We start from the raw sequence: 461,373 nt of genomic DNA on the forward strand, positions 1-461,373 counted from the left end.
ATCGGAGATCCGGATATGGGGAAGGCGGCTAACAACGTTGCTAAAAAGTACGGTGTGACTCGAATGGACCAGGACGAATATGCGCTTTCCAGTCATAAGAAAGCGATTGCTTCAATACAAAGCGGGCGTTTCGACAACGAAATCGTTCCATTGTCTATCCCGGAGGGTAAGCAACTTAGAATCATTCATACAGACGAATGTCCTCGGGCGAATACAACACTTACGAAGCTTGCAGCATTGCCATCTGTTTTCGAACCGGATGGTACAGTGACGGCTGGTAATGCATGTCCATTGAATGATGGTGCCGCTATCGTTTTAATCATGTCAATGGGAAAAGCATTATCGTTAGGACTTACACCCCTAATGAAATTTATCGACAGTGTGGCAGTGGGGGTTGACCCGAACTACTTGGGTATCGGTCCGGTTCCTGCCGTTACCAAGTTGCTCAGCCGAAATCGCTTGGCAATGGAAGACATTGATCTTGTGGAATTCAATGAAGCGTTCGCTTCACAAGTCCTGGCCTCTTTAAGAGAACTGCATATTCCAACTCACATTGTCAATGTGGGAGGCGGGGCACTGGCGCTTGGACACCCGTTCGGTGCTTCGGGAGCTATTCTGGTTACACGTCTATTCAACGAGATGAGGCATATAAAGGGGGCTCGGGGAATCACAACACTGGGTATTGGTGGCGGGATCGGGCTTGCATCAATGTGGGAGAAGTGCGAATAGGAGGAAACAGCCTTTGTTGTTAGAGGGACAGGTAGCAGTCATTACGGGTTCCAGCCGAGGAATTGGGCGTGCAACCGCAATACGTATGGCACAAGAAGGAGCCAAGGTAGTTGTCAACGGTGTACAAGAAGGTGGGGTATGGGACGTTGTTCAGTTGATTCGGGATCAGGGTGGGACCGCTATTGGGGTCGTTGAATCCGTCGCAAGCATGGCCGGTGGTGAACGCATCATATCGGAGGGTCTTCGCGAATTCGGCAAGATTGATATCCTGGTGAACAACGCCGGAGTTGTTCACGATAAGATGGCCCATAAAATGAGTGAAACCGAGTGGGATCTTGTATTGAATTCGCATCTTAAGGGAGCCTTTGCTTGTATCCGGTCCGCTCTGCCGAGCATGAGGGAACGAAGGGAAGGCAGCATTATTAATATGATCTCCGTGGCGGGCTTGACCGGAATGATCGGGCAATTAAATTACAGTGCTGCCAAAGCCGGATTGATAGGCATGACGTGGACACTTTCGCTGGAACTTGAATCTTATGGCATTAATGTGAATGCAGTTTCTCCCGCAGCGCGTACTGACATGACAATGCCCTATATCGAACGGGCGAAGCAGACCGCCGAAATGAAAGGTGAGCCGTTTCCCGAGTACTGGAAAGTAGGTTCAGCGGAAGATGTGGCCGAATTGATGCTTTCCTTATGTCTGCCGCGTTGCCGTAGGGTTACCGGTCAGATCTTCTCTGTTAATGGTGGAAAGATCGGTGTGTGGTCCCCTCCAGAGCACCGTATAGTTGCCACCCAATCCAGTAGGGAGAACGGTTGGGAAGCAGGCGAACTCTTTGAGCAAGTGTTGTCAGCCTACGTGAAAGTGTAGAACTATTTCCGAAATATACGAATTGATGGAGGAAATTTTGTTGAAGAAAAAACGCATTTTTATTGGGATGATGGCCGGGATGGGGAGAGTGAATCGTTGTCTTCCCATAGCACTAAAGTTACGAGAGATGGGACATGAGGTGGCGTTCACAATCTGGGGAAATGCCGGGGTCGCGATGGAACAGATGGGTTTTACCTATATTCCGATTCCAGTTATTCCTGCTCCCAAGGGACAGGTTTTCCACCCAAGCTTCAAGGATATGAATCACTTTTTGTCCATGATGGGGTACTCGGACCCTGTTTACATGCGAAATGAGCTTGAAGCTCGTCTGCGGGTAACCATCGGTTTTAAACCGGACCTTGTTATTTCCGATTCGAGTGTCCCCGCAGCGTTCATTGCCTGTAAGCTGGGCATTCCTCTCGTTTCTATGAATCAGTCCAGCACACTTCCAGGAGGTCTTCCTTTTACAACGAATTATGGATTATATGGAGACATACCAGATGTCACGAATGTGTTGAACGGAGCGTTGGTTGAGTATGGTCTGCCTGAAACGGACAACATTCTCACATTTCTGGCGGGTAATCTTGCCCTTCTTCCGAGCATACCGGATTTTGATCCGGTACAGATCGGGAAGCAGCCCGTTCCAATTGAATATATCGGTCCCGTGGTATGGAGAGATACAAATGAGACAGGAATGCCTGCGAACTGGTTGATGAAATCAGACAACAACAGGCGGCCTCGTGTATTTGTGTACACAAGTCGTCTCGTGGAATGGGGGGTGGAGAGTGGTGGTCATATTTTCAGGGAAGCCGTTAGAGCACTCGGTAACACTTCGACGGAACTTTTGATTGCTACTGGTTTTAATCCATTGGAAGGGGACAGCGTGGATGTTCCCCCTAATGTACACTTCACCTCATATGTATCGGGAGTTATGGCAGCCGAGCATAGCGATGTCATGATTCACCATGGCGGACATGGTAGTTGCATGACAACGATCTTAACAGGCACGCCGTCGTTGGTCATTCCGACCTGGGCAGAACGTGAGTTTAACGCCAAGCAGTTACAGGACGTTGGCGGTGGCAGAGTAATGTCCCCGGATGAGGTTACGGGGTCTGCTCTAGCTGAGACCGTTAACGCGATGATGACTAATGGAGACATGGATAAGGCTGTGGCGCTGAAGGAAAACGTCTGTGCTTCGCAGTACGGAGGAGCCGAGCGTGCAGCTGAACTCATTCGTCGGTTGTTGTAAAGAGGGGGCAAGGTTCTATTGAAAAGTCTTTTGGTTGTCCTGAGAAGCCCGGCCTTACTTTTATTATCCGTGTGCATTTTTTTTATTGGTTTGGGATACGGGTTAACGCTACCATTCATGCCATTATTCGGAGTAGAACGGGCAGGAATGAGCCCCTTATCATTAGGGATCTTTATGGCGTGTGGATCGTTAAGCGGCATTATCATTAGTACGCTTTTTAGTCGATTGTCCGATAAAAGGCCTGTGCGCAAGTGGATCATTGTTGGATCATGTGTATCTGCCTCTGTAGGTTATGTATTCTATGCAAATACGGATAGTTACATTGTGTTAATGCTGGTTTCCTGTACTTTCATGGCCTTGTCATTCTCGGCCTTTCCGCAATTATTTGCTCTTGCGAGAGAAGTGGTCGAGAGGGAGGCGAGTGAAGATGTCACCGTTGTTATGGCTGTATTGCGAGCTCTGGTGTCTCTGGCCTGGATTCTTGGTCCTGTAATGGCGTCTTTTATAATCTACCAGTTCTCGTACACAGGCCTGTTTCTGGTTGTTTCGTTGATGTACATGCTCGTTGCCATATTTGTACTGATGATTCGAGCACAAGAGAGTCGGGAACCGGGGGGTGGAACGGAATTATCATCTGACTCCGTACGCAGTTTCAAGCGCCTGCTGATGGCGCCGCAGATTATATTTTCATTACTTGCTTTTATGGCATTTGAGTTGGCTAATACGATGGGGGGCATTGTAACTCCCTTATATGTTACGCAAGAGTTGCAAGGCGGGAAGCTGGACGTTGGCATGATCTCGGGTGTTAACGCAGCCTTGCAGGTCCCCACCATGATCATTTTGGGAATACTGGCCAAAAGGTTTGGTAGTATCACAGTTATGAAATGCGCGGGATTGTTTGGAGTCGCCTATTTTTCACTATTTTGGTTTACCCAATCGGGATGGCAGATCATTGCTATCCAGATATTCAGTGCCATTTTTATCGCGATTGTACTTGGAGTTGGAATGACGTTTTTTCAGGATTTGGTTCCTAAAATGACAGGCACGGCCACAACGTTGTACAACAATGCAAACATCATTGGTTCCATGGGTGGTGGATTACTAGCCGGAGGAGTCGGAAATTATTTTGGTTTTAAAATAGTGATTGCCTGTTCGGCAGCACTTGCCTTCCTGGGATTTGTATTATTATTGGTGCCAAACGCAAATAAAAAGGTAGTACGGCATGTGGGAGGAGATACGTATGAAAGCTAGTGTAATTATTCTATCGCATAATCAGAAAGAAGTGATTCAGGCCTGTTTGACTTCCTTATCTCGACAACGTTTGTGTGAAGGAGATCAATACGAAGTTGTTGTTATTGATAATGGGTCTATAGACGGCACGGGAGAGATGATTGACGGGCTTACGTATGATTTTCCTATACGATATAACTACATTCCTTCTACAGAGCAATCAAGTCGGGCAGCGGCACGAAACAAGGGGATTACTATCGCGAATGGAGATGTGATCGTCTTCCTTGACGGAGATCAACTCGCCGGACCGGACTTTATCTATGAGCATTTGAGAGTGCACAAGCTGGCCGAGGGGAAACTTGTTATAGGGTTTCGAAGATATTTGAGTGAAAAGAGCATTGATATAACATCGTTAAATCCGGGATGGGTGCATACTGCTATTACATCATCAGAAGCAGATGAACGATTTCAGCTCATGGAACGTTTTTCGGAAAATGGAAGCGCATTCCGCACAGCGTGGCATCTGTCTTTCAGTTGCAATTTCTCGGTAAACAGAGAAATACTGATCCGATCGGGTATGTTTGACGAAGGGTTCAAGGGGTGGGGGTTGGAAGACAGTGAGCTTGGCTATCGTCTGCAACAGACTGGGGGAACGTTCGTATTGAACAAAAAAGCGTTAACCTTCCATATCTTTCACCCTTCCGAGTTTGATGAGAATCGTTATGATGGTTGGAAAACGAATCTGGATCATTTCCTCGAATGTCATCCGATGTTTGAAGTACAGGCGCAAAACATCTTAAAAGAATTTTTTAATCCAGGAATTAGAAAATCATGGTGGGATTGTTATATTCGCTTCGAGAAGGTTGTAAGAGCACATCAGGGTTACGAGGGGGATCGATTACCTGTCAGCATCATTGTTGTCTATGCCGAGGGCCCGGAACTGATCCAGACCATTTCGGCAGAAGCTGCGTATAGAGAAGTGTTGATTATAGATAAGACACCATCATCGGACCTGGATATCTTTTGCCAATGTATTAACGAAAAATTTGATGTTTTGTATTACGAGCATCCTTCGGAAGATCAGTTAATCGACTTATATCATCAGTATGCAGTCAGGGGAATTGTGAAACATGAAATTTTCAAGTGATCATGGATCAGCTGTTATGGCCGCAAACGATGACTTTTTATATGGGAGGTTGACATGAATTTTGAATTGACAGAGCAACAGAAGCAGATTCAATCCGCCGCACGCCATTTTGTGGACGAGCTACTGATTCCGTTGGAACCTGAATTATTGCGTAACGAGCGTGAGGGAAGACCCGGGATCGAACTTAGGCAGATTAGAGAGCTTCAACAAAAGGCGAAAACACAGGGCCTGTGGGGTATTGAGACACCAGAAGAGTATGGGGGAGCAAATCTTGGAACGGTCACTAGTGCACTCCTGAAAATGGAGCTAGGACGCACGTGTATTCCGTTTGTCTTCGGAGGGGAAGCAGACAATATCCTGTACCTTTGCGACGAGACACAGCAGAACAAGTATTTGCTTCCTGTTATTGCGGGCGAGAGGCAGTCCTGTTTTGCAATAACGGAGCGTTCGGCAGGTTCCGATGCAAGTCGAATTGAGATGAGGGCTGAGCGTGTGGCAGATGGTTGGGTACTCAATGGGGAGAAAGTATTTATCACAAATGGAAACGAGGCAGATTTTGCGATTGTTTTTGCAGTGACTGATGTCCAGGCAGAGCCGGGCAAAGGGATCACTTGTTTTCTGGTGGACCGGGACATGGGATGGACGTCAGAGCCGATTCCTACGATGGGTGGGGATAAAAGTCCTTCTGTACTTACGTTTAACCACGTGTTCGTGCCAAACGGAAATGTGCTCGGTGAAGAGGGGCAGGGGTTAACAACAGCAATGCAGTGGATCAGTCGAGGGCGTTGGGTGATTCCGGCTATTGCTGTGGGTGCGTCTGGCAGGCTGATCCATATGGCCATTGACTATGTTAAAGAACGGTCGACATTTGGAGAGCAGTTGGCAAGCCGGCAGAGCATCCAATGGATGATTGCCGACTCTGCGGTTGAGCTGGAGGCTCTGAAATGGCTGGTATTATACACGGCTTGGAGGGTGGAGCAGGGGCTGGATGCAAGACATCATGCGACGATGTCCAAGTTGTACGGTGCAGGTAGAGCAAACGATATTGTGGATCGGGTCCTTCAGATTTTTGGCGGAATCGGATATTCGAAGGACTTGCCGATCGAGCGTTGGTATCGGGAAATGCGAGTATGGAGAATCTTCGAGGGCACAGACGAGATTCAACGCATGATTATTTCCCGCAATCTGCTCAAGGGTCATGTCCGAATTGGAGAGTGGGATTAACGGGCCATGTAACGAACGGATCCTTCATAGGCTAGCAAGTCAGACGGAACACCCGCTCGATGTTCAACATAGACTGTGATACTGCATTCCAGATGGGAGAGGTTATCCGTGTTGATGACACTCACGAGGACACGGACGACGTCCCCTTCCATCACGGGTGAGCGAAATCGGTATTTTATATCGCATAGAATCCAGTTATCCAACCCCAGCATTTGTAGTCGGTTTCCAATCATGCCACCGATAAGCATACCTTGTGCAATTCGGCGAGGTGCACCTGCTTCATGTGCTTTGAGAACGTCCAAATGAATTGCGTTGTTATCGCCCGATGCGGCTGCATAGGCTATGAGCATAGCGCTGGTTATGGTTCCAAGACAAGCGTCGAACAGGAGCTCACCAGATGAGGGACGGTGTTTCCCATCCCACTGATAATATATCTCCGAGGGATATTGCGGATACACAGGCTCGAGTTCGGAATACGAAGGCTGCAACGCTGGAGAGTCCAGAAGTATTAATGTGGTGTTAGTAACGAGTACGGGGTGTTTCATGACGTCCGTAACTTTCATTGTACAATCAAGGAGATGGATGTTCCCCATAGATCCAGTTGTTTCGCGTACGTTTGCAAGTTCAATCCGGTAAAATAAAGCTGCATCATACTTCAATTTACATTGGTATGTAAAAGATTGTTGACCATGGATCATAATTTTCCCAGGCAGGTCCATCCAGGGTAAGTGTGTCTGTTGCCACCATATCATCGGAAAGGTGAGAGGAATGGATCTTGCGTCGGGACGAAATTCTTCTGGAAAGCCTTGCGTGAATTGGACAATCTGATCTGTGGTAATAACCATTTTCTTGGGAGGAGTAGGTACTCCGATCCACGATTGGTAATCCATAGCTTGCATCTCTCCTTTGACTGACCATGTCTTGTATTATATCGAAGACAGTTAGAATCATAAATGTTTTTATCGCAGAAATTTCTTTTTTCGAAAATAAAGGTACACAAAAGATACATAATGAACTAAAATGAACTTATATGAACCTTATCAAACTCAATCCCAACTAATTTAAATGACGAAAGGAATGGATTAATAATGGAAAATCGTTATGCTGCACATCCGAATGAAGTGAAAACGTATGATACATCTCGCCTGCGTGAGGAATTTTTGATGGAGCAACTGTTTGCAACCGATGAATTGGTAACGGTGTATTCTCATGTGGATCGTTATATTGTGGGAACGGCTGTACCCGAGAGCAAGGACATTACCCTTGAAGTGAACCTGAAAGATATCGGAACGAACTTTTTCCTGGAGCGTCGTGAAATCGGTATCATTAATGTCGGTGGTCACGGAACAGTGACAGCGGATGGACAAGGTTATGAGATTGGAGCGAAGGAATGTCTCTACATCGGTAGAGGGGTGAAGGAAGTTGTGTTCACGAGCAGTGACAAGGCTCAACCTGCCCAATTCTATTTTGTATCCACACCGGCTCATCACACCTATCCAACAGTAAAAGCAACACAAGAACAAGCTCAGCCGAATCATCTGGGCAGCATCGAAACTTCCAATGAGCGTACGATCTATCGTTACATTCACCAAGGAGAAGGTGGGATTCAGAGTTGTCAGTTGGTGATGGGCATTACCGAACTCGACAAGGGTAACATGTGGAACACGATGCCTGCACATACACATAACCGCCGTTCCGAAGTATACTTGTACTGGAACTTGCCTGAAGACGGCGTTGTGTTCCACATGATGGGCGAGCCGAACGAAACGCGTCATCTGGTTGTACGTGATCGCCAGGCGATCATTTCCCCAAGCTGGTCCATTCACAGTGGTGTGGGTACAAGCAATTACACCTTCTGTTGGGCGATGGCTGGTGAGAACCAGACGTTCGAAGATATGGACGGCGTAGCGATGAAAGACCTGAAATAATAAATTACAGATGTCTGAGTTAAATTGACAGGGTAGACACTATAACTCATTCATTTTGACTCAGGTAGTATAGGAAGTTGATTATGATGAATCCATTGAAAAGACATGAAAAAATTATGGAGGCTCTGCTGGAGCGCCAGGAAGTAACCGTCAGTGATCTGAGTGAGTTGTTGCAGGTGACTGGGAAAACAGTACGAGAGGATCTCGACAAGTTGGAGAGTATGGGACTGCTCGTACGTGTCCATGGTGGTGCTATGCTGGCTCAGAATGACCAGTATGGCATCTTGAATAGCCGCGGAGTTACCGAGAAGCATCATCCGGAGAAGACGGAGATTGCTGAACGTGCCCTTGCTTACATTCGACCTGGAGATATCGTTGCTCTCGATGGTGGCAGCACCACGCTGGAGATGGCCAAACGTCTCGATAATCAACCACTGACGGTGGTGACCAATGACCTGTTCATTATTGCGGAGCTGACCAAGAAGGAGCAAGTGCGACTGGTTGTGCCTGGCGGGGCTCGTGTACGGAATATGTTGGTTGGGGATGATACGGCTTCGTTTATCTCCAGTCTTAACATTCATAAAGCCTTTATATCCACGACAGCCCTTCATCCGGAATTTGGATTATCCATATACACGGGAGATCTGGTTCCTTTAAAAAAAGCAATGATATCTGCCTCGCAGCAAGTATACGGCGTTGTGGATCATTATAAATTCGGACAATTTGCACTGCGAACTTTCGCCCAGTGTTCCGAACTGGACTACATTATCAGCGATAGTCGTTTGGATGAAGAGACGGCTGCCTTATACGAGCAGAGCGGTGTCACAGTGGATTATCAAAGTTAACCTCATTCATTATTCATGGGATTAAAGAACGGACGGATCTAAGGATTGCATATCAAAACCATGCGGAGGAATCATTCATGAACCCATTTGATTTAAGCGGACAAGTTGCACTGGTGACAGGTACCTCGGGAGGACTTGGACAAGGGATGGCTATTGGCTTGGCAGAAGCAGGTGCTGATGTGGTGCTGGTCTCTTATTCCAAGCCTGCTGCAACGGCAAGTGCCATTGAAGCACTCGGACGCAAAGCTTATGTGATTGAAGCGGATTTAAGTCGTGAAGATGAGTTGTCGGCTGTGTTCGAACAGGCGCTTGCGTTCCAGGGCAGAATTGACATTCTCGTCAACAATGCCGGAATCATTCGTCGCACACCTGCGGCTGATCATGCAGGGCAGGACTGGCATGATGTAATTGGTCTGAACCTGAACACTGTATTTTTCCTGAGCCAATTGGCAGGCAGACATATGATTGAACGCGGAAGTGGCAAAATCATTAATATTGCATCCATGTTGTCCTATCAAGGTGGGATCAATGTGCCAGGATATACAGCCAGTAAACATGGCGTTGCCGGTTTAACCAAAGCACTCGCCAATGAATGGGCAGGGAAGGGAATTCAGATTAACGGTATCGCACCTGGTTATATGGAAACCGATAATACTACCCAGATCCGTGCGGACGAGAATCGGTACCGGGATATTACAGCCCGTATTCCTGCGGGGCGCTGGGGAACACCTGAAGATCTGAAAGGCCCGGTTGTCTTTCTGGCATCTGCCGCTTCGGATTATCTGAATGGTCATGTGCTGAATGTCGATGGCGGCTGGATGGCACGTTAATCGTTTGATAATCGGATTAGCATAAGGAGGCAGTGAGATGAAACTTGGTATTCTGGCACATACATTTGGCAAACAGCCTACAGCACAGCTTGCGCAGACGATTGCGGATAACGGATTTAATTCCGTACAGCTGGCGCTGGCCAAAGCATTATCAGATGTGGACTCATCGAATGGCAAGCTGAGCCCAGGGCTAGCGAATGAGATCGGAGATCAATTTGCACAGCGCGGGGTGAAGATTGCAGTACTTGGCTGTTATATTAATCCGATTGACCCTGATCCGGTAAGACGACGTGCGGACATTGATCGATTCAAGGAACATCTGCGTTATGCCCGGGATTTTGGTTGCAGCATGGTAGCAACAGAGACCGGGGGCTTGGACACCTATCAGGATACACATCCGGATGGATATGAAGAGAAGGCGTGGAGTGTGCTGAAAGAAACGGTTGAGGAGTTGGCTGAGGAAGCGGAGAAATGGGGCGTGCATGCGGCGATTGAGCCTGTGTCCACACATACCCTTCATACACATGAACATATGACACGTTTGTTTGAAGAGATTCCTTCATCCAATCTGGGGATGCTGTTCGACCCGTGTAATCTGATCAAGCAACCACATGCTGCAGATCAAGGGGCTTTCTTGCGCGAGGTGATGGAATCGCTGTATCAGCGCATGATTGTGATCCATGCCAAAGATGTAGCCTTTGATGCACAGGGAGAGAAGTTTAATCCGGTACCTGGGGCAGGGATACTGGATTACCCGTTATTTTTTGAATTGCTAAAAACGTATAAGCCACATATCGATATTTCACTTGAAGGTGTAACTGCGGAGGAAGCTGTACCTGCGGCCAAACATTTGCGTGAAGTATGGAGTGCAGTTCACGTCTAACAAAATCCTGGATGAGGTATTGCATACCGAAGCCAAAGTAGCTGAAAAACCTTTGCGAGGGCAAAGGTTTTTTTAGTACAGAAATCAATAGTGTACATATTTAATTTTTCTTATCGGAACAATCGGAAATAAGTCTTTTCAAATGCGACATCTTGTGAGAGAATATGGAAAACATACGCCACCATGCGAAGACACCAGGAACTTAAAGAACGTATATATCGAGGGAGGATTCAGATTTATGTCAAACGAACGTGAGCTTTCATTTGAAACATTGGCAATTCATGCAGGCCAGGAGATTGATCCAACCACCAACGCACGAGCTGTACCCTTGTATCAGACAACATCCTATGGATTCAAGGACACCGAGCATGCAGCTAACTTGTTTGGTTTGAAAGAGTTTGGCAACATCTATACCCGTCTGATGAATCCAACAACCGACGTGTTTGAGCAGCGGATTGCGGCGTTGGAAGGCGGAGCTGGAGCGCTGGCTACAGCTTCTGGTCAGGCAGCCATTACGTTTTCACTTCTAAATATTGCTGGTGCAGGCGATGAGATCGTGTCTTCGGCAAGTTTGTATGGAGGTACATACAATCTGTTCTCGACAACTTTGCCGAAACTGGGTCTGGACGTGAAATTTGTGGATTCCAGTGATCCTGAGAATTTCCGGGCAGCGATTACGGAGAAAACCAAAGCATTGTATGCCGAAACGATCGGTAATCCAAAGGGGAATGTACTTGATATTGAAGCGGTAGCAGCTATCGCTCATGAACATGGAATTCCTTTGATCGTGGATAATACGTTCCCAAGTCCGTACCTGCTTCGTCCCATCGAACATGGCGCAGATATTGTCGTGCACTCTGCAACGAAATTTATTGGGGGTCATGGTACATCCATTGGTGGCGTTATCGTGGATAGCGGAAAATTTGACTGGAAAGCAAGTGGCAAGTTCCCTGGATTGACGGAGCCGGACTCCAGTTATAACGGTGTTGTATATACGGAAGCGGTTGGACCGATTGCTTATATTATCAAAGCTCGTGTACAACTTCTACGTGACTTGGGTGCAACGATCTCTCCATTCAACTCATGGTTGTTGCTGCAAGGACTGGAGACATTACATCTTCGCGTAGAGCGTCATAGTAGCAATGCCCTTGCGGTTGCGGAATTCCTTGAGAAACATGAGGGTGTGTCTTGGGTAAGTTATGCAGGTCTGCCGAGCCACGGTTCTTATGAGCTTGCACAGAAATATCTGCCTAGAGGGCAGGGTGCCATTCTGACATTTGGAATCAAAGGTGGTGCGGATGCAGGCCGCAAATTGATTGAAAGTGTCAAACTGTTCTCTCACCTTGCAAAACGTGGGCGATTCCAAGTCACTGATTATTCATCCGGCAAGTACAACTCACGCGCAGTTGACCGAAGATGAACAAACTGCAGCAGGCGTTAATCCGGAATTGATTCGTCTGTCTGTGGGTACGGAGAACATTCAAGACATTATCTATGATCTGGAGCAAGCCATCAAAGCAAGTCAGGGAGCAAGTGTAGGCGCGTAAATGGTATTAAGTGGATGTGTAAACAATCACTTAAGTGGTATGCCATAAACAGGTCATATTGAATATTAAAATGATGGTTAAAGCCGTTGTCCTCCGGGACAGCGGCTTTTTGTCTTTTTGAACACGCATTTATGAGTAACCATCGAAAAAAGCCCATTTACAAATGTGGATCACAGGCATATACTGATTAAAAGTTGTATTGAGTAAACACAATTGCATAAGTGCAAAAATGATTATCATTCTCATTCGAGATTATTTCAAAATCATTCACAAAACCATGCTGCTGCGGGATTCCCGCAGCAGCATGTGTCATTTTTAGGGCATTAACAATGGCTCTCATTCTCAATACAACTTCATTTTTGGGAGCGGAATTTAGCAGACTCGTCATCCGCAAACCTACCATTCGAAAGGAACGTGATTCATATGCAAGCGATACATCAACCACTACACAGACAGAAAAAAACGGAACAGCGCTTATCCCAAACACCAGGCCCAAACCGGGGACGTAAGCCTGATTATCGAGCCATGTTGCAGAATAAAGAGATGCAATCTGCATTGGGCAGCGGACTGTTGATGCTGATTGCCTGGGGAACTGCACCGTATTTTGGTACCTTATCCATCATGCTCTACATTGTGGCGTATGCGGTTGGCGGTTGGACCAAAGCGAAGGAAGGTATTGAGACACTGGTGAAGGACCGTGATCTGGATGTAAATCTTCTGATGATTGCCGCATCCCTTGGGGCAGCAGCCATCGGTTACTGGAATGAAGGCGCGATGCTAATCTTTATTTTTGCACTCAGTGGTGCGTTGGAAAGTTATGCGACAGAGCGCAGTCATAAGGATATCTCATCGTTACTCGCGCTGAAGCCGGAGACTGCACTGCGTATTGAGGACGGACAGATGAACCTCGTGGCTATTGATGATCTGGAGCCGGGTGATCTGCTGTTGGTCAAACCGGGAGAACTCATCCCAGCAGATGGTGTCGTGTACCGGGGGAGTTCTTTTATCAATCAGTCATCCATCACCGGAGAATCCCTGCCTGTGGACAAAGTTGCGGGGGATGAAGTCTATGCAGGTACGTTAAACGGGGAGGGTGCTTTATACGTAGAGGTTACAAAATCGGCTGAAGGGTCACTGTTTGGCAAAATCATTAAAATGGTGGAAGAAGCGCAGGCAGAAGTGCCGGATTCCCAGCGTTTTATGGAGCGGTTTGAAGGAATTTACGCACGCATTGTTGTAGGGGTGACTTTACTTGTGATTGCAGGAACTCCACTACTGCTTGGCTGGACATGGAATGAGGCATTTTATAAAGCCATGGTGTTTCTGGTGGTTGCTTCGCCTTGTGCATTGGTGTCTTCCATCATGCCTGTTATGTTGTCCGCGATGTCCAGCAGTGCGCGCCGTGGCATTCTCTTCAAGGGTGGTGCCCATATGGAGAATATGGCTCGCACGCGAGTCGTGGCTTTTGACAAAACAGGTACATTGACCATGGGCACCCCTCAAGTCACCGATATTATTACGGCTGAACATGTAGATCGTACCCAGCTGTTAGCTGCGGTAGCGGCGATTGAGAACCTCTCGATGCATCCTTTGGCTCGTGCCATCGTAGATCAGGCGAACAAGGAGAACATTACACTTCAGGAAGCGGAGCACGTACAGGCTCTAACAGGCTGGGGTATCGAAGGAACTATAAATGGTGTGGTCTGGAGCATTGGCAAAACAAATGTAATGGAATCGATGCAGTCAGAGAAGATAAAAGACGCTAACGTTGATGATCCAGATGGACATGGTGCTAATCATGTAAAGGTATCTTCTGAGTGGGGCGATGTATGCTCCCGTCTCGAGGGGGAGGGGAAAACCGTATCCATTGTTATGGCTGATGGTGAATTAGTCGGGCTGATCGCGATGCGGGACACGGTACGGCCACAGGCAGCAGCTGCAGTGAAAAAGCTTGAAGCGTTGGGTGTAAAAGTTGCCATGTTAACAGGAGATCGAGCCAGATCAGCTTCTGTAATTGCCTGTGAAACAGGAGTAAGCATGGTCTATGCAGATTTGCTGCCTGAAGATAAGGTGAAGCAGGTCCAAGCGCTCCGCAAACAGTATGGTCCTGTGTTAATGGTAGGGGATGGTGTCAATGATGCACCGGCACTTGCAGCAGCTACTGTGGGTATGGGGATGGGATTGTCCGGCAGCGGGACTGCACTGGAGGTCGCTGATGCGGTATTGATGAATGATAACATTGAAGAGATCGCTTGGGTGATTGGGCAGGCTCGTCGAGCTCAGCGTACGGTGAAACAGAATATGTGTTTTGCCATCACCGTTATTCTGGCCTTAATTGCGGGTAACTTCCTCCAGGATGTCGCATTGCCTTTGGGTGTGGTAGGTCATGAAGGCAGTACAATTCTGGTTATTCTGAATGGGCTTAGGCTGCTACGGTAATCAGATTTGAAGAGACGATTCGAGGATAAAGGGAGCTGTGAAATATGGGACGTTATGTACAAGTGGAACCAAATGTAAAAGTATATGTTGAAGATATTGGCGAAGGCACCCCGGTTATCTTTTTGCACGGCTGGCCTGTTAATTATAAAATGTTTGAATACCAGTTGAATGTACTGCCGAACCATGGCATTCGTGCCATTGCGATAGATTTTAGAGGATATGGCTTATCGGATAAGCCTTCCACAGGATATGATTATGATCGCATGGCAGATGATGTTCGTGCCGTTATTGATGATCTGGAGCTGAAAGACGCCGTGCTCGCAGGATTCTCCATGGGTGGAGCGATTGCAGTACATTACATTGCTCGCCATAAGGGACATGGTGTCTCCAAGCTGGTCTTGTTATCTGCGGCAGCCCCCGTGTTCACACAGCGCGAAGGTTATCCGTACGGATTGACTCCAGAGCAGCTGAACGAGCAGATCATTGAGCCGATCTTTGCAGATCGTCCGAAGTTGCTGGAGACATTTGGCGGCATGTTCTTCGCGAAGAAACACAGCCAGCCATTCATGGATTGGTTCCACGCCCTCGGCATGGAAGCTTCATCTTATGGTACCATTCGCAGTGCAATGGCGTTGCGGGATGAGGACTTGCGAGGTGACCTGAGTTCCATTCAGGTTCCAACAGCCATTTTGCACGGGAAAAAAGATGAGATCTGTCCGTTTGAGTTCGCCGAGCAGATGCACCAAGGCATCGCTTCGTCTCAACTGATTGCTTTTGAAGAGAGCGGTCATGGTGCATTCTATGATGAATTGGAAAAATTCAATTCGGAACTGATTCGTTTCATCCAATCCTGATCAGGAGAGGGCGCAATACCTTTGACAGACGATCCCAGTAATTTCATGGAATCTTCATTTGTGGCTAAACAAAGAACCCGGTCGACAGTCTTGGACTGTTCGCTCGGGTTCTTTAGTCTTCAATTAAAACAGTTCGGTCAGACCAATCATCGTGATGAGCCCGAGCAAAAAGGACATCGTCGCCACACGTGCATTGCCATCGCCGTGACTCTCAGGGATAAGTTCCTTATAGACGATGAACATCATCGCACCGGCTGCAAAGGCCAGACCATAAGGCACAAGACCAGCTACGAGACTGCTCAAGGTGTAACCAATCATAGCTGTAATAATCTCTACCGCTCCGGTCAGGGTGGCAATACCCAGCGCTTTGAAGCGGCCAATGTTCTGGTTCACGAGAAAGAGGGCCACCAAGAATCCTTCCGGTGCATTCTGCAATCCGATGGAAAAGGCAATGAGATTGCCCAGGCTCTCATCTGAGCTTGCATAGCTGACGCCAACGGATAACCCTTCCGGCAGGTTATGCATGGTGATGGCTGCAATAATCATGAAGGCTTTGGTTTCAATTTTAAAAGGCATTTTCTCGGGATTCTCCAGATCGACGTGTGGAATCTTCATCTCCAGCACCAGTAGAACCAGGCTACCAAGCATAATACCAAATGCAAGTACAAAGAGATTCGATTGGCCAAGCGCTTCCGGAATGAGATTATAGACCGAGGCCGAGGTCATAATACCTGCGGCGTATGCCAGCAAGATATCACGCAGACGGTGCGATATTTTGCGCATAAATAGAATCGGTACGGCCCCTAGGCCGGTAGACATGGCTGATATAAAACTGCCAATGAGTGCATCGTTCATGCTTCCATTTTCCCTCCTGATGAAGACTTCTTCATAATCGCTGCCGAGCATTGACACCGTACATAAAAGAGATCATAATGAACAACAGATTAGAATGATTATAAATTAGAATTCCGTTTCTGCATAGGACAATTCTCATTTCACAGGCAGGACTTGTGGACATGATATGGGCTTTTCGTTCTAGTGTATGCAAAAGCCTAAGCTTTTGATGCCGGAGGGCCTAACCTTTTTGCAGAACCCGGGGGAGGAACTATACATGTATAAATCAATTATTATTGGAACAGGCCCTGCAGGGCTGACAGCAGCAATCTATCTGGCACGTGCCAACTTGAATCCACTTGTTATTGAAGGACCACAACCTGGTGGCCAACTGACAACAACGACTGAAGTGGAGAACTTCCCAGGTTTCCCTGATGGAATTATGGGTCCTGAACTGATGGACAACATGCGTAAACAAGCTGAGCGCTTCGGTGCTGAATTCCGCACAGGCTGGGTGAACAACATCGATATGAGCGAGCGTCCATTCAAGATTCAAGTTGAAGGTATGGGTGAACTCGTATCGGAAACATTGATCCTGTCTACAGGCGCATCTGCTAAATACCTCGGTATTCCTGGCGAAGAAACAAATGTGGGCCGTGGTGTCAGCACATGTGCAACATGTGATGGATTCTTCTTCCGTAACAAAGAAATCATCGTCATCGGCGGTGGCGACTCTGCTCTTGAGGAAGCAAGCTTCCTGTCCCGTTTCGGTTCCAAAGTAACGCTGGTACACCGTCGTGAAGAACTGCGTGGCTCCAAAATCATGCAGGATCGTGCACGTAGCAACGAAAAAGTAGAAATGGCTTTGAACCGTACACCACTCGAAGTACTTGCTGGCGACAACGGCGTAACCGGACTGAAAGTGTTGAACAACGAAACAGGTGAAGAAGAAGTGATTCCGGCAAGCGGCGTATTCGTAGCGATCGGTCACACACCAAACACTGGTTTCCTTGGCGGACAGATCACTACGGACGAACACGGTTATATCCTGACTACACCAGGTACATCCGAGACAAACATCCCAGGCGTATTTGCATGTGGTGACGTACAGGATACACGTTACAAACAAGCGATTACAGCTGCAGGTAGCGGATGTATGGCTGCCATGGACACAGAGAAATACATTGAGAGCTTGGAGCACAGCGCAGTTGTTCTGTAATAGAATGAGCTGATTCCAACCAAACTATAGATTAATATAAAACCATATGAGGTGAATTAAACATGGAAAACGTAATTGTATATACATCAACGAACTGCCCTAACTGCAAATCCGTAAAAACGTTCCTGGCTGACAAAGGTATCTCTTATGAAGAGCGCAACATCGAAACTAGCGATGAATTTGCACAACAAGTATGGGACATGGGTGTACGTGCCGTGCCATTGACTGTAATTGGTGAACACCGCATTCTGGGTATGAACAAAACCCAATTTGCCAAAGCATTGGACGCTTAAATCAGGCTGATTATCTGAATCATCATGTGATGAAAGAAATTTTCGATTCATATGCAATTCCGGTTTTCGCGAGCCGTTAGGATATAGAAAGAACCGTACCCGGAAGGGTACGGTTTTTTGTGCAAACGCAGAATATGATCTAGAAAAAAATACTCATGAAAGTCTGAAATACAACATACACCAGCAATCCTGACAGCATGTACATGAAACCAGCCTTCTTTTTGCTCTGGAACAATCGGAGTATGCCAAGGCTGAACAGGGGCGCAAGCACAATCAGGAACAGGAGTACGGTGACAAACATTTGCGCCGAGATATCTGAAGTATCCACGTAGGTCACGCTTTTTTTCACTCCGTTTCGTTATCGGAATTAACACAGCTTGATTCACACAGCCATGACAAAAATCACATAACCCCATTATACATCTGGATTTCTTTAACAAAAAGGGAGGAAATGGGGCGAAATGATGTCAATTTTCATCTGTTATTAGACAGACACCCTAATTTTTCCTAAAAACTGGGATATCGCAGAGTAAGCGGCACCAACGCGGGTGGAACGGCTGTCCAGAGCTGCCCACTCAATCTGCAAACTGCGGCGGTGATAAGGTAATGTACGTTCCTCAACAACTTGTTTTAACGCTGTTTCAATCCAGGGACCTGCTTCAGAGAGCGGACCGCCAATGATAATACGTTCCGGGTTGAAACTGTTAACGATATTGGTGATGCCAATCCCCAGTTTGCGTCCAATCGTGTTGTATAATTCCTGAACAGCCTCATGGCCTTGCTCCGCATAATGAATAAGCTCTCGTGTGGTATGAGCAGGTAATTTTAGCTGATGATCGGGGTGCTCGTAGGCTTTTTCCGATGCATATAACTCCCAGCAACCACGATTACCACAGGAGCAGGGAAGACCTTCAGCTTCAATGGACATATGGCCTGTTTCCCCTGCGTAGCCCCACGCACCTTTGTATAATTCACCATCCACCATGATGCCTGAACCAATCCCCATGCCTGCACTGATGTAGATCATGTGACGGACACCGATACCTGCCCCAAAATTCAACTCTCCATGAGCACCAGCATTGGCTTCATTATCGATCGTTACAGGCAGTTCAAATTCTTCTTCAAGCATCGAGCGCAGAGCTACCTTCTCCCACCCCAAGTTGGGTGCAAACAGGACCGTTCCTGACTCATCCACCATGCCGGGCACCCCGATGCCAATACCAATGACTCCATGAGGGGAAGGAGGAGCTGCTTCAATGAGCTGCTTTGCTGCGAATTTCAATTGCTCCAGAACAGATGACACGTCATGATGTTCCAAGGTCACTGCGTACTCTGTAATGATGTGTCCTTCCAGATCTGTAAGCACGCCTTTCAAATGGGTCACACTGAGTTCCAGACCGACTGCATAGCCTGATGTCCCTCGGAACAGCAGCATGAGTGGTTTACGTCCGCCGCTGGATTCCCCAGGGCCAATCTCCTGCACCAGGTCATCACTGATCAGATCAGCAACCAGGTTGGATACCGTTGCTTTGTTCAGCCCCGTAACCTCGGACACTCGTGCGCGAGAAAGAGGGGCATGGCGCCGGATCGTATCCAGAACGATCGACTTGTTTATTTTTTTGACCAGCATCTGGTCTCCGGTAATTTTCATATGGTTAAGGCACTCCTATTCTTCTGATAAAAGGGGTCTGACCCACATCCGAAACAAGTTATTCGACTATTATAGCGTAAACAAACATGTAAAAAACAATTTTGTTTTACTTTGTTTAACCAATAGACAAAGTAAATTCGATGTGATAGGATAACGGTGTAAACGATTTCTTAAAACTATTGAGGAGGCATTTTACACATGGCCTATTTTGAATCCGTTAATAAAATTGCATTTGAAGGTAAAGATTCCAAGAATCCTTTTGCTTTTAAACATTATAATCCGGAAGAAGTTGTAGCCGGCAAATCGATGGAAGAACATTTCCGTTTCGGCATGGCTTACTGGCATACATTAACTGCAGGCGGCAGTGACCCGTTCGGTGCGGAGACAGCTGTTCGTTCGTGGGATAAATACTCGGGTCTGGACCTCGCGAAAGTACGCGTGGAAGCGGCATTTGAATTTTTGGAAAAAATGAATCTCCCGTTCTTCTGTTTCCACGATGTGGACATTGCACCAGAAGGCAACAACCTGCGTGAGTTCTACAGCAACATTGATACCATTGTTGATCTGATTGAAGATCATATGAAATCCAGCGGCAAAAAACTGCTCTGGAACACGGCGAACATGTTCTCGAACCCACGCTTCATGTTTGGTGCAGCATCCACTTGCAACGCAGACGTGTATGCTCACGCTGCAGCACAGATCAAAAAAGGTCTGGAAGTGGGTAAACGTCTGGGCGCTGAAAACTATGTATTCTGGGGCGGTCGTGAAGGTTACGACACATTGCTGAACACAGACATGCAACTGGAGCAAGACAACATTGCTCGCATGTTCCACATGGCTGTAGACTACGCGAAGGAAATTGGCTTTGACGCACAATTCCTGATTGAGCCTAAACCGAAAGAGCCAACGAAACACCAATATGATTATGATGCAGCAACTTCCATAGCTTTCTTGCAAAAATACGGTTTGGACAAACACTTCAAACTCAACCTGGAAGCGAACCACGCTACACTGGCTGGTCACACATTTGATCACGAAATCCGCGTTGCTCGTACAAACGGCATGCTCGGTTCCCTCGATGCAAACCAAGGCGATATGTTGATCGGTTGGGATACGGATGAGTTCCCGGTTGATATGTACGATGCTACGTTGACAATGTATGAAGTATTGAAAAACGGCGGTATCGGCCGTGGTGGTGTGAACTTTGACGCGAAAGTACGTCGTGGTTCCTTCGAAGCAGACGATCTGTTCCTGGCACACATCGCAGGTATGGACACGTATGCAAAAGGTCTGAAAGTAGCAGCGAAATTGATCGAAGATCGCGTATTCGATGACTTCATCGAAAAACGTTACAGCAGCTTCAGCGAAGGTATTGGCGCAGATGTGGTTGCAGGTAAAGCAACACTGGCTTCCCTTGCTGAGTACGCGTTGAACAACGAAAGCCCACGCAAAAACCAATCCGGACGCCAGGAATTGCTGAGAGCACAACTCAACCAGTACATCTTGGCTGACTAATAGCGGATTCGGCAGGGTTGGTGCACGTCTACCACCGATGGTTACTCAACTCATATGTGTTGGACATCAGTTTCCAAGCTTGCCTATGCACAAGATTAGCTTGTACCATGGAACGCCTGAACAAGCATGACATTCGGACCGTCCCCGACTTTCCCATGGGAAGACGGGGGCGGTTTTTTGATTAAACAAACAACGCGGTTTTTAAATTTTTGATATAAATGTTTGTCTAAGATGGTACATGCAGAACGAAGTGAGCAGAAAGGACCCGAGGAAGCGAAGCGTTCGCATTTATCCCCGGATTTCTCCCTTGCCAAAGGGTATAAAGGAAATCTGGGGGTAACGGCGATCTGAGGGTTTTCTGATCACGGAGTGACCACATGAGCATCAAGGTTTCATTTATACAATCCTGTTACAAACGAGAGGAGTTAACCTATGAGTTACGTAATCGGTGTCGATCTTGGAACCAGTGCGGTCAAAACCGTGTTGGTCAATCGTGAAGGAAAAGTGGCATTTGAAGCATCCGAGGCATACCCGTTGTACCAGCCCAAGGCTGGATACAGCGAACAAAATCCCGAAGATTGGGTAGAACAGACGATTGTTTCCTTGCGCAAGTTGCTGGAAGTGTCTGGCGTGCAGCCTTCGGAAATCGAGGGATTGAGCTTCTCCGGTCAGATGCACGGACTGGTGTTGGTGGATGCAGAAGGTAAACCGCTGCGGAATGCAATCCTGTGGAACGATACACGTACTACGGCTCAGTGCCGTCGCATCGAAAAAGTGCTGGACAGCAAGCTGTTAAGCATTGCACGGAACCGTGCCCTTGAAGGCTTTACCTTGCCAAAAATACTGTGGGTTCAGGAGAATGAGCCTGAATTGTTACAGCAAGCATCCTTATTCCTGTTGCCGAAAGACTACGTGCGTTATCGCCTGACCGGGGATTACGCTATGGATTATTCTGATGCAGCGGGAACTTTGCTGCTGGACGTTGCAGGCAAGCAGTGGAGCAACGAGATTGCAGAAGCATTCGAGCTGCCAATCTCCCTTTGTCCACGTCTTGTGGAATCGTTTGATGAAGTGGGCACGTTGCTGCCTGAGATTGCGGATCAAACCGGTCTGGCGGCTGCGACAAAAGTATATGCAGGTGGTGCGGATAATGCTTGTGGTGCCATTGGCGCAGGCATTTTGAGTGAAGGACAGACGATGTGCAGCATCGGAACGTCCGGGGTTGTGCTTTCCTACGAAGAGCGTAAAGATCTCGATTTCGAAGGCAAAGTGCACTTTTTCAATCACGGGGAGAAAGATGCCTTCTATATTATGGGTGTAACACTTGCCGCAGGATACAGCCTGTCTTGGTTCAAGGATACGTTTGCAGCGGACAAATCGTTTGATGTACTCTTGCAGGGCATTGATCAGGTTCCGGCGGGCAGCAACGGATTGTTGTTCACACCATATATCGTTGGGGAGCGTACACCTCATCCGGATGCGAATATCCGTGGCAGCTTCATCGGTATGGATGCAGGACACAAGCTGGAGCACTTTGGACGTGCGGTGATGGAGGGCATTACCTTCTCGCTGCGCGAGTCCATTGATATTCTGCGTGGTGCAGGCAAAACCGTCAATGAAGTCATCTCCATTGGTGGCGGTGCCAAGAACGAAGCTTGGTTGCAAATGCAGGCGGATGTCTTTAACGCCACGATTGTGAAGCTGGAGAGCGAACAGGGTCCTGCGATGGGTGCAGCAATGCTGGCTGCCTATGGTTGTGGCTGGTTCCCGTCCTTGCAGGAATGTGCAACAGCGTTTATTCGTCCAGCGAAGTCCTATGAGCCGAACCCGGAAACGGTTGCCGTCTATGATGGACTGTTCGCACTGTACCAGGAAGTCTATGGACAGACACGTAGTCTCAATGATCGTTTGGCTGAATACCGTTAATTCATTTATTTCACTACATTAATCTTGTGATTACATTTAAAAGCATCCGCGAAGGCGGGTGCTTTTTTGTCGTTCATCAAGATTAACCCCATGAAAGGTTTACTTGGCCTGCATATCCGCATTCCGGCTCTGCATAGATTGGAAATAGAGGATTGTGATTCGTCCAGGCATCGTGTATCCGACATTTTAATAGGTAGAAGCTTGAGCATGGGGGTGAAGCTTTGGATGGACATGAGGAACATGGAAGACCACATATTACCTTGTCGATGATCGTTCGTAATGAAGAGAATCGCTATCTCAGGCAGGCACTGGAGAGACATCGTCCCTGGATTGATCGCGCAGTAATCATTGATGACGGAAGCACGGATGGAACGGTCGCGCTGTGCAGGGAACTTCTGGATGGTATTCCACTCGTATTAGTGGAGAACGCTGCTTCACGTTTTGCAGACGAGGTAAGCCTGAGAAAACAACAATGGGAAGAGACGGTGGCGACCAATCCGGAGTGGATTTTGAATCTGGATGCGGATGAGATTCTAACCAGTGACTTTGGATTGGTACGGGATCTGCTGCTCACTGGCAATGAAGATGCGATCTATTTCAGATTGTTTGATATGTGGAGTGAGACGCATTACCGGGAAGATGAGTTCTGGCAGGCGCATGCCTATTATCGGCCATTTCTGATTCGTTATCACCCGGGGATGAGCTATGAATGGAAGGAGACACCCCAGCATTGTGGTCGTTTTCCGTTAACGATCCAGCATTGGTCCTATGGATGTCATGCTCCCCGGGTGAAGCACTATGGTTGGGCGCGGGAAGAAGACCGCATCCGCAAATATGAACGCTATCAAGCACTGGACCCTGAAGCAAGATACGGTTGGAAGGAACAGTACGAATCGATATTGGATCAAGAGCCACGACTGTTGGCATGGTTCGAATAAAGAGAGGGGGAGTGAGCACGTTGAAGAAAGACCCGTTACGCAAATCGCAAGAAGAATCCCAACCTCAAATAGAGCTGAATTCACAAGAGAAAGAGAATGAGAAAGAAAATCAAAAAGAAAATCAAAAAGAGGAGCAACATGAGAGCCAGAAAGAGAGCCATAGTAATCATCGACCGTCCAGAAGTTCTGATAAATCGCTGGAAACCCGCCAATCGGAAAAGCTTGAAGAGCTTGGCCAGGAAAGAATACTGATCGCCAGCCCGGTTCGCCAGACAACTCCGGTGCTCCGTGAATTTCTGGATTCTTTGCATGCACTGGAACGAACAACAGTGAAGACGGATTATCTGTTTGTTGATGATAACGTGGAAGAAGCCGCATCGAATATATTGCATGAATTTGTGCTTCAGCATGAAGGGACGGTTATTCAAGCAGATGAACATGGTAGCGATAGTCCTGACAACAAAGGGGTGTACAGCAAGGATGAGGGAGGACACTATTGGCAGGAAGAGCAGATTTGGCGTGTAGCCGGTTTGAAAAATCGCATATTGCAATATGCACGCGACAATCACTACGATGCGGTTTTCCTGATTGATTCTGACTTGGTGCTGCATCCGCGGACGCTGGAGCAACTTGTATCGAGTGGCAAAGACATTGTATCCAATATCTTTTGGACCCGCTGGCAGCCGGATGCCAGGGAAATGCCACAGGTATGGCTACAAGATGAGTATGCCTTGTATCGCCGCGGTGGCAAAACATTAGACGGAACCGAGACGGAGGACGAGGGCACGCAAACAACTGCTTTTCTAAATCAGCTGCGGATCCCGGGGTGTTATGAAGTTGGAGGGCTAGGGGCATGTACCCTTATTCGCAAAAATGTTCTGGCAGCAGGAGTTTCATATGACCAGATTCCCAATGTATCCTTCTGGGGCGAAGATCGTCATTTTTGCATCCGTGCTCAAGCACTGGGTTTTCGTTTGTTCGTTGATACTCATTTCCCTGCGTACCACATCTATCGATTGTCCGAACTGCCGGGGGTATCCGCCTTTAACCGCAGGGCCAGACGAGGCGAAGAGACGATCAGTATTACCCTGTGTATGATTGTGAAAAATGAAGAAGCTTCCCTTGCCAGATGTCTGGACTCGGTCAACGGGATTGCCGATGAGATTGTAATCGTGGATACCGGATCAACGGATCGTACCCGTCAGATTGCTTCCAGATATACGGATCGTATCGTTGACTTTGAATGGGTGGATGACTTTGCAGCAGCACGCAACTATGCCTTCGATCAGGCAAAGAGTGAATATATTCTGTGGCTGGATGCCGACGATGTGTTCGAACCGGAAGATCGGGCGAAACTGATCGCCTTGAAACGTTCGCTGGACCCGGATGTTGATAGTGTCACGATGGATTACAATCTGTCATTCACAGCAGATGGCAAGGTAGCCTACAGTCTGCGCCGGAATCGTCTGGTGCGTCGGGATCGGCAATTTCGCTGGATTGGCGCGGTGCATGAATATCTGGCTGTAGCGGGCAATCTGCTGCATAGTGATATAGCGGTTACCCATAAGAAAGATAAGGAGTATACCGATCGGAATCTGCGGATCTATCGCAAAAGGGAACAGGCCGGAGAGGAATTCGGGCCGCGTGACTTGTATTATTTCGGTAATGAACTGAAGGACCATGGACAGCATGAGGATGCGGTGAAGTACTATGAGAAGTTTCTGGATACCGGGCTCGGCTGGGTGGAAGATCAGATCGCTGCTTGCCAGAAAATTGCGGATTGTGAAGCTGCACTTGAACATCCGGAACAGGAAGTCACGGCGTTGTTCCGATCATTTGCCTATGATTTGCCAAGAGCCGAGATTTGCTGTCGATTGGGTGGTTATTTTGCCGACCGTGAAGATTATCGCAAGGCCCTGTTCTGGTACGAACAGGCGACTCGTGCTGTACGTCCTGATGATCCTATGGTAGTGCTGAATGAAGCAGCCTGGACCTGGATGCCGCATCTGCAACTATGTGTGTGTTATGACCGGATGGGTAATCGTGCCAAGGCCCGGGAACATAATGATATCGCACTCGCCTATCATCCAACACATCCGAGCATGTTATATAACGATCGATACTTTAAAGATTTGGAGAAGGATAACGTATTGGAAAACGCTTAGTATTTTCAGTCGAAATGCGGCCTCTTTCGTGGAATTGAATGGGTGAATCAGCCCATGTTCCATGGAGAGGTTTTTTGCATTGTGATAAAAGTACATCATAGAGTTGGTGACAGACGCATTCACATTGAAAAATGGATTAATGTATTTCATCCAGGGGAGGATATGCTTTACAATAATGAATAACGGAAAAGCGGTGACCATGATTGCCTGTCTTCGGCTGCCGAATTGATGAAGCAAGGGGAACTGGATATGAATCTGACGGAAGTACTATTGGAGTCGAGGCTGGTTGCGATTGTGCGTGGTATAAGCCGTGAAGCGGCAGTAACAGCTGGACAAGGTATGACAGGTGGCGGCATCCGACTGATGGAAGTCACACTGAACACACCTGGAGCACATGATATTATTGCAGACTGGCGTGAGCGGCATGAAGGAAAGGCTTATGTTGGAGCGGGTACGGTACTGAATGTGCAGATGGCAAAGGAAGCGGTCGCTGCAGGAGCACAATTTCTGGTGTCTCCCAATGTCGATCTGTCTGTCATTGAATATGCTGTAGAACATGGTGTCGAGATCTGGCCTGGAGCCATGACACCAACGGAAATTGTCGCTGCCCATGAAGCGGGAGCACGGGTTGTGAAGTTGTTTCCGATGGCGAGTCTGGGCATACCGTATCTGCGGGAGATCAAAGCTCCACTGAATCATATTCCACTGCTGGCAACAGGTGGTGCCACACTGGAGAATATTGCTGACTACTATGCAGCAGGCGCTGCTGCAGTGGGTCTGGGAAGTGCACTTTTACCACGAGAAGCTCTTGTAGCAGGAGATCATGAGCAGATTGCAGCATGTGCACGGAGATTTGTGGAAGCAGCTGAAGCCTAGACTCCAGTGTCATATGAGGGATATGTATATTTGGGTATATATATGAAGGTGCCTTTAAATTAATTGTTGGATCACTCTTTATCATAAAAACCGATGTCCTTTAACGTGCCGTTCATTCTATTGTTTTATGATGGATGTATGCCAGAATTCGGAGAGGAGAGATGCCCTGTGAAAGCTAAAACAATGATAGGCGGCATGCTCGCCGTGGCCGCAGTAACGGCAGGTGGATTATGGAAGGCAGCGGTAAAGAGCCAGACACCCAAGAAGATTCCAATCACACTCACACCCCCAATGCCATTTGAGGATGTGACCTTTGACAGTGGGGGAGGTCAGGTGCATGGCTGGTTCATCCCGGCCAGAGCCGACATTCCGAAACCATGGCCGCTCGTTATTATTGCACATGGCTGGGGCTCCAATCGCTCCCGTGTTCTTCGTTACGCACGTCCGATCTGGGAAGCAGGATATGCCTTATTTATGTATGATGTGCGTAGTCATGGGGCCAGTGATCCGGTTCGTGCTGCATCTGCCTACCTGTTCCGGGATGATCTGCTCGCGGCGTTGCAGTATACGACTGCACGACCAGAGATTGATGCGGATGCCATCGGTGTGCTTGGTCATTCTTTGGGGGGATTGGGTACGATTCTTGCAGTGACGGAGGGAATTCCTGTATCAGCAGTGATTACAGACTCGATGCCATCGCAATTTGAGGTAATCGTCAGTTCAGAGCTGAGGCGCCGGCGTTTGCCCTTGTTTCCACTGGCCCAGTTAATTCCGAGAATCTGGTTCTGGCGACTGGGTGAATCTCTGAAATCTTATCGTCAGCGTGATCCGGTGATGATGCTGAATGAACGGCGCAGGGGGATGCAACTGCCGATGCTTATGGTGCACTCCAAGGGAGATAATTTCATTCCCCCGAGTGAGCTTGAATATTTTATGTCCAAAGCCGATCCGCCTGTTGAACATCTATGGGTCAACAGCGGAGGACACAGTTGTTCCGAGGAAGATCCCGCCTTCTGGGACACCGTTATTCCCTTTTTGAAAACCCATGTCCAAGGTCAGGCGAAGTTGAACGATTCGTCTAAAGCGAGTAATTGACAAGGTAGATTCAGCCTACATAAGAGTGCAGGCTAACAGAGAAAACGCCAACGTAATTGGCGTTTTTTTTGCTGTTACTAGCAATATGCAGAAATTCACATTTGTAAAATTGCCCCGAAAACGACGATTAAAAAGGAAGCTTATGGTATCATAGAATAGACTGGCAATATTCATGCGAGGTTATTTGTTATGCTTCTTTGTATGAAATTGAAGGGAGAGGTCCAGATTTGAGTTTGAATTGGAAGTTTAATTTACGATTGAAAATGTTCGCAACCAAAGCAACAACCGCAGCGATGGCAACACTGCTGCTTGCTTCGCAAACACCAGGTTTTGCAGGCAGTGCATCAGCCGCGCAAGCAGAGCAGTTGACCGAAGCGACAACGGGGGAAAATGAACAACTAGACGCAACGAGCAATGACGTGCCTGAGGGAGCGAAAATCTCATCCAGGCAAGCCAGTGAAAATATACTGAAATTATTTCCATTGTTAAAAAAAGCAACGATCTCATCTGCACGATTCGATTCACCTAATTCCTATCCACCGCCAGACTACAAGGCATGGGAGATCGGGTTTCAGATTACACAAGGCAATCATACGTCGGGATTCAGTGGAACTGTACATGCAGGCACAGGGGAAGTGTTAAGTGTACATTTGCCGTCGGATGTCATGGATAAACATGTCTCGGCATCGGATGTTAAGCTAACCAAGGCTGAAGCCGAAGAGAAGGCCGTTGACCTGTTGTACCAAGCGATTCCAGGTCTGAAAGATACAGAGTATGCTCCGCTTGGAGATCTGTATTCTTCCATTGAACAACAGTCATTATTCGGCAGAACAGAGTATCGATACGGGTACCAGTTAAAACATGATGGATTGTTATCTGACGCAGAGACAGTCTACATTAATGTGGACGAAAGTGGTTTGGTGACAGGTTACTCACGAGGTACTATCGAAGCCAAGTATCCCTCATCGAAACCGGCAGCTTCAGAAGAGAAGGCCAGACAGCAGTTTGAAGAACAGTTCGATGTGGAACTGGCTTATATCGCCAAAGATCGTCTATCTTCCAAACAGGGTCAGCAGTATTACCTTGCATATACACCAAAAAATATCAGTATCGTTCCGATTGAAGCCAATACGTTGGAACGGATTAATACATTAACAGGTAAAGCTGTAGATGAAGATTCTTTGCAGCAGGATACGAAGTTGAAAGGTGATGTAACTCCTTTTGTTCCGGCCAATGGTACGAGGGTAAATGTTCAGCAGGCCGCCAATCGGGTCGCAACAAACTTTGATATTCCCAAGGGTTATAAGCTGGAACATAGCCAGCTGGGCAAGGGATATTACTCAAGTCCGAACAATCAGGTGTGGAGTCTGAGCTGGAGTGATCGAAGTGCCAATATGTCCTATATGTTCATGCGGGATATCTCGGCACAGGTAGATGCAGTTACCGGGCAGATCTACAGTTATACGATGATGCAACGAATGGGACCGGAGATGGAACAGGAGAAGCCGGCTGAGGAGAAGGCAGGCAAATTGGTAACCCGGAAGCAGGCTGAGAAACTGGCGATGGACACAGTGATTGCGCTAGTTCCAGACGCAACGGAGCAGTTCCGACTGGCTAACGTGATTGAGGTGGATGATGCTCGCACATTTTTGTTCCAGCGTTATCTGAACGGAATTCCGGTTAAGGAAGATACGGCACAAGTACAGGTATTGAACAACGGGACGATTAACGAGTTCTATACACGTATTGCGGCAACGCCTGAACAACTGCCAACAGATGTTAAGCCAGCCATCAGTTATGAAGAGGCCAAGGTACTCTATCTGGAGGAGTTCAAGCTGATCCTAGCATATTCCCGTTATGGCGGATATGGTACGAACGGTGGTCAAGTCATCCCGGCGGGGGTGAACCTTGCTTATATGCCTACACGTAATGAGAATTCGATCTATGGTAACTATGAAGCACTGGATGCGAACACAGGAGAGTGGAAGCTTTTATACGGGGACACAAGCTCTGTAACCAAGGCCGAACCTACGGATATCTTGGGTCATGTGGCCGAAGCAGCTCTACGCAATATGACACAGCATGGCGTATTGCTTGCTGATGAACAGGGACGCGTATTCCCGGATCGTGTGATCACCCGGGGAGATTGGTTTAACTATCTGGCAAGAGCGATTAATCCAAATATGGATCTGTACTACAGTGGTGACGGAGATGACAAGTTATACGCTGATGTGACACCTGACAGCCCGTATTATAAGGCAGTTCGGGCATTAATCGATCAGCGCTGGCTTGCCGGAGCGGACCCTGAACAGAATTTGAATCCACAGGAAGAGATGACACGTGAAGAATTGGCAGTGCTGCTTGTACGTATTTTACGCTATGAGAAGCTGGCCGGATTCTATACGTTGCCATCGGATCTTCCGAACATTGCGGATGCCAGTGCCATTACAAGTAAGGGAGCGGTTTCCCTGAGTTTGAAGCTGGGATTGCTTCCTTCGATTGAAGGACGATTCATGCCTGCACGCAAAGTGACGGTAGCTGAAGCGTCACAAGTATTGGAACGGCTTGCCAAGCTTCAAGGTAAGACAGATACGTTTATGAGTGGTAATCGCCTGTATTAGACGAGGAATCACACATATCATGCCCAAGCGAATCATAGGATGAAGATAACGGGTAATCGTGATTTAATGAACTGAAGATCAAAGGGACCTTCCATAGAAGGTCTCTTTTGATTTGCTTTGACAAAACTAGAAGAATGACGACAGAGCCTTTTGTGATACAATAGGGCGTGAGAACTTTGCAAAGAGGGGTGGGTTCCTTTCATGGGCAAGAACGGGAAACGTATTATTACCATATTGCTGGCAGGCTGCCTGATTGCTGTAGCGTTGCCACGCACAGTTGATCTGGATCAACTATACGCTGCATCAGGAACCTCAGATATATCCACGGCAACAGATTTGCGCCAGACCTTGCTTACCGCAATGTCACAGCGAACGGAGGAACTTGTTTTTACATACAAAGGCAATGTGAAAGGCCTCAAAAAACAATTACAAACCTCCATCGATGAGGCAATGAAGAGTGACCCCTATATCCAATATACCGTTAAAAGTTATGCATTTAATTATAAAGGCTCCAATGTGTCGGCCGAGGTGCATGTGACTCTCTCCTATCGGGAGACCAAGGAGCAGACCGATTATGTGAATCGTAAAGTCACAAACGTGTTGAAAGAAATCATCAAACCCGGCATGACGGATCATGAGAAGGTCAAGGTCATCCATGACTGGATTGTGCTTAACCTTTCCTACGATACTTCGTTGAAGAAATATACGGCCTACGACGGGCTTGTTACAGGCAGTACCGTATGTCAAGGATACTCATTGCTGGCTTATCGGATGCTGGAGCGAGTAGGTATCGATAACCGGATTGTGGAAGGTACAGCGGGCGGGCAGCTTCATGCCTGGAATATCGTGAACCTGGACGGCAAGTGGTATCACATGGACACCACCTGGGATGACCCTACCCCTGACCGCAAAGGTAAGGTGAGCCACAGCTATTATTTGCTTAGTGATGATGAGATGGCACGTGACCATATCTGGACAGGCAAAAGCAAGTACCCTGCTGCGCCTGCCCCGTATCGGGAAGCTTTACTGAAGCTGGTGAAGGCCGGAGATAGCAAAAAGGCTGCCTATCAGAAGCTGTACCATGCTCTCGACTATTCCCTGTATGATGAACAGGATGCCGTCAAAGGCCATGCTGCGCTGAAGACCAAGGTTCAAAGTACACTGAAGGAAGGCGGAACCTCGCTCACGTTCAGGTACAAGGGTACGGAGGCTGGACTGATTGAAGATTTGCAGGATTTGTACCAACTTGGCATGAAATCGATATCTTATTATGTGTCCAAAATGGAAGGTACTACGGATCTGCGCGTCAAAATTAACTGGACACTATAACAACCGTTTGAACAGGATGCTCCGCTTGAGGAGTGTCCTTTTTTTGTCGTGTTTTGTCTGAAATAACGATAATTTGGAGAATGTCTATTTTTTGTATATGTCGCTTTGCTATTCTAATCTTCGGCGTATGCCAACACTACGTACGAGGAGGATATGCAAACAATGAGGAAAAAAGTGAGCATAGTGATCATTGCTCTGTTACTGGTCATGCAAATGATGCAGGGTTGGATATTTACACCAACAATGCATGCTCAGGATGAATTAACTAATTTGCCAGCCAGTGCAATCAGCGATACAGCATCAGAAGAAGGTTTGGCAAGTTCGGAAGAGGTGAACAACGTTGAGGTTGCTGCCACTCCGGAAGAAGAGGGGGAGGGAAACCTCAACCAGAGCAGTTTAGCAATCGCAGCTGCAGGTCCGGTAATTACAGATCAATTGATTACCAGTGTGCAGATGTACAATCAGGAACCAGAAGACAACGGGAATGGCACGATTGAAGTCAAAGGAGATAAAATCGAGGATATTCGACCACGCATTCAGGATGAGGTGGCTGTAGTCTTTACATGGGGACTTGCAGATGACAACCACAACTACAGCGATGGCTCTACGTTCACCTTTAACTTGCCCGATAAATTCATCATCGGATCGCAGCTTAAGGGTAATCTGGATGGCGGTGTTGGGGAGTATGTGGTGAATCCAGATGGCACAATCATATTTACCTTTAATGAACTGATCGAGCATGCGAAGCTGGAAGGCAACTTTTACGTGTGGATTAAGTTCGATGAGAGCAAGATGGAAGATGGCTTGAAACAACAGATAGACTTTAGTTCCGTAGGGCAGGGCATCATTGATGTGCATTTTGCCAACACAGCCGTAGATAAGTTGAAGAAATCGGGAAGCGCAAACAAAAATAACTTCAACTCGGATGAAATTAAATGGACCGTAGATTTTAACCAAGGCGAGAAGGCTATGAAAAATGCTGTTCTAGCAGACACGTTCCCAGCAGAGCTAGAGCTCAAGGGCAATATCGAAATTCGCGAATTGGAAGTGCAATTGAATGGATCTGTAAAAGAAGGCCCAGTAATTAAAACGGAACCACAGTTTCCAATTCAATTGGGAGACACAGATAAGGCCTATCGTGTAACCTATACGACAAGTGTTAAAGCACCAACCACTGCTCCGTTCACCAATGTGGAGTATCAAAACCAGGTTGCGCTTACAACGGATCAGAGCGAGCACGACGAAACAGATATTGGCCGAGTTCGTGTGAGTTTTAATGAGCCTTTGAACAAGTCAGGGCAAGATAGTGCGTATGATCCGGTGACACAGACGGTCACATGGAAAGTGCAATATAACTACAATCAGCAAGAAATCATGCAAACGAATGCATGGATTGAAGACCGCTTTGATACGGCAAAACAGCAACTGATCAATAATTCCGTCAAAGTGTATCAAGTGGACATTAATGCAAGTGGAGCGGCTTCGAACAGAACACTGATCAATCCAAATGAATACACACTCGAAGCGATGGGTACAGGGTTCGATGATGGCTTCAGATTACATTTTAAGAACGATATTACAAAGGCCTATGAGATCGAATATGATACACAATCCATTCATCGTGTTTATACAAACGACACCATTACGAACACAGTGAACATGTATGATGGTACTTCCAAAACAGGCCGAAGAGACATTCAGGAAGTCATTTTTGCAAAGAGTGTAAAAAGTGAAAACTTCAACACAAAAGAAATTGAATGGCAGATTGTTTTGAACCGTGATTTGCAGGACATGACGGATATCGTCATCACCGACAATTACGAAGGCAGACATATGAAACTGATTCCGGGTAGTCTTCAAGTGAGTGGTGTTAACAAAGACGACTTTGAACTGACTACAGACCCGGCTGATCCAACGTATGAAAAAGGATTCTCACTTCGCTTGAAGGACGGCGTAACGCTCAGTACGGAGCATGTTATTACTTATAAGACAAGCTTCGATCCCACAGCGGGTATGCCAACGAATGATGAATATCGCAACTCAGCCAAGATCGATTGGGAAGAGTCTGATGTAAAACAGACTGCGATTACCAAATCTGCTGCGGTCAAACCGCAAGACTACACGATTCAAAATGGTAACAAAAAGGGTGAATATAGCGCCAAAGATAAAAAGATCACCTGGACAATCGATGTAAACTACAATTTGTTTGATATTCAGGACGCAATCCTTAAGGATGCTTACACTGGAGACCAATCTTTCGTAGACGGCTCATTGAAGGTTCATGAGTTAGAGTTGCAGGGAGCCAATAATGTTACTGCTGTAGGTAGCGAGGTTCCGCTCACACCTGGTCAATTCCAGCTGAACCCGGACGGTAAAGGTTTTGTGTTGGATCTGGGTAACATGGGCAAAATGGCTTATCGCATTCAGTACCAAACAAGTCTGGATGGACCATATTCTGTCGTAGGAGCTTATGCCAACCAGGCTGTTCTGACGGATGGTGAGGGTGGTGCAATACGATTTAATAGATCAGCCAGTGTTACACCTGCCAACGGTGGTGTATACGTGCGCAAAACAGGGAAGCAAGAAGGTACAACGGATAAAGCATCATGGACGGTAAATATCAATCCAAGTCAATCTTTCATTCCTGCGGGTAACCAATTAACAGATACCTTGTCAGAGAACCAGATTTTATTGGCTGATTCATTGAAATTATATGCAACCAATTTACCTGCCAACAATTCAGGCAATGTATCCGCCAAAGCTGGACTTGTTGATCCGGCTGATTATGAATTGGACGTGGAGGGCAATACATTTACCTTCACCTTCAAGAAAGATATCCATACTGCATTCATTTTGGAATATCAGTCTTATATTAATGCCGATCATGGCGCCCGAATTGAGAATAAGGTTGAATTTGCAGGCCAATCTTCCTCGGTAATCGGAGAAGGTAATCTGTCGGGAATCAAAGTTTCCTTGGCTGGAGCAGGTGGAGGAGCCTCTACAGGTCTGGGCAAAATCAGAATTCACAAAGTCAGTGATACAGGAGTTCCGCTGGAGGGTGCAATATTTGCAATCTATAATGCGTCTGGAACTACGCTTCTGGAAACATTGAAACCAACGGACGAGAATGGTGTGGTTGAAAGCTCCAGAAACTATCGATTAAACAATCTAACCAACGGTGTACCTTATAAGTTAAAAGAGTTATCTGCACCGGCAGGATACTTGGTTGATCCTGAATATGGCTCTGCCTCAGGTAAAACGATTGAATTCAAGGATGCGGATATCGCTTTTGAAATTGAAAACAAAAAGATTCGTCAAGGCTTTGAATTAACCAAGGTAGATGCGGTGGACTCAGCCAAGGCACTTAAGGGTGCAACTTTCGAATTGTACTCCAAGGACGGCGCAACGCGAGAGAAAATCGATGAGTTAACGACAGGGGAAGATGGGAAGATCGCCAAAGGTGGACTTTCGCCAGGGGATTATGAGCTGGTAGAAGTCGTGGCACCTGAGTTTTATCAATTGGATGCTACACCAATCCCGTTTACGATTGTAGAGAATCAGACGGAGAGTATTACACTGACGAAGTCGAATGCAATGGGTGCAGGCGGTAAACTTGTCGTTACCAAAGTAAATGCCAAGGATAAGTCCGTATTAAGCGGAATTGAATTCGAATTGCGTGATCGTTCCAACATTGTCATCGATACAAAAGTAACCGACCTAAATGGGGTCATTGAATTCGATGGTTTGGACTATGGTTCATATACGTTGGTAGAGACCAAGGCAGAAGGCTTTGTTATTGAACAGCCGGAGACCATCGTATCTATTATCAAACCGGAAACTCAATTAACCATTGAAAATAAAAAAAATGATCGTTCCGTGAAATTGATTAAAACCAATGCGGGTCGAACTCAGCACCTTCAAGGAGCTGTGTTTGAATTACGGGCCCAAACTGCATTGATGGATGCAAATGGGAATTGGGAGTTCCACAAGGTAACAGGTCTAGATGAAGCTTCACTGACAACCAATCAACAAGGTGAAATAGTACTTGGAAGGCTTGGATATCAATAAATATCAGTTGGTTGAAATAAAAGCACCTAACGGATACATGTTGGAAACAACACCAGTACCATTTGAAATTACGAACATACAAACCGAAGCCGTAGTTGTGGAAAAAACAAATCAGGCTATCCCGGTATCGGGTGGTGGGTCTAGTGGACCTTATAATCCGGGAACACCTACTACGGGTGTAACACCAGATCCAGAGAAACCAGTAACTCCAGAACCAGGAACGCCAAATCCGTCGGTTCCAGGCACGGTTGTAACTGAACCTACAGAGTCTGGGGGAGGAACCGAAAGTCCGACAGATGAAGAATCCGGGGTAGTGCCACCGACACCAGGCGATTCCAACGGTGACGGCACTGCACCTCCAGTTGGGGATACAGATGCACCGGATGGGGATGGTGCACTTGCACCTCCTGCTGGAACGGATACAGAAGGATCACAGGGCAATGGAAATTCTGCATCACAGACAAACGGAAATTCTGGATCTCAGGGAATGCTGCCACAAACAGGTGAAGAGAGCACAATGGCTTACACTGCTGTGGGCATGATGCTGATGGCGTTAGGTAGCGCGGGATTCATGTACTTCCGCCGCAGACAACAGCTTCATCGCTAGATCAAAACACGCAGTATCTAAAATTTATCGTGTGTAGATAGAATACCCTCTAGCATTCACTACGAAGACTTAGCGTCGACGTGTGAATATGCTAGAGGGTATTTTTGGTGATATTTAGGGAGAATCAGGTCCCCGTAACATTCGGTTTCACTTCAATAGCTCTTACAATTAGGCGATGTGTTGGATTGACGAGTGGATCACAGGTAATCAAGGTAAGGACCTGTCCAAGCCCGGGATCCTCCAGCACAGATAAGTCAGTTGGCTCCACAACGGATATCTGGTCTACCTTGTATTGGATAATCGTTCGATCTGCCAGGGTGACTTCCATTGAATCACCAATCTGGAGTTCTCCCAGACGATTGAACAGCCGTCCTTTTTTGTGGGCGCGATGAGCGGCTATGGCAGCATTACCTTTGTTCCCGATACTGGTGGTTTCGACAAGATGGGTTGCAGCTACCTTCATATTGCCCTCCGTTGCACCCTCCAGAATCGGTAAGCGGACATCAATCTTGTCAATCGATAGCACCCCCAACGTATCCGAGGAGGCCTCTTGCACTGTACCTGTATTTTCAGTAGTCGGCTCGGCAGAAGCTGCATCCTGTATGCCTTGTTCGAAGGAGTGATTAAGCTTAGATAAGCCGTTTTGCAATTGCTCCAGATCGTTCATGACACGGGTTTGCTGCCAGTCATAATACGTTTCCCGCAGGAAAGGAAAGCTGATGATCAGGATGCCCAGTAGAACGAGCAGAATAGAGAATTTTTTCATTATATATCAACTCCCGTTATCCAAGAAAAATAGTATACCTTTCTCTATTCTACTTACGGATCTATACAAAATATGGACAGGAACAGAAGTACATACAGGAATTGATCAGGGGGAGAGTCGACCCAAAACAAAATATCCCCGTATCGCTACAGTAGAAAAACTGCAACGCCACGGGGAGGTTTTTTTTAATATGAAGTTAAATCGTAGCAACTGTATAAGTTAAACTAACCATTTACATGAGAACGTAAAGGACAGAAACAACCTGATTCTTCGTTAGTGCTTATCAGTTGGTGAATCAGTAGGTGTGAAATCACATTCCTGCAGCGGCACCACTTTGGTCTTTTTGATCCATTTGTAACCGAGCCACAACACCAGGAACAGGGGTACGCTCAAGTAGGCAACGATGGCTCCACTCCAGTCGATCTGATCACCCGTAAATGCCTGATAGTTCTGCCCGATGATCACGATGATACACAGGACAAAAGCAAAGATCGGCCCAAACGGGAACCAGCGTGCACGGTAAGGCAGATCGCTCAGATCCCTGCCTTGTGCAACGTATGCACGACGGAAGCGATAATGACTGATAGCGATACCCAGCCAAGTGATAAAACCACACATACCGGATGCATTCAGCAACCAGGTGTACACAATCCCATCACCGAACAGGGAGGCAAGGAACGCCAACATACCAACAGCTGTTGTAAGCAAAAGTGCATTCATTGGAATGCCCTTTTTGTTCAGCTTGCCCAGGAAACGAGGGGCTTTACCGTCACGGGCAAGGGCATAGAGAACCCGGCTCGAAGCGTACATGCCTGAGTTACCGGCAGAGAGTACAGAAGTCAGAATAACGGCATTCATCACGGAAGCAGCAATGGCGAGGCCGGCTTTCTCAAACACCAGTGTGAACGGGCTGACACCGATATTCTCCAGATCACCTTTGAGCAGATTCGGATGCGTATAAGGGATGATCAGACTGATCACAGTAATCGCTAAAATGTAAAAAATCAGAATGCGCCAAAATACCTGACGAATTGCACGAGGTACATTTTCGCGCGGGTTTTCACTTTCACCGGCGGCTACCCCGATAAGCTCGGTACCTTGGAATGAGAATCCAGCAGCCATGAACACACCAAGTACAGCGAAGAATCCGCCATGGATGGGCGCATCACCGATGGTGAAGTTGCTGAAACCAACCGCTTCTCCGCCCATAATACCAAAGATCATGAGCACACCAACGGCCAGGAAGATGATCACGGTAGCAACTTTGATAATGGCGAACCAGTACTCGGACTCTCCATAGCCTTTAACGGACAGCACGTTCAAGGCAAAGATCAGCACGAGGAACAATAAGCTCCATAACATGGACGAACTGTCAGGGAACCAGTATTTAATGAGTACTGTAGCGGCAGCAAGCTCTGCTGCAATGGTTACCGCCCAGTTGTACCAAAAGTTCCAGCCCATGGCGAACCCGAGAGCAGGATCGACAAAACGTGCGGCATACGTATTAAATGAACCGGAGTCCGGCATAAAGGTAGCAAGCTCACCAAGGCTGGTCATTAGGAAATAAACCATGATGCCAACGGCTGCATAGGCAATTAATGCTCCACCAGGGCCTGCGGTTGAGATGGCGGTACCACTTGCGAGAAACAGCCCGGTACCAATCGAGCCACCTAGGGCGATCATCGTCATATGGCGTGCGCGTAATCCTTTTTTCAGGGAAGGTCCAGTTGTTGTTGGGTTACTGCGGTCTTGCATGGAAACACTCCTTCATTCGATATACTGATGTTTGCGATACTTGAACTCATAAACAAAAAGACCACAGGCATCAGCCTGCGGTCTTTAATATTTCAATGTCCGCACCATGTCCCAGATGATTAAGATAGCTCAACACAGAAGAATTCATACCTTTATATAAAGGAAATGTACTTCCGTGACAGTTCTGCGCCTTTCGACAGCAGCCCCAGCTCACCGGACCGTATAAGGAACGTCCAGCGAGCTTCGGCGGGTACACCTTTCGGCTGATCTCATAAGCGGCTCCTTAGCGCCTCCATCAGCGTACTGATCGCACCCGCGACCTCTACCTCACCATCAATGGATGAGGTGTATCTATTGTCTATGAAATTATGAACAACACAACTTAACACCGTGTGTCCTGTTTAGTAAACAGACAATCAGTATAACGCGCATGGTTTTTCAGTGCAATAACAATTGTTGGATGTGAGGTCTAAGAGACCACTATTCCTCTTTTTTGTTACGGCCAGCCATCTGCTGCCATACCGTTCCAGCAGCCTGTTCGCCCGATTCGATCCGTTCCAGAGCCATCTTGGCCTGCAGGCTGACTTCGAATTCGGGATCATCGGCTGCAACTCGCAAGGCTTGTTCTGCTTCTTCTGTTCCGACCTCATATAGAAAACGAGCTGCACGCCAGCGTACAAGTTTACTTTTATCGGATAACGTGGCTGTCATAGCTGGGGTTGCAGCAGGGTCACCGATATCAGACAGGGTGTCACCGGCAGTACGGCGTACCGCAGGAGAACTGTCCTGGAGTGCTTCATACAGCAATTCCATCGCTTCCGGTGTACGAATGTCACCCAGGTATACGACAGCCAAGCGACGTATCTGCATTTTGTTGTCATGCAAGGCATGGGCTACGAGAGGCAGTCTTTCTGCCGTAGGCTCCATGCCGTCAAATGCCGCATAGCGAACATTCCAGTCCTCGTTTCGCAGAGCCTCTTCAAGTTCGGCTCCATCCAATTCACGGCGGCGCTCCACGAATTCTTCGGATTTGGTACCATGTTCAATGGCCTGTTTGATAACCTGCTCGAGTCGTTCCGGGGGATAAGCGGCTTCCAATTCCTGTTCGACTTCACGTGCGATGTCCGGTAACTCGCCATATCGAACGCCGTAATCACTCAGTTTACGTTCTTTGATCATTGTTGCACTGGCGACTTCTGTCACGGCTTTGACAAAACGATCTGACAACGAGATTCGTTCTTCCTTGACCCCGGCCTTGACCCTAATTTGCATCGGTACGCCACGGAAGAATTGTACAAATACCTGTGCTTCTCCGAAGTGCTCGCCTGAACCATCTTCGGATTCAATCCAGTCCAGATCAATGCCTTGCTGTCCAAGGCGATTTTGGACTTCGCCCAAGATAACGGACCAGTCGGCATTTCCTTTACGATCAAGTGCCACAAAGTCTGTTGTGTGGAACACACTCTTCACACCGGGAATATGAAGCATCTGGCGAATGAACGCCGGAGCAGATCGTTCGTTGTCCAGAGTATATGTTTTGCGAATTCCGTCCTCCAGACGTTCATCGAGATGTAACATCATCGTATTTGGACTCGGTGTTGGTTCAATGGAAACAATATTCATCAATGTAACCTCCTATAGTACCAGATTCATCTTTAACTTCCCGTAAATTAAATCACACGGGTATTTCTCTATTTTACATCAATGTGTGGAATCTGCGAAATCATCCAGAAGTGAAGTGGACGTTTCTAACACTTAATGTGAAGAAGTACGAAATTTGTTAACACTTCTTTCATGTTCACGCACAAACATTTTTAAACGAAAATTGACACAATAAAGATAAGAATCAACTGGAGGTTATACCTATGGAACCCATTACCGTGCTCTCGGATGGAAAACGTCGTATTGCATATGAGAATATTATTCAATTGTTCAGGAACTGGATTGAGGACTCAACATCCGGTTCTGCGATAGAAACACATCGGGGAAGTTGGGAAAATGCCCGTTATTGTATTGTTGATTATCACGTTGCCGAAGAAGCGGTGTCAGCAGCAAATGCCATTCGGGCTTTTATGCCACAACTTCCGTTACTGGTCATTACAGATTTCCAATCCCTTATTCGGAAGCGTCACCTACAACAGATTACAGGTGCGGGTGAGATGAAGATGATTCTCTGGAACGAGCAAGACCCGAATCAACTGATCAAGGATATGGAAAATTGGTTGCATTCTTCGTCTATCCATAAATCAGAAATAGCCATACCACCCATCTTATCCATGAGATAAAAGAGGGATATGGCCAAAAGTGTTTAACTTTTTAATCGTTACGATCGTATTAGATCACATATTTATAGCCTGTTCCCCAAACCGTCTTAATATAACGTGGGTTCTTGGGGTCAGGCTCAATTTTTTTACGCAGACTTGAGATATGAACATCAATGGTACGATCCAAATAAGCGCGTTCGGAGCCTTTGATGCGATCCATCAGCTCATTGCGGGTGAACACTTTACCCGGATTGCGGTACAATTCCTTCATAATCTCAAACTCAATATGAGTGACCTCGATTTCAACGCCATCCACAAACAGAGTTCTCCTGTATTCATTCACATTCACATGTCCAGTAACCTCTGCCTGCTTGTCTTCTTTTACCGGTTTATCCTTATAGGAAATGATTGATCTTCGCAGCAGTGCTTTAATCCGGGCATCCAACTCTTTCAAACTAAATGGTTTGCACAGAAAGTCATCCGCACCATTATGTAATGCACGAAGTCGATCATTCAGCATGGTGCTTGCCGAGATCATCAGAATGGGCACAGTGGAGTGCTGGCGAAAGGCTTCTACGAGATCATTTCCATCCATTTCAGGAAGCATGAGATCCGTTACAACAATATCCGGCTGGAATTGTGGAAACAGTTGAAGTGCCTCGCGGGCATGATGAACCCGTTCAGTGATGTATCCTTCCTCCTCAAGAAAGAAAGCAATCATGTCGGCCAGATTTTTCTCATCTTCTATAAGAAGTACTTTGATAGTCATAGGGTCACACTCCTGGTGAAAATAATATGTTAAGAAAATGCTAAAAAAACAAGGTGAATTGCGAATAAATGCCGCAAATTTTTTAATGTTTCTATCCCAAAATATAGGATGTATATGTAGAGAAAGAATAAGCTTTTTGCATGAACTTCAATATTCTAGCATGAATGCAGTTTGGTTGCCGATCAATCAGAATTTCCCAAAGCTACACCAAGTATTAATTACAGTATAATGGATCAGAACGAGTTAAGGGGAAAAAAAGTAATATTGTATCCGCTTAAGTTTATAGGGGGAACCAACGTTGTTGTTGAAAACAGAAGAAACAATGATCCATGAGGGCAATTGCTTATGGATCGTATAAAGGCAAGACAAATGCTGGATTGGGTCGTGTTGAAGCTGAGAATACCCTGGATTGGGACCAGCATTCTGATTATTCTGGGCTCACTAAGCACTATTTTTCCGTTTACTTTATTCTATGGTGTACAGTTTATGATTGGTAGCGCGGCAGCACTCGTTGCTCTTCGTTTGCATGGGGCCATCTATGGATTTTTCACCCTTACAGTTATCCATCTCCTGAATACCGTCTTTGTCGGCTTTGTGCCGCACAATTTAACTGTCATGCTTGCCCACTTTATGGAATTAATCTGGATGCTCGTTTGGCAGATCCGCTGGAAGAATGGCAGCTTAATCAAGGCTAATGCTGTCTTTTGGGTAGTGATGTTACTTCCTGTTATCTATGCCGGGCATTTTATGTTGGGTTTAAATATAGACGATTTGAAGTATGAGTATATGTATATTGCTGTGATTGGTATGGTGAATGCGCTGATTGCGGGAATTGTAGTTGATTTTTGGATCACCACGGGTGAACACAAATCAAAACGCATGGGAACCATTCCACTAACAAGAATTGCTTTTAAATACGTAGTCGCCTTTGTGGTTTTTGTTTCTCTCGTACTGTTATCTGCAGATAGCCGCAGACAATTGGGTCAAATGAATGATGCCATATTACGTGATATGAAATATGCAGCAACTGCGGTTGTTCAGGACATTGATGAAGAGTATGTAACCTCCGAGAATATGGATCAGAATATGGCGCGTTATCATCATCTACTGGGTGTGAATGTGATTCTGCTAGATCGGAATGATACAGTCGTCGCTTCTGGAATGAATACACTTCAGGCGGGCGATTACCTGGACATGGACAGATTCCGTCTTCTGAAATCAAGGGATAACCTCTTTCTGTTAAGTTCCGCAAATATCCATTACAGTGATGTATTGGATCACTGGAAACAAGCCTCTTTTATCTATGAAGCAGAAATGACAAGGTTAACACCTTATCGGGTATTCATTGTGACCGACTCGTCCAAGTATTACCCCCGAATCGAATCCATTTATCTGACCACGCTGCAATCCCTGTTCATCATCATCGTGGCTTCCATGATCGTAGCGGCTCCTCTCAGCAGTAAGGTTGTTAGCCCGCTGTTAAGACTGACCAGGATGACAGGCTCTCTTCCGAGACTGCTGTTTCGAAATGGGAAGATGGAGTGGCCAACCAGCCATGTAACCGAAGTACAGATCCTGATTGGTAATCTGCGCAAAATGGCCGATGTGCTGCTGGAACAATTCGAACAGATTCGTCACGATAAGTTAACGCTGGAGGATAGGGTTATTGAGCGAACCAAGGAACTCAAGAATAGTGAAGAGGTCAAACGTGCCATTATTGAATCCTCTATTGATGCGATTATCGCTGTGGACTCCAATGGGCTGATCGTTGAGTTTAATCCGGAGGCTGAAAGAATGTTTGGATTGCGTCGGGAAGAAGTGATCCTGCACAAGGAAGCGCCATCTCTTTTTCAAGGGGCCAGCTGCAAGGAGATCAAGAGTTTGCTGGAGCGATATGAATATGTTGAAGGTAAAAGATACACCATCGTTGAAGAAATTTCAGGTATCCGACGGGATGGTTCCGTATTTCCGATTGAGTACAAAATTGTTGAGATCCAGTTGGGCAAAAATGAGACATTATATAACCTGTTTATTAAGGATATTACAGAGCGGACCAGAGCAGAAGAAGATCGTGTACGTCATGCCCTTGCGCTAGAGAAGCTGAACTCGGAGTTGTTCAATGAGAAGATTGCCATCCAGGAACAGCGAGATATCAGTGAGCAATTTATTGAATCCGTACGGGAAGGGCTCGTGATGTCTGATCGATCAGGGACCATAACCATCGTCAACCGAAGGATAGAAGAGATGTTTGGTTTAGGTGATTTTATGGGCAGATCCATTGAAGATTTGGCGCAGGCGATTGATACGATGGTATTAACGGACAACTTCAATCTGATGGAACAGACGAGAGCATTCCTGAATGGAGAAACGGCGTTTATCGAGACCGAATTTATATTCAATAATGTGGATAAAAGTGTATTTTCCTTATACATGAAGCAGATGGATGTCCCAGGTAAAAACCATGGGTTTCTGCTGGTGTTCCGTGACCGGACAGGAGAAGAACGGCTGGATCGGATGAAAAATGAGCTGATCAGTGTGGTATCTCATGAGCTTCGAACGCCTGTAGCCACCATTATGGGATATGTGGAATTAATGATGATGTATGACCTTCCAGCAGCTCAGCAGCGGGAATTCATGCAGACCATCTCTTCGGAGGGCAAACGGCTGAGCAGTTTGCTCGATGATGTACTCGATATTCAGCGTCTCGACAACGAAGGTATGACTTACCACATGACGTATGTACCGCTGGTGGAGTTGGTAGAAGGGGTTGCCGAACAGTGGAATATGAAGTCTGCCCAACGGATCTACGTGCATACGTTTAATGGAGACTTTTTTGCTTATGCTGACCAGAACAGGATGGTTCAGGTTCTGCATAATCTGGTGGGCAATGCAGTTAAGTATTCTCCGGGAGCCGATCGTATTGATGTTACGTTATGGGAAGAAGAGGAATGGTTATGTCTTGATGTGCGTGATTACGGAATAGGTATTGCGGAGCAAGAGAAGGACATGCTGTTCAACAAATTCTATCGGGTCGATAATTCGGATCATCGGCAGATTGGTGGAACAGGAATTGGATTGTACATTTCCCGTAAAATTGTAGAGGATCACAAGGGTACGCTGACTTTTATATCTGCACCGGACAAAGGAAGTACGTTCAAGGTTCGACTGCCCAAGCAGGACGTATTGGTGTGAATTTATTGATGGATGAAGAATTTCATTTCACTTTTTTATGAAAAATGTTTATGTAAGATACCTACGGATAGAGCCTTTGCCCTTCAGCGCGTGAGCGTGATAAGGGGAAAGGCTTTTTTTGTTTTTCAATTCCCCGGATAAAAAAACAACTTCTTTTGCAAACTGTCTATAGAGCCATAATTTGCATCCCATGCAAAAGGAGGACGGCAGGTATATGTTCCGTAAACAAGAGAAAACACTCATCATCGTCTGTCTGGTTGCAGCTGTGGTTGTGCTGTATGCCGTTGTGAAGAGCATCATCCGAATCATGAGTTATTGAGATACATGTTCAAGCAGAGTAACTGCTGTCGTACATAACGATTATGTGAAAGAGGAGTGTAACCATGTCATCCCTGGACCCTGTTTTGCTCAGCCGGATACTAACCGGCCTTACCCTGTTTGTACACATTATTTTTGCCTCTATTGGTGTAGGTGTTCCACTTATGATTGCCTTGGCCGAGTGGCGAGGACTCCGAACCAATGATATGCATTACACCTTGCTGGCACGCCGGTGGGCGCGAGGTTTTGTCATCACCGTTGCCGTGGGCGTCGTTACAGGCACCTCAATCGGATTACAGCTCAGTCTGCTGTGGCCGATGTTTATGCGGGTAGCGGGTCAGGCAATCGCCCTGCCGCTGTTCATGGAGACGTTTGCCTTTTTTATAGAGGCGATCTTTCTTGGAATTTACCTCTATACGTGGGATCGTTTCAAAAAGAAATATACGCATATGCTGCTGTTGATTCCGGTAGCTCTCGGCTCATCTGCATCTGCGATTTTCATTACAACGGTGAACTCCTTCATGAACCAGCCTCAGGGATTCACCCTGATTAATGGCATCATGAAGGACATTCATCCGATTGCTGCCATGTTGAATCCGGCAACGCCAACCAAAGTGTCCCATGTACTCGCCTCATCCTACACCTTGAGTGCAGGTATCCTGGCGGGGATAGCCGCCTTCAGTTTGCTTCGGGGACGGGATCATGTGTATTACAAAAAAGCACTGAAACTCACGACGGTATCTGCGCTCGTATTTGCCATTAGCACCGTCATGATCGGCGATTCCTCCGGTAAATTTCTGGCGAAATATCAGCCGGAGAAGTTAGCTGCCGCAGAATGGCATTTCAAGACGATGAAAGAGGCACCGCTCGTTTATGGGGGTATTTTGGATGAGAACAATGAGGTGAAATATGCGATTGAGATTCCGTATGCCCTTAGCATTTTGGCGGGAAATCGTCCAGATACGGAAGTGAAAGGTCTCGAAGAGTACCCTGCGGATCTGAGGCCACCATTGTCTATTCACTATATGTTCGACCTGAAGGTCACAACCGGAGTGATCATCCTGATGATTCCTGTGTTATATGTACTGCGGCGGTGGTTACCAGGGCGCAAGCCATATCCCAAATGGCTGCTGCTTGGCATTGTCTTGCTGGGGCCTCTGGCCATGATTGCCATCGAGCTGGGGTGGATGTTCGCTGAAGTTGGCAGGCAGCCTTGGATCTTACGTGGGTATATGAAGGTGGCGGAAGCGGCTACGACGTCAACTTCGGTAGGATGGATGCTGGTGTTGTTCATCTTGCTGTATCTAATCCTGTGTTTCTCGTGCATTCGGGTACTCAGCAAGCTGTTCCGCAACAAGGAAGCAGAGAAGGAACTGGAGTCTCTGGGGCTTGAAGGAGGGATCGTGCATTGAGTTTCGAAATTGCAGGCATCGCAATATTGTGGACGTTTTTGTTCGGTTACCTGATCGTTGCTTCGATTGATTTTGGCGCCGGATTCTTCAGCTTTTACAGCATTTTGACCGGGCACGAGAACAAAATTCATAACATCATTCAGCGCTACCTGTCTCCCGTGTGGGAAGTGACGAATGTGTTTTTGATCTTTTTTGTGGTGGGTCTGGTCGGATTTTATCCGGACAGCGCCTTTTATTACGGGACAGCCTTGCTGGTGCCGGGTTCCCTAGCTATTGTACTGCTTGCGATCCGGGGCGTGTATTACGCCTACAATACCTATGGCAATCATGGGCAGAACAGCCGGATCTATATGGCATTGTACGGGGCGACGGGATTGCTGATTCCGGCGGTATTCTCCACCATTTTGGCAATATCCGAAGGCGGGATCATTGAGCAGGTGGGCGATCAGGTGTTTTTTCGCTGGCGTGAATTTTTGACGAATCCCTATACCTGGTCGGTTGTTTTGCTTGCATTGGTTAGTGTGCTCTACATCTCGGCGATGTTTCTATCCTATTATGCGAAGCGGGCGGGGGATGAGCCGGCATATGAGGTGCTTCGAGAGTACGCGCTGCTCTGGAGTTTGCCTACCATTTTTGCAAGTTTTCTGGCTTTTCTGCAAATTAACAAACAGAATCCCGAACACTTTGAGCAGATGGTGAATATTTCGTGGATGTTCATCGCTTCGTTTATTTGTTTTGTCATTGCCGTGTCGCTGGTGTGGAAAAGTAAATATCTAGGTTGGTGCTTTGTTGCTGTCATGCTTCAGTTTGCCTTTGCCTGGTATGGTTATGGGCGATCCCACCTCCCGTACATTTTGTATCCTTACATCAATATTTACGACAGCTTTACGAATCGTACGATGGGGATTGCGCTCATTACAGCGTTTAGTCTGGGGTTACTCGTGCTCATTCCTTCGCTTGTGCTGATTATGAAGCTGTTCCTGTTTGATGCCAATTATGTGCGCGGTAATTCTGGTAAAAAGAAAGGATGAGTCTGTTCATGCACCCAAACATGTTCTTACTCATGACTCCCTTGCTGGATCCACTATCTACTGAGGGAGTCACGGGGATACCCGGTATAACCGGATTGAGCTTTTTTGAGACATTCACCATTATGTACGCCCCTCCACTGATCATTGCGGCTGCTATTGTCTTTCTGTTTGTATATCTGGCCGTATATAAGAACCCAAAGGATTGATTGACTGGTACGTCCATTCCCGTTTGGGGTAATCTCTTGTTAAGAAATGAGGAAGGGAGGAGGGCCCTTTCATGCCGAAAATCCGTTATAACAATATCGATAATGTAAGTACGGACAAAACGCTGAAGGAATTCAAACAATGGAGGGAGCAACGGCGGAGCAAAGTGAAGGACTACTCCTACACCGTGCCCAAACACCCGCCTGAACTGGATTATCTGCATGCCAACCGGGATGACACAAGTATTACCTGGATTGGTCACTCCACGTTTTTCATTCAATATTATGGATTGAACATCGTGACTGACCCGGTGTGGGCCGAAAAAATGGGATTTCAACGAAGGCTCGGTGCCCCCGGCATTCCGATTCAGGATATTCCACCTTTGGATGTGATTCTGATATCCCATTCCCACTATGATCATCTGCATCTGGCTTCCTTGCGTAAGCTGATTACAGCTAAGACATTGCTCATCGTACCCGATGGTCTGAAGCGCAAGATGATTCGCAAAGGATTTCATCGATGCCAGGAGATGAAATGGTGGGATCATATGACACTTGGCGGAGTCAAAATAACTTTTGTCCCTGCACAGCACTGGACGCGCCGAACGTTGTTTGATACCAATACGTCCCATTGGGGCGGTTATGTATTGGAATCGAATCATCCGGCAACGACTTCAGCAGCGGAAAGTGCTGCAACAACGAGCAATCAGGATGAATCATCCACGGAATCAGGGAAGAACGAAACATCCAAAACATCAGGCGGCCCGCCTGTGTTGTATTTTGTGGGTGACACAGGTTACTTCCAGGGTTTCAAAACGATTGGAGAACGCTTTGACATTGGGGTTACCCTGATGCCCATCGGTGCCTACGATCCGGAATGGTTCATGACTTCTCAGCATGTGACACCCGAAGAAGCGCTGCAGGGGTTCGTTGAATCCGGTTCACAGCTCATGGTTCCAATGCATTACGGCACATTCAAGCTGGCGGATGATACGCCCAAGGAAGCGCTGGATCGACTGGAAGTCGAACGTGAACGCCTAGGCATTGGTAAAGAGCGGATTCGGGTGCTTGGTCATGGCGAAACACTCCGCATTCACCACGAGGAAGGTAAACGGGGCTAACAAAAGCGAGCCAAATATGTTAATGTAGGGGTATGCCTGCATGAACAGTACATTTACCAAATCTTTAATAAGTAAAAAGCGGCCAATTTTCGAATTTGCCGCTTTTTTGTGTTATAATATGGTGCCAGAATAGGCATCGGGATATTGAATCCATGATTTACGCAACTTGCTATTCATGCAGTATGCAGATTAACCAATAAAGGATGGTATGCTTAATGATCAGTACAAGCGGCATCACGCTCCGCTACGGAAAACGTGCACTTTTTGAAGATGTAAATATCAAATTCACACCAGGAAACTGTTACGGCCTCATCGGCGCCAATGGAGCCGGTAAATCAACATTCTTGAAAATTTTGTCCGGTGAAATTGAATCAAACTCGGGAGAGGTGCACATCACCCCGGGCGAACGTATGGCCGTTTTGAAGCAAAACCACTTTGAATATGATGAGTATCCGGTTCTTGAAACGGTAATTATGGGTCATAGTCGTCTCTATGCCATTATGAAAGAAAAAGATACGCTGTATGCCAAAGCGGACTTCACTGAAGAAGACGGCCTGCGTGCAGGGGAACTTGAAGGTGAATTTGCCGAGTTGAATGGCTGGGATGCTGAGCCGGATGCAGCGGCACTCCTGATCGGTCTGGGTATTGACCGTGACATGCACGATAAGAAAATGAATGAACTAAGTGGTAACGAAAAAGTTCGTGTCCTGCTTGCACAAGCATTGTTTGGTCGTCCAAACAACCTGTTGCTCGATGAGCCTACCAACCACTTGGATCTCGAATCCATTCAATGGCTTGAGAACTTCTTGATGGACTATGAAGGTACTGTTATTGTGGTATCCCATGACCGTCACTTCCTGAACAAAGTATGTACGCACATTGCGGATATCGACTTTGGTAAAATCCAGTTGTACGTAGGTAACTATGACTTCTGGTATGAATCCAGCCAATTGGCACTTGCGTTGCAACGTGATGCCAACAAGAAAAAAGAAGAGAAGATTAAAGAGCTTCAAGCCTTTATTCAACGTTTCTCTGCGAACGCCTCGAAATCGAAACAGGCAACTTCCCGGAAGAAACAACTCGACAAAATCACGCTGGATGACCTTCGTCCATCGAACCGTAAATATCCGTTTATCAACTTCAAACCTGAGCGTGAAGCCGGTAAACAATTGTTGACCGTAGATCGTATCAGCAAATCTATTGATGGTGTAAACATGCTGAATGATATCAGCTTTGTCGTGAACAAAGGGGATAAAATTGCATTTGTTGGCCCGAACGGAAATGCCAAGTCACTCTTGTTTGATATTCTTATGGGTGAAACGGAATTGGATAGCGGCGAATATACTTGGGGTGTAACTACAACTCAAGCTTATTTCCCGAAAGACAACTCCAAATATTTTGACGGTGTAGACATGACTCTTGTGGATTGGCTCCGTCAATATTCCAAAGATCAGGATGAAACGTATCTGCGTGGATTCTTGGGACGTATGCTCTTCTCAGGTGAGGAATCCTTGAAAAAGGCAAGTGTACTCTCCGGGGGCGAGAAAGTTCGCTGTATGCTGGCGAAAATGATGCAGACTGGTGCTAACGCATTGATTCTGGATGAGCCTACGAACCACTTGGATCTCGAATCCATTACAGCGCTGAACAATGGTATGATTGATTTTGACGGCACCATGCTGTTCACTTCCCATGACCATCAATTCATTCAAACCATTGCTAACCGGATTATCGAAATTACGCCGAATGGCATCATCGATCGCCAAATGAGCTATGACGAATATCTGGAAAGTGATGAAATCAAAGAACTGCGCAATAAAATGTATCCGGTAGAAGCTTAAACTAAGCATCATCTACGGCACATTATTATAGGAACACCAAAGAACCGCAAGCCTCTGTGAAGAGATCTTGCGGTTCTTTTTGTAATTCAATGGGTTTCTCTGCGGCTTTAAGACCTAAGATCCACCAGTACGGCGACGTTGATTGTTAGGCTTTTTGTTGTTTTGACTCTTCATCGCTTTAGGTCCGCCTTCAAAGTAGGCGCTGGATTGATTACCGGAATTTGCTTGTTCTTTCTTCTGCGCCAGCTTTTGGCGTATAGCATCCTGCAAACTGACCTTTTTCGGTTCGTTATTTTCGCTCATCGTTATTTCCCTCCCGGTCTTACAGTGAGCCGTCCAGATTGGACGGGATGTACCTATTTTATACGTTTTACAAAAGCCCTACAAGGGCAACCTGATAAAATGCTCAAAACCTTTGGTTTTACCCAGGCCAACATTTTTTCTCATTAACTACAGCCCTGCCGTCTGGCAACTTTGTTTCGGCTTGCCTACAGCAATGCAGCCTGGCAACACTGTTTCTGTAGACCCACACGCTCCGCATTTGTTAACATGGAAAAACCGTAATACGAAACGTTAAAGGAGTGTCGCCCGGTTTGAACGCTTATGAAGAAATTCGAAAAGGGGAGCGAGGGGCTTGGGTTAGTATCGTAGCCTATCTCGTTTTGTCCGCCTTTAAGCTGATCTGTGGATATTTATTTGCTTCCAGCGCCTTGCTGGCCGATGGTTTTAATAACCTTACGGATATTGTGGCATCCGTTGCTGTATTGATCGGGCTTCGAATCTCCCAGAAACCACCTGATTCGGATCATGCCTATGGTCATTTTAGAGCGGAGACTGTTGCTGCCTTGGTGGCTTCATTTATTATGGCTATGGTTGGGCTGCAAGTATTGGTTGAAGCCGTTCGCTCCTGGTATGAAGGAGCCTTTGTTGCTCCAAATCTGTGGGCGGCAGCGGTGGCTGTAGTCTGTGCTGTGGTGATGTTAGGTGTATATCGTTACAATCACCGTCTGGCTAAACAAATTAATAGTCAGGCTCTGATGGCTGCGGCGAAAGATAATCGTTCGGATGCCTGGGTCAGCATAGGCGCTGCAGTTGGAATTATAGGTGCGCAGTTCGGACTTCCATGGTTGGATAAAGTAGCTGCCATTGCTGTAGGTCTGTTGATCTGCAAAACGGCTTGGGAGATTTTTCGGGATTCTACACATCGTCTTACCGATGGATTTGACCAGAAGGAACTGACGGATCTCAGATCCTCAGTAGCACGCGTTCCCGGTGTTGAGATGATCAAGGATGTAAAGGCACGTGTGCATGGCAGTCATGTACTTGTGGATGTAGTCATTGAAGTGGACGGAGGCCTAAGCTTGATTGAAGGCCATCAGATCTGTGACCGTGTTGAAGAGCGGTTGAAGCGATCGCATAACATCATGCATGTACATGTACATGTGGAACCAAAGACGGAAACGGAAGAAGTCACAAGGAACCCTTGAACAGGGAGTGAACATCTTGGAAAATCAAAAGAGGACAGCCGCGATTGTGCGTGCTGTCCTCTTTACTTATCATTAGAACGATTATACGATGTTACTTAATGGCAACGTGAACCCAAGCTTTGCCTTTCCAAGTGTATACTTGTACCCACTCGCCGCCATCGAATCCATCAACAACTTCACCTGTTGTATCGATGATCTGGGAACCCAGTGCACCGATTGGTTTACCGTTAGGTGCATCATAGAACCAAGTGCGCTCCAGAAGGTTCAGCAACATCGTTGGTGCCAGTACTACATCGCCTGGTTTTACAACTGGTTCGTCAAATAACTTATCTGTTGTAGGAGAAGGGTTATTACCATTAGTGCTGTAGGTAGCACCGGTTACTGTCTCAGTAGTACCTTCTACTGTTTCTACAGCAGGTTTGTTCACTTCAACAGCCGGAGTTGTTGTCGTTGTTGTAGCTTCTGTTCCTTTTTCCGGAGTCACCGTTCCAGTAACCGCTTCCTCAGCACCCGCAGCGGCAGCCATCGAACCCATCAACGTTAAAGCAGCAGCAAAACTTACGATTTTTTTCATTTTGTTTTTCCTCCTCGGTAGGTATGTAAAATGTTGTCCTGATTACAAGTAACCAAGCAAGCACCCTTATGAATCACAAATTATAACAATATTTTCTTGAATCCTCCAGTGTCAACAGGCTCATATGTGGGTATATAGCAAAGCCTGTAAATATCATACTTCAGTGGGATAAAACCGGGTTGGCTATCTCAAAAAGGTCCTGTTTTTTGGGATTCATACGAGAGCGGATTGGAATAAAGCAGAAGGGAGTGCAATACATAATATAGAAAAGTTGACCTATGCCTGAACGCACAAAAGCCAATCGGCTTAGTAGCACGATCGGCTTTTGTATGTATTCGTTAGTAAACATTCAGTCATATCAGAGCCTGAGGTTATCGCATTCGGCTGCGTCCCGTAATCAGGGAGATTACGAACAGTACAACAAAGATGAAGAAGAGTACTTTCGCGATTGAAGCAGCTGCTTCAACAATACCGAAGAATCCAAAAATACCTGCTACCAGTGCAATAATTAGAAATAATACAGACCATTTCAACATAAGTATTCATCCTTTCGTTACTTGATTGTGCAGTGAGTTGTGTTCACCTCACCGCCTTGTGTAGTCTAACTTTAACCGAGTGCTAACCGCTTGAAACATTGGTTTTTTTTCCAAGCGAGGGCATATATGAAGGGATATATATTATTGTTTCGTCCGGGAAATCGCCGGGTAACTATAGCAATAACAAACTGATGCACATATGGAAAGAGAGGTTCTTCTATGATCTATCAAATTAGCGTGGCCCTGATTGCAGTGGCATTTGCAGTACTGGTATTCTTTTTAATTCGTACCTTGAAATCCGCTCAGGGTTCTTTGGACAATGTCTCACAGACATTGCAGGAGGTACAGAAAACCATTGATGAACTTAGTTATGAAGTGAAGCAGACGGTAAGACATGCCAATGATATTACGGTGGATGTACAGCACAAAATGAAAAAAATTGATCCTGTGATGGAATCTGTTGAGAATCTGGGTGAAGTGTTGAATGAAGTGACGGCAGCAGCCAAACAAGTCTCCACAACGCTGATGGCGAAATTTCAGACCAAACGTAACAACGCTGAACAGACCAAGCATGCTGAATCAGTTCATGTAACTGCACCGCCTGCTACATCAACGGATCGTACCCTGCAATCCTATGAAGCTACATATAATGGTGAAGCTAAGGGCGGGAAAAACTGGATGAAGTATATTGATCTTGCAGCGAATGTATGGCAACGGATGCGCAAGTAACATGACCGCTTTGTAACCCATGAAGAAGCCTTCAGAGCGGTGATGAACCTGATGAAAGGGTGAGAATCATGATGAAACTACTGCTTGTGATGTTTAGCGTAATTTCTCCCTTTTCCGTTCAACCGGCAGCGGTACCCGCTGCTCACGATATGCAATGGACGGCAATGGAAGAGAAGGCGCCAGAGGTAACTCTGGCTGTTGATCGAACCGAGACTTTCCAGCATTTTCGGACTCTGAATGGCATTTCTCTGGATGACACCATGGATGATCTGTTGGCCAAGAAGGGCCAGCCGGGGCATAAGCAGGAAGATCCTTATCTGGGGTGTCCTGAATATCACTTTCATGATGTGAAGGTTGGCTTGTGTGAAGATACGGATGTCATTCAATATGTGCATATCGATGCATCTGAGAATCATATCATGTTAAACGGAAAGAGAATTGAGACGAATATTGAAGCGATCCATCATGCTCTCGGGAAACCTTATTATGTGGCAGAGGACGGAGAAGTGTTTCTCCGTGGAGACCAGGCTCTGAAGGTATATATGAAGTCAGGATCTCAGCAGATTGAAGGCATTGATCTTTTTGATGATACAGTTTCCTAGGATTGGTTATTACCGAATCGTTTCAACCCCATATAGTATGGTTATATACTAAGTAGCTCGATACAGAAGATTAAATCAGAGGAGAGTGGAAACGATGAATTCAACCAATGAGCAAGCTTATGCAAAAGTGGTAGAAAACGGAGTCCAGGCGGTAGAAGCGGTGAAAGAATTGCAGATTACCGGATACCTTGCTGATCAAATCTTTGTTCTCGCCCATGAGAAGGATCGTACAGATCGAATTGCCGATACAGCAGATGCCAAAGAAATTGGCATAAAGGAAGAAGGCGTATTTGATTCCTTGGCGAATCTGTTCCGCTCACGTGGTGATGAACTCCGGGCCAAAATTGTTTCGATGGGCTTTACCGAAGCCGAAGCGGACTTCTACGAGAGTGAACTCGACAAAGGTAAAGTACTTGTTATTGCTAAAAAGAAAGATTAACCCGATATACTTGCAAGTTGAAGTTTGCTGAACATGGACAAGCTTCTGAATCATTTATGTAAAATGCTTAATCAAAAACATAGATAAGGAATGGGGCTTTCCCCATTCCTTATCTATGTTTTTGCAAGTTTGGAAGCGGGATCAGGACGCTGCAAAAACAGGGTAGGTTGCGGGGAGAATCTCCAGCGATGGTGCCATTTACTGATAGAAGTTTTTTGTTTTTACGATTATAGTTATACTAGGAATTATTATGTCTACTGCCGTTTTGTATGCAAAATTTGTATAATCAACGTTCGTTTTAACCTAATAAGAATCGACAAACCCGGACGCCACAGATAAGGAGATATCAATGAGAATACTTATTGTTGACGACAATCCGACGAATGTCATTATCATTCGAGAAATTCTGAAAAAAGAAAACTATCGTGACATTGTTACGGCGAGTTCCGCCATGGAAATGTTTGAAGTGTTGGGAATTGGGGAGGAAAGCAACGAACTTCGTCCAAGACCGTCGGATATTGACCTGATTTTGCTAGATATGATGATGCCCGAGATGGACGGCATCGAAGCCTGCAGTATTGTGCAGAAATTTGAGAATCTGAAGGATATACCGATTATTATGGTGACTGCCATCGGAGACTCCAAGAAACTTGCCGAAGCATTGGATGCAGGTGCATCCGATTATGTGACCAAACCGATTAATAAAGTCGAACTGATGGCCAGAATTCGACTCGCACTTCGTTTGAAACAGGAGAAGGATTGGCATAAAGAGCGTGATCAACGTATTCAGGATGAGCTCAAGTTGGCAGCGATGGTCCAAAATGCTGTTTTAAGTCCGGCAATTAGGGACCCGCTGTTCCAAGTGCATGCCATCTATAAACCATCCTTTGAGCTTGCGGGTGATCTGTATTCTTGGTACCCCCTTGGGGAAGGCCGTTACGGAGTACTGCTGCTCGACATGATGGGACACGGGATATCTTCATCCCTGTTTACCATGTTTATCGCTTCTGTGTTGAAAGATACGGTTACCACTTATGTGGATCCAGAGAAGGTCATTCAGGAGTTGAACCGTCGTTTTAACCAGCTCCATCTGGAGAAACAATTGGTGCAGTATTATTTCACGGCAATTTATCTGGTCGTTGATACACGTATGAAGCGCATTGATTATGTTAATGCAGGGCATCCACCTGCTTTATTTTTCCGAAACGACGGCAGTGTCACCACATTTGACAGTGTCTGCTGTCCTGTTGGTTTATTTGACAAAATGGATATTGAACCACAAACGATCCATTACGAGGGCGACGGGCATATTGCACTCTATACGGATGGATTATTGGAAGCTGTTCAGGGTGGGCAGGAACAACAACATGAATTCCTGATTGAAAAACTGACCGGGTCACATCAGTGGAATGAAGCTGCCATGCAGGCCATGTTTTTTGACGACGAAATTCCCCAGGAGCGGGATGATGATAAATGTCTGGTCTGGATTACTTTGGATAAAGGGGCGGGGGATGAATGAAGATCAGGAATAAACTGCTGATTGGTTTTACCGCTCTGATGGCTATTTTGATCGTGCTCACGTTTGTGAGTTATGAACGGTTAAACAGCAGTAATAAACAGATTGATCAGATGTATCAGGAACGTTATCTCAAAGTAAGGTTCACATCTTCTGTACGTGGAGAGGTCAATGATATTGCCAAAGTGCTGGCTAACTTGTTATTGAATCCGAACAATTCAATTAGTGCTGCTGAAGGTGACCTGAAGGATATGAAGGATCGGGGGGATGGTTACCTCGTAGAAGTAAGAAACCGAGCAGACAGTGCACCTGAACATCAACTGGTGGATCGTGTGAATACTGCGTGGACCGCTTATACTTCCTATGCAACGAGACAGATCAACCTGATGTCCCAAAGAAGGATAGAAGATGCGAATAACTACCGCAATTCAACAGGACTCGCGGTGCAAAAAGAAGCTGTGGATAGTTTGAATGCTCTTTCACGTTATCAGGACCAAGAGATTGATGCCGAGATCAAAAACGCTAATGCAGCGTATACGAGAGCAGTGCAGATCACGATAAGTATCATGATTGCGGGGTTGTTGCTTGCATTGGGTGTCATTATGTGGGTGCTGCCGAGTATTACACGGGGTCTGAACACTGTATCTATGATGATGACCAGCTTTGGTAAAGGGCGTTACCGAACCATTCGGCGCATACAGGTCAAATCCACCGATGAGATTGGTCAGATTGCCAGTGTGTTCAAAGATGTATCCAGTGATCTGGAAGAAAAACTGGAGATCGAGAGGGCTTATGCGCAGGCTCAGCAGGATCAAAACTGGATGAGTTCGAACATCGCAAGAGTCCCGGAGCTGCTTCGGGGGATTGGCTCCATTCGCCAAATTTCACAGATGTTTATCAGTGAGTTCACACCTGTGCTTGGCGCTCAGTTGGGTGTCGTCTATCTGATCGATGAGGAGAAACATCCCGACGAACTGAGACGTTACGGTGCATATGCATTTGAAGAAAACGAGGATGTTGGTAAAGAAATGTATCGCATCGGTGAAGGCCTGATTGGTCAAGCCGCGCTGGATATGACACCGATTATTCTGGAAAATACGCCTGAAGATTACGTGCATATTGGTTCAGCATCAGGCTCAACACGTGCTGCGGGTATCATGATCTATCCTGTCGTGTTTGAAGATGAACTGATTGGTGTAGTTGAAGTGGCTTCCTTTGGAGGTTTCAATGAACTTCACAAGCAGTTGTTCACACAACTGATTATGAACCTGGGCGTGATTTTGAACAACGTTCGACGTCGTTTGCGTGTGGAGGAGCTGCTGCGTGAATCCCAGGCACTGACTGAGGAACTGCAGGTTCAATCGGAAGAATTGCAGACACAGCAAGAAGAACTTCGTCGTTCCAATGAGAATCTGGAGGAGCAGACAGAGGCGCTTAAACGTTCCGAGGAATTGCTGCAGCGTCAGCAGGAAGAACTGGAACATTTCAATACGGAACTCATTGCCAAGACGCGGGCGCTTGAAGAGCAGGTGCGTGAAGTTGAAGAGAAAAATGACGAGATTGAGAAAACGAAGACACAGTTGGAACAGCAAGCTACACAGCTGTCGATGACAAGCAAGTACAAGTCCGAATTTTTAGCGAATATGTCACATGAACTCCGTACACCATTGAACAGTCTGCTCATTTTGTCCCAGTTATTGTCGGAGAACAAGGGTGGAAATCTGACTGACAAACAGCAGGAATATGCGCAAACCATCTACATGTCGGGCGCGGATCTGCTGAAGATGATCGATGAGATTCTGGATCTGTCCAAGGTGGACGCAGGTAAGATGGATATCAATTATGAGACAGTTCGAATGGAAGAGCTGACCAGCTTTGTTCAGCAGAACTTTGGACCGATGGCGAATAAAAAGGAACTGAACTTGAATATCGATTTCGACAGCGATCTACCGGAGTGGGTATACACCGACAGTCATCGCGTCAAACAGATTTTACGGAATTTGTTGTCGAACGCATTTAAGTTCACCAATCGAGGTTCGGTTAGTCTGATTGGACGACGGATGAAACCGGAAGAGCTGCCGGGTTATATGAACACCAATCAGGAATATCTCGGATTCAGTGTAAAAGACACCGGCATTGGTATTCCATCGGATAAGACGGATCTGATCTTTGAAGCGTTCCAGCAAGTAGACGGGACCACAAGTCGGAAATACGGTGGAACTGGTCTGGGATTGTCCATTAGCAGGGAATTGGCACGTTTGCTTGGTGGCGCAATACAGGTGGAATCATCCGAAGGGGAGGGTAGCTGCTTTACCTTATACCTGCCGGATAATCATGAAGAGGAAGCCTTGGCAGAGGAAGGTGCTTCAAGAGAAGCGGCAGTATCCTCAGAGGATCTTTATGAAAAGTCCATCGAAGCACGGACCATGCTTTCAAGTCATCAGTCCATCCTCTCTCCTGATCTGGAACGGAGCGTGGGTACGGATCTGTCTCCTACCCATACTCCAGATGTCACCCAGATCGAAGATGATCGGGAGAATCTTATGGAAGGTGACAAAATCCTTCTCATCATTGAGGATGACGTGAACTTTGCACATATTTTGATGGATATGGCGAGAGGAAGAGGATTCAAAGCACTTGTTGCCCTTCAAGGTGATAAAGGACTTGAAATGGCACGTCAATATCTGCCGGATGCCATTATCCTGGATATTCAATTGCCGGTGATGGATGGTTGGACCATTCTGGGCGAGCTGAAGAGCAGTTCGGCAACACGCCACATTCCGGTTCATGTGATTTCAGTTATTGATGATATGAAGCAAGGTCTGATGATGGGCGCCATTGCGTATCTGAAAAAACCTTCGAGCAAGGATTCACTGGATAAAGCATTCTCGCATATCAAATCATATACCGAGAATCAATTGAAACGACTGTTGATCGTCGAAGATGATGAAATTCAGCGTAAAGCCATTATTGAATTGATTGGTCATGATGATGTTGCAATCACCGCTGTATCGACAGGTAGCGAGGCGTTGAATGAATTACACAGCCAGCGTTATGACTGCATGGTACTGGATCTGATGTTAACGGATATGACCGGGTTCGAGTTGCTCGACCAGATTCGCGATGATGAATATCTGAACGATCTGCCGATTATAATTTATACAGGCAAAGAACTGGATTCCAAGGAAGAAATGAAGCTGCGCAAATATGCGGAATCCATCATTATCAAAGATGTGAAGTCACCGGAACGTCTGCTGGATGAGACTACTTTGTTCCTGCATCGGGTAGAAGCCAATTTGCCGGAAGACAAGCGTCGCATCTTACAGAAACTACACAACAAAGAAACGTTGTTTGAAGGCAAGAAAATATTGCTTGTAGATGACGATATTCGTAACGTATTTGCCCTTTCAAGTGTTCTTGAAGGCTATCGGATGGATGTGACGTTTGCTGAGAACGGCCGAGAGGCTTTGGAGATTTTGAACAAAAATCCGGAATTTGATCTGGTACTGATGGATATGATGATGCCAGAGATGGACGGTTATGAAGCGATGACAAGAATCAGACAGATCCCGCAGTTTGAAAAGTTGCCGATTATTGCGCTTACGGCCAAAGCCATGAAAGAGGATCGCGGCAAATGTATTGAGGCTGGAGCATCTGATTATGTGAAAAAACCGATCCAGACAGATCAATTGTTATCCTTAATGCGCGTATGGCTGTATTCGTAAATTCATTATTCGTATGTTCATTGTTTGGGTAATGAAAGACAATACGACGAATACGCAAGTAACAAATGAAGAAGTGGAGAGAACTTATGACACCGTGGGAACCTACCGAGACGGGGGCAGATTTGGTCCGTATGCCGCAAGATGAAGAGCGCGAGCTGATTGAGATTGAGTTGCTGTTGGAAGGCATGCACCGTTTATATGGATATGATTTTAGAAACTATGCACTGCCATCCCTGAAACGAAGAATCTGGCATCATGCACATGCTGAAGGTGTTAAGAGCATATCCGGTTTGCAGGAGCGTGTTCTTCATGACCGTTCCGCGTTTGACCGTTTTGTACAGAACTTATCCATCCCTGTAACGGAAATGTTTCGAGATCCTTCGCTTTTCCGAATGTTTCGGGAACAGATTATTCCTATCCTGAGAACCTACCCGTATATCCGAATATGGCATGCGGGATGCTCTACGGGAGAGGAAGTTTATTCCATGGCCATCATGTTGCATGAGGAAGGACTGTATGACAAGGCAAGAATTTACGCAACGGATATGAATGATCGCTCTTTGCAACAGGCCAAAGAAGGCGTATACGGTATTGAGAAAATGAAACTATTTACTACAAATTATTTGGAGGCAGGGGGTACCAGAGCCTTCTCCGAGTACTATACAGCGAAATACAATTCGGTGATATTTCATCCTTTTCTAAGGAAGAACATCATTTTCGCCGAGCACAACCTGGCAACAGATCGGTCATTTAACGAGTTTAATGTTATCTTTTGCCGTAATGTCATGATTTATTTTAATGATGAACTGCGGAACCATGTGCATGGGCTGTTTCATGAGAGCTTGAGTCACTTTGGTATTCTGGTTCTGGGGTCGAAAGAATCGATACATTTTACAGAGTTCAGTGATACCTATGAGCCGTTAGACCGGACCGAAAAAATATACCGGAAGATCAAATAGGGGGTTAGGGTTAGCCATGGGGCTCAATGAACCAATCCACATATTATTGGTAGATGACCGCCCTGAGAACTTGCTTGCTCTTGAAGCAGTTCTGGAATCGGAACAATATAAACTCGTTAAGGCAACTTCCGGAGAAGAGGCACTCCGCTGTCTGCTAAAAGACGAATTTGCGGTTATCGTTCTCGATGTGCAGATGCCTGGAATGGACGGAATTGAGACAGCAAAGTTAATTAAGGCACGGGACAAGTCCAAGGATGTGCCGATTATATTCATCTCTGCGAATAGCAGAGAAGCGGAGCACTTGTTTGCCGGATATTCAGCCGGGGCCATTGATTACATGGTTAAACCATTTATTCCTCAGATTTTGAAATCCAAAATCGAGGGCTTTGTGGAGATGTTCATTACCAATAAACGTTTGAAGACACAGACCATGCTTCTTCACCAGAAGACACAGGAACTGGAGAAAATGAACCAACAACTCATTCAGGCTAAAGAAGAAGCAGAAATTGCAGCCAATGCAAAGACCGAGTTCCTGGCGATGATGAGTCATGAGATTCGTACACCGATGAACGGAGTTATCGGTATGGTTGATCTGCTGATGGAGACGGAACTGAGGGAAGATCAGAAGGAATATGCAGACATCGTTCGTCGCAGCGCGGATGCACTTGTCACGGTCATCAACGACATTCTTGATTTTACCAAGATGGAATCAGGCAAAATGGAACTTGAAGAGCATCCTTTTGAAATTGTCTCCTGTGTTCGGGAAGTGTTGGGATTGTTTGCTGCAGAAGCAGGCAAAAAGAACTTGGAACTGGATTATTTCCTGGAAAATTCTGTCCCTGAATTAATCTATGGAGATATGGCAAGGCTCCGCCAGGTTCTCTTGAATCTTATTGCCAATGCGATCAAATTTACTGACCAGGGTGGAGTGTATCTGATCGTGTCAGTTAAGGAAGAAAAGGATGGAGAAATGGCATTGGAGTTTGCAGTTAAAGACACCGGGATAGGTATCGCTTCAGACAAAGTTGATCGCCTGTTCCAGCCGTTTTCCCAGTTGGATACATCCATGACACGTAAATACGGTGGAACTGGCTTAGGACTGGCAATATGCAAGACTCTGGTTGAAATGATGGGTGGACAGATCTATCTGGATACAACAGAGCAACGGGGAGCGACGTTTGTATTTACAATTCAGGCGAAACGTTATGTAGAAACTGAACTGGTCCAGAGGAACGGGGAAGAGAAACCAACGGATGTGAAAAATGAGAATAAATATCCTACGGTATTAATCGTGGATGATCATCCTATTAACCAGAAGTTGATGGCGATTATGCTCGGTAAGCTTGGGTTGCTCTCAGACATTGCTGAAGATGGGCAGAGCGCACTCGATATGATAAACGGCAGCCGTTATCCCTATGACTATGTGTTTATGGATCTGCAGATGCCTGTGATGGACGGTTTGGAATGTACACGGCGGATTCGAGAGAGTCTTTCCCAGTCTGAGCAGCCAACCATTATAGCCATGACTGCTAACGTGATGGAAGGTATTCAGCAGCGCTGTATTGCTGCCGGCATGGATGATTATATTAGTAAACCGGTGAAAATGGGCAATGTGAAACAGAAAATAGCCCAGTTTCAGAAACAACGACAAATGTTAGACCCAGGCCCTTCAGCCATGAATCAGGCCAATTGAAACATTTTCCAAACTTCTTTCTGTTTCACTCGTGCTGAAGTTGGGTTATTAGGTAAGGAAACCATTGATCAGGAGAGAGATGTCTAATGAATACAAATAAAAATGAAAAATTCAATGCAAGAACTGAAACACAGGACGGCGTATGCACGGTGTATCTAACTGGCGAACTGGATTTGTCGGTTGCTCCTGACTTCCGTTTGGTGATGGAGCCGCTCGTGGATAACAAGGAACAGGATCTTGTGATCAACATGAAAGAATTGAAGTATATCGATAGTACAGGGATTGGTATCCTGTTATCTGTTCTGAAGGCAAGACATGGAATGGAAGCTCGCTTTGAAGTACAGGAAGTTCCTGCGCAGATTCAGAAACTTTTTGACATGACGGGCATCGCCAAATTCTTTGTCACACAGAAGAATTCCCAATAGGAAAGGATCGAAAAAGGAATGAATGCAGAAGTTCAAAGAGTCACCCTTAATTTACCTGCGACAGCTGATTACGTTGATATTGTAAGACTCAATCTCTATGGAGTAGCATCCAAAATGGGATTTTCTTATGAAGACATTGAGGATATGAAAGTTGCTGTATCCGAGGCCTGTAACAACTCTGTATTGTATGCCTACTCACACGAAGGCGGCATGGTTGAAGTTGTATTCGAAGTGGATGGCGAAACATTGTCCATTATTGTCAAGGACGAAGGTGCCAGCTTCGAGAACATGAACCCTGCTGTGTCACGTGCCGGTCTACACGACAAAGAACTGACGGAAGCACAGATTGGCGGACTTGGGTTCTACCTGATGCAAGCCTTGATGGACGATGTCAGTGTGGAAAGTGAGACGGGCAAAGGTACGAAAGTAGTACTCGTAAAACGTCTTGCAAGAAGTGAGGAGAAAGTATGAATGAAAAAGTGACTCCCCCAGAGTCCATGTCTGAAGCTATAGGTTTGATCTGGGAATACCAGCAGACCCAAGATAATGAAATTGCAACAGTTCTCATCCGTAAATATGAACCAATGGTCAAGATGGCAGCAGGTAAAATCGCTCGGAATCGCCCCGATCTATACGAAGATTTGTATCAGACCGGGCAGATGGCCTTGATTCGTTTGCTTAAGCAATATGATATCAACCTAGGTATTCCGTTTGAACCATATGCCATGAAGAGTATGATCGGTCATATGAAGAACTACTTGCGTGACAAATCCTGGTATATTCAGGTGCCCCGGAGGATTAAGGAAAAGGGAGCCCTTGTGCAACATGCCATTGATGAGTTAACCGTCAAGTTGGAGCGCTCACCCGGTGTGAACGAAATTGCTGAATACCTTGATTTGACTGCAGAAGAGACGATTGAAGTTCTGGCTGGTCGGGAATGTTACCACTATGTATCACTGGATTCTCCTTTATCTCAGGATGATAGTGCAGCAACATTGGGAGAACTGATCAGTGCAGATGTTAATGACTATGATTCGGTCGAAAAACGGATGGACTTGCAACAGGCATTGGGACAATTGAAGGAACAAGAGCAGCAGGTACTTATTCTAGCATTCCAGGATGGCCAATCTCAGCGGGCAATTGCCCAGAAGCTTGGTGTTTCACAGATGAGTGTATCTCGGATTCAGAAGCGAGCTACAGAGAAATTGAAACAGATCATGTCTAATGCTTCAATGTTATGAAAAATGGAACCCTAATGTTGTTGAGTACGGCATAGAGAAGGACACGTAATTCCATTGGAATACATACGTGTCCTTTTTGGGATTAAAAAGGTTGTATGCAATAAACATATGTGCAGGAGTGGATATTGTGATTGTGAACCAAATCAAGCTGGAAGCTCGTCGCGACAAGTTATCTTGCTCAGACCATTGGCAGTGGTGGGATTGGGTTGCACCTGATACGGATAACATGAAAAATGCCTTGGAGGAGCTGACAGAGTCATTTCCCGATATGCAGTATTGGCTCGATAAAATTCCGGAAGTGGAATCGAATTATCTGTCCGTCCGTTTCGTGAATGGTACTGAGCCCGTCATATTTGGCTCCTTGTTGTATGCGATTAAAAATGAGAGAGATGACAAAAGAAAAGATAATCAGATGTTCTTTTATGTCGATCGCACCAACCTGGTTACCTTGAATATGGATGACAATACAAGAGGCATTATGAAGACAGATGAACGTGCGAATATGTTGCAACAATGTACAGTGGCAAGGGATGGCATGTTCGTACTTTTTCGAGCAATACTGCATTACTATCATGTGGGTATGGATCACTTTGAGAAGAACCTGCGTGATCTGGAACGGAAGATGGAGTCTCGTAATGCACGTACCTTGATGGACCAGATTCTCGCTGCCCGATTTGAATTGTTATACTGGAGCAATCTGTTTATCCCGTACTCGGAACTCATGGCCGCTGCCCATGAAGCTTACCTGAGTGAGATGAAAGACAATCGTTTCTTTCTACAGCTTCAATATCGTGTGGAACGTATGGAGCGTCTGTTCAATCATTATGAGAAAGAGATTGACACCTTAATCTCTATTGATAATGCCATCTCAGGGGTTCGTGGGAATGAGATTATGAAGACGCTAACCATAGTTACCGCTGTGTTCATACCTGCCACGGCAGCTGGCGCGATATGGGGGATGAACTTTGAGAACCTGCCCTTTATCGATAAATCATGGGGAGTTGTACTGGTCCTTGTTGTCATTATTTTAAGTATGATCAGCATGTATGTATGGCTGATGATGAAAGGATGGACAGGAGATCTGCTCAAAGTGAAGTCTTCCCAGCCTTCAGCTGAAGAGACAGAGAAAAAAGGAGCCACTGAAAAGCGTAGGGGATAGCCTATTGGCTAGTCCTCTTAGTTTTTGTAATCTTCAATATAACCAAGTAAGTCAGCGATATATTGGCCCACAATCGGCATATTCACGAATTGGCTGAGAATGAATGCCAGCAAACCGAGAACAACAAAGGTACCCACAGTCAGACCGAGACCTCGTGCCATGCCCGCTGTGAAATTGGTAATAATCCGCTTTTTGGGACTGCTATAATTCTCAATAATATCCTTGATCTGTGCTCTCTCCAGACTGTCCGCGATCTGGTCCAGACGGGTGTTCAATCGCTTTACCTCATGACGCAATTCAAAAGGATGATCGCTTGTATCATACTGCTGTGCCGGTGTTGCTCCCGTAATTGGAGTATTACCGTTAATTGTAACTTTACTCATATTAATTGTCCTCCTCAACTCGCATTGGATAAAAAAATAGCCAGCTGGAGTGCAGCTGGCTATTGGTCACTCGATCTGTATCGCCTTACAGGCTAGTCGAGTTAATTTCTTTACGTGCATCTTCCTTCGCTTCAACGGAAGCGGCAGCCACTTCATCAGATGCACGGGATGCTTCGTTAGCCACATCAGCAGACGCTTTTCTCACAGAGTCCATTACGTCATTGCGGCCTTGATTTACCGTTTTTGCAATATCGGAAGTTTTGGAAGAGACCGTTTTAGCCAGTTCAGTGGCTTTGTCACTTACAACAGTTGCCACTTCTTTGGTGCGGTCAGTAACGATGCCCACTTTCTCGGAAAGGTCACCACGCAATTCACGTCCCGGTTTAGGCGCAAAGAGTAGTGCTGCTGCAGCTCCCAGCAAACCCCCGATGAAAATACCTTTTGCGAAAGTTGAACCCGTCTGTACAGGATATTGCTCTTCTGCTTTATTCATGTCTAATCACTCCTTCTTCAATTTAAGAAACAAATACGAAACAACGAACACCTTGTTGCCCGAATCAGGCAGCCTGTCTTAGCAGTCTGGACACAAGCCCCAGCAAGAAAACAAAGAGCGCTGTACCAATGATGGCAGGGATGATGGCAAAGTTACCGATAACTGGTCCCCAGTTACCAAGCAAAAGTGCTCCCAGCCAGGCTCCGGCAAATCCGGCAATCATTGCACCGATTATGCCTCCAGGCATGTTGTGACCGGCAAGTGCATCTCCGATCAAACCGATGATGACAGCCATCACAATGCTGATAATGATGCCCCACATAACAACCGCCTCCTTTAAACTTGATGTAGGATGTTGTCTGTTCGCGTTTGCTTACTTCGTATATAAACCCCGTGCAACCCTGTGAAACAATAAAGATGAGGATGAATGAATTGGAAATCAGAGGAATTCATTCTTTAGCGGCGCTGTTTAATGCCCTTAACCATGCAGAAGATCCATGCCAATCCAGCAGTAAATCCAGTAAATACATCCGTAGGATAATGAACGCCCAACATGATTCGGCTGAGGCCAATCAAGAAAATAAAACTGATACCACATAGAACAGGAAGCCACACACCGGAAGAGTTATGTCGCTGTCGTTCAATGGCCCAGATTACAAAGAGCATGCCGTAGAAGCCCATGGAGATCATGGCATGTCCGCTGGGAAAGCTGTACCCGTGAACGACCAGCAGATGATCCAGTTCAGGTCTGCTTCGTCTGAAAAATTCCTTCAATAACGTGTTCAGAATCCACATCATGGCAAAACTTCCGGTGAGCGCATATCCATATATAACAAACCTTGGACTGCGTTGAATGAAGAAAAGAAGAGCAAAACCTCCTGCAGCCACAGCAGAGATTTTGAATGAACCCAGTGCGGTTATGAATGCAGTGTAAGGGAATAGATGAAGACGTGAATCTGAATTCAGATAAAATAATTGCTGAATTTGATCATCCAGACGAATAATAACATCAGCACCCAACCAGGCACCCAGACCTGCCAGGATGAATACGACCGATGCGCTGAGGGCCAGACCAGCCAAACCCCAATTGAGGAGTGGACGTAATAATGTGCCTGAATTTGAACTGAATGAGGCTGGTGAATACGTTTTGCGCGGCATAATGAGTTTCTCCTTCAGTTATTGTAGTAGATGAACATAGATGATAAAGCTATACCCGAAATGCCTGTCGAAAAAACTGTAAAAACGTCGCTTTTGTACTATACTATTTAAGATATCCCATGCGGCGTCGTGACGCAAAGCAGAGATGAAATCGGGAGCACAAAGGAGAGAACTCGCATGGAGAGTGCCTTGTTAATTAAAGAATACCGTGCAGGCGTTATGGAATGCGCCCATTACGGACACATAAGTATTACGGATGAGTATGGCCGAATCGTATACTCGGCTGGTGACCCTCATTTCAGAGCGTTCACTCGCTCATCTGCGAAACCTTTTCAAGCCATTCCAGGTATTCGGGCAGGAATTGCCAGTCACTATGGCCTATCAGCACAGGAGATCGCCATTATGTCCTCTTCGCATCGCTCGGAACCGGAACACATTCGGGTGCTGGAGCAGTTATCCGGTAAGATCGGATTGGGAGAAGAATGCCTGATCTGTGCACCAAGCTATCCGCTTAATGAAGAAAGCCGTAATCAATGGTTACGTGGACAAGGAGAGAAACGGCGCATCTTGCACAACTGCTCCGGGAAAACATCTGGGAATCCTGGGGTACAGTCAGATGAAGCAGGTTGATCTGGGCAGTTACGCTGAACCGGATCATCCGGTACAACGTGAAATTCTTGAAACCTTTGCCGACCTGGCAGGTATTGAGGAAAAAGAGATTGAGCTTGGGACGGATGGCTGCGGCTTTCCGGTATTTTCTTTGCCGTTGTCGGCATTGTCGAATGCTTATTTGAAGCTCGCTTGTCCGGATCTTATTGCTGATCCTTCCACAAGAACAGCTGTAGAGACCATAACATCAGCTATGAATGAACATCCGTTGATGGTAGGTGGCACGGAGCGTGTAGATTCAGTGCTGCTGGAAGACGATAACATTGTAGCGAAGGGTGGATTCAAGGGGGTATTCGGATTTGGTCTGAAAAAAGAAAGACTGGGAATCACCTTCAAGGTGCTTGATGGTTCCGAGGAAGAGTGGGCCTTCATTACCCAATCCATACTGAAACAGATTGGTTATTCCAATGAGAGAACCATTGCACGATTGGCTGAAGTGTTCCCTTCGGACATCCGAAATGATGCGGGTACCCTTGTAGGTCATGCAGATAGTGAGTTCATTCTCCACTCACTTGAAGATAGCGTATAACCTTAAGAAGGGGCGTGATTAGAGTTGCCGGACCCCGGGTAAAGATGACATACCAACTGGTATTCATCTATACAATTCATATACACGCATGGACTGCCGCGGTAATGTGGCAGCTCTAAACCCTTGGAGGTGGATGAACATGATTAAAGTGGTGACATCGGAAGAAAGGCACACGTCGGATCGAGGTTGGATACACAGTGAATTCAGCTTTTCCTTTGCGGATTATGATGATCCAAGCAACGCCCATTTTGGCTGTCTGTTGGCTCATAATGAAAACACGCTGATGCCGCAAGAAGGCTTTAAGAAACATCCACATCATGATCTTGAACTTGTCAGTTATGTCATTTCGGGTACACTCAAACATACGGATAGTATGGGAACAGAACAATTGCTTGAACCGGGTACGGTCCAGGTGATGAGTGCGGGTACGGGAGTGGAACACTCCGAGACCAATCCGTCAGCGGATGAACCGGTACGTTTCCTCCAGATGTGGTTTTTGCCATCGGAGCGTATGCTGAAACCTTCCTATACGAATCGGAGAGTAGAGCCGCAGGAGCATTTGAATCGTCTATGTCCGATTGTATCCGGGCAAGGGGGCGAGGAAAGCGAAGGCGCATTGCCTATTTCCCAGGAAGTAACCTGTTACCTGTCCCATTTGGAGTCCGGGAAGAAGTTGATGTACCCGCAACACGAAGATCGACGGACACATCTTTTCCTGATCAGTGGACATGTAGAGATTCATTGTTCGGATGGTAACTTCAACCTCAAGCCGGGGGATGCCGCACGAATTCGTAAAAGCTGTGATCTGCAGATCACGAGCACAGACAGTGAACCTGCCGAATTTGTTTTGGTTGACCTGCCTTAAGGATGGGATGTATTCTGTAAAAGATAGTCTGGAAATATAAATATGTGAAAAAGGACCTGTTCCCACGGTGATGTGGAAACAGGTCCTTTTTAGGCTTGCTTTTGAATAGGACTTCATAGAAGTCGCAAATGATCAAAAGCAACACTTTGCTAAGATTTACGAAGATTACCCAGTTCCGAAGCGACAGCTTCCACTTCAGAGATACTGAGATGTTCCTTGCTCAAAATCATTTCATACAGGTCAAACAGATCTTCATATTTCTCAAGTGGGAATGAAGAAGCTTGCATGGCGGCACCGCTTGCCATACGAAGTTTGGTTTTGATCGCTTCAATCATATATTCCATATTGGCTGCTGTTGCTTGTGTTAAATCCATCGTTAAGTTCATCCCTTCCGTATCGGAAACTCTTGTTATTGTATCATGATTGGAAGCGCTCAGGCTAATGCTTTTGCGAGGAAACCAAGCATCGGTTACAATGATGGATACAACAACAGGATTTCATGGAAACCTGAGTGTACTGGAAGGGAATTCAGCTTGGCAGCGTATAAGCGAGAAATGGTTCGCCATCAAGGAAGGGAAGTCCGCAAAGGCGTGCCTGCAGAGAATCTGGTCTTATTTTTCAAAAACATCGTTCAACTTCATTCTCCAGCTGAAATCACGTTTGTCTGCATTGGTACGGATCGTTCCACCGGGGATGCTCTGGGTCCACTGACAGGAAGTTTACTGCAAGAGAGTGGAATGGAGAACGTAATTGGCACGCTGTCTTCCCCTTGTGATGCAGATACGCTGGAAAAGAAATTGGCAATTATTCCTGCACACCATGCCATCGTAGCGATTGATGCATGTCTGGGTCCAAAGCAGGCGGTAGGTACATACTATCTCTCGAATAACCCACTCATTCCGGCCCAATCGGTCGGAGGCAAGCTACCCCCGGTTGGACAATACAGTGTAGCAGCTGTGGTTAATGCGAATGGACCAAGGCCCTATTCCATTTTGCAGATGACCTCGCTTCACTTCGTCATGGGGATGTCCCAAACGATTGCAGACGCCGCAATTGAAGCATGGAAATGGAGACAAACGTTTCATTCATGATATGTAGGCTTAATAATATACAACCTGAATTATATCATTCGCGCAGAGAGAGGGATTCATATGGAAAAAGTGATGTGTGATGGAACGACGATTTGTTATGCCGAACAAGGTAAGGGAGAAGCACTCATTTTGCTCCACGGATACTGTGGCAGTTCATCGTATTGGGATGAGGTCGTACCTGAACTGGCACGCAGCTATCGCTGTATCGTACCTGATCTGCGTGGACACGGAAAAACAGATGCACCTGTAGGAAGTTATACCATCGAACAGATGGGCAACGATGTATTACAGTTGATGGATGAGTTGAATGTGGAAAAAGCGGTCCTTTTGGGACACTCGATGGGGGGATACATTGCGCTCTCGATTGCGCAACGTCACCCGGAGCGTTTGAATGCATTTGGCCTGATTCATTCGACAGCCTATCCGGACAGTGAAGAAGCCAAGGAAAAACGCCTTCGTGCTGTATCCACCATTCAGACCGAAGGTATCGTGAATTTTGTAGATGGACTGGTTCCCGGACTGTTTGCACCGGAACATGTAGAATCGCTATCTAAGCATGTAACACGTGTGAAGGAAATTGGTTACCAGACTGCTCCTCAAGGTGCTGTTGGTGCTGCACTTGCTATGCGAGAACGTCCGGATCGCCGCGATGTGTTATCGGCTACACCTTTACCTGTGTTGCTGGTTGCGGGAGAAAAGGATGCTGTTATCCCGCCAGAACGTACATTTACAAGTGACAAGCCACATATCGTGCAAGCCGTGATTACGGGTGCAGGTCATATGAGCATGTATGAAGCTCCTGAAGAATTAATTCAGGTCATTAAACAATTTATGGCTGGATTATCGAAGTAATTGATGAAGTGATTTATGTTGATTTCATTAGAATATAGTTTGGTATCTGGATGATTCAACCTTTTGTGGAGGAGGAGTAACCAGTTCCATTTCAACCGAGCCCCTGCCACGTCCCTTTGGGATAGGCAGGGGTTTAGTGTGTTCATGGCCAGAGCAAAGACACGCGTGTCTTGTTTTTGGCTTTTTGTCATGGCATGAATTAAAATAAATATAAAGGAACGATATGAGAACGATTGGATGTATAGGGTCGAATGATGAGGGGGCATACAGCATGTTCAGAAAAGATTATCTGCTCCGCATGATGGAGGAAATGACTGAAGCAATAGGCAAAGTGTTCACGCTCAAACAGCAGCGTAAGCACACCGAGGCATTGTCTGAACTGGATGAGCTGATGCGCAGGCAGTTTGGTTTGAATTTATCTCTACTGAACTCATTGCCAGCGGAGGATGTTATTGAAATGTTCCGTTTTCGCGGAATGATTGAGGTAGACAATCTGCAGCAGGCCGCGAGGCTGATTGAAGAAGAGGCTTACATTTATCAAGAGAAGACCAAAGTGGAAGGCATAGATGATCAGGAGAGAATGGACGCAGAGGATGAGGCTGTCATTCGATTGATGAGATCACTTCATTTTTACCTGTATGCATTGAATTATGGCGCTAATCCCAAGTTGTTGGACGCACCGGAACGGGTGGAGGGTGTGTTGGGGCTTACGAAAGAATATGAACTTCCTGCCCGGACTGAAAGACAGCTTGCCCTCTATCGTGAACAACAAGGACGTTACGACCAGGCAGAGAACAGTTGGTATCGATTGCTCCAGCTTGGTGATGAATTCCCGATGAGCTACCGAGATGATGTACAGGCGTTCTATGAAAGGTTGAGCCAACTCACGGATGAACAACTGGAGCAGGGCGGTCTGCCACGGGACGAAGTTGAAGAGGGACTAGCTGAACTAAGTCGTCAAGAGATGAACTCATAAAATATGGATTGGATCAAGGCTTGTTACATGCCTTTACTTGGAGAGGGAACGGAATTGTGGTATGGTAACGGTTGACCAAACCAAACCGAAAGTGAGATGTACCCCGTGGATTCATTGCGAAAGCTTATACAAGACATCTTTGAACAGAATTCGCTGATTACAGCGACCTGGAGCCAGCTGCGCAGACGGGACAATGTCTCGTATACCAAAGTGCAAGTTAAGCCGGTGACACTGAAGAATCAGCTGCATTATCAATTTGCATTTCATTATAACAACAAAGTGCTGCACGAGAATTTGACTCCGGCTGAAGCGGCTGAGCGCATGACTTTGTTATGCGAAGAGACGTTTCGTCAAGGGCTGCTCTGTACGACCGAGGCAGACTATCAAATTTTGATCAGCAAAAAATATAAAGTATCCATTCTGACCAAATCTGCTTCCAAAACTGCGGTGGATCTGTCGCATAATCGCAAGAAGCAATATGTATTGGAAGAGGGAGTACCCGTATCGTTCCTCGTTGAACTTGGTATTATGAACGAAGAAGGTCGTGTGCTGGCCCGCAAATATGACAAGTTCAGACAGATCAACCGTTTCCTCGAAATGGTGCAGGATGTTATTCCGCATCTGCCTGAGGGACGTCCACTGACCATCGTTGATTTTGGTTGCGGCAAGTCTTATCTGACATTTGCGTTATATCATTATCTGTCTGTACAACAACGTCGTTCACTCAAGATTATTGGATTGGACTTGAAGGCAGATGTAATTGAACACTGTAATGATCTGGCTAATCGATTGCATTATGGCGATCTGAAGTTTCTGGTTGGAGACATCGCGGACTACGATGAATTAAATGAAGTGGATATGGTTGTCACGCTGCATGCCTGTGATACAGCTACCGATGCTGCTTTGGAGAAGGCAGTTCGTTGGGGGGCTTCTGTTATTTTGTCTGTTCCTTGCTGTCAGCATGAACTGTTTGATCAAGTAGAGGCTTCCGTGATGAATCCGTTGTTGTCCCATGGCATCCTCAAGGAACGTTTTTCCGCACTGGCTACGGATGGGATTCGTGCCAAGTTGCTTGATCTGATGGGATACAAAACACAATTGCTTGAATTCATCGATATGGAGAATACGCCTAAAAACATATTGATTCGTGCTGTTCGCGGTCAGGCCGGCGAAGTGACGGAGATGTGGAATGAATATACGGCTTTCCGTGATTTCATTCATGCCGATCCATATTTAGAGCGGGCTTGTGCCGATTTGCTTCCTGGCGATGGCAAGCAGGCCAACGGGAAATCAAATTCGAGCAAAGAAACCGTTCAAGATTCCGCAAATTGCGACCTTTGCTGAGTGTGCCAACGCCAATCCAGGGACATACTGTAACTAGGGCCCCTGAATGTAAAATGATATTTAATGCACATACTTCGTAGCAAGCAACATCATAACTGTCAGATGTATATCAGGCAGAAGGACCCGTTATCGGGATCTTCTGTCTTTTTGTTATGCATATGGAGCGGTGGAAGGAAGGTGTATAAGGATGAAGAATAGGACAATGGATAAGGGAGTTGTAAGGTATAGACGAGGGTATGCGGCGAATGAGGAAATGATGGAACAGTTGTTTGAAGGGTCTCACCACGCAAAATGTACAGAATGTGTAGATAACAGGGACTTATGTAATGGGGACAATAGGGATAGTAGAGACAGTACATTTAATAGGGAAGGTACATACGACAAAGAGGATACGTATAAAAAAGATGATAAAAATAATCCAAGTGGAGCTATCCAGACCGATGCGTCAGGGAGTTTTTCTCAAAATTTGATGTGTAAACGTTATTCAGGATCGGGGTGGACTGTTGGGTTAGGCATACTCTCCATTGTCTTGCTGCTTGCAGGATGTCTGAGTCGGGGACTGTACTATTCGGCTGATCTGTATCCTGTCCTTTTGATCGCAGCAGGAAGCATATTGATCATGTTTTTTCTTTTTTTTGTCGGTATTCGTCCACAGAAGGAGAGTGAACGAATACCCATGTCATTGGTACAGTGTCAGGGGAACATTGAACGAATCATTGAAAAAATATTTCGATTTCCGGGAATGTGGCGAGTATTGTGGCCGCTGGAAATGATGACATGTTTTGGTCTACATGCATGGGCAGGCTCGGTGAGTAAACAGGGCAGCATGGATGAGATGCTGGGGTGGAGCCTGCTTGCGATGTTTACTCTGCTCACCGCATTACTGGCTGCGCGCACGGATGGTGCGCGTTGGTTAGCCTGCGGTTGGCAGATGGCAGGCGGCTTGCTTGTGCTAAGCGGCATCCTTGCCGTGTGCGGGATATTGCCGCTGCCCTTCGGGGTAATGCGGACTGCTGACCCCGAGATCAGCTCCGCCGGAGCAAGGCTCGGCGGATTATTGCAGTACCCGAATGCGTACGGTGCCGTTGTTGGCATGTACGCATTGGAGCGGCTGACAGCCGCCGCGGGAGTCATAGCCCGGCCTGTGCCGGCCGGGCGACTCATCGCGGCAGTGCTGCCGCTCATGCCCGCGCAAGCCGCGCTCCTGCTGAGCGAGTCGCGCGGCGCTTGGCTGGCGACCGGCTGCGCCGCGGTCGCCGCCTTTGCTTTGCAGCGGCGCGGTGCCCGCCTGCCGCTGCTGCTGGCCATGGCCGTGCCACTCGCGTGCGCGGCCTGGCTGTACCGCCAGCTGGCTGCTGCCCAGCTGGCGCCTGCACCCGTGCCCGGCCTGCTGGCACTGGCCGGGGCATGGGCAGCTGCGCTGCTCGGCACGCTGCTGCTGTGCCGTCTATGGCACAGCGGCGCCGCCAAGGCTCCGCGCACCGCTGCCCTGACGGCCATCGTGCTGGCGGGAGCCGCAGCCGCACTGATGGCCGTGGCCTCCACCGCCGATCGCCTCGCGGCGGGTGTCGGCACTGGGGTGTCCCGCCTACAGATGTGGCGGGACGCCCTCCAGCTGTGGACCGAGGCCGCATGGCTCGGCCACGGGGGAGACACATGGCGCAACATGTTCCGCGCCATTCAATCCTCGCCTTATGTTGGAGGCGAGGTTCACAACGGCCTGCTCGATCTCGCCCTGGACACGGGCATGATCGGCATCCTGCTTGTCGCAGGGTGGTTTCTCCTCACCCTGCGAAGCATCTTTCATTTTGCACCGCAGCTCTTTCCATCGGTGCTTGTTTTTGGCCTGCATGGGGCGATGGACTTTGACTGGAGTTTTATATTATTTTGGATGCTTTTCATCTGGCTTGGTGCTTGGGCAACTGCATTGAAGACGGAAACAGAGGGGGTCCAGCGATCCGGCGTAACTGTGGAATACGCTCCCTTCAGATCCAAATCGAGATCTAAATCCAGATCTCTTTTCTTGCGATATTTACCAACCCAATCTCGTCCATTATCTGTCCCGATGCGTTCCTTCCTTCATATTCTTCCGCGAGTAACTGCTCGGCTAATAAGGGTATCCACAGTGATGATCATCCTTTTCTGGATTGGTGGAACAGTTTGGCTGACCTCCCGATATGCAGTAGCAGAAGTGCAGTACCGTCAGGCGATGTCTGAACCGGAGGGCACTCCAGCACAGAAGGTGCATCTTATGGTTGCCCTTCAGTCTAACCCGAATCGACCGGATATCGTGATATCTCTTGCGCGAACGCTCCCGGGACGAGAAGCAGAATCACTTCTTTTGAACAGCCTGTCCCATTCCCCAATGCACCCTCAGATTTACATCGAACTGGGACGATTGGCAGCCCAATTCGGCGAAGGACAGCAGGCAGGAGAATATTTTGAACAAGCGATCGCATTGAATCGGTATGATGGCATTGGCCAATCCACGGCTTTGTATTGGATGGAGCAGGCAGCGCGGCGGGAATGGAAGGCAGGATATAGAGATCGAGCCCGACAGACTGCCGCCGCTGGTGTACAGATGTATGAACGGTATCAACTGCTGGCTGAGGAAGTGGAAGCAGGGGACGTTCGTAATGATCGTCGTTTTGTACTGGAAGAACATGCTCCAGGCTATGGAGAGAACCTACGTAGGCTTGCTTCGGCTTCTTCTCCTCCGTTTACTCCAGAGTTGACCAAGCGGAGCCCTTAAATCACTGCTGGATCTTACCCAGGCGATATAATGTTGGATGTCAGCGTCTAAAAAGTCTGGGAGTCCAACCTGGCTGCTCCTCGCGGAGGGTATGCGATTTTCTAAGGAACACAGGACGTCTTATTTGGCCTCTAGCTCCTCTTTTTAAATTGTAAGGAACATCAGACACGTTATTTCCCGAAACTCCCTAACAAAAACGTTATAAAAGGCCAAAAATCCCGAGATAACGTGTCTCAGATTCCTTAGATTTCTAAAATGCTTCAAATCCTTGAATAAGACGCCTCAGATTCGTTACCACTCGTGGGCTTGAGCATGAAAAATTACTCGGTGTTCATGTTCATATTCCCAGCTTATATTCATGCCCACCTGGAGGTCGGCTCCATGCTCTGCTCCAATCGCAAGGGGTCGCCCTCGAATCCTACCTGGAGCGAAGCTTTACATCAGAAGGGAGAAACTCGCATTTATGTTGTCTCTATCGCTTGCTCGTACGTGAAGGACGCATTAACATCACACGTTAAGGACACAGTGCCCCTACCTGTTTCTAACATGTTCAGATTTGCTTCAGCTTTGCTGCGTCTTTCAGTAGGTTTGAAGACATAGCTACCTGCCTCATTCCTCCATATCTATAGACGATACCCGCCAAATGCGTGCTGAAACGCATCTTTTAATGGTTCAACATCTACTTCCCACATCGCGGCGATCTCTGCACTGACATCCGTGTTCCACCACTCACATAATTTCTTGCGGTTGTCGCGATTCTCCCCAATCCAGAGCAGATTTGTGATCACCTTACCGTAATAATATTCTTCCGCCTGCTTCATCCGTTCGGGAGAGACATATACTTTTAGCCTTTTGGCTGTCCGGTACAATTCCTTGCTGCATGCCCGGCGAATTCCTCTGGCGGAAGGAAGGTTTCGACCGGATTGCGTATGTTTGACCGGCGGAGAACCGGGTATTGACTTGTGTGACATCTTCTCACGCTCCTCTCCCCATACCATATGCGGACTGCTGCGAACGGGACACTATCCCAACCTCGTGAAGTAGCAACGTCCACAGCCCTGTGATAAAATAGGGACGAACATCCATGGTGCGGAGGGGCACCGCCAATCAGGATGGAGAAAGAGGGTTGAGATGGACTTTATTCATAACCTTGTTGGCCAATTGTTCGATTGGATTCAAAGTCTTGGGTACTTTGGAATCATGCTTGGATTAATGTTGGAAGTTATCCCAAGCGAAATTGTGCTGGCGTATGGAGGTTTTCTCGTTTCACAAGGTAATATCAACTTCTTCGGTGCTATGATTTTTGGTACGGTGGGCGGTGTGATTGCCCAGTTATTTATTTACTGGATTGGCCGTTATGGTGGCAGACCTGTACTTGAACGCTACGGTAAATACATACTCATCCAGAAAAAACACATCGACCATTCCGAGGAGTGGTTTCGCAAGTATGGTACAGGTGTCATTTTCACAGCGCGTTTTGTTCCGGTGGTAAGACATGCAATCTCCATCCCGGCTGGCATCACGAAAATGCACACAGGCAAATTCATCTTGCTTACTACACTCGCTGTTATACCTTGGACTGCATTGTTTATATATTTAGGGATGATTCTTGGAGATCAATGGAAGCATATTGATGAGAAAGCGGCACCATATGTTATGCCTATTTTGCTTGTCGCTCTCGCCCTTATGATCGTTTATGTACTTATTAAATGGATGAATGCTCGTAAAAAGAAAGGAAGTGTCTAGTCATGGGTAAACCCAACTTGTCTCACAAATTCGGTAAAGGTCTGCCACCGAAGGATTTTATCGAGAGTATGACCAAGAACCAAAGTGAATTTCAGGCCAATTATGATAGCTTTACTTGGTCGAACGAAGAGGATCGTGAGTTCTTTGAGAGTCTGAACCATCGCGATGATCTGCGTGTGTTAATTCTGGCTGCTGACTGGTGTGGGGATGTTGTCCGTAATATTCCGGTTGTGTTCCAGGCGCTTGAAATTTCAGGAATCCCAACAGAAGTTCTGATCATGGAGAACCATCCGGAAGTGATGGATGAGTTCCTGACGATGGGTGGCCGCTCCGTGCCAGTCGTTATTTTTGCAGATACAGGTGGTCATGTGTTAGGTCAGTGGGGACCTCGTCCGCAGCAAGTACAGGAAGTCATGATTGAATTCAAACGCCTTAATCCGGATCGTGAAGCAGCAGATTATCAAGAAAATTTGGCTGTAGCGCGTCAAGAGATTGGTAAACGTTATGGGGAAGGAACGGAGTCACATGCGGCCATTATCCGTGAGCTGCGTGAACTGATTTCGGGTTACTAAGCCGATATGCTTAACATTCGTACGTTTACACTAGGCCCGCTTCAGACCAATGCGTATCTCCTACAAGGAGATGATCCGGGTAAAGCCGTCATTATCGATCCAGGCATGAATCCAGGGCCGCTGCTTAAGGCGATCCAAGACTTGGAGATTGAAGCCATTCTCCTTACTCATGCTCACTTTGATCATATGGGCGGGGTAGATGAGATCCGTAAATTGAAGGGATGTCCCGTTTATCTTCATGACTTGGAGAGCGACTGGCTTACCACCCCGAAATTAAATGGATCTTTGAATTGGCCGCAGGCGACACCACCGCTTTCGACAGATCCGGCTGAATATGCCATGGACGAAGGGCAGAAGCTGAATCTGATTGGGCATACGTTTAAAGTGTTCCATACACCTGGACATTCCCCAGGCAGTGTAAGTTTGCTTTGTGATAACGACCTGTTTGCCGGTGATGTGTTGTTCCGCATGGGTGTGGGCAGAACGGACCTGACAGGAGGGCGTGAACGGGATCTGATTGATTCAATCCAGAACAAGCTTTACACCTTTGCTGATGAGGTTAAAGTATATCCAGGTCATGGTCCCAAAACGACCATTGGTTATGAGAAACAGAACAATCCTTACGTGTCCGCAAGATAATCCGACATGATATGTGAAGAAAGTCTGGACAAGTGACAACTTTTTCATTAGAATAGCAATTAGTTGTTACAAGCGTTAAGGCATCATCTAACTGAAGCATTACCAAGAAACACCCAACCTCGCGAAGCACGCAGACTGTGGTCTATACCCGGTTTGCGTTCTTTTTTTGTTTTCAGCCCCTTTTTATCACAGAATTAGCCTTTTTTACGCTACATAGAGATGCAAGATGCGCTTCATCACAAGACAGTTTGAGACCAATAGCAAGTTAGCAGCAAGTACAGGTTGATTTAGAAATGATGAGTTTAAGAAAAATAGTATATAAGTTGAACTAATCATTTACAGGATAACGGAGAGGACAGAAAAAACCTGAAAAAGCGAAGCGTTCGCCTAAAAGCTTTCTGAAAGAAAGCTGCATCGGAAGCATAAGCCATCACCGGATTTTCCCTTTAAGAAAAGGGAATCAAAAAAACTGGGGATAACAGCGATTGGAAGAGTTATTCTGTCATCGTAGTGTCAGTGTAAATAATCTTTAGTTCAACTTATATAGATCATGAGAGCGGGGAATATCAAAGTGGAGAAACCAAGAGTTATTCCGTTGAATCAGCGTGTCGAGTATCCGATCATTGAAGAAAACCGTCGCATATTGGAAAGTGGGAAAAGAGAAACAGGTACTGAGCGAGCTTTAATACATAACCCCAGCGTGACCAATGAAGTGATGAAGTCTCAGCAGAATATATGGACAAGCCATGTTTTAAGAAACGGAGCCCGTAACCAACCGTGGTTCGATAAGCTGCAAGATTACCGGAATCAAGTCTGATTGCCCGGGAAATTGTCGGGTTTTAATTTTTTTAGAAATTTCATTGAACGTTTTTGCAGAGCCTGTCGTATTAACTCCATATTGAACGGGAAGAAGGTGATTTCATGATAAAGGCAGCTGAGCTGGAAGAGGTACGCAGAGCGGTATCGGGAGACGATAGCGCGCTCGCAGCGTTGTTGCAACGTCACTACACGTTTGTGTATAAGTATCTTGTTAAAGTGACGATGGACGCGAACCTCGCAGAAGAGACGGTGCAGGATACGATGATTCGTTGTATGGAAAATATCCATCGATATGATGGCACGTCTGCCTTTTCATCATGGATGATCACCATTGCGACCCGCATCTATATCGATAAGACAAGACGTAAGAAGAGAGAACAGAACTGGCTTACTCTCATCCGGGATCAGGCTGTACGTCGATTCCGCTGGCAGCTTGAGACTCGGAATGAAGAATGGACAGATGTCATGGATGCGATGACAAGACTGACACCCGAGCATCGTGTTGCAGTGCTACTGAAGCATTATTATGGATACGGGTATGACGAGATCGGGGAAATGCTGGGTATTCCTGCGGGAACGGTGAAGTCACGCACAGCTTATGGTCTCCGTCAGTTAAGAAAGGAGCTGGAATAAGGGTGAGCAGATCAGATGATGCACAAGAACAAGAAGTTGTAGAACGATTGCAGCAACACATGAAAGTGCTGGATGATGCATTTGAGCCGACAAGTATTCCTTCTTTGGGTGCACTTGAAGCCCAAGTCAGGGAACGGAGACAGATTAGACGTCGAGCCAATTGGATCGAGATGATATGTTTCTGGTTGGTTGGATTGCTTGCCATTACCTTCGGGGCATTATTTTTTGTATCTGCTCCAGCTCTATATCTGGGAATCCAGGCTTTAGGTACAGCTGTTGCGGTGATTTTGGCTGTGATCTGGGCCGGACGGCGACGGAAGGAGGTTCGTCATGAATAAATTGCATTATTCATTGGATGAGATTTCTCCACTATGGCTTATATTGCTTGGCATTTTTCTCCTGGTTCAGGGCACATGGATCTTTCAGGACGCACGCAGACGTGGACGTTTCCCGTGGTTATGGGGATTATGGGGCATCACAGGATTTCCCACGCCGCTCATAATATACTGGTTTGTCGTAATTCGATCACAGCGCAAGCCAGGTGCACGTAATCCGAAATAACATCATTTTAAAAATGGAAAAAAAGATTTTGCACAAATATGTTGTTTAATTCTAGTATTCCTAGACATCGTTATTCTTTTCTAGTAGACTATACAAATAAATATTAATGATAGACTACCAGGAGGTTAGACGATGCTGCGATTAGGAGAGAAGGTTGTCATCGTCGCGGATGCGTTTGAGCAGAATCTTCCTGTGGGGGAATATGGTTTCATCATCGCTTATGACCGGAATCCGGACAATGCGTTCGATTACGTGCTTCGAGTGCCGCAGGTGAACCGGAACTTTTTTGTTCCATCCGGCGACGTCGATCTGGAAGAGGTTCTGCTGAAGCAGGAAGCTGAGCGGGTCGAGCGAGAAGCGTTGATAGATTACGCCCTTGCGACACACAATGAGAAGCTGTTTCATCATCTGATGAACGGAGATTTTCAAGCTGTGGAAGAGGAAGAGGAAACCGCGAACGATGTTATGTCACAGGCGGATTTTATAAAGCAGGTTAATCTGCGTGCATGGATCTAGAATTTTAAGAGTCGGCTGATGCCGGCTCTTTTTTATTTTTAAGTTTGATTTTAGCTTCCCGGAAGCCTGTCAGGTCATTTGCATTGAATTGTCGAACTATCTCACCTATAATGAAAAAAGTTATCTTGAGACTTTAGCCCGTTAAACGAGCGATTCGTTTCAGGTCGTTTCGGGAATCAGAACGAATGAAGGAGGCATCCGCTAATGAGTATTTCGAATAATGACGTTCAGCATGTGGCCAAGCTGGCCCGGCTCAACTTGACTGCTGAAGAAGAACAGACCCTGACAGGTCAGCTGAACGCGATTTTAAAATATGCAGAAAAGCTGAATGAGCTGGATACGGAAGACATCGAACCCACCACTCACGTTCTGCACGTAAGCAATGTTATGCGTGAAGATGAGACCAAAGAAAGCCTGTCGATTGAACAGGTGATGCGCAATGCACCGGAAGAAGAAGACGGGCAGTTTAAAGTGCCTGCTGTAATGGAATAACGGATAACCGGAAGGAGGACAAAAACTGTGAGTTTATTTGAACAATCGTTGCCTGAGTTACATAACAAGCTGCATACCAAAGAGCTGTCGGTCAGCGATCTGGTGGAACAGGCGTATCAGAACATTGGCGCGCATGATGATAAAGTTAAGGCATATTTGGCACTGGATGAAGAACAAGCACGCGCTCGTGCACGTCAACTGGATGACCGTCTGGTTAGCGGCGAGGAGAAAGGTTTGCTCTTTGGTCTGCCTGTAGGTATTAAGGATAACATCGTTACGAATGGACTGCGCACGACGTGTGGCAGCCAATTCCTTCGTAATTTCGACCCGGTGTATGACGCGACAGTTGTCGAGAAATTGAAAGCTGCGGACACCGTAACTATTGGTAAACTCAACATGGACGAATTCGCCATGGGTGGCTCCAATGAAAATTCAAGTTTCTCCCCTGTACGTAATCCATGGGCACTCGATCGTGTTCCAGGAGGTTCCAGCGGTGGTTCTGCAGCAGCTGTGGCAGCGGGAGAAGCATATTTCACTCTTGGATCAGATACAGGTGGTTCTATCAGACAGCCTGCTTCGTATTGCGGTGTTGTTGGATTGAAGCCAACGTACGGACTTGTTTCCCGCTTTGGATTGGTAGCATTTGCATCTTCCCTGGATCAGATTGGACCTTTGACGAAAAATGTTGAAGATTCTGCTTATGTATTGCAAGCCATTGCTGGATATGACGCCAAAGATTCGACTTCTGCAAAAGTAGAGATCCCGGATTATTTGAGCGGACTGACAGGTGACGTCAAAGGGCTTCGCATTGCTGTTCCGAAGGAATACATCGGTGAAGGCGTCGATCCACAAGTGAAGGAAACAGTTTTGTCTGCATTGAAAGTTCTTGAAGGACTCGGGGCAACATGGGAAGAAGTATCCCTTCCGCATACCGAATATGCGGTGGCTACGTATTACCTGCTGGCTTCTTCAGAGGCTTCTTCCAACTTGGCTCGATTTGATGGTGTACGTTATGGCGTGCGTGCAGACAATCCGGATAACTTGCTGGATCTGTACCATCAGTCCCGCAGTCAAGGGTTTGGTCCGGAAGTGAAACGACGTATCATGCTTGGAACATATGCACTCAGCTCGGGTTACTATGATGCCTATTATCTGAAAGCACAGAAGGTACGTACATTGATCAAACAGGATTTCGACAATGTATTTGCCAAATATGATGTCATTATTGGACCAACTGCGCCAACTACGGCGTTCAAACTGGGTTCACAGGTGGATGATCCACTTACGATGTATCTGAACGATATTTTGACTATTCCGGTTAACCTTGCTGGTGTACCTGCTGTTAGCATTCCATGTGGATTCTCGGATGGATTGCCTGTTGGCCTGCAGATTATCGGTAAAGCCTTTGATGAAACAACCGTATTGCGTGTAGCGCATGCGTTTGAACAAAATACAGAATTCCACAAGCAGCGTCCGCAGCTGTAGACTGCCCGGAACGGAGGAATATAGAAATGTCCGCATCTAAATATGAAACGGTCGTTGGACTTGAAGTCCACGTGGAGTTGCATACCAACTCCAAAATATTCTGCGGCTGCTCCACAGCTTTTGGAGCTCCGCCGAATACGCATACCTGCCCAGTCTGTCTCGGACATCCGGGCGTACTGCCTGTCCTGAATCGTCAGGCGGTAGACTACGCCATGAAGGCAGCGATGGCCCTGAATTGTACGATTGCTGATGTCAGCAAGTTTGACCGTAAAAACTACTTTTACCCCGATTCACCAAAAGCTTATCAGATCTCGCAATTTGATCAACCGATCGGTGAGAACGGCTGGATTGATATCGAAGTGAATGGTGAAACGAAACGAATTGGCATCACACGTCTTCACTTGGAAGAAGATGCAGGGAAGCTTACACATATCGATGGCGGATACGCGTCTTTGGTGGACTTCAACCGTGTCGGTACTCCACTGGTGGAGATTGTATCCGAACCTGAGATTTCCTCTCCGGAAGAAGCACGTGCGTATCTTGAAAAATTGCGTGCAATCATGCAGTACTGTGATGTATCGGACGTGAAGATGGAAGAAGGTTCACTGCGTTGTGACGCCAACATCAGTTTGCGTCCACATGGACAGGAGAAGCTGGGAACAAGAGCTGAGCTGAAAAACATGAACTCCTTCCGTGGTGTGCAGCGTGGTCTCGAATATGAACAATATCGTCAGGCTGAAATTCTGGATGATGGCGGTGAAGTGGTTCAGGAGACGCGTCGCTGGGACGAAGCTCAAGGAAAAACACTGTCGATGCGTGGTAAGGAACAAGCGCATGACTACCGTTATTTCCCGGACCCGGATCTCGTGAAGCTGCATATTGATGAAGCCTGGAAAGAGCGCATCAAAGCTACCATACCTGAGCTCCCAGACGAACGTAAAGCTCGTTATACGGCTGATTACGGATTGCCTAGCTATGATGCAGAGGTTATTACTTCATCCAAGGCTATAGCTGATCTTTTCGAAGATAGCTTGAAATTCACTCAGGATGCCAAATCCGTATCCAACTGGATCATGGGCGACTTGCTGGGTTACCTGAATACGAGCAATCTTGAGGTGACTCAGGTCCCACTGACAGGTCAAGGTTTGGGTGAGATGATCGGACTGCTGGAGAAGGGCACCATTAACAGCAAAATCGCCAAAACGGTATTCAAGGAAATGCTGGAGAGCGGCAAGCTTCCACAGCAGATCGTTGAAGAGAAGGGTCTTGTGCAGATTAGTGATGAAGGTGCCATTCTTGCCATCGTTGAGCAGGTTGTAGCGAATAATCCTCAATCCGTGGAAGACTATAAAGCTGGTAAACAAAAAGCCATTGGCTTCCTTGTTGGTCAGGTTATGAAAGAAAGTAAAGGCAAGGCGAATCCCGCTCTAGCCAACCAACTGCTTGCAGATGTACTGAACCGCTAATCCTTCCGGTGAGGCCGGACAGAAAGAGGCTCGTCCCTGTGACAGCCTCTTTTTAGTATTGATAGATACAAATGTATTTCGGACGGGGGAACGGATATGAACATTCAACCATTGTCACTGAGTGATCTGGAGACGTTGGGACAGTTATGGAGACTACAACATGTAGCTTATCGATTGGAAGCCGAAATCATCGGATTTCAGGAGATTCCTCCTTTGATGGATACGATGGAGACACTTCGGGATTGTGGAGAGAGTTTTTATGGTTGTATCCATGATGACGGAGAGCTTATCGGGGCTGTCGCTGTAGCGGAGGAAGAGGAGAATACACTGACCATTACACGAATGATGGTGCACCCGGATCACTTTCGTAAGGGAATTGCGGCATCTTTGATGACGTATGTGTTGGAACAGCATGCGGATCTTCCGCGTTATATCGTCTCCACAGGAACGTTGAATCAACCCGCAGTGAATCTGTACACCAAATTTGGTTTTAATCCCGTGGAGGTCACACAGATTGCACCTGGAGTGGAATTAACGACTTTTCACAAGAATAAACTTTAATAATATTAACAACTTGAGGAGGAATACCGACTTTGGGCGATCCCTGGTTCATTGATGAGTGGCACATTTTATTACGATTATTGCTGGCTATGCTGCTTGGAGGGCTCGTAGGCCTGGAGCGGGAACGGTCCAATCATGCTGCTGGTTTGCGTACCCATATCCTGGTATGTCTTGGCTCTGCACTGATTATGATGTTATCTGTTTATGGCTTTAAAGATTTTGCTAATGAATTAAACGTAAGGATCGATCCAGCGCGTCTGGCTACTGCTGTAATTACTGGTGTCGGATTCCTGGGAGCGGGGACAATTCTCTTCACGGGAAAATCCATTACCGGACTGACTACAGCAGCTTCAATCTGGGTTGTTGCAGCCATTGGGCTCGCAGCAGGTGCGGGATTCTTTTTTGCCTCTATCGTATCAACCGTTCTGGTATTGCTTAATCTCTGGGTCTTTAACAAATTAGAGCTGAGGTATCTACGAGGGAACAAGATGCATGTCGTTACACTTCATACCTTGTCAGAACCCGGTTTTCTCGAACAACTGTCTTCATGTATGGAGCAGGAGAAGATCAAAATTCGTAAAATTACCGTGAATGAACAAGACTTGGCATATGCAGAGATGATATCGGTTGAACGCAAAATTGAGATTGTGCTGCATGTCCAGGTACCGCATGATTTCGAAACAGTAGGGCTTGTATCTAAGTTAAGACAGTGGGAACACGTGACCAAGGTGTCGATCGAATAAATGAATTACAACCCTCCACAGGCCAGTAGTGCCGGAGGGTTTTTGGTCATATCCATATTTCTTCCAGTTACTCTCCTTGCTCTTTAGGGTACTATCTAACCAAATGAATGAAGAGCGGAAGGTCAGATCAGAAGAGAGGAGTATGTTATGAAACGGAGACGTCAATTGAACAAAAAGTCCCGTTCAGTCCAGGCCAAACCGGTCAGGAATCGGACTCACAAGTTTATTGCGGGATTACTGAGTGCCATTATTCCTGGTCTGGGTCATATTTATCTGAGATTGTACATGAGAGGTTTGACCTTTATGCTGCTGGTTTTGCTTGATCTGTCAGCAGTATTGTACTTCTCATCCATTGGAATACAGATCAATGTGCCATTGCTCATCTTACTGGCTTTGTGTATCCCGGTTATTTACTTTTACAATGTATATGATGTGTTGCAATCTGCAGATTGGGTCATGATGCGCAGACGTAGAGCAGTAACCCAGGCAACTTCGGACAAGCCGATATCCAATGAACGTTCTACACGAGATGCAATGATGGTCTGGGAGAGAGGCATATCGTTTGGATTACTTCTGATTGTGGGAGGGTCTTTGATGGTGCTGTTTTTCCGCAAACCACGTTGGTTTCAAGAGATTCTCGCCATGTACGGTGGATATTCATTTGCGGTTCTCATGATCGTAGGCGGTTTGCTTCTGTTTGGTCGTGAGTTCTGGGTTATGTTGAACAAGAAAAAAATGTAGTGGAAACGACACAAGGAGGGAACGTGATGAACCGTAAAGTCCGGGTTGGCCGCTATACGGCTGCCGCCTTAATCATAGCGGTCGGTGTGCTGTTGATTTTGGATAAACGGTGGGGAACTGACTATGTATATGAGATGGTGGACTGGTGGCCATTTTTGCTCGTTGTTTTAGGTGTTGAGTATATTGTGCTGTTCCTGTGGACACGCAGAAAAAACAAGGTGCAATCGGATAACCCGAGCAATCCTGATGAGCAAATCAAAGTACGTTTCAGACCCGATGCCAAAGGCATTCTAACCTCATTGATTTTGGCTGCTTCCGTATTTATCGTCACCGAGCAGGATCACTACATGCACTTATGGAATAGAGTGAGTCTAAATCTCGGAGCGGCATCCATGGACTACAGTCAAGCGGCAGGATATATGGAGGATAAGGGCACGATTCGTGTACCTGTTCGCATGGATACGTCGGATATTGTGGTCGAAGGTGTCAACGGAGATATCTCGGTACAACGCGGAGATACGGATGAGATTGAAGTACGGACGGTGATCTGGGTAGATCAGACGACGGAAGTACAGGCAAAGGCCGTTGCAGCAGCCTCTTTTGTAGAGGCCGATGGTACAAAAGTAATTTATATCAAAGCTACAGGCAAGACGTATGGAGACAATGAAAAAACGCAGCCACGGATGAATCTTACCATTACGATCCCGGATGATCGTCGTTTTAATCTGGATATTCGAACTTCCAATGGAGCCATATTATTAAACCGTCCGGAAGCCATTAGTACCATACTGGCCGAAACGGGTAATGGACGTATCCGGATTACCAATGCTGTTGGAGATATCTCCGGGAAAACGTTGAACGGGGATGTCATTGTAGCCAACGCCATAGGTAATGTCGATCTGGACAGTAACCGTGGAGATATGAAGGCTCGCGGTATTTCCGGCGATGTAGATCTTGCTACACAAGTGGGAAGTATCAGTATTGCGGACTCCGTTGGTGAATTCATCGCAGAGACACGCAACGGCAATATTACGCTGGATGGAGCCAATCTGGGAATCAAAGCCCAATCGCTTAATGGCAGCATTAACATCGTATCTACCAAAGTCGGAGGGGACTGGGATGTGTACAGTGCGGTGGGAGCCATTAACGTATTACTTCCTGATCGTGGAGACTACAGTCTTGCGGGTTCCAGCAGTTATGGAGATCTAAGTACGGATCTGCCGTTCAAAGTACAGAATAAAACCATAGAAGGCCAGCTCGGTGAGGGCGAGTACAGGGTGAAAATTGAAGGCAACAGTGATCTCACCATTCAGAGCAACCCGGCTGTATCTACGCCTGAAACAGTTACACCTGATTCTGAAGATACGGCTGAGAATCTGGAACAGACTACCGAGGACGGACCAAATTCCCAGCAGGATTCTACAGAGGTTCCTTGACTGCCGCGTTGACAATAAACTTGTAATCGCCGTACAATAAATGTACACTGGCAAGATTACACGGCATGAAAGATGGATTGTCGTTCTTAATGGCCGGGAATCAACTCTGAGCGAGGAGACAGTAACTTACTCTTCACCAGAGAATGAAAGGTAAGGCGGTGGGTTTTATGGCAACACGTGTCCAACATGCGTTGGAGCATCTGAAAACGACCGGTGTCCGTATTACACCCCAGCGTCATGCCATATTGAACTATCTGATGGAATCCATGGGGCATCCGACAGCCGATGAAATTTACCGAGCCCTTGAACCCCAATTTCCCAGTATGAGCGTGGCAACGGTATATAATAATTTGAAGATGTTTCTGGAAGCTGGCATGGTCCGGGAATTGACATACGGAGATAATTCAAGTCGCTTCGATGCCAATGTGACGGATCATTATCATGTTATCTGTGATCAATGCGGCAAGATTGAAGACTTCAGCTATCCTTCACTCAAAAGTGTAGAGCTTCAGGCGGAGTCTAGTACAGGATTCGAAGTACACGGTCACCGATTGGAAGTATATGGTGTTTGCAAAAGTTGCAGGGATTAAGAGAGTTGAATTACAATATTAACGTGCAGAATTCAGTATGGATTCTTCACGTTTTTTTTTAGCATTTATGCAAAATGCTCATCTTTATAACAACTTATGCGCACATCCTTATGATCAGCATAATTAACGGAGGTAGACGTTTGGGTAGAAAAAGCAGATATACACGTCAGAAGCGACGTTCATTTTGGCCCGGTTTTCTCGGGGCTTGTCTGATCGCCGGGGGGGCTTACTGGCTTATAACAAATGTATGGTTGAACCAGACCCATGAAGACCCCGACTGGGTAGGAAGAAGCCAGCCTATTTTTGTAGATGGGCAACTGATGGATGGAGACGCTCTGGGTACAGGAGATCAACTCAAGTTGCCTGTAGATGTGCTGCAAGAAGCGATTGATGCAGGCATACGTTATGAATCAGAATCGGGAGATATCATTATTGCCTCTCCTCAAAGAGTCCTTCATATGAAAGATGGAAGCACCCAAGCAGAACTTAATCACAAAGATTATCCCATGACAGTTAAGCCTGAGGTTAAGGACGGAGAAGCCTATATTCCGCTCAAACCTTTGAAAGAAGTATATGGCATAACCGTACAGGAAGATTCAGTAACAGGTGCTGTGCTGCTGATGCGTGGAGGAGACATGATTCAGTATGCAGAGATTGATACATTATCATCCAAAGCGGACAAGACCGTGCCGTTATATAAACGTGGGGGAGAATCCTCACCAATCATTGCCGACATGGAAAAGGATGCAAGGTTACGTGTATGGCAGACGGGGGATAAACAGAGTTTTGTTCAACTCGATAATGGATATGCCGGATATGTAGATAATGATTATATTGTCCTCACTGAGAAAAAGAAGGTGGACTTGCCCAAGTATACGCTGACTGCAGCAGAGAAGAAGTGGCAGAATAAACCGGTAAATCTGGTTTGGGAAGCCGTGTACAATCGTCAGCCTGATGTGGGCTCTATCGGTAAAATGCCTGGTGTGAATGTGGTCAGCCCCACATGGTTTCATATTACGGATGGACAGGGCACTGTGAAAAGCAAGGGAAACCAAGCTTACGTGAACTGGGCTCACCGTTCGGGTATGGAAGTATGGGGACTCATGGATAACAGCTTTGACCCGGACGTTACAAAAGAAGCTGTAGCTTCTTACGAGACACGCACGCATATTATCGAGCAGATGTTAGAGTATGCACAGACGTATCAACTGGATGGTATCAACATCGACTTTGAGAACGTGTATACCGATGACGGGCCTAACATTACGCAATTTGTGCGCGAGATCAAGGCGATGGCACGTATACATGGTTTGATGTTATCAATCGATGTAACACCAAAATCGAACAGTGAGATGTGGTCTGCTTTTCTGGATCGCCGTGCATTAGGTTCTTTTGCAGACTATGTTATTGTGATGGCTTATGATGAACATTGGGCGGCCAGTCCCAAGGCAGGTTCGGTAGCATCTCTGCCTTGGACCGAGGCTTCCATGAGACGTATACTTGAGGAGGATGAAGTCCCTTCTAACAAGTTGATCATGGCGGTTCCACTCTATACCCGGATATGGACGGAAGAGACGAATGATCAGGGTGAGGTTAAAGTGTCTTCCAAAGCGGTGGGCATGAATACCATTGTGGAGCTGATCCAAGAGAAGAAACTCAAACCTGAACTGGATCAGGCAAGTGGACAGAACTATGTGGAATATAAGGAAGACGGAGCTACCAAGAAAATATGGATCGAAGATGCCGTGTCCCTTCAGGCACGTGTGGATTTGATTGCTTCGTTGAAGCTGGGCGGAGTAGCAGCATGGAATCGGAGTTTTGCTAATGCCTCTGCATGGGAGGTATTAAAGCAGGCTGGTTACCAGAAATAATTTACTGGAACTCAGAGTGTCTGATTGCTTTAATTTATTTTCGCTAAGCTAAAAGTTTCTCCTTGGGTACCATCATACGTGCAGTCTACCACTTTATTGGTCGTAGAACTTATAACTTAACTTCATATTTTAGCTATTGATAACAGCAATAAGGGCTCACTTATAAACCAAGTCCAAAAAAGGTCCGGTAAACATACCGGGCCTTTTTTTGTTCTTCAATGAAATTAAGGGAAAAGACATTTAGCGGTTGGAGATCATATCGTGCTAACCATCGGTGGGGGGAGCTTGTGTAGAAGGCGCTTTCAGTTGTTGACTGGTCATGTTGGCTTTATTAGGGTCCAGGGTGAGGATGGTATGACAGAACATACACCGATCCGTTTTGCCAAGCATTTTGGTTAACTTCCCGCATTCCGGACAGTCGACTTGTACTGCGCTGGTGGAGAGCATACCCGCCCAGAAATAAATGGCTAGACTGGCCATCATGGCAATCAGTCCGATGACGAGCCCTACAGCTGCGAAGACCTTGCCTGCATGTCCCCAGAAAACAATCCCGGCTGTTCCCAGTATCATTAGGCCCATACCTAGCATGGTCAGTAGTAATCCCCAAGTGCGAAAAGCATTAATTTTTGCTGATTTAAAAATCATGAAAAATGCTCCTATCGTATGAGTAGTATTGGACCTGGAAAAGAAGGAAACTTCAGTCTGGATGTAGAATTACATTATAACTGACTTGGCGCTTATCTGCCATGAAATGTATGGAGGGAATCGTGGAATTAAAGAACCTTGCTTTTTTGTCCGAACAGTCGGAAGAGACAGGGGCAGTTGGGGCTATCGCTTATTCCCACCCGGGAGAGCGATTCCACGGCTCCCTAATTCAAGATTTCGAATTATTAGTACTTGTTGTTCATAATGATGATCAATTGAAGTCGGCAGTGGGACATTACAGATATGGTGATCTTCGTTATCAGATGATCTATGCAAGCCGTCATGAATTAAAGAGTAGTGTAGTTACCGGGAATCATAATAATCTCACCCAGTGTCTGATTGAAGGTGAGATTATCTGGGAAGCGGACAGCGCTTTAAGTGATTTGCGAGAAGAACTGTCTACCTTTGGGGCAGAATTGCGTGAGCAGAAGCTACTACATGAATTCACCAGTTTCTTGAGAATGTATGTGGAGGCCAAACGTCATATTCAGGAAGGTCATGTTGTAGACGCCTACTACAATGTATTAGAGGCACTGGGGAACTGGGCAAGAATTGTATTGATTGAACAGGGGATATACCCGGATCATGCCGTCTGGACACATGTGCAGAATCTGGATCGCGCTTTATGGAAATTATATCAAGAGCTTACCGTAAGCTCGGAGACGCTGGAGCAGCGAGTGGAGCTTGTCCTGCTTGCCTGTGAGTTTTCGGTAATGTCCAAAATGAGTGAATGCTCAGAACTGCTGCTGCGTGTGTTAAGAAGTCGCAAGGAGCCGTGGAGCATGAATGAACTTGTTCATCATCCGCAGTTAAGATTTGTTCGAGAAGATCTGCCTTTGGTTATACGTAAGCTGGTCTTTCGTTCTATAGTAAAAGAATCGGCAGGATGGCCATCGATCGAAGGAGAGGGCCGGGAGATTCGGTATTGGATTGAGGCATAACCTTCTTCAGAAGCCTGACATTATATTGATCACATAAGGGAGGGGAAACCTTCCTTTTTTGTTTGTTTAATAATTTATAAAAAGATGTTGACTCTCATTCACGATATATGATACATTATATTTCGTTCCTCAAACGAGATTATCGCCAACAAACGATACATTCTTCAGAGGAAAAGTGAAGAACTAAAGCTTCAAAAAAAGAAATTAAAAAAAAGTTCTTGACGAAAACAAACGAAATGTGTTACATTATTTAAGTCGCCGCCGAAACTTGGTTGAGACGAAAAAGAAGTGAAATAAATCGTGTTTGATCTTTGAAAACTGAACAACGAGTGAGTAAATATTCTGCTTGCAGAATGAACGCGAAAGTTGGAGACAAGCCTTGGCTTGGATCGACTGGAGCACAAATGAGATTTTTAATCTCGTCAGATTCAAAATGAGCTTATCGCTCTTTTCAATACTTTATTGGAGAGTTTGATCCTGGCTCAGGACGAACGCTGGCGGCATGCCTAATACATGCAAGTCGAGCGGAGTTGATAGGAAGCTTGCTTCCTTGATACTTAGCGGCGGACGGGTGAGTAACACGTAGGCAACCTGCCCTCAAGTTTGGGACAACTACCGGAAACGGTAGCTAATACCGAATAGTTGTTTTCTTCGCCTGAAGAGAACTGGAAAGACGGAGCAATCTGTCACTTGGGGATGGGCCTGCGGCGCATTAGCTAGTTGGTGAGGTAACGGCTCACCAAGGCGACGATGCGTAGCCGACCTGAGAGGGTGATCGGCCACACTGGGACTGAGACACGGCCCAGACTCCTACGGGAGGCAGCAGTAGGGAATCTTCCGCAATGGGCGAAAGCCTGACGGAGCAATGCCGCGTGAGTGATGAAGGTTTTCGGATCGTAAAGCTCTGTTGCCAGGGAAGAACGCTTGGGAGAGTAACTGCTCTCAAGGTGACGGTACCTGAGAAGAAAGCCCCGGCTAACTACGTGCCAGCAGCCGCGGTAATACGTAGGGGGCAAGCGTTGTCCGGAATTATTGGGCGTAAAGCGCGCGCAGGCGGTCATTTAAGTCTGGTGTTTAATCCCGGGGCTCAACCCCGGATCGCACTGGAAACTGGGTGACTTGAGTGCAGAAGAGGAGAGTGGAATTCCACGTGTAGCGGTGAAATGCGTAGATATGTGGAGGAACACCAGTGGCGAAGGCGACTCTCTGGGCTGTAACTGACGCTGAGGCGCGAAAGCGTGGGGAGCAAACAGGATTAGATACCCTGGTAGTCCACGCCGTAAACGATGAGTGCTAGGTGTTAGGGGTTTCGATACCCTTGGTGCCGAAGTTAACACATTAAGCACTCCGCCTGGGGAGTACGGTCGCAAGACTGAAACTCAAAGGAATTGACGGGGACCCGCACAAGCAGTGGAGTATGTGGTTTAATTCGAAGCAACGCGAAGAACCTTACCAGGTCTTGACATCCCTCTGATCGATGCAGAGATGTATCTTTCCTTCGGGACAGAGGAGACAGGTGGTGCATGGTTGTCGTCAGCTCGTGTCGTGAGATGTTGGGTTAAGTCCCGCAACGAGCGCAACCCTTATATTTAGTTGCCAGCACTTCGGGTGGGCACTCTAGATAGACTGCCGGTGACAAACCGGAGGAAGGTGGGGATGACGTCAAATCATCATGCCCCTTATGACCTGGGCTACACACGTACTAAAGTCGGAATTGCTAGTAATCGCGGATCAGCATGCCGCGGTGAATACGTTCCCGGGTCTTGTACACACCGCCCGTCACACCACGAGAGTTTATAACACCCGAAGTCGGTGGGGTAACCGCAAGGAGCCAGCCGCCGAAGGTGGGATAGATGATTGGGGTGAAGTCGTAACAAGGTAGCCGTATCGGAAGGTGCGGCTGGATCACCTCCTTTCTATGGAGAATCGTTTCCTGCAACGGAAACATTCAAATATGCAGCTTAGCTGCAAAACACTCACTCGTTGTTCGGTTTTGAGAGCTCAAACTCTCAAACAGCTTGCTTTTGCATGGAGCTTGTTCTTTGAAAACTAGATATCGAAACGAAACAAACGCGAATTAGAACATTCCTTTTTAGCTGAACTTGTGTTAAACAAGTTTCAATAAAAACGGTAGATTGCACGTACGATGGTATCGAATGGGAGCGACTTTTGGCTTTGCGCAAGCAAAACAAGGGAAGCGAGCAGTCGAAACCGGAGCACGAGGTTAAGCTACTAAGAGCACACGGAGGATGCCTAGGCGCTAGGAGCCGATGAAGGACGTGGCGAACAACGAAACTGCCTCGGGGAGCTGTAAGCAAGCTTTGATCCGGGGGTGTCCGAATGGGGAAACCCAGCTGGGGTAATTTCCAGTTACTCACAACTGAATACATAGGTTGTGTAGAGGCATACCAGGGGAACTGAAACATCTAAGTACCCTGAGGAAGAGAAAACAATAGTGATTCCGTCAGTAGCGGCGAGCGAACGCGGAGAAGCCCAAACCAAAGAGCTTGCTCTTTGGGGTTGTGGGACGTCTCACATGGAGTTACAAAGGAACCGGTTAAGCGAAGAGGTCTGGAAAGGCCCGCCAAAGAAGGTAAAAGCCCTGTAGTTGAAAGTCTGTTCCCTCCGAGACGGATCCCGAGTAGTGCGGGGCACGTGAAACCCCGTATGAATCCGGCAGGACCATCTGCCAAGGCTAAATACTTCCTAGCGACCGATAGTGAAGCAGTACCGTGAGGGAAAGGTGAAAAGCACCCCGGAAGGGGAGTGAAATAGAACCTGAAACCGTGTGCTTACAAAAAGTCAGAGCCCGTTTTAGGGGTGATGGCGTGCCTTTTGTAGAATGAACCGGCGAGTTACGTTCCCGTGCAAGGTTAAGGTGAAGAGCCGGAGCCGCAGCGAAAGCGAGTCTGAATAGGGCGAATGAGTACGTGGACGTAGACCCGAAACCGGGTGATCTACCCCTGTCCAGGGTGAAGGTGCGGTAACACGCACTGGAGGCCCGAACCCACGCATGTTGAAAAATGCGGGGATGAGGTGGGGGTAGCGGAGAAATTCCAATCGAACTCGGAGATAGCTGGTTCTCCCCGAAATAGCTTTAGGGCTAGCCTCGGAAAACAGAGTCGTGGAGGTAGAGCACTGATTGGGTGCGGGGCCCGCAAGGGTTACCAAGCTCAGTCAAACTCCGAATGCCATAGACTTACTTCCGGGAGTCAGACAGTGAGTGCTAAGATCCATTGTCAAAAGGGAAACAGCCCAGACCATCAGCTAAGGTCCCCAAGTGTGTGTTAAGTGGGAAAGGATGTGGAGTTGCACAGACAACCAGGATGTTGGCTTAGAAGCAGCCATCATTTAAAGAGTGCGTAATAGCTCACTGGTCGAGTGACTCTGCGCCGAAAATGTAACGGGGCTAAACACACCACCGAAGCTATGGCTTGATGCTTTGCATCAGGGGTAGGGGAGCGTTGTATAAGGGTTGAAGGTGTACCGTAAGGAGCGCTGGACATTATACAAGTGAGAATGCCGGTATGAGTAACGAAAAGATCAGTGAGAATCTGATCCGCCGAAAGCCTAAGGGTTCCTGAGGAAGGCTCGTCCGCTCAGGGTAAGTCGGGACCTAAGGCGAGGCCGAAAGGCGTAGTCGAAGGACAACAGGTCGAAATTCCTGTACCACCGTAAGCCGTTATGAGCAATGGGGGGACGCAGTAGGGTAGTGACGCGGACTGATGGATGTCCGTCTAAGCAGTGAGGCTGATGTGTAGGCAAATCCGCACATCGTAAGGCTGAGCTGTGATGGGGAGCGAAAATTATAGTAGCGAAGGTCATGATCTCACACTGCCAAGAAAAGCCTCTAGCCAGGTGAAGGTGCCCGTACCGCAAACCGACACAGGTAGGCGAGAAGAGTATTCTAAGGCGCGCGGAAGAACTCTCGTTAAGGAACTCGGCAAAATGACCCCGTAACTTCGGGAGAAGGGGTGCCCCGGTAGTGTGAATAGCACGAGGGGGCCGCAGTGAAAAGGCCCAAGCGACTGTTTAGCAAAAACACAGGTCTGTGCGAAGCCGTAAGGCGAAGTATACGGGCTGACGCCTGCCCGGTGCTGGAAGGTTAAGGGGAGTGGTTAGGGACTAGTCCCGAAGCTGTGAACCGAAGCCCCAGTAAACGGCGGCCGTAACTATAACGGTCCTAAGGTAGCGAAATTCCTTGTCAGGTAAATTCTGACCCGCACGAATGGCGTAACGACTTGGGCGCTGTCTCAACGAGAGATCCGGTGAAATTTTAATACCTGTGAAGATGCAGGTTACCCGCGACAAGACGGAAAGACCCCATGGAGCTTTACTGCAGCTTGATATTGAATTTGGGTACGATCTGTACAGGATAGGTGGGAGCCTTTGAAACGTGAGCGCCAGCTTGCGTGGAGGCAACGTTGGGATACCACCCTGATCGTATCTAGGTTCTAACCTGGTACCGTAATCCGGTGCGGGGACAGTGTCAGGTGGGCAGTTTGACTGGGGCGGTCGCCTCCTAAAGAGTAACGGAGGCGCCCAAAGGTTCCCTCAGAATGGTTGGAAATCATTCGAAGAGTGCAAAGGCATAAGGGAGCTTGACTGCGAGACCTACAAGTCGAGCAGGGACGAAAGTCGGGCTTAGTGATCCGGTGGTACCGCATGGAAGGGCCATCGCTCAACGGATAAAAGCTACCCTGGGGATAACAGGCTTATCTCCCCCAAGAGTCCACATCGACGGGGAGGTTTGGCACCTCGATGTCGGCTCATCGCATCCTGGGGCTGAAGTAGGTCCCAAGGGTTGGGCTGTTCGCCCATTAAAGCGGTACGCGAGCTGGGTTCAGAACGTCGTGAGACAGTTCGGTCCCTATCTGTCGTGGGCGTAGGAAATTTGAGAGGAGCTGTCCTTAGTACGAGAGGACCGGGATGGACGTACCGCTGGTGTACCAGTTGTTCCGCCAGGAGCACCGCTGGGTAGCTATGTACGGACGGGATAAACGCTGAAAGCATCTAAGCGTGAAGCCCCCCTCAAGATGAGATTTCCCAGTATGTAAGACCCCTTGAAGACGACGAGGTAGATAGGCTGGGGGTGGAAGTGCAGCAATGCATGGAGCTGACCAGTACTAATCGGTCGAGGGCTTATCCAATAGCAAGTTGTAATTCGCATGTTTCGTTTCGAATCTAGTTTTCAGAGAACGATCTCTGAATCATATTCCCTGATAGCTCAGTTGGTAGAGCACTCGACTGTTAATCGAGTTGTCACAGGTTCGAGCCCTGTTCGGGGAGCCATATGGAGAGGTGTCCGAGCTGGCCGAAGGAGCACGATTGGAAATCGTGTAGGCGTCACAAGCGTCTCGAGGGTTCGAATCCCTCTCTCTCCGCCATAATATTAAGGCCCGTTGGTCAAGGGGTTAAGACACCTCCCTTTCACGGAGGTAACAGGGGTTCGAATCCCCTACGGGTCATAATAACTTCAAAAAAAAGAAGTTGATTTTTACAACAAGATTATGATATGATCATAAATGTGTTGTTCGGAGGCTTAGCTCAGCTGGGAGAGCATCTGCCTTACAAGCAGAGGGTCGGGGGTTCGATCCCCTCAGCCTCCACCATATAAACTTTATAACGACGCGGGGTGGAGCAGCCCGGTAGCTCGTCGGGCTCATAACCCGAAGGCCGCAGGTTCAAATCCTGCCCCCGCAATTATGCTTTCCTTTGAGAAAGTAATCTGGAACCGTGGTGTAGTTGGCCTAACATGCCTGCCTGTCACGCAGGAGATCGCGGGTTCGAATCCCGTCGGTTCCGCCATTTAATCTTTACATGAGGCAAACTGTTCACTACATCTGCTGTATGGCACTGATGCCCTATATAAAGTGTAAGGAATTAAGATTAGACTTTATTATGGCTCGGTAGCTCAGTCGGTAGAGCAGAGGACTGAAAATCCTCGTGTCGGCGGTTCGATTCCGTCCCGAGCCACCATTCTTAAAACAATTTAATATGCCGGTGTAGCTCAACTGGTAGAGCAACTGACTTGTAATCAGTAGGTTGGGGGTTCAAGTCCTCTCGCCGGCACCATGTAATCCTGGAGGATTAGCGAAGTGGCCAAACGCATCAGACTGTAAATCTGCTCCCGTACGGGTTCGGTGGTTCGAATCCATCATCCTCCACCAGTTTTTAGGGGCATAGTTTAAAGGTAGAACAACGGTCTCCAAAACCGTTGGTGTGGGTTCAATTCCTGCTGCCCCTGCCAATTAACTTTTTAGAAAATAACCTTTTGTGGCGATCGTGGCGAAGTGGTTAACGCACCGGTTTGTGGATCCGGCATTCGGGGGTTCAATTCCCCTCGATCGCCCCTTTGTTTTTTCATTTTTTATTGGGGATTAGCCAAGCGGTAAGGCAACGGACTTTGACTCCGTCATGCATAGGTTCAAATCCTATATCCCCAGCCATTATGCGGACGTGGCTCAGCGGTAGAGCATCGCCTTGCCAAGGCGAGGGTCGCGGGTTCGATTCCCGTCGTCCGCTCCAAAATATGGCGCCATAGCCAAGTGGTAAGGCACAGCTCTGCAAAAGCTTTATCCCCAGTTCGAATCTGGGTGGCGCCTCCAGCATATGCCGGCGTGGCGGAATGGCAGACGCGCTCGACTCAAAATCGAGTGGGAAACCGTGGAGGTTCGAGTCCTCTCGCCGGTATATTGAATAGCCCTACATGTTGCTTATGCAATGTGTAGGGTTATTTTTATTTTATATAAATTGATTTTTGTATTGTAAGGATGGTTGGACGTTAATAAAGATTGACGTATGATTATATTAAGTATATTGTAGATAAGTAAAGTCTTTAATATGGAGGAGTGAAGTAGAGTGACTAATGGAAAAAATGTATTAGATACCGATCTGTTATTTGATCTTTCTGTATGGGAAGAGGCATGGAAGAATCGTCCGAGAAGTTCAAAATATAAGAAGAAATTTGAACGGTGGGCCAGAGATTATCATGCACAGTCGTTCACCGAAGAAGGAAAGCAGCGTTCTGAACGCATTATGGGCTGGATTGAAAACCAGGGTGTGGAATTCGCAGGGTTATCCATTTTGGACATTGGAGCCGCTTCAGGCATATTTACCATTCCTTTTGCAGAAAAGGGGGCAAGTGTGACCGCAGTTGAGCCTTCTGAGTTGCTTGTCTCCCTTATGAAAGAGACGATACCTTCAGCTCTGGAATCCAAAATCGAAATCGTAAACGAACGATATGAGGAAATCTCTATTCAGGATAAAGGCTGGGAGAAGAAATATGACTTTGCATTTGCATCCATGTGTCCAGCGATGTCGGATTGGGAAACGATTGAGCAGGCGATCAATTGTGCCCGGAAGTATGTGTATATAAGTACTATGGCGGGACAGAAGGAACACACACTAATGGATGAACTTAAGGATGTACTGGGTGTAACTTCTTCACATAAGGTCGGTGATCTGGGGTATATCCAACAGTTGCTGTATTTGAAGGGTTATTCTTATACGATGATCATTACGAGAGAAGTTAACTCATTTGAAGTACCAGTGGAAGAGATTATCGAGAAGCTGCCAGAATGGCTTAATACGTATGAGTTACCATCGGATGAAGATTCTCTCAGACTGGCTGAGAAGTACATTAGGGATACGTACAAGGATAGTACGGTGACCTTCTCACGTGGAGGAAGATTTGGTAAAATTCTAATTCAACTTGAACAGCCCAATATGAAAACAGTTCGCACTAAGGATAAGCGATAAATCGCATAAGCGTGGCACGTGTAATGATAATCAGGAATTGAGACAGAGACAATGTAGTCTAACGTCTAAGATGACACTAGGAAGCATCACAACGCTGTGCCAAAAGATGAACGGTTGAAACATATGAAGTTAAGATTGCAGAAGTAAAGTTGTAATTGAAGGGAGCAGGTTATGTGCTCCCTCTTTTTTTAAGCCACTAATTCATTAACCGCTTTGAACCAGACCCTCGTTTATTTAGAGATGTTCGAGACAACGAAACAAAACACATACCTCGTTTTCAGAGAATGATCTCTGAAGCATATTCCCTGATATTTCAGTTGGTAGAGTACTCGACGGTTAATTGAATTGTCACAGGTCCGAGCCCTGGCCCTGTTCGGGAGCCATATGGATAGGTATCCGAGCTGGACGAAGGAGTACGACTTACAATCGTTCTCCTTTTCTAATTTCTGTTCGATACTTCTGCTTTCTGCTTACGCTCCCGATACTGGCCGGGGGTGATTCCTTCCCATTTACGGAATGATCGGATAAAGTTTTGCGGATTGTTGTACCGAAGTCGTGCTGCGATATCTTTAACGGTTAGATCACTTTCGTCCAGCCATTTTTTAGCGATGTTAAATCGGTACTTGGTCAGATATTCACTAAATGCACAGCCTGTCTCTTTGCGGAAAACACTACTTAAGTAGTTGGCATTGTAGTGAAGCTTAACAGCACATTCCTCAAGCGTCAGATCCTTATCATAATCTTGATGAATCATGGCAATCATTTTCTCAGATATATGCTGATACTGGGCATACTGTCTCGCTTTAAAAACCTGAATGACGGGCAAGATGACTTGATATTTAAACCAATCCTCAACTTCAGCAGCGTACTGCAAACCATGAAGTTCATGAAACATCGAGCCACGACTTTGGGAGATCTGTCCGAGTCGTATGCCGGATTCCTGAGTCATTTGCAAAATATGCGTGAGCAGCCTCGTAAGAGCCACCTCATACTCCTCGGGTGTAACCTCCATACCAAAGATTACTTCAAGCAGTTGTTGCAGAAGAGCAGAGGCCTGGACTTCGTCCGCACTTTGAATAGCTTGGATCAACGAATATTCCAATGATTCCGGGTAGGTCATGGACCAAGTGGGAGCGTAATGATCTATGTTCTCATATTGAAAAATAATGCCTGTTCCCAGCTTCATCCGATGCCTCAATGCTTCCATGGCTTCTGTATAAGCTTGAGGTATGTGATATAGAGAGCTGTGTGGCTGGCTGAATCCTATACTGACTTGAAGAGTTAGAATCTTATCCAACTGTTGTTGTAACTGGTCTGTTAATACATATAGCTGCTGTGAAAAAATAAACTGATCCTGTTCCACGGTGCCAATCACCGTGACTACTGTATGTTCCAGTACAATGGGAAGCAATTGTTGGTTATGCACAACGGTTTCCTCCAATATATTTTGAATAGCGAATAATAAGAGGTCACGATCACTAGCTCTATATTTTGTATGATTAACGAGATCGGCCTGTAGTGTAATAACAGCAATTTGTTGCCATTCCCGAACCTGATGCGTGTAGCCATATTCATTCAGGGTGTCATGAAGAGTATGAACAGGGATCTTACCCTGGAACAGATTCATCATAAAATGATTGCGAATCTGCAATAGATGCACATTAAGTGTGTTCTCTAATTGGGAGCGAGAGGCAGATAATTGTGAGACCCCTGCTCTGATTTGTTCGAACTCATCAGGAAATGGTGCTGATTGCTGAGCTACCGTGTTTCCTTCTTTGGACAGGTGGTTGTCACCAAGTTGGGTTAAAAGTTTACGAATCGGGACATGCATTCGCTTGGAGCCGAGCCAGGCGAGTATTAATGAAAGTAAAAGTAAGAAAATACTGATATACAAGGTGTGTAATCCGATATCGATATATTCTTGTGTCAGAATATTGGTAGGTGAGATTAGCACATAAGTCCATCCCTTTAAGGTAGAAGGGCTATATGTCAGAGAATAATGTGTATCGGCGATCTTAACTTCCCGTTTTTCAAAGCCTGTTGAAAATGTGATGGGTGATAGTTTGGTTATGTTGGCTTCCGTATCCCGATCCTGTAATCCAATGGCAGACAACGGTTGTCCAATGTATACAGGATCGGGATGGACCAAGATACGTTGTTCCCGATTCAAAATGATCAGTCCTGAGGCAGCATTGCCTAAGGAGGCTTCTCCTAGTGTATTTTGCAAAGAGCATGCAGGGATTCCCGCAATCAGGGCAGCATCGGAAGACGTATTCAGATTCGGAATAGATCTCGCAAGGGCAATATGATAAATACAGCCTGTACCGGGTGAACGCTCATCATTGCTGAACACCGATGAAGGGGAGAGTTGCCATCCAGAAGTTAACGTATCCGATATCAATTCCTTCATGGGAAGAGCCAGTGGGAAATCCGTATTACGGTACAATCCGGCATGATCAATAAGCCAATTCTGAGATTGATTCACCAGAGTAATATCCAGCAAAGGTTCCCATGACCTCATATTCTGAAATTCGCTCTGTAGTTTGTCGGCAAGTAATGGTCCATTTCCTTCTAGTGAAGAAGAAGCAGACAGGGAACGGAGGGTTACCGGAGAGCGAACGGCCTGATCAAGCATATAACTGACTGTAGCGAGTTTGTGTTCTACGTTGGATTGCATTTGTTCCAGCAACTGTCTGTTGGCCTGCGTACGATGCAGCTCAGTTTGGTTTGATGAATAGATAAATGCGGCAATTCCCGTTAACAAAATGGGCAGGGTGCTTAACAGGATTCCGAAGACGATCATTTTATGGAGATAGCTGATTGGTCGCACAGTCTCAGTTCCACCCCTGACATTAGAAATAGTAACACTTTCTATTTTAGTAAACGCTTACATATAGAACAATCTAAATTTTGTTTATTTGGATAAATAAGTAATTTTATGAGAGGGTATAGAAGTGGAGATAAGGGATTGCTGATAGATGATTTTGCAGAAAAGGTTAGAGAAACGGCTTGGACTGACTATCCAATACGGAATCATGAGAAACGAAATTGCAGTGTGAACGTAAATAGAGACATGGACATCATTCTCTCTACCTGGTGATATCGGGTGAAGTAGAGCCTGTATACGGGTAATAGAAGGTATCTTGGAGTGCTATTCAGCTTAGGTGGAACGTTGGTCTTATATAGGGACAGTCAAAGGTCCAACTAGATCCCCGACCTGAGTCTAGGATGAAAAACCGTCCACGGTCTGTTTTGAAAAGTCGCGGAATCCCCTAGAATAAGGACATAAGGTTAAACAAGAAACACGGAAACAAAAAAAAGAAACAAACGAACAAATGACTCAACACATTAACAAGGAACGAATGGAAAGGGCGGTGAACAACAATTATGAGATTGAATAAGGGAAATGGCTGGGCGATTGTATTGATTGCGCTGGGTGCACTACTCCTCTTCGGAAAGTTAACTCCACTTCTTGGACACTTAATGGGTTATCTGATTCCGGTCCTGATGATTGCACTGGGATATTACGGAGTTAAACGAGGGAATGTGATGCTTGGCTGGATTGTTCTCATCATCGGTATCATCTCACTGATGGGTAAACTGGCATGGTTGATCGGACCGATCATCGCGATCGGGTTAATCATCTTTGGTATCTCAATGCTAAGCAATAACCGCAGTCGTCGTGGTCGGTACTAAGCTTTCACGATTATGAAAAGGAGGGACAGAACATAATGAGTGTATTTCGTCGAATGCGGGATATTACCGTAGCCAATCTGAACGAACATTTGGAGCAAAGTCAGGACCCAGTCAAACTGATTGATCAGTTCCTGGTCTCGACCCGCCAAGACATCGGTGAAGCCGAGAAACTTCGTCATCAATACGCAAGCCATACCAGACAAATGAAACAACAAGCCGATCAGGCAGCAGGTATGGTGAACAAACGGGAAGAACAGGCTTCCATGGCTCTGAAAGCAGGGGAAGAACATCTCGCTAAGCTGGCCTTGCAGGAGAAAATCCTCCACGAGGAAAAAATGGAACAGTACAATGAATTGTATGCACAAAGTTATGCGGCATTACAGGAGTTGGATGAACAGATCGACCAGCTGAAGGTTGAATATCAGAATGTGTACAGCAAACGCCAATATTACTACGCTCGTATGCAGACGATTCAGTTACAGCAACGTATGAACCAGAGAGGCAATCACAACGGTCAGAATGTACCCCGTATGTTTAACCGACTGGATGATCAAGTCTCTGATCTCGAATATGAAGCACAAAGTCTCCGCGATATCCGGCGGATGAATCAAGATGGTTCAGGAGTGACTGGCAGCATGTCATCCTCTACGTTGGATAAGGAACTAGAACGCTTAAGACAAAAATTGAACAATGACAGAAAGGAGTAGTCACAATGAGTAAATTATACCGCTCGGCGCGTAATCGAATGCTAACAGGTTTGATCGGTGGCATTTCTGAAAATCTCGGATTGAGTACCACGCTGCTACGTATCATTTTCTTCATCAGTATTTTCGCTACGGGAGGTACATCATTGTTGATCTACTTCATCGCTGCATTGGTGGTACCAAAGGAATCCAATCACGTTGATCCATATGCTTATGATTCCAACGTAAGAGGATACAAGTAAACGAAAGGAGCAAGCACATGAGCAAATTATACCGCTCAACGCGTGACCGGATGTTAACCGGCTTGTGCGGCGGAATTTCCGAAACCATCGGAATGGATTCCACCCTGCTGCGTATCATCTTTGTTATCAGTATCTTCGTTACTGGCGGCACGTCGTTGTTAATATACTTTATTGCAGCACTGGTGGTACCAAAAGAACCGTATCCGCCTTATGATCCATATGGCTACGGTCCGGGCCCAGGCCCTGGCAGAGGATACGACAACTATGATCATCAGCCACCAAGAGGTCCTTTTCAAAATAATCACAACCAACAAGGTCCTGGTAACTTCGGTCCCGGCCCTGGATACAACAGCAGACCCCAATCTGGTCCGCGTTCTTATGACAACAACGCCTACGGAGCAGGTGCACCACAAGAAAGTGAACTTGATTCCATGATGAAAGATATCGAGAAAAAAGCACTGAAAAAAGAAGTTGAAGAGCTTCGCCAAAAATTATCTCGTTACGAGAAGGGAGAAAAGTAAAATGGGAGTATTTAAACGGATTAAGGATATGACGAAAGCATCGGTAAATGATATGTTGGATAAAGTAGAGGACCCGATTGTAATGTTGAACCAGTACTTGCGTGATATGGAGGCTGAGATTCATGAGGCAGAGGTAACTGTTGCTAAACAAATGGCAAATGAGCGCCGCATGAAACAACGTTTGGATGAAGCGGAGCGTACTTCGGTACAACGTGAGTCCCAAGCAGAAGCTGCTCTGTCTAACGGTCAGGAAGAAGTGGCACGCAAATTGTTGGAAGAGAAAATCTACTTTGATCAAAAAATTACGGAGTACAGCGAACTGCATGCACAGTCCGAAGCACAGGCAAAAGATCTGTTGCAACAGTTGCATGATATGAAAGATGAGTTCTACAAAATGCGTAACAAACGTAATGAACTCGTATCCCGTGCACAAATGGCAAAAGCCAAAAAACAAATGTCTTCCATCAACAGCTTGCATTCGATCGAAAGTGGTGGCGCATCACTTGGATTCCACCGCATGGAAGAGAAAATCATGCAGCTGGAAGCTGAAGCTGACGTAGCTCGTGCACCTTATCGCAACACATCATCCACGTACACGAATCCTGTAGATGTGGAAAAACAGTTCAAAGTGGATCAGCAATTACAAGCCCTCAAAAACAAAATGGGCAATGGTTCCAAGAATGAAGCGAACGGAACTTCAAAAGAATAACTGTTCGCTTAGTGGACAATATGATATTCTATAAATCGTGTATAATGTACGGTTGGTAGAACAAAAGTTAAGCCATACAGGACTTCATTGCCTGGTATGGCTTTTCCGTTGAATAAAGAGAGATTAACTTACAGAGGAGGTGCGGCGGGGATGAATCAAAAGAGTAAATGGCTTGCAGTTGTCATTATGATTATTGGCACAATGATGTTATTGAATGACAATATTAACTTCCTCACCGCTGCCGCACTGATTCTGTTAACGGTTGGAATGCTTCAAGTCCGCAATGGGGATACCCGCAAAGGTCATCGGTATCTTGGCATTGGTGCGGCACTGTTATTGCTGGATAATTTAATGATTGTATTTTTGATTGTACTTGCTTCTTTAGCTTACTTTTATTCAAAAAACAAAAAGATTCATCTGGACGAAGGCGTTATGAAGAAACAGAATTTCATGGCTCGGTACTACTGGGATCAATCATCCTGGACGTTACGTAGTATGAGTCTGTGGCATGCCATAGGTGAGGTTAACGCGGATCTATCTCTTTCGATTCCGGAGGAGAAACAAACAATTGTGCTGCTGCAAGGAGTTATGGGTAATGTTCGCCTTACACTACCAGAAGATTATGGTGTGGAGATTGAAGCATCGGTTCTTTTCGGCCGGATTAATCTTCTTGGAGAACAAGATAGCGGCATGATGAACAAATTAGTATGGAGAACGCCTGGATATGAATCCAGTGAACATAAAGCAAAATTTGTAATTTCTTATATAGTTGGCGACCTAAGCATCAGTAATCCGTAGTAAAATAGATGAAGAGAAGGAGGAGACCCCGATGAAGACAAAACGACATACCGACATGGTAACCCGAAGTATGGGTGAAGGGATCCTCCTGGTTTTCATTGTGCTCGCTGTTATTTTGTATGTATTGTTTACATATGGTTATCTTGCTCCGTTTGCAGGCTGGCGGCATCTGATTCAATCGGGTCTGGCTCTATTGCTGCTTCTGATTGGGATCGGTGCGGTCTTTGGGTTCTATCAGAGTTACCGGGTTAAACGCCGGCTCGAACTGCTGAGGGAAACACTTCTACTGTGGGAGAAGGGCTCTCTATCACGCACTGTACCTGATCTAGGCGATGACGATGTGGGCCGTTTAAGTGAGCAACTCGGACGAATCGGCAAAAAGTGGGAAGATCAGGTATCTTCGCTCCAGCGATTGTCTACTCATAATGCACAGCTTGCTGAACAATCCAGAATTACGGCTATTGTGGAAGAGCGGCAGCGTTTGGCACGGGAACTGCATGATGCGGTATCGCAGCAATTGTTCGCGATATCCATGACAGCAACAGCCGTTGGACGGAAGATGGAGAAGGATTTTGAACGTGCTCAGAGGCAGGTGGCTTTGATTGAGGAGATGGCTTCGGTAGCCCAGTCCGAGATGCGTGCGTTACTGTTACATCTGCGGCCAGTCTATCTGGAGGGGAAACATCTCGAACAAGGTCTGCGTGATCTGGTGATGGAACTGAAAACAAAAGTACCCATGGACATTGTGCTCGAAATGGACGAAGACATTGATCTGATCAAAGGCATCGAGAATCATCTGTTTCGGATCGTTCAGGAGGCTATGTCCAATACGTTACGGCATGCAAAAGCGGAAAAAATGGAGATACGGATCCAGCGCCGTACTGATGCGATCCGGGTATTGATTCGTGATGATGGGCAAGGCTTCGATCTAGATGAGAATAAACAAGCTTCCTACGGTCTGGCTAACATGCGTGAACGTGTTACGGAGATTGGCGGGGCCATACAATTTGTAACAGCGCCTGGTAAGGGAACGCGGATTGAGATTACGATACCTTTGATGAACGATGAAAGCGAGGAAGAACATGTCAATGGAACCGGAAGTCGAAACGGAGACGGAAACGTCGATCAAAGTATTGCTCGTGGATGATCATGAGATGGTACGTATTGGTCTTGCAGCGGTACTGGATACCGAAGATGGAATTGAAGTTGTTGGTGAAGCAGGTAGTGGAGAGGAAGGCATTCGGCTTGCACAGGAGTATAAGCCCGACGTGGTTCTGATGGACCTGGTGATGGAAGGAATGGATGGCATTGAGGCTACTCGTCAAGTACTTAAGATGTATCCGGAGTGCAAAGTCATCGTATTGACCAGTTACCTTGATGATGAAAAAATGTATCCTGTCATTGAAGCAGGCGCATTTAGTTATCTGTTGAAAACATCAAGAGCCAATGAAGTGGCAGATGCGATTCGCGCAGCCGCTCGCGGGCAATCCGTTCTGGAGTCACAGGTGGCTTCGAAAATGATGAATCGCTTCCGGCAGCCACAGGCAGCAGCTCCTTTGCATGATGAATTGACGGACCGGGAAATGGATGTGCTCCGGTTGCTGGCTAAAGGAAAATCGAATCAGGATATCGCTGATGATCTGATCATCGGAATCAAGACAGTCAAGTTCCATGTTACAAACCTACTGGCAAAATTGGGCGTAGACGACCGTACACAGGCCGCGATCTATGCTTATAAAAATGGACTTGCAGAGTAAGCAGGATCATATGCAATAACATAATTAAGCCAAAGAACCGTGCATTAATGTGCGGAAGTTATAGATAAAAGATGATTATATAAATTGAACTAAAGATTTACACACAAAACGGAGAGGACAGAAAGAACCTGAAGAAGCGAAGCTAAAAGCTTTCTGAAAGAAAGCTACTTCGGAAGCATCCACTTCGCCTTTATCCCCGGATTTAGCCTTTATAAAAAGAATCAAAAAAATCTGGGGATAACAGCGATCAGAAGGTTGTTCTGTCATCGGAGTGGCGAGTGTAAATATTGTGTAGTTCAATTTATATAGAAAAGTATAAATGAAAGCTCTGATCTGCCATGCATGTGGCGGGTGGGGCTTTTTTTGCTGTGTTGAGAAGAAGTATAGCTAATGTGGGAAAGGGGCATGCTGTTGATAGATTCATAGAATGCAAGAAAGAAGCGGGGGATTCGAATGTTAAATCGATGGATGACAGCAGGTATTTTGGCAATAGCTATCATAATTCTTATTGGTGTGACACAGGTATACGCAGAGAAAAACGAATCCAAAGCAGCCCAACTGGAACAGTTAATCTATGCTGCTGACAGTGTGATTGATAATATGGATCGTCTAGTTATTAAATGGCAAGGAGAAGGCTGGGGAGATGCTGAGACACAAGCAGCATTACTGGCCAGTCACTTGGGTCTGGAACAACCAGTACGGGTACGCCAGACGGGCCATGATGTGTATCGCAGTGAGATGGTTGTCAATGAGGCTACTGGAGAAGCAGGTCTGTTGGTCAATGTCGTCGAGACAGGAGACAACGGCTACTACGTCATCGTACAAATTTCAGGGGATGCACACACGGATCGGAAGGCATTAATGACAGTACATGAACAGGTGGATCAACTGCTTGTAGACTCAGGGATGAAGGCAAGCTGGAATATGTCTGTGCAAGGTACGGCCGCTACTACTATTGAAGGTGATGCGGGTCTGCAGTTGGCACTGATTGAGAAAGACCTGTCCAAAAATGTGGATTTCGCCTCCGTTGAACGTTACACGGATGTAGCTAGCGCAAGTGTCTCTTATAAGGCGGCTGAGCTGCCCCTATCGATCAAGAGTGGCTCGCATATGTTGAATATGCAACTTGCAGTTCACCAGGTTGGTGAGGAGGTTGATAATCGAATTACAGTGGGGTTTCCGGTGATTACGATTGAATATTAAGGGATGAATTTTTCATGAATTAGGACCCAATATTGAGAATCTTTATCAGAAAAATGAGTTTGAAATAGTGCATCCGTTCAGTTGATATGCTAAAATGGCATCACATCCAAGAAGGAACTTGCTGGTAATTGACAGTTGTATGTCGTGCATATATAACACCATTACATAGCTCGGGGAGAGCGTGAAGGTTATCTTCCCGGAAGAAAGAGGAGCCCATGGTTGAAAAACAATTGCAAGATGAAGCACAGACACCAGGCGCAGTATTTTTCATTTTTGGAGCAACGGGTGATTTGGCCCGCCGGAAGCTGTTTCCGGCTATCTACAGTCTTTACCGTGAAGGCAAACTTGCCGAAGACTTTGCGGTTATTGGCGTAGCACGTCGTCCGAGGTCCCCAGAAGAATTCCGGGAAGACATCTATGAATCCATTAAGGAGTTCTGCCGTTATCCAGCGGGCGAACCTGATGAGTGGAACGCTTTTGTTGAGCATTTTGAATACAAAGCACTGGATATCAATAATGTGGAAGGGTTCAAAGAGCTGCGTGCGCAGACGGAGCATCTGGAATCGAAGTTTAACACGCCGGGGAATCGGCTGTTCTATCTGGCACTGGCACCTGAGCTGTTTGGCAATGTCTCGTACAGTTTGCGGGACGGCGGTATGTTGGAAAGTCAGGGTTGGAATCGATTGGTGATCGAAAAACCATTTGGTTATGATCTGCAATCCGCCGAACATCTGAATGAGCAGATTCGTGAGGTTTTCCGTGAAGAGGAAATCTATCGGATTGATCATTATCTGGGCAAGGAAATGGTGCAAAATATCGAAGTGATCCGCTTCGGGAATGCTTTTTTCGAACCGCTCTGGAACAATAAACATATTGCCAACGTGCAGATAACGCTGGGTGAGACGGTAGGCGTGGAAGAACGTGGCGGTTATTATGATCACTCCGGCGCACTGCGTGACATGGGGCAGAATCATATGCTTCAGATGCTGACGATGATTGCGATGGAGCCACCAAGTCGCCTGTTCCCGGAGGATATTCGGGATGAAAAGGTGAAGGTATTGCGTTCATTACGGGCCTTTACTTCGGATGAGGAAGTGAGCAACAACGTTGTGCGGGGACAGTATTCCGAAGGGGAGTACCGTGGCAAGCAGCTTCCGGGGTATCGCCAAGAAGACAAGGTTGATCCGCAGTCGAATACGGAAACTTATTTTGCAGCACGTGTATTCGTGGATAATTTCCGCTGGGCGGGTGTTCCATTCTACATTCGGACAGGCAAGCGTCTTCCGGTGAAAACAACCGAGATCGTAGTTGAGTTCAAGTCGATGCCAAACAACGTGTACCTTGGGAAAAAGTATAAGCTCGAACCGAACCTGCTGGTTATTCGGGTGAATCCGATGGAAGGCATATATATCAAAATCAATGCCAAGAAACCAGGCTCGGATTCCGAGATTCAGCCACTCGCAATGGATTTCTGTCAGAGCTGCATGATTGGAATTAACTCGCCTGAAGCGTATGAACGTCTGTTGCACGACGCCGCAGAGGGGGATTCTACGTACTTTACCCGTTGGGATGAAGTGGCAACAGCCTGGTCCTTTGTGGATCGGATCGCAGCCGCCTGGGGACAGAATCAGGGAGAGCTTCATACGTACCCTGCTGGAACATGGGGGCCAGAAGCGACAGATAAGCTGCTGGAGCAGGACGGATTCCACTGGTGGCCGGTGAATGGTCAGGACGAGGACAGCGTGATCTGGCAAGTGAATGGTTAGGGTAAGGGCATTAACAATATACACAAGATGACTGAGCCTGGGGAAATCGCAAATTTTGCGGTGTACCCAGGCTTTTTAGCGGGGGAAAGGTAGGTATCCATCATAAGGAAATAAGTAATTTAAATTAAGTTGTTGACAAAAAGTAAGTATGTAACTTATACTCAACACATGAGTTAAAGAGTTACGCAAATGACAAACTTCATTCGGGCAAACGTTGCGGATAAGTTATATTCATGAGATAAAATGTAAACCAGTTGAAGGGGTTTGCGTCACAGAGAATCATGAAAAAAATATGCATAATATCTTTAATCTAAGAATACTATTTTGTATATATCGAATGGAGGAAAAAGAAAATGATGTTGGATGTAGGGTTGTTGTTGATTCGTTTGGTGATTGGATTGTCGTTCATGGCGCATGGGGCTCAAAAGCTGTTTGGTTGGTTCGGAGGTTACGGGATCAAGGGTACAGGCGGCTGGTTTGAGTCAATGGGCATGAAGCCAGGTGCATTGGTGGCGTTACTGGCTGGACTCGCGGAATTCGGTGGCGGATTGCTGCTGGCTCTGGGTCTGCTCACACCGGTAGGTGGCATTCTGATTGCATTGACGATGGTCATTGCGATTGTGAAAGTCCATGGAGCGAACGGATACTGGTCCACACAGAACGGATTCGAATATAATCTCGCGATTCTGGTGATTGGTGTAGCGCTGGCATTGACAGGAGGCGGACAATACGCGCTGGATGCATTGATTTTCTAAAACCGATAAATAAAAATGAATGAGGAGTGCCCGGATGCCATGGAAATGGCTGAAGGGTGCTTTTTTTTTGCAAGTGAAAAGAGAAGAATCTGCGGTAGTAATCGGTTATTTTCGGTAAAGATTATGGTACAATAGGAGAGTTGGGTTAAGAAGCAGTTCACGGTATACATGAAAGCACAGATTTGAGGAGGATGAACTCCATTGTAAATGTGTAAAATTAATCTAGTGTGTAAATACCTCGTATGTAAAATGACCAGTGTACAATCAACCGGCCTCGCCGGATTGCATAAAGATTGAATGATGGACCGGCTATGCCGGATTAACGTGAATGAACGGACGAAAGGGATTAAACCTATGAGCAAAGCTGCAAATGATATTCTTCAACAGGAAGTGGACAAACGCCGGACGTTTGCCATTATCTCTCACCCGGATGCGGGTAAAACTACATTAACCGAGAAACTGTTGCTGTTCGGGGGCGCGATTCGCCTTGCGGGAACGGTAAAAGCTCGGAAAGCCAGCAAACACGCAACAAGTGACTGGATGGAAATTGAGAAACAACGGGGGATCTCAGTTACCTCTTCCGTAATGCAATTTGATTATCTGGATCATCGCGTCAACATTCTGGATACACCGGGTCACCAGGACTTCAGTGAAGATACGTATCGTACACTGACGGCTGCCGATAGCGCGGTGATGTTGATTGACGTTGCAAAAGGTGTCGAGGCACAAACGATCAAGTTGTTCCAGGTATGTGCGAAGCGTGGCATTCCAATCTTTACGTTTATCAACAAACTCGATCGTGAGGGTAAAAGCCCATTTGACCTGATGGAAGAGCTTGAGAATGTACTGGGTATTCGTTCGGTTCCGATGAACTGGCCTATTGGTACAGGTCGCGAGCTGTGCGGTGTCTATGACCGGATGAAAAATCAGGTGGAATTGTTCCAAGGGGACGATCACTCAACGATCAAAGTACAAAAGGTAGATGGCTACAAAGATCCGATTATCCGTGAGATGGCTGGAGAATATCTGCATGATCAATTGTGTCAGGATCTGGAGTTGCTGGATATTGCGGGCGACCAATTCGACATGGAGAAAGTTCAACGCGGCGAACTCACACCTATTTTCTTCGGTAGTGCGATTAATAATTTCGGTGTGCAAACTTTCCTGGAGAATTTCCTGGAACTGGCACCGAAGCCTGAACCACGTCGCAGTACGGCAGGAGAGATTCAGCCAACGAATGAGAAATTCAGCGGTTATGTGTTCAAAATTCAGGCAAACATGAACCCGGCACACCGGGATCGAATTGCGTTCCTGCGTATTGTATCAGGCAAGTTCCAACGTGGAATGAGTGTGAAGCATACTCGTGTGGGCAAAGAAATCAAGCTGTCACAGCCACAGCAATTCCTGGCACAAGACCGGGATATTGTGGAAGAAGCGTATGCTGGCGATATTATCGGTTTGTTCGATCCAGGTATCTTCCGGATTGGCGATTCACTGAGCCAAGGCAGCGAGGTTGTCTTTGAGGAGTTGCCAACGTTCTCACCAGAGATTTTCGCCAAAGTTACCGTGAAAAATGCGTTGAAACATAAACAGTACCAAAAAGGAATTGATCAGTTGACGGAGGAAGGAACCATTCAGGTGTTCCAGACGGCAAGTTTCGACGAGACAATCCTCGGCGTAATTGGTCAACTTCAGTTCGAGGTATTTGAATATCGGATGAAAGGTGAGTATGGGGTAGACGTGCAATTGCAGCGTATGCCTTATCAGTTCGCTCGCTGGATCGTGGACGAGAATCTGGACCCAAGCAAATTCCGGATTAACTCTGCACTTGTAAAAGATAAAAAAGGGAATTATGTGGTGCTCTTCGAAAATGAGTACGCAATGAGAACAGCTATGGATAAAAATCCTACAGCTCAATTCCTGGAGACTGCGCCTTAAGTAAAGACAGAAGTATTTTCGTGGGAAATGTTAAAAGGTTAGTTAAACGTGACAAGTTCATGTGATGAGATAGAGCTTGTTAAAAATAAGATCCCTCCGCCGATTGGCGGAGGGATCTATTGCTATACACCTTACTTAGAGGCGGGTATGATCCAGCCGAATAAGGGAAAGCTTTCTTTTGCAGACAGAACAAACGTAATGATGGTTACCTTACCCTCCAATGCTTCGATTAACGAAGCGGTTGAACGGGAATGGTGTGCAGATGCTCCTGCGCGATTTGAATGAGTTCTTCCTGCTTGGCAGGTTCTGTGTTCTTCCAGATCATCTCGAAAATGGCGCCAAGTCCAGGTAATGCAGCTTCCGGTCCATCTACTGAACCTTCAATCATCTCCCGGAGCTGATCATCACTCTTGTCATGAACTTTATGAACAATCGCTTCACGCAGGCTTAATGTAATGGGCATCGCAATTCCCTCCTCGTATATTCGGCTGCTCTAATACTGTTCCCTGGGAAGCGCGAGCGCATTCAAGTTTATCAGGCTTTGTGGTATACTACGAAGGATTATTTACGTTAGCATGGGTATCTGTAATGATGCGTCATGCTGAAGTGCAGCGGGAGGTTAAGACCCTAATGGCCAAGAAACAGTATGCCGTAATTGGTATGGGACGGTTCGGATCAAGTGTTGCCAATGCACTGAGTGGTATGGGATTCGACGTGCTGGCAATTGATGCGGACGAGCAGCGGACTCAGGAAATGTCCAATGTGGTGACCCATGCGGTATCGGCAGATTCAACAGATGAAGAAGCGCTGCGTGCGCTGGGCATACGGAATTTCGACGTTGTCGTTGTGGCGATTGGTGAAGATATTCAGGCGAGCATTCTGACAACCCTGATATTGAAAGATATGGGTGTACCCGTTCTGATCGTAAAAGCTCAAAATGAGCTTCATGGTAAGGTATTGCAGAAGATTGGGGCGGATAAAGTCATCTATCCTGAGCGGGATATGGGACTCCGCGTAGCCCATCATCTGACCTCGCCTAATATACTGGATTATATCGAATTGTCTGAGGATTACAGCATTCTGGAGATGAGAGCTTCCGAGCAGATGATCGGCAAAAACCTGATGGAATTAAACATCCGTGCACGTTTTGGTTGTAATGTGATGGCGATCCGCAGTGGGAATTCGATGAACATCTCGCCGTACGCGGAGGACCGAATCGAAGCTGGAGATGTGCTGATCATTGTGGGTCACAAGGATCATTTGACGAAAATGGAGCTTGCGTATCCGAAGTGATGGATGCAGATGGGAAGGATGGAAAGATGGATATTGTATCACCGCAAAATACACGGGTAAAAGAATGGGCACAGTTGCTGGAGAAAAAGCATCGTACCCGTCAACATAAATATATCATTGAGGGCATTCATCTGGTCCAGGAAGCATTGCGCGCTGGAGCGGATCTGGAGTGCATCGTGTACGATGGTGAGCAAGGCGTACCGAATGAGCTTGCAGGGCTTGAAAACCCGCTTCAGCGTGTGGAGTGGGTCAGTGTATCTCCTGCGGTTATCGCCAAATGTACGGATACAATGACTCCACAGCCTGTATTCGCGATTGTGCGTAAAGGCAGTGAGCCACTGGAAAGCCTAATTACCGGAGCGCGTGGGCTTGTCGTGGTGCTGGATGGGGTACAGGACCCAGGTAATGTGGGGACAATCATCCGTAGTGCGGACGCAGCTGGAGCAGCGGGGGTTGTACTTGGCGCGGGCTGTGCTGATGTATATAATCCGAAGACGATTCGTTCGACGATGGGGTCATTGTTTCATTTGCCCATTGTGGAGGGCCAGTTGGAATCCTTGCTTCCCGAAGCAAAGGCTGCGGGCGTGAAGTTGGTCAGTACTTCTTTGCAGGCAGAGCATTCATGTTATAGTTATGATTTTACGCAGTCGGTATGGCTTGTGATTGGCAACGAAGGCAAAGGAATCTCGGATGCTACGGCACGTTTGGTGGATGATGCGATTACGATCCCGATGCAGGGACAGGCTGAGTCACTTAACGCGGCAATGGCGGCAACAATCTTGTTATTTGAGGCGATGAGACAGCGGATATTTAACTAACTAATAATTCCTGTCCAATTTCAATTTAACTGTCCCTAACTAAAATTAACTTTCCCCCAACCACCAAGGCTGGAACCTGGTTGCCGCTTTTCTCGGGCCATGTTTCCAGTCTTTTTGTCCTTCTCTTTGAAGCACCACAGCAGGGATTTTCCATTCAAATCCCGAATAGGTGATATAGTTTCTATTTCTTAAGCTGATGGGCAGGTGTATAAATTGGAAATGAATAATGGAAAAGGAAAAACTCACCTTAGGGAATTTATGACTTGGGCCGGGGAAGAGGGCTGGGACATAATGAGTAAATCCGGTTCGCAGTCACATTTAAACAGCAGCGTTACTTCAAGATACAAAGGACTTCCAGATGAATATTTAGAATTTCTAAATGTAGTTGAAAAATGCGTTGCACCGGATGAGCAAACCTGGTTTATTTGTGAGGCTGAGTTCAACAATAGCACGGAGGCCGCATTCCAATGGAATGAATTTGAAATTCTTAGTTTGGAGGCAGCAGAGGGTGATTCTATTTGGCAGTCAGAGATAACGGCTTGGTGGGATCATCACTTGCCGATCGTAATGTCTGTGGAGGATGGATATTCCTTCTATGCCATTGACTTAACAACCGACAATGGGGCTATTGTCCGTGGATGTGAGCCTGAATTTGAAGAGGTTGAAAAGGTATCCGATTCGTTTGGAGAATTTCTGGCATGGATGATGTTGAATTCAGATTAGCAAGGTATGAATGTCTCAAGATGTAATCTTAGTTAGCTGAATATGTGATAAAGTTCAGGATATGTAATAATGAATTTGGCCCTTGGGGATGTGTTTATCTTATGAAACGATATAGGAATTCTTAATTTATTATATAAAAAATGGTATATATAGCGTGATCTTAGTCTTATTTAAGTGTGTTCCAAGCACATTTGCTACATATAAAATAATTCTTTACTGTTCGTTCTAGAAATGATATGCTAACAGCAAGTTAGATCTAACTGCTTTTTTTTTCGCACAATAAAGAACGATCGTTCTCGAAATTGAAATTACACTAATCTAAAGAATATAAGGGAGAGAATATGATGAAATACACAGTGATTACGGGAGCAAGTTCAGGGATTGGATATGAAACGGCATTGGCATTTGCAGCACGGGGCAAAAACTTGATTTTGGTAGCCAGAAGATTGGATAAGCTTGAAGAACTTAAATCGACTATTCAGGGTATCGATCCTAAAGTGAATGTCGTCGTTCACACAAGCGACCTGTCTGTTACCGCAGAGGCGTACGAACTGTATAACGATTTGAAAGAATATGAAATTGAGACTTGGATCAATAATGCAGGGCTTGGAGAAGGCTCGTTCATTGCTGAACAGAATTTGGATAAAGTGGAGACCATGCTGCGTGTTAACATTGAATCTTTGACCATTCTATCTACACTGTATGTGCGAGATTATGCGAATGTCGAAGGTACTCAATTGATTAACGTCTCATCCGCACTTGGGTATGCCATTGCTGTAGGCAGTGTTGCTTACTCTGCATCGAAATACTACGTTAGTGCCTTCACAGAAGGTCTTGCCAAAGAACTGGAACTGAAAGGTGCAAAACTAAAAGCGAAGATTCTGGCACCAGCGATCACGGAAACAGAATTTGTGCAAAAATCAATAGATGCTGAAGGATTTGATTACAAGGCAAACATGTCTAAGTACCACACTGCTAAAGAAATGGCAGGCTTCATGATCGATCTGTATGATCACAATGAAGTGGTCGTGGGAATTGTAGACCAGAACTATGAGTTCCAACTGACAGGTGCGATCTACCCGGTGATTTCAGAATTGAATTGATACAGCAGAATCCAGAGGATACATTTACAAAATCTCAAATAAGAAGAGGAGCACATCCCATTGGAAAAGATATGGAGTAAAACAAAGATTGGCAACATGGAATTACCTCATCGACTAGCGATGGCACCTATGACACGCAGTCGAGCACAAGAAGATGGTACACCTGGAGAGTTGGCGGCACTTTATTATGCTCAACGCGCAACGATGGGACTCCTGATTACGGAAGGAACACAACCTTCCGATGATGGACAGGGTTACTTATGGTCACCGGGCATCTACACCGATAAGCATATTGAAGGATGGAAAAAGGTAACGGATGCGGTGCATGAAGCTGGCGGATATGTATATATCCAATTAATGCATGCGGGTCGCATGTCACATCCGGACAATACCCCGCATCATCGTCAACCGGTTGCTCCGTCAGCAATCGCACCGGGTGTAGAAATGTTTACGGCTACAGGGATGCAGGATATCCCCGTTCCCCGGGAATTGAGTCAGGAGGATATTCAAACGACCATTGCCGATTTCCGAAAAGCAGCAGCCGCAGCGATCGAAGCAGGGGCGGATGGCGTTGAGATTCATGGGGCCAACGGATACTTGATCAATCAATTTTTAGGAGAAAATTCGAATACACGCACAGATGAGTACGGCGGATCTATTGAAAATCGTGCTCGCTTTGCGATTGAAGTAACCAAAGCCATCGTGAAGGAAATAGGGGCAGAACGAACAGGCTTCCGTATCTCACCAGGGACACCGCTGGGTGGAATTCAAGATGGCGAACAAGGTCCTGAACTCTACCGCTATCTTGTAAAAGAATTGGCTCAATTGGATTTGGCTTACCTTCATGTTATGCATCTTGGAGATGAGAACCTGTTGCAAGACATTCGTTCGATCTGGAAAAATCCACTGTTGGTTAACCGGGCCGGAAGAACTTTGGATGATCTCAGTGTCGATTTAGATCGTGGTCTCGCTGATGTGGTACCTGTAGGTGTATGGTCCTTAGCTAATCCAGATTTGGTGGAACGACTTCAACAAGGTGCGCCACTGAATGAAGCAGATCCGAAAACATTCTTTGGATTGGGAAGTAAGGGCTACACGGATTATCCTACGTTGGAGGAATTAAAGTCACAAGAGGGGCTACACTAGCACAAAGTATGGAACATGGCGTACAACTGAACATTGCGCGCCATGTTCCTAACATAAGTTGGACTACTCATTTACACGATAACAGCGATTGGAGGGTTGTTCTGTCATCGTAGTGTCAGTGTAAATAATCTTTAGTTCAACTTATATAGTCTATAAGCAAAGGAAGAGGATAAATGATGAGGGCAGCTCAAATACAGAAATACTCCAAAAAAATCCAAGTGGAAATCAATAATATTGAGATACCTCAGATTCAGAGCCATGAGGTTCTTGTCAAAGTGAAAGCTGCGGGTGTAAATCCGCTGGATATCTTGAATATGAATGGTAGTGTTCGGATGATTGCCGACTATACGTTACCTTTAACTTTAGGGAATGAACTATCTGGTGTCATTGAAGCCGTCGGTGATGATGTTTTGAAATTTAAAGTGGGGGATTCGGTTTATACAAGGTTACCTCTGAATAAAATTGGTGCTTTTGCTGAATACGCCGCTGTGCATGAGGATGATTTATCCATAATGCCTGAAAATCTGTCTTTTATCGAAGCTGCTGCAGTACCCCTTACTGCCCTGACCGCGTATCAAGCATTGCATGATGTACTACAAGCTGAGCCGAATAAAAAGCTGTTTATTCCTGGTGGAACGGGTGGATTCGGTGCGATGGCCATCCCGATTGCCAAGTCCATGGGATTAACGGTTATCACAAGTGGCAGTGAGAGGGGCAGAGCACGTAGTTTATCCATTGGAGCAGATCAATTCATTGATTATAAGACTGAGCAGTATGCTGACATTCTGTCCGATATCGATTATGTGATCGACACCTTGGGTGCGGATGAGATCAAAGCTGAACTGAGCATTTTGAAACCACAGGGCAAATTAGTCTCTTTGAAGGCGGGACCCAATTATCGTTTTGCAGTGGACAGTCAATTCCCGTTGTGGAAAAGAGCATTGTTTGGTCTCGTAGGTGCACGCTTGGATTCCATGGCACGTAAGACTCAAACTGAATACCGTTTTTTATTTGTGCATTCCAGTGGGATTCAATTGCAAGAAATCACAGTTCTTGTAGAAAAAGAAGACATTAAACCTTCGATCGATTCTACGTATACGTTTGAGGACATTGAAAAGGCATTGATTAAAGTATCAACGGGTCACTCCCAGGGCAAAGTCATTGTTACCTTTTAAAGGCTCGTTAAGATGATGCTCGTGTTATTCAATGTTCGTTTTCTGAACAGGAGGGAAGCCAATGGCGAGAAGCAAAGAGTTCGAAGAGTCTGTTGTACTGGATAAAGCGATGAGACTTTTTTGGGAACAAGGCTATGAGAAGACGTCTATGACAGATCTGGTCAATCATATGGGAATTCATCGTAAAAGCTTGTATGACACATTTGGCGACAAACACACCTTGTTCCTAAAGTCAGTAGATCTGTATGATCACAAAATCAGCTCCGCTCTTGCAGCAGGCGTAAAGCGTTCTAAAACGGCAACGGAAGCACTTCAGTTTATATTTCTTTCTTTAATTCATGGAGATGAGCATCCAGCATCAGGCTGCTTCATTGTTAATTCGACGGTCGAATTGGCGGCACGCGACGACGAGATGAACAACCGATCAACGGAGATGTTTGCAAATACGGAGAAACTAATCAAGGACATTATTGTGTGGGGACAGCAAGAAGGTGAATTCACAACGGAGTACAACGGCGAAGTATTGGCGGAATATCTGCATAACGTAAGCATTGGGTTAAGGGGGATGGCCAAGACCTCGATGACCAAGGAAAAACTGCTTCGTATAGCGACGCTATCCATGGATCTCATACGGAGGTAGTCTATTTTTTTACATTAAAAGAATGTTCGTTCTAATATGGGTGTTCTAGATGAAATATATTTATAGAAAAGAGAGGCAGGTAACGATATGAGAAAGACAGTTCTAATCACAGGGGTATCGGGTGGGATTGGTAAAGAGTTAGCAGATCGGTTTGCCAAAGGTGGACATCATATTGTGCTGGTAGCACGAAGCGAGGGTAAAATACAGGATCTAGCTCAGGAGTATCGGAAAAAGTATGGCATTCAGGCGACGGTTATTGCCAAAGATGTAGCAGCACCTGGGGTACCACAGGAGATTTATCATGAGCTGAAGGAAAAGGGCATTGTTGTTGACTATCTTGTCAACAATGCAGGCTTCGGTTTGTTCGGGACATTTATGGAGACGGATATGGAACAAGAAGTTAATATGATTGACGTGAATATCAAGGCTTTAACCGTCATGACAAAGCTATTCTTGCCGGATATGATACAACGTGGACACGGCGGTGTGATGAATGTGGCTTCGTTGGTAGGTTTTTTCCCTGGACCGATGATGTCGGTATATTATGCGACGAAAGCGTATGTGCTATCGTTCACTGAAGCTTTGGAGAATGAAGTAAACGGTACTGGTGTTACGGTGACAGCACTGTGTCCAGGTCTGACATCTACCGGATTTGTGGATCGTTCGGGTATGGGTGTCTCGAAGATGTTGCAGGGCCCGATCATGGAAGCAGGACAGGTAGCGGAAGAAGGATATCAAGGCTTCTTGCGTGGCAAGACATTAATTATGCCAGGGGCTCGTAACCGCTTCATTGCATTTATGCCGCGCTTGTTACCGCGTAAGATGATGACTCGCATGATTAGATCCTCACAGGACAAGACAGGACATTAAACATTAAAAAAGGAGCTGGTCGAAATGAATTTTTATGATTCCCCCCAAGCAACCGTTTCATGGAATGAGGATAATAAGGTAGTTGTTTTGCAATGGAAGAGCTTTGCGCAAGGTGAACAATATCGTCCACCACTAGATAAATTGTTGGAGTTAGCGGTGCAAAAACGCTCGAATAAGGCGTTATACGATAGCCGTCACTTGGCCGTTATTTCGCCGGATGACCAAGAATGGGTTGCACAAGAGTGGTATCCGAGATCACTCGAAGCAGGACTTAAGTATTCAGCACTGCTTGTTCCTCATAAAGCGATAGCTAAATCGAGTGCAAACCGAATGCTCTCAGGAATGGACATATCCAATCCATCTCAAGAATTCCATGACATAGATGAGGCATTTCATTGGCTGGCAGCTGTAAAATGAGAAGGTAAAAACATGTTATGCATAAATCAATTGAGTTCGTTAACGATACTAAAATCAGGTTTCTCCCAATCCTCTCGTATCACTGTGTCCTTCATCGTCCCTTTTACGACAAACATACACAAAAACAGGAGGGAAACTGAAGGGCACAAATTGAATTTTCTCAATCTCGAATAGTTCAGCTAATCGTTTCCTCATATGAAGGGAGTACTGGTATAACACTAACGTGCCTTCAGGTCGGAGCGCTGTATGGATCTGTGACAGGATGTTTTGTCTCATTTCTCTGGAAAAATTAAAAAAGGACAGTCCACAAATGATGCTATCCAACTGATGGATATATTCTTGATTGATCCTTTTTAATAGATAGGATGCATTGGAATGGAACATGAATTCAGGATATGTTTTCTTCAGATTACTTCTCATTTTGGGGTCTCTTTCAAATAAAAACACGGTTGCAGATTTCGGTAAATGTGATCTCAAGAGACGTGTGATGGCACCTGGTGATGGTCTCCATAGTAAAGCATTGGAGTATGAAATGAGAGCAAATTTTCGATACTGAACACTAAGGAATTAATGAGCATATTTCTGAAGAAAATTTAAAGAATACATAAGCAAAATCAAATAACTAGGTGCAAGAGAAAAAAGCCTTGCCAACGTACTGACAAGACTTAAATCAGGTGAATATATTCAGGAGCGGTGATCAATTGGCACGAATTTCTGAATATCAAGTAAAGTTTATCTCGAAAAGGAACGTATACGAGCACGGATTCAATACTAATATCTTTATCTATACGGAAAAGATGAGCATAAAAGAAGAGCCGAGACGTCATAATGACGACTCAGCTCTTCCTTTATGTCCCATGAGAACTTACAATTTTGGAATCAGAATATTGAGGAAGTAGAACCATTTGAATTTGGCACCAGCAACAAAAAACAAAACAATCCATCCCCATAGAAACAGTAAACGTAAAGGTCTTGGAATTAGTAAATATTCTGAGTACAATTTGGTGAAAAACTTCTTCACAGTAGTCCATCCTTCGCTAGGTTACTCTCTAATAAATTATATTAAAAGACCTAAGATGATCTTATAATTCAGATGCAGAACCTCCATTTATATCAAAAATAGGTATATTATATCATGATAAACACCAATAGGTTCTCTAGTTTTAGAAATATCCATTAAATAAATCGAACGATATGATGCTGGCATGCCAATATATAGTGTAAGGAGGAAGGGGATGGATAATGAGTGAGCAAGATGAGTACATAGAACTTGTAACGTTAATACGGGCGGGGCATGAAGAGGCATATGGAGAATTATATGAGAAAACAGTGACGGGGATATATCAAACTGTGCGATTTCTCATCAACGACAAGTCTGACGCGGAGGATGTAGTACAGGAGATTTACATTCAGGCGTATCGGTCATTAGAGCGATATGATGCGGAGCGTGCTTTTCGTCCCTGGTTGATGGGGGTGACGATGCGACAGGTTCAGAGTTATCGACGCAAAAGCTTGATGCAGTTTCGGTTTGGCAAGCGGATCGAAAAATCTGACGTGGGACTAGAATATGATTTTTCCACTGATCTGGTCAACAAACTGGCAAATCGTCCTTTGCTGGAACAGGTGCGCCGTTTGCCGTACAAGCTACAGCAGGTGGTCACACTTCATTATTTGAATGAATATACGAAAGAGGAGATTGCTGGCATATTAGAGATCCCGCTTGGAACCGTGAAATCGCGCATACATGCGGCGCTGGCGAAGTTAAGACAGAAAGAGAAGATGAATCCAAGATTGCGGGAAAAGGTGGAGGATCTGCATGAAACTCGATGAACAGTTGCGAACAGCCTACCAGGAAGAGACCAAAGACTGGTCCGTACCTGCGAGGATTAAAGATAAACTGATGGATGGTATTCGAAGTGATTCACACATCAGAAGAAATCGAAAAAAATGGCTGGTCACTGGGCTATTGGCTGCTGTACTCATTATTCCCACCGGAGCCTACGCAGGGTACACCTATCTCGCAGACGGAATATATGGTTCACAGGAGAATATCGCTGCTATGGGGGGAACAGCTGAGGATTATATGAGGTTGGAAGCAAAGCTGCAGACGGCCAAGGCACATTTCAGCGAAGAAGAATTTGTTCAATATATGGACCTGTTGAAGCAAATGGGGCAAATGGCCGTGAAGTATGCCGATTCTCAGGGCAATATACATCCAGAGCAGTGGAGTACAGTGGAGCAAGAACGATATAACCTTCTTGTAGCTGAGCTGGAACCGTTTTTCGAGAAGCTGGAAACTGTGAGTGTAGGGTCCTCCAAAAAATTGATGGACGAGCAGCAATTTTGGACGGAACAGTTGGAACAGGCAGAAAAGACATTTACCAAGGAACAATATCGTGAGTTCAAGTCTGTCTATGAACAAATGAAAAAATACAAAGTTATGGTGATGGACAAGGATGGAAGTACCCATGAGGAACGATTGTCAGCGGAACAGAAGGATGATTTAAGGCAGCTAGAGAGACGCCTAATTCCCTATTTGAAACGGTTGGAGCTCAATGTGCGTTGAGTCGGGTGGAACTGTGAAAGAGGAGAAGAAGCGGAGAAGTGAATTCTTTCGCTTCTTTTTTTATGTTGTGATCCATTACTTCCTCCCCTGCACCTTCAGCCGATATTGATGTGGTGTAGAGCCTGTGGTAGTACGGAATACTTTGCAAAAGTAGGAGGGGCTGGTCATACCGACACGGTGACCGATTTCGGGAACGGAAAGGGAGGACCGAGTGAGCAACACACAGGCATGACGAATGCGGGTAGCTTGAGCATAAGCAATGATGGTGGTGCCAGTCGCTTTTTTGAATACATGAGATAGATGATAGGGGGACAGATGAAGAGTATCTGCGATATGCTCCAAACGAAAAGGCTCTTGGTAATGCTGCTCAATCCATTGCATGATGGCTTCGGCATGTGGGTGAAGAACGTTTGCACTGGACGAAAGTACATCTTCGGAGCGGCGTTGCTGCCCGTCCTGCCACAGATAGCGAAGTTGTGCGAGCAGATCCAATAAAAAGAGGCGTGTATCCTCCTCTATTTCATGAGGAAGCAGACCTGGATACGTATCTGCATATTGTTCCATTCGTTGAACGAGTGGGGATGTGGCAGCAATTCGGATGGGCTGAATGTGGGATTGCTCTTCCAGCAGATCCTGTATGAAGTCGTGAGTAACGATAAATTGGGGCCAATGTGCCTTCAGTAGATCAAGTTCAACCATGAGTACATTTCGAATGAAAGGCTGCTGTCTGGATACTTGAATCTGGATGTGGTGCAATTGAAAAGGTCGAAAAATCATGAGCATACCGGGTTCAAGGGAGAAAACCTGACCTTCGGTTATCAACTGCCCATATCCTTCGTGAATATAGGTTATCTCCAGCTGCGAATGAGCATGGAACACTTCGCGAAACGTAGTGTTGGATGTACGGCGACAGACCAGCTTAAATTGTTCTCCCAGGAAGATGGACATCATAAATGCCTCCCTTATCATGCGCAAGATAGTTTTATTTTAGCACAAGATGAACGCATAAAAGTGCTTTATTTTTGTGTATTGTGAAGGGAATAAGGGAGGTATGCAACGATGTTAAAAGTGGCGATTATCGGAGCAGGTGCTATTAGTGGAGCACATATCTCAGCATATTTGGCATTCCCTGAGCGCTGTCAGATTGTTGCTGTGGTCGATATTTACGTGGAAAAAGCACAGAAGCGAATTAATGAATATGGTCTGAAAGGTGCACAAGCTGTCACGGATTACACAGAGTTATTTGCCCAAAACATTGATCTGGTATCAGTCTGTACACCACCGTATACGCATGCTCCCATTGCGTGTGATTTCATGCAAGCAGGTGCGCATGTGTTGGTCGAAAAACCGATGGCATCTTCCCTGGAGGAAGCGGATCTGATGTTGAGAGCAGCGCAAGAAAGTGGCAAGTTACTATCTGTAGTAGCACAGAATCGGTTTACGACACCGATGATGAAGCTAAAAGGTGTGCTGGACAGTAAACGAATGGGACCGATTGTACATGTGCAGGTTGATTCGTTCTGGTGGCGGGGCCACAATTATTATGATCTGTGGTGGCGCGGGACATGGGAAAAAGAAGGCGGAGGTTGTACCCTCAATCATGCGGTGCATCATATTGATGCCATGCTCTGGATGATGGGACCTCCAGTGGAATTACAGGCGATGATGGCAAATACGGCACATGATAATGCCGAAGTTGAGGATATATCCATGGCGATGCTTCGCTTCCAGGAAGGGGCGCTTGGCATGATTACCAGTTCCGTCGTACATCACGGAGAGGAGCAGCAGTTAATTTTTCAGGGCAAAGAAGCCCGGGTATCTGCACCTTGGAAAGTGGTTGCTTCTACCGCGCGGAATAACGGATTTCCGGAACCGAATCGAGAATTGGAACACCAGATTCAGAAGCTCGCTGACGAATTACCGGATGTTACTCATGTCGGTCACGCTGGGCAAGTTGAGAATGTGTTAAATGCTATTGAGACAGCATCTCCCCTTCTGGTGGATGGCCAAAGTGGTCGGAATACGCTTGAACTGATTGTGGGTATCTATAAGTCGGCAAGTACGGGAGAAAAGGTTGTTTTTCCACTAGGGGCCGAAGACGCGTTTTACACAAGAGAAGGAATTATGCAACATGCCGTACACTTTTATGAAAAAAAGACGACGGTGGACAACTTCGAGGATTCGAGTATTACACTCGGGAGCAAGTTGGATTCGTAGTATTTTACGTACACCCGGTTTTTACATCCATTTAACTCGTATTCGCTTCAAGTTAATAATCTCCATAGTCATGGATTAGATCAAAAAGAGGGTGCAAATGTAGCGCTTTCACAGTTAGCGGATTCACGTCATCTGAGACACTCGAAGAAGAGGATGTAGTGGATTGAAAAGCATTTCAATTGTGAGATCAGATTGGACCAGATAGCGGCAGATATTCACTTATCCAAATCGTATGCAACACAGCATTTTTCATCAAGAGACAGGTAGCAGCATAACGGACAACTTCACAGCTGAAGGTTGCAGCAAGCCTATCTTCTCCTTAAGACAACAACACTATTATGTGGAATATATTGTCAGGCGAGCCGGTTTACAAATGGACCGTATTTCATCCAGTTATTTCGCAAATCTGCCCGGACTAACCCGCTGCAGTTCGAAAACAATTTGAACGGTGTAGCAAGCATTATTTTGAATTGTAAAAATAGCGTTATTACGTCTCTATACACAATTACTATTTACCGTTTGAAGTAAATAAATCCCGGCTGTGGATTGCATTAGCCAGTTGCTAAATGCCTTACTCCACCTCCGGGATTGCTCATCGGTAACCTTCAAGCTAAATAAACATTAAGGATTCCTCAAGCTGTTACAACCACTTATCAGCCCAACGTTCCACGGCGCTTAGCGCTCTCCCAAGTTCCGTTCCTTTTCGTGACAACATATATTCAGTCCGAACTGGACGTTCCGTGACCACATGGCGAACCACAAGTCCTTCTTCCTCCAATTCCTTCATTCGCTCATTTAACACACGTTTGCTCAAGTCAGGGATATAAGCGTGAATCTCACTGAAGCGTTTGGGCTCCTCCATCAACGCATGGATAATGAGGGCTACCCATTTTCGGCCAATGATCTGATAAGATTGTTCCACTTTTGTGCATATTTGCTTGGCATTCTCATCATCGCTCATGATTGTACTCCTTTGATTTAGTATTGCTTGTAATATCATTAGTATACTTATTGTAACCTACTTGTCCACAGGCCATATGTGTAAAATGTCACATACCAATTGTTCTTAATGTTACCACATAAAGCGTTATCATCAAATAAAAACCCTATAAACACTGAAGTTCACAGGTTCGACACGATTATTGACGAATTGTGACGACAGGTGTAATATGGGTAACGTTAATTCAAATGGTTACAATTTATAACCTAAACACAGGTTGTGGAGAGAAGGAATGTTCCATGGTTGAATTCAGGCGCGTTATATAAACGGAGGCAAGGCGGGGAACACACCCACTTATTCCGTCTTTTGTCATGCTTGGATTTGAACATTTTGCAACATCATATACTATACTGCACAGATCACAGGAGGCACTCCAATGGATGCAATGACATTTGTCCTGTTCGGGGCAACAGGCGATTTAGCCAAACGCAAGATTTACCCTGCATTATATAACTTGTACATGGATCAGAAAATGCCGAAATCTTTCTCCGTTATCGGTTTGGGACGACGTGAATTGTCGGATACGGACTTCCAGGCGAATGTTGAAAAGTCACTGCATGAATTCTCACGTCAGACGCCGGAAGAAGCATCTCAAGTTCGTGATTTCATTGGAGCTTTCCGTTATTGTTCTTTAAATAATACGAAGCTTGAAGATTACACCAAACTGTTGGAACTGGTTCAACAGCGTGAACAAGAGCTTAACATTCCCGAAAACCGCATGTTCTACATGTCGGTGGCACCGGAATTCTTTGAGCCAATCGCATTAAACATTCAAGAAAGTGGCCTGGGTAACACCAAAGGCTGGAAGAAACTGATTATCGAAAAACCATTCGGACACGACCTGCAATCAGCCCGTGATCTGAACGAAAAACTGAGCAATACCTTTGCGGAAGAAGAGATCTATCGCATTGACCATTTCCTCGGCAAACCGATGGTACAAAATATTGAGACGCTCACCTATGCAAATCCGGTGATTCAGGCGTTGTGGTCTAACCGTTATATTGCCAATGTACAGATTACGGCAAGTGAGACGGTAGGTGTTGAAGAACGTGCCGCGTATTACGACCAAAGTGGTGCCCTTCGTGACATGTTCCAAAATCATATGCTTCAGTTGCTAATGATGATTGGTTTGCATTTGCCAAAACGCTGCACACCGGAAGAGATTCAATTCAAAAAGCAAAAAATTGCTGAAGCACTTCGTCCGCTGACGAAAGAAAATATCGCTTCTGAAGTTGTTAGTGCGCAATATGCAGCGGGTGAGCTGCAAGGTTCCTCGGTTGTTGGATATTTGGACGAGCCTGGCATTCCAGCCGGATCTCAGAACGAGACCTATGTTGCCGCAAGACTTTGGATCGATGATCCGTTCTGGAGCGAGGTTCCATTTTATATCCGTACAGGTAAACGCCTGGCTGAGAAATCCACCCGAATCGTTGTTGAGTTCAAGGCTCCACTGAAGACCGGTCATGAATCCGAAAATACAACGGAACCTAACCTGCTGACGATTGAAATTGGTCCGGGAGAAAGCATCTCGCTTCAATTAAATGCGAAGAATCCATTGAACCATGGTGAAGTGGAACCAATGCATATGACATTCAACTCAGGTAAACGTAACATCCCTGAAGCGTATGAGAATCTAATCTTTGACGCAATGCGTGGCGATTCCACCTTCTTTGCTCACTGGAACGAAGTGGAGCTGGCATGGCAATGGGTGCAACCGATTCAGGAAGCATTTGAAGCGGGCAGCGTACCACTGGATACGTACAGTGCAGGTTCGCATGGACCTGAGTCAGCAGATCGCCTGACCGCAGCAGACGGCTACCGTTGGTGGTAAGTGAAACAAAAAAAGTGAGCATAAGAGAACACAATAGTAAAAACAACAGGACAATCCGTTCTGCTCACCCATAAACATTTTGCACAATCCAAATTGCGTCTTCCAAGTTAGCAGGATATAGAACGAAATGTTTTATTTCCTGAGGGCTTTGTACTTGAAAGCGAGTTGGATCGAAGGTGCAATTACTGAAATAACACAGTATCTTTTACGAATTATACCGTTCCAATTTTGCATAAGTCCTTCCGGTATTGGCCGGAAGGCCGTGAAAATTTTTGAATATAGATTAGCGGACGCGCTGAATTTTTTGCCTAAGTAGCGTCGTAGTGTAGGTGACGGAATCGATTCTGTAGAAGCAAAGCGTTCGCCTTTGTATCCAAATTTCATCAATCTAAATGTTGATGAAAAGAAATTTGGATACAACAGCGATCGAAAGAACGAGCCGTAACCGAAACGGTTGCTGCGAAACGGCAATGTAGTCTGGCGCTCTGCAACAAAAATGAAATTTAAACATTGTTCATAACAGGAGGATTTTGAAATGAAACTTGGACTTGTCGGATTAGGAAAAATGGGATTGAACCTGGGGAGAAACCTGATTGATCACAAACACGAAGTGGTTGCTTTTGACCTGAACGCTGAAGCAGTAAATGAAATGAAAGAATACGGCGCTGAAGGCGTATCTTCATACGCAGAGATGGTGGCTTCGCTCGAATCCCCACGTGTATTGTGGATCATGGTTCCCCACAACGTAGTAGACGCTGTATTGGCTGAAGTGAGCCCATTGTTGTCCAAAGGCGACATCATTATTGAAGCGGGTAACTCCCACTACAAAGAATCCATCCGCCGCTACGAAGAGATGAAAACTAAAGGCATTCACTACATGGATGCAGGTACATCTGGCGGTATGGAAGGCGCACGTAATGGAGCATGTTATATGATCGGTGGAGACCCGGAAGCTTGGGCAATCGTTGAACCGGCATTCAAAGATACTTCCGTGGAGAATGGCTACCTGTATGCTGGTAAAGCGGGCAGCGGTCACTTCCTCAAAATGGTTCACAATGGTATCGAGTACGGTATGATGGCATCCATCGGTGAAGGTTTTGACGTATTGGAGAAAAGTGGATTTGATTTCGACTTCGAACAAGTGGCTCGCGTATGGAACAACGGTTCCGTTATCCGCTCTTGGTTGATGGAGCTGACAGAACGTGCTTTCTCCAAAGATGCAAACCTCGATGAGATTAAAGGTGTAATGCACTCTTCCGGTGAAGGACGTTGGACGGTAGAAACGGCATTTGACCTTCAAACCGCAACACCGGTTATCGCTTTGTCCTTGCTGATGCGTTATCGCTCCCTGGAGACAGATACATTCACAGGTAAAGTGGTAGCAGCATTGCGTAATGAATTTGGCGGTCACGCTGTAGAGAAAAATTAATTTTATATATAACTGTTAACATATGATGAGAATCGGGTAATGACTTATATCGTGTTTACGAATTCATCAAGTGGAGGGAACATATCATGAAATTTTTCTTGGATACAGGGAATGTGGAAGAAATCAAACGGATCGAACGTCTGGGTCTGGTGGATGGAGTCACGACTAACCCGTCTTTGATCGCCAAAGAAGGTCGCGTATTTAAAGAAGTCATTCAGGAGATCTGTGGCGTTGTTAAAGGCCCGGTCAGTGCTGAAGTCATCGGTCTCAAAGCCGAGGATATGTTGAAGGAAGCTTATGAAATTGCAGAATGGGCACCAAATGTAGTCATTAAATTGCCGATGACCGAAGATGGGCTGTACGCTTGTCATGAGTTGACGCAAAAAGGGATCAAAACCAATGTAACGCTGATTTTCTCAGCAGCACAGGGCCTGATGGCGGCGAAAGCCGGTGCAACCTACATCAGTCCATTCGTTGGTCGCTTGGATGATATTGCGGTGGATGGTATGAAATTGATTCGTGATCTGCGTCTTATTCTGGACATGTATGATCTGCCTTCCGAGATTATCGCAGCAAGCATTCGCAATATCAAACATGTAGAGGATGCAGCCCTTTCCGGTGCGCATATTGCCACCATTCCGGGTTCGCTTCTGCCGACACTTTGGAAACACCCACTGACGGACAGCGGGATTGAACGTTTCCTGAAAGACTGGGAATCTGTTCCGAAATAAAAGGATAGACCTGGCCTGAATCTTTGGGTGGTCTGAACATAAAACCTTTCGCCTAGCAGAGTAATCTGCGGGCGAAAGGTTTTTTTTATCTCTGTTTATGTGTTTCCGATTTCCGGTTAGTTTAGCCAATGAGGAGTACTTGTCCCTTTCATGTTGTTGTTACTTTCTATCCAGTGTCCACGTACTGTCCTTCTTTTTCGGGACAACGGTGCATAAGGTTAACATATAGCCTATAGCTCATCCCGTAGGGGAGGGACACTTCGATGATGAGAAGAAAATGGCGAAGCCGGAGACGCCGTAAGCCGCCAAGCGGCAAACGCAAAATGTGGTTGATCATTTTATTGGTCACCGCGTTTTGTTTGATGCAGGGCTTTGCTTATGTGGATAAGAAAATGAAGCCCCCCATCATGCACTTGGCCAAGATCAGAGTGAAGCAGATTGCAACTGAAGCGATCAACAAGGCGATCACAGCACAGGTTGCAGATGGCAAAACCAACGAAGGGCTGATTGACTGGAAGACGGATACCGCCGGGAAAGTGTCCGGTTTCATGCTGAACTACAATGAGCATATGCGAATCACCGCAAGTACTATGAATATTGTGCAATCCACGCTGCAGAATGTACACATGTTAAAAGAAAAAATCCCGCTGGGGCAGGCGCTGGGCAGTCCGGTGCTGGCTTCATTTGGCCCGAGTATACCGGTTCGTATTGAGCCTCAAGGCGCTGTCAAAGTGGACCTGAACACCCGTCAGCAAAATGCGGGTATTAACATGATTTTGGTGGAAGTGTACATTCATATCATTGCTGAGGTCGCGGTCGTGGTGCCATTCGACATGGAGCCCGAAACGGTCGATACGGAAATCCCGATTTCCTACCTTCTGGTTGTTGGGGATGTGCCAATGTATTATTACGATAATCAGGGCAAGCCAGTGGGCAGTAACGGCAGTAATGCCCCAGCTATTGCCCTGCCATCAGGTCATACGGGGGTATCAAGCGGTAATGGAGTAACTACGAATCCCCCTAGCCAGAACCAGCAACAGACGCCGTCAGACCATTTGCAAGAGAATGAACTTGAAATTGAGCCGGATGATCTGCCTGATGTGAATGGGGGATTACAGCTCAATAAGGACGCGCACCCATGATACACACAAATTTGAATTACTAAGCAAAGAAAGGGGCCTCTATTAAAGAGGTCCCTTTTTCGCTTTGCTGATCGTGCATATCCTTGTCTCACTTACTTTTCTTGTTCTTTTGTTTGCGTTCATCCTGTTCCCAATGTTTCAGCTGTGGATAAGGATCGAACGACCATTCGTGCAGTCCGCTGTCCCGGTAGATCCCATAGTGCAGATGCGGAGGGAATTTGCCCTGTGTCCCAGGTTTCCCGTAACCCGAACTGCCAACCCAACCTACAACCTGACCGGGGATTACAACTTCACCGATGCGTGCACTTTTGTCAAAACCAGAGAGGTGAGCGTAGTAATGATAATGGTTGTTCAAATCCCGAATGCCGATGCGCCAGCCGCCAAACGGGTTCCAGCCTTTGATCTCCACGACCCCGTAACAGGTACTGCGCACAGGCAGGCCATGCGGAGCGAAAATATCCGTTCCCTCATGAATGCGATAACCGCCCCAGCTTCTTTTTGTCCCCCAGGTACTTCGATAGGAGTAGTTAGTTCCGAGTGGGACCGGAAAGGCATGTCCGAATAGATCCAGATTGTCAAAATGCTCATATAACTTCGCGAATTGCTGTATCCGTTGCACAGCACGGGAGTTGTGATAATATTCCCACAAGGCAATGTTGAAGTCTTCTTGCTTGTTTCCGTAACCTTGAATAACAGAAGCCATGCTGTACAGCACATCCTGATCATTGTTGGCATCCGCTATACCGTCTCCTGAACCATCACGCCCATATCCTTTGAAAAAAAGAATGGATTCCGGATGTTGATCCGTCTCATCCGGATTTAGCCATCCTCTCCAGGCCGGAGGGGTCATGAAGATACCCGTAAGCCGCTCCGGATGCTTGCGATCCTTTGGGTGTGCGCGAGTAATCGTTCGTTCATACTGATCAATGGCGGCAAGCCTGTACCAGGGAATCTGGGTCATCTGACCGATGGTTTCATATAAATGGCGACGTGCAGCGAAAATTTCTGCGGGTTTTAACTCGGCAGCCTGTGGTTTGGGAGCGGCCTGGGCGGGTTCACCGTAAACTTCAACAGGCAAGAATGGGAGAAGCAGAGTACCTGCAAGTAATGTTTTGATCCAAAAGCGGTACGTGTGCCTGAAGGTCAAGCGTTGTTGCACTGGGAAGCAGCCCCTTTCCATTAGAATGATACAAGGTACCCGATGAACCAAGCTAAAGGTTAGCGTTCTTCAAAAGTTCTCATTTTATCCATGTAAGCTCTTGGGGGGAATCGAATTATACAAATTGTCCATATCGGGCATGAATGCACAAGATGTGACAAATGGGGGTTTTTCCAGCGCTTTCATGGTATAATATGTTCCGAGCAACAGCCTAACTTCAGTAGAAAGAAGGTTTATGCATTGGCTAAACGTGTTAAAGAACCGAAGCCGGATTGGATTCGGATCAAATTGACAACCGGCGATAACTATCAGGAAATGAAAACGATGATGCGTTCCAAAACGCTGCATACGGTATGTGAGGAAGCGCGGTGTCCGAATATTTATGAATGCTGGGCCAATCGAACGGCCACTTTTATGATTTTGGGCGATATTTGCACAAGGGCATGCCGTTTTTGCGCGGTGAATACGGGTTTGCCAACGGAGCTTGATTTGCAGGAACCAGAACGTGTGGCGGAAGCAGCAGAGCAGATGAATCTGCAACACTGCGTAATTACAAGTGTAGCCCGTGACGATCTGAAAGACGGGGGAGCTACGATCTTTGCAGAGACGGTAAAGGCCGTACGGCGGCGGTTGCCATTGTGCAGCGTTGAAGTACTCATTCCAGACTTTCTGGGCGATCGGGAATCTTTGCAGATTGTAATGGATGCCAAACCGGACATCCTGAATCACAATATTGAGACGGTTGAGCGGTTGTCAGACAAAGTGCGTGCCAAGGCGAAATATAAACGTTCACTGGAATTGCTTGCTCGTGCCAAAGAAATGCAACCTAACATCCCTACGAAATCAAGTATTATGCTTGGTGTAGGTGAGGAATATAATGAAATTTTATCAACAATGGATGATCTTCGTGCGGTGAACTGTGATATTATGACGATTGGTCAATATTTGCAGCCATCGGAGAAACATCTGTATGTTGAAAAGTATTATCCGCCAGAGGAGTTTGCTGCATTAAAACAGGAAGGATTAAAACGTGGATTCAGCCACGTCGAATCTGGCCCTATGGTACGCAGCTCCTACCATGCGCATGAACAGGTGAAATCGGCTACCAAACATGCTGAACAGGCGGCAACACACGCGTGATGGAGGATACCGGATTGGAAGAAGAAAAAAACACAGAACAGATTCAGGACCAACTTCAGGAACAGATCCAGGAGCCGGCTCAGGAATCGGTTGTTGAGTCAGTTGAAGAAAAGCCCAAAGAACCGGTCATTGTACAGATCGGCGGCAAAAATTATGAAATCGTCCAGAACCACAAAGAAGGCTGGAATCCAGAGGTTTTCCGTGATCGTTACAGCGAAGTGCTGGAGCGTTATGATTATATTATCGGAGACTGGGGTTATAGCCAGTTAAGGTTAAAAGGTTTTTACCGTGATAACCATCCAAAAGCGACAAAGGATTCCACAATCGCCAGTATGGTGGATTATATCAATGAATATTGTAACTTTGGCTGTGCGTACTTTGTGCTTCAGAAGAGCAAAGATCAACCTCAAGCCAAAGCAAAAAGCGGTTCCTGAGAAGGACCGCTTTTTTGGTGTGCGTATTTTAGTCAAGAAATGCCGTGCGAACCCGGTTCCAGAATGGATAAGGGCGGAAACGTGCGAAACTGACCTTGTGACTGGATACCTGACAACGGACGGAGATCAGATCCTCCACCATCACATTCACATGATCAATGGTCATCAGTAACCGCTGATCCTTGCGGGAGAAAATATCACAATGATGATGCTTGGGCAAAATAACCGGTGAACCAAGTGTCCGATAGACCCGGTTATTAATCGATGCAATCTCCGCAATCTGAATGGCCTCGATGGTTGGATGAACCATGGCACCCCCAAGGGCCTTGTTGTATGCCGTACTGCCTGATGGTGTGGATACACAGATGCCATCCCCACGGAACATCTCAAATGTCACATCGTTAATATCGACCTGGGCCACGACGGTACCGTCTACACCTTTTAACGTAAATTCATTAAGGGCGATGTAAGAGGAATTCCCTGACTTTTTCCGGATCTCAAGCTCCAATAGCGGGTATTGTACAATGCGTGGTTTGAGACGCTCCGGATCTCCTTTGCCACTCATCAGCCTGACTAACTCGCGTAATTCTTCCTTCTTCCAATCGGCGTAAAAGCCGAGATGGCCTGTATGAACCCCAACAAAAGCAATATCCGGAATACGGTCGATGAAATTGTGAAATGCCTGCAGCATCGTACCATCGCCCCCGATGGAGATAACAATCTCCGGCGATTCTGCATCCAGCTTGAACCCTTCTTCCTTCGCCAGCGCATGAAACTGCTGACTGAGATCAATCGATAACTGGTCTCCGCGGTCTTGAACATAGTATCTCAAGATGAAAGCTCCTTTGTGGTCATTATACTACCGATGATAATCAATTCCGCGGAAGAACACAACGTTTGGGCGCATATTCAGTTAAATATAGATGAATCGTTGACTTATTTTTTGGCATGTCGTCTAGGCTTGAGAATGGAACTTAATATCGCAAGGAATAACAACAACACGATGAGGCTTACAAAAACAATCATTCCGGATAAGAAAATCAGTCCCCAGTCCGGTGTATACGTTGATAACGATGGGATGAAACCGGGCTCCATAAGAACGGGTGAAGAGGAACGCCCCATCATGGGTGTCCACAACAGCAGGACCAGCACAGGTGCGATTAGCGCATGGATTGCTCTGGCAAATAGAAATGGACCGTATCTCATGGGTGTGTTGCTAAGAACACTCATAATCTGTGCATGGACGGATAATCCGCCCCAGGAGAGAACAAAGGCTGCTGCTGCTACTTTATAGACGAGTGGGATGGATGCCCCGGCACTCCCAGCCTCTTTGTTCCCCAGCGTTACTTCAAACAGCCCACCGACCAAGCTAGGAGATAAGGATGGAGGCAGTCCGCTATGTCGTAACAATTGCTCGGTTATGCCGTATAATCCGCCAAGCCAACCGGTCTGGACAAGCAACTCCATCATGACCGAGAAGAATACAACCAGCCCTCCTACGATAATAATAAGGCGAAGGGATGAGGAGACTGCCTGGCGCAGCAGTTCACCGAATGCCCGTCCGTCAGCCTTTCTTGCTTCATGCATCGCATAGATGGCCCGGACCAGTCTGTTTCTAGGTATCCCCTCCGATGGAGATCCAGAAGAGATGTCTGGCTGTGAGCCTTTTGCTGTACCCCCGTGAAAACGCATGAGCATACCCACCAGAAAAGCTGCAGCGTAATGGCTCGCAACCAATACTGGAGCAATGGCGACATTATGGAAGAACCCAACCGATACCGCTCCAATCATGAAGATCGGATCGGATGATGTAGTGAAGGCAACGAGCCGTTCTCCTTCTTCCCGGGTAACCAGCTTTTGTTCCCATAACTGGGCGGTCAGTTTCGCCCCTGTAGGATACCCGGATGCACAGCTCACGGCAAATACAAAACCACCGCTTCCGGGAACACGAAACAATGGACGCATCAGTGGATTCAGCAAGGTACCTAGAAAATGAACAATGCCAAAGCCGAGCAGCAGCTCGGACAGCACCAAAAAAGGAAAAAGGGAGGGAAACAATACGTCCCACCAGATGGACAGTCCGCGTACACTTGCATGCCAGGTTTCCGCTGGATACAAGACCATTAACACACAAAGGATCAGGAGAGCGAGTGTGACCAGGACATGGGTGAATCGTTGTGAAGCAGCCATGAATTCTTCTCCTTTATTTTTGGAATGGTCGATGTGCGGAAGTCTGTGATGTTATTGCCATCAATATATGAAAAAAAGTGGACAAACAGTACAAAATTATACGTAGAAAGCGCTTGCAAAAGTGGCTGTGTTTTTGAGTGATGTGTGCTAAAATGAGAAAAACGCCTGAACGTCACCTAATTGTCTCCAAGGTGGAATTCAATTCGGATGGAGTGATGATCATGAGTCTTGTCACCGGAATCCTGGTCTGTGCTTTTGTATATGTGATACGTGCCTCGCTGGTACGCTCTGAGGAAGAGGACTGGCGGAGTTATTAATGGAATATCTAGTGCGCCAACCCAAACGGTTGGCGCTTTTTTTGTGTTACGTTTTGAATAAGGTCCTATATACAGATGGCAGCTTACAGGTCCTGATGATTTCATGTTATATAGGACTTTTTGGTTTTTTTTGATAGAATGGAGATAAAGGCTTTTGTGGCCTGGATATTGTTACTGTTTTCACAATGTTCACGGAACGTGTAATATATGGCAAAATTCGACATCAGAAAGGGGAATCAGACGAATGAATCCCAGTTTAAGTATTTATGACAATCTTGGCGGTGAGAAAGGTGTTCGCGCACTGGTCGAGGCTTTCTATCCGATCGTTCAGCAGAATGAGCAGCTGGCTCCGCTTTTCCCGGAAGATATTCAGCCGGTCATCAACAAGCAGTATATGTTTTTGTCTCAGTTTTTTGGAGGCCCAGGGCTGTTTTCCGAGGCGTTTGGACATCCGATGATGCGTGCCCGTCATATGCATTTTGAAGTGACGGTTGAACGGGCTGAGGCTTGGCTTGCATGTATGGATCAAGCCTTAACACAGATTGGTGTGGAGGAGCCCTTGCATTCGTTTATCCTGCAGCGTTTATCCGGGCCTGCACATCATTTTGTGAATACACCATAGTTCCGAATATGATTACGAGCGTACGGGAGAGGGATGGAAGAGATTGGAATTAGAGCCGCTGTATAAGGTGAAAGTCACCTGCCATTATTGCGAAACCGAGTATGAGACCTCACGGGTAAGACCGAGTTTGAAAAGGCCCTACCGGACGGATTCGGATTTTTGTGCGTACTACAAGCTGGAGAATCCAGATTTTTATGTGGTTCGCATCTGTCCGCAGTGCGGGTTTGCCTCGACGGAGAACGCAACGGAGCATTTGAATGATGCTCAGCGCAAGGCTTTTAAGGAACAGATCGGTAACCGCTGGGTTAAACGTGATTATAGCGGAGCACGAACACTGGAACAGGCGCTGGCTACGTACAAGCTTGCCTTGCTGTGCGCACAGGTTATCCAGGAGAAAGATCGTGTCGTCGCTGGTCTGTTGCATCATATAGCTTGGTTGTATCGTTATATGGAGGACCATGCACAGGAACATCGTTTTCTTGAATTTAGCCTTGAAGCCTATGTGAAGGTGTTCGAACGTGAAGGAACGGGTGGCAATGAAGCCAAACTGTTGTATTTGCTCGGGGAATTGAACCGCAGGGTAGGGAGGTTTAATGAAGCAGTGCAATGGTTCAGCAAGGTCATTCATGACAAGCGGATCACAGATGCGGCCATGATTCGTGCTTCAAGGGAACAGTGGGCCGTGCTGCGTGAGCAGATGATTTCAAGTAAGTTGGAACTCCCTGAAGAGATGCTGGAAACAGACAAAGAGGCTGCAAAGCGCAGCCCCCTCTAAGTTGATCTTACATTAGTTACGGACAGGACGGCTGGATAACAAATAGTCACTGTCGTTGTCGATCACGGTCATGCTTGTATTACAGCAAGGAAAGACCAGTAATTTCTTTTTGCCTTCGCGAATGAGCACAAGCTCTTTGGGTTTGAGGGGGAGCAGCACGTTGCTTGCATGACAGTAGGGACATTGCTGTACATAGATGTCTCCCATCACAATATCGTAAGGCCAGCTGTTCTCAAACGGAATCATTCTTGTTCGCCTTCTGGTGCGGAAGGTTTGGAGGCTTCTTGTTTGGCGAGTTCCGCAATCTTCTGCATCAGGATATGTTGGGGCATGTGCATCAGGTGCTCCAAAGGTACGCCCAGGGATTCTGCTAATTTGACGGCTGTATCAGCCGATACTTGTAAAGGTTTCATACATTTACCTCCTGAAAGTTACTATGAATACATGTTCAAAAAGTCTGGTTTTCAGTACCGAGAAGATGGAATGAAGCTAGAAATGGAGTAGCGGAGCGTAGGCAAACTACGTGAGCAACTACATTGTTTCCAAAGGAAACAACCTTCGTAAGCATCCGCTTATTTCGGCTGAATTTCATATTCGATGCTGATGATGCCGTTAGGCATGATTCGTAATCAAAAGTGGACTTTTTGAACAACCTCTGTAGCTATTTCTCTAGTATAGAGATATGGCTGACAGAAAACCAGTTTTTAATTCAATCCTAACCATCCAATTTATAGAGAGAGGTGCCTTATTAAATGAAAACGCCATTACACCCCGTATGGGACCTGGAGTCCATTTTTAGTGGAGGTTCTTCCTCCGAGACATTTGCTGCGTATCTGATTGAACTGGAAGAGGATGTACGTAAACTGCAACATCTGTTGAACGAAACACCTGCACCGACTTCATTAGAAGAGACGGCTGTATTTGATCCCATTTTGGAACTGCTGCAAAGCTGTTATATCCGCGTATCGGAAGGTTCTGCGTTTGTATCCTGCCTCTCATCGCAAAACCAGAAGGACAAAAAGGCAACGCAGCTTCAGGGCGCAATCAGTTCTATTGCAGCGATGCTGAACGGCGGCAAATCGAAGTTCGATAATACACTCAGTCAGACATCGGATTTGGTGTGGGACGGTTGGATTGCTCGGGAAGATATTCAGCCGCTGGCATTTGTACTGAACGAGAGTCGCACGCTGGCACGTGAGAAGCTGTCGCCGGAACTGGAAGGTCTTGCTCTGGATCTGGGTGTGGATGGTTACCATGGTTGGGGCAAATTCTACAACACGATTGTCAGCAAGGTGAACATTCCATTTGAGCAAGATGGGGAAACGGTGATGCTCTCCGCAGGACAGGCTGCCAACAAGCTGAGCGATAGTGATCGGAATGTACGCGAGACGGTATTCGCAAACTGGGAGCAGGCTTGGACCGATGTCGAAGATTTCTGTGCAGATACACTGAACCACCTCGCAGGATTCCGTCTGAAGTTATATGAGAAACGTGGCTGGGATGATATCCTCAAAGAACCTCTGGCCATCAACCGGATGTCACGTCAGACACTGGATACGATGTGGGATGTGATTAATGGTGCGAAACCTGCGCTTGTTCAATATCTGGAGCGCAAGGCAGAACTGCTGGGGGTAGACAAGCTCAGCTGGAGCGACGTAGATGCACCTGTAGGTAAATCGAGTGGCAAAATCACTTACGATGAGGCAGCCATCAATATTGTTGAACAGTTTGCCAAGTTCAGTCCTAAACTTTCCTCGTTTGCAGAGATGGCTTTTGAGAAACGTTGGATCGAAGCAGAAGACCGTCCTGGCAAGCGTCCAGGCGGATTCTGTACGTCTTTGCCACTTAGCAAAGCAACCCGGATTTTCATGACCTTCTCTGGGACACCATCTAATGTGTCGACTCTTGCGCATGAACTTGGTCATGGATATCATCAACACATTATGGAAGAGTTGCCTGCATTGAATCAACGTTATGCGATGAATGTGGCTGAGACAGCATCCACGTTTGCTGAACTGATTGTAGCAGATGCCCTGGTGCAGGCGGCAACAGATGAGCAAGAGAAGCTGGCTTTGCTGGAAGACAAGATACAGCGAAGTGTGGCTTTCTTCATGAACATCCATGCCCGGTTCCTATTTGAGAATCGTTTCTATGAACAACGCAAAAAAGGGCTGGTCAACGCGGATGAATTATCCAAATTAATGGTGGAGGCGCAGCAGGAAGCATTCTGCGGTGTACTTGCATCAGATCATCCTCATTTCTGGGCATCCAAACTGCATTTCTATCTGACTGGTGTGCCATTCTATAATTTCCCATATACGTTTGGGTATATGTTCAGTGCGGGAATCTATGCGAGAGCACAGCAGGAAGGAACAGCATTTGCAGATAAATACGATGATTTGTTGCGGGATACAGGGCGTATGACGGTCGAAGAACTTGCTCAGAAACATCTGGGTACGGACCTGACACAACCGGAATTCTGGCAAAATGCTGCGGACTTGGTTATTGCCGATATTGAGCAGTTTCTACAGATGACAGCGACCGAAAAATAGGTTGAATATAATAGGTTGAATATATATGAAAGAGGCTGCAATCCCCTGTTAACAGACACGGGATTGCAGCCTTTTTTTGTACAGAATCCTCATTTTCGATTCGCGAAGATTTTGTCGTAATTAAGTGAAAAAGCTCAGTTTAAGGAAGTGAAATGGCAATTAATTGTGCAAATTATAGTTAGAAATACCCAACTTTGCCGTTGTTTGTTGAATGAGCACATATGATGTCATATAATGAGTCGTAAGTCCTTGATGTATAGGACTATAAGCATATAAGGAGAGTGTTAATATGAAAATTGATGAGCTTTCATTAGCGAGACAGTTGGATCTGGTATTCAAAGAACTTGATCATGAGTTATCAGGATTAGATTCAGGGGTAGTTTTTGTGCAAATACGAAACAACGTAATTGGGAAATTTGGTATTCGACATAATCCGATAGCTGGACGAGATGGGCAGATGGATGTGGAGGAAGGGGGGTTAAACGAAACCCAGAGAACTTCTTTCCGGGCAATGGCACTGGAGACGTTGAAATTCAAACGCAATTGGACGCATGGCGAAATATCGTACGACTTCACAGTAAGACAAGGTATGATTTTGGTAGATGCAACGATGGAGTCTAATTACAATATGGCGAGCCTGATGATTCGTTACCCTAGAACCAATACATACAAGGATTCAGATGTGGAGTCGACCTCATAATTATCTGCACAAGAGAAAGCGGCACTTCCGAAGAAGGCCGCTTTTTACTTTTGGATTGCTTAGGCTCAAGCAATAATTACGAGCTTACGAACGACCCGATAATTGCTGCTCAGCGATTTGTACCAGACGTTTAGTGATGTATCCACCCAGAGAACCTGTCTCACGAGAAGTATAGTTACCGTAGTAACCATCTTGTGGAATAGTTACACCCAGCTCTTGTGCAGCTTCAATTTTCAATTGTTGCAATGCTGCAGTTGCTTGGGGAACAACCAGGTTGTTGGAGCGGCTACCGCTACCTTGGTTTTGACCTCCGTACATATGTGTCACCTCCTTATGGCTTGGTGATGTTAGTATGGTTAGAGAATAAGGAAATATACATGATATGGCGTAAGGGAAAATATGGATAAATATCAGTGCACAGGACACATAAAAAAGCCGACCCGATGCGGGTCGACAAGTTGTATTTGGATATCAAAATATAGGGTGATATGCGTAAAAGCAAAATAGAGTATGATCAGCTCGTTTAGTCTGTAGGAGGTATAACCTCAATACGTGTAAATAACTCAACAGGCTGTTCCGGTTCCAAGCGAATCAACCCCGTTTGTTCATCCGATAAAGCCAAATTAGGTGCATCCGGGAGCCAAGTATACGGTTCAATGCACAAAAACTGATCGGATTCACCTTTGGTAAAGAGAACCCAATGTTTGAAAAATGCTTCATCTGCTGAATATTTCAATGTATATCCATCTTGCCTGCGTAAGTAAGCCGTAGCCGGTTCACCTTCGGTAGCTTTCAACAAAGTATCCCAGTTACGTCCCTGCAAATTGATGCCTTCGTTCAGAGCAGACCATTCACCCAGGGACTCCAATTCACCTGTCGGTAGTTGTTCTTCATTCTGTCCGTATATTCCGGAAACAGGCAGTTGCAGTGTCCAGTCGGCAGGTTTGCCGTCTAGCAAAAACCATGTATGATATCCCATCCCAAAAGGAGCAGGTGTTGAGCTCAGATTGGTGACTCGCAGACGCTGGCTAAATACAGCGTTTTGCAGACTGAACGTCATCTCAAGTTTCAGGGGAATCGGGAATTGAGCCATCCAATGCTCTTCATTTTCGGTCAGTAATTCAGTCGTAATTGCACAGCCGTCTTCATCTTCCTCAATGTCACTGACACACCAGGATTGGGTACGGTGGAGACCGTGAATATGGTTGTCATTCGCCGTGTTCTGATCGAACTGGTAACGAACGCCTTCATATTCGAATTGTCCACGATGAATGCGCCCTGGTGGAATTAGGAGAGGAACGCCAAAGTGGTACGGCTTCTGCAGATAAAAGGCAAGATCGTCTTCATCCGGACGGCGGACGACATCTCTGTCCTGCACTAAATCGCGAATAGAAATAATATTATTTCCAAGACGCGGCAGCAGGGTGATTTCCATTTCACGGCTATGTAGGATATACGTGTCGTAACCATTCCATTGGCCTTTGGTCACTTGTTTCATATCGATGCTCCTTTTCCCACTTGAAATCTGTCTGCAAGCAGTTGTGATGAAGCTACTGCTGCAGGCGTGTCGTTGTGTACATGCCAGCTATTTCCTGCGCTATTTCGTGTGAAGCAGGCAACAGGATAAGCAATTCCATCATAACAGATTTTGATGTCTCGGGTAAAAAAGTTCAACTCATTTTGACATTCGCGCCTGTGCGCATTAAGATGGAACTCTGAAAGCATTTATTAGAATTGAATGACATGAAATCGATGACAGGGATAAGTAGGCCAAGAGAATCCTCTTCAGAAAGCCGGTGGTTGATGTGAACCGGTGTGAGCTCTTTACCGAATGGACCCTTGAGTGTAGGTTTGAACAGGTTAAGCCAGAGATGGGCTTGCCCCACTAGAGTCTGCCGTATAATCCACGTTACGGAACAATGAAGGCATTTCTTCGGCATGACTTGATTCAGGGTCAGGAGCAATCGAAGAAAAGCGAATAAGGGTGGCACCACGGTCTCACGTCCCTTGCGGATGTGGGGCCTTTTTGCGTTCGCAGAGAATGGCAGGAGTTTTTTTATATACAATCAGGGAGGCGTTATGTGCAATGAAAACAGTACTTTCAGGTATTCAGCCAAGCGGTAAGCTCACTTTGGGCAACTATATTGGTGCAATCAAAAATTTTGTAAAACTCCAGCATGACTATCAATGTCATTTCATGGTGGTTGATCTTCATGCCATCACCGTGGCTCAGGAGCCAGCAGCATTGCGTGAACAGTCGGAAGCAGTAGCTGCACTGTTTATTGCAGCAGGTATTGATCCTTCGAAATCTAACGTATTTCTGCAATCCCATGTACCGCAGCACGCGGAATTGGGCTGGTTGATGACAACGCTGACCTCCATGGGTGAGCTAGAACGCATGACTCAGTTTAAGGATAAATCATCCGGTAAAGATTCCGTTGGTGCCGGACTGTTTGTGTATCCATCATTAATGGCGGCTGATATTTTATTATACAATGCTGACCTTGTACCAGTAGGTGAGGATCAGAAGCAGCATCTGGAACTGACACGTGATCTGGCAGGACGTTTTAACCACCGCTATGGGGAGTACTTTACCATTCCAGATCCGTATATCCCACAGGTGGGTGCACGGGTAATGTCACTTGATGATGCCTCTTCGAAGATGAGCAAAAGTAACCCTAATGCTGGCAGCTATATTGCCCTGCTGGATCCGCCGGATGTGATTCGCAAAAAAATCAGCCGTGCCACTACAGATTCGGGACGTGAAGTTGTATATGATCCGGCAAACAAACCGGAAGTCAGCAATCTGATGAGTATCTACGCTGAATGTGCAGGTATGACGCTTAAGGAAGTAGCTGAGCGTTATGAAGGCAAGATGTACGGTCCATTCAAAAAGGAACTGGCTGAAGTGGTTGTATCTGTAATTGAACCGCTACAACAACGATATAATGAGATTCGTGAATCTGGCGAATTGGCGGATGTTCTGGATACGTCAGCCCGTCGTGCAGAAGAAGTTGCTGCTCAAACGTTGGATGCAGTGAAAGAACGTATGGGATTTGTTCCGAGACGTAAACAGTAGTCCTGAACAAGATCTTCATTTCACGTAATGAATAGTTAACATGAATAAAGAGGAGCCCTATTGAAGGACTCCTCTTTATTTGTGCGTTCATTATTGAACTATTAAATGACCTGCTCAAGAAGTGGGCTCTGAAGTAGCCGAGCGAACTTCCTGACGTTCTTTTTTGGCACGAATCACAAATCCCCAGCCAATGTTGGCAATGGACAGGACAAACAGTAGTGCAGCAAACCAACCGGAGTAGGAGATCATAATTGCTGAAACCGTTAACAAGATAATCGAAGAGAATGCGAACCATAAGGATAAGCCTTTACTCATTGGGAAAAACCTCCATCTACAAATTTAGTAAAACTCCGTATAACCTTTAGCCTACGAGCCATAATAATCTTGCAAGCTTGCAATTACATTACAGACACAGATTGAAGGGAGATTATAAATATGGCTCAAGGATCTCGTTCTAACAACTTGGTGGTACCTCAGGCAAATTCAGCACTGCAACAATTGAAAATCGAGGCTGCACAGGAACTGGGTGTAACTATCCCACAAGACGGTTACTACGGTAACTACACTTCCCGTGAAACAGGATCTTTGGGTGGATATATCACCAAACGTCTGGTACAAATCGCTGAGCAGTCTCTGGCTGGGTCTGGCAAATAATTTATTTTAACCAACAGCAACAAAACAGGATAAACAGAAAGCCCGGGGCGGAAACGCTCCGGGCTTTCTCGCGTATCAGTTCCTATGTCTGATTGTGCCTTGCCATGCTCACTTCGTCAAGGGCGTGCAGATAAAAGTTTTTTATCCATTTTCTCATCGCTTAACCAGCCTACATAGGTATCAATCGTTTCAAAATTCCGATCCATCACAATTACAGCGACAAATGGATATTGTTTCCGGTGTCGATAACGTACATCTGCCCAGCGGACCTTGTAACCGGCAGGCAGTTCTTCAACCTCTGCCACCGCATAGGAGGTGAAATAGAGGAAGGCACTGACTTCCGGTGATTTGCGTGAAGCAGCAACGGCCGCATGAGTAGAAGACGAGGCGTGCAGACTCCATACCAGATTAGAACCATCCATTTTACCGATCACATAACTGCCGTCCTCAACCCGTTTAACCACATGCCAGCGGTTCCAGGATATCGTTGGAATGACGATGTATCTTGCCTGCTCTGGGCTGTTGTCGAGACGTCTAACTTTTCTGACCGCTTGTGCACGAGCAATCGTTCGCCAGATGTAATATAAACCGGTCAAACTATACAACGTAACGAAGAGTGGTGCAGGGGCGATCAGATCAAAGGCCCATAACAAGATAGCTATGACATGTGTAGTGAATAGAAACGGATCAAAAATATGAATGATGTTCCAGGCGATCCAGCGTTCCGTAAAAGGCCGGGCGGCTTGGGTTCCATAGGTGTTGAACAGATCGGTGAATACGTGAAAGCCTACGGCCACAGCGGTCCAGGTGGCAACGTGTCCAATAGGGACACCAGGGAATATCAGTGCAATGACGCCGGTGATGAGCAAAACCCATAACAGGAGAAATGGCAGAGAGTGTGACAAGCCCCGATGATTCCGAATGTAAAGCGAATTGCTTTTGAGACGTAACGCAGTATCGATGTCAGGGGCCTGGGAACCGGCGATCGTGCCAACCATTACCGCAGCTGCAAGCATGGGACTAGCCGCGACAACAGGATCGACATAAGCCAGACCAGCTAAACCAATCCCCATGACAAAATGTGTAGAGGTATCCATAAACGTCTCCTTTGTGTGGTGTATCGTTCTAAGGCATATTACTTCTCTATCTAGGTGATACCCATATATAGTGTATAATATCCGTCTGTCAGGATGCAAAACATCCCTAATTTCAAAGTTATGACAATTTCCTGTGCCATACCCAATAAATGTACGTAGTTTGTCAAACTATTTTGGCATTTCCTATGATAAACTTTATATCGAATACTGAGAAAAGTTGCGTCAGAGAATACGCGGTTGGTTATGTTACATAAATATTTATGGGCATTGTTCCTTTAAACCGTTACAATAATATAGAATCTCATAAAAAGTAGGTTTCTTTGAATACATATGTCACAGTAGATGGATAAAGCGAAACGAACGTGATTTTGGATTCACATATGTATGCGTATTCATAAGAGGAGATACAGAAGGGACGAGGAAAATGCTGAAAAAGTACAAATGGACATGGATGCTGCTCGGGCTCGCACTGATTATGGCTGTGTATCTGATGTGGGGCACCGTATTTGCCAGTAAGGAAAAATTACCCGAGATTCGTGAAATCCAATCCTTTTCTATGGAAAATGTAGATGGCAGTACAGTATCCCTGGAGGATACGCAAGGGAAAGTCCGCTTGTTCTACTTTTATTTCACCAGTTGTCCGGATGTCTGCCCTATTACGACCTTTACGTTATCCCAGGTGCAGGATCTGTTGAAAGAGGACGACACCTTTGGTAAAGATGTCTCATTTGTATCCATTTCATTCGACCCGAAAGTCGATACAAGAGAGAAGATTAAGACGTTTGCGGACCGCTTCCACGCGGATTATTCCGGATGGTACTTCTTGCGAGGGGATATGGACAAAACCAAACAGTTGGCCAGGGAATCATTCCAGATCCTGATCGATGGGGAGAGTAAGGATGATTTTGCCCATATGAACATGATCGGGCTGGTGGATGAGAACAACCAGCTGCGCAAGGTATATAACGCATTTAATACAGAGGACGTTGTGCCAGCTGTCATTGCCGAGGATATTCGCAATCTGATCAACGAATAATCATCTGATCATCATACTGTAAAGGCTGCCTTCAGGTTGGATACCAACCCAAAGGCAGCCTTTTGGTATTTCATTTTAAAAGGAAGGATGTTCAGGGTATTGGATGTATGTCTCTAACCCGGCTTTCTCCAGCTGGGCAATGATATACTCATCAGGTGTTCCTTCCACACCCGCATATCCTCGTCGTGTATACATCTGTACTGCATCCGGGAAAGCGTCCCGAAGTACACCTCTAATTTTTTTGCCGGAACTATCATTATCCATAAATAAAAAGACTTCATCGTAACCGACTTGCTTGCGCAGGGTCTCCAGCTTGAGGGAATTAAGTGTTCCAAACGTACATAGAATGTTGATTTCAGGTCCAACCAGACGTTTCAGTTTGCTTCGGTCATTCTTACCTTCCACAATGACATGAATAGGCATGATATTCACCTCTTGTTCGAGAGCTTATGTCGACATTCCCCGGGAAATGTTGCAGCGAAAATCGACTGATTATATAAAATGGACTCCTTTCTTTACACTGTTCACCACGCGGACAGGAGCGCCTCTGATTTCTAAATTCTTTTCACGTACTCAGGGTTTAATTTCTGATCAGGAGTGGCCGTTACGGTTACGGATCGTTCCTTCGATCGCTGTTGTCTCCAAATTTCTGATTAATTTTTAATAGGTTGAAATATGGAGACAAAGGCGAACGCTACCGCTTCTTCAAAATCGATTCCGTACCCTTCACTACTTCCAATGATCATACATACCCAATGATGGTATTCAAGAAAAAGATGAAATCTAAAGAAGGCGCTGATGATCCCTAGGCCGCTCCGTTCGTGTGTAAAACGTTAGTCCATTTTATATAGTTTAGCTGTAAATGGGGGAATGATGCAAAGCTAATGAAAATACTGGCCTAATTGCTGTCATAACAGTAGGGAAGAAGAGCTTGATACAGGCCTAATTCAATATACTTTTCGGGTCGGACAGGGGAGCTTCGCGTCTGGATGTATAGTATGGAAGCAGCAGCATACCAATCATTAATAAAACAAAGGCGATGAAATAGGGTGATAACCCGACACGAAGTTGCCCGGCTGTGATGGGGCCGATGAAAGAGCCGATGGAAGTGGCGATGGATTGCAGTGAGAATATTCGGCCTAACCTGCTTCCTCCGCTCAGACGGATAAATAGGGTTGCCATGGCTGGAAAGATGATGCCTTTGGACATCCCGAGTACAAATAATACGGTGGACAACGGAACCTGCGGAATGGCTGCCATCACAAAAAAACACAAGGACATTAACAGCACGCCCGCAACCAGACGCAGCTTGGGGGAATACCGGTTGAGGAATAACATGCTGAGTGTGAAGAGTGCCCCAATACTGATTATAGAGAACAGCAGTCCGGTAGACATGATGGACGATTGTCCTCCGCCCCGCAGGGGTAATTCGAAAAAGAGAATCCCTTGGGCACAGGCAATCACCAGAGGCAAGGCAAAGTATCGCCAGGACACCGGCAGGAATGCACTTGTGGCATCTGCTGGTGAAACGTCAGGTTTGGCAGGTTCAGTTACTCTCTCCTGCTGCTTGATGATACCGCGGGGCATGGTCATGAAAGCAATGACACCTGTGAGAATAAGCAGATAGCCCAGGCCTGAAAATGTAGCAGAGAATCCCATGGAACCCACAATGATCGCACCGGCTGCTGGCGATACCACAGACGCGAGGGTATGTACTACCCCGTGACCCGACATATACTTCCCCTGTTTCACCGGATCGCTGGATAACTGTGCAAGCAGGGCGAGACATGCAGGAGACAGGAAGGCCAGTACAAAACCGCTGATGGAACGCAGCGCCAGCAGTTGCCATGGTGTCTGGACATAGGCTTGCAGGAGCAGGATGAATCCTGCACCGAGCAGACTGAATACAATGTAGCGGCGACTACCATGTTTATCGATTTGTGTTCCAGCAATCAAATTGCCAGGAAGATGTGTTAAGGAATAGATGCCCATCATCCAGCCAATGAAAGTAGGGGCGGCTCCCAGCGAGATGGCAAAAGGAGTCAGAATGGGATACTGGGCGTGCAAATCAAATACGGCAAGGAACAAAAACAGGTATAGCCAGATGGCCGTTTTCACATAAGCCCCTCCTTGTTAAGCGATGCATGTTCAAACTACAGGTCTTGAACGTGTTCCCCGTTCGCCCGGCAGAACCTCATGGTACTACTTGTACGCCCGGCGGGACGAACTTAGACCGTTTATTTTTAAGGGAGAGGGCTTAGCTGACAGCAGCTTCGGAAATCATGTATAATATTCGGGAGTGTTACGAATGAATTCTAATACGGAAGGTGTAGTCATGAACATAGAAGTAATCAAAGAGTTTGTGATGCAGAACTGGCTGGTGATCGTGGTTGCATTGATCCTATTGTTCTTTGTTCTGAATGTGGTCAAAACCGTATTGAAATGGGCGATTGCCATCATCATTATTGCGGCTCTACTGATATACAGCGGCATCTCCATTGATCAGATCAAACAGACAGTGACAGACGTACAATCCAGCACGATGGACACATTGAAGAAGGAAGCAACCAGCATGATGCTTAAGGAAGCTTCCAAAGCGAAATACGTCAAAGGACAGGATGGAGCGTTCACCATCACAAGTCCCAATGTGGAGATTAAAGGCAGAACTCAATCGGATAAAGTCGATGTAACCTTCCGCGGAATTTCACTTGGCGAATGGAAACTCGACAATGAAACCATACGTACGTTTGTCGAACAGGCACAGGAGAACAAAACAGCACCAGCATCGTAGTAAAGGGGGAATCGGTACGTGCTGCAGAATTGGCTGGACAGCCTGAAGGAATTGAATGGCATCACGATTATGCTGTTGCTGATTGTGGCTGCTTCATTATTGCAGGGTTGGTCCAGAGGGGCTTCGCGTTCAGCAGGCAGACTCTTTGGGTTCCTGATGGATGGCATTATGGCGGTCATTGGTATTCTGTTGTCGATCGGTTTAACATTGTGGCTTGCACCATATGTACAGCAGTGGCTGTCTGAGTATGCTTCTGCCATGCCTAATCGTGAGTTGAACCGGTGGGAACAGATGTATTATACGTTGGTTACGGCGATTGCAGATTTTCCACTAATGCGGTTCGCTGTATTATTTGTATTAAGCTATGGACTCATCCGACTGATTCTCGGGTTTCTCTCTTCATTTATTTTTAACAGCAGGCAGGGGTCAGCCGAGGAAAGTGCGCCTAAAGGTATGTTTAGTCGGTTGACGGGTGCATTAATTGGCACGATCATAGGCTCCGTCCGCGGAATGATTGTCATTGCGGTTTTGTTCATGATTGTCAGTCTTTATCCCGGGAGTATGTTCAGCCGATATGTGGAGGCATCTCCGATCTATATGCAAGGGGCCAAATCGGTTATCGAACCGTTGTCTGGAACGTTTATCAAGGACAAGCTTCCCGTATTTACGCAGGCTGTGCAGAAGGAACTGGGCGGCATCCTGCAACGCAAATATGAAGTTATCGACCATAATATTCCGACGGACATTGAATCTGCAGCGAGTGAGATTGTCAAAGGCCAATCGACAGATGAAGCCAAAGCAAGAGCACTATACGACTGGGTAGGTTCACGTATTCAGTATGACTATGGTAAAGTGGATGACTATGAGCAAAAGGGCATATGGCATGAACAGAATCCGCAGAATACTTTTGATACACGCAAAGGTGTATGTATTGATTATGCCCGTCTCTATGCCGTGATGGCCCGTTCACAAGGACTTGAAGTCAAAGTTGTTACAGGACTTGGTTATAACGGCCAGGGAGGGTACGGTCCGCATGCGTGGAATGAGGTGTATTTGAGTGATTCCGAGAGCTGGGTTCCGCTTGACCCGACATGGGCAATCAGTGGAGACTGGTTTAATCCTCCGAATTTTGCCGACACCCATCTAAAGGATCAGTCAGCTTAACATTACAACGGACATGGGTCCGGAATATGACGACGTTGCCAGGTTATCATGCCGCGAAGAACCAGTTTGAGCGGTATGCATCAAGTCATGAAAGAGGTAGGATGGATGAAAAAACATTCCAATGAGAAGGATGAACTTACAGACAAACGGCGCTTCAGTTACCGAATGAACGTATTTTTCTTCGCTTCCTTTGTTATTTTTAGCGTTATTATTGTACGCTTGGCCTTTTTGCAATTCGTGGAAGGGCCTGAACTCAGTCAGGAAGAAGCAAGTAACATTACCAAGGATGTACCACTTCCTCCTGTGAGAGGCACGATCTATGATTCCACAGGTGAGGTGAAGCTGGCTTATTCCAAGCCCATTCAGTCTCTCTACCTGACACTGTATAAAAACTATGGGGATGTTGATGGGAAACCGAGTCCTAACATAGGGGAAGTGCAGGATATTGCAACCCGGTTGCATGATGTATTTGAACAGTACAAGCTGAAGGATTCAGAGTCACTTACAGTGGAGAAAATTATTGAAGAGATGGACTTGAACTCCCGCAAAGCGAACGGTTTTATGCCGCGTCTGATCAAGAGTGATCTGTCCGAGGGAGAAGTCGCTTATTTCCTGCAACATAAGGATGAGTTCAAAGGTATTCAGATCGTCGAGGAGAGTGTACGATTCTACGATCCGGATACGGTAGCGGTTCAGACAATCGGTTATCTGAAGAAGTTCAGAAGTTCGAAGTCCTTGGACAAATACAAAGAGGTGGACGAGGCCAATAAAACGCAAACGGATCCGGGCCTGGTGTATACGGAGAATGAATTTGTAGGCTTTGATGGACTGGAACTGCAATATCAGGATGCTCTCCGCGGCAAAAGCGGATATACATCCGTTGATGTTGATTTGCGTAATTTGCCTGAAGGTGTAGCAGGTTCTACCCCGCCGCAGAAAGGTTACGACCTGATTTCCAGCATTAACAAGAACGTTCAGGTGAAAACAGAACAGGCCATTCTGGATCAGTTGAGTTGGCTTCATCGGAATCAGGTTTCCGGTCGATTGCATCCAAATGCCAAGACCGGATTTGCGGTTGCGATGGAAGTGGATACGGGGAAAATCGTATCTGCTGCCAGTATGCCAGATTATGATACCAACATCTGGAGAACAGGCAGTATCACAAATGATCAGTATGATGATATCAAATATGTGTATCAAAATGGTACGATTCGTTCATTCCCTCCGGATGACTCTAAAAAGCGAGCTGAATCGATCGTGTTACTCGGTTCCACCATCAAACCGCTTAGTGTCTTGATCGGTTTGAAAGAAGGTTTCTTCACTACCAATACGGTTTATTCGGATAGAGGTTCAACGACCTTTGGTGGGGACAATCGCAGAGTGCAGAACTCATCAGGGCATGTGTATGGTGCAATGTATCCTCGTGATGCGATTCGTCATTCCTCGAACGTATTCATGATTGATGAGATTGGGAAGAAGATGTACTCAAAATACGGTGCGACCGGAATTGACAAATGGGATGAATACATGAAGCAGTTCGGCCTTGGGGTATCTACAGGGGTTGATCTGCCGAATGAATTCCTGGGCATACGGGATTACATGAACGACACGGAAAGCTCGTTGACTCGTCTCGTGTATGGTTCCTTTGGACAGCAGGGAAAATACACAACCATGCAGTTAGCACAGTACACGACAATGCTGGCGAACAAAGGAAAGCGGATGGAGCCACAACTGGTTAGAGAGTTCCGGGATTCGGAAGGCAACGTGGTCGAGAAAGTAAAACCGAAGGTACTCAGCACGGTGGAGTTTAACGATGCCTACTGGAATGAAGTACAACGAGGCATGGCAACCGAGGTATCTGCATTTAGCGGATTCCCTTATGACTTTGCCAGAAAAACAGGAACATCGACACAGGTAGTAGGCGGTAAACTGGTGGATAACGGTGTATTTATCGCCTATGCACCACGTAATAATCCAAAGCTTGCTGTCGCTGTGGTTATCCCCGAAGGGGGCTTTGGATCGAGCAGTGCGGCTCCGGTTGCACGTGCGATCTTCGATGCCTATGACGAGGAATTCGGTCTCGACGGTGTACCGAAAAAGGACAAAAATAAAGATTCAGAATCGGAATCAGACACACAGTGATGTGAGGCATTGGTTACAGAGGGGACCCTTCATGGGTCCTCTTTTTTTGTTTTTACGTGGAGAATGGATCGTAAGAGTGAACTAATTAGTTGCATTAATATGTAACCATATGAGCTGTACCACGTTTATATAAAGGAAGGGTAAACGCGATCTGGGGAACGGGATAACGTTGATATGTCAGTGTTTACATTGGGATCGGTAGATTGGGTAGTGTAACGGTTCTGTTTACGAAAATGTAACCAAATATTGAAAGACGTGGCAGCTAACCTTTGGTAGACTTGTATGAGAAAGGATTAAATATCGGATTGAACACGTTCACAAGACGGATTAAATATTTTATTTTTATAGAGGAACGGGAGAGGCTTATAACATGTTTAACCGATTGAGGAAGAAACCCATGACTGAGGAAGATACACCCGTCAACAAGCCTTCCACCGCAAGGCTGAACCTGTTTTTTTTCGCGGCTTTTGTCATATTCAGTATCCTTATTTTCAGATTAGCCTTTGTGCAATTTGTGGAGGGTCCTGAACTGACGTATATGGAAACGAGTCGTAATACCAAAGACATTCCACTCGCACCTGTTCGTGGTCCCATCTATGATGCGACAGGGGAAGTCGCGCTCGCTTATTCCGAACCTGTACAGTCCCTGTATGTGCTGTTGTATGAGGATTATCGGAATGATGAACGTAGACAGGAAGCAGAGGAACTGGCTCATGATCTGGCGGCTGTGTTTAAGCAGTTTAATCCAGGGGACAAAGAGCAGCCGGACGCGGAAGAGATCATCAAACGATTGGATCTGGATTACCAGAAAACGTTCGGGTATGTGCCGAGGCTTGTGAAGTCGGATCTATCGACCAAAGAAATTGCCTTTTTCATGGAGAAAAAAGCAGATTATCCAGGGGTTATGGTGCTGGAAGAAAACATAAGAAAATATGACCCGGATGGTGTAGCCGTTCAGGTTGTGGGTTACACTAGAGAGTTCAAGCGAGCACCAGATTCCATTGCCAAATATAAGGCCATCCGCGAGGGGGCAAGTACCCAGCGTGATCCTGGTCTTTTGTACCATGAAGAAGAGAAGGTTGGCTTCGATGGGCTGGAGCTTCAATACCAGGAAGAACTCCGTGGACGAAGTGGATATCAGTCCATTGATATTGACGCACGTAATCTGCCAGATGGAACGATGTTACAAACACCACCGGAGAAAGGCTACAGTCTGGTCTCCACCATTAACAAGGAAATTCAGATGGCCGCACAAGAAGCAATAACGGACGAATTGCGCAGACTCCCTAAGGCAATTACCGGATACGCAGTAGCCATGGAAGTGGATACGGGGAATGTGGTGGCTATGGCGAGTATGCCGGATTATGATCCGAACGATTGGGATTATGACAAAATCAAATATGTGTTCCGGAATGGAACCACCGAGTCGTTCCCACCGAATGATGCCAAGCCTAGTCGGGCGGAATCCGTTGTACTTCTTGGATCAGTAATCAAGCCGCTAAGTGTGCTTATTGGATTGAAAGAGGGATTATTTACAGCAGGAGAGACCTATCATGATCAGGGATATGCGGTTTTGGGGAAAGACGGACGACAAGTGAAGAACTCGCATTCTGCTTATAATGGTTCTATTACGGCGAGAAGAGCGATTGAGAAATCCTCCAATGCCTTCATGATTGATATGGTGGGTAAACGTTTGTTACGTAATTATGGCTCAGAGAAAGGCATCGATGTCTGGCACAAACACATGCAGGAATTTGGCTTGGGTGTGTCCACTGGTGTAGATCTGCCTAATGAATTTCTGGGTAGGCTTGAATATAATAATAAAGACGAATCAGCTCTAACACGTTTGGCGTTTGCCTCGTTTGGACAGCAAGCCAAGTACACCACCATGCAACTCGCCCAGTACACGACCATGCTTGCCAATAAGGGCAAACGGATGGAACCACATCTGGTGAAGGAAATCCGTGACGCGGACGGAAATGTGGTGAAAGAGATCAAACCTAAAGTGCTCAATGAAGTTGATTTTGCCGATGCGCACTGGAATGAAGTGCACAAAGGTATGGTTACCAAAGTAAGTTCATTTGACGGTTTCCCATACGATTATGCACGGAAAACAGGAACATCAGAGCAGGGGACCGGACCGAACAAAAAAGAGAATGGTGTATTTATTGCTCTTTGCACCACGAGATAATCCGAAGCTTGCTGTCGCTGTTGTTGTACCGGAAGGTGGGTTCGGGTCAGTCAGTGCTTCACCAATAGCACGGAAAATTTTCGATGCATATGATGAAGTGTATGGTCTCGATGGAACGCCGAAAGGTAAGAAAGACGAAGGGAAAGACAATGAGTAATGCAAAAGAACCTGGCGGAACTTGGCTCTTTTACCATCGTGACCAGAAAGTTAATGAAGTGAATTAAAAATATTTGGACAGGCAGGGGAAATAATCCCTTGCCTTTTTTTTTGGCTTCGGATAAAATTTGCACAAGGGAAACATTATTAGTCTTGATTAAAACTTAATACCTTGTACAACAAAATTAGATGTAGACAAGTATTTTAGGAGAGGGAAAGGGGACGGTTGAATTGTTAATGGTGAAAATGAGGAGTATTCAGAGGGGGTTCATCACGCTAGCGGCTCTGGTTCTGGTTGTTGTACTTACGGCATGTTCCAGTGATGCAGAGACAAGCAGTGGTGGCAAGCTGCAAGTAACCGCTACAACGGGAATGATCGCTGACGTAGCACGTGAGGTAGGCGGGGCATATGTTGATGTTACCGGGCTAATGGGCCCGGGAGTTGATCCCCACTTGTACAAGGCATCCCAAGGTGATATTCGCAAGCTGGAACAAGCAAAAGTCATTTTCTATAATGGACTGCATCTCGAAGGCAAAATGACAGACATTTTGGAGAAAATGTCCTCAAGCAAGCTGGTTACTGCTGTTACAGAGACTATTCCAGTTGAGGAGTTACACTCAGGCAAAGATACAGGCGGCACCGAATATGATCCACACGTCTGGTTTAACGTCAGCCACTGGATGCATGCGGCAGAAGCTGTACGTGATACACTCGTGAAGGCGGACCCGGACCATGCTGAAGAGTACAGGGCTCAGGCAGAGGCATATCTGGCGAAGCTCGAAGCACTGGATGCCGAGGTGCGCGAGAAGATTCTGGAGATTCCGGAAGCAAGCCGGGTATTGGTTACGGCGCATGACGCATTTGGATATTTCGGTCAGGCTTATGGCATGAAAGTGATGGGGCTTCAGGGCATCAGTACAGCAGCCGAATACGGTGCAAAAGATGTTAGCGAACTGCGGGATTATCTCGTAGATAACCATATCAAAGCAGTATTTGTTGAATCGAGTGTGCCTGCAAAAGCGATGGAAGCCATCATTGCCGGAGCAGCTCAAAAAGGACATACGGTCAGCATTGGTGGAGAACTGTTCTCGGATGCCATGGGGGCTGAGGGAACGGAAGAAGGCACATACATCGGTATGATTCGCCACAATGTTGAGACGATTGTAGAAGCACTGAAATAATGAATCACATGAAGAGAGGAGTTACAGGATTATGGAAGATACAACTTTATTGAAACAAACTCCTACGAAACTGAACAATAGTCACTTGCAGGGAACGCAGCCAACATCGGCTCCTCTCAGTGTGAGGGATCTGGCTGTTGCGTATCACAAAAAGCCAGTGCTTAGCAGCGTATCCTTCGATATTCCGGAAGGACAGCTCATCGGTATTCTTGGCCCAAATGGCGCAGGGAAATCTACTCTGATCAAAGCTGTGCTAGGACTGGTGCCGAAGATGCATGGAGAGGTACGGATCTTCGGACAATCGTACAGGGAACAACGTCGCCGCATCGGTTATGTGCCCCAACGGGAATCGGTGGACTGGGATTTTCCAACGCATGCACTCGATGTGGTGATGATGGGACGGTATGGTCATCTAGGATGGTTCCGTCGTCCGGGGAAAAAGGAGCGAGACCTGGCGGCACACTGCCTGGAGCAAGTCGGCATGGGTGATTACATGTACCGCCAGATCAGTCAGCTGTCCGGTGGACAGCAGCAACGTGTCTTTCTGGCGCGGGCACTCGTGCAAGACGCAGATCTGTATTTCATGGATGAGCCGTTTGCAGGTGTGGATGCCACCACAGAGAAAGCGATCATTTCGCTTTTGGAACAGTTGAAGAAACAAGGCAAAACGGTACTGGTTGTTCACCATGATCTGGCGACAGTCGAGGAATACTTCGACCATGTGCTGCTGCTCAATGGACGACTGGTGGCAGGTGGGCCGACAAGTGAAGTATTTGTACCGGATACATTGCAAGAGACGTACGGAGGCCGGATTGCGATGATCGGAAGCCGGACGGAGAAAGGCCAGGTGTAGTGCATGTGGAACTGGATCGTTGCCATCTTATCTGACCCCAATACACGTTGGATATTACTTGGCTGTCTGTTGCTGGGATTCAGTAGCGGAATTATTGGCTCCTTCACCTTTCTTCGCAAGCAGAGCCTGATGGGGGATACCCTCGCTCATGCTGCTCTGCCCGGGATCTGTATTGCATTTATGTTGACGGAAACAAAGTCGGTCGGATTATTCCTGTTCGGTGCTCTGGTGGCTGGTATTGTCGCTACCTTCGGAATCTCGTGGATTACGCGCTACTCCCGAATCAAGCAGGATGCAGCGATGGGAATTGTGCTTACCGTATTTTTCGGGATTGGTGTAGTGATGCTGACGCGCATCCAGCATGGGGCGAGCGGAAGCCAAAGCGGACTTGATAAATATTTGTTTGGGCAGGCGGCATCCATGGTCATGACGGATGTGTATGTCATGGGAGGCGTATGTCTCGTATTACTGATTGCCTGTCTGGCCTGGTTCAAGGAATTCAAACTGGTGAGTTTTGACCCGGGATTTGCACGTGGTATGGGTCTGCCAGTTGCCATGTTAGAGCAGTTCATTCTGCTCTTGACAGTGATCGCGGTGGTTGCAGGAATTCAGGCCGTTGGTGTGGTGCTTGTTGCAGCCTTGCTGGTAACTCCAGCAGCAGCGGCACGGTGCTGGACCGACTCACTTGCACTGATGGTGGTATTGGCAGGCATATTTGGTGCATTGAGTGGTGCAACAGGCACGATCTTCAGTACGCTTGTACCTAATCTGCCGACAGGACCTGTAACCGTTCTTGCGGCTACGGTGTTATTTGCCGGGTCAGCCTTGCTGGCTCCGCGTCGTGGATTGTTAGCTCGACGGTTGCGCAGTATTCAGGCGAAGTCCGCATATATGCGTGAAGAGCGAGCTACACTTCAGACTCTCGCCACACAGCGAAATCAAGAGGAACGGGGGGAGATGTAATGGCAACGTTTTGGATTATCTTGACGGCCGTACTGGTTTCTTCTGCCTGCGCCATCCTCGGTTGTTTCCTGATCCTGCGGCGAATGGCTCTGGTCGGTGATGCGATCAGCCATGCGGTCCTGCCCGGTATTGCGATTGCTTTCCTGTGGAGCGGTTCCAGAGATTCATTATGGATGCTGCTCGGCGCAACGGTGTTTGGATTACTGACGGTGTTCTTCATACAGAGTTTGCAGGCAGGTGGACTGTCGTCTGATGCCTCGATCGGAATTGTGTTCACAGCACTTTTCGCAGTAGGTGTTATTCTGATTAGTCTGAACGCCCAGCATATTGATCTTGATCTGGACTGTGTCTTGTTTGGTGAGATCGCTTATGTACAGTGGGACACACTAACCCTTGGAGGTACGGATGTCGGTCCGAGGGCAGTCTGGATGCTGGGTATCACTTTGCTGGTCATCCTCGTCGTTATTGGGCTGTTCTACAAACAGTTCAAGCTATGTGCCTTCGATCCGGCGCTGGCTGCAGCCTGCGGCATTCCAGTAGTGCTGTTCCACTATCTGCTCATGGGACTCGTTTCTATGACGTCCGTAGCTTCATTTGAAAGTGTTGGTTCGATTCTCGTTGTGGGCATGCTGATTGTACCTGCGGCGACGGCTTACCTGCTTACAGATCGTCTGGGCAAAATGATTCTTTACGCCGTCCTAATCGGAGCAGCATCCTCGGTTGGAGGTTACATCATGGCATACGCCCTGGATGCTTCCATTGCGGGCTGTATGGTAGCTGTTGCTGGAATTCTGTTTGTTCTTGCACTGCTGCTGTCACCGAAACATGGCATCGTATTCCGTTATGCTCGTCGCAAATTCGCGGCACGTTAATTCATAGAGATTGTTAGCCGCCTGCTTTGCAGGCGGTTTTTTTGATTGGACTGTGAACGAAGAAAAATTCAATAGCAGCCCCTCCTGCTGGAGTGAGCTGCTATGAGGATGCCTAAAGGGAGGCTATGAGGTAGAAGAATATAACAATCCTTACGGTTTCAAAGGCACCCGATGAACCCCTTGGCTTCCTCCCGGTGCAGTCCCGAGATATACATATTTCCCTTGGTTTACGGCCGTGGTGATGCCATACAATGTTCCTTCCGGATCATGCCAACTACTAATAAGCTCTCCTTCTGGTCCATATTCTGCAACAAGTCCGTGTTTCACCGGGGCACTGGCTCCATTTAACAAGGACTGTGGAACTTTGGACATCGTCGCTGCTAACCAAGGGTGACTATGCATGTAATCTGCAAAAGACAGACGGGTTGTGAATACCCCTACCCAAAAGTGTCCCTGTGCGTCACGGGTGATATTGTCTGGAAACCCAGCCAGATTCTCCGCAAAAATATCAGATGTACCTTGTTTGGGGCCCTTTAACCAGTACCGGGTCAACTGATAATGATACGATTCTGCGACTAGCACGAAGTCCTCTTCGGCAGACAGTACGACCCCATTGGCAAAATATAAATCCTTAAGCAGAACGGTCGTCTGCTTGGTCAGTGGATCATATTTCAACAATCGTCCATGCGGTTTATTCTCAGCAATTTCTTTGAACATGACTTTGCCATAGTTAGAGGTATCGGAGAAATAAATCGATCCGTCTTGCGCGATGTCCAGTTCGTTCGCCAGGTAGATCGGCCCCCCATCTACTTCAGTGGTTAGTACTTCGATGTTTCCGTTGGGGTCAATGGACAGGAGCCCTTTCTGAATATCCGCCACAATCAAATTTCCGGCAGCATCAAATTTCAGGCCGTTAGGTGTTCCGTGGGTATCAGCGAATACCTCTGCTGGCTGTGCCTTGTCCTCGGCGTCAAAGGTTACTCTGTAGATTTTGCCGTCGGAGTCACCCGCATACAGTCGCCCTTCTTTATCAAAAGTGATAAATTCCGGGAACTTCGCGCGGTCTGTAACCAATTCAGCGGAGCTAAGTTTGTTGTTCTCTTTCCAGGGACCCTCCTTCTCAAAAGAAGGAGCAATAGGTGCAGACCAAACAGCGGGTTCTACCGGGGCGGGCATTAGCAGGAATACAACGATTCCCAGCACAATTACCCCTAGCAGGGTCAGGCTCCATCTACGAATTTGTTGACCAGTGGATCGTTTGCGTTGTTTTTGTTCTGTTGACATATTAATCCTCCTAATAGTGTTTCTGTTGTCCTTTGTCATAGCGTGCAGTTAACTGCCACTACATGATCCGGCGTGTCCTTCGCACCGACAGAGGCGTTCTCCCCCGTACCACTCACGTTGAGAGAGTTATCTCCGTCGAGCCTGGCACAGAAATAGAAATCGCACGCCACGGTTACGTTCTTCCACCCAAAGGACATCAATTAATAATACGTTGTTTTTTTAAAGAAACAATGTTACCTTGACTCCAAAAAAATAATGCAAATTTTAAAAAAAATGAGCATGAGACCATTTTTGGTAACTATGTTTCTTATAAGAATCATAGTAACCAAAAGGAAACGATTGTGTCAAATTCTTTTTTTATCATGATGACTTCATTGACAACTTTTCTGCTAATGATTAAAATGCCTGTTAGAAGTCGGAAACTTTGTTTCCGGTCAGAAACGTGATAACTAATTGAAGGTGATCCTTATCAGTAGCGAAGACAAGCCCTCACCATCCAAGGGGCGGGCATTAAAAACATATCAGCAAGCTCGCCTGCAAAACACGGAAAATCTCCGTAAGCTTGTGGTTGATGCGGCTGCATCCATTTTGCAGGAAGAAGGGCCGGAGGCTGTTACTGTACGCAGAGTATCGCAAAAGATGGGCTGCTCCACCAAGATCATTTACAGTTTGTTTGTCAATAAAGAGGGTCTGGCCCAGCAGTTGTATCTGGAGGGCTGCAAATTGCTCGCCAAGCGTTTGGAAGAAGTGCCGCCGTCCTCTGACTTCTTGCAGCATTTACTGGATTTGGGGGAAGCCTTCTGGCAGTTTGCGCAGGATTATACCAGCTACTATAAGCTGATGTTCGGAGGGGCTTTTGCCGAGTTCAAGCCGGATGCAGAGAGTATGCAGGGAACGATGACTGCCATACACCGCTTGCTGATTCTAATTAGCACTGCCCAGAAGCAAGGACAGATTTCGGACCAGGAAGAGACCGAAACTCTTGTCAGTACTATATGGGCATCGCTGCACGGTGTAATCCACCTGCATATGGGCGGGTTCCTTGGTGATGTAAAGGCAGCCCATACCGTATATAAACAAGCCATGAATCTGATGTCCCAATCCTTGTTTGCAGTATCCAAGCCAGACAGAGGAGCGGACAGGGGGTAATTGGATTTAATCTTGGCTACGGGGTTAGGCAGGGAAAACAGGCAGATTGACAAAGGTTAAGCTAAAAGCGGTTCATCCTGTAGGAGATGGATCGTTTTTTTATTTAGGAAATTATATATTACATAAAATGTAATAACTTCGAAGTTTAATCCTGAGCGGGTTATTTTGTTGCAGGTCGACGATCTGTGGTAAAATGTCGTTAGCTGTGACGTCCGGAGCGTCCGTTTTTGCGGATGCCGGGCGATCTTGTTGTGAGAGAATGTTTAAATAGATAAAGAGAACCTTTAAGTTGAACTGGAGAACCATTGTGGAACGTGGAGGGTCCGCTTAGTGCTTGAATGGATATCCATGAGTTCAACTTGGAGAGAAACAACCTAGGAGGAAATACTGTATGAGTGAATTGAAATACAAATTGCTAGCACTGGATATGGATGGAACATTACTTAACGATAATCATGAAATTACACAGGAGACCGCCAAGTGGATTCAAATTGCCATTCGTCGGGGTGTACATGTGTGCCTTTCCACGGGAAGAGCCGTATTCCACGCGATGCCTTATGCGGTTCAACTTGGACTGGAGACACCAATGGTTACCGTTAACGGTAGTGAGGTCTGGAAAGCACCGCATGACCTGCATATGCGTCATCTGATGGACCCGGCATTGATTCGCCAAATGCAGGAGATTGGTGAGAAATATAACAGCTGGTACTGGGCATACTCCGTGGAAGAGCTGTTCAACCGTGATCGCTGGACGGACAATATTGAAGGTCTGGAGTGGCTGAAATTCGGCTTTAATACCGAAGTGGATGAAGTGCGTCACCAGATCATGATGGAACTGCAACAAATGGGCGGTCTGCAAATGACCAACTCCTCGCCCGTTAATATTGAGATCAACCCTGCTGGCGTATCCAAAGCCAGTGGTGTAGCTGAAGTTTGCAAACTGCTGGGTATAGAGATGTCCGAAGTTGTTGCTGTCGGAGACAGTTTGAATGATCTGGCTGTCATTGAGGCCGTGGGTCTTGGTGTGGCTATGGGAAATGCTCAGGAGCAGGTGAAGGAAGCGGCTGATCTGATCGTAGCGAGTAACAATGAAGACGGCATCGTCGAAGTGATCCGTGAACATATTTTGAAGGGGGAGTAACTTTTGCTCGCAACCATTGCCTGGATTTTAATTGTGCTGCTGTTTGCAGTGGGGATGGCTGGAACGGTATATCCCATACTGCCTGGTGCTGTAGCGATTTTCTTCGCGTTTCTGGTCTACGGCTGGTTCTTCAGCTTTGATCCGTTTGGTGTGTGGTTCTGGATCATTCAGATTCTGATTGTTGTTGTGTTGTTTGTGGCTGATTATGTTGTCAGTGCATGGGGCGTGAAGAAGTTTGGTGGCTCCAAGTTATCAACAACGCTGAGTACCATTGGTGTTATCATTGGTCCATTTGTCATTCCGGCATTCGGACTGGTGCTGGGACCATTTATCGGTGCATTTATCGGGGAACTGATCGGAGGGTCTTCACCTTCCAAAGCGTCGAAAGTTGGATTTGGTTCCGTCGTGGGGCTGTTTACGAGTACTGTGATGAAAATTATTTTGCAAATCGTCATGATTGTTCTCTTTATTATCTGGGTGGTAAGATTCGCCTAAACGTTCAGGATTAGCTTCAACGGGATGCACCACCGGTGTGGAGGAAAGAAGGGGAATTCGTTTGTCTAAGAAAGAAACATTCATTAGGGGTACGCTCATTCTGGCGGCAGCTGCGCTGATCGCAAGAGTACTCGGATTGGTTCAACGGGTGCCGCTGGAGCATATCCTCGGAGATGTTGGTAACGCATCGTTTACGATCTCCAATACGGTATATTTAATGCTGTTAACTGTAGCAACGGCGGGCATACCGAGCACACTGAGTAAAATGGTATCGGAACGCTATGCGCTCGGACGCGCGAGTGAAGCCCAACAGATCTACCGTGCAGCCCTGATCTTTGCGGCTGTTGCCGGGGTAGTCATGTCTGCTTTATTGTGGTTCGCGGCACCTTATTATGCTACGTATGTCTCCAAAGTACCGGAGTCGGTCAGCGCCATTCGCGCCTTGGCTCCAGCCTTGCTGCTGTTCCCGGCCATTGCGATGATGCGTGGATATTTCCAAGGACGCGGGAACATGACAGCGGGTGGTATTTCACAGATTGTTGAACAGTTCGCCCGTGTAGGTACAGCCATTATCGTGGCTTATGTCATGCTGCAATGGAATTATGATGACCAGACAATTGCTGCGGGTGCCTCATTTGGTGGAGTATTAGGAAGTGTGGGTGCCTTCGGTGTCATGCTGTACTTCACCTTGAAGCTGCGTCGTAGTGACCGTGCGGCCCAATTGAATTACGAACGTGCAGAACAGTTGCCGATGCGAGGCATCTACAGTGATATCTTCAAGTTGTCTATTCCAATTGTGCTGTCCTCACTTGCGGTTCCAGCCATTAACTTCATCGATTCATCCCTTGTGGTACCACTGCTTAGTGGCCAGATCGGACTCGAAGAAGCAACAGGTGTACTTGCGATCCTGGGTGCGAAAGCCCAAAGTATTGCGGGTATTCCTCCGATTCTGGCTATCGCTTTGAGTCAATCGTTGGTGCCTGTCATCTCGGCAGCATTTGCCCGCAAGGATGAAGCGCATCTGAAGAGTCAGGTTACACTTGCGTTGCGCATTTCGATTCTGACAGGAATGCCGATTGTCATTGCACTTTGTGCGGCAGCCTATTCGGTTAACGGATTGCTGTTTACCAATCTGGATGGAACGCCCATCATTGCCTTGCTAACATTCGGTACCATTTTCCAGATTACGATGATGACCACCAACTCCATTTTGCTTGGAGTAGGTAAACCGCGGATTACGATGATCAGTGTCGCAGCAGGTGTTGTGATCAAACTGATCGCAAGTCTGATTCTGGCGCCGATCTTTGGCATTTACGGTATCATTATTGCAACAGCCCTTTGTTTCCTGGTCATCACGTACCTGAATCTGCGGGTCCTTCGCAAAATCGTTGATTTCTCCATCATGGGAGATCGTTGGAAAGGATTTATCATTACGGTCTTGCTTGCAGCAGGTGTAGGATTTGCAACGAACTGGATTGGCAATACGATCTTTGGACTGTTCCTGCCAGCGCGTGTATCCTTCCTGTTTACCTGCCTTGTGGTTGGTGTGCTTGTGGTGGTGGTGTATCTGGTTCTCATGGTCGTGCTGCGTGTACTGCGCAAGGACGAGCTGGGCAGTTACCCTCGTATTCTGCAAAAAATTCTTCGTCCACTTATGCGTCTTCAGCGTGGAGCTGGGCAAAGAGGTTAAAAATGCAAGGAGTATCATTCAAGCATTAATATTTTGTGAAAATAGGATACAAGCTCTGTCTGCTATTGAAGCGGACAGGGCTTTTTGTATAGTTAAAATGAGCTGATCGACTGAGCTCGACATTAGCCTCGCAAGCAAGCATTAGCGGTACATTGGGGTATTCACATCACCCGTCTTTGCCTGCTCTATTTGGTCTTTAGCATTAGTGTGTGATGGCTTTAGCATCATGAGCCAGTGCTGTTTTCAGCATGCCATACCGGTGTTCGTGACTCATCTCAAACAGCCATGGCCGACGTGGTGCCGTCAGATAACCGAGACTATCCCGAGTCTGAAGCCAGTCATGTCTGGTGATCGGTTCATAAGGCGTGTCCCCCCATACGGCGAGCAGCTCCGGACTATATAATCGTTGCTCTTCTGGAAGCCATTCCTCATCCAGTAACGCCTGAGCGTATAATGAATGTTCACCCGCCTCGTCTTCACGATTGGTAAACAGCCCAGGCCAATATTCAGCGCGCGAGCCACGATGGGGAACCAAACGTGCGAACTCCAACACTTGTGAGTGTACTTGCTCCACGCCAAACAACAGGGCATATAGGCCTTTGCCAAACATGATTCGCTCATCCAACTTGCCAAAATGTTCAATGACGCGTCCTGCGAGTCCTGCTCCCCGTCCAAGAGGGAAAACGATATGATTCAGACCCGCCAAATTATGCAGATGGAATGCGGGTTTGGAGAGTATTTCTTTTTGAAAATAAGGATGCTGCACTACCCGGCTCTCGATATAGTTCTGCTCATTAATAATTAATGCCACACTAAGCAGTGAACTGCACCGTTCCAGCCAAAAGCGTTCCCAAAACGGCGTCATAAACGCCGATACGTGAAAGTGCGACAAGAGATGGAAACAGCTTCGTCCGATCCGGCGACTGTTCATATACAGCTGAAGCTGGGGATATGCATCCTGGAAAATGAGTGCATTGCATCGCTCCAGCAGCCGATACATATGCTCGCGATCGCTTTGATTCTGTAGATTATGCATTAAGTCACTCTGAAGATCTGTCATGTGATATCCGCCGTTGCGAGAGACCATATGGGCCAGCAGTGCCCAATGCAGTTCGGGATATTGCTCATAACATTCCAGATAGGCTGCCGTGCGGGTGATATTACTCCGATTATGCTCCTGGGTCAGTGTCTTAATCTCTTCCAGAATGATGCAATCTTCTTCGCAGACGAGTGCGCTTTGAACCTGGTCCGTGCGTGCAAAAGACTTGCCGCTGGCAGGTAACAAACGCTCCACCTCAGACTGTAAGGCAGCTGCCGTATCTGTATCCCACTCGATGTCACGCAAAGGGTGACGAAGCTGTGTAGAAGCTTGCCATGTAGCCTGTTTGCCACGCCAGATTTCCCGGGCAGCACCCGGAATGGAACGGACCATCTGCAGGAGGGAGCCGTGATGTTGTTCGCTGGAAGAATCGGTTCTGGTGGAAGTCATGATGTGACATCCTTTCATGATGTTCTGGGTTTAATTTCACAGACCATGTGGTTTATTCTAAGTATGCGCTGATTATTTGACTTCCACTCGCCAATTTGCTTCACTTAGGGTAAGACAAGGTACAGAAAGGGAGATGAACCGAATGGAACAGATTACTTCCAAACCGGCTTTTGATGTAGCCATCCAATCCCCACGTTTGACGATTGCCGTATTCAAGGCAGACTGGTGTGGTGACTGCAAATACATCGATCCGTTTATGCCTGAGGTTGAAGAGAAATATGCACGTGAACTGACTTTGATTGAGGTCGACGTGGATCAGGTTGGAACCGTTAGTGAAGAGCAGAATATTCTTGGCATTCCAAGCTTTGTGGCGTATTCAGATGGCCGCGAACTCGTACGGTATGTGAACAAGCTGCGCAAGTCGAGAGAAGAGATCGAGCAGTTCCTGGATCGCGCAGTTGAGGTGTACAACACGATCCATAAATGATGTTATATAAGTTCAACTAATGAATATTTACACAGACACACAGACACTCCGACGACAGAATAACCTTTTGATCGCTGTTATCCCCAGATTTCTTTGATCCCTTTTATAAAGGGGAAATCCGGGGATAAAGGCGAAGCATATGCTTCCGATGCAGCTTTCTTTCAGAAAGCTTTTAGCTCCGCTTCTTCAGGCTATTTCTGTCCTCTCCGTTATTGTGTAAATGTTTCATTGAACTTATATAAAAGTATGACAGGTTCATGTTGTAAAAGGGTATAATAAAAAGAACGCCATTTCTCTTGAAATAGGGAAATGGCGTTTGTGTGTTCAGGATTCTGTTTAAGACACAATTCAACTGGCATATCCCTCAATTACATAACTCCAATGACCTACGGGTCATTATTTCACCAGACGTTAACATTTTGTCACAAAGCGCGACGTCAATGAACATTTTATCCGGTATAATGAATTTAGTTGTGAAATAAGTGTCAAAGTACCGAAACAAGCGAAGAATATTCTTCGCCATCTTAAACCAACAGCGGGTGAGAAAAAATTGAAACACTTAACTTTGTTTAAATGGTTAACCGTATTAACCTGTCTTGTCATGTTTCTGGCCACTTTTGGTGGAGGCATCGTAACCAAAACGGAATCAGGCCTTGGCTGCGGAACAGAATGGCCTTTATGTAACGGAAAACTCGTTCCGGCACATACTGTGGCTTCACTTATTGAATATTCCCATCGCGCTGTAAGTGCACTGGCTGGACTGTTGTCCATTGCCTCGTTTGTCGCTTTTCTGCGGTTTGGCAAGTCACGCCGTGACCTGCAATTGTTTTCTTTCTTAACTCTGGTATTTGTTATCGTCCAGGGAATCATGGGGGCATTTGCAGTTGTCTTCTCCCAATCTTCAGCAGTCATGGCACTGCATTTTGGCTTTGCACTGATTGCTTTTGCCAGTTCTCTAATGATGGCGCTGGGCATAAGGCAAGAGGCCAAAGATGGCGGATTGGAGCGACTGAATAAATACCCTCGGGTTAGCAAAAAATTCAGGAATCTGGTCTGGTTCTCCACCATTTACACATATCTCGTGGTATACACGGGTGCATTTGTGAGTCACACGGATTCTGCCGGCGGATGTTCCGGATTTCCGCTCTGTAACGGTCAGATTATTCCTGAGCTTTCGGGTGGGGTAGCAGTTGCTTTTGCTCACCGTGCAGCAGCTGCGTCGCTCGTGATTGTTATTGCAATCCTGGGTCACTTCGCTTACCGTAATCATCCGGACAACAAGGAAATGCGTACTCTGGGTGTGGTATCCGTTGTTCTTATTCTGATGCAAGTAGTCATTGGTATTTTCATGATGGTGACAATGAACCGTCCGGAAGTATACATGTTCGTAGCTCTTGCACATATGCTGGATATCGCCATATTGTTCGGAGTCTTAACGTATATGAGTTTCCTGGTGTACAAGCTGTATCGCCCGGTTAATCGTTTTTAAATATGAAAGTCCACCATCCAGTGATGTACATCATTGGACAGGTGGACTTTGTTTGATGTCAGGGGGATCAGGGCAACCTATGGCAAGCGGCAATTACACGGAATGGATGATGTGTTACGTTTACGGTGATGAATTCTTGTTGATTTGGAAAAGAGGAGGTTAGATATGCTGCGAACGTTGTTGGGGGAAAAGCCACGTATAAACGAAGGTAAATTGAAGGCAGCGATGGACGCCATGGCGCATACGCTTGAGTTATTTCAGCGACAAATGCATGTGGACCATGATCCCACGCATGATTATCGGAAACTGTATGTGTGGACCCAGGGACTCATCTCCTCACTGGATGAACTGGAGCAAAGCTGTTTCGCTGCTGCTCATTTTCGCAAAAAGGTCGTTGCAGGTTCAACGGATGAGATGACGCCGACTGAAAAAGCCGAGTATGCACGGTATGTGTATTTCTACAAAGATGGCTTTATCCGCTGCTTTGCCATTCTGGATAAAGTGGGCACGGTATTAAATGAAATATTCCAGTTGAATACTTCAAATACCAAAGCGCATTTTTCTTATTTTACGGTGTTAAGGCAGTTCGACTATGCGAGGGAGCATCATGATCTTGCATTGCAATTAATACAGATCAAGGACTCTTATCGTGAACCGATGAGCAAGCTGCGCAAACGACGTAATATGGAAATTCACTACATGAACTCAGAAATGCACGATGACCTGTGGCAGTTACACCAGACCTTGCAAGGTAAAGTGAAATTGGAGGATCTGAATCAGCATGTGCAGGAAATGCGTCAGGGCGTAGATATGGTCTGTGAAACGTTAACAGCCTCTTATAGTTATATCAACAAAATATGGAAAAGAAATAATTCCCTTTGACAAATCGGAATACTTGGAATATACTGAGTTTCAATCGAATGTTAAACGGATATAACTGATATTTCGCAAGTTACGTTCACATTATAAAGCATAAACTACATGAACTTATAAAATCCTACAACAACATATTTCTTATCGAGAGCGGCGGAGGGACAGGCCCGATGAAGCCCGGCAACCGATTTGTAACGACATGATACATGTATCATTCGTTATAGATGTTAGGTGCTAATTCCTACAAAATGGTGCAAGACACGATTTTGGCAGATGAGAAGGTATATTCTTTCACGTGAAGAGCCCTCTTTGTATCTGCATAGGGCTCTTTTTTTGTACTTTAGGGGGAGTTTTCCTTTAGATCGGGTAAAGATACATGTAGGTGGTTGGAAAGGGGCAAGTGCGATTGATTGAATTAAAAGGTTTAACGAAAACGTACGGCAAAGGGGCAAAGTCTACAAGAGCGTTATCCGAGCTGAATTTGAGCATCCAAAAGGGTGAAATCTACGGAGTGATTGGCCATTCCGGAGCGGGCAAAAGCACATTGATTCGCTGTATTAATTTGCTGGAACGGCCTACGGAGGGTGAGGTATGGGTTGACGGAATCAACCTGACTGAACTGAGCAAAACCGAATTGCAGCAACAGAGACGCAAAATCGGGATGATTTTTCAACACTTTAATCTGTTATCCTCGGCAACGGTATATGACAATGTAGCTTTTCCACTAAAACTTGTGAATACACCCAAGGAAGCCATTGATCGCAAAGTGAAGGAAATGCTCAATCTGGTTGGTCTGGAGCACCATAGCAACAAATATCCGGCTCAATTATCGGGTGGACAGAAACAACGTGTAGGGATTGCGAGAGCACTTGCGAGTGATCCGAATGTACTTCTCTGTGATGAGGCTACTTCAGCACTTGATCCGCAGACGACAAATTCAATCCTGAAGTTATTGCTCGACATTAACGAAAAGTACAACCTTACGATTGTGCTGATTACACATGAGATGCATGTCATTCAGAACATCTGTGACAAGGTGGCTGTTATTCATCAAGGCGGCATTGTGGAACAAGGACCTGTAACAGAAGTGTTCCTGAAGCCGCAACATGCGATTACGCGGGACTTCATGATGCGTGACCATGAAGCTGGACTTGCCCTGGAAGAGACGGCTCTGGCGAATGCAGGCGTTGAATTGCAGGCAGGTGCTGCTTCCAAACTTGTGAAGATATCTTTTCTGGGTAACAAAACGTATGAAGCGATTTTGTCCAGAACGGTACGTAAGACAGGCGTGGATTTTGCCATCCTGCAAGGAACAATCTCTACGATTAAACAGGTTCCTTATGGACAGCTGACCGTTCGGTTCGAGGGTGATTCCATTGCGATTGATCGGACGATATCAGAATTAACCGCAGAGGGACTTGATGTGGAGGTGCTTCGCTAGATGGATTTTTCAACAGTTCGCTGGGAAGAGGTTGGTAAAGCCTCCATTGAGACACTGCAAATTTTGGGTGTATCAGGCTTGTTTACCGTTATCTTAGGTTTACCGCTCGGAGTTCTGCTGTTCATGACGGCTAGATCTGCTTCGATCAAGTCACGGGCAGTGTACACGATACTATCTCTGATTGTTAATATTTTGCGCTCAGTCCCATTTATCATATTGATTGTTGCTCTTATTCCATTCACTCGTATACTCGTCGGTACAGCTACAGGAGTATTAGGCGTTATACCACCTTTAGTTATTTCAGCAGCTCCTTACTTTGCTCGATTGGTGGAGACGACGTTGCGAGAAGTTGATCGGGGTGTCATTGAGGCTGCACAGGCGATGGGCGCATCGACCAGACAGATTGTAAGACGGGTGTTACTGCCTGAGGCACTGCCTGGACTGCTTGCAGGTATAACGATCACCATCGTTACGCTTGTCTCCTATACGGCGATGGCGGGCATGGTTGGTGGTGGAGGTCTGGGAACACTGGCGATCAACTATGGATACTTCCGTTATCAGAATGAAATCATGATTATATCCGTAGTGTCGATGATCATTCTTGTGCAAATTCTCCAGATGGCTGGAGATCGCTTGGTTACATTTTTCACCAGGAAATAACACATAGATAACATGATGGATATGCAATAATGCGGACGCCACATGAAAAAATAATTAGAGAAGGGGTTTTACACATGAAAAAATGGTCTTTCGCTCTACTTAGCCTTATGCTGATTGCGGTTCTCGCAGCTTGCGGGAACAATAAGGACGCCGATAGCGGCGCAGACAATTCAGCAGGTGCACCACGCACAGTTGAATTGAAAGTTGGAGCTTCACCTACACCACATGCAGAGATCCTGGAAAGCATCAAGCCTGAACTGGAAGCACAAGGTATTCGTTTGCAAGTCGTTACGTTTAATGACTATGTACAACCCAACCAGCAACTTGCTGATAAAAAATTGGATGCAAACTTCTTCCAGCACCAACCTTATCTGGACACAGAGAATAAAGAACGTGGATTCAACCTCGTTTCTGTAACACCTGTTCATGTTGAACCTTTTGGTGGATACTCCAAAAAGATTAAGTCTTTGGATGAATTGGCTGACGGCGCAAAAGTATCTATTCCAAATGACCCATCCAATGGTGGACGTGCTCTGTTGCTGCTCGCGAAGGAAGGTATCATTACGCTGAAAGACAACACAAATATTACTTCTACGATTCAAGATATCACAGCCAATCCGAAGAATCTGGATATTATCGAGCTGGATGCAGCTATGATGCCTCGTCAATTGGATGAAGCGGATCTGGTATTCATCAACGCTAACTATGCGCTTGAAGCGAACCTGAATCCGGCGAATGATGCTTTGCTGATCGAAGATCTGCAAGGTAACCCATACGCGAACATCCTCGTTTCCCGTGAGGACAACAAGGATGCAGATGCAATTCAGAAACTGGCTGCTGCCTTGCACTCCGAAGAAGTGAAAGCATTCATCAAAGAACGTTATAAAGGTGCAGTTGAACCTGCAACTGAATAATTCACGAAATGTATGACATGATGTAAGCTATTAAAAATAAGCCGTATATCTCTTCTGAAGAGATATACGGCTTATTTTATGTTTTCTAAGTCTGTGCTGACGTGGGGATCAACAAGGGAAGGGTTAGGGCTTATCATGTTTCTCCGCGTTGGATGGATGCCCAGATTGGCGGTAGTAGGATAATTCATTCTGATCAGCATACTGCTGCTCATCTGCTTCTTGCAGGTACGTCCTCTCGGAGGGAGAGAGTGTTTCTTCTTCTCCATGTGAGCTTTTGATCTTGTATCTGATCCAACCGATTAACCCAAGGACGACAACGAGGATCAAAGCCCATCCTTTTTTGAGCAAAAGAAGAGCACTGAATTTCTGGGAAGCTGTGTACCCGATCCCGCCCATCAGAAGACTGTTGAGCCCTATAGTGGATGTTTTGTCAGTCGAAGCATTGTACTCCTCATAGGTGTATCCTGCATTGATGCTAAGCTTATGAAGTACGGTTTCCTCGAATGCCTGACGGCTCTGTTGAAAGTTGGCCGTATCTGTAACCAGAATGGCTGTGATGTACCCTTCGCGTGTCAGGAGTTTTACATTGTAATTGACCATGGCTTGCTGATCAGCATTCTTAAAACCGAGGGAGTAAACCAACTGATGTTTGGTACTGTCATATGCCGGTTCAATTTCCCACCCCGTTATGTACGTTCTATATTCAGGATCAAGTTCTCTGTTATCTTCTTCTGTGCCTCGGATATAACTGCTTAACAGCTCTTCGGCATTCAAATTTTGATCGTCATCGTGGATGTGACCTGTCTTCACGTACTCGAACACAACATACCACGAGCCGTATTCACTATTGCTGGTTAGGCTTCCGATTTCAATCAAGATATATCTAGAATTAAAGGTGGATAATCCCTTGTGGATAAGCGAGTTGTAGGAGGACGATAAATCTTTTATACTGGATAGTGACTGCTCTTTGAAGAGGGGGATGAACGTGAAGGGAAAGATTGCCCTCATAACGGGAAGTGCCAAAGGTCTTGGTAAAATGACGGCCCTCAGTCTGGCAGATCAAGGGTGTCATATTGCCCTCAACTATGTACACAGCAGAACAGAAGCTGAGGCTTTAAAGGCTCAGATTATAGCCAAGGGTGTGCGGTGCATTGCCATCCAGGCTGATATATCCAAGGTGGAAGATATCTCTTCATTGGTTGAGCATGTGGAAGGCAACCTGGGCAGCATTGATATTTTGGTGAATAACGCAGGTCCATTTGTCCGTGAACGACGATTATTTGCGGATTATTCTGAAGCTGAGGTCCAGATGCTTGTGCAGGGAAATCTGTTGGGACCGATGTTACTGGATCAGCGTGTATTGCCAGAGATGAGACGCAAGCAATGGGGACGCATTATCCATTTTGGCTTCAGTCATGCTGGAGAAGCGAGATCCTGGCCTCATCGCGCCGTATATGCGGCTGCCAAGGTGGGTCTGGTATCTTTTACAAAGACACTCGCCGTTGAAGAAGCCCCGTATGGAATTACGGTTAACATGGTATGTCCAGGTGACATTCGTGGTGCGAACAAAGAGAAAACGATTGATGAAATGGCAGGCATCACCGACGAGGAAACGCCAAGAGGGCGTCCAGGCAGCGGTGAAGATATTGCACGAGTGATTACGTATCTGTGCCTTGATCATTCCGATTTTATAACAGGTAACATTATGGATGTATCTGGAGGACTTGATCCGATTCGTCCAACCATACAGCGCGAGGATACTTAAAAGGTGAATTGAAGGATTGTACGTGGAAACGGGTCAAGGTGACTGTGAACATGGACTCTCTGCATATGCACACAAAAAAAGAGCCCTCCGCTTCATGCGAAGCGAAAGGCTCTTGAGGTTTATTTCGTGAAGGATTGATTAGAATACTTGTACGACTTCTTGTACACCCTCAACTTCTTCGAGAAGGGCACGTTCAATCCCGGCTTTTAAGGTAATGGTGGAGCTTGGGCAACTGCCGCAGGCACCGACCAGTTTCAGCTTAATGATGCCGTCCTCCACGTCGACCAGTTCCACGTCACCGCCATCGCGCTGCAGGAACGGACGAAGTTTATCAAGCACATCAGATACCTCATCATACATGGTGCTTTGTGCGTTTTCGCTCATATTGTTCAACTCCTTTCCTTCCTATATTATATTACAAATGGCCACAAATTAAAATGGTCAAACAAAGCAGGTGAACTTAAATGAGACCGATTATTGAATTTTGTGCCAATAATATGCATTTTGGCACAGATGAAGTCATGGATCAACTGGAAGAAAATCCAGACTATGACGTGATTGAGTACGGCTGCCTCACCAACTGCGGCCAATGTTCTATGACTCCATTTGCACTGGTGAATGGTGAAGTTGTCATCACGGACAAAGTGGAAGATCTATATAACGCCATTCTGGCGAAAGTTGCCGAAGCCGATGCATGGGACGATCTCGATCTAGACTAACCGAGATGGCGCTTGGACATCCAGAGCACACCACTTTTCAAAATACGAGGTACACGTCCCATCATGGACGTTTTGCCCATCAGCCCAAACCCAGACTTCTTGCCAAGTGCACCCAGTGTGCCACGAAGCTTGAGTGGATGTGGATTGGGCTTTTCGCCTTTCCAGAGGGCATGCTGAATATGGGCGATCTGCTCACCCTGTACTTCCGCAGCTTGACCGCTAGGTGCATAAGGGACACTGGCACAGTCACCAACGACATACACATCGGTATATTCCGGGATTTGGTAGTATTCATTCAGGACGACACGTCCTTGAGGGTCTTTGGTCACGTCCAGATCCTGTACCACTTTTACGGGCTGAATGCCTGCAGTCCACACGACAGCATCCGTTAGAATCTGTTCATCCCGGTTATAGATAGCATTAGGTTCAACACGTGAAATGGCGATATGCCCGCGTGTCTCTACCTGATGTTCGTTGAACCATTCATGCACATACACGGATAGACGTTGCGGGAAAGCGGATAATACACGTTCACCACGATCCAGAATGCTGATGTTTAGATCCGGTCTGCTCTCACGAAGTTCGGCTGCCATCTCGACACCACTTAATCCACCGCCTACGATATGCACATTGCCATAGGCTTTGACTTCATTAAGGCGCAGGTAGGTCTCGCGTGTTTTGCTAAAGCTCTGAATGGTACAGCTGTAGTCTTCGGCGCCTGGTGTATTGTGGAAACGGTCTGTACAACCAAGTCCAATGACAAGCTTGTCGTACACGAGCGGATCTTGGCCTTCAAATTCAATCTGACGCTGTTCCAGGTCAATCGAAGTAACTTCTCCATAACGGTAAGTGACTTTATCGCTCACTGGAAATTGGATACGCAGGTCATAATCAGATACGGTTCCTGCTGCGAGTGCGTAATATTCTGTCTTTAATCCCTGAAAGGGGCTGCGGTCCACCAAAATAATTTGTGTATCGGATGGAATTTTACCCTCCAGAAGTTCCTTGATGATGGTGAGGCCGCCATAGCCGCCTCCAAGAATGACGAAATTTTTCATGACTCGGCTTCCTTTCTGCATCAGTCCCACTGAAATGGGGCTGTAAACTGTGGAGCAGCTATGCAATAACATAGCTGCTCCTTTTGTTTGGTTTTGAATAATTAAAAAGTAGACGTTGAAAATTAAAGATATTATTCAGCAGTTTGCACCACTCGAATTCAAACGTCTCCCTATAATGAAAGCTGCGTTCTGGAGTGGTGCTGGTGCAATATTGTTTGTGGATGAAGGTATATCCTATTCGTACACTTGAATTTCATTGTAGAACGTATCACGTTCTACCGGAATACGTCCTGCACCCTTAATGAGCCATATGAGCTCTTTACGTGTAAGGCCTTCAGGTGTGAGTGCACCTGCCGCATGACTAATCCGTTCGCGAACGATCGTGCCGTGTGCATCCGAAGCACCAAATCCAAGGGCAACTTGAGCTAGCTGTGGACCGATGTTAATGAAGTATGCTTTGATATGATCGATGTTATCCAGCATCAGACGGCTGATCGCAATTGTTTTGAGATCCTCATAAGCCGAGTTACGACGCATAATGCTCGCGTTTTTACTTTTTGGCTGCATGGAAAGCGGGATAAAGACCATAAATCCGTTGGTCTCGTCTTGCAATTCACGGATCTGCACCATATGGTTGACGCGGTCCTCGTAGGATTCGATCGATCCATACAACATCGTAGTATGTGTACGCATGCCGAGATCATGAGCTGTACGGTGCACCTCAAGATAACGATCCACGTTGGCTTTGTCTACACGCATTTTTTTGCGATATTCATCCGAGAGAATCTCAGCGCCGCCACCAGTCAATGTTTTCAGACCTGCTTTTTGCAGCTCTTGCAGAACTTCTCTGATACTGAGCCCGCTAATCCGGGTGAAGAAATCAATCTCGGCTGCCGTGTAAGCTTTCAGTGTAACATCCGGATATTTCTCGTTTAAAGCACGCAGGGAATCGACATAATATTGAAAAGGAACATGGTTGTTATGTCCGCCTACGATATGGAACTCACGTACGCCCGGATGAATATGCTGTTCCACATAATCGATCATTTCCTGACCGGATAATGTATAGGAGCCTTCTTCACCTTGGTCTTTACGGAAATTACAAAAAGCGCAGTGAGCTTCACATACGTTTGTAAAATAAAGACTCATATTTTCGATGAAATATACTTTCTTACCATTCTTTCTCAGGTTGGCCTCATTGGCCAGCTGGCCCAAAGTCAGCAGATCATCTGTTTCATACAGATATACGCCGTCTTCTACGTTCAGCCTTACGCCGTTCTGCACTTTCTCAACGATTTCAGCCATTCTTTTGTCTGTGAACGGTGTTACCAATGTAGACATACTGTTTCCTCCTGTTCTTAACCGGATTTGAGTTGTGTGTAGGATCTGCATACAGAACTACATAGCAAAGATGCGGTCAACTGCCGCCTTCTTATATGGACTAACTCTTATTTACCCGGTGCAGCGTGTGCTGCGTACGTAAAGCTAATTTTTTCATTAAAGTGAGTCTTGTGACTCTATATGCATTGGGGACTGCGGACAGTCTCGAAATGTGAAAAAAATTACAACTCTATATATGATCGTCACCTGAATAAGTCATGGCAAAATATCGACATTTCAGTGCGACCACCTATTCATTATAAACCTCGTGTCGCGGGGGTTCAATACACTGGGAAGAAAAAGGAGTAGAGGGGGAACGCGGAAAGAGGCAAACATGACTTGAGACCCTTGACGGGGTGGAGTATAATTTAAAGAAGAGTTAATGAAAAGGAGAGTGACCTGGCATGATTAACATCAGCGAAACGGCTGCTGACAGATTGAAAGAGATGCTTGCACAGCAAGAAACACCTGGTATGTTCCTGCGTCTTGGCGTAGCACCGGGCGGTTGCACCGGATTTTCGTACGCCATGGGCTTTGACGATAAAGAGTCCGATGAGGACCTGTATATGGATATTCAGAGCATGAAGGTTGTAGTCGAGAAGGAAAACCTGAAGTATCTGGATGGTCTCGAAATTGATTTTGAAGAGTCCGGTATGACGGGTGGTTTCACTATCCATAATCCGAACGCGGTAGCCACTTGTGGCTGTGGATCTTCTTTCCGTACGAAGGAAGATGCGGGTGTGCCTGATAAGGATTGTTAAGAAACGGAGTTGTACAGCGGTTTCCCAATCTTGTTTTAAAATAAGCAGTATGCAATCCCTTTAATAGATAGCCTCTGAATTGTATCCGTTTAGCACGGGCATGATATCAGGGGCTTTTTTGCGTGTACTGAAAGTATCATGGTTGACAAACTTAGTTGTAACAACTATAGTTACAATATAAAGTTCAAACATAAACAATATCGATAATTTAAAGGAGAGATCATGATGAACATTGCAATCATTGGTGCAACAGGCAAAGCAGGAAGTGTAATTTTGAAAGAAGCAGCAGACAGAGGACATAAAGTAACGGCAATCGTTCGTAATGCATCCAAATTGGAAGATAAAAGCCTGAATACGCTGGAGAAAGATGTATTTGATCTTACAGCTGAAGATCTTAAAGCATTCGATGTGGTTGTAAATGCATTTGGTGCTCCAGCTGGTAAAGAAAATCTCCATGTGGAAGTAGGACAAGCGTTGATCAACATCCTGAAGGATGCACCAAACACTCGTCTGATCGTGGTGGGTGGAGCAGGAAGCCTGTTCACAGATGAGTCCAAAACATTGCGTGTCTTTGAATCCCCAGGATTCCCGGATGCTTACAAAGCAACTGCAACGAACCAAGGGCAAAACTTGCAGGATCTGCAAGCATCTTCGGGTATTCAATGGACGTTCCTGAGCCCGGCTGGATTCTTTAATCCAGAAGGTGTACGCACCGGCAAATATCAAGCAGGCAACGACGTTATTCTCGTGAATAGCGAAGGCAACAGCTACATCAGCTATGCAGACTATGCGATTGCTTTGGTTGATGAGATTGAGAACCCACAACACCAAAACGAGCGCTTTACCGTTGTTGGCGAAGTGAAGTAACACTTTTAAATGATAATATGGAACATACAAACGGACGCTGATCTCCACAGATCGGTGTCCGTTTTTTTATGTTATCGAAGAGGGAAGTTCTGCAATAACGTTAGATATGTTAGATGAGTATCGTTCAACTTTCCAACTACTCCTTTGAATCTATGTTATATTATTCTAAAGATGGGAAGGAAATGTGATTGTGTGAAAACCATCATCTCTTCATTGGAATTTCTGCGAGTTCATAAGTACAAGGGAGTGAACAGTTCTGAAGATGTATTCTAAAGGAGTTATATTATTGATCTTTGTGGTTTTTATGATTAGTGTATCGAGTGGTTCAGGGTTATCCCAATATACAAACGTTAAAAATACGATGAATCAATTTCACATCACTTCTCTTTATCCGAAAAATAAGAATGGACAGACATATGGTTCTGCCGCATATGCGACTTCTCCAGAAACGGAACCTGATTTAATCTTGGCTACTGGTGTGGATGGTACAGACGGATATCTGCTGAAAAAAGACATGGATGGCGAGCAACCCAAAACACCTGAAGAAGCTATTGCAATACAGAACAGCAGATCACCAGAAGGTCGTGATATTCCACTGTATGACAAAGATGGTGAAACCGTAATTGGTGTGTTTCGTGTTGGAGGAAAGTGAAACGTTACTGAAATGAACACCATTCGGCAGTTGATCAAAAGGGTCGGCTGCTTTTTGATTTTATGATTTATTTAGTTTGCTAAAGGATATGACGCAGTAATATGAAATACTTCATTACAAAATGTTCAACATATATCTTTCCGACGGATACGAAACTTAATTGCGCACAAATAGTTGCGATACGAAAACCTAACGAAACTATACTTTGGTTGAGAGGAGGGATGAGATGGATTGGCTCATGAGGATGAATCGGGCATTGGATTATATTGAAATGAACTTAGTCGGGGAGATCGAATTGAAGGAAATTGCTCAATGTGCTTATTGTTCTTCACATCAGTTTCAGAGAATGTTCTCGTTCATTACCAATGTTTCGCTTGCGGAATATATACGAAGAAGACGGCTGACTCTCGCTGCAATTGAATTGCAGAATAGTGATAGGAGAGTTGTTGATATTGCCATAAAGTATGGGTATGAATCACCGGTATCATTCGCAAGAGCTTTTCAATCATTGCATGGTGTTAATCCAGCGATGGCTCGGGAAGAAGGGACTGCCCTCAAAGCCTATCCTCGGCTTTCCTTCCTTATTTCAATTAAAGGGGAAGAGCCTATGAACTATCGTATCGAAACAAAAGAAAGCTTTGAAATATTTGGAATAGAGAAAGTGTTTCAATTAAACGGAGTAGAGACCCCCGCAGAATTATGGAAGCAAAGCCACGAAAATGGCGAGGTTGAAAGACTTGCTGCAAATGCCGGTGATCTACCAAACGCTTTGAATTCGAATTATCATAAAGTGCATGCTGTGTGTAGCTACAAAAAAACTGGGGAGGATACTTTCCCATACATGTTGTGTGCATTTAAAGGTGAAACAAGTAAACCCGATGGTTACACAAGTATAACGATACCAGCACACACGTGGGCGATCTTTTCCTCTGATCCCTTTACATGGGATAAATTCGATGCAACCATTGAAACCTTATATAGACGATTCTTTTCTGAATGGCTTCCTACTACAGGATATGAACAGGTCGACGGAATGGAATTTGAAATTACTGGAGTTAAAGATGGACTGAATTTTGTTGAGCTATGGTTTGCTGTAAGAAAAATATCTTAGTTTTATTTCTTTAGATTAGTCTTGAATGATAACTTAATAAAGACAAATGGAGCAACCAACTATGTCCGATTGGTTGCTTCTTTGTTCATTCACCTAATGGCCAGGGGAAATGCAACATTTTTCCTGTTAAACAGGTCAATAAAGATGTACGAAATAACGTTATGAGAAGAAGGTGGAAAAACTGAAGCTTCGTATAATCACGTTAATATTTTTTATATCTACCGTGTTCTTTATCTCAAATGCACAAAATGCTAACGCTTTGTCATGTGCTGAATCGGGAGGGCCCCAAGAACAGTTAGAAATATATGATGGAGCTGTTTATGGTGAAGTAAAGCAAGTAAAGGTCGACTTGAAGCAAGAGGGGTTTACGGGGACAAAAGAGAAAATTAGATATATTTTAGTGGAAGTTGAGAGGAGTTGGAATACTGAAGTTGACTCTCAACTAATTATTGCAACTAACTTCACATGGGGATTTGATTTCAAGGAAGGTAACAAATACTTAATATACTTTAGCGAAGTGGATGGCGAATTAAGTAGTAGTCCGTGCAGTTTGACTATCGAAATGAATAATCTTAATCAAGCAACTGAACTATTCGGGGAAGGATATCCACCAAAACAACAAGTGAACGTAGAACACAAAATGTGGTTTATGTTTGAGCAAGATATGGATTTGTTTATCGTAGGTGTAGTCGTATTTTCGGCGATCTTTATCTTCTTCATGAGAGTAAGAAAGAAAAAGCGCAAAGCATAATTTGGTAGCGCTAAACGTGAAGCTTTTGCTCAAACAAAAAGTCATTTGAACTAGGCATGGATTCCTGTATGACCTATTACCCCCTTTACTTAAATGAGGATCGAGGCGTATAATCCGTTGAGATATCAGAGCAATAAGAGGGGATACAGTTATGAATAGTGGATTAATCAACGCGATCATTGCGTATATCATGTGGGGAGTTCTCCCGCTGTATTGGAAGTTGTTTGAAAATGTACCGGCAGGTGAGATTTTATCGCACCGGGTTGTCTGGTCATTTGTCTTTATGGGGATTTTCGTTGCCGTCCAACGTCGTTGGAGTGACATGAAGCGCATTCTGACCAGTCGTTCGACCCTGCTGTCCCTTACCGCGAGTGGGCTGCTAATTGCTATTAACTGGCTTATCTTCATCTGGGCGGTTAACAACGGTCATGTTGTTGAGACAAGTCTGGGCTATTATTTGAACCCGTTACTGAATGTGCTGCTGGCGGTTGTCTTCCTTCATGAAAAGCCAAACCGTGGACAATGGCTCGCGATTGCCATCGCTGGTGTCGCGGTGCTTATCATCGCTATCGACTACGGACGTTTCCCATGGGTTGCGATCTCATTGGCCGTGTCGTTTGGCCTGTACGGTCTGGCGAAGAAGAAGATCAAGCAAGACGCTTCAGTGGGCTTATTTTCGGAGACAGCTGTAGTTCTGCCCGTCGCACTCGGCTACTGGATCTACTTGGCCGTTGTAGGAAAAGCAACGGCATGGACGCTGCCTGCGCCGATGTTCTTCGAACTGTTGCTTTCCGGTGTGGTGACGGCGCTGCCACTGCTGTTCTTTGCACGGGCGGCTGCTCGAATGTCGTTGTCCACACTCGGCTTTGTACAGTATATTGGGCCGACAATCATGCTGATCCTGAGTGTGTTTGTGTTCAAGGAAACGGTCTCGCCAGTTCTGCTTGTTGGTTTCGCACTCATCTGGACAGCGCTCATCGTATACGCTGCCGCATCGATACGTGCTACGAGACTCGCTAAGGTAAGCTGAACGGATGTATCTGGTATCGCCATAATTGCCCTTCCCGCCAATGAGGTGGAGAGGGCAATTTTTTGTTTGTGGGGGAGCGATAGGTCGATAAAAACTAAAAAGGAAGGCTGATCAACGTTATGGTAAAATACAGGAGTAGTAATCAAAAATAGTAACCAAACAGAGTAATAGAAAAACGAGGAGGCAACAGATATATGATGGTTAATAACCGTTACCGCAAACATGATCTATTCTTTGTAAAGAATGCTGTAGTTCAGATACTATTTCAGTTTGCAGTTTCAGCAATAATAGGTAGTATATATGGGTTCATGATGGTCAACGAGACGATAGGTGGATTTATTAATAAACTATTACCGAGCACGGATGGTCCGGATCTTCATTTATATCTGCCCGTTGTGATAACAGTGTTCATCTACTCATGTTTTATTCAGAAGAAACAACGGATTTTTCTTGAAAAAATCTCATTTAGTTTTCTCCATATTTTGGTTGCCCTGCTAGGCTGTATTTCTTCAGTTGTTGTGTTATTGGTGATCTAACCAAATCCTACGTATCTACACCTTCAGCCCCATCAACTGCATCAATGACACCGACAGCGAGTGTTGTTACCGCAGCAGCAGCTAAAAGATTCTTGGCACCAAGCTTCACTCTGTCCTTATCTTCCTCTTTCATGCCCACAACAACATCTTTACCGCTGTTATATACATACTTGGCTGATATCGCTACACCTTTTGCAGTATTGGTTACAGCACCTCCAATATCGGCAAGCCCCGCGTCTATGGAGGTATCATCTTTTCGAATTGCACCACTGGCAAGATCATATGTTCCGCTAGCCAGTTGACCAACGGTTTTGCCTGTATTAATCGTAGCTTTCTCTACGCCGTTTCCGATTTCTTTGATAAAGGGGCTTCCCGCAATTTCACCAACAACCCTTACGCTACCGCCCAACACTTTTCCGGTAACTTCACCAGCTAACTGACCGAGCCCTTTTAAAAAACTCATCCATACTCCCCCGCTCCTATAAAAAGTTGATCCTATGTGTTATCTCAATAAACTTATTATATTCATATGTAAGCCAAAAGAACACCAGTCTCCAGCCCGAGTGGTGTACCCCTCCTCGATTGATCGCGCCAAGTTTTAGAAGTGCCTCATTGAGCAGCAACATAGTGGAGGGGGCGGAATCGATTCTGAAGAAGCGAAGTGGTCGCCTTTATCCCCGGATTTTCCCCCTATAAGGGGAATTCATAAAAATCTGGGGATAACAGCGATCATAAGAACGATCCGCCCCCGGAACGCCCACCACGCTGCACCCTTAACGCACTTCATCACAAAAAGGCGCCACTCCCACAGGAATAGCGCCTTCAGCCCTTGTTTTACCTTACTACTTAATTTCATTTGACTACACACGGTTTTAGAAGTGTCTCATTGACCAGCAACGTAGTGGAGGGGGCGGAATCGATTCTGAAGAAGCGGAGCGTTCGCCTTTATCCCCGGATTTTCCCCTTATAAGGGAATTCATAAAATCTGGGGATAACAGCGATCATAAGAACGATCCGCCCCCGGAACGCCACCATTGCTCCAAACCTAAACTTCTACCCACCGTACCTAGTCAATAAATCCTTCCATGACAGCAGTCGGCATCATATTGGACTGCCATGCGCCTTTGCCGTAGCCGCCGTTATAACCTGGTGTAGCCTGAGGCTCCCAGTAGAATACACCTTTACCTTTGCCATTTGGCAGATTACGAATTTGGTTTTTCATCGCGGCAACAAAACTTTTGCCAGCTGCAGCCTGGTTATTGTCCATGCCAATTTCGGAGATAATGATCTCTTTGCCATAACGGTTGATCATATCCTTGGCGTTGTTTACCGTATTTGTCACAGCGGTGTTCCAGCCGGAAGCTGAAGGATAGAGGGACATGGCAATCATATCAAAGTTAGCTCCGTTATTAATCAGGCCTCCAATATTCCATACATAGAGGGCGTTATCATCTCCACCTGCCAGGTGCACAATGGTTTTGGTTCCGCTGCTCAGGGATTTCACTGCGTTATGGCCTGTGTTCACCAACCACGCATAGTTTTTCATGTTGGTAGATGCTTTGCCATCTTCCCATAACATGCCGTTGCTTGTTTCATTCCCGATCTGTACCCAGTCTGGGGTAACGCCTTTGCTTTGCATCGCCGTCATAACTTCACGAGTGTGGTTCCATACCGCATCCATGAGCTGTTGGAACGTATAGTTTTTCCAGGCAGCAGGTTTGGTCTGTTGACCAGGGTCTGCCCAAGAATCGCTATAGTGCAGAGTGAGCATTACACTCATGCCAGCATTCTTGGCACGTTGGGCGAGTGCAGCCGCACGATCCTTATTCATGTAACCGTTCCCATAATCATTCGAAGGATTAACAAATACCCGAATGCGAACGGAATTGATTTGATAGTCTTTTTTCAAAATATCAATGATGTCGCGCTGTACGCCGTTTTTATCTTTCCATTTGTAGCCTTGGGCTTCCATTCCGGGAACCCAACTGATGTCGGCTCCTTTGGCGAAACTTGGTGCTGCGCTGGCATGCTGACCTGCGGGCAACATGATGGAGGTGAATAACAAAACAAAAGCCAACATGATGGATGTCTTGAAACCCCTTACATTTTTGAACATTACAAGATGCCTCCTCGGATTTAGGTTGAGTTGCATCCTAATTATAGCCATCCTGGTTTACTCTACTAAAGGGTCCATTTCCAATATTTTGGGTGTTTTCTCAACCTCTCTACAGAAAAAGGGAAAACAAAAAGCCGTCCGAAGACGGCTTTTCTACCCGTGGCGCTTTTTGAAACATTGATCCGTATCCCGCGCCTCCACCAGACTCTTTTAATTTGAGCTAGTGGATCGGGTAAGGGACACGTTCAACATGACATTAGAAATGTTGACGCACCTCCTTTCCTTGTGGCAAGAGTATACAACACCTTGTTTCGGAAAGCTAGTCTTTTTTACGTATTTAAGCAAAATTATTTTTCAGTCTGGAACATCGTGATATCTCGTGCATAATGGCTCTTGGTTCCGTCATTGTTTCGGATGCGCACACTGTCTTCACTGATCCGCTCCACAATGCCACAACCGACCTCGCAATAGACGCCAGCCGGGTCTTCCTGCCATGCGCTTACCATACATTGGGATAGTGCAGCCGTGAAAAACTCTATATTTTTTTGTAACGTTCTAGGTTTGTTGGATTTCATTATATACTCCTTTAATCAACTATATTTGGAATGAGAACAAGCAACCGGACCAAATCACACTGTACTTCACTTTACTCTGTCTATTGACCTTTGTAAAGGGATGGAAAAAGTTGCGGCCATGAGGTATCATTTACATAAATTTTACGTAGCGTTTACACTGCGCTGACGCTTGATGTTGATTACGAATAGTACAATTATATGAGAACTTCTAACCAAGAATAGATATGCAACACATTCGGAGGCCATACATGCATAGAGACGTCAAAACAGGCAACTACGTTAATCGTGATTTGAGTTGGGTTGAATTTAATCGGCGCGTACTTCAGGAGGCCCAGGATCCAACAACGCCTCTGCTGGAACGCATGAGATTTCTCGGCATTGTCGCTAGTAATCTGGACGAGTTCGTCAGTGTAAGGGTGGCGGAGACAAAAGAGAAGATCAAGGCCGGATTCACGCAAAAAGATTTTACAGGATACACGCCTTCGGGATTGTACCGCAGATTGATCAAACGAACCGGTACCATGGTCGCCGAACAGTATAAAACGTATCGTGAACTCATCCGTCTACTCGCCAAGAAAGGCGTGAACATTCAGGAATATACAGATCTTAATGTGACACAGCAGCGCGCAATGGACCAGTACTTTCATGAAATTATTTTTCCTGTACTCACACCGATGGCGATTGACCAGAGTCGTCCGTTCCCACTGGTACACAACAAGTCTGTCTATCTGTCCGTGATGTTACAGAAGGAAGGGGAGCAAGAGGGAGAGCCGTTTATGGCTATTGTTCAGGTACCTTCCAATCTGCCGCGGGTAGTTCAGGCTCCCATTCGGGCGAATAGTAAAAAGAAAACATTCATACTGATTGAAGATCTTATCAAACATCATATCCATACGCTCTTCAGCGGATATATCTCGCTTGCTGCACAGGAATTCCGAGTGACCCGTAATGCGGATCTGTTCATTAATGAAGAAGAAGCGGAAGATCTGCTTGAGGCTATTGAAAAAGAATTGCGCCGCAGACGCCGCGGGGCTCCTGTACGACTGGAAGTCTGCAAGGATTTTCGTCCGGATGCCTTATTGGAATTGCAGGATGAATTTGATATTCAGGACCCGGTATATGAAATTGATGGACCACTCGATCTGAGTTTTCTGGCGGGATTCGTGGACAGTCTGGAAAGTTTCTCACATCTGAAATACAGTCCGGTGAAGCCAGTCTACCCACTTGAGTTTCTGCCAAGAGAAAGTCATTTTGAGCTGCTGCGCAAACGTGATGTACTGGTGCATCATCCGTACGAATCGTTTGAACCAGTCACTGATTTTATATTGGAGGCTTCGGAAGATCCAAGAGTTCTGGCCATCAAGATGACATTATATCGGGTCAATGGCGATTCACGCCTTATTCCGGCACTTGCACTTGCCGCTGAGAGTGGTAAGCAGGTCACGGTGGTGGTGGAACTGAAAGCCCGGTTTGATGAAGAGCGCAACATTGCTTGGGCCCGTAAGCTGGAGAAAGCCGGTTGTCACGTGGTTTATGGACTGGTTGGACTCAAGACCCATGCCAAAATCATTCTTGTTGTACGCAGGGAACAGCAGGGCTTGAGACGTTATGTTCATGTAGGAACCGGTAACTATAATGAGAGTACAGCCAAAGTGTATACGGACGTGGGACTGTTCACCTCTAATCCGATTATTGGGGAAGATGCATCCGAATTGTTCAATGAGATTACCGGATACTCCGGTCCGAAGGCATTGCAGGCGTTCCGCGTAGCTCCAGATGGGATGAAGGATGAGCTGTTTGCACTGATTCGTAGAGAAACAGAGCATGCGCTGAAAGGCAAACCTTCCAGAATCATTGCCAAGATCAACTCCTTATCCCATCAGGAAATGATTGATGAATTGTACGAGGCTTCTCAAGCCGGCGTGCAGATCGATCTGATTGTGCGTGGTGTATGTTGTCTACGTCCGGGGGTAGAGGGGCTCAGTGAGAATATTCGGGTCATTAGCATTGTGGATCGTTTTTCTGGAGCATTCACGGTTGTTTTATTTTGAAAATAGCGGCAACCCGGATGTATTCATCTCCAGTGCAGACTGGATGACACGTAACTTGAATCGAAGAATTGAACTGATGTGTCCCGTATTTGATCCAGAGCTGAAAAAGATGCTAGTGGATATCCTTAATCTATCCCTTATGGATAATGTCAAAGCGAGACAACTTATGCCTGGTGGCAATTATGTATTTGTAGAAAATGAAAAGCCCCCGCTGAGAAGTCAGACGGAGGCCATGGGTATTATCCCTTGGAAGCCTGCTGAATGGAGTGCGTTAACGTAACTCCCCAGGCTTCCTTCAGATCCTTGACGGCCTCTTCCAGGCCATCAAGTTCCAGTAACGGCTCAGCTGTACAGGTGAATTGCACCTGCAGCGAGTCGTTTTCTTTTGTTGCTTCAATCGCAGCGATGCTTTCGGATCGATTGATGGCTTCCGCTACGCGCAGCAGAGAGCCAATACGATGAGCATGCCGCTCATCCGAGTTTTTCAGAATGTCCCGGTGCTTATTCAGCAGCTGGGGCGTTCTTTTTTTGGGATGATAATCAGCTGCACTGGCACTTAGAATGGTCTCCCGATGAGAAAGTCCATAGATACTTGCATTCATGATCCAATAGGCCGAGTGCTGTGTATAACGGAAATAGTTAATCTGTTTACCTGCCATGTGCAGCATGGAGGATGCATACAGAATTCGGGCATCTGCTTGATCAGGAGGGGCACCTTGTAATGCCGTATACAGGGTAACCGTATCCTGATGAATCCGTTGCAGACGTTTCTCTGGAATAGGCGGTCCAAAATGGATAAAGTTGCGGATACTGTCCTTCAGCGCGTCCGGAACGACCGGCTGACCTCCAGCCATGTAATCTCGCAATAACCCGTCTCGTAGACCCGCACCACTAACCACATAACGATCTCCCTGTATTAACTGGAAGACGGTTCGCAGGATCAGTACGCCGGGCACAATGATGTCTGCGCGATCTTTGGCGAGCCCAGGTACCTTTTTGCGCTGTGCCGAGGTGAGATGAGGCAAGGAGCGAGCGATGTTCTCCATCGCTTCCTCACTGATCTCATAATGATGGCTGACAGGCAAAGAATACTGGGTACGCTTCTGTTCCACTTTGGCGAGTGTACGCATTGTGCCACCAAGTCCGATGAGTGGCAGACCGGGATGCTCACGAATCCAATCCTGTCCATGGAGAGCCTCAATGACTTCATTGCATAATGCATTTGCATTTTCCTCGGTCCACTGATCTTCGCCCCCGTAACGGGCATGTGAATTCACAGCACCAATAGGGAGGGAGATGCTATGTAACCTTTTCCGATCCCGAAAGACCGTGATCTCTGTGCTGCCGCCTCCAATATCCACGACGTAACCGTCTGCCAGATCAATGGATTGAGTGACACCAAGGAACCCATAATAGGCCTCCCGATCTCCCGATACACATTCAATGGTAAGCCCCGTCTCTGTCTCCAGCCATTCAATAATCTCCAGGACATTGCCTGCATTACGAATAGCTGCCGTAGCTGCTGCTCGAATCAGTTTGGTCTGATACGCTTCACAGGTCGCTTTGAATTGACGCAAGATGGTGATGGCTTTATCCAGAGAATGGCGCAGAATGGTTCCATCGGACTCAACAACGCTGCTCAGACGAGCGGCGTATTTGTCTTCATGAATGATGCGATAGGCTGCGTCCTGATCCAGTTCATAAATAACCAGACGAATGGAGTTCGAGCCGATATCAATAATTCCTAAGGTTTCATTAGTACGTGTCATAAGCATCTCCTTCTACAGAGGTTCAACTACCCGAAGTGAAGAAGGGCAGCCATGGCTTCCGGTGAACCCGGCGGTGTGGCAGAGAAGGGCGTAGTTAGCATAACAACAATGATAAAGACGATGAAACAGGCAAATATAAGACAACTCACGGCAAAGCCGCGATTACGCTTTTGCATAAACAGTCGAATACCTGTGACAAAGAGAAGTACCGTAACAGCTACCAGAACGATCGACATTGCAAAATAGGCTACGCCATAAAGTGATTTGAAAAATGCTTCCATTTGTTCTGAACGCTCCTTAGATCCTCATATTTAAGCCCTTCCAAGCCATTCCTTAGTAGCATACGACAGATTGACTTGTTTGAAAAGTAAACCGGGCGCTTGTTCCCGTTTCCGCCATCACCCCTAGGACAGGTTACATGGAAAAGGGGCCTTTGCCGTGGACAGACATCCAAGAAAGCAAGGCTTCTGTTGAGTATGTATAAGGAAGGACTATTGTTTCAAGGAAGGAGATCAACCCATGTCGAGACAACTTGCAAGCAAATGGCGGAAGACAGCGGCTCTGATGAAATACCCGGTAGCTGCTGTCCATATCCCACAGACCAAGGCATTCAACTCGGGTAATCTGCTGCAAATGCTCAGTCGTTATGGAATGGTGTATGTCAAACCTATTGTAGGAGGCGGAGGTTACGGTGTTATCCGGGTATCGGCCAGCGGTGGGGCTTATCGATACACCCATATGAAAACGACCCGTTCTTTCGCCAGTTTCAGCCAGATGTATCGCTCTCTGGTGCGTGTAAAGGCTAGACGCAAGTACTTGATCCAGCAAGGCATTCATCTGGCAACAATTCAAGGGAGACCTGTTGATTACAGAGTCAAAGTTGTCAAAACCCAACGAGGCTGGGTATTCCGTTCATTAGTAGGACGACTCGCTCGTCCCGGACTCTGTGTGACGAATCTGAGCAAGGGTGGCACCATGTTATCAGGAAGGCGAGCTCTTGGTTTATCCCTGCCACATATATCCGGTCGGCACAAACGCCGGGAGATGCGTTCCCTTACACTGACATGTACGTACATTATGGAAAGTCAGTTCCCTGGTGTAGGTCAGCTTGGATTTGATTATGGACTGGATTATTCAGGCAAGATCTGGATTCTGGAAGTGAATACCAGACCCCAATAGAAAATGAATGGGAAAACTCAAGAAAATTCAAGAAAAACCGATAATATATAAAAGAAAACGGTATGAAAACCGTTTGAAATTTTACATTACGGGGTAATTTACTCGCAACAAGTCTTGAAACTATGAATTTATTCCAAAAAAAATACGCTGATAAACGTTCTGACAGTAGTACAAACTTCCTGTGCATAAATATTGTCCACACTATACACGTTGATTACTCTACATTTTTTCCATTTATCAACAAACTATGCACAGGATTTCCACATATCGTTGTGGATAACAAGAACGCTTGTTCTCTATATGAATCTCTGATATGATAGTTTTGAGGAAAAAAAAGGAAAGGTTGTGGCGGGAAATGGCTATGTTATCCGATGAGATGTTGTTGGATTCCTACCATAAAGCGATTGAGTTGAATCTCGAACGAGATTTCATCGCACTGCTGTTGGCAGAAATCCATAAGCGCAAACTGGGTACCGACGTATCTGCCATTCTTCACTAGAGATCCTCATTGCAGGCAATGTTACAGGTTTCCGGACAAGTCCCATAGTGAGACAGGCCATGGCGTGCTCGTCTGACAATGGTGACAGTACATCACATGATTGCAAACGTTTTCGGCTTCGTCTGCCGTGTCAGAGGAAGGGTGGGATACGTAGGGGCTGTATGGTCCGGTGTAATCATCCAATTTGCCGCATTCTAACAGTCCCTGAAGGCAGTGGGGGCAAGCCTGCTCCGGTACAACCAGACCGTTACACAGCGGGCATATATAAGACAAGGGTATCCCTCCTGATATGGATTCACTCAGGAGTAAGATACCCTTTTTTGTATCAATATATGTTATTTCAGCAAAACTAGCGTTTCATGTTACTGCTGTGTCCTGGGGACAACTTGGCATCCGGATCGAAGTATACCTTCGCATTGTTGACGGCTGTTGGAGCTTCGCCGAATCCGACAGCAATCAGCTTCAGTTTACCCGGATATGTTGTGATATCTCCGGCAGCGAAGATTCCTGGAATGGATGTTTCCATGCGGGAATCAACAACGATGGAGTTGCTGTCAATTTCGATACCCCACTCGGCAATCGGCCCGAGAGAAGAGACAAATCCGAAGTTAACGATCACGTCATCTACTTCGATTTCCTGTGTTTCTTTGGTTTTCACATGGGAAAGGGTTACTTTGGTAATCGTGTCATCCCCATGAAGTTCCGTGATTTCGGTCGGTGTAACAACATTCACCTTGGAATTCATCAGGTTTTCGACACTGTGCTCATGCGCACGGAACTTGTCCCGGCGATGGATCAGCGTCACTTGCTCAGCAATAGGCTCCAGCATGAGTGCCCAGTCTACCGCGGAGTCACCCCCGCCACTGATCAGTACTTTTTTGCCAGCGAAAGCATTCAGATCACTGATGAAGTAGTGCAGGTTGCTCTTCTCGAACTTGGCAGCACCTTCAAGCTCCAGGCGACGTGGTTCGAATGCACCTACACCAGCTGTAATAATGACGGCTTTGGCATGATATTCATTCTCATCCGTCTTCACAATGAAATGTTGTTCATCCTTTTTCTCCACCGATACAACCTTTTCTTCAAGGCGGATGTTCGGGTTAAAATGACTCATTTGCTCAACCAGGTTATTCACCAGTTCCTGAGCCGTTACTTTCGGGAATCCGGCTACATCATAGATGTATTTCTCCGGGTAAAGAGCGGCAAGCTGTCCGCCAAGCTGTGGCATACTTTCAACCAGTGTAACGGATGCCTGACGCATCCCACCATAAAACGCGGCGAACAGACCCGCAGGGCCTCCACCGATAATAAGTAAATCAGTCATATCATGACTGGAATTTTGTGCAGTCAAGAATCAACAACACCTTTCATATTTTAATAGGTAGTTAACAGAAAGAATGTGCAGGCTACGTATCGTAACCAGCATGGGTGCTGAACTGTCTTTCCTATTATAAACGGTGTATTCAGGGTTGCAAAGTTAGCGGCGTCACGAAACTGGGAACAATTGATGAAGATCAGATGAGAATAGGATGAAATTGGAAATGAAAGGTTATGAAAAATAACAAAAAAAACCTTGATCTTTACTAGAAATACAGATATCCTTGACCTGTACTATGTGTTTTTTTGTCTAATTTAGAGCCAATATGTAATATGAAGACAGATCCCGTGTTTTGTAGAATCTTGTGGTTAATTTCACAACTTGAAACGATAACTTGCGTGCAAACGTATCAATTTCATAAACCCTTTAGTTGCTTCAATCAAGTCTAGATATAGATCAAAACAGTTCAATATGTCGATATCTAGTTTCATAAAATCCATTTTTAGTGAGTTATGAAATTGAGGCAAACGTTTAAATAAATTCGCGAAGTTAACATTTGTCGTCATAATGGGCAAGACCTCATCAATATTTGTAAGTATGTGCATTTTGCATCTCACCCAAGATCGGGCTGATGCAAGTGAAACCGGAAGGGGTATAGACATGAGCAGTATTCCCAAAATCGTCATCCTCGGCGCGGGCTATGGCGGGATTCTGACAGCCCAGCGGCTGCAGAAGGAATTGAACTATAACGAGGCCGACGTCACATTGGTGAACCGGCATGATTATCATTATATTACTACACATCTACATATGCCGGCAGCCGGCACGGATACCATTGAGCATGCAAGAGTCCCTATTTCCAAGCTGATTGATGAGTTCAAGATTGATCTGGTCAAGTCTTCCGTGAAGGAGATTCGTCTGCAGGATCGGAAGATTATTCTGGAGGACGGCACGTTATCCTATGATTATCTGATTATTGGACTAGGCGGTGAGCCTGAGACCTTCGGTATTCCAGGGATGCTCGATCACGCCATGACAATCCGCAGCATTAACTCGGTCAGACTGATTCGAGAACACATCGAATATCAATTTGCGATGTACAAAAACGATAACAAACGAAATCGTATTCGGTTTGTCGTAGGTGGAGCGGGTTTCAGTGGTGTTGAATTCGTAGCTGAACTTGCAGATCGTATTCCACAGCTGTGCAAGGAGTTCGATGTGAATCCGAAACATGTGCATATCTACAATGTAGAGGCAGCGCCTTCGGCCTTGCCTGGATTTGATCCGGAACTGGTAGAACATGCGATGAATGTGCTCAAAAAGAAGGGCGTTACTTTCAAAATTGGTGTTCCAATCAAGCAATGTCTCCCGGACGGGGTAATTGTGGGTGAGGGTGAAAAGCTCGATGCAGCCACAGTCGTATGGACCGGCGGCATTCGCGGTAACTCACTGCTGGAACAGGCAGGTCTTGAAGTGATGCGAGGACGTGTGAAGGTAGATGATTATCTGCGTGCCCCTGGACATGAGCATGTCTATGTCATTGGTGATAATTCACTTGTGTTCAACGCGGAAGGACGGCCTTATCCGCCAACAGCCCAGATTGCGATGCAGCAGGGTGTGAACTGCGCCAAGAACGTCGTGGCATCCATTCGCAAGAAACAGCCACAACCTTTTGTATTTACGAGCAAAGGCACGGTTGCTTCATTGGGTAAAGGGGAAGCCATTGCTGTTGTAGGCGGCAAGAAATACAAAGGCTGGAAAGCGGCTCAGTTGAAGAAGCTGGTTGATCTGCGTTATTTGTTCATCATTGGTGGTATTCCGCTAGTCCTGAAGAAAGGGCGGTTTTTTGGATGAGACATTGCAGTGTTCAGGTCCGGGGACAATTAACACGTGAAGAGCTGGATCGATACAACGCCCTGATGCAGGTCGGTGGTTATCTCGAGGAACAGGATCAGTATGATCTGGCCTATATCGTGCAGAAAGAAGTAGATATTCTCATTATGCCTGCGATTGAGCGGCTTAAAGAGAAGGGTCGTGACCGTGACCGGGCCACAGCCGAGTTCCTCGAATCGCTGAAAGCGGTAGATGAGGAGGACGAGGATTAAGGATAACCGAGGTTAATAAATAGAGTGAACAACTGCAAAATGGATCATCATCCGACTTGGTTGTCCACACGTACATGAATGAGAAAAAGCACCGCAGACAGTATCCTTTACAGGAGATGTCGCGGTGCTTTATTGTGCTTTGCATTATGTTTACAGCTTAAGCATGTCTTCCAGTGTTCCTTCGTTCAACAGACTTCCCACATAGAACGAACCGAATTCGCCATAACGGGCGCTAACTTCATCGAAACGCATCTCATAGACAAGTTTCTTGAACTGAAGTGCGTCATCCGCAAATAGCGTAACGCCCCATTCCCAATCGTCGAAACCGACAGAGCCGGTAATGATCTGTTTCACTTTACCTGCGTAGCTACGACCAATCATGCCGTGACTGCGCATCATGGTACGACGCTCGTCCATGGACAGCATGTACCAGTTGTCATTCAGCTCACGTTTTTTGTTCATCGGATAGAAGCAGATGTATTGTCGTTGTGGCAGAACAGGTTTCAGACGGGCGATAATCTCCGGATTCTGCATCGGGTCTTCGCCTTCTTTGCCAAGATAGTTGCTCAGTTCCACTACACTGACATAGGAATACGACTTAGTTGTGTATTGGGCAAACATCGTTTTGTTAAACGCGTTCTCAACAGCCTTCAGATCTTCCAGCGTTTCACGCAGGTGCATCATGACGAGGTCTGCTTTTTGACCTACAACCGTATATACAACGGTACTTCCTTTGGATGAATCCTCGACTTCTTTCCATTCTTTCCAGAATTCCTGAAGCTCGTCCAGTGCTACAGCGCGTTCTTCATCATCTGCTGCTTTCCAGGCGGCCCAGTTAATCGAGCGAAAATCATGCAGGGCATACCAGCCCTCCAGTGTTGATGCGGCTTCGTTCATTGGTTGTGTTCCTCCTGCAAGGTATATTTCCAAATCCCTATAAGGGACGGGTGATTGCTTTATCGTTTACATTGTATCCCAACATGAAGCAGAAGGGCAAATGAACAGAGTATAAATATAGGGAAATTTGTCCAGAAAGTTCGTTGCTTCGCCACATTTTTTGCGGTACACTAACTACTATCCAGAAGTGAAACCTGAATGTGTGAAAGAAGAGGTGAATGTCGCCCGATGCAATTTATACCTGTGTTGGTATTGATGGTATTATTTTTCGTTATGATGTTTGGTATCGGTTTCATTCTGAACATGCTGATGAAGACAACCTGGTTTCCTTCCTATCTGTTCATTATTGTAATTCTGCCTATTGTTGTGTACTCTCTATGGGATCAGTCGTCATCTCTGATGTCACATCTGGGTTCTTTCCAGCTTGTAGACTATATGACGGGCATCGCTGGACTGGCTGGTGCGATAATCAGTGGCTGGACGATCCAGAAGTTGCGTTTGGGTGGGTACAGAATGTTTTAGATTGTTGGGAAAGAGGTAACACATGCCCCTGTAATCGCGTGAAAGTCTTGTCTTTGTCGTAAACGCTTACGAGTACAAAGGGAAGGCTTTTTTGCTATTCATTTATATTATAAGGATTATTGTACACTTGTACTTCATATACATCTGGAGAACATTCTCTTTAGATATTCCCTTGTATTCTGCGGCTACAGCTTTTATAGTATTCTAGCGGCTCTCGACATTTTTATTTTAGAAATTTGCTAAATTCGGCGAAAACGTGAATGATGTCGACCTAGGACGAAACGGAGCGAGAACAGGCCATCTTTTTACCTGTTTTTGAGCATTTGAGGATCAGACATTTATGATAGAATAGATAAACATACTTTTGGGGAGAAGGAGATCAGGCTATGCGCATGAAGAATCTGCACCATTATACTGAACATCATCGCTACTGCGTATACAGGGAGTTTGGACTTAGCGCCCTGGATGACCGTATGCTTACAGGAGCATATCAGCCCATGGTAGGTGCTTTTGCGGTTGGCTTGTATCGGCTGTTGTTTCAGCATCTTCCCGGTGAACAGGTCGGTTATTCGCCGCTTGAACAGCAACGGAGGCTGTTCATGACACTTGGCTTGGAGCCAAGTGAGAAAGGGCGCAAATATTTGTTAGAGCAGACATCCAAGCTTGAGGCAGTGGGGCTACTTCAGACTTCACGGCTATATATACCGGAAAATGATGATTACATCTACGAATATGAGCTGCAACCGCCGCTCTCTCCGGCAGAGTTTTTCCGGACACAGCATTTGACACTGCTGCTTCGTGACAAGATTGGCAAATTCGCCGTACTTTCCTTGCGTTCCGGTTTCTCGGCAGTGGAAAATGGGGACGCGCCTTATCCGGCAGCCAATAAAGAGAATATTTCCGTTCCCTTTTACGATATATTTGAATTGAATACCCACGTAATTGATTACGAGTTGGAGCAAGCATTGTCGGAAGTATCAACTACGGCCCAACGGACAGGCACGAATGATGCAGCGGAAGAAAATAGTTTGAACTATGCCGACATTATTTTGCGTTTTCCGCGGGAGTCCGTCAATCGCCGTCATGTAGAACAGCTGCGGTTCGATCATGAACAACTGGGCATTGTAAATTATGTAGTAAACAAGTTTAACCTCAGTGTGCAGGATGTATGCCGTCTGCTGGATGAAGATGATATCTTCAGTCCGCAGGGCCAGCTGATTCTGGATGATCTCCAGCATAAGGCGAGCATGCAGTTCAGGCAGACGAAGAAGCGTCATGAGCAACAGACCGTACAGGCGGCCAAGGTCGTGGCACTGAGACAGCATATGGAGGAGCCAGAGCGGAAAGAAGACTCCGGTGAACCACCTGTTGAACATGAAGTGCAGATGGAATATTACGTCGAAGTGCCTCCACAATTTATGACCAAGTGTGATATTCATCAATACAATATGATGTTGCGCAATGAGCCATACACACGTCTGTTGCAGACATTTTTCCCGGGCGCAGTACCGGACAATCTCATCGATATATTTGAGAAAATTGATCTGAGCTACAAGTTGCCGGGAGAAGTCATCAATGTACTGATTCATTATTTGATGGCATTACTTGTATCCGGCGGAGAGCAGCGGATTAACCGTAACTTCGTTGAGGCCATTGCCTCCAACATGTTGCTTAAGCAGGTAAACTCATATGAGAAAGCTGTGCAATATATTCGTGATCAGGCCAAGGTCAAAGGCAAACAGGCTGCTGGTGCAGCTGGAACCCGTACCCGTACATACGGCAAAGGAACCAAAGCCAAGCCCGAAATTCCGATTGTACAAGACATAAGCACCGATGGGGATGCCGTATCTGAGGAAGAGTTTGAAGAGATGATGAGATTTGCCCAGCAGATGCAGGCGAGTAAGCAAAAAGGCACTTCTTAAATATTTATAATAAAGCCAAAAAGGCGAGTCCCCCGATTAATGGAGACTCGCCTTTTTGCTATATAAGTTGAACCAAAGAAACGTATTTTACGTTCAATCAAATTTTTCATATTTCGTAGGATATTTATCTAATTTAAACCACTGCTGAAATTCCTTTTTTGTGATTCTTTTTACAGGCTTAACTTTTTTGCTTCCTGTATCGTATCTGAAAAGAATCCATTGATCTGAAGGATACTCACTAATATAATCAATATTTTTTCCGCTCTTATGCCATAAAATTAAACAGGTGCTAATATAGTTGGTTGCCCGAGGGAGATAAAGAAAACGGCCTTTCTTAGTATCGTATATTGCTAACGTGCTTTTCTCCGTATTTCCATAAGAAAATGCAATGATGTCTTCTTGTGGTGACCAATTATATGATGAAATGGTTTCTACATTTTGTTTACCTGATTTTTCAAGACGTTCGTTTATAATCGTGTACTTTCCTGTTTTAAGGTTCATGAGAATGAGGTTGCTGCCAGCACTTTTTTCTACTTGGATAGCAATCCATTCATTCGATGGAGATTCAGCAACACTAGTTATATCCAATAATTTAACCTCAAAATCTCCTGTTTGTAGGGTGTGCTTTTCTTTACCATGAGTAACTACGATGGTGTCAATGATGTTTTGCTCAAAATCGGCAGCAGCATCTAGCTTTAAGGTGTTCGCGGTTATCGTGATGTTGTCACCTTTCCAGACAATTTTATTTGAGCCTATCGTTTTTTCAAACTTAGGTATACTCTGGTATGTTGAAGAGTTCACAGAAGTTGATTTAGCAGCAATTGGAGCTACTGACTTATCAAGAGTATGGAACGAAGCTGATGCAGTTGATAACGTGCTTAAGCTACCTAAAACAATGACGCTTGATAATAAAACATTGGTGTATTTCATTATTATCTCTCCTTCAGTTGGGGAGGCGGTTACGTGATGTTATTCCCTCCAGATCGTTGTGACAATCCAGAAAAAACTACCTTACTTAAGAGCATTGCTTCTATCTGCATGCCTAAAATCAGATGACACTGATACTCTTTCCAATAGAGAAGAATCTAGCAAGTCAACGAGACAAGCCCCACCAATCAACAATACACCAACAAACACAGAAAGACTTATTGAACCACCGGAGAAAGAAGAAATTAAGGACATCACAGCCACCGATTTTAAAGAAGGACTTTCTATTGACTTCGATAAATATAAAGGCAACTTTTTTGACGAAAAAATTATCTCCAGTTGCCGAGAAAGCAACTGTACAATTAGACAACAAAAGAAGATTTAGATGTATTCATACTAGCCGAAGCGAAGAACTATATTAAAGGTATTGTTAGAGGGGAATAGTTGATGGATTAGTAACGGACAGGTTATTTGAAGGAGGAGTTTCAAACCTCTCATAGAAGGTCTTTTAACTAGAGGTTCCAAAGAAGGAGGTAACGAGTAGAAATGTTAAAAAATGATGAAGAGTTCGAGAGTTTATTATCAAAGAGGAATTCAGGTAAAGTTACATACGGTATAGAATTAAAAAATAATATTGAGAAAGGAAGTATATTGGAGGCATTTTTGAAGCGAATGGGCCATAATGCAGATAAGATAGAGGGTAACTGGAGAATAGTTGACAAAGATTATGCTAAAAAAATTATAGTTTATGTTCTTTCGAAAAACATGACTTATGATATTGATTTGAAGACAAAACCGATGGCAAATGAATTAAGTGAATATTTTTTAGATCAATTTCAGAAAGAAGCCTCATTCTATACAAACGCAAAGTTTGATTCGAAATCTGGTTACTTTAAGCTCTACTCTTGGACAACGATAAATAACTCACAGTGGCATACGTTTGATACGGGAATAGTTGCAATGGACAATATACATATTGGAATTCTATGGGCAGCAGACCCTTTATAAGTGGATTTAAGACTGATTAATGATGGGCCATATCTAAATTCATGTTCAACTAACGGGCAGGTTAGTTCCAGTATGTGTTAAAATGAGTTTGTTAGGAGCAGTACCTTCTTATACAGGAGGTTTTTGAAATTGATTTAAGGGAGCGGAATAAAATGGGGGCAGATTTCACAGCTTTCATAGGCCATAAGTTGAATAGAGATAAAATTGAAATATTATGTCATGCACTAAATTCTAGATCATTAAAACACGTTGATGAATTTATTAACTTCCTTCTTCCACATAACTCTAAGGATGAGGATAAGCCTTTTACGGTTCATGAAGGAATTGGTGGCACTTTGGAAATCAGTGGACCTTGCGGGATGGATTTTACATTCTCGGAAAAGGTCTGTTATTTTCATCATTATATAAGATGGAGAAGCTTTCTCCTAGAGGAGGAGCTTCAGCTTTATTTAAAGAAAGTTACTTTCGATTTAGCCCGTTATTTTTCATCAGAATATGCAATTTATGTACCGGACAGTGGAGCAAGAGAGTCAGGGGTTCTAGATTTTATTTGGGAAGATGAAAATAAAGATATCCATTATATAATGAATTGGCTTCTTGGACGTTGCGGAAGACCTAAAGAGAAGATTATTGATATTTTTAAAGAATACGATGATTACTGGGATTCTGAAGGGTATTACGTAGACGATTTTAGTGATTTAAAGTAGGGTCTCATCCTCAAACGGGAAACATTAGTTCATAAACGAGAAGGCATAAACGTGATAGGCCGCTGTTTTCAACTAGCGGACTGACAATAGGGATCGTTGCAAAAATGCTAACGATCTTTTTTTTCATAGCTTTAGAGACGAGAATCATGATGCCTAATTAAGCTAGCAAGTAGGTTAACGGCAAGGATCGTATGTTGGCAGAACTGTAATATCAGGAGAATTTATGGTTTTAATAGAGGATAATGATTACTTATTATTCCAGATATATGCTACTCTCTTGTTATTCCATAGTTTTCTTAACGGAGAAATGGAAATTTAAATGTTGGGGATAATTGCTTGCTTCTATCCGAACGATTGCCAATTGCAGCAAGTCTGTACCCTGAGGAACCTGCGTTAATGAGACATGGGCAAACGATGAGTTATGGGGAGCTTTACGGTCTGGTTGAAAGACTCAGTCATGCCCTGTATGTTGAAGGACTCCGGGCCGGTGATCGCTTTGCCCTTTTAGGTGATCCAGATCCTCAGCTCGTTGTTGCGTTTTATGCAGCAGTTGGGATTGGCGCTATACCGCTCGTTCCTTCTCCTATGCTAACAGTGCCTGAACTCGCTGCCATATTTCAGGATGCAGAACCACATATGGTTATTCATGATGACCAACATGCTAAAGCAGCTATTGCCACGGTAAAGCTTCTTGGGTATTGTCCAAAACTGTTCACGACAGACGAAGAAGGGACGAATAATAGTTCGCTCGCTGCTCTTTTACAGCAGGAACCTGCGTTCTCTCCAAAAGACAATTTCAAACGAAGTGTAGACGATACGGCAGTCCTGATTTATACGGGTGGGACAACTGGTCGGCCAAAAGGGGTCATGCATTCGCATCGTGGTATGGCTGCTTGGAATCAACTTACGCCTTCTGCAGGCTTCGGTCATGATCTCAAGCGTCGTGTGTTAGTGCTCAACTTATCCCATCTGGTAGGTCAGTTCCAGCTGTGGGCGACCATGACTGCCGGAGGCTGTCTTGTATTTCTAGATGAATACCCAGCGGATGTACACCGTATTATGGAAGCTGTTGAACGTGATCAGATTACACAACTCAGCACAGTAGGCCAACTGCTTCGTGATCTTACCCGCGAGGTATCCGTAGGAGGTAGAAACTTGAAGAGCCTATCGCTTATTGGCTGCGGAGGGTCCATTATTTCCCCGGATACACTACAGGAGGTCGTATCGCAATTTCCTGAAGTTATCATTGTGAACAACTACTCACAAGCGGAATGTGGAATGTCCATAAGCCGCCTTTTTCCTGCTCAACATATGGGCGATCCTCTTCGCCTTCGATCCGTAGGTCGTCCTGCTGACTTGGCTGCCCAAGGTGAGCAGGCCTTCGAAGTTCGGATATTAGATACGGACGGAAGTGAGACAGTTACGGGCGAGGCTGGAGAAATCGTTGTTCGAGGTGCACAGACCATGCTTGGGTATTGGCGCCAGTTGGAGGCTACTGCCGAGACCATGTCCGATGGCTGGATTCGAACTGGGGATGTCGGTTGTCTGGATGTGGAAGGTTACCTTTATGTGTTTGATCGCTTGAAGGATACGGTTATTGTGGGCGGTTCCAATGTATTCTGTGCCGAAGTGGAGCATGTTATTGTGAGCCATGAGGCGGTAAGCGAGGCGGCCGTAATCGGACATTCTCTTCCTGACGAAGGCGAGGAACTCGTCGCTTTCATAGTGTTACGGGATGGTGACAGTTTGGATCTGACGCGGGTGCGGGCGTTTTGTGAGCCACACCTTGCTCCGTACAAATGGCCGACTCAACTGCTCATTGTGGATACTTTGCCGAGAACAGCCGTGGATAAAATAGACAAAAAGCAGTTGCGCAAGCATCTATCCTCAATTTCATCCGAAGGACTATGCTAACGGGAATGCTGTTTAATAGCTGTTGGGCAGAATATTTATTGTTAGATCAACAAGAACAGCCCTTCAACTTCCTTTCGGAAGTGAAGGGCTGTACGTTTTTATCTCAATCGGTATGCAGGCGGGCGCGAAAATACCTTGTAGTGTTACCTCAAAATCGTAGCGGCCTGATTGCCCGCATAATCCTCAATAACCAGCTTCAAAGAGCTGTTGCTGGACGCTGGTGTGAAGGTCAGTTCACTCAGCTTTGTTCTTCCTCGAATGATATACGGGAATTTCTGCGAAACGTAAGTGACTCCGAACTCGCGTGCCACCCCATTTTCATATACATAGATCTTGTACCAGTCCTCTAGATCCGGGAGGGCAAGAGTGTACTTTCCATCTTTTACCGTCACCTTTTCCTTGGCGTATGGTGTAATCTGAAGATCTGCCAGCTGTCCGGTATGGGTTACCGGGTTCTGCCCGCCAATGGCAATGTTCAGCACGTAATGCTCACCATTGGTCGGAAGTCCGGTCAGGATGGCAGACTGTTTTCCTTTTTTGACCTGAACTGACTTGGTGAAGGGTTCTTTTGTGTATTCTGTTTCTAGTGTGAGTTGAATAGACTCTTTGTCTTTATTTTTATCCTTGTCTTTACCGGTATTCTTATCTTTGTCTTTGCCCGAATCTTTTGCTTTTTTCGGGTTTTTCCAGCTTACGATGGCATCGCCATTCTTTTTGAATTTCACATCCATATTCTGAACGGCTGCATTCAGATCGTAAGGTAGGACGGTTGCTTCACTCTCGGTACCATCTGCACCCACCGCACGGATAGACAGTTCACCAGACGGCTGTTTTAGCGATTTGATATAAAAAGTGGAATCATACACGCCGCCTACATAGGCGCCATTTTCATATAAATTGTATTGCTTGACCTCTGAATAGTCCTTCATGTCCCATGCGACAACCAGTTCATCGGTGTTGGTTAGTGCTTTGGCAATATGGAATCCGGTCGGTGCATCCGGTACAGCCACTGAACCATCGAATATACGGATCTCACCAATATTCATCTGATAATTCTCGATAGACTCGCCATTAGGGTCAAAGGATAATCCTATAGCGGCAACGGTTTTGCCTTGATATGCACTCAAATCCAGCGAAGTTGTCTTCCAGCCTTCCGTATGCTGGCCTGAATTAGGCACATTTACGTTGACCACGTTGGATGGATCATCTTCGAAGATCAACCCAACATGCAGGGAGGAAGCGTCACTAGTCGACGGTTTGTTATACGTCAGTTCCAGTTTCGATTGTCCGTTGACGGACAGGTCGGTCTTGTACAGGCGCAGGAAGTTCTCCGCGTTCAGTGTGCCGTTCACCACGAGAGAACTGCCGCCATTGAATGCGCCGATGGAGTCATAGTTGTACCTTGCGCCTTTCTCATAAGAGGGACCATAGTCAAAATCAACACTGAGCTTGTCGCCTTCACTATCCATCCACCATTGCCAAGTGACAGGGATATCCTGAATGTTGATATTTGACCATTCTTTATCGTTCGAGACAGCACCGTCTTCATAATATTTCAGGCCGTGGCCTGTATTGAAGTTGGTCGCAAAATTGGAGCCGTTGATGACGGATCGCTCGGTAAGATAAGCGGCAATTCCATCCCAATTTGCACCGGAAGCATACACATCTGACAGATCGGCAGACGCATTACGACGTGCATCTGTCGGGTCTTGGTTTGGACCAGACCACCAGGCACGATCACGTACAAAGGTCATCCACTGGTACTTATCCTCAGCTCGGTGATTGGTGCTGCCATCGCCCATCTCTTCATCCAGGGCGTTGTGGGTGAAGTCGGCACCCAGTGTCGCGATGCTATTCATCGGTTGACCGTTCTCATCCAGATTATGGCGCAGGTCATAGGATTGCTTCCAGCGGCCGAACTTGTCATGTCCACCTTCAACACCTGCAAATACGGTTTCGAATGGGTTCAGTCCCAAGCTAAGGGCATGATCACGGGAATCGCGGAGCATCTTGTGGTTCCATACATAGTTCAGGAAGATGGAATCCGAGACTCTGCCCAGAACGGAATCCTGCACAAAGGGGCTATTAAGCCCATTAAATTGGTTCTGGTATTGAATCTTGCCTGTTGTATTGATGGTGGAATCATACCACTGGACGTATAGGCCTTTATCTCTTAGATATTTCATGAATTTCTTGTAGGAAGCGATATCCTCAGGGGCTACACCCCGGGCAACCTCTTCCTGATTGAAGAAATATCCATCGTAGTTGTAGTATTCTGCCATCTCGGCCAGTTTCTCGGCCACAGGGAAATTACCGTTATCATCCTGGATCAGCATTTGTTTATAGGTTTGTGGCCCACGGTCATTGTCCGAGAAAAAGATGTTGGCAATGGATTTGACGCCATTTTTGTGGGCTGCATTGGTGTAGGCCGGATTCGGAATGTTCAAAATGCCAAACTCGAAGTATTTCTCCGTCCACTCTTTACTCGGATCATACAGTTCCTCAGGTACGCCCGCAGAAGCCATGCCGTGCCAATAACTGTAGTAGTCTGTATATTGCCAATAATTAAATAGATACTGGCTGAATTCATTGGTATAAGGTGTGCTATCGAAGAATGCATTGCCGTAATCACCACTCATCGTGAACAGTTGGGTGTCCGGACTAAGCTCAGGATAAGCCTGTGTCCCAGCGAACGCTTCATTACGGGGCTGCAAGGGAACATGGGCACGAAGTAAATCGCCATGGATATCACTTTCGGGTGTCCAGTTCAGAATCTGGGCTGAGGTGTACCCATGTTGATAGGGCTGATTCACCCCTTTGGCACTTTCACCGGTATAAGGGAGCGTGTCTCCGGCATAAACGGATGATGCAACAACTTGTCCAAGTAGAGCCGTAGTCAGGACCATGGCAGTGACCTTGGGAATGAGGCCTTTTGGTTTGAGTTTGCGTGTCATGCTGTTCCTCCTTCAAGTGGAATGAATGTAAGGTATTCTTTTACACAAAGCTAAACTTATGGTTAACGATAGTGGATGAAAGCGTTTTTAAATAGGGTGAAATTAAAGAAACACAGATATAAACTAAAGAAAAGTTGCAGGTGACAAGTTAATGTCAGAAGCCTGGTGATATAATTCAATATAAGTTGAACTAATCATTTACACGATAACGGAGAGGGTAGAAGAAACCTGAAAAAGCGAAGCGTTCGCCTTTATCACCGGATTTTCCCTTGGGAAAAGAGAATCGAAAAAATCTGGGGATAACAGCGATTGGAAGGTTATTCTGTCATCGTAGTGTCAGTGTAAGTAATCTTTAGTTCAACTTATATAGTCAGGAAAACAGCATCGGAGGGAACATGCGACTTGAAAATTGTTAGCGTTTACAATAATTTCTTCAAAAATAATATGTTTATGAAAATGCTCCTGATCTTCTCGATGATATCGATTGTCACGATCATTACGTTATCTTATATCATCTTCCTGTCGGTGTCCGACTCCACGATTCGCCGGGAACTGGCGATCCAGAAAGCGGCGATGGAACATGTGGATCGGTACATTCATCAGCAGTATGAATCGGTGCAAAACATGGTGAGGGACATGCATCAGAATGAGGCACTCTCGGCCAACATTACTTATCTGATGAATCATTCGTACGCTGAATATGTTCAGCACATGACCAATGGATATTATGCTAATCAGGATGACTATTCGGCCGATGTGTTGAAACATTTTCAGAACATTATGGATCGCAATTCGCAGATTAACCAACTCATGTTATATAGCGCTGAGCAGCAGGATCTGTCTACCTTTAATCAACACAAGCAGTTCCGCAAGCTGGACGCCAATGTAGCTCATTCCTATATTCCGGACGTGATGGCGATGGAAACGCCCAATATCAGTGCACCCAATTACTGGATTCGCAAAGAGATCAATCAATGGGACCCTGCGCTCTATTCCATCCGCGTACCGATTAACAATACACAGACTCTTCGGAATCTGGGCCAATTTCTTGTCTTCTTTGACTCAGAAGGAATCGGTAATGCGCTGGATAACTACGAGAGTAATCTCAAGGGAGAAATCGTGGTGTTATCGGCGAAAGGGACAGTGTTATTTGACTCCAACAATCATTATTACGGGAAGAAGTATCCCTACGTGAATGTGGCCGATTCCCTGTTTGATCAGACGGATATGGATTCGATGAAAAAGGAGCAGAACATGTACGTGAACAAGTTTGTCTCCGCGGATCAGGGTTATGTGGTCATTGGCACCGTTCCGGTAGAAGAGATGGCTGAAACCTATGCGGGCATTCGCAATACCATTATCTCGATCAGTATCGTGTGTATTCTGTTTGCTGTGCTGGTTCCGGCATTTTTCATTATTAACTTTGCCAAACGAACCCGTCGAATTATTCGCTTCACCCAAAAAGTGAAATACGGCAACTTCACGGCTCGCATTGACGATCCGCGTGATGATGAACTGGGGCAGATCTCCCATAGCTTCAACGACATGCTGGACGAGCTGAATCTGTATATTGAACGGGTCTACAAAGCCGAGATCAAACAAAAGGAGACCGAGCTAGTCGCATTACAGGCGCGTATCAACCCTCATTTTCTCTACAATACGCTTGAAGTGATTCGGATGAGGGCGATATCTCAAGGGGCGAGAGATGTTGGCGAGATGATCTATAGTTTATCCGTATTGTTCAAGAGCCTGGTACAGCAGAAGAAAAATTATACGCTGAAGGATGAGATGGAAGCTTGTCGCTTGTATCTGGAGTTATTCCGAATCCGCTATAAGGATATTTTCATCTATACGATCCAGATCGACGCTGCATATTATCAACACCCTGTGGTGAAACTTTCGCTGCAGCCCATCATTGAGAATTATGTCGTACACGGCATTCAGACAGAACGTTCGGATAACCGATTATCGATTGTTGTGGAAGAGACAGATGATGTGGTACAAGTGGAAGTCAGAGATAATGGCAAAGGCATTGAACCGGCACGCCTGACGGAAATCCTTGAAGAACTGGAACGTCCTGAAGAGTCTGGTCAGATGTTCGGGCTGCGCAGTGTCCATAGTCGATTGCGCTTCCTGTATGGGCCAGAGTTCGGTATCACCATAGAGAGCACCCTCGGAGAAGGAACACGAATCAGGGTGCGTTATCCACATACAGAAGGGACAGGTGTTTAACATGTACAAGGTGTTTATTGTGGACGATGAGCCATTCATCATTGAAGGCTTATACGATATCGTGGATTGGTCTTCATTTGGTATGGAAATTGTGAGTCATGCGGGCAATGGGCAAGCAGCGTTACAAGCGCTCTCCACTCAGCCTGTGGACATTCTGATCACGGATATATCCATGCCACTCATGAATGGTCTTGACCTGATTCGGGAAGCAAGGCGAGTGCAACCTGAGATTAAGGTCATTATCCTGAGTGGTTTTAATGAGTTCGAATATCTGAAGGAAGGCATGCAGCTGGGGATCGAAAACTATCTGCTCAAACCAATTAATGTGGAGGAACTGGAATCCACGCTGAGCAACACGGCGTCCAAGCTGGATCATACGGTATCACCTCAAGCCGATGATGCGTATGGCATCCAGATTCTAAAAGATAACATTCTTCATCGGTGGCTTACGGGACAGATTGCAGCTACCGAATTTGAAGAACGTGCCCAGTTTATGAACCTTTCGCTGGATGCACCGGACGTTGCTGTGGCCATTCTGCGTGACAAAGGGCAAGTACCTGGCATGTTTGAACGTGTAGAAGAGATGCTGAGAGACAGACGCCATCTGAACGTATTTCATGATATCGATGGAGACATCGTCATTATTGCCAATATTCAGGGTACGAGTGACGAGGAACAGAAGTTGATGGATGGCCTGCAGGCATTATCTGATGAGATAACCGTAACCCATCCGGCGGCACGCATTGGAGCAGGCAGGTTGATGAAGGGACTGTACCATGCGCCGACCAGTTATGCGGAGGCCAAAAAAGCACTCCAGTATGTAATGATTTATCCCGACCTTAAAGTCATCGACCATGCCATGCTGGAAAGGTGCGGAAGTTCAACGGCGACCTTTTTCATTGATTGGAGGGAGTATGCCAAACTCATTCTGTCCCGCAATACAGAACAACTTGCCGACCGGATTCGCATGGATTTTGAACAGCATCGCGATGGGCTTACACCTGGGGAGTTACAGAATACCGCACTGGAAGTTGTGATTCGCTTCAAAATGGAACTGGAGAGCATCAAACACTCGGATGAGTCTGCCATATACCAACAAGGGCTTCAACTTGTACTGGACAGTGGCACTTTTGATGAACTCGTGCGGGCGCTTCAGCAGGTTGGGTCGCAGACGATCCAATCCCTATTGCAGGATCTGAAAAATCCGATTGTGAACCAGGTGCTTCAGCATATCGACAAACACTACGCAGAAGAGCTTTCCCTGAAGCTGCTGGGTGCCCACTATCATCTGCATCCGGTGTATTTGGGACAATTGTTTCATAAAGAGACAGGGGAGACGTTTGCCGAATATATCAACAAATACCGGATTGAACGTGCGAAGGAGCAACTGCGCAATTCCAATCTGAAGGTACATGAGATCGCCAGAAATGTGGGGTATTGGGAGACGGGGTATTTCTATAAACAGTTCCGCAAATATGTGGGGATTTCACCGACTGATTTCAAGGTGTTTGGTTAATTCGGTGACGGGTAGATCCAACTATGCGGACAGAGTGCCAAGAGACATATCGGGAACAGGAATGGCATGGATGAAAATCGTGCCATAGGTTACCCGGCATGTCTCTTTCATGTAAGCGATTTAATTAAACAGGTACAAAATAGTTGTCCAAGGACGATTTCTCTTTAATTTGTACCTCGAAAACTTAAGTTTATCTTCTTTTTGTAAATGCTTTCATTCGATAAGGTTAAAGCAGTTAGTTTGTAGAGACTAAGGGAACACGAAAAGGGAGGATCAAAGAAATGAGTAAACAAAGAAAACGCTTCTCACTCGTTCTTGCATTGTTAATGGCCGTCACACTTGTTCTTAGTGCCTGTGGAGGAAGCAAAGATGCTTCAGAATCCGGGGGAGCTGGAGATGACGCGGTAGAGTTGATCTGGTATACCATCGGTACCCCTCAGAAAGACGTCAACAAAGTGATGGAAGAAGTGAGCAAGTATACCAAAGAGAAAATTAATGCCACGGTAACGATGAAGATGGTTGACTGGGGTGACTACCCGCAGAAGATGCAGGTTAACGTAGCATCCGGTGAGCCAATGGACATTCTGTTCACTTCTTCGGGTGGATTCGATTATGTACAAAATGCCAGAAAAGGTGCATTCCTTGAACTGGATGACCTGCTTGCTGAATACGGCCAGGATCTTACCAAGACCATTGATCCTGCATTCCTAAGCGGTTCCAAGGTAGATGGACACAATTACGGAATTCCAGCGAACAAAGAGCTGCCTCAACAAGAGGTATGGCGCTTTAACCAAATGCTGGTTGATAAATACAAGCTGGACATCTCTGGCGTTCGTACGTTAGACAGTCTGGAGCCTCTGCTCAAAACGATCAAGGAAAACGAGGCGAGTGTAACACCATTTGCCATGGATAAAAACTATGTTCCTTACGTGCCTTATGACTATGTCATTCAGAATCTGCCAATGGCAATCAAGCTGGATACAACAGACTATAAGCTCGTGAACATACTGGAAACACCTGAAATGAAAGAAGCACTTACTACGATGCACAAATACTACAAGGCTGGTTATGTATCGGCAGAAGCGGCAACCACAGGTTCCACCAATGATCTGACAACATCGGGCAACTGGTTCCTGGATCGTGCACAGACTCAGCCACTCGCGGACAATCAATGGTCTGCAAGTTACGGTTATCAAGTCGTTTCAACACCTGCAAGTGAAGCAATTATAACGAATACATCTGTACAAGGTTCCATCATGGCCATCTCGGCCAACTCGGAATATCCAGAGAAAGCGATGGAATTCCTGAACCTGCTGAATACAGATCCTGTGCTGCGTAATATGGTGGACTCCGGTATTGAGGGCACACACTACAAAAAAGTGGATGACACGCATATGGAAAATCTGCCTGAATCGAAAAACTACGATATGCCTTCATACTCCCTTGGGAACAATATGCTGCTCTATCTGAACAGCAATGACCCGGATAACAAATGGGATGAGTTCAAGAAGTTTAACGCTGAAGGTGTCAATTCCCCGATCCTCAGCTTTAACTTTGATGCAAGCAATGTATCTGCCGAACTAACGGCGGTACAGAACGTGAAAGAGCAATATTGGGCAGCACTGATGACAGGTACACTGGACCCGGCAGCCAATCTGGATCAAGTGATTGAGAAGTTCAATCAAGCCGGACTGGAGAAAGTAATGGCTGAAGCCCAAAGCCAGCTGGATGCCTGGAGAGCGGAAAACAAGTAACAGTACATCGTAAGGATCGGGCGACTGCTTATCGCGTCCGGTCCTTTTTCATTCAAGCCTGAAGGAGGATATCCACAATGACTACATTTTTGAAAAACCTGATTAGAAACCGAGTCATGCTGCTCATGGTGCTGCCAGGCGCCATCTGGTTCTTCTTCTTCTCCTACTTGCCACTTGTGGGCACAGTGGCTGCTTTCAAAGAATATCGATTCAGCCGTGAAGGGTTCTGGGCAAGTCTGATGAAGAGTGAATGGGTTGGCTGGGAGAATTTCAAATTCCTGTTCAGCACAAGTGACGCATGGCTCATTACACGCAATACCCTCTTTTATAACATCGCCATTATCTTCCTGGGACTGGTATTTGCTGTGGCATTGGCAATCCTGCTCTCGGAACTAGTGAATAAACGACTCGCCAAACTGTATCAAACCGGCATGTTTCTGCCGTATTTTCTATCCTGGGTTATCGTTGGTTACTTCGCATTCAGCTTCTTGAGTATGGACCGCGGGATGTTGAATCAGATTATCGGCTGGTTTGGGATGGAACCAATTCAGTGGTACTCCGAGGCAAAATATTGGCCGTATATTCTGGTATTCGTAGCGTTATGGAAAACCATCGGTTATAGCAGCGTTGTCTATCTGGCTTCCATTCTGGGGATTGATAAATCATTGTATGAAGCAGCCATGATTGATGGAGCAAGCAAATGGCAGCAGATTCGCAATATTACCATTCCGTTGCTGTCGCCCATCATCACGATTATGACCTTGCTGGCCGTAGGCCGCATTTTCTATGCCGACTTTGGACTGTTCTATCAGGTACCAAGGGATTCGGGTACGCTTTATTCCGTGACAAATGTTATTGATACGTATGTATATCGAGGTTTGAAAACTAGTGGTGAGATTGGCATGAGTACAGCAGCGGGATTGTATCAATCCGTGGTGGGCTTTGTGCTTGTTATTATCTCCAACTATGTTGTTCGCAAAGTAGATAAAGACAGTAGCCTATTCTAGGACAGGGAAAGGAGTGAACCACTATGGCTCAAGCAGGGCTTGTTAAAAAACGCGACTTCCACCACGTATCCAACGGATGGAACGTGATCATGAACATCATCGCCGGTCTATTTGCTCTGATCTGTGTATTTCCTTTTATATTTGTAGTTATCATCTCGTTTACAGACGAGAAAGCACTGGCCCGTGATGGGTATCGTCTGATTCCGGCAGAATGGAGTCTCGCGGCATATCAGTTTGTCTGGCAGAGTGGGGACACGCTGCTGCGGGCGTATGGAGTTACCATCCTGGTGACGGTACTCGGTACCATTATCAGTTTGATTCTTATGTCACTGTATGCGTATGCGGTTTCCCGCAAGAGCTTCAGATATCGGAGATTTTTCTCCATCTTTGCAATTCTTACCATGCTGTTCAACGGCGGGATGATTCCAACCTATATGGTCGTATCCCAGCTGCTTGGGTTGAAAGATACGTTATGGGCACTGATTCTGCCGCTGGCGATGAATGCCTTCTATATTATGATCCTGCGTACATTCTACTCCACCAGTGTACCGGATGCAGTCATTGAATCGGCGAAGATTGATGGCGCCGGTGAGTTCTATACCTTTATGAAAATCGTGGTTCCACTCTCCTTGCCGGGACTGGCAACCATTGGGTTGTTCAGTACACTCGGTTACTGGAATGATTGGTTCAATGCGCTGTTATACATCGATAATCCGAATCTGGTACCGCTGCAATCCATGTTAATGCGGATTGAGTCGAGTATCCAGTTTATCCAGCAGAACTCTGCTAACAGTTCGATGAGTCTGGCAGCCATGCAGTCCATTCCGCAGGATACGTCCCGAATGGCGATGGTTGTGCTTGCTACGTTGCCAATTATATTCGCTTATCCGTTCTTCCAGCGTTATTTCGTACAGGGTCTGACGGTGGGCGCGGTCAAAGAATAACCGGATCACGTTATAGGATTGGAGAGATGCAGATTGATGACTTATAAGGACCAAAGCAAATCCGTAGAGGAACGGGTACAACGCCTGCTAAGCCTGATGACTACGGAAGAAAAGGTAGGCCAACTTACGCAGCCATTTGGCTGGCAGACCTATACGAATGATCAAGGGAACATCACGTTAAATGATTCCTTTAAACAACAAGTGGAAAATGGGGGCATCGGCTCCCTCTATGGTGCACTTCGCGCAGATCCGTGGACGGGCGTTACGCTGGAAAATGGACTATCCGCCAGAGAAGGCGCTGAGGCGGTCAATCTGATTCAACGTTATGCAATAGAACATTCCAGACTGGGGATTCCCATTCTGATCGGGGAAGAGTGCTCGCATGGTCATATGGCTATTGACGGAACGGTCTATCCTGTCCCTCTTTTACTGGGGAGCACCTGGAATGTGGATCTGTATCGGGAGATGTGCCAGGCAGTAGCAAGGGAGACACGTGCCCAAGGTGGCGCGGTCACCTATTCTCCGGTACTGGATGTTGTGCGTGATCCGCGCTGGGGACGTACCGAGGAATGTTTCGGTGAAGATCCATACCTCATTGGAGAACTGGCAGTTGCCTCTGTGGAAGGACTTCAGGGTGAAAGTCTTGATCGTGGGGATACAGTAGCGGCAACGCTGAAACATTTTGTGGGTTACGGTAGCTCGGAAGGTGGACGCAATGCAGGACCTGTGCATATGGGCTGGCGTGAACTGCTGGAAGTGGATCTGTATCCATTCCGCAAAGCGGTGGAAGCTGGCGCTGCGTCGATCATGCCAGCGTACAACGAAATTGATGGCACGCCTTGCACGGTAAATACGGAATTGTTGGAAGATGTTTTGCGTAAAGATTGGGGCTTTGACGGTCTGGTCATTACGGATTGTGGTGCGATCAACATGCTGGCAAGTGGGCATGATGTCGCGGCGGATGGACTGGAAGCTTCCGTACAGGCGATTGAGGCAGGCATCGATATGGAAATGTCCGGTGAGATGTTTGGGCAATATCTGGTGCAGGCGGTGGCAGAAGGCAAGCTTGATATGCAGGTTCTGGATCAGGCTGCTTCTCGCGTGCTGGCGTTGAAGTTCAGACTGGGCTTATTCGAACAGCCTTATGTGGATGCCGATTGGGCAGCGGAGGTCATTGGCAGTGAAGCTCATGTTGAGTTGGCGCGACAATTGGCTGCGGAAGGGGTTGTACTTCTCAAAAATGAGGCTGACACGTTACCTCTCTCGTTAGCAAATGTGGGCCGGATTGCCGTGATCGGCCCAAATGCGGATCAGGCCTACAATCAACTGGGCGATTACACATCTCCGCAACCGAAGTCGAAAGTGGCGACGGTACTGGATGGGATTCGCAGTAAGCTGGCTAATCATGTGGATGGGCAAACGGAGAAGAGTTCTGTTGGTCCTTTGATTGGTGACAGCAGTACAGATCAGGTTCTTTATGCACCGGGCTGCCGGATCAAAGGTGATTCGAAAGAAGGATTCGAGCGTGCGATCGAAGTTGCCAGTCAAGCGGATACGGTCATTATGGTGGTTGGCGGTTCCAGTGCACGTGACTTTGGAGAAGGAACGATTGATCTGAAAACAGGCGCTTCCAATGTATCGGATAACTCCTGGAATGATATGGAGTGTGGCGAAGGGATCGACCGGATGACGTTGGGTCTTGCCGGAGTACAGCTGGAACTTATTCAGGAGATTCACAAGCTCGGCAAAAAACTTGTCGTTGTTTACATTAATGGTCGTCCCATCACTGAACCTTGGGTGGATGAACATGCCGATGCAATTCTGGAGGCGTGGTATCCGGGCCAAGAGGGCGGGCATGCCATTGCAGATATTTTATTCGGTGATGTGAATCCATCGGGTAAATTGACGATCTCCATTCCAAAGCATGTCGGTCAGTTACCGATCTACTATAACGGCAAACGGTCCCGAGGCAAAAGGTATTTGGAAGAGGATCTGGAGCCACGTTATGCATTTGGATACGGACTGAGTTATACCACATATGAGTACAGTGAACCGCAGCTGAGTGCTGCGTCCATGACAGCCGGTGATTCAGTCAAGGTATCGGTGAATGTGACCAACACTGGTCGTTATGCAGGTGCAGAAGTTGTACAGATGTATATCTCTGACGTGGTCAGCTCACTAACTCGTCCCGCCAAGGAACTGAAGGGTTTTGCAAAAGTGAACTTGGAGCCTGGAGAGACACAGACCGTGGAATTCCGAATCGGAGCCGAGCAACTGCAGTATATTGGTCGTGATTTGAAGCCTGTCGTTGAACCGGGACAATTCCATATTCATATCGGCAGCAGCGTAAACGATACGCAAATGGCCGAACTGACCGTAAGGGAGGCGTAAGACATTGGAACGTATCAGACGATTTATTCGCGAGTTGTCCGAACATCAGTGGCTGGAGCAATTACAGCTGCGTAGCTGGGACATTACCCGCGCTTATTATAGTGTGCCAGGACAGTATGAGGATCATGGTGAGTACCCCGAAGGGCAAGATTTTGAGCGTTTTCCGAGCAAACAGGGAACGACTTATTTTTTCAGAACACGTTTGGAGATCCCTGCTACATGGCAGCAAGCACCTTATGGGCTTGTATTTGAGACAGGCGGAGAAGGTTTGCTTCGGGTAAATGGGCACTCTTATCAGGGCCTTGACCGCAATCATACCTACGTCACGCTTGATCCATCCAAAGTCGGAAACGCTCCGGAACTTGAGATTGAGATGTTTGACCCGGTACCTGAACCTGTGGACCCGTTGAATCAACAGGCGGTTATTCAGCCGCCGATCACATCAATTACGAGCCTGCTGGTGAGACCCAATGAAGCGGTTCGTAGTCTGATGTATACCGTCATTATTGTGCGTGATTCGGCTGTGTTGCTACCGGAAAGTGACTTTCGGCGGGTTCGCCTGTTAGAACTGGTGTATCGTGCGATGGATCAATTTGTAGGCATGTCAGCAGAAGAGATTGAGCAGGGAGAGGGGATTCGTCAGATTGAGAATAATCTGAAGCATCATGTGCGTGAGATTGGCGGAAACGCAGAAGGTCTGGAGCATATGGTGGGACAATCCCATATTGATATTGCCTGGCTGTGGCCTGTACGTGAGACGGTACGCAAAACGAGCCGTACTTTCTCCACCGTGGATGCACTCATGAATGAATATCCGGACTATGTTTATTCCCAGAGCCAACCCTTACTATATGCGTTTCTGAAGGAGCATGATCCCGAGCTGTACGAGCGGGTGAAGCAGTGGATTGTAGAAGGCCGCTGGGAACTGGTTGGCGGCATGTGGGTTGAGCCGGATCTGAATATCCCGAGCGGGGAGTCCCTGATACGCCAGATGTTATATGGTCAGCGTTTCTATATGGAGGAGTTTGGCAAAACGTCACAGATTGAATGGCTGCCGGATACGTTTGGGTACTGTGCCTCCCTGCCGCAGATTTTGAAGCATGGCAATGTGGAGTATTTCATGACAACAAAGCTGGGATGGAACGACACAAATGTGTTTCCGTACGATCTCTTCCACTGGGTGGGTATTGACGGCACACCGATCCTGTCTTACCTCAATCATGGTGTTAACGAGCATACGTTGCCGAAGGACATTCATGATCACTGGCAGTCCTATCGTGAGAAAGCCGCGCATCCGGAGCACATGCTTCTGTACGGACACGGAGATGGCGGCGGTGGCGTAACACGCGAGATGCTGGAGTATGTGGATCGCGCAGACCTGATGGTTGGACAGCCCGCAAGTCAATATAGCACAGCTGGAGCTTTCTTTGCCGGAATCGAAAAGGAGCAGCCTGTACTTCCGAAGTGGCATGGTGATCTGTACCTGGAGTTACATCGGGGAACCTACACGACCCATGCGCGCAATAAGCGCAACAACCGGAAAGCGGAGGTTCTGTATCGAGAAGCTGAGCTGTGGAATACACTCGCTCTGCCAGATATGGAGGCAGATGCAGAAGCTGAAGTGCGTTCAGCATTGCATGACGGCTGGAAATTAATTTTGCTGAATCAATTCCACGATATTATACCGGGATCGGCGATTACGGAGTCCTACGTCACTTCGAATGAGGAATATGTACAGGTATTTGAATTGGGCAGAACTGGACTGGATCAAGGCATTGCAGCATTGACAACGGGTATCAACACAGAGGGACCAGAAGGTTCATTAGCCTATGTTGTATTCAACAGCCTGGGCTGGAAACGCAGTGCAGTTGTTCAATTGGCTGTGCAGGATAGCTTGGATCGCTACGGCATCGATGAAAAAGGCCAGCGCTTGCGGATGGATCGGGAGGATGGCAGTATGTCTATTCTCGTGACAGACATTCCGGCGTTTGGATATAAGACGATTTGGCTGGTACCTGAAAATACAAGGGAAACGAATGTACGGGAAATGACCACCCTTGCCGCACAACCAACCTTTAATGATACATGGGATACTACCTTTTATCATGTGCAGTTCAATGAACGTGGGGAGATCACCCGTCTGTGGGATAAAACCGCGGAGCGTGAGATGCTGAAGCCGGGTGAACGTGGCAATCAACTTCACTTCTTCCACGATCGTCCAACGCTCTGGGATGCATGGGATATCGACAATCGTTATGAAGAGCAGATTGCTGGCGAAGTGGAACTGTTGGAGAAAAAGCTGGTGCTGGCGGGTACAACAAAGGATGTCCTGCGCTTCCGCTGGAAGCTACATCAATCGGAAATCACACAGGATATTGTCTTTTATCATGACTCACGACAAATTGACTTCCAGACACAGGTGAACTGGAACGAGAATCACAAACTTCTGAAAGTTGGCTTCCCGATTGATGTGGTGACCTCCAAGGCGACATTTGAGATTCCATTTGGCGCACTGGAACGCCCAACACATCGCAACACAAGCTGGGAACAAGCCCAGTATGAAGTCTGTGGACATCGCTTCGCGGATGTATCCGAATATGGATACGGCGTGAGCTTGCTCAATGATTGCAAATACGGGTACGACGTGCAGGGAAGTACCATTCGTTTGTCCTTGCTGCGTGCACCAAAATGGCCTGATCGCACAGCCGATCTGGGAGAACATGAATTCACCTATTCCCTATATCCACATGACGGAGACTGGAGAACAGCACACACCGTACGTCAGGCAGCCGAGTTGAATCATGAGGTGACAGTACAGCAAGTGAAACAAGTACAACAGTCGGAGCAGGTACAACAGAGGGATCAAGTACAACATGGCGCAGGAGCTGGCGACGATCCAATTGCAGATGCAACTGCAATCGCTGCACATTCTCGTCCAGCAACAGGCTCCTGGATTAACTTTAATAGTAATCACGTCATTCTCGATACGGTCAAAATGGCAGAGGATGGGCACGGAACAGTCCTTCGTTTCTATGAATCGTCAGGCAAACGCGAAAACATCACATTGCAATGGCCGCATGCCTTTGAGCAAGCCTATCACTCTAACGCACTAGAAGAACCGGTCCAACCACTGGCCCATACCAATGGCCAGATTACACTATCTTTTAAACCTTACGAAATACAAACCGTGCTACTGCGGTAAACCTTTTTGAAATATTTTTGAGCTATACATGTTCAACTAAAAATTTACACGATAACGGAGAGGACAGAAAGAATTCGAAGAAGCGAAGCGTTCGCCTTTATCCCCAGATTTTACCCTTTAGAAAAGGGAATCAAAAAAATCTGGGGATAACAGCGATCGGAGGATCTTTCTGACCGCGCAGTGGTCCCGTGTAAATTTTTTGTTTCATCCTGTATAGCTACACCATTCAATTTGTTTAAGGAGTTGCACTCATCCATGGAACAGTTCAGATTACCCAAAATACCTATGCCACCTGTTGCTTTGCCACAATCCATTCAGGCCGTGCTCGAAGAAGCAGAACAGAAACTGGCTCACCGACCAAAACTGCTTCAATTATTCAAAAACTGCTTCCCCAACACTATCGAAACAACAACCAAGTTGATGGAGGACGGTACCACTTTTGTTATCACGGGAGATATTCCGGCTTCTTGGCTGCGTGATTCCGTGGAGCAGGTAGTACATTACATTCCGTTTGCAAAAGAAGACGAGGACCTGCAACGCATTATTAGCGGGCTGATCAAACGTCATATCCAGTATGTTCACATTGATCCGTATGCCAATGCCTTCAATGAGACGGCGAATGACTGGCACTGGAATACCACAGACGAAACCGAGATGTCACCTTGGGTGTGGGAACGCAAATTCGAGATTGATTCATTATGTTTCGTTGTACGCCTGGCCTATTTATATTGGAAGGAAACCGAGCTGACCGACATTTTTGATTCCAGTTTCAAGGCAGCGATGCGTAAAATTGTGGACCTGTTCAAAGTCGAACAGCATCACATGGAACAATCTCCATATCGCTTCACTCGCAATAACGGTATCCCAACAGATTCCCTGCGCAATCACGGAAAAGGTATGCCAGTCAACTACACGGGTATGATCTGGTCCGGTTTCCGTTCCAGTGATGATGCGTGTGATTTCCACTACAATATCCCTGGCAACATGTTCGCGGTTGTAGCTCTGCGCCAAATGCAGGAGTTTGCCGAGTGGGTGTTCCGGGATATGGAACTTTTGCAGGAATTGAAGGATCTGGAGCAGGACGTAGATCACGGTATTCAGCTGTACGGGATTTATCGTCATCCCGAATTTGGACCGATCTATGCGTACGAGACGGACGGTTATGGCAACCACTGTCTCATGGATGATGCGGGTACACCAGGATTGATGTCCATTCCATATCTGGGTTACGTCACAGCGGATGATCCGATCTACCAGAATACGCGCCGCTTCGCTCTGAGCAAAGAGAACCCGTTCTATTATGAGGGCAAGGTTGCCAAAGGAATCGGAAGTCCGCACACACCACCAGATTACATCTGGCATATGGGATTGTCCATGCAAGGTCTGACTGCGCAGTCTGCCGAGGAGAAACTGGAGATTATTCGCATGCTTGAAGCGACAGATGCGGATACAGGTTATATGCATGAAGGCTTCCACGCTGATGATCCAACGATTTTTACACGAAAATGGTTTGCATGGTCCAACAGCCTGTTCTCCCAGTTGGTCTATAAATCCATGAAGGATGGCCTGTTATGAGTATCCAACCTAATGATAAAAAGCTGATTATCTTTGCTGATCCTGCGTTTCCGATGGAAGGTGCCTCTCCAACTCATGAGGCTCTGGATACATGGAAAGCAGTAGAAGAGATCACCGTTGTAAACGCCGAAGAACTCGCAGAGATTTTGAAGACCACAGCAGGTGAAGGATGTCTGGTCAATCTGCATGCACCCTATTTTCCCAAGTCTGCCTGGACGGAGATTGCAGCTTACTTGCATCAGGGCGGAAGCCTGATCAGTGTGGGGGGCGCACCCTTTAAACGTCCAGTTCGATATGAGAATGGGGCATGGGTCGTAGAGTCGGAGCAGACCGCATATCACCAGGAACTCTATATTCATGAGGCGTTGAACGTATCTTCTGCCAATGTGCAATCGTACACTTCATCCGAACAGATCCCGCTTCTCACTGGGAAAGAGGAGGGGCTGTTCGAGAAGGCAAATACATGGAATCTGGTTCCACATACAACCAAAACAAGTGATCTGCCTCACCAGATGGGTTCATCAGGACCGATGAGTACGCAGGTTTACCCATTACTTCGTGGCATGAGTAAGGATGGACGTAGTGTCGCCGCTCCGGTCGTTCTGTGGGAAAACTCCCGCGGGACTTTCGTTGGTTCACGCTGGATGTTTGTGCATCTGCCGCTGACCACCTCATTCTGGACGCAGGATGGCGCTGATGAGATTGTGAAGTGGGCGCAATTCTGTGCGCAAGGTGTAACCGAGTTATCCCTGAAAACGAATTATGCTTCGTATGAGCCAGATGAACGAGCTGTACTCACACTTCAAGGGCAGATTTTACAGCGTGCAGGCAATAGACTTACCGAGTCCGAGCTGTGGACGTTTGACATAACGGTCGAGCATGAAGATCGCACAAGTGGCATGACGGAGAAGGTATGGAACCATCGACTGGAGATGGAACTTTCCGGTGAGCAGCGTTTCGAACGTATACTTCTCCCGGTTTCCATTGAAAGTGGGCTGTATCGGATCATATGCCACGCGCAGGCTCCTGACGGTGAAGTTCGGACCTTGCGTCAAGGCTTCTGGGGACAGGATGCTGCATTGCTGGCAGAAGGGGAACTGATTACCCGCAGCAGGGATTATTTTGTAAAAGACGGACGTCCTCTGCCTGTTGTGGGCATGACCTATATGACCTCCGATGTGGCACGGAAATTTTTATTTCTGCCCAATGCGGATGTCTGGGATCGAGACATGGCTCAGATGGCAAAAGCCGGCATCAACTGGATTCGGACGGGAATCTGGACCGCCTATCGCAACATGATGCAGGTGGACGGACATATGGCAGAGGATGTGCTTCGTGCCATTGATGCATTTATTTTAACGGCGAAACGCCATGGCTTGCAGGTCACGTTCACTTTCTTCTCCTTTACACCGGAGACATGGGAAGGAACGAATCCGTATCTGGACCCGCAGAGTGTGGAAGCACAGAAACGTTTCATCCGCAGCATCGTCAGTCGTCACACGCATACAACACATGTGGACTGGGATCTGATTAACGAGCCGTCCATGTTTGATCCGGTGCGCATCTTCTCAGCTGGCCCACGCTCGGCAAGGGATTCATATGAACAGCAGGCTTATATCACTTGGCTTGAGCAGCGGCATCAGACGATTGAAGCGTTGCAGGAGGCATGGAACATGTCACCGAAGCAGCTTCCGAACTTTGCAGCCGCGGTGATCCCGGAGGCAGAAGAGATTAACTTTGATGTACAGGACATGCACAAGGCCAAAAAAGGAACACGCTGGCTTGATTACTGTCTTTTCTCTATGGAGATGCACAATGTTTGGGCAAGAGAGCTTGTAGGTACGATCAAGGATCTGGTACCGGATCATCTGGTCACTGTGGGTCAGGACGAAGCCCTTGGTGCACAGCGTCCTTCGCCTTTCTTCTATGAACGTGAAGTGGATTATACAACTGTGCATTCCTGGTGGTTGAACGATGATCTGATCTGGGACGGTATTTTCGCCAAAACGCCACATAAGCCAAATCTCATTCAGGAGACGGGCATCATGTATGTGGAAACTCCAGATGGACGAGCCAAACGTACAGAAGAAGAGCTTCGTGGCATTCTCGAACGCAAGTACGCCTATGCTTTCTCTACAGGCGGCGCAGGAGCGGTGCAATGGATCTGGAACACCAACTTTTATATGGATAACGCCAATGAGTCTCATATCGGAGCCCTTCGTGCAGATGGTACGGAGAAACCGGAGGCGGATGTATCTTATGATTTTGGCCGATTCATGCATGGCATTCGTGATCTCTTTGAAGACCGCGAGCTGGAGGATATTGCAGTGGTGTTCCCGTATTCCAATGACTTCTCCAACCGTGCCCTGGCCTATGATGCCACAACAAAGCTTACTCGCGTGATGTCCTATGATCTGAAATTGCCATTCCGTGCGTTATCCGAATATCATCTGGAAGCGTTGGAGCAGCAGCCACCGAAGTTAATTATCGTGCCGAGTCCGCACAATATGGACAGCGATGCACTTCAACAATTGCTCACGTTTGCGGAGAAGGAAGGTACAAGTCTGCTCATCACTGGACCACTGGGGCTGGATGCATACTGGAAGGCAACTGACCGGGCAGATCATATCGTAGGCAAACGCAGTATGGGTAACGTGCAGCGGGAAGAACTGCTGAATATTAACGGCGTGCATCACCGGGTGACCTATGGACTGCGTCGTATCGCCGAGGTGGCGAAGGAGACTTTGCTTCATGGAGATAATGGTACAGCAGATGAAGTACACGTTCTGCCTTTGGGCAAAGGGAAATTAATCTGGACTCCACTGCCGCTCGAGTTAAATGGACGGGACGAGCCCCTTGCTGAATTGTATCGTTATGCAACCGAGATTTCGGGCATCGAACAGGAGTTGGAATGGATATCTGGCGGAGATATCGCAGGGATCTATGGCCGGAAGCTGAGTTTTCCAAAAGGAAATCTGTATGTATTTGTATCGGAATTTTCCTTAAACCATGAAGTTCACGTAAGAGATCAACGTACAGGTGTATCATACTCGTTCCAATTGGAGAAAAATCGTTCGGTGCTGTTTGCCACGGATGCTTCCGGAGAGCTGACTGCGGTGTATCGCCCTGATGAGGTTGAGATTGTACAACAAGATGAAAGAGGTGGGATAACACGATGACCAAGAAAAAGAGAGCACATATTATTTCGCATACCCACTGGGATCGGGAATGGTACTTGCCGTATGAGAAGCATCATATGCGGCTTATTCAGCTCGTCGATTCACTGTTGGATCAGCTTGATGAGGGATCGGACTATAAAAGCTTTTATTTAGATGGACAAACGATTATCATCGAAGATTATCTTCAGGTTCGACCGGAGCAGAAGGAACGACTGGAGAAGCATATCCGCAATGGGCGGATTGTGATTGGGCCATGGTACATTTTGCAGGATGCGTTTCTGACGAGTGGAGAAGCTAATGTGCGCAACATGCAGGTTGGACATAAAGACGCCAAGCGTTACGGCACCCCTTCAAAAATTGGTTACTTTCCCGATACATTTGGATTGGTCGGGCAGACTCCGCAGCTGATGCAGCAATCGGGCATTGATAATGTGTTTTTTGGACGTGGCGTGAAGCCTACGGGATTTAATAATACGGTATCGGATGCCGGATATGAATCAAGCTTCTCGGAGCTGATGTGGGAAGGACCAGACGGATCGAAAGTGCTCGGCGTATTGTTTGCCAACTGGTACTCCAACGGAAATGAAGTTCCGGTAGACGAGGAATCGGCCCGCAAGTTCTGGGAAACCAAGCTTGCAGACGCTGAGAAATATGCATCAACGAATGAGTTGTTGTACATGAACGGATGTGATCACCAGCCGATTCAACGAGACCTGCCAGAAGCGATTCGCATGGCTGAACAATTATATCCCGATATCGAGTTTGTTCACTCGAACTTCCCGGACTATCTGACCGCCCTGAGAGCATCGGCTGAACATGAGCTGTCCACGGTCAAAGGCGAACTGCGCAGCCAGCGAACTGATGGCTGGGGAACCCTGGTGAACACCGCCTCGGCTCGTGTGTATTTGAAACAGATGAACCAGCTGGGCCAGACTATGCTGGAAAAAGTGGCTGAACCCCTGGCATCCTACGCCTATCTGCTTGGACATGCCTATCCACATGATCAACTGACGTATGCTTGGAAAACGCTGATGCAAAATCACCCGCATGACAGCATCTGTGGATGCAGTGTGGATGAGGTGCACCGTGAGATGGTGACACGGTTTGATAAGAGCCGTCATGTAGCAGAGGCTTTAATTGAAGAGAGCACCAGTCAGATTGCTACAGCTGTTGATACATCCATATTTGAGCGTTACGGCGAAAATGCCCGCCCTGTGGTGGTGTTTAATACAACGGGATGGGAACGCAGCGGTGTAGTTCAGATGGAACTGGACGCGGCTCGGTTGTATTTCCGGGATGGATATACATTGGAGGAAATGGCGGCACAGATGAAAGCCGTTGACCTGTCAGATCGCATACTGGTAGATGAAGAGGGTAATCACATTCCATGTACTGTGGAGGATCTGGGTCTGCAATTTGGCTATGATCTGCCAGATGATCGCTTCCGTCAGCCGTATAGCTGTCGACGAGTACGTATTCATTTTGAGACAGAGCATGTAGCTGCATTGGGCTTGAAGACTTATGCTTTGGTAAACTCAGTGGATCATGCCAAGAGTGGCTCACAACCGAAACCAAATACGTTGTTGCGTGGTGAACGTGGCATGGAAAATCAACATATGATCGTTACGATTGCAGACAATGGTTCATTCACACTCACAGATAAACGAACAGGTCGGACTTACAAGGATCTTGGCGTGTACGAAAATGTGGGCGATATCGGCAATGAATACATGTTCAAACAACCAGAGAATGAAGTTGCATTGACAACACAAGCGCTTCAGGCCGAGATTCGGGTCCTTGAGGATACATCATACTTGGCCTCGTTCGAAGTGATTCATCATTGGGAAATACCGGAGTCAGCGGATGAGATGCTGGATCAGGAACAGCGAGAACTGATTTATTATCCACATCGCAAAGCCCAGCGTTCAACTAAAATGATTCCGCTCCAGATCCGCACGTTTATATCCCTCAGTCGTAGTGGAAAAGGAGTACAAATGGAGACAACTTTCAACAATCAGGCGAAGGATCATCGGGTACGTGCTCTTTTCCCAACGGATCTCGAATCTGCTGTTCATCATGTGGATTCCATGTTCGAAATTGCAACGCGTGATAACAACCCTGCACCGGAGTGGCAAAATCCAAGCAATACACAGCATCAACAGAATTTTGTGGATGTGAGTGAACAAGACGCCGGATTGGTCGTTGCCAATCTGGGCCTGAATGAATATGAAGTTCTTCAAGATGGGCGTAACACCATCGCCGTAACGTTGCTTCGTGCTGTGGGCGAACTTGGAGACTGGGGCTTGTTCCCGACACCTGAAGCACAATGCCTTGGTGAACATTCATTTCAGATCGAGATTATCCCTCACGATGGAAATGGAGCAGCGTCAGGTGCATATATTGAGGCCTATCAGTTCCAGGTTCCTTGGACGCTGGCACAGACTGAAGTACACCCGGGTTATCTGACACCTAGTAACACACTGTTTGCATGGCAAGGGGACGGCTTGGCGTTTTCATCACTCAAAGTGAATGAAGATTCCGGTGATGTGATGCTTCGCTGGTACAATATGACCACGGAATCCGCCACGTTGAAGCTTGCTGCATCGCAAGCAAATCCACAGCCATTCGAAACGGCGTACAAGAGCAACATCCTGGAGGAAGAGAGCGAAAAACTTCATTCCCACAGTATAGAAGAGGCATCAACATTATCATTTGCCAGCAAGGAATGGAACATACAGACAGGTTCATGCGAGATCGTTACTGTCGGCTTGCGCCGCTAATAAAGGTTGTTCAAAAAGTCCATTTTCTTGGTACTGAAAAACAGACTTTTTGAACAGGCACGAATACGTACAGGACTGCAAGTGTATTATTACACTAGGCATAATGCATTACGCACCATGGTGGAAGGGTTACGCTATTTACCAGATGTATCTGTTGAGTTATTGGTTGTTTTTCTATAGAATGAACAGTAGAATTGCAAATGATCGAAAGTTCCTATGCCATCAAGATGGCCATGGGTACACTTCAATTGTTCATTCTATATTGAAACATTAAGGGGGCTTGAAGCCATGGAATCCTTGGGAGGACTGCTTCAGCAGCTGAACCCTGCCTTTCGTGAGCAATCGCGGCGGATTGCTGCGGAATTGATGGAAAATCCATACGTACGCGAATTCCGCGCAGGTCATCCTGAACTGCAAGATGCACAGCTCATGACCGATCTGAGCAAGCTGTTTCAGTACGCCAAAGACTCTAAGAACTGTGCGAATTGTCCGGGACTCGACAACTGTCCTAACGATTTTCAGGGCCACTTTTGCAAACTGGAAGTAGAACATTTTAACGGTAAACCCGAAATTATAGATATAAAAGCGCCTTGTTCCAAACATATCGCCCGGCAAAATGAACATATCATTAAACAACGCATTCGCAGTTTCTATGTGGACGAGCGTGCGCTCAGTGCCGGATACAACGACGTGGAGATTATGGGCAAGGATCGGATGCGTGCTCCGGCAGTGAATCAGGTGCTTCGTTATATTAGGGAGACCAAGGAGAATGGATTATCTCCGCAAGGACTGTTTCTGGAAGGAACATTCGGGACAGGCAAGACGTTTCTGATGTGTTATCTGCTGCATGAACTGGCGGTTGCAGGCCACACGGGTGTCATTATCTATATGCCTGACTTTGTGGAGGATCTGAAATCCATGATCAGTGAAGGGCAGAAGCTGAAGGAAATGACGGATATTTTGAAAAGTTGTGATCTGCTCATCTTTGATGACATCGGGGCAGAGAATCTGAACCCTTGGGTTCGAGATCATGTGATGGGGTCCATTCTGAACTATCGGATGAATCGCAAACCAACGTTCTATACGTCCAATTACAATCTGGATGGGCTGGAGAAACATCTTAGTTTCACCAATCGGGACGGCGAGGAAATGAATAAAGGCCAGCGTCTCATGGACCGGATTCGTCCATTTGTGGATGTCATCTCCGTTCGGGGTGAGAATCAGCGTGGCAAACGTTAATTGGTTAGTCTTTTGGTCTAATCTACAAATTATACTTTTAAACAATAAGTAGTCCCAAAAAAAGCCTGGCTTTCGCATTGTCGCGAAAACCGGGCTTTTCTGGTCCTGCGTGAGCCTGGAAGCATCCTATTCGGTGAGGAATTTGAAGATAACCATACCGAAAAAGATCACTGTCATCAGGCCGGCCATGCCGGCAACACCCGCGATCAGATCAAATAGATCGTTGCGGGGTTCCTCGTTCACATGTTCACGCGGGTCGCTGATCCGCACATTTGCATCCATGTTATTGCCTCCTTATGGGGAATACAGCTTGCCCGTATGTGGGGCTGAAACCCGGAGTAATTTTAGTATACTTGGAAAAGAAAGCGTTTGTAAAGATTTTGCAGTTGGTATGCCACATCCTGTAATTGTGAAGATTTGATGTTGGGAAGATGAACATTGCAGCGTTCAATTCACAAGTTTGACGTACCTGTGTTATACTGGAAGTGTCGTTCACGACGTTACAGGTTAAAATAAACCGTAAGTATATATAAGGAGGACAATTTCATGGCTATTGTTAACGTATCCGATCAATCCTTCAACGCTGAAGTAGAAGGCGAAGGAACGGTTCTTGTTGATTTCTGGGCGCCTTGGTGTGGTCCTTGTAAAATGCTCGCTCCAATCCTGGAAGAGCTGTCCACAGAAGTTGGCGATGCAGTGAAAATTGCTAAAGTTAACGTGGATGAAAATCCGGAATCTGCTTCCCGCTTTGGCGTAATGAGCATTCCAACTTTGATCTTCTTCAAAGACGGTCAACCGGTAGATAAAGTGGTTGGTCTGAACTCGAAAGATGCGCTCAAAGGAATTATCGCAAAACACCAATAATTTACAGGCTTACACATACGCCTCCGGTTTACATGCCGGGGGCGTTTTGCGTCGAATACCTTTATATAGGACAATATAAAGTGAAAATATTTTTTACACTTGAATGCAGAGTACAGAACCGATCTGGAGAAGCGAAGTGCTCGCGTTTATCCCGGATTCATCTCTGATATATAGTTGGAACTAATTATTTACACAGTAACGGAGAGGACAGAAAAAACCTGAAAAAGCGAAGCGTTCCCCTTTATCAACAGATTTTTCCCTTGAGAAAAGGGAATGAAAAAAATCTGGGGATAACAGGGATTGGAAGGTTGTTATGTCATCGTAGTGTCAGTGTGAATTATCTTTAGTTTCTTCTTATAAAAAAAGGTGACTCAGAGACAATCCGATAACGGATTGGAAGACGGTACTGTAATCAGAATGGCTTAGTGTAACCTTTTATTTATACTTTTTTCGGGAAGGAGGATTCACCGAATTATGGATCAATTCATCAATGATTTGCAGGATCAGGAGAAGGCATTGGAGCAGATTCGTCACAAACTCGCTTTGCTGCCAGACATGTCTGGATGTTACCTGATGAAGAACAGTGAAGGCACCATTATCTACGTAGGTAAGGCCAAAGTGCTGAAGAACCGCGTACGCTCTTATTTTATCGGCAGTCATAATGGAAAGACTCAGCGTCTGGTGTCTGAAATCCGTGATTTTGAATATATCGTGACGGGCAGTAACATGGAAGCACTCATTCTGGAGTGTAACCTGATCAAGAAACATATGCCGCGGTATAATGTGTTGCTCAAGGATGACAAGACATTCCCATATCTTAAAATTACAAATGAAAAGCACCCCCGGCTGGAAGTAACCCGGCGTGTGCTGAAAGATAAAGCCAAATACTTCGGACCTTATCCGAACTCGTATGCGGCACACCAAACGAAAAAATTGCTCGACCGCATGTATCCACTGCGCAAATGTGGTGTAATGCCCAAAGAAGTGTGCCTGTATTATCACATGGGACAGTGTCTCGCCCCTTGTGTGAAGGAAGTGGAGAAGGAGCAGTACGACCAGATTTCCCAAGAGATTGGTTCATTTCTGAGCGGTGGTCACGAAGAGATTAAGAAAGATTTGCAGCGTAAGATGCAAGAGGCTGCGGAGGATCTTTATTTTGAACGTGCCAAGGAATTGCGCGATCAGGTAATCGCCATCGATGCGATGATGGAAAAACAAAAAATTACGATGGCCGATGCCAGAGACCGCGATGTGTTTGGTTTTGCTATTGATAAAGGCTGGATGTGTGTCCAGATTCTATATATGCGTCAGGGAAAAATGATCGAACGCCACGTATCTACTTTCCCGTTTTACGGTGAGGCGTACAGTGACTTCATGTCCTACGTGACGCAGTATTACAGCGATAATCCGGCATTGCCTCAAGAGATTTTGTTGCCGGAAATGCCTAAAGACCTCGCAACAGATGGTGACAGTGAGGATTTGGGATCTGTTGCAGACGGAACAATACCTGCGGCTGTTACAGCAGAATTCGAACAGATGGGACAAGTGGAGCAAAATACTGCTTCCCAGCCACTGGTTGCCGAGACTCGTGCAGCTTATGGAAGTTCTGCTGAGGTAGAAATTGAACAACCTGAGAGTATGCAAGAGGACGCTCCCATAACTAATCCATCTGTATCAGCTGAGAAACTCTCTGCAGGGTTGGAAGACCCAACTCAGGTTGCTGCTGCATTACAGGAGTGGTTGGAGATCAAAGTGCTCATCCCGCAACGTGGATTGAAACGCCAGATGATCACTATGGCCGTGGATAACGCACGTGTGGCATTGGAAGAGAAGTTCCGTTTGATTGAGCGAAATGAAGAACGGACATCCAAAGCTGCCGAAGGGCTGGGACGTTTTATTGGACTGGATCAGCTTCACCGTATTGAAGCGTTTGATAACTCGAACATCCAGGGTACGAACCCGGTATCTGCCATGATCGTATTTACCGATGGTAAACCGGATAAGAAGGAATATCGGAAGTACAAGGTCCGTTCGGTTGAAGGGCCGGATGATTATGAAACGATGAGAGAGGTCATCCGTCGCCGTTACGAGCGGGTATTAAAAGAAAACCTAACCCAGCCTGACCTGATTGTGGTTGATGGTGGTAAAGGACAGATCTCGGCTGCGGTCGATATTTTAGAAAATGAGCTGGGCCTGTTTATTCCGGTATGTGGTCTGGTGAAGGATGCGAAGCATAAGACTTCACAGTTGATGATCGGTAATCCACCGGAAGTGATCTCCCTGCCTCGGGATAGTCAGGAATTCTACCTGTTGCAGCGGATACAGGAAGAGGTCCACCGTTTTGCGATCTCGTTCCACCGGGAACAGCGTGGCAAATCGATGGTGACGTCACGTTTGGATGCCATTCCGGGTATTGGAGAGAAGCGGCGTAAGTTGCTGTTGAAGCATTTTGGCTCTTTGCGCAAAATAAAAGAGGCCAGCGTCGAAGACTTCCGGCCTCTATCTATTGGTGACAAACTGGCAAATCAGATTATTGCAGCACTTCGTGATGAGGAGTCGTAACATACGGCTTCTCTTTTTGTTTTGGATTGAATTTGTAGACCACATATCCAACGATGGCCGGGAGTACAATCCAGAAGAGCCCGGCAGCCATATTCAGGGCATCGCCCATAAAGACCAAGCTGAGTCCCATCAACAAGCTGTCGAAGATCACATGGGCGAATACAACGGCAATGAAGCCGTGACGCAGCATGATCAGACTGAACAGCAATCCAATCACCAACAGCTCAATGGGACGGGTGATTACTGGATAGATCGGATACAATGTGTGTCCAAGTGCCCAAATGATGGTTGGGATCAGACAGGCAATAAACGTGTTACGCACAATCTTTTGCATCATGCGAATGCCGAACAGTCGATAAACAGTTTCTTCACCAATACCGGCCATCCAGGCCATGATCGGGAAGAGCCAGGCATAGGTCATATTAAATGTAGATTGATCTGCTGACGTCGTTGACCATGTGCCGATGCTTCGCTCCAGAATGAAGAACAGGATGGATTGCACACCCAGTAGAATGAATGCCCACAGGTAACCAGCAACCATGCTGTGAAGTACATATTTCCCATATCCGGGTTCTTTGGCACGAGGCCATGGGTTCAGACCTATTTTACGCCACATGCCGTCACCAGCAACGAGAGACAGATAGATGGTTGCACTCATAACCAGCGTAATTCCCATCTGCATTAACATCAGGAACGCTAACATGAAGCTGGAGAGCCCTTGTGCCTGAAATAGTGGAATCATGTTTAGCGTACCAATTACTGAAGCTGCGAAATACACCAGTGAGAGAATGATCCCGCGTTTAAAAGATGTATGTGCTCGGGTCAGGATGCTATAGATGATTGCCAGCACGCCCAGAACAAAGGTCAGGAATGCATAGCCGCCATAGGTCATCCAATTGGCCTGACGTGTTTGATCTTTCACATAATCGGTGTGGGATTCAGGGACCGAGAAGCCAGGATCGAATGATCGTACCGCACCCTCTTCAAACGTAAAATTCAGTTCAAGCTTGGAGTCTCCGATGGCTTTTGCAGAATCCACATACTTCAGTCCCGCTTCACCATCGCGAGTCTCCAATTGAAGTGTCGGCACTTCATAACCGAATTCGGTCAGAACGCCAGCCGCGAGCTGTTGTTTCTCGTCCAGAGATATATTGCTTTCAGCAAGTACTTGCGATGTGGTCGCTTTCCCCGTGCTTTGCTCCGCCTCAATTGCAGTATAGAGGGAAGAAGGCAGTTCCCGTTTGAAGCCGACAACTTTTCCTGTTTTCATATGTACGTCAACATTAAGATATCCGCCTTTGTTCTGATCAGGCAAACGAACGCGGAATACATCGTAAGGATAGCTAGTTTCCCATTTCTGGTTATAGATATCAAGTTGTTTGGTTTTGGCCATATACCCGTAGATATCGGAATGTGTCTGGTAGGTTACCAGAGTTTTTTCATCATCATTTGGCAGTGAATAGTCATTCACAGAAGCTGCGAATGATCGTGCGGATTGCTTCGCCTGCTCCTTGGTTATGAAGGACGTAGACGGAATTTCTGTCGTTTGTGATGAGGTAGCAGGAAAGATCTGAAATACAAAAAATAGAATCAGGCCAATCGCCGCAAGCAACCCCAGCCGCTTGAAGTTAGCCTTGAGTAGCAAAGGCTGCCCTAAGGGATTCATGTAATGGTGTTCCTCCTTTATTGATAGAGGTAGTTCAAAAAGTCCGCTTTTGATTACGAAGGTTGCCTAACGGCATCATCAGCATCGAATATGGAATTCAGCCGAAATGTCCGTTGCTCACGTAGCTCGATCTACGCTCCGCTACTCCATTTCTATCTTCATCCCATCTTCTTGGTACTGAAAACCGCCCTTTTTGAACACGCACTAATATGGATATTAAAGTTAACATAGCACAGGCCAAGCAACGAATGCCAATGATGTAACGAAAACAGGTGTAAATCCTTGAAAATGAATGAAAAGGACCGAAAGAATCTGATCCATCCGTCGCCATATCTGAGTTCTTCCCTTTTTGGCTGAATTCGATGCTATTTACACAAAAAACGTTTTGTCTACAAACGTCGCAGCGCTTATAATTTTGAAACAAATGTGCAATGATTCGCATGTCTTTCGCCCAACAAGGGAACGAATAGAATATATTCCAACTTCATTATATATGTCGTTTTAATCTGAATCATACTTGTTTAACGTTTGGCAACAGCATTTCAAATGAAGAAGGCTCCACGGGTGTGGAGTTATTTTCATTTTAGAAGAGGTGGAAGATACTCAAGTGAAACTGAATGTTCAATGGATGCGATTATCGCCACCCCGTATTCTTGTTTTAGGGTTTGCTGGCATCATATTGGTAGGCACACTGTTGTTAATGCTTCCGGCATCCAGCCGTAACGGTGACAGTCTTGCATTTATTGATGCGCTCTTCACAGCGACTTCGGCTGTTTGTGTCACTGGTTTGGTTGTGGTCGATACAGGGACTCATTTCTCGGTGCTGGGTCAGGTTGTGATCGCGATTCTGATTCAGATTGGCGGACTGGGCTTCATGACAATGTCCACATTGGTTGCCATTGCGTTCAAACGGCGGATTTCGCTTAGAGAACGGTTGATTCTACAGGAAGCGATGAATCAGAGCACGATGGAGGGCATCGTCCGGCTGATTCGGAAAGTTGTGATCTACTCACTCATTATTGAAGGCATATGTGGCACACTGTTTGCCATCCGCTGGTCGTTCGACATGCCGGTCGGACAGGCGATCTATTATGGCTATTGGCATGCGATCTCCATGTTTAACAATGCGGGCTTTGATATGTTTGGGGATTTCCGCAGTCTGACCGGTTATGTGTATGACCCGTTGGTTAATTTTACAGCAATGTTCCTGATTGTCTCTGGCGGTATCGGTTTTGTGGTGTTGTCAGACCTGGTGGATTACCACAAAACGCGGAAGCTGTCTCTGCACTCCAAAGTTGTACTGTTAATGACTGGATTGTTAATTGTGTTTGGTGCACTTGTCATTTTCGTATTTGAATTCAGCAATCCACGGACACTGGGTGGCCTGAACTGGGGTGGCAAAATTCTCGGTTCATTCTTCCAGTCCGTTACGCCGCGAACAGCAGGAGCCAATACGGTAGATATTGCCGGACTCAGACAGGCAACACAGTTCTTTATGATCATTCTGATGTTCATTGGTGCTTCGCCGGGTTCTACCGGAGGCGGGATCAAAACAACGACATTTATGATTATGGCTGGCGCGGTCATCGCCATGATGCGTGGACGTGAAGATATCGTATTTTTCCGCTACCGGCTCGTACAGGAACGGATTTTCAAGGCGCTCACCATTACATTGCTGGCGCTTTTGTTAATCATAGCTGTAACGATGGCACTGAGTACCACAGAAGACGCCAGTTTTATGATGATCTTATTTGAAACGACATCAGCCTTTGGTACTGTCGGATTATCACTCGGACTGACGCTGAAGCTGACTACATTGGGCAAGCTCCTGATCTGTTTTACGATGTTTGCAGGAAGGCTTGGACCGATCACATTAGCGTATGCACTTGGGCAGAAAAAGGGTAAAGAGTTATACAGGTATCCGGAAGGCAAAATGATTATTGGATAAATCTATTTTTAGTGAGTTATGAAATTGATTTGGATAAGGGGATCGTGAAGAACAATGAAAACCCAGCAGTTTGCGGTGATCGGGCTTGGACGGTTTGGGTCCAGTCTGGCACAGGAATTAATGGAACTCGGCTACGAGGTGCTTGGGATCGATAAAAATGAAGAAGTCGTCGAAGACATGAGTGAATTGGTCACCCATGCCGTTGTAGCCGATGCCACAGATGAGGAAGTGCTGCGCTCCCTGGGTATTCGAAATTTTGACTGCTGTATCGTTGCCATCGGGGATGATATTCAGACGAGCATTCTCACCGCGATTCTGTTAAAAGAGCTGGGCGTCAAGACGGTTGTGGCCAAGGCCATATCCGTCCTTCACGGACGCGCATTGGATAAACTGGGGATTGATCGTGTCGTTTATCCAGAGCGGGATATGGGCATTCGGGTTGCCCATCAGCTGGTTACCCCGAACTTGCTGGATTACATTGAATTATCCAATGATTACAGTATTGTTGAGATGAAGGTTCCCGCCTGCCTGCACAACAAAACCCTTTCGACCCTGAATGCACGTGTACGTTTTGGTTGCAGCATTGTAGCGTTACAGAAAGAAGCCGGGGTCATTATTGCTCCGACGGCACTGGATTCGCTTCAAATGGGAGATATCATGGTCATTATTGGTAATAATGCAGATATCGACCGATTTGAAGAAGAGGTTATCAGCCAGGAGAGCTGATAATTAAGATGAGTTGAATATGGAAGCCAGGCGTTAGAGCCTGGCTGATTCAGATCAAAGCTAAGGCGTCGTAGTCCTCCGTGAGGGCAATGGCGCCTTAGCTGTAAAGAGTGCAGCCGTCTCCTTGACCCATTGTCTGGAGGTCTCGCTGAGGTCCTCTTTTTTCCCCATAGATCATACAGGTTGTTCTGCGGGTCTGCTGTAATTGAGGCAAATGAACAGAAACAAGATCATTGTCCGCTAGCAATTGTGGACGAAGATATGACTTGGGCAATAGAGCAGCGGCTTTGGCAGAAGGCAGTAGTCGGATGATCGCTTCGAAGGAATCAATCTCCATGCGAATATCCGGCATCACGGCACAGCGCTGGAAGAGGTCGTCTGTTAATTTGCGGTACCAGGTGCCTTTGGAGAACGTGATCATCGGCAGATCCTGCAAATGCTCCATCCCGGCTTCCTTACCGGATAAGGGGTGTGTAAGTGGCACAACCAGTTCCAGGTGATCGTCAAAGAGTGGCACACAGTTAAGCCCCACTTCACTGATGGAGGAGGCGACAATGCCCACATCGGCTTTTTTGTCACGCACAAACGAGACAATTTCATGTGTTTTTCCCGTCAACAGTTTCAGTTCGGCATTTGGATGTTTCTCCATAAAGGCATTGACGAGAGGTGGTAACGTAGTTTGAAGCGTCGTCAGACTGGCTCCGAGTGTAATGGTGCTTTGTTCTTCGTCTTTATACTGGGCCAGCATGGTGAGGAACTTCTGTTGCTGCTGTTTCTGTTCTACAGCGTAGGTATAGGTGAACTGGCCCACACTGGTTAACTCCAGCCGTTTGCCACGGCGGTGGAACAGGGCAACCCCGAGTTCATCCTCCAATTTGGCAATTTTGCGTGAGAGTGCGGGTTGGGACAAGTTCAGTAACTTGGATGCACGGTTCAGGCTGGACTGCTCCACGACCGCTGCAAATGCATTTAACTCCTCAAACATGAACAATAACCTCTTTTCCATGAATGTGATTCTTGCCCTTGCTTAATCGTTTTCCATGTTGTATAGCCTGTAAACCCAATGTTTCACTGCTTATACCTATAGGTTATAACATTTAATAATTATATTGCAATTCCCTTATAAGAAAAAAAGGAGTAACATGAATCGTGACACAAGTTGTTCACACCTGGGGAAAACGGAACAATTTGTCGAACCTTTTCATGGAAAAGGTTTCGTGTCATGATAAGTGAAATCATTTATGAAAACGTTGTATTTAGCGAAAGGGGATCGACATTTTATGAAAGGGTTTTACTCCAGAAAGCTGCACTCCTTGCTTGGCGTCATTCCGCTCAGTTTGTTTTTTGTTGAGCATTTGGTGACGAACTTCTCGGCAGTTGAAGGCGGCAAAGAGGCTTTTGACGGTGCTGTTGCATTTTTGAACAGTCTGCCACTGGTTATTGTTTTGGAAACGCTCCTCATCTGGTTACCGTTGTTCTATCACGGTGTATATGGTCTGTATATTGCTTATCAGGCCAAGCCTAACGTGGGCCGTTATGGCAATGAGCGCAACTGGCGTTACACGTTGCAGCGGGTCAGTGGTGTCATTACGTTTGTATTCGTAATCTGGCACGTATGGGAGACTCGGGTGCAGGTTGCGTTGGGTACAGTCACCCACGAAGAACTTGGTGGTGTCATTCATGAGATCGTGATGAACCCGGTAACATTTATTCTATATCTGATCAGTGTAGTTGCGGCATCCTATCACTTTGCCAACGGTCTGTGGTCGTTTCTCGTTAGCTGGGGGATTACCGTGGGTCCGCGTGCGCAGCGTGTGTCTTCTTACGTGTGCATGAGTTTGTTTGGTATTATTTCCATTATGTTTATTGCTTCGTTGTTCGCTTTCCGGAGCATGGATTTCCAAGCAGTAACTTCGATGGTTGAAGTAGTAAAAACAGTTCTAATTTAAGCATTTAGCGTATAAATGCTGACTTATAAGGGAGTGAACAGCAATGGCATCAACGAATGTAATTATTGTGGGCGGCGGTCTCGCGGGATTGATGGCGGCGATCAAATCGGCTGAAGCCGGAGTCCATGTTCATTTATTTTCACTGGTTCCTGTTAAACGATCCCACTCTGTATGTGCACAAGGCGGCATTAACGGAGCGGTAAATACCAAGGGTGAGGGTGACTCCCCATGGGTACACTTTGACGATACGGTATACGGCGGTGACTTCCTTGCGAACCAACCTCCTGTTAAAGCGATGTGCGAAGCAGCACCTGGCATCATTCACCTGATGGACCGTATGGGCGTAATGTTCAACCGGACACCGGAAGGTTTGCTTGATTTCCGTCGTTTCGGGGGAACAAAGCATCACCGTACGGCGTTTGCCGGAGCGACAACAGGACAACAATTGCTCTATGCATTAGACGAGCAGGTACGTCGCTGGGAAGCAGCGGGCCTGGTTACGAAATATGAGAACTGGGAGTTCTTGCAGGCGGTTTTGGATGATGAAGGCGTATGTCGTGGGATCGTAGCTCAGGATCTGAAAACGATGAAGGTACAGACCTTCCCGGCAGAAGCGGTTATTTTGGCGAGTGGTGGTCCGGGGATCATCTTTGGTAAAACGACCAACTCTGTAATTAACACAGGTACAGCGGCAAGTGCGGTGTATCAGCAAGGTGTAAATTACGCCAACGGGGAGTTCATTCAGATACACCCGACAGCCATTCCAGGGGATGACAAGCTGCGTCTCATGTCTGAATCCGCACGTGGTGAAGGTGGACGGATCTGGACGTACAAAGACGGAAAACCTTGGTACTTCCTTGAAGAAAAATATCCTTCTTACGGAAACTTGGTTCCACGTGATATCGCGACTCGTGAAATCTTCAGCGTCTGCGTAGATATGGGTCTGGGTGTGAACGGCGAGAACATGGTTTATCTCGATTTGTCGCACAAAGATCCGAAGGAACTGGATGTTAAACTCGGCGGAATCATTGAAATCTATGAGAAGTTCATGGGTGATGACCCGCGTAAAATCCCAATGAAAATCTTCCCGGCAGTCCATTATTCCATGGGTGGTATGTGGGTAGATTACAACCAAATGACTAACATTCCGGGGCTGTTCGCAGCTGGTGAATGTGAATATCAATACCATGGTGCGAACCGTCTGGGTGCAAACTCACTGGTATCTGCGATCTATGGTGGTATGGTGGCTGGACCAAAAGCGGCTGAATATATCAAAGGACTTAAAAAATCGTCCGCTGATATCCCATCTTCCGTATTTGAGAAACACACCAAACAACAAAGCGACAAATACGAAGGCATCTTGAAAATGCAAGGCACGGAAAATGCCTATGTCATTCATAAAGAGCTTGGCGAGTGGATGACAGCCAACATGACGGTTGTGCGCTACAACGACAAGCTTGAAGCCACGATTGGCAAGATCAAGGAATTGAAAGAGCGTTATGGCAAAATCAACATGTATGACAGCTCCGGTTGGAATAACCCAAGCGCAGCATTCACTCGCCAACTGTGGAACATGATTGAATTGGCAGAAGCAATGACTCTCGGCGCACTGCTGCGTAACGAAAGCCGCGGCGCGCATTACAAACCGGAATTCACGGAACGTAATGACGAAGAGTTCCTGAAAACGACTATCGCAAGCTGGTCGAAAGAAGGCCCGAAAATCTCGTACGAGCCAGTAGACGTATCCCTGATCCCACCACGTATCCGGGATTACTCCAAGGATTAAGAAGTACCACTCTATTGATGTAATGAATAGTTAAACACCTGAACGGCGAGGCAGGAGAACTTTGGAGAAGCAGAGCTTCTTCAAAGTTACTGCCATCAACGTGATGGAGTGAAGGTTCTCAGCAAAGGTACTCTGTGTGCACAAAGCAGCAGAGGAAGCCAAAATACCTGTTCATAAGCAAGCAACGAATTGGCAAAGCTTGCATATTTAAAATTACCGCAATCCAGCTTGAATGGAGTGCAGTTTCCAGCAGAGTGACCCAGTGCACGACGTAGCGGAGGAAGCGGAAATGCCCAGAAGAAGCGAAGAGCTCGCCTTTATCACCGGATTTTAACCCTGGGAAGGGTTGATCAAAAAAATCCGGGGATAACAGCGATCAGAGGGGCATTCCGCTGACGAAGCGTCTCCCGTGCACCAAAACATTTTGCGCATCAGCAATACAATCATCGTCACCAGAGGAGGGGACAACGATATGGCGGAACAAGCTACAGCCAACAAAACCGTCAAGTTTATTATCACCCGTCAGGATAGCCCGGAGTCATCTTCGTACAACGAAGAATTTGAGCTTCCGTACCGTCCCAACATGAATGTGATTAGCGCATTGATGGAGATTCAGCGGAACCCGGTCAATACAGATGGCAAATCCATTGCACCCGTGTGCTGGGATTCTAACTGTCTCGAAGAAGTCTGCGGTGCCTGCTCCATGGTCATCAACGGCAAGCCTCGTCAAGCATGTGCAGCCCTGATCGACAAGCTCGAACAGCCTGTTCGTATCGAACCGATGAAGACATTCCCAGTGGTTCGTGACCTGGTCATCGACCGTAGCCGGATGTTTAGCGCCCTGAAACGCGTAAAAGCATGGATTCCGATCGATGGTACCTATGACCTCGGTCCAGGTCCACGGATGCCTGAGAAGAAGCGTCAGTGGGCATATGAGTTGTCCAAATGCATGACATGTGGTGTATGTCTGGAAGCATGCCCGAACGTCAATGAGAAAACAGACTTTATCGGTCCAGCAGCACTGTCTCAAGTGCGCTTGTTCAACGCTCACCCGACAGGGGAGATGAACGCCGACGATCGTCTGGAAGCGTTGATGGAAGACGGAGGCATTGAGGGCTGTGGTAACTCACAGAACTGTGTGCAATCCTGTCCAAAAGGCATTCCACTGACAACCTCCATTGCCGAAATGAACAAACAAACGACCAAGCATATGTTCAAACGCTGGTTGGGTGTATAATCTCGTCATAACATGTGCAGAAGTGTAATCTGCAACTTAGAAGAAGTCGTGATCCCGTGCAGCAACATGCCGGAGATCCCGGCTTCTTTTTGTAATAAGCAGAGGAACCGGGCTATCCATGCAGAATATGGTATACTAGAGGGATGGATTAAGAGCGTAGAAGGAGGGGGAGATATGGCAGAGACACCGCGTCAGGGCAGCAACAACTCGCCGTCCCAGCGCTCGCACAAAGCACCAGGTGCAGAAGAGTCTGTGTTTCCTGGGGAAGAAAAGGATCATGATCCCTCTCGCCGAAGTTTCTTATTGCGCATGGTTTTGATGACAGCGGGTGCCAGTTTGCTTACAGGAGGTTATGCCTGGTTATGGGAACCGCGTCGTCTGGAGATCAAGCAAGTGGCACTGAAACTTCCGAAGTTTCCAAAGGCATTTGATGGTTTGCGTGTCGTTCAGTTCAGCGATGCCCATCTTGGTTTTCATACCGGGGTGAAAGAGCTGAAGAAGCTGGCAGCAACGATTGAGGAGCAGCAACCGGACTTGATTTGTTTTACTGGAGACATAGTCGAGAGGGAATCAGAACCGATGCGTGAATGTATTCCGGTATTGGCCTCCATGCAAGCGAAGTATGGCAAATTTGCTGTTTTGGGGAATCATGATTATCGGGGCGGACAGCAGAATGAAGTGACAACCATGTTCCGTGAAGCTGGATTCACTTTGTTACGAAACGAACATGTGTTGATTGAACAAGGGGGCGAACGTCTGGCTATAGCTGGCCTGGATGACGCACTTACAGGCAGGCCTGATCCTGCCCAAGCCATTAAGGGATTGGATCATGATGTGTGGAAATTGTTACTTATGCATGAACCGGATTATGCCGATATTGCCACTCCCTATGGTTTCGGATTACAACTTTCCGGTCATAGCCATGGTGGACAGGTACGTTTTCCCTGGATCGGGGCACTGACAACTCCGCGAGGTTCACACAAGTATGTTCAAGGATTGTATTACACGGATGTCCAGGGGGTATATTACACCACCCAGACACAGATGCCGGTGTATGTGAATCGTGGTTTTGGCATGACTCAACTGCCCATTCGTTTTCTGTGCAGACCAGAATTAACGGTGTTTGAGCTTAAAGGATCAACCACATAAAAGAATATAAGATGAATATAAAAACATAAAGGATTCAACATGAATGGAGGTTATCCAGATGGAAAGAATTGCGATTGTATCCGACATTCATGGCAACATGACTGCCTGGGAAGCAGTGTTAGGAGATATCCGAAGTCGTGGCGTGGAGCGAATCTTTTGTCTTGGTGACCTCGTGGGCAAGGGACCGGAACCGGTACAGGTTGTGGATCAGGTGAGAGCAACGTGCGAACTTGTCATCCGTGGCAATTGGGATGAATTGGTTGCGGTTAACCAAGACAACGAGAATTTTACGTGGCAAGCAGAACGGCTGGGTGAGGAACGATTGGCTTACTTGGCGGGCCTACCCTTCAGTCATCAATTTCAACTGAGCGGTCGCACCATCCGTCTGGTTCATGCTTCACCTCAAAGTGTATACCATCGTGTACAGCCGTGGGACGCGATAGAAAAGAGGTTGGCAATGTTTGATCCTCCGGCTGATGAGCCTGACCAAGGTGTTGCAGATGTTGTAGGTTATGGGGATGTGCATAACGCATACTTGCAGTATATGAACGGTAAGTTACTGTTTAATGCAGGCAGTGTTGGTAATCCACTCGATCTTCCCCAGGCTTCCTACTGTATTCTGGAGGGTGAAGACAGCAACGATAACAATACCCCGTTCAATGTTCAATTTGTGCGGGTGCCTTATGATATTGAGCGAGAAGTACAGGTTGCACAGTCGGCGAATGTTCCTGCATTGGATTTCTATATTCGTGAGATTCGTACGGGTATCTATCGCGGGTTGCAGGAGTAGTCAGCATATGGGTCTTTTAGCGTGAGGAATTAAATGATGCAATATATTAATACTAAAATGCGAATACTAAAGTTCGTGGATCAGTTCAAATGGTATTACGCCGGATCATCTTCAGAGCATGCTTGTCTTACCGGACTAGAGCCCGTTTAGGCAAAAGGAGCGATTGTCATGCTTACCCGAAAAATGCTGGTTCAAGGTCTGCCGGCTTTGTGGACAGAGCGTCTTGTCCTGCGATCATTACGTCAAAGTGATTACAGCACATTATCGGAACTCTTCTCCGATCCTCAAGTCATAAGATATGTGAATAGGGGAAGCCAGCCCACGCCAATCAGGGCGAGACGGTTATTGAACCAGATACGGAGCAGCAGCGCCAAGCTGGATTCGTTACATTATGGGATCTGCTGGAAAGGCAAGGAACAGGTGATTGGGATCACCTCATTCCAGCACTGGAATGATCAGAATGGTACTGCACAGATTGGTTACATCCTGAACAGGTCCTGTTGGGGCAGGGGTGTGGCTACCGAGGCGGTACAGCGGCTGCTGCAGTTTGGATTTGACGATCTTCATCTGGGGAGGGTGGAAGCACGTTGTTATGAGGCCAATGTATCTTCACAACGGGTGCTAAGCAAAATAGGGATGTCCTATGAGCGGAGTCTTCCCTCCTTCGGACTGCATGATGAGGATGACGAGGGATCAGAATCCCTGATGGATGTTAAAGTGTACAGTATGTACCGGGAACAATACGCCCGCCCGATTCAGGAAAAAGATCTGCAAACCCTAGTATCTGACAAGCCGCAATGACATAGAGTAAGAGTAGCCAAACGTGAATGAATTTAACTTCAATCATTTGTTACACAATTGAAATATAGCTGCAATTGAACTCTAACAGACAGGGGGTAAACTTATCTCATGACCCCCTTTTTGATAATAGATAATGCTGTTGGGACCCGCGCGAGCGGGTTCATTTTTTTTGTCCGATGACAGAATAACCTTCCGATCGCTGTTATCCCCAGATTTTTTGATTCCCTTTTGAAAAGGGAAAATCCGTTGATAGCGTATGCTTCCGATGCAGCTTTCTTTCAGAAAGCTTTTAGGCGAACACTTCGTTTCTTCTGGTTATTTCTGTCCTCTCCGTTATTGTGTAAATGTTCAGTTGAACTTATATAATATTTTTTATTTAGAGTTAAACCCAAAACCCCCACTGCGCTTGTTCACGCTGTGGGGGTTTCTCTGTGGTTCTATATTTTTTACAGTGATACAATCTGCATCTGTTTCTGCTTGAAGTATACCCAGTCGGTGAATCCGATCTCCTTGAGACGTGTACGAACGTCATCCAGCTCGTCTGCAACCCGCTGTGGTTTATGAGCGTCCGATCCAAATGTCACCTTCACTCCATAATGATGGGCCCGTTCCAGAATGGCATCTGATGGGTACCATCCACCGCTAAGTTTGGTTTTGCCAGATGTGTTAATTTCAATCGCTACGTTGGATTCTGCAATGACCTGCAACGTTTCATCAATGGCCTGATCAGCGATAATTTCGGAGAAAGGTGGATAGTTTCCTTTCATCGCATCAATGTGTCCAAGAATCTGGAACATACCGCTACGCGCCGATTCCCGGATTAATGAATAATAACTCTCTTTCACTTCAACTTTGCGAGCATCGCTCAGTCCTTTCCACCGGGTTTTGTTGAAGATACTCACATCCTCGGTATGATGAACTGAACCAATAATATAGTCAAAAGGATACTGTCCCAGTGTGGTACGGTACAATTCTGCATGAGCAGGGAAGTAGTCGGATTCAATGCCGAGCAGTACATCGATTTTACCAGCGTACTCTTCTTTCAAAGCAAGGACTTCTTCCACATAATGCTGCAATTCCGACTTGCCCATTGCGATCCGGGGAAATGCCTGCTCAAGCTCACTGCCAAAGTATGGCGTATGATCCGAGATACCGATGGCCTGAAGTCCTGCCTTAATACCAGCCTCTATATAATCGCGGATGTTGCCGTCTGCGTGACCACAACGAAAATGATGTGTATGAAGATCAAATTTCATATGGAATCCTTCCTTTCTCATGGCTCATTGTCATTCTGAACTGATGAATTGGGTTTCCGGCATACCTTTGAGGTCACTTATGAATTGCTGCATTGCTGAGTTAAGGTATCGACTGGACTTATAGATGACACCAACAGGGTGACTGACCTCCAGCTCACTTAAGGGTATCATTCGCAATGTACCTTGACGCAACTCATGCGCAACAGATTGTTTGGAGATGACAGCTGCCCCGAGATCAATCTCGACCATCCGTTTCACTTCTTCGCTGCTCGACAACTCCATTACAATATTAGGTTCAATATTATGTTTCTTGAAGATCGTTTCCGTAAACCTTCGTCCTACTGTATCAGGGGACAGCAGAATCAATGGTGTACTCCGGAGCACATCGACTGCAGCATGTTTTTTCTTTGCCAGCGGATGGGAAGGAGATACCACGAGTTCAAATGTGTCATAGTACAGCACAGATGTATTCAGGTTGGGATTACGCTCCGTGAGATAACCGATACCAATATCAACCAGACCATTTTCGACCTGGGTATAGATCTGTGATGAAGGAAGGGATTGGATACTGGTTTTGATCAGCGGGAATTGATCTTGGAAATAGGATAACACCCTTGGCAAGATCTGAATAGCAATGGAAGTTGTTGTGCCTAATACGATACGTCCCTGAGGCGTTTCATCAAGATCGGACAATTTTTTGTTTTAACTCATCAACGATGTCGAGCATCCGTTCAGCGTGCTCCAGGAATACCTGTCCACGGTCTGTCAGGGTAACGGGTTGGTTCCGATCCACAAGAACGGTGCTGAATTCGTCCTCCAGACTTTTGATCTGGGCCGAAACGGCAGGCTGGGTCAGGTTCAGAAGTTCTCCCGCTTTGCGAAAGCTCATCGTTTTGGAAATGGTAATTAGTGTCTCCAGTTGGCTTATGTTCATAGGTGACCTCCTTGCAGGCAAAATATCTTGATTATGTAGTGTTTGGTGTATGTAATCCCGTAACTGGTTATTGTTCCGTTATCTTAAATTATAGGTGATTCAGGACAGCAGAGCAATGAAGGTAATTATCAGGATCAAAAGTAGTTCAAGAGACTGTGAAAAAAACGCGAATACAAGAATTTGATTTTTTTTACAGTTGTGAGAAAGCAGTAATAAAGTCCTAAATGCCCTTTGCCACGCACAACGAACGAAAAGCTTTCTTCAGAAGAAGTGAAAAGCGCTGTTTATTCGCTAGAATCAGCTATAAACATTTGCCCCACGGATGACGATAAATTATAGTACACATGGTTTAACGAATTCTTAATGAATTCTTGTACGTGATAAAGTATAATAAATTTAATGAATATGGGACTTTTGGTGTGTGACCAATAACCCAGTGCGAGGGGGACATAGACAGTGAAAGCGGAAGTGATTAATCCTTTCCTGGAATCGGCACGGAACGTATTTGAACAGCTCATCCAGGTTTCGCCTTCCACCGGGAGTCTTGGCGTGAAAAATGTAGAGTACATTGCAGACCATGTCTGGATCGTGATCGGAATGACCGGACAACTTAGCGGAAACATTGTATTTGGAATCAATGAACAAGTTGCATTGAAAATTGTATCTGCGATGATGGGTGGTTTTGTCATTACAGAAATGGATGAAATGAGCAAAAGTGCGATTTCGGAACTGGGTAATATGATCAGTGGTAATGCCAGCACTATCTTGTCAAACCAGGGTGTTGTTGTCGATATTACACCTCCACAAGTAATGAAGTCCGAACATCTGACTACATTTAGTGCAACGAAAGCACTGAGCATTCCTTTGCTGATGGACGGCATTGGTGAGATGGATATTCAGGTCATGATCTCGTAGAATAGAACCATACGCCTCAAAAGGCAATATGTGTTCAATACGGGAGGACATCACGGATGCTGAAAGATCAGGTAGTGTTTATCACAGGTGCATCGAGTGGTATCGGTGCGCTGTGTGCGCAGATGCTGATAGAAGAAGGAGCCATCCCAATTCTGGCTGCCCGTTCACGGGACAAGCTGGAAGAGATTGGTGCCTCGCTGAAAGGGCCGCATGAATTACTCACGCTTGATGTTACGGATAGTGAGCAAGTTCAGGCAGCTGTGGATGCGATATTGCATAAATACGGACGAATCGACATTTTGCTGAACAATGCAGGTTACGGGAAATTTGCAGCGATGACAGAGATGTCTGTACAGGAATTCGATGAGATGATGGACGTTAACTACATGGGCATTGTCCGCTGCACCAAAGCAGTGCTTCCACAAATGCTGGAACGTGGCAAAGGTCAGATTGTGAACGTGGCCTCCATGGCTGGCAAAATCGGTACGGCCAAATCCGCTTCCTATACAGCTACGAAACACGCTGTACTCGGATTTAGTAATGCGCTGCGTCAAGAGCTTCGCAAAACTGGCGTCATGGTGACAACGATTAATCCAGGTCCGATTGATACACCATTTTTTCACCGAGCTGACCCTTCTGGCAATTATGTGAATAATGTACGCTGGATGATGTTAAAACCGGAAGACGTTGCGGGTCATATGATTCGGGCGATGAAAAAGCGCAAGGAAGAAGTGAACCTGCCAAGACTTGCTTCTGCTGGCATATGGCTGTACCAGCTATTTCCGCGTCTTGCAGATCGATTGTCGCACGGTGTAATGAATCAGAAGTAAATGTGATACGAGGCATCATATACGGAATGAAAGAAAGGCTCCGCCGAGGGGCTTTTCTTTTTTTTGGCGTGTATACATACAATTCTGGAATAAGATTTGGTACACGGGCTTTTTTCGCATATAATGAAAGGTAATGTGATGACAGGCTTCGGTAATATACAAGCAACTTATATGTTCAACTAAACTTTTACACAATAACGGAGAGGACAGAAATAACCTGAAGAAGCGAAGCTAAAAGCTTTCTGAAAGAAAGCTGCATCGGAAGCATATGCTTCGTGTTTATCCCCGGATTTTTCCTTTTGAAAAAAAGGCATCAAAAAAATCTGGGGATAACAGTGATCGGAAGGTTGTTCTGTCCTCGTAGTGTCAGTGTAAATATTCATTAGTTGAACTTATATAACATCAAAATGAATAAATTAAAAGGATGGACATACATGACGAATCAAACATTTGCTTCAATTGGCGTGGAACAGGATCTGGAGGCCGTTTTGGCGAAACATGGCATTAACGAACCTTCACCTGTACAGGCTCAGACGATCCCGGTTATTTTGGAAGGCCGAGATGTCGTATCCAAATCCCAGACGGGAACAGGAAAAACGCTGGCATATCTGTTGCCACTGTTACAATCCATCAAAATGGATATCAAAGGCACGCAGAAACTCATTATTGCACCTACGCAAGAACTGGCGATGCAAATTGTACGTGAAGCGCAGCGTTATGCGGAAGAACGTAAGATTGGCGTATTGGGTCTGATTGGTGGCGCAGCGGCTAAACGTCAGATCGAGAAGTTGCGTGAGCATCCACAATTGGTTGTGGGTACACCGGGACGACTGAAGGAATTGATTACACTCAAAAAACTGAAAATGCACAACGTCTCTACGATTGTTATCGATGAAGCGGATCAGGTATTTCAGCTTGGCGGTGTAAGTGACGTGAACTTTGTACTTAAGAGCGCATTGCGGGACCGTCAGCTGATCTTCCTGTCAGCAACCATTGATGAGCATACAGCTGGACTTGCAAAGCGTGAGATGAAAGAGCCTGTTCAGATCGGAATTGAACCGGATCGAGCTACGGCTGCGGGCCTTGAGCATTATTATTTTGTAGAAGAAAACCGTAACAAAATTGACATGCTGCGTCGTCTGGTCAGACAGTACAATCCGGATCGGGCAATCGTATTTGTGAATGCAACCGAAGATATTGGTGAAGTTGAAGCAAAAATGAATCATCTGGGCTTGTCCGCTGCTGCGCTGTATGGGGATGCTGACAAAGTGACCCGCAGTAACGTATTGTCTGCCTTCCGTAATGGCAAACTCCAGTTGCTGATTGCCAGCGAAGTCGCTGCCAGAGGTTTGGATATCGAAGGATTGCCAATGGTCATTAACTATGACCCTGCCTTTGACTCGGAGCACTATGTTCACCGTGCAGGTCGTACAGGCCGGATGGGACGCTCGGGTATCGTTTTGTCCATTGTGGATGAAACACAGATCTTTATTATGCGTAAATTCGCACGCGAACTCGGAATCGAACTGTCAGAACGTGTACTCTTTGGCGGTAAAGTACTGGAGGCTGATCCGCGTCCGGACACACGGCCTGAGGGACATTCGTTCTCCAGAAAACCAGGACAATCCAGAGATCGCAAACCAGGTCAGGGCAATCGTAATGGGGGAACCCGAGCTACAATCTCCAATTCGCGTCCAGCAGGTAGCAAACCAACGGGCAATACAGGCCGCACGGAGCGCGACCAGGATCGTAAAAACAAGGGAGCACCCAAGTGGAGTAAAGATAAAACGCCACGCTCCGAAGAATAGAATCTGACGAAAGGGGTGCAGGGATAGATGGAAAACGTTCAATCGCCTGTTCTGCAAATCAGCGGGTTAAGCGGAGGTTATAGTGCCAAACGGCCAGTCCTTCACGGCATCGATCTGGAAGTTGGACGTGGAGAGATGGTCGGACTAATCGGCTTAAACGGTGCTGGCAAAAGTACAACCATGAAACATATCCTCGGCTTGATGACACCTCAACAGGGCGAAGTACGAGTGATGGGCAAGAAGCGGGACGAGGATGCGCAGATCTACCAATCGGCCATGGCATTTGTGCCGGAATCACCCGAACTGTATGATGAGATGACGGTGATGGAGCATCTGGAGTTTACGGCAAGAGCGTACAATGTGTCGGAGGCTGACTTCAAGCAACGTACGGAGAAACTGCTGGAACTGTTCCGTATGAATGAGAAAAGTACAAGTCTGTCGACTCACCTGTCCAAGGGGATGAGGCAAAAGGTCATGATCATGTGTGCTTTTGTGGCAGGACCACCATTGTACATCATTGATGAGCCTTTCCTGGGGCTGGACCCGCTGGGTATTCGCTCTTTGCTTGATTTTATGCTGGAGATGAAAGCTTCGGGATCATCCATCCTGCTCAGTTCACACATTCTGTCCACGATTGAAAATTACTGTGACCGTTTTATCGTTCTGCACCGTGGGCAGGTTATTGCTCAAGGGACGCTGAATGAATTGCGCTCCCAATTCGGGGAATCGGATGCCACGCTGGAGCACATGTTCTATTCCCTCGTACAAGGCAGGGATTGAGCATGGATCTCAAGCTGCTATGGAAGCAAAGACGCACAGGATTCTGGAACGGAATTCTTCCTTATCTGGGTTATGTGATCCAGAGCGGTGTAGCTATGGTCTTTTTATTTCTCGTCATTGCGTTCTCCGCCTGGTATACATCGTTTGTCCAGAACATTCCGGCGGAATTTCCGATTCGCTGGATTGCATTGCTGCTGCTGGCACCACTAGTGCTGTTTAGCAGTTATCGTACATATCTGCTTCCGGCAGATATCGTGTTCCTGCGACCACAGGAATACCGGATGCAGGAATATTTGAAGAACAGCTTTGCCCGGGGCATCATCTATAAAATTCTGGGCTTGCTGCTTGTGTTTGTTACACTGTGGCCGCTTTATGTCAGAGCAGATCTGGATGCACGGCCATTTGGCTGGTTCATCGTATTCCTGCTGCTGTGGAAAGGGTTGTCCAGTTATGGAGCATGGCAAGAGCTAAGAATGGTTCAGGTTGGGGCAGCAAGAGGATATCGTCTCTTGCGATGGGCTCTGGCAGTGCTGGCGGTTGGCGCCTGGTTATGGCAACCACCGCAGCGCAGCGTCTGGTTCCTGCTGTTGCTGGCTGTGGTCTACATCGTCGCCCTGCGTATACCGGTGAAACATCGGGTAGCGTGGGAACGACTGATTCAGGTAGAGCAGGGTCAGGCTGGCAGGGTTATGCGGACGCTCGGCTGGTTTGTGGATGTACCTTCATCCGGACAGAAAGTGAGTTCGCGTCGCTGGCTTAGCAAATGGGGGAGCGGTCTTCCCTGGAATGCAGGGAAAGCTTACCGATATCTGATTACCAAAACGTTTATTCGAACCGAAGTGTTCTCAATCGTGTTACGCCTAGTTGTACTGGGCATGTTACTGTCCTGGTGGACAGCAGGCAGCTACTTTGGTGTAGGTGTGTATCTGTTCTTCCTGTTGCTTGCAGGTGTACAGCTTGGTGCACTGCGTCGCAGTCATAGTGAATCGTTCTGGATTATGATCTATCCGATCTCGGGAGAAAGTCGTCGTTCTCAGGTGTTAGGATTCATATTCCATCTGCATGCACTGGCTGCATTGCTCATGTGGTTGCCTATGCTGGCTGCCGGAGCAAGTGGATTGACTGTCACCGGAGTAGCGCTTATTTTGGGTATACTGGTGATTGTGATCATGCGGCGTTCGCAAGGCAACAAATGGTTGAAGGAAGAAGAAGACGAGTAAACGATCGGACACCTGATCAACTCGGATTATTACATTGGGTTCATCAGTGAGAGGTACAAAAGATAACAAAAGAAGGGTATGCCGGGCTGTATCCCGGTATACCCTTCTTTGTGCTGTGATGGAATCATGCAATCAGATCACTTGGTTCTCGCGCAAGTGTGTATTGGGTACTAACAGAGGAATGATTTAGTGATAATCACGAGCAAGATGAACAGAACGAGAATAGCACCTGTGTTAGTAAATCCTCCGTAACCGCCGCATCCATAACCGCCTCTTGTATCTTCAACTCCAGACATGGTCATTCCCCTTTCAAGTGGTTGTTTGGCACGCCCTTGCGTACATCGTATATTATGTGCCGTTGGGGTAGGCTGATTGGGCCGATGCCCGGTAAAGCCAGAAATTAAAGCTTTTGGGCAGATAAAACACAAAAGAACCCTTCGTATATCCAGAGACATGAAACGTCGCCGTTATACAAAGGGTTCTTATATCATTCAGGGTACAGGTCTGTGTTAACTAAGTCGTCCGCAGATCCTGAACTCCACGATAGATGGTTTCATACAGATCTTCCAATCCGGATTCTTCAATACAGGAGAAAGCGATTCGAAGATCCGATTCACCCAGCGCGATTGTACCCACACCATATTTGTGCAGCAAATGGCTTCGAAGTTCTTCAGCGCCAACTTCTTTCAGCTTCAGGCACATGAAGTAACCGGAGTTGAACGGATAATAGTCCCATGCATCTCCATACTTGCCGCTATCGAGAATGGCTTTTACCTTATTGGCGCGGCCTTTCATAATCTCGAACTTCTCCTGTTTCTGTGCTTCAAACTCCGGTGCTTTGAGCGCATCCAGTACAAAAGTCTGGGAAGGATGCGGGCCACTGGAGATCGTTGCCCGGATAATACCGAGAGTTTTTTGTTCCAATGCATGCAGAACGGCTGCATCTTCATGGGCATACGTAATGAATCCAACGCGGAAGCCCCATACGAACTCCTCCTTGGTTGCACCATCCACTTTTACAGTCAACACACGTGGATGAATGTTGGCAAGTTTGCCAAACAGGGATTCATGAATGGAATCTTCGAAGAACAGTCCGAAGTACGCATCATCTGTTACAGCAACCACGTTAACGCCCGCTTCAGCTGCCTGACGAATCGTGTTCACAATTGCATCTGCTTCTTCGGCTCCAGGCGTATAACCTGTAGGGTTATTCGGGAAGTTGAGCAGTACGATCGCTTTACCTTTGTCCTTTTGATCAAGCAAAGCCTGAAGCAGACCCTCACTGTTGAAGTTCAACTGATCATCGAACAGGGGATAATGAACCAACTGGCCATGACGACGAATTCCGAAGGTCAGCTCGTAATTTTCCCAGTTTTTATCCGGATATATGACAGCGTCCCCTTCATCGGCGAACAGGTCGGCTACGATACTTAGTCCATGGGTTAATGCATTGGTTACAATTGGATTACCAAACGTTTTGCCTTTCAGGGAAGGCGTTTCCTTCAGCATCTTGTCTCTCCAGACGGTCCGCAATTCAGGTTTGCCTGCAGGTGGAGCGTAAGGATACAGATCCTTTGGCTGGAATGCAGACAGCTTCTCCTGAATAACCTGAAGATGCATCGGCACACCACCCTCCAGGGCGATACCAATCGTGGCATTATGGGTCTTGGCCAAGCTTGCTGCTTCAGCAGATTGACTCAAAATCCCCTCTTTAGGAAAATAAATTTCTTTGCCAAGCTGTGACAGCATGGAGTAGACGTGACTGCTGCCTGTCTGAATACTTTCGTTCAACTGTTCAGCCAGTGGATTCATTCTTTTCATCCTTCCAAGTCTTTGTGATTCAACTGCCTAACATTATATCACCTTGACATGCCCCCGTCACGGAAATTACGCAATATGACAGTTATATCGCTTTACCGCGTTGTTGCAGAAGGTTTTTAGGTGGGCTATCGTTGAATTCAACCTTGGAGTAATCCTCAGAAAATGAAACTTATTGCTGATGAAATGGACAGTATTTCCGCATCATTTCAGCAGTTTCGGTATCTCTTCCTTCATTGCGCTGTTCTAACTGACCACTAATATGATCGAATCTTTCATTGGAAAGGTTTTGTCCGAATTTAAATTTGGCACTGATCTTTTCTGGGATAATTCGGACTACGGCTACAGCTTTGAGGTTTCCTGTGTAACGCGGGTCAGTAGCGTCAATGGGTACATATCCGCCTTGTGGCTGGAGTTTCTCCATGAATCGTTGCAGTACCTTACCTTTGATGTCCAGATCTTTAACCGGTTCAGCCTCACCGAAGGCCATAACACTTTTGAAGAAAGAAGTCGCCGGACAAGCAAGCTCAGGATCACTGAAATAAGATGGAATCAGGGAGAACTCTTCAGCCACCGTGAAACTGACCGACGAATCCTGTTTGATCTGTTTCATCTTCTCGCCAGCCAGACTGCCGTGAAAATAAAAGCAACCGTCCATATATACAAAATTCAGCGGTGTAACCCGTGGTTGTCCGTCCGGGCTGACCGTTCCCAGAAACCCGAAGGAGCACTGATCCAGAAATGTGGTAATTTCCTGTTCTTCATCTACTGTGAATTCTTTCCGTCTCATGTGTATTCCCCCATCATTGAATGTATAATAGAACGCCATATCTTATGGATAACAATAGTTCATACATTGACAATGAAATAGATCCAATTTACATTCACTTTAGTAGGCCAATTAGTAGGGGATCACAGATGAAGACAAATGAAGAGAGGTGCATGATGGAATTGTGGCTGCCGATGGATACCTATGAACTTCAGCATCGATACAAGTATGAGGCATTGTACCATGCGTTACGTGATGCCATTCATGCAGGTACATTGGTGGGAGGCACGCGGCTTCCTTCCACCCGTGAGTTGGCAAAGCAATATGAGATGTCACGTGGTTCGGTAGCTCAGGTATACGACATGCTACTTGCGGATGGTTATGTCCATGCACATCGGGGAAGAGGTACATTTGTCACCGAAACATTATCCACTCAGGAAAATGAAAAACAGGAAGCCGTTCTCAAGCTGTCTCCCTGGGGCGAACGAGTACAGAGGTTGAATACGCAACATGAAGTCCTGCGGACTCAGATGTCTTCACCGAAGCCGTCCGTCATTAATTTTCAAATGCAGCGCATGCCTGCGGAACATTTCCCGTTAGGGGAGTGGAGGAGTGCACTCGCTGCGGTTCATCGCAGTGGTTGGCGAGAATCCAGCGGTGTAGCCGGTGATCCGGAGCTGCGTGAGGCAATCGCCTCCCATCTCAGATGGACACGTGGAATCCAGGCTGAACCCTCTCAGATTGTATTATTCAGTGGTTCAATGCAAGGCATCACCCTGCTATCTCAATTGCTGATTACGGAGAATACAGCAGTTGTATTGGAGAATCCGGGTTATCCGGGCATTGCCCATGCCGTCAAGTCCTGTGGTGGGCATATCATCCCGGCAGAGGTGGATGCCGCAGGCATTATTCCTCAGCCTTGGGAGGCACAGACGTTATTTGTTACCCCTACCCGGCAATTTCCAACAGGGGCCGTGCTGGGATTGGACAGAAGACGTGCCTTGCTTGCGTGGGCCTCAAAGCGGAATGCAGTCATCATTGAAGATGATTATGACAGTGAATTCCGATGGGGCGGAAGACCAATTGAACCCCTCAAAGTGCTTGATCGTGAACAGCGCGTCATCTATGTTGGTTCATTCTCACAAACGATGGTTGCTTCGTTCCGACTGGGCTATGCCGTACTGCCACCTGGTCTGGTAGAACCTCTCCTTGCCGCCAAGGCGCTGTATGAACCGGTACCTCCCGCACTGCTGGAGCAGCGCGCACTGGCGAAGTTTATGACCAGAGGAGGTTACCTGAGGCACTTACGACGGTTAACCCGGTTATACGGGGAACGGCATGATTTTTTTGTCCGAGAGATGGAACTACAGTTGCCGGAAGCATTCACGATGCAGCTTGGTGATGCAGGACTGCATATCTACGCTACCTGGAATGGCGATGTGGACAGTTATCAGCGATTTAAAAAGCTTGCTCAGGAGGATGGCATATTGTTCCGTGATGCAGAGCGATATCGGTTGACTTCAGGTCATCCGGCGGCCTGTTTTGCTTTTGCACATCTGGAGAAAGAAGAGATAACAGAGGGAATCCGGCGAATGCGGCTAGCCTGGGAGAAGTGCACATTTTCGTTTCGGTGAGTTCCGCTGTATAATGGGATAAGACATTTCGCTCCTGTAGGAGCAGAGATCATATATGAGCAAGTTGTATTTAATGATGCAAGATACTGAAATACATATGGCCTGGATTGAAGAAGTGAGATTCAGATCAGAAGGATGCCATATGCAGAGAGATTAACTATCAAGGGGGAGTGGCGACATGCTGCAGGCATCGCCGTCATCATTTGTTATTTTGCCCGCTGTCGCCAAAATTGTCTGTGAACCGGGCTGGAAGTGGCAGAAACGGGAAAAACCGATGCAAAACTATGATTTATTTTATGTATGGAGTGGTGAAGGAACGCTTGTACTAAATGACCAGTCATATGAAGTTGGCAAGGGTAGTTGTTTTTTGTTCAGGCCAGGCGATCATCCTACTGCAACACATAATAAGCAAAAACCGTTGGTACTTACGTATATTCACTTTGATGTGGACGTGCCTGTTGCTGATGTTCCCCAGTCCTATCGCGAGGTACAGGAAACGGTGGAGTTTGAGCACTTGCTGGCACGTTATGTAAGACTGTTCTTATCGGATGTGTACGGACGTGATGAAGAGAGCCGATTGATTCTGAAGCAATTAATGATTCATTTGCTGCGCGCCGATACGGAAGAACCTGTGGAGAAAAAGGTAAGCAACCAGTTGTCCGATGTGATCCAGGAGGTCGCCAATTATGTGCGTCAGCATCCGGGGATTACGCATAGGGTGGAAGATCTGGCTGCGCGGGCTGGCTTATCGCCCCGGTACTTCTCGATCAAGTTCAAGGAACTGGTGGGATCATCGGTGCAATCTTATATTATCCGCATGCGTATTGAACGGGCGGAACATCTGCTGGTGCATACCGGCATGAATGTGACCGAAGTGGCGGATGCTCTGGGTTACCGGGATATTTTCTTCTTCAGTCGTCAGTTCAAGCAATATACCGGCAAAAGCCCGTCCGAGATTCGTTAAAATTCTGATGAGAAAAACAGGACACCGTTTCAAGTCTGGAACGCAAGGGTAATGATCTAGCATTCCAGATGACCAAAAGGGGGAACTTGTGATGAACGGAAAACGTCGGGTCCGCAACCGGGGATGCTCTACGAAGGGATGCAATATTTTCCGGAACCGTCTGCGTCGCTTCAAACCGGCAGAGGACTTGCAAGATGTGTGGTTTTGAGGAGAACTCAGCAGACCAATAACGACGGAGCGAAGCTTCGTATTGCATGTATACATGGATGAATATGAATGCATAAAGAGGATGGCGCAATACCTGGTTACAGGTGCTGCGCCATCCTCTTTATTTGCGTATGGACTCATTAGTTCTTCGGTTTCAAACGACCAAGCAATGCGCCCATTTTGACCGAATCGCCTGGCTGTAAGCCCGGGTTTGGTTCGAATGTGCCGCTCTGCGTCAGCAGAACAACGGTGGAACCGAATTCAAAATAGGCCAGATCATCGCCCTGTGCCCAGGTACTTGTGTCCGTATCAGCATATTGTATGCTACTCACGTTCATCGCACCTACTTTGACAACCGCCACTTCACCGTAATCATGTGCGATATACGTAATGAGCCGTTCGTTTCGACTAAGCACGGATCTCATATGGGTCAGGCCAAAGTCATTCACGGGATAAACTTTGCCCTTGATGTGTTCGCTCTCTATTTTGCGGCCGTTGACAGGTGCATGAATGCGGTGATAGTCGCGAGGGCTGAGATAGAGGACGAACCCGTACCCGTGCTTGTACTTCTCCAGATGGGGAGAATGGTTTAATAATTCAGCAAGTGTATAATTTTGTCCCTTAACATTCAGGAGTGTCCCTGCAGATATTGGACCGGCTGCCGTAATCTTGGCATCTACCGGGCTGATCAGTGCATGCTCTGAAAGTTCCAACGGGCGCATGCCCGGCTTTAATTTGCGGGTAAAGAAATCGTTCAGTGAACGGTATTCCTTCCAGTCTTTCTCGGCCTCCTGAACAGGGATGTCGTAGGTCCGGACAAAATAAGGGATAAATGCCTTACTTCCCCGGCTTTTGGAGAAGGCTCCCACAGTCCGGGAGATCCATTTGCGCGAAGAAAGCTCGGTCATTAATCGCAACAGCGTTTTTGCCATGAATATCCCCCTTAGGGTTAATGCGAACTTCAAGGCCGGCAAGACCGGCCGTTCTGCATAATATTGACACAGAATGCACACGAAATCAATATAGTCTCCTATCGTATGTCTGCGGTTGTCTCGGAATCCTCGAATTCTGTTCCAGCAGCAGACGCCCATAAGCCATCGGTTTGCTGTACGTTGCCTTCCAGTGTTCCGACATTCCCGCCTTGCGAAAACCGTAACGCTGATCCCGTCCATTGCATTCAATAAAATAGATCTGGCCGCTGCGCGTTATCCCGAGATCAAGACCCAGATCAGCCAGATGTGGCAGACTGGCTGCCAGGTTCTGGGCAATTCGAAGTGCAACGAGTCCGATTCTGTATTCCAGTCGAGCCAGGTCGAAGCCAGATTCTCCTAATCCAAGGGCCTCTGCGAGCTTCATGACTTTACCGCCCTGGGCGATATTGCTGACAAACGTATGGGCAGGAGCCGCTTTGGCAAACATGCCTGTTATTCCCCAAAGACCATCGCCCCCACGTTGTACAGATACCCGCAAATCTACTGGCCTGCCCTCATAACGTACCAGTGGGATACGCTCTTCAATGAGGTAGGCATGGCGAAAGATCCGCCTTAGGGTGGCGGAAGGAAGCTGTCCTTTGCTCAATCGGAAGGTAGCCCACCCTTTGCGTGCAGCCTTCGTCTCACAGGTTAGTTTCCACTGTCCATCTCGCTCAAAGACTCGCATAATACCATGACCGATGCTACCGCTGCATGGTTTGATGACGAGGTCATCATATTGTTCCATCATATAGGCCAGAGACTCTGGCGTAGCTTTAACTGCATGGGGCAAGTGTTCTCGCAAGGCGAGGTCCTGATGAAGCATGTCATGAATGTGATCTTTACGGTACCGGTTGCGAACGTTGAATACCTGGATACCCTGCAACATCAGCTTGGTAATCTGATGCTGTTCCGTCCGGCGAAGCTGGAGTGAGCGGTTATGAATGACGGAGGGCAGTGGCATGCGCTCGCGAACATATCTGCCTTCTTTTTTTACATAGGCAAGACATGTTTTTTGATCCGAATCAATATCTTCCAGCCTTAAAAAGCAGGGGGTTAATCCATAACTGGCCGCTGCCTGTTCATAATTCGCGAGTGATTCCTGACCGGTCCTTCCGGCCGGTATCCCCCGGTACATGCGTGAATCGAACATAATGCCGATCGTTTCTTGGAGCATGACCGTTCCTCCTTCGATGTTATCGCGACCATGGATCGTCCATTCATGGAATGCCGGCCTGTCACCGCATGGCTCAGACATCGCGATAACGCAGACCGGTGTATATATGCATAGCCATGCACTAGTGCTAGCTCAGCGCGTTTTCAGACATGACCTAGACATAATATCCTATGATATGACTGGGACGGGGGCGTGGACAGCCGCCTTTCCTCTGCTGCCCTGACACGCCTATTTCCACGAAGATCATCGAACCTTCCTGTCTTGACGCCTGTACATTCGTGCTCTGGAATCCGCAAAAGTCATAAATGAAGTGGCAGATGCCCATATGGAAGCATATGATGCCGGAGACGAACGTTAGAGGAAGGAGCAAGCTGCATGAGTAAAAATGGCAAAAAGAAGGTTCCGACGCCGAAACTGCGGCATGTGAGCCCGAAATTTAAGGAATTGGAACTGACTGATCGCCGGGCAGACAAGATGAACTCAGGTTTCACTGTGAATAGGGAAGAACGCTTGAATACGAATAAAAGGGATTCGAGAGCTGTTCAGGAGTCGGAAGAATTCCTATTTGAATCAACGGAGCTACCTGCTTCAACAAACGAGCTGGAAGAGCTAGAGATCGAAGCCAAAATCAAGCCGGAACCCGTAGAGTCTGACAGCAAGGAAGTTGAGACACAAGATAGCTCGGAAAAGCAGATTCAGGTTAGCAGCTTGGCTCCGCTTGCTCTGGAAGAAGAGCAGGACATCAACAAACAGGAGATAACAAGCAAGGACCGGCTGCAGAGCCTGACCCAAAACCAGATGCCGGGTCATACTGGACACTACATCTACACGGACGACTTGAGTGAATTTGCTGTTACGGAGAGCAAGTTGGCTCCTTTCTCTGTGGATGCTTCCAAGCTGAAACCGGATGCGGTCGGCAGTGAAGCATTGCAGGATTATGCGGTGACCAGCATTCACATTGCCGACGGGGCCATTGTTTCGGCGAAACTTGCGGAAGCGTCTGTATCTGAGGAGCACCTGATTGATGGCTCTGTGTCTGGTCATAAAATACGAAATGCTTCTATTGCCGGTGAGAAAATCAGAGATGGCAGTATTACTTCTCAGAAGCTTGGCAACCAGGTCATCGATTCGGCCAAAATTGCCGACGGTTCCATTGGCACAAGACATCTCAGCCGCATGCTGGTAACGGAAGAATTAATCAAGAATCATGCCGTAACTGGAGACAAGATTGCAATTAGCGGGGTGGACACAAGACATCTCACGGGAGGAGCTGTGAATACCTCCAAACTGGCTGACGATGCAGTGACTACATCCAAAATTCGGGAAGCTGCAGTCACAGGCAGCAAAATCGAAGAACTATCCATCGAGTCTCACCACATTCAGGCAGGTGCTGTTAAACAGACACATCTGGCAGAAGGGTCTGTCGGTCGTTCACAACTATTAAGTGGCAGTATTGGAAGTGACCAGATAGAGGATGGATCCATACAAACAAGACATTTAGCAGAGGGTTCACTAACTGGAAGACATCTTCTGGACGGTTCAATCGGATCAATTCAGATTCGTGCTCATTCTGTTGGCAAGGAGCAGATTGGCAATGGAGAAGTGGGCAGTGAGCATTTGACGGAAGGTGCAGTAACCAGCAGCAAACTGGCAGACCAGTCTGTGGGAACAGCAAAATTGCTGGAGCAGTCCATTACGGCATCCAAGATCTCTGATCAGAGCGTCATTTCTTCCAAAATTGCGGATGAAGCCGTACAAGGTAAACATCTTGCCAAGGGTTCCATTCGTGCGGAACACATTGCGAATCGGGGAATCACACCGGTACATGTGGACAATTCCGCAATTCACTCCATTCACATTGCAAGTGGAAGCATCGAGGCAACTCATCTATCTGCCGGAAGTGTGTCCGGAGATGCTCTCGCAGACGACGTGGTGTGTGAGCGGCATCTTGCAGAGTCGGCCGTGGGTACGTATGAATTGCAGGATGCTGCCGTTACAGACGTTAAACTCGCGGATGGAAGTGTGACAACAGAAAAGCTTGGAACGGCATCGGTGAGTAGCAGAGCACTTGCCCCGGGAAGTGTTATATCCTCGCATCTTGCGAGTGGTGGAGTCACAGGTACACATCTGGCTCCAGGCAGCGTGGGTTCCGAGGCCCTGAGACCTTATGCAGTGAAATCGGAACACCTGACAGAACATGCCGTAGGTGTACCTCATCTTCAGCCGGGCAGTGTTGAAACGGATGCGATTGCTCGGGCCGCGGTCACAACTGACAAATTGGCTCTTGATAGTGTAACTTCAGCCCAGCTGGCTGGTGGGTCCATTTTTCCGCCTCATCTAACAGATCATGCGGTTACCTCCCCCAAGCTCTCACCAGAAAGTGTTGCCACAGATAAACTGGCGGATTTTGCTGTCACGTCAGCTAAACTGGCAGACGGTAGCGTGACTTCTTCCAAGATTATGGCAGAGAGTATTAACGCCAAACATATTCCAGCAGGAACCATTCGTGGGTATCACCTGAAGCAGCATTCCGTTTCACTGGAACATTTGTCGGAAGAAATACGCTCACCGGAATTATTTGCTGATGGCAGTATTACCGGCAACAAACTTCAGCATGGCTCCATAAGTGCGGACCATTTGACAGCAGACTCGGTATCCGGGATAGAACTACAACAGGCTGCTGTAGGTAGCGAGCATTTGCAGCCATCCGTTGTACAATCCGTCCATCTGGCTGAAGGCAGCGTGAAATCTGACCATTTGGGAACTCAAGTAGTGAGCTCACAGCATCTGAAGGCAGACATCATTCATGAGGAGCATATTGCTGAACAGGTGGTCACATCACATCACTTGGCACCTGGATCTGTTGAGACAGACCATCTGGCACCTTTATCCATTACAGCGGCTCACCTTCAGCCAGGTTTGATCAGTGGTTTGCATCTTCAGGCAGAGTCGACAAGTGCTGTTCACCTGCAGCAAGGAGCTGTGCATTCCCGTCATATTCAAGATGGTGAAATTCTTCCCCATCATATCCATGAACGGAGCATCGGAACATCTCATCTGGAAGAAGAAGCGGTAAGTACGATTATTTTGCAGGATGAATCTGTAACACGCTCCAAACTAGCAACGGGTAGTGTGGATGGCAGCAAATTAGCCGCAGGAACCGTATCGGCTACTCACATTGCCAATGAAAGTGTGCAAACCCGTCATATCCAAGAAGGAGCAATCCTTGCTGAGCATATTCAAGAGTGCAGTATTGGCTCAGTTCATCTGGATGAGGAGTCTGTAAGTGCGGTTCATTTGCAAAATGGATCTGTAACAAGTGCCAAACTGGCGGATGGCAGTATAAACGGCAGCAAATTGCTTGAAGGAACCGTATCGGGGATTCATATTGCGTCTCAAAGTGTGCAAACCGGGCATATTCAGGCAGGGGCCATTCATGCTGACCATATTCAGGAGCGGAGCATCGGCACAACCCATCTGGAGGAGGAAGCAGTAAGTGCGATTCACCTGCAAAATGGGTCTGTCATCAGTGCCAAACTGGCCGACGGCAGTGTAACCGGCAGTAAGTTGATCGAAGATGCGGTGTCGGGAATCCATATCGCTTCTGAAAGTGTGCAATCCCGCCATATCCAGGCAGGAGTAATCCTTGCTGACCATATTCAGGAGCACAGCATTGGCATGCTTCACTTGGAACAGGAAGCAGTAAGTGCCATTCATCTGCAAAATGGATCTGTAACAAGTACCAAGTTGGCCGACGGCAGTGTAACCGGCAGCAAGTTGCTTGAAGGAGCAGTATCAGATATCCACATTGCAGACGATAGTGTGCAATCCCGTCATATTCAAGCGGGAACAATCCTTGCTGATCATATTCAAGAGCGGAGCATCGGCACAGCGCATTTGGAAGAGGAGTCGGTAAGTGCCATTCATTTGCAAAATGGATCTGTAACGAGTGCCAAACTGGCGGATGGCAGTATAACTGGCAGCAAGTTACTCGAAGGTACGGTATCCGGGATTCATATCGCATCGGAAAGTGTGCAATCCGGGCATATTCAGGCAGGAGCCATTCAAGCTGATCATATTCAGGAGCGAAGCATCGGCACAGCCCATCTGGAAGAGGAAGCAGTAAGTGCGGTTCATCTGCAAAATGGGTCCGTAACGAGTGCCAAATTGGCTGACGGTAGCATTAGCGGCAGTAAATTGCTCGAAGATACTGTATTGGGGAGCCATATCGCATCGGAAAGTGTGCAAACTCGCCATATCCAGACAGGAGCGATCCTTGCTGATCATATTCAGGAGCATAGCATTGGTACGTCCCATCTGGAGGAGGAAGCAATAAGTGCGGTTCATCTGCAAAATGAATCCGTAACGGGTGCTAAACTGGCCGATGGCAGTGTGAGCAGTAGTAAACTGCTTGAAAATGCGGTGTCGGATGTCCATATTGCCAATGGAAGTGTGCAATCCCGTCATATCCAAGAGAGAGCCATACATGCTGACCATATTCAAGAGCGAAGTATTGGAATCTCCCACCTCAAAGCGGAATCGGTAAGTTCGATTCATCTGCACAATGGTTCCATAACAAGTGCCAAAATGGCTGACGGCAGTGTAAACGGTAATAAATTGCTTGAAGGTGCGGTATCGGCTATCCACATAGCAGACAAAAGTGTGCAGTCTCGTCATATTCAGGATGGAACGATTCTTGCTGACCATATTCAAGAACGCAGTATTCGCACAACCCATCTGGAAGAGGAAGCAGTAAGCGGGGTTCATCTGCAAAATGGGTCTGTCACCAGTGCCAAATTGGCCGATGGCAGCGTGAACGGCAGCAAACTGAGTGAGCAGAGTATTACGTCTAATCATTTGAATGCGGGGATTGTAGGTCCGGCGCATTTGAGCGAAGAGATATGGAATGCGATTCGTCAGTTCAGTGGAGAAACACTGGAGCAACTGGCAGCTATCAAAAGACAAGAAGGATTGCTTCAACCAGAAAATGAGGTTGTACAGCAATCACAGCAGGCAATCGTCGAGGCATTACCGAGTGCTGGTCTGGAGCAACAACAAGAGCTGATATCCCAAACAAATCAGCTTGGCGAACCACCGGCAGCTTTGTTCACAACAGAGCAGGCAGATCAGGCTCAGCAACCACAGCTTGAACGGTCACAGGAGATCGCTGGAACTACGGAGTTTATGTTAAGTGAACAATCGATTACACAGGAGCATCTGTGTGATGATGCCGTGGGCAGCAGCCAGTTGCAATCGGGTGCAGTTCAAGCCAAACATCTGGCCTTCCAGCCCGTTCGCAGCGTAAGCAAACAACCGGTTGTACAACAATTCGGGATGGAAGCTTTTGTACTGCCAGAGAGTGAAGTATGCACAGAGGTAACCGTTGTTTTTGAAGAATCATTTGCTTCAGAACATTATGTGATTGTGGGCATGAGCAATGATCGGGGATTCCAGATTTCCCTGCTCTCGCAGAGTGAGGATGAAGCGGTTCTTGAAGTGTCACGTACAGCAGATTGCAAGCATACCTACGGGTTGTTGTCATGGATTGCTGCGGGACCTTCACAAGGATAGTACAGGATTGTATCAGTAATACACAAATGACAAAAGCGGTGTCCAGAGTTGTCCGGGACACCGCTTTTGATTGATATAAGCTTAATCCGTTCGGACGGTGAGGGGTGTCTGAACGTTTTGTTACCACTATGATGAGTACATTATAAGTTCAACCACAATAAAATAAGATTTTACAGGCCTACAGCTTGATACGCTTTGGTAATAGCAGTAGCTTCAGCGGAAGTTGCTCCGTACAGATCTTTGGCTGCTTGAATGGTAGCTGTTTTGGCAGCGGCAAATTTGGACGTTGGTGTCAGGTAGTTCACCAGTGTGCTGTAGAAAATCTGGATCGCTTTATCCCGACCGATTCCGGTAACAGTCACACCATTATGTGTTCCGCCTTGAGCAGCAAGGAAATAGGCTTTATTGATGATACCACTGTTGATATGGACACCGCCGTTGTCCTGTGAGCCTGTGTAGCGATCGCTGTATTTGTCAGGTTGACCATACAATGTAGGGTTGGAGAGGGAGCGCAGCGCATCTCCTGGAGTGTTAGGTGTGTAGATATCATCACCGAGCAGCCAGTTTTTGCTTTGGATCGTATTACCAAAAATATCGGCAAAGGCTTCATTGAGTGCACCTGGTTCATTGCGATATTCCAGATTGGCTGTATATTCAATAACACCATGCGTCAATTCATGGCCCACAACATCCAGATCACCAGACAGGGATCGGAACGTCGTTCCATCTCCGTCACCAAAGACAATCTGTGCCCCGTTCCAGAAGGCGTTATTGTAATTGGAGCCGTAGTGCACGGTTGATCTGATCAACAATCCGTTACCATTAATCCCATTACGGTTGAATTTGTTTTTGTAGAAATCATACGTAGCAGCCGCATGAGCGTGAGCATCTACACCTGCACGATCGGTCCATACATTATCCGAATCCGTGAGCAAGCTACCAGGCAGTGAGGAGCCATTGTTCGCCGTGTACGTTTGGATGCCATTGCCGCGAGTGGTGTCTTTCAGTTGGAAGGTACTGCCGGATTGAGTGGTTGTCAGGGTTTTGGTATCACCGAGTACACCTGTACCTGTTCCAGTGGCAAAGTTAATGAGGTCAAACTGGGATACGATACTGCCATCCACTGCGTTAATGAAATATTTGGTCCGTAGAGGGGCAGGTTCCAGTACGTTTACTTCCGTAATGTAAACCAGATACGTCTGACCATCTTCTTCATGATGGTAGATGTTCAATTCAGCTTGAGGTGTGATTTCCGCGGCACCAAGCTCTCCAATCCGGGAGGTTGCTTCTTCGGTTGCAATACGTATCGCGTCTTCTCCGCTGATCTCGGCTACACCATCATTCGGAATGGCCTGCTCTTCAATCGGTGGAAGATCGCCAAGTGCGGAGCTCACGGCTCCGGTTTTGTCCAGGTGGACCGTCTGTTCTGCACCATAAACCGGGATACCTTTAATATACTGTTTCAGGCGGAAGTGTCTTACGCCAGATGTATCTGTGTTTCTTTTGACAATTTTGAGCTGGGATTTCACATCGGAATTCAGAAATTGTTCCTGCTGTCCAAGATAATTAAAGATAGTGTCATCTGTTCCACTGTTCAATGGAATACCCTCCTCAGAGGCATAAGGGGCCTGAAGTGGAATGGATTGATCAGACACTGGAGCTGCAGTAGCAGAGGATACGGAAGCGAGCAAAAGAGCTCCTCCAAGAATTGTTGGCATAACTTTGGCGAATTTCATAGTAAACTCTCCCATTCTTAAACTTATTTTTTTGGTTGGAAAATGTTCATGCCAGTCTCGGTTGGAATTCCGTCTGCAACTTGGGCAGCGCGGAGCGTGGGGCTAAACCTGAAGCGTGGAATGAGACAAGAAACGATTGGAACAAAATCGGCTTGGCCTTAGCTCGGGAAGTGTTAAGCACGACACCAAACAAAAAGGATAACCGTTTATTCAGTTCAACCCGAAGGTTTAATCGTCTATTGTGTTCCTCTTTCAGAAAGCCGGGGGTTGTCCAATTGCGCAGGTAGAAGATACGTTCACGGAAAACTGGGGTGTTCAATCCGGGTTTGCGTAAATGACAAAGGCAGTGTGTTCTGAACGGCATCACTCCTCTCAAGAGTAAAATGTATCTGCTTAACAGGTTCTGTGAATGAGGTCATAATCTAATCAACCTAAGGTCAATAAATTGATTTAAAAAATATATGGGAACTTATGTTCACCACAAGGTTATTTTTGTAAATAAAACTGCTTGGAACGTATATTATCACAATGTAAAACTTTGGAAAAGATACAAATTTAGATTTTTGTTAAAATTGTGTCTGAAGTAGGGGAGAGGTAGCGTTTTTCACATATTTTGACGTATTTTGTCTAAAAGCAAGGCCTGTACCCTCGTGTTCACAGGGAGAACCTGCTTAGTGCAAGGACAAACGCCGTTTCCACTGCTCCACGAATACATAGAATAACGTGTACTCCCTTGGCATGCCGATGATCGAATGCGGGAGGTGAAACTGTTGCGCAAAACCCGTACCACAGCACGTTATGCAACCCGATCCAATGTGACACGAAGAAAAACAGTGCTGAAGAAACGAAGATGGAAGTCTGGACACAAAAAGGGTACAAAGGCCTATGCGTTCGTTATTTCATCCAAACAGCTGATGTCACAGGCTAAGGATGGAGTAGAGAATGGCGCGGAAAATGGCATGAGTGATGCTCCTTCACACAGGGATGTTTCTCAGCGACCGATGCTCTCGGTCATTATCCCTGCTATGAATGAGGAGAAAAGGATTGGTGCAGTTGTACGTGAAGCGCTGCGGATATGCCGTGATGCTGAAGTGCTTGTCGTTGTGAATGGTTCAACAGACGGTACGGCTAAAACAGCCAAACGGGCTGGAGCACGAGTGCTCACGTATGCAGAAGCGCTGGGGCATGATGGAGGACGAAAAGTAGGCGCAGCGGAGGCGCGTGGTCAGGTATTGTTATTTACTGATGCAGATATCGCAATTCCCGCAGAGCATCTTGCACCTTACGTGAAGGCTGTACTGAAGGGAACGGATGTGGCGCTTAACGACTACCATGGGCCTGTCACTCATCATCCCGTTCATCCGGTAGTGGAGGCCAAACACATGTTGAACAGCATACTCGCAAGATCCGATCTCCGGGGGGCATCCATGACAGCTATTCCACATGCAATAAGCCGAAAAGGACTTGAGGTCATGGGAATATCCTCGCTGGAAGTTCCGCCACTCGCACAAGCCAAGGCAGTGATCGGCGGACTTCGGGTACGCGCTGTTCATCACGTACCTGTGGGTAGAATGAATGCAGTACGAATCAAGAAGCGAAGCGGACCTGATCCGCTAAGTCAAGTGGTACTGAATGATCATATGGCAGCGATCAAGTGGATTACGGATACGCTCGGTCCCCGCGGAGGTTATACCGATCTGAAACGTGTTCGCAACCTGGCGAGGTAAGCATGTCGCATCGGATGATGCAGCATGCTGGAGGTGAGGAAATGAAGGGACGTTCAGGGGTTGTCCGCCGCAGGCGGACAACAAATAGACAAACGACAGCAGGAAGAACAGTAATGAACAAGCGTCTTAGAAACAAGAAACATGTAGATATTCAAAAAACAAGAAGAAGCCGAGCAAAGTCTGGCCAAGTAGATCTGCACTTGATGTGGAAAGCGGGGCAAGTTGCAGGAAGCGAGGCAAAGGCGAACAACACAGTATCAGAAAAACACGCACGTCTCGTATGGAATGCACACGCGGCGAACGTTGCGGAGCTAAGCAACTTCGAGCTAGCTCTGAAGGCAGGTAAGGCATTTATGCAGGGTTATGCTCAGGCCTCGGGATATTCATTCCAGATCGTGCCGTTACCTCTTCGTCATTCGGCTGCTGCCGTTGTCTGTGCCTGTAATGAAGAACACACACTGGGGCAGGTGTTATTGCAACTAAAGCGGCTGCCTCTGACGGATATTATTGTGGTACTGAATGGAACGACAGATGACAGTTTGAAACAGGTACTAAGGCAGCCGGGACTTACAGTAATCTACGAACCGGATCGGGCAGGACATGATGTGGGCCGGGCACTTGGAGCCAAGATGACGGATGCGGAGACGGTACTTTTTGTGGATGGAGATATGGTCGTCTCCGCTGAACAGCTTGCACCCTTTCTGTTCGCGGTTGATCGGGGACAGGATGTGGCGTTGAATAATCTGACGTCTTTGCTTCCTGCGTTTGCAGGGCAGGATGAGGTAAGCCGGATCAAAGCATATCTGAACCGAACATTAGGCAGGGCAGATCTTGGTTCCAATTCCATGACAGCCGTGCCTCATGCATTATCTCGTCGTATGATTCAGACGGTGAAGCCAGCATCACTGGCCGTTCCACCTAAGGCACAAAGTCTAGCTATTCAGCATGGAATGAACGTCTCGGCACCAAGTCAGGTGGATGTTATTCGTTCCAATCGGTTGCGCCCTGGTAACACGGGAAGTGGGAATGATGTCGCCAAATTGATCATCGGAGATCATCTGGAGGCACTGGCTACATTGCTGGGTACAGGTTGGAATCCAGCCCAGGCACATACACTCTCCCGTGTAGAAGTGGCTTACAGGAGGAACGCCTAATGACACTGACGAGTATGATTATCCCAACTTACAATGGGCTGGATCTGATCAGGCCCTGCATCGATGCCATACGTCAATACTCCGGCGATCCTGCGTCATATGAAATTATCGTGGTAGATAACGGTTCGACGGATGGAACGGCTGAATATTGTGCGCTGGAGCGAATTCGATTTGTAAGGTTCCCGGACAATCGGGGGTTTCCGGCAGCGTGTAACGCTGGACTTCGTGCAGCCTGCGGGGATGAGCTGTTGCTGTTGAACAATGATGTTACGGTCACGCCCCGTTGGCTAGAGAACCTGCGAACGGCTCTGTACAGTGACGCAAGTATTGGGATCACGGGTCCTGTTACGAATTATGCAAGCGGCATCCAGCAGATTGAACTGGCGTTTCGGGACATGGAACATTTTCAGGAGTTGGCCAATTCCAATAATGTTGCGGATTCTTTAAGGTGGAGGGAAGTACGTCGGATCGTCGGTCTGTGCATGCTGATGAAACGAGATGTCGTGGAATCGGTTGGACTGCTTGACGAGGCATATTCTCCGGGACACTATGAGGATGACGATTATTGTTATAGAGCAAGATTGCAGGGATATCGCCTGCTGGTATGTGGAGATGTTCTCGTGCATCATCAGGGAAGTGCCAGCTTCCAGAAGACAGATCCGGTAGCGTGGAAACAGCTGCTTGAGCGTAATCGTTCGATTTTTATGAACAAATGGCATGTCGATCCGCTTGAATATATGGACATATCCGATGAAGGAGGGAACGTGGAATGAAAGGTGTAATTCTTGCCGGCGGAACAGGAACTAGACTGTATCCGCTGACCCGGCTCATTAACAAACATCTGCTTCCAGTCGGTAAACATCCGATGATTATGTATGGCATCGACAGGCTCCGCCAGGCAGGCATTGATGAACTATTGATTGTGATCAACAAACATTCCGCCGGCTTATATACAGAGTATCTTGGTGGCGGAGCGGATCATGGGGTGAAGTTGACTTATCGCATTCAGGAAAAGGCAGGCGGGATTGCGGAAGCATTGGACCTGGCAACTTCCTTTATTCTTCCTGGCGAAAAATTCGTTGTGCTTCTCGGAGATAATCTCTTCAGCGATGATCTGAAGCCTTATGTGGACCGTTACATGCAGCAACCTGCTGGTACAGCGCGAGTTCTGCTCAAAGAGGTGGATGATGCACGACGTTACGGGGTGCCTGTTTTTGATCCAAAGCATCCAGAGCGAATCTCGTACATTGAGGAGAAGCCAAGCCAGCCGAAAACCTCTTATTGTGTGACGGGCATATACATGTATGACGATCATGTATTTAACCTGATTCGCAACATTGCGCCGTCTGCGCGTGGAGAACTTGAAATTACGGATGTGAATAATCACTACGCATCTGCTGGCGGACTGGAATACGACATTTTGCAGAAATACTGGAGTGATGCAGGTACATTTGATTCGCTCCAGGAAGCAGCTGTCCGTATGAAAGGACAATTGCCCTAAAATATATGCGACTGATGCTGCCGCTGTGCGGTGCCCCATGGGAGCAGAACACTCTGCGCCGGAGCTGGAAGGATGCTCCGGCGCTTTGCGCAGCGACAATCCTCGTGCATGCCAAAGGAGGGAATGGCGTGAGAGTAGTGACACGCACTGGGGCCGCTAGGGCCTCCGTGTCAGGTAAGCCCCGGGGCATCCACCCGGCCGTATTTATGGGCAGTGGCACTCCGGCAGCAGCAGATACAGGGTCTGCTGGAGTCAAAGGTGTGAAGTCAGGGAAACGTAGTACCCCGACCAAAGCGGGTACATCTGCCGGCGCATCGCATAAGGTCCGTGCAAGGAAAGCGAGCAGCACAGGCAGTGCTGTTGGCAGAGCAGGCAAAGCTGGCCGTGCGAGTGCGAGCAAAGCGGCAAGAGCCAGCCGCATCGGCAAAGGCAAAGCCGGCCTGCGCCAGGCCACTGCTCGGCGCAGGCCTGCACCCGCGCGGGGCCGGCGTGCCGCTGCCCGCGCCAAGCAGCGCACGGCGATGCGCCGTGCGCCCATGCCAGCACCGCAAGCCAGCACGCCACAGGCGATGCCTGCCAGCGGTGCTGGCCCCGCCCCGCGCCAGGCGACACACCCGAAGGGTGTCGCCCCCGCGGGGCGGGGAGGCGCTGCCGGCGCGAATGCGGGCAGCGCGAAGGGCTTGCCGCCTCCGCCCGCGGAGCAAGCAGTGCAGGCGGAGGCCGTGCCCGGCGGCTACGCCGAGGGCTACCGCGACGGCGTATTCGCCGGCGGGGAGGCGCTGGTGGCGCAGCACATCCCGCCGGATCACATTCTGCCTGCCGTGGCGGCGGCAGATCTGATTGCGGCGGGATTCCGCCAATATGCGCCCAGCCTGACCCGGCTGTCCAGCCCTCATGAGATGGCTGGACACATCACGGCGGCGCTGGATGCGCAGCGCCCCTTGTCTGTCGTTCGCCTCGGAGATGGCGAACTGCTCACGCTGGCAGCCGATACGGTGCTGCCAGGCCAGGAAGTGCAGGAGCTGGCACCATTTCTGCCCTATGCAGGGGTGCCATGCTCAACCCCCGACATCCGCGCGATGCTTGCGGAAGCCATACAGGCCGCCGACTGGGTTGGCGTGCCGATCTCGCGTGCACCGACATTCCAGGGGCTGTTATTCCCGGTGTTGCGCCACTTCGGGATCGACTGGTCCCGGCTGAAATTGACCAGCTCCACGATCAATTACAGTCTGCATCAGTCCGGCCTGGTGTTGCCCTTGCTGCAAGGAAGGCGGGTTCTGCTCATAGGCAGCCAGGCACCAGAGCTTGCGGCACTGCTGCATAACCGGGGGATTCATGTCACAGGTATCATTGGTTCTGTGGCAGGAGTCATGGATATTCCGAGGGTGATGCAGCAAACCGCAGAACATGCTTTTGATATCGCTTTGGTGGCGGCGGGAATTCCGGCGGTCATTCTGTGTCGGCGAATTGCAGGTGAACTGGGCAAGGTCGCTCTGGATTTTGGACATTTGGCTGACAAACTGGTAACAGGAGAGCTTCAACTCTAGTGGACCGTCCGGGGGCTGGTTATGTGCGTGTTAGCCTCACGGACAAGTGGAAATGGAGGGAGCAACATGAGCACACCCGATCAACAGCGCGGGGAAGAACGTCATAGCCGCAGCAACAAGGTTAAGGCTCGAAACGTCGTCCGTCGAAATGGTCACAGTCATCTGAACATCATTCCAAATATCAGCACTCACAGTGACAACAGCCGCAGTGAAAACAACCGGAATGGCAGCATGAGCAGCGAAAAAAAAGCGGCCCGCCGTGCCACACAGCACGATGTCTCGCGATCTGACATGGCAGTCCTGCATGCAGCAGGTCGTCGCTCAATACGGAAATCCAGACGTAAAGGCAAAAGCAGGCGCACACCCAAAGGCGCCAGGCTCTACAAACAGGGGTATAACAGAGGATACAACGAAGGTGTCCGCCAGGGACAGAGCTCGTTTGGTCTTGTTTTTGAAGGAGTTAGCATCATTATCCCCACGTACAATCAGCGGGACTATGTGCTGCAATGTGTGTCCAGTATCGAAAAGCATACCCCTGCCCCCTACGAAATCATTGTTGTGGATAATGCCTCCAAGGATGGTACTGCCGAGGCCATGCTCCGCAAAGGCGGTATGGTGAGGGTGGCTGCCCTGGATAAGAACCGGGGGTTTGCCGGAGGTGTCAATCATGGGCTGATGATGGCGAGAGGACGACATATCATCGTGCTGAACAATGATACGCTTGTTACTCCAGGCTGGCTGGATAACATGATGACTTGTCTTGCCAGTGATCCGAAGATTGGTGTGGTGGGTCCGGTGACCAACTATATTGGCGGGGATCAGCAGATTCAGGTTCCGTACCGTGAGGTAGAAGAGATGTGGTCTTTTGCCGCCACACATAATCGTCCGGATGCAGACAAACATCGAATAACCGATCGCCTGGTCGGATTCTGCTGGCTGTTCTCACGGGAGCTGCTGGAACGGGTAGGTTATCTGGACGAAGGGTACGCGGTGGGCAATTTCGAAGATGATGACTGGATCATTCGGGTGAAGCTGGCAGGATACCAGCTTGCGGTAGCCGGGGATGCTTTTATCCACCACTTCGGAAGTGTCAGTATGAAAGCCTTGGGTGAGCAAGACTTTGCTGTAGTGAATAAGGATAACGAGCAGTTTTATAGCCAAAAGTGGGGAGATCCCCATGCGCTGGTTGCCGAAACCTCCCGCTTGGCTAGACAACAAACCTCTTGTACCCCATCCGGTCAACAAGAGGATGGTGACACAAACCCAATGGATCCGCGTCAGCGAATCTCAACGCAGGGCAGCCAAGATCCAGCATTACAGTTCAGACACAGTTATGACTTCTACCCAGAAGGTTCGTTCCTGTCCGATGCCAAAGGAGATGTCTATACTCTAACTGGCGGTCGGCGGCGTAAGCTGAACATCCCTGTACCGCGTGGAATATCTCCTGTTCAGGTTGCCAAACCGGATCTGCTCGCCATTCCTGCCGGAGAAGCACTGATATCAGCGGGGGACGTGCAAGGATGGACGAGGGAGTCACAACAGGTGCATACGACAGCGGTTCATGGTTCTCACAATAGCTGGGCAGAAGGAAGTATTGTTGCCGCAGTGGATGCACCCGAAATTCGATATCAGATCAGCGGAGATAAGCGGAGACGATTTGTATCGGTCTATGCGGCAGAACGTTGGGGTGTACATTCTGGGCATATTATCAGCGTGTCTGCGGACCAACTGAATGCGATGGAAGAAGGCTGGCCCATTATCGCCCCACCTCAGCTCTTGAACCCCGATCTGTAATGTCAGGCGATCTGTTTATGCGAATCAGCAACATGATGCGGAATGGTAATCGCTCTGATTCATTCCGCATCCGAATAATTGAAAGATCAACGAATTCTTTTTACAATATGACCAACGCAGTTATCATCAAGCGTAACTTGGGATCATGAAATAGGGATAGGGAGGAAGCGGAATGAAGAATTCTGTAGTCAGACAAGCCGAACAGATTGCCAGTGAGTTTCTGCTGGAACAAGTAAAATGCTCACATCATATCATCGGTAAAGGTTTTGTTAATCAGGTCTGTCTGGTGGAGACAGCAAGTCATAAAGTGGTTGTACGCATGAAGGATCCAGATACATATTCTACCTTTGTGAAAGAAAAATGGTGCATCGAACAAGCGGCGATTGCCGGTATTCCTGGGCCAGAGACATTGTCCGTTGGGGTCAACGCTGAACATGCCTATATGATTCAAACGGTTGTGGAAGGGGATAACGGGTTGGACACGACAGTGCCCACGTCTGTGATTTGGAGGAAACTCGGTGAGTACACACAACGTATGCAATCCATCCCAGTGGCAGGTTTCGGAAGGGAAATGCATGATCCCGTACAAAACCAATTTTACTCTCCCCCTCATGCAGGATCAGATGGCAGTTGGCAAGGATATGTGCAATACAATATCAATAGTCTCACGGAGCAAGATCCATTGATTGAGCTTGGTGTCATTACGATGAAGGAATCACAGCTCGTAAGGCAGTGGTTCGAACAATTAAAAATGCAAAAGTTCCGCTTTGGTTTATGTCATGGCGATCTCTCCTTGAAGAATACAATCGTAAGTTCAACGGGTGAGATTACCCTTCTGGACTGGGGGAGTGCGGAGGTCACCGTGGTGCCGTATGGCGATATCATTCAACTCATGCAATGCCAGCTACGGGGTGAGGATCCTGACAAGGAAGAATTGAAAGCGTTTTTAGAAGGATATGGGACAAGTACACAAGAGCAAGAGCGTCAACTGAATCAAGCGAGCCATGTGTTGTTATTGAAAGCTTTTGATACCCTGAGGTGGGCTATAGATCGAAGTCCGGATCAGATCGAGTTCTACACTGATTTAGCAAAACAAGCTTTTAACCAGGTTAGGAGGGGCCAATAGCGATTCATTCCTGTAAAATAAGCCATCTTTCAAATTTATAATTTAATCTTTCTATTTGGTTATAGGTTTATTCTATTAGCAGATCCATTGACGCAGGAAGGGCACAGGAGTACATTTAGAGCCATAATTCTTATTTAACAGATGGGAATTGAAGGTCTAGGGCGTTCATATTCAATCGCCCAGATTTTGATCTTAAAACTAATCAGGAGGTATGTCGATGTCATCATCAACCAAAAAAGTCGTGCTGTGGAGCAAAACAGGCTGTCATTTCTGCGGGGAAGTGAAAGCATTTCTGACAGAGCGAAACCAGCCTTTTGAGAACATTGAAGTGCAGGGCAATGACGTGCTGCGTGATGTGCTTGAAGCAAAATATGGCATTCGGCATGTACCCGTCATTGAAGTGGGAGGGGACGGCAAGTTTGAAGCCTTGCTGGAACCTGATCTGGAGAAGCTGGCTGAACTTCTGGCACGAGCGGACGAAGCGGCAGCAGTCTAACGGGAGTTGATATATACTTTTGGAGCAAGCCGTTCCGGCTGCTGCATGATGCAAGATCGCATTTGTGCAGCAACTGGAACGTTCATAAGTTATGGCTCACTTGGGATGTAAATGGTCTTATTTACATCTTCAATGTTCATATAGAAAAAATCTATTAGTCGCGCTGTTGACCCTTTTACGGGGCAGTGATAAGATTTGTGAAATTAAAACAAACCAAACTCATAGGAATAGTTAACTTTTAAGTTATTTTGCATACGTAATCAGTTCAGTTGGCCCTTGATCATTCTTTTGAAGATTCTAATCCAAGGAAGGCGGAGTGCATATGACAGCGAAACGCAGTTTGAAATTTGGAGCCATTATTCATGGGGTTGGAGGAAGCAACACCACATGGAGACACCCGGAGGTTCTGTCGGATGCCAGCGTTAACTTTGGATTCTACAAACGTCAGGCACTGAAAGCGGAGGAAGGCAAGTTCGATCTGGTCTTTATCGCAGACGGTCTGTATATTACCGAGAAATCCATTCCGCATTTCCTCAATCGCTTCGAGCCAATCAGTATCCTCTCCGCTTTGGCTGCCGTTACTTCACGTATTGGACTGGTGGGTACCCTCTCGACATCCTATAGTGATCCGTTCACCGTAGCCAGACAGTTCGGTTCCCTCGATCAGATCAGTGATGGCCGTGCAGGCTGGAACGTCGTGACTTCTCCGCTGGAAGGTACAGCGAAGAACTATAGTAAGAGCAGTCACCCTTCACATCCGGAACGTTATCGCATTGCCGCGGAATATTTACAGGTAACCAAAGGGTTGTGGGACTCTTGGGAAGATGATGCCTTTGTAAGAGACAAAGAGAGCGGTGTATTCTTCGACCCATCCAAACTGCACACGCTTAATCATGAAGGAGAATTCTTCTCCGTACAGGGGCCGCTCAACATTGCCCGTTCACGGCAAGGACAGCCGGTGATTTTCCAGGCAGGTTCATCGGAAGATGGCAAAACGCTGGCGGCGCAAGAAGCGGATGCTGTCTTTACCGGACACGATACAATTGAAGATGCACAGACATTCTATAAGGATGTCAAAACACGTGCGGCTTCCTATGGACGTTCTGCACAGGATATTGTTATTCTGCCAGGCATCAATCCTATTGTTGGACGGACGGAAGAGGAAGCTGAACAGAAATATCAGGAGATCGCGAGCCTGGTTACCATTGATAAAGCGCTGGATTATCTGGGACGTTTCTTCGAACACCATGATTTCTCCCAATATCCGCTGGATGAACCGTTCCCGGAGCTGAATGGCATTGGAAGCAACAGTTTCCGCAGTGGAACCGACAAGATCAAGAAGGATGCCAAAGAGCAGGGATTGACCTTGCGTGAAGTGGCTCTGCGGGCAGCAACACCGCGCAGCAAATTCCTGGGAACACCGGAGCAGGTCGCTGACAAGATTCAGGAATGGTTTGAGACGGAAGCAGCGGATGGTTTCATTATTGCTTCGGAACTGCCGAGTGGATTGTCTGATTTTGTGGAACTCGTTGTGCCGATTCTGCAAGAACGCGGCCTGTATCGTACGGACTATGAACACGATACATTGCGAGGTAACCTTGGGGTACAGATTCCGGTTAACCGTTATACGGCTGCGAAGAAGCAAGTTGTATCTGATTTGGCATAACTGATAGGGAGCGAACGAGCATCTGATGTTGTCTGGCTGTTTTCTCCAACCGGTAATGAAATCAATTACTACGTTTTGTACTACTTTAAAACCGACTTAACTCATAGGATATATAGAGTATTGGTATATCAATTTAATGACACCTGTATACACAGAGGGGGAAGCGATATGAACAGGTCTATCTCATGGATGAAATATATGGCATTGGCAGCAGTATTGGTGATGGTATTATCCGGTTGCGGAGCGGCGGGAGGCAGCACGAACGGTGCAGCACAGGCTTCGGGGGGGAATCAGGCCGGGCAAGCTGAAGGAGGCAACCTGACTTTTGCACTCGCGACTTCACCGGATACGCTTGACCCTCATCGTAGTGGGCTTGCCGTAACGGTACGCGCCATCCGGACGATCTACGACAATCTGGTCGTGCAGCTGCCTGATGGTTCCATCAAACCTTGGCTTGCCACGGAATGGAGCGTATCCAAAGACGGCAAGAGTTATACGTTCAAGCTGCGTGAAGGTGTGAAGTTCCATGATGGTACACCGTTTAATGCGGAAGCCGTGAAATACAATCTGGACCGGGTGATTGATCCGGCCACCAAAGCTGCCAATTCCCTTGCCCTGATTAGACCCTATAGCTCCTCCGAAGTCATTGATGAATATACCATCAAGGTAAATCTGGAATCACCATCGCAAGCCTTTCTTGGCAACTTGAGCCAGGCACTTCTGGGGATCGTATCCCCTACAGCTGCTCAAAAATATGGTGACCAGCTAGGTAAAAATCCGGTGGGCACAGGTCCGTATACCTTTGTGAAATGGGATGAAAATGCGGATATCGTCGTTGCCAAAAACAAGGATTACACCTGGGGACCTGAGACGGTTGAAAATAAAGCTGCACCACATGTGGATACGATCACATTCAAGATTGTACCGGAAGAAGCGACGCGTATTGGAAGTGTACAGAGTAGTCAGGTACTCGCTGCCGAGACGGTTCCACCGCAAAATATCGCTGCATTAAAAAACGATCCGAACCAGCAATTGTTGCAGGCCAATACAGTTGGACTGCCATACACACTCTTTTTCAATCTGCGCAAAGCGCCTTGGGATGATGTGAAAGTAAGGCAGGCAGTACAATCCGCTGTAGATGTGGAATCGATTGTCAAAACATTGTATCTGGGCAACTACGAACGTGCGTGGTCCGCACTGTCTCCTGGAATCCTGGGTTATGATGCATCGCTGGAAGGTAGCATTAACCCGGACATCAACAAAGCCAATCAGCTGCTCGATGAACAAGGCTGGGTGAAAGGCGCTGACGGTATTCGTGCCAAAGACGGCCAGAAACTGACCCTGCGTTATGTCGATGGTTCGCCCAATCGGGAGAAACGCAATGACATTGCCGCCATTATCCAACAACAGTTGAAACAGGTTGGCATTGCCGTTGAAGTCGAGATTACAAAAGATATCGCAACAGTCATCTATCAGAACTGGGATTATGATCTCTATGGCAACAGTCAGGTCAATTCTGATCCTAATGCCTTGTACGCTTTCTATCATACGAGTGCAGAGGGCGAGCGCCCGACATTGTCCGGTTTGTCTGATCCAAAGATCGATGAACTGTTAGAGCAGGGAGCGGTCGAGACGGATCCTGATAAACGTGTTCAGATCTACAATCAAATCCAGCAATACCTGATTGAGCAAGCGGTAATTCTGCCGATCTATGTATTCCCGTATACCGTCGCTGCATCCAAAAAGGTCGAAGGCATCAAGTTTGATTCGCTGGGGTATCCACTCTTTAACGACGTCCGCATTCAGCCCTAACAGAGGTTGTTCAAAAAGTCCACTTTTGATTACGAGTCATGCCTAATGGCATGATCAGCATCGAATATGAAATTCAGCCGAAATAAGCGGGGGGCTTACGAAGGATGTTTCCTTCGGAAACATTTCAGTTGCTCACGTAGTTTCCTACGCTCCGCTACTCCATTTCTAGCTTCATTCCATCTTCTCGGTACTGAAAACTGGTCTTTTTGAACACGCACTATAGGAACGACCAATCCAGATTCAGGAAGGAGATATCCCGGTATGGTTCAAACGATACTGTCACGACTCGCAACATCGCTCCTGGTTATATTCGGAGCTTCGGTGCTGGTGTACTGCATCATGTATCTTCTGCCGGGTGATCCGGTTCTGCTCATGCTGGACCCGTCCTCGGCTACCCCGGAGATGATCGAGAATCTGCGGGTCCAGCTTGGACTGGATCAGCCGTTTTATATCCAGTTTGCGAATTATTTCGGTGATATGCTGCGTGGTGATTTCGGCAAATCGATGATTAATTCGGATCCGGTTCTGCCCAAAATCCTGGAACATTTTCCGGCTACGCTGGCTTTGACCGCACTCAGCTCGATCATTGCCATTACGATTGGAATTACACTTGGTGTATTGTCTGCGATTCATCGCAATGGCGTGATTGATTTCGTCGCCCGGCTCGTTGGACTGTTCGGCATTTCCATGCCAACCTTCTGGACGGGGATACTGCTCATCCTGTTATTCTCGGTGCAGCTTGGCTGGTTCCCGGCGATGGGTTCCGACGGGTTCAGCTCACTGGTTCTTCCGGCAGCCACGCTGGGTCTCGTGGGTGCAGGGTTTATCGTACGAATGGTGCGGAACAGCATGCTGGAAGTCATCAATGAACCGTTTATCGTGGCATTACGGGCCAAAGGACTTTCGGAACGCGCCATCATGTATGGTCATGCACTGCGTAATGCGCTTATTCCTGCTGTAACGGTAATCGGCATGCTGATTGGTGATCTGCTTGCGGGAACCGTGGTTGTGGAGACCGTCTTCTCCAGACAGGGGTATCGGCCGAATTATTGCGGATGCGCTGATGGCCAAGGATCTGCCAGTGGTGCAAGGTGTGGTTTTCTTTACATCTATCATCTACGTTGTCTTGAACCTGCTGGTGGATATCTCGTATTCGTACATTGATCCCCGGGTTCGGCGTGCAGTCCGAACATAATATTGGATGGAACAGTCAGAAGTGTCCTGACGCGGAGTATGAAAGGAGGAGTTGTTGCTCATGAGCATGAAACCTTTGGCTGGTGACAAAAAAGCATGGGCCGGCAGTGTAGGACGTATCCGTCTGTGGAATCGCCGCCCTTGGCGCTATCGCGTATCATTCGCGGTATCCCGATTATTCTTTTATGCAGCATTGCTGGTGGTGGTGTTTACCGTGGCATGTGCGATTGTACCCGGCTGGATTGCGCCCTATGATCCAACTCAGATGATGACGGATGCCATACTGCAGGCTCCTTCTGCTGCGCATCTGTTCGGGACGGACTATTTTGGCAGGGATATCTTCAGTGTGGTTGTGCATGGAAGCAGGGATTCGCTACTCATTGGATTTGCTTCCGTTCTTGTGGGCGGTATTGTCGGTAGTGCTCTTGGTATTATCTCCGGTTATGCCGGAGGAATTGTTGATACCATCACGATGCGGGCTGTCGATATTCTGATGGCTGTACCCGGCGTGCTCCTTGCATTGTCTGTTGCAGCTGCTCTCGGGCCAGGGCTGATGAACATTGCACTGGCTGTTGCGGTTTCCTCCATTCCGGGCTACGCACGGGTGATGCGTGGTCAGGTCATATCAGTTAAAGGTCTGCCTTTCATTACAGCGACCCGTTCACTGGGCGGTTCCAATGCACGTATTTTCTGGAAACATGTACTGCCACATTCGTTATCACCCTTGCTGGTCATGGCTACGCTGGGCGTAGGGACATCAATTCTTACGGGTTCCGGACTCAGTTTTCTGGGACTTGGGGTGTTGAAGGAAATACCGGATTGGGGCGCATTGCTCTCGCAAGGTAGAGGTTATCTGACGGTTGCCTGGTGGATCTGTACGTTCCCGGGTCTGGCGATCACTTTGTTTGTACTGGCGGTTAATCTGATTGGCGACGATATTCGCGATCGGCTGGACCCCAAAGTAAAAGGAGCGGCTTGACCGCTATTCCAAGGAGGAGATATGCATGTCACATGTTGTCATTATTGCAGGATCACCTTCCAAACGTTCGCGTTTGACAGGTCTGACGGATTACAGCAGCCAGAAATTAACGGAGGCAGGCATCACCGTTGAAGTCATTCATGTTGTGGATCTGCCTGCTGAGGATCTGGTGCAAGCCCGGTTTGACAGCTCATTCATTCGTGATGCACTTGCTGTCGTGGAAGCGGCGGATGCAGTTATTGTGGCTACACCGGTATACAAGGCATCGTACTCGGGAGTACTCAAGCTGTTCCTGGATCTGATTCCGCAAGAAGGGTTACGGGGCAAGTTGACACTTCCGCTCGTTATTGGTGGCTCCATTGCTCATCTGCTCGCCATTGATTATGCATTGAAGCCTGTTCTGGCAGCCCTTGGTGGAAGACATATCTTGGGTGGCGTGTATGCAGTGGATCAGGGAATTGAACGACTGGATGATGGGAAATTTGTACTCTCGGCAGACGTTACCACACGTCTGGATCGCTCGCTGGATGAATTGATATTGACACTGGAAAAGGATGGGATTACGATATCATAAAACCAAGTAAGTATATTGGATAAATCAATATAAGATCAAACGTCTGCGGACGTGGATACGGAGGCGCTCATGAATATCGAGAATATTGAAGCATTTGTATATATCAATCATTATGGAAGCTTCAATAAGGCTGCCGAAGTACTCTTCTTGTCCCAACCTTCGGTCACAGCTCGCATTCAGTCACTGGAAAGGGAGCTGGGCTGCAAGTTGTTTGATCGGCTTGGCAAACAAATCGTGCTGACAGAAGAAGGTCGGAAATTCCTGCCGTATGCGCAGCAAGTGCTGCAAGTGATTCAGAAGGGCAAGCAGAAGATTCAGCAACGGCGATCAACACCGGATGCTCTTCGGCTCGGTAGTACAGTATCGGTATCCAACTATGTCATTCCAGATTTTCTACCCAAGATCAAGGAAGCTTACCCCGAAATTAACATCAAACTAACGACAGCAACGACGGATCAGCTGATTGCCAAACTGCTTGGTCAGGAGATCGATCTTGCTTTTGTGCGCAAGGTCATGCATCCTGCGATCCGTACGGTTGCTTTTTATGAAGATCCGATCCAGCTCTATGTGTATAAAGGGCATCCATTCATTGAGAGCGGGCATGTCAGCATGGAAGCCATCCGGAATGAGCAACTGGTCTTTTTTGAATGTGGTTCACTGGACTGGCTTCGCATTCACCGGGCTTTCGACTCGCTGGAACATCCGCCGAATATTACATATCATGTCGATAATTCGGAGACGGCGAAGAAACTGGTTATGCAAGGGGCAGGCATTGCCTTTCTCCCGGGACTCACGGTGAAGAAGGAAGTGCAGAATCAGGAGCTGTTCCCCATTCAGGTACATGAGGTAGCAGGTGTATCGTTGCAGATCAGCGTCGTCACGTTAAAAGAAGAATATTCGCCATTGGCAGAGCCCTTCGGGGAACTGCTGCGGAAGTTATAGAGCGTCTAAGGTTGAATCTGACTTTTACACCAAAACGGAGAGTGCAGAACCAATCTGAAGAAGCGAAGCGTGCGCATTTATCAACAGATTTTTCCCTTGAACCAAGGGAGTAAAGAAAATCTGGGGATAAGAGTGATCGGAAGATGGTACTGCAATCGGAGTGATAAAGTGTAACATTTCCAGTTCAACTTGATAGTGATTCAAGAATAGTGGTTCAGCACAATCAAGGAGGAGAAGGATATGAGTATTCGTGTTGGCATTTTGGATCAGACTCCCATCTATGAAGGGGAAACGGCGGTGGATGCTTTTCGACATACGATTGAGCTGGCACAGCGGGCAGAGCAGCTGGGATTCCATCGGTTCTGGGTATCGGAGCACCATGATTCAGGGCATGTTGCAGGTTCCTCCCCGGAAGTACTCATCTCCCACTTGCTTGCGCATACGAAGCGGATTCGTCTGGGGTCTGGCGGAGTAATGCTTCAGCATTACAGTCCATACAAAGTCGCCGAGAATTTCAATATCCTCGCAGCGCTCGGACCAGGAAGAGTTGACCTGGGAATCGGTCGTGCACCAGGCGGGTTACCACGTTCGACACAGGCGTTGCAGGAAGGTATTCAGGAAGCCGCATCTCTTCAAGAGAAAATTGTTCAGGTGAAACGATACATCCACAATGAGCCGCTTGAAGATCAATCGCATCCACTTGCAGGTCTCAGCGCTTCGCCTGTGTCCGACATTCCAGCGGAACTGTACGTACTTGGAGCAAGTGTCGATAGTGCGGGCATGGCTGCGGAACTGGGACTCCCATATGTCTTTTCGCTGTTCATTAACAGTAATATAGAGGTAGCGCTTGAAGCGATCCGTGTATATCGTGAACAATTCGATCGTTCCCAGGAACGAGAGCCTTATGCTGCACTAGCCATATCGTTAATTGTGGCCGAAAGTGAGGAAGAAGCGGAAGGACTAGCGAGCGAGCATATGCTGGTGAAGATCCATCTGAAGAGTGGGAAGGTGCTGACCGTCGGTTCTGTGGAACAGGCGGAAGAATTCGGACGTCAATCGAACGAAACCTATCGGATCGAGATTTTGGAGCCAAGTGTGACCCGGGGTACAAAGGAAAGCGTAGGTCAGGCGCTGCTGAAGTTCCAGCAGGAGTTTGCTGTAGAAGAGTTCATTGTGACTACAGCTACACGGGACTTTACCAAGCGAATTCGTTCATTCGAATTGTTGCGTGAGATTCTGGCAGAGCAGGGACTGAGTGAATTTGCACTGGAATCCAAGGAACAGGAAGCTGCAATCGGATAGAATTAGGCAGTTAATATAGCAGTGAATATATACGAATGGGAGGCCATGTGATGAAAAGTGATCTGGAACAGCCTAAGCAGCACTCTGAGCAACAAGTACAGGGCCCCGAGCATGAACTTCATGGTGAACGGGCGGAAGAATTTGCGGAACGTTTAATCACCATTCGGCGACACCTGCATCGTAACCCGGAATTGTCCGGCGAGGAAAAGGAGACGACGGCAGCCATTCGCAGTTGGCTGGAAGAGGAAGGCGTCCATATTGCAGACGAATATGCGCTGCGGACAGGGCTTGTCGCTGAAGTAGGCCAAGGGAACGGACCTGTGGTCGCCCTAAGAGCAGATATTGATGCGCTGCCTATTCAGGAAGAGACAAAACTTGAATTTGCCTCCCAGGTAGATGGAAAGATGCACGCATGCGGACATGACGCACACACGGCAATTCTGATCGGTGCTGCACGATTACTGAAACAGCGCGAGTCCATTCTACCGGGAAAAGTACGGTTGATATTCCAGCCATCGGAGGAAAAAGCAACGGGTGCTCGGCAAGTGATCCAGAGTGGTGCATTGTCCGATGTACGGGCCGTATTTGGGTTGCATAATAAGCCTGATCTTCAGGTAGGTACGGTGGGTATTCGGGAAGGCGCATTGATGGCAGCAGCAGACGGTTTTGTTGTCAAAGTGGAAGGTGTAGGCACCCATGCAGCCGTACCTGAAGCCGGCATTGATCCAATCGTGGTTGCCGCACATATTGTTACGGCATTACAGTCCATTGTGAGTCGCAATGTGGGAGCACAGGAGAGTGCTGTAATCAGTGTCACCAAGCTCCACAGCGGCACAGCCTGGAACGTTATTCCCGATGAAGCGATACTCGATGGCACAGTGCGTACTTTTGATGAGAAAGTGCGTGCACGGATTCGCGAGCGTTTCAATCAGGTAGTCGCCGGTGTGGCGGCAGCTTATGGCACACGGGCTACGGTTCGCTGGATTCAGGGACCTCCTGCCGTGGTCAACGATGAAGCACTGGCATCTGCGGCGGAGCAAGTTGCAAGTGAGATTGGATTAAACAGTGTTAGACCGCTACCTTCTCCAGCAGGTGAGGACTTCTCTTTTTATCAAAAAGAAGCTCCCGGCCTGTTCCTCTTCCTGGGCACCTCTGGCCCGCATGAGTGGCATCATCCTGGCTTTGATGTGGATGAACGGGCTCTGCCGCTGGGAGCATATCTTCTGGCAGCACTGGCTGAACGGGCGCTGCACAATGTGCAAGCACATCAAGAGTGATGAGTATAGTGAATCACTGGATCATATTCAGAACATATCCAGATCGAAACGGTTCCGTTCGACGGCAACCGTTTTTCGTATTTGTTGAATTTTATTAGATGGTGTAGTTATGGCTAGGGCTGGTGCAGAAGCGTCAGCTCTGTTTGGGTTTTCTTGCAGGAGGGGCAGCTAAAGGTATTGTTAAATTTATTTTTTTAATGGAAATATTTGTTGACGCTTCCCAAAAGGATGTGCTATATTTTTCTCGACCTTTAATCGTAATAATTACTATTAGACAAAAAGAAGAACAGGAGTAGTCGCTGCGATGAAACAGGAGATCGATTTTATCAAGTTCAGTCCCACTCAAAACATGACGATTCTGGTTAAAACGGATCATGCAGCAGAGAAATACAATCATATTGCAACTCGTCTAATGTCGTATGATAACGTTTACGCTGAACAAGTGGGATTCATCGAACCAACGAGGAGACCGGAAGCTGTGGCCCGTCTGGAAATGGCCGGAGGCGAGTTCTGTGGCAACGCCTGTATGGCACTTGCAGCACACCACGCATCTGAAGCAGGACTGGCACATCAGGAATCTATGGATATCATGTTGGAGGTTTCCGGAACCGATCAATTGATCATGTGCCATGTGAAGAAGCAGCAGAACGAATATGACTGCCAGGTAACCATGCCGATACCAAAGCAGATCGAACAACGAACAATCCGATACGAAGGCATCGAACTCGATATGGTGATTATCCGGTACGCTGAGTTCATCCATATCGTGATCGAAGTCGATGACTTCGACGATACGATGAAGAAGAGGGCACAGACCCTTGCAAGATTACTTGGACTAACACTGGGAGATAAGCTGATCGGTATCTTGTTATATCAATCACACTTGGAAGAAATGGCCCCACTCATCTATGTTCCGGAGCTGGATAGTCTGATCTGGGAGAGAGGGTGTGGTTCGGGTACAGCCTCAGTAGGAGCCTATCTCGCATGGAGCCAGCAGAGTCAGATTACGCAGTACATCAAGCAGCCTGGTGGTGCGATCAAAGTAGCGGTCCAGTGGAATGGCGCAGAACTTGGGAGAATTACGATTGAGGGATCGGTTGGCATCGTGGCTCAGGGCAAGGCTTTCATAGATGCTCCAGCAGAATGGAGCGTTATAAACGCATGAGGTACATGACATGATCGAGACAACGTATTGGGGGAAAAGAAATGATCACATTGGTTCATTTTCAGACATGTTTGAGTGAATTTGCAGAGAAATTTGATAAGCTCGCGAGCAAGTATGATCATACGATTCAGCATAGTGCAGAGCTGGAGGCTGTGATCAATGACTACTCCCACTTTGTGACCGATCAGGACAATAAGGCAGCCTGGGAACAGTTGGAGCATTCGGAGCTGGAAGAACTGGATTCGCTTGTGTGGGAGCTAAGAAATAAATCGGCCCAGTGTGTGGCGATCATGGAGAAATATCGTGCATTGAAGTTAGAGAACGGGGATGTGCAGATTGCCGATTATTTCAAAAACATCGAAGAGTGTATCGATAAAGAATTTGGCAGCTTCCATGTCACCTCCGATTCCAGAGTGTTGTTGGTAGGCTCCGGTTCATTCCCTATGACACCTTTACTCATCGCCAAGCGAACAGGTGCACAGGTCGTAGGGATCGATATTGATGAAGAATCCATTAGACTCGGGCAGAAGGTGGTGGAGACGCTGGGCGCGGGTTTGAAGATTCGTTTGGAGTCAACATTGCTTGAAAATCTGGAGTATACCAAGGAAGCAACACATATCATTTTCAGCTCTACCGTGGCCCCTAAATATGAGCTGCTTGATCAACTGCATGCCCTGACGAATGCGCAGGTGGTTGTAGCCATGAGATACGGTGATCAGTTGAAGTCCTTGTTCAATTATCCCATGAAAGAGACGGACAGCAGCAAGTGGAAGTTGGTGGATAAGATCCTGCGCCCGGATGATGTGTTCGATATTGCGTTGTACCAGAAAGCATAGGTATGCAAGTGCATCCAAGTGCGTCCAAATGGATTACAGATTGAACTTTGAATATAGGAGGCATATATGAGCAATCTTCAGCGAATTCTGATACTCGGAACCGGACCTGTTTCCATTCAGCTTGCGGTAACACTCAAAGACCATCTCAACTGCTGTATAGGCATTGCGGGGAGACAATCGGTTCGTTCAGCATCGATTTTTTCAGCCCTTGAAGAGAGTAATCAACGTATTCAGGTTAGCATTCAAAATGAGAAACATCAATCGCTCGCAGGTGAGTGTTACGTTGATCATGTGTTCAAGGGATATGACACCATTGAGGGCGAATGGGACACAATCATTTTGGCTGTAACAACGGATGCTTATATCGATGTATTGGAACAAATGAATGATGAATTCATCAAACAACTGAAATGTATCATTTTGATTTCTCCAACGTTTGGGTCGAATCGACTCGTGACCCATTATATGAGAGAGCGGAATGCAGAGCCGGAAGTGATCAGTTTCTCTACCTACCTTGGAGATACCCGTTGGATGCACGTACATCCGTCGAATCATGTGATTACTACAGGGGTCAAAAAAAAGGTCTATGTCGGTTCCACTCGTTACCCGTCTGAACAGGTTAGTAAGCTACGCCAAGGTTATGAGCGTTTGGGTGTTGCGCTGGAAGTGATGCGATCCCCACTGGAGGCGGAAACGAGAAATATCTCGTTGTACGTGCATCCGCCCTTGTTCATGAATGACTTCTCATTAGAAGCCATCTTTGGAGCATCGGATACTCAGAAATACGTATACAAGATGTATCCTGAAGGTCCGATTACACAAGTTTTGATTCGGGATATGCGGGCGCAGTGGCAGGAGATTATGAATATTACGGACCGACTTGATATTCAGGGAGTCAACCTGCTCCAATTCATGACGGATGACAACTATCCGGTTCGATTAGAGAGTATATCACGCCAGGATATCGAGAATTTCAATCAGCTGCAGGTCATTCATCAAGAGTATTTATTATACATACGGTACACCTCATTATTGATTGATCCATTCTCGGAACCCGATTCGAAAGGGAAATATTTTGACTTTTCAGCAGTCCCATTCCGTAAAACGTTCATGAACCACGAAGGGGAGCTGGATATTCCCCGTATGCCCAAGGAAGATTACTACCGCATCAAAATCATTCAGGGCATTGCCAGACATCTTGATGTGAGCTGTCCAACCATTGATCAATTTATCGCCAGGTATGAGGCGAAGATTCAGGAAGTGGCTGACGCACACCCGAATCAGCGCTTGTCCGATGCCTTTGTGATCCAATCCTTTGACGAGGATATCCGCATGATCTGCACCGGACTTTGAGTAATAGGGTTAATTACATCTCAAATTAATCAAGTTGAATCTGATGTTTACATCATAACGAAGAGTGCAGAACCAATCTGAAGAAGCGAAGCGGTCGCATTTATCCCCGGATTTTCTCTTTGGAAAAGAGATCAATAAAATCTGGGGATAACAGCGATCGGAAGATGGTACTGCAATCGGAGTTGCCCGATGTAACCTACAAGGTCTGCTTGTAATTTCATCATCAGGAGGAAATGTTGTGAAAAAGGGTCTTACTTTTACATCCATACTATTGCTGGTGTCTGCCATTGCGCTGCTCGCCGGATGCGCTCAGAGCACAAAAGAGAAAGAGAGCGCCCAAACGGAGCCTGCCAATAGCCAGGTACAAACTGAACTTATCTATGCTTCTGCCAAAGATATTAATGATATGAACCCCCATCTGTACACGGGTTCCATGCCTGCACAAGGGATGGTATACGAGTCACTGGTGGAAAACACGCCTGACGGGATCAAGCCATTGCTGGCTGAATCATGGGATATCTCCGAGGATGGCAAGACGTATACTTTTCATCTGCGACAAGATGTGAAATTCCATGATGGAGAGTCGTTCAACGCAGAGGCAGTTAAACAAAATATCGATGCAGTACAGGCGAATGCCGAAAAACATGCCTGGATCAAGCTGTCTACCAAAATCACGAGTGTAAAGGTAATCGATGAGCATACGGTGGAGCTAACGCTGTCGGAAGCCTATTATCCGGCACTAGTGGAATTGTCCATGACAAGACCTTACGTCTTCATATCACCCAAGGATTTCAAGGATGGCGGAACCAAAGACGGAGTAAGTGGTTTCCACGGCACAGGACCTTACAAGCTTACTGCTCATAAAGTCGAAGAGAATGCCACGTTTGAAGCCAATGAAGACTATTGGGGTGGTGCACCTGCAATCAAGAAGATCACATCCAAGGTTCTTCCGGCAGGTGAAACGACATTCCTGGCATTGCAAAAGGGAGAGATCAACTTTGTGTTCACCGATGACCGGGGAGCAGATAGTATCGATGTGGAGGCCATGGACCAATTGGCTGAATCCGGTGATTATCAAGTGGTTCGAAGTGAAGCGATGAATACCAATATGATCGTAGCCAATAGCAGTCGCGAGAATAGTCCGGTTCAGGAAACGGCAGTGCGGGAAGCGTTATGGGTGGGCATTGATCGGGAAACGATCAGTAAAGATATTTTCAACGGAACGCAGACTGTAGCGGACACGCTATTTTCAGCCAATGTCAATTACGCCAAGGTAGACCTTAAGAAACGGGAGTATGATCCGGAATTGGCTAAAAATCTTCTGGACCAAGCTGGCTGGACATTGGCAGATGGTGAAGGTGTGAGAACGAAGAACGGTCAGCCTTTAGCCATGAAATTATACTATGACAGCAACTCGTCTTCACAGAAAATACAGGCCGAAATGATTCAGTATTCCATGAAAGAATTGGGGATTCAGCTTGAAATATTGGGCGAAGAGTCCACTTCCATTGCGAATCGGAGAGCTACCGGGGAATATGATCTGCTCTTTAATCAAACCTGGGGATTGGCCTATGATCCACAGAGTACCATTGCTGCATTTACATCAGATTCGGCATACAAGCATACAACAAGCGGAATTGCCCAAGCAGATGAACTGTACAAAAAAATCGATGAGGTCATGGTTTCCACGGATGAGGCTTCACGCCAATCCCTGTATGCCGACATTATGAAGATCGTCCATGATGAAGCGTTGTTCATCCCGATTACCAACGGACGTGTCACCGTAGTCGCTCCCGAGAATCTTAATGGAATCTCATTTAAGCAGACCCAATATGAACTGCCATTTGAACAAATGAATTTTAAATAGAGCGGAGATGGATATGGGAAGTTATATCGTCAAAAGGATTCTGTTAACCATCCCTTTACTGATTATCATTTCATTTATAACGTTTGTTCTGATTAATCTATCTCCCTTGGACCCGGCGGTTGTTGTGTTACAGGCACAGGAAGTTCCGCAGATCACAGAGGAATTAATTGCCCAGACCAACAAGGCATTGGGGTTTGATCAGCCGTTCATGATCCAGTATGTGAACTGGATTAGGGCTGTTTTGCAGTTGGACTTCGGCAACTCATATGTATCGGGTGAACCGGTGTGGTCTCTGATGGGGCCGGCTTTTATGAACACATTGAAGTTAACGCTTGTCTCATCGGTATTCATTATTGCGCTGTCCATTCTGCTGGGTGTGATCTGTGCCATGAGAGAAGGCACGCTGCTGGATCGATCGGTCAGAGGTACTTCCTTTTTCCTTACCGCCATGCCATCCTACTGGCTTGCAGCCATGATGATCTGGTATTTTTCCGTCAAGCTGGACCTGTTACCTACCAGCGGCATGGACTCGTATCGAAGCTACATTCTACCGGTGATTGTAATCACGGTGAGTTATACGGGCATTTACTTCCGAACGGTTCGAAGTTCCATGCTGAGCAATATGAATGAGGACTATGTGTTATATGCACGGGCAAGTGGTTTGAGTGAGAAGAAAGTTACCCTGCATATTCTGAGAAATTCATTACAGGTGGCTGTGTCCATCTTTTGTATGGCGATCCCGATCGTGTTGGGCAGTACGGTAGTCATCGAAAATGTATTTGCCTGGCCGGGGCTCGGGAGGCTCAGCGTGAAATCCATTTTAAGCAGGGATTTTCCGATTATTCAGGCGTATGTTCTGATGTTGGCTGTCACCTTTGTCTTGTTTAACACGTTATCCGACATCATTAATGCGGCGATGAATCCCCGTTTGAGAAAGGAATTCTGATGCGAATATTGAAAAATCTGCGCAAAGACAAGCTTGCGTTGACCTCTTTGATGGTAATTATCGTCATGATTATAGCGGGCATTTTCGCCCCTCTTATTGCGCCGCATGATCCTGGACAAGTGAATATGAAGCTTCGTTATGCCTCCTCATCCTGGGAGTATCTATTAGGCAATGATCATCTGGGCAGATGTGTATTATCCCGGCTTATCTATGGTATCCGTCCAAGTGTGTTATGGGTTCTGGTTGCGTTAAGTCTGTCTGTTCTGATCGGGGCCATTGTTGGATTCATCGCAGGGTACTTCAAGGGGAAAGTGGATGCATGGATCATGAGAGTCTGTGACATTATGCTGTCTTTTCCCGGATACGTAATGACACTGGCGGTGGTTGGCATTCTGGGTGCAGGACTGGAGAATATTTTGATTGCCTTTGTGTGGATGAAATGGGCGTGGTTTGCCCGCGTTATTCGAACGTCTGTGATGCAATTCTCCGATATGGATTATGTGAAATTCGCCAAAGCCTCCGGCACACTCAATCTGAGAATTATAACCAAACATATTGTTCCGGTTACCTTTGCCGATATTGCTGTCATTGCCAGTGGTTCCATGTGTTCGATGATGTTGCAGATCTCCGGCCTTTCCTTTCTGGGGCTTGGAATCCAGGCTCCGCATGCGGAGTGGGGGATGATGCTCAATGAGGCGAGGGAAGTCATGTTCTCCAGACCTGAATTGATGTTGGCACCAGGCCTGGCCATTGTGGTGGTGGTGTCTGCTTTTAATTTTTTATCGGATGCCCTTCAAGTGGCTCTGGACCCCAAATTGATGACCTCTCAAGGTAAGTCTGACAAGTCTTACGAAAGTGAGGTGAGAAAGACGGCTTATGAATATAGTCGAGGTTGAACATTTGAAAGTATGGGATACCAATACAGGCAAAGTGATCATTCATAACAGTTCATTCGAAGTTAAGCAGGGAAGCTGTATGGCCATTGTGGGGGAAAGTGGTAGCGGGAAGTCCGTTACGTGCAGGGCTATTATGCGACTGAACAAGCCATGGATTCGCCAATCGGGCACAATGTTATTTCAGGGCGAAGACCTGAACCAGCTTTCGGAACCGGAGATGCGGCGTAAGCGGGGCAAGCATCTGTGTATGATTTTGCAGAATGGAATGAGTGCATTTGATCCCTCCTGTGTCATTGGTGTCCATATTGGGGAGACGCTTCAGCAGCATTTTGGCTGGAACACCCGCGAGATTGAACGGAAAATCATCAATGCTATGGAAAGCGTCATGCTCAGACATCCGCGCGAGATTCTGAATCAATATCCATATCAGCTGTCCGGTGGGATGCTGCAACGAATCATGATTGCACTGGCATTGGTGCTTGAGCCCGATCTCATTATTGCGGATGAGCCAACAACGGCGCTGGATACGATCTCCCAATATGAAGTGGTGGAGCAATTGATTCAATTACGCGAACGCATGGGCTGTTCCATGATGTTCATCTCCCATGATCTCGGCGTCGTTCAGAAGATTGCAGATGACGTGATGGTCATGAAAGACGGCAAGATCGTCGAGCGCGGCAGCATGCATTCTGTTTTGACAGAGCCGGAGCATGCTTATACGCAGTATCTGGTCTCTACCCGGTTGGAGCTGAGCAATCATTTTAAGGCGTTGATGCAGGAGGACTCATAGATGCTAAAGGTGGAAGGTATCGAAAAATCATATAACCAAGGCGGACTGTTCTCCAAGCACAGACAACAAGTTTTGAAACAAGTTACCTTTGAATGCCGGCCTGGCGAATGTCTGGGCATCATCGGTGAAAGTGGAAGCGGCAAATCGACGTTGGGCCGTCTGATCCTCGGCATTGAACGCCCGGATCGTGGAACGATCTCGCTCGATGGTAAAGACGTACAGGATCGACGTGTACGGATGGGTAACCTTAGCGCCGTTTTTCAAAATTATACGTCATCCATCAATCCATTTCTTAATGTGGAAGCTGCCATTATGGAACCTATGCAAGCGCAGCAGAAGCTGCGGAAGGATCAGGGCAACTCAGAAAAGGTGGATCTGTTGCTGAACCAAGTTGGACTGGACCCTTCCTATAGATCCAAATATCCGCATGAACTATCCGGCGGGGAGGCTCAGAGAGTGTGCATAGCCAGGGCCATCTCCACCGCTCCCAAATGCATCGTGTTTGATGAAGCGATCAGTTCACTGGACGTGTCTGTTCAGATTCAGGTACTGCAATTGTTGAAAGAGCTTAAGGAAATCTACAAGCTGAGCTATGTCTTTATCACGCATGATATACAGGCGGCAGCTTATATCTGTGACAGGGTTATCATTTTCAGAGAGGGTCAGATTGAAGAGATCGTTCCTATTGAGCAGCTAAAGGATGTTCAGTCAGACTATGCGAAGAAATTATTGAAGCATTTAATTACATTTTAGGGGGAACACCCATTGTGAGTGGAGCGATGTCTTGGCCTTTTCTGCGCTTGTACATATTAGTTCTTCTATATTTCAGTGCCAATGCCATTCTTAACGTGATCATCCCATTACAAGGGGAGTCCTTGGGTGCGAGCGGTACAACGATTGGACTGATCATGGGCGCTTATATGTTCACAACGATGTTCTTCAGACCCTGGGCAGGTCGGATTATTCAAAAGCATGGTCCGATTAAGATATTGCGTCTAATTCTGATTATCAATGGATTTGCGCTGATTTTATATACCTTTACGGGACTCGGCGGTTATTTGGTTGCTCGTATTTTACAAGGTGTATCGACAGCGTTTTTCTCCATGGCCTTGCAGATTGGCATTATTGATGCACTTCCGGAGAAAGATCGGTCACAGGGAATTTCGTATTATTCGCTGTTCAGTTATATACCGGGGATCGTGGGGCCTGTTATCGCGTTAGGAATCTGGCAGACGGGTGGTATGGATTATTTTACAGTGGTTCTGATCGGCATTGCCGTCTGTACGGGCGTCTTCGGATATACCGCCAAAATGGAACCAAACAAGGAGCAACCTGCTGAGAATCTTTCGGAGCAGAACGTGAGTATGTGGGAATCCTTTGCTCAGTTGGTGAAAAATCCGTTTCTGTTTCGATGCAGTGTATTGATGCTTGTGGCTTCCGTTGTATTTGGTGCAATTACGACCTTTATTCCGCTGTATGCGAGCCAAGTACCCAATGGGAATGCGGGTGTGTATCTGATGCTTCAGGCAGGAACGGTGGTGCTGGCTCGAATTATGCTCCGAAAAAGGATTCCTTCCGATGGCAGTTGGCATTCTCCTTTCATCATGGGCACCATGTGTCTGCTCGCCGTAGCTGCGCAATGTGTCAGTTTTGCCGTGACAGGCGGAGTGGTCTTTTTCTATGTGGGTGCTGTGTGCATGGGAATCGGTCAGGCGATCCTGTATCCGACACTCACGACCTATTTATCTTTTGTATTGCCTAAACTGAACCGGAACGTCCTGATCGGGTTATTTATCGCGATGGCGGATCTGGGTATTTCTCTGGGTGGGGTAATTATGGGACCCGTCGCTGACTTCTCTTCCTATTCATTTATGTACATGATGTGTGCTATCCTAGGAGCGGTAATGATCGTTTTTGCCTATGAACGGCGGAGACCCGTGACAGGTACATCTGTGAGTTGACGGCCAGAAGAGAAAGTGGTGACGAACGTTTGAAGTCTTCGATGAATGCAACATCCAATGGAAAATTAAATCCGGTATCCTTTTCGTTTATACGGTTTTATATGCTGGCCTTTTTATTTTTTGCAGCGAATTCAGCTTTGACGATTATTCTGCCTTTGCGAAGCGAAGCCGCCGGATTGAACCAGGCTGAGATTGGTCTGATGATGGGGGCATATATGTTCACCTGTATGCTCTTGAGACCTTTTGCAGCACAGCTGCTGGGTAAGCATGGGCCGCTCCGAGTGATGCAATGGCTATTACTTTTGCATGCGGGTACGCTGCTGCTGTTTGTTGTTTTTGGTGTGGAGACGTATCTGTGGTTGCGAGCCCTGCAAGGGGTGGCAACGGCCTTTTTCTCCATGACGATGCAGGCAGGCATTGTGGAAAAGCTGGAGGACAAAGACCGGGCACAAGGGTTGTCCATGTACACCCTTTTTACAATGGTTCCTTCTCTGGTCATTCCGATCCTTGCTATACAAATCTGGGAAAATGCCAGTGATCTGGCGTTTACGCTGCTGATGATTGGACTGGCGGCGCTGCCACTTCTGATTGGATATAATGTGGATCTGCCGCGGAGTACCGTGCAGAACAAATCGTACACCTTGGGCGACATGTTTCGTTCATTTGGCGGCATCTGGCGCAGCACGCCACTGCTGATCAGCAGTGTGGTGATGCTGTTTGCATCCTGCGTCTTTGGGGCGACAGCGACCTTTCTTCCCCTGTATATGGTATCCACCGGAATGGCGAGTGCAGGGGTATTTCTGACGATTCAGGGATTGGTTGTGATCCTGTGCAGATTCATTCTGCGCAAAAAAATCCCGTCCGACGGTAGCTGGAATACTTGGCTGATGGCAGGCTTAATGCTGTGTGCTGCACTGGGAACCCAGTTGCTCAGTCTGATGGAGATCATCGGGCCATTGGTGTATCTCTCCGCGGTGTTCAGCGGCTTTGCCCTGGCACTGTTGTACCCGACATTAACCACATATCTGTCTTTTGTGCTGCCTGCGGATTCCAGATATGTACTCATGGGGATCTTCATGTCCTCGTATGACCTTGGATTCTCTCTGGGTGGACTGGCGATGGGGCTTATTGTACAGGTAAGTTCGTATTCGACCATGTTTATGATCTGCACGTTGCTCTCTATTGCGGCTATGCTCCCGGTGTTGGTTTTCAGGCAACGAATGGAAGCGGGGAATAAGACCAGTTCTGTGCGATGACAGAACAACCTTCCGATCGCTGTTATCCCCAGATTTTTTGGTTCCTTTTTATAAGGTTAAATCCGGGGATAGCGTATGCTTCCGATGTAGCTTTCTTGCAGAAAGCTTGTAGGCGAAGTGTATGCTTTCGAAGTAGCTTTCCTACAGAAAGCTTGTAGCTCCGCTTCTTCAGGTTCTTTCTGTCCTCTCCGTTTCGTGTAAATGTTCAGTTCAATCTATATAGCTTTGTTGAATCTGTCGCGGTACAGGCGTACTTCTAATTTATATTGATATAGTCCGCTGTCTAGCCTATCCCGCATGTAATGCTAACATTTACAGAGGAGGTTTATGACTCACTTCTTGCCAAAACGTATCCTCAGGTTGCGAAAGTGCAAGGGCCGGTCATCAGCCTTTTTTTTGTTTTTTTGCAGATTGAATCAAAAATAGTTTGACAACGACCGTCCAACAGGATTATAGTCATTGTTGTTAATCGTAATAATTACTATTAAAGTCTGAATTACACAGACTGCACATATAAGGAGTAGATTTCTATGACACAAAAGCAAGTTCCGGTAACCGTACTGAGTGGTTACCTCGGTTCAGGGAAAACGACGGTTTTGAATCATGTGTTGAACAACAGACAGGGACTCAAAGTTGCGGTGATCGTCAACGACATGAGTGAGGTGAACATTGATGCTGCGCTGGTTAAGGGGGAGGCAAACCTTGTCTCGAACCGAAGAGAAACTGGTGGAGTTGTCGAACGGCTGTATCTGCTGCACCTTGCGGGATGATCTGATGCAAGAGATTGAGAAGCTGGTGAACGAAGGCAAGTATGACTATATTTTGATCGAATCCACCGGCATCAGTGAACCTGTTCCAGTTGCACAGACCTTTACATACGCCGATGAGGAGTCGGGTATTGATCTGACTAGCCTAGCCCGATTGGATTGTCTGGTAACGGTGGTGGATGCCAATCGATTCTGGCATGATTTTGGATCAGGGCAGAGTCTTCTGGATCGTAACCAGGCGACCGGAGATGAGGACACCCGTGACGTCGTAGACTTGTTGATCGATCAGATCGAAACCTGTGATGTACTGCTGCTGAACAAATGTGATCTGGTCGATGACACCGAGCTGAACAAGCTCGAAGGTATCATCCGCAAGTTACAGCCTAACGCCAAGATCATTCGGACCGAGAATGGACAGGTGAATCCGTCCGAGATTCTAAATACAGGCCGATTTGATTTTGAGAAGGTGAGCATGTCCGCTGGATGGATTCAGGAACTGGAGAAGGAGTCGCATACACCGGAAACCGAGGAATATGGCATTGGTTCCTTCGTTTATCGCCGCAGAAAGCCATTCCATCCTTCCCGTCTGGCTGAGTTCATGAGTTACTGGCCGGAAGAAGTGGTACGTGCCAAAGGCTTAGTATGGCTCGCGGCTGAAGGGGACGTTGCTGCAAGCCTCAGTCAGGCAGGGCCATCCATTCAGTTCGGTCCTGCGGGACATTGGGTCGCGGCGTTGCCAGAAGCGGACAAAGAAGAGATTTTACGTAACGAACCGGATGTTCTGGAGAAATGGGATGCCCAGTGGGGAGATCGTCAGACGGAGCTTGTTATGATTGGGATCGAAATGGAACGTGCGAGCATTGAAGATGAGCTGGACCAGTGCCTGCTTAGTGATGAAGAAATGCTGGCTGACTGGGGCCATTTCGACAATCCACTGCCATGGCCTGTGGAAGTCGTATAACTGGGAAGTTGATGGTTCTGAATTTGGAGTAACGCTATATAACCACATCTATATAAATTGAAATAAACATTTACACAAAACGGAGAGGACAGAAAAAACCTGAAGAAGCGGAGCGTTCGCCTACAAGCTTTCTGTAAGAAAGCTACATCGGAAGCATACGCTATCCCCGGATTTATCCTTTGTAAAAGGAATCAAAAAAATCTGGGGATAACAGCGATCGGAAGGTTGTTCTGTCATCGGAGTGTGCAGTGTAAATATTCTTTAGTTCAATTTATATAGATAAATAAACATAAATTCAATCAATAAGGAGCTGTAATTCATGGCTAAAAAATCTAAAGTGGTACGTGAGAAGCAACGTCAGGCGATCGTGGCAAAATATGCGGACCTGCGCCGGGAGTTGAAGGAAAAAGGGGATTATGAAGCATTGCAGAAATTGCCGCGGAATGCATCTCCGACTCGTTTGAAAAACCGTTGTGAAGTGACAGGCCGCCCGCGGGGTTATCTACGCAAGTTCAAGGTATCTCGGATTAAGTTCCGTGAATTGGCCCATCAAGGACAGATTCCTGGTGTAACGAAATCCAGCTGGTAAAATGATTAAGGGTGGTATTTTGCTGAAAGGATGTGCATCTTCATGTTGGACTTGTTTACACTAAAAAGGATTCAGTCCGTAATGAACGGATATATTCATGAGAAGGTTCCTTCGCCACTACGTACGATGGTGAAGTTGACATATGAGATGAATGACAATGAATTGATCCTGACCGAAGAAAGACCCGCCGAGGAACGGTATCAATGGGATAAGATGCATATTGCCCGATTTTACTGGGAAGATAATCAGTGGAAGGTGTATGCCAGAGATGAACAGAGCAGCTGGAATCCGGTAGATGTTATTACACCTTGTTCCGATTTTGAGAATGTGCTCGAGCAGGTGGAACAGGATGAGGCTGGACTGTTCTGGCGTACGTGAGCGAGTTCAAAGATAACCACATTCAGTGGCTATCTTTGGGCTTTTTTTGTGTCCAAGGATCACTGAAGTAAAGAGGGGACGATCTTTTGATCTTCCTTCTTTAATGGGCAAAAGAACTAAATAAAATCCGTTTTACAATAAAAATTTATTGTAAAACGATAAATAATATGATAAATTCATATCACTTAAAACAAGTGAGGTGCTTTTTGTGAAGCGAGGTACGACCCTCTTTTTAAAATTGGCTGTGTTACTTATTGGTGTTCCCATTCTTGCCTTATGTATATTCGGCATACCCTGGTTAGCAAACAACCCGGTGAATCCGAATTATGCAGGTGCACTATACCCCATAGTGATTATTATGTATGTGTCCGTTATTCCGTTTATTGTTGCACTGTATCAAGCATTCCGTCTGCTAAGTTACATCGACAAAAATGAAGCATTCTCTCTAATGTCGGTGAAATCCTTAAAAACAATAAAATATTGTGCTATTGTAATCAGTAGTCTCTATTTTGTGATGTTGCCATTTGTGTATGTTGTAGCAGAGAAAGATGATGCCCCAGGCCTCATTCTTATGGGGATGGTTCCTGTTTTTGCTTCATTGGTCATTGCAGTATTTTCCGCTGTGCTCCAAAGATTGTTACAGGAAGCGATTGATATCAAATCAGAAAATGACCTAGTGGTCTGAGGTGAATATATGGCCATTATAATCAATATTGATGTGATGTTGGCAAAGCGGAAAATGACGGTTACCGAGCTTGCCGAAAGAGTTGAGATCACGATCGCCAATATTTCCATATTAAAAACAGGAAAAGCCAAAGCGATCCGTTTATCCACTCTGGATGCCATCTGTAAAGCACTGGATTGTCAGCCTGGAGATATATTGGAATATAAGGCTGACGAGGACGAAGATACAAATGAACTTATATAAAAAATGAACGAAAAATACTCTGCATGTTATATGCAGAGTATTTTTTTGCATCAGCTTGTTCAAGGAATACGTCCCGTGCCCTATAACGAATGATTGTGCATCATACGGAATTGCATAGGTGTTACGTTTTCCTGGGTTTTAAAACAGCGGATGAAGTAGCTTGACTGTGAAAATCCCGTTTCCAGCGTAATTTGTTTAATGGAAAGGTTGGTTGTTGCGAGCAGCTGTTTCGCATGTAGTAGCCTGGATTCCAAGAGGAATTCCGGGAAGGAGATGCCAAACGTCTGACTGAACTTGCGGCTAAAGTATGTTGTACTGTATCCGGCAATCCCGGCAGCATGGTCAAGTGTGATGTGCTCATTACTATGAGAGCGAATATAATTCCCTGCTTCACGAATTCGCTCGGAAGTGTGATTTAAAGAAACATTGATTTGACTCGCTGCGGATTGCAATCGGGTCAGAAGCTCATATAATGTTGCTGCCATGCTGTGCTCGTCCTCCACTTGATAGCCTCTGCCTAGCTCCAGTAATCGATCCATCAGCTTGGTAATCACCGGGAGGTTGGAACATTGAAACAGCCACGGCTCGTCAACCCCTTTTCCATTTAATAGCTCTTCGAGACGAACGCCGTAAAAGTGAATCCAACGAATATTCCAAGGCTCATCCGAATCTGAATAGTAGGTTTGTCTAAGACCGGGACCATAGAGGAATCCCTGTCCACGCGTTAGCTCATAACAAGTGGTTCCAGTGTCCAGGAATCCTTTACCGTCAAGTACAAGGTGCAGGTTATAGCAATGATCCAAGTTGATATCTTTCGTTCGATATTCCCGATTCACATAATGCTTCGGAAAGTCACTGTACCCTCCAATAAAATCGGGAAAACATACATGTCTGGGGAAAACCGGCTTGGGGAGAAAGATGTGTTCTTTCACGTGCATCCTCCATTTGAACGCAACATTTTTATGTAGTGAACTGAAATAGATTCAGTCCACTGTTATTTGAATCTTAGGCAATGACAATATTTTATTATAAGTCGCATAATCTTGTCATTTATTATATGTGAAGGTTCCAATAGAATGGAGGCAATATGGCAGGTTAAGGGGGCAATTAAAGGTGGCAAAATCAATCCAAATGGATGAATTGAAAATGGGGGTCTGTTATTACCCTGAGCACTGGTCGGAAGCGTTGTGGGAGGACGATTTCCGTAGAATGAAAGAGATGAATATCACAGTTATTCGGATGGCTGAATTCGCATGGTCCATCTTTGAACCAGAAGAAGACCAGTTCGATTTTAGTTTTTTCCAGAAGGCACTGGATCTGGCGCATCAATATGGTTTAAGTGTTATTTTGGGAACACCTACTGCAACTCCACCAGCGTGGTTAACATCCAAATATCCTGAAGTATTAAACGCAAATAAGGACGGGGTGTTGTATCAACACGGTATGCGGCGTCATACCAATTACAGCAGCCCAATCTACAGACAGCAATGTGAAAAAATCGTGCGCAATATGGTGATTGCCTATAAAGATCATCCGGCTCTTATTGGCTGGCAGATCGATAACGAATTCAATTGTCATATGGATGTTTTCTATGCTGAGGCTGACCATGTCGCCTTCCGTGAATGGCTTAAGAATCGTTATGAATCGTTAGAGAATCTGAACCAGGCTTGGGGAACCGTTTTCTGGAGTCAGACCTATACCGAGTGGGAGCAAGTTCACCTTACCCGGAATATGGTCAGCCAATCGCCTAATCCTCACCTGGCATTAGATGAAAAGAGATTCATCTCCGCCAATACCATTTCATTTGCCAAGCTTCAGGTGGACATCATTCGGGAACTGGATCCGAAACATTGGATCACAACAAACGGTACGTTTGGACACTTGGATAATCATGAAATGACAGAAGACCTGTTGGATTTCTTCTCCTATGATTCGTATCCGCAGTTTGCCACGATCTTCCCAGGGACAGACGATAACTCATTACAAGATCGGGCCTGGAGCATGAAACTGTCGAACGTACGCAATATGTCACCGAACTTCTGCGTCATGGAACAACAGTCTGGGCCAGGAGGCTGGGTCGACAGTATAGGCATGGGTACGCCAAGACCGGGACAGATCCGATTATGGTCGTATCAATCTGTTCTTCACGGAACAGATCTACTCGTCTACTTTCGCTGGCGGACGGCAACATTTGGCACGGAGATGTACTGGCATGGTATCAATGATTACCATAATCAACCCAACAGAAGGGTACGCGAGGTTGCGCAAGTAGGGGAAGAGTTTGCCAAGATCGGGCGTGTTATTGCAGGTACTACATATCAAGCCGATGTTGCGATCCTACAGGATTACGATAACATCTGGGACGGAGAGTTGGACGAGTGGCACGGTCCGCTTCAGCAACAGAGTGTACGCTCTTGGTATAAGCAGCTTCAGTATCGTCATATTCCGACGGACATGGTTACACTGCAACCAACGACTACACTGAAAGAGTTATCCGAATATAAGGTGATCATTTATGCTCACCCGGCCATCATGACAGACGAGACAGCAGAACTTCTCCAAGCCTATGTCAGTCAAGGAGGCACTCTGTTTTTCGGTGCTCGCACCGGATATAAGGATCTCAAGGGGCATTGTTATATGAGACCGTTCCCTGGGGCTGTCGCTGAGTTGTGTGGTGTAACCGTAGAGGACTTTACTTTAATCAAAGGAACCGTTCCAGCAGCCAAACTGCAATGGAATGGGACGAGTGAGCGGCTTCAGGAGGGAACGTCAACGGCCGGATTTAACGAAGTTCTTCATGTGGAGCATCCTGAGGTGCAGGTCATGGCTGAGTATACATCCGAATATTATGCAGGTAGTCCTGCATTGACCAAACGTACGGTAGGTCAGGGGCAAGTATGGTATTATGGAGCGGCTTACAATGAACCAGTCGTTGATGCACTCCTGGATGAAATAGGGCTATCTTCACCTGTGGGTGATCTGGTAGAGGTACCGTCCGAAGTTGAGCTTGGTATCCGTTCCGGTAAGGATAAAACTTATGTATTTTTACTCAACTACTCGGATCAACAAGTGGCTATCAAGCTTAAGAAGCAAGCAAAAGAGTTACTGTCAGGTACAACACTTCAGAATGAGATCAATATGCCCGCGTATGGTGTATTCATCCTGGAGATTGATTTGCCACATTAAAAAATTCATTCATCCACATATGTATTATATATAGAAAGAAACACCAAAAACGCCTTGCAGCTATTGCAAGGCGTTTTGTATATGCATGATGTAATGTGTAATACACGTTGAGCATGGGCTGTTATTATCTACATTTGGTATAACTATGCTTCGTACAAAATCTCACCTGTCCGGGATACATCATATCCCTCGAATGATTGCAGTTCCTGCCTGAACTCCGGCGATTGGAGAATCCGCAGGACAGATTCTGTCCAGGCTTCATTACCTTGCTTCCTCAGCATGACCAGATCATAGCGCTCCTGAGTGAGCGGGACAAAATCAACCTGACCCACAAGTCGTGCAGCTTTTTCAATGCCAACTCCGACATCAGCTTCACCTGAACTGACTTTGGCAGCCACGCCCATGTGACTGGTTTCCTCGGTTTCATATCCGATCAGACCTGCAGCAGGAATTCCGTGCAGCCGAAGTTGCTCATCCAGCAAAACCCTCGCGCCAGAACCTTTCTCCCGATTAGCTAGTCTCAGTTCAGGCTTGCTCAGATCGGTCCAATTCTGTAAGTTCTGTGGATTGCCACGCTGTACATACAGTCCGGCAGGACGTGACAGCAGGTTCACCACAACATAGGACCGTCCTGTCAGAATTTTGCGAATATACGGCAGATTATACTCACCGGTATCTCCGTCGAGCAGATGGGTGCTGACCAGATCGGACTCACCGCGGTACATCGAGATAAGCCCATCCAGACTACCCATGAACGAGCGTAGCGGACGAATGTCCCGAGTTTGTTTTTCCATATGGCGCATTAGAATATCCAGACTGACATCCTGACCTGTTATGACCAGATGCCGTGGTACAGCAGTCATTGCATGAGCAGAACTCGCTGGAGTAATCGCAAGCGTTGACCCAACGGGTGTAGTCGATAGTAAGGAAGTTCCCTGAAAATCACCCTGACCTGGCTGGGTCCCTGATGCCGAGGTCTGATGAGGAGTCAATATACGCTGCCCTGAGGACTGTAGTTGCTTGGAGCGACGTTTATATGCCTCCAGATCGGTTGCATCAATTCGCATTTGTTTACCCACACGGTATGCGACGAGGTCTCCTTTTTTGATTAGGTCATAGACCGTCAGTTTCGATATTTTGAGCAGCTTGGATATTTCTTCGGTTGTGTAGGATTGCTCCTCCGTCATAAGTGAAGATCCTCCTTCAAAGGTATAGAGCAATTATGGTTTTGTTATGAATGTTTCTTGTACTATATCATTAATTGAGGGATGCCATAAACTTGAGAACACGCAATAAACGCATAGGACAGATAACAAAAATCAAATGTGATCTTAATCACCTTCCCATTTTTTTTGTCTTGTGTATAATTAGATATAATCAATTATAACTAGTTATATCTAAAGATAACGTTGGGGGAGAAATGAATGAGAAAGAGAATCGGATATGTGTTGGGAAGTATGTCACTGGGACTGGCTCTTGTATTGGCTGGTTGCGGCGCAAGCACAGGCACTGCGGGTACATCCACGGGTGCAGAACAAACGACCTCAACGCCAGCGGCATCAGGTGAAAGTTCATCAGCAGGAAATACCGATTCACAGGAAACGGTAGATCTGACAATCTCTGCGGCGGCAAGTCTGACCGATGCGATGAAAGAAATTGAAACCAATTATGAGTTAGCTAATCCTTATATAGAACTTAATTTTAACTTTGGCGCCTCGGGTGCCTTGCAACAGCAGATTGAACAGGGTGCCCCGGCTGATGTCTTTGTATCGGCGGCAACAAAAAATATGAATGCGCTAGTGGATGAAAACCTGATTGCATCGGGCGATCAGAAGAATCTGCTACAGAATTCACTGGTGGCCATAGTGCCAGCAGATGGGACCCACACAGTAACCAGTGAAACGGATCTCACCAGCGACTCCATCAAGACGGTAGCCATTGGGATTCCGGAAAGTGTTCCTGCGGGAACCTATGCCAAGGAAGCTCTGACCAATGCCAAGCTGTGGGATGAACTGGAAAGCAAGCTTGTGCAGGGGAAAGACGTTAGACAGGTTCTTCAATATGTAGAGACAGGTAATGCAGATGCAGGATTTGTATATAAAACGGATGCTCTTACTTCGGATCAGGTGAAAATTGCGTTTGAGGTGGACAAGAACAGCTACACACCAGCCAGTTATCCAATAGGCATTATTGAAGGAACCAAACACCGTACAGAGGCCGAACAATTTTATGCGTATTTACAAACCCCTGAAGTGCTCGATATCTTCGCTAGATACGGATTCACAATTCCCGAATGAATGTGAACGCCATAGACTGGTCCGTATTCTGGTCACCGGTGCGCCTATCGCTTCAGGTTGCGTTATTATCCAGCATAGTGGCCACGGTGCTCGGAATTGCGATAGCCTGGAAGATGTCACGTTCTTCATTTCGGGGAAAGATTCTGCTGGAAACGGCATTTATGCTGCCGCTAGTCCTTCCTCCGACGGTGGTTGGATTTCTGTTACTTGTCATACTGGGACGTAAAAGTCTGTTTGGACAATGGATTGAAGCCATATTCTCCACACCGGTTATTTTCACCTGGTGGGCTGCGGTGATTGCTTCGGTGGTGGTTGCTTTTCCACTCGTGTATCAGACGATGAAATCGGGATTCAGTGGTGTGGATCGGGATCTGGAAGATGCGGGTCGTTCGATTGGGGCAAATGAGTGGCAGGTCTTTCGTTACATCTCCCTGCCGCTCGCAGGCAGAGCATTGATGACCGCTTTCATCCTGGGCTTTGCCCGTGCACTCGGGGAATTTGGTGCGACACTAATGATCGCAGGCAATATTCCGGGCAAAACACAAACGGTACCTACGGCAATCTATGTCGCTGTGGATTCGGGCAATCAGACCATGGCTTGGGCATGGACTGTTTCCATTATTATCATCTCATTTCTCATGTTACTGATGACCAGACAGCAACGAGATGGAAAAAACGACTGATTTGATATGTGTTAATATTATATGTAAAATGATGAAAAACCCGTTTTGAGGAAAGAACTTTTTTCCTTAACGCGGGTTTTTATTACCAATTTCATATGTACCAATATCAATATCCTGCCAAATTGGTCTTAATGGAAATGTAAAGCTGTTTTAACATAAAAAAATAAAAATTTTCCCAAAATTTAATCGTTCAGTACTCGCTTTCAGTGGGCTTGTTCCTGTAAGATAGAAGTAATGGATTCCAGCCAAGTACTGAAATAAGGAGAGACGACGATGAACACTAAATCTGATTGCGGCGTTTCGTTGCAAATCGATGACTATCTGGATCTTTTGCATTTTGCCATCCAAATTCAGGATCAGGAATGGCAGCAATCCCTTATCCGCCAACTCAAAATATTTCAGACGGCGACGGAGCAGCAACGCACACCAGAAGAGGAATTATGGACACGGTTTGATTACATCAACAGCAAACTGACAGGTCTGTGCCACCAGATTCATGCCGCTCATTCCATGGACGAACGCAAGAAGTTCGAGGAACGAATCGGTCTCTTACAATTACAGCGAGTGGAAGTTGCACGTAAAATTAAATGGGCGAGTCGCAGATAGATGAGTAGTGTATACACCAAGTGATGCACCGCCAAAATGGTATAATCAGTGAGAGTCATATAAGAAGAAGCCATCCACCAATCGATATGGAGGATGGCTTTTTCTTATACACTATAGAGAAGTCCTATAACCATATCAGGATGTCCTATTAGTTTAGTTATTGCCCTAAGATGACTTGTAATGATATTCTTTGTTCAACCTAATTCCGACTATACAAGTAAGAATGGTTTGTTAATGGGGTAGAGGAATGGGAGTACACATCATATTCGCTGTGATAACAGCCTGTGGAGGAGATTGGGAATGGTTAAAAAACGGGGGATTCAAAAATTCCGGACAGCACTGCTGTTCATTACAATGCTGGCGGTACTGGCTGGATGCAGCACAGGAACTGCAAGCAATGATTCAGAATCTGCTTCGGCAGCAGGCGACACCAAAGTGAAAAAGATCATTGTAGGAACAGGTACACAGTTCCCAAATGTCTGCTTCATTGATGAGAATGGCAAGTTAACAGGTTATGATGTGGAACTGATCCGGGAGATCGACAAACGTTTACCTGAGTATGAATTCGAATTCAGCACCATGGATTTCAAAAACCTGCTGCTGAGTCTGGAAACGAAAAAAATTGACCTGATCGCTCACCAGATGGAAGTGAATGATGAGAGACAGGCCAAGTTCCTGTTTAATGATGAAGCCTATAATATTTTTCCAAATAAAATTGTCGTAAGTCAGAAAAATGAGGAAGTAAAATCGATTGAGGATCTAAAAGGGAAAAAACTGATTGTTGGTGCTACAAGTAATGCGGCTGTACTTGCTGAGAAATGGAATGCAGCGAACGGCAACGGGATTGATATCGTTTATTCCGGAGCGGGTGAGGATACCATTACTCAGATCAAAACAGGCCGGGTGGATGCCACCATCAGCACTCAGTTTGCCATTGATTATCAGAATAAGGCGGTTGATGCTCAGTTGAAAACGGTAGGAGATGCCCTCTCCAACTCCAAAGTGTACTTCATTCTGAACAAAGATGAGCAGGAGCTCAAAACCAAAGTGGACGAAGCGCTCAAAGCGATCAAAGAAGATGGAACATTAGGCAAACTGAGCACTGAGTGGCTTGGAGCTGACTATACGGTTGAAGAGTAGTCTGAGAAAGGTGTGCAGCGGTAATGGGAAAATCATTTGATCTGTCATTGGTTCTGGATTTCATCCCGGAACTGCTACGATATTTGCATATAACACTGATTGTACTGGGTGGTTCCATCGTGCTCGGACTGGTGGGCGGCGTGCTTCTGGCCGTTCCCCGGCTGTATCGAATCCCGGTACTAAGCCAGTTGGCTACCCTGTACGTTTCATTCATGCGGGGCACACCGATCCTGATCAAATTGTTCCTGGTGTATTACGGACTTCCCGAGTTGCTCAAACCCATTGGCATCGACCTATCGAGAACCGACCCGTTGTTATTTGTCATTGTGACCTATGCGCTTAGTGATGCGGCATCCTTTGCCGAGATCTTTCGCGGAGCGGTGCGCAGTGTGGATAAAGGTCAGACGGAAGCAGCCTATGCTGCGGGTATGACCACATTCCAGTCTTTTCGGCGGATTGTTGTTCCGCAGGCACTGATTGTTGCTTTTCCGAACATGGCTAACACGTTAATCGGTTCATTAAAGGATACGTCTTTGGCCTTCTCCATTGGTGTCATGGATATGGTGGGCAGAGGGCAGACGTTAATTTCGGCTACATCGCATGCACTTGAAGTGTATATCAGTCTGTCTGTGGTCTATTATGTCATTGTTATTGTGCTTGAAAAAGGATTTTCCTTTGCAGAACGCAGACTCCAGCGTCATGAACGCAAGAGAGTTGTACACAAACCGGCAATTCGAGCCAAACGCCTGAAAGAGGTTGTTCAAAAAGTCCGCTTTTGATTACGAATCATGCCTGGCGGCATCATCAGCATCGAAGATGAAATTCAGCCGAAATGTCCGTTGCTCACGTAGTTTTCCCTACGCTCCGCTACTCCATTTCTAACTTCATTCCATCTTCTCGGTACTGAAAACCAGACTTTTTGAACTCTCACTGAAACGAATAGCGGGGTGAGCATATGTCGATTGATCTCCAGTTTATCTATACATCTTTTTTTCAAATCCTGAAGGCATTGCCACTGACACTCGTCATTACGATTGTTCCGTTGATTGCAGGCTTCGGAATCGGTCTCGCTACGGCTCTGATCCGTATCTATCGTGTGCGGTGGATTCACCGCATTGCTGAGTTCTACGTTTCTTTCCTGCGTGGAACACCGATGCTGATGCATCTATTCCTCATCTATTACGGTATTCCGATGATTATCGATAAGCTGGCGGAACGTTACGGTTGGGCTTTCCAATCCTCGTCGATTCCAATTCTCGTATTTGTACTAATTGCTTTCTCGCTCACTGCGGGCGCCTATATGTCCGAGATTATCCGTTCAGGCATTCTTGCTGTGGATATCGGCCAGATGGAGGCGGCTCACGCTGTAGGCATGAGCACATTCCAGGCTTTAAGGCGTATCATTATCCCTCAAGCGATCGGGGCGGTATTGCCTAACTTGTGCAGTATGTTTGTTGGGTTCCTGCATGGATCAACACTCGCTTTTACCGTATCTCAGATGGACATCCTCGGTAAAGCGGATGTGGTGGCATCCGTCAGTCTGAAGTTTCTGGAGGCCTTTATCGCCGCAGCGTTTATCTATTGGGGGCTGACCATCATTGCCGAGCGGATCACTGCTCTGCTTGAGCGTCGGGTTGCCGTGTACAGCAAAGGAGGCGTGTCATGATTACACTAACGAACATACACAAAACTTTTGGCAAGCAGGAAGTATTGAAGGGAATTGATCTGACCGTGGAACAGGGCGATGTCGTAGCGATCCTTGGACCGAGCGGATCAGGTAAAACAACACTGCTACGCTGCGTCAATTTTCTGGAACGTGCCGATGAGGGCGAGGTTCAGATCAGTGGATTAACCGTCGATTGCAAGCATGCACGCAAACATGACATTGTGCAGTTGAGACGAAAAACGGCGATGGTGTTCCAGCATTATAATCTGTTCAAACACAAGACAGTGCTGGATAACGTCACGGAGGGATTAATTATTGCCCAGAAAATGTCCAAAGCCGACGCCCGCACGCGTGCCTTGCGAGTGCTTGAACAAGTCGGACTGTCTGCCAAAATCAATGAGTATCCAAGTATGTTGTCAGGTGGACAACAGCAACGGGTGGGCATCGCCAGAGCACTGGCACTGAATCCCGAAGTGATTTTGTTTGATGAACCGACCTCGGCGCTGGACCCCGAGCTTGTGGGTGAAGTGTTGTCTGTTATCCGCTCCATTGCTCAAGAAGGGATTACCATGATTGTAGTCACCCATGAAATGGGGTTTGCCCGTGAGGTGGCAAATCGGGTTGTTTTCATGGATGGAGGTTCCGTTGTGGAGGAAGGAACCCCAGAGGAGGTTTTTGTACGTCCCAAGCAGGAACGTACTCGCCAATTCCTCAGTCGATATTCTTCCGACTGGAGTTATGTCATCTGACGATATAGGCGCAAGCTGTAGTAACTGACGATCCCGGCCCGGCATATGCTGTAACAGGCAAATGCTGATAGGCCGGTTTTTTCTATGGGTGAAGCAGGCCGTGACGGTAAGGAGGAGGACCATGCAGAGCAAAATCGATGAAATCATCACACATATTGCACACTCTCACCAGCAGATCGCACGTGTGCTGGATGCCAAACGCCAAGTTGCTGTACGCATGTCTGAAATCATCAATCATTTGCCAGATATCGAACCGGAGTTGGATGGCGTTGACGGTCTGTTGGATAGCTCTGGGCAAATCAACAAAAGCATTATCTCTTACTTGGGGGGCCTTGCAGATCTGGAAGAGGCTGTAGCCGAAACGCTGACCCAAGTCATGCGGGAGATCGCGGTTCAAGAAGAAGAATAAGCCCGGAAGGCGGGTGAAGGAACATGAGTAGAGAACAGAGCCTCATTCTGATGCTGGACGCAGCAGCCAAAATGCAGTGGAATATTGCCCTGATCTTGGAGGCAAAAGCGATTGAGGCCGAGAAGGTACGGAACTGGACGCTGAATCATTTGAATGGGGATACCTTTCTGACGCATGGGGATCAGGTAGGCGAGCCGCTCAAAATGCATGATCAGCTGGTGGAATTGCTGGAAGGATTAACCCGAATGGAGACCGGACTGTGTAACAATCTCAAAGCGGTGATGGTACAGAACGATAGCGAAGATGGCGGCGGTATGGACGGTGGCATGTTTGGCGGCATGGATCTGGGAGACATGGGAAAATGAGTCTGATGCAGCGTGAGCAGGAAGCCAAACTGGCGCTCATTGAATCCATTGCACACAGTCAGCAGGCGCTGGCACGCATTCTGGACAGTGTAGCCAGTGTAACCGCTCATTCGGAAGTATCCGCCCGCAGTCTGGCCGAGAACATTCGTTTACTGAGTCGCTATCAGGAAGAAATGTCTCGTATGGTTACGGGAATCAGGCTGGCCCGAATCCAGCATGGGGAGCCTGGCTTGCCGTGGCTCAAAGACCCCGGGTGTGCAATTCGTATCGTTCGGGACATACAGGAGGAATGTTGACATGTTAAAGAAGAAGAAAATACGACTGAGAACCAAAAGAGCTTTGTTAATCCGTGGAGCCCGTCTGCGCAAAATTCGCAAACTGCGTGCGCTCAGAGCCAAACGTGTTCTTCACAAACGCCCACTTAAAGGACGCAGTGCGTGGCTCAAAAAAAAGAAACGTGCGGTACGGCGGCACCGGAGTCCAAAGCCCGTACAACCAGTCGTCCCGGCTACCCCTACCGATCCGAACCCGGACGGTGCGTACAGCCAGGGATACAACGAGGCGTACAACGAGGGATTCAACGCGGGTTTCGCCAAGGGATTCGAGGACGGACATCAGCTGGCGTACAAAGCACAGTAACCGAGTAGATAGGATTATTCCTGCATGGAATGATACCTGTATAACAGTTAGCCCGGGGGGACAGATCCCTCCGGGTTATTTGCATCGCCGCAAAAGCGGACATGCCCGTACAGGCGGATGTGGAGGGCATGCGCCAATTTTGCGCCTTGCAGGACACCCGTCCATGATGCATCTGACCCCGAGGCATATCCTTTAGAGGGAAGACCAATCTCGGGGAGAGTCTGGAAGTGAGATCTCCTGAAGGAAGACAGGGTGAAGAATGTGGCAAAACGAAAGCACCGTCCGCTGACCGAAGCGGAAACGGCTTACCGCGGCGGATATGCAGAAGGCCGCAGATTCGGCGGCTGTCAAGCCATGATGGAGCGGGTGCAGATGTTTGAACCGACCTTGCGGGACATGAAGGTGTTATATATCCCGCAAGGATTCGATGCCATCGATGAAGGTGTCACCTTGGCTCTGCAGCAATCTGTACGTGAATGCGTTGTTGGATCGCCAGCAGCGATGTTGCAGGAAGCCAGTCAGCATCGGCCCGATGTGGTGCTCGTCATGAATGGTCTGCATGTATTTCCCGCAGATCATGTGGAGCAGGTGAATGGCATACGTGCACTCGGTATCCGAACTGCCGTGTGGTTTGTGGATGATCCGTATTTCACCGAAGATACAACGTCCCTTTGCCAGCACTATGATGTCGTGTTCACACATGAAGAGGCCGCGGTGCCCTTTTATCTGGGACATGGAGCGAACCAGGTTATCTATATGCCACTCGCGGTGAATCCAGGCATGTTTCAACCGCGGCGCGCGGCACCGCAGCATCAGCACGACATTTGTTTTATCGGTACCGGATTCTGGAACCGGATTGCCTTGTTTGATGAGCTGGCCCCTTTTCTTGCGGACAAAAAGGTATTCATCGCGGGTAGCCAGTGGAATCGGTTGGCACGCTTTGATGTACTAGGCCGTTTCATCCACGAAGGATGGATTGCTCCTGGAGAGACAGTGGATTATTACAATGGCGCCAAGATTGTCATTAACATTCACCGGACTTGCGAGAATGGGGAAGACAATCGCAACACACATCATCTTGAAGGTCACTCGATTAATCCACGCACGTATGAGATCAGCGCCTGCGGCACAATGCAGATTACGGATGCACGTGCAGATTTACCCCGTTATTATAAGCCGGGATATGACATCGAGACGTTCACCAACGCAGCAGAACTTCAGCGCAAGATCCACTATTATCTGAAGCATGAAGAAGAACGACAGGCGATGGCGTGGCGGGGACTTCTCACCACGATGAACCAGCACACATTCACTCGCCGCATCGGTCAGTTGCTGGAACATTTGTAATTCCCATCTGAAGTGCAGCACCAACGAGAACCCTATCCCAAAAAATAAAGGAGTGGCGGTATGTCTCTCAAACACCGTAAAACCAAAAAGGTTCATGCACCCGTACTGAGCCTGGCTGATCAAGCACGCAAAAATGGGCAACATGCCGGATATGACGCAGGTAAGGAAGAAGGATATCTGCGCGGTCGCGCCAACTATATTGTGAATTGTGCACAGGAACCGTTGCCTTTCCGACAGCTTCACGTGCTGTATGTATCCTCGGGTAAAGGCTTCCCTTACTCCCCGTTGGATGAGGCCATTATGGCCACGCTACAGGGTATGGTAGCTCAAGTAACCCTCTCTGATCCGCGTCAACCGGTTTCTGAGATTGTGCTGCAGACGCGTCCTGATCTTGTGCTTGTGCTGGATGGAATGGATATCCCCATCGAGCATATCGATGCGATTCGCCAAGCGGGCATTCAGACGGCGATCTGGCTCACGGATGACCCGTACTATACAGATATGACGCTGGAAATTGTGACACATTTTGACCATGTCTTCACGTTGGAACTGAACTGTATCGATCTGTATCGACAAATCGGCTGCGCGTCAGTCCACTACCTCCCTTTTGCCGCATTCACTAATCATTACTTTCCGATTACAACTCCTTCCCCGTTAAAACGGGATGTCAGCTTTATCGGCTCGGCCTACTGGAACCGGGTATATTTCTTCAATCCGATCATGCCTCAGTTGATGTCACACAATACGGTATTTAACGGAATCTGGTGGGACCGTCTGCCTGACTATACTGCCTATGGCGAGAAGATTGAACTCGGTCGCTGGATGAGTCCGCCGGAGACCAATGATGTGTACAATGGCACCAAAATTGTCATCAACCTGCATCGATCCCACGAAGATGATTCCGTTAATAATAATCACCTCAAAATCCCGCCAGCCTCACCAAACCCGAGAACGTTTGAAATTGCCGCGTCCACGACGCTGCAGCTGACCGACGCCCGGGATGACATTGCGCGCTTCTACAAACCGGGTGTGGAGATTGAGACATATTCCTCGCCGCAGGAGTTACTCGACAAAGTGGAATATTATCTTACTCATGAAAAGGAACGCCGTGAGATTGCACTTCGTGGACTCGAACGTACACTGAAAGACCACACGTATGGCAAAAGAATTAATGAAATGTTAACCATCATATTCCCTTAATTCTGGCCGGGAGGAGGTGTGCACAGTACCCTGTATCGGATACCCGTGTACAGGGTCCGTGCGGCCATGGCAACGAAACCAAAGCTGATGTTATTTTCACATGTGTGTAATACTCGCAGCATTACAGGCGCCGAGAAGTTGCTGCTTCATTTTATGAGAGAGATCGGTGCGATCTTTGAATGTGTGCTCGTAGCCCCTCAGGAGGGGAAGCTTGCGGGGCTTGCGCGAAGATTCGGCATTCAGGTCAAAATATGCACTCTGCCGATGCTTCACGGTGTGTACACACCTTACTTGGGCATTGCAGATGATGCGGAGCATCTTCGTCATACACCAGCGTATCAGGAAGCGGTCTCCCTCATACGGGAGACTGCTCCCGATATGGTGTTAACGAACACCTGCGTTAATGTGATGCCGGCTGTAGCGGCAAAGTCCCTTCAGATTCCGGTCATCTGGAAGATTACCGAGATCATTCATACGAATGAACATACAACCGAGGCGATCCAGATGATTGGCCGTTACGCGGATTGGATTATCGGTATATCCGAGACAGCGGTGGCCCCATTCCAAGAAGCCGGCATGGGAGACAAAGTGACCATCATTTCCCCAACTTGGGAACCCGCGCTACCAGCACCGGACCGCTGGGTTCATCTGCGCGAACGTAAGCGTATGGAGCTCGGTTTCAAATCATCGCAGACCTGTATCGGTTATATTTCTTCATTTATATATGATGCCAAAGGGTTGAAACCTTTTGTGGATATGGCCTTGAGGATCTGCGAAACGCATTCGCGCTGTCGCTTCTGGATCATCGGGGCACCATCGGATAAAAAGTATTACGACGAGTGTGTATCACGGGTGAGAAAATCCGGGTATTCACGCCGATTTACCTTCACCACATTTGAAGAGAACGTATCTCTGGCGTATACCGCAATGGATATCCTGGTCATCCCAAGCATGGTCAAGGAAGGATTTGGCATGACCGCATTGGAGGGTCTCTATTTTGCCAAACCGGTCATCGCTTTCGCTCAGGGTGGACTGAAGGAGTTAATGGAATCGGTAGGCAGTGATGCATTTTTGGCCCCGCCGGGCGATACCGAAGCGCTTGTCACCTTGGCAACAACCTTGCTGAATGATGCAGAGCTGGCATCAAATACAGGATGGCGCAATCGGACAGAAGCGGAAAGGCTCTACGGCGTTGAAACCTACCGAACAAAATTGCATACGATGGTGACACAGTGGTTATTGCGTTTTCCCGGATGGTTTGCTTATATCCAACCTCCGAATGGACCTGTGTATGCCCATGGGGAGGGAGGACTACGCACTGTACTGGTTCTGGAGCCGGCTACGGTTCGGGCACTGTTATTCCCGCTGACCGTCATCCAGGCGTTGCCACATTCCTCATTACCTCCAATCGCAGTGGGTCACGATGTTCCTGGTGCCTCAGGTACTGTCCCAGCTGCAAAGCTGATTCAACAGAGGGGCAAAACACGGAAGCGTCGTCGCAAGCCACTTGCACCTCATTCTCGCCGAGACCGTGAGGGACTGAAACGTACTTCCGGAACTGGCAGACGTAAGGGGAGAACCCGTACAACGAAGGGACCGCGTCCACATGTGGGGAAATCGGCTAGTCGCAGACGCAAATCTGCCAAGGCAGGACGTAGCCGAGCAGGGCGCAAGGGTTCCAATACAAGATGAAGGCAGGGATTACGATGAAGATCATGACGGTGCTGGGTACGAGACCTGAGATCATACGGCTCAGCCTGATCATCTCCAAGCTGGACCAGTACGCGTCCAAACATATTCTGGTGCACACGGGACAGAACTTCACGGAAAGTCTCAGCGGTCTCTTTTTCAAGGAAATGGGCCTGCGCGCACCGGATTACGTTCTTCAGGATGAAGCAGCCTCTCTGGGACGACAGCTGTCCTCGATGTTTACGCAGATGGAAGATCTGATATTGCAGGAGAAGCCCGATAAATTGCTGCTGCTTGGCGATACCAATAGCGCATTATGTGCAGTATTGGCTGAGCGCATGGGTGTTCCTGTTATTCATATGGAAGCAGGCAATCGTTGCTTTGACCTGGATGTGCCTGAAGAGAAAAATCGTAAGGTTATTGATGCTATCTCCACCGTTAATATGCCTTACACGGAACAGAGCAAGAAACATTTGGTCAGCGAAGGGGTACCAAGCAGGCGCATCGTGCTCACGGGCAATCCCATCTATGAAGTAATGCAGCACTACGATGTGCAAGTAAGTTCCAGCAAAATACTCAAAAAGCTCAAGCTGAAGTCCGGGCAATACTTCTTGGTTACTGCCCATCGAGCTGAGAATGTGGATCATGCCCCTCATTTGCTGGAGATTATGAAAGGACTGAACCAGGTCGCAGAGGAACACGGGTTGCGTGTGATTTGCAGTATTCATCCGCGTACCGCGATCCGGATTGCGGAGCATCTGCATCTGGAGATGAACCCGCTGGTGGAATTTCACGAACCGTTTGGATTCTTCGACTTTGTAATGCTTGAACGTCATGCACGCTGTGCACTTACGGATAGCGGTACCGTGCAGGAGGAGTGTTGCATTATGGGCGTGCCGACCGTAACGATGCGTCGAACTACCGAGCGGCCGGAAACGGTCGATTGCGGCAGCAATGTAGTCTCCGGTCTGGATGCCGCGCGCATCGCTGATTGCGTGAAAGTCATGACAAAGATGTCTAGCGACTGGGATTGCCCGCAAGGTTACAAAGCCACAGATGTATCCAGTAAAGTGGTTAAATTTCTGCTTGGAGGGAAAATGCATGTTTGAAAATAAGCGTATACTCGTGACTGGCGGTACGGGATCATGGGGTTATGAACTTGTGGCTCAACTACTGCCCCAGCAGCCCAAAGAAATTATTGTATATTCCCGGAACGAGTCCAGCCAAGTGGCTATGAGTCGTGAATTTGAAGACCCGCGTCTTCATTTCCGGATTGGAGATATTCGTGACAAGGATGCTTTGACGGCGGCTTGCCAGCATGTGGACTATGTATTTCATCTGGCTGCGCTCAAGCATGTTCCGGTGTGTGAAGACCAACCGTACGAAGCACTCAAAACCAATGTGATTGGTACACAGAACGTAATTGAGGCCGCTATTGAGAACAAGGTGGAAAAAGTAATCTATATCTCGACTGACAAGGCTGCCAATCCGTCCAACTTCTATGGCATGACAAAAGCGATCGGCGAGAAATTAATTGTATATGCAAACTTGTTACACAGTGATACCAAGTTTGTTACGGTACGGGGTGGGAATGTACTGGGGACAAATGGAAGTGTGGTACATCTGTTCAAGAATCAGATCCGCCAGAAAGGGCAGGTCTCCATCACGGATATGAGTATGACTCGATTCTTTCTTACGCTGAAGGATGCAATCACCTTACTGTTCAAAGCTTCGGTGGAAAGTGTCGGCGGAGAGATCTTTGTCATGACGATGCCTACCTGCAAAATCGTTGATCTTGCGGAAGTGCTGATTGAGGATTCCGGTGTGGAGAATGTGAGTATTGTGGAACGTGGCATTCGTCCAGGGGAGAAAATCCATGAAATATTGATGAGTGAATTCGAGAGCATGACCACCGTTGTCTACGATGAGCAGTACCTGGTTATTCTTCCTACCCTGGGTATACCGGGTCTGCGTGAACATTATACCAATTGTCCCCCGGTCTCCTTTAACAGTTTCAGTTCTGAACACCAACTCATGACCAAAGAGGAGATTCGTGAAATTCTGAAACGCGGAGGATTCTTGTCATGAAACTGCTGATACTTGGTGGAAACGGAATGGCCGGCCATATTCTGGTCGACTATTTCCGCCGTCAAGGTGTACACAGCGTCTTCTACACATCTCGGGATGTAACGGACCCCAATGGTCTGCTCCTGGATGTGAACGACAGCTTCATGGTTGATCGATTGGTAGAAGCTGTGCACCCGGATGTGATTATTAATGCTGTAGGTGTGTTGAACAACTTCGCAGATGAGGACAAAATTACTGCATATCATATTAACGGTTTCCTGCCACATCGTCTGCGGCGGGTTGCAGATACGATTGGTGCACGCCTGATTCATATCAGCACGGACTGTGTGTTCAGCGGAGAACGGGGAGCGTACCGGGAAGATGATGTTACGGATGGGACTTCAGCTTACGCCATCACCAAAGCACTTGGCGAAGTTCAGGATGAAGGTCATCTGACGATCCGTACGTCCATCATTGGACCCGAGATTCGGCAGGGCGGCATTGGTCTGATGCAATGGTTTATGTCCAGCACAGGTGAAGTCGGGGGGTATACCCGCGTATTCTGGAACGGTGTGACCACACTTGAGCTGGCCAAATGGGTAGACCATTACCTGGCCTCATCGGTTAGTGGTCTGATCCACCTAGCTCATCCGGCACCTGTCAGCAAGCATGACCTGCTTGTATTGTTCAAGCAGACCTGGGATAAGCAGGATGTGACGATTGTGCGTGATGACAGTGTAGTGCAGGACCGTACACTGGTGTCCACTCGCGAGGATGTGAAGACAGACCTGCCGGATTATTCTACAATGCTGAAGGAGTTGGCATTATGGATGGAGCAGAGCTGAGAGGCAAGAAAGTACTGATTACAGGCGCCTCCGGTTTTACCGGGCGACATGCCGTATCTTATTTTCGGGAAGTTGGTGCAGTGGTTGCGGCGGTAGTCCGGAGGCCGGATGTGTATTTGTTTGGTAAAGGTACTCAGGTCCATGTCTGTGATCTGAACGATAAACAGCAAGTGCGTCATCTGATCGGTGAGGTGCAGCCCGACTATGTGCTGCATCTCGCTGGCAAAAATTCAGTGCCTGATTCGTGGTCTGATCCGCTACTGGTCCTGGAGACCAATGTGATGGCCGTGCTGTATCTGCTGGATGCGCTTCGCAGTTGTCCGACAGCACGAACCGTTATTGTAGGATCGCGGTTAAAATATACGCCGGAACCTGGCCGGATTCCCCAGCCTCCGCATCCATACAGCCTCAGTAAAGCGCTGGAAGAGATGGTGTCCTTGTCGTGGATGTCGCTCTTCGGACAACAGATCATGCTGGCAGAGCCAGGCAATCTGATTGGTGCGGGTCCTTCCACAGGCATCTGTTCACTGCTTGCACGCCATGTTGTTGCCTGTGAGCAGGCGGGCAAAACCGAGGCATTCCGTCTGTCCGGACGGGACAATACCCGTGACTTTCTGGATGTGCGGGATGCCGTCAGAGCGTATGCGACCCTCCTGGTACACGGGTCCAGTGGTACAGTATACCCGGTGGTGTCTGGAGTCGAGCGCAGTCTTGGTGAAATTGCAGATCTGCTGTTGTCCATGACAGAAGCGGAAGTCCCTGTTCGCTGGGATGGGGCATCTTCTGGTCCGGATGGTTCGGGGAAACAGGAGGAATTATCACTGCTGCGCAAGCTTGGCTGGCAGCCGATGATTCCATTTGCCACATCGCTTCAGGATATCCTGAGTGATGTTCGTGTCCAGCAAGGGAGGACGACAAGTTGAATCCGAGAGTATCCATTGTCATTCCATTCTACAACTGCCCTTATGTGCCTCAGGCGATTCAGAGTGCGCTGAACCAGACGTATCCCGATGTGGAGATCGTTGTTGTGAATGACGGTTCAACCCGGCATGCAGAGTTGCTTCAACCCTATCTTCCTTATATTAATGTGCTTGGCAAAAGCAATGGCGGTACGGCTTCGGCACTTAATCATGGCATCCGCCATGCCTCTGGTGATTATGTAGCCTGGCTCAGTTCGGATGATTATCTGTACCCGGATAAAATTCGTTATCAGCTGGAGTTTATGCAGCGTGAGAATGTGCTCGTCTCACATACCAACTTTCACTATATCAATGAACATTCGGCAGTTACCAGAATGCATGGTGGGCCTGAACCGATGTCGGATATGGATTTACTACGACGGTTTGTTAGCGGCAATCCGGTCAACGGTTGTACCGTCATGATTCGCAAGGATCTCTTTAGCGGAGTGGGGCTGTTCGATGAACTTCTTCCCTACACCCATGATCTGGATCTCTGGATGCGGATTTTGCTGAACGGTCATCGGTTCCCATACCTGAATGAACCGCTTACTGCCTATCGGTGGCATGGGGGAATGGGATCGGTACGTCATGCGGATGTCATCGGCAGAGAGGCATCCATGGTATGGTCCAGATATCGGGAACCGTTGTTGCAGCGAATAGCGACGCTTGGCGGGTAGCGTAGGGAGGGCGGTTAAGAAAGCCAAAAGATGGCTGATTAACGCCCTCTTTGCGCAGCATTTTACCTAAGACAGTAAGAGGAGGGGAAGGCCCGAATGGAGCCAAAAGTATCGATCGTCATTCCTTTTTACAATTGTGCTTATATCGAGCAGGCTGTTCACAGTGCCACTCACCAGACGTATCCGCATATCGAAGTCATCGTGGTGGATGATGGGTCAACCGAGCACGTGGAGAAGCTACAACCATTCATGGATTCCATCCGCTATATTCACAAAGAAAACGGTGGAACCGCGACAGCATTAAATGAGGGCATCAAGCATGCAACAGGGGATTACTTTGTCTGGCTCAGCTCGGATGATGTGATGCTGCTGGACCGGGTGGAGAAACAACTGAAGTTTATGCGAGAGGTCAAGGCTTCATTCTGCCATGGTGCCTACCATTATGTGAATGAGAAAAGTGAATGGTTGGATACGGTGCATCCGGAAGTGGGAAGTCGTCTGGAGATGTTGCAGGTACTGCTGGAAGGTTGTCCAATCAACGGCTGTACTGTCATGTTAGAGATGGAAGCATTTGAGCGGTTTGGACTGTTCGACACTGATTTTCGCTACACCCATGACTATGAGATGTGGATGAGGCTGTTTCCAATGTATGAGCTGTTCTACTACAATGAACCTCTGATGTGCTACCGATTGCATGAGTCCATGGGGACCAAACGCCATTTCAAGGCACTGGTTGCCGAGATGGAACGGGTTCAGGCGAAGCATAGACCTATTTTGCTCAATTTACTTCAGGTTGGCGGGTACTGGAAGTAGGTGGATTTGGCAATGATGGATGAATGGAATAGATGTTAAATGGACAGGAGAGCACCCTTATGAAGCACTTTTTAAGTGTTATAAGTGGTAAGCTCTTTTTTTGCTCTATGGACAGATTAGTGGACAGAAAGGGTGATCGATTGCTGAAGTCTCTGTATAATGAAATGATTCATACACGGAAGGGACTGGACTATGCGCAGATATCAATATCTTAAACCCAACTATTAATAAACTAATGGAGGTAAGAGTATTGATTACAGAGTTACACACAGAACGGTTATATTTGCGAAAAATGAACGTATCGGATTCGGCCAGCTTGTTTAAGATTTGGTCTGATCCGGATGTGACTAGATTTATGAATATCACTCATTTTACGGATGAAAATCAAGCTATAGCCATGATTAATCTTCTGAATGATCTTTCTTATGAAAACAAGGCCATTCGGTTCTCTATCTTTGCGCAAGAGTCCAACGAAATCATAGGTTCCTGTGGTTATAATTCACTGGATTTTGACAATCTTAAAGCAGAAATCGGGTATGACATTGCCAGATCACACTGGGGGAAAGGATATGCTACGGAAGCGATCTCTTCTTTGTTAGCTCATGCATTCTCAACTATGAAGCTGAATCGAATGGAAGCAAAGGTTGACCCCGGTAATGTGAATTCAATAAAGCTATTACAAAAGCTCAATTTCACATATGAAGGCACCCTCAGGGCATACGAGAGGGTAGGCGAAACGTTCAGTGATCTGAATATGTATTCCAAGTTGGCGACAGATTAGAGAGATCTGTAAATAGCGTGTTCTCAGTCTGTTAGAACACATTTGAAGCGAGCAAGGGGTGTCCTCAGTCATTCATATGACAGATGGGACACCCCTTGTTTGATATTTCGGCATGTTATATGAAGACGGCATATCATTGGACAACTCAATCTTTTGAATTCATGATCGCCATGGATGCAGGATCGGGAAATACATATCCTTTTGGCAGCTTCTTCATCAATTCATTCATTACAGCGTAGTCCACGTTGATGTGAGGTGTGGAAACTGGAGTCGAAAACCAGCGATTGTACAGATCACTCGGTACAAGTAACGTCATATCGTATGTCCTCCTCTGTAGATGGCTTCTTGGTAGACTTGAAATGTACGCAATCCCATCACTTCCAGTGAACGGTGTTGTTCAGCCCAGGCTTTCGCCGCCGCACCCACTGTTCTCCGGGTAACATTATCCTCAAGTAGTGCATCCAACAGTTCACGGAGCGAGTCGACATCCTGCGGAGGAACAACCCATCCCGTACGTCCAGGTTCAACCATCTCGGGCATGCCGGCTGTACCACTGACAATAACGGGTACACCCGCCAGTTGCGCTTCGGTAACGGAGAAAGGCTGGGTGTCCTGCAGGCTGGGCTGGACATAGATATCTGCATGGCGCAGGAAGGAAGGAATATTATCCAGTTTGCCCCAGAACACAACATCGGCTCCAATACCCGTTGACGCGGCCTGTGACCGCAATTCATCGGTTAGATTGCCTTCTCCTGCGATCCAGCAGACCCAATCGGAACGTTTGTTTTTCAGACTGGCTAAGGCCTTGATTAACACATGAACGCCCTTGATGTATTCAAGTCGTCCGGTAAAGGCAATGACTTTCTTGCCCGCAGGTGGTCGCTGGCGGAACTTCACAGCTGCTGAGGCACGGTAGGCTGGGAGATCTACAGCATAGGGAATCTGTCTGAACTTTGATTCAGGCACGGCAAGCTCTGTAAGCGTACTCTTGATCCAGTGGCTTGACACGAGAATGAGCTCGGACTGTGCCGCACTTCGCTCTTCCAATGAGAGAAAATAACGTCCACGCTTGGATTGCAAATATGAAGGGAGAGTAAGCTGTGGGTTGGAATTTTGAGCATCGTAAAATGCTTCGCGTGCAAGAGCGCCATGATAGCTTGTAACCAGTGGGATATTGCGGTTCAAGATGCGTTTTATGGCTACGGCAGCTACCGGATCTTGCGCATGAATAACGTCATAGTGGTCCACTCCCAGATAAGCGGCTGCCATCTCGAAGGCATATCTATTCAGTTCATAATAAGCGAGAAGAGGATCGGCAGTGAATTGTGGCAGATCAGTCGGATTGAGTTTGGCTTGCAGCATGGGCCACACCTTATCCTTGGAGAAAGCGCGGTTCAGATTACGAACATATACTTCGTTATTGGCACCATTTGTGCCCATGATATCAACCTCTACACCAAGTGCGATTAATCTGTCGGCCAGTTGTTTAACATATGTCCATATGCCTCCCATATGTGTAAGCTCCCAATACGTAACGAGCAGAACTTTCATAGCGACCTCCTTGTCACGGCCTGCACCGGCCGAGCTTCTATCCTTTTATTCTATGAAAAAAGAGGACCGGAAGGTCGGGCATTTCCGTGTAATTGGTCGAAAATGGGTGAATGCAAATGGCAATGGACGAGAGGAAGCATATCCTATGTACAGGAAGGTTCATGTGCTCCGAAGGAGGGATCCACAGTGGCGGTATATTTACTTGAGATTCATGAGAATCTGTTACAGACATTTGTTCCCGTCAAGTACATGGATGTGGAGTTGGCCTATGTGGGCGGCGAGGAAGGGACGGATGTATTTGTTGGTGGAGCCAGTATTCACGGAGAATTGTACCGACACCTTTTTCACCTAACGTCAAATTCGGGGGGAGTGGGCGGTAATCAGGTCATTCATAATCTGGATGTAACATCCGAGCCTTATGAACTGAGGGTCATCAGCAACAGTTCTTCACCGAATCATCTGGTTATTCGAATATATTGCAGAAGTATTGACGGTCAGACACTGGGCATACTATCAGAATATCAGATGATGAAGCTTGCAGATTGATATGGTTATAATTAAATAGTCATGATTACCAACGTGTGGAGCAGGGAAGGTGCCTGTTCCATTTTTTTGTGGTGCATCCATAGTAGAATTGTCTGAAAAAATAGCTTGACAGCAAAGGTATTTTCATTAGAATTAGATCAGTATTAAACGAAAGTTTAAAACGACGATTTAAAACGATAGTTTGAAATTAGTCGTCAATATAGGCTGAGTGAGACGCATGGATAAACCTGCGATCTAATGGCTGGAAAAGAGTGTGGAGAACGTGAAAGAACAAACAGCAGTATCCCAGGAGCCCGCAGAGTTTTCAATCAAAACGATTATACTGCCACTCCTGGCTATTATCGTCGGTATGATCATGGTTATACTGGACAGCACGGTGGTGAATGTAGCCATTCCGAATCTCGTTCAATATTTCGAGACGGATCTTAAGACCATCCAATGGACGGTTACGGGTTACACCTTGGCTTTGTCTGCAGTTATTCCACTGGCAGGCTGGTTAACGGACCGTTTTGGTGCCAAAAGAGTGTTCCTGTTCACCATTGCCATGTTTACCTTGGGTTCTGTATTATGCTCGATTGCCCAATCACCTGAGCAATTGATCATTTACCGTATCATTCAAGGCCTTGGTGGAGGCATGGTTGCTCCTATTGGTATGGCAATGGTCTTTCGTCTGGCTCCTCCTGAGCGAAGAGGTTCCATCATGGGGATGCTGGGAATTCCGATGCTGCTTGCCCCTGCATTGGGTCCAGTCTTGTCCGGGTGGTTTATTGAATCACTGAGCTGGCACTGGATCTTCCTGATTAACTTGCCCATTGGTATTGCAGCTTTCATTCTATGTATCAAGTTTTTGCCGGATACAGATCGTGGACGCACACCTGCACTGGATCTGCTCGGCATGATTCTGGCGCCAATTGCGTTCTCGATGCTCGCTTACGGTGTGAGTGAGGGTGGAACGAGCTGGACGTCTGCAACAACTTTGACGGGTGTCATTGTGGGTGGTGTAGCGCTCATTTTGTTCATTATTGTGGAGCTTCGTCATCAAAATCCATTGCTCGAACTCCGGGTATTCAAATCATCTGATTTCTCACGGGGAATTATTCTCGCATGGGTGTCTCAAGTGGCGCTGTTCGGTGCGATGATCCTGATCCCGCTTTATTTGCAGCAGATCAAAGGATACACTGCACTGGAAACAGGATTGATTCTACTGCCACAGGCGTTGGCTTCCGGAGTGGGTATGCCGCTTGGTGGTCGATTGTTTGATAAAATCGGTGCTAGACCTTTGGCCTTCGTGGGTCTGGGTATTATATCGGGAGCATTGTTTATTCTGTCCTCCATTACGGCAGAGACAGGTCTTGGCCTGATTATAACGGCTCTGGTCATGATGGGTCTGGGTATGGGCTTGTCCATGATGCCACTCAATACGCATGTATTAAATGCTGCACCGCGCAAGTTGGTTGGACGGGTTACACCGCTCACGGCCGCTGCACAGCAAGTGGTTGTGTCCTTTGCGGTTGCAGGGCTTACAGGCTTCCTTACTTCAAGAATCGCAGACAATACAACGAGTACAGAGCCGACCGCTATCGTTCATGGTTTGGTGGCTGGTTTCAATGATACGTTCTTCCTGGCCGCTTGTATTGCATTGTTCGGATGTTTGCTCAGTCTGATTCTGCGCAAACCTAAGCCGATGCCGAAAGAAGAACTTCAAAATGGCGACAAGCCTGATCCCGCGATGATGATGGGACACTAAGATTTCTTAAAAACCATACTAAGGCAGTTCAGAGAAATTTTGCTGAACTGCCTTTTTTGTTATGCTCAATGGAAAATTCGCAGTGCTGTCATCATTTCACGGAAAGAAATGGCATATCGATCTGGTGAAAAAGACAAGCTCATATGCTGTCTGCCCTGAATGCGAATATACTCACGCAGTTTCTTGTTATTCATAAGGTCCCTTGCTTCGGCTACAGCGGCCTCTACATTTCCAATTGGATAAAACTTACCAGTCTTATTATGTGTGATAAATGAACGCACACCATCCGAATCCGTGCTGAGCACCGGGCAGCCACAACTGATGGCTTCAGCGACGGCATAACCGAATCCTTCAAGCAGGGAAGTGGATAACATGATGCCGCCTGAAGCGGCAATCATGGAATAATATGCAGGCATCTGAGAATGAGGAACATTGATAAAGATGCCAATCCGATCCTCAAGCCCGTATTCTGCCAGCATGTGCCGGAACATGACTTCATCTTCTGGATTAGCCAAAGTTGGATCGTGGAACAACCATAGTCTGGCTTCCGGATTTTTTTTGACGATTTCACTCGATATGATTAAATATTCACGCCAGTTTTTGTTGTGTTCAAGTCGTCCTACCCAAGCCAGCACCGGATATGGTGGGGTATCCACCAAGATTGGTGCGAAGGTGTCGGTATCCAGCATATTGGGAATAACAAACCGATGAAGCCAAGGACAGATATGAATGAACATATCCAGCAGGTGGTCTGTGGGAGGTATAACGGCAGCATCGCAATGGGCCTGAAGGTATGGGACACCCATCTGTATTGTTTCCAGAGCTTGATCGCGTGTTCCGAGTCCCTGCGCTTCAAAAATAATTCGCCCGGTATAACCAAGTCCTCTCAAGCGGCCGGGCATAGCGATGTCTGAAGTGGCAATGATGGCATCATAATGATGAGTATGAATGATATGATGGATATCCTCGTCACTGGACGCGGTGAAAATGGGCGTATCACTGTTGTTCTGCAATCCCGAGCCTGTGCTGAGATACAATAGGTGCGCTTCAATGCCATGGCGTTTCAGAACAGCGGTGCGCAGTCGATTCAACGTATCCACGCCACCGCTCGGAACATAAAACGTGAATAATACTTTCACACGATTCACCCTCTGACTTTTGGTCAGGAGCACATTCTCCTGTACTCTATGTTACGTTGGCTTTAAGCGCAGGGTGTGGGTGTTGGTCAGTATGTTCACATTTTGGACAAAAATTTTTAAGCTGTCTTTTAAGTGACATTAAGCTGAGGCTAGGCTAGCTCACGTAAGATACAAGGAACTTCCCGTGTCCAACATCTATTACATAAGTTCAACATAACATTTACACGATAACGGAGAGGGCAGAAATAACTTGAAGAAGCGAAGCAGTCACCTTTATCACCGGATTTTTCCATATAAGAAGGAATCAAAAAAATCTGGGGATAACAGTGATCGGAAGGTTATTCTGCCATCGGAGTCCAAGTGTAAATATTTTCAGTTGAATTTATATAACGAACGATGGTGCACGGGTATTTTAACGGGAAAGGATGAATGATGTGCTCGAAGTGAAACAGGTCAGCAAAGTTTACGAAGGGCAGCGCGGCGTACATCAACTGGATTTCACCATGGAACGTGGTGAGATTGTTGGCTTTCTCGGACCCAATGGTGCCGGAAAAACAACAACGATGCGTATGATTACGGGTTATGTGCATCCAACCGCAGGTTCCATTATGGTGGATGGGGTATCGGTGCATGAGCAGGGTCAGCGTGTTCGTTCCAAGATTGGGTATCTGCCTGAAACGCCGCCACTGTATCCCGATATGACGGTGCAGTCCTATCTTAAATTCGTAGCCAATTTGCGAGATGTCCCGGCACGTGAGGTTAAGCTGCGGGTCAGTGAGATGGTTAGCAGACTGGGACTTCAGGGTCGGGAAAGACAAATGGTACGTGGGTTATCCAAAGGATACAAACAACGCCTTGGGCTGGCAGGAGCCATTATTCACAAGCCGGATCTGCTGGTCCTGGATGAGCCAACATCGGGCCTTGATCCAAACCAGATTATCGAGATTAGGGATCTGATTCGGGAACTTGGTGAGAACCATACGGTGCTGCTCAGTACGCATATTTTGCCTGAAGTGAGCACGCTCTGTAATCGAATGTTGATCATCAATCAGGGACAGCTCGTGCTGGATGGTTCACCTCAGCATTTCGGATCAGCAATGGGGGATCAGTTCAAAGTGTCGATTGAAGTGAAGGCGACTGCGGAGCAATTACATAATGTGCTGACACCATGGGAGAAGGTGCGGAGTGAAGTTATTCAGACATCGGATGTGAATACCAGCAAAGATACTTCACTTAATTCAGATTTAGCGAATACGGTTAAAATGCTTCTTACTGGAGAAAACTCGGAAGATTTCCGGGAGGAGCTGTTCTACCTTTTGTCAGGTGCAGGATTACCGATTCTGGAGATGAAGAAGGAGAACCTGAGTCTGGAGCAAATCTTCCTGAAGCTGACCACAACCGAGGCAACAGACACAGACGCAAATTCGGCAGATGTGGATAAGGTTACTGGGGCAGAGATGGATCAGGACGTAACTTCGGACATCGACTCGTCGAGTATATCGGGAACATCAGTTGGTTCAGCAGCCGATGCTTCGCCCCAAGCTCGCAAAGGGGAGGAGTCCAAATGAGACGAATGATGGCGGTATGCAATAAAGAGCTACAAGCTTATTTTCTGTCACCAACGTCCTATTTTGCTTTTGCCGTATATGTACTGATGACCAGTCTGCTGTTCTATTCAAGCTTTGTATATTACCAGCCGAGCATTGTCGATTATCGTCTCGTGTTGGGCGATACGTTGTCCATGCTACTGTTTGTTGTGCCATTGTTAACGATGCGACTGGTTGCAGAGGAATTTAGACAGGGAACGGATGAATTGTTGCTGACTTCTCCGGCACGAGTAACCGAGATTATTTTTGGCAAATATCTTGCTTCTCTGGCCATTCTGGTTGTGCTCATCCTGTGCAGTCTGGTGTACCCTTTCATCATGTCGTTCTATGGGACATTGGATATGACGACGGTATGGATGTCTGCGCTGGGGTTATTTTTCCTGGGCGGAAGCATGATGGCGATTGGATTGTTCGCTTCTACATTATCCCAGCATCAGATGGTGTCTGCGGTGGCGGGTTTTATTATTTTGCTCGTTTTGTGGATGCTTGATTCATTTGCAGGCAATACAGGTTCTGCTTTGCAACAGTGGCTTGACCCGTTTGCCCTGACTAACCGGTTCGACAGCTTCATGAAAGGTGTGCTTAGTGGGCCGGATATCTTGTATTATGTCACCCTTTCGGGTGTGTTTCTGCTGTTAAGTATTCAAATTGTGGAACGGAAGCGGTGGAGGTGAGAAGATGAAAAAATGGTTAAGTCATACCAACAGTACCGTGCTGTCCGTAGCGGTGATTGGCATCTTTATTTTGCTAACACTGTTCCTGAATTCACTTGGCGGCTTCCAGCTGGATCTGACCTCGAACAAACAATACACGTTATCTGACCAGTCCCTTACTGCGATCAAAAATGTGAAGGATGACGTCAACATTCTGGTGTTAACTGTCGAAAATGCCAACAACACCGTCCTGAACCGTGAGGTCACGGATATGGTCGAGGAATACACGAAACGTAACAGCAAGTTGAAACTAAAACAATATAATCTGACGCAGGAACCTGCGCTTGCATCCAAATACGGCATAACAGGCAGCTCCATTGTGCTGGAGCAGGGAGATCAACACAAAGTGATTGATATCGCCAGTTTGTTCACCGCGACAGGTGACGGAAGTGACGGATCATATCAATTCACAGGTGAGGAAAAACTTACGCAGGCGCTCATGAATATGTCATCCACGGAGATGCACAAAATGGTCTTTTTGACCGGACATGAAGAGTTGAGTCTTGATCAGATGACCACGCTACAATCCTCCTTGGAACAGAACAATGTGCAAACGGAAGAATTGCAGCTGAATCAAGCTGGCAAGGTCCCGGAAGATGCAGATGTGCTGGCCATTATTGGACCACAACGTGATCTCAGTGATACGGAAATGAAGGCTATTCGCACTTATCTGAGTAATGGAGGCAAGCTGTTATTATCCCTCGGATTTGTAGAAGATATGAAATCCAGTTGGAAAAACATCGATGCCCTCATGGCTGACTATGGCGTCGTTGATGAGCATGCGGTCATGGTGGATAATCAGCAAGCCAGTACGATGGGGCCACTCTGGGTGGTGCCGGAGTATGGTACACATGCAATTACGGACAAACTCGCTGCGAGCCAATTGTATCCGATGTTGTCGCTGTCGATTGCGTTGACCAGCAAAGAACAGGATAAATATACCCTTTCACCGTTAATTCATTCTTCGAATGACAGTTATGGGGAGACAAATATCGGCGGCTTATTGCAGAATGAAACAACCAATGATGCCGAAGAGGACATTCAGGGACCCGTTGAATTAGGGTATGCAGCCGATACGACGGATGGTAAACCGAAGGCGGTTATTCTTGGCTCGTCCATTTTCATGCAGGATTCGGAAATTGCAAATGGTGGCAATCGGGACTTTATTTTGAATACGGTAAACTATCTGAGTGAGAAAGAAAATGGATTGACGATTCGCCCACGGGTACAAGCCGGGTATGAGATGGCATACCTGAATGGCGAACAGGCCAGAACGATTTTCTTCGTGGCTATTGTAGCATTCCCACTCATCTTTGTTATCATTGGTGTACTCTTATGGTGGAGGCGCAGACGAGTATGAGAAAATGGGTTCCAACGATTCTGGTGGTCATCGTACTAATTGTGGGCTGGGTGTACGCGGCCAGTCAAAATTATTTTCGGGAAGAAGAAGCGGTACAAGCCAAGTTGCTCGGTATTCAATCCGGGGATATCCAATCCATCACAATACATGACACAACGGAGGAGACATCCGGTGCAGCAGCATCTTCGACTTTGTCGCTTGAAAATGGCGTATGGCACATGGTTGAGCCGAAAGCCTATCCTCTGAACGGTTACAGTGTAAGCAGCTGGCTGGATGCTCTGAGTGGTACGAACCAGGAACTGGTGGTGGAAGAAGCGCCAACGGATCTGGATAAGTACGGATTAGGAACAGATGCTACACGTATGGATATCAAACTCAAAGATAATCGGGAGATCAAACTGGCTATTGGCGGCCAGCTTCCAGCAGATGATGCACGTTATGTTCGTGTTGATTCGGGCCCTGTGGTTGCCGTGCAGACAGAGGCGATTACCAGCATAGCCTTGTCTCGTCGTGATTTGTTGGACACTACACCTTTTAACATGGATGAGACAAATGTTGGGTCTCTGGAGTGGGAAGGTGAAGCAGCTACTTGGATGTTAACATCGACATCGAAGAACGATGCGGCAGAGCATACCTGGACACTGAATGGAAAAACGATTGAAGCCACAGATGCCGTATCTCTTATCGGCAAAATCAAAAACCTGTCGACAGCAGATGATGTGCGTAAAGCATCCGAGCTAAAGAATTCCGTTCCACGATTCACCCTGTCTGTTGAACAGACGGTCAATGGGCAACAAGTTCGAGATGTGTATCGAGGAATTACGGTGCCATCCGAACCGGATCAGATCTGGGTCATTACGCCGGATGGTCAATGGGCATATGGCATGGATGCGACGAGTCTAACGGAAGCAGAGAAATTCCCGGATACAATTAAAGCATCCACAACTTCTTCGGAAGAGTCATCGAGTTCTGCAAATGACGAAACGACTTCCTCATCAACAGACGGGAAATGAGCAGGGCGCAAGATAAGTGATGTTATTGTGTTGAGATGCAAATATTATTTCGAGGCAGTGCTGCGAACAAGCAGCACTGTTTTTTTTATTTTATATAGCGAAGAAACTCGGTCCACTGATCAAAACCCAAAGACCAATAAACAAAGAACAAAACAAGAAGACCCAAATCTACAGGGTAAGGTACCATATCCTTTCAGCATATCGGTACGTACAGAAGCGCATCCTATCTTTGTGACCAAAACCAACAAACATTGGAGGATGAGTACATGCCAGCAGTCAAAAAAGGCAACAGCTATTACGTTATCATTATCTACTGCAATCTTTGTAATGGCCGGTTTGACAGGTTGTGGCACGAATCGGGATACCAACAATATGCATACGCAAAGTGTTCGTCAGCAAGCCAACGGGATTAACCGTTATGGTGTGGAAACAAATGGCATGGATGGCATCCGTGCGAAAAGTTATCGCATGCACAATGTGACTGACCTGAAATCCAGTGAAGAGCTGGCAAAACGCATCACGGAGATGAAGGAAGTTAAATCCGCCCGTGTCATGTTAACGGATCGTAATGCTTATGTGGCTGTTCGTTTGGCAGATGGTCATGCAGGCAAGTTGGAAAGCAAGTCCAATGGTCGTACGAGCATGCTGAATGGAACGATGCGTAATAATGCCAGTGATACCATGCGTGGGGGCAACATGAATCACGATATGGGTGGTATGCGTGTGAATGGCGGTACAGGCACAATGTCTCCGTACAGCACTAGCGGAATTGCTCCAGGACTGAACACAAATTCAGCAACGGATCGCAGCCATATGGGGAATGACCGGAGCATCTATGGAACCATGGGCACAGGCACAATTGGCATGATGCGTGGTCTGACAAACAGCGGCAAAGCACGTGGGACGGACGATGGGCATTATTATGGTATGAAAAGTGAAGGACAACGTGTAGATAGCACGGACGATAACACATCAGCTGAGATAAAGGGTAAGATTTCAGCCAAAATCAAGCAGTTTGCACCAAACATCGAGAATGTATATGTATCAGCCAATCCGGAGTTTGTGGAGCATGTGGAGAACTATGCCACAGATATTCGTAACGGTAAGCCCGTTAGTGGCATGATTGATACGTTCCAATCGATGGTAGAGCGCATTTTCCCAACGAACGGAACAGATACAAATAACCGTGATGGCATCCTTAACGATGGTCTGATGAACCGTAATAATAACGATGGCATGATGAATCGAATGAACCGGTAGTTCTGAAGACAGATGAACAAGTGTGCCTTTGCGCCGATGGTAACATCCGCTGCAGGGGCATGTTTGTTTTACATGATCCAATACATAGACAATTGAATACGTTCTCTTTGGACAATGAATCACATGTTTACTGCCCATTTTTCTTATAAAACTGAACCAACGCCCTTGACCTTACATAAGATGAGTTGACTGTATCCCCTTAACCTTGTTACACCAACACAACCCGAGCAAGGAGGGGTGAACATTGAAGGGTATCGATCATAAAAGCAAATTTTTGTTGACCCACCGTGAACGCGAAGTATTCGAATTACTGGTTCAAGACAAAACAACGCGTGACATCGCAGGGCAGTTATTCATCAGCGAGAAAACGGTGCGTAACCATATTTCGAATGTGATGTGTAAAAGTGTCATAAAGTTAAGACGACTGAAAAGCAGTCGTCTTTTTTTTATTTCAGGTAATAAAACAAACATGATCCTACTTACTTCAAAATACATTGTAGAAAGGGAGGTGCTCATACATGAAGAAGAATTACAATAGCGGATTTACAAACAAAAAGGAAAGTGAAAATCAAAAGAAGTGTTATTTATGTGGAAATTGGGATAGGTACATTTATAGTGTTCTTCTTAAAAGCAGTAAAATTAAAGTTTTGGTTTGCTTTCAATGCTATCACGAAGGACTAAATAAAAATTTTGAAGATATTTGAAAAATATTGAAGGTTATTTACTAATTTGGTCGAATAAAACCACGATAATATTATTGGAGGTGGCCAAATGATTAAATTATACGATCAGAAAAAAGGCTCGCAGTGGAGAAAATGGGATTTACATATCCATTCGACGTATTCTAAAGAGTCGAGTGCAAAGCTAAGTATAAAAAAGATCTTTGATGAAGCAATTTCAAAAGGGATATCAGTCATCTCTGTTACTGACCATTCAAATGTTAAGTCATTGGATGAAATTTGGGAAGTGTATCAGTCCAGTTTTACAACAAATGATGGAGTTGAATTAAAGTATAAAGATTTTTATAAGTTTTATACCCGGGGTTGAATTGAAAACAGATAAGGGTCAAAAACCAATTCACATGGTTGTCCTATTCCCTACTATTGTTGACAGGGGTAAGTATAAAGAAGAGGTAACCACAAAGTATCTTGAAGATAATTTCCTAAGCAAGATTAACTGTACTGACTCTGTGATCACACAATATGGCGAGGGTGATTATGCGAGAGGGCTTTTAGAAATTCAAGTTGATTTTGAAGAAACTTGCAAATTGGCTCGTTCTTTAGGTGGAATAACAATCGTTCATAATGGTTCAAAAGATGGAGGGTTTGATCGAGGTTTAAGTCATGCAAAAACTCCAACCCCTACTCACGAAGATATTATCAGTTCTTTCGATGCATTAAAGGGTAAGTTAATGATTGAATGTGTTGATATATGTGAAATTCCCAACAATAGTGAATCGAATCTGAGAACAAAACAATTTTATCTGGATACCTTTAATAAACCTTGCATAATCTCTTCGGATTCACATTCTCAATATGAAGGCAAAAAATATTCATGGATAAAAGCCGAGCCCACAATTGAAGGACTTAGACAAGTGATTTATGAACCCAAGCACCGTGTACATCTTGGTGAATATTCACCAGTAGACCCCGTTCACAAGATAAATATAGTGAAAATGAATTTCCCAGAAACCACAAAAATTGTAGGAGAAGATTTTTGTGTGAGAGGTGACCTGGAGATACCATTCAGTCCAAACTTGACTTGTTTTATTGGTGGGAGAGGTAGTGGAAAGAGTACTATATTAAATTTAATACATGAAAAGTTAAAACCAGGAGAAAATCTATTCTTTAAAAAATTTAAACTTGAAAATTTACCTAAAGAGAAGGAAATTGGGGATTATATACAGATAGATGATAACGACGACGAAAAGTTTATTGAATTTCTTAGTCAAAATGAAATTGAAGACTTCGCTATAAATTATGAGAAATTCACAACATCTTTATTTCCAAGGTTATTGAAGGTGTCTGAATCTGCAAGATATATTGAATTAAATAATCAATTGGGAAAATACATAGAAAGTATTGATGAAAAGAAAGATTGTCTTGTTAAGCAATTTAAATTACAGGTACAAAAAAAGTCTAACGAGAAGCAAAAGAAGACTTTTGAGAACATCGTCAACTCCCTAAAGGATGAAACTTATACCCTTTTAAATATGAAGATAAAAGACACAGATAAAGAGATAAAACAGATAAAAAAATCAAAGGAATCGTTTGTTAATTATGTGAAAGAAATTGAGAACATAAACTCATCTTACGTTGTTGATTCATCTAATATGATAAACAATATCTACGAAAAGAAGAAAGATGAAATGATCAAATCTATAAGCAAAGTAGTCGATGAGTACTCAAAAGACGATAACTTTACTATAATTAATGATCGTTTAAATGCATTAGAGGATCAGTTGTTAACAGAAAGACAAAGTATAAATGAATATCTTACTTCAAAGGGATTGACCGGTGAGAATTTAGCGGACGTTGCATCGGCCACTCAAGAAGTTAATAAATATGATGCCCTTATCCGAGAAGATGGAGAAAATATTGACATCTTGCAGGAAAGAATAGATACTTTTATCCAAAATGATACCCTTAAAGATCAGTTGATAGATGAAATTAATGGTATGATTCAGAATTTAAATTTATCACTTATGAATCTGAGTGAGCATGTTAAACCTATTGAAGTATCTTTTTCTTTTGATTTTGAGAAGGCAAAGAAAGAAATACTTAATGCAATGAAAGTTAGTTTCGAAAAGTTTGATTATTTTAACAATATAAAGATGAGCGATATTGAAAAGTACTTATTTTGTGTTGAGCCTAATGAAATTAATGATTTTGATATATATCTAACGGCTCTTCAAGCGGTAGGAATAAAGTCAAAAACATTTAATGCGTTAAACGAATATTTCTCAGTACCAATTAGATTCGCAATTTTCAAGCTAATTATCAAGAAAAATCTTATGGATGTAGATTCTTATAAAACTCTAAAAGTTCAATATGATGGTAAGAAATTAGAGAATACGTCTTTCGGACAAAGATGTACTGCTGCGATTGTGCTTTTATTAAAACTTGGGAACAATCCAATTATAATTGATGAACCTGAAGCGCATTTAGATGGTACTGTTATTGCAGAATATCTGGTGGATTTAATCAAAGAAAATAAACAAAACAGACAAATTATTTTTTCTACCCACAATGCAAATTTTGCAATAAATGGTGATGCAGAATTAATTAATATATTAGATGTAAGTGAACTTAATAAAACTCAAATTACTTCGACCTCTATTGAAGATATCGAAAATAGGGATAAATTACTTCGATTGGAAGGCGGAAAATTGGCATTTGAAAATAGAGAGAAAAAGTATCAGTTCTAAAAATAAGCCATCCTTGTTACTACAGGGATGGCTTTTTAAATACTGTCTTACCAAGTTCTGTTCACTATAAAACTTTAAAGCTTAAGGTGTTATTAGCCAAATCAAATTCGTTGATGTCCGAATTGATTATTTGTCAGGTGAAGAAGTTGAAGAAATACATAAAGCGTAAAAAGTAAAGAATTTCAGCATTAATGAACATTCAATACATCATCAGTCGAAATCTAAGACGTATAGCTTCAATTTTTATCAGTCTAATCATTAAGTGATAAGCGATCTCTAAAAAACATCTTAGAAGCGAAATTTGAACCCCATAAATTGAATTGAAAAAACTTCTGTTTTCAGGGTCAATTATTATTCTGTTTTACGGTCTTTATATATGAGGAAGCAAAATGAAAGCTTTCTTCCTTCATTGTGTGGTTGTTGTCGTCAAACATTTACCTCACTAAGGAACGAAGCTTCTTTATTTTGAAAGGAGACAAAGTTCATATGACAGAAGAAGCACGCAAAACAATGAACGATTACCAACGAAAATGGCGCAAAGCAAATCAAGAAAAATTAAAAGAGTATCGCATACGATATCGTGAAAAATCCAGAGAATGTAAACGAAAATGGCGCGCGGCTAATCCGGAAAAAACAAAAGAATATCAAAAACGTTATTGGGAAAAGAAAGTCAAATCTAAAAATAAAAAGGATGATCAATAATGCAAGAGTTAATAGAAAAGCTGAAAGCCGATAAATTAGCATATCAAGCTGAATTAACCAATCGAAAAATGATGTGGTTGAATGAAGAAGAGAAGTTGAAGGACTTGAAGGAAAGAGTTAAACAGTTAACTTTAACGCATGCTCCAGTGGAAGAATTGGATGTTGTTTATGAAGAAATCAATAAACAAGAAGTTATCGTTAATCGGAGAAAAAATGAATATGAATTAATCTCGGAAAATTCCGTTTTTGAATTCTCTTTGCCAATGGATGAAATCATGAGACAAGCTAAGAATTACGAAGATCAAGAAAAAGCTATTTGTGATTCTATCTTGGAAGAAGTGTTGCAGAAAAAGCAAGAATACCTTGATCTTATCGGGAAATTAGAAGATCGAGTGTATGATATGCATAAGCAAAAGAAGGCAATGAATATTCAGTTGAATCATGTAAATGGCTCGGTACTACAATTGCCTGATTTATGGAGTATGTATAACCAAAAAGCTTCTTTCAAAACTTTAACAATTCCTGTGCTTCCGATAAAACATAGAGAAGTATGGTAAGGGAGGAATATAAAATGAAGAATAAAGAAAATTCAGGTGTATTTGCAAGCTTATTTAAGCAAGAAGCACCGATTGAAGATAAATCAAAGTCAATTGATATGGAAGCAATTGCTGATAACATTGCAGAAGGAGTGCTTAATATTATTAATTCAAAGAAGAATGACGAAAAGGTTGAAATCAAGAAAGAAGAAGGTAACGTATTTACAAGTTTATTCAAGGGAATTGAATAGTTAAAAAAGCGGACAAGCACTTATATAGCACATATAAGAGTTGAACAATAGAAATCAAAAGCCAAGCTACACGAGATGAGCAAGGGAAAATCCTAAACTCAGACCGTGTAGCTTTTTTGTGGTAAGGAGGAAAGAAAGTGATCGACCAAAATAAAGTTGCATGGACGACTGGAGAACCGGACAAGCGAAAAGATATTCCAGGGTTGAAGAATGCTCGTGTATGTTCTGCAGTAAGCAGACGAACGGGAAATCCGTGTAAAGCAAAAGCGATGTCCAATGGTAAGTGTCAACATCATGGAGGGAAGACCAATCCGGAGGCTATTTCAGCGGCTATGATAGGAAACGAAAATCAAGTAAAAACCCATGCACATCAACGATTAGTGCAAGGTGCATTTAAAGGTGATGAACTTGAATATATCGATAACGAAGAAAATCTTTCACCTTTGGAATCAGCGTATTCAAACAGGAAAATCTTGTTCGTTCGTTTGTTGCGCATGCAAAGGCGATATGACTTATTACAAGAGAAGTATGGGGAAGACGGTCTGAAGCTTGTTACGATCGAAACAGAACGCGGTACAAGTTCTTCGAAGTATAAGCGCACAAACACAATCAAGGAAGTGCGCTCTGATTTCACAGGACAAATACTTGCACTTGAATCCGAAATGTCGAAAGTTCAAGGACAAATAATTAAACAAGATAATACAATTGCCCAATTAGAAGAACAAAATGGAACACCGGAAGATACAAGCGGAGCGGATAAATTCATTGAAGCGTTAAATAGGGCAGCGGCTGCAATAAGATGGGAAAATGAAGGAGAATGAATAATATGGAATATACAGAAACCTTGATTGATTCTGCAGTAATAAAGATTAGGTGTGCTCAACGTCGAACCATGAAGAAGATAAGTGAATTGGATAAGGAAGGATTACATAACCTTCCACAAATCATGGAGCATGAAGAAGAAATGAATACACTTCACAATTCAATGTTATGGCTTCTTGAAAAGAAATTCGAATTGGATCGGTCAAAGAAAGTAATTAATTTTATAATATCGAATGTATAATCACGGCATGCCGTCCTAATTGACATATTAGCGACTGCATGCCTTCTTTTTTATTATGAGAATTGTTGAATCGAACACAATGGCTATTTTGTTCGATTCGTATAAATGACGTAAAGCCTTGATACATCAACGTTTTTTGAATTAGCGATAAATTAAAATGACCTCTACACAAAATGAATCGAACATAATATAATGAATTTATAAATTAAGTTCGATTCAAAGGAGGACGATAAGACGATGGAATTTGTTGAACCTATCCGAGATAAGAAGAAGATTGAAGCAATGAAGAAGGTGTTAAAAGGATCAAACATGAGGGATTATTGCTTGTTCGTATTGGGCATTAATTCTGGGTTGAGAATAAGCGATATTTTGAATCTAAGGATTGATGATGTGATAGATGTTAATCGCAAGTTGAAAGAACGAATCATAATCAAAGAGAAGAAAACAGGAAAGCCCAAAGATTTTCCTATCAATGAATCGACGGGTAAAGCGATTCGTGAATATTTAGACACCCGATTGAATTACCAAATGGATGAACCGCTGTTCATCAGTCGCAAGAAAGGTGCTCCATTGCAAAGAACAACAGCATGGACAATATTAAATGAAACGGCTGAAATGGTTGGAATTAAAAACATCGGAACGCACACTTTACGAAAAACATTCGGGTATCACTATTACAAAGAAACAAAGGATGTAGCAATGCTTCAAAAAATCTTCAATCATTCAGCGCCAAGTATCACATTACGTTACATCGGAATAAGCCGAGATGAACAAGATGAAGCATACCTAAACTTCAACTTATAAAAACTTCATGAACCCTTAAAAAAACTTTAAAACCCTTGGAGGATGATTTTTATGACGAAACGTGAAATCCGAGATTACGCAAGAACGCTGTATCAATTAGCTAAGTTGACCGCCAAGAAGGATCGACAACAATCCATCGAATACGCAAAGCAAGCAATGGAGGAAGTCGTAGATCAATTAGAAACCAATAAAAAAGCGGTTGAATTGTACAAGAAGGCCGAAGAGATTTACAAAATGAAATCAAAGCAGATGACTGCATAATGCAATCTAACTATCCCTTGAAGGTTAATCCTTCAGGGGATTTTTTATTAATGTAATAAAAGAGCTCATGTAAGAAGGTCATAGCGTATCGGGAAACGTTGTAGCTTCGTAGCTATGACGTTTTTTTGTTGATTGAATAGGAAAGGTTGTTGAAAGCCTTCGACCCGCTAAATTCAAAGCTAAGCGTATGACGAGTACGCTTAAAATAACGTGCTCTTTTTTTATATGAATTTATACAAGTATGCCTAATCATTTTCTTCCTTCTATTTAACTTGATTAATAGATGACACATTACGAGAAAGTTAGGAAGCGATATTCAATGAATAAAAGAATTGAAAGAATGCAAGGTACAAGCATATCAGAATCACAAATGGTTACAGTTAAAACAATGCGAGATTATGTTGAAGTGACTGCAGTTGATAAAGCAAATACAGGATTCAGTAAGAATAAGAAGATATCTAAAACGGAATACGTTAATACGGAAACAGGTGAAATTCATCAATATAAAACAAGTTCCGAAAAAGGTAAAAGCAAGATTAGTGCAAGGAAATCTACAAATATGATCAATGACTTGATTCACACTAACTTTCAAGCAAGGAAAAATGAATGGTCTATCGTATTAACTTATGCTGAACACATGACATGTCCTATGCAACTATATGAAGATTTTGAAAAGTTTTGGAAGAAGGTCAAATACAAATATGGTAAAAACATCGATTACATTTCAATTGCTGAACCACATGAAAGCGGATCATGGCATTTGCATGTGCTGATAAGGTTCAATGACAAAGAAGAAATCCCTATCAAACCGAGTGATATAAATTATCTTTGGGTGAAGGGTCATGTTTCAATAAAGGAGATTTATGACGTTCCAGGATTAGCGGGATACCTTTCAAAGGGAGAAAGACTTATGCATTATCCTCCCGGAATGAATATGTACAGAGCAAGCAGGGGAATTAAAAAACCGAAGAAGGAAAAAGTTCCTTATGGTCAACTAAAAGAAAGAATCAAGGATGCGACCCTCGATTCTCCTTCATTTACGCTCAACATATATGATGATGAACGCTTGGTGAATAAAATTAGTAAGGAAAAGTATATCATGAAACAAAAATCGAGAATAGTTGGAAGTTAATCCTCCGTCCATCTTTTTAATGAATATATAATGATTATTTTATTTTTGGACGCACTTAAAAATTTGCGTTCATTTTTTATATGTCAGTCAAACATCATGAAAGGATGAAGTGACTGACATGAATTCGTCGTGTACAACTGATCCAAGATTAATTAGTAATGGGACAATTTTAGGTGCTCATATGAATGAATATGGGGTGAAGCCTATGCATAAGAAAAAGGGGTTTTACATTCGTTATCACCAAGTTGAAGGTGATTTGCAAAGTGTTATATCCGAACTTGCACAGGAAAAGGTCTTGTCTGTTCTTAATAATAGTATATATAATCCTACTATTCCATTTTATGACAAACATATTACAGTAGGAGATGTGAACGATGCAAAGAGCGGCAATCTACGTAAGGGTATCAAGTAAGAAAGAATCTCAAAAGGATTCTCCGGAGCACCAAGAGTCATTATGTCGTTCATTTTGTCAAGAAAATGAGCTCGAAATCGTAAAGGTTTATAAAGATCAAGATTCCGGTACTTCGATTGTAGGAAGACCTGATGTTCAACGAATGATTGAAGACGCAGAAAATGGAGAGTTCGACGCTGTAATATTTGCATCGTTGTCGAGGTTTTCAAGGGATTCTTTTGATGCGTTGCTCTTAAAGCGTACGTTTCATGGTGCTTTGAGAAAACGATTGGTATCAATAGAAGATTTATACGACACTGCAAAAGGCGATAACGATTTAATGTTTAATGTTGTGTCAGCAGTCAATCAAAAGATGAGCGAACAGACAAGTACGGCCTCGCGAAGAGGGATTCAACAGTCGGCATTAAAGGGGAATTTTACTGGTTCATTTGCGCCATATGGATACGAAAAGGCCAATATAGATGGACGCAAAACACTTGTAATTGATCAAGAAGCGGCAGAGGTTGTAAAGATGATTTTTGATCTATATGTAAATCGCAAAATGGGGGAGAAAGCTATTGTGAATTATTTGAATTCTCCTGAGGTTGCGATACCTTCGCCAAGGCAAAAGGGAGCTTGGGGGATAACTACTATTCAAAGGATTTTACAAAATGAAGTTTATATGGGGTTTAACGTGTTCAGCAAATATAAAAAAATAATTCATTACGATGACCATAAAAATCTTCAAGATCGTAGAAAGAAGATGGTTCAACAAGACAAGGAAAAGTGGTTAAGAACTGATTTCAAAACTCATGAGGCTATCATAGAGGAAGATTTGTTTAATCGAGTAAAGGAAGTTCGGCGTTTGCGAAGTGGCGGTACACGAGGAAGCCACAAACAGCCTGTTAATGTTTTTCGAAAGATTATCTTTTGCAAGCATTGTGGTTCCGCTATGGTTACAATGAGTTCCAAGATGAGAGGGAAAAAATATCAGTATCTTATGTGTTCCAGAAGACGTAGGACAGGTGTAACTGGTTGTGAAAATGGTAAATGGGTTCCTTATCAAGAAATGAGAGATGAATTGATTGCATGGGTAGGTAAGAAGATCAGCGAACAGTTGAACGTTGACTCATACACAGATTCAGTTATCAATCAATTGAAGTCACAAGAGAACAAGAAAAAGAATTCGGAAAATGAAATCAAGAAGATTCAAAAGCAAATTGAACAAAACAGGGAATTATTATTTAAGTTAAGAAAGTTGTACATGCTTGAAGAGTTGGATGATGTCCAATACAAGTATGACAAGGACAAGTACGAGACGAAAATTGCCGAACTTGAAGAAAAGTTGGAAAAGATTCAAAGTGAATCTATTCAACAAAAAGATTATGAACAAGAACGCTTACGCATACAAGATGCACTAAACGAGTTAATCACATTCAGTAATTACGAAGAAGTTGAAAAGGTTCGAGCGGTTCTTAGCAAGTTGATCAAGAATATAACCGTTGATTCAGAAGGCAATATTGATGTTTACTCTTTGCTTGGTAAGCTTGCATAAGTCCACCTTGTTTATGACAGTTATATATATTTCGAATGTGATGCAGAAACTCAATGTTAAGGGTCGTTCGCAGGCAGTTGTCGAGCTGATTAAGCTTGGAGAACTGAAGATTTAGTTGCGAATTACAGTTAGGATTAAGTAGCAGCATGAAAGCCTTTCTCTATTCTTTGTCATGAAGAATGGGGCAAGGCTTTTTTGCTGCTGACTTATAGTTTATAAAATTAACATCAGATTGTGTGTTGTTACAGGATTAAGTCACCCAACCATGGTGTACAAAAATAAGCCACGCAACGACAACCATTCAAAGGTTATCATTACATGGCTTATGTTGAAAATTGAACATCCATTAATTCAAAGTCAACTTTGCATGAGGTTCCTGAGAAAAATTCTTCTACAACCTCAACATCGCTTCTGCTCGTATGAAATACATATAACTCGCGCGTCGGATGGAGCTTGTGCAGTTCTTTATAACCGCTCCAGGCTTCTTGAGGATTATCATAGTTTTGAATAACAGCTATATCCTCTAGTTGACGGATACGGTTGCTGGAGCTTGCCTTGATTGCTTCCACAAGCACAAAACGATCTGGGTGTAATTCAGTAATCTCTCCCCATTTCATCGGCGTCACCTCGCTTGGATAGTCGTATTTTTATTATAGCATAGTCGTTTAAGGATGCAGGAAGTGAGCGCGTTAATTGTAATTATGTGGTACCTTGTAGTTATCGAGAGACCTATATAGCAACAGGGCGGGGATATGAATATCTCGTTAACCGTTTCGGCCCGAATCAATGGTTTTGAAAAGACATTTGAATCTTAAACTGCATTGAAAATGAAAGGATGAGCTAAATGGACCATTTTTTAAGTGAATTTGAAATTCAATTTCGAGCGGGTTTTCTATCCGATCTGGAACAAACGCTGGCTAAGGTGCAACATGAAAAAGTATACGCTTGTGCATTTGGAACAGACAGTGATTGGGTAACGCTGTTCATGGCGGTAAATACAGAGGAGTCATTAAGCAAACATATTACCAATATGAAGGAACAGGGGTTGTGCGACAGCGAGCAGGATGAGGTCTATTACAGATGGGGCTGTTCCGAATATCAATATGGCGAGGAGACGCACTTTAACCATATCAGCCGGTTGTTGTATGCAACAGAGGAGGTCCAGGGGTATAAGGATGAGATTATTCGAATCATTGCCAAAGTTGTAAATGAGACAGCAGATGACGTTTTTGCCCGGTATGGACAAGCAAAAGCAGACATTACGTTCTTTGTTTCTCTAACAGATGACGATCTGGCGGAAGAGATTGAAAATCAATCGGTTCATCAAATGACTGTCCCCAGCTTAGCCAGCAAGTTCTTAAAACGATATGATGGCATGAATCAGAACGAGTTGACTTGAGTTAAATTGAATCAAAAGAATTGAATCGTTGTACCGCGAAAGTCTTTCCTATTCTTTTATCCAAAGAAGGGAAGAGGCTTTTTTGTTTTAGCGTGAAAAAATGAAACAACCGAATTCATATCACTTATAGATTCCTATTCATTTGAAGGAACGTCCTCCATATTTTCTTCGAAAATGGCTGATAAAAGAGCTGCTTCAGCTGCTCGAACTGTGCATCATTCAGATGAAGATGGAGCGCTCTTTTTGCTATTTTGGCGGCAGGCTGGGAAGAAGATTTCCGGCCTCCGGCTTTTCGTTTGATCGGAATATGAAATTGCAGCAAGTCTTCAAGTCGATTCCAGCCTTCCCAACTCAGCCGACCTCCGCGTTTCCAGTCAATAGCATAGAGGGCATAATAGGCATGTGCTTCTGTTTGTTTGGTAGCAATAATCCAGGTGGAAGGAATGAACTTTCTCCGTTGTCTTCGATTCATTCAATTGCTCCTTCTTTTGATATTGCAAAAGTCATGTTAAATTCCTCTTGATTTGCAGGATCGTCTTGATTAGAATAAAGTTATAAAAATGATTTTCTTAATTTATTAAAAATAAATAAAAATAATTTTCAAAAAGTGAGGTCCTCATGGCAGCCATTTTACGTGCGTTGCAGCAAGAACTGAATAACCTTCCGTCTCAGGAGCGACGTATCGCCGAAGTCATTATGCAATCTCCATCGGACATTCCTGGCTGGACGATTAGTCATCTGGCAGAGCAGAGTGGCACAAGTGCGGCAACGGTGACCCGCTTTTGCAAGTCGTTTCATTTCAAAGGCTTTCCTGATTTCAAAATGAAACTCGCCGCAGAATTGTCCCACGCATCTGATGAAACGGCGTATCAGGATATTGTAGCGGGCAATTCCCTATCCAAAATTGTTGAAGCTATCGAAGCCAACCACCTCGCGTCGATTGCTGATACCACCCGTTTGCTGGATTTGGGCAGATTGGAGCAAGCCGTTCAATTATTGTGCCAGGCTCGCCGCATTGATCTGTACGGTGTGGCTACCTCTTCGATCGTTACACAGGATTTCTATCAGAAACTGGTGCGGATCGGCAAAAGCTGTACGGCTTTCTCCGACTCACACATGCAGATTACATCCGCATCTTCGCTCGCAGAGGGAGATGTGGCGATGGCCGTATCCTATTCAGGCGAAACACCAGAGACCATCGATGCCCTGCATTGTGCCAAACAGGCTGGAGCTTCTACGATTTCACTGACTTCCTACGGAAGTAACAAACTCGCAACGGTATCGGATATTCCACTATTCACCTCTTCTCTGGAAGAAGGCATGAGGCGTGGAGATATGGCTTCCCGCATTGCACTGCTGCATGTGGTCGATATTTTGTTCACAGGCATGGTAAGTGCCGACTTCGACCGTTTTATCCCTAGGCTGGAACAATCCTATCATAATGTGCAATCTTATCGAGTCCAACACAACGGAGGTGCCTGACAGATGAATATCCGCATTTTTGAAAATGAAGAAGATCTAAACGCCACGGGTGCTGGCCTCATTGCCAGCTTGTTGCAAACCAAACCACGGGCTGTATTGGGGCTTGCGACAGGAAGTTCTCCTGTAGGCATATATAAACAGCTGATCACGTTGTACCAGAAGGGGCTGGTTAGCTTCTCACAGGCTTCTTCTTTTAATCTCGATGAGTATGTTGGACTTCCAACAGAACATCGTGAAAGTTACCGCAGTTTCATGAATGAACAATTATTCAATCATATCGATATAGATATTGCTAGAACACAAGTGCCTGATGGTCAGGCTGCTGATCTGGAACAGGAATGTAATTCCTATGAACAGCGCTTAGACGATCGTGGACCGGTAGACCTTCAACTGCTGGGCATAGGACATAATGGTCATATTGGCTTCAATGAACCGGGAACTGAACTTACAGGACGAACACATGTCGTGGATCTGAAAGACGAGACGAGAAAGGCAAACGCACGTTTCTTTGACAGCATTGATGAAGTTCCGGCTCAGGCGATTACAATGGGTGTTGGTACCATTTTGAAAGCCAAACAAATTCTGCTCATTGCCCGTGGCGAGGAAAAAGCCGAGATTATCCGCGAAGCTTTTATGGGCCCAATCACAACGGCATGTCCTGCATCGCTTTTGCAATGTCATCCAAATGTGGTGGTATTGCTGGACCGTGCAGCAGGGAGGCTAGTGAGATGACCGGAGCGAATAGCCATGAACCTGGGAGCCAGCGTGATGAAAATATTTTTCTTCTTCGGGGCAAGCTGCTCCTTTCAAATGAGATATTGGAAGACGGTGTATTAGCTTGGAGGGATGGGAAAATCATCTATGCTGGGATACCGGAAGGTCTTCCTGAACAGATTCGGCGAGAGGCTTCGCCGCTGTCTGTACCGGAACGCGGCCTCATTGTGCCTGGATTCATAGATATCCATGTACATGGTGGGAACGGAGAAGACTTTATGGACGCAAGCCCGGAGGTGTTGGACAAGATCACTTCTTTTCATAGTACACAGGGCACAACAGCGATGCTTGCGACTTCCATGACGGCTCCGAAAGAGCGACTGGATAGCGTACTTGCTGAAGTGGACCGCTACCGTTCGAGTGAAATGCCATATGCACAGCTTGAGGGTGTACATCTGGAGGGTCCGTTTTTCAGTCCGAAATGGCCTGGTGCGCAAAATCCGGAACACATCATTCTGCCTGATGTAACTTGGCTCGAAGCATGGGAAAAGCAATATCCCGGCCTGATCCGTCAAGTTACGTTGGCACCGGAGCGTGAAGGTGCGCTGGAAGTCATTTCATGGCTGCGAGAACAACGGATTACAGCGGCACTCGGCCACACGGATGCGACTTATGAAGAGGTGGAGCGGGCAGTGGAAGCAGGACTTCATCATGCGGTTCATACGTTTAATGCCATGACACCGCTGCATCACCGGCTACCGGGAGCTGCCGGAGCCGTGCTGAGTGATCCACGCATCAGCGCCGAGGTAATTGCCGATGGTATTCACGTACACCCTGCGGCGATATCAATTCTTGCTGAATTGAAGCAACATAACGATCAACTCGTGTTGATCACGGATGCCATGTCTGCTGCGGGATTGGATGACGGGGAATACAAGATTGGTGACCTGCCCGTAATCGTAAAGCATGGCGAGGCCAGACTGAAGGACGGCGGCGCATTGGCGGGAAGCACACTGACGATGATTCGCGGTTTCCGTTACCTGGTACAGGAAGTGGGCTTGAGCCTGAACGCTGCATCACGTGCAGCAAGTCTGACCCCGGCACGCCTGCTGGGCATTGATCACCGGACAGGTTCCCTGACTCAAGGAAAACAGGCAGATATCGTTTTGCTGAACGCGGAGCTGGATATTGAGGGTGTGTGGGTGAAGGGCAGACGGATCGGCGAGTCATATTAGATTTAGAAAATTAGTATCGAGCTAATAACTCTCATTTGTGATGCATCAGTCTTCGGAGTTAAAACTTGGCTTTTATCTGTGGAGAGGCAACACCTTGCACAATATGTTAAAATAGATCTCAAAAAGACGGGATCTGCGGATCACGCATAACGGAGGCGTGAAACATGGAACGTAACGCTATGCTCGAACATGATCCGTTCATCACAGTGTTGGCGGAGAAGTTGCACATACACGGATATTATGCCTTTTATGGCGAGCATTACAATGAGACCGATATGGAGCTGTACCGCAGGCATCTGTTCACATCATTCAGCAACATCGTATGGGTAGAGCTGGATGCACGCAAAAAGTATATGATTGTCGATCATCGTGGACGCAACACGGTCATGAAACTGATTGAAGGTATGCTGAACACACGTAGAACACTGCGGGCGAATCAGGCAATGGCTGGAACGGATACCTCTGGAGTCCAGCAGGAAATCGCACATTTATCCCGCCTTGTTCACATGCTGAAGTTCACAACATTCCGCACATAATGGGGATGAGGGGAGTAGAATCTGGAGGATGTCCCGAAAGTGGGTTACTCCTTCTAGTTACAGGGCTAATGAACGTCAGCCACGTTATTCCGGTAGAAAATGGATGAATGACATGCAAAACGAGGAAATAAAGCGTCTACGATTCGTTATATTGTCAAAACTGCGGATTTTCGTCGAATAGCAAGTGCGCAGTTCGTTAAAAAGTAAATACCGAACCATTGAAACGAAATAGATCTAGATCACCAATTATAAAAGGGGTGTACCGTCATGAAGTTGGACGGCACACCCCTTTTATACTACTCTATGAAGTTGAGTAAATAATTTACACGTTAACGGAGTGGGGAGAAAAAAGCTGAAGAAGCGGAGCGTTCGCCTTTATCACCCGAATTTCTCCCTTTAGAAAAGGGGATCAAAGAAATCGGGGGATAACAGCGATCGGAAGCTTATTCTCCCCGCGTAGTGACCTCCGTGTAAGAGTGTTTACAAACTCTTCAAAAACTGAACAATCGTCAACAACCCTTTATCAAAGTTCTCCAGGTTGAAGTGCTCGTTCGGTGCATGCAGGTTCTCATCCGGTAAACCAAAGCCCATCATAACAGCAGGGATTTCGAGTACACGTGAGAGCTTCTCAACAATCGGAATGGAGCCGCCATCTTTGGTAAAGAGGGCACGAACGCCATACACGTGCTCATACGCATCTGCTGCTTTTTGCAGAATTGGATTCGAAGGATCGGTATTGAAAGCAAAAGCTTTCTCAATCTGTTTCACATGCAGCGTTGCACCCGGTTGAACGTGAGCGCGCAGATGTGCTTCGATACGATCCAATACATGTTGTGGATCTTGATCCGCCACGAGGCGGCAGGTGATTTTGGCATGAGCTTCCTTTGGAATAACCGTTTTGCTACCTTCGCCTTGGAAACCACCCCATACGCCGTTCAATTCCAATGTTGGACGAGCGCCAACACGTTCCACGAACGAGTAACCTTCTTCGCCGTACAATTGCTCCAGCCCGAGGTCTTGACGAAGCTGTTCTTCATTGAAGCCTTGTTTTACAAATTCTTCTCTCATCTCAGGAGACAGTGGCAGTACGCCGTCGTAGAAACCATCTACGCTTACACGACCTTGCTCATCATGCAACGAAGCGAGCAGGGATACGAGTGCGTGCAGTGCGTTCGGTACGCCGCCGCCAAATGAACCGGAGTGCAAGTCGGTATTGGCTGTGTTCAGATCCACATGCATGGAACATAGGCCGCGCAGGCCAGTGGAGATTGCCGGTTTTCCTTTTTCAAGCAGGGACGTATCCGAGATCAGTACCATGTCTGCACGCAGCTTGTCTGTATGTTCATTCAGATAGATGGGCAGGTTCGGGCTGGAGATTTCCTCTTCACCTTCGATACAGAACTTGATATTAACTGGAAGTTCCTTGTTTTCGGCGAGAATGGCTTCAACTGCCTTGATATGTAGGAAGATCTGTCCTTTGTCATCCGTCGCACCACGGGCATACAGCTTGCCATCACGAACGGTCGGTTCGAAAGGAGGCGTGTCCCACAGGTTAAGGGGGTCTACAGGTTGTACATCATAGTGTCCATAGATCAGAGCCGTCGGTTTGCCGGGTGCATGCAGGTGATCTGCATAGACAATCGGATGTCCAGCCGTTTGAATGACCTCTACGTTTTCCATGCCTGCACGTGTGAGCGCATCTGCTGCCCATTGTGCTGCACGGTTAATATCCTCTTTATGCTCTGAAATGGCAGAGATACTTGGAATGGACAACCATTCATTCAGTTCTGCCAGGTGTTTTTCTCTATTTTGTTCAAAATAAGTCTGTTCTTTCATTAAAAAGGCCTCCTTCATGTTTGCTATATCTCATTGTAATCCATTTTGTCATGTTAATAAAACATTGGTTAAAAAAATGATCGGTTACAGATCGTTTCATTCACCTGAGGATTGTGCGTATAATACAAGAAAAGGATTTCATCCATATATTCTCAGGGGAGTTGAGGAAGTTTCCATGACAGTCAGACCCGATGCAAGCAGGCAGGTGAGCAGCGATGGAACCGACTAGGAGCGATCGAATATTTGGCAGATTCAAGCGGTTATCCGATTTGAAGGCTGGAAGGCATAAAGGACGATTTTATCGAAACAGCCTCATGCTTATTTTACTCATTGCCAGCATTCCCGGACTAATCACAGGTATCGTCATGTATCAACAGGTTGTTGGCCGGATGGAAACCGAGTTCAATCAGATGCATCAGAACCAGATCGAGAACCGGGCACGCAATGTGGATGACCAGCTGGCTTATCTGGAGATGAACTTATCCCATTGGGCTTTTGAACCGAGGTTTGGCAATGCTTTGCGAACGCTGGATTTTGTGTATTATTTCAATGAAACGCAGGAGATTGTGACTACCTTATATGTATTACAAGGTTCCCATCCACTGATCAAGTCAGCACAGCTGTATTTACAGGAGCCTAAGCCAATCTTGTTTAATCGGGATTATACCGAATTGAACGATGAAGCCAAAGTACAAGCATATGATCGATACCTTTCCATGGGGAACCACGTGTACTGGACAGACTGGGTTTCCAGCATCAACAGAGATACCGAACCTTCGACCAACGATAGTCCACTGCATACGGATGCAGGCAATGCACTTGTTCTAGTACATAAGATACCGGGGGAGAGCATTAATCCGTTTGGTGCACTGATTATCACGCTGGATAACGAAAAAGTCGCCAGTTTGTTGAAAACGCTTACTCCATACGACGAAGGGTTAACGTTCCTCATGGATCAGGAAGGAAACACACTGGTTACCGGTAATCCGGGAACTGCGGGAGAGACTTCTGCTTTTGAGCAGCAGCTAAAAGAAGAAGTAGCCCTGCATGCGGGCAGCCGCTCATTCCTGTTCCGATATGAGGATCAGACCTATTCTGTCTCATACGGTTCATTGAGTCGGATCGATTCAGACTGGACTTACGTCTCCGCAGCACCTTTGACCTCAGTCACTTCGCCAGTAAAACTGGTATCCAAAATCATCGTCATTGCCAGTGCAGGCAGTCTCATCCTGGGATTATTGTTATCCTGGTTTGCTTCCCGCTGCATCTATTCGCCTGTAGCACGGATGTTGCATCTGCTTACGCCTGGCAGAAACGAAACAACACCAACGGATGCCAAGCTGGACGAGTTTGAGCTGCTGGAGCAACAGTGGAACGAACTGACCTCCCGGAGTGTAACGGCACATCGCCAGTTGCAGGAGCAGCTTCCCCATCTGCGCGACAGTTTTGTCTTACAACTTGTGCAGGGGCATCTATATGCCTATAACGAGCAGGATCTTCAGCAGCGGATGCGTCATCTCGGATTTGAGCTGGAGGGTCAGCAGTATTTGCTGGTGCAGATGTATTTTACGGGGTACGAGCAGCTGCAAGGCAGATTTGGAAGCCAGGACACGGGATTAGTCACCTTTGCAGCAGTGAATATCACTCAGGAAGTGGCGAAAAATTATTTCAGGCAGATCAGTGTCATGAACTTTCATGACCTATCTTCCGCCATGCTTGTGATCGCTCCTCAGGACGAACCTGTGAAGTCACAAGCGCTGTTATGGGGACAGGAACTGGTGGAAGTCATTGGACGTACGCTCAAAATGAAGGTGACCTTGATGGTCAGTCGCCCAGCAGCTTCACTTCAGGAACTGCCCGGACGATTCGTTGAGATGGAACAGGCCGTGGCTTATCGCAGTGTGGAGGAAGGAAGTCAGATCCTCGATCTGGAGGATGAGGAGTGTTTCCGCAGAAATGAAGCAGCTTCCTATCCGCTTGGGCTGGAACGGGAGTTGTTACAGGCGGTCAGGCTGGGCAAACAAGCCGAAGCGGAACGTGTGCTGGAACAATTCATGAGTGAGATTACGCGGACGGGCAGTACCGAATTTCAGGTGCAACAGATGATGCTTCAATTGCTCGGCAGTATTCAGCACATGATGCTGCAAACGGGGGTCACACCTTATAAGCTGTTTGGTGGTTGCAACATGTATGAGCGACTATCCGGTATTCGTGAACCTGTACAGATGAGACAATGGATGATGAATGAGGTATTCATACCTTATATACAAGAGGTTGAAGTACGATCGCAGGAACCGCTGAAACTGGTGGTGGAACGAACGATGTCGTACATCGATACACATTACCGCAGCGACATTTCGCTGGAAAACTGTGCTGACGAGGAGCAGATGACACCCTATGCACTGAGCAAGGCATTCAAACAGGTATCGGGCATCAATTTTATTGATTATTTGACACGTGTGAGAATGGATGCGGCGAAGCAATTGTTACGGGAGACAACGATGAAAATCAATGATGTTGCGGCGGCTGTGGGATATCAGCATAGTTACTTTAATCGGATTTTCAAGAAACAGGAGGGAGTTACCCCGAGTCAGTATCGCGATCAATGGTTTGGACAATAACCGTTTATATCTTTGTCATTTCAGACCGGCATTCTGCTTTAGCGGATGCCGGTTGTTTCTTTTTTTACCGTGATACAAAGAAGGATAAACCCGCAAAAATGTGCAATTCTACCTGCTACGTTATGTTCAGTTTCTTGTGAAAATGGCGTTATAGCGGGCTTTTCGGCCATCATGTCGTAGCAATGCAAAAAATGAAGGTTGCCGGAAAAAGATCGGCTGTATAGTCTGAGTATCAGGTTAATTGATAACGCTTACATCGTTGAGGGAGGGGAGACATGATGAACGGGAAGACGGACTGGAATACCAACGCCACTGCAACTGCTCAAGCGGATATGGCAACAAGACCATTAAAACAGGAGTCCAATTGGAAAAGGCAGATCAAACGAAACAAATGGTTATATGTGCTTGTGCTTCCCGGCTTTTTGTACTTTGTCATCTTTAAATACTTGCCCATGTGGGGGATCATCATTGCCTTTCAGGACTACCAGCCTTTTCTGGGCATCCGGGAGAGTAACTGGGTCGGGCTAGAGAACTTTACGAACTTTTTCTCCAATCCAGACTTCTATCGACTATTACGCAATACGCTGGTTCTTGCTCTGTATGATCTTATCTTCTTTTTCCCGGCACCGATCATTATAGCTTTATTATTAAATGAAATTCGGGTCGCTTTCTTCAAAAGAACGATTCAAACGCTGGTCTATGTACCCCATTTTGTATCCATGGTGATTATCGCCAGTATCACGTACGTGTTTCTGACCCCGCAGGGCGGGGTGTTATACGACCTGATCGCCTGGATTACAGGCAAGCCTATTGATGTACTCTCCAGTCCGGGTTCGTTCCGTCCGCTCATTATTGTTCAGATGATGTGGAAGGAGATGGGTTGGGGCACAATCATTTTCTTGGCAGCCCTCGCAGGTGTCGATACGGAACAATATGAAGCCTCCATTGTGGATGGCGCCGGACGATTACGGCGGATGTGGCATATCACGCTTCCAGCCATTCGTACGACCATAGTCATTTTGCTCATTCTCAGACTGGGGAACTTCCTCGATACCGGTTTTGAGCAGATCTATCTGATGACCAACTCCCTCAACCGGGATGTCGCAGACGTATTTGATACGTATGTGTACACGGTGGGGATTACGCAAGGTGCATTCAGTTACAGTACCGCTGTGGGACTATTCAAGTCTGTGGTGGGGATCATCCTGGTGCTCGGCAGTAATAAACTTGCGAAAAAATTCGGCCATCCCGGAATTTATTAAGGAGGAGCGCCCATGAACAGCCGTCTATACAACAGCCCTGCCGGCAAGGTATTTGATATCTTCAATTACGTCATGCTGGGGATTCTGGGCATATTAACCGTCCTTCCGTTCCTGTATATTATAGGGAATTCTTTCGCAACGGAAGCCGAGATCACCGAACGCAGTTTTTTCCTCATTCCGAAGGTGTTTTCCTTCAGTGCGTATGAGTATATTTTCTCCTCGTCCACGATCTTTCGTAGCATTGGTGTTTCCATTTTCATCACGGTGGCAGGTACACTGGTCAATCTGTTCTTCACACTAACGATGGCCTATCCACTATCCAGAAGTGATTTCTGGGGCCGTAACGTCATGATGAACATGGTGATTTTCTCGATGTTATTTGGTGGTGGCATGATTCCAACGTATCTCGTCATTCGTGGAATGGGACTGCTCGATTCTTACTGGGCTCTTATGCTTCCTGGCGCGATCAGCGCTTTTAACTTAATAGTTGTCAAAAACTTTTTTCAGCAAATGCCACCCGGGCTGGAGGAAGCGGCCCGCATCGACGGCTGTTCAGATCTCGGGGTGCTGTGGCGAATTGTTCTGCCTTTATCAAAGCCAGTCATTGCCACGTTTGCCTTGTTCTACGCCGTAGGCCACTGGAACAATTTTTTCTCGGCACTGCTGTACATTTCCGACAGTGACAAATGGCCGTTACAAGTCATGCTGAGACAGATCGTGTTGCTCTCACAAGCCAGTGTCGGAGATATGGCTAACATGGACCCCAATTTTGTTCAGCCACCAGAGCAGTCGATCAAAATGGCGGTGATCGTTGTAGGTACCATCCCGATTTTGTTGGTGTATCCGTTTTTGCAGAAGCATTTTGCCAAAGGTGTCATGTTAGGTTCAATCAAAGGCTAAAGCCAAGGGGGAGAACGTATGGGACAAAAAACGGGATTCAAAAAAGGTGCACTGTTACTCTCTGCGTCACTGGTATTGAGTACAATTCTGGGAGCATGCTCCACGGACAAAGCAGGTTCAGGGACCGCTGCGGGTGGAACTGACGAGATTACCATTATGCTTCCGAACTTCGAAGCGGAGAATCCGCCGGAGAACAGCCCGGTCATACAGAAGCTTGAAGAACTGACCAAGGTGGATGTGAACCTGCAGTGGGTGCCAAGCAGCTCGTATGAAGACAAATTCAACATTACACTGGCCTCGGGAAAGCTGCCTCAGATTATGGTGGTGTTAGGGAAGTCTCCAAGTTTCATTAATGCGGCCCGAACCGGAGCATTCTGGGAGCTTGGTCCTTATCTGAAAGATTATCCGAATCTGAGCCAAATGAATGAAATCATCACCAACAATGCGTCAATCGATGGCAAAACCTATGGGATCTACCGGGCACGTGCCCTAGGACGTAATGGGGTCACAATCCGCAAAGATTGGCTGGAGAATCTGGGGCTGGAAGAGCCAAAGACGATTGATGAATTTTATAATTTGTTAAAAGCGTTCACGAAGGATGATCCAGACGGTAACGGCAAGGATGATACGTACGGTCTGGTTGCCAGCAAATTCACGGGTCCATGGGATAACATGCAGGTATGGTTCGGTGCACCCAACAAATGGGGAGATGATGGCAGCGGAGGTCTGATTCCGGCGCATGAGACACCAGAATACATGGAAGCTCTGAAATTTTTCCGGCAAATCTATAGTGAAGGTCTGGTCAACAAGGACTTTGCCGTGATGGATGCAACGAAACTTCCTGATCCATTTGTGAATGGTCAAGCAGGTGTCATGGTGGATGTAGCAGATAATGCGCAGCGGATGGATCAGAAAATACTCGATAAAGACCCAAATGCGACAGGACGTGTGGATGTGCTGCAAGCGATGGAAGGTCCAAAGGGATTGCGTGATATGCCAACGTCTGGCTACTCCGGCCTGATTGCGATCTCCAAAAGCAGTGTCAAAACGGAAGAAGACCTGAAGAAGGTACTGAGCTTTCTGGATCAGCTGAATGAACCGGAATTGCAGGCATTGTTGTACAACGGACTGGAAGGTAAGCAATACGAGAAAAAAGAAGACTACATCATACCGAGCACTGACAAGCTTGCGCTTCGCGACCTGCAAGGCTTAAATCAGATTTTGATGTTTGTGCCGGAAGACAGAACGCTTCGTGTACAACAGACACCTGTCCGTGAAAAGGTTGCACAGGTGCAGAAAGCCAACGAAGAGATTGTCATCGCCAATCCTGGCGAACCGCTGATCTCTGATGTTTACGCTCAGAAAGGACCGCAGCTGGACAATATCATCAACGATGCGCGGATCAAATATATCGTAGGTCAGATTGATGAGAAAGGATTCGAAGATGCTGTTGCCCTGTGGAAGAATAACGGCGGAGACGATTATGTGAAAGAAGTCAATGAACTGTACGCTGCACTGAAGTAGTCGTATAAGCCAAAGCCCGGTAGCCGTACTTTCAGCGTAACGGAAACAGCCGGGCTTTTCTTATCGCTGTGATGGCTTGATCCATGAACAAAATTTCATCCAAATTTCTGGAAAATACGACTTCCTGAATATGGTTTTTGATGTATAATCAAAACAAAACAAACCTATATAAACTGAAATGAACGTTATTGGTAAAGTTTAACGACTACTCTTGAACATGCAGGGAGGAAGGCAACATGTGGAACGGGAATGCTTTTGAAAATCCCGAGGCGCAGTACAGGGTCCATCCCTTTTGGTTCTGGAACGGGGATATGGAAGAAGAACAGATTAAGCGGCAAGTGGCTGAGATGGCGGCGCAAGGTGTAGGTGGATTCTTCATCTGTCCACGTCAGGGACTACAGATTCCTTATCTCTCTGAAGCATGGTTCGATAAGGTACGGGTTGCAGTGCGGGCAGCTGCCGACCATGGCATGCAGGTATGGTTATATGACGAATATCCATATCCAAGCGGGATGGCTGGTGGGGAAGTGACCCTTGATTTCCCTGAAGCGAAGCAGCGACAGCTCGTGCATCACCAACTGGTGGTTCAGGGCGGAGAAGCTGTGGAGCTGGAGTTACCGTGGGGACGAGTCTTGGTTGCCAAGGCGATTCCCAAGGATGAACAGGGCAAGCGTCTGTGGCATGGGTCCATCGATCTGCGCAGCAAAATCGGCAATATCCAGACCGATCAGGTCTATCAGGAGACCGGACTCACATCGTATAACCGTAAGCGGTTCTTCACCTACCGAACAGCATTCCGCGTGTTGTGGGAAGTTCCGGCAGGTGATTGGGAGTTGATTATATTTCAGGAAAAAGAGATCGATGATTTCAAATATTACGGCAACTTTGTTGATCCTTGCCACAAGGAAGCGATGAGTCGTTTTATTGAACTGACACATGAGCGTTATAAGTCAGCGGTTGGAGATCAATTTGAAAGCGTAATCAAAGGTATGTTCTCGGATGAGATCGCACCATTGGGTCGTATCCCCTGGTCGCCACAACTTCCCCGTTATTTCAGTGAGCGTTGTGGTTATAGTCTGATCGATTCGCTACCGGCCCTGTTATATGGTGATGTTCCGGACGCGCATCGAATTCGGTATGACTATTACCAGTCGCTGCACCTGCTTCTCCGGGAGTCCTATCACAAACAGGTGCATGATTGGTGTGAGGAAGCAGGAATCCAGTATGCGGCCGAAGTGCCTGGCGTACGGATGACGACCCAGTTGTTCAGCCATATGCCAGGGGGGGATTCGGCACATGAGAAAATTGGACGGTCCTTATCGTGGATTCTGGAACGATACGGCCAAAAGATGCGTGACAATCCCAAGATGGTCAGTTCGCTTGCCCGACAGCTGGGCCGAAGTCGCAATCTGATTGAATGTTTTCACAGTGTAGGCTGGTCGATGACGCTACAGGATGCCAAGTGGATGATTGATCGCATGGCCGCCATGGGCACCAATTTTTATAACTTTCACGCCTTTTTCTATACGATTGGTGGGCTTGCGAAGCATGACGCACCACCGTCTCAATTTCTGCAGAATCCTTATTGGAAGCATTTCCGGCAGTTGGGGGATTACACCGGACGTTTGAGCTATCTCATGAGCACCGGAACAGCAGACATCCGTATTGCCGTGCTTGACCCAACGACGACATTCTGGAGTCTGATGGGCAATCCGCTGCATGGATTTGAATATAGCGGCGAGGACGAAGCCGAGCGGGTACAACTGGATCGTCTAACGAAGGACTGGATGAGGATCACGACACATCTGCTCGAAAACAGACGGGACTATGACCACCTTGACCCCGAATTGTTGGCTGAAGCTGAATTAACGGATGGCATCATTCAGATCGGTGTTGCCCGTTATGACGTACTGATCTTGCCACCGATGTTGAATCTGGAGTCTGTGGCTTGGGAACAGGTGAAGAGATTCGTTCGACAGGGAGGAACTGTCATCTCTGTTGGGATGCCTCCGCATATTGCCATTCAGCCGGGAAGTCCGGAGGGGGAGGAAGCTGCCCAGTTCTTTGGTGCGGGCGAGCAGGCGCAAGAGGTGTACTGGGGACGTAACGTGACAACAGATCACGATAACCGTGAAACCATGTGGCATCAGGGTGAGGGGAATTCCTATTTTCTACCCGCAGGAACAGGGCAGGGAGATGACTTTTCGCTCGAGCTGATCTCTCTCTTGCTCGATCAGGTACTGCCTGAACCCATCTGCTGGATCATGGAGGAGGAAAGTGCCTCCCTGCTGATGCACACCCGTCAATTGTCGGCTGGAGAACACATGGTTTTCTTGACCAATCAGGAGGGTCAGGAATTGAAGGGGCAATTAAAGCTGGTTGCCAGACAGCTGTGGGATGGAGAGGAGCTGGCAGAGAACACTTGTCTCCTGGCAGAACGACTCGATCTGGAGACAGGGCAGCTTCAGACATTACCGTATACGAGCAGTGGCGGGGAATGGTGCATTTCACTAACGCTGGCGCCTTATGAAGCACATGCTGTTCGTCTTACTTTACAAGCTGTGAAGGAAGAGGCATTAACAGCGAAGTTGGATGTAACAGACAAAATGGGTTCGGCGTTCGGAGCGGATGTTTCGGCAGGGGCCAGTCAAGCCAGTAAGATCAGAGTTCCTTCGGAAGGGCCATGGCGACTGGAAACGGTGCAGCCTAACATTTTGCGAATGGGACAATTCCATCTTCAGGCTTCCAATGTTAATGGTGTGATTCTGGAAAGCCAGCATGTAGCTGTAAAACCGTTTATTGATCAGGCGGCAGAATTATCGGAGCAGCAGCATCTGCCAGTCCAGTTTAATCAGGTATTTGGCACACCGAAAAAATCATCTATTGCTTATCCGATCGAGTGTCGATATACGACCACATTTGAGCTGAGAACGGCATTGCCTGCATGCCTTTTATTTATGGACAGAGCGGCGATTTCGGGCACTTGGTCGATGGAGATTAATGGGCAACCGCTTGAAAAGGAACAATTCGATCCAATCGAAATAACCGACCACAATAACATCGCATGTGAGATTACGGAACTTCTGCATAGCGGTCTCAACGAAATGACGGTGATTGTGCAGGTAACGAAAGATGAGGATGGTATCGTTGATCCCTTGTATCTACAGGGAAGATTCGGCGTGGAGTTCCATCATGAAGGCATGGCTTCGCTCGTGCGGGAGTCGGACACGGCCCTTTGTATCGGACCTGAACCGCAGCCGCTGTATCCCCATTTTGCCGGGGAAATGAGTTATAAACGTACGTTCTGGCTGGATGAGTCAAGAGAAGATATTACCTCGTTTGAACTGGAATTTAGCGATTGGCGTGTGCAGGATGTGGTGGAAGTGCGGGTAAACGGACATAGCCTGGGTGTAAGATGCTGGTCTCCGTATCGTTGGAAGGGAGAGGCCTCCTGGTTGCGTCCGGGAGACAACGACATTGAAGTGCGAATTACCAACACATTGATCGGCCTGCTGGAAGGTACGTATTTTGATTCGGAACATCATCGATTACAGGATGCAGGTCATGTACCTGTTGAAGAATTGGGATAAAGGAGTGGAAGTAAGGAATGGGACATCGTATTCAGTTTGACCGCTATCCAGGTGGTGTGATGAAAGCGTTAACGCTCAGTTATGACGATGGAGTGGTGCATGATCGCAGACTGGTGGAGATCTGTAATCGGTATGGTCTGCGGGGAACCTTTAATCTGAACTCCGGTACCCTGGGTAATCCAGGCCGCATTGAGGCTGGGGAAGTCGCTGAACTTTATACGGGGCATGAAGTAGCCGTTCACACGGTTACTCACCCTACGCTGCCTTATGTTCCGAATGAACTATTGACTGAAGAGATTATCGAAGACCGAAAAGCATTGGAGCAACTCGTCGGTTATCCGGTACGAGGCATGGCTTATCCCAACGGAGGGTATGACCGTGCGTTAAGTACCAAGCTGGAGTGGCTCGGCATTGATTATGCCCGTACCGTTGAATCACATGACAGATACACGTTGCCAGATCGGCCGCTTGAATGGCATCCGACGTGTCATCATAACCATGATCTGGCGGGGCATGCCAAACGTTTTATCCAACATTCCAAAACAGGTACACCACTATTACTCTACGTCTGGGGTCACAGTTATGAGTTCAATGACAACGACAATTGGGAGATCATCGAACAGTTTGGTGAGCAGATTGGCGGCAGGGACGATATCTGGTACGCGACAAACATCGAAGTGATTGCATACTGGAAAGCAGTGCAACGACTGGAGTGTTCAGCTGATCGATCCATCATCCATAATCCGTCTGCCATCCCGGTTTGGTTTACGACTGACCAGCAGGTTGTTGAAGTGCAAGGCGGAGAGACATTGCGGCTAAGCGAACGAATCAAGGTATAAGGAAGGGAGCTGACGATCATTCGTTATTTTCATGAGAACGAGGCGATTGCAGGCAAGGTGTACGATTCAATTCCAGATATATTAACTACGGTGGCTCAGCGTTATATTGGTGATCATCCGAAACATTCCTTTTTGTTCAGAGCTTATCATCAGGGAGGTTTCCGCAGGCTAGGGGATTATCGCTACGACCTGAATCTGAATGAGAAATGCCTAGAGGTGCGTGCTGGGCAATACGTGTATGTATGGGGCAAGTTATGGAGCGAGCAGAATACAACGTTAAATACGGGCCTGAACTGTTATAGTCCGGTGACGATTTACGTGAACGGTGAAGAGGTATTCAAGTCCGAGTTGTTGCAGGAGTTATTTCCCGAGCGAAGAACCCAGATTCCAATTTCCGTTAACTATGGCTGGAATGATGTGTTGCTGTGTTTTGTCAAAACAGAAGTGGGATTCGGCGGTATCTACGGAACAGCCTCGTTCAAAAATTTCCCGCTGCACTTCCTCACTCCTGGGGCAGATCGTCAGGGTCAGGAAGGCTGGTTATATTCGGAACCCGTCGATGAACCTGTATTATCTCTTCCTCGTGACGGCATGACGGAAGAAGAAACGGGCCTTTCCTGGTATCCGCGAAGAGGGTGGACAGATGAGGAGCAGAGCGCAGGTTCATTTGCCCGGATCTTTGGTACAGAAAAGCCCGCTGTTGCCTACGCATGGTCCAGATTGGATGTAACCTTGCCAGGATCAAAGCCAGTTATTTTACAAGGGTTTCATGATGGAGCTTTGACCCTGTATGTGGATGGCACGGAAGTATACTCTGCTGGAGGTAGTGGTAACTTTCAAGTTGAACTCCCGCGAGGTTACGGTTCCTCTGATTTGATCGCAAAAGGTGAAATCCAAACACTTGGCTGCTCATGGGGATTCACGTTGGAAGATGCCGAGCGCTCGGGTTCCACAGGCTGGAGACTGAAATCGCCTCATCCGGTTGCAGGGTGCTCTGATCCCTGGCTGTACACAGGTGTGTTTGCTCCCGGTGCTGAACCATCCCACGCCGACATCGTGAGAACCGATACCGTATTTGATGATGGCGCACAAGGTGTGTATTGGCGGGTAGATCTTCCCGACACCCATGTTCGTCCTTACCTGGAAAATACACATTACGGAAAGTGGAATTATCCGCTTGGAGTTACCCTGCTTGGACTTCTCCAGACGGGACAGGAATTGGGACGAGATGATTACATTCAGTATGTACGGCAACATATTGAACTGAGTACTTCATTTGACCGCTATGGTCTGTGGGATCGGGAAGGGTACGGTGCGGCAGGAATCAATAATCAACTGTCTGCCATCGACAGCCTGGATGATTGCGGTTCGTTTGGGTCTACGCTGCTTGCTGCGATGGAGTTTGGCGATATTCGTGGGGGAAGAGATACCGCGGATCGGATTGCGGGTTACATTACGGATGAGCAGGAGCGTCTGGAGGATGGTGCCTTTTACCGGGTTCGCGGCAGTGGGGAGATGCGTCAGGAGACGATGTGGTGTGATGACTTGTACATGAGTACACCTTTTCTAATGCGTTATGGTCAGTTGACAGGTGATGCGACGTATTGGGATGATGCGGTCAATCAGTTCTTGATGTTCCGTAAATACCTCTACCTTCCCGATCAACAAATCATGTCCCATGTGTATGATTTTGTGCGTGGTCGGGCGACAGGTATTCCATGGGGACGCGGGAACGGATGGGTGCTCTTCTCTTTAACCGAATTGTTATCCATCCTGCCACATGATCATGTGAAACGGTCGGAACTGCTAACTTTCTATCGTGATTTAAGTCAAGGTTATCTGGCGCTGCAAGGGGGAAATGGACTATGGCATCAGGTGCTGAACCGCCCGGATTCATATGAAGAAACCTCCTGCACATCCATGTTCATCTACGCTTATGCCCGTGGTATTCGGGAAGGCTGGCTGGAACAGCCTGAGCCTTATCTGGAGGCCGTACGCAAAGGATGGGAAGGCATAACGCGCTTGTCGATTGATTATAAAGGTAATATATACGGGGTATGCCGGGGTTCGGGGTACTCGTTTACCGCCTTGTATTATCGCGATGATCTGGGATGGAATCTGAACGATACCCACGGGATTGGCATTGTGCTCTTGGCTGGCATTGAAGCGCATAAAATGAATCAGCAGCTCCGTGAGGCGCATATCGATTCTTCGGTTACAGCCGCACAGCGCTGATGTTTGACGCAACGAAACGAATGTATGTGGATAGTCTTCTATAGGTAGATTACCAGCTAAAGAAAGCGGCAATGCCCTCAGGCTTGCCGCTTTTAGTTTTATTCCAATCCCGAATCTGATCTGCATAATAACAATATATAAATACACTTACCTTCACCCAATAATATGAATAACTCCGTTTTTAGCACGCATTAAAATAGCTCCAGTTGCTCCGGTCCTTCTTCCTGCTCTGGTTCAGTACGGTCAGGAAAAGGCTTCACTGGCTGGTCCAGCAGGTCCATCATCATCTGGGCATTCGCCGCTGCATCGCCACCGGAGTTGTTGTTGAAAATAACGTAGACATCCTTGCTTTGCTCCTGCAATTGCTCCAGATAACCTTTCCACTCCAACAGCTCTTCCTTATTGTAACGGTACAAATAACGGGTCTCGCGCCAATTGGGCGCACCATTCTGATGCCAGCCGGACACGTTGCGTCCGTGCATGCGAACCAGTGTCATCTCCGAATCCGTCGCCTGTGGAACGATGGGAATGGAACCTGGACCCGCCTGAGGTTCGTCACAGACGCTGTGAATCCATCCTTGCTCTTTCAGGAACGCAAGCGTGCGCTCTCGCATGTCACCTTCATACCAGCTACGATGACGAAATTCGAGGGCACACGGAATACCTTCCATTCTCAGTTTCACTTCACGAAGCTCTTTCACGTTGTCCTTATTGCACTCAAACCAGGGCGGATATTGAAACAAGGCTGCCTGCATCTTGCCGGCTTCAATGACCGGTTCCAGTGATTCCCGAAAAGCCTTATACATCTCCGACGTGCTGGTGAAGTAGGGCTTGCCCCGTAAATGTCCGGTCATTCCCTGATAGGCTTTGATGATAAAAGCAAAGGATTCGGGCGTCTCTGCAGCCCACCGTGCCATTCGATCCCGCGGCTGAACGGCGTAGAAGGAACTATCCACCTCCACGGTGGAGAAGTACTGTCCGTATAGACTGAGCTTGTCTTTGGCTTTGGTACGGTTTGGATAGAGATCTTCCTGATCCCCCCATCCGGTAAGTCCGATGCGAATCATAAGAACACCTCCTGTTGCTTTTTGAACAACCTCTTATAATTAACCGATTTACAGGCATATGTCTAACATTATATCGTGTGAATTTTGGCTCTTCAATGTTGGAAAATTACTGGAATTTTTTTGAGTTTGCAGAATAAAGACGTTACAATACATTAAAGCTAGGGGAAATGATCAGGCCTGTACAAAGCGTACTATAGATAGAGAGCCAGTGACCAAGTGGAGGGCGAGAATGGAGGACGGAGAACAACTGAAAGTATTACGTGCCATTCATCGTATGCTTCGCCCGGGTGGCAGCTTTATAATTGATTTTATGAATACGGCTTTGATGTCCATGAATTGATAAATTAATTTGTATAAAAGATAATATAATAATACCTTTAAATTATAAGGAGGATACTTAGAGTGGATCATGTTGATAACCAAATCCTTTTACACCTTCAAAATCAAGCTAGGATTTCCATGACTGAACTCGGTAGATTGGTGGGGCTATCCCAACCTGCTGTAACGGAAAGAGTCAAACGGATGGAGGAAAAGGGAATTATTCAGGAATATCGCACGATCATTTCTCCGCAAAAAACCGGAAAAAATGTTGCCGCCTATTTCCTGTTTAGTACTAGAAACTGTAATATTTTTCTCGATTTTGCTCGGTCGTCCCCCTTTGTTGTCGAGTGTCATCGTATAAGCGGAGAACACAATTTTTTAATGAAAGTCATTGCCGACTCTACATACGCACTTGAAGAGTTCGGCAATGACTGTGATAAATATGGAACGTATACGATTCTAATTGTTATGTCTTCACCCATTGATTATAAACCCATCATTCCATCTCTCGAAGAGTTGAAAAATGAGTCTATCCACTCTTTGTTGTGAATCCATGTTCTTTCGCTTTCCATACTACGAGTAGCGCAATGAGTACGAGAATAAGCATAACCCATGGAAATGAGAGGACATCAACTGTTACAAGAAGGGCCGCACCAATTAACCCGCCAGCGCTTACAGCCAAATTCCATGCTGTTACCAGCATAGACTGAGCCACGTCCACATTATCACCAGAAGCTTCAGCTACAGCCGTTTGAAGCAGTGAAGCGGCTCCGCCAAAAGTCAGCCCCCACAATGCAGCAGCCAAAAAGATCCCTACTGGCTGACTGCTACTTATCCCAAACATCATAGATGCTAGGGCAAAACCCGCAAGGCTGCATAGTATCAATGGACGAAGCATGCGGTCAATCCATATTCCTGTAATCCAGAGCCCCACAACCGATGCAATACCAAAAACAAATAGTATAATGTCAACACGTTGACCAAGCCCAACTTGAGCGAGGTAAGGCGTAATATATGTGTATAGAATATTGTGAGCTAGTACCCATATTAGTACGACAAACAAGATAGGGCGAATCCCCGGTTTAACGAAAACTTTATGAAGGGGAAGTCTCTTATTCGTTGATTGACCAGCAAAGTCTGGAACTTTTAAGAGTATCCAGACGATTAACAAGACAGTAAACACTGACATGATTCCAAAAACTGTACGCCAGCCTACAAGATTACCGAGTATTGTTCCTGCGGGGACACCAAGCGCCATAGCCAAAGGTGTACCTATTCCTGCTACCGCCATAGCTCGACCTTTGAGCGAATCAGGTACCATGCGGCTAGCATAACCTGCTAACATTCCCCACAAAACACCTCCGGCTGCACCTGCCAAGAATCGGGCAATAAGAGTTATTGTGTAACTGGAAGATAGAGCTGTAACACTGTTAAACAAGAAAAAACAAATCAAGCTTAGCAACAACAGTGGCCGCCTCCGCCAACCGCGTGTAGCTGTAGTTAGGGGAATTGCTGCCAAGACAGAGCCAAGGGCATACAACGTTATGAATTGCCCAGCTAATGCCTCTGAGATTCCAAGTCCTTCGCTTATCTGTGGCAATAAACCAGCCGGAATGATTTCAGTTAAGAGACTTATAAATCCAGCTAAGGCAAGCGGAATTAGCCCTACCCATGGGAGGCGGACAGAAGATGCAGCATCCGCAGTGTTACTATGTGTGGTTTTAAGTTTTTTCAATTTATGCCCTCTCCTTTTGAAAATCTTGTACTTACAAAAATATTGCTCAATTGGCATATATAAGCTTATCAAATCAAATAGCAACCTTACATAATCGAATTAAAGTAAATGTATTTTTAAACCTATATATTATATTTAGAATGAGGATATTTCCTTTGATTTTAATGTAAGCGTTGTTGCCACTTAAAAATTCATGAATCAGATCCATAACAGATTAACTGTTACAGACAATATTTGAGACTTATAAATAGATACCTCTACAGATTATGTTAAACAACCTCTCTAAGAAGGGAAAAACTTCTATTCCTCGAATTTTTTTGATTATGTATTTAAAATTAATGAACAGAATACGATTCAAAAATAAGCTATAAGTTAACTGAAATAAAGATAGGAAAAGAAGGTAGTCCAGAATAAAATTCTGGCTACCTTCTTTATTCAAACGGTTCTTTCTATTAAAGCTGGGTTTTTATTAACGTTGATTTGTGTAAATATTATTCATTTATGTACATGTTTTAAGTGCTCAAGGTTAATTATGTACATTTTAATAATGTTGTACATTCAATAAACAGAGTATTCCCTCGTGTGCATTTTGGCTCTTCAATGTAGGACGTGTCTCAAAACTCACTGAAGTACCTCTTTTACCGCCTTTTCGCCCCCTGCTGCGTCACTTTCCCTTGACGTGCCCCGGCACGCCGGCGGATAACTTTCTGGCTTGGAACGAAAATTTGGCAAAATCCGCTTCCTTCAGAGTTTTTAGACACACCCTAGATGATCTACTGGAATTTTTTGAGTTTGCAGAATAAAGACGTTACAATACATTAAAGCTAGGGGAAATGATCAGGCCTGTACAAAGCGTACTACAGATAGAGAGCCAGTGACCAAGTGGAGGGCGAGAATGGATGACGGAATGGTATGAAAAGAGTTTTGGAGAAGATTATCTGCTCGTATACAAGCACCGGGATGTGCAGGGTGCCTATCAGGAAGTACATAAAATGATCAATTGGTTGAAGCTTGAGCCTAACTCTGAAGTATTGGATCTATGCTGCGGTATGGGACGGCACTCATTGGCACTTGCTGATGCGGGATTACGAGTGACCGGAGTTGATCTGTCCGATGTGCTTCTACGTGAAGCGCGCCTAATGGACACCGAACACCGAGTATCGTGGTGTCATGCAGACATGCGTGAACTGCCGTTGAAAGGTGGCTTTGACGCTGTAGTTAATCTGTTCACATCGTTTGGTTATTTCCTGGAGGACGGAGAACAACTGAAAGTATTACATGCCATTCATCGTATGCTTCGCCCGGGTGGCAGCTTTATAATTGATTTTATGAATACGGCTTATGTGACTCGGCATCTGGTGCCACACTCCGTCCGAGAGGATGAGGGGCAGCGGATTGAGGAGTATCGCAAGATTGAGGATGGATTTGTGCAAAAGGAGATTCGCATTACGGATACCGCATCCGGACATGAACCGCGGGTATATCAGGAGCGTGTGAAGTTGTACACACGGGATCAACTGAGTCAGATGTTAAGTGCCGCCGGACTCCGGGTAGATCAGGTACATGGCGGCTATGACGAAGAGAAATATGACGAGCAGACTTCTCCACGCATGATTTTTGTGGGTCGTCGTCCTGTCGAGTGAACAGAGACAGTCTGGAAGGGGGATAACATGAAGCGAACAGAAGAGATGCCCATGACAGAGGGCATACACCGGGTTAAGATCAGCATGTCGTTTCCCTTACGATGGGTGAACAGTTATGTGTTATCAGAACCGGATGGAAAGATAACCATTATAGATCCGGGACCGCGTAATTCGGAAACAGAACAGGAGTGGAGTGAAGCACTGGCAGATCTTGGCCGGACCTTTAGCGATATTCGTCAAATTGTACTCACCCACCATCACCCCGATCATCTTGGGTTGTCGGGTTGGATGCAACAGATGATGGGGGCACCCGTTCGAATGTCCACACGCTCCCGCCAAGAGGCCGATTATATGTGGGGACCAGATTCACGCATTAATACAAAATTACCTGATTTTTATGGTCGTCATGGTATGCCGGAAGACAAGACTGAGCAGATACATGAACATATGAAGGCATTTACTTCGCAGATCACGCCACTTCCAAATGTGACACCCATTGAAGATGGCGAGTGGCTCGATATGGGCGGGAGACGTTGGGTTGCTGTGGAGACGGGTGGACATGCCCCAGGCCATTTATCCTTTTATGCGCCGGAGTCCATGGAGATTCTGTGCGGAGATGCAGTTTTGCCACAGATTTCACCAAATATCAGTCTGCAACCCGGCAGTGACCCTCAGCCATTATTGTCTTATATGGAAGGATTGCAACGTCTCGGGGAGCTGAACGTCAAGCAGGCGTATCCGGGGCATCGGAATCCTTTTGCCCAGTTCACCGAACGGACAGTTCAATTGCTGGCTCATCACGAGGAACGTCTTCAGAAGATGACGGAGCGAATTCAGGAGTCACCGGCGAATGCTTATGACATCTGTGTGCACATGTTTGGGAATCGGCTGGGTACCCATCAACTGCGGTTTGCCATGAGTGAGACGTTAGCCCATTTGCAGGAGTTAATTCGACGCGAAGTAGTGAAGCAAGAGCAACAACCGGATGGCGCGTTCTATTTTCGATTTTAACGGAATGATGATATCGATATGAAATGATAATACGATCTTATATAGAGGCTCGGGACAGGAAATTCACCTGTTCGGGGTCTTTTTAGCCTTTCTTAACGGTTCATTCATCTATTTTTAAGCCAGCGCGCCTATGATACATCTATGAACTTCGCTAAAGAAAGCAGGGAAGAGCGATGACCAGAAGAAAACGGAATCAATGGAGAAAATGGCAAGCTTCAGCGGCAGCAACGTTGACTGTGGCTGCACTCTTTCAATATGTAAGAACTTCGGATGCCTTTGATGTGGCCTATGCAGCAGCGAATGGCACAGATACAAGTGTTACTGCTTCAAGCCAAGTGGATACGCATGATGATGTGATGGATGAATGGATCAACAGTACAACGGACAGCAACAACTGGAACACGCAGGACAATGACAATGATGATAGTCAATATAATGGAACATCTGATAGCACACAAGCAGCTCAGCCAGATCAGAGCGTGAGTAACAAGGATAATTATTCAGATTCTCAGCGTTTTGGACAAAATAACCAAAGTACAGACTCCGGATACAGCAGTGGCAGCTATCAGTCACGTACAGGTGCATCATGAGCCGCACAGAGCAAGTTGCTCGTCCGCTCCGATTTCAATTCCGTGCGATGAACACGGATGTTGAAGTGCAACTGTCCGCTGGGCGGGAAGAAGCTGAACATGCAGCAACCGTGGTGAAGAATTGGTTTGAGACGCAGGAGCAGCGCTTCAGCCGATTTGTGGCAGACAGTGAACTGAATCGTCTGAATGGTTCGACCGGATGGATGCCCATCTCCGCTGCGATGGATGAAGTTTTGAGTCTAGCCTATGGATATATTGGACTGACTGAAGGGATTTTTCAACCGGGTATCTCGCAGGCTCTTCAGGCTTCGGGATATGATCTAAGCTTCGAGAAGGTGCAGCAACGACAATTGCAACGTCCATTAATTGAACGCATATTGCGAACGAGAACACCTGAATCATCAGGCGGGATGGAAGATCGATATGACCACAGCCGTCCGAGCTGGATTCAGCGGGAAGGTAGTCGGATGGTTCATCTGGACCCCGGAGCTGAGTTGGACCTGGGAGGCATTGTTAAGGGCTGGGCAGTGGAGCGTATCGCAGACTGGTTGCAGCGAACATTGCATATTCCAGCGGGTCTGATTAACGCGGGTGGAGATATCCAAGTATGGGGCACATCAGACCATCCCCAGTGGACCTTGGAAGTAGCAGATCCTTTGCATGATCAGGAGAATGTGTCAGGTGTGGTTCGTTTACAGCGAGGAGCTGTTGCCACTTCGGGTATTTCCCGCAGACAATGGCAGAATACGGATGGAAGCTGTGCACACCACCTCATTGACCCCCGGACGATGGAGTCGGCAGATACGGACGTATTGCAGTGTACCGTTATGGGACAGCATGCTTCGCAATGCGAGATCATTGCCAAGACGGTATGCATTCTGGGAAGTGCCGAAGCCGTGGGCTGGTTAAACCGACATTACGATCGGCATGACGTCCTGTGGATGACAAGGGAAGGGATTACTTATTTTAGAGGGAATACGGATACGCTTGCTGAGCACTGGCTCGGTTTTGATCCGGATCATCGCTTCAGTCTGATATAAACGAGGACAAGTCTAACAGATATGGGGGAGCCGGTTATGGCACAATGGATTGTAGATTACCTGCCGACGTGGAATATCATTCGAATTAGTGGGATAGCTGCTTATGTACTGCTCTTTGCTGGTGTGTTTCTGGGCATTGCGCAAGGGATGCCTATGGCCAAAGGTAAACCAAAAGCAGCCATGTTCAAATGGCATACTCGAACGACCTGGCTCGCCTTCGGACTTGGACTCGTGCACGCATTAACGTTATATATTGATCACTATAGCCCGTTTACCTGGGGAGAACTTCTGATTCCTTTTACAGCTTCCGTGCATCCGATCGGCAGTGGTCTGGGAACGTTAGCCTTCTACGGATTAGTGATTGTCCTGTTATCCAGTGATCTGCGGAACAAGCTGGGCCGTAAATGGTGGTTCATGTTCCACCTGTTGTCCTATCCGGTGTTCATTGGTCTGCTGGTTCACGGCATGGTTACCGGAACGGATTCTGGCAATATCATCATGCGGATGATGTATGTATTTACCGGACTCAGCATCGTTGGAATCACTGTGCTGCGTGGCATGTTGCGAGAACGCAAAGGCCCGGAAATCACGATTGGACCGAAACGGGCAACATCTGGTTCACCTTCCGAGCAGAATTGGGTTGAAGGTTTTGGTTTGGTGGGAACGGTACGACCTAAACATCTGAAATAATAACATGTGGATTATCCAATATGTTCGTTACACATGCAAAAGAAGCGGCCATCAGGCCGCTTTTTTCATGAATAGTTATTTCCTCAAACAGTTATTTCACGAAGCATCCACACATGTCCAATGTTCCACATGGCTTCAGATATGAAACGGGTTACGCATTATACAGCGTCATCACTGACAGGTTTTTCTCCCAGTGCTTCTTCAAGCTCGGATTGTTTGCGATGTGCGATCCGACTGCTTGCTGCCGATGCAATCGCACCGACAATATCATCGAAGAACGTGTGGACAGGGCCCAGGCTCTTGTCATTCAGTCGTTCAAGCACCCCTGGTTTCAGCTTGTCCACATAACCATAATTCGTAAATCCAATGCTGCCATATACATTGACGATGGAGAATGCCAAAATCTCATCCACGCCATACAGTCCTTCATCGTTCTCAATCATCTCCTGCAAAGGAGATATGAGCTGCCCCTGTTCTGCCAGAATATCAAGCTGAATCCCGGTCAGAACAGCGTTCTGTACCTCGCGTTTACGGAGAACCATCTCCACATTTTCAATACATTCTTCCATCGTAAGACCTGGATAATATTTTTTCTGCAATAACATGACCAGCTCTGCGATCTCAGGGATCGTGACGCCCCGCTTATGCAGCCATTCCCTTGTTGCCTCCGCGACCTTGCGGCTATTCAGGCTGTAAGGGATTTTTTCTTGCTCAGGATGTTCCATGGGCGATTCCTCCTCTGAAGTTAGCAATGTCCCTACTCTTGCTTCCTAATACGTTATTAACCTGTTTTACGTTTCTTTAAGATAATATATAAGTTTTCAGCAAAGCGATTATCTTTTAGTTATTTTTTGGACAAAGGCTCGTATACATGGTAGTACAAACTGTAAAAATGATGAGGGGGAACGTGATCATGAGAAAGATCCAATCTTTGCGTACGGTATCGGCAGCAGCGCTGCTGAGTATTCCTATGGTATTGTCAGGCTGCGGCATGTTTGGAGCACAGTCTTCCGAAGCTGTTGATCCACCACCGCCCATTCAGGAAGCAGCCATGATTCAGGCAGCCGAAGGAAATGGTGCACTCGCAACGCTCCCATTAACGACGGTATATCTGCAAGACCAGCAGGGGCTGCTCGCTCCGGTATCCCTGACACTTCCTTCTGGAACAGACGCAAGCAGTCCAAAGACAGCACTGGATACACTTGTCACAGGCGGGGCCTATGCGGGTATGCTGCCTGAAGGATTCCAGGGCGTTCTCCCGCAGGGAACGGTTGTGCAGAATGTAACGATTCACGCGGATGACAAGCTGGCGGTTGTTGAGTTCTCGGGTAATTTTGCCAAGTATGATGCGAAGGAAGAACGGAAAATGCTAGAAGCTGTCACGTGGACATTGACGGGAACACCTGATGTGGAGAATGTGCAGATCTGGGTGGATGGCAAAAAGTTAACGCAAATGCCGGTAAACAGCACGCCGCTGCCTGAACCGCTGAATCGGGCTGTGGGAATCAATCTGGATCTGGGTGATACGTTTGTGACGAACAGCAGCCCGGTCACGGTCTATTTCTCCGCTGCTTCACCAGCAGGCATCCAATATTATGTTCCGGTGACACGTCTGGTTACACCTGGTGAAGATCGGGTGCAGGCAGCATTGAACGAACTCATCAAAGGACCTGACAAAGGTGGAGAACTGGAAGAGGTCATGACAGGCGGAACGGAGCTGCAATCGGTCAAAACGGCAGAGGATGGCACGGTCACGGTTGCCTTGAAAGATGATATGTTTGCCGAAGGGGATATCGTGCCAAGCGAGCTGTTACAGTCTGTCGTATTAACCACTGCGGAGAACACAGCAAGCAAGGATGCCAAAGTACAGATCGAATGGAACGGCCAAAAAACGGTCATGGGTGACGACAACAGGGATTACAGTGCGCCGGTTTCCAAGCCTGAATATATCAACGAAATTCCGATTTAATGAACGCAGAATGCTTAAGGATGCTTTTAACCGAACTCTTTGGTAAAATATAAGGGATTCGTAAAATACGTGTTCAAAAAGATCGGTTTTCAGGACCGAGAAGATGGGATGAAGCTAGAAATGGAGTAGCGGAGCGTAGGCAAACTACGTGAGCAACTACAATGTTTCCGAAGGAAACATACTTCGTAAGCTTATGCTTATTCGGCTGAATTCCATATTCGATGCTGATGATGCCTTAAGGCATTTTTCGTAATCAAAAGCGAGCTTTTTGAACAATCTCTAAAAGTGTGAATAAGTTCAACATTACAGGATGCTTAAGTCGTAGGAGGCAGAAAATATGAGATCAAACGGACGAACCAGCGAACAGCTGCGCCCGCTGAATTTAACAGTGAACATGAATAAATACGCCGAGGGTTCTGTACTGATTGAAGTTGGAGATACAAAGGTGATCTGTACAGCTACAGTGGAGGAACGTGTTCCTCCCTTTATGAAAGGGCAAGGAAAAGGCTGGGTAACAGCTGAATATTCCATGCTGCCACGTGCAACACATACCCGGAACCAACGTGAAGCCAATCGCGGCAAATTAACTGGACGCACCATGGAAATTCAGCGTCTGATTGGTCGGGCACTGCGCTCGGTAGTTAATCTGCAGGCTCTTGGTGAGCGTACGATTACCTTGGACTGTGATGTTATTCAAGCCGATGGAGGCACACGCACAACGTCCATTACCGGTGCGTTTGTAGCGCTGGCGCTTGCCGTGAACAAAATCTCCCAACAGCACAAACTGCAAGTGTTCCCAATTACGGATTTCATTGCCGCAGTAAGTGTGGGTGTTGTGGGTGAACAGCCTGTACTGGATCTGAACTATGATGAAGATTCCAAAGCCAAGGTGGACATGAACCTGGTGATGACAGGCGGCGGTAAATACGTCGAGCTTCAGGGAACAGGTGAGGAAGCACCATTTGATCGCCGTGAGCTGAACGCCATGTTGGAACTGGGCGAACAGGGAATTCTGGAAATGATCGAGCGTCAAAAAGAAGTGCTCGGACCGATTGCGCTCAAGATCGGCGCGCGTGGATTAGGGGAAGCCTAAGATGAGTTTGGACAGCCCAATCCTCATTGTTGCAACCCGTAATGCGGGTAAAGTCCGTGAATTCGCTCATGCTTTCGCACCGCTTGGCAAAGAGGTTAAGAGCATGTTTGACTACCCGGAGCTGCCGGATGTGGTAGAAGATGGCGTAACGTTTGCGGAGAATGCTTGGAAGAAAGCCAAGGCGGTTGGTGATGCGCTTGGATTGCCTGTTCTGGCAGACGATTCAGGACTTTGCGTAGACCTGTTGGATGGTGAGCCAGGGGTATATTCAGCGAGATATGCAGGCGAAGGAGCAACGGATGCACAGAATAATGCGAAGTTGCTGGAGACACTGGAATCGTTGAAATCCGGTGAGGACACCGAGCAGCCGCTACTAAGTCCGGCTCGTTTTGTCTGTGCGTTGGTACTGTACGATCCGACAACAGGTGATAAGTATGAATCGGAAGGCACTGCGGAAGGCTGGATCACGGCTCAAGCTGCAGGTGCTGGCGGTTTTGGATATGACCCACTCTTCTATGTACCTGAATACGAGATGACGATGGCAGAGCTGACGCTTGAGCAAAAACAGGCGATTAGCCACCGTGGTCATGCGCTGAGAGCGCTTGTATCCAGACTTGAAGGCTGAGACTAAACGAAACATCTTGATTTAACTTCATGATATGTGAACATCAAAGCGTTAATGGAAGGACAGAAGCATTCCGAAGGGATGGTTCATCCGCCATTAACGCTTTTTGTATGAAATGAAGTATTTGATCGGGTTAGGTGAAGGTCCATCCATATACCTAATTGAAGATAGCTATTTCTGCGATTACATATCAGAACGTATGTTCTTGTACCTACATGAGAAATGGTTTACATTGCACGATTGGGAATCTCATTGGGACTGGAGTTGGAAGAAGTTGCAAGCCTTGTGTGGTATGGGTTAACATTCAAACTAACGAATCACATATGAACCTTAAACGGAGGGATCTACTCATGCAAGAAGTGAAGCTTGTTGTATCTTACGATGATTATGAGGACGGCATTCGTATGGAAAAATTAATTAAGGAACTGGCAGCTAAACCGGAGGCTAGCTCATTGGAAAGTCTGGTCATCGGAGATTGGGGGCAGGCTTATGAAAATTCGCCTGATGAGTTTATTGGTACGCTCGTCGAGTCTGCTCCAAGCTTTCCGTCATTGAAGAAACTGTTTATTGGAGATATGGGATTCGAAGAATGTGAAGTATCGTGGATTATCCAGACAAATCTCACACCACTGTTAGGTGCTTTTCCAGAATTAAAATCATTCTCTGTAATGGGCAGTAGCGGCCTCAGTCTGGAACCACTACAGCATGCCAAGCTTGAAGAATTAATTATTATTTGTGGTGGTCTCCCGAAAGAAGTCTTATCTTCAATCACCCATGCCAAGTTGCCTGAATTGCGTAAACTGGAACTGTACCTGGGTGTGGATAATTATGGTTTCAATGGATCACTTGAAGATGTACTCCCGTTGTTAGAAAAAGGATTGTTTCCAAAGCTGGTTTACTTGGGTCTGAAAGACAGTGAAATTCAGGATGAGATTGCCAAAGCAGCAGCTGAAGCACCTATTCTGGATCAACTTGAAGTACTGGATCTATCGCAAGGAACGTTGTCCGATGAAGGGGCTAAGGCGTTGCTTGCCAGTGACAAGATCAAGAAACTGAAACATCTTGATCTAAGTTACCATTACATGACCAATGAAATGATCATTCGCTGGAACCAATTGGGTATATCTGTAGATGTTAGTGACCAGCAACAGAGTGATGAGGATGACTGGCGCTATCCATCGTTAACGGAATAGTTGATGTCAGGCGTAAAGGAAATGAATGAGAGTCTGCATCAACCAATAGATGTACCTGATCTAACGGAAGATCAGCCCTTTTTATTGATCGGAAACCCTGATAACCGACGAACACAAGGGCTGCAAGAGGCGAGGCATAGATTGGGTTTGAAACCTGCGGTTGTACTGCCATATGCTCAATTGCTCCAGAATTGGAGACACGGTCGAACCATCGCTGATACAGTAGATTCCAATCTGCCCGTACCCCTGATTCGTATTGATGCTCCTGGAGAGGATTGGGAAGTGGAACGTGAACTACTGTTCCTTGGAGCTATGAACGATTCATCAACATTAACGGGTGGAATGGGTACAGAAGCATTTTCCGCAGAACAGGCACTTGCGCTGGAACAGGAGTGGGGAAGGATTTACGCTCCTGCCCAGTGGTTTCGTGGTTGGAAAGCATGTCTGGATCGAATCGGCCGTGAGTCTCGGGAAATATGGCCTGAAGTCCGATTCATGAATGATCCCGCTGAGATCCAATTGATGTTTGACAAAAGAACATGCCAGCAGCATCTATCTTCACATGGAGTTGATGTACCTCCTGCGCTTCAATCTTCGCAGCCAATCCGCAATTATACGGACTTGCGTAGCTCAATGAAGGCTACCGAGATGCATCGTGTGTTTGTGAAGCTTGCGTACGGCTCCGGGGCTTCAGGAGTTGTTGCCTATCAAATCAATCCCCGAACGGGTGATGAAATCGCTGTAACAACGATGGGGATGGAACAGAGACAGGGCAAGAGGATTTTCTTCAATGAAGGACGTCTACGCAAGTATACCCGCAGTGAAGAGATTGCTACGCTGATGAACTGGTTATGTGCAGAAGGTGCACAGATTGAACGATGGATGCCCAAAGCCACGCTTGATCAACGGGCCTATGATATCCGCCAACTGGTTGCGGGTGGACAGGCAGGTCATGCGATTATGCGGCTGAGCCATACGCCAATTACCAATCTGCATCTGCGCAATGAACGTATGCTGCCTGCTGAAGCAGGGCTGGGTGAACAGCGGATGTCGCTGGTTCAGTCGGCAGCGCAAGCAGCCATGTCTGCATTTCCCAACTCGTGGTCAGCCGGGATTGATGTGATGCTTACTAGTGGTTCGAATCGGCGTGCCTATGTGCTGGATGTGAATCCATTTGGAGATCTGTTATACAGGGTTGAGCATCATGGCCTCGGAACCTATGAGTGGGAAATGGAACTTTTACGAAAGGAGGAGCCTATTCAACATGCCTGATATGAACACCATTGTGGGCTCCCATGATCTGTTAATGATTACGCTGGATACGTTACGCTATGACGTAGCCAAGCTGGAAGAGGAGAATTGTCCTAATCTGTGTGGTTCGGGTCCGTGGGAGAAACGTCATACCCCAGGCAGTTTTACATATGCGGCGCACCATGCTTTTTTTGGTGGTTTTATGCCGACTCCTGCCAATACAGATAAGGCATCTCATGTAAGGCTATTTCATTCCCGGAATACCGGACTCAAGACACATCCGCACACCTGGCTGTTTGATACACCGGATATCGTATCTGGGTTCGCAGCTGAAGGTTACCGTACCATCTGTATTGGCGGTGTCATCTTTTTTACGAAAAAAAACCCGCTTGCAAAAGTATTGCCTGGCTATTTCCAACAGAGCTACTGGCGAATGAACTTTGGGGTAACCAACCCCAAATCAACAGAGCATCAGGTACAGCATGCATTGAAGTTGCTTGAACAGACATCGCCGGATGAAAAGATATTTATGTTTTTGAACGTGTCTGCCATTCATGGACCCAATGGTTACTTTGTAGAAGGAGCCAAGGAGGACTCGGTGGAGACTCAGCGGGCTGCACTTCGATATGTAGATGAGGCTCTTGGACCATTGTTCGAGGCGATGAGGAAACGCGCCCGGCCTGCGTATTGCCTGGCTTTTTCCGATCATGGTACAGCTTACGGTGAAGACGGGTATCAAGGACACCGGCTTGCGCATGATGTCGTCTGGACGGTGCCTTACCGTGAATTTTTAGTATAGAATGTATTGATCTTATGAGGACAACAACCGGAGACAGGAGGGAACCGATGGAGAAACATATACAACATACAACAACAGGCCATTCCACACAGTCCGGATCCAATATTGCTACAAGTCTCAGTGAAGTACTGGCATTCCCTTATCGTTCTTACTTATACTCGTACCCGCACAAGACCGCCTATCGGGAGCTTGACCCACCACTGCCGTTAGGGCCACTGTGGGAACGAGAGAATACCGATACGTATTTTTTATATATGCACATTCCCTTTTGCGCTGCTCGTTGCGGATTCTGTAATCTGTTCACACTGCCGGATCGACGGGATGATACGCATGAACGCTATGTAGATGCACTAGAACGTCAGGCGAAGCAGTGGGCACTCATTACATCTCGAAGGCCGTATTCGAGGTTCGCGATTGGTGGAGGAACGCCTACGTTATTAAATGAGGTTCAGTTGAATCGTCTGTTTGATATTGCTGAACATGTGATGGGGCTGGACCCTGCGCAAGCATCGATATCGGTGGAAACGTCGCCGGATACCGTTACGGAAGCCAAGCTGGCCATCATGAAGGAACGAAGTGTGGATCGTATCAGTATGGGTATCCAGAGTTTTATCGAAGCTGAAGCATCTGCCATCTATCGTCCACAAAAACCGCAGGAGGTCGAACGAGCGCTTGAGAAGCTTACTCGGTATGATTTCCCGTTGTTGAATCTGGATCTGATCTATGGTCTGCCAGGACAAACGGTGGAATCGTGGATCTATTCATTGGAAAGAGTTCTGGCCTACGAACCAGGCGAAATCTTTATCTATCCCTTGTATACACGGGAAAATACAATCGTGAAGCCTGATGATATTCGCCGTCAGGGACCTGACATCCGGATGGAATTGTATAAAGCTGCACGTGAGACTTTAAAAAGTAAAGGTTATGTGCAATATTCGATGCGCAGATTTGCCAAAGAACAGTCGTCCTCCAAAGTGCTTCTGCCTTATAGCTGTCAGGAGGAGGGCATGGTTGGTCTGGGATGTGGCGCACGCTCTTATACGAGTGAAGTACATTATGCTTCCAAGTATGGCGTGAGTTACAAGGCCACACAAAGCATCATTGCCGATTATGTGGCGACCGAGCGCTACGATGTGGCGGATTATGGCATCGTGTTAAGCCGTGAGGAACAGAGACGGCGCTTTATTCTGAAAGCCTTGCTGCATCGGGAGGGATTGACGTTGTCTGACTACCAACAGCGCTTTGGTACCGATGTGATGTCCGACTATGTCTGGTTGGCTGAACTGTTGACAGAGGGCATGGCGGAGTTGGAGAGCGATGAGGGCAAGCAGGTGCTGCGTCTGACAGAAGAAGGACTGGGTTACTCCGATGCGATTGGAGATTGGCTTATATCTGCTGAAATTCGTGAACAGATGGAAGGGTTTGTTTTCTCATGAGAGCGACTTTGTATTATCGGGGGAAGTTGTCTTCCTGTAATTACGACTGTCCATACTGCCCTTTTAGCAAAACCGTGGATTCCAAAGAGACGTTGGAAGTGGATGAACAACAATTGCGGCAATTTGTAAATTGGGTCAGGGAGCAAGAGAGTGCCGGGCATCAATTTTCGATTTTCTTCAATCCCTACGGTGAAGCTTTGGTGCGCCGTTGGTACCGGGAAGCGATGGTTGAGCTGTCACATATGCCACATGTGGATAAAGTTGCAATTCAAACCAACCTGTCCGTCAAACTGGATTGGGCGAGGGAGCTGGATGCGAATAAAGCAGCCTTTTGGGCGACGTATCATCCTCGTGAGACAAAAGAGGCTTCTTTTGTAAAACAATGTCTGACCTTGCGTCAGATGGGACTTGCTTTTAGTGTCGGTACTGTCGGACTTCGTAGTGCTTTCCCCGCAATTGAGTCCATGAGACAGGCTTTGCCGGATGATGTGTATATGTGGGTAAATGCCTTCAAAGATCGGCCCAAGTATTACACACCGGAAGAGATTCAGTTTTTACGTGGGCTTGATCCGCTTTTTGAAGGTAATCTGCAGGATTATGAGAGCTTGGGCAAACGATGTGCTGCCGGTTCGGAAGTGTTTTATGTACAGGGGTCCGGGCATGTGAAGAGGTGTTACAAGGATCGTCGAATCATTGGACATCTATATCGCGATGGTTTGCAGGCTTTGTCTGAGGATCGGCCTTGTCGCATGAAAAAATGTGGCTGTTACATCGGTTATATCCATATGGAGGATTCCCCGTTCAGGGAAACGTTTGGCAGCGGGTTGCTTGAACGAAATCCGGCCATGATTCGTTGACCGGCATTTCATATTTAGCTATTCCACTGGGGAGCTAGAATATTGTTTATCCGTTTCTAAACCACATATCAGCGTAACTTCAAATGCATCTTTTAGTATAGGCAGGATCAGACCTTTGGTTTGGACTTGCCTTCTGGAAGGTGTTTTTTTGTTTTACCGGACCAGAGTTAGTGTTTGTGTTCTTTATTAAAAGGGCCTTGACAATTTTGAAAAATAATATTTTTAAGTTTATGATTCAAATTTTATATTTTATGGGTTAGTATGAATAGGAAAAAAGACCCTGTTATGAATAGTATTTGTACATATAATCGCGAATTATATTTTTAATTGGGTCTAAAGTCTCAATTTAATTGAAAGGAGGGTGGATGTAAGAAGTATCATGCACGTTATCTGAACTTTCGGGGGAGTACACATGAAAAAAATCTCAATTAGCCGTAAATTACTTATGGGTTTCTCATCTGTGCTGTTATTATTGGTGGCTATAACGGTTATAACATATACGCAGTTTATAGCCGTTGAGAAAACGTATACAGAATTAATTAATGATAGAACAAGCAAACTATTACTCATTAAAAATATGTCGATTGATCTTAAATCACAGCAGATTGCTTTGAGAAATTATATTCTGGAAGACAGTGCGGAGAACGAACAGGCATTTAATAAAGCTTATGAAGATTACATAGCATTAAATGAAGAATTAAAATCAACTGTTTCAAGTTCAAAGATGAAAGATTACCTTTCACGATCGGATGAAGCGATGAGCCAATATTATGAACTTGCGCAGCAGATTATGACATTGACAAGACAGGGGAATAACAGTGAAATCTCAAGATTACTGAAGGATACAGCCCCAAGTCTGATCTCTGAATTTGAAGGCATTGTGGAAGGTATGGAAACACATCAACAAGATGCCATGAACTCAGGCGTTGTGGAGGCTAATCTTCAGATTGTGCAGGTCCTTAGGTGGATTGCAATTATTGGAGTGGCTTCTCTTCTAATCGGGGCACTTGTGGCGTATGTCATTGGCAGAATGATATCCTTGCCTGTTGCTGCTGTTGCCCAATCCGCGAGCCGAATTGCAGACGGAGATCTGACTGGTGAGCCTATTGTGGTCCGTAACAAGGATGAGATTGGTGATCTCGCCCAAGCCTTTAACATCATGTCTGCAAATTTGCGTACACTCATTCATCAGGTAGGAGACAGTGCAGAACGGGTAGCTGCCTCTTCAGAGGAGTTGACGGCAAGCACCGAACAGACAGCAACCGCCACAGAGCAAGTGGCCATCACAATGGGTGAGATTGCAACAGGTATGGATACACAGGTTCGAATGGCGAGTGATGGATTCCAGACGATGAATGAGTTAACGACAGGCTTTCAGCAAGTTACGGAGAACACACTCCATATGTCTGAAGAAGCTACCAAAGTCTCCGTAAAAACAATATCGGGTAGCGAGTCAGTTCAGTCTGCGATAGGTCAAATGAATTCTATACAAGGGACGGTGTCGAATCTGTCGGTCGTGATCCAGGAACTGAGCAGACACTCTCAGGATATTGTGAAAATGGTGGACAGCATCTCGGAAATATCAGCACAGACGAATCTCCTATCCCTTAATGCTGCTATTGAGGCTGCACGAGCTGGCGAACAGGGAAGAGGGTTTCAGGTTGTTGCTACAGAGGTGCGGAAGCTGTCTGAGCAGTCTGCGCTTTCTGCTAATCAAATTGTTCCATTGGTGGCATCGATTGAGAAGGGAATGCGAAATGCTGCTGAATCTATGGTGGTTGTATCCGCAGAGGTTCAAGAGGGGATTACACTTGTTCACCAGGCGGGAGCCACATTTGAAGAAATTCGTGAGGCGGTTGGGGGCGTAGCGGGGCAAACACAGGAAGTCTCTGCTTCAATTGAGCAAATGTCAACAGGGGTAGAACAGATTAATAGGTCTATGAAAACAATCATGGAAGTGACCGAAACGGAGGCCGCTGGAACAGAAGAAGTGAGTGCATCTTCAGAGGAGCAGTTGTCTGCGATGCAGGAGATTGCTTCCGCAGCCAATGATCTCTCCTTGATGGCAGAACAGTTGCAACAGACCGTCAGTCGTTTCAAAGTGCAATAAATCGAACTGAGTGGAATGTGGATGAAGAACGAGCGCATACGTACAGAGATTCTTATAAAAAAGTAATAAAAGGGTGTCCGAACACAGTAGTTACTGTTTGGGCACCCTTAAATAATTCATCATGCTGAATCAATGCATAACTTGATCTTAACGAATAGCGACTTTATATGTCCGCAACCAGGTATTGATCTGAGTCAGATAAGCAAATAACTGGGGACCCGACATTAACTGTCCAAACCAGGGGAGATTGGAAGCTGCATCTGGTGAAGACGCAAGGTTCCGGATCTGAGTTTTGTCGATCAAAGGCAAAATCGGCGAAGTGGGATCATCCAGGATATCAAGTACCTGCTGTTTGACCGCGGCCAGATATTGCGGATTATGTGTTTTTGGGTACGGACTCTTTTTGCGATATAACACATCGTCAGGCAGGACACCTTCGAGTGCTTTACGCAGAATACCTTTTTCCCGTCCACCCGTTATTTTCATTTCCCAAGGGATGTTAAACACATACTGGATCAGACGATGGTCACAGTAAGGTACCCGCACTTCCAGTCCTGCCCCCATGCTCATCCGGTCTTTGCGATCCAGAAGTGTAGGCATGAAACGTGTAATGTTCAGGTAGGACATCACCCGCATTTGTGCAGCTTTACCCGTTTCCCCGTCCAACAGAGGCACTTCAGCCACTGCATCCGAATAGCGGTCTGACAAATAATCGAGTGGCCGAATCCATTCCCGAATATCCGGGGATAACAACGCTGCTCGCATATCAGGCGCTACAGACCACGGAAACGTACCGGAGTTCAGCATATCTTCTCGATGAAACCAGGGGTAACCGCCAAACACTTCATCCGCTGCTTCGCCTGAAATGGCAACCGTGGCTCCTTTTTTGATTTCTTTACAGAACAAATAGAGCGAGGAGTCTACATCCGCCATACCTGGCAGATCCCTTACTAGCATGGCCTGTGTCAGTGCATGAACCAGTTCTCCGTTCTCAATCTCAATCCAGTGATGGTCGGTCTTGAGTTCATCCACCATTCGCTTAATCCAGGGACCATCTGCACCCGGCTGAAAGGAATGCGCCTGAAAATGCTTGGCGTTATCCACATAATCGACCGAATACGTACTGACTTGGCCTTGCCCAGTCCGGTTGTAATAATCTACGGCTAATGCAGACAAGGCACTGGAGTCCAGTCCTCCTGATAAAAGAGAGCATACCGGAACATCCGAAGCCAACTGGCGCTCCAGTGTATCTTGCAAGAGAGTTCGCACCTCGGCTGCCGTCTCTTCCAGGTTATGTTCGTGATTCTGGCTTTCCAGTTTCCAGTAGGCATAGGTTCGGATCCCGTTTCGGTTGTAGATCAACGCGTGCGCAGGCTTGAGTTCGCTCAGTGAAGAGTATACGCCGTGTCCTGGTGTCCGTGCAGGCCCTACGATAAACACTTCGGCCAATCCTTCCGGGCCAACAGCCGCTTCCACATCCGGGTGAATAAGCAGAGCTTTGGGCTCAGAGCCAAATACGAGTGTGTCTTTGGCATTACTGTAGAACAAAGGTTTCACGCCGAGGCGATCTCGTGCGATAAAAACCTGTTCGCGTCCCCCATCCCATATGGCAAAAGCAAAAATACCGTTAAACCGGTCAACACATGCCGGTCCCCACTCAATATAAGAGGCGAGCAACACTTCCGTATCACATTGCGTGCGGAACTGATGCCCTCGCTGGAGTAATTCCTTTTTCAACTCGGGTGCATTGTATAGTTCTCCGTTATACACGACGGTATAGGAGGTATCTCCCTGTAACGCATGCATGGGCTGTGCGCCGTTCTCGGGGTCCATTACACTAAGACGCCGATGTCCAAAGGCACAAGGATTGGAGATCCATGTACCTGAAGCGTCGGGCCCCCGGTTCGACAAGCTATCCGTCATACGGACCAGCAGCTCTGATTCCTGGGTCAAATCCCGATTCCACTGTATGAAGCCGGTAATACCGCACATGGTTTGTTCATCCTTTCTTGGTCGAGTCATTCATCCGTATGGCTGCTTAGTTACTGGCAACCAGCAAATGTTGTCTTTTTAGTCAGAGGTCGTAACAAATATATGCCGAAAGCAGGCATAAAATGTCTGTCCTCTTCGGAAACTAGTTCTAGGGACAACGGCCTCAACATGCCTGTGAAGGAGAGAACATGCAATGGACAGTATGAAGTATTATGTGTCTGTCATGGGCCGCTCCGTTATTCCGGATCCGTCGGTAACATCATATGAATGGATCATTCAGGCAACGCCGCAGGAAGCGGAGCAATTACTGGGACTGCTGAGCCTCATGCAGGAAAAGGAGGAAGAGGCCTTTCCTGGCATGGTATTCCCATGGCCAGATACACCGGAGGAGTCCGTAAACCGAGCGTATGAAACGGTATTACAACAGGTGTATCGGGAAATTTACCGATTGGGCACACCAGAGACACGATACCAGATTGAACAAAGTACATGATAAGCACAAAGGAAAAGGAGCGCGATGACGAATGTATGCCATTCAAGATGCCAAAATACGCAGATTAACCGAGGTAGATGGATTGTCCTGTGCAGAGGTTGAAGTGCAGCCTGGAAATGCCGGAGATCCGTCGTTACTTGTATACGTGGCCTCAACACAGCCCGGAAATTCGCTGGAAGTCGTTCGAATTGTACGCAATCACTCCGATTCGGCGATCGACTGGTATAACAATAATATGCATACCGCGTTTGAAGAGGCGACAGATACCGCATTTGAGAACAGCGAAGGTATGACAGTCGAAGAAGATAAAGCTAGGTTTCAAAGTGAGTTGTTTGCCTTTGGTTTGCTTGGTCCAACACTTCAGCGTTATCTAATCGGGCAGGCTTAACAGGTAACGCTCCAGCAACACATGTGGCGATAGTGGGATAGAATTTAATGTCGAGCATACGTAAACAGTGACCTGTTGCTGGTTGCTGTGACAACATCTGTAACTGGAAAAACCCGCCGTTGTTGAACGGCGGGTTTTGTTATGCGATGGTCAGATCAGGTGGAGATGTGATCAAGCATACTCGCGCAGTACTTGAATCCCTTTAACCACATTGTACACAAAGCTTAATCCGTAAATCACAAAGAATAGAATGACAAACCCAACGGCGGAACCCAGACTATGCGCAGTTACGAAGAAATAAAATAACGGAATGGCAGCGAGAAAGGGGAATACATGTGAGAATAAGGCACGTTTTGCATGTCCCTCAATGTAATCATCCTTGGCAACAATCCATATAATGATCGGAAACAGGAACGGAGCAAAGAAAATACTAAAGTAGGATAGGGCTGATAAAAGTTGTCTCATGACGATTCTCTCCTTCAATGGATCATTGAATGTATGTATGCAAAAGATTACCCAGCAATTCTGACATTGAAAATGTCTGATGTTAATCTTACTCTAAATGTCCCAATCTCCTCAATATAACCTGGTTCAAGCTATCATATTCTCAAAGGGGCTGGAGTATGAGAGTAACACCGAAAAGTACATGTTTGAGCCCGCATTTAAGTATAATTATTAATTTTTTTATAAAACTATTGAAAAATATAGAAATCAGAGTATAATAAGAACCGCGCCGAAAATTTATTATACATATTTGTCTCAGTAGCTCAGCTGGATAGAGCAACGCCCTTCTAAGGCGTCGGTCGGGGGTTCGAATCCCTCCTGGGACGTAAAAAGAAAACTTCCTTCGGGAAGTTTTTTTGCGTTCAGGGGAAGAGAACCACCAATGGTTCGTCGGAGCATCCCCTTCGTTAGCGCTACTTCGCAGTCTCGACTGCAAGGAGAGTATCCCTCCTGGGACGTAAAAAGAAAACTTCCTTCGGGAAGTTTTTTTGCGTTCAGAGGAAGAGAACCCCCAATGGTTCGTCGGAGCATCTGCTTCGTTAGCACTACATCGCAGTCTCGACTGGAAAGGGAGTATTCCTCCTGGGGCGTATTAAAAAGAAACTTCCTTCGGGAGTTTTTTTTCGTTCAGAGGAAGTCTTCTATTGGTTATACCTATAAATAATATAGAATTTATATATTTAAAGAATAAACAATTCTATGCCACAATGAGGATATCAATAATGAAAGCGACGGTGGTATCCATGAAATCATTAAATCAATGGCAAGCAGATGAGTATGACAACAAACTGGCTTTTGTGTCCGGATACGGCAAAAACCTGATCTCTTGGCTTCAACCCCAAAAAGGGGAATACATTCTTGATCTGGGGTGCGGGACGGGGGATTTGACGTATGAAATTTCTCTGGCCGAAGCTGAAGTTATCGGCATGGATGCATCGACGGATATGATTCGCCATGCGAGGGAGAAATTCCCTGAACTTGAGTTTGTGGAAGGAGACGGTCATCAGTTTGAGACAAATAGACTTTATGATGCCGTCTTCTCCAATGCAGCCCTGCACTGGATGCGAAGCCCGCGATTAGTAGTCGATAGTATATGGAAATCTTTGAAGACCGGAGGGCGTTTTGTCGCAGAATTTGGTGGTAAAGGGAATGTGCAGACCATTGTGAATGCATTAGAGCAGGTTATGGAGCGAAACACGGGCATTCGTGCATCGGAACGCAATCCTTGGTATTTTCCTTCGATCGGAGAATATAGCCATATTTTAGAGCAACGTGGTTTTGTGGTGCGTCATGCCTATCACTATGACCGTCCTACCAGACTGGCAGATGGTGAGCAGGGTATAGTAGGCTGGTTGGCTCATTTTGGAGGCGACTATTTTGCAGGTCTCAGTCATGAAGAGATACAACAAATATGCCATGAAACCAGTCAGATCGTGATGCCTCACCTTTGGAAAGATGATGCTCTGTATGCCGATTACAAGCGTCTGCGTATTGAAGCCGTGAAGCCAGAATAAAGTGGAATCTTGTGAAATGTAGCAATTTTTATAGATGTTAGACGAATTATGGTGATCCTTTGTATACCAACCACGCTTCCCCTATACACCAGGAATCTCTTTCGGATAAAGAGGCTCTTGGTTTTTTTGATGCATTATTTTAAAAATGAAATATTCAAACGACAAATAATTACAAATGGATATTTTTATCATACTCAAGACCCATATAAGTAATTTCTATATCATAATTGTAAGTATTTAGAAGGAAAATGTGGTATTTTGATAGAATAATTTACCAAGGGTCAATCTCTCTTGCAGATAGGCGGTGAAATTGGAGTGCGTATTGCAGTACGAACTAACAGCAGGAACCCATCATTTGGTGACGTATTCACATTTAAAAGGAGGGGCTAAGTCTTGAGTAAACGATTGATATCCACGTTATTAAGTGTTCTGATGGTCTTTTCCATTATTCTCCCCGCGGCTGGAGCCGCTCCCGCAGATTCAGTTATTCAGCTTGAGAACTTACCAAGTACAGCCGAAGCCAAACAATGGAGAGAGATTCTTGCAGGACGGGAATCAAAACTTGCCGCAGATCCATTTTTGGATAAAAGCTTGAAAGGTCTGGGTGGAGAGAACACCCGAGTGATCGTTGAGCTTTCCAATAAACCTGTTGCAGTAGCGCAAGGTGAATCAACCCTCTCCGGAAAATCTTTTACCTCCTCTATGGAAACAAAGGCTGTGACTCAAGTTGAGCAACAACAACAGTCATTTGTACATAGCCTCACTCAGAAGAAAATCAAACATGAAGTATTGGAAGAATATGCATATGCCCTGAATGGTGTAGCGATTGAGCTTAAAGGAAACCAGGTGGGACAATTGCTTCAAATACCTGGCGTGGTCAGCGTATATCCAGACCTTGAAATTACAATAGCGCCCGAGACAGATGAAGTGAACCCGTACATGAAAGACACAGCTCCTTTTATTGGTGCACCTGAAGTATGGGATCTGGGTTACAAAGGAAATGGCATTAAAGTCGGCGTCATTGATACAGGTATTGACTATGAACATCCTAATTTGCAAGAAGCCTACAAAGGTGGATGGGATTTTGTTGGAAACGACAATGATCCGTATGAAACAACATATCAAGAATGGAAAGGATCGGGCGAGCCTGAGCTTAACGAGCTTGGAAGCCCCTATTACACATCTCACGGTACACACGTAGCGGGTACCGTTGCTGCTCGCGAAGCGGGGGACTACGGTATTGTTGGTGTTGCTCCTGAAGCAGATATCTATGCTTACCGTGTACTTGGACCGTATGGTAGTGGTCAAACCTCATGGGTACTCGGCGGGATTGATCGTTCTGTTCAAGATGGCATGGACGTAATCAATCTCTCGTTGGGTAACGCCGCCAACGACCCAAGTTATATTACTTCAGTTGCCCTGAACAATGCGATGTTGTCTGGTGTGACAGCGGTTGTAGCAAGTGGTAACAGCGGACCTAACCGTTATACACTCGGTTCTCCGGGTGCGTCTGCAATGGCCATTACGGTAGGTAACTCTACAGGACCTAGCCAGGTGATTACAGCTGATACTCACTTCTGGATTGGTGAGGAAGGCGAAGAGACACAACCTGAACAACAACCGGTGCCAGAGGTTGAACAATCTCCTGAACTGGGGACGGCACCTGGAACAGAAGCACCAGAAGTTTCAGAGCAAGGTGTACCCGTAACTGCTGATGAGGAAAGTGCAGCAGCTGTGGAGGACGCGGTTTCCGACGAAGCTGAAGTTCCGAATGTAGAAGAAGCTACAACAGAAGAAAATACTCCATCTGTATCACCTTCTGCACCCGTTGAAGCTTCTCCTGAAGCTGCCCCTGTGGAAGAAGAGTCTGTAATTGCTCCGACTGAAGCTCCACTGGCTATTACAGAGTCGGTTTACCGTCTGGATCTGATGGGATGGAGCCTGTCAGCAGACCCTGAAACTGTTTTGACAGGGAAATATGAGCTTGAATATGCAGCACTGGGTAAGCCAACTGATTTTGAAGGTAAGGATTTTACAGGTAAAGTGGTATTAATACAGCGTGGTGAAATCGCATTTGTAGAGAAAATCGCCAATGCTAAAGCGGCCGGAGCCTTGGCTGTTATTGTATATAACAACATTCCTGGCCCAATCGGTGTAAGTCTGGGCGATAACTTTGAACTCATTCCAACACTGAGCATGTCCAAGGAAGATGGAGATGTGATCAAGGCTGAGCTGGACGCAGGCCAAGCCGTTGAAGTGAGCTTTAGTGATTTTGAACGTTCCCAAACTCCGGGCGATGAAATGAATTCATCCAGTTCGCGTGGACCTGCAAAGGTAACACTGGACATCAAACCGGATATTGTTGCACCAGGTACAAGCATTTTGTCTACGATTCCTGCCTACGGCAAGGATGAGCCAGACGCAGATTACGCACAAGCTTATGATCGTAAATCAGGTACAAGTATGGCTACACCTCATGTAGCAGGTTTGATTGCGCTTCTGATCGAGAAGCATCCGGAATGGACACCATTTGATATCAAAGTTGCACTGATGAACAATAGTAAGGTGCTGGATACAACCAAGTTTGATGTATTTGATCAAGGTGCTGGCCGTATTCAGGCTGTGAATACCATTGATCCTGCGGCTTTTGTCAAAGTGCTTGATGTAACTCAATACACAGAAAGTGGCTCTGTTGTTGAAAAGGAGAATATCACGGGAAGTATCAACTACGGTAATTTCCTGAGCACAGATGAAAAGACGATTACCAAAACGATTAAAGTTGAAGCGCTGAATGGTAGTGGTGGGGATTACACCGTAAATGTGAATCCAACTCGTAATGTCGCTGGTGTATCCGTTGCCGTGGACAAGAGTTCCTTCACATTGAATGGTGAGGAAGAACTTGCAGTAACAATCACCGTTCCACGAGGGGTTACTGCAACTACAGAAGCACAAGGATACATTGAGTTCTCAAACGGAACCAATACTTTTACTGTGCCATATGTTGCTCATTTCAACGTTACGTTGAGTGGAGTTAAGTATATTGAAACCGTAAAAGGCACTGAGAAAAATCCATTCCACTATCCATTGAAGGCTGATGGTACGTTGGATACCCTTAATGTAGCGATGGAATTCTATAATCCGATGACATTTGCCCTGATTGAGATCTATGATGGTCTTAATCCGGAAGGTGGATATTATCAAGATGGTTATATTGGCTCCATCTTTGGTAACTATTTCAACTTCAATGCCAATGCAAGATACAATCTTGCTTGGGACGGCTCCTATGCAGATTACACAACCGATGAAGTGACTGAGATTCCGGATGGTTTATATACGGTAGACATCACTACTATTGGTACAGACGGCAAAACCTATAAGGAAGACACTTCGCCATTTTTGGTGAAAAAGACAGCTCCGGCTGTAACTGCACCAGAAGCGTTGGAGTTCAAAGAGGATGAGTCTGTTGTCCTTAACGGTAGCGTGGAAGACTTGTACTTCCGTGTAGCTCCTGCGCTTGCCAGCGGCTGGGACATCACGTTTGATCCGGCCGCTTCCCTGGAAGCAACGTATGTTGTGAAAAAAGAGGATGGTTCGGTTTATAAAGAAGGAGTCTTTGAAGTACAAGCTGATGGCAGCTTCAGCCTTCCTTTGGAGGGGATTGTAGCGGGTGAGTATGCTGTTGAACTTACGGTAAAAGACCAACAGGGGCTTTCGGGTACAGCCAATACGGCACTGAAATTGGAAGCCGTGGAGACCGAACCTGAAACTCCGGCAACCAAGGCCCCAGGTACGCCTGTATTGTCTCACAATAACTGGGTAGGCAACGGCTTACCAGAGGGCGCGTATATCGTTACAATGAACCTGTGGTGGGGCGAGAACGCAACTAGCTACAAGTTATATGAGGACGGGGTTTTGGTAGATACGCAGAAGTTGACTTACAACGCGCCTTGGGCGCAGTTTGCTCAGACGAAGATCACGGGCAAAGCCAATGGCACGTATACGTACGTGGCTGAGCTGACCAACGACAAGGGAACAACGCGTAGTCAGACGTTGACTGTTCGGGTTACCAACGCAACGCCAGGCAAAGCGGTTATTTCTCACGATAACTGGGATGGCGATGGCCATTATAAGGTGACCATGAACCTGTGGTGGGGGACCAACGCTACAGAGTATCGTCTCTATGAAAATGATAAGTTGATCGATACGCAAGAACTCCGTTCGGCTACACCTTATGCACAAAGTGCTGTGACTACACTGTCCGGGAAAACATCGGGCACGTATACGTATCGGGCAGAGTTAATTAACGCAGGCGGTGTTACCAGCACAGACACGATTAAGGTAAAAGTGAAGTAAGTTCATTCCTCATTGAAATTGATTAAAATGGATTCAATTAATGAAGGAATTGTTCTATGCATAAACGGCCTCCATCCTGATTTGCAGGATGGAGGCCGTTTTGTTTTTTTATAAATGAATTGTATGGCTAACCGATCATTCTATTTTTGCTGGCCTGAATCCCTGCGATTAACAAAGCGATGGCCAGAATGACCTGTATTAGCAACGGCAGGGTCCATCCTTTTGTCCAGTCATGAAGCATACCGAACAGTAAAGGTCCAACTGCCGCTAGCATATATCCGAAGGACTGGGCCATACCGGACAGGCTGGCAGCTTGTCTGGCATCTTTTGTGCGAAGGACGAAGAACATCGTTACCATTCCAAATGAAGCTCCAGCGCCTATTCCTGCCAACGTGACACCGATGGTAACGAGCGAAGCGATACCACTTAACAATAAAGCATACCCGACAATTAAAGAAGAGCACGTTATCGCGGTTAGAACACGCTGATCTCGCGTTCGGCCGGCGAGGATTGGAACGATAAAGGTAGCCGGTACACTAACCATCTGCATTAGGGATAGCATCCACCCTGCTGAGGTGGGGCTGAATCCTTGCTCAGCAAGAATTTCGGGAAGCCAGGTAATCGTTGTATAGAATATTAGAGATTGCAGACCCATAAATAAAGTAATGAACCAGGCCAGGGAAGAGGTCCGTAGACGTACAGGCGTCCCTTCACTCTGTGTGGCTATGAATAACATTCGCTGACGTCCTGCGGCGATCTGGGGGAGCCACAAGAGAAGTGCCAATATGGACAACAAGGCCCACATGCCTAACGAAGCACGCCAACCCATAGATGTGGCTCCTGCTACGGGCACACTCACACCTGAGGCGATGGCGCCAAATATGTTCATGGATACAGAGTATAATCCGGTGACGATACCTACCCGTAATGGGAAATCACGTTTGATCAAACTTGGCAAAAGCACGTTGCTTAATGCAATGCCGCACCCCAAAATTGCGGTTCCTACATATAAGGATAGAACGGAAGGCAACAAGCGTAAGGCAACCCCAACGGTTACAATCATAACAGCCAATAGCAGAGCAGATTCGAGTCCTAAACGTTTGGCAAGACGTGGTGCAAAAGGAGAGACTGCTGCAAAGGCGAGCAAAGGAAGTGAGGTCAGAAGCCCGACCATCGTATGGCCGATACCTGTATCTGAGCGGATCATCTCCACTACAGGTCCGGTTGCTGTAATCGGTGACCTCATGGTAGCGGCGATAACGATAATGCCTGCTAATAACAGGCCGAATCTTTTGGATGTCGAAGAATGTTCTTCCTCAGTATGGATAGATGAGTGTTGCTGTATTGAAGATGACATTGATAAAATCTCCTGTTTTCTAAGAAGTTAATATGTATGGATTGTTACATAATCCACTCCGTAAGCATAACATTCTATGTCAATATTGAGCAATGAAATGAAAAAACACCCAATGGATCGTGGGTGCCTTGACTAGCCTGTGAATTCTAACGAATCCACGAGGTCTTATAATGGGTAAAACTGCTATTTTCAGATTCTAACGAAACTCAGCGACGTTAATCAGGCTATGAAGTGCGAATAAGTGAGTTAATACCCCAGAATTGGTGAGATAAGCTCTCTAAGATTCGTTAGAATTCCATGATGCTGAATTTGGAGCAAATAAAGTGTCCTATGTTCGTAAGAACATCGATACTTTCAACGTGTTGCTTATAGAGTGAGCGAATGCGGACGCTCCAATGCAGCGACATAGAGCATGTAACGAAGCGAATGCTCCGACAAACGGTTGGGGTTATCATCCCTAGAACGCAAAAAAAGCTTCCCGAAGGAAGCTTCTTTTAATACGTCCCAGGAGGGATTCGAACCCCCGACCGACGCCTTAGAAGGGCGTTGCTCTATCCAGCTGAGCTACTGAGACATGAATTTTTTTCAAGCAAAATTGATTTTATCATATGCAAACAGGAATATCAAGCATTTTATTTTAAACTATTTTTCGTATATGATATTTGGCGGCAGTAACGTTTTTTTCATTATATTTAAGGTTATGTTAGAATATCAGGAGAACTCAGAAAATAGATCAACAATCGTTTTAATATATACATCTATTTATGTTGATTCCGACTGGAGATTCAGGATATAGAGGAGGTGCTCCCATTAAGGAATCCACGACCCCGGAAACCGAGCATAACAACAATATTGTGCTGTTTCCTAAGACGCTGGACTATTACCAGATTCAATTGACAGTTATGCTTGAAAATGAACGGTATGGTGAAGCGATGAAATTGCTTCACTTTTTGCTGCAATGTCAGGGACAGGAAGAGCGCCACTATGATGAATGGCGGGCTCTGCTCGAATGGCTTCAGGCTGCGTTTCCTCAATATGAAGAAACCTCGCCTGCCGTTCTTGAAGAACGAGAAGAGGAAGAAGAGATTAGTGAGGAAGACATGGCACGGCAGCATGCCCGAATGAAGCTTGAACAGGATGATGGCTATGCTGATAAGATGCTTCGCACAGTAATGGAAGAGCCGCTGTCTGAACAGACGATGCTGGCTTTGGAGCAGCTGGCCTATCTTGATCTACCGAAGATTGACGAGGCACTTACCAGTTGGTTAAAAGATAAGTCGCTTCACCCTCTGCTTCAATTTCGGGTGCTGCAAACCTTGCGTCGACGAGGTGTTCAAGGTATGATCCTGTTTACGAGAGGCGAAGAGCAGGTTGAAGTCGAGATCGACACCGTGCCTCTTAGACCAGAGGAATTCCCGCTCCAAATCGTTCAGATTCTGGAACGAGTGGCAGATCAGACGGAGGTTCATGAACCTACGCTCTTTTATTTTGCCCAGGAACTGTGGATACAATATGTCATGGCGGTGTATGGAACCCGTGATTATGTATCGATGCTGGAAGAAAATGATTCCATGACAGATATATGGGCAGCAGCTCTACATATGACCGTTGCAGACAGTCTGGGTGGTTCTCATGATGAGGAAAATACCCGCTCAATGTATGCTGTGACAGGCGCGATGCGCTTTCGACTGGAGCAGGCTTATCGTTCCATGAAACAATTTGTATCTGCCGGTTTGGATGGTTAATCGAGGCCGGAAACGTTTTCCTTAAACCGTATCAAGGGATTCCCCTTGAAAAAGAATCTAATCTTGTTTATACTAAAATGGTTATTTTGTACGTGATTGCCTACGTGAACATGTGAATTTTGGAGGGGAAAGTATACAATGAAAGCAACTTGGGAAAAGATAGAGAAGAACCTTGGGGTTCTTGAGGTTGAAGTGGATGCAGATCGTGTAACTGCAGCACTCGACAAAGCTTTTAATAAAGTGGTTAAACAAGCAAACGTACCTGGATTCCGTAAAGGTAAAGTACCACGTTCCATTTTCGAAGCACGTTTTGGTGTAGAGAGCCTTTATCAAGAAGCAATCGACATTTTGCTTCCTGAAGCTTATACAGAAGCAATCGACCAAACGGATATCTTCCCGGTTGATCGTCCTGACGTAGATGTTGAACAATTTGCTAAAGGACAAACATTCAAGTTCAAAGCAAAAGTAACTGTGAAACCTGAAGTTACCCTGGGTGACTACAAAGGAATCGAAGTTGCTGTAGCAAAAGGCGAAGTAACTGACGCAGAAGTGGCTGAAGAACTTGAGCGTCTTCAACAACGTCACGCTGAACTCGTTGTAATCGACGAAGGTTCCGCTGCTAACGGCGACGTTGCAGTAATCGACTTCGACGGTTCCGTTGATGGTGTACCTTTCGAAGGTGGACAAGCTGAGCGTTATTCCCTCGAACTGGGTTCCAACACATTCATTCCTGGATTTGAAGAACAAGTTGTGGGTCTGTCCACAGGTGACTTCAAAGACGTAGAAGTGACTTTCCCAGAGAGCTACCATGCAGCAGAACTTGCTGGCAAACAAGCGGTATTCAAAGTGAAAATTCACGAAATCAAACGCAAACAGCTTCCTGCATTGGATGATGAGTTTGCTAAAGATGTTAGCGAATTCGACACACTGGAAGAGTACAAAGCTGACCTGAAAACACAATTGGAATCCCGTAAAGCTGACGAAGCCAAAGCTGCACAAGAAAATGCAGTTGTAGAAAAAGTGGCTGAGAACGCTGAAGTGGACATTCCAGCTGCAATGGTTGACAGCGAAGTACAAAACATGATGCGTGATTTCGATAACCGTTTGCGTAACCAAGGTATGAACCTTGAAATGTTCCTGAGCTTCTCTGGCCAGACTCAAGCTGACCTGAGAGGACAAATGCAAGAAGATGCTTCCAAACGTGTTCGCAACAACCTGGTGCTTGAAGCTGTAGGTAAAGCGGAAAACATTGAAGTATCTGACGAAGAAGTGAATCAAGAACTCGAGAAAATGGCTGAATCTTACAAGCGTCCTGCTGATGAGATCCGTGGCATCCTCGAAGGTAATGGTTCCCTGGACAGCCTTCGCGATGAAGTGAAACTGCGTAAAACGATTGACGTTCTTGTTGAGAACAGCACAGTTGTTGAACCGGTTGAAGCTCCAGCTGAAGAAGTTGTTGCAGAAGCTGACGAAAAATAAGACAAGCTGTTATCAACTTGTCAGTTGAATAAACGATAAGGCACGTGAATTATTGCGTGCCTTATTTTTAAATTATTACATCCATTTTATAGAAAATGAAGTAATTATATGGATGAACACTAATTTTATTGATCCACGTACACTTTTTACATACCTATGTACTTCATGCAAATAAAAAACGGCAAGACGGCATAGGATGGCTTCAATTTGCACATACATAGAAAACATGGTTAAATATGATCAGGCTAAAAAAGTAAACAAACGGATGTCTGACCCCTCTTGTGAAAAATGACATTGTCACAGGAAAGTGTTAGAATGAATTTGGGTTTGCTTTACAGGTGGCCTATGTCTAATTACATGTAGAAAAGAGGTTGGTCTCATGAGTCTGGTGCCAATGGTTATAGAACAAACCAATCGAGGCGAGCGGTCTTACGATATATATTCACGTTTGCTGAAAGATCGCATTATCTTTCTAACCAGTGCGATTGATGACGATGTAGCCAATCTTGTCATAGCACAGCTTTTGTTTTTGGCAGCCGACGATCCTGAGAAGGATATCAGCTTGTACATTAACTCACCTGGTGGTTCTGTCACCGCAGGGATGGGTATATACGATACGATGCAATTTATCAAGCCGGATGTATCTACCATTTGCGTTGGGATGGCAGCGAGCATGGGCTCGTTATTGCTGACAGCCGGTGCACCTGGCAAGAGATATGCGCTGACAAACAGCGAAGTTATGATTCATCAGCCGCTTGGCGGCATTCAAGGACAGGCTGCGGATATTAAGATACACGCAGAATGGATTATTAAAACACGTCAGAAACTGAATCAAATATACGTTGATCGTACGGGTCAGCCTCTTGAGAAAATTGAGCGGGATACAGACCGTGACTTCTTCATGAGCGCTGAAGAAGCTAAGACGTACGGCATTATTGACCAGGTGCTCAGTAGACCGATCAATTCCTAAAGGGGTGGTTTCATGTTTAAGTTTAACGATGAGAAAGGGCAACTGAAATGCTCTTTTTGCGGTAAATCTCAGGAGCAGGTACGCAAGTTGGTCGCTGGACCAGGCGTGTACATTTGTGATGAATGTATCGAACTTTGCACCGAAATCGTTGAGGAAGAACTTGGTCATGATGAAGAAGTAGACCTGAAAGATATTCCGAAACCAAAAGAAATTCGTAATATTCTGGATCAATATGTTATTGGACAGGAACAAGCGAAAAAATCATTGTCTGTTGCCGTGTATAATCACTACAAACGGATCAACACACAAAGCAAGATTGAAGATGTTGAACTGTCGAAGAGTAACATTTTGCTGTTAGGACCTACGGGTTCTGGTAAAACGTTGCTTGCGCAAACGATGGCAAAAATTTTGAATGTTCCTTTTGCTATTGCGGATGCTACGTCATTAACAGAAGCGGGTTATGTAGGTGAGGATGTAGAGAATATCCTGCTGAAACTGATTCAAGCTGCTGATTATGATGTGGAAAAAGCAGAGCGTGGCATTATTTATATCGATGAGATTGATAAAGTAGCGCGTAAATCCGAAAACCCATCCATTACTCGTGATGTATCGGGCGAAGGTGTGCAACAGGCTCTCTTGAAAATTCTTGAAGGAACTGTGGCTTCTGTACCACCACAAGGTGGTCGTAAACACCCTCATCAAGAATTCATTCAGATCGATACAACGAACATCCTGTTCATTTGCGGCGGTGCCTTTGATGGTCTGGAGCAAATGATCAAACGCCGGATCGGTAAAAAAGTCATTGGCTTCAATACCGTTTCTGAGCAAAAAGATCTGAAACCAGGTGAATACCTGGGTATGGTATTGCCGGAAGATTTGCTGAAATTTGGTCTGATTCCGGAATTTGTAGGCCGTCTGCCAGTCATCTCCACTTTGGAGCCATTGGATGAAGATACGCTGGTACGGATTCTTTCCGAACCAAAAAACGCGCTTACCAAACAGTACCAAAAACTGCTTGAGCTGGATAATGTGAATCTGGTATTTGAACCAGCTGCATTGCTTGCGATTGCCAAAGAAGCAATTAAACGTAACACAGGTGCACGTGGATTACGTGCCATCATTGAAGGTATCATGCTTGAAATCATGTATGAAGTGCCTTCACGTGATGATGTTACGAACTGTGTCATTACCGAAGAAGTTGTTGAAAAAAGAGTCGTGCCTGAACTAAGCCAATCGAAGGACGATAAGCAGGAAGAGAGCGCCTAATAAAGGCCTGAATCCCGTTGAACTCTGAAATATAGACTTGTCAGTTCTCCACTTTGGCAGAAGGCGAATTCATGTCTCTGTCAGGGTGGAGCTTTGACGTTGTGGGGAGAGAAATCACTCATGTATTTAAGACAGGATACACGTCCCGTAAAAGTGGGAAACGTAACGATCGGTGGCAGTAACGAAGTCATTATCCAAAGTATGTGTACAACCAAAACGGCAGACGTTGAAGCAACGGTTGCAGAGATTCTGCGACTGGAAGAAGCAGGTTGTCAAGTGGTACGTGTAACGGTGAATAATGAGGAAGCTGCCGCAGCCATCAAGGAAATCAAAAAACGCATTCATATACCGCTCGTAGCGGACATTCATTTCAACTATAAGCTGGCTTTGCTTGCGATTGAGAACGGCATCGATAAAGTTCGGATTAATCCAGGTAACATTGGTAAACGTGCAAAAGTGGAAGAAGTGGTTAAGGCTTGTAAAGACCGCGGCATTCCGATTCGGATTGGAGTAAATGCGGGGTCTTTGGAAAACCATCTGCTTGAGAAGTACGGGTACCCGACGGCTGATGCTATGGTAGAAAGTGCATTGTATCACATTGGTATTTTGGAAGAGCTTGATTTCCATGATATCATCGTGTCTCTCAAAGCATCGGATGTGCCGATGGCGATTGAGGCTTATACCAAAGCAGCTCAAATCATTCCGTATCCGTTGCATCTCGGGATTACCGAAGCAGGTACACTGTTCTCGGGTACGATCAAAAGCTCCGCAGGTATGGGAGCCTTGCTCTCTATGGGTATTGGTTCAACGATGCGGATCTCACTGAGTGCGGACCCGGTAGAAGAAATCAAGGTTGCTCGTGATCTGCTCAAAACATTTGGACTCATTACAAATGCAGCCACATTGATCTCCTGCCCAACGTGTGGACGTTTGGATATCGACCTGTTCTCCATTGCCAACGAAGTGGAAGAGTATATCTCCAAACTGAAGGTGCCGATTAAAGTATCGGTGTTGGGTTGTGCGGTTAATGGTCCAGGTGAGGCCAAAGAAGCGGATATCGGGATTGCCGGTGCGCGTGGAGAAGGTCTCTTGTTCCGTCACGGCAAGATGATCCGTAAAGTGCCTGAAGAAATCATGGTTGAGGAATTAAAAAAAGAGATCGACAAAATCGTCGAAGCCTACGAAGAGACAGGTGTTATTCCTGGTCGTTCGCACTGATTGATTCATATCTTGTTACAACAAAAGCTCGCCAGCGATGGCGGGCTTTTTATTTTCTCGCATACAAATTCCGCATCGCCCGTTTACGTCGCGTCGAAAAGGCTATACTACCAAGTATTAGCATGATCTCATATGAGAATAGTGACAAAATAGGAGGATGTGAAGACATGGAATTTGGTATGGTCATCATGTTGATTCAGTTATTTTTTGGAGTGGTGATTGGTTTGTATTTCTGGAACCTGCTGCGTGGTCAGAAAACAAACCGCAGTGCCGTTGAGCGTGAATCTCGCAAGGAACTGGAGAAGCTGCGCAAGCTGCGTTCGATCTCACTCACCAAACCGCTTTCGGAGAAGACGCGTCCAGCTACCATTAACGATATTGTTGGGCAAAAAGATGGGTTGCGTGCCCTTAAAGCTGCATTATGCAGTGCAAATCCGCAACATGTTATCATTTATGGCCCACCCGGAGTCGGGAAGACAGCTGCCGCAAGGGTTGTGTTGGAAGAGGCTAAGAAGAATCCATCTTCTCCATTCAAGCCAGACGCCAAATTCACGGAGCTGGATGCAACAACAGCCCGTTTTGATGAGCGTGGTATTGCGGACCCCTTAATTGGTTCGGTTCATGATCCGATATATCAGGGAGCAGGAGCTATGGGCGTTGCTGGTATTCCCCAACCAAAACCGGGCGCTGTGACAAAAGCGCATGGGGGAATGCTTTTTATTGATGAAATTGGTGAATTACATTCGATTCAGATGAATAAGCTGTTGAAAGTGTTGGAGGATCGCAAGGTGTTTTTGGAGAGTGCGTACTATAACTCGGAAGACACGCATACTCCTGCTTATATCCACGATATTTTTCAAAATGGCCTACCGGCCGATTTCCGTCTTGTTGGAGCAACGACACGATCGCCTCATGAACTGCCACCAGCTTTGCGTTCACGCTGCATGGAAGTTTATTTCCGTCCTTTGTTGCCTGAGGAGATTGGGCGAATTGCAGAGGATGCTGTTCAGAAAATAGGGTTCAGTCCATGTCCGGATGCCGTTGATGTGGTCAAGCGATATGCAACCAATGGACGTGAAGCGGTTAATATCATCCAGCTGGCTGCTGGACTTGCGCTGACAGAGAAGCGTGAGACGCTTCAGGCGTCTGATGTGGAGTGGGTGGCGGGTAGCAGCCAGATTCAGCCACGGCCTGATCGGAAGGTCCCTACAAAGCCCCAAGTGGGGTTTGTTAACGGCTTGGCGGTATACGGACCGAATATGGGAACCATTTTGGAGATCGAAGTGTCTGCTGTTCCGGCTCTTAAAGATCAAGGCCGAATCAACATTACAGGCGTTGTGGATGAAGAAGAGATTGGAGGCGGTTCGCGTACACTCCGGCGAAAAAGTATGGCCAAAGGCTCGGTTGAAAATGTGTTAACCGTATTAAAAGCCATGGGTATTCGTCCGAATGATTACGATTTACACGTGAATTTCCCAGGTGGGACGCCTATTGATGGTCCATCCGCCGGGATCGCGATGGCGACTGCCATTACATCAGCCATTCAGAGGCGTCCTGTGGATCATGAGACAGCGATGACTGGCGAGATCAGTATTCATGGTCGGGTTAAGCCTATCGGTGGCGTGCTGGCCAAGGTCGAGGCTGCCTTTCAGGCAGGAGCGAAGACCGTTATTATTCCCGCGGAGAACTGGCAGTCCATTTTTGAGAATCTGGATGGCTTGCGCGTTATCCCGGTAGATACGGTACAGGACGTATTCCGTGAAGTATTTGCCTGGGTTCCGGAATCACAACAGATGGAACAAACGAAGCTTGCAGAGGAGACAGTTGCACCTGCACCGGAGATTTTTCCACCGGCATCCGCTTCTTATTTACGGGCGGACGTGCCTCGTCCAGGACAGGTTACAGATTCGGGAAGCTGCTAAGCGCTTCCCTTCATTGGTTTTTTATGTGAACATTTGATAGAATAATGAATGACTACAACCTGAGAGCCATTGGAGGTGCGAAAGCGATGGGACCGAGCAAAGCGAAAGGTCGTCGTTTTCCTTTACTGCCTTTAAGAGGACTTCTCGTCTACCCGAGTATGGTACTGCATCTCGATGTGGGCCGGGAGAAATCGGTCAAGGCTTTAGAAAAAGCGATGGTAGAAGAACATCTGATTCTCCTATGTTCCCAAGCCGAAGTAAATATTGAAGAACCAACACAAGAGGACATTTTCAGAATCGGAACCGTGGCCAAGGTCAGACAGATGCTGAAGCTTCCGAACGGTACGATTCGTGTACTCGTGGAAGGCTTGGAACGGGCTGAAATTATTGAATATACGGACAACGAGGAATATTATGAAGTACTGGCTAAAGAGCTGCCTGAAGAGGAGAATACCCATCCGGAGACGGATGCCTTGATGCGTACTGTTCTGAACCAGTTCGAGAATTATATTAATCTGTCCAAAAAAGTCACACCAGAGACACTCGCAGCGGTGTCTGACATCGAAGAACCAGGGCGTCTGGCTGATGTTATCACGAGTCACCTGTCCTTGAAGATCAAGGATAAACAGGAAATTCTGGAGACCATCGACGTTCGGGAACGTCTGGAGAAATTGCTGGATATCCTGAACAATGAGCGCGAAGTGCTGGAGCTTGAACGCAAGATCAGCCAACGTGTGAAGAAACAGATGGAGAAAACGCAGAAGGAATATTATTTGCGCGAGCAGATGAAAGCGATCCAGAAAGAACTGGGTGAAAAAGAAGGCCGTGCGGGTGAGGTCGAGGAACTTCGCACTCAGATGGAAGAACTCGGTTTGCCGGACAAGGTGAAAGAGAAGGTCGAGAAAGAAATTGATCGACTGGAGAAAATGCCTGCAAGTTCAGCCGAGGGCGGAGTCATTCGCAACTACGTGGATTGGCTGCTTGGCCTTCCTTGGAGTCAGATGACAGCGGATGATCTGGATATCCAAAAAGCCGAAGATGTGCTCAATGCAGATCATTACGGACTGGAAAAGCCCAAAGAGCGTGTGCTTGAATATCTGGCTGTCCAGAAGCTCGTCAAGAAGCTCAAAGGGCCAATTCTCTGTCTGGTTGGACCTCCAGGGGTCGGTAAAACATCACTTGCCCGTTCGATCGCCAGATCGCTGGGCCGGGAGTTTGTAAGAATATCTCTTGGCGGCGTGCGTGATGAAGCCGAGATCCGTGGTCACCGACGCACCTATGTAGGGGCTATGCCTGGGCGTATCATCCAGGGGATGAAAACGGCTGGTTCACTTAATCCGGTATTCCTGCTGGACGAGATTGATAAGATGGCTTCAGACTTCCGCGGAGATCCTTCCGCAGCGTTACTTGAGGTACTTGATCCGGAACAGAATAATACGTTTAGTGATCACTTTGTAGAATTGCCGTTTGACTTATCCAACGTTATGTTTATAACAACTGCCAACACGGTACACAATATTCCGCGTCCATTGCTGGATCGGATGGAAATGCTCAACATTCCTGGTTACACGGAGCTGGAGAAGCTGCAAATTGCGGAAAAACTATTTGTTGCCCAAACAGAAGCAGGACCATGGTCTGGAAGAAGAGCAATTGGAAATCCCGGATGACGCGTTGTTGCGTGTAATTCGTGAATATACACGGGAGTCAGGTGTGCGTAATCTGGAACAGCAGATGGCTTCGTTGTGCCGGAAAGCTGCCAAGAACATCGTATCTGGTGTGGAAGGTCAGATTAACATCTCATCAGATGAGATCAAAGACTATCTTGGACCGGGCAAGTTCCGTTATGGTATGGCCGAACTGGAAGATCAGATTGGTACCGTAACGGGTCTGGCGTGGACTGAAGTGGGTGGAGATACCCTTATCATTGAAGTGACTGTTGTGCCTGGAACAGGTAAATTGACTCTCACAGGTAAACTGGGGGATGTCATGAAGGAATCGGCACAAGCCGCATTCAGTTACACCCGTTCCAAAGCTACACAGCTTGGAATTTCGCCTGACTTCCATGAGAAGAACGATATCCATATCCACGTTCCGGAAGGAGCGATTCCGAAGGATGGTCCATCTGCCGGGATTACGATGGCAACAGCTTTAATCTCAGCCTTGACGAACAAACATGTGTCCAAGGATATCGCCATGACTGGTGAAATAACACTGCGTGGACGGGTACTGCCGATTGGTGGTCTGAAAGAGAAATCACTGGCAGCCCATCGTGCCGGCTATAAAAAAATATTATTGCCTAAGGATAACGAACGGGACCTGCGTGACATTCCAGACAGCATCAAGGAAGATGTGGAGTTTGTCCCTGTAGCCCATATGGATCAGGTATTGCAGCATGCACTTGTTGAACAGACAGGAATTCACCTGTAATCCACGTATCCGAAAGGTTCGTATGAAGATTAGACCGTTCTGCGGAGGCTTCGGCGTCCGCTGGAACGGTTTTTTTTGGTATGATAGAACAATCCATGGCATAATACCTTCAACAGGTGATGCATAGCACAGGTTTTCAAGAGAGGAAAGATACAATATGAAAGTAAATCAATCTGAATTTATTATCAGTGCCGTTCGGCCTGAACAATACCCCGATGACGGTCTGCCAGAGATTGCTTTGGCGGGACGCTCCAATGTGGGGAAATCTTCCTTGATCAACCGTTTGATCAATCGTAAAAATTTGGCTCGGACGAGCTCTACACCGGGTAAGACACAGCAACTCAACTATTATAAAATTAATCAGGATCTCTACTTCGTCGATTTCCCGGGATATGGCTACGCTAAAGTTTCCAAAGAGCAACGCTTTGCCTGGGGCAAAATGATGGAGAAATATTTGTTGGGACGCGAGGAATTGAAACTGGTCATGCAGATGGTGGATATGAGACATGAACCGTCCAAGGAGGACAAGATGATGAACGAATGGCTTCGTCATAATGGACTGCCTTTGGTTGTAGTAGCAACCAAGATGGACAAGATTCCAAAAACACGCAGAGCCAAATATATCAAAGTCATTAAGGAATCACTGGGTCTTCGTTCAGGGGATTTGTTTGTGCCGTTTTCATCCGAAGAGGGATTGGGGAAAGAAGAGTTATGGGACATCATTACCCGCCATGCCCGGATAGATAAGTATGCACCAGTGCTGGATGCAGAGGGTGCTTCTGATGAGGAAGAAACCAACGAAATTAACGGATAACCGAGATAGTATCCCGTTTTAGTGCAGGAAAGTGAGCATGCTAAGTGAATCTTTGATGAGATCCAGATTAATCCGGTTTTTTAAGGAATTTCGTGACAATTCATCATCTGGGTCTGGAGAAAAATAACGTTAGGGTAGTGTATAATGAGCATAGGTGCATATTGCCAACAGTACCAAAATTACCGGCCATGCCGGCCTGAAGAATTTTGAGATGACTGCTACATGTGCAGGAAGACAAAACAATCGGGAAAGAATTGAGGGATTTGTATGGCTCAGCGGTTAGCCACAGAGTACGTTAAGGCCACTATGAAATTGTCAGAACCCCAGATGCATCAGTTTTTGCGCATGACAGAAGACGGCAGGCTTCATCACCGGGTTAAGGTGTTGGACAATGGTTGTCAGGAGGTTGTGCTGGGGGATGTAAGTGGAGAAGAAGTGCATTTCCCTTTTGACCGCATAGAAGGGTTTTATATCTGTGAGTTATCTTGCCGCCTGGTGAACCTGCATCTGACCAACGTTGTCCGGAAGCTCTTTGTGACTTTTAAAGGTGACGGGGTCGTTCATCGGATCTATAAAGGGTTCACCATGACGTATGTTTATGCTCAAGGCACTGTCCACAAAATTGTGGAGAAGACCGGGGAGAACACCCGAGTGATCTATGAATACAAAAATACGTTGCTTGAATTGCAACATCTGTTCCAGGCCAGAGATGTAGAACGCGAAATCAACCGTGTGTATGCCGAGATCGATTCACTGCTGGACACTAGAAAAGATGCGACTGCTGAACAGCTCCATCAGATTGATGAGACCCTTGCTCGTCATCAAAAACGGTTGTTTGAGCTTGAAGCTTATTAACTTAAAATTGTATGTTTATAAACGTATATGAATGTAATCAATCCCCTTGTTTCTTCCGGGCAGTGGCACTCGCCAATGTGGAGGTTTCAGGGGGATTTTTTGATGTGAGATCGAATATTCCGATTAGAAAATATTTATTTTACAATCTTTTGGAAAAGGGTTGATTTCACTCTGATTCAATGTTATTTTTAATCTCGTTGAAAACAATATAGGAACCAGGATTCACTCAGGACATTATATGTTGCGAGAGATTTTTCCCTCGGGAAGTGAATGACGTAGGTCCTAGCGGATGAAATTTTTCAAACATTTTATTCCTAGGAAGGGGGAACCGAAGGATGGAATATTCAACTTTCGGAAGACACGTTGCTGTTGATACTTGGGGTGTCGACTTTAATCTACTGAACAATGCAGAGTATCTGGAAGCCCAAATGATTGAAGCAGCGGAGGCATGTGGCGCGACAGTGATGTCCGTACAGTCCAAGCAGTTTGATCCACAGGGAGCGACCGTACTTGTACTATTGTCTGAGAGCCATCTCTCCATTCATACGTATCCTGAGAGAGGTTTTGCAGCGATTGATTGTTACACTTGTGGGGAGACTGTAGATCCACAGCTTGCTATTGACTACCTGGTATCCGTATTAAAGCCTGAAAAAACGTATGCAAAGAAGTTGGTACGTGGATTGGGCGAATTGCAAGTTGAAACACCAGAGATGAACAACCAGACTGAACGGGTTTAAATAAAAAGTATATTGCATACACAATGTTCACATATCGGGATGGACACATAACCTCCCAAACTCTAATAGTCATGGAATAATTCCATGGCTATTTGTTTTAATATGCGTATCGTTATGAATATTCATAATCGACACTTTTTAACGCATAACGGTGAACTTTGGTGAGACACTACAATAAATGACAGTGCATATGATGATGAACATGGTGATTTCATAAACATTTCATAAAAATGACCCGGTCACGGCTATGATGTGTGATATAATTAACCATGTCAATCATAAATGGATAGACATATGCAGTAAGCACTTTGATTGGAAATTTATTAGGCAGGTGAACTTGCAATGCACATCGTTGTCGTTGGTTTGAATTATCGCACGGCGCCTGTAGAGGTTAGGGAACGATTCACATTTGCAGAAAAGGATTTGTCTGAAGCGCTGCAGCAGCTCAAGCTGACCAAGAGTGTATTGGAAGGTGTAATCGTAGCCACATGTAACCGTACCGAGTTGTATGTTGTGGTGGACCGTCTTCACATGTGTGGTTATTTTATTCGAACATTCATGGAACAATGGTTTAATGTACCACGGGAAGAATTTACGCAACACTTATATATATATGAAGATGATCAAGCCATGCGCCATTTGTTCCGTGTCATCTGCGGACTAGATTCCATGGTCATTGGTGAGACTCAGATTCTTGGACAGGTGAAACAGGCTTTTCTTAAAGCGCAGGAAGAGAAATCAACAGGTACCTGGTTTAATAAGTTATTTAAGCAGGCAGTTACATTGGGCAAACGGGCACATTCGGAGACTTCCATTGGGGAGAGCGCCGTATCTGTCAGTTATGCTGCTGTTGAACTCGGTAAGAGGATTTTTGGCATGTTCACAGATAAGAAGGTGCTCATTTTGGGTGCCGGCAAGATGAGTGAACTAACCGTGAAACATCTCTATGCCAACGGGGCATCTGAGGTCATTGTGGCGAATCGCACGCTCGCAAGAGCTGAAGAATTGGCAGCCAAGTTCCGGGGTACACCTTGTACGATGGAACAGGCATTAGATCGACTTAATGAAGTTGATATTGTGATAAGTTCCACTGGAGCTGAACGTTATGTCATGGATGCAGCAGTGGTACGAGAGAGTATGAAGCGTCGTCAATCTCGTCCATTGTTCCTGATTGATATTGCGGTTCCACGCGATATTGATCCGGCGATAGGTGAATTATCCAACGTATTTCTCTATGACATTGATGATCTGGAAGGAATCGTGGAGAGCAACCTGGAGATGCGTAAGGTGGAAGCTGCCAAAATTGAGAGAATGATTGAGCTTGAGATGGAGGATTATTACCATTGGCTCAAAACGTTGGGTGTTCGTCCCGTTATTCGCGCTTTGCAGGAAAAAGGTGTCTCCATTCATGAAGAAACGATGGATAGCCTGTTTAATAAACTGCCTGAGCTCGATGAACATCAACGGAAAGTCATTCGTCGTTTGACCAAGAGTATTGTGAACCAAATGACAACAGATCCGATTAATCGGATTAAGGAAATGGCAGGCACGAAGCAAGGTGATGAAGCTCTGCGCATGTTTACTCAGATTTTCGCTCTGGAAGATGCAGTAGAGATGGCCGCTGAAAAAGTGAGTCAGAGTGATGCTACAGCTCTGGCGAAACCAGCTGCTCACCTTAACGAAAACCGGCAAGACCCCGTGCCGGCTTATGCTCCGGCAGGCGTATAAGGCGGGTGGGCAGCTTGACCCTTGCTGAACAAGTTTATGAAGCTCTAATCTATATGTATGCCCTGAGCCTACTGTTCTATTTCTCGGACTGCATTCGACGCAATGCGGGGGCGAAGCGGACAGGCACAGGGTTTCTTGTCGTTGTTTGGGGATTGCAGGTAACGCATGTCATATTGCGCATGTGGACTGAAGGCCATTTCCCCATCTATACCACCTTTGATTTTTTGTTTATATTTTCATTCAGTATTGTGCTGATGTCTCTCGTTATGACTCGCATCCAGCGTTCCGAATTTGTGATTTTGTTGCTGAATGTTGTAGGTTTTTCCGTTACGGTATTAAATCGACTGTGGTTTACGGCCGGAGAGATATCACTGCATAACTGGCAAACGGTACATGGATTACTCATTATGCATATTACCTTGGCGAATCTTGGTTTTGCGGCGTTAACCGTTGCTACGGTATTTGCCTTGTTATATCTGTTCTTGCACCGTAAGTTGAAGAAAAAAAAGTGGAATGATACGATGCGACGGCTGCCAAGCCTGGAAGTGATCGGTAAGTATATGGATGGTGCTACGTTGATAGGAACACCGCTCCTTGGTGTTTCTGTGATGCTTGCCGTATTATCCATTGTGGCGGAAAGACGCTGGATTCTGCTCTTGGATCTCAAAGTTATTTCGACAGGTCTTGCTATAGCCATCTATGTGGGTTATTTCGTATCCAAGAGAAGGAAACAGTTCTCTACGATTATCATGGCAAGATGGACACTGATCGGGTACGGATTTGTCATTATAAGTTTTTTATCCAATGCGTATTCAGCGTTTCATCGTTGGACGGGAGAGTGAAGGAGATGGACCGTTACACACCGATATTTGTGAATACTTCAGGCAAGAAGTGCTGCGTGGTTGGTGGTGGACGTGTTGCCGAACGTAAAATTAAGGGATTGCTGCATGCCGAGGCACAGATTACGGTCATTAGTCCGGAGCTTACTCCCGTATTAAAACAACTGCATCATGAATCCCGAATTCAATGGATAGACCGGTCCTACCGCAATGGAGATTTGCGGGGGGCCTTTCTCGTATATGCAGCGACTGACCATTCAGAGGTCAATTCAACTGTGGTTCGGGATGCTGAGGCTGCGGGCATATTGGTGAATGACGCAATGTCTTCGGAGCACAGCAGCTTTATTACGCCAAGCGTGGTAAGGCGCGGGAGATTAAGTATAGCGATATCCACAGCAGGAGCGGGACCGGCAGCAGCTGCTGAGATACGTGCCACACTCGAACGACAGTTCGGTGATGAGTATGAGACGTACCTTGAGTTTTTGCACCAGATGAGGACCGAGGTGAAGTCACGCGTATCTTCTTCAAGTCTCAGAAGTACGTTGCTTCGGCAATTAACTGAAATGCACATATTAGAAGATATTCGTACAGGCCATTTTCGGTGGTGGACCGAAGAAGAAATCGGGGACTGGATATCCCGCAATCAGGAGGAAGTGTAGATATGCGTACAATTAAAGTTGGAAGTAGACAGAGCGCGCTTGCGCTAACCCAGACAGGCCATGTCATTCAGGATTTACGCGATATTTGTGAGCGGGAAGGATTAGCTTTTGACTTTGAAGTACATAAGATTGTTACCAAGGGAGATCTCATTCTGGATGTAACGTTGTCAAAAGTGGGAGGCAAAGGTTTGTTTGTGAAAGAGATTGAGCAAGCGATGCTTGATCGTACCATTGATATGGCTGTGCATAGTATGAAGGATATGCCTTCCGAGTTACCCGAAGGATTAATCAATGGTGCTATTCCCCGTCGTGCAGATCCACGGGATGCGCTGATCTCCAACGGTGGACTTACTCTGGATCAACTGCCAGAAGGAGCTAGAGTTGGAACAAGCAGTCTGCGCCGGTCGAGTCAATTAAAGGCCTATCGTCCAGATTTGCAATTGGAATCGATTCGAGGCAATATTGATTCCCGTCTGCGGAAGCTGGAGACCGAAGGATTCGATGCGATTATTCTGGCAGCTGCCGGATTGTACCGTATGGGCTGGGAAGACCGGATCACAGAGTACTTGACGGAAACAGCTTGCCTTCCTGCTGTGGGCCAGGGTGCACTTGGGATCGAATGTCGTGAAGACGATGAGGAACTGTTGCACTTACTGCAGCTGTATAACGATCCCGAGACAGCATTTCCTGTACAGGCGGAACGTCGTTTTCTCAGTGTATTAAATGGGGGCTGTCAGGTTCCGATCGGTGCTCATGCGGTGTGGGTGCCTCAGCAAGATGCAGATTCCCTGAATGGTGAAAACACGTTACAATTAACAGGTATGGTCGGCACGCCGGATGGTGGACTGATTCTTAAGGAAGCTATGATCGGCAAGGACCCGGTTCGTCTGGGTGAAGAAGTGGCGTGGAGATTGATCGAACGGGGAGCAGAGCAGATACTGGCAGAAGTTAGGGGATGAAGACATGGTGGGAAAGGTCTTTTTGGTAGGGGCAGGTCCCGGGGATGCAAAGCTGATTACGGTAAAAGGGTGGGAATCCATCGGTAAAGCCGATGCTGTAGTCTATGATCGTTTGGCAAGTCCGAGATTGTTGAAACAAATGAAACCCGGCGCAGTCAAGATTTACGTGGGCAAGCGCCCGGATCGGCATACGATGAAACAGGAAGAGATCAATCAACTGTTGGTTGATCTGGCGCTTGAAGGCAAGGTTGTGGTTCGGCTTAAGGGCGGCGATCCAACTATCTTTGGACGCGTGGGCGAAGAGGCGGGTTTGCTGCATAAAAACGGAATTCCGTTTGAAATTGTACCTGGGGTTACCGCTGCAATAAGTGTACCTGCGTATGCCGGAATTCCCGTCACTCACCGTGACTATGCATCTTCCATCTCTATTATTACGGGGCATGAGAGTCCGGACAAGCTTGATCGCAGTATCCATTGGGATAAAGTGACGAATGCAACGGGCACACTTGTATTTATGATGGGGGTTGCCAAAATTGGATATATCAGCGAACAATTGATTCGTCATGGTCGTCCAGCGCAAACACCGGTAGCTCTGATTCGTTGGGGAACACGAGCGGAACAGGATACCCTTACAGGTACCCTTGAAGATATAGAAGCGAAAGTGATTGCAGCCAATTTCCAACCGCCAGCTGTTATTGTGGTGGGGGATGTCGTCAATCAAAGGGAACAATTGAAATGGGCAGAAGCGCTGCCGTTGTTTGGCAAACGAATTCTGGTAACCCGTGCTCGCAGTCAGGCGAGTGAACTGGTGAATCGCATTGAGGAACTCGGCGGCGAACCGTATGAGTTTCCGGTTATTGAGACGGTCATGCCGTCCAGTGAATCTGCGCAGCAAAGTGTCAAAGACGCCTTCAGTGCTTTAAATACCTATGACTGGGTGTTTTTCACAAGTGTGAACGGCGTGGAGTTTTTCTTCCGCCATCTGGAACAGGAAGGCAAGGACATTCGCTCGATTCATCAAGCGAGAATTGCTGCCGTAGGACCTTCTACAGCAGACGCTTTACGCAAACATGGCATCGTTGCAGAGGTTGTCAAAGGTCCTTTCCAGGCCGAAGGCATGCTTGAGGCTTTTGAAAGTGAACTGAAGGAAGGTCAGAGAGTACTGCTTCCGCACGGTGATCTTGCACGTACGTGGTTGCGCGACCAGTTGAGAGAACGAGGACTTCATGTCACCGAAGCCATCACCTACGATACGATCCTCGCTGGTGAGGATGATGATGAACTGCTTAAGTTGCTTGAAGAAGGTGGCATTCATGCGGTGACCTTTACAAGTTCATCGACGGTTACCAACTTCATGAGTATGTTGAAACGTATGGGGTTGCAAGATCCGCTGCCTTTATTGAAAGATGTGGAGGTTGCGTGTATCGGACCTGTTACAGCGAGGACGGCAGAAGCCGCTGGACTTAAGGTTACACTGATGGCAGAGGAAGCAACGATGGATAGCTTGATCACAGTGCTATGCGACTGGAAACGGACAGGCACCAAAGAAGGCGCTCTTCGAAATTAATACACATGTAATCATGTCAACATATGAAGCGTGCTGAATTCGATAGGATACCAGCGCGCTTCCCTTTTTGCTCTATTTAACTTTCAGGGAGGTTTTACTCGTATGAGTTTTCCAATTGTACGGCATCGCCGTTTACGTCAATCCACAGGTATTCGTAATATGGTCAGAGAGACCCATCTAACCGTGGACGACTTTATTCAACCGATCTATGTGACGTATGGAGAAAATGTAAAGTCTGAAATTAAATCCATGCCTGGCGTATTCCGCTTCTCGCTGGATCGTCTTCAGGAGGAAGTAACGGAAATTGCCGAGCTGGGAATTCCAGCCGTGTTATTGTTTGGTATTCCCGAGACTAAGGACAGTGTGGGTTCATCTGGCTTCGCTGAAGATGGCATTGTGCAAGAAGCAACGAGATTGATCAAATCCTGGTATCCAGAACTGCTGGTTGTTGCTGACACTTGTCTGTGTGAATTCACGGATCACGGTCACTGCGGTATGGTACACACCGTGGAGATTGACGGTCACATCTGCGGAGATGTGTTAAATGACGAATCACTTGATCTGCTCGTGCAAACGGCAGTGTCTCAAGCCAAAGCAGGAGCGGACATTATTGCACCATCCAACATGATGGATGGATTTGTACAAGCGATCCGTGCCGGGCTGGATGAGAATGGATTCAGTCATATTCCGATTATGTCTTACTCTGTTAAATATGCATCCGCATTTTATGGTCCATTCCGTGAAGCCGCGGATTCCACACCACAATTCGGAGACCGCAAGTCGTATCAGATGGACCCGGCGAACGCGCGTGAAGCCTTGCGTGAAGCAGAGACGGATGTGCTCGAAGGAGCGGACATGTTGATGGTAAAACCATCCCTTTCCTATCTTGATGTCATGCGTACGATTAAGGATCAATTTGATCTTCCGCTTGTTGCCTATAATGTAAGTGGCGAGTATGCCATGGTGAAGGCGGCGGCGATTCAAGGCTGGATCGATGAGAAAAAAGTTGCTATGGAAATCCTGCTCAGCATGAAACGCGCAGGTGCAGATATGATCATTACCTACTACGGAAAAGACGCTTCACGCTGGCTGGCTGAGAAATAAAATAAATTACATTAAGGAGGATATTCATGACTGCACAACAAGGTAATCATCGCAAAGATGAGCGCTCACGCAGCGCGTTTGAGGAAGCGAAGCAGTACATACCCGGGGGTGTGAACAGCCCTGTACGCGCATTCAAATCGGTGGGACTTACTCCGATCTATGCAGAACGCGGCGAAGGGTCCAAAATCTACGATATTGATGGCAATGTTTTTATTGACTATGTAGGATCGTGGGGCCCACTCATTATGGGGCATGCACACCCTGACGTTGTAGAAGCTTTGCGTGAGACAGCTTTGAAAGGAACAAGCTTTGGTGCACCGACTTTGCTGGAGACCGAGATGGCAAAACTGGTCTGTGAGCGTGTACCTTCTATCGATATCGTGCGGATGGTTAATTCCGGTACGGAAGCAACGATGAGTGCCATTCGACTGGCACGCGGGGTAACCGGACGCAGTAAAATTCTGAAGTTTGAAGGATCATATCATGGACATGCCGACAGCTTGCTGATCAAGGCGGGTTCAGGTGTTGCAACACTGGGTCTACCGGATAGTCCAGGTGTACCTGAAGGTGTAGCTGTGAATACAATTACGGTACCTTACAACGATCTGGAGTCCGTTAAGCTTGCTTTTGAACGTTATGGTGAAGAACTGGCCGCTGTTATTGTGGAACCTGTGGCAGGTAACATGGGGGTTGTACCTCCGGCTTCCGGTTTCCTTGAAGGCCTGCGCAGTTTGACGACCCAATATGGCAGCCTGCTTATTTTTGATGAAGTCATGACTGGTTTCCGCGTAGGGTTGAACTGTGCTCAGGGACGGTATGGGGTTACACCTGACCTGACTTGTCTTGGTAAAGTTATCGGTGGCGGACTCCCGGTTGGTGCTTATGGTGGTCGTCGGGATCTGATGGAACAGATTGCTCCAACAGGACCGATCTATCAGGCGGGTACACTTAGTGGGAACCCGCTGGCTATGGCAGCAGGATATACCACGCTCAAATTGTTAACACCAGAGGTCTATGACCGTCTGGAGACATTGTCTGCACGTCTGCAAGCCGGATTCGAGAAAAATGCAGCTGAGACGGGTGTTGCCATAACTATTAACCGTGTGGGTTCCATGGTTTGTCCATTCTTCAGTGCTGTTCCAGTAACCAATTATGATATTGCCAAAGAAAGCAATCTGGATCAATTCCGTCGTTATTTTGCGGCCATGATTGATCAAGGTGTGAGTGTTGCGCCTTCGCAATACGAAGGCATGTTTGTCTCTGGTGTGCACACAGAGCAGGATATTGACGATACGATTGAGGCGAATCGTAAAGCTCTTCAATCGCTATGACCATCAAAAGTTGGAAACGCCGCGGGGAATGGCTTGAGCTGATGCCAGGGAAAGCCGTAACAAGCAGTTCGGACAAACCGATGGCTGCAGAGCAGTGGCTATTGTCTGAGCTGCAGTTTCCAGTGAAACTGCTCCGTCAGCTGAAAGAAAACCAAGGAATACAACTTGCAGGGGACCGGCTTCGGCTGGCCCTTTTTGCGTCCCAGCCAATCGATGTTGAGCCACGCTGGGCTGATGTGGATGTATTGTATGAGGATGATTTCTGTCTGGTTATGCACAAACCGGCAGGCATGAAACTGCATCCAGATGGAAGCCGTGCTGATCAGGCCATCACGCTGGATCATGTGGTTGCCTCTTATTATGAAATGAACGGAATACAGGCGAGCGTACGCCATGTTCATCGACTGGATGAGGATACAACCGGACCTGTCCTGTATGCCAAAAATGCTTTTGCCCTCGCCAAACTGGATGAAGCGATGCGTCGCAAAGAGATTGGCCGCCATTATGTAGCCATTGCAGGTGGACAAATCCCCCTTGAACTCCACAAAATTGATGCTCCGATTGGCAAGGACAGACATCACAAACAGCGCAGACGTGTCTCCGAAGGTGGACAGGAAGCTGTTACTCATGTGGAGATCGTCGAAGTATGGGAACGAGCAAGCCTTGTACGATTAAAGCTGGATACAGGACGAACACACCAAATTCGTGTACACCTGAGTTATGCTGGACACCCGCTTATTGGTGATGCGTTGTATGGAGGTAGAGCGGATGCCATTGGGCGACAAGCACTTCACGGAGAGGTGCTTAAGTTTAGTCATCCTTTAACCGGAGCGATGATTGAAGTGAACGACCCGTGGCCGTCCGATTTCACACAATTGGCAGAGCGTGAAAAGATGTATTCATAAATGATATAAAGCGAACTTTAACAGTTACACGAGAATGGAGAGGACAGAAATAACGTGAAGAAGCGGAGCGTTCGCCTAAAAGCTTTCTGAAAGAAAGCTGCTTCGGAAGCATAAGCTATCCCGGGATTTTCCCTTTGAAGGAGGGAATCAAAAAAATCTGGATAACAGTGATCGGAAGGTTATCCTGTCATCGAAGTGGCTAGGTGCAACATTCTCTATTTCGCTTTATATAACAAGGTTTTTCAAAAGGTGGCATGCTCCTCTCATTCAAGGCATATAGATGGGGTAACGAAGGATTTGGACCATGGATCAGTCCCATGAGAAGGATCATGGTGAACATATGCCGAAAGGAGGACGCCACCTTTGTTGAATCAACCTTATGGTTTGCGGTTCGATATTTATGAGCGCGTTCATTTGTCTGAGGGAGTCCCTGCGATTGAGGAATTGGAGGAGATTGAACTATACCCGCGTATTCAAGTCATAGGACAGGATGATCATGCCACGTTAAGAGGGCATCTTTTACTTACAGGTGCGTACAGAGGAGAAAATGAGGCTTCAGAGGAACTCAAACATTTCATTCCCGTGGAGATCACAGTGCCGCTGAACCGGGTCAGATCGATTGAGGATATTTCCATCGAGATCGAAAATTTTGACGTGGATCTGTTATCCAATCGCAGTCTGAACATTACAGGCGTGTTGTCGCTACGAGGCATCGAAGGTTTTCCTGTTGAAGAGCCACAAGTGTGGTCAGCAGATGAGTTTACAGTTGTCCACTCACCTGATGCTCAGCAATCCAACCGTTCCGATGAAGCAGCACAGACAGGCAGCGACCCCAACACATTTGCACAGGAGTACCTGCTCCAGCGGAGTGAGGAAGAGAGACTTGCGAATGCAGCAGAACTTGCCTATGGTGCTCCTGAATTCGCTGACCTGTCCACAAGGGAAGAGACATTAGGGAATAGCGAAGAATGGCAGCAGGAATATGCGAATTCGTCATTGGCCGAGCCACTTCAATCTGAGGAGCAAAGTGCGGAGTACGCTAACGAAAACAGACAACCTGATGCAAACGAAGATCCCGCATCTCTGACAGCGAATGCAGATGAATTGGCATCTCATGAGCAATACAGCGAACCTTCTCCGATCTCATCATTTATGGCTGAGACCGCTGATCGGTTAGCTTCTTACCCTGAGTCGGAACCATTGCTGCCTCTGGAAGACGAGTCTTCGGGTTGGTCCGAGCCTTCCGTGGATGTATTGCCTGCGAACTCGAGAAGTGCAGATCAAGAAGTCTCAGAGCCTATTGCTCAATCATCTAATGAGTTGGCAGCACCGGATGTACCGGACACACCAGAGGTATGGCACTTCGAATCAGCGAGATCTGTACCTCAGCAGGAGAATCAGGCAGTTGCCGATGTCCCGGGCGAATCACAGGCGGAGAACTGGCAAGGTGTATTTGCTTCGTCCGAATCAGGCAACGCTGAGGAAGACCGGCCGCCTTTTGAAGCGACTGGGGTAGACGAGTTCGTACAGAACGAAGCATTTGTTCCTGAACCTGTGGCTGAGACGGAAGACAAGCCGGAGCTGAAGGTTGCTTTTGGCAGCAAAAAAGAATCCGCACCACGGCAAGAAGAGGGCGTAGGTATCTCTTCCTTGTTATCCTCGGGCAGAGCCGGCACGCGATGCTGAAGTGGAGAGAGGCGATGAGGTTCCTGCGGGTGTGGTACAGGAAGAAACGTATCCAGCTGATGATGTGGAATGGAAGAACCTGTTCCTGGGAACGATCGTGGACCAGACCCCATTCCGCAAGGTGAAACTGTGCATCGTTCAGCGAGAAGATACACTGGATGCCATTGCAGATCGATATCAATTGAGCACGAGGGAACTTCAGTTGTATAACCGATTATCTGAGCAGGTTGTGGAAGAAGGTCAGATATTGTACATCCCTTAATCCGTAGTTAAAGCCTTCGTTACGACCCGTGATCCCCTTGAGGATTGCGGGTTTTTGCATGATTCGTCCTAAACCTGCATTCCAGCGCTCTTTATCCGCTGTTGTCAGGTTGACTATCGCGCACGAGCAAGGTATGATGTGTGTAGGTTTTTTGAAGAACAACGTGGAACGGGAGTAGTAGACAGTATGACCTTTCAGAGAGTGGAATTGCAGCGCTGTGAGATTCCGCAGGAACCAACTGATCGAAGTCGCCCGGGAGTTGCCTGTTTGAATACAAGGGATGAATGAGATTTATCGTCATTTATTTCTGAGGTAGGATGGGCCGGTAGCAGCCGTTATCTGCTTGAAGTGTCACGTCATGTACAGAGGGTGAAGTCTATCTTGCTGTAGGCGTGAAACAAAGGTGGTACCGCGAAAGCTAACCTTTCGTCCTTTGATGGATGAAAGGTTTTTTTGTTTTTTTTGGCGAAGATGATGAAGTAACGGAGGAATGACACATGTCTGAGGAAAAAAAATCAGCTGCAACAGAAATGCCGACTACTTACGATCCTAAGGCGGCAGAGGATAAATGGTACTCCACTTGGATGGAACGTGGATATTTCAAAGCCGGTCAACGTAAAGATGCCGAGCCGTATACGATTGTAATTCCACCCCCAAATGTGACCGGGATGCTGCACATTGGGCATGCGCTTGATTTTACACTGCAGGATATTTTGATCCGCACCAAACGGATGCAAGGTTATGACGCACTGTGGCTTCCGGGTTCCGACCATGCAGGTATTGCTACCCAAACCAAAGTGGAGCAGAAGCTGCGTGAAGAAGGTCTGACTCGTTATGATCTGGGACGTGAGAAGTTTCTGGAGAAAGTATGGGACTGGAAAGATCAATATGCCACTACCATTCGTCAACAATGGGGCAAAATGGGATTGTCGCTTGATTACTCACGTGAACGTTTTACGCTGGATGAAGGTCTGTCCCAAGCGGTTCGCAAAGTATTTGTTCAACTGTATGAAAAAGGTCTTATTTACCGAGGCAAACGCATCATTAACTGGGACCCGGTGAACCGGACAGCTCTGTCCGACATTGAGGTTGAATATAAAGAGGTTCAGGGTCACTTGTACCATCTGCGTTACCCGCTCAAAGACGGAAGTGGCTACGTTACAGTGGCAACAACGCGTCCTGAAACGATGCTGGGTGATACAGCGGTTGCTGTACATCCGAAGGATGAGCGTTATGCAGATATGATTGGTAAAGTACTTGTACTGCCTATCATTGGACGCGAAATTCCAATTATCGCTGATGATTATGTGGATAAAGAGTTTGGAAGTGGTGCAGTTAAAATCACGCCTGCGCATGATCCAAATGACTTTGAAGTAGGTCTTCGTCATGATCTTCCTCAGATTACGGTAATGGATGAGAGCGGCACAATGAATGCTGAGGCTGGCAAGTATCAGGGACTGGATCGCAGTGATTGCCGCAAGCAGATTGTTGCTGACTTGAAAGAGCAGGGCGTATTGATCAATATCGAGGATCACACGCATCAGGTTGGACACAGTGAACGTACCGGAGCTGTTGTTGAGCCGTATCTGTCTACACAGTGGTTCGTTGAGATGAAGCCACTTGCAGAGAGAGCGATTAAAAAACAACAGAGCGGCGAAGGGGTTAATTTTGTTCCAGATCGTTTTGAGAAAACGTATCTGAACTGGATTGAAAACGTTCGTGACTGGTGTATTTCTCGTCAACTGTGGTGGGGACATCGTATTCCTGCCTGGTATGATGAGGAAACGGGTGAAATCATCGTATCTGCTGAAGATCCAACAACGCTGCCAGAGAATGCTGGTCGCAAGCTCAGACAGGACGAAGACGTACTCGATACTTGGTTTAGCTCCGGTTTATGGCCATTCTCCACATTGGGCTGGCCGGAGGATACGGAAGACCTGAAACGTTATTATCCGACAAGTGTACTTGTGACAGGGTATGACATCATATATTTCTGGGTTGCACGTATGATTTTCACTGCATTGGAATTCACCGATGAGATTCCGTTCAAGGATGTACTGATGCATGGTCTTGTCCGTGATGCAGATGGACGCAAAATGTCCAAATCACTGGGCAACGGTGTAGATCCGCTGGATGTGATTGAGAAATACGGCGCAGACGCAATGCGTTACATGATCTCAACTAGCAGCACGCCAGGTCAGGATCTGCGTTTCCGTTGGGAACGGGTGGAGCAGGCTCGTAATTTTGCCAACAAGATCTGGAATGCTTCGCGCTTTGCATTGATGAATCTGGAAGGATTCACCTATGAGGAACGTGACATCAGCGGAGAGCTTGGTACAGCGGATTATTGGATTTTGCATCGTCTGAACGAAACTTCCCGCGATATTACGCGTCTAATCGAAGCGTATGAATTTGGGGAAACGGGTCGTGTGTTGTATAACTTTATCTGGGATGACCTGTGTGACTGGTACATTGAGTTTGCTAAACTGTCCTTCTATGGGGAAGATCCGGTTGCCAAGAAGAAAACACAATCCGTGCTTGCTTATGTGCTGGATCAGACCATGCGCCTGATTCATCCGTTTATGCCATACATCTCCGAAGAGATCTGGCAGCATCTGCCACATGAAGGTGAGACCATTACGCTGGCATCATGGCCGGTATATGATCCTGCTCTTGAGAACCCAGAGGCTGTTGCCGAGATGAACCTGCTCATGGATACCATTCGTGCAGTTCGAAATATTCGTGCAGAAGTGAACGTGCCGATGAGCAAAAAGATCGAGTTGATGGTCAAAGCAAATAGTGCTGAGACGTCCAGCATCATTGCGCGTAACAGTCACTACATCAAACGTTTCTGTAATACGTCCGAGTTCGATAGTGGGCTGGATTTAAACTCACCGGATAAGGCAATGACTGCGATCATTACGGGGGCAGAACTATACTTGCCGCTCGCAGGTCTTATTGATATCGAGCAGGAAGTGGCTCGTTTGGAGAAAGAGTTGGAGAACCTTGAGGGCGAAGTTCTCCGTGTAGAGAAAAAGCTGGCGAACGAAGGCTTTGTTGCCAAAGCTCCTGCCAAAGTTATTGAGGAAGAACGCGCCAAGCAAGCAGATTATTCCGATAAACGGGATAAAGTGATTGCACGAATCAAGGAGCTTAAAGGTTAATATATTTGGGTCGGATGGAGAGCCATTATGCCATCCGGCCGCTTTTTTCACTCAAACTCGGGACCGAAGGTGAATTAGATGACGGAATTAGACGGGACAGATGCAGCAGCTCCTTTACTTACGTATAACGAGGCCGTGGACTGGATCAATGGCCTTATTCCTTTTGGCATCCGACCTGGATTGGAACGAATCGAGAGTCTGATGTCCATGTTAGGCAACCCACACCAACGTCTCAAATTTATTCATGTCGCGGGAACGAACGGCAAAGGTTCGACTTGCGCTTTTTTGACGTCAGTGCTTCTTCAGGCTGGATATGATGTGGGTACCTTTACGTCGCCTTATATCACCAAGTTTACAAACCGTTTTCAATACAACGGTGAGGATATTCCTGAAGAAATCCTGCTGAAGCTCTCGAACCGATTGCATCCACTGGTCGTGGAAATGGCCTCCACTCCGCTTGGATCACCCACGATGTTTGAGGTGTCCACGGCTCTCGCGCTTCTGTACTATGCAGAGGAGTGTTACCCTGACGTTGTGGTATGGGAGACGGGGCTAGGGAGGAAGGATGGACGTAACGAATATTGTCGCACCTGTTGTGTCCGTCATCACCAACATTGGTATGGATCATACGGATGTGCTTGGAGATACGATTGAGCAGATTGCTGGAGAAAAGGCAGGTATTATCAAGCCGGGAGTACCCGTTGTGACTTGCGCGACTCAACCCGAAGCTGTGAAGGTGATTCAGGAGAAAGCACAGCAGCTTCAATCAAGCGTGTATTTGGCTGGAGATCAATTCTCTTATCATAGACTGGACAGCAATGAGAACGGACAATCTTTTCATTTTACAGGCCCGTTTCGTGATCTGGACGTTCGCATACGCATGCAGGGCTCACATCAATGTGACAATGCAGCGGCCGCACTTATGGTGCTTGAATTGCTTAGACAATACATGGCATTTATGCTGGATGACAACGATATTGCACTTGGACTGGAGAATGCTTTCTGGGCAGGAAGATTCGAAAAAGTCGTCGATGAACCCCGAATTGTGCTTGATGGAGCACATAATCCGGAAGGTGCAGAGTCACTGGCCAAGAGCATTATGGATGTCTATCCGCACAACAAGTTAATTTTGATGATGGGTATGTTGGCAAATAAGCATCACGAAGCGTATTTGCAGCATATACTGCCACTAGTGGATACGCTGATCCTGACCGAGCCAGATTTCCGACGCAAAATGGATGCAGCCGAATTGCTGCAGATTGTCGAACGGGTACGTCCCGCCATTGCGAAGAAGGAACTGGAAATCATCGTCGAGCCCGAATGGGCAAAGGCACTTGATCTATTGAAGTCACGGACGGAAGCGGAAGATCTGGGGGTGGTCTCCGGCACACTGTACCTGATTGCGGATGTGCGGGCAGCCCTTTTGCATCAAACCGATTCTGAAAAAGGTTGGTGAAAGTTTTGTTAAATACATCGGAACACGTTCATTTTATAGGGATTGGCGGATATGGCATGAGTGCCATCGCAAGAGTTATGTTGGAAATGGGATACACCGTTACCGGATCGGATGTCGCTTCACAGGAGTTGACCGAGAAGTTGGCAGCCAAGGGAGCGAAAATATATATCGGACATACAGCAGAGCACGTCACTGGAGCAGATCTTGTTGTCTACTCTACGGCAGCGCCTGCTGATAATGTGGAACGGGTAGCAGCTGCAGAGCTGAACATTCCGATTCTGCATCGTTCCCAGATGCTTGCACGTTTGTTGAATGAACGTAAAGGTGTGGCTGTGGCGGGAGCTCACGGTAAAACTACCACCTCATCCATGATTGCACTTGTTATGGATAAATGTGATACGGACCCGACATATATCATTGGCGGAGAAATCATGAATGTGGGCACCAACGCCAAGGCAGGCCAGGGAGACTGGGTAGTCGCTGAGGCGGACGAGAGCGATGGTTCATTTTTGCAGTACCATCCATGGCTCGGTATTGTAACCAATATTGAGGCAGATCATCTGGAGAATTACAACAGTGATTTTGAGGAGCTCAAAAAGGCTTATGTGCAGTTCTTGAGCCAGATTCGTCCGGAAGGAACAGCGATTGTGTGTTCTGACGACGAGAATGTTCAAGCGATTTTGCCAGAACTCAAGTCACGGATTACAACCTATGGTATTGATCGTGCTGCAGATTATACGGCAACGGATATTGTATTGGGCGATCGCCGTATCTCCTTTACGATGAATCATCAGGGTGCTGCTATGGGCATGGTGGAATTATCAGTGCCGGGTAAGCATAACGTTTATAATGCGATGGCTACTGTGATTACCTGTCTGGAAGCAGGTATCCCATTTGAGAAGATTGTGGCAGCTATCATCCAGTTCCACGGAGCCAAACGCAGATTCCAGGTATTGGGCGAGGCGCGTGATATGCTGATCATCGATGATTATGCTCATCACCCGACTGAGATTGAAGCTACCATTAGTGCCGCCAAAGCAACGGGCAAACGTATTATTGCGGTATTCCAGCCACAGCGTTATACGCGTACGTTCTTCCTGCTGGATGCGTTCAGTCGTGCTTTCGCGGAAGCGGATGAGGTGCTTATTACGGATATCTATTCTCCTGCGGGCGAAAAACAGATCGAAGGGGTAACCTCAGCCAGACTGGTTGAACTGATCGTTCAAAACAGTAATGCTTCTGCACGTTACCTCCCTACAAAAGAAGAAGTTGTCGCTGATCTGCAGCATCGTCTGCAGCCAGGAGATCTTGTGATTACGATGGGTGCAGGTGATATTTGGAAAGTCGGCGATACACTTGCCAAAGGTTTGAAATAGATCAATTGAGAAATCGCCTGTCTTCGATACGAAGCAGGCGTTTTTTGCGTTATATGGAATGTATTCCCCAGTCTCTGCATATAGCTTATATAAATGGGACAAAGGAGAGGGTACGGGTGAGCAATGCTAGAATGACGTTTCGCTTCGGGGATCATGAGTCGGACAAGCCTGAAAACAAGAGGATATCCGCGTCCAGTCCATTGGTGACGTTAAGTGAAGAATTACCGCATAATCAACCGCTAACGCCTAAGCAGATGGATACAACCCCATCATGGACGCCTGAGGATATCCCCGGAGACTGGGGAGAGACGGTGCTGACAAGCTCTACTGTACCTGAACCTGACGAGCGGGTGAGCCATGATTCGAACTTGAACTTGGATGAGGCCCATTATTTTGGGAACCGTACCGCTTACGGTTATGTTAATCACACCGATAATCCGGAGGAAGAGCGTCGTGATCTGTCCAATACCCATGATGATCAAGGCCACGACTGGCTTGCAGATTCGGAGAACTATTCCTATAAACGCAATCGCCCTCCAAGGGGATGGAAAATGATTGGTTCTGTCACTGGGGCACTTGTTACCGGAGCGCTTTTCGGCATGGTTATTCTTTCATTTTTCAATAAAGAAGGAGCCGTCAAGCCAGGCGACCTTCTTCCCGTCAATCAGGCAGTTTCCACTGTGACGGGTCAGGAGGGGGCTGCAGGTACAGAACAGCAGGTTCAGACAGCGGCGACTGGCAGCACGTATTATGCACTTCAATACGGCGTGTTCAGTTCTCCAGAACGAGCTGAGCAGGCCAAGCTTGAGCTGGCTCAGGCAGGTATAGCCGCAGGTTCTGATCCTGAAGATGGCAATCGAGTATATGCAGGCATTTCGGCTGATCGTGAAGAGGCCAAGCTACTTAGCTCCAGGTTAAAAGCCCAGGGAGTTGAACTGTACGTCAAGGAGATCGTGAACCCTGAGGTCAATCCGGCTATATTCGGTGGCAAGCAAGAGGATGTGCAGCTTTTCTTCACAAACAGTTCTGCGCTGGTTGAACAATTATCTACCTTGTCCATTCAGCAGCTGGGACAGTCTGCTCCGGCAGCAGTCTCTACGGAAACGATGACCGCAATTCAGAATAAGCACGAGTCATGGCTGACGGGATTGAATAGTCTTACACCTGGCCTGACCGCAGATGTACAACCTATTATTGGTGGAATGGAGAAATCAATGAACAGTGCAATTACGGCTATCGCGGAGTACAACAAAAACCCGGATGATGTGCACATGTGGTCCGTGCAGTCCGATCTGATGGAATATGTACTGCAGCAGAAAAAATGGCTCGAAGCGATAAAGCAGTAACATGCTCTTTCCCATAACAACGCTTGGAAATACCCATCCGGCAAGGAACTGGAAATAGTTCCCCTTGCCGGATTTGTGTTTGTATTGACGTACAAAACCCCGTATAATAATGTGGGTGTCAAAAAATGGCGAGGGAAGATTACCGATGAAAAAAAACTTCGGCATGTTATTGCTGTTTCTGCTGCTTGGCTGGATGGCCGGAGCGTGGATCGCCAAGGCACTGCAGCCTGTAAAGGCAGTAGCCTTTCTTACGAAAGCCACGACCATACGTTGGTCGCCGCAGGCTGATCTGGATATTATCAGTTATGATATTTCACTTCAATTTCAAATGAGCCTTCTGAGTCTGATCGGTATGATTGCCGCTGTGTGGCTGTATCGCAGACTGTAGGAGAATGACGAGTTATGACGAAAAAAATTAAACCAGTGACATCTATTATCGTGATCCGGACAGGATGTTGCCGTGGCATAAGGAGCCGTTCATTTTGGATAACACACAACAGCGCCCTATTATTCTGGCCTCCACTTCGCCTCGGCGCAAAGAACTGATCGCATCACTCCACCTAGCGTTTGATGTAATACCAAGTCATGCCAATGAAGATACACCACCAGAGTGGACACCTGAACAGACGGTACAGGAGCTTGCTTTGCGCAAGGCGCTTGCCGTGTATCGCGGGCTTGAAGGCCGCGAGCAGGAAGCCATTATTGTTGGTAGTGACACCGTTGTTGTTCTGGATGGTGAGATTCTAGGCAAACCTGTAGACGAAGCGGATGCTGAACGTATGTTATCCCGGCTGCAGGGCCGCGTACATCGGGTGTTTACGGGTGTCGCTTGTATTGATGCGGGCAATGGACAGTCGTTAGTTCATTATCGCCAGACCGATGTAACGATGAAAGAGCTGTCGGATGCGACCATCCGTGCTTATGTGCAGACAGGTGAGCCTTTAGACAAGGCAGGATCATATGCCATTCAGGGCATTGGTGCTTCACTGATCGACCGCATTGAAGGATGTTATTTTAATGTGGTTGGCTTGCCGCTATCCTTGCTAAGTGATATGTTGGACGGGTTCGGCGTACATGTGTTGCCACGAACATGAATGAAGCCAAATGTTGTGAAATGAAAAGAGGGAACATATGGAGTCGCCTCAATACATGATGCGCGACATCCCCCAGGAAGAACGCCCGAGAGAACGCATGATGGAATACGGGGCGGGCGCCCTAAGCCATGCTGAATTGCTGGCAATTTTACTTCGAACAGGCACAAGACAGGAATCCGCGGTGCATATGGCACAGCGGATTCTGGCCGAAGCGGGTGGCATTCGCTCGTTGATGGATTTGAGTCTGGAAGAACTGACCGCGATGAAAGGGATCGGCAATGCCAAGGCTGTGCAATTGAAAGCTGGCATTGAGCTGGGTCATCGGATTGCCAAGAGCAGACTCACACAGTCGACTTCAATTCGTACACCCCGTGATGCAGCTGATATCCTGATCGAACAATTGCGTTACTTGCAAAAAGAACATTTTGTGTGTCTCTTTCTGAATAGCAAAAATCATATTATTGCCCAGGAAACACTCTCCATGGGCAGCCTTAACGCTTCGATTGTACATCCACGTGAAGTGTTCCGGGCTGCCATCAAATGCAGCAGCGCATCGATTGTGTGCGCACACAACCATCCGAGTGGTGATCCTACGCCCAGTCCGGAGGATATCCAAATAACCAAGAGACTGATTGAAGCAGGCGCTATTGTTGGCATTGACGTGCTTGATCATATTATTATCGGAGATGGAACGTACGTAAGTTTGAAGGAGAAGGGCTTAGTATAATATAATGGTTGGCGTTGATGTTTTCCTATGAATGTTAACGGCGTTGTCCGTAAAAGATAGGTTCACTTTACAAATGAAAAAAAACAAATGCGAATATTAGCTCCACGTGTTGCGTGGGAATGAAATTATTACGCTCTGGATCAGAATGGAGCGGCTATATGAGGCAGAAAAGGAGATTATGTTATGTTTGGTGGTTTTACGAAAGATTTGGGTATTGACTTGGGGACAGCAAATACGTTGGTTTATGTACGAGGAAAAGGAATTGTGGTGCGAGAACCTTCGGTTGTCGCTATACGGACAGATACAAATAGCATCGAGGCAGTAGGTGAAGCCGCCAAAAAAATGATTGGACGTACACCAGGTAACATTCGTGCCATTCGTCCAATGAAAGATGGCGTTATTGCCGATTTTGATACAACAGCAACGATGATCAAATATTTCATCCGTGAGGCGCAAAAACAACGCTCCATGTTCCAGCGTCATCCAAACGTGATGGTATGTGTACCATCCGGGATCACGGCAGTAGAACAACGTGCGGTTGAAGATGCAACCAAACAGGCTGGAGCACGTGAAGCCTATACGATTGAAGAGCCTTTTGCTGCTGCAATCGGTGCAGATCTGCCTGTATGGGAACCAACGGGTAGTATGGTTGTAGATATCGGGGGCGGTACAACGGAAGTGGCTGTTATCTCTCTTGGTGGTATTGTAACGAGCCGTTCGGTTCGTGTAGCAGGTGACGAGATGGATGAATCCGTTATCCAGTACATCAAACGCCAATACAATCTGATGATCGGTGAGCGTACATCGGAGCAATTGAAGATGGACATCGGATCAGCTATGCCATTGGAACAAGTAGAAACGATGGAAATTCGTGGACGTGACCTTGTAACAGGTCTGCCGAAGACAATTACGATTACTTCGGACGAGATCAGTGAAGCGCTGGCTGATACCGTGAATGCAATTGTTGAAGCGGTAAAAGTAACACTGGAAAAATGCCCGCCTGAACTTGCTGCCGATATCATGGATCGGGGTATCGTTCTTACAGGTGGTGGGGCTTTGCTTCGCAACCTGGACAAGCTTCTCGCTGGTGAGACAGGAATGCCTGTCATTGTGGCTGAGAACCCGCTGGATTGTGTAGCAATCGGAACAGGTAAAGCGCTAGAGAATATTCATTTGTTCAAAAGCAGAAGCAGTTCGGCAGTTCGTTCCAAACGTTAATTGGTATTTGCCTAACTTGGCATAGCGACCAAGTGGCAAGATATCTTTATAGAGGACCCGGTTAACCCCGGGGATGAGCTATTACCCGCTTAACAGGGGAGGATCGGCTGATATTCTCGCAGGGACTACAGGTCTGACAGTCTCCCCGCCGGGCATGGCTCGGAAGAGAATATGGATGTTAGAGGGTGTTCGAACTGTTTAAACTGCTAGGCAACAAAAGACTTTTTGTTTTGCTGGTGGGCCTTGTTACATTTATCGCGTTAATGGGCTTTACGCTCAGTCCGCGAACCACTCTATCCTGGCCGGAGAAATTCCTGAAGGATTCAGTTGGATTTGTACAATACGTATTTTACAAGCCCGCTTCCTATGTAGCGGGCTTTTTCAAAGATGTAGCGAACATGCGTACGGTATATGATGAGAATGAAGAGCTTCGCATCGCGATGGGTCACTATACCCGGGATCGGCTGAAGTACAATGATATGGAGCAAGTGAATGAGCAACTTCAGAAAGCGCTCAATTTCACAGAAGAACAGAAGAATCGCTATAATTACGGTTCACGAATTGCTCAGGTTATCAGTGCTAATTCGGATCCAAATAGCAGAACCATTAACATTGATATCGGTGAAAATGCGGGAATCAAGCCGGGGATGGCCGTTACCTCCCAGGAAGGGCTGGTCGGCGTGATCAGTCATGTCAGCTCATATACATCAACGGTTAATCTGTTAACGTCCATGGACGCCAATGATCCGACATCCAATGCCATTGCAGCAACGGCAGTAGGTAAGGAGAAAGTGTTTGGTATGATTGAGAGCTACGATCCGAAGACGGGCATGCTCAAGATGACCAAAATCTCGGAGGATTCAAACATCAAAAAGGATGATGAGATCATCTCTTCGGGGATCATCAATAACTTTCCCAAGTATATGCGGATTGGTGAAGTGGAAAAGGTTGAAGTTGGGGAGTACGGTTTAACGCGGACTGCGATTATCAAACCATACGCAAGCTTCCTTGATTGGAAAGAACTGATTGTCATTATCCCGCCTGAGGTAAAAGAATAATGGTAACGCGCAAGCAAGTTTTGTTCCTGTTACTATTCGTTTTGTTCATTGCGGAAGGCACAATTTTGCCGCTGCTCATCCCTTCTGGCTGGCAGATGCGTATTTCTGCCAATCTGGTCTATATCGTAATTTTGTTTATCGCTGTATATCATCATCGACACACGGCACTAGTACTCGGTATATTTTTTGGACTATTGCATGACGTTGTATTCTACGGCGAGATGATTGGACCTTATGGATTCTCAATGGGATTATCGGCATATATGATGGGACTCATTTTTCAAGCACCGCGTGCACCACTGCCGGTTATGGTATCGGTTGTCATCTTGGGAAGTCTGCTTAATGACACCATGCTATTTTTCCTGTACAAGCTCTTCCAACTTAACCACGTGACCTTTGACTGGGCGTTGATTGAATACATGATTCCTAATTTGTTCATTCATTTTGTGTTTGCCTTGATCATTTATGTCCCGCTTCGGAAACAACTGGAGCGGATCGGCAAGAGACGGAGCAAGACAGAAGAAGCTTCCTAAATACATTTATGGAGCGCAAAGCAGGAACTTGGGGCCCCGGGCACGAAATGTAATGAGATGGGAGGGACAGGCTTATGACGGTAAAATCGAATCACGTAACGATTAAAGGCATCCGAGACGGCCTGGTTTTCCTGTTGGACGATCAATGTGAATTCGAGGAATTGCTCTATGAGCTCCGCTATAAGCTGGAACACAGCCATCAAAATATTTTGACCGGACCGATTGTTCATGTGGATATCAAGTTGGGTGCCCGCGAAGTGACAGAGGACCAGAAAGAATCAATCCTCGATATATTGAAGCAAAAAGGGAATCTGCTTATTCGATCCATCGACTCACCTGCACTCCAACCGGAGGTTAAAGGACCGCCGCCGATTGTAACCATGTGTGGTATGGTGCGTTCAGGTCAGGTGCTTCATCATGAAGGAAATCTCCTGTTTCTTGGGGATATCAATCCGGGGGGCACAGTGACGTGTACCGGAGATATATATGTGTTGGGTTCACTCAGAGGTATGGCTCATGCCGGAATTGGCGGGGACGAGGAAGCGATCATTGCCGCTTCGGTATTTGCACCGACGCAGCTACGGATTGCGGATATCATCAGTCGTCCTCCCGATGAATGGGAGAGCCGAGAGACCGGAATGGAATTTGCTTACTTACAGGACAATCAGATGCAGATAGACAAAATGAGCAATATCGTTCGGTTACGCCGAGATTTTAATGTGTTTAAAGGAGTGTAGCTCATGGGAGAGGCGATCGTGATCACTTCGGGTAAAGGCGGCGTGGGTAAAACAACCACCTCGGCAAACATCGGGACAGCGCTGGCGTTGCTCGGCAAAAAGGTTTGTCTGGTAGATACCGATATCGGCCTTCGTAATTTGGATGTCGTGATGGGACTCGAAAACCGTATTATTTACGATCTGTGCGACGTTGCAGACGGCCGCTGCCGTCTGAATCAGGCTTTGGTCAAAGACAAGCGTTTCGAAGAATTATACATGTTGCCTGCTGCGCAGACGAGAGACAAAAACTCAGTATCGCCAGAACAGGTCAAGGATATTATCCTTGAATTGAAAAAAGATTTTGAATACGTCATTATTGATTGCCCAGCCGGCATAGAGCAGGGTTTCAAAAATGCGGTAGCAGGAGCAGATCAGGCCATCGTGGTCACTACACCGGAAAATGCTGCAGTGCGTGATGCGGATCGTGTCATCGGCCTGCTGGAGAGTTCACACATTCAATCACCAAAGCTGGTGGTGAATCGAATTCGCAATAATATGGTTAAATCGGGTGACATGTTAGATATCGATGGTATTTTACAAGTACTTAATATTGACCTGATTGGCATCGTGCCTGATGATGAACTGGTCATCAAAGCTGCCAATTCAGGAGAACCTACGGTCATGAATCCGGATTCACTTGCGGCGATTGCCTATCGAAATATCGCACGACGCATTCTGGGAGATACGGTCCCATTGATGCAGCTGGAGCAGAAAAAGGGCGCTTTTACTCGTTTCAAAAAGTTCTTCGGAATGGGTTAACTCGTTAAACGAACTTATTCATAAAGCAATTACATGACAGCCGTGGCTCATAGCCCGGCTTTTTTTGTTACCTGCTGGCAGGCTTGTTCATATTATCATGCGCCTCTTCATAGGATGTAGTAAACAAGCCTCGGCGGGAGGACATTCCATGAACACGAAACTCAGAATCAAGCAGAGACGAGAAGAACGCATCCGGCGACTGATGGATGGTGCCACTGTGGAGGTCTTACAGGAGCAGAAATTAGGTTCACTGTTGGACAAGAATGAGATCATACACACAAAACCATTTACGCCTAGTGAGGGGATACAGGAAAGAGATCCGGAATGGTTGTGGAAAAAAGAGAATGGTCATTTCGTTCCAGGGGGGCATTCGAGATTCAACCTGTTCAAGTCACTTCTCAAACGGATGGTCATTAGCGCTTTGATATTTGGCGGAGTATGGGGTCTGTTTCAGTTGGATACATCGTGGACGACATCACCCAAAACAGTAATTGCGGATGCACTCCATCGGGATATGGATTTTGCCTCAGCAGCGGCTTGGTATGAACGGCATTTTGGAGGAACGCCTTCATTTCTTCCGGTCCTTGGACATACGACGGATGCCGTGAACGGATTGAAAGTAAGGCAGTTACTGGGCAAACCGATCTCAGGCACAGTGGTTCAGCCATTCGCGCTGAGCATGAAGGGAATTGAGATCGTTCCGGATGCCGCAGGTGCAGAACTTATACAGGTCGCAAGTTCTGATGCTGGGCGTGTCATGGAGGTTATCGGCGATGCAGCAAGTGGATTCACAGTTGTCATCCAGCATACAGGCAATGTGACGGCAATATACGGTCGGCTGAACGAAAGTGAAGTGAGCGTGAATGATTGGGTGGAAGCGGGGAATCCAGTGGGGAGTCTCAAGGCTACGGGTGGTGAACAACCGGCCACGCTCTATTTTGCAGTCAAAGAGGGGGAGGAGTACGTAGACCCGGCGGAAGTTGTTGCCCTTGATTAGGGTGTGGGGAGTCCGTATTACGTTTCATCCGTTTTTTGTAATTATCATGATGGCCTCCCTTCTGACTGGACATTTTATTGAACTTATTACGTTGTTTGCCATCGTATTCATTCATGAATGTGGACATGCTGCTGCGGCGGCACTTCTGGGCTATCGTGTCTTGTCGATCCAGATGCTTCCTTTTGGAGGAGTAGCGGTTATCGAAGATGGAGGTACGATCACGGCCTACCGGGAAATCATGATTGCTCTAGCTGGTCCATTACAAAACATCCTGATGGTTGGTGTAGTTTTGCTGTTGCAGTATGGCAATCTGAGCGATCCGGTTTTTCTCAACTATATCATTCAGGGGAACCTGCTCATTGCTCTATTTAATCTGCTGCCTGTACTTCCTCTGGACGGAGGTAAAATTGTTCAGGCACTTGTCAGTCTGTGGGCACCCTACTATACAACATTAATGTGGACTTACAGAATTAGCATTCTGTGTAGCGTAGGGGTTATTTTATATGCTATCAGCCGATGGTTTACTGGAGACTACGGCCTACCGCTCAACATTCTGTTAATCGGCCTTTTTTTGTTCTATTCCAACGTAACGGATTACCGAAATGTGCCCTATCGCTTCATCCGTTTTCTGATGAATCGGGAAGGCGCGTTCGCTCGTCACGCGGCTACTGGCAGTTTGGCGCAGCCAATAATCTCATTTCCGGCGAAACCTTTGGACACTATTTTGCGTCTATTAAAGAGAGAAAGATATCATATGGTATACGTGATGAACAGACAGGGGCGAATTATGGCCGTCTTGCCTGAGCAACGGATAATCGGTTCCTATTTTCAACAAAATGGTGATAAATTGTAGTGTTCTGGTGAACCTGTTCTGAAATGGGTTAATACATGTACAATGAGAATTGAAAAGATACTGAAATGGATGTGGATGAATTGAATTGTCTTCTAGAGGTGAAGCCATGAAACAAATGATAGTACATAATGAACATAACCTCATGCAAATGGCGCTTCTGGAAGAAGGCAAAGCTGTGGAATTTACGGCAGAGCGTACACGCGAGCGTGGACTGCTGGGTTCCTTTTTCAAGGGACGGGTCGTGAATGTGTTACCAGGTATGCAAGCTGCTTTTGTGGATATTGGTCAGAAAAAGAATGCTTTTCTCTATGTGGACGATGTGTTGCATCCCCATCTGGAGAAACAGCCCAAGGTGAAGCCTTCCATCTCGGAGTTGCTTCGTCCGGGTCAGGAAGTCATTGTTCAGGTGCTGAAAGAACCGGTAGGAGGCAAAGGAGCCCGGGTGACGACTCATTATTCACTCCCGGGCCGTTGGCTTGTCTACATGCCTGTTGCTGACTATGTAGCCGTATCCAAGAAAATTGCCCGTGAAGGGGACCGATCCCGTCTTAAGGCACTTGGGGAGCAACTGAGGCGAGATGAAGAAGGACTTATTATTCGGACCGTATCTGGAGAAGAGCAACATGAAGCCATTAAGTCGGACTTGGAAACATTACGCGCACAGTGGTATCTGATTCGTGAAAAAGCGGACAGTTTGCCTTCACCAAGCCTCTTGCATCGGGATCATAGCATGGTACAGCGAATCATCAGAGATGTGTATACGCCAGGGAGTGACGAAGTCATCACTGATAGTGAAGGACAAGCCCGTGAGGTAAAAGCATTGCTGGAAGAGATTAGTCCTGGTCATCAACCCAAAGTACAGGTGTATCGGGGAACAGAATCCATCTTTGCTGCCTATGGTGTGCAGGAACAGTTGAATAAGGATTTTGCCCGGAAAGTGTGGTTGCCCGGAGGCGGATACATTGTCATTGATCATACCGAAGCTCTGACGGTAGTGGATGTGAACACAGGCAAATATACGGGAGCTGGCGGTGACAGTCTGGAAGAGACCGTGACAGAGACCAACATACAGGCAGCAGTGGAGATTGCCCGTCTAATGCGCCTACGAGATATCGGTGGCATGATTATTGTCGACTTCATTGATATGGAGGAAGACTCGAATCGGCATGAAGTCGCGGCAACCTTGGAGGGTGAGCTCAAGAAGGATCGGACCAAAGCGTTTGTAATGGGTTGGACCAAACTGGGCTTGCTCGAACTTACCCGTAAGAAAGTGCGGGAAGAAAGTACGCTGCCCTATGTGGAGCCGTGTTCTTCCTGCCATGGTACGGGAAAAAGATATATTTCACCTTTGCATTGATTTTTGATATATTGCGTGATATAATCTTCAAGTATGTGTTTAGCCTAATGGTCTTGCACATGCTGTAACCGCACTGGCCTGGTATAAGAACAGTTCCGCAAGGACACTGTCACCTGAGAACGGGCGAGTCTGAGACATGAGGAGGTGCAAGGCAAATGTACGCAATTATTGAAACAGGCGGCAAACAGTACAAAGTCCAAGAGGGCGATGTTCTGTTCATCGAGAAATTAACTGCGAACGATGGCGAAAGCGTAACGTTCGACCGTGTCCTGGCTGTATCTAACGATCAAGGTTTGACAGCAGGTACACCATTGATTTCCGGAGCTACTGTAACGGCTAAAGTGGAGAAACATGGCAAAGGACAAAAGGTTATCGTATACAAATACAAACCTAAAAAGAACTACCATGTGAAGCAAGGTCACCGTCAACCGTACACTAAAGTAACTATCGAAACAATCAAAGCGTAAAGAAGGTGCGATAAGTGATTATCGTTCAAATCTTTCGTGATGAGGACGGGAACATCGAACGTTTTTCCATCGAAGGGCATGCTAATTTTGCCAAGCGGGGAGAAGACATCGTATGTGCCGGGGTATCCGCTGTTACAGTGGGTACGGTGAACTCGATTGAAACATTGACCGGTGTCGAAATGGATGCCAAGATGAAGAATGGCTTTTTAAGCGGTTCTTTACCTTTGTTAGAGAGAGGGGAAACCTGGTCCCAGGTACAATTGTTACTCGAATCCATGGTGGTTATGCTCTCTAATATTGCAGAGTCATACGGGAAGTATATTAAAATACAGCAATTCAAATAAGCAAAGAAGGAGGACAACCAATCATGTTGAAATTAAATCTTCAGTTATTCGCATCGAAAAAAGGTGTAGGTTCCACGAAGAACGGACGTGACAGTAATGCTCAACGTCTGGGTGTTAAACGTGCTGATGGTCAAACTGTAACTGGTGGTAGCATTCTCGTTCGCCAACGCGGAACGAAAATTCACCCTGGAACTAACGTTGGCATCGGTAAAGATGACACTTTGTTCGCGAAAATCGACGGCGTTGTAAAATTCGAACGTTGGGGACGCGATCGCAAAAAAGTAAGCATCTATCCTGTTAATGTTGCTCCTGTAGCAGCAGCAGTAGAAGCGTAATATCGGCATTCCGCCTAAGGAGCCTTCGGCATTTTTGCCGAAGGTTTTTTGTATTCAACGGTTATTCGATAATGAACTGGCAGAAAAGACATGTTATACTTGGTTACGGTGGGTGTAGACCAACCGAGTTTTGTAGAACGGGGAGAAGCCATGAAATCTTGGAAAAGAGTGCCGTGGATTGCGGCATGTTCACTTCTGATTCCTTTGGTTTTCGTTATGTTGTATCCGGCGATGATCTCAAGCGTCGTGTGCGCATTGTGGTCCGTCGCAGTATTGCTCATTTCTGTGAATGCGATGAAGAAACAGGCGGAGGCGGAACGCAGAGCCATCATACAATCCATGGAAAAAACAGCAATTGCTTCATTAAATCATCATCGACACGACTGGATGAACGACCTTCAGGTGTTATATGGATATCTTCGGCTGGGCAAACTTGATAAATCCTTGCAATGTGTGGAAAGAATAAAAGAGCGGGTTACAGAAGAAAGCCGAATCTCCAGATTAGGTATTCCTTCCCTCGTATTTTATCTTCAGTCTTTTCGCGCCAGTGGAATTGCGCTGGACTTGCATGTGGAAATAGAAGATGAGTTGCAGCTTAGTGCTCTGGTCTCTCCCGAGGATGGCGAGTCACTTACCGGGGCGATTGCTGATGCAATCAGGGCCTATCAATATGGCGGCGGCCGGTCTTCTTGGGGAGAGGTTCGCAAACTGACCTTAAACTTCGGACAGGATCATGGAGATGTGGTTGTCCGACTGGATGGGGATCAAACACCCGATCCGGAAACACTGCGGCAGCTTACTGCCGTACTCAAAGGAAAAAAAGTCAGAACGGAGCAGTTTCCGTCTGAGGATACGTTTATACAATTCAGAATGCCGTGTGGAATATAGGAAGAAGGGGTTAACCAATGTTTGTAGATAAAGCGAAGATTTATGTAAAAGCCGGTGACGGAGGGGACGGAATTATTTCGTTCCGTCGTGAGAAGTATGTACCAAACGGCGGACCTGCCGGGGGCGATGGAGGCAGAGGAGCTGACATCATTTTCCGCGTGGATGAAGGTTTGCGGACGTTGATGGATTTCCGTTATCAGCGTCACTTCAAGGCCCCACGTGGTGAGAAGGGACGTAACAAAAGTCAGCATGGTGCAAACGCGGAGAACATGATTGTGCGCATTCCACCAGGAACTATCATCTTGGATGAAGACAGTGGAGAAGTACTGGCGGATATGACACGTCACGGTCAACAGGTTGTTATTGCTCGTGGTGGTCGGGGCGGACGGGGTAACATCCGATTTGCTACACCGAACAATCCTGCACCTGAACTTGCCGAGAATGGTGAAGAAGGACAAGAGCGTTACATCGTACTCGAACTGAAAGTTATGGCAGATGTTGGTCTGGTTGGTTTCCCGAGTGTCGGGAAATCCACATTGCTTTCTGTCGTTTCGTCAGCCAAGCCAAAGATCGGTGCATACCATTTCACAACCATTACACCGAATCTGGGTGTAGTGGGTGTAGGAGAAGGCCGAAGCTTCGTCATGGCCGATTTGCCTGGACTGATTGAAGGTGCGCATGAAGGGGTCGGACTGGGACATGAGTTCCTGCGTCATGTCGAGCGTACTCGTATTATTGTTCATGTCGTAGATATGTCGGGTTCGGAAGGACGCGATCCTTTTGAAGACTGGCAGAAAATCAATGACGAATTGAAGTTGTACAATCCGCTTCTCGCCGAGAGAACGCAAATTGTAGCAGCTAACAAGATGGATATGCCAGACTCTGAAGCGAACCTGGAGCAATTTTTACAGCAAGTTCGTGAAGTTCAACCAGATATTGAAGTGATGCCAATTTCATCCTTGACCCGGAAAGGGATTCAAGAGCTTCTGTATCGTGCAGCTGATCTGCTGGATCAGGTTCCAGACGAGCGAGTGGTTGAAGAGGTAGCAGATGTATCTGAACGTAAAGTATACAGTCTGGACAAAAAAGAAGACGATGGTTTCAAAATTGTGCGTGAGAATGAAATGTTCGTTGTCGAAAGTGCCAAGATTGACCGCATGATGAAACGGATGCAATTGAACTCACATGAAGCTATACTGAAACTCGCACGTACACTGCGTTATATGGGTGTGGACGCTGAGTTGCGTAAGCGTGGAGCTGTAGAAGGCACCATCGTGCGTATTGGAGACTTTGAATTCGAATTCGTGGAAGGCAGCAGTTACTACTAAGTAGCTGTCTTCCGTGGAGAGACAGATCGATATAGGAACGCAGAGAAGTGGGAAGTTGACCCGCAACTCTGCGTTTTTTTGTTTTTTCCTGACATGGGAGAGGGATAAACTTGTATACTGTGAGGAACGTATTTCAAAAAATTAGGCGTGTCATGTATTGCCCTTTTGTCATAGATCCTATATAATGTCCACTATATGAATACATGAGTCTTTGAGGAGAGGACGTTCTGTGAACGAACGCTATTACTTAGTACGGGAAGATATTTTACCAGAGGCAGTGGTGAAGACCATGCAGGTAAAAGAACTACTGGCTTCTGGTGATGTTAAAACAGTGCATGAGGCGGTTGAACAGGTCGGATTAAGCCGGAGTGCCTTTTACAAGTACAAAGATGGAATTCATCTGATCAACCAGCTTGAGCGCGAGAGAATTGTAACGATCTCCATTGATCTGGAGCATCAGTCGGGTATCTTGTCTCGTGTGCTTGGACATGTAGCTGGTTATGGAGCTAATGTACTTACGATTAATCAGAGTATCCCGCTTCAAGGAAGAGCCAATGTTGTCATTTCAGTGGAAACGACACATCTTCATGGCGAAATTGGTGAAATGCTGGATCGAATGCAAGATATGCCTGGCGTAAGACGTACGCGTATTGTAGGCCAAGGGTAATTAGGCTTTAACATACAGGACTGACAGACAAGAATAGACATTAGGGGGTAGATCGTTAGTGAAACCAGTAAAAGTCGGATTGTTGGGTCTGGGAACTGTCGGAACGGGAGTCGTTCGTATTGTGGAAGGGAATCAAGAGGATCTGAGCAGTCAGGTTGGATCGCCGATTGTCATCGAGAAGATCGCAGTGAAAAATACAGAGAAAGAACGTGTTATTGCTGTAGACCGTGCCAAGCTTACGGAAGATCCTTGGGAAGTCATTCGTCATCCAGATATTGATGTCATCGTTGAAGTCATGGGCGGTATTGATCAGACGAAGGAGTATATTCTTGAAGCGTTGGAACGAGGGAAGCATATCGTAACAGCAAACAAAGATCTCATGGCACTACATGGTACAGAGATTTTGGCGAAGGCACAGGAAAAACAATGTGACGTGTTCTATGAGGCGAGTGTTGCTGGAGGGATTCCGATCATTCGTACGCTGATTGAAGGTTTCTCTTCTGATCGGATTACCCGCATTATGGGGATTGTGAACGGAACAACGAACTTTATTCTGACCAAAATGAGTCAGGAAGGTGCATCCTATGAAGAAGTACTGGCTGAAGCACAGGCTCTGGGATACGCCGAATCCGATCCAACTTCCGATGTGGAGGGACTTGACGCAGCTCGCAAAATGGCGATCTTGAGTACACTCGGTTTCCGCACCAATGTGGAGCTGAAGGATGTAACCGTTAAAGGAATATCCTCCGTAACTCGTGAAGACATTATGTATGCCAAAAGACTGGGCTATGAGATGAAGTTACTTGGTATTGCGGACCGTATTGGCGATGAGATCACGATCAGCGTTCAGCCGACAATGGTTAGACAGAATCACCCGATTGCTTCAGTCAACGGTGTGTTCAACGCAGTATATGTACACGGTGAAGCTGTAGGGGAGACGATGTTCTACGGTGCGGGTGCGGGAGAACTCCCAACGGCAACTTCGGTTGTAGCTGACATTGTGGCGGTTACCAAAAACCTTAAACTTGGCGTGAACGGTCTCAAAGCAATTGTGCCTTATAAGATTAAGCGACTACAAAGCGACGAGCAGATCGTGTCAAAAAACTTTATTTTACTACACGTAGACGACAAAGCCGGTGTATTGGCTCAAATCACACAAATTTTCGCAGAATATGATGTCAGTCTGGCATCGGTTGTTCAACAGCCGAATGAGCACAACCCGGATGCCGAGATCATTATCGTTACACATAATGCAAGTAAGGCAAGCATGGATAAAGTGTTAAAACATTTTGAATCACTCAGCGTCATTCGCCGCATTAAGAGTGTCTACCGGGTCGAAGGATAATTGTCCGTATCCCATACGCTCTCAATTATTTCAGTTATAACGCACAAGTTAATCATATCCAGTTCAACAGGTCATCATTTCAGATTATTAAAACATAAAGGAGTTTACCCACAATGAGATATCAAGGACTTTTGCAAACGTACAGAGAGCACCTTCCAGTTAATGAAAATACACCCCTGCTTACGCTTCAGGAAGGAAATACACCGTTGATTCATGCAGAGAATCTGTCTGAGGAACTCGGTTTGAATGTTTATTTCAAGTATGAAGGTTTGAACCCTACGGGATCTTTCAAAGACCGCGGTATGGTTATGGCTGTTGCCAAAGCTATGGAAGAGGGCAGTCGTACGATCATGTGTGCATCCACAGGTAATACGTCAGCAGCAGCAGCGGCCTACGCCGCACGTGGTGGCCTCAATTGTATCGTACTGATTCCGAATAACAACATTGCACTGGGTAAACTAGCCCAAGCCATGATCTATGGAGCCAAAGTGATTGCGATCAATGGTAACTTTGACCGTGCACTGGAGATTGTGCGTGAGATCACAGCCAAACATCCGATCACGCTTGTAAACTCTGTGAATCCGTTCCGGATTGAAGGACAGAAGACAGCAGCGTTTGAAGTAATTGAACAACTTGGCGAAGCGCCTGACGTTCTGGCTATTCCAGTCGGTAATGCGGGGAATATCTCGGCTTACTGGAAAGGTTTTAAGGAATATAAAGAGGCTGGTAAATCCAACACGCTTCCACGTATGGTTGGTTTCGAAGCAGAAGGTGCGATGGCCATTGTCAAAGGTGAGCCGATCCTTGAACCTGAAACAGTAGCAACAGCAATTCGAATCGGTAATCCGGCGAGCTGGAAAACGGCAGTAGCTGCAGCTGAGGAATCTGGTGGACAGATCAACTATGTAACGGATGAACAAATTCTGACAGCGTATCGTACACTTGCTTCTCGGGAAGGGATTTTTGCTGAACCTGCTTCTGCGGCTTCCCTTGCCGGTGTATACAAACTGAAGAGTGAAGGGTACTTTAAAGGCGGAGAGACTGTAGTTTGTGTACTGACAGGTAATGGCCTGAAAGATCCTAATATTGCGATCAAAACAGTAGCGACTGAGCCACTTGTTGTTGAAGATACGGAAGAAGCAGTAATGGCGGCCATTGCACAACTGGAGCAGCAATCTGTATGAGTTTGCGTGAAAAGGTAACTGTAAAAATACCTGCAAGCACAGCCAATCTCGGTCCGGGGTTTGATACCCTGGGAATGGCATTGTCTTTGTATGCCTGGTTGGAAATGAAACCTGCCGAGCAGACGTCATTTCATCTTCACGGCAATCATTTGACAGGTCTGCCAACAGACAAATCGAATTTGATTTACGAAGTTGCACAGATGGTATTCAATGAAGCTGGGGTATCCATCCCTGAATTGGAGATTTCCATGTATTCCGATATTCCGCTTACGCGGGGACTCGGGAGCAGTGCATCAGCCATCGTTGGTGCATTGGCAGCAGCGAACGCATTAATTGGTGCTCCTTTATCCGATGCGAAGCTTCTGGATATGGCCACATCCCTCGAGAAGCATCCTGATAATGTGGGGGCATCTCTGTATGGCGGTATTATTACGGCTGCATGGAATGGTCAACAGGTAGATCATATACGTATTGAACCACACCAGGATCTGCAGACTTTGGTTATTGTACCTGAATTCCAGTTGTCTACTTCAAAAGCAAGGAATGTGATTCCAGAGCAATTTGGCATGTCTGATGTGGTGCATAACATTAGCAGATCCTCACTGCTCGTTGCCGCTTTGGCGAGTGGACGACTGGATATGATTCAGAAGGCGATGTCAGATCGAATTCACCAACCATATCGGGCATCATTGGTGCCAGGCATGGCTGAGATATTGGAACATGCCGTCGATCATGGAGCGTTGGGAGCTGCCCTGAGCGGAGCTGGACCGACCGTATTGACTTTAGTAGATCGTCATGACACCCGGAAAGCGGGATTGGAACAATATTTGCTGGACACCATGGAGCGGGAGGGCATATCTGCTTCTGCACTGTGGCTCGATCCGGATTTGGACGGTGTAACCGTGCTGCCTGATCAAGACGAACGTCCTTTTCTGGACAGAATCAAAGGGGAAGTTAATGCATGAAACGAATTGCAGTATTACCTGAAGGCTCAGTCTCTCATGAGGCAATTGATTTCCTTTTCAACGGGGAACCATTAGATTTGCTTCATTCCAAGCTGATTTCGGATGTTTTTCGAGCAACGGATAGCGGGATTGCGCAATACAGTGTCATTCCGATTGAAAATACCATTGAAGGCTCTGTTAGTCTTCATATGGACTGGCTTGTGAATGAAGTGGACATTCCGATGCAAGCAGAGTGGGTATACCCATCCATCCAGAATGTTATTGGACATGGCTCGGAATTTAAGACAGAGAGTGGCGAGTATGACTTTGGTAGAATCACCAAGATTATGTCTCACCCTGTGGCTATTCCGCAGTGTCAGAATTTTATTCGGATGCATTCACCCGGGGCGGACCTTGAAGGTGTGAACAGTACAGCCGAAGCTGTAGAAATTGTGAAAAAAAATCCGGGTAAGGGCTGGGTGGCGATTGGTACCAAGCTTGCTGCTCAGAAGCATGGCTTGGACATTATGGCTGAGCGGGTTACAGATCATGACAACAACTATACCCGTTTTGTGCTCATCGGCCATGAACCTGTGAACATTCCACGTGAACCGGATCATGTAAAAACCAGCTTGCTGGTGACATTGCCAGAAGATGCACCGGGTGCGTTGCATCAGGTATTATCAGCTTTTGCATGGCGGAAGCTGAACTTGACCCGTCTCGAATCTCGTCCAACGAAGAAACGATTGGGCAGTTACTATTTTTACATTGATGTTGTGGAAACGGTCGATTCGGTATTGCTTACCGCAGCCATGGCAGAGATTGAAGCATTGAATTGTCAGGTGCGCGTTCTGGGTAGCTATCCTTGTTATACATATCCTTCGAGATAATTGACCTGATGGTGTTTGGGAATGTTAGAAGGTTGTCATAAGTCGGGGTAGAATGAGCGAGTAATGGCTTGTCATTTGGTGTACAATGGACGGGTTAATAACGTTTCGGAGTACAGGGAATGGATATTTTATGGAGGTGCAGTCATCGGTGGCAGAACAATGGATCTATTTGGATGGTCAGTATGTGACCAAGGAGAACGCAACCGTTTCGGTATATGACCATGGATTTTTGTATGGAGACGGAATTTTCGAAGGTATTCGGATCTATAACGGAAATATTTTCAGATGTAAGGCCCACTTGGATCGTTTGTATGATTCGGCAAAATCCATTAGTTTGAACATTCCGCTGTCCATTGATGAGATGCTGGAAGTCATGGCTGAAACGGTACGCCGCAATGATATGCGTAATGGTTATATTCGTCTTATTGTATCGCGTGGCCCTGGTAATCTGGGGTTGGACCCGTTACGTTGCCCTAAGGCATCCGTAATCATCATCGTGGAGCAATTGGCGATCTATCCGGAGGAAGCGTATCTTACTGGCTTGAAAGCCGTTTCTGTATCCCAACGCCGGAACATTCCGGACGCATTGAATCCGAAAATTAAATCGTTAAACTATCTGAATAACATCCTGGTTAAAATCCAGTCTAACTATTCAGGTGCTGGTGAAGCAATTATGCTGAACTCCCAAGGTTACGTTACTGAGGGTTCAAGTGATAACATCTTCATCATCAAAAATGGTGTAGTGTACACGCCGCCTTGTTATCTCGGAGCACTTGAAGGGATTACACGTCAAGCGATTATCGATCTATGTGGCGAACTGGAGCTTGAATTAAAAGAAGTGCCATTCACCCTGCATGATGTGTATATCGCAGACGAAGTCTTTTTCACCGGGACAGCTGCAGAAGTTATCGCTGCATATGAAGTCGATGGAAGAACAATTGGCACGGGAGTAGCAGGTCCGGTAACGCTGCGACTGCTGGAAGCATTCCGTCAGATTGTTGACAAAGATGGATATAAAGTGTGGGAATCTTAAGTTAGAATTGCATAGCATAGGGAACAGGAATCCTCCTTGTCCGATAAAATTCTGCATACCTGGTGTGTGGGGATTTTAGAGACAGGAGGATTTTTTTTGTTTAGTTGATGTCATTAGCCCGGTTTCTGCATAGGATGTAGTAACGGTATGGGCGAATGTACTGCCCAAGTATGACGTCTAGGAGGTTAGTTCCCTGTGAAAATACACATGGTGAAAAAAGGCGACACATTATATCTGCTGTCCCAAAAATACAATGTAGCGCTGGACAAATTGATCGCGGCTAATCCGCAAATCACAAATCCCGACAAGTTGGATATTGGCATGAAGGTCAAAATCCCTGCCGAGCCAGTAACACCGAAACCGGAGGGGGTGCTCCACAGTCACAAGGTGCAGCAAGGAGATTCGTTATGGAAGTTGGCACAAGCCTGGGGAGTTCCTTTAAAAGATATGGTCAATGCCAATCCACAGTTGAAAAATCCGAACGCTCTGCTGGTGGGGGAGACAGTTTATATTCCATCTATGCACGCACAAGGAAACAGCACATCTAATTCGGGTGCCGGCAACATTGCTGCTCATGAAAAGTTGTCACCTGAAGGTAAGGAATACACGGGAGTCAAAGAACCGGAACCACCGGCTCCAGTTACGCCAACTCCCCCTGCTCCGGTAGCAGAGGTTCCTGTTCCGGTCCCGGTGCCTGCTCCACCACCAGCCAATACGGAGAAGCCGAATGTGAAGCCTGAACTGGAGGTATTGCCGCAGTTACCAGAGCTTCCTGAAGTGAAACCCGAAAAGGAAACGCACAAAAAAGAAGAGGTTAAACCCGAAATTTATGTAAAACCGGTAGCAGAATCCAAGAAATACACAATGCCTAATCTTTCGCCTGAAATTATGCCTTTGCCTGTAATGCCTAATACAAAGTCTCCAACTGAGGTTGCACCAGCAACGAAAAAGCCTTGTGGTTGTGGTAATAAGTTGCATCATGCGCCAGCCGAGCACCCTTATGTTCAAATCCCGGTTCCTGTACAAGAGGTGTATGGTGCGCAGCAAGACATGTACACGGCTGGAGCGAGTAACAATGCGTCGTTTCCAGGGATTCCGGAAGTTAGTCCTTATAGTGGCAGTGATCTGCCTAACAGTCCGTGGACTGGCGCGGAGCAGGGTTATAACCACAATAACGTTATGCCGAATCTGTCCGCAGAAATGCAAAACAACTCATTTCCGATTGCGCCAGCTGGCGAAGTGAATAGTCCATTCCCAACGTATGCAGCACCTAGTCATATGAATCATCAGCCGCCTTTCATATCTCCATACTCAATGCTTCCGTACCCTCCATGCGGATGTGGCTCACATACACATATGCCTCAGTATACTTATCCTTCTCATGGTTATCAGGATCCGGCTTGGAATATGTACGGTCCTTCGTACGGTATGCTGCCTGAAATGTCCACATCAACGATGCCGAACCAGCCAATTGAGTATGCTTATCAGAACCCATACCCTACTCAGAACATGGTTCCCCCGTCCCCGCTTGGAGCATTTGGTGAAATGTATCCTCCTCAAGGGCAAGGGAAGGGTGGTAAAAAAAGGGGGGCGTGAAGACGCTAACTTAAGTCAGGTAGCAATTGAAGAGGTTGGATCAGATTCGGAAGGGAAGTCCAAGCAAGCAGGAAATAAGCCGGCAGCTGCAAAACGCAGAACAACCAAGGCTCCTCTGAAGAATAAATCCAAGGTATCCGTGTCTGGGAAAACATCCAGAGAGGGTGCAGCTACTTCCAACCAACGGAAATCCGATAATAAAAAACGTCGTAATCCATGGATACAAAACTAACCTAGCGGATTGCGATTGATGAAAAAGTCAGGTGCTTGTTTTATTTAGTGGGAAGTCTGCTCTGTAATGGAGAGAGGCTTTCCACTTTCCTTAATAAACATTGAGTTTTGCATTACGGAGATATAGTTGTTCTGGAAATGATAAAGAGTATTTTATTGAGATGCTGTTGTAAACCCTTTCATAAATGTGTTAAAATATTTGTACCCTATGAGCGTAACCTATTATGATAGGACAAGATAGGGAACGGATATGGTAGCTTTAGCTAATGCAAAACTACTAAAGAAAAGAAATGAAAAAAACTGTTGCATTACATTCAGCCGTATGATATATTATTTAAGTCGCCGCTGAAACACACGGCTGACATGGGAAACACAAGAGATAATGAAATAAGTTTGATCTTTGAAAACTGAACAACGAGTGAGTAAACATTCTGCTTGCAGAATGAACGCGAAAGTTTGAAACAAGCCTTGGCTTGAATCGACTGGAGCACAAATGAGATTTTTAATCTCGTCAGATTCAAAATGAGCTTATCGCTCTTTTCAATACTTTATTGGAGAGTTTGATCCTAGCTCAGGACGAACGCTGGCGGCATGCCTAATACATGCAAGTCGAGCGGACTTGATGAGAAGCTTGCTTCTCTGATAGTTAGCGGCGGACGGGTGAGTAACACGTAGGCAACCTGCCCTCAAGTTTGGGACAACTACCGGAAACGGTAGCTAATACCGAATAATTGTTTTCTTCGCCTGAAGAGAACTGGAAAGACGGAGCAATCTGTCACTTGGGGATGGGCCTGCGGCGCATTAGCTAGTTGGTGAGGTAACGGCTCACCAAGGCGACGATGCGTAGCCGACCTGAGAGGGTGATCGGCCACACTGGGACTGAGACACGGCCCAGACTCCTACGGGAGGCAGCAGTAGGGAATCTTCCGCAATGGGCGAAAGCCTGACGGAGCAATGCCGCGTGAGTGATGAAGGTTTTCGGATCGTAAAGCTCTGTTGCCAGGGAAGAACGCTTGGGAGAGTAACTGCTCTCAAGGTGACGGTACCTGAGAAGAAAGCCCCGGCTAACTACGTGCCAGCAGCCGCGGTAATACGTAGGGGGCAAGCGTTGTCCGGAATTATTGGGCGTAAAGCGCGCGCAGGCGGTCATTTAAGTCTGGTGTTTAATCCCGGGGCTCAACCCCGGATCGCACTGGAAACTGGGTGACTTGAGTGCAGAAGAGGAGAGTGGAATTCCACGTGTAGCGGTGAAATGCGTAGATATGTGGAGGAACACCAGTGGCGAAGGCGACTCTCTGGGCTGTAACTGACGCTGAGGCGCGAAAGCGTGGGGAGCAAACAGGATTAGATACCCTGGTAGTCCACGCCGTAAACGATGAGTGCTAGGTGTTAGGGGTTTCGATACCCTTGGTGCCGAAGTTAACACATTAAGCACTCCGCCTGGGGAGTACGGTCGCAAGACTGAAACTCAAAGGAATTGACGGGGACCCGCACAAGCAGTGGAGTATGTGGTTTAATTCGAAGCAACGCGAAGAACCTTACCAGGTCTTGACATCCCTCTGACCGGTACAGAGATGTATCTTTCCTTCGGGACAGAGGAGACAGGTGGTGCATGGTTGTCGTCAGCTCGTGTCGTGAGATGTTGGGTTAAGTCCCGCAACGAGCGCAACCCTTATATTTAGTTGCCAGCACTTCGGGTGGGCACTCTAGATAGACTGCCGGTGACAAACCGGAGGAAGGTGGGGATGACGTCAAATCATCATGCCCCTTATGACCTGGGCTACACACGTACTACAATGGCCGGTACAACGGGCTGCGAAATCGCGAGATGGAGCCAATCCCAACAAAGCCGGTCTCAGTTCGGATTGCAGGCTGCAACTCGCCTGCATGAAGTCGGAATTGCTAGTAATCGCGGATCAGCATGCCGCGGTGAATACGTTCCCGGGTCTTGTACACACCGCCCGTCACACCACGAGAGTTTATAACACCCGAAGTCGGTGGGGTAACCGCAAGGAGCCAGCCGCCGAAGGTGGGATAGATGATTGGGGTGAAGTCGTAACAAGGTAGCCGTATCGGAAGGTGCGGCTGGATCACCTCCTTTCTATGGAGAATCGTTTCCCGAGTGGAAACATTCAAATATGCAGCTTAGCTGCAAAACACTCACTCGTTGTTCGGTTTTGAGAGCTCAAACTCTCAAACAGCTTGCTTTTGCATGGAGCTTGTTCTTTGAAAACTAGATATCGAAACGAAACAAACGCGAATTAGAACATTCCTTTTTAGCTGAACTTGTGCAAACAAGTTTCAATAAAAACGGTAGATTGCTATTGCTCATATTGAGCAATTGGTTAAGCTACTAAGAGCACACGGAGGATGCCTAGGCGCTAGGAGCCGATGAAGGACGTGGCGAACAACGAAACTGCCTCGGGGAGCTGTAAGCAAGCTTTGATCCGGGGGTGTCCGAATGGGGAAACCCAGCTGGGGTAATTTCCAGTTACACCTAACTGAATACATAGGTTAGTGTGAGGCATACCAGGGGAACTGAAACATCTAAGTACCCTGAGGAAGAGAAAACAATAGTGATTCCGTCAGTAGCGGCGAGCGAACGCGGAGAAGCCCAAACCAGAGAGCTTGCTCTTTGGGGTTGTGGGACGTCTCACATGGAGTTACAAAGGAACCGGTTAAGCGAAGAGGTCTGGAAAGGCCCGCCAAAGAAGGTAAAAGCCCTGTAGTTGAAAGTTGGTTCCCTCCGAGACGAATCCCGAGTAGTGCGGGGCACGTGAAACCCCGTATGAATCCGGCAGGACCATCTGCCAAGGCTAAATACTTCCTAGCGACCGATAGTGAAGCAGTACCGTGAGGGAAAGGTGAAAAGCACCCCGGAAGGGGAGTGAAATAGAACCTGAAACCGTGTGCTTACAAAAAGTCAGAGCCCGTTTTAGGGGTGATGGCGTGCCTTTTGTAGAATGAACCGGCGAGTTACGTTCCCGTGCAAGGTTAAGGTGAAGAGCCGGAGCCGCAGCGAAAGCGAGTCTGAATAGGGCGACATAGTACGTGGACGTAGACCCGAAACCGGGTGATCTACCCCTGTCCAGGGTGAAGGTGCGGTAACACGCACTGGAGGCCCGAACCCACGCATGTTGAAAAATGCGGGGATGAGGTGGGGGTAGCGGAGAAATTCCAATCGAACTCGGAGATAGCTGGTTCTCCCCGAAATAGCTTTAGGGCTAGCCTCGGAAAACAGAGTCGTGGAGGTAGAGCACTGATTGGGTGCGGGGCCCGCAAGGGTTACCAAGCTCAGTCAAACTCCGAATGCCATAGACTTACTTCCGGGAGTCAGACAGTGAGTGCTAAGATCCATTGTCAAAAGGGAAACAGCCCAGACCATCAGCTAAGGTCCCCAAGTGTGTGTTAAGTGGGAAAGGATGTGGAGTTGCACAGACAACCAGGATGTTGGCTTAGAAGCAGCCACCATTGAAAGAGTGCGTAATAGCTCACTGGTCGAGTGACTCTGCGCCGAAAATGTAACGGGGCTAAACACACCACCGAAGCTATGGCTTGATGCTTTGCATCAGGGGTAGGGGAGCGTTGTATAAGGGTTGAAGGTGTACCGTAAGGAGCGCTGGACATTATACAAGTGAGAATGCCGGTATGAGTAACGAAAAGATCAGTGAGAATCTGATCCGCCGAAAGCCTAAGGGTTCCTGAGGAAGGCTCGTCCGCTCAGGGTAAGTCGGGACCTAAGGCGAGGCCGAAAGGCGTAGTCGAAGGACAACAGGTCGAAATTCCTGTACCACCGTAAGCCGTTATGAGCAATGGGGGGACGCAGTAGGGTAGTGACGCGGACTGATGGATGTCCGTCTAAGCAGTAAGGCTGATGTGTAGGCAAATCCGCACATTGTAAGGCTGAGCTGTGATGGGGAGCGAAAATTATAGTAGCGAAGGTCATGATCTCACACTGCCAAGAAAAGCCTCTAGCCAGGTGATGGTGCCCGTACCGCAAACCGACACAGGTAGGCGAGAAGAGTATTCTAAGGCGCGCGGAAGAACTCTCGTTAAGGAACTCGGCAAAATGACCCCGTAACTTCGGGAGAAGGGGTGCCCCGGTAGTGTGAATAGCACGAGGGGGCCGCAGTGAAAAGGCCCAAGCGACTGTTTAGCAAAAACACAGGTCTGTGCGAAGCCGTAAGGCGAAGTATACGGGCTGACGCCTGCCCGGTGCTGGAAGGTTAAGGGGAGTGGTTAGGGAGTAATCCCGAAGCTGTGAACCGAAGCCCCAGTAAACGGCGGCCGTAACTATAACGGTCCTAAGGTAGCGAAATTCCTTGTCAGGTAAATTCTGACCCGCACGAATGGCGTAACGACTTGGGCGCTGTCTCAACGAGAGATCCGGTGAAATTTTAATACCTGTGAAGATGCAGGTTACCCGCGACAAGACGGAAAGACCCCATGGAGCTTTACTGCAGCTTGATATTGAATTTGGGTACGATCTGTACAGGATAGGTGGGAGCCTTTGAAACGTGAGCGCCAGCTTGCGTGGAGGCAACGTTGGGATACCACCCTGATCGTATCTAGGTTCTAACCTGGTACCGTAATCCGGTGCGGGGACAGTGTCAGGTGGGCAGTTTGACTGGGGCGGTCGCCTCCTAAAGAGTAACGGAGGCGCCCAAAGGTTCCCTCAGAATGGTTGGAAATCATTCGAAGAGTGCAAAGGCATAAGGGAGCTTGACTGCGAGACCTACAAGTCGAGCAGGGACGAAAGTCGGGCTTAGTGATCCGGTGGTACCGCATGGAAGGGCCATCGCTCAACGGATAAAAGCTACCCTGGGGATAACAGGCTTATCTCCCCCAAGAGTCCACATCGACGGGGAGGTTTGGCACCTCGATGTCGGCTCATCGCATCCTGGGGCTGAAGTAGGTCCCAAGGGTTGGGCTGTTCGCCCATTAAAGCGGTACGCGAGCTGGGTTCAGAACGTCGTGAGACAGTTCGGTCCCTATCTGTCGTGGGCGTAGGAAATTTGAGAGGAGCTGTCCTTAGTACGAGAGGACCGGGATGGACGTACCGCTGGTGTACCAGTTGTTCCGCCAGGAGCACCGCTGGGTAGCTATGTACGGACGGGATAAACGCTGAAAGCATCTAAGCGTGAAGCCCCCCTCAAGATGAGATTTCCCAGTATGTAAGACCCCTTGAAGACGACGAGGTAGATAGGCTGGGGGTGGAAGTGCAGCAATGCATGGAGCTGACCAGTACTAATCGGTCGAGGGCTTATCCAATTAGCAAGTTGTAATTCGCGTGTTTCGTTTCGAATCTAGTTTTCAGAGAACAACCACTCTGAAATGTAAGCTAAGCTATGCGTTTGGTGGCGATGGCGGAGGGGTTCCACACGTACCCATCCCGAACACGACCGTTAAGCCCTCTAGCGCCGATGGTACTTGGACCGCAGGGTCCTGGGAGAGTAGGACGCCGCCAAGCGAACTCTTTCATCATACATAGAAAACAGGCTCTGCATGTTGATGTTGTACGATGAATTGCATTTGCACTGCAAATGCATATATTCCCTGATAGCTCAGTTGGTAGAGCACTCGACTGTTAATCGAGTTGTCACAGGTTCGAGCCCTGTTCGGGGAGCCAGTAAGGCCCGTTGGTCAAGGGGTTAAGACACCTCCCTTTCACGGAGGTAACAGGGGTTCGAATCCCCTACGGGTCATATAGATGGAGGCTTAGCTCAGCTGGGAGAGCATCTGCCTTACAAGCAGAGGGTCGGGGGTTCGATCCCCTCAGCCTCCACCATATAAACTTTTATAACGACGCGGGGTGGAGCAGCCCGGTAGCTCGTCGGGCTCATAACCCGAAGGCCGCAGGTTCAAATCCTGCCCCCGCAATTATACTTTCCTTTGAGAAAGTGATCTGGAACCGTGGTGTAGTTGGCCTAACATGCCTGCCTGTCACGCAGGAGATCGCGGGTTCGAATCCCGTCGGTTCCGCCATTTTTATATTAATAATACCGTGTGCGGAAGTGGCTCAGCGGTAGAGCATCGCCTTGCCAAGGCGAGGGTCGCGGGTTCGATTCCCGTCTTCCGCTCCAATATTTGCGCCCTTAGCTCAGCTGGATAGAGCGTTTGACTACGAATCAAAAGGCCGGGAGTTCGAATCTCTCAGGGCGCGCCATTATAACTTCAAATTTGCCGGCGTGGCGGAATGGCAGACGCGCTCGACTCAAAATCGAGTGGGAAACCGTGGAGGTTCGAGTCCTCTCGCCGGTATATATAACGGGATGTAGCTCAGCTTGGTAGAGCACCTGGTTTGGGACCAGGGGGTCGCATGTTCAAATCGTGTCATCCCGATCTCTAAAAACACTATCTATAATTAGATAGTGTTTTTTTATATTTATCTATATAAGATTCTATAAATGCAGGTTCCGGTATTCACTATGACAAATTCTCTAACCTAACACATGTGGGTTCCTTCTTCAGAGAACAAGTTAGTGTGCATAAAGCCTCGTTCTTTAGGTCACAATAGGTTTAAAAAGTGATAGAAGGGGTTCATGTGAACACGTTTAACTTCAGAAAACAATTCAAGAGACGCTGGCGACGGTGGAAACGAACAGTATGGATGACGGCGGCTTTGCTTGCAGTTACGATATTGGCTTACAGCGGATTGACCATCTCATCGGCGATTGAGCGTTTGCTGACAACTAATTTTAGTGAGGCAACCAGTGTGATGGGCCCTGTTACGAAGGAAACAAGATCTGAACAGGAGATTCAGGCGTTAGTAGAGCAACTTGATTCTGATCGGGATCATTTAACGAGTGTGGTTTTGGAGACACAGTACATCTGCGGAGTGGAGACAGAGCAGTTAGGCAAGATGGCTAGAACGCAGTTGAAAATGCTGCTGGCTCAACATCCGGAATGGGATGCTACCGTTGGAACATCAGATGAGTTGCATCTGAAGCAACGTGTAGATGACCTTTCACCGCTTTGTAAACAACAGGCTTATATCAGCATAGATGCTGTAGGGAACCTTAATTTGTACGAGGGCAAGCCTGCAGAAGAGAAGGTTATTCGTACGTTCTTTCAATTGGATGTTGGGACATTGGAGAGTTCTTTGCCTGAAGGGGTGCTGGAGCAATTGCAGCAGGGTATTCGGATTCAAGACAAGGATGAGTATGATAGCGTAATCTCTACGTTCAGTGACTATGCCGTGGATGAAGATCATCATTTAATCCGCAATGGCGGGTAATCCAAACACCCTCACCTACAGTATTAAGATTGTTACGTACTGAAACGATGATGGCAATAGCAATAACATGGGTGGTTTACTTAACCAAGCGATAGAATCTAAAATACGTGGAATGTGATGAAGGACATCGAAGAGATGTCCTTTTTGTCGTTTATACTAAAATATTTGAAAATACGAATAAACATGTAAAAAATCCGCGAATAAAGACGAGTAATCAGTTAGACAAAGTTTTTCCTGCCGCAGGGTCTATCTTTTGTTATAATGATATGAACGATACATATGTTCGCTTTTGTGAGGGAGAGATGGTTTTGCGTTTTTTGGGAATTGACCCGGGGATTGCGATTGTTGGTTTTGGTTTTGTGGATAAAATCGGCAGTAAGGTGGTACCCGTACAATATGGATGTATTCAGACGGAAGCTCATACCCCTGAAGAGGAACGGTTGCTTCATGTATATGAAGGTATGGTGCAATTGATTGATAAATACAAACCGGACGCAGTAGCGCTAGAGAAACTTTTTTTCAATCGGAACGTTACAACAGCGATGTCTGTCAGTCAGGCGAGAGGCGTTATGGTACTCGCTGCCGCACAGAAGGGTTTGCCTATTGCAGAGTATACGCCAATGCAGATCAAGCAGGCTGTTGTGGGGTACGGTAAAGCAGAGAAGAAGCAAGTACAGGAGATGGTCAAAATGTTCTTGCGTCTTCAGGTCGTTCCTAAGCCGGATGACGTAGCGGATGCATTGGCTGTAGCCGTGTGCCACGCACACTCTTATACATTAAATTCCAAGTTGAATGAGGTATTGCGAAAATGATTGATTTTCTAAGAGGACAGTTCATTCATGTAGAGAATGATTATATTGTGCTGGATGTTCATGGTGTAGGGTATCGCGTATTCTGTCCAAATCCATTTGCCTTTGCGAAGCAAGAAGGCGAAATTACCGTGTACACTTACCATCATGTGCGTGAGGATGCGATGTTACTGTTTGGATTTGTGACACGGGATGAGCAGCGTTTGTTCCGTAAACTGATTGAAGTATCCGGTATTGGTCCAAAAGTAGCACTGGGCATACTCGCTGGAGGTACACCAGAACATGTGGTTACGGCGATTTACCAGGAGAATCTTACGTTCTTGACCAAATTGCCAGGCATCGGCAAGAAGACTGCACAACGCATGATTCTGGATCTCAAGGATAAGCTGGATAGTTTTGGCGCGGCAGCGTATGCAACAGGGTTGTTCGCTCCTCCATCGGAAGAGTCGGGAAGTGGTTCAGCCTGGGATGAGGCACGTGAAGGTCTCAAGGCACTTGGGTATACTGACAGTGAGCTTGATAAAGTATGGCTCAAATTGAAAAAGGATGTTACTACAGCAGATTCCGTTGATGTGTTGATGAAAAAGGCGCTGCAAATGCTGTTTACGGGATAATACAAATTGCATATTATAATATAGCTGTAGCCTGCAAAAAAAGGTAGGGATGAACATGGATGATCGGATTATTTCCGCGAACCTGATGATGGAGGACCAAAATGTTGAGTTGAGTCTTCGTCCCCGGTATCTGAATGAATATATCGGGCAGAATCAGGTGAAGGAAAATTTAAAGATATATATTGAAGCTGCCAAATTTCGTAATGAGGCATTGGATCACGTTTTGTTATATGGCCCACCTGGACTGGGTAAAACGACACTTGCCAACATTATTGCCAACGAATTGGGTGTTAATTTACGAACTACGTCAGGCCCGGCTATTGAACGCCCGGGTGATCTTGCAGCATTGTTAACCAATCTGCAGGAAGGCGATGTCCTGTTTATTGATGAGATTCATCGTTTGCATCGTACAGTTGAAGAAGTCATGTACCCCGCTATGGAAGATTCGGCATTGGATATTATGATTGGTAAAGGTCCAAGTGCACGTTCCGTTCGGTTGGATCTGCCGCCATTCACTCTGATTGGGGCTACAACGCGTGCTGGCTTGCTGTCTGCTCCACTTCGAGATCGATTTGGTGTTATCAGTCGATTGGAATTCTATACGGTTGATGAGCTGGCTTATATCGTCTCACGCTCTACCGAAATTTTGGGTGTGGAAATTGTGGGAGATGCTGCGCAAGAGATTGCATTGCGCTCACGTGGGACACCGAGGATCGCTAACCGTTTGTTAAAACGAGTACGCGACTTTGCACAGGTGCGTGGTGATGGGATTATAACGCAGACACTGGCGGAAGAAGCGCTGCAACGTCTCCAGATTGATCCGCGTGGCCTGGATGACATTGACCATAAGATGCTCAAATCGATGATCAACAGCTTCCGGGGAGGTCCCGTAGGATTGGATACAATTGCTGCTACAATCGGTGAAGAAAGTCAGACGATCGAGGATGTCTATGAACCGTATCTGCTTCAGATTGGTATGATTCAGCGTACACCAAGGGGCAGGATCGTAACAGATCTCGCCTATCATCATTTGGGTCTTCCTGTTCCACCAAGAGATGGGAAATAATCGAATCTGTTGAACATGCTCATTTGAACGTTCACCATAAACCTTGAAATAATCACGTGTTAACCCGATATAAAATGAAAGAAATGCATGGAGAGGAGTCTGATTGTGGGAAAACCAATACGAACGAAGAAGTGGAGTCGTCGATTGAAGGTACTGGCGGCAGCTCTTTTGACAGTGGGTTGTTTGCAAGTGCCTGCGTATGCAGCAGCAAATGGTGGACAGACGATCCGGGTAGCCATGTTTGCAAATCTGGGCAGTACGTATAAATCAACTACACCACTCATTACGCTTGAATCGACCGGACAATGGAGCATCCAATCGGAGAGCGGCGCAAATGTAAGCCTTCCGGCAGGGCAAGTCCGTTTCAGTGCAGATGGATTCCGAGTGAAAGTGTTGGAAACAGCGGATTTCAAAGCAGCGTCTGCAGCAGCAAAACTGTTGCAGGCAACCGCGGATAAACCGTTGCTGTTCACAACGTCTGTGAATGGAAATGCCATTTACCAGCTCTACTCAGGCAACTATGCAACGGAGGCACTGGCTGGACAAGCTGTTACACGAGTACAAAAGGTAGCGGCAGCTCAATTGGCTGGTCAAAAGCCAGCTGTAACGGGAAGTAAACGCCTGTCTGCTGGAACCTATGGTTCGATTCAGGAAGCAGAGGCAGCCCAAGCCAATCTTTTATCAACAGGAGTTAGTAGTGTCTATCCAGTCCTTCAACTGAGTGGGGGAAGCCAAGCATACGCGGTATGGGTGGGTGAAGCTTCAACGGATGCGGATTTAACCGCATTGAAGAACAGTGTGGAAGCCAAAGCTCCAGGGGTAAGCCTTTCACCTGTCAACAATAGTGCAGGGCTCATCATCCGCCAGGATGCAGGATTAAGTACGGATGCACTCAAAACAGCTCCGCATTATACCATTGCAGGTACTGAATCCAAAGCATTGGTACAAGGGAATGACAATGGCATCAAAGTAGTGGAACGTTCCCAGCGAACGTATCGTGGAGATATGGAAATCAGCATCGTAAGTGGTGATCTGGCGTTGGTCAACGTCGTTCCACTGGAGCAATACCTGTACTCTGTCGTAGGGGCAGAGGTGTATTCCTCCTGGCCTGCTGAGGCTCTGAAAGTTCAAGCCGTAGCTGCTCGATCCTACGCGCTTCAACAAGGTGATCGTTTCAAAATTGCCAATGTCGTGGATACAACTCTCAGCCAAGCCTATAATGGGATTGGTTCGGAGAACGATAAAGTAACCAGCGCAGTAGATGCAACTGCTGGAGAAGTGGTCAAGAGCGGTGGGAAAATCATCGAAGCTGTGTTCTCCTCCAATGCAGGCGGACAGACGGCTCATCCTTCTGAGGTATGGAACGGCGGAGCAGGTGTGTTTACCAATGTGGTTAGCTCAGGGGATACATCAGCCCAGGCAGGATTACATACGTGGTACCATGTGCTGCTGAGTTCAGGCGTTAGCGGGTACATTCGTGAGGATAACATCAAAGAATTAACGACCAAGACCAATGCGGGACTGGCAAAAGTGACGGTAACGGCTCAGAATACCAATGTGCGTCCCATTCCGTTAATTCAATCCACCGTTGAACCTGTAGCTAAAATGAATCCAGGCAACGAAGCTGTTGTGTTGGCAAAAGTGGCTCAATCCAACGATTATGCTTGGGTGAGAGGACCTTTCACGTCTGCCCAGTTGGTTAAATCCCTTCAGGGTAAAACAACAGCGTCTGTTCCTGCTTCAATCTCAACCTTGGAAGTGACCAAGCGTGGACCTTCCGGAAGAGCACTTGAAGTCACTGCCAACGGACAGGCTATGACGGTGAAATTTGCCGATACATACCGCTCTGCACTCGGTGGATTACCGAGCACTTTATTTGATATTGCAGGGACCGGAAGTTATACTGTATTAGGCGCTGACGGCAAAACAGCCAGTAAAACCGGCTCAAATGGTGCCTCTGTATTGTCTTCTTCTGGCGCAGGAACATCATCCGGTAATGCACTTGTGGTTATGAGTGGTGATGGTCAAGCGAGAGCGGTAACGCAGGGTCAGACCTTCATGTTCATCGGTCAGGGCAATGGCCACGGATTGGGCTTGTCCCAATGGGGAGCCAAAGGTATGGCAGATGAAGGGTATGATTACCAGGCAATATTGAAACACTATTATCAAAATGCGACTATTGTTAAGGAATGAAACTAAATGAATGTGAACTTATATGATTTTGAATTACCAGAGCAATTGATAGCACAGACGCCGTTGCTTGATCGCACGGCATCCCGTTTGCTCACCTTGAACAAAGATAGTGGTGAGATTAATCATCAAACGTTTCCTGATATTATCGATTTTCTGAATCCCGGTGATACATTGATTCTGAATGATACACGTGTTCTACCAGCCCGTCTGTTCGGTACAAAAGAAGATACCGGAGCAAAAGCGGAAGTGTTATTGCTCAAAAATGTGGAAGGCGACAAGTGGGAAGCACTGGTTAAGCCGGGTAAAAAGCTGAAAGCCGGTTCAGTCATCGTATTCGGTGAGGAACTGAAGGCAATCATTGAAGAAGAGGGCGAGATGGGGGCACGAACACTTACGTTTACGTATGATGGAATCTTTCAGGAGATTCTGGACCGTCTTGG

396 protein-coding genes, 26 tRNA genes, 5 rRNA genes, 11 pseudogenes, 2 riboswitches and 3 other annotated features (2 of these 443 cut by a window edge) are annotated in these 461,373 nt (G+C 46.7%); of the genes and pseudogenes, 363 read left to right on the forward strand and 75 right to left on the reverse strand.

What is annotated here, in order from left to right; genetic code table 11:
- The 6 genes in view from QF041_RS25165 to QF041_RS25190 are tightly spaced (at most 54 nt apart) and all read left to right on the forward strand, a layout consistent with a single transcriptional unit that may run on beyond the window.
- Window positions 1-729, forward strand: the 3' portion of a protein-coding gene (locus tag QF041_RS25165; protein ID WP_307416073.1) for a thiolase family protein. The gene continues 450 nt to the left of window position 1, outside the view; the window shows 729 of its 1,179 coding nt (coding positions 451-1,179); the start codon falls outside the window, past its left edge; it ends in the stop codon at window positions 727-729.
- Between the two features lie 13 nt (window positions 730-742).
- Entirely contained in the window at window positions 743-1,600 is an 858-nt protein-coding gene (locus QF041_RS25170) for an SDR family NAD(P)-dependent oxidoreductase (RefSeq protein WP_307416074.1), read from the forward strand.
- Window positions 1,601-1,640: 40 nt separating this feature from the next.
- Window positions 1,641-2,849 (forward strand): glycosyltransferase, encoded by a 1,209-nt coding sequence (locus QF041_RS25175; protein WP_307416075.1) that lies wholly within the window; start codon window positions 1,641-1,643, stop codon window positions 2,847-2,849.
- An 18-nt stretch (window positions 2,850-2,867) separates the two neighbouring features.
- Window positions 2,868-4,100 carry a sugar efflux transporter gene (locus tag QF041_RS25180; RefSeq protein WP_307416076.1) on the forward strand — a complete coding sequence of 411 codons (1,233 nt, stop codon included), beginning with the start codon at window positions 2,868-2,870 and terminating at the stop codon, window positions 4,098-4,100.
- Entirely contained in the window at window positions 4,090-5,226 is a 1,137-nt protein-coding gene (locus tag QF041_RS25185; protein ID WP_307416077.1) for a glycosyltransferase, read from the forward strand. Before QF041_RS25180 ends, QF041_RS25185 begins: the two co-directional genes overlap by 11 nt.
- A gap of 54 nt (window positions 5,227-5,280) precedes the next feature.
- Window positions 5,281-6,450 (forward strand): acyl-CoA dehydrogenase family protein, encoded by a 1,170-nt coding sequence (locus QF041_RS25190; RefSeq protein WP_307416078.1) that lies wholly within the window; start codon window positions 5,281-5,283, stop codon window positions 6,448-6,450.
- On the opposite strand, the gene QF041_RS25195 is transcribed toward QF041_RS25190, so the two are convergent.
- Entirely contained in the window at window positions 6,447-7,340 is an 894-nt protein-coding gene (locus QF041_RS25195; RefSeq protein WP_307416079.1) for a MaoC family dehydratase, read from the reverse strand. The genes QF041_RS25190 and QF041_RS25195 overlap by 4 nt on opposite strands.
- Window positions 7,341-7,538: 198 nt before the next feature.
- Between QF041_RS25195 and kduI the strand changes: the two genes are divergently transcribed.
- The 7 genes and pseudogenes from kduI (at window position 7,539) to QF041_RS25230 (ending at window position 15,776) form a co-directional block, all read left to right on the forward strand.
- Window positions 7,539-8,378 (forward strand): 5-dehydro-4-deoxy-D-glucuronate isomerase, encoded by an 840-nt coding sequence (gene kduI / locus QF041_RS25200; protein ID WP_036606918.1) that lies wholly within the window; start codon window positions 7,539-7,541, stop codon window positions 8,376-8,378.
- 86 nt (window positions 8,379-8,464) lie between these two features.
- On the forward strand, window positions 8,465-9,223 hold the full coding sequence (locus QF041_RS25205) for a DeoR/GlpR family DNA-binding transcription regulator (protein WP_307417051.1): 759 nt from the start codon (window positions 8,465-8,467) through the stop codon (window positions 9,221-9,223).
- 77 nt (window positions 9,224-9,300) lie between these two features.
- A complete protein-coding gene (gene kduD / locus QF041_RS25210) occupies window positions 9,301-10,053 on the forward strand; it encodes a 2-dehydro-3-deoxy-D-gluconate 5-dehydrogenase KduD (RefSeq protein ID WP_091019283.1) in 753 nt (250 codons plus the stop codon).
- 37 nt (window positions 10,054-10,090) lie between these two features.
- Window positions 10,091-10,936: a sugar phosphate isomerase/epimerase family protein gene (locus QF041_RS25215; RefSeq protein WP_307416080.1), complete on the forward strand. Its 846-nt coding sequence runs from the start codon at window positions 10,091-10,093 to the stop codon at window positions 10,934-10,936.
- A 238-nt stretch (window positions 10,937-11,174) separates the two neighbouring features.
- Window positions 11,175-12,483: pseudogene (locus QF041_RS25220) on the forward strand (homocysteine synthase).
- A gap of 423 nt (window positions 12,484-12,906) precedes the next feature.
- Complete coding sequence (locus tag QF041_RS25225; protein ID WP_307416081.1) at window positions 12,907-14,922, forward strand: heavy metal translocating P-type ATPase; 2,016 nt, start codon at window positions 12,907-12,909, stop codon at window positions 14,920-14,922.
- A gap of 44 nt (window positions 14,923-14,966) precedes the next feature.
- Window positions 14,967-15,776, forward strand: coding sequence for an alpha/beta fold hydrolase (locus QF041_RS25230; RefSeq protein ID WP_307416082.1), 810 nt, complete (start codon window positions 14,967-14,969; stop codon window positions 15,774-15,776).
- Window positions 15,777-15,899: 123 nt separating this feature from the next.
- On the opposite strand, the gene QF041_RS25235 is transcribed toward QF041_RS25230, so the two are convergent.
- Window positions 15,900-16,631, reverse strand: a complete 732-nt coding sequence (locus QF041_RS25235) for a ZIP family metal transporter (protein WP_237178227.1) — start codon at window positions 16,629-16,631, stop codon at window positions 15,900-15,902.
- Between the two features lie 256 nt (window positions 16,632-16,887).
- Between QF041_RS25235 and trxB the strand changes: the two genes are divergently transcribed.
- Both trxB and QF041_RS25245 read left to right on the forward strand, forming a co-directional pair.
- On the forward strand, window positions 16,888-17,829 hold the full coding sequence (trxB, locus tag QF041_RS25240; protein ID WP_036668032.1) for a thioredoxin-disulfide reductase: 942 nt from the start codon (window positions 16,888-16,890) through the stop codon (window positions 17,827-17,829).
- 62 nt (window positions 17,830-17,891) lie between these two features.
- Window positions 17,892-18,122, forward strand: coding sequence for a glutaredoxin family protein (locus QF041_RS25245; protein WP_036668031.1), 231 nt, complete (start codon window positions 17,892-17,894; stop codon window positions 18,120-18,122).
- A gap of 139 nt (window positions 18,123-18,261) precedes the next feature.
- Here QF041_RS25245 and QF041_RS25250 read toward each other — a convergent pair whose 3' ends face one another.
- Both QF041_RS25250 and QF041_RS25255 read right to left on the reverse strand, forming a co-directional pair.
- Window positions 18,262-18,459, reverse strand: coding sequence for a hypothetical protein (locus QF041_RS25250; RefSeq protein ID WP_017692236.1), 198 nt, complete (start codon window positions 18,457-18,459; stop codon window positions 18,262-18,264).
- A gap of 147 nt (window positions 18,460-18,606) precedes the next feature.
- Complete coding sequence (locus QF041_RS25255) at window positions 18,607-19,773, reverse strand: ROK family transcriptional regulator (RefSeq protein ID WP_307416083.1); 1,167 nt, start codon at window positions 19,771-19,773, stop codon at window positions 18,607-18,609.
- Window positions 19,774-19,971: 198 nt separating this feature from the next.
- On the opposite strand from QF041_RS25255, the gene xylA reads away from it, so the two are divergent.
- The 10 genes from xylA to QF041_RS25305 all read left to right on the forward strand — a co-directional run bounded on the left by xylA (window position 19,972) and on the right by QF041_RS25305 (window position 36,913).
- A complete protein-coding gene (gene xylA, locus QF041_RS25260) occupies window positions 19,972-21,288 on the forward strand; it encodes a xylose isomerase (RefSeq protein ID WP_036606941.1) in 1,317 nt (438 codons plus the stop codon).
- Between the two features lie 432 nt (window positions 21,289-21,720).
- Entirely contained in the window at window positions 21,721-23,214 is a 1,494-nt protein-coding gene (xylB, locus tag QF041_RS25265) for a xylulokinase (RefSeq protein WP_307416084.1), read from the forward strand.
- Between the two features lie 221 nt (window positions 23,215-23,435).
- Complete coding sequence (locus QF041_RS25270) at window positions 23,436-24,152, forward strand: glycosyltransferase family 2 protein (protein ID WP_307416085.1); 717 nt, start codon at window positions 23,436-23,438, stop codon at window positions 24,150-24,152.
- 1,094 nt (window positions 24,153-25,246) lie between these two features.
- Window positions 25,247-26,317 (forward strand): glycosyltransferase, encoded by a 1,071-nt coding sequence (locus QF041_RS31305; protein ID WP_200869389.1) that lies wholly within the window; start codon window positions 25,247-25,249, stop codon window positions 26,315-26,317.
- 249 nt (window positions 26,318-26,566) lie between these two features.
- Window positions 26,567-27,193, forward strand: a complete 627-nt coding sequence (locus tag QF041_RS25280; RefSeq protein ID WP_047841586.1) for a bifunctional 4-hydroxy-2-oxoglutarate aldolase/2-dehydro-3-deoxy-phosphogluconate aldolase — start codon at window positions 26,567-26,569, stop codon at window positions 27,191-27,193.
- Between the two features lie 168 nt (window positions 27,194-27,361).
- On the forward strand, window positions 27,362-28,288 hold the full coding sequence (locus QF041_RS25285; protein ID WP_307416088.1) for an alpha/beta hydrolase: 927 nt from the start codon (window positions 27,362-27,364) through the stop codon (window positions 28,286-28,288).
- A gap of 227 nt (window positions 28,289-28,515) precedes the next feature.
- The gene (locus QF041_RS25290; RefSeq protein ID WP_307416089.1) at window positions 28,516-30,909 is read left to right on the forward strand and encodes an S-layer homology domain-containing protein; all 2,394 of its coding nucleotides are present in this window, start codon (window positions 28,516-28,518) and stop codon (window positions 30,907-30,909) included.
- 201 nt (window positions 30,910-31,110) lie between these two features.
- On the forward strand, window positions 31,111-32,238 hold the full coding sequence (locus QF041_RS25295) for a transglutaminase domain-containing protein (protein WP_062836448.1): 1,128 nt from the start codon (window positions 31,111-31,113) through the stop codon (window positions 32,236-32,238).
- 162 nt (window positions 32,239-32,400) lie between these two features.
- Window positions 32,401-36,306: a collagen binding domain-containing protein gene (locus QF041_RS25300; protein ID WP_307416090.1), complete on the forward strand. Its 3,906-nt coding sequence runs from the start codon at window positions 32,401-32,403 to the stop codon at window positions 36,304-36,306.
- The gene (locus tag QF041_RS25305; RefSeq protein WP_307416092.1) at window positions 36,284-36,913 is read left to right on the forward strand and encodes a prealbumin-like fold domain-containing protein; all 630 of its coding nucleotides are present in this window, start codon (window positions 36,284-36,286) and stop codon (window positions 36,911-36,913) included. The genes QF041_RS25300 and QF041_RS25305 overlap by 23 nt, the downstream gene beginning before the upstream one ends.
- A gap of 124 nt (window positions 36,914-37,037) precedes the next feature.
- Here QF041_RS25305 and QF041_RS25310 read toward each other — a convergent pair whose 3' ends face one another.
- The 3 genes from QF041_RS25310 to QF041_RS25320 all read right to left on the reverse strand — a co-directional run bounded on the left by QF041_RS25310 (window position 37,038) and on the right by QF041_RS25320 (window position 41,057).
- Window positions 37,038-37,679, reverse strand: coding sequence for a class D sortase (locus tag QF041_RS25310; protein ID WP_307416093.1), 642 nt, complete (start codon window positions 37,677-37,679; stop codon window positions 37,038-37,040).
- 273 nt (window positions 37,680-37,952) lie between these two features.
- Entirely contained in the window at window positions 37,953-39,434 is a 1,482-nt protein-coding gene (locus QF041_RS25315) for an amino acid permease (RefSeq protein WP_307416094.1), read from the reverse strand.
- A 117-nt stretch (window positions 39,435-39,551) separates the two neighbouring features.
- Window positions 39,552-39,767, reverse strand: a riboswitch (Lysine riboswitch).
- Window positions 39,768-39,914: 147 nt separating this feature from the next.
- Window positions 39,915-41,057 (reverse strand): virulence factor, encoded by a 1,143-nt coding sequence (locus tag QF041_RS25320; protein WP_047841582.1) that lies wholly within the window; start codon window positions 41,055-41,057, stop codon window positions 39,915-39,917.
- 242 nt (window positions 41,058-41,299) lie between these two features.
- Between QF041_RS25320 and QF041_RS25325 the strand changes: the two genes are divergently transcribed.
- Window positions 41,300-41,719, forward strand: a complete 420-nt coding sequence (locus tag QF041_RS25325; RefSeq protein ID WP_307416095.1) for a hypothetical protein — start codon at window positions 41,300-41,302, stop codon at window positions 41,717-41,719.
- A 49-nt stretch (window positions 41,720-41,768) separates the two neighbouring features.
- Here the strand turns inward: QF041_RS25325 and QF041_RS25330 are convergent, their stop codons facing one another.
- Entirely contained in the window at window positions 41,769-42,467 is a 699-nt protein-coding gene (locus QF041_RS25330; protein WP_036668013.1) for a response regulator transcription factor, read from the reverse strand.
- 345 nt (window positions 42,468-42,812) lie between these two features.
- Here QF041_RS25330 and QF041_RS25335 point away from each other — a divergent pair, with 345 nt between their 5' ends.
- The 6 genes from QF041_RS25335 to QF041_RS25360 all read left to right on the forward strand — a co-directional run bounded on the left by QF041_RS25335 (window position 42,813) and on the right by QF041_RS25360 (window position 51,585).
- Complete coding sequence (locus QF041_RS25335) at window positions 42,813-45,659, forward strand: ATP-binding protein (protein ID WP_307416097.1); 2,847 nt, start codon at window positions 42,813-42,815, stop codon at window positions 45,657-45,659.
- A gap of 383 nt (window positions 45,660-46,042) precedes the next feature.
- On the forward strand, window positions 46,043-47,389 hold the full coding sequence (locus tag QF041_RS25340; protein WP_124118119.1) for a cytochrome ubiquinol oxidase subunit I: 1,347 nt from the start codon (window positions 46,043-46,045) through the stop codon (window positions 47,387-47,389).
- Entirely contained in the window at window positions 47,386-48,420 is a 1,035-nt protein-coding gene (locus tag QF041_RS25345; protein ID WP_307416099.1) for a cytochrome d ubiquinol oxidase subunit II, read from the forward strand. Before QF041_RS25340 ends, QF041_RS25345 begins: the two co-directional genes overlap by 4 nt.
- A gap of 8 nt (window positions 48,421-48,428) precedes the next feature.
- Window positions 48,429-48,626 carry a cytochrome bd oxidase small subunit CydS family protein gene (cydS, locus tag QF041_RS25350; RefSeq protein WP_307416101.1) on the forward strand — a complete coding sequence of 66 codons (198 nt, stop codon included), beginning with the start codon at window positions 48,429-48,431 and terminating at the stop codon, window positions 48,624-48,626.
- 71 nt (window positions 48,627-48,697) lie between these two features.
- Window positions 48,698-49,744 (forward strand): MBL fold metallo-hydrolase, encoded by a 1,047-nt coding sequence (locus QF041_RS25355; protein WP_307416102.1) that lies wholly within the window; start codon window positions 48,698-48,700, stop codon window positions 49,742-49,744.
- A gap of 215 nt (window positions 49,745-49,959) precedes the next feature.
- Entirely contained in the window at window positions 49,960-51,585 is a 1,626-nt protein-coding gene (locus tag QF041_RS25360) for an ABC-F family ATP-binding cassette domain-containing protein (protein ID WP_062836460.1), read from the forward strand.
- A gap of 114 nt (window positions 51,586-51,699) precedes the next feature.
- Here QF041_RS25360 and QF041_RS25365 read toward each other — a convergent pair whose 3' ends face one another.
- Window positions 51,700-51,888 carry a hypothetical protein gene (locus QF041_RS25365; protein WP_017692261.1) on the reverse strand — a complete coding sequence of 63 codons (189 nt, stop codon included), beginning with the start codon at window positions 51,886-51,888 and terminating at the stop codon, window positions 51,700-51,702.
- 290 nt (window positions 51,889-52,178) lie between these two features.
- Here QF041_RS25365 and QF041_RS25370 point away from each other — a divergent pair, with 290 nt between their 5' ends.
- Window positions 52,179-53,072: a cation diffusion facilitator family transporter gene (locus QF041_RS25370; protein ID WP_307416104.1), complete on the forward strand. Its 894-nt coding sequence runs from the start codon at window positions 52,179-52,181 to the stop codon at window positions 53,070-53,072.
- 91 nt (window positions 53,073-53,163) lie between these two features.
- Here QF041_RS25370 and QF041_RS25375 read toward each other — a convergent pair whose 3' ends face one another.
- Together QF041_RS25375 and QF041_RS25380 are read right to left on the reverse strand one after the other, a co-directional pair.
- Entirely contained in the window at window positions 53,164-53,646 is a 483-nt protein-coding gene (locus QF041_RS25375; RefSeq protein ID WP_307416105.1) for a hypothetical protein, read from the reverse strand.
- 371 nt (window positions 53,647-54,017) lie between these two features.
- Entirely contained in the window at window positions 54,018-54,182 is a 165-nt protein-coding gene (locus tag QF041_RS25380) for a DUF1328 domain-containing protein (RefSeq protein WP_017692264.1), read from the reverse strand.
- Between the two features lie 219 nt (window positions 54,183-54,401).
- Here QF041_RS25380 and QF041_RS25385 point away from each other — a divergent pair, with 219 nt between their 5' ends.
- The 11 genes from QF041_RS25385 (at window position 54,402) to QF041_RS25435 (ending at window position 66,670) form a co-directional block, all read left to right on the forward strand.
- Entirely contained in the window at window positions 54,402-54,911 is a 510-nt protein-coding gene (locus QF041_RS25385; RefSeq protein ID WP_076212664.1) for a DUF948 domain-containing protein, read from the forward strand.
- Window positions 54,912-54,979: 68 nt separating this feature from the next.
- The gene (locus tag QF041_RS25390; protein WP_307416106.1) at window positions 54,980-55,513 is read left to right on the forward strand and encodes a hypothetical protein; all 534 of its coding nucleotides are present in this window, start codon (window positions 54,980-54,982) and stop codon (window positions 55,511-55,513) included.
- A 94-nt stretch (window positions 55,514-55,607) separates the two neighbouring features.
- On the forward strand, window positions 55,608-55,952 hold the full coding sequence (locus QF041_RS25395; RefSeq protein ID WP_017692267.1) for a YflT domain-containing protein: 345 nt from the start codon (window positions 55,608-55,610) through the stop codon (window positions 55,950-55,952).
- Between the two features lie 349 nt (window positions 55,953-56,301).
- The gene (locus QF041_RS25400) at window positions 56,302-57,471 is read left to right on the forward strand and encodes a PP2C family protein-serine/threonine phosphatase (RefSeq protein ID WP_307416107.1); all 1,170 of its coding nucleotides are present in this window, start codon (window positions 56,302-56,304) and stop codon (window positions 57,469-57,471) included.
- Window positions 57,468-61,193, forward strand: a complete 3,726-nt coding sequence (locus QF041_RS25405; protein ID WP_307416108.1) for a response regulator — start codon at window positions 57,468-57,470, stop codon at window positions 61,191-61,193. The genes QF041_RS25400 and QF041_RS25405 overlap by 4 nt, the downstream gene beginning before the upstream one ends.
- 86 nt (window positions 61,194-61,279) lie before the next feature.
- On the forward strand, window positions 61,280-62,152 hold the full coding sequence (locus QF041_RS25410) for a CheR family methyltransferase (protein WP_074096446.1): 873 nt from the start codon (window positions 61,280-61,282) through the stop codon (window positions 62,150-62,152).
- Between the two features lie 16 nt (window positions 62,153-62,168).
- On the forward strand, window positions 62,169-63,845 hold the full coding sequence (locus QF041_RS25415; protein ID WP_307416109.1) for a response regulator: 1,677 nt from the start codon (window positions 62,169-62,171) through the stop codon (window positions 63,843-63,845).
- Between the two features lie 86 nt (window positions 63,846-63,931).
- Window positions 63,932-64,270 carry an STAS domain-containing protein gene (locus QF041_RS25420; RefSeq protein WP_036606989.1) on the forward strand — a complete coding sequence of 113 codons (339 nt, stop codon included), beginning with the start codon at window positions 63,932-63,934 and terminating at the stop codon, window positions 64,268-64,270.
- Between the two features lie 18 nt (window positions 64,271-64,288).
- Entirely contained in the window at window positions 64,289-64,741 is a 453-nt protein-coding gene (gene rsbW / locus QF041_RS25425) for an anti-sigma B factor RsbW (protein WP_036606993.1), read from the forward strand.
- On the forward strand, window positions 64,738-65,511 hold the full coding sequence (locus QF041_RS25430; RefSeq protein WP_047841571.1) for a sigma-70 family RNA polymerase sigma factor: 774 nt from the start codon (window positions 64,738-64,740) through the stop codon (window positions 65,509-65,511). The genes rsbW and QF041_RS25430 overlap by 4 nt, the downstream gene beginning before the upstream one ends.
- Window positions 65,512-65,641: 130 nt before the next feature.
- The gene (locus QF041_RS25435) at window positions 65,642-66,670 is read left to right on the forward strand and encodes a magnesium transporter CorA family protein (RefSeq protein ID WP_373461406.1); all 1,029 of its coding nucleotides are present in this window, start codon (window positions 65,642-65,644) and stop codon (window positions 66,668-66,670) included.
- A gap of 17 nt (window positions 66,671-66,687) precedes the next feature.
- Here QF041_RS25435 and QF041_RS25440 read toward each other — a convergent pair whose 3' ends face one another.
- The 4 genes from QF041_RS25440 to QF041_RS25455 form a co-directional block, all read right to left on the reverse strand.
- Complete coding sequence (locus tag QF041_RS25440; protein ID WP_307416111.1) at window positions 66,688-67,053, reverse strand: DUF5665 domain-containing protein; 366 nt, start codon at window positions 67,051-67,053, stop codon at window positions 66,688-66,690.
- A gap of 85 nt (window positions 67,054-67,138) precedes the next feature.
- Entirely contained in the window at window positions 67,139-67,546 is a 408-nt protein-coding gene (locus QF041_RS25445; RefSeq protein WP_307416112.1) for a YtxH domain-containing protein, read from the reverse strand.
- A 64-nt stretch (window positions 67,547-67,610) separates the two neighbouring features.
- Window positions 67,611-67,868 (reverse strand): GlsB/YeaQ/YmgE family stress response membrane protein, encoded by a 258-nt coding sequence (locus tag QF041_RS25450; RefSeq protein ID WP_017692278.1) that lies wholly within the window; start codon window positions 67,866-67,868, stop codon window positions 67,611-67,613.
- 134 nt (window positions 67,869-68,002) lie between these two features.
- The gene (locus QF041_RS25455; RefSeq protein ID WP_307416113.1) at window positions 68,003-68,704 is read right to left on the reverse strand and encodes a phosphatase PAP2 family protein; all 702 of its coding nucleotides are present in this window, start codon (window positions 68,702-68,704) and stop codon (window positions 68,003-68,005) included.
- Between the two features lie 177 nt (window positions 68,705-68,881).
- Between QF041_RS25455 and QF041_RS25460 the strand changes: the two genes are divergently transcribed.
- The 3 genes from QF041_RS25460 (at window position 68,882) to QF041_RS25470 (ending at window position 70,767) form a co-directional block, all read left to right on the forward strand.
- Window positions 68,882-69,334 carry an asparaginase gene (locus QF041_RS25460; RefSeq protein ID WP_307416114.1) on the forward strand — a complete coding sequence of 151 codons (453 nt, stop codon included), beginning with the start codon at window positions 68,882-68,884 and terminating at the stop codon, window positions 69,332-69,334.
- On the forward strand, window positions 69,321-69,902 hold the full coding sequence (locus QF041_RS25465; protein WP_307416116.1) for an asparaginase: 582 nt from the start codon (window positions 69,321-69,323) through the stop codon (window positions 69,900-69,902). The genes QF041_RS25460 and QF041_RS25465 overlap by 14 nt, the downstream gene beginning before the upstream one ends.
- A 139-nt stretch (window positions 69,903-70,041) precedes the next feature.
- The gene (locus tag QF041_RS25470) at window positions 70,042-70,767 is read left to right on the forward strand and encodes a pirin family protein (protein WP_307416118.1); all 726 of its coding nucleotides are present in this window, start codon (window positions 70,042-70,044) and stop codon (window positions 70,765-70,767) included.
- A 149-nt stretch (window positions 70,768-70,916) separates the two neighbouring features.
- Here QF041_RS25470 and QF041_RS25475 read toward each other — a convergent pair whose 3' ends face one another.
- Complete coding sequence (locus QF041_RS25475; protein WP_017692283.1) at window positions 70,917-71,141, reverse strand: DUF1128 domain-containing protein; 225 nt, start codon at window positions 71,139-71,141, stop codon at window positions 70,917-70,919.
- A gap of 159 nt (window positions 71,142-71,300) precedes the next feature.
- Here QF041_RS25475 and yyaC point away from each other — a divergent pair, with 159 nt between their 5' ends.
- The 5 genes from yyaC to QF041_RS25500 all read left to right on the forward strand — a co-directional run bounded on the left by yyaC (window position 71,301) and on the right by QF041_RS25500 (window position 77,782).
- Window positions 71,301-71,858, forward strand: a complete 558-nt coding sequence (yyaC, locus tag QF041_RS25480) for a spore protease YyaC (RefSeq protein WP_307416119.1) — start codon at window positions 71,301-71,303, stop codon at window positions 71,856-71,858.
- Window positions 71,859-71,918: 60 nt separating this feature from the next.
- Window positions 71,919-72,710: an alpha/beta fold hydrolase gene (locus tag QF041_RS25485; RefSeq protein ID WP_307416120.1), complete on the forward strand. Its 792-nt coding sequence runs from the start codon at window positions 71,919-71,921 to the stop codon at window positions 72,708-72,710.
- Between the two features lie 271 nt (window positions 72,711-72,981).
- Window positions 72,982-73,686 (forward strand): DUF6483 family protein, encoded by a 705-nt coding sequence (locus QF041_RS25490; RefSeq protein WP_307416121.1) that lies wholly within the window; start codon window positions 72,982-72,984, stop codon window positions 73,684-73,686.
- Window positions 73,687-73,782: 96 nt separating this feature from the next.
- On the forward strand, window positions 73,783-75,030 hold the full coding sequence (locus QF041_RS25495; RefSeq protein ID WP_244988473.1) for a class I SAM-dependent methyltransferase: 1,248 nt from the start codon (window positions 73,783-73,785) through the stop codon (window positions 75,028-75,030).
- A 187-nt stretch (window positions 75,031-75,217) separates the two neighbouring features.
- Complete coding sequence (locus QF041_RS25500) at window positions 75,218-77,782, forward strand: O-antigen ligase family protein (RefSeq protein ID WP_307416122.1); 2,565 nt, start codon at window positions 75,218-75,220, stop codon at window positions 77,780-77,782.
- Window positions 77,783-78,405: 623 nt separating this feature from the next.
- Here QF041_RS25500 and QF041_RS25505 read toward each other — a convergent pair.
- Window positions 78,406-78,753, reverse strand: a complete 348-nt coding sequence (locus QF041_RS25505) for a dehydrogenase (RefSeq protein ID WP_307416123.1) — start codon at window positions 78,751-78,753, stop codon at window positions 78,406-78,408.
- A gap of 160 nt (window positions 78,754-78,913) precedes the next feature.
- On the opposite strand from QF041_RS25505, the gene uptA reads away from it, so the two are divergent.
- The 17 genes from uptA (at window position 78,914) to QF041_RS25590 (ending at window position 92,653) form a co-directional block, all read left to right on the forward strand.
- A complete protein-coding gene (gene uptA / locus QF041_RS25510) occupies window positions 78,914-79,528 on the forward strand; it encodes an undecaprenyl phosphate transporter UptA (RefSeq protein ID WP_091019353.1) in 615 nt (204 codons plus the stop codon).
- A 2-nt stretch (window positions 79,529-79,530) separates the two neighbouring features.
- Window positions 79,531-80,100, forward strand: a complete 570-nt coding sequence (locus QF041_RS25515; RefSeq protein WP_307416124.1) for a thioredoxin family protein — start codon at window positions 79,531-79,533, stop codon at window positions 80,098-80,100.
- 6 nt (window positions 80,101-80,106) lie between these two features.
- Window positions 80,107-80,739 carry an MBL fold metallo-hydrolase gene (locus QF041_RS25520; protein WP_036607016.1) on the forward strand — a complete coding sequence of 211 codons (633 nt, stop codon included), beginning with the start codon at window positions 80,107-80,109 and terminating at the stop codon, window positions 80,737-80,739.
- A gap of 571 nt (window positions 80,740-81,310) precedes the next feature.
- Window positions 81,311-81,556 (forward strand): hypothetical protein, encoded by a 246-nt coding sequence (locus QF041_RS25525; protein ID WP_307416125.1) that lies wholly within the window; start codon window positions 81,311-81,313, stop codon window positions 81,554-81,556.
- A 104-nt stretch (window positions 81,557-81,660) separates the two neighbouring features.
- Window positions 81,661-82,191 (forward strand): RNA polymerase sigma factor SigY, encoded by a 531-nt coding sequence (gene sigY, locus QF041_RS25530; protein ID WP_074096434.1) that lies wholly within the window; start codon window positions 81,661-81,663, stop codon window positions 82,189-82,191.
- A 2-nt stretch (window positions 82,192-82,193) separates the two neighbouring features.
- Window positions 82,194-82,529, forward strand: coding sequence for a YxlC family protein (locus tag QF041_RS25535; RefSeq protein WP_307416127.1), 336 nt, complete (start codon window positions 82,194-82,196; stop codon window positions 82,527-82,529).
- Window positions 82,522-82,752 carry a sigmaY antisigma factor component gene (locus QF041_RS25540; RefSeq protein ID WP_307416129.1) on the forward strand — a complete coding sequence of 77 codons (231 nt, stop codon included), beginning with the start codon at window positions 82,522-82,524 and terminating at the stop codon, window positions 82,750-82,752. The genes QF041_RS25535 and QF041_RS25540 overlap by 8 nt, the downstream gene beginning before the upstream one ends.
- Before the next feature lie 132 nt (window positions 82,753-82,884).
- A complete protein-coding gene (locus QF041_RS25545) occupies window positions 82,885-83,268 on the forward strand; it encodes a hypothetical protein (RefSeq protein WP_024631336.1) in 384 nt (127 codons plus the stop codon).
- A gap of 204 nt (window positions 83,269-83,472) precedes the next feature.
- Window positions 83,473-83,760: an Asp-tRNA(Asn)/Glu-tRNA(Gln) amidotransferase subunit GatC gene (gatC, locus tag QF041_RS25550; RefSeq protein ID WP_036607033.1), complete on the forward strand. Its 288-nt coding sequence runs from the start codon at window positions 83,473-83,475 to the stop codon at window positions 83,758-83,760.
- A 27-nt stretch (window positions 83,761-83,787) separates the two neighbouring features.
- Window positions 83,788-85,245, forward strand: coding sequence for an Asp-tRNA(Asn)/Glu-tRNA(Gln) amidotransferase subunit GatA (gene gatA, locus QF041_RS25555; protein ID WP_307416131.1), 1,458 nt, complete (start codon window positions 83,788-83,790; stop codon window positions 85,243-85,245).
- A gap of 26 nt (window positions 85,246-85,271) precedes the next feature.
- On the forward strand, window positions 85,272-86,711 hold the full coding sequence (gene gatB / locus QF041_RS25560) for an Asp-tRNA(Asn)/Glu-tRNA(Gln) amidotransferase subunit GatB (protein ID WP_221820832.1): 1,440 nt from the start codon (window positions 85,272-85,274) through the stop codon (window positions 86,709-86,711).
- 96 nt (window positions 86,712-86,807) lie between these two features.
- Window positions 86,808-87,272 carry a GNAT family N-acetyltransferase gene (locus QF041_RS25565; protein WP_036607041.1) on the forward strand — a complete coding sequence of 155 codons (465 nt, stop codon included), beginning with the start codon at window positions 86,808-86,810 and terminating at the stop codon, window positions 87,270-87,272.
- A 32-nt stretch (window positions 87,273-87,304) separates the two neighbouring features.
- Window positions 87,305-88,015 (forward strand): MgtC/SapB family protein, encoded by a 711-nt coding sequence (locus tag QF041_RS25570; protein ID WP_076212609.1) that lies wholly within the window; start codon window positions 87,305-87,307, stop codon window positions 88,013-88,015.
- A 147-nt stretch (window positions 88,016-88,162) separates the two neighbouring features.
- Window positions 88,163-88,756 (forward strand): hypothetical protein, encoded by a 594-nt coding sequence (locus QF041_RS25575; protein WP_307416132.1) that lies wholly within the window; start codon window positions 88,163-88,165, stop codon window positions 88,754-88,756.
- A 26-nt stretch (window positions 88,757-88,782) separates the two neighbouring features.
- Window positions 88,783-90,192, forward strand: coding sequence for a DUF4097 family beta strand repeat-containing protein (locus QF041_RS25580; RefSeq protein ID WP_307416133.1), 1,410 nt, complete (start codon window positions 88,783-88,785; stop codon window positions 90,190-90,192).
- 167 nt (window positions 90,193-90,359) lie between these two features.
- Complete coding sequence (gene perR, locus QF041_RS25585; RefSeq protein ID WP_026081471.1) at window positions 90,360-90,782, forward strand: peroxide-responsive transcriptional repressor PerR; 423 nt, start codon at window positions 90,360-90,362, stop codon at window positions 90,780-90,782.
- Window positions 90,783-90,922: 140 nt separating this feature from the next.
- Window positions 90,923-92,653, forward strand: coding sequence for a glycosyl hydrolase family 18 protein (locus QF041_RS25590; protein WP_307416134.1), 1,731 nt, complete (start codon window positions 90,923-90,925; stop codon window positions 92,651-92,653).
- A gap of 264 nt (window positions 92,654-92,917) precedes the next feature.
- Here the strand turns inward: QF041_RS25590 and QF041_RS25595 are convergent, their stop codons facing one another.
- Window positions 92,918-93,298: a DUF2614 family zinc ribbon-containing protein gene (locus QF041_RS25595; RefSeq protein ID WP_017692307.1), complete on the reverse strand. Its 381-nt coding sequence runs from the start codon at window positions 93,296-93,298 to the stop codon at window positions 92,918-92,920.
- Between the two features lie 122 nt (window positions 93,299-93,420).
- Between QF041_RS25595 and QF041_RS25600 the strand changes: the two genes are divergently transcribed.
- The 19 genes from QF041_RS25600 to QF041_RS25690 all read left to right on the forward strand — a co-directional run bounded on the left by QF041_RS25600 (window position 93,421) and on the right by QF041_RS25690 (window position 102,060).
- Window positions 93,421-94,299 carry a nucleotidyltransferase-like protein gene (locus QF041_RS25600; RefSeq protein WP_240768309.1) on the forward strand — a complete coding sequence of 293 codons (879 nt, stop codon included), beginning with the start codon at window positions 93,421-93,423 and terminating at the stop codon, window positions 94,297-94,299.
- 459 nt (window positions 94,300-94,758) lie between these two features.
- Window positions 94,759-96,215: ribosomal RNA gene (locus tag QF041_RS25605) — 16S ribosomal RNA — on the forward strand.
- A gap of 306 nt (window positions 96,216-96,521) precedes the next feature.
- Window positions 96,522-99,449, forward strand: a 23S ribosomal RNA gene (locus QF041_RS25610).
- The 16S and 23S rRNA genes sit together here with 15 tRNA genes alongside, the layout of an rRNA operon.
- A gap of 66 nt (window positions 99,450-99,515) precedes the next feature.
- Window positions 99,516-99,591, forward strand: a tRNA-Asn gene (locus tag QF041_RS25615).
- A 3-nt stretch (window positions 99,592-99,594) separates the two neighbouring features.
- Window positions 99,595-99,686, forward strand: a tRNA-Ser gene (locus tag QF041_RS25620).
- A 9-nt stretch (window positions 99,687-99,695) separates the two neighbouring features.
- A tRNA-Glu gene (locus QF041_RS25625) sits at window positions 99,696-99,767 on the forward strand.
- A gap of 68 nt (window positions 99,768-99,835) precedes the next feature.
- Window positions 99,836-99,911, forward strand: a tRNA-Val gene (locus QF041_RS25630).
- Window positions 99,912-99,928: 17 nt separating this feature from the next.
- Window positions 99,929-100,002 (forward strand) — tRNA-Met (locus QF041_RS25635).
- Between the two features lie 27 nt (window positions 100,003-100,029).
- A tRNA-Asp gene (locus tag QF041_RS25640) sits at window positions 100,030-100,107 on the forward strand.
- Window positions 100,108-100,202: 95 nt separating this feature from the next.
- A tRNA-Phe gene (locus QF041_RS25645) sits at window positions 100,203-100,278 on the forward strand.
- A gap of 20 nt (window positions 100,279-100,298) precedes the next feature.
- Window positions 100,299-100,374: transfer RNA gene (locus QF041_RS25650), tRNA-Thr, on the forward strand.
- Between the two features lie 9 nt (window positions 100,375-100,383).
- Window positions 100,384-100,469 (forward strand) — tRNA-Tyr (locus tag QF041_RS25655).
- A 6-nt stretch (window positions 100,470-100,475) separates the two neighbouring features.
- A tRNA-Trp gene (locus QF041_RS25660) sits at window positions 100,476-100,549 on the forward strand.
- Window positions 100,550-100,578: 29 nt separating this feature from the next.
- A tRNA-His gene (locus QF041_RS25665) sits at window positions 100,579-100,651 on the forward strand.
- Window positions 100,652-100,673: 22 nt separating this feature from the next.
- Window positions 100,674-100,748: transfer RNA gene (locus QF041_RS25670), tRNA-Gln, on the forward strand.
- A gap of 4 nt (window positions 100,749-100,752) precedes the next feature.
- A tRNA-Gly gene (locus tag QF041_RS25675) sits at window positions 100,753-100,827 on the forward strand.
- Window positions 100,828-100,833: 6 nt separating this feature from the next.
- Window positions 100,834-100,907 (forward strand) — tRNA-Cys (locus tag QF041_RS25680).
- 6 nt (window positions 100,908-100,913) lie between these two features.
- Window positions 100,914-100,992 (forward strand) — tRNA-Leu (locus QF041_RS25685).
- A gap of 168 nt (window positions 100,993-101,160) precedes the next feature.
- Entirely contained in the window at window positions 101,161-102,060 is a 900-nt protein-coding gene (locus QF041_RS25690; protein WP_307416136.1) for a class I SAM-dependent methyltransferase, read from the forward strand.
- A 439-nt stretch (window positions 102,061-102,499) separates the two neighbouring features.
- Here the strand turns inward: QF041_RS25690 and QF041_RS25695 are convergent, their stop codons facing one another.
- Window positions 102,500-104,890, reverse strand: coding sequence for a helix-turn-helix domain-containing protein (locus tag QF041_RS25695; RefSeq protein WP_307416137.1), 2,391 nt, complete (start codon window positions 104,888-104,890; stop codon window positions 102,500-102,502).
- A gap of 557 nt (window positions 104,891-105,447) precedes the next feature.
- On the opposite strand from QF041_RS25695, the gene QF041_RS25700 reads away from it, so the two are divergent.
- From QF041_RS25700 to QF041_RS25755, 12 genes are all read left to right on the forward strand, one after another.
- Complete coding sequence (locus tag QF041_RS25700; protein ID WP_017692311.1) at window positions 105,448-105,756, forward strand: LiaF transmembrane domain-containing protein; 309 nt, start codon at window positions 105,448-105,450, stop codon at window positions 105,754-105,756.
- A gap of 35 nt (window positions 105,757-105,791) precedes the next feature.
- Entirely contained in the window at window positions 105,792-106,463 is a 672-nt protein-coding gene (locus tag QF041_RS25705; RefSeq protein WP_017692312.1) for a PspA/IM30 family protein, read from the forward strand.
- A gap of 5 nt (window positions 106,464-106,468) precedes the next feature.
- Entirely contained in the window at window positions 106,469-106,702 is a 234-nt protein-coding gene (locus QF041_RS25710; RefSeq protein ID WP_017692313.1) for a PspC domain-containing protein, read from the forward strand.
- Window positions 106,703-106,719: 17 nt separating this feature from the next.
- Window positions 106,720-107,223, forward strand: coding sequence for a PspC domain-containing protein (locus QF041_RS25715; RefSeq protein WP_307416138.1), 504 nt, complete (start codon window positions 106,720-106,722; stop codon window positions 107,221-107,223).
- A 1-nt stretch (window position 107,224) separates the two neighbouring features.
- Window positions 107,225-107,932 (forward strand): PspA/IM30 family protein, encoded by a 708-nt coding sequence (locus tag QF041_RS25720; protein ID WP_017692315.1) that lies wholly within the window; start codon window positions 107,225-107,227, stop codon window positions 107,930-107,932.
- A 150-nt stretch (window positions 107,933-108,082) separates the two neighbouring features.
- Complete coding sequence (liaF, locus tag QF041_RS25725) at window positions 108,083-108,730, forward strand: cell wall-active antibiotics response protein LiaF (protein WP_091020935.1); 648 nt, start codon at window positions 108,083-108,085, stop codon at window positions 108,728-108,730.
- Between the two features lie 31 nt (window positions 108,731-108,761).
- A complete protein-coding gene (locus QF041_RS25730; RefSeq protein ID WP_307416139.1) occupies window positions 108,762-109,877 on the forward strand; it encodes a sensor histidine kinase in 1,116 nt (371 codons plus the stop codon).
- Complete coding sequence (locus QF041_RS25735) at window positions 109,819-110,487, forward strand: response regulator transcription factor (RefSeq protein WP_091020933.1); 669 nt, start codon at window positions 109,819-109,821, stop codon at window positions 110,485-110,487. The genes QF041_RS25730 and QF041_RS25735 overlap by 59 nt, the downstream gene beginning before the upstream one ends.
- Before the next feature lie 453 nt (window positions 110,488-110,940).
- Window positions 110,941-111,690: a YwmB family TATA-box binding protein gene (locus QF041_RS25740; protein WP_307416140.1), complete on the forward strand. Its 750-nt coding sequence runs from the start codon at window positions 110,941-110,943 to the stop codon at window positions 111,688-111,690.
- A gap of 215 nt (window positions 111,691-111,905) precedes the next feature.
- A complete protein-coding gene (gene zwf / locus QF041_RS25745) occupies window positions 111,906-113,456 on the forward strand; it encodes a glucose-6-phosphate dehydrogenase (protein WP_307416141.1) in 1,551 nt (516 codons plus the stop codon).
- 356 nt (window positions 113,457-113,812) lie between these two features.
- On the forward strand, window positions 113,813-114,211 hold the full coding sequence (locus QF041_RS25750) for a DoxX family protein (protein WP_024634146.1): 399 nt from the start codon (window positions 113,813-113,815) through the stop codon (window positions 114,209-114,211).
- 354 nt (window positions 114,212-114,565) lie between these two features.
- Complete coding sequence (locus tag QF041_RS25755; RefSeq protein WP_307416143.1) at window positions 114,566-116,149, forward strand: peptide chain release factor 3; 1,584 nt, start codon at window positions 114,566-114,568, stop codon at window positions 116,147-116,149.
- A gap of 229 nt (window positions 116,150-116,378) precedes the next feature.
- Here the strand turns inward: QF041_RS25755 and sspI are convergent, their stop codons facing one another.
- On the reverse strand, window positions 116,379-116,612 hold the full coding sequence (gene sspI / locus QF041_RS25760) for a small acid-soluble spore protein SspI (RefSeq protein WP_036673259.1): 234 nt from the start codon (window positions 116,610-116,612) through the stop codon (window positions 116,379-116,381).
- A 128-nt stretch (window positions 116,613-116,740) separates the two neighbouring features.
- On the opposite strand from sspI, the gene QF041_RS25765 reads away from it, so the two are divergent.
- From QF041_RS25765 to QF041_RS25815, 11 genes are all read left to right on the forward strand, one after another.
- A complete protein-coding gene (locus QF041_RS25765) occupies window positions 116,741-117,442 on the forward strand; it encodes a potassium channel family protein (protein WP_076211287.1) in 702 nt (233 codons plus the stop codon).
- A 26-nt stretch (window positions 117,443-117,468) separates the two neighbouring features.
- Window positions 117,469-118,260, forward strand: a complete 792-nt coding sequence (locus QF041_RS25770; RefSeq protein WP_307416145.1) for a TrmH family RNA methyltransferase — start codon at window positions 117,469-117,471, stop codon at window positions 118,258-118,260.
- Between the two features lie 219 nt (window positions 118,261-118,479).
- Window positions 118,480-118,983, forward strand: a complete 504-nt coding sequence (locus tag QF041_RS25775; protein WP_307416146.1) for an SMI1/KNR4 family protein — start codon at window positions 118,480-118,482, stop codon at window positions 118,981-118,983.
- Between the two features lie 344 nt (window positions 118,984-119,327).
- Entirely contained in the window at window positions 119,328-120,086 is a 759-nt protein-coding gene (locus tag QF041_RS25780; protein WP_307417052.1) for an SDR family NAD(P)-dependent oxidoreductase, read from the forward strand.
- 60 nt (window positions 120,087-120,146) lie between these two features.
- Complete coding sequence (locus QF041_RS25785; protein WP_307416147.1) at window positions 120,147-121,232, forward strand: alkene reductase; 1,086 nt, start codon at window positions 120,147-120,149, stop codon at window positions 121,230-121,232.
- Between the two features lie 176 nt (window positions 121,233-121,408).
- Window positions 121,409-122,407 carry an NADP-dependent oxidoreductase gene (locus QF041_RS25790; RefSeq protein WP_307417053.1) on the forward strand — a complete coding sequence of 333 codons (999 nt, stop codon included), beginning with the start codon at window positions 121,409-121,411 and terminating at the stop codon, window positions 122,405-122,407.
- Window positions 122,408-122,468: 61 nt separating this feature from the next.
- The gene (locus QF041_RS25795; protein ID WP_307416148.1) at window positions 122,469-123,047 is read left to right on the forward strand and encodes a TetR/AcrR family transcriptional regulator; all 579 of its coding nucleotides are present in this window, start codon (window positions 122,469-122,471) and stop codon (window positions 123,045-123,047) included.
- Window positions 123,048-123,134: 87 nt separating this feature from the next.
- Window positions 123,135-123,917 (forward strand): SDR family NAD(P)-dependent oxidoreductase, encoded by a 783-nt coding sequence (locus QF041_RS25800; protein ID WP_307416150.1) that lies wholly within the window; start codon window positions 123,135-123,137, stop codon window positions 123,915-123,917.
- A gap of 24 nt (window positions 123,918-123,941) precedes the next feature.
- Complete coding sequence (locus QF041_RS25805; protein WP_307416151.1) at window positions 123,942-124,334, forward strand: hypothetical protein; 393 nt, start codon at window positions 123,942-123,944, stop codon at window positions 124,332-124,334.
- A 1,242-nt stretch (window positions 124,335-125,576) separates the two neighbouring features.
- Window positions 125,577-126,164 (forward strand): sigma-70 family RNA polymerase sigma factor, encoded by a 588-nt coding sequence (locus QF041_RS25810; protein ID WP_307416153.1) that lies wholly within the window; start codon window positions 125,577-125,579, stop codon window positions 126,162-126,164.
- On the forward strand, window positions 126,151-126,900 hold the full coding sequence (locus QF041_RS25815; RefSeq protein WP_307416154.1) for a DUF3600 domain-containing protein: 750 nt from the start codon (window positions 126,151-126,153) through the stop codon (window positions 126,898-126,900). The genes QF041_RS25810 and QF041_RS25815 overlap by 14 nt, the downstream gene beginning before the upstream one ends.
- A gap of 75 nt (window positions 126,901-126,975) precedes the next feature.
- Here the strand turns inward: QF041_RS25815 and QF041_RS25820 are convergent, their stop codons facing one another.
- Entirely contained in the window at window positions 126,976-127,851 is an 876-nt protein-coding gene (locus QF041_RS25820; protein ID WP_307416155.1) for an AraC family transcriptional regulator, read from the reverse strand.
- Window positions 127,852-127,959: 108 nt separating this feature from the next.
- On the opposite strand from QF041_RS25820, the gene QF041_RS25825 reads away from it, so the two are divergent.
- Complete coding sequence (locus QF041_RS25825; RefSeq protein ID WP_307416157.1) at window positions 127,960-129,117, forward strand: Gfo/Idh/MocA family protein; 1,158 nt, start codon at window positions 127,960-127,962, stop codon at window positions 129,115-129,117.
- A 640-nt stretch (window positions 129,118-129,757) separates the two neighbouring features.
- Here the strand turns inward: QF041_RS25825 and QF041_RS25830 are convergent.
- Window positions 129,758-130,078, reverse strand: a complete 321-nt coding sequence (locus QF041_RS25830) for a winged helix-turn-helix transcriptional regulator (RefSeq protein ID WP_036605715.1) — start codon at window positions 130,076-130,078, stop codon at window positions 129,758-129,760.
- Between the two features lie 415 nt (window positions 130,079-130,493).
- Here QF041_RS25830 and zwf (QF041_RS25835) point away from each other — a divergent pair, with 415 nt between their 5' ends.
- From zwf (QF041_RS25835) to yunB, 4 genes are all read left to right on the forward strand, one after another.
- Window positions 130,494-131,948: a glucose-6-phosphate dehydrogenase gene (gene zwf, locus QF041_RS25835; RefSeq protein ID WP_307416158.1), complete on the forward strand. Its 1,455-nt coding sequence runs from the start codon at window positions 130,494-130,496 to the stop codon at window positions 131,946-131,948.
- A gap of 535 nt (window positions 131,949-132,483) precedes the next feature.
- On the forward strand, window positions 132,484-133,377 hold the full coding sequence (gene gnd / locus QF041_RS25840; RefSeq protein WP_062838007.1) for a phosphogluconate dehydrogenase (NAD(+)-dependent, decarboxylating): 894 nt from the start codon (window positions 132,484-132,486) through the stop codon (window positions 133,375-133,377).
- Between the two features lie 86 nt (window positions 133,378-133,463).
- Entirely contained in the window at window positions 133,464-134,108 is a 645-nt protein-coding gene (fsa, locus tag QF041_RS25845; protein ID WP_036605718.1) for a fructose-6-phosphate aldolase, read from the forward strand.
- Between the two features lie 263 nt (window positions 134,109-134,371).
- A complete protein-coding gene (yunB, locus tag QF041_RS25850; RefSeq protein ID WP_307416159.1) occupies window positions 134,372-135,250 on the forward strand; it encodes a sporulation protein YunB in 879 nt (292 codons plus the stop codon).
- 88 nt (window positions 135,251-135,338) lie between these two features.
- Here yunB and QF041_RS25855 read toward each other — a convergent pair whose 3' ends face one another.
- Window positions 135,339-136,409: a M23 family metallopeptidase gene (locus QF041_RS25855; protein WP_076319835.1), complete on the reverse strand. Its 1,071-nt coding sequence runs from the start codon at window positions 136,407-136,409 to the stop codon at window positions 135,339-135,341.
- Window positions 136,410-136,649: 240 nt separating this feature from the next.
- Here QF041_RS25855 and lipA point away from each other — a divergent pair, with 240 nt between their 5' ends.
- A complete protein-coding gene (gene lipA, locus QF041_RS25860; protein WP_017692371.1) occupies window positions 136,650-137,549 on the forward strand; it encodes a lipoyl synthase in 900 nt (299 codons plus the stop codon).
- A gap of 14 nt (window positions 137,550-137,563) precedes the next feature.
- Complete coding sequence (locus QF041_RS25865) at window positions 137,564-137,983, forward strand: YutD family protein (RefSeq protein WP_244988285.1); 420 nt, start codon at window positions 137,564-137,566, stop codon at window positions 137,981-137,983.
- Between the two features lie 28 nt (window positions 137,984-138,011).
- Here the strand turns inward: QF041_RS25865 and QF041_RS25870 are convergent, their stop codons facing one another.
- Window positions 138,012-138,815, reverse strand: a complete 804-nt coding sequence (locus tag QF041_RS25870; RefSeq protein WP_036673293.1) for an NAD kinase — start codon at window positions 138,813-138,815, stop codon at window positions 138,012-138,014.
- Window positions 138,816-138,919: 104 nt separating this feature from the next.
- Complete coding sequence (gene ylbJ, locus QF041_RS25875; protein WP_307416161.1) at window positions 138,920-140,173, reverse strand: sporulation integral membrane protein YlbJ; 1,254 nt, start codon at window positions 140,171-140,173, stop codon at window positions 138,920-138,922.
- Between the two features lie 152 nt (window positions 140,174-140,325).
- Between ylbJ and QF041_RS25880 the strand changes: the two genes are divergently transcribed.
- The 3 genes from QF041_RS25880 (at window position 140,326) to QF041_RS25890 (ending at window position 141,887) form a co-directional block, all read left to right on the forward strand.
- Window positions 140,326-140,490: a hypothetical protein gene (locus QF041_RS25880; RefSeq protein ID WP_155984997.1), complete on the forward strand. Its 165-nt coding sequence runs from the start codon at window positions 140,326-140,328 to the stop codon at window positions 140,488-140,490.
- A gap of 244 nt (window positions 140,491-140,734) precedes the next feature.
- Window positions 140,735-141,112 carry a globin domain-containing protein gene (locus tag QF041_RS25885; protein WP_307416162.1) on the forward strand — a complete coding sequence of 126 codons (378 nt, stop codon included), beginning with the start codon at window positions 140,735-140,737 and terminating at the stop codon, window positions 141,110-141,112.
- A gap of 43 nt (window positions 141,113-141,155) precedes the next feature.
- Window positions 141,156-141,887 carry a DUF2225 domain-containing protein gene (locus tag QF041_RS25890; protein ID WP_076211011.1) on the forward strand — a complete coding sequence of 244 codons (732 nt, stop codon included), beginning with the start codon at window positions 141,156-141,158 and terminating at the stop codon, window positions 141,885-141,887.
- 12 nt (window positions 141,888-141,899) lie between these two features.
- Here the strand turns inward: QF041_RS25890 and QF041_RS25895 are convergent, their stop codons facing one another.
- Both QF041_RS25895 and QF041_RS25900 read right to left on the reverse strand, forming a co-directional pair.
- Window positions 141,900-142,133: a hypothetical protein gene (locus tag QF041_RS25895; protein WP_017692378.1), complete on the reverse strand. Its 234-nt coding sequence runs from the start codon at window positions 142,131-142,133 to the stop codon at window positions 141,900-141,902.
- Window positions 142,130-142,300 carry a YycC family protein gene (locus QF041_RS25900; protein ID WP_017692379.1) on the reverse strand — a complete coding sequence of 57 codons (171 nt, stop codon included), beginning with the start codon at window positions 142,298-142,300 and terminating at the stop codon, window positions 142,130-142,132. The genes QF041_RS25895 and QF041_RS25900 overlap by 4 nt, the downstream gene beginning before the upstream one ends.
- Window positions 142,301-142,639: 339 nt before the next feature.
- On the opposite strand from QF041_RS25900, the gene QF041_RS25905 reads away from it, so the two are divergent.
- A complete protein-coding gene (locus QF041_RS25905; RefSeq protein WP_307416163.1) occupies window positions 142,640-144,439 on the forward strand; it encodes a M3 family oligoendopeptidase in 1,800 nt (599 codons plus the stop codon).
- 289 nt (window positions 144,440-144,728) lie between these two features.
- Window positions 144,729-145,139 (forward strand): O-methyltransferase, encoded by a 411-nt coding sequence (locus QF041_RS25910; protein ID WP_237178528.1) that lies wholly within the window; start codon window positions 144,729-144,731, stop codon window positions 145,137-145,139.
- Between the two features lie 84 nt (window positions 145,140-145,223).
- Here the strand turns inward: QF041_RS25910 and QF041_RS25915 are convergent, their stop codons facing one another.
- Both QF041_RS25915 and QF041_RS25920 read right to left on the reverse strand, forming a co-directional pair.
- Window positions 145,224-145,457: an alpha/beta-type small acid-soluble spore protein gene (locus tag QF041_RS25915; protein WP_017692382.1), complete on the reverse strand. Its 234-nt coding sequence runs from the start codon at window positions 145,455-145,457 to the stop codon at window positions 145,224-145,226.
- A 205-nt stretch (window positions 145,458-145,662) separates the two neighbouring features.
- Window positions 145,663-146,637: an aldose 1-epimerase gene (locus tag QF041_RS25920; RefSeq protein ID WP_307416166.1), complete on the reverse strand. Its 975-nt coding sequence runs from the start codon at window positions 146,635-146,637 to the stop codon at window positions 145,663-145,665.
- Window positions 146,638-146,882: 245 nt separating this feature from the next.
- Window positions 146,883-147,150 (forward strand) — a binding site (T-box leader).
- Between the two features lie 75 nt (window positions 147,151-147,225).
- Between QF041_RS25920 and trpS the strand changes: the two genes are divergently transcribed.
- The gene (trpS, locus tag QF041_RS25925) at window positions 147,226-148,218 is read left to right on the forward strand and encodes a tryptophan--tRNA ligase (RefSeq protein WP_036605729.1); all 993 of its coding nucleotides are present in this window, start codon (window positions 147,226-147,228) and stop codon (window positions 148,216-148,218) included.
- Between the two features lie 114 nt (window positions 148,219-148,332).
- On the opposite strand, the gene QF041_RS25930 is transcribed toward trpS, so the two are convergent.
- Window positions 148,333-148,533: a hypothetical protein gene (locus QF041_RS25930; RefSeq protein WP_307416167.1), complete on the reverse strand. Its 201-nt coding sequence runs from the start codon at window positions 148,531-148,533 to the stop codon at window positions 148,333-148,335.
- A gap of 120 nt (window positions 148,534-148,653) precedes the next feature.
- On the opposite strand from QF041_RS25930, the gene QF041_RS25935 reads away from it, so the two are divergent.
- Window positions 148,654-148,872, forward strand: a complete 219-nt coding sequence (locus QF041_RS25935) for an alpha/beta-type small acid-soluble spore protein (protein WP_017692386.1) — start codon at window positions 148,654-148,656, stop codon at window positions 148,870-148,872.
- Between the two features lie 116 nt (window positions 148,873-148,988).
- Here the strand turns inward: QF041_RS25935 and QF041_RS25940 are convergent, their stop codons facing one another.
- Window positions 148,989-149,969, reverse strand: a complete 981-nt coding sequence (locus tag QF041_RS25940) for a metal-dependent hydrolase (protein WP_036605731.1) — start codon at window positions 149,967-149,969, stop codon at window positions 148,989-148,991.
- A gap of 424 nt (window positions 149,970-150,393) precedes the next feature.
- On the opposite strand from QF041_RS25940, the gene QF041_RS25945 reads away from it, so the two are divergent.
- Window positions 150,394-151,005, forward strand: coding sequence for an SCO family protein (locus QF041_RS25945; RefSeq protein WP_307416169.1), 612 nt, complete (start codon window positions 150,394-150,396; stop codon window positions 151,003-151,005).
- Between the two features lie 75 nt (window positions 151,006-151,080).
- On the opposite strand, the gene QF041_RS25950 is transcribed toward QF041_RS25945, so the two are convergent.
- A complete protein-coding gene (locus QF041_RS25950) occupies window positions 151,081-151,428 on the reverse strand; it encodes a toprim domain-containing protein (RefSeq protein ID WP_062837991.1) in 348 nt (115 codons plus the stop codon).
- A gap of 519 nt (window positions 151,429-151,947) precedes the next feature.
- The gene (locus QF041_RS25955; RefSeq protein WP_307416171.1) at window positions 151,948-153,123 is read right to left on the reverse strand and encodes an MFS transporter; all 1,176 of its coding nucleotides are present in this window, start codon (window positions 153,121-153,123) and stop codon (window positions 151,948-151,950) included.
- A 190-nt stretch (window positions 153,124-153,313) separates the two neighbouring features.
- Here QF041_RS25955 and QF041_RS25960 point away from each other — a divergent pair, with 190 nt between their 5' ends.
- The 8 genes and pseudogenes from QF041_RS25960 to QF041_RS25995 all read left to right on the forward strand — a co-directional run bounded on the left by QF041_RS25960 (window position 153,314) and on the right by QF041_RS25995 (window position 163,319).
- Window positions 153,314-153,796 carry an ATPase gene (locus tag QF041_RS25960; RefSeq protein ID WP_307416172.1) on the forward strand — a complete coding sequence of 161 codons (483 nt, stop codon included), beginning with the start codon at window positions 153,314-153,316 and terminating at the stop codon, window positions 153,794-153,796.
- An 18-nt stretch (window positions 153,797-153,814) separates the two neighbouring features.
- Window positions 153,815-154,960 (forward strand): transglutaminase domain-containing protein, encoded by a 1,146-nt coding sequence (locus QF041_RS25965; protein WP_307416173.1) that lies wholly within the window; start codon window positions 153,815-153,817, stop codon window positions 154,958-154,960.
- Window positions 154,961-155,065: 105 nt separating this feature from the next.
- The gene (locus QF041_RS25970; RefSeq protein ID WP_307416175.1) at window positions 155,066-157,102 is read left to right on the forward strand and encodes a peptidoglycan D,D-transpeptidase FtsI family protein; all 2,037 of its coding nucleotides are present in this window, start codon (window positions 155,066-155,068) and stop codon (window positions 157,100-157,102) included.
- A 370-nt stretch (window positions 157,103-157,472) separates the two neighbouring features.
- Window positions 157,473-159,450: pseudogene (locus QF041_RS25975) on the forward strand (peptidoglycan D,D-transpeptidase FtsI family protein).
- Between the two features lie 236 nt (window positions 159,451-159,686).
- Window positions 159,687-160,631, forward strand: coding sequence for a metal ABC transporter solute-binding protein, Zn/Mn family (locus tag QF041_RS25980; protein WP_307417054.1), 945 nt, complete (start codon window positions 159,687-159,689; stop codon window positions 160,629-160,631).
- Window positions 160,632-160,662: 31 nt separating this feature from the next.
- Window positions 160,663-161,484, forward strand: coding sequence for a metal ABC transporter ATP-binding protein (locus QF041_RS25985; RefSeq protein ID WP_235193917.1), 822 nt, complete (start codon window positions 160,663-160,665; stop codon window positions 161,482-161,484).
- A 3-nt stretch (window positions 161,485-161,487) separates the two neighbouring features.
- Window positions 161,488-162,447, forward strand: coding sequence for a metal ABC transporter permease (locus tag QF041_RS25990; protein ID WP_307416176.1), 960 nt, complete (start codon window positions 161,488-161,490; stop codon window positions 162,445-162,447).
- Window positions 162,447-163,319 carry a metal ABC transporter permease gene (locus tag QF041_RS25995; protein WP_047841304.1) on the forward strand — a complete coding sequence of 291 codons (873 nt, stop codon included), beginning with the start codon at window positions 162,447-162,449 and terminating at the stop codon, window positions 163,317-163,319. Before QF041_RS25990 ends, QF041_RS25995 begins: the two co-directional genes overlap by 1 nt.
- A 150-nt stretch (window positions 163,320-163,469) precedes the next feature.
- On the opposite strand, the gene QF041_RS26000 is transcribed toward QF041_RS25995, so the two are convergent.
- Window positions 163,470-164,603 (reverse strand): SMP-30/gluconolactonase/LRE family protein, encoded by a 1,134-nt coding sequence (locus QF041_RS26000; RefSeq protein WP_307416177.1) that lies wholly within the window; start codon window positions 164,601-164,603, stop codon window positions 163,470-163,472.
- Window positions 164,604-165,056: 453 nt separating this feature from the next.
- On the opposite strand from QF041_RS26000, the gene QF041_RS26005 reads away from it, so the two are divergent.
- The 4 genes from QF041_RS26005 to QF041_RS26020 all read left to right on the forward strand — a co-directional run bounded on the left by QF041_RS26005 (window position 165,057) and on the right by QF041_RS26020 (window position 169,078).
- Window positions 165,057-165,752, forward strand: coding sequence for a TetR/AcrR family transcriptional regulator (locus tag QF041_RS26005; protein ID WP_373461362.1), 696 nt, complete (start codon window positions 165,057-165,059; stop codon window positions 165,750-165,752).
- 391 nt (window positions 165,753-166,143) lie between these two features.
- Complete coding sequence (locus QF041_RS26010; RefSeq protein ID WP_076253219.1) at window positions 166,144-166,893, forward strand: Cof-type HAD-IIB family hydrolase; 750 nt, start codon at window positions 166,144-166,146, stop codon at window positions 166,891-166,893.
- 54 nt (window positions 166,894-166,947) lie between these two features.
- On the forward strand, window positions 166,948-167,388 hold the full coding sequence (locus tag QF041_RS26015; RefSeq protein WP_047841365.1) for a DUF456 domain-containing protein: 441 nt from the start codon (window positions 166,948-166,950) through the stop codon (window positions 167,386-167,388).
- Between the two features lie 61 nt (window positions 167,389-167,449).
- Complete coding sequence (locus QF041_RS26020) at window positions 167,450-169,078, forward strand: putative polysaccharide biosynthesis protein (protein ID WP_091020803.1); 1,629 nt, start codon at window positions 167,450-167,452, stop codon at window positions 169,076-169,078.
- Window positions 169,079-169,280: 202 nt separating this feature from the next.
- On the opposite strand, the gene QF041_RS26025 is transcribed toward QF041_RS26020, so the two are convergent.
- Window positions 169,281-170,567 carry a DUF2515 family protein gene (locus tag QF041_RS26025; RefSeq protein WP_307416178.1) on the reverse strand — a complete coding sequence of 429 codons (1,287 nt, stop codon included), beginning with the start codon at window positions 170,565-170,567 and terminating at the stop codon, window positions 169,281-169,283.
- Between the two features lie 142 nt (window positions 170,568-170,709).
- Between QF041_RS26025 and QF041_RS26030 the strand changes: the two genes are divergently transcribed.
- From QF041_RS26030 to QF041_RS26055, 6 genes are all read left to right on the forward strand, one after another.
- A complete protein-coding gene (locus QF041_RS26030) occupies window positions 170,710-171,054 on the forward strand; it encodes a thioredoxin family protein (protein ID WP_307416179.1) in 345 nt (114 codons plus the stop codon).
- A 550-nt stretch (window positions 171,055-171,604) separates the two neighbouring features.
- Window positions 171,605-172,543 carry a COX15/CtaA family protein gene (locus QF041_RS26035; RefSeq protein ID WP_091037900.1) on the forward strand — a complete coding sequence of 313 codons (939 nt, stop codon included), beginning with the start codon at window positions 171,605-171,607 and terminating at the stop codon, window positions 172,541-172,543.
- A gap of 165 nt (window positions 172,544-172,708) precedes the next feature.
- Window positions 172,709-173,425, forward strand: coding sequence for a Cthe_2314 family HEPN domain-containing protein (locus QF041_RS26040; protein WP_307416180.1), 717 nt, complete (start codon window positions 172,709-172,711; stop codon window positions 173,423-173,425).
- A gap of 129 nt (window positions 173,426-173,554) precedes the next feature.
- A riboswitch (SAM riboswitch) is annotated at window positions 173,555-173,696 on the forward strand.
- 126 nt (window positions 173,697-173,822) lie between these two features.
- Window positions 173,823-174,857: a methionine ABC transporter ATP-binding protein gene (locus tag QF041_RS26045; protein WP_307416181.1), complete on the forward strand. Its 1,035-nt coding sequence runs from the start codon at window positions 173,823-173,825 to the stop codon at window positions 174,855-174,857.
- On the forward strand, window positions 174,858-175,517 hold the full coding sequence (locus QF041_RS26050; RefSeq protein WP_307416182.1) for a methionine ABC transporter permease: 660 nt from the start codon (window positions 174,858-174,860) through the stop codon (window positions 175,515-175,517).
- A gap of 74 nt (window positions 175,518-175,591) precedes the next feature.
- A complete protein-coding gene (locus QF041_RS26055; protein ID WP_307416183.1) occupies window positions 175,592-176,431 on the forward strand; it encodes a MetQ/NlpA family ABC transporter substrate-binding protein in 840 nt (279 codons plus the stop codon).
- Between the two features lie 123 nt (window positions 176,432-176,554).
- Here the strand turns inward: QF041_RS26055 and QF041_RS26060 are convergent, their stop codons facing one another.
- Window positions 176,555-177,307, reverse strand: coding sequence for a DUF2167 domain-containing protein (locus QF041_RS26060; RefSeq protein WP_307416184.1), 753 nt, complete (start codon window positions 177,305-177,307; stop codon window positions 176,555-176,557).
- 109 nt (window positions 177,308-177,416) lie between these two features.
- Here QF041_RS26060 and QF041_RS26065 point away from each other — a divergent pair, with 109 nt between their 5' ends.
- Window positions 177,417-178,196, forward strand: a complete 780-nt coding sequence (locus tag QF041_RS26065) for an SDR family oxidoreductase (RefSeq protein WP_307416185.1) — start codon at window positions 177,417-177,419, stop codon at window positions 178,194-178,196.
- A gap of 138 nt (window positions 178,197-178,334) precedes the next feature.
- Here QF041_RS26065 and QF041_RS26070 read toward each other — a convergent pair whose 3' ends face one another.
- On the reverse strand, window positions 178,335-178,580 hold the full coding sequence (locus QF041_RS26070) for a NifU family protein (protein ID WP_053783253.1): 246 nt from the start codon (window positions 178,578-178,580) through the stop codon (window positions 178,335-178,337).
- Window positions 178,581-178,660: 80 nt separating this feature from the next.
- Between QF041_RS26070 and QF041_RS26075 the strand changes: the two genes are divergently transcribed.
- Complete coding sequence (locus QF041_RS26075) at window positions 178,661-178,915, forward strand: YuzB family protein (protein WP_105601302.1); 255 nt, start codon at window positions 178,661-178,663, stop codon at window positions 178,913-178,915.
- Here the strand turns inward: QF041_RS26075 and QF041_RS26080 are convergent.
- Window positions 178,912-179,973, reverse strand: coding sequence for an NAD(P)/FAD-dependent oxidoreductase (locus QF041_RS26080; protein WP_036673332.1), 1,062 nt, complete (start codon window positions 179,971-179,973; stop codon window positions 178,912-178,914). The two genes, QF041_RS26075 and QF041_RS26080, sit on opposite strands and share 4 nt — an antisense overlap.
- 234 nt (window positions 179,974-180,207) lie before the next feature.
- Window positions 180,208-181,314, reverse strand: coding sequence for an aminofutalosine synthase MqnE (mqnE, locus tag QF041_RS26085; RefSeq protein ID WP_307416186.1), 1,107 nt, complete (start codon window positions 181,312-181,314; stop codon window positions 180,208-180,210).
- Between the two features lie 443 nt (window positions 181,315-181,757).
- Here mqnE and QF041_RS26090 point away from each other — a divergent pair, with 443 nt between their 5' ends.
- From QF041_RS26090 to rarD, 6 genes are all read left to right on the forward strand, one after another.
- On the forward strand, window positions 181,758-182,114 hold the full coding sequence (locus QF041_RS26090; protein WP_036605753.1) for a HesB/IscA family protein: 357 nt from the start codon (window positions 181,758-181,760) through the stop codon (window positions 182,112-182,114).
- Between the two features lie 225 nt (window positions 182,115-182,339).
- Window positions 182,340-182,981, forward strand: coding sequence for an NAD(P)-dependent oxidoreductase (locus QF041_RS26095; RefSeq protein ID WP_215075827.1), 642 nt, complete (start codon window positions 182,340-182,342; stop codon window positions 182,979-182,981).
- A 286-nt stretch (window positions 182,982-183,267) separates the two neighbouring features.
- Window positions 183,268-183,633: a hypothetical protein gene (locus QF041_RS26100; RefSeq protein WP_307416187.1), complete on the forward strand. Its 366-nt coding sequence runs from the start codon at window positions 183,268-183,270 to the stop codon at window positions 183,631-183,633.
- 226 nt (window positions 183,634-183,859) lie between these two features.
- Entirely contained in the window at window positions 183,860-184,744 is an 885-nt protein-coding gene (locus tag QF041_RS26105; protein WP_307416188.1) for an AraC family transcriptional regulator, read from the forward strand.
- A gap of 172 nt (window positions 184,745-184,916) precedes the next feature.
- On the forward strand, window positions 184,917-185,495 hold the full coding sequence (locus tag QF041_RS26110; protein WP_307416189.1) for a hypothetical protein: 579 nt from the start codon (window positions 184,917-184,919) through the stop codon (window positions 185,493-185,495).
- Between the two features lie 151 nt (window positions 185,496-185,646).
- Complete coding sequence (gene rarD, locus QF041_RS26115) at window positions 185,647-186,525, forward strand: EamA family transporter RarD (RefSeq protein WP_036673338.1); 879 nt, start codon at window positions 185,647-185,649, stop codon at window positions 186,523-186,525.
- A 543-nt stretch (window positions 186,526-187,068) separates the two neighbouring features.
- Here rarD and QF041_RS26120 read toward each other — a convergent pair.
- The 3 genes from QF041_RS26120 to QF041_RS26130 all read right to left on the reverse strand — a co-directional run bounded on the left by QF041_RS26120 (window position 187,069) and on the right by QF041_RS26130 (window position 189,752).
- Complete coding sequence (locus QF041_RS26120; RefSeq protein WP_307416190.1) at window positions 187,069-187,524, reverse strand: hypothetical protein; 456 nt, start codon at window positions 187,522-187,524, stop codon at window positions 187,069-187,071.
- A 603-nt stretch (window positions 187,525-188,127) separates the two neighbouring features.
- Entirely contained in the window at window positions 188,128-189,177 is a 1,050-nt protein-coding gene (locus QF041_RS26125) for a glycoside hydrolase family 53 protein (RefSeq protein WP_124117502.1), read from the reverse strand.
- 347 nt (window positions 189,178-189,524) lie between these two features.
- Window positions 189,525-189,752: a hypothetical protein gene (locus QF041_RS26130; protein ID WP_017692425.1), complete on the reverse strand. Its 228-nt coding sequence runs from the start codon at window positions 189,750-189,752 to the stop codon at window positions 189,525-189,527.
- A 248-nt stretch (window positions 189,753-190,000) separates the two neighbouring features.
- Between QF041_RS26130 and ppk1 the strand changes: the two are divergent.
- Window positions 190,001-192,083 (forward strand): annotated as a pseudogene (ppk1, locus tag QF041_RS26135) (polyphosphate kinase 1).
- Here the strand turns inward: ppk1 and QF041_RS26140 are convergent.
- Window positions 192,043-193,572 carry a Ppx/GppA phosphatase family protein gene (locus QF041_RS26140; RefSeq protein ID WP_307416191.1) on the reverse strand — a complete coding sequence of 510 codons (1,530 nt, stop codon included), beginning with the start codon at window positions 193,570-193,572 and terminating at the stop codon, window positions 192,043-192,045. The pseudogene ppk1 and the gene QF041_RS26140 sit on opposite strands and share 41 nt — an antisense overlap.
- Before the next feature lie 26 nt (window positions 193,573-193,598).
- Window positions 193,599-193,853 carry a hypothetical protein gene (locus tag QF041_RS26145; RefSeq protein ID WP_017692428.1) on the reverse strand — a complete coding sequence of 85 codons (255 nt, stop codon included), beginning with the start codon at window positions 193,851-193,853 and terminating at the stop codon, window positions 193,599-193,601.
- 238 nt (window positions 193,854-194,091) lie between these two features.
- Here QF041_RS26145 and QF041_RS26150 point away from each other — a divergent pair, with 238 nt between their 5' ends.
- The gene (locus QF041_RS26150; RefSeq protein ID WP_076253234.1) at window positions 194,092-194,751 is read left to right on the forward strand and encodes a YheC/YheD family protein; all 660 of its coding nucleotides are present in this window, start codon (window positions 194,092-194,094) and stop codon (window positions 194,749-194,751) included.
- Window positions 194,752-195,106: 355 nt separating this feature from the next.
- Window positions 195,107-195,250: a sporulation histidine kinase inhibitor Sda gene (sda, locus tag QF041_RS26155; protein ID WP_017692430.1), complete on the forward strand. Its 144-nt coding sequence runs from the start codon at window positions 195,107-195,109 to the stop codon at window positions 195,248-195,250.
- Between the two features lie 21 nt (window positions 195,251-195,271).
- Here the strand turns inward: sda and QF041_RS26160 are convergent, their stop codons facing one another.
- Both QF041_RS26160 and QF041_RS26165 read right to left on the reverse strand, forming a co-directional pair.
- Window positions 195,272-195,523 carry a hypothetical protein gene (locus QF041_RS26160; RefSeq protein WP_307416192.1) on the reverse strand — a complete coding sequence of 84 codons (252 nt, stop codon included), beginning with the start codon at window positions 195,521-195,523 and terminating at the stop codon, window positions 195,272-195,274.
- Window positions 195,524-195,599: 76 nt separating this feature from the next.
- Entirely contained in the window at window positions 195,600-196,574 is a 975-nt protein-coding gene (locus QF041_RS26165) for an NAD(P)/FAD-dependent oxidoreductase (protein ID WP_240768303.1), read from the reverse strand.
- 654 nt (window positions 196,575-197,228) lie between these two features.
- On the opposite strand from QF041_RS26165, the gene QF041_RS26170 reads away from it, so the two are divergent.
- Together QF041_RS26170 and QF041_RS26175 are read left to right on the forward strand one after the other, a co-directional pair.
- Window positions 197,229-198,422: an NAD(P)/FAD-dependent oxidoreductase gene (locus QF041_RS26170; protein ID WP_036605766.1), complete on the forward strand. Its 1,194-nt coding sequence runs from the start codon at window positions 197,229-197,231 to the stop codon at window positions 198,420-198,422.
- Window positions 198,419-198,673, forward strand: coding sequence for a hypothetical protein (locus QF041_RS26175; protein ID WP_307416193.1), 255 nt, complete (start codon window positions 198,419-198,421; stop codon window positions 198,671-198,673). Before QF041_RS26170 ends, QF041_RS26175 begins: the two co-directional genes overlap by 4 nt.
- A gap of 150 nt (window positions 198,674-198,823) precedes the next feature.
- On the opposite strand, the gene hemQ is transcribed toward QF041_RS26175, so the two are convergent.
- Window positions 198,824-199,570 (reverse strand): hydrogen peroxide-dependent heme synthase, encoded by a 747-nt coding sequence (gene hemQ / locus QF041_RS26180; RefSeq protein ID WP_062837936.1) that lies wholly within the window; start codon window positions 199,568-199,570, stop codon window positions 198,824-198,826.
- Between the two features lie 228 nt (window positions 199,571-199,798).
- Here hemQ and QF041_RS26185 point away from each other — a divergent pair, with 228 nt between their 5' ends.
- The gene (locus QF041_RS26185; RefSeq protein ID WP_036673352.1) at window positions 199,799-200,092 is read left to right on the forward strand and encodes a YuiB family protein; all 294 of its coding nucleotides are present in this window, start codon (window positions 199,799-199,801) and stop codon (window positions 200,090-200,092) included.
- Between the two features lie 386 nt (window positions 200,093-200,478).
- Window positions 200,479-202,014, forward strand: coding sequence for a replication initiation and membrane attachment family protein (locus QF041_RS26190; RefSeq protein ID WP_307416194.1), 1,536 nt, complete (start codon window positions 200,479-200,481; stop codon window positions 202,012-202,014).
- A 93-nt stretch (window positions 202,015-202,107) separates the two neighbouring features.
- Here QF041_RS26190 and QF041_RS26195 read toward each other — a convergent pair whose 3' ends face one another.
- Window positions 202,108-202,944 (reverse strand): hypothetical protein, encoded by an 837-nt coding sequence (locus QF041_RS26195; protein ID WP_307416195.1) that lies wholly within the window; start codon window positions 202,942-202,944, stop codon window positions 202,108-202,110.
- Between the two features lie 543 nt (window positions 202,945-203,487).
- On the opposite strand from QF041_RS26195, the gene QF041_RS26200 reads away from it, so the two are divergent.
- From QF041_RS26200 to QF041_RS26210, 3 genes are all read left to right on the forward strand, one after another.
- Complete coding sequence (locus tag QF041_RS26200; RefSeq protein WP_307416196.1) at window positions 203,488-203,949, forward strand: hypothetical protein; 462 nt, start codon at window positions 203,488-203,490, stop codon at window positions 203,947-203,949.
- Window positions 203,950-204,101: 152 nt separating this feature from the next.
- Window positions 204,102-204,656, forward strand: coding sequence for a hypothetical protein (locus QF041_RS26205; protein WP_307416197.1), 555 nt, complete (start codon window positions 204,102-204,104; stop codon window positions 204,654-204,656).
- 336 nt (window positions 204,657-204,992) lie between these two features.
- Complete coding sequence (locus tag QF041_RS26210; RefSeq protein ID WP_307416199.1) at window positions 204,993-206,570, forward strand: class I adenylate-forming enzyme family protein; 1,578 nt, start codon at window positions 204,993-204,995, stop codon at window positions 206,568-206,570.
- A gap of 143 nt (window positions 206,571-206,713) precedes the next feature.
- Here the strand turns inward: QF041_RS26210 and QF041_RS26215 are convergent, their stop codons facing one another.
- The gene (locus QF041_RS26215) at window positions 206,714-209,524 is read right to left on the reverse strand and encodes an endo-beta-N-acetylglucosaminidase (RefSeq protein WP_307416200.1); all 2,811 of its coding nucleotides are present in this window, start codon (window positions 209,522-209,524) and stop codon (window positions 206,714-206,716) included.
- A gap of 402 nt (window positions 209,525-209,926) precedes the next feature.
- Here QF041_RS26215 and QF041_RS26220 point away from each other — a divergent pair, with 402 nt between their 5' ends.
- From QF041_RS26220 to dnaI, 11 genes are all read left to right on the forward strand, one after another.
- A complete protein-coding gene (locus QF041_RS26220; protein WP_373461363.1) occupies window positions 209,927-211,756 on the forward strand; it encodes a sensor histidine kinase in 1,830 nt (609 codons plus the stop codon).
- A gap of 1 nt (window position 211,757) precedes the next feature.
- Window positions 211,758-213,272 carry a response regulator transcription factor gene (locus tag QF041_RS26225; RefSeq protein WP_307416201.1) on the forward strand — a complete coding sequence of 505 codons (1,515 nt, stop codon included), beginning with the start codon at window positions 211,758-211,760 and terminating at the stop codon, window positions 213,270-213,272.
- 281 nt (window positions 213,273-213,553) lie between these two features.
- Window positions 213,554-215,026, forward strand: coding sequence for an ABC transporter substrate-binding protein (locus QF041_RS26230; RefSeq protein WP_036673370.1), 1,473 nt, complete (start codon window positions 213,554-213,556; stop codon window positions 215,024-215,026).
- 77 nt (window positions 215,027-215,103) lie between these two features.
- The gene (locus QF041_RS26235; RefSeq protein ID WP_307416202.1) at window positions 215,104-216,033 is read left to right on the forward strand and encodes an ABC transporter permease; all 930 of its coding nucleotides are present in this window, start codon (window positions 215,104-215,106) and stop codon (window positions 216,031-216,033) included.
- Between the two features lie 23 nt (window positions 216,034-216,056).
- Window positions 216,057-216,977: a carbohydrate ABC transporter permease gene (locus QF041_RS26240; protein ID WP_036605781.1), complete on the forward strand. Its 921-nt coding sequence runs from the start codon at window positions 216,057-216,059 to the stop codon at window positions 216,975-216,977.
- A gap of 36 nt (window positions 216,978-217,013) precedes the next feature.
- Window positions 217,014-219,368 carry a glycoside hydrolase family 3 N-terminal domain-containing protein gene (locus QF041_RS26245; protein ID WP_307417057.1) on the forward strand — a complete coding sequence of 785 codons (2,355 nt, stop codon included), beginning with the start codon at window positions 217,014-217,016 and terminating at the stop codon, window positions 219,366-219,368.
- 4 nt (window positions 219,369-219,372) lie between these two features.
- A complete protein-coding gene (locus QF041_RS26250; RefSeq protein ID WP_307416205.1) occupies window positions 219,373-222,570 on the forward strand; it encodes an alpha-mannosidase in 3,198 nt (1,065 codons plus the stop codon).
- Window positions 222,571-222,825: 255 nt separating this feature from the next.
- Window positions 222,826-224,145, forward strand: a complete 1,320-nt coding sequence (locus tag QF041_RS26255) for a glycoside hydrolase family 125 protein (RefSeq protein WP_017692445.1) — start codon at window positions 222,826-222,828, stop codon at window positions 224,143-224,145.
- Window positions 224,142-227,324, forward strand: a complete 3,183-nt coding sequence (locus tag QF041_RS26260) for a beta-galactosidase (protein WP_307416206.1) — start codon at window positions 224,142-224,144, stop codon at window positions 227,322-227,324. The genes QF041_RS26255 and QF041_RS26260 overlap by 4 nt, the downstream gene beginning before the upstream one ends.
- Window positions 227,321-230,104 (forward strand): alpha-mannosidase, encoded by a 2,784-nt coding sequence (locus QF041_RS26265; RefSeq protein ID WP_307416207.1) that lies wholly within the window; start codon window positions 227,321-227,323, stop codon window positions 230,102-230,104. Before QF041_RS26260 ends, QF041_RS26265 begins: the two co-directional genes overlap by 4 nt.
- A 288-nt stretch (window positions 230,105-230,392) precedes the next feature.
- A complete protein-coding gene (gene dnaI / locus QF041_RS26270; protein WP_076319793.1) occupies window positions 230,393-231,343 on the forward strand; it encodes a primosomal protein DnaI in 951 nt (316 codons plus the stop codon).
- A 126-nt stretch (window positions 231,344-231,469) separates the two neighbouring features.
- Here the strand turns inward: dnaI and QF041_RS26275 are convergent, their stop codons facing one another.
- Window positions 231,470-231,625 carry a hypothetical protein gene (locus tag QF041_RS26275; protein WP_017692450.1) on the reverse strand — a complete coding sequence of 52 codons (156 nt, stop codon included), beginning with the start codon at window positions 231,623-231,625 and terminating at the stop codon, window positions 231,470-231,472.
- Between the two features lie 264 nt (window positions 231,626-231,889).
- On the opposite strand from QF041_RS26275, the gene trxA reads away from it, so the two are divergent.
- Both trxA and uvrC read left to right on the forward strand, forming a co-directional pair.
- Window positions 231,890-232,207 carry a thioredoxin gene (gene trxA / locus QF041_RS26280; RefSeq protein WP_017692451.1) on the forward strand — a complete coding sequence of 106 codons (318 nt, stop codon included), beginning with the start codon at window positions 231,890-231,892 and terminating at the stop codon, window positions 232,205-232,207.
- Between the two features lie 474 nt (window positions 232,208-232,681).
- Entirely contained in the window at window positions 232,682-234,769 is a 2,088-nt protein-coding gene (gene uvrC, locus QF041_RS26285; protein ID WP_307416208.1) for an excinuclease ABC subunit UvrC, read from the forward strand.
- Here uvrC and QF041_RS26290 read toward each other — a convergent pair.
- On the reverse strand, window positions 234,738-236,435 hold the full coding sequence (locus QF041_RS26290; RefSeq protein WP_307416209.1) for a CPBP family intramembrane glutamic endopeptidase: 1,698 nt from the start codon (window positions 236,433-236,435) through the stop codon (window positions 234,738-234,740). The genes uvrC and QF041_RS26290 overlap by 32 nt on opposite strands.
- 628 nt (window positions 236,436-237,063) lie before the next feature.
- Here QF041_RS26290 and QF041_RS26295 point away from each other — a divergent pair.
- Together QF041_RS26295 and QF041_RS26300 are read left to right on the forward strand one after the other, a co-directional pair.
- Complete coding sequence (locus QF041_RS26295) at window positions 237,064-238,383, forward strand: TrkH family potassium uptake protein (RefSeq protein ID WP_373461407.1); 1,320 nt, start codon at window positions 237,064-237,066, stop codon at window positions 238,381-238,383.
- 54 nt (window positions 238,384-238,437) lie between these two features.
- On the forward strand, window positions 238,438-239,109 hold the full coding sequence (locus tag QF041_RS26300) for a potassium channel family protein (protein WP_074096339.1): 672 nt from the start codon (window positions 238,438-238,440) through the stop codon (window positions 239,107-239,109).
- 60 nt (window positions 239,110-239,169) lie between these two features.
- Here QF041_RS26300 and QF041_RS26305 read toward each other — a convergent pair.
- Window positions 239,170-240,094 (reverse strand): annotated as a pseudogene (locus QF041_RS26305) (LysR family transcriptional regulator).
- A 295-nt stretch (window positions 240,095-240,389) separates the two neighbouring features.
- Between QF041_RS26305 and QF041_RS26310 the strand changes: the two are divergent.
- The 6 genes from QF041_RS26310 (at window position 240,390) to QF041_RS26335 (ending at window position 246,821) form a co-directional block, all read left to right on the forward strand.
- Window positions 240,390-241,058, forward strand: coding sequence for a succinate dehydrogenase cytochrome b558 subunit (locus tag QF041_RS26310; RefSeq protein ID WP_307416212.1), 669 nt, complete (start codon window positions 240,390-240,392; stop codon window positions 241,056-241,058).
- 43 nt (window positions 241,059-241,101) lie between these two features.
- Window positions 241,102-242,844, forward strand: coding sequence for a succinate dehydrogenase flavoprotein subunit (gene sdhA, locus QF041_RS26315; RefSeq protein ID WP_036673387.1), 1,743 nt, complete (start codon window positions 241,102-241,104; stop codon window positions 242,842-242,844).
- A 472-nt stretch (window positions 242,845-243,316) separates the two neighbouring features.
- Window positions 243,317-244,081: a succinate dehydrogenase iron-sulfur subunit gene (gene sdhB / locus QF041_RS26320; RefSeq protein ID WP_036605794.1), complete on the forward strand. Its 765-nt coding sequence runs from the start codon at window positions 243,317-243,319 to the stop codon at window positions 244,079-244,081.
- Between the two features lie 174 nt (window positions 244,082-244,255).
- Window positions 244,256-245,230, forward strand: coding sequence for a metallophosphoesterase (locus QF041_RS26325; protein ID WP_307416213.1), 975 nt, complete (start codon window positions 244,256-244,258; stop codon window positions 245,228-245,230).
- Between the two features lie 58 nt (window positions 245,231-245,288).
- Window positions 245,289-246,020 carry a metallophosphoesterase family protein gene (locus QF041_RS26330; RefSeq protein WP_307416214.1) on the forward strand — a complete coding sequence of 244 codons (732 nt, stop codon included), beginning with the start codon at window positions 245,289-245,291 and terminating at the stop codon, window positions 246,018-246,020.
- Between the two features lie 168 nt (window positions 246,021-246,188).
- Entirely contained in the window at window positions 246,189-246,821 is a 633-nt protein-coding gene (locus tag QF041_RS26335) for a GNAT family N-acetyltransferase (protein ID WP_307416216.1), read from the forward strand.
- 446 nt (window positions 246,822-247,267) lie between these two features.
- On the opposite strand, the gene QF041_RS26340 is transcribed toward QF041_RS26335, so the two are convergent.
- Both QF041_RS26340 and QF041_RS26345 read right to left on the reverse strand, forming a co-directional pair.
- A complete protein-coding gene (locus QF041_RS26340; protein ID WP_307416217.1) occupies window positions 247,268-248,077 on the reverse strand; it encodes a histidinol-phosphatase in 810 nt (269 codons plus the stop codon).
- A gap of 30 nt (window positions 248,078-248,107) precedes the next feature.
- Window positions 248,108-249,011: pseudogene (locus tag QF041_RS26345) on the reverse strand (LysR family transcriptional regulator).
- Between the two features lie 456 nt (window positions 249,012-249,467).
- Here QF041_RS26345 and QF041_RS26350 point away from each other — a divergent pair.
- The 5 genes from QF041_RS26350 to QF041_RS26370 all read left to right on the forward strand — a co-directional run bounded on the left by QF041_RS26350 (window position 249,468) and on the right by QF041_RS26370 (window position 254,564).
- A complete protein-coding gene (locus QF041_RS26350) occupies window positions 249,468-249,926 on the forward strand; it encodes a chemotaxis protein CheX (protein ID WP_036605799.1) in 459 nt (152 codons plus the stop codon).
- 56 nt (window positions 249,927-249,982) lie between these two features.
- On the forward strand, window positions 249,983-250,756 hold the full coding sequence (locus tag QF041_RS26355) for an SDR family NAD(P)-dependent oxidoreductase (RefSeq protein WP_047841269.1): 774 nt from the start codon (window positions 249,983-249,985) through the stop codon (window positions 250,754-250,756).
- Window positions 250,757-251,190: 434 nt separating this feature from the next.
- Window positions 251,191-252,564 carry a DEAD/DEAH box helicase gene (locus QF041_RS26360; RefSeq protein WP_047841268.1) on the forward strand — a complete coding sequence of 458 codons (1,374 nt, stop codon included), beginning with the start codon at window positions 251,191-251,193 and terminating at the stop codon, window positions 252,562-252,564.
- Window positions 252,565-252,591: 27 nt separating this feature from the next.
- On the forward strand, window positions 252,592-253,344 hold the full coding sequence (locus QF041_RS26365; protein WP_036605802.1) for an ABC transporter ATP-binding protein: 753 nt from the start codon (window positions 252,592-252,594) through the stop codon (window positions 253,342-253,344).
- Window positions 253,345-253,346: 2 nt separating this feature from the next.
- Complete coding sequence (locus QF041_RS26370) at window positions 253,347-254,564, forward strand: ABC transporter permease (protein ID WP_307416218.1); 1,218 nt, start codon at window positions 253,347-253,349, stop codon at window positions 254,562-254,564.
- A 170-nt stretch (window positions 254,565-254,734) separates the two neighbouring features.
- On the opposite strand, the gene QF041_RS26375 is transcribed toward QF041_RS26370, so the two are convergent.
- The 3 genes from QF041_RS26375 to QF041_RS26385 all read right to left on the reverse strand — a co-directional run bounded on the left by QF041_RS26375 (window position 254,735) and on the right by QF041_RS26385 (window position 257,172).
- The gene (locus QF041_RS26375; protein ID WP_206759599.1) at window positions 254,735-254,860 is read right to left on the reverse strand and encodes a YjcZ family sporulation protein; all 126 of its coding nucleotides are present in this window, start codon (window positions 254,858-254,860) and stop codon (window positions 254,735-254,737) included.
- A 217-nt stretch (window positions 254,861-255,077) separates the two neighbouring features.
- Complete coding sequence (locus tag QF041_RS26380) at window positions 255,078-256,376, reverse strand: aminotransferase class I/II-fold pyridoxal phosphate-dependent enzyme (RefSeq protein ID WP_307416221.1); 1,299 nt, start codon at window positions 256,374-256,376, stop codon at window positions 255,078-255,080.
- A 178-nt stretch (window positions 256,377-256,554) separates the two neighbouring features.
- On the reverse strand, window positions 256,555-257,172 hold the full coding sequence (locus QF041_RS26385) for a pyridoxamine 5'-phosphate oxidase family protein (RefSeq protein WP_307416223.1): 618 nt from the start codon (window positions 257,170-257,172) through the stop codon (window positions 256,555-256,557).
- A 155-nt stretch (window positions 257,173-257,327) separates the two neighbouring features.
- Between QF041_RS26385 and pdxR the strand changes: the two genes are divergently transcribed.
- A complete protein-coding gene (gene pdxR / locus QF041_RS26390) occupies window positions 257,328-258,785 on the forward strand; it encodes a MocR-like pyridoxine biosynthesis transcription factor PdxR (protein ID WP_307417058.1) in 1,458 nt (485 codons plus the stop codon).
- Window positions 258,786-258,963: 178 nt separating this feature from the next.
- Window positions 258,964-259,749 carry an AraC family transcriptional regulator gene (locus QF041_RS26395; RefSeq protein ID WP_036605807.1) on the forward strand — a complete coding sequence of 262 codons (786 nt, stop codon included), beginning with the start codon at window positions 258,964-258,966 and terminating at the stop codon, window positions 259,747-259,749.
- Between the two features lie 347 nt (window positions 259,750-260,096).
- On the opposite strand, the gene asd is transcribed toward QF041_RS26395, so the two are convergent.
- Window positions 260,097-260,888 (reverse strand): archaetidylserine decarboxylase, encoded by a 792-nt coding sequence (asd, locus tag QF041_RS26400; RefSeq protein WP_307416224.1) that lies wholly within the window; start codon window positions 260,886-260,888, stop codon window positions 260,097-260,099.
- Between the two features lie 85 nt (window positions 260,889-260,973).
- Window positions 260,974-262,104 carry a YheC/YheD family endospore coat-associated protein gene (locus QF041_RS26405; protein ID WP_091020862.1) on the reverse strand — a complete coding sequence of 377 codons (1,131 nt, stop codon included), beginning with the start codon at window positions 262,102-262,104 and terminating at the stop codon, window positions 260,974-260,976.
- A 375-nt stretch (window positions 262,105-262,479) separates the two neighbouring features.
- Between QF041_RS26405 and QF041_RS26410 the strand changes: the two genes are divergently transcribed.
- Entirely contained in the window at window positions 262,480-267,675 is a 5,196-nt protein-coding gene (locus QF041_RS26410; RefSeq protein ID WP_307416226.1) for a WIAG-tail domain, read from the forward strand.
- A gap of 170 nt (window positions 267,676-267,845) precedes the next feature.
- Here QF041_RS26410 and QF041_RS26415 read toward each other — a convergent pair whose 3' ends face one another.
- The gene (locus QF041_RS26415) at window positions 267,846-269,411 is read right to left on the reverse strand and encodes a M4 family metallopeptidase (protein ID WP_221820987.1); all 1,566 of its coding nucleotides are present in this window, start codon (window positions 269,409-269,411) and stop codon (window positions 267,846-267,848) included.
- A 761-nt stretch (window positions 269,412-270,172) separates the two neighbouring features.
- Between QF041_RS26415 and QF041_RS26420 the strand changes: the two genes are divergently transcribed.
- The 31 genes and pseudogenes from QF041_RS26420 to QF041_RS26570 all read left to right on the forward strand — a co-directional run bounded on the left by QF041_RS26420 (window position 270,173) and on the right by QF041_RS26570 (window position 303,195).
- Window positions 270,173-271,138: a glycosyltransferase family 2 protein gene (locus QF041_RS26420; protein ID WP_307417059.1), complete on the forward strand. Its 966-nt coding sequence runs from the start codon at window positions 270,173-270,175 to the stop codon at window positions 271,136-271,138.
- Window positions 271,139-271,179: 41 nt separating this feature from the next.
- Window positions 271,180-272,292, forward strand: a complete 1,113-nt coding sequence (locus tag QF041_RS26425) for a glycosyltransferase family A protein (RefSeq protein WP_307416228.1) — start codon at window positions 271,180-271,182, stop codon at window positions 272,290-272,292.
- A complete protein-coding gene (locus QF041_RS26430; protein ID WP_307416229.1) occupies window positions 272,292-273,065 on the forward strand; it encodes a glycosyltransferase family 2 protein in 774 nt (257 codons plus the stop codon). The genes QF041_RS26425 and QF041_RS26430 overlap by 1 nt, the downstream gene beginning before the upstream one ends.
- Entirely contained in the window at window positions 273,062-273,793 is a 732-nt protein-coding gene (locus tag QF041_RS26435; protein WP_133387054.1) for a sugar phosphate nucleotidyltransferase, read from the forward strand. The genes QF041_RS26430 and QF041_RS26435 overlap by 4 nt, the downstream gene beginning before the upstream one ends.
- 899 nt (window positions 273,794-274,692) lie before the next feature.
- Window positions 274,693-275,340, forward strand: a complete 648-nt coding sequence (locus QF041_RS26440) for a GT-D fold domain-containing protein (protein WP_235193929.1) — start codon at window positions 274,693-274,695, stop codon at window positions 275,338-275,340.
- Window positions 275,341-275,406: 66 nt separating this feature from the next.
- Entirely contained in the window at window positions 275,407-277,134 is a 1,728-nt protein-coding gene (locus QF041_RS26445; protein WP_307416231.1) for a glycosyltransferase family 2 protein, read from the forward strand.
- Between the two features lie 172 nt (window positions 277,135-277,306).
- On the forward strand, window positions 277,307-278,260 hold the full coding sequence (locus QF041_RS26450) for an aminoglycoside phosphotransferase family protein (RefSeq protein WP_307416232.1): 954 nt from the start codon (window positions 277,307-277,309) through the stop codon (window positions 278,258-278,260).
- A 217-nt stretch (window positions 278,261-278,477) separates the two neighbouring features.
- Window positions 278,478-278,756 (forward strand): glutaredoxin family protein, encoded by a 279-nt coding sequence (locus QF041_RS26455; RefSeq protein ID WP_036605813.1) that lies wholly within the window; start codon window positions 278,478-278,480, stop codon window positions 278,754-278,756.
- A gap of 322 nt (window positions 278,757-279,078) precedes the next feature.
- Window positions 279,079-280,422, forward strand: coding sequence for an LLM class flavin-dependent oxidoreductase (locus tag QF041_RS26460; RefSeq protein ID WP_307416233.1), 1,344 nt, complete (start codon window positions 279,079-279,081; stop codon window positions 280,420-280,422).
- 168 nt (window positions 280,423-280,590) lie between these two features.
- Complete coding sequence (locus QF041_RS26465; RefSeq protein ID WP_307416234.1) at window positions 280,591-282,234, forward strand: ABC transporter substrate-binding protein; 1,644 nt, start codon at window positions 280,591-280,593, stop codon at window positions 282,232-282,234.
- Window positions 282,235-282,495: 261 nt separating this feature from the next.
- Window positions 282,496-283,429 (forward strand): annotated as a pseudogene (locus tag QF041_RS26470) (ABC transporter permease).
- Window positions 283,430-283,489: 60 nt separating this feature from the next.
- Window positions 283,490-284,407: an ABC transporter permease gene (locus QF041_RS26475; protein ID WP_307416236.1), complete on the forward strand. Its 918-nt coding sequence runs from the start codon at window positions 283,490-283,492 to the stop codon at window positions 284,405-284,407.
- Window positions 284,408-284,432: 25 nt separating this feature from the next.
- Window positions 284,433-284,981: an NADPH-dependent FMN reductase gene (gene ssuE, locus QF041_RS26480; protein ID WP_036605818.1), complete on the forward strand. Its 549-nt coding sequence runs from the start codon at window positions 284,433-284,435 to the stop codon at window positions 284,979-284,981.
- 69 nt (window positions 284,982-285,050) lie between these two features.
- Window positions 285,051-285,923: a LysR family transcriptional regulator gene (locus QF041_RS26485; protein WP_076253264.1), complete on the forward strand. Its 873-nt coding sequence runs from the start codon at window positions 285,051-285,053 to the stop codon at window positions 285,921-285,923.
- A gap of 240 nt (window positions 285,924-286,163) precedes the next feature.
- Complete coding sequence (locus tag QF041_RS26490; protein WP_307416238.1) at window positions 286,164-287,225, forward strand: LLM class flavin-dependent oxidoreductase; 1,062 nt, start codon at window positions 286,164-286,166, stop codon at window positions 287,223-287,225.
- A gap of 50 nt (window positions 287,226-287,275) precedes the next feature.
- Window positions 287,276-288,502, forward strand: a complete 1,227-nt coding sequence (locus tag QF041_RS26495) for an amidohydrolase (protein ID WP_307416239.1) — start codon at window positions 287,276-287,278, stop codon at window positions 288,500-288,502.
- Window positions 288,503-288,806: 304 nt separating this feature from the next.
- The gene (locus tag QF041_RS26500) at window positions 288,807-289,667 is read left to right on the forward strand and encodes a histidine racemase CntK family protein (RefSeq protein WP_307416241.1); all 861 of its coding nucleotides are present in this window, start codon (window positions 288,807-288,809) and stop codon (window positions 289,665-289,667) included.
- Window positions 289,668-289,708: 41 nt separating this feature from the next.
- Window positions 289,709-290,503: an SAM-dependent methyltransferase gene (locus QF041_RS26505; protein ID WP_307416242.1), complete on the forward strand. Its 795-nt coding sequence runs from the start codon at window positions 289,709-289,711 to the stop codon at window positions 290,501-290,503.
- A gap of 66 nt (window positions 290,504-290,569) precedes the next feature.
- Window positions 290,570-291,856, forward strand: coding sequence for an opine metallophore biosynthesis dehydrogenase (locus tag QF041_RS26510; protein WP_307416243.1), 1,287 nt, complete (start codon window positions 290,570-290,572; stop codon window positions 291,854-291,856).
- A gap of 238 nt (window positions 291,857-292,094) precedes the next feature.
- Window positions 292,095-293,723, forward strand: a complete 1,629-nt coding sequence (cntA, locus tag QF041_RS26515) for a staphylopine-dependent metal ABC transporter substrate-binding lipoprotein (RefSeq protein ID WP_307416244.1) — start codon at window positions 292,095-292,097, stop codon at window positions 293,721-293,723.
- 13 nt (window positions 293,724-293,736) lie between these two features.
- The gene (gene opp1B / locus QF041_RS26520) at window positions 293,737-294,669 is read left to right on the forward strand and encodes a nickel/cobalt ABC transporter permease (protein ID WP_307416246.1); all 933 of its coding nucleotides are present in this window, start codon (window positions 293,737-293,739) and stop codon (window positions 294,667-294,669) included.
- Complete coding sequence (gene cntC, locus QF041_RS26525; protein ID WP_307416248.1) at window positions 294,669-295,565, forward strand: staphylopine uptake ABC transporter permease subunit CntC; 897 nt, start codon at window positions 294,669-294,671, stop codon at window positions 295,563-295,565. The genes opp1B and cntC overlap by 1 nt, the downstream gene beginning before the upstream one ends.
- Window positions 295,546-296,355: a staphylopine uptake ABC transporter ATP-binding protein CntD gene (gene cntD, locus QF041_RS26530; RefSeq protein WP_307416249.1), complete on the forward strand. Its 810-nt coding sequence runs from the start codon at window positions 295,546-295,548 to the stop codon at window positions 296,353-296,355. Before cntC ends, cntD begins: the two co-directional genes overlap by 20 nt.
- Window positions 296,356-297,108: an ABC transporter ATP-binding protein gene (locus tag QF041_RS26535; RefSeq protein WP_307416250.1), complete on the forward strand. Its 753-nt coding sequence runs from the start codon at window positions 296,356-296,358 to the stop codon at window positions 297,106-297,108.
- A 14-nt stretch (window positions 297,109-297,122) separates the two neighbouring features.
- On the forward strand, window positions 297,123-298,316 hold the full coding sequence (cntE, locus tag QF041_RS26540; RefSeq protein ID WP_307416251.1) for a staphylopine family metallophore export MFS transporter CntE: 1,194 nt from the start codon (window positions 297,123-297,125) through the stop codon (window positions 298,314-298,316).
- Window positions 298,313-299,572, forward strand: coding sequence for a staphylopine family metallophore export MFS transporter CntE (cntE, locus tag QF041_RS26545; RefSeq protein ID WP_373461365.1), 1,260 nt, complete (start codon window positions 298,313-298,315; stop codon window positions 299,570-299,572). The genes cntE (QF041_RS26540) and cntE (QF041_RS26545) overlap by 4 nt, the downstream gene beginning before the upstream one ends.
- Before the next feature lie 530 nt (window positions 299,573-300,102).
- Window positions 300,103-301,300 (forward strand): annotated as a pseudogene (locus QF041_RS26550) (GTP-binding protein).
- A 319-nt stretch (window positions 301,301-301,619) separates the two neighbouring features.
- The gene (gene rpsN, locus QF041_RS26555; protein WP_036605831.1) at window positions 301,620-301,889 is read left to right on the forward strand and encodes a 30S ribosomal protein S14; all 270 of its coding nucleotides are present in this window, start codon (window positions 301,620-301,622) and stop codon (window positions 301,887-301,889) included.
- Between the two features lie 42 nt (window positions 301,890-301,931).
- Window positions 301,932-302,267 (forward strand): DUF3024 domain-containing protein, encoded by a 336-nt coding sequence (locus tag QF041_RS26560; protein ID WP_307416252.1) that lies wholly within the window; start codon window positions 301,932-301,934, stop codon window positions 302,265-302,267.
- Between the two features lie 208 nt (window positions 302,268-302,475).
- Window positions 302,476-302,952 carry a DUF2975 domain-containing protein gene (locus tag QF041_RS26565; protein WP_076211191.1) on the forward strand — a complete coding sequence of 159 codons (477 nt, stop codon included), beginning with the start codon at window positions 302,476-302,478 and terminating at the stop codon, window positions 302,950-302,952.
- 9 nt (window positions 302,953-302,961) lie between these two features.
- Window positions 302,962-303,195, forward strand: a complete 234-nt coding sequence (locus QF041_RS26570) for a helix-turn-helix domain-containing protein (protein WP_036605834.1) — start codon at window positions 302,962-302,964, stop codon at window positions 303,193-303,195.
- A gap of 80 nt (window positions 303,196-303,275) precedes the next feature.
- On the opposite strand, the gene QF041_RS26575 is transcribed toward QF041_RS26570, so the two are convergent.
- Window positions 303,276-304,127, reverse strand: coding sequence for a helix-turn-helix transcriptional regulator (locus tag QF041_RS26575; RefSeq protein ID WP_307416253.1), 852 nt, complete (start codon window positions 304,125-304,127; stop codon window positions 303,276-303,278).
- Window positions 304,128-304,308: 181 nt separating this feature from the next.
- Between QF041_RS26575 and QF041_RS26580 the strand changes: the two genes are divergently transcribed.
- A complete protein-coding gene (locus QF041_RS26580) occupies window positions 304,309-306,381 on the forward strand; it encodes a beta-galactosidase (protein ID WP_307416254.1) in 2,073 nt (690 codons plus the stop codon).
- A gap of 143 nt (window positions 306,382-306,524) precedes the next feature.
- On the opposite strand, the gene QF041_RS26585 is transcribed toward QF041_RS26580, so the two are convergent.
- Window positions 306,525-307,568: a helix-turn-helix transcriptional regulator gene (locus QF041_RS26585; RefSeq protein WP_307416255.1), complete on the reverse strand. Its 1,044-nt coding sequence runs from the start codon at window positions 307,566-307,568 to the stop codon at window positions 306,525-306,527.
- 237 nt (window positions 307,569-307,805) lie between these two features.
- Between QF041_RS26585 and modA the strand changes: the two genes are divergently transcribed.
- From modA to QF041_RS26690, 21 genes are all read left to right on the forward strand, one after another.
- Window positions 307,806-308,678: a molybdate ABC transporter substrate-binding protein gene (gene modA, locus QF041_RS26590; protein ID WP_307416256.1), complete on the forward strand. Its 873-nt coding sequence runs from the start codon at window positions 307,806-307,808 to the stop codon at window positions 308,676-308,678.
- Window positions 308,675-309,361, forward strand: coding sequence for a molybdate ABC transporter permease subunit (modB, locus tag QF041_RS26595; RefSeq protein ID WP_307416257.1), 687 nt, complete (start codon window positions 308,675-308,677; stop codon window positions 309,359-309,361). The genes modA and modB overlap by 4 nt, the downstream gene beginning before the upstream one ends.
- A 273-nt stretch (window positions 309,362-309,634) precedes the next feature.
- Window positions 309,635-309,967 carry a hypothetical protein gene (locus QF041_RS26600; RefSeq protein WP_017692504.1) on the forward strand — a complete coding sequence of 111 codons (333 nt, stop codon included), beginning with the start codon at window positions 309,635-309,637 and terminating at the stop codon, window positions 309,965-309,967.
- Window positions 309,968-310,285: 318 nt separating this feature from the next.
- Window positions 310,286-311,107: a transporter substrate-binding domain-containing protein gene (locus QF041_RS26605; RefSeq protein WP_036673581.1), complete on the forward strand. Its 822-nt coding sequence runs from the start codon at window positions 310,286-310,288 to the stop codon at window positions 311,105-311,107.
- A gap of 23 nt (window positions 311,108-311,130) precedes the next feature.
- Window positions 311,131-311,886, forward strand: coding sequence for an amino acid ABC transporter permease (locus QF041_RS26610; RefSeq protein ID WP_307416258.1), 756 nt, complete (start codon window positions 311,131-311,133; stop codon window positions 311,884-311,886).
- 176 nt (window positions 311,887-312,062) lie between these two features.
- Complete coding sequence (locus QF041_RS26615) at window positions 312,063-312,773, forward strand: amino acid ABC transporter permease (RefSeq protein ID WP_076319761.1); 711 nt, start codon at window positions 312,063-312,065, stop codon at window positions 312,771-312,773.
- Entirely contained in the window at window positions 312,770-313,522 is a 753-nt protein-coding gene (locus QF041_RS26620; RefSeq protein ID WP_017692508.1) for an amino acid ABC transporter ATP-binding protein, read from the forward strand. Before QF041_RS26615 ends, QF041_RS26620 begins: the two co-directional genes overlap by 4 nt.
- Before the next feature lie 121 nt (window positions 313,523-313,643).
- Complete coding sequence (locus tag QF041_RS26625) at window positions 313,644-313,931, forward strand: hypothetical protein (RefSeq protein WP_017692509.1); 288 nt, start codon at window positions 313,644-313,646, stop codon at window positions 313,929-313,931.
- 23 nt (window positions 313,932-313,954) lie between these two features.
- The gene (locus QF041_RS26630) at window positions 313,955-314,296 is read left to right on the forward strand and encodes an alpha-helical endospore appendage domain-containing protein (RefSeq protein WP_017692510.1); all 342 of its coding nucleotides are present in this window, start codon (window positions 313,955-313,957) and stop codon (window positions 314,294-314,296) included.
- Entirely contained in the window at window positions 314,293-314,592 is a 300-nt protein-coding gene (locus QF041_RS26635; RefSeq protein WP_307416259.1) for a hypothetical protein, read from the forward strand. The genes QF041_RS26630 and QF041_RS26635 overlap by 4 nt, the downstream gene beginning before the upstream one ends.
- A gap of 1 nt (window position 314,593) precedes the next feature.
- A complete protein-coding gene (locus tag QF041_RS26640) occupies window positions 314,594-314,935 on the forward strand; it encodes a FliH/SctL family protein (protein WP_051446920.1) in 342 nt (113 codons plus the stop codon).
- 252 nt (window positions 314,936-315,187) lie between these two features.
- Window positions 315,188-316,282, forward strand: a complete 1,095-nt coding sequence (locus QF041_RS26645) for a CgeB family protein (RefSeq protein WP_307416261.1) — start codon at window positions 315,188-315,190, stop codon at window positions 316,280-316,282.
- Between the two features lie 60 nt (window positions 316,283-316,342).
- Window positions 316,343-317,482, forward strand: a complete 1,140-nt coding sequence (locus tag QF041_RS26650; RefSeq protein WP_307416262.1) for a CgeB family protein — start codon at window positions 316,343-316,345, stop codon at window positions 317,480-317,482.
- Between the two features lie 66 nt (window positions 317,483-317,548).
- Window positions 317,549-319,174 (forward strand): glycosyltransferase, encoded by a 1,626-nt coding sequence (locus tag QF041_RS26655; protein WP_307416263.1) that lies wholly within the window; start codon window positions 317,549-317,551, stop codon window positions 319,172-319,174.
- A 14-nt stretch (window positions 319,175-319,188) separates the two neighbouring features.
- Window positions 319,189-320,280 carry a non-hydrolyzing UDP-N-acetylglucosamine 2-epimerase gene (gene wecB, locus QF041_RS26660; protein WP_307416264.1) on the forward strand — a complete coding sequence of 364 codons (1,092 nt, stop codon included), beginning with the start codon at window positions 319,189-319,191 and terminating at the stop codon, window positions 320,278-320,280.
- On the forward strand, window positions 320,273-321,259 hold the full coding sequence (locus QF041_RS26665) for a polysaccharide biosynthesis protein (RefSeq protein WP_017692517.1): 987 nt from the start codon (window positions 320,273-320,275) through the stop codon (window positions 321,257-321,259). The genes wecB and QF041_RS26665 overlap by 8 nt, the downstream gene beginning before the upstream one ends.
- The gene (locus QF041_RS26670; RefSeq protein ID WP_036605842.1) at window positions 321,256-322,083 is read left to right on the forward strand and encodes a dTDP-4-dehydrorhamnose reductase family protein; all 828 of its coding nucleotides are present in this window, start codon (window positions 321,256-321,258) and stop codon (window positions 322,081-322,083) included. The genes QF041_RS26665 and QF041_RS26670 overlap by 4 nt, the downstream gene beginning before the upstream one ends.
- On the forward strand, window positions 322,065-323,006 hold the full coding sequence (locus QF041_RS26675) for an NAD-dependent epimerase/dehydratase family protein (protein ID WP_307416265.1): 942 nt from the start codon (window positions 322,065-322,067) through the stop codon (window positions 323,004-323,006). The genes QF041_RS26670 and QF041_RS26675 overlap by 19 nt, the downstream gene beginning before the upstream one ends.
- Window positions 323,003-323,719 (forward strand): glycosyltransferase, encoded by a 717-nt coding sequence (locus QF041_RS26680; protein WP_307416266.1) that lies wholly within the window; start codon window positions 323,003-323,005, stop codon window positions 323,717-323,719. The genes QF041_RS26675 and QF041_RS26680 overlap by 4 nt, the downstream gene beginning before the upstream one ends.
- Before the next feature lie 96 nt (window positions 323,720-323,815).
- Entirely contained in the window at window positions 323,816-324,532 is a 717-nt protein-coding gene (locus tag QF041_RS26685) for a glycosyltransferase (RefSeq protein WP_307416267.1), read from the forward strand.
- A gap of 250 nt (window positions 324,533-324,782) precedes the next feature.
- Entirely contained in the window at window positions 324,783-325,313 is a 531-nt protein-coding gene (locus tag QF041_RS26690; RefSeq protein WP_307416268.1) for a GNAT family N-acetyltransferase, read from the forward strand.
- 145 nt (window positions 325,314-325,458) lie between these two features.
- Here QF041_RS26690 and QF041_RS26695 read toward each other — a convergent pair whose 3' ends face one another.
- A complete protein-coding gene (locus tag QF041_RS26695) occupies window positions 325,459-325,629 on the reverse strand; it encodes a hypothetical protein (RefSeq protein WP_211084618.1) in 171 nt (56 codons plus the stop codon).
- A complete protein-coding gene (locus QF041_RS26700) occupies window positions 325,626-326,864 on the reverse strand; it encodes a glycosyltransferase family 4 protein (RefSeq protein WP_307416269.1) in 1,239 nt (412 codons plus the stop codon). The genes QF041_RS26695 and QF041_RS26700 overlap by 4 nt, the downstream gene beginning before the upstream one ends.
- A 186-nt stretch (window positions 326,865-327,050) precedes the next feature.
- Between QF041_RS26700 and QF041_RS26705 the strand changes: the two genes are divergently transcribed.
- Both QF041_RS26705 and QF041_RS26710 read left to right on the forward strand, forming a co-directional pair.
- Entirely contained in the window at window positions 327,051-327,410 is a 360-nt protein-coding gene (locus tag QF041_RS26705) for a hypothetical protein (RefSeq protein ID WP_307416270.1), read from the forward strand.
- A gap of 262 nt (window positions 327,411-327,672) precedes the next feature.
- Window positions 327,673-329,157 carry a DHA2 family efflux MFS transporter permease subunit gene (locus QF041_RS26710; protein WP_036605947.1) on the forward strand — a complete coding sequence of 495 codons (1,485 nt, stop codon included), beginning with the start codon at window positions 327,673-327,675 and terminating at the stop codon, window positions 329,155-329,157.
- Between the two features lie 65 nt (window positions 329,158-329,222).
- Here QF041_RS26710 and QF041_RS26715 read toward each other — a convergent pair whose 3' ends face one another.
- Window positions 329,223-330,296: a glycosyltransferase family 4 protein gene (locus QF041_RS26715; RefSeq protein WP_307416271.1), complete on the reverse strand. Its 1,074-nt coding sequence runs from the start codon at window positions 330,294-330,296 to the stop codon at window positions 329,223-329,225.
- Window positions 330,297-330,730: 434 nt separating this feature from the next.
- Here QF041_RS26715 and QF041_RS26720 point away from each other — a divergent pair, with 434 nt between their 5' ends.
- The 19 genes and pseudogenes from QF041_RS26720 to QF041_RS26810 all read left to right on the forward strand — a co-directional run.
- On the forward strand, window positions 330,731-331,864 hold the full coding sequence (locus QF041_RS26720) for an ABC transporter ATP-binding protein (protein WP_307416272.1): 1,134 nt from the start codon (window positions 330,731-330,733) through the stop codon (window positions 331,862-331,864).
- On the forward strand, window positions 331,861-332,577 hold the full coding sequence (locus QF041_RS26725; RefSeq protein WP_017692528.1) for an ABC transporter permease subunit: 717 nt from the start codon (window positions 331,861-331,863) through the stop codon (window positions 332,575-332,577). Before QF041_RS26720 ends, QF041_RS26725 begins: the two co-directional genes overlap by 4 nt.
- Before the next feature lie 4 nt (window positions 332,578-332,581).
- The gene (locus QF041_RS26730; protein ID WP_307416275.1) at window positions 332,582-333,976 is read left to right on the forward strand and encodes a GldG family protein; all 1,395 of its coding nucleotides are present in this window, start codon (window positions 332,582-332,584) and stop codon (window positions 333,974-333,976) included.
- Window positions 333,973-334,989 carry a DUF4340 domain-containing protein gene (locus tag QF041_RS26735; protein WP_307416276.1) on the forward strand — a complete coding sequence of 339 codons (1,017 nt, stop codon included), beginning with the start codon at window positions 333,973-333,975 and terminating at the stop codon, window positions 334,987-334,989. The genes QF041_RS26730 and QF041_RS26735 overlap by 4 nt, the downstream gene beginning before the upstream one ends.
- Window positions 334,990-335,247: 258 nt before the next feature.
- On the forward strand, window positions 335,248-336,249 hold the full coding sequence (locus QF041_RS26740) for a YhcN/YlaJ family sporulation lipoprotein (protein ID WP_307416277.1): 1,002 nt from the start codon (window positions 335,248-335,250) through the stop codon (window positions 336,247-336,249).
- A 244-nt stretch (window positions 336,250-336,493) separates the two neighbouring features.
- A pseudogene (locus tag QF041_RS26745) lies at window positions 336,494-336,652 on the forward strand (LuxR C-terminal-related transcriptional regulator); the annotation flags it as partial.
- A 368-nt stretch (window positions 336,653-337,020) separates the two neighbouring features.
- On the forward strand, window positions 337,021-337,296 hold the full coding sequence (locus tag QF041_RS26750) for a PHP domain-containing protein (RefSeq protein WP_307416278.1): 276 nt from the start codon (window positions 337,021-337,023) through the stop codon (window positions 337,294-337,296).
- Window position 337,297: 1 nt separating this feature from the next.
- Window positions 337,298-339,676, forward strand: coding sequence for a TrlF family AAA-like ATPase (locus QF041_RS26755; protein WP_307416279.1), 2,379 nt, complete (start codon window positions 337,298-337,300; stop codon window positions 339,674-339,676).
- A gap of 486 nt (window positions 339,677-340,162) precedes the next feature.
- Window positions 340,163-340,378: a hypothetical protein gene (locus QF041_RS26760; protein WP_307416280.1), complete on the forward strand. Its 216-nt coding sequence runs from the start codon at window positions 340,163-340,165 to the stop codon at window positions 340,376-340,378.
- Window positions 340,378-340,935, forward strand: coding sequence for a hypothetical protein (locus tag QF041_RS26765; RefSeq protein WP_307416281.1), 558 nt, complete (start codon window positions 340,378-340,380; stop codon window positions 340,933-340,935). Before QF041_RS26760 ends, QF041_RS26765 begins: the two co-directional genes overlap by 1 nt.
- Window positions 340,936-340,949: 14 nt before the next feature.
- A complete protein-coding gene (locus QF041_RS26770; RefSeq protein ID WP_307416282.1) occupies window positions 340,950-341,165 on the forward strand; it encodes a hypothetical protein in 216 nt (71 codons plus the stop codon).
- A gap of 137 nt (window positions 341,166-341,302) precedes the next feature.
- The gene (locus QF041_RS26775) at window positions 341,303-341,986 is read left to right on the forward strand and encodes a hypothetical protein (RefSeq protein ID WP_307416283.1); all 684 of its coding nucleotides are present in this window, start codon (window positions 341,303-341,305) and stop codon (window positions 341,984-341,986) included.
- 5 nt (window positions 341,987-341,991) lie between these two features.
- The gene (locus QF041_RS26780) at window positions 341,992-342,228 is read left to right on the forward strand and encodes a hypothetical protein (RefSeq protein ID WP_307416286.1); all 237 of its coding nucleotides are present in this window, start codon (window positions 341,992-341,994) and stop codon (window positions 342,226-342,228) included.
- A gap of 237 nt (window positions 342,229-342,465) precedes the next feature.
- On the forward strand, window positions 342,466-343,032 hold the full coding sequence (locus QF041_RS26785; RefSeq protein WP_307416287.1) for a site-specific integrase: 567 nt from the start codon (window positions 342,466-342,468) through the stop codon (window positions 343,030-343,032).
- A gap of 51 nt (window positions 343,033-343,083) precedes the next feature.
- On the forward strand, window positions 343,084-343,293 hold the full coding sequence (locus QF041_RS26790; RefSeq protein WP_307416288.1) for a hypothetical protein: 210 nt from the start codon (window positions 343,084-343,086) through the stop codon (window positions 343,291-343,293).
- Between the two features lie 319 nt (window positions 343,294-343,612).
- Complete coding sequence (locus tag QF041_RS26795; protein ID WP_307416289.1) at window positions 343,613-344,425, forward strand: rolling circle replication-associated protein; 813 nt, start codon at window positions 343,613-343,615, stop codon at window positions 344,423-344,425.
- 118 nt (window positions 344,426-344,543) lie between these two features.
- Window positions 344,544-344,837 carry a hypothetical protein gene (locus QF041_RS26800; protein WP_307416290.1) on the forward strand — a complete coding sequence of 98 codons (294 nt, stop codon included), beginning with the start codon at window positions 344,544-344,546 and terminating at the stop codon, window positions 344,835-344,837.
- Window positions 344,800-346,371 carry a recombinase family protein gene (locus QF041_RS26805; RefSeq protein WP_307416291.1) on the forward strand — a complete coding sequence of 524 codons (1,572 nt, stop codon included), beginning with the start codon at window positions 344,800-344,802 and terminating at the stop codon, window positions 346,369-346,371. The genes QF041_RS26800 and QF041_RS26805 overlap by 38 nt, the downstream gene beginning before the upstream one ends.
- Before the next feature lie 25 nt (window positions 346,372-346,396).
- Window positions 346,397-346,486 (forward strand): annotated as a pseudogene (locus QF041_RS26810) (helix-turn-helix domain-containing protein); the annotation flags it as partial.
- Window positions 346,487-346,694: 208 nt separating this feature from the next.
- Here the strand turns inward: QF041_RS26810 and QF041_RS26815 are convergent.
- Window positions 346,695-346,988: a hypothetical protein gene (locus tag QF041_RS26815; protein ID WP_307416293.1), complete on the reverse strand. Its 294-nt coding sequence runs from the start codon at window positions 346,986-346,988 to the stop codon at window positions 346,695-346,697.
- Window positions 346,989-347,215: 227 nt separating this feature from the next.
- Between QF041_RS26815 and QF041_RS26820 the strand changes: the two genes are divergently transcribed.
- A complete protein-coding gene (locus QF041_RS26820; protein ID WP_307416294.1) occupies window positions 347,216-347,770 on the forward strand; it encodes a DUF4303 domain-containing protein in 555 nt (184 codons plus the stop codon).
- 124 nt (window positions 347,771-347,894) lie between these two features.
- Here the strand turns inward: QF041_RS26820 and QF041_RS26825 are convergent, their stop codons facing one another.
- Window positions 347,895-348,242, reverse strand: coding sequence for a hypothetical protein (locus QF041_RS26825; RefSeq protein WP_307416295.1), 348 nt, complete (start codon window positions 348,240-348,242; stop codon window positions 347,895-347,897).
- Between the two features lie 146 nt (window positions 348,243-348,388).
- Here QF041_RS26825 and QF041_RS26830 point away from each other — a divergent pair, with 146 nt between their 5' ends.
- The 4 genes from QF041_RS26830 to QF041_RS26845 all read left to right on the forward strand — a co-directional run bounded on the left by QF041_RS26830 (window position 348,389) and on the right by QF041_RS26845 (window position 351,737).
- Entirely contained in the window at window positions 348,389-349,252 is an 864-nt protein-coding gene (locus QF041_RS26830; RefSeq protein WP_076211241.1) for a MurR/RpiR family transcriptional regulator, read from the forward strand.
- Window positions 349,253-349,255: 3 nt separating this feature from the next.
- Window positions 349,256-349,984, forward strand: coding sequence for a glucosamine-6-phosphate deaminase (gene nagB / locus QF041_RS26835; RefSeq protein WP_210109933.1), 729 nt, complete (start codon window positions 349,256-349,258; stop codon window positions 349,982-349,984).
- Window positions 349,981-351,201 carry an N-acetylglucosamine-6-phosphate deacetylase gene (gene nagA / locus QF041_RS26840; protein WP_307416296.1) on the forward strand — a complete coding sequence of 407 codons (1,221 nt, stop codon included), beginning with the start codon at window positions 349,981-349,983 and terminating at the stop codon, window positions 351,199-351,201. Before nagB ends, nagA begins: the two co-directional genes overlap by 4 nt.
- Window positions 351,202-351,365: 164 nt before the next feature.
- Entirely contained in the window at window positions 351,366-351,737 is a 372-nt protein-coding gene (locus QF041_RS26845; protein ID WP_307416297.1) for a hypothetical protein, read from the forward strand.
- 480 nt (window positions 351,738-352,217) lie between these two features.
- On the opposite strand, the gene QF041_RS26850 is transcribed toward QF041_RS26845, so the two are convergent.
- Window positions 352,218-353,573, reverse strand: a complete 1,356-nt coding sequence (locus QF041_RS26850) for a dipeptidase (protein WP_074096278.1) — start codon at window positions 353,571-353,573, stop codon at window positions 352,218-352,220.
- Between the two features lie 215 nt (window positions 353,574-353,788).
- Here QF041_RS26850 and QF041_RS26855 point away from each other — a divergent pair, with 215 nt between their 5' ends.
- The 7 genes from QF041_RS26855 to QF041_RS26885 all read left to right on the forward strand — a co-directional run bounded on the left by QF041_RS26855 (window position 353,789) and on the right by QF041_RS26885 (window position 366,544).
- Window positions 353,789-356,194, forward strand: a complete 2,406-nt coding sequence (locus QF041_RS26855; RefSeq protein ID WP_307416298.1) for an AraC family transcriptional regulator — start codon at window positions 353,789-353,791, stop codon at window positions 356,192-356,194.
- Window positions 356,195-356,526: 332 nt separating this feature from the next.
- Complete coding sequence (locus QF041_RS26860; protein ID WP_221821028.1) at window positions 356,527-357,456, forward strand: ABC transporter permease; 930 nt, start codon at window positions 356,527-356,529, stop codon at window positions 357,454-357,456.
- Window positions 357,457-357,468: 12 nt separating this feature from the next.
- Entirely contained in the window at window positions 357,469-358,356 is an 888-nt protein-coding gene (locus QF041_RS26865; protein ID WP_307416300.1) for a carbohydrate ABC transporter permease, read from the forward strand.
- An 18-nt stretch (window positions 358,357-358,374) separates the two neighbouring features.
- Window positions 358,375-359,880: an extracellular solute-binding protein gene (locus QF041_RS26870; protein WP_307416301.1), complete on the forward strand. Its 1,506-nt coding sequence runs from the start codon at window positions 358,375-358,377 to the stop codon at window positions 359,878-359,880.
- A gap of 236 nt (window positions 359,881-360,116) precedes the next feature.
- On the forward strand, window positions 360,117-363,470 hold the full coding sequence (locus tag QF041_RS26875; protein WP_307416302.1) for a glycosyl hydrolase: 3,354 nt from the start codon (window positions 360,117-360,119) through the stop codon (window positions 363,468-363,470).
- Window positions 363,471-363,487: 17 nt separating this feature from the next.
- Window positions 363,488-364,309 carry a polysaccharide deacetylase family protein gene (locus QF041_RS26880; RefSeq protein ID WP_307416303.1) on the forward strand — a complete coding sequence of 274 codons (822 nt, stop codon included), beginning with the start codon at window positions 363,488-363,490 and terminating at the stop codon, window positions 364,307-364,309.
- A gap of 57 nt (window positions 364,310-364,366) precedes the next feature.
- Window positions 364,367-366,544, forward strand: coding sequence for a glycoside hydrolase family 88/105 protein (locus QF041_RS26885; protein WP_307416304.1), 2,178 nt, complete (start codon window positions 364,367-364,369; stop codon window positions 366,542-366,544).
- Between the two features lie 191 nt (window positions 366,545-366,735).
- Here the strand turns inward: QF041_RS26885 and QF041_RS26890 are convergent, their stop codons facing one another.
- Entirely contained in the window at window positions 366,736-367,611 is an 876-nt protein-coding gene (locus QF041_RS26890; RefSeq protein WP_307416305.1) for a DUF72 domain-containing protein, read from the reverse strand.
- 402 nt (window positions 367,612-368,013) lie between these two features.
- Here QF041_RS26890 and QF041_RS26895 point away from each other — a divergent pair, with 402 nt between their 5' ends.
- Window positions 368,014-368,481 (forward strand): Lrp/AsnC family transcriptional regulator, encoded by a 468-nt coding sequence (locus QF041_RS26895; RefSeq protein WP_253502936.1) that lies wholly within the window; start codon window positions 368,014-368,016, stop codon window positions 368,479-368,481.
- On the opposite strand, the gene QF041_RS26900 is transcribed toward QF041_RS26895, so the two are convergent.
- The gene (locus tag QF041_RS26900) at window positions 368,462-369,724 is read right to left on the reverse strand and encodes an MFS transporter (protein ID WP_307416306.1); all 1,263 of its coding nucleotides are present in this window, start codon (window positions 369,722-369,724) and stop codon (window positions 368,462-368,464) included. The genes QF041_RS26895 and QF041_RS26900 overlap by 20 nt on opposite strands.
- Window positions 369,725-370,566: 842 nt before the next feature.
- Here QF041_RS26900 and QF041_RS26905 point away from each other — a divergent pair.
- From QF041_RS26905 to QF041_RS26925, 5 genes are all read left to right on the forward strand, one after another.
- Window positions 370,567-371,310: a class I SAM-dependent methyltransferase gene (locus tag QF041_RS26905; RefSeq protein ID WP_307416307.1), complete on the forward strand. Its 744-nt coding sequence runs from the start codon at window positions 370,567-370,569 to the stop codon at window positions 371,308-371,310.
- Between the two features lie 27 nt (window positions 371,311-371,337).
- Window positions 371,338-372,321 (forward strand): MBL fold metallo-hydrolase, encoded by a 984-nt coding sequence (locus QF041_RS26910; RefSeq protein WP_307416308.1) that lies wholly within the window; start codon window positions 371,338-371,340, stop codon window positions 372,319-372,321.
- A 173-nt stretch (window positions 372,322-372,494) separates the two neighbouring features.
- On the forward strand, window positions 372,495-372,911 hold the full coding sequence (locus QF041_RS26915) for a hypothetical protein (protein ID WP_307416309.1): 417 nt from the start codon (window positions 372,495-372,497) through the stop codon (window positions 372,909-372,911).
- Window positions 372,908-373,951: an FAD:protein FMN transferase gene (locus QF041_RS26920; RefSeq protein WP_307416311.1), complete on the forward strand. Its 1,044-nt coding sequence runs from the start codon at window positions 372,908-372,910 to the stop codon at window positions 373,949-373,951. The genes QF041_RS26915 and QF041_RS26920 overlap by 4 nt, the downstream gene beginning before the upstream one ends.
- A 36-nt stretch (window positions 373,952-373,987) precedes the next feature.
- A complete protein-coding gene (locus QF041_RS26925; protein WP_307416312.1) occupies window positions 373,988-374,641 on the forward strand; it encodes a ferric reductase-like transmembrane domain-containing protein in 654 nt (217 codons plus the stop codon).
- A 158-nt stretch (window positions 374,642-374,799) separates the two neighbouring features.
- Here the strand turns inward: QF041_RS26925 and QF041_RS26930 are convergent, their stop codons facing one another.
- Window positions 374,800-375,366, reverse strand: coding sequence for a phosphatidylglycerophosphatase A family protein (locus QF041_RS26930; protein WP_091037633.1), 567 nt, complete (start codon window positions 375,364-375,366; stop codon window positions 374,800-374,802).
- 188 nt (window positions 375,367-375,554) lie between these two features.
- On the opposite strand from QF041_RS26930, the gene QF041_RS26935 reads away from it, so the two are divergent.
- From QF041_RS26935 to QF041_RS26975, 9 genes are all read left to right on the forward strand, one after another.
- Window positions 375,555-376,610, forward strand: a complete 1,056-nt coding sequence (locus tag QF041_RS26935) for a GerMN domain-containing protein (RefSeq protein WP_091037631.1) — start codon at window positions 375,555-375,557, stop codon at window positions 376,608-376,610.
- A 337-nt stretch (window positions 376,611-376,947) separates the two neighbouring features.
- Entirely contained in the window at window positions 376,948-377,703 is a 756-nt protein-coding gene (rph, locus tag QF041_RS26940) for a ribonuclease PH (RefSeq protein ID WP_307416313.1), read from the forward strand.
- 1 nt (window position 377,704) lies between these two features.
- A complete protein-coding gene (locus QF041_RS26945) occupies window positions 377,705-378,328 on the forward strand; it encodes an XTP/dITP diphosphatase (protein WP_017692573.1) in 624 nt (207 codons plus the stop codon).
- Window positions 378,329-378,678: 350 nt separating this feature from the next.
- Window positions 378,679-379,521: an STM4015 family protein gene (locus QF041_RS26950; RefSeq protein ID WP_307416314.1), complete on the forward strand. Its 843-nt coding sequence runs from the start codon at window positions 378,679-378,681 to the stop codon at window positions 379,519-379,521.
- Window positions 379,522-379,542: 21 nt separating this feature from the next.
- Entirely contained in the window at window positions 379,543-380,793 is a 1,251-nt protein-coding gene (locus QF041_RS26955) for an STM4014 family protein (RefSeq protein WP_307416315.1), read from the forward strand.
- Complete coding sequence (locus tag QF041_RS26960) at window positions 380,786-381,571, forward strand: STM4013/SEN3800 family hydrolase (RefSeq protein ID WP_307416316.1); 786 nt, start codon at window positions 380,786-380,788, stop codon at window positions 381,569-381,571. The genes QF041_RS26955 and QF041_RS26960 overlap by 8 nt, the downstream gene beginning before the upstream one ends.
- A 47-nt stretch (window positions 381,572-381,618) precedes the next feature.
- Window positions 381,619-383,007 (forward strand): STM4012 family radical SAM protein, encoded by a 1,389-nt coding sequence (locus QF041_RS26965; protein ID WP_307416317.1) that lies wholly within the window; start codon window positions 381,619-381,621, stop codon window positions 383,005-383,007.
- Window positions 383,004-383,864: an STM4011 family radical SAM protein gene (locus QF041_RS26970; protein WP_307416318.1), complete on the forward strand. Its 861-nt coding sequence runs from the start codon at window positions 383,004-383,006 to the stop codon at window positions 383,862-383,864. Before QF041_RS26965 ends, QF041_RS26970 begins: the two co-directional genes overlap by 4 nt.
- A gap of 412 nt (window positions 383,865-384,276) precedes the next feature.
- A complete protein-coding gene (locus QF041_RS26975) occupies window positions 384,277-385,974 on the forward strand; it encodes a methyl-accepting chemotaxis protein (RefSeq protein ID WP_307416319.1) in 1,698 nt (565 codons plus the stop codon).
- Between the two features lie 147 nt (window positions 385,975-386,121).
- On the opposite strand, the gene asnB is transcribed toward QF041_RS26975, so the two are convergent.
- The gene (gene asnB, locus QF041_RS26980) at window positions 386,122-387,966 is read right to left on the reverse strand and encodes an asparagine synthase (glutamine-hydrolyzing) (protein WP_307417061.1); all 1,845 of its coding nucleotides are present in this window, start codon (window positions 387,964-387,966) and stop codon (window positions 386,122-386,124) included.
- Window positions 387,967-388,159: 193 nt separating this feature from the next.
- Between asnB and QF041_RS26985 the strand changes: the two genes are divergently transcribed.
- Both QF041_RS26985 and QF041_RS26990 read left to right on the forward strand, forming a co-directional pair.
- Window positions 388,160-388,459: a hypothetical protein gene (locus QF041_RS26985; protein ID WP_017692581.1), complete on the forward strand. Its 300-nt coding sequence runs from the start codon at window positions 388,160-388,162 to the stop codon at window positions 388,457-388,459.
- A gap of 31 nt (window positions 388,460-388,490) precedes the next feature.
- Complete coding sequence (locus tag QF041_RS26990) at window positions 388,491-388,847, forward strand: hypothetical protein (RefSeq protein WP_076211283.1); 357 nt, start codon at window positions 388,491-388,493, stop codon at window positions 388,845-388,847.
- Window positions 388,848-389,018: 171 nt separating this feature from the next.
- On the opposite strand, the gene QF041_RS26995 is transcribed toward QF041_RS26990, so the two are convergent.
- Window positions 389,019-389,312 (reverse strand): magnetosome magnetite crystal formation protein family, encoded by a 294-nt coding sequence (locus QF041_RS26995; RefSeq protein WP_017692583.1) that lies wholly within the window; start codon window positions 389,310-389,312, stop codon window positions 389,019-389,021.
- 291 nt (window positions 389,313-389,603) lie between these two features.
- Between QF041_RS26995 and QF041_RS27000 the strand changes: the two genes are divergently transcribed.
- From QF041_RS27000 to QF041_RS27010, 3 genes are all read left to right on the forward strand, one after another.
- A tRNA-Arg gene (locus QF041_RS27000) sits at window positions 389,604-389,677 on the forward strand.
- 417 nt (window positions 389,678-390,094) lie between these two features.
- Entirely contained in the window at window positions 390,095-390,865 is a 771-nt protein-coding gene (locus QF041_RS27005) for a class I SAM-dependent methyltransferase (RefSeq protein ID WP_307417062.1), read from the forward strand.
- Between the two features lie 393 nt (window positions 390,866-391,258).
- Entirely contained in the window at window positions 391,259-395,218 is a 3,960-nt protein-coding gene (locus tag QF041_RS27010; RefSeq protein ID WP_307416320.1) for a S8 family serine peptidase, read from the forward strand.
- Between the two features lie 127 nt (window positions 395,219-395,345).
- Here QF041_RS27010 and QF041_RS27015 read toward each other — a convergent pair whose 3' ends face one another.
- The gene (locus QF041_RS27015) at window positions 395,346-396,575 is read right to left on the reverse strand and encodes a CynX/NimT family MFS transporter (protein ID WP_307416321.1); all 1,230 of its coding nucleotides are present in this window, start codon (window positions 396,573-396,575) and stop codon (window positions 395,346-395,348) included.
- A 500-nt stretch (window positions 396,576-397,075) separates the two neighbouring features.
- Window positions 397,076-397,149, reverse strand: a tRNA-Arg gene (locus tag QF041_RS27020).
- A 235-nt stretch (window positions 397,150-397,384) separates the two neighbouring features.
- Here QF041_RS27020 and QF041_RS27025 point away from each other — a divergent pair.
- The 66 genes and pseudogenes from QF041_RS27025 to queA form a co-directional block, all read left to right on the forward strand.
- Window positions 397,385-398,320, forward strand: a complete 936-nt coding sequence (locus tag QF041_RS27025) for a hypothetical protein (RefSeq protein ID WP_174806500.1) — start codon at window positions 397,385-397,387, stop codon at window positions 398,318-398,320.
- 138 nt (window positions 398,321-398,458) lie between these two features.
- The gene (gene tig / locus QF041_RS27030) at window positions 398,459-399,799 is read left to right on the forward strand and encodes a trigger factor (RefSeq protein ID WP_307416322.1); all 1,341 of its coding nucleotides are present in this window, start codon (window positions 398,459-398,461) and stop codon (window positions 399,797-399,799) included.
- Between the two features lie 379 nt (window positions 399,800-400,178).
- The gene (gene clpP, locus QF041_RS27035) at window positions 400,179-400,769 is read left to right on the forward strand and encodes an ATP-dependent Clp endopeptidase proteolytic subunit ClpP (protein WP_036605886.1); all 591 of its coding nucleotides are present in this window, start codon (window positions 400,179-400,181) and stop codon (window positions 400,767-400,769) included.
- A gap of 12 nt (window positions 400,770-400,781) precedes the next feature.
- On the forward strand, window positions 400,782-402,035 hold the full coding sequence (gene clpX, locus QF041_RS27040; protein WP_076216933.1) for an ATP-dependent protease ATP-binding subunit ClpX: 1,254 nt from the start codon (window positions 400,782-400,784) through the stop codon (window positions 402,033-402,035).
- A 120-nt stretch (window positions 402,036-402,155) separates the two neighbouring features.
- A complete protein-coding gene (gene ispG / locus QF041_RS27045; protein ID WP_076216934.1) occupies window positions 402,156-403,253 on the forward strand; it encodes a flavodoxin-dependent (E)-4-hydroxy-3-methylbut-2-enyl-diphosphate synthase in 1,098 nt (365 codons plus the stop codon).
- A 167-nt stretch (window positions 403,254-403,420) separates the two neighbouring features.
- Window positions 403,421-405,175 carry an ATP-dependent protease LonB gene (gene lonB / locus QF041_RS27050; protein ID WP_307416325.1) on the forward strand — a complete coding sequence of 585 codons (1,755 nt, stop codon included), beginning with the start codon at window positions 403,421-403,423 and terminating at the stop codon, window positions 405,173-405,175.
- An 86-nt stretch (window positions 405,176-405,261) separates the two neighbouring features.
- Window positions 405,262-407,602 (forward strand): annotated as a pseudogene (gene lon / locus QF041_RS27055) (endopeptidase La).
- A gap of 157 nt (window positions 407,603-407,759) precedes the next feature.
- On the forward strand, window positions 407,760-408,416 hold the full coding sequence (gene yihA / locus QF041_RS27060; protein WP_307416326.1) for a ribosome biogenesis GTP-binding protein YihA/YsxC: 657 nt from the start codon (window positions 407,760-407,762) through the stop codon (window positions 408,414-408,416).
- Window positions 408,417-408,683: 267 nt separating this feature from the next.
- Window positions 408,684-409,271, forward strand: coding sequence for a non-ribosomal peptide synthetase module (locus tag QF041_RS27065; protein ID WP_307416328.1), 588 nt, complete (start codon window positions 408,684-408,686; stop codon window positions 409,269-409,271).
- A 335-nt stretch (window positions 409,272-409,606) separates the two neighbouring features.
- Window positions 409,607-410,008, forward strand: a complete 402-nt coding sequence (speD, locus tag QF041_RS27070) for an adenosylmethionine decarboxylase (RefSeq protein WP_307416330.1) — start codon at window positions 409,607-409,609, stop codon at window positions 410,006-410,008.
- 342 nt (window positions 410,009-410,350) lie between these two features.
- Entirely contained in the window at window positions 410,351-411,736 is a 1,386-nt protein-coding gene (gene hemA / locus QF041_RS27075) for a glutamyl-tRNA reductase (protein ID WP_017692596.1), read from the forward strand.
- A gap of 14 nt (window positions 411,737-411,750) precedes the next feature.
- Complete coding sequence (ccsA, locus tag QF041_RS27080; RefSeq protein ID WP_371129100.1) at window positions 411,751-412,578, forward strand: cytochrome c biogenesis protein CcsA; 828 nt, start codon at window positions 411,751-411,753, stop codon at window positions 412,576-412,578.
- Between the two features lie 5 nt (window positions 412,579-412,583).
- Window positions 412,584-413,234 (forward strand): precorrin-2 dehydrogenase/sirohydrochlorin ferrochelatase family protein, encoded by a 651-nt coding sequence (locus tag QF041_RS27085; RefSeq protein WP_127548251.1) that lies wholly within the window; start codon window positions 412,584-412,586, stop codon window positions 413,232-413,234.
- Between the two features lie 2 nt (window positions 413,235-413,236).
- Window positions 413,237-414,193: a hydroxymethylbilane synthase gene (hemC, locus tag QF041_RS27090; RefSeq protein WP_036605896.1), complete on the forward strand. Its 957-nt coding sequence runs from the start codon at window positions 413,237-413,239 to the stop codon at window positions 414,191-414,193.
- A gap of 4 nt (window positions 414,194-414,197) precedes the next feature.
- Window positions 414,198-415,760, forward strand: a complete 1,563-nt coding sequence (gene cobA / locus QF041_RS27095; protein WP_307416332.1) for a uroporphyrinogen-III C-methyltransferase — start codon at window positions 414,198-414,200, stop codon at window positions 415,758-415,760.
- 102 nt (window positions 415,761-415,862) lie between these two features.
- Window positions 415,863-416,864 (forward strand): porphobilinogen synthase, encoded by a 1,002-nt coding sequence (gene hemB / locus QF041_RS27100; RefSeq protein ID WP_017692601.1) that lies wholly within the window; start codon window positions 415,863-415,865, stop codon window positions 416,862-416,864.
- A gap of 26 nt (window positions 416,865-416,890) precedes the next feature.
- A complete protein-coding gene (hemL, locus tag QF041_RS27105; RefSeq protein WP_307416333.1) occupies window positions 416,891-418,195 on the forward strand; it encodes a glutamate-1-semialdehyde 2,1-aminomutase in 1,305 nt (434 codons plus the stop codon).
- A complete protein-coding gene (locus tag QF041_RS27110; protein ID WP_307416334.1) occupies window positions 418,192-419,100 on the forward strand; it encodes an RluA family pseudouridine synthase in 909 nt (302 codons plus the stop codon). Before hemL ends, QF041_RS27110 begins: the two co-directional genes overlap by 4 nt.
- A gap of 363 nt (window positions 419,101-419,463) precedes the next feature.
- Window positions 419,464-420,786 carry a hypothetical protein gene (locus QF041_RS27115; protein WP_307416335.1) on the forward strand — a complete coding sequence of 441 codons (1,323 nt, stop codon included), beginning with the start codon at window positions 419,464-419,466 and terminating at the stop codon, window positions 420,784-420,786.
- A gap of 31 nt (window positions 420,787-420,817) precedes the next feature.
- Window positions 420,818-421,048 carry a LysM peptidoglycan-binding domain-containing protein gene (locus tag QF041_RS27120; RefSeq protein ID WP_307416336.1) on the forward strand — a complete coding sequence of 77 codons (231 nt, stop codon included), beginning with the start codon at window positions 420,818-420,820 and terminating at the stop codon, window positions 421,046-421,048.
- A 155-nt stretch (window positions 421,049-421,203) separates the two neighbouring features.
- Window positions 421,204-421,485: a binding site (T-box leader), on the forward strand.
- A gap of 60 nt (window positions 421,486-421,545) precedes the next feature.
- Entirely contained in the window at window positions 421,546-424,212 is a 2,667-nt protein-coding gene (locus tag QF041_RS27125; RefSeq protein WP_307416337.1) for a valine--tRNA ligase, read from the forward strand.
- A gap of 78 nt (window positions 424,213-424,290) precedes the next feature.
- Window positions 424,291-425,668, forward strand: a pseudogene (locus QF041_RS27130) (bifunctional folylpolyglutamate synthase/dihydrofolate synthase).
- Between the two features lie 56 nt (window positions 425,669-425,724).
- Window positions 425,725-427,044, forward strand: coding sequence for a UDP-N-acetylmuramate--L-alanine ligase (gene murC / locus QF041_RS27135; RefSeq protein ID WP_307417063.1), 1,320 nt, complete (start codon window positions 425,725-425,727; stop codon window positions 427,042-427,044).
- A gap of 116 nt (window positions 427,045-427,160) precedes the next feature.
- On the forward strand, window positions 427,161-428,390 hold the full coding sequence (locus tag QF041_RS27140) for an SPOR domain-containing protein (protein ID WP_307416338.1): 1,230 nt from the start codon (window positions 427,161-427,163) through the stop codon (window positions 428,388-428,390).
- A gap of 145 nt (window positions 428,391-428,535) precedes the next feature.
- Window positions 428,536-428,778, forward strand: a complete 243-nt coding sequence (locus QF041_RS27145; RefSeq protein WP_047841183.1) for a DUF4321 domain-containing protein — start codon at window positions 428,536-428,538, stop codon at window positions 428,776-428,778.
- 94 nt (window positions 428,779-428,872) lie between these two features.
- Window positions 428,873-429,484: a Maf family protein gene (locus tag QF041_RS27150; RefSeq protein WP_373461366.1), complete on the forward strand. Its 612-nt coding sequence runs from the start codon at window positions 428,873-428,875 to the stop codon at window positions 429,482-429,484.
- A gap of 37 nt (window positions 429,485-429,521) precedes the next feature.
- Window positions 429,522-430,211, forward strand: a complete 690-nt coding sequence (radC, locus tag QF041_RS27155) for a RadC family protein (protein ID WP_076216949.1) — start codon at window positions 429,522-429,524, stop codon at window positions 430,209-430,211.
- A 183-nt stretch (window positions 430,212-430,394) separates the two neighbouring features.
- Entirely contained in the window at window positions 430,395-431,429 is a 1,035-nt protein-coding gene (locus tag QF041_RS27160; RefSeq protein ID WP_017692612.1) for a rod shape-determining protein, read from the forward strand.
- Between the two features lie 185 nt (window positions 431,430-431,614).
- Window positions 431,615-432,487 carry a rod shape-determining protein MreC gene (gene mreC / locus QF041_RS27165; RefSeq protein WP_307416340.1) on the forward strand — a complete coding sequence of 291 codons (873 nt, stop codon included), beginning with the start codon at window positions 431,615-431,617 and terminating at the stop codon, window positions 432,485-432,487.
- Entirely contained in the window at window positions 432,487-433,020 is a 534-nt protein-coding gene (mreD, locus tag QF041_RS27170; protein ID WP_036605906.1) for a rod shape-determining protein MreD, read from the forward strand. The genes mreC and mreD overlap by 1 nt, the downstream gene beginning before the upstream one ends.
- A 74-nt stretch (window positions 433,021-433,094) precedes the next feature.
- Window positions 433,095-433,757: a septum site-determining protein MinC gene (gene minC, locus QF041_RS27175; protein ID WP_307416341.1), complete on the forward strand. Its 663-nt coding sequence runs from the start codon at window positions 433,095-433,097 to the stop codon at window positions 433,755-433,757.
- Window positions 433,758-433,760: 3 nt separating this feature from the next.
- Window positions 433,761-434,555 carry a septum site-determining protein MinD gene (gene minD / locus QF041_RS27180; protein ID WP_053783092.1) on the forward strand — a complete coding sequence of 265 codons (795 nt, stop codon included), beginning with the start codon at window positions 433,761-433,763 and terminating at the stop codon, window positions 434,553-434,555.
- A gap of 148 nt (window positions 434,556-434,703) precedes the next feature.
- Window positions 434,704-435,552 carry a M23 family metallopeptidase gene (locus QF041_RS27185; RefSeq protein ID WP_307416342.1) on the forward strand — a complete coding sequence of 283 codons (849 nt, stop codon included), beginning with the start codon at window positions 434,704-434,706 and terminating at the stop codon, window positions 435,550-435,552.
- On the forward strand, window positions 435,545-436,405 hold the full coding sequence (locus QF041_RS27190; protein ID WP_307416343.1) for a M50 family metallopeptidase: 861 nt from the start codon (window positions 435,545-435,547) through the stop codon (window positions 436,403-436,405). The genes QF041_RS27185 and QF041_RS27190 overlap by 8 nt, the downstream gene beginning before the upstream one ends.
- 106 nt (window positions 436,406-436,511) lie before the next feature.
- Entirely contained in the window at window positions 436,512-437,762 is a 1,251-nt protein-coding gene (locus tag QF041_RS27195; RefSeq protein ID WP_307416344.1) for an Rne/Rng family ribonuclease, read from the forward strand.
- Window positions 437,763-437,818: 56 nt separating this feature from the next.
- Window positions 437,819-437,903 (forward strand) — a sequence feature (ribosomal protein L21 leader region).
- A gap of 14 nt (window positions 437,904-437,917) precedes the next feature.
- Window positions 437,918-438,229 carry a 50S ribosomal protein L21 gene (gene rplU / locus QF041_RS27200; protein ID WP_017692620.1) on the forward strand — a complete coding sequence of 104 codons (312 nt, stop codon included), beginning with the start codon at window positions 437,918-437,920 and terminating at the stop codon, window positions 438,227-438,229.
- Window positions 438,230-438,243: 14 nt separating this feature from the next.
- Window positions 438,244-438,573 carry a ribosomal-processing cysteine protease Prp gene (locus QF041_RS27205; protein WP_036605912.1) on the forward strand — a complete coding sequence of 110 codons (330 nt, stop codon included), beginning with the start codon at window positions 438,244-438,246 and terminating at the stop codon, window positions 438,571-438,573.
- A gap of 23 nt (window positions 438,574-438,596) precedes the next feature.
- Window positions 438,597-438,908, forward strand: coding sequence for a 50S ribosomal protein L27 (gene rpmA, locus QF041_RS27210; RefSeq protein WP_017692622.1), 312 nt, complete (start codon window positions 438,597-438,599; stop codon window positions 438,906-438,908).
- A gap of 90 nt (window positions 438,909-438,998) precedes the next feature.
- Window positions 438,999-439,796 carry a Spo0B domain-containing protein gene (locus tag QF041_RS27215; RefSeq protein WP_235193928.1) on the forward strand — a complete coding sequence of 266 codons (798 nt, stop codon included), beginning with the start codon at window positions 438,999-439,001 and terminating at the stop codon, window positions 439,794-439,796.
- Between the two features lie 17 nt (window positions 439,797-439,813).
- On the forward strand, window positions 439,814-441,124 hold the full coding sequence (gene obgE, locus QF041_RS27220) for a GTPase ObgE (protein ID WP_076216952.1): 1,311 nt from the start codon (window positions 439,814-439,816) through the stop codon (window positions 441,122-441,124).
- 229 nt (window positions 441,125-441,353) lie between these two features.
- Entirely contained in the window at window positions 441,354-441,791 is a 438-nt protein-coding gene (locus tag QF041_RS27225; protein ID WP_017692625.1) for an ACT domain-containing protein, read from the forward strand.
- Between the two features lie 58 nt (window positions 441,792-441,849).
- Window positions 441,850-443,136 (forward strand): homoserine dehydrogenase, encoded by a 1,287-nt coding sequence (locus QF041_RS27230; RefSeq protein WP_017692626.1) that lies wholly within the window; start codon window positions 441,850-441,852, stop codon window positions 443,134-443,136.
- Window positions 443,137-443,249: 113 nt separating this feature from the next.
- A complete protein-coding gene (gene thrC, locus QF041_RS27235) occupies window positions 443,250-444,320 on the forward strand; it encodes a threonine synthase (protein WP_036605915.1) in 1,071 nt (356 codons plus the stop codon).
- Window positions 444,317-445,285: a homoserine kinase gene (gene thrB, locus QF041_RS27240; RefSeq protein WP_307416345.1), complete on the forward strand. Its 969-nt coding sequence runs from the start codon at window positions 444,317-444,319 to the stop codon at window positions 445,283-445,285. The genes thrC and thrB overlap by 4 nt, the downstream gene beginning before the upstream one ends.
- Complete coding sequence (gene pheA / locus QF041_RS27245; protein ID WP_307416346.1) at window positions 445,282-446,154, forward strand: prephenate dehydratase; 873 nt, start codon at window positions 445,282-445,284, stop codon at window positions 446,152-446,154. The genes thrB and pheA overlap by 4 nt, the downstream gene beginning before the upstream one ends.
- Before the next feature lie 148 nt (window positions 446,155-446,302).
- Window positions 446,303-447,187, forward strand: coding sequence for a branched-chain-amino-acid transaminase (ilvE, locus tag QF041_RS27250; protein ID WP_017692630.1), 885 nt, complete (start codon window positions 446,303-446,305; stop codon window positions 447,185-447,187).
- 195 nt (window positions 447,188-447,382) lie between these two features.
- On the forward strand, window positions 447,383-448,783 hold the full coding sequence (locus QF041_RS27255) for a LysM peptidoglycan-binding domain-containing protein (protein WP_307416347.1): 1,401 nt from the start codon (window positions 447,383-447,385) through the stop codon (window positions 448,781-448,783).
- Window positions 448,761-449,015, forward strand: coding sequence for a hypothetical protein (locus QF041_RS27260; protein ID WP_307416348.1), 255 nt, complete (start codon window positions 448,761-448,763; stop codon window positions 449,013-449,015). The genes QF041_RS27255 and QF041_RS27260 overlap by 23 nt, the downstream gene beginning before the upstream one ends.
- A gap of 547 nt (window positions 449,016-449,562) precedes the next feature.
- Window positions 449,563-451,115 (forward strand): 16S ribosomal RNA (locus QF041_RS27265).
- 242 nt (window positions 451,116-451,357) lie between these two features.
- Window positions 451,358-454,285: ribosomal RNA gene (locus QF041_RS27270) — 23S ribosomal RNA — on the forward strand.
- 82 nt (window positions 454,286-454,367) lie between these two features.
- Window positions 454,368-454,484 (forward strand): 5S ribosomal RNA (gene rrf / locus QF041_RS27275).
- An 83-nt stretch (window positions 454,485-454,567) separates the two neighbouring features.
- Window positions 454,568-454,643 (forward strand) — tRNA-Asn (locus QF041_RS27280).
- 4 nt (window positions 454,644-454,647) lie between these two features.
- A tRNA-Glu gene (locus QF041_RS27285) sits at window positions 454,648-454,719 on the forward strand.
- A gap of 7 nt (window positions 454,720-454,726) precedes the next feature.
- A tRNA-Val gene (locus QF041_RS27290) sits at window positions 454,727-454,802 on the forward strand.
- An 18-nt stretch (window positions 454,803-454,820) separates the two neighbouring features.
- Window positions 454,821-454,894: transfer RNA gene (locus tag QF041_RS27295), tRNA-Met, on the forward strand.
- A gap of 27 nt (window positions 454,895-454,921) precedes the next feature.
- Window positions 454,922-454,999, forward strand: a tRNA-Asp gene (locus QF041_RS27300).
- A gap of 23 nt (window positions 455,000-455,022) precedes the next feature.
- Window positions 455,023-455,097, forward strand: a tRNA-Gly gene (locus QF041_RS27305).
- Between the two features lie 6 nt (window positions 455,098-455,103).
- Window positions 455,104-455,180: transfer RNA gene (locus QF041_RS27310), tRNA-Arg, on the forward strand.
- A 16-nt stretch (window positions 455,181-455,196) separates the two neighbouring features.
- Window positions 455,197-455,275, forward strand: a tRNA-Leu gene (locus QF041_RS27315).
- Window positions 455,276-455,282: 7 nt separating this feature from the next.
- A tRNA-Pro gene (locus QF041_RS27320) sits at window positions 455,283-455,356 on the forward strand.
- Between the two features lie 202 nt (window positions 455,357-455,558).
- Window positions 455,559-456,251 (forward strand): BofC C-terminal domain-containing protein, encoded by a 693-nt coding sequence (locus QF041_RS27325; RefSeq protein ID WP_307416349.1) that lies wholly within the window; start codon window positions 455,559-455,561, stop codon window positions 456,249-456,251.
- Between the two features lie 308 nt (window positions 456,252-456,559).
- Window positions 456,560-457,063: a crossover junction endodeoxyribonuclease RuvC gene (gene ruvC / locus QF041_RS27330; RefSeq protein ID WP_017686765.1), complete on the forward strand. Its 504-nt coding sequence runs from the start codon at window positions 456,560-456,562 to the stop codon at window positions 457,061-457,063.
- Window positions 457,060-457,674 (forward strand): Holliday junction branch migration protein RuvA, encoded by a 615-nt coding sequence (gene ruvA, locus QF041_RS27335; RefSeq protein WP_307416350.1) that lies wholly within the window; start codon window positions 457,060-457,062, stop codon window positions 457,672-457,674. Before ruvC ends, ruvA begins: the two co-directional genes overlap by 4 nt.
- 55 nt (window positions 457,675-457,729) lie before the next feature.
- Window positions 457,730-458,740 carry a Holliday junction branch migration DNA helicase RuvB gene (gene ruvB / locus QF041_RS27340; protein ID WP_036616868.1) on the forward strand — a complete coding sequence of 337 codons (1,011 nt, stop codon included), beginning with the start codon at window positions 457,730-457,732 and terminating at the stop codon, window positions 458,738-458,740.
- 87 nt (window positions 458,741-458,827) lie between these two features.
- The gene (locus QF041_RS27345) at window positions 458,828-460,933 is read left to right on the forward strand and encodes a SpoIID/LytB domain-containing protein (RefSeq protein ID WP_373461367.1); all 2,106 of its coding nucleotides are present in this window, start codon (window positions 458,828-458,830) and stop codon (window positions 460,931-460,933) included.
- A gap of 6 nt (window positions 460,934-460,939) precedes the next feature.
- A protein-coding gene (gene queA, locus QF041_RS27350; protein ID WP_091027605.1) for a tRNA preQ1(34) S-adenosylmethionine ribosyltransferase-isomerase QueA crosses the window boundary here: on the forward strand, window positions 460,940-461,373 show its beginning. The gene runs 595 nt beyond the window's last position; only the first 434 of its 1,029 coding nucleotides appear in the window; its start codon is at window positions 460,940-460,942; the stop codon falls past the right edge of the window.

Origin of the sequence: Paenibacillus sp. W2I17 (assembly GCF_030815985.1) — a bacterium.
In the GTDB taxonomy this organism is placed as follows: domain Bacteria; phylum Bacillota; class Bacilli; order Paenibacillales; family Paenibacillaceae; genus Paenibacillus.

Bases quoted from the DNA above. Each gene is read 5' to 3' on its own strand.
- nagB (WP_210109933.1), top strand. From the start codon at position 349,256: ATGAATATCCGCATTTTTGAAAATGAAGAAGATCTAAACGCCACGGGT.
- QF041_RS25330 (WP_036668013.1), bottom strand. From the start codon at position 42,467: ATGACTATCAAAGTACTTCTTATAGAAGATGAGAAAAATCTGGCCGAC.
- QF041_RS26435 (WP_133387054.1), top strand. From the start codon at position 273,062: ATGAAAGGTGTAATTCTTGCCGGCGGAACAGGAACTAGACTGTATCCG.
- QF041_RS26570 (WP_036605834.1), top strand. From the start codon at position 302,962: ATGGCCATTATAATCAATATTGATGTGATGTTGGCAAAGCGGAAAATG.
- QF041_RS25195 (WP_307416079.1), bottom strand. From the start codon at position 7,340: ATGGATTACCAATCGTGGATCGGAGTACCTACTCCTCCCAAGAAAATG.
- wecB (WP_307416264.1), top strand. From the start codon at position 319,189: ATGAAGATCATGACGGTGCTGGGTACGAGACCTGAGATCATACGGCTC.
- QF041_RS26340 (WP_307416217.1), bottom strand. From the start codon at position 248,077: ATGAAATTTGATCTTCATACACATCATTTTCGTTGTGGTCACGCAGAC.
- yihA (WP_307416326.1), top strand. From the start codon at position 407,760: ATGAAAGTAAATCAATCTGAATTTATTATCAGTGCCGTTCGGCCTGAA.
- QF041_RS25455 (WP_307416113.1), bottom strand. From the start codon at position 68,704: ATGCCGCGCAAAACGTATTCACCAGCCTCATTCAGTTCAAATTCAGGC.
- QF041_RS25805 (WP_307416151.1), top strand. From the start codon at position 123,942: ATGAATTTTTATGATTCCCCCCAAGCAACCGTTTCATGGAATGAGGAT.
- rpsN (WP_036605831.1), top strand. From the start codon at position 301,620: ATGGCTAAAAAATCTAAAGTGGTACGTGAGAAGCAACGTCAGGCGATC.
- QF041_RS26225 (WP_307416201.1), top strand. From the start codon at position 211,758: ATGTACAAGGTGTTTATTGTGGACGATGAGCCATTCATCATTGAAGGC.
- QF041_RS25500 (WP_307416122.1), top strand. From the start codon at position 75,218: ATGAAGAATAGGACAATGGATAAGGGAGTTGTAAGGTATAGACGAGGG.
- QF041_RS25895 (WP_017692378.1), bottom strand. From the start codon at position 142,133: ATGATTCCGTTTGAGAACAGCTGGCCTTACGATATTGTGATGGGAGAC.
- QF041_RS26875 (WP_307416302.1), top strand. From the start codon at position 360,117: ATGTGGAACGGGAATGCTTTTGAAAATCCCGAGGCGCAGTACAGGGTC.
- QF041_RS26700 (WP_307416269.1), bottom strand. From the start codon at position 326,864: ATGAAAGTTCTGCTCGTTACGTATTGGGAGCTTACACATATGGGAGGC.
- QF041_RS26990 (WP_076211283.1), top strand. From the start codon at position 388,491: ATGTATGCCATTCAAGATGCCAAAATACGCAGATTAACCGAGGTAGAT.
- QF041_RS26105 (WP_307416188.1), top strand. From the start codon at position 183,860: ATGGATTGGCTCATGAGGATGAATCGGGCATTGGATTATATTGAAATG.
- QF041_RS26335 (WP_307416216.1), top strand. From the start codon at position 246,189: ATGCTTACCCGAAAAATGCTGGTTCAAGGTCTGCCGGCTTTGTGGACA.
- QF041_RS25410 (WP_074096446.1), top strand. From the start codon at position 61,280: ATGACACCGTGGGAACCTACCGAGACGGGGGCAGATTTGGTCCGTATG.
- QF041_RS27110 (WP_307416334.1), top strand. From the start codon at position 418,192: ATGACCATCAAAAGTTGGAAACGCCGCGGGGAATGGCTTGAGCTGATG.
- cntD (WP_307416249.1), top strand. From the start codon at position 295,546: ATGAATATAGTCGAGGTTGAACATTTGAAAGTATGGGATACCAATACA.
- QF041_RS25540 (WP_307416129.1), top strand. From the start codon at position 82,522: ATGAATAAATTGCATTATTCATTGGATGAGATTTCTCCACTATGGCTT.
- QF041_RS26800 (WP_307416290.1), top strand. From the start codon at position 344,544: ATGAATTCGTCGTGTACAACTGATCCAAGATTAATTAGTAATGGGACA.
- uvrC (WP_307416208.1), top strand. From the start codon at position 232,682: ATGGATCAATTCATCAATGATTTGCAGGATCAGGAGAAGGCATTGGAG.
- QF041_RS26725 (WP_017692528.1), top strand. From the start codon at position 331,861: ATGAGACGAATGATGGCGGTATGCAATAAAGAGCTACAAGCTTATTTT.
- rsbW (WP_036606993.1), top strand. From the start codon at position 64,289: ATGAATGCAGAAGTTCAAAGAGTCACCCTTAATTTACCTGCGACAGCT.
- QF041_RS25430 (WP_047841571.1), top strand. From the start codon at position 64,738: ATGAATGAAAAAGTGACTCCCCCAGAGTCCATGTCTGAAGCTATAGGT.
- QF041_RS25225 (WP_307416081.1), top strand. From the start codon at position 12,907: ATGCAAGCGATACATCAACCACTACACAGACAGAAAAAAACGGAACAG.
- trxA (WP_017692451.1), top strand. From the start codon at position 231,890: ATGGCTATTGTTAACGTATCCGATCAATCCTTCAACGCTGAAGTAGAA.
- QF041_RS26665 (WP_017692517.1), top strand. From the start codon at position 320,273: ATGTTTGAAAATAAGCGTATACTCGTGACTGGCGGTACGGGATCATGG.
- QF041_RS25320 (WP_047841582.1), bottom strand. From the start codon at position 41,057: ATGAATATTGTTTCCATTGAACCAACACCGAGTCCAAATACGATGATG.
- QF041_RS26765 (WP_307416281.1), top strand. From the start codon at position 340,378: ATGCAAGAGTTAATAGAAAAGCTGAAAGCCGATAAATTAGCATATCAA.
- QF041_RS26560 (WP_307416252.1), top strand. From the start codon at position 301,932: ATGTTGGACTTGTTTACACTAAAAAGGATTCAGTCCGTAATGAACGGA.
- QF041_RS26790 (WP_307416288.1), top strand. From the start codon at position 343,084: ATGACGAAACGTGAAATCCGAGATTACGCAAGAACGCTGTATCAATTA.
- sigY (WP_074096434.1), top strand. From the start codon at position 81,661: ATGATAAAGGCAGCTGAGCTGGAAGAGGTACGCAGAGCGGTATCGGGA.
- rplU (WP_017692620.1), top strand. From the start codon at position 437,918: ATGTACGCAATTATTGAAACAGGCGGCAAACAGTACAAAGTCCAAGAG.
- QF041_RS26450 (WP_307416232.1), top strand. From the start codon at position 277,307: ATGAAGAATTCTGTAGTCAGACAAGCCGAACAGATTGCCAGTGAGTTT.
- QF041_RS26855 (WP_307416298.1), top strand. From the start codon at position 353,789: ATGGAACCGACTAGGAGCGATCGAATATTTGGCAGATTCAAGCGGTTA.
- QF041_RS25715 (WP_307416138.1), top strand. From the start codon at position 106,720: ATGAGCAAATTATACCGCTCAACGCGTGACCGGATGTTAACCGGCTTG.
- QF041_RS26055 (WP_307416183.1), top strand. From the start codon at position 175,592: ATGAAAAAATGGTCTTTCGCTCTACTTAGCCTTATGCTGATTGCGGTT.
- QF041_RS26730 (WP_307416275.1), top strand. From the start codon at position 332,582: ATGAAAAAATGGTTAAGTCATACCAACAGTACCGTGCTGTCCGTAGCG.
- xylA (WP_036606941.1), top strand. From the start codon at position 19,972: ATGGCCTATTTTGAATCCGTTAATAAAATTGCATTTGAAGGTAAAGAT.
- QF041_RS27005 (WP_307417062.1), top strand. From the start codon at position 390,095: ATGAAATCATTAAATCAATGGCAAGCAGATGAGTATGACAACAAACTG.
- QF041_RS26265 (WP_307416207.1), top strand. From the start codon at position 227,321: ATGACCAAGAAAAAGAGAGCACATATTATTTCGCATACCCACTGGGAT.
- QF041_RS26325 (WP_307416213.1), top strand. From the start codon at position 244,256: ATGGCAGAGACACCGCGTCAGGGCAGCAACAACTCGCCGTCCCAGCGC.
- QF041_RS27065 (WP_307416328.1), top strand. From the start codon at position 408,684: ATGGCTCAGCGGTTAGCCACAGAGTACGTTAAGGCCACTATGAAATTG.
- zwf (WP_307416141.1), top strand. From the start codon at position 111,906: ATGGTTGAAAAACAATTGCAAGATGAAGCACAGACACCAGGCGCAGTA.
- QF041_RS26920 (WP_307416311.1), top strand. From the start codon at position 372,908: ATGAGCCGCACAGAGCAAGTTGCTCGTCCGCTCCGATTTCAATTCCGT.
- QF041_RS25780 (WP_307417052.1), top strand. From the start codon at position 119,328: ATGAAATACACAGTGATTACGGGAGCAAGTTCAGGGATTGGATATGAA.
- QF041_RS25880 (WP_155984997.1), top strand. From the start codon at position 140,326: ATGAGAAAAACGCCTGAACGTCACCTAATTGTCTCCAAGGTGGAATTC.
- QF041_RS25335 (WP_307416097.1), top strand. From the start codon at position 42,813: ATGGATCGTATAAAGGCAAGACAAATGCTGGATTGGGTCGTGTTGAAG.
- QF041_RS26650 (WP_307416262.1), top strand. From the start codon at position 316,343: ATGTCTCTCAAACACCGTAAAACCAAAAAGGTTCATGCACCCGTACTG.
- QF041_RS25985 (WP_235193917.1), top strand. From the start codon at position 160,663: ATGGAAGATACAACTTTATTGAAACAAACTCCTACGAAACTGAACAAT.
- QF041_RS25505 (WP_307416123.1), bottom strand. From the start codon at position 78,753: ATGTCACACAAGTCAATACCCGGTTCTCCGCCGGTCAAACATACGCAA.
- QF041_RS26830 (WP_076211241.1), top strand. From the start codon at position 348,389: ATGGCAGCCATTTTACGTGCGTTGCAGCAAGAACTGAATAACCTTCCG.
- QF041_RS25930 (WP_307416167.1), bottom strand. From the start codon at position 148,533: ATGAGTAAAGGCTTATCCTTATGGTTCGCATTCTCTTCGATTATCTTG.
- QF041_RS26475 (WP_307416236.1), top strand. From the start codon at position 283,490: ATGAGCATGAAACCTTTGGCTGGTGACAAAAAAGCATGGGCCGGCAGT.
- QF041_RS25375 (WP_307416105.1), bottom strand. From the start codon at position 53,646: ATGAAAAAAATCGTAAGTTTTGCTGCTGCTTTAACGTTGATGGGTTCG.
- QF041_RS26495 (WP_307416239.1), top strand. From the start codon at position 287,276: ATGAAAAGTGATCTGGAACAGCCTAAGCAGCACTCTGAGCAACAAGTA.
- QF041_RS25900 (WP_017692379.1), bottom strand. From the start codon at position 142,300: ATGAAACCTTTACAAGTATCGGCTGATACAGCCGTCAAATTAGCAGAA.
- sspI (WP_036673259.1), bottom strand. From the start codon at position 116,612: ATGCCCATTACATTAAGCCTGCGTGAAGCGATTGTTCATAAAGTTCAT.
- clpX (WP_076216933.1), top strand. From the start codon at position 400,782: ATGTTTAAGTTTAACGATGAGAAAGGGCAACTGAAATGCTCTTTTTGC.
- rph (WP_307416313.1), top strand. From the start codon at position 376,948: ATGAGATCAAACGGACGAACCAGCGAACAGCTGCGCCCGCTGAATTTA.
- QF041_RS25960 (WP_307416172.1), top strand. From the start codon at position 153,314: ATGAATTCTAATACGGAAGGTGTAGTCATGAACATAGAAGTAATCAAA.
- QF041_RS25415 (WP_307416109.1), top strand. From the start codon at position 62,169: ATGGGGCTCAATGAACCAATCCACATATTATTGGTAGATGACCGCCCT.
- QF041_RS26175 (WP_307416193.1), top strand. From the start codon at position 198,419: ATGAGACATTGCAGTGTTCAGGTCCGGGGACAATTAACACGTGAAGAG.
- QF041_RS25765 (WP_076211287.1), top strand. From the start codon at position 116,741: ATGCGTCATGCTGAAGTGCAGCGGGAGGTTAAGACCCTAATGGCCAAG.
- QF041_RS25400 (WP_307416107.1), top strand. From the start codon at position 56,302: ATGAGAATACTTATTGTTGACGACAATCCGACGAATGTCATTATCATT.
- QF041_RS25800 (WP_307416150.1), top strand. From the start codon at position 123,135: ATGAGAAAGACAGTTCTAATCACAGGGGTATCGGGTGGGATTGGTAAA.
- QF041_RS25935 (WP_017692386.1), top strand. From the start codon at position 148,654: ATGGCTCAAGGATCTCGTTCTAACAACTTGGTGGTACCTCAGGCAAAT.
- QF041_RS26050 (WP_307416182.1), top strand. From the start codon at position 174,858: ATGGATTTTTCAACAGTTCGCTGGGAAGAGGTTGGTAAAGCCTCCATT.
- QF041_RS27195 (WP_307416344.1), top strand. From the start codon at position 436,512: ATGAAACAAATGATAGTACATAATGAACATAACCTCATGCAAATGGCG.
- QF041_RS26355 (WP_047841269.1), top strand. From the start codon at position 249,983: ATGCTGAAAGATCAGGTAGTGTTTATCACAGGTGCATCGAGTGGTATC.
- opp1B (WP_307416246.1), top strand. From the start codon at position 293,737: ATGGGAAGTTATATCGTCAAAAGGATTCTGTTAACCATCCCTTTACTG.
- QF041_RS25495 (WP_244988473.1), top strand. From the start codon at position 73,783: ATGTACCCCGTGGATTCATTGCGAAAGCTTATACAAGACATCTTTGAA.
- QF041_RS25440 (WP_307416111.1), bottom strand. From the start codon at position 67,053: ATGAGTAAAGTTACAATTAACGGTAATACTCCAATTACGGGAGCAACA.
- QF041_RS27345 (WP_373461367.1), top strand. From the start codon at position 458,828: ATGGAGAGGAGTCTGATTGTGGGAAAACCAATACGAACGAAGAAGTGG.
- QF041_RS26880 (WP_307416303.1), top strand. From the start codon at position 363,488: ATGGGACATCGTATTCAGTTTGACCGCTATCCAGGTGGTGTGATGAAA.
- QF041_RS25515 (WP_307416124.1), top strand. From the start codon at position 79,531: ATGGGTAAACCCAACTTGTCTCACAAATTCGGTAAAGGTCTGCCACCG.
- QF041_RS27085 (WP_127548251.1), top strand. From the start codon at position 412,584: ATGGACCGTTACACACCGATATTTGTGAATACTTCAGGCAAGAAGTGC.
- QF041_RS26410 (WP_307416226.1), top strand. From the start codon at position 262,480: ATGAGTAAAAATGGCAAAAAGAAGGTTCCGACGCCGAAACTGCGGCAT.
- QF041_RS25490 (WP_307416121.1), top strand. From the start codon at position 72,982: ATGTTCAGAAAAGATTATCTGCTCCGCATGATGGAGGAAATGACTGAA.
- ssuE (WP_036605818.1), top strand. From the start codon at position 284,433: ATGTCACATGTTGTCATTATTGCAGGATCACCTTCCAAACGTTCGCGT.
- QF041_RS25705 (WP_017692312.1), top strand. From the start codon at position 105,792: ATGAGTGTATTTCGTCGAATGCGGGATATTACCGTAGCCAATCTGAAC.
- QF041_RS26535 (WP_307416250.1), top strand. From the start codon at position 296,356: ATGCTAAAGGTGGAAGGTATCGAAAAATCATATAACCAAGGCGGACTG.
- ylbJ (WP_307416161.1), bottom strand. From the start codon at position 140,173: ATGGCTGCTTCACAACGATTCACCCATGTCCTGGTCACACTCGCTCTC.
- QF041_RS26125 (WP_124117502.1), bottom strand. From the start codon at position 189,177: ATGTTCAAAAATGTAAGGGGTTTCAAGACATCCATCATGTTGGCTTTT.
- QF041_RS26585 (WP_307416255.1), bottom strand. From the start codon at position 307,568: ATGACGGAGGAGCAATCCTACACAACCGAAGAAATATCCAAGCTGCTC.
- QF041_RS27015 (WP_307416321.1), bottom strand. From the start codon at position 396,575: ATGTCATCTTCAATACAGCAACACTCATCTATCCATACTGAGGAAGAA.
- QF041_RS26425 (WP_307416228.1), top strand. From the start codon at position 271,180: ATGAAGGGACGTTCAGGGGTTGTCCGCCGCAGGCGGACAACAAATAGA.
- QF041_RS26865 (WP_307416300.1), top strand. From the start codon at position 357,469: ATGAACAGCCGTCTATACAACAGCCCTGCCGGCAAGGTATTTGATATC.
- QF041_RS25215 (WP_307416080.1), top strand. From the start codon at position 10,091: ATGAAACTTGGTATTCTGGCACATACATTTGGCAAACAGCCTACAGCA.
- QF041_RS26490 (WP_307416238.1), top strand. From the start codon at position 286,164: ATGAGTATTCGTGTTGGCATTTTGGATCAGACTCCCATCTATGAAGGG.
- asd (WP_307416224.1), bottom strand. From the start codon at position 260,888: ATGGCAAAAACGCTGTTGCGATTAATGACCGAGCTTTCTTCGCGCAAA.
- QF041_RS25755 (WP_307416143.1), top strand. From the start codon at position 114,566: ATGAGCAAAGCTGCAAATGATATTCTTCAACAGGAAGTGGACAAACGC.
- rpmA (WP_017692622.1), top strand. From the start codon at position 438,597: ATGTTGAAATTAAATCTTCAGTTATTCGCATCGAAAAAAGGTGTAGGT.
- fsa (WP_036605718.1), top strand. From the start codon at position 133,464: ATGAAATTTTTCTTGGATACAGGGAATGTGGAAGAAATCAAACGGATC.
- hemL (WP_307416333.1), top strand. From the start codon at position 416,891: ATGACTGCACAACAAGGTAATCATCGCAAAGATGAGCGCTCACGCAGC.
- QF041_RS26170 (WP_036605766.1), top strand. From the start codon at position 197,229: ATGAGCAGTATTCCCAAAATCGTCATCCTCGGCGCGGGCTATGGCGGG.
- QF041_RS26785 (WP_307416287.1), top strand. From the start codon at position 342,466: ATGGAATTTGTTGAACCTATCCGAGATAAGAAGAAGATTGAAGCAATG.
- QF041_RS25990 (WP_307416176.1), top strand. From the start codon at position 161,488: ATGTGGAACTGGATCGTTGCCATCTTATCTGACCCCAATACACGTTGG.
- QF041_RS25385 (WP_076212664.1), top strand. From the start codon at position 54,402: ATGATCTATCAAATTAGCGTGGCCCTGATTGCAGTGGCATTTGCAGTA.
- QF041_RS25310 (WP_307416093.1), bottom strand. From the start codon at position 37,679: ATGAAAAAATTCTCTATTCTGCTCGTTCTACTGGGCATCCTGATCATC.
- kduD (WP_091019283.1), top strand. From the start codon at position 9,301: ATGAACCCATTTGATTTAAGCGGACAAGTTGCACTGGTGACAGGTACC.
- QF041_RS25315 (WP_307416094.1), bottom strand. From the start codon at position 39,434: ATGCAAGACCGCAGTAACCCAACAACAACTGGACCTTCCCTGAAAAAA.
- QF041_RS25420 (WP_036606989.1), top strand. From the start codon at position 63,932: ATGAATACAAATAAAAATGAAAAATTCAATGCAAGAACTGAAACACAG.
- QF041_RS26205 (WP_307416197.1), top strand. From the start codon at position 204,102: ATGGGGGCAGATTTCACAGCTTTCATAGGCCATAAGTTGAATAGAGAT.
- QF041_RS26935 (WP_091037631.1), top strand. From the start codon at position 375,555: ATGAGAAAGATCCAATCTTTGCGTACGGTATCGGCAGCAGCGCTGCTG.
- QF041_RS26805 (WP_307416291.1), top strand. From the start codon at position 344,800: ATGCAAAGAGCGGCAATCTACGTAAGGGTATCAAGTAAGAAAGAATCT.
- QF041_RS26010 (WP_076253219.1), top strand. From the start codon at position 166,144: ATGAGTGAATTGAAATACAAATTGCTAGCACTGGATATGGATGGAACA.
- QF041_RS26735 (WP_307416276.1), top strand. From the start codon at position 333,973: ATGAGAAAATGGGTTCCAACGATTCTGGTGGTCATCGTACTAATTGTG.
- QF041_RS25700 (WP_017692311.1), top strand. From the start codon at position 105,448: ATGAGATTGAATAAGGGAAATGGCTGGGCGATTGTATTGATTGCGCTG.
- clpP (WP_036605886.1), top strand. From the start codon at position 400,179: ATGAGTCTGGTGCCAATGGTTATAGAACAAACCAATCGAGGCGAGCGG.
- QF041_RS25470 (WP_307416118.1), top strand. From the start codon at position 70,042: ATGATTAAAGTGGTGACATCGGAAGAAAGGCACACGTCGGATCGAGGT.
- QF041_RS25730 (WP_307416139.1), top strand. From the start codon at position 108,762: ATGAAGACAAAACGACATACCGACATGGTAACCCGAAGTATGGGTGAA.
- QF041_RS25905 (WP_307416163.1), top strand. From the start codon at position 142,640: ATGAAAACGCCATTACACCCCGTATGGGACCTGGAGTCCATTTTTAGT.
- QF041_RS25325 (WP_307416095.1), top strand. From the start codon at position 41,300: ATGGAACCCATTACCGTGCTCTCGGATGGAAAACGTCGTATTGCATAT.
- dnaI (WP_076319793.1), top strand. From the start codon at position 230,393: ATGGAATCCTTGGGAGGACTGCTTCAGCAGCTGAACCCTGCCTTTCGT.
- QF041_RS25775 (WP_307416146.1), top strand. From the start codon at position 118,480: ATGAATAATGGAAAAGGAAAAACTCACCTTAGGGAATTTATGACTTGG.
- QF041_RS25255 (WP_307416083.1), bottom strand. From the start codon at position 19,773: ATGAAAATTACCGGAGACCAGATGCTGGTCAAAAAAATAAACAAGTCG.
- minC (WP_307416341.1), top strand. From the start codon at position 433,095: ATGACGGTAAAATCGAATCACGTAACGATTAAAGGCATCCGAGACGGC.
- QF041_RS26825 (WP_307416295.1), bottom strand. From the start codon at position 348,242: ATGAATCGAAGACAACGGAGAAAGTTCATTCCTTCCACCTGGATTATT.
- QF041_RS26145 (WP_017692428.1), bottom strand. From the start codon at position 193,853: ATGGAAGCATTTTTCAAATCACTTTATGGCGTAGCCTATTTTGCAATG.
- QF041_RS26945 (WP_017692573.1), top strand. From the start codon at position 377,705: ATGAGTTTGGACAGCCCAATCCTCATTGTTGCAACCCGTAATGCGGGT.
- kduI (WP_036606918.1), top strand. From the start codon at position 7,539: ATGGAAAATCGTTATGCTGCACATCCGAATGAAGTGAAAACGTATGAT.
- cobA (WP_307416332.1), top strand. From the start codon at position 414,198: ATGGTGGGAAAGGTCTTTTTGGTAGGGGCAGGTCCCGGGGATGCAAAG.
- QF041_RS25340 (WP_124118119.1), top strand. From the start codon at position 46,043: ATGTCATCCCTGGACCCTGTTTTGCTCAGCCGGATACTAACCGGCCTT.
- rarD (WP_036673338.1), top strand. From the start codon at position 185,647: ATGAATAGTGGATTAATCAACGCGATCATTGCGTATATCATGTGGGGA.
- QF041_RS25815 (WP_307416154.1), top strand. From the start codon at position 126,151: ATGAAACTCGATGAACAGTTGCGAACAGCCTACCAGGAAGAGACCAAA.
- QF041_RS26120 (WP_307416190.1), bottom strand. From the start codon at position 187,524: ATGAGTTTTTTAAAAGGGCTCGGTCAGTTAGCTGGTGAAGTTACCGGA.
- QF041_RS26185 (WP_036673352.1), top strand. From the start codon at position 199,799: ATGCAATTTATACCTGTGTTGGTATTGATGGTATTATTTTTCGTTATG.
- QF041_RS26300 (WP_074096339.1), top strand. From the start codon at position 238,438: ATGAAAACCCAGCAGTTTGCGGTGATCGGGCTTGGACGGTTTGGGTCC.
- thrC (WP_036605915.1), top strand. From the start codon at position 443,250: ATGAGATATCAAGGACTTTTGCAAACGTACAGAGAGCACCTTCCAGTT.
- QF041_RS26955 (WP_307416315.1), top strand. From the start codon at position 379,543: ATGAATGAGAGTCTGCATCAACCAATAGATGTACCTGATCTAACGGAA.
- QF041_RS26845 (WP_307416297.1), top strand. From the start codon at position 351,366: ATGGAACGTAACGCTATGCTCGAACATGATCCGTTCATCACAGTGTTG.
- QF041_RS25390 (WP_307416106.1), top strand. From the start codon at position 54,980: ATGATGAAACTACTGCTTGTGATGTTTAGCGTAATTTCTCCCTTTTCC.
- QF041_RS26630 (WP_017692510.1), top strand. From the start codon at position 313,955: ATGAGTAGAGAACAGAGCCTCATTCTGATGCTGGACGCAGCAGCCAAA.
- QF041_RS25235 (WP_237178227.1), bottom strand. From the start codon at position 16,631: ATGAACGATGCACTCATTGGCAGTTTTATATCAGCCATGTCTACCGGC.
- QF041_RS25735 (WP_091020933.1), top strand. From the start codon at position 109,819: ATGGAACCGGAAGTCGAAACGGAGACGGAAACGTCGATCAAAGTATTG.
- QF041_RS26670 (WP_036605842.1), top strand. From the start codon at position 321,256: ATGAAACTGCTGATACTTGGTGGAAACGGAATGGCCGGCCATATTCTG.
- QF041_RS26255 (WP_017692445.1), top strand. From the start codon at position 222,826: ATGGAACAGTTCAGATTACCCAAAATACCTATGCCACCTGTTGCTTTG.
- QF041_RS25825 (WP_307416157.1), top strand. From the start codon at position 127,960: ATGTTAAAAGTGGCGATTATCGGAGCAGGTGCTATTAGTGGAGCACAT.
- QF041_RS25820 (WP_307416155.1), bottom strand. From the start codon at position 127,851: ATGATGTCCATCTTCCTGGGAGAACAATTTAAGCTGGTCTGTCGCCGT.
- QF041_RS26430 (WP_307416229.1), top strand. From the start codon at position 272,292: ATGACACTGACGAGTATGATTATCCCAACTTACAATGGGCTGGATCTG.
- QF041_RS25465 (WP_307416116.1), top strand. From the start codon at position 69,321: ATGAAGCAGGTTGATCTGGGCAGTTACGCTGAACCGGATCATCCGGTA.
- QF041_RS26365 (WP_036605802.1), top strand. From the start codon at position 252,592: ATGGAAAACGTTCAATCGCCTGTTCTGCAAATCAGCGGGTTAAGCGGA.
- QF041_RS25355 (WP_307416102.1), top strand. From the start codon at position 48,698: ATGCCGAAAATCCGTTATAACAATATCGATAATGTAAGTACGGACAAA.
- QF041_RS26015 (WP_047841365.1), top strand. From the start codon at position 166,948: ATGGCTGGAACGGTATATCCCATACTGCCTGGTGCTGTAGCGATTTTC.
- QF041_RS25750 (WP_024634146.1), top strand. From the start codon at position 113,813: ATGTTGGATGTAGGGTTGTTGTTGATTCGTTTGGTGATTGGATTGTCG.
- QF041_RS25995 (WP_047841304.1), top strand. From the start codon at position 162,447: ATGGCAACGTTTTGGATTATCTTGACGGCCGTACTGGTTTCTTCTGCC.
- QF041_RS26675 (WP_307416265.1), top strand. From the start codon at position 322,065: ATGGATGGAGCAGAGCTGAGAGGCAAGAAAGTACTGATTACAGGCGCC.
- ruvB (WP_036616868.1), top strand. From the start codon at position 457,730: ATGGATGATCGGATTATTTCCGCGAACCTGATGATGGAGGACCAAAAT.
- QF041_RS26230 (WP_036673370.1), top strand. From the start codon at position 213,554: ATGAGTAAACAAAGAAAACGCTTCTCACTCGTTCTTGCATTGTTAATG.
- QF041_RS27125 (WP_307416337.1), top strand. From the start codon at position 421,546: ATGTCTGAGGAAAAAAAATCAGCTGCAACAGAAATGCCGACTACTTAC.
- QF041_RS26615 (WP_076319761.1), top strand. From the start codon at position 312,063: ATGTCGATTGATCTCCAGTTTATCTATACATCTTTTTTTCAAATCCTG.
- speD (WP_307416330.1), top strand. From the start codon at position 409,607: ATGGAATATTCAACTTTCGGAAGACACGTTGCTGTTGATACTTGGGGT.
- QF041_RS26905 (WP_307416307.1), top strand. From the start codon at position 370,567: ATGACGGAATGGTATGAAAAGAGTTTTGGAGAAGATTATCTGCTCGTA.
- tig (WP_307416322.1), top strand. From the start codon at position 398,459: ATGAAAGCAACTTGGGAAAAGATAGAGAAGAACCTTGGGGTTCTTGAG.
- QF041_RS26975 (WP_307416319.1), top strand. From the start codon at position 384,277: ATGAAAAAAATCTCAATTAGCCGTAAATTACTTATGGGTTTCTCATCT.
- minD (WP_053783092.1), top strand. From the start codon at position 433,761: ATGGGAGAGGCGATCGTGATCACTTCGGGTAAAGGCGGCGTGGGTAAA.
- QF041_RS26075 (WP_105601302.1), top strand. From the start codon at position 178,661: ATGAGACCGATTATTGAATTTTGTGCCAATAATATGCATTTTGGCACA.
- QF041_RS25230 (WP_307416082.1), top strand. From the start codon at position 14,967: ATGGGACGTTATGTACAAGTGGAACCAAATGTAAAAGTATATGTTGAA.
- QF041_RS25920 (WP_307416166.1), bottom strand. From the start codon at position 146,637: ATGAAACAAGTGACCAAAGGCCAATGGAATGGTTACGACACGTATATC.
- pdxR (WP_307417058.1), top strand. From the start codon at position 257,328: ATGGAATTGTGGCTGCCGATGGATACCTATGAACTTCAGCATCGATAC.
- QF041_RS26925 (WP_307416312.1), top strand. From the start codon at position 373,988: ATGGCACAATGGATTGTAGATTACCTGCCGACGTGGAATATCATTCGA.
- hemQ (WP_062837936.1), bottom strand. From the start codon at position 199,570: ATGAACGAAGCCGCATCAACACTGGAGGGCTGGTATGCCCTGCATGAT.
- QF041_RS26640 (WP_051446920.1), top strand. From the start codon at position 314,594: ATGTTAAAGAAGAAGAAAATACGACTGAGAACCAAAAGAGCTTTGTTA.
- QF041_RS25810 (WP_307416153.1), top strand. From the start codon at position 125,577: ATGAGTGAGCAAGATGAGTACATAGAACTTGTAACGTTAATACGGGCG.
- QF041_RS26030 (WP_307416179.1), top strand. From the start codon at position 170,710: ATGGAACAGATTACTTCCAAACCGGCTTTTGATGTAGCCATCCAATCC.
- QF041_RS26900 (WP_307416306.1), bottom strand. From the start codon at position 369,724: ATGCCAATTGAGCAATATTTTTGTAAGTACAAGATTTTCAAAAGGAGA.
- lonB (WP_307416325.1), top strand. From the start codon at position 403,421: ATGGAATTTGGTATGGTCATCATGTTGATTCAGTTATTTTTTGGAGTG.
- QF041_RS26215 (WP_307416200.1), bottom strand. From the start codon at position 209,524: ATGACACGCAAACTCAAACCAAAAGGCCTCATTCCCAAGGTCACTGCC.
- liaF (WP_091020935.1), top strand. From the start codon at position 108,083: ATGAATCAAAAGAGTAAATGGCTTGCAGTTGTCATTATGATTATTGGC.
- QF041_RS26090 (WP_036605753.1), top strand. From the start codon at position 181,758: ATGATTAACATCAGCGAAACGGCTGCTGACAGATTGAAAGAGATGCTT.
- QF041_RS25710 (WP_017692313.1), top strand. From the start codon at position 106,469: ATGAGTAAATTATACCGCTCGGCGCGTAATCGAATGCTAACAGGTTTG.
- gatC (WP_036607033.1), top strand. From the start codon at position 83,473: ATGAGTATTTCGAATAATGACGTTCAGCATGTGGCCAAGCTGGCCCGG.
- QF041_RS25360 (WP_062836460.1), top strand. From the start codon at position 49,960: ATGATCAGTACAAGCGGCATCACGCTCCGCTACGGAAAACGTGCACTT.
- QF041_RS26915 (WP_307416309.1), top strand. From the start codon at position 372,495: ATGACCAGAAGAAAACGGAATCAATGGAGAAAATGGCAAGCTTCAGCG.
- QF041_RS25580 (WP_307416133.1), top strand. From the start codon at position 88,783: ATGAACCGTAAAGTCCGGGTTGGCCGCTATACGGCTGCCGCCTTAATC.
- QF041_RS27185 (WP_307416342.1), top strand. From the start codon at position 434,704: ATGAACACGAAACTCAGAATCAAGCAGAGACGAGAAGAACGCATCCGG.
- QF041_RS25770 (WP_307416145.1), top strand. From the start codon at position 117,469: ATGGATATTGTATCACCGCAAAATACACGGGTAAAAGAATGGGCACAG.
- QF041_RS26760 (WP_307416280.1), top strand. From the start codon at position 340,163: ATGACAGAAGAAGCACGCAAAACAATGAACGATTACCAACGAAAATGG.
- QF041_RS26415 (WP_221820987.1), bottom strand. From the start codon at position 269,411: ATGAAATTCGCCAAAGTTATGCCAACAATTCTTGGAGGAGCTCTTTTG.
- xylB (WP_307416084.1), top strand. From the start codon at position 21,721: ATGAGTTACGTAATCGGTGTCGATCTTGGAACCAGTGCGGTCAAAACC.
- QF041_RS26635 (WP_307416259.1), top strand. From the start codon at position 314,293: ATGAGTCTGATGCAGCGTGAGCAGGAAGCCAAACTGGCGCTCATTGAA.
- yunB (WP_307416159.1), top strand. From the start codon at position 134,372: ATGATGAGAAGAAAATGGCGAAGCCGGAGACGCCGTAAGCCGCCAAGC.
- QF041_RS26200 (WP_307416196.1), top strand. From the start codon at position 203,488: ATGTTAAAAAATGATGAAGAGTTCGAGAGTTTATTATCAAAGAGGAAT.
- QF041_RS25790 (WP_307417053.1), top strand. From the start codon at position 121,409: ATGAGGGCAGCTCAAATACAGAAATACTCCAAAAAAATCCAAGTGGAA.
- QF041_RS25915 (WP_017692382.1), bottom strand. From the start codon at position 145,457: ATGTACGGAGGTCAAAACCAAGGTAGCGGTAGCCGCTCCAACAACCTG.
- cydS (WP_307416101.1), top strand. From the start codon at position 48,429: ATGCACCCAAACATGTTCTTACTCATGACTCCCTTGCTGGATCCACTA.
- QF041_RS26130 (WP_017692425.1), bottom strand. From the start codon at position 189,752: ATGAAATCCAACAAACCTAGAACGTTACAAAAAAATATAGAGTTTTTC.
- QF041_RS26610 (WP_307416258.1), top strand. From the start codon at position 311,131: ATGGGAAAATCATTTGATCTGTCATTGGTTCTGGATTTCATCCCGGAA.
- mreD (WP_036605906.1), top strand. From the start codon at position 432,487: ATGGTAACGCGCAAGCAAGTTTTGTTCCTGTTACTATTCGTTTTGTTC.
- QF041_RS26445 (WP_307416231.1), top strand. From the start codon at position 275,407: ATGAGCACACCCGATCAACAGCGCGGGGAAGAACGTCATAGCCGCAGC.
- QF041_RS25395 (WP_017692267.1), top strand. From the start codon at position 55,608: ATGAATTCAACCAATGAGCAAGCTTATGCAAAAGTGGTAGAAAACGGA.
- gnd (WP_062838007.1), top strand. From the start codon at position 132,484: ATGAAACTTGGACTTGTCGGATTAGGAAAAATGGGATTGAACCTGGGG.
- QF041_RS26910 (WP_307416308.1), top strand. From the start codon at position 371,338: ATGAAGCGAACAGAAGAGATGCCCATGACAGAGGGCATACACCGGGTT.
- modA (WP_307416256.1), top strand. From the start codon at position 307,806: ATGAGAAAGAGAATCGGATATGTGTTGGGAAGTATGTCACTGGGACTG.
- QF041_RS26510 (WP_307416243.1), top strand. From the start codon at position 290,570: ATGAGCAATCTTCAGCGAATTCTGATACTCGGAACCGGACCTGTTTCC.
- QF041_RS25595 (WP_017692307.1), bottom strand. From the start codon at position 93,298: ATGATTTTTAAATCAGCAAAAATTAATGCTTTTCGCACTTGGGGATTA.
- QF041_RS25380 (WP_017692264.1), bottom strand. From the start codon at position 54,182: ATGTTGAAATGGTCTGTATTATTTCTAATTATTGCACTGGTAGCAGGT.
- QF041_RS26195 (WP_307416195.1), bottom strand. From the start codon at position 202,944: ATGAAATACACCAATGTTTTATTATCAAGCGTCATTGTTTTAGGTAGC.
- QF041_RS26150 (WP_076253234.1), top strand. From the start codon at position 194,092: ATGTCGAGACAACTTGCAAGCAAATGGCGGAAGACAGCGGCTCTGATG.
- QF041_RS25830 (WP_036605715.1), bottom strand. From the start codon at position 130,078: ATGAGCGATGATGAGAATGCCAAGCAAATATGCACAAAAGTGGAACAA.
- QF041_RS25365 (WP_017692261.1), bottom strand. From the start codon at position 51,888: ATGAGCGAAAATAACGAACCGAAAAAGGTCAGTTTGCAGGATGCTATA.
- QF041_RS26655 (WP_307416263.1), top strand. From the start codon at position 317,549: ATGGCAACGAAACCAAAGCTGATGTTATTTTCACATGTGTGTAATACT.
- QF041_RS25475 (WP_017692283.1), bottom strand. From the start codon at position 71,141: ATGGATTTAACACAAGCAACAGCAGCCAATATGGAATATATGATTGAA.
- QF041_RS25185 (WP_307416077.1), top strand. From the start codon at position 4,090: ATGAAAGCTAGTGTAATTATTCTATCGCATAATCAGAAAGAAGTGATT.
- QF041_RS26380 (WP_307416221.1), bottom strand. From the start codon at position 256,376: ATGAATCCACTGGCTGAACAGTTGAACGAAAGTATTCAGACAGGCAGC.
- QF041_RS26330 (WP_307416214.1), top strand. From the start codon at position 245,289: ATGGAAAGAATTGCGATTGTATCCGACATTCATGGCAACATGACTGCC.
- QF041_RS26070 (WP_053783253.1), bottom strand. From the start codon at position 178,580: ATGAGCGAAAACGCACAAAGCACCATGTATGATGAGGTATCTGATGTG.
- QF041_RS25565 (WP_036607041.1), top strand. From the start codon at position 86,808: ATGAACATTCAACCATTGTCACTGAGTGATCTGGAGACGTTGGGACAG.
- QF041_RS26740 (WP_307416277.1), top strand. From the start codon at position 335,248: ATGAGTACATGCCAGCAGTCAAAAAAGGCAACAGCTATTACGTTATCA.
- QF041_RS26040 (WP_307416180.1), top strand. From the start codon at position 172,709: ATGCTGCGAACGTTGTTGGGGGAAAAGCCACGTATAAACGAAGGTAAA.
- QF041_RS26245 (WP_307417057.1), top strand. From the start codon at position 217,014: ATGACTTATAAGGACCAAAGCAAATCCGTAGAGGAACGGGTACAACGC.
- QF041_RS25720 (WP_017692315.1), top strand. From the start codon at position 107,225: ATGGGAGTATTTAAACGGATTAAGGATATGACGAAAGCATCGGTAAAT.
- QF041_RS27215 (WP_235193928.1), top strand. From the start codon at position 438,999: ATGTTATACTTGGTTACGGTGGGTGTAGACCAACCGAGTTTTGTAGAA.
- QF041_RS26970 (WP_307416318.1), top strand. From the start codon at position 383,004: ATGAGAGCGACTTTGTATTATCGGGGGAAGTTGTCTTCCTGTAATTAC.
- sdhA (WP_036673387.1), top strand. From the start codon at position 241,102: ATGGCATCAACGAATGTAATTATTGTGGGCGGCGGTCTCGCGGGATTG.
- QF041_RS26440 (WP_235193929.1), top strand. From the start codon at position 274,693: ATGGCTGGACACATCACGGCGGCGCTGGATGCGCAGCGCCCCTTGTCT.
- QF041_RS25520 (WP_036607016.1), top strand. From the start codon at position 80,107: ATGCTTAACATTCGTACGTTTACACTAGGCCCGCTTCAGACCAATGCG.
- QF041_RS26870 (WP_307416301.1), top strand. From the start codon at position 358,375: ATGGGACAAAAAACGGGATTCAAAAAAGGTGCACTGTTACTCTCTGCG.
- QF041_RS26995 (WP_017692583.1), bottom strand. From the start codon at position 389,312: ATGAGACAACTTTTATCAGCCCTATCCTACTTTAGTATTTTCTTTGCT.
- QF041_RS26890 (WP_307416305.1), bottom strand. From the start codon at position 367,611: ATGATTCGCATCGGACTTACCGGATGGGGGGATCAGGAAGATCTCTAT.
- QF041_RS25950 (WP_062837991.1), bottom strand. From the start codon at position 151,428: ATGCCTATTCATGTCATTGTGGAAGGTAAGAATGACCGAAGCAAACTG.
- QF041_RS25205 (WP_307417051.1), top strand. From the start codon at position 8,465: ATGAATCCATTGAAAAGACATGAAAAAATTATGGAGGCTCTGCTGGAG.
- gatB (WP_221820832.1), top strand. From the start codon at position 85,272: ATGTCCGCATCTAAATATGAAACGGTCGTTGGACTTGAAGTCCACGTG.
- uptA (WP_091019353.1), top strand. From the start codon at position 78,914: ATGGACTTTATTCATAACCTTGTTGGCCAATTGTTCGATTGGATTCAA.
- cntC (WP_307416248.1), top strand. From the start codon at position 294,669: ATGCGAATATTGAAAAATCTGCGCAAAGACAAGCTTGCGTTGACCTCT.
- QF041_RS26190 (WP_307416194.1), top strand. From the start codon at position 200,479: ATGCGCATGAAGAATCTGCACCATTATACTGAACATCATCGCTACTGC.
- QF041_RS26985 (WP_017692581.1), top strand. From the start codon at position 388,160: ATGGACAGTATGAAGTATTATGTGTCTGTCATGGGCCGCTCCGTTATT.
- QF041_RS25460 (WP_307416114.1), top strand. From the start codon at position 68,882: ATGGAGAGTGCCTTGTTAATTAAAGAATACCGTGCAGGCGTTATGGAA.
- QF041_RS26455 (WP_036605813.1), top strand. From the start codon at position 278,478: ATGTCATCATCAACCAAAAAAGTCGTGCTGTGGAGCAAAACAGGCTGT.
- radC (WP_076216949.1), top strand. From the start codon at position 429,522: ATGGAGTCGCCTCAATACATGATGCGCGACATCCCCCAGGAAGAACGC.
- QF041_RS26750 (WP_307416278.1), top strand. From the start codon at position 337,021: ATGATTAAATTATACGATCAGAAAAAAGGCTCGCAGTGGAGAAAATGG.
- QF041_RS25450 (WP_017692278.1), bottom strand. From the start codon at position 67,868: ATGTGGGGCATCATTATCAGCATTGTGATGGCTGTCATCATCGGTTTG.
- QF041_RS26960 (WP_307416316.1), top strand. From the start codon at position 380,786: ATGCCTGATATGAACACCATTGTGGGCTCCCATGATCTGTTAATGATT.
- QF041_RS26395 (WP_036605807.1), top strand. From the start codon at position 258,964: ATGCTGCAGGCATCGCCGTCATCATTTGTTATTTTGCCCGCTGTCGCC.
- QF041_RS25295 (WP_062836448.1), top strand. From the start codon at position 31,111: ATGGGCAAGAACGGGAAACGTATTATTACCATATTGCTGGCAGGCTGC.
- obgE (WP_076216952.1), top strand. From the start codon at position 439,814: ATGTTTGTAGATAAAGCGAAGATTTATGTAAAAGCCGGTGACGGAGGG.
- hemA (WP_017692596.1), top strand. From the start codon at position 410,351: ATGCACATCGTTGTCGTTGGTTTGAATTATCGCACGGCGCCTGTAGAG.
- QF041_RS27145 (WP_047841183.1), top strand. From the start codon at position 428,536: ATGAAAAAAAACTTCGGCATGTTATTGCTGTTTCTGCTGCTTGGCTGG.
- thrB (WP_307416345.1), top strand. From the start codon at position 444,317: ATGAGTTTGCGTGAAAAGGTAACTGTAAAAATACCTGCAAGCACAGCC.
- QF041_RS25945 (WP_307416169.1), top strand. From the start codon at position 150,394: ATGCTGAAAAAGTACAAATGGACATGGATGCTGCTCGGGCTCGCACTG.
- QF041_RS25545 (WP_024631336.1), top strand. From the start codon at position 82,885: ATGCTGCGATTAGGAGAGAAGGTTGTCATCGTCGCGGATGCGTTTGAG.
- QF041_RS25445 (WP_307416112.1), bottom strand. From the start codon at position 67,546: ATGAATAAAGCAGAAGAGCAATATCCTGTACAGACGGGTTCAACTTTC.
- nagA (WP_307416296.1), top strand. From the start codon at position 349,981: ATGACCGGAGCGAATAGCCATGAACCTGGGAGCCAGCGTGATGAAAAT.
- hemC (WP_036605896.1), top strand. From the start codon at position 413,237: ATGCGTACAATTAAAGTTGGAAGTAGACAGAGCGCGCTTGCGCTAACC.
- QF041_RS26360 (WP_047841268.1), top strand. From the start codon at position 251,191: ATGACGAATCAAACATTTGCTTCAATTGGCGTGGAACAGGATCTGGAG.
- sda (WP_017692430.1), top strand. From the start codon at position 195,107: ATGGCTATGTTATCCGATGAGATGTTGTTGGATTCCTACCATAAAGCG.
- QF041_RS27160 (WP_017692612.1), top strand. From the start codon at position 430,395: ATGTTTGGTGGTTTTACGAAAGATTTGGGTATTGACTTGGGGACAGCA.
- QF041_RS26950 (WP_307416314.1), top strand. From the start codon at position 378,679: ATGCAAGAAGTGAAGCTTGTTGTATCTTACGATGATTATGAGGACGGC.
- QF041_RS26140 (WP_307416191.1), bottom strand. From the start codon at position 193,572: ATGACACGTACTAATGAAACCTTAGGAATTATTGATATCGGCTCGAAC.
- QF041_RS26485 (WP_076253264.1), top strand. From the start codon at position 285,051: ATGAATATCGAGAATATTGAAGCATTTGTATATATCAATCATTATGGA.
- QF041_RS26095 (WP_215075827.1), top strand. From the start codon at position 182,340: ATGAACATTGCAATCATTGGTGCAACAGGCAAAGCAGGAAGTGTAATT.
- QF041_RS26770 (WP_307416282.1), top strand. From the start codon at position 340,950: ATGAAGAATAAAGAAAATTCAGGTGTATTTGCAAGCTTATTTAAGCAA.
- QF041_RS25740 (WP_307416140.1), top strand. From the start codon at position 110,941: ATGTTAAATCGATGGATGACAGCAGGTATTTTGGCAATAGCTATCATA.
- QF041_RS26290 (WP_307416209.1), bottom strand. From the start codon at position 236,435: ATGAATCCCTTAGGGCAGCCTTTGCTACTCAAGGCTAACTTCAAGCGG.
- QF041_RS26295 (WP_373461407.1), top strand. From the start codon at position 237,064: ATGCGATTATCGCCACCCCGTATTCTTGTTTTAGGGTTTGCTGGCATC.
- zwf (WP_307416158.1), top strand. From the start codon at position 130,494: ATGGATGCAATGACATTTGTCCTGTTCGGGGCAACAGGCGATTTAGCC.
- QF041_RS26165 (WP_240768303.1), bottom strand. From the start codon at position 196,574: ATGACTGATTTACTTATTATCGGTGGAGGCCCTGCGGGTCTGTTCGCC.
- murC (WP_307417063.1), top strand. From the start codon at position 425,725: ATGAGTGCCATCGCAAGAGTTATGTTGGAAATGGGATACACCGTTACC.
- QF041_RS26860 (WP_221821028.1), top strand. From the start codon at position 356,527: ATGGCAACAAGACCATTAAAACAGGAGTCCAATTGGAAAAGGCAGATC.
- QF041_RS26780 (WP_307416286.1), top strand. From the start codon at position 341,992: ATGGAATATACAGAAACCTTGATTGATTCTGCAGTAATAAAGATTAGG.
- QF041_RS26375 (WP_206759599.1), bottom strand. From the start codon at position 254,860: ATGTCTGGAGTTGAAGATACAAGAGGCGGTTATGGATGCGGCGGTTAC.
- QF041_RS26505 (WP_307416242.1), top strand. From the start codon at position 289,709: ATGATCACATTGGTTCATTTTCAGACATGTTTGAGTGAATTTGCAGAG.
- QF041_RS25795 (WP_307416148.1), top strand. From the start codon at position 122,469: ATGGCGAGAAGCAAAGAGTTCGAAGAGTCTGTTGTACTGGATAAAGCG.
- QF041_RS26815 (WP_307416293.1), bottom strand. From the start codon at position 346,988: ATGAAATGGGGAGAGATTACTGAATTACACCCAGATCGTTTTGTGCTT.
- QF041_RS26240 (WP_036605781.1), top strand. From the start codon at position 216,057: ATGGCTCAAGCAGGGCTTGTTAAAAAACGCGACTTCCACCACGTATCC.
- QF041_RS26000 (WP_307416177.1), bottom strand. From the start codon at position 164,603: ATGTCAACAGAACAAAAACAACGCAAACGATCCACTGGTCAACAAATT.
- trxB (WP_036668032.1), top strand. From the start codon at position 16,888: ATGTATAAATCAATTATTATTGGAACAGGCCCTGCAGGGCTGACAGCA.
- QF041_RS25485 (WP_307416120.1), top strand. From the start codon at position 71,919: ATGGAAAAAGTGATGTGTGATGGAACGACGATTTGTTATGCCGAACAA.
- ruvA (WP_307416350.1), top strand. From the start codon at position 457,060: ATGATTGATTTTCTAAGAGGACAGTTCATTCATGTAGAGAATGATTAT.
- QF041_RS25405 (WP_307416108.1), top strand. From the start codon at position 57,468: ATGAAGATCAGGAATAAACTGCTGATTGGTTTTACCGCTCTGATGGCT.
- modB (WP_307416257.1), top strand. From the start codon at position 308,675: ATGAATGTGAACGCCATAGACTGGTCCGTATTCTGGTCACCGGTGCGC.
- QF041_RS26405 (WP_091020862.1), bottom strand. From the start codon at position 262,104: ATGCTCCAAGAAACGATCGGCATTATGTTCGATTCACGCATGTACCGG.
- QF041_RS26260 (WP_307416206.1), top strand. From the start codon at position 224,142: ATGAGTATCCAACCTAATGATAAAAAGCTGATTATCTTTGCTGATCCT.
- ispG (WP_076216934.1), top strand. From the start codon at position 402,156: ATGTATTTAAGACAGGATACACGTCCCGTAAAAGTGGGAAACGTAACG.
- QF041_RS26385 (WP_307416223.1), bottom strand. From the start codon at position 257,172: ATGAGACGGAAAGAATTCACAGTAGATGAAGAACAGGAAATTACCACA.
- QF041_RS26795 (WP_307416289.1), top strand. From the start codon at position 343,613: ATGAATAAAAGAATTGAAAGAATGCAAGGTACAAGCATATCAGAATCA.
- QF041_RS26080 (WP_036673332.1), bottom strand. From the start codon at position 179,973: ATGAAAAATTTCGTCATTCTTGGAGGCGGCTATGGCGGCCTCACCATC.
- QF041_RS25970 (WP_307416175.1), top strand. From the start codon at position 155,066: ATGAAAAAACATTCCAATGAGAAGGATGAACTTACAGACAAACGGCGC.
- QF041_RS26310 (WP_307416212.1), top strand. From the start codon at position 240,390: ATGAAAGGGTTTTACTCCAGAAAGCTGCACTCCTTGCTTGGCGTCATT.
- QF041_RS26025 (WP_307416178.1), bottom strand. From the start codon at position 170,567: ATGACTTCCACCAGAACCGATTCTTCCAGCGAACAACATCACGGCTCC.
- QF041_RS25280 (WP_047841586.1), top strand. From the start codon at position 26,567: ATGAATCTGACGGAAGTACTATTGGAGTCGAGGCTGGTTGCGATTGTG.
- QF041_RS26465 (WP_307416234.1), top strand. From the start codon at position 280,591: ATGAACAGGTCTATCTCATGGATGAAATATATGGCATTGGCAGCAGTA.
- QF041_RS25910 (WP_237178528.1), top strand. From the start codon at position 144,729: ATGAAAATTGATGAGCTTTCATTAGCGAGACAGTTGGATCTGGTATTC.
- QF041_RS25245 (WP_036668031.1), top strand. From the start codon at position 17,892: ATGGAAAACGTAATTGTATATACATCAACGAACTGCCCTAACTGCAAA.
- QF041_RS25980 (WP_307417054.1), top strand. From the start codon at position 159,687: ATGGTGAAAATGAGGAGTATTCAGAGGGGGTTCATCACGCTAGCGGCT.
- QF041_RS26620 (WP_017692508.1), top strand. From the start codon at position 312,770: ATGATTACACTAACGAACATACACAAAACTTTTGGCAAGCAGGAAGTA.
- QF041_RS26600 (WP_017692504.1), top strand. From the start codon at position 309,635: ATGAACACTAAATCTGATTGCGGCGTTTCGTTGCAAATCGATGACTAT.
- pheA (WP_307416346.1), top strand. From the start codon at position 445,282: ATGAAACGAATTGCAGTATTACCTGAAGGCTCAGTCTCTCATGAGGCA.
- QF041_RS26275 (WP_017692450.1), bottom strand. From the start codon at position 231,625: ATGGATGCAAATGTGCGGATCAGCGACCCGCGTGAACATGTGAACGAG.
- QF041_RS31305 (WP_200869389.1), top strand. From the start codon at position 25,247: ATGATTGTGAAAAATGAAGAAGCTTCCCTTGCCAGATGTCTGGACTCG.
- QF041_RS26850 (WP_074096278.1), bottom strand. From the start codon at position 353,573: ATGAAAGAACAGACTTATTTTGAACAAAATAGAGAAAAACACCTGGCA.
- QF041_RS26235 (WP_307416202.1), top strand. From the start codon at position 215,104: ATGACTACATTTTTGAAAAACCTGATTAGAAACCGAGTCATGCTGCTC.
- QF041_RS26500 (WP_307416241.1), top strand. From the start codon at position 288,807: ATGAAACAGGAGATCGATTTTATCAAGTTCAGTCCCACTCAAAACATG.
- trpS (WP_036605729.1), top strand. From the start codon at position 147,226: ATGAAAACAGTACTTTCAGGTATTCAGCCAAGCGGTAAGCTCACTTTG.
- QF041_RS26685 (WP_307416267.1), top strand. From the start codon at position 323,816: ATGGAGCCAAAAGTATCGATCGTCATTCCTTTTTACAATTGTGCTTAT.
- QF041_RS26460 (WP_307416233.1), top strand. From the start codon at position 279,079: ATGACAGCGAAACGCAGTTTGAAATTTGGAGCCATTATTCATGGGGTT.
- QF041_RS25190 (WP_307416078.1), top strand. From the start codon at position 5,281: ATGAATTTTGAATTGACAGAGCAACAGAAGCAGATTCAATCCGCCGCA.
- QF041_RS25940 (WP_036605731.1), bottom strand. From the start codon at position 149,969: ATGGATACCTCTACACATTTTGTCATGGGGATTGGTTTAGCTGGTCTG.
- sdhB (WP_036605794.1), top strand. From the start codon at position 243,317: ATGGCGGAACAAGCTACAGCCAACAAAACCGTCAAGTTTATTATCACC.
- asnB (WP_307417061.1), bottom strand. From the start codon at position 387,966: ATGTGCGGTATTACCGGCTTCATACAGTGGAATCGGGATTTGACCCAG.
- QF041_RS26370 (WP_307416218.1), top strand. From the start codon at position 253,347: ATGGATCTCAAGCTGCTATGGAAGCAAAGACGCACAGGATTCTGGAAC.
- QF041_RS26965 (WP_307416317.1), top strand. From the start codon at position 381,619: ATGGAGAAACATATACAACATACAACAACAGGCCATTCCACACAGTCC.
- QF041_RS26695 (WP_211084618.1), bottom strand. From the start codon at position 325,629: ATGACGTTACTTGTACCGAGTGATCTGTACAATCGCTGGTTTTCGACT.
- QF041_RS25885 (WP_307416162.1), top strand. From the start codon at position 140,735: ATGAATCCCAGTTTAAGTATTTATGACAATCTTGGCGGTGAGAAAGGT.
- perR (WP_026081471.1), top strand. From the start codon at position 90,360: ATGGCAACACGTGTCCAACATGCGTTGGAGCATCTGAAAACGACCGGT.
- QF041_RS26930 (WP_091037633.1), bottom strand. From the start codon at position 375,366: ATGGAACATCCTGAGCAAGAAAAAATCCCTTACAGCCTGAATAGCCGC.
- QF041_RS26820 (WP_307416294.1), top strand. From the start codon at position 347,216: ATGGACCATTTTTTAAGTGAATTTGAAATTCAATTTCGAGCGGGTTTT.
- mqnE (WP_307416186.1), bottom strand. From the start codon at position 181,314: ATGTCTACATTGGTAACACCGTTCACAGACAAAAGAATGGCTGAAATC.
- QF041_RS26625 (WP_017692509.1), top strand. From the start codon at position 313,644: ATGCAGAGCAAAATCGATGAAATCATCACACATATTGCACACTCTCAC.
- hemB (WP_017692601.1), top strand. From the start codon at position 415,863: ATGAGTTTTCCAATTGTACGGCATCGCCGTTTACGTCAATCCACAGGT.
- QF041_RS25575 (WP_307416132.1), top strand. From the start codon at position 88,163: ATGAAACGGAGACGTCAATTGAACAAAAAGTCCCGTTCAGTCCAGGCC.
- QF041_RS25300 (WP_307416090.1), top strand. From the start codon at position 32,401: ATGAGGAAAAAAGTGAGCATAGTGATCATTGCTCTGTTACTGGTCATG.